The 444,868-nt window shown below is 61.0% G+C and carries 438 protein-coding genes, 3 tRNA genes, 3 pseudogenes and 1 riboswitch; of the genes and pseudogenes, 196 read left to right on the forward strand and 248 right to left on the reverse strand.

What is annotated here, in order from left to right; all coding sequences use genetic code 11:
* The 4 genes from AC2GXZ_RS06210 to AC2GXZ_RS06225 form a co-directional block, all read right to left on the reverse strand.
* A partial coding sequence (locus AC2GXZ_RS06210; RefSeq protein ID WP_483758287.1) for a porin occupies positions 1 to 453 on the reverse strand: 453 nt, incomplete at its 3' end.
* Positions 454 to 860: 407 nt separating this feature from the next.
* Positions 861 to 950 (reverse strand) — tRNA-Ser (locus AC2GXZ_RS06215).
* Positions 951 to 1,081: 131 nt separating this feature from the next.
* A complete protein-coding gene (locus AC2GXZ_RS06220) occupies positions 1,082 to 1,882 on the reverse strand; it encodes an aldolase/citrate lyase family protein (RefSeq protein WP_483758288.1) in 801 nt (266 codons plus the stop codon).
* Between the two features lie 57 nt (positions 1,883 to 1,939).
* Positions 1,940 to 3,157 (reverse strand): NAD(P)/FAD-dependent oxidoreductase, encoded by a 1,218-nt coding sequence (locus AC2GXZ_RS06225; RefSeq protein ID WP_483758289.1) that lies wholly within the window; start codon positions 3,155 to 3,157, stop codon positions 1,940 to 1,942.
* 226 nt (positions 3,158 to 3,383) lie between these two features.
* Here AC2GXZ_RS06225 and AC2GXZ_RS06230 point away from each other — a divergent pair, with 226 nt between their 5' ends.
* Positions 3,384 to 3,740, forward strand: coding sequence for a hypothetical protein (locus AC2GXZ_RS06230; protein WP_483758290.1), 357 nt, complete (start codon positions 3,384 to 3,386; stop codon positions 3,738 to 3,740).
* A gap of 29 nt (positions 3,741 to 3,769) precedes the next feature.
* Here AC2GXZ_RS06230 and AC2GXZ_RS06235 read toward each other — a convergent pair whose 3' ends face one another.
* Positions 3,770 to 4,051, reverse strand: a complete 282-nt coding sequence (locus AC2GXZ_RS06235; RefSeq protein ID WP_483758291.1) for a sunset domain-containing protein — start codon at positions 4,049 to 4,051, stop codon at positions 3,770 to 3,772.
* A gap of 213 nt (positions 4,052 to 4,264) precedes the next feature.
* Between AC2GXZ_RS06235 and AC2GXZ_RS06240 the strand changes: the two genes are divergently transcribed.
* On the forward strand, positions 4,265 to 5,389 hold the full coding sequence (locus AC2GXZ_RS06240) for a pyridoxal phosphate-dependent aminotransferase (protein ID WP_483758292.1): 1,125 nt from the start codon (positions 4,265 to 4,267) through the stop codon (positions 5,387 to 5,389).
* A 94-nt stretch (positions 5,390 to 5,483) separates the two neighbouring features.
* Here the strand turns inward: AC2GXZ_RS06240 and AC2GXZ_RS06245 are convergent, their stop codons facing one another.
* The gene (locus AC2GXZ_RS06245; RefSeq protein WP_483758293.1) at positions 5,484 to 6,362 is read right to left on the reverse strand and encodes an SDR family oxidoreductase; all 879 of its coding nucleotides are present in this window, start codon (positions 6,360 to 6,362) and stop codon (positions 5,484 to 5,486) included.
* Between the two features lie 260 nt (positions 6,363 to 6,622).
* Between AC2GXZ_RS06245 and AC2GXZ_RS06250 the strand changes: the two genes are divergently transcribed.
* Positions 6,623 to 7,057 (forward strand): winged helix-turn-helix transcriptional regulator, encoded by a 435-nt coding sequence (locus tag AC2GXZ_RS06250; RefSeq protein ID WP_483758294.1) that lies wholly within the window; start codon positions 6,623 to 6,625, stop codon positions 7,055 to 7,057.
* A 146-nt stretch (positions 7,058 to 7,203) separates the two neighbouring features.
* Here AC2GXZ_RS06250 and AC2GXZ_RS06255 read toward each other — a convergent pair whose 3' ends face one another.
* Positions 7,204 to 7,470, reverse strand: coding sequence for an SEL1-like repeat protein (locus AC2GXZ_RS06255; RefSeq protein WP_483758295.1), 267 nt, complete (start codon positions 7,468 to 7,470; stop codon positions 7,204 to 7,206).
* Between the two features lie 498 nt (positions 7,471 to 7,968).
* Between AC2GXZ_RS06255 and AC2GXZ_RS06260 the strand changes: the two genes are divergently transcribed.
* The 4 genes from AC2GXZ_RS06260 to AC2GXZ_RS06275 all read left to right on the forward strand — a co-directional run bounded on the left by AC2GXZ_RS06260 (position 7,969) and on the right by AC2GXZ_RS06275 (position 10,504).
* Positions 7,969 to 8,307: a DUF2147 domain-containing protein gene (locus tag AC2GXZ_RS06260; RefSeq protein WP_483758296.1), complete on the forward strand. Its 339-nt coding sequence runs from the start codon at positions 7,969 to 7,971 to the stop codon at positions 8,305 to 8,307.
* A 176-nt stretch (positions 8,308 to 8,483) separates the two neighbouring features.
* Positions 8,484 to 8,654, forward strand: a complete 171-nt coding sequence (locus tag AC2GXZ_RS06265; protein ID WP_483758297.1) for a hypothetical protein — start codon at positions 8,484 to 8,486, stop codon at positions 8,652 to 8,654.
* A gap of 98 nt (positions 8,655 to 8,752) precedes the next feature.
* Complete coding sequence (amn, locus tag AC2GXZ_RS06270; protein ID WP_483758298.1) at positions 8,753 to 10,255, forward strand: AMP nucleosidase; 1,503 nt, start codon at positions 8,753 to 8,755, stop codon at positions 10,253 to 10,255.
* Between the two features lie 21 nt (positions 10,256 to 10,276).
* The gene (locus AC2GXZ_RS06275; RefSeq protein ID WP_483758299.1) at positions 10,277 to 10,504 is read left to right on the forward strand and encodes a PIN domain-containing protein; all 228 of its coding nucleotides are present in this window, start codon (positions 10,277 to 10,279) and stop codon (positions 10,502 to 10,504) included.
* Here AC2GXZ_RS06275 and AC2GXZ_RS06280 read toward each other — a convergent pair.
* Positions 10,490 to 11,476, reverse strand: coding sequence for a lysylphosphatidylglycerol synthase domain-containing protein (locus AC2GXZ_RS06280; RefSeq protein WP_483758300.1), 987 nt, complete (start codon positions 11,474 to 11,476; stop codon positions 10,490 to 10,492). The genes AC2GXZ_RS06275 and AC2GXZ_RS06280 overlap by 15 nt on opposite strands.
* A gap of 99 nt (positions 11,477 to 11,575) precedes the next feature.
* Here AC2GXZ_RS06280 and AC2GXZ_RS06285 point away from each other — a divergent pair, with 99 nt between their 5' ends.
* Genes AC2GXZ_RS06285 through AC2GXZ_RS06295 form a run of 3 tightly spaced genes read left to right on the forward strand, consistent with a single transcriptional unit; the run spans position 11,576 to position 15,647 of the window.
* Entirely contained in the window at positions 11,576 to 12,595 is a 1,020-nt protein-coding gene (locus AC2GXZ_RS06285; protein WP_483758301.1) for a glycosyltransferase family 2 protein, read from the forward strand.
* Complete coding sequence (locus AC2GXZ_RS06290) at positions 12,579 to 14,084, forward strand: ArnT family glycosyltransferase (RefSeq protein WP_483758302.1); 1,506 nt, start codon at positions 12,579 to 12,581, stop codon at positions 14,082 to 14,084. The genes AC2GXZ_RS06285 and AC2GXZ_RS06290 overlap by 17 nt, the downstream gene beginning before the upstream one ends.
* Before the next feature lie 21 nt (positions 14,085 to 14,105).
* Positions 14,106 to 15,647 carry a glycosyltransferase family 39 protein gene (locus AC2GXZ_RS06295; protein ID WP_483758303.1) on the forward strand — a complete coding sequence of 514 codons (1,542 nt, stop codon included), beginning with the start codon at positions 14,106 to 14,108 and terminating at the stop codon, positions 15,645 to 15,647.
* A gap of 60 nt (positions 15,648 to 15,707) precedes the next feature.
* On the opposite strand, the gene AC2GXZ_RS06300 is transcribed toward AC2GXZ_RS06295, so the two are convergent.
* Complete coding sequence (locus AC2GXZ_RS06300; protein WP_483758304.1) at positions 15,708 to 17,090, reverse strand: aspartate aminotransferase family protein; 1,383 nt, start codon at positions 17,088 to 17,090, stop codon at positions 15,708 to 15,710.
* Between the two features lie 79 nt (positions 17,091 to 17,169).
* On the opposite strand from AC2GXZ_RS06300, the gene AC2GXZ_RS06305 reads away from it, so the two are divergent.
* The 3 genes from AC2GXZ_RS06305 to AC2GXZ_RS06315 all read left to right on the forward strand — a co-directional run bounded on the left by AC2GXZ_RS06305 (position 17,170) and on the right by AC2GXZ_RS06315 (position 21,867).
* Positions 17,170 to 18,501: a glutamine synthetase family protein gene (locus AC2GXZ_RS06305; RefSeq protein WP_483758305.1), complete on the forward strand. Its 1,332-nt coding sequence runs from the start codon at positions 17,170 to 17,172 to the stop codon at positions 18,499 to 18,501.
* 123 nt (positions 18,502 to 18,624) lie between these two features.
* Positions 18,625 to 19,368, forward strand: coding sequence for a GGDEF domain-containing protein (locus AC2GXZ_RS06310; protein ID WP_483758306.1), 744 nt, complete (start codon positions 18,625 to 18,627; stop codon positions 19,366 to 19,368).
* Positions 19,369 to 19,482: 114 nt separating this feature from the next.
* Positions 19,483 to 21,867, forward strand: a complete 2,385-nt coding sequence (locus AC2GXZ_RS06315; RefSeq protein ID WP_483758307.1) for a mechanosensitive ion channel family protein — start codon at positions 19,483 to 19,485, stop codon at positions 21,865 to 21,867.
* A gap of 10 nt (positions 21,868 to 21,877) precedes the next feature.
* Here the strand turns inward: AC2GXZ_RS06315 and AC2GXZ_RS06320 are convergent, their stop codons facing one another.
* Positions 21,878 to 22,816: a diacylglycerol/lipid kinase family protein gene (locus tag AC2GXZ_RS06320; RefSeq protein WP_483758308.1), complete on the reverse strand. Its 939-nt coding sequence runs from the start codon at positions 22,814 to 22,816 to the stop codon at positions 21,878 to 21,880.
* A gap of 258 nt (positions 22,817 to 23,074) precedes the next feature.
* On the opposite strand from AC2GXZ_RS06320, the gene AC2GXZ_RS06325 reads away from it, so the two are divergent.
* The 3 genes from AC2GXZ_RS06325 to AC2GXZ_RS06335 all read left to right on the forward strand — a co-directional run bounded on the left by AC2GXZ_RS06325 (position 23,075) and on the right by AC2GXZ_RS06335 (position 25,921).
* Complete coding sequence (locus AC2GXZ_RS06325; protein WP_483758309.1) at positions 23,075 to 24,298, forward strand: MFS transporter; 1,224 nt, start codon at positions 23,075 to 23,077, stop codon at positions 24,296 to 24,298.
* Between the two features lie 93 nt (positions 24,299 to 24,391).
* Positions 24,392 to 25,408 carry a zinc-binding alcohol dehydrogenase family protein gene (locus AC2GXZ_RS06330; RefSeq protein ID WP_483758310.1) on the forward strand — a complete coding sequence of 339 codons (1,017 nt, stop codon included), beginning with the start codon at positions 24,392 to 24,394 and terminating at the stop codon, positions 25,406 to 25,408.
* Between the two features lie 96 nt (positions 25,409 to 25,504).
* Positions 25,505 to 25,921 carry a DoxX family protein gene (locus AC2GXZ_RS06335; protein WP_483758311.1) on the forward strand — a complete coding sequence of 139 codons (417 nt, stop codon included), beginning with the start codon at positions 25,505 to 25,507 and terminating at the stop codon, positions 25,919 to 25,921.
* A gap of 64 nt (positions 25,922 to 25,985) precedes the next feature.
* Here the strand turns inward: AC2GXZ_RS06335 and AC2GXZ_RS06340 are convergent, their stop codons facing one another.
* The 3 genes from AC2GXZ_RS06340 to AC2GXZ_RS06350 form a co-directional block, all read right to left on the reverse strand.
* Positions 25,986 to 26,597 carry a L,D-transpeptidase gene (locus tag AC2GXZ_RS06340; protein WP_483758312.1) on the reverse strand — a complete coding sequence of 204 codons (612 nt, stop codon included), beginning with the start codon at positions 26,595 to 26,597 and terminating at the stop codon, positions 25,986 to 25,988.
* 112 nt (positions 26,598 to 26,709) lie between these two features.
* Complete coding sequence (locus AC2GXZ_RS06345; RefSeq protein ID WP_483758313.1) at positions 26,710 to 27,450, reverse strand: pentapeptide repeat-containing protein; 741 nt, start codon at positions 27,448 to 27,450, stop codon at positions 26,710 to 26,712.
* 188 nt (positions 27,451 to 27,638) lie between these two features.
* The gene (locus tag AC2GXZ_RS06350; RefSeq protein WP_483758314.1) at positions 27,639 to 29,303 is read right to left on the reverse strand and encodes an electron transfer flavoprotein-ubiquinone oxidoreductase; all 1,665 of its coding nucleotides are present in this window, start codon (positions 29,301 to 29,303) and stop codon (positions 27,639 to 27,641) included.
* A 407-nt stretch (positions 29,304 to 29,710) separates the two neighbouring features.
* Here AC2GXZ_RS06350 and AC2GXZ_RS06355 point away from each other — a divergent pair, with 407 nt between their 5' ends.
* The 8 genes from AC2GXZ_RS06355 (at position 29,711) to AC2GXZ_RS06390 (ending at position 39,485) form a co-directional block, all read left to right on the forward strand.
* Positions 29,711 to 30,499: an SDR family oxidoreductase gene (locus AC2GXZ_RS06355; protein ID WP_483758315.1), complete on the forward strand. Its 789-nt coding sequence runs from the start codon at positions 29,711 to 29,713 to the stop codon at positions 30,497 to 30,499.
* 330 nt (positions 30,500 to 30,829) lie between these two features.
* Entirely contained in the window at positions 30,830 to 32,074 is a 1,245-nt protein-coding gene (locus AC2GXZ_RS06360) for an efflux RND transporter periplasmic adaptor subunit (protein ID WP_483758316.1), read from the forward strand.
* Positions 32,071 to 35,199 (forward strand): efflux RND transporter permease subunit, encoded by a 3,129-nt coding sequence (locus AC2GXZ_RS06365; protein ID WP_483758317.1) that lies wholly within the window; start codon positions 32,071 to 32,073, stop codon positions 35,197 to 35,199. Before AC2GXZ_RS06360 ends, AC2GXZ_RS06365 begins: the two co-directional genes overlap by 4 nt.
* A gap of 191 nt (positions 35,200 to 35,390) precedes the next feature.
* Positions 35,391 to 36,269, forward strand: coding sequence for a hypothetical protein (locus AC2GXZ_RS06370; protein WP_483758318.1), 879 nt, complete (start codon positions 35,391 to 35,393; stop codon positions 36,267 to 36,269).
* 271 nt (positions 36,270 to 36,540) lie between these two features.
* Entirely contained in the window at positions 36,541 to 37,833 is a 1,293-nt protein-coding gene (locus AC2GXZ_RS06375) for an Hsp70 family protein (protein ID WP_483758319.1), read from the forward strand.
* Between the two features lie 213 nt (positions 37,834 to 38,046).
* Complete coding sequence (locus AC2GXZ_RS06380) at positions 38,047 to 38,967, forward strand: uracil-DNA glycosylase (protein WP_483758320.1); 921 nt, start codon at positions 38,047 to 38,049, stop codon at positions 38,965 to 38,967.
* A gap of 170 nt (positions 38,968 to 39,137) precedes the next feature.
* Positions 39,138 to 39,329 (forward strand): hypothetical protein, encoded by a 192-nt coding sequence (locus AC2GXZ_RS06385; RefSeq protein WP_483758321.1) that lies wholly within the window; start codon positions 39,138 to 39,140, stop codon positions 39,327 to 39,329.
* A gap of 15 nt (positions 39,330 to 39,344) precedes the next feature.
* On the forward strand, positions 39,345 to 39,485 hold the full coding sequence (locus AC2GXZ_RS06390; RefSeq protein ID WP_483758322.1) for a hypothetical protein: 141 nt from the start codon (positions 39,345 to 39,347) through the stop codon (positions 39,483 to 39,485).
* 91 nt (positions 39,486 to 39,576) lie between these two features.
* Here AC2GXZ_RS06390 and AC2GXZ_RS06395 read toward each other — a convergent pair whose 3' ends face one another.
* Positions 39,577 to 40,515, reverse strand: coding sequence for a DMT family transporter (locus AC2GXZ_RS06395; protein ID WP_483758323.1), 939 nt, complete (start codon positions 40,513 to 40,515; stop codon positions 39,577 to 39,579).
* Between the two features lie 551 nt (positions 40,516 to 41,066).
* Between AC2GXZ_RS06395 and pepN the strand changes: the two genes are divergently transcribed.
* A complete protein-coding gene (gene pepN, locus AC2GXZ_RS06400; protein ID WP_483758324.1) occupies positions 41,067 to 43,715 on the forward strand; it encodes an aminopeptidase N in 2,649 nt (882 codons plus the stop codon).
* A 19-nt stretch (positions 43,716 to 43,734) separates the two neighbouring features.
* On the opposite strand, the gene AC2GXZ_RS06405 is transcribed toward pepN, so the two are convergent.
* The gene (locus tag AC2GXZ_RS06405; RefSeq protein WP_483758325.1) at positions 43,735 to 44,298 is read right to left on the reverse strand and encodes a TetR/AcrR family transcriptional regulator; all 564 of its coding nucleotides are present in this window, start codon (positions 44,296 to 44,298) and stop codon (positions 43,735 to 43,737) included.
* Positions 44,299 to 44,507: 209 nt separating this feature from the next.
* Here AC2GXZ_RS06405 and AC2GXZ_RS06410 point away from each other — a divergent pair, with 209 nt between their 5' ends.
* The 3 genes from AC2GXZ_RS06410 to AC2GXZ_RS06420 all read left to right on the forward strand — a co-directional run bounded on the left by AC2GXZ_RS06410 (position 44,508) and on the right by AC2GXZ_RS06420 (position 48,644).
* Positions 44,508 to 45,710 carry an MFS transporter gene (locus AC2GXZ_RS06410; RefSeq protein ID WP_483758326.1) on the forward strand — a complete coding sequence of 401 codons (1,203 nt, stop codon included), beginning with the start codon at positions 44,508 to 44,510 and terminating at the stop codon, positions 45,708 to 45,710.
* Positions 45,711 to 46,026: 316 nt separating this feature from the next.
* Positions 46,027 to 48,384, forward strand: a complete 2,358-nt coding sequence (locus tag AC2GXZ_RS06415) for a PAS domain-containing sensor histidine kinase (protein ID WP_483759366.1) — start codon at positions 46,027 to 46,029, stop codon at positions 48,382 to 48,384.
* A 95-nt stretch (positions 48,385 to 48,479) separates the two neighbouring features.
* Positions 48,480 to 48,644: a hypothetical protein gene (locus tag AC2GXZ_RS06420; RefSeq protein WP_483758327.1), complete on the forward strand. Its 165-nt coding sequence runs from the start codon at positions 48,480 to 48,482 to the stop codon at positions 48,642 to 48,644.
* Here AC2GXZ_RS06420 and AC2GXZ_RS06425 read toward each other — a convergent pair.
* Positions 48,641 to 51,595 (reverse strand): bifunctional [glutamine synthetase] adenylyltransferase/[glutamine synthetase]-adenylyl-L-tyrosine phosphorylase, encoded by a 2,955-nt coding sequence (locus AC2GXZ_RS06425; protein ID WP_483758328.1) that lies wholly within the window; start codon positions 51,593 to 51,595, stop codon positions 48,641 to 48,643. The two genes, AC2GXZ_RS06420 and AC2GXZ_RS06425, sit on opposite strands and share 4 nt — an antisense overlap.
* A gap of 233 nt (positions 51,596 to 51,828) precedes the next feature.
* On the opposite strand from AC2GXZ_RS06425, the gene AC2GXZ_RS06430 reads away from it, so the two are divergent.
* On the forward strand, positions 51,829 to 53,223 hold the full coding sequence (locus AC2GXZ_RS06430; protein ID WP_483758329.1) for a GntT/GntP/DsdX family permease: 1,395 nt from the start codon (positions 51,829 to 51,831) through the stop codon (positions 53,221 to 53,223).
* Between the two features lie 185 nt (positions 53,224 to 53,408).
* Here the strand turns inward: AC2GXZ_RS06430 and AC2GXZ_RS06435 are convergent, their stop codons facing one another.
* From AC2GXZ_RS06435 to AC2GXZ_RS06530, 20 genes are all read right to left on the reverse strand, one after another.
* Positions 53,409 to 54,818: a sensor histidine kinase gene (locus tag AC2GXZ_RS06435; RefSeq protein WP_483759367.1), complete on the reverse strand. Its 1,410-nt coding sequence runs from the start codon at positions 54,816 to 54,818 to the stop codon at positions 53,409 to 53,411.
* A 21-nt stretch (positions 54,819 to 54,839) separates the two neighbouring features.
* Positions 54,840 to 55,610: a response regulator transcription factor gene (locus tag AC2GXZ_RS06440; protein ID WP_483758330.1), complete on the reverse strand. Its 771-nt coding sequence runs from the start codon at positions 55,608 to 55,610 to the stop codon at positions 54,840 to 54,842.
* 114 nt (positions 55,611 to 55,724) lie between these two features.
* Positions 55,725 to 57,317, reverse strand: a complete 1,593-nt coding sequence (locus tag AC2GXZ_RS06445) for a Do family serine endopeptidase (RefSeq protein WP_483758331.1) — start codon at positions 57,315 to 57,317, stop codon at positions 55,725 to 55,727.
* Positions 57,318 to 57,473: 156 nt separating this feature from the next.
* Positions 57,474 to 57,929, reverse strand: coding sequence for a cytochrome c-type biogenesis protein (locus AC2GXZ_RS06450; RefSeq protein WP_483758332.1), 456 nt, complete (start codon positions 57,927 to 57,929; stop codon positions 57,474 to 57,476).
* Complete coding sequence (locus AC2GXZ_RS06455) at positions 57,926 to 59,914, reverse strand: heme lyase CcmF/NrfE family subunit (RefSeq protein ID WP_483758333.1); 1,989 nt, start codon at positions 59,912 to 59,914, stop codon at positions 57,926 to 57,928. The genes AC2GXZ_RS06450 and AC2GXZ_RS06455 overlap by 4 nt, the downstream gene beginning before the upstream one ends.
* On the reverse strand, positions 59,911 to 60,459 hold the full coding sequence (gene ccmE, locus AC2GXZ_RS06460; protein ID WP_483758334.1) for a cytochrome c maturation protein CcmE: 549 nt from the start codon (positions 60,457 to 60,459) through the stop codon (positions 59,911 to 59,913). Before ccmE ends, AC2GXZ_RS06455 begins: the two co-directional genes overlap by 4 nt.
* Positions 60,456 to 61,673 carry a c-type cytochrome biogenesis protein CcmI gene (ccmI, locus tag AC2GXZ_RS06465; RefSeq protein WP_483758335.1) on the reverse strand — a complete coding sequence of 406 codons (1,218 nt, stop codon included), beginning with the start codon at positions 61,671 to 61,673 and terminating at the stop codon, positions 60,456 to 60,458. Before ccmI ends, ccmE begins: the two co-directional genes overlap by 4 nt.
* A 174-nt stretch (positions 61,674 to 61,847) precedes the next feature.
* Entirely contained in the window at positions 61,848 to 62,276 is a 429-nt protein-coding gene (locus AC2GXZ_RS06470) for a hypothetical protein (protein WP_483758336.1), read from the reverse strand.
* 255 nt (positions 62,277 to 62,531) lie between these two features.
* Positions 62,532 to 63,929 (reverse strand): ATP-binding protein, encoded by a 1,398-nt coding sequence (locus AC2GXZ_RS06475; RefSeq protein WP_483758337.1) that lies wholly within the window; start codon positions 63,927 to 63,929, stop codon positions 62,532 to 62,534.
* Positions 63,930 to 63,957: 28 nt separating this feature from the next.
* Positions 63,958 to 64,629: a response regulator transcription factor gene (locus AC2GXZ_RS06480; protein ID WP_483758338.1), complete on the reverse strand. Its 672-nt coding sequence runs from the start codon at positions 64,627 to 64,629 to the stop codon at positions 63,958 to 63,960.
* Between the two features lie 48 nt (positions 64,630 to 64,677).
* On the reverse strand, positions 64,678 to 64,941 hold the full coding sequence (locus AC2GXZ_RS06485) for a hypothetical protein (RefSeq protein WP_483758339.1): 264 nt from the start codon (positions 64,939 to 64,941) through the stop codon (positions 64,678 to 64,680).
* Positions 64,942 to 65,048: 107 nt separating this feature from the next.
* The gene (locus AC2GXZ_RS06490) at positions 65,049 to 65,279 is read right to left on the reverse strand and encodes a hypothetical protein (RefSeq protein ID WP_483758340.1); all 231 of its coding nucleotides are present in this window, start codon (positions 65,277 to 65,279) and stop codon (positions 65,049 to 65,051) included.
* 30 nt (positions 65,280 to 65,309) lie between these two features.
* Complete coding sequence (locus AC2GXZ_RS06495) at positions 65,310 to 69,107, reverse strand: baseplate multidomain protein megatron (RefSeq protein WP_483758341.1); 3,798 nt, start codon at positions 69,105 to 69,107, stop codon at positions 65,310 to 65,312.
* Positions 69,108 to 69,434: 327 nt separating this feature from the next.
* The gene (locus tag AC2GXZ_RS06500) at positions 69,435 to 69,878 is read right to left on the reverse strand and encodes an NlpC/P60 family protein (protein WP_483758342.1); all 444 of its coding nucleotides are present in this window, start codon (positions 69,876 to 69,878) and stop codon (positions 69,435 to 69,437) included.
* On the reverse strand, positions 69,875 to 70,750 hold the full coding sequence (locus AC2GXZ_RS06505) for a DUF2163 domain-containing protein (RefSeq protein ID WP_483758343.1): 876 nt from the start codon (positions 70,748 to 70,750) through the stop codon (positions 69,875 to 69,877). The genes AC2GXZ_RS06500 and AC2GXZ_RS06505 overlap by 4 nt, the downstream gene beginning before the upstream one ends.
* On the reverse strand, positions 70,747 to 71,385 hold the full coding sequence (locus tag AC2GXZ_RS06510) for a phage distal tail protein, Rcc01695 family (RefSeq protein ID WP_483758344.1): 639 nt from the start codon (positions 71,383 to 71,385) through the stop codon (positions 70,747 to 70,749). The genes AC2GXZ_RS06505 and AC2GXZ_RS06510 overlap by 4 nt, the downstream gene beginning before the upstream one ends.
* A 15-nt stretch (positions 71,386 to 71,400) precedes the next feature.
* Positions 71,401 to 71,937: a phage tail tape measure protein gene (locus tag AC2GXZ_RS06515; RefSeq protein WP_483758345.1), complete on the reverse strand. Its 537-nt coding sequence runs from the start codon at positions 71,935 to 71,937 to the stop codon at positions 71,401 to 71,403.
* Between the two features lie 160 nt (positions 71,938 to 72,097).
* Entirely contained in the window at positions 72,098 to 72,331 is a 234-nt protein-coding gene (locus AC2GXZ_RS06520; protein ID WP_483758346.1) for a rcc01693 family protein, read from the reverse strand.
* A gap of 59 nt (positions 72,332 to 72,390) precedes the next feature.
* Positions 72,391 to 72,753, reverse strand: coding sequence for a gene transfer agent family protein (locus AC2GXZ_RS06525; RefSeq protein WP_483758347.1), 363 nt, complete (start codon positions 72,751 to 72,753; stop codon positions 72,391 to 72,393).
* Positions 72,753 to 73,160, reverse strand: coding sequence for a phage major tail protein, TP901-1 family (locus tag AC2GXZ_RS06530; RefSeq protein ID WP_483758348.1), 408 nt, complete (start codon positions 73,158 to 73,160; stop codon positions 72,753 to 72,755). The genes AC2GXZ_RS06525 and AC2GXZ_RS06530 overlap by 1 nt, the downstream gene beginning before the upstream one ends.
* Before the next feature lie 112 nt (positions 73,161 to 73,272).
* Here AC2GXZ_RS06530 and AC2GXZ_RS06535 point away from each other — a divergent pair, with 112 nt between their 5' ends.
* Positions 73,273 to 74,484: an MFS transporter gene (locus AC2GXZ_RS06535; protein WP_483758349.1), complete on the forward strand. Its 1,212-nt coding sequence runs from the start codon at positions 73,273 to 73,275 to the stop codon at positions 74,482 to 74,484.
* Here AC2GXZ_RS06535 and AC2GXZ_RS06540 read toward each other — a convergent pair.
* The 11 genes from AC2GXZ_RS06540 to AC2GXZ_RS06590 all read right to left on the reverse strand — a co-directional run bounded on the left by AC2GXZ_RS06540 (position 74,474) and on the right by AC2GXZ_RS06590 (position 81,329).
* The gene (locus AC2GXZ_RS06540; protein ID WP_483758350.1) at positions 74,474 to 74,872 is read right to left on the reverse strand and encodes a DUF3168 domain-containing protein; all 399 of its coding nucleotides are present in this window, start codon (positions 74,870 to 74,872) and stop codon (positions 74,474 to 74,476) included. The genes AC2GXZ_RS06535 and AC2GXZ_RS06540 overlap by 11 nt on opposite strands.
* A complete protein-coding gene (locus AC2GXZ_RS06545) occupies positions 74,869 to 75,201 on the reverse strand; it encodes a phage head closure protein (protein WP_483758351.1) in 333 nt (110 codons plus the stop codon). Before AC2GXZ_RS06545 ends, AC2GXZ_RS06540 begins: the two co-directional genes overlap by 4 nt.
* Positions 75,201 to 75,770 carry a head-tail connector protein gene (locus AC2GXZ_RS06550; protein WP_483758352.1) on the reverse strand — a complete coding sequence of 190 codons (570 nt, stop codon included), beginning with the start codon at positions 75,768 to 75,770 and terminating at the stop codon, positions 75,201 to 75,203. Before AC2GXZ_RS06550 ends, AC2GXZ_RS06545 begins: the two co-directional genes overlap by 1 nt.
* A 241-nt stretch (positions 75,771 to 76,011) precedes the next feature.
* Positions 76,012 to 77,283: a phage major capsid protein gene (locus AC2GXZ_RS06555; RefSeq protein ID WP_483758353.1), complete on the reverse strand. Its 1,272-nt coding sequence runs from the start codon at positions 77,281 to 77,283 to the stop codon at positions 76,012 to 76,014.
* Positions 77,280 to 77,873 (reverse strand): HK97 family phage prohead protease, encoded by a 594-nt coding sequence (locus tag AC2GXZ_RS06560; RefSeq protein ID WP_483758354.1) that lies wholly within the window; start codon positions 77,871 to 77,873, stop codon positions 77,280 to 77,282. Before AC2GXZ_RS06560 ends, AC2GXZ_RS06555 begins: the two co-directional genes overlap by 4 nt.
* 97 nt (positions 77,874 to 77,970) lie before the next feature.
* Entirely contained in the window at positions 77,971 to 78,297 is a 327-nt protein-coding gene (locus tag AC2GXZ_RS06565) for a DUF6107 family protein (RefSeq protein WP_483758355.1), read from the reverse strand.
* 290 nt (positions 78,298 to 78,587) lie between these two features.
* Complete coding sequence (locus AC2GXZ_RS06570; protein WP_483758356.1) at positions 78,588 to 78,797, reverse strand: type II toxin-antitoxin system RelE/ParE family toxin; 210 nt, start codon at positions 78,795 to 78,797, stop codon at positions 78,588 to 78,590.
* Positions 78,797 to 78,991 (reverse strand): hypothetical protein, encoded by a 195-nt coding sequence (locus AC2GXZ_RS06575; RefSeq protein WP_483758357.1) that lies wholly within the window; start codon positions 78,989 to 78,991, stop codon positions 78,797 to 78,799. Before AC2GXZ_RS06575 ends, AC2GXZ_RS06570 begins: the two co-directional genes overlap by 1 nt.
* Before the next feature lie 56 nt (positions 78,992 to 79,047).
* Positions 79,048 to 80,235 (reverse strand): phage portal protein, encoded by a 1,188-nt coding sequence (locus tag AC2GXZ_RS06580; RefSeq protein ID WP_483758358.1) that lies wholly within the window; start codon positions 80,233 to 80,235, stop codon positions 79,048 to 79,050.
* 92 nt (positions 80,236 to 80,327) lie between these two features.
* Positions 80,328 to 80,636, reverse strand: a complete 309-nt coding sequence (locus tag AC2GXZ_RS06585) for a Dabb family protein (protein WP_483758359.1) — start codon at positions 80,634 to 80,636, stop codon at positions 80,328 to 80,330.
* Between the two features lie 60 nt (positions 80,637 to 80,696).
* Entirely contained in the window at positions 80,697 to 81,329 is a 633-nt protein-coding gene (locus AC2GXZ_RS06590; protein WP_483758360.1) for a hypothetical protein, read from the reverse strand.
* A gap of 172 nt (positions 81,330 to 81,501) precedes the next feature.
* Here AC2GXZ_RS06590 and AC2GXZ_RS06595 point away from each other — a divergent pair, with 172 nt between their 5' ends.
* The gene (locus tag AC2GXZ_RS06595; RefSeq protein WP_483758361.1) at positions 81,502 to 81,627 is read left to right on the forward strand and encodes a hypothetical protein; all 126 of its coding nucleotides are present in this window, start codon (positions 81,502 to 81,504) and stop codon (positions 81,625 to 81,627) included.
* Positions 81,628 to 81,656: 29 nt separating this feature from the next.
* Here AC2GXZ_RS06595 and AC2GXZ_RS06600 read toward each other — a convergent pair whose 3' ends face one another.
* Positions 81,657 to 83,210 (reverse strand): DNA-packaging protein, encoded by a 1,554-nt coding sequence (locus tag AC2GXZ_RS06600; RefSeq protein ID WP_483758362.1) that lies wholly within the window; start codon positions 83,208 to 83,210, stop codon positions 81,657 to 81,659.
* Positions 83,188 to 83,853, reverse strand: coding sequence for a hypothetical protein (locus tag AC2GXZ_RS06605; protein WP_483758363.1), 666 nt, complete (start codon positions 83,851 to 83,853; stop codon positions 83,188 to 83,190). The genes AC2GXZ_RS06600 and AC2GXZ_RS06605 overlap by 23 nt, the downstream gene beginning before the upstream one ends.
* Before the next feature lie 306 nt (positions 83,854 to 84,159).
* Here AC2GXZ_RS06605 and AC2GXZ_RS06610 point away from each other — a divergent pair, with 306 nt between their 5' ends.
* Both AC2GXZ_RS06610 and arsC read left to right on the forward strand, forming a co-directional pair.
* A complete protein-coding gene (locus AC2GXZ_RS06610; RefSeq protein ID WP_483758364.1) occupies positions 84,160 to 85,062 on the forward strand; it encodes a dihydrodipicolinate synthase family protein in 903 nt (300 codons plus the stop codon).
* Positions 85,063 to 85,067: 5 nt separating this feature from the next.
* Complete coding sequence (gene arsC / locus AC2GXZ_RS06615; RefSeq protein WP_483758365.1) at positions 85,068 to 85,490, forward strand: arsenate reductase (glutaredoxin); 423 nt, start codon at positions 85,068 to 85,070, stop codon at positions 85,488 to 85,490.
* Between the two features lie 3 nt (positions 85,491 to 85,493).
* On the opposite strand, the gene AC2GXZ_RS06620 is transcribed toward arsC, so the two are convergent.
* The gene (locus AC2GXZ_RS06620) at positions 85,494 to 86,969 is read right to left on the reverse strand and encodes a protein adenylyltransferase SelO (protein ID WP_483758366.1); all 1,476 of its coding nucleotides are present in this window, start codon (positions 86,967 to 86,969) and stop codon (positions 85,494 to 85,496) included.
* Between the two features lie 152 nt (positions 86,970 to 87,121).
* On the opposite strand from AC2GXZ_RS06620, the gene AC2GXZ_RS06625 reads away from it, so the two are divergent.
* Entirely contained in the window at positions 87,122 to 87,466 is a 345-nt protein-coding gene (locus AC2GXZ_RS06625; RefSeq protein WP_483758367.1) for a hypothetical protein, read from the forward strand.
* Positions 87,467 to 87,667: 201 nt separating this feature from the next.
* A complete protein-coding gene (locus tag AC2GXZ_RS06630) occupies positions 87,668 to 87,835 on the forward strand; it encodes a Thivi_2564 family membrane protein (protein ID WP_162706419.1) in 168 nt (55 codons plus the stop codon).
* Between the two features lie 140 nt (positions 87,836 to 87,975).
* Here AC2GXZ_RS06630 and AC2GXZ_RS06635 read toward each other — a convergent pair whose 3' ends face one another.
* The 3 genes from AC2GXZ_RS06635 to AC2GXZ_RS06645 all read right to left on the reverse strand — a co-directional run bounded on the left by AC2GXZ_RS06635 (position 87,976) and on the right by AC2GXZ_RS06645 (position 89,883).
* Complete coding sequence (locus AC2GXZ_RS06635; RefSeq protein ID WP_483758368.1) at positions 87,976 to 88,200, reverse strand: hypothetical protein; 225 nt, start codon at positions 88,198 to 88,200, stop codon at positions 87,976 to 87,978.
* A 95-nt stretch (positions 88,201 to 88,295) separates the two neighbouring features.
* A complete protein-coding gene (locus tag AC2GXZ_RS06640; RefSeq protein ID WP_483758369.1) occupies positions 88,296 to 89,516 on the reverse strand; it encodes a pilus assembly protein TadG-related protein in 1,221 nt (406 codons plus the stop codon).
* A 178-nt stretch (positions 89,517 to 89,694) separates the two neighbouring features.
* Positions 89,695 to 89,883, reverse strand: a complete 189-nt coding sequence (locus AC2GXZ_RS06645) for a hypothetical protein (RefSeq protein ID WP_483758370.1) — start codon at positions 89,881 to 89,883, stop codon at positions 89,695 to 89,697.
* A 570-nt stretch (positions 89,884 to 90,453) separates the two neighbouring features.
* Here AC2GXZ_RS06645 and AC2GXZ_RS06650 point away from each other — a divergent pair.
* Positions 90,454 to 91,722 carry a hypothetical protein gene (locus tag AC2GXZ_RS06650; RefSeq protein WP_483758371.1) on the forward strand — a complete coding sequence of 423 codons (1,269 nt, stop codon included), beginning with the start codon at positions 90,454 to 90,456 and terminating at the stop codon, positions 91,720 to 91,722.
* 156 nt (positions 91,723 to 91,878) lie between these two features.
* On the forward strand, positions 91,879 to 92,625 hold the full coding sequence (locus AC2GXZ_RS06655) for an FkbM family methyltransferase (RefSeq protein ID WP_483758372.1): 747 nt from the start codon (positions 91,879 to 91,881) through the stop codon (positions 92,623 to 92,625).
* A gap of 53 nt (positions 92,626 to 92,678) precedes the next feature.
* On the opposite strand, the gene AC2GXZ_RS06660 is transcribed toward AC2GXZ_RS06655, so the two are convergent.
* Entirely contained in the window at positions 92,679 to 94,010 is a 1,332-nt protein-coding gene (locus tag AC2GXZ_RS06660; RefSeq protein ID WP_483758373.1) for an aspartate aminotransferase family protein, read from the reverse strand.
* 112 nt (positions 94,011 to 94,122) lie between these two features.
* On the opposite strand from AC2GXZ_RS06660, the gene AC2GXZ_RS06665 reads away from it, so the two are divergent.
* Positions 94,123 to 94,992, forward strand: a complete 870-nt coding sequence (locus AC2GXZ_RS06665) for a LysR family transcriptional regulator (RefSeq protein ID WP_483759368.1) — start codon at positions 94,123 to 94,125, stop codon at positions 94,990 to 94,992.
* 6 nt (positions 94,993 to 94,998) lie between these two features.
* Here AC2GXZ_RS06665 and AC2GXZ_RS06670 read toward each other — a convergent pair whose 3' ends face one another.
* The 3 genes from AC2GXZ_RS06670 to AC2GXZ_RS06680 form a co-directional block, all read right to left on the reverse strand.
* On the reverse strand, positions 94,999 to 95,934 hold the full coding sequence (locus AC2GXZ_RS06670; RefSeq protein WP_483758374.1) for a GGDEF domain-containing protein: 936 nt from the start codon (positions 95,932 to 95,934) through the stop codon (positions 94,999 to 95,001).
* A gap of 122 nt (positions 95,935 to 96,056) precedes the next feature.
* On the reverse strand, positions 96,057 to 97,655 hold the full coding sequence (locus tag AC2GXZ_RS06675) for an EAL domain-containing protein (protein WP_483758375.1): 1,599 nt from the start codon (positions 97,653 to 97,655) through the stop codon (positions 96,057 to 96,059).
* 109 nt (positions 97,656 to 97,764) lie between these two features.
* Positions 97,765 to 98,667 carry a LysR family transcriptional regulator gene (locus AC2GXZ_RS06680; protein WP_483758376.1) on the reverse strand — a complete coding sequence of 301 codons (903 nt, stop codon included), beginning with the start codon at positions 98,665 to 98,667 and terminating at the stop codon, positions 97,765 to 97,767.
* A 133-nt stretch (positions 98,668 to 98,800) separates the two neighbouring features.
* Between AC2GXZ_RS06680 and AC2GXZ_RS06685 the strand changes: the two genes are divergently transcribed.
* The 3 genes from AC2GXZ_RS06685 to AC2GXZ_RS06695 all read left to right on the forward strand — a co-directional run bounded on the left by AC2GXZ_RS06685 (position 98,801) and on the right by AC2GXZ_RS06695 (position 101,197).
* Complete coding sequence (locus AC2GXZ_RS06685; RefSeq protein WP_483758377.1) at positions 98,801 to 99,598, forward strand: DJ-1/PfpI family protein; 798 nt, start codon at positions 98,801 to 98,803, stop codon at positions 99,596 to 99,598.
* 254 nt (positions 99,599 to 99,852) lie between these two features.
* Complete coding sequence (locus AC2GXZ_RS06690; protein WP_483758378.1) at positions 99,853 to 100,158, forward strand: putative quinol monooxygenase; 306 nt, start codon at positions 99,853 to 99,855, stop codon at positions 100,156 to 100,158.
* Between the two features lie 31 nt (positions 100,159 to 100,189).
* Positions 100,190 to 101,197 (forward strand): aldo/keto reductase, encoded by a 1,008-nt coding sequence (locus AC2GXZ_RS06695; RefSeq protein ID WP_483758379.1) that lies wholly within the window; start codon positions 100,190 to 100,192, stop codon positions 101,195 to 101,197.
* Between the two features lie 103 nt (positions 101,198 to 101,300).
* Here AC2GXZ_RS06695 and AC2GXZ_RS06700 read toward each other — a convergent pair whose 3' ends face one another.
* Positions 101,301 to 101,510, reverse strand: coding sequence for a hypothetical protein (locus AC2GXZ_RS06700; protein WP_483758380.1), 210 nt, complete (start codon positions 101,508 to 101,510; stop codon positions 101,301 to 101,303).
* A 171-nt stretch (positions 101,511 to 101,681) separates the two neighbouring features.
* Positions 101,682 to 102,797, reverse strand: coding sequence for an MFS transporter (locus AC2GXZ_RS06705; RefSeq protein ID WP_483758381.1), 1,116 nt, complete (start codon positions 102,795 to 102,797; stop codon positions 101,682 to 101,684).
* Between the two features lie 98 nt (positions 102,798 to 102,895).
* Between AC2GXZ_RS06705 and AC2GXZ_RS06710 the strand changes: the two genes are divergently transcribed.
* Positions 102,896 to 103,480, forward strand: a complete 585-nt coding sequence (locus tag AC2GXZ_RS06710) for a TetR/AcrR family transcriptional regulator (RefSeq protein WP_483758382.1) — start codon at positions 102,896 to 102,898, stop codon at positions 103,478 to 103,480.
* Between the two features lie 96 nt (positions 103,481 to 103,576).
* Here the strand turns inward: AC2GXZ_RS06710 and AC2GXZ_RS06715 are convergent, their stop codons facing one another.
* The 3 genes from AC2GXZ_RS06715 to AC2GXZ_RS06725 all read right to left on the reverse strand — a co-directional run bounded on the left by AC2GXZ_RS06715 (position 103,577) and on the right by AC2GXZ_RS06725 (position 105,306).
* On the reverse strand, positions 103,577 to 104,287 hold the full coding sequence (locus AC2GXZ_RS06715; protein ID WP_483758383.1) for a DNA helicase: 711 nt from the start codon (positions 104,285 to 104,287) through the stop codon (positions 103,577 to 103,579).
* Positions 104,288 to 104,480: 193 nt separating this feature from the next.
* The gene (locus AC2GXZ_RS06720) at positions 104,481 to 105,140 is read right to left on the reverse strand and encodes a GntR family transcriptional regulator (protein ID WP_483758384.1); all 660 of its coding nucleotides are present in this window, start codon (positions 105,138 to 105,140) and stop codon (positions 104,481 to 104,483) included.
* A gap of 1 nt (position 105,141) precedes the next feature.
* Positions 105,142 to 105,306 (reverse strand): hypothetical protein, encoded by a 165-nt coding sequence (locus tag AC2GXZ_RS06725; RefSeq protein ID WP_483758385.1) that lies wholly within the window; start codon positions 105,304 to 105,306, stop codon positions 105,142 to 105,144.
* A 175-nt stretch (positions 105,307 to 105,481) separates the two neighbouring features.
* On the opposite strand from AC2GXZ_RS06725, the gene AC2GXZ_RS06730 reads away from it, so the two are divergent.
* Genes AC2GXZ_RS06730 through AC2GXZ_RS06740 form a run of 3 tightly spaced genes read left to right on the forward strand, consistent with a single transcriptional unit; the run spans position 105,482 to position 108,424 of the window.
* On the forward strand, positions 105,482 to 106,111 hold the full coding sequence (locus tag AC2GXZ_RS06730; protein WP_483758386.1) for a TRAP transporter small permease: 630 nt from the start codon (positions 105,482 to 105,484) through the stop codon (positions 106,109 to 106,111).
* Positions 106,111 to 107,379 (forward strand): TRAP transporter large permease, encoded by a 1,269-nt coding sequence (locus AC2GXZ_RS06735; RefSeq protein WP_483758387.1) that lies wholly within the window; start codon positions 106,111 to 106,113, stop codon positions 107,377 to 107,379. The genes AC2GXZ_RS06730 and AC2GXZ_RS06735 overlap by 1 nt, the downstream gene beginning before the upstream one ends.
* A 37-nt stretch (positions 107,380 to 107,416) precedes the next feature.
* Positions 107,417 to 108,424, forward strand: a complete 1,008-nt coding sequence (locus tag AC2GXZ_RS06740) for a TRAP transporter substrate-binding protein (protein WP_483758388.1) — start codon at positions 107,417 to 107,419, stop codon at positions 108,422 to 108,424.
* Positions 108,425 to 108,572: 148 nt separating this feature from the next.
* Here AC2GXZ_RS06740 and AC2GXZ_RS06745 read toward each other — a convergent pair whose 3' ends face one another.
* Together AC2GXZ_RS06745 and AC2GXZ_RS06750 are read right to left on the reverse strand one after the other, a co-directional pair.
* Positions 108,573 to 108,845: a Txe/YoeB family addiction module toxin gene (locus tag AC2GXZ_RS06745; protein WP_483758389.1), complete on the reverse strand. Its 273-nt coding sequence runs from the start codon at positions 108,843 to 108,845 to the stop codon at positions 108,573 to 108,575.
* Positions 108,846 to 108,848: 3 nt separating this feature from the next.
* Positions 108,849 to 109,097, reverse strand: coding sequence for a type II toxin-antitoxin system Phd/YefM family antitoxin (locus AC2GXZ_RS06750; RefSeq protein ID WP_483758390.1), 249 nt, complete (start codon positions 109,095 to 109,097; stop codon positions 108,849 to 108,851).
* A 361-nt stretch (positions 109,098 to 109,458) separates the two neighbouring features.
* Here AC2GXZ_RS06750 and AC2GXZ_RS06755 point away from each other — a divergent pair, with 361 nt between their 5' ends.
* A complete protein-coding gene (locus AC2GXZ_RS06755; RefSeq protein WP_483758391.1) occupies positions 109,459 to 109,935 on the forward strand; it encodes a GNAT family N-acetyltransferase in 477 nt (158 codons plus the stop codon).
* Positions 109,936 to 109,969: 34 nt separating this feature from the next.
* On the opposite strand, the gene AC2GXZ_RS06760 is transcribed toward AC2GXZ_RS06755, so the two are convergent.
* Positions 109,970 to 110,845 (reverse strand): DMT family transporter, encoded by an 876-nt coding sequence (locus tag AC2GXZ_RS06760; RefSeq protein WP_483758392.1) that lies wholly within the window; start codon positions 110,843 to 110,845, stop codon positions 109,970 to 109,972.
* Positions 110,846 to 110,983: 138 nt separating this feature from the next.
* Here AC2GXZ_RS06760 and AC2GXZ_RS06765 point away from each other — a divergent pair, with 138 nt between their 5' ends.
* Positions 110,984 to 112,441: an aminotransferase-like domain-containing protein gene (locus tag AC2GXZ_RS06765; RefSeq protein ID WP_483758393.1), complete on the forward strand. Its 1,458-nt coding sequence runs from the start codon at positions 110,984 to 110,986 to the stop codon at positions 112,439 to 112,441.
* 3 nt (positions 112,442 to 112,444) lie between these two features.
* Here the strand turns inward: AC2GXZ_RS06765 and AC2GXZ_RS06770 are convergent, their stop codons facing one another.
* Positions 112,445 to 113,896 (reverse strand): MFS transporter, encoded by a 1,452-nt coding sequence (locus AC2GXZ_RS06770; RefSeq protein ID WP_483758394.1) that lies wholly within the window; start codon positions 113,894 to 113,896, stop codon positions 112,445 to 112,447.
* A 147-nt stretch (positions 113,897 to 114,043) separates the two neighbouring features.
* On the opposite strand from AC2GXZ_RS06770, the gene soxR reads away from it, so the two are divergent.
* Together soxR and AC2GXZ_RS06780 are read left to right on the forward strand one after the other, a co-directional pair.
* Positions 114,044 to 114,517, forward strand: a complete 474-nt coding sequence (gene soxR / locus AC2GXZ_RS06775; RefSeq protein WP_483758395.1) for a redox-sensitive transcriptional activator SoxR — start codon at positions 114,044 to 114,046, stop codon at positions 114,515 to 114,517.
* Positions 114,518 to 114,655: 138 nt separating this feature from the next.
* The gene (locus AC2GXZ_RS06780) at positions 114,656 to 115,285 is read left to right on the forward strand and encodes an outer membrane protein (RefSeq protein ID WP_483758396.1); all 630 of its coding nucleotides are present in this window, start codon (positions 114,656 to 114,658) and stop codon (positions 115,283 to 115,285) included.
* Positions 115,286 to 115,394: 109 nt separating this feature from the next.
* On the opposite strand, the gene AC2GXZ_RS06785 is transcribed toward AC2GXZ_RS06780, so the two are convergent.
* On the reverse strand, positions 115,395 to 115,739 hold the full coding sequence (locus AC2GXZ_RS06785) for a hypothetical protein (protein WP_483758397.1): 345 nt from the start codon (positions 115,737 to 115,739) through the stop codon (positions 115,395 to 115,397).
* Positions 115,740 to 115,881: 142 nt separating this feature from the next.
* The gene (locus AC2GXZ_RS06790; protein ID WP_483758398.1) at positions 115,882 to 116,259 is read right to left on the reverse strand and encodes a nuclear transport factor 2 family protein; all 378 of its coding nucleotides are present in this window, start codon (positions 116,257 to 116,259) and stop codon (positions 115,882 to 115,884) included.
* Positions 116,260 to 116,379: 120 nt separating this feature from the next.
* Between AC2GXZ_RS06790 and AC2GXZ_RS06795 the strand changes: the two genes are divergently transcribed.
* The gene (locus tag AC2GXZ_RS06795) at positions 116,380 to 116,829 is read left to right on the forward strand and encodes a MarR family winged helix-turn-helix transcriptional regulator (protein ID WP_483758399.1); all 450 of its coding nucleotides are present in this window, start codon (positions 116,380 to 116,382) and stop codon (positions 116,827 to 116,829) included.
* A 118-nt stretch (positions 116,830 to 116,947) separates the two neighbouring features.
* On the opposite strand, the gene AC2GXZ_RS06800 is transcribed toward AC2GXZ_RS06795, so the two are convergent.
* The 3 genes from AC2GXZ_RS06800 to AC2GXZ_RS06810 form a co-directional block, all read right to left on the reverse strand.
* Entirely contained in the window at positions 116,948 to 117,421 is a 474-nt protein-coding gene (locus AC2GXZ_RS06800; RefSeq protein WP_483758400.1) for a VOC family protein, read from the reverse strand.
* A gap of 125 nt (positions 117,422 to 117,546) precedes the next feature.
* Positions 117,547 to 117,972, reverse strand: a complete 426-nt coding sequence (locus tag AC2GXZ_RS06805; RefSeq protein WP_483758401.1) for a DoxX family protein — start codon at positions 117,970 to 117,972, stop codon at positions 117,547 to 117,549.
* Positions 117,959 to 118,987 carry an alpha/beta fold hydrolase gene (locus AC2GXZ_RS06810; protein WP_483758402.1) on the reverse strand — a complete coding sequence of 343 codons (1,029 nt, stop codon included), beginning with the start codon at positions 118,985 to 118,987 and terminating at the stop codon, positions 117,959 to 117,961. The genes AC2GXZ_RS06805 and AC2GXZ_RS06810 overlap by 14 nt, the downstream gene beginning before the upstream one ends.
* Positions 118,988 to 119,214: 227 nt before the next feature.
* Between AC2GXZ_RS06810 and AC2GXZ_RS06815 the strand changes: the two genes are divergently transcribed.
* On the forward strand, positions 119,215 to 119,511 hold the full coding sequence (locus AC2GXZ_RS06815) for a PRC-barrel domain-containing protein (RefSeq protein WP_483758403.1): 297 nt from the start codon (positions 119,215 to 119,217) through the stop codon (positions 119,509 to 119,511).
* An 85-nt stretch (positions 119,512 to 119,596) separates the two neighbouring features.
* Here AC2GXZ_RS06815 and AC2GXZ_RS06820 read toward each other — a convergent pair whose 3' ends face one another.
* The 9 genes from AC2GXZ_RS06820 to AC2GXZ_RS06860 form a co-directional block, all read right to left on the reverse strand.
* Positions 119,597 to 120,184 (reverse strand): hypothetical protein, encoded by a 588-nt coding sequence (locus AC2GXZ_RS06820; protein ID WP_483758404.1) that lies wholly within the window; start codon positions 120,182 to 120,184, stop codon positions 119,597 to 119,599.
* Positions 120,185 to 120,265: 81 nt separating this feature from the next.
* Positions 120,266 to 120,460 (reverse strand): heavy-metal-associated domain-containing protein, encoded by a 195-nt coding sequence (locus tag AC2GXZ_RS06825; protein WP_483758405.1) that lies wholly within the window; start codon positions 120,458 to 120,460, stop codon positions 120,266 to 120,268.
* 28 nt (positions 120,461 to 120,488) lie between these two features.
* A complete protein-coding gene (cueR, locus tag AC2GXZ_RS06830) occupies positions 120,489 to 120,926 on the reverse strand; it encodes a Cu(I)-responsive transcriptional regulator (protein ID WP_483758406.1) in 438 nt (145 codons plus the stop codon).
* Entirely contained in the window at positions 120,923 to 123,454 is a 2,532-nt protein-coding gene (locus AC2GXZ_RS06835; protein ID WP_483758407.1) for a heavy metal translocating P-type ATPase, read from the reverse strand. The genes cueR and AC2GXZ_RS06835 overlap by 4 nt, the downstream gene beginning before the upstream one ends.
* Positions 123,455 to 123,532: 78 nt before the next feature.
* Positions 123,533 to 123,637, reverse strand: coding sequence for a type II toxin-antitoxin system RelE family toxin (locus AC2GXZ_RS06840; RefSeq protein ID WP_483759369.1), 105 nt, complete (start codon positions 123,635 to 123,637; stop codon positions 123,533 to 123,535).
* Positions 123,634 to 123,801 (reverse strand): type II toxin-antitoxin system RelE family toxin, encoded by a 168-nt coding sequence (locus AC2GXZ_RS06845; RefSeq protein WP_483758408.1) that lies wholly within the window; start codon positions 123,799 to 123,801, stop codon positions 123,634 to 123,636. Before AC2GXZ_RS06845 ends, AC2GXZ_RS06840 begins: the two co-directional genes overlap by 4 nt.
* A complete protein-coding gene (relB, locus tag AC2GXZ_RS06850) occupies positions 123,785 to 124,027 on the reverse strand; it encodes a type II toxin-antitoxin system RelB family antitoxin (RefSeq protein ID WP_483758409.1) in 243 nt (80 codons plus the stop codon). The genes AC2GXZ_RS06845 and relB overlap by 17 nt, the downstream gene beginning before the upstream one ends.
* Positions 124,028 to 124,069: 42 nt before the next feature.
* Positions 124,070 to 125,179 carry a helix-turn-helix transcriptional regulator gene (locus AC2GXZ_RS06855; protein WP_483758410.1) on the reverse strand — a complete coding sequence of 370 codons (1,110 nt, stop codon included), beginning with the start codon at positions 125,177 to 125,179 and terminating at the stop codon, positions 124,070 to 124,072.
* A gap of 173 nt (positions 125,180 to 125,352) precedes the next feature.
* Positions 125,353 to 125,814, reverse strand: coding sequence for a YcgN family cysteine cluster protein (locus AC2GXZ_RS06860; RefSeq protein ID WP_483758411.1), 462 nt, complete (start codon positions 125,812 to 125,814; stop codon positions 125,353 to 125,355).
* A 193-nt stretch (positions 125,815 to 126,007) separates the two neighbouring features.
* Here AC2GXZ_RS06860 and AC2GXZ_RS06865 point away from each other — a divergent pair, with 193 nt between their 5' ends.
* Positions 126,008 to 128,284 (forward strand): transglycosylase domain-containing protein, encoded by a 2,277-nt coding sequence (locus AC2GXZ_RS06865; RefSeq protein WP_483758412.1) that lies wholly within the window; start codon positions 126,008 to 126,010, stop codon positions 128,282 to 128,284.
* Between the two features lie 11 nt (positions 128,285 to 128,295).
* Here AC2GXZ_RS06865 and AC2GXZ_RS06870 read toward each other — a convergent pair whose 3' ends face one another.
* The gene (locus AC2GXZ_RS06870) at positions 128,296 to 128,616 is read right to left on the reverse strand and encodes a HigA family addiction module antitoxin (protein ID WP_483758413.1); all 321 of its coding nucleotides are present in this window, start codon (positions 128,614 to 128,616) and stop codon (positions 128,296 to 128,298) included.
* Positions 128,617 to 128,693: 77 nt separating this feature from the next.
* Between AC2GXZ_RS06870 and AC2GXZ_RS06875 the strand changes: the two genes are divergently transcribed.
* The 3 genes from AC2GXZ_RS06875 (at position 128,694) to AC2GXZ_RS06885 (ending at position 130,260) form a co-directional block, all read left to right on the forward strand.
* Positions 128,694 to 128,987, forward strand: a complete 294-nt coding sequence (locus AC2GXZ_RS06875; protein ID WP_483758414.1) for a hypothetical protein — start codon at positions 128,694 to 128,696, stop codon at positions 128,985 to 128,987.
* Between the two features lie 81 nt (positions 128,988 to 129,068).
* Positions 129,069 to 129,656 carry a DUF1214 domain-containing protein gene (locus AC2GXZ_RS06880; protein WP_483758415.1) on the forward strand — a complete coding sequence of 196 codons (588 nt, stop codon included), beginning with the start codon at positions 129,069 to 129,071 and terminating at the stop codon, positions 129,654 to 129,656.
* Positions 129,649 to 130,260: a DUF1254 domain-containing protein gene (locus AC2GXZ_RS06885; protein WP_483758416.1), complete on the forward strand. Its 612-nt coding sequence runs from the start codon at positions 129,649 to 129,651 to the stop codon at positions 130,258 to 130,260. The genes AC2GXZ_RS06880 and AC2GXZ_RS06885 overlap by 8 nt, the downstream gene beginning before the upstream one ends.
* Positions 130,261 to 130,267: 7 nt before the next feature.
* On the opposite strand, the gene AC2GXZ_RS06890 is transcribed toward AC2GXZ_RS06885, so the two are convergent.
* Positions 130,268 to 130,468 carry a hypothetical protein gene (locus AC2GXZ_RS06890; RefSeq protein ID WP_483758417.1) on the reverse strand — a complete coding sequence of 67 codons (201 nt, stop codon included), beginning with the start codon at positions 130,466 to 130,468 and terminating at the stop codon, positions 130,268 to 130,270.
* Positions 130,469 to 131,017: 549 nt separating this feature from the next.
* On the opposite strand from AC2GXZ_RS06890, the gene panC reads away from it, so the two are divergent.
* The 3 genes from panC (at position 131,018) to AC2GXZ_RS06905 (ending at position 134,006) form a co-directional block, all read left to right on the forward strand.
* A complete protein-coding gene (gene panC, locus AC2GXZ_RS06895; RefSeq protein WP_483758418.1) occupies positions 131,018 to 131,866 on the forward strand; it encodes a pantoate--beta-alanine ligase in 849 nt (282 codons plus the stop codon).
* A gap of 184 nt (positions 131,867 to 132,050) precedes the next feature.
* Positions 132,051 to 132,611, forward strand: coding sequence for a cytochrome b (locus AC2GXZ_RS06900; protein WP_483758419.1), 561 nt, complete (start codon positions 132,051 to 132,053; stop codon positions 132,609 to 132,611).
* A gap of 321 nt (positions 132,612 to 132,932) precedes the next feature.
* Entirely contained in the window at positions 132,933 to 134,006 is a 1,074-nt protein-coding gene (locus AC2GXZ_RS06905) for a DUF2336 domain-containing protein (protein WP_483758420.1), read from the forward strand.
* A gap of 17 nt (positions 134,007 to 134,023) precedes the next feature.
* Here AC2GXZ_RS06905 and AC2GXZ_RS06910 read toward each other — a convergent pair whose 3' ends face one another.
* The 6 genes from AC2GXZ_RS06910 to AC2GXZ_RS06935 form a co-directional block, all read right to left on the reverse strand.
* Positions 134,024 to 134,371, reverse strand: coding sequence for a DUF1491 family protein (locus AC2GXZ_RS06910; RefSeq protein ID WP_483758421.1), 348 nt, complete (start codon positions 134,369 to 134,371; stop codon positions 134,024 to 134,026).
* 84 nt (positions 134,372 to 134,455) lie between these two features.
* A complete protein-coding gene (locus AC2GXZ_RS06915; RefSeq protein ID WP_483758422.1) occupies positions 134,456 to 134,875 on the reverse strand; it encodes a hypothetical protein in 420 nt (139 codons plus the stop codon).
* Positions 134,876 to 135,381: 506 nt separating this feature from the next.
* The gene (locus tag AC2GXZ_RS06920) at positions 135,382 to 135,846 is read right to left on the reverse strand and encodes a DMP19 family protein (RefSeq protein WP_483758423.1); all 465 of its coding nucleotides are present in this window, start codon (positions 135,844 to 135,846) and stop codon (positions 135,382 to 135,384) included.
* Positions 135,847 to 136,030: 184 nt separating this feature from the next.
* Complete coding sequence (locus AC2GXZ_RS06925) at positions 136,031 to 136,657, reverse strand: LysE family translocator (protein ID WP_483758424.1); 627 nt, start codon at positions 136,655 to 136,657, stop codon at positions 136,031 to 136,033.
* Between the two features lie 160 nt (positions 136,658 to 136,817).
* Entirely contained in the window at positions 136,818 to 138,038 is a 1,221-nt protein-coding gene (locus AC2GXZ_RS06930; protein WP_483758425.1) for a peptidoglycan-binding domain-containing protein, read from the reverse strand.
* Positions 138,039 to 138,102: 64 nt separating this feature from the next.
* Positions 138,103 to 139,686, reverse strand: coding sequence for a sensor histidine kinase (locus tag AC2GXZ_RS06935; RefSeq protein ID WP_483758426.1), 1,584 nt, complete (start codon positions 139,684 to 139,686; stop codon positions 138,103 to 138,105).
* 482 nt (positions 139,687 to 140,168) lie between these two features.
* Here AC2GXZ_RS06935 and AC2GXZ_RS06940 point away from each other — a divergent pair, with 482 nt between their 5' ends.
* Positions 140,169 to 140,615: a DUF5330 domain-containing protein gene (locus tag AC2GXZ_RS06940; protein ID WP_483758427.1), complete on the forward strand. Its 447-nt coding sequence runs from the start codon at positions 140,169 to 140,171 to the stop codon at positions 140,613 to 140,615.
* Positions 140,616 to 140,910: 295 nt separating this feature from the next.
* Positions 140,911 to 141,333, forward strand: coding sequence for a SufE family protein (locus tag AC2GXZ_RS06945; protein ID WP_483758428.1), 423 nt, complete (start codon positions 140,911 to 140,913; stop codon positions 141,331 to 141,333).
* A gap of 32 nt (positions 141,334 to 141,365) precedes the next feature.
* On the opposite strand, the gene AC2GXZ_RS06950 is transcribed toward AC2GXZ_RS06945, so the two are convergent.
* The 10 genes and pseudogenes from AC2GXZ_RS06950 to AC2GXZ_RS06995 all read right to left on the reverse strand — a co-directional run bounded on the left by AC2GXZ_RS06950 (position 141,366) and on the right by AC2GXZ_RS06995 (position 150,168).
* Positions 141,366 to 142,214, reverse strand: coding sequence for a DUF6456 domain-containing protein (locus AC2GXZ_RS06950; protein ID WP_483758429.1), 849 nt, complete (start codon positions 142,212 to 142,214; stop codon positions 141,366 to 141,368).
* Positions 142,207 to 142,587 (reverse strand): helix-turn-helix domain-containing protein, encoded by a 381-nt coding sequence (locus AC2GXZ_RS06955; protein WP_483759370.1) that lies wholly within the window; start codon positions 142,585 to 142,587, stop codon positions 142,207 to 142,209. The genes AC2GXZ_RS06950 and AC2GXZ_RS06955 overlap by 8 nt, the downstream gene beginning before the upstream one ends.
* 314 nt (positions 142,588 to 142,901) lie before the next feature.
* Complete coding sequence (locus tag AC2GXZ_RS06960; RefSeq protein WP_483758430.1) at positions 142,902 to 143,333, reverse strand: Ros/MucR family transcriptional regulator; 432 nt, start codon at positions 143,331 to 143,333, stop codon at positions 142,902 to 142,904.
* Between the two features lie 439 nt (positions 143,334 to 143,772).
* The gene (gene mnhG / locus AC2GXZ_RS06965; protein WP_483759371.1) at positions 143,773 to 144,114 is read right to left on the reverse strand and encodes a monovalent cation/H(+) antiporter subunit G; all 342 of its coding nucleotides are present in this window, start codon (positions 144,112 to 144,114) and stop codon (positions 143,773 to 143,775) included.
* Positions 144,115 to 144,359: 245 nt separating this feature from the next.
* Positions 144,360 to 144,695: pseudogene (locus AC2GXZ_RS06970) on the reverse strand (cation:proton antiporter); the annotation flags it as partial.
* Between the two features lie 11 nt (positions 144,696 to 144,706).
* Positions 144,707 to 145,180, reverse strand: coding sequence for a Na+/H+ antiporter subunit E (locus AC2GXZ_RS06975; RefSeq protein ID WP_483758431.1), 474 nt, complete (start codon positions 145,178 to 145,180; stop codon positions 144,707 to 144,709).
* Positions 145,177 to 146,754 carry a Na+/H+ antiporter subunit D gene (locus AC2GXZ_RS06980; RefSeq protein ID WP_483758432.1) on the reverse strand — a complete coding sequence of 526 codons (1,578 nt, stop codon included), beginning with the start codon at positions 146,752 to 146,754 and terminating at the stop codon, positions 145,177 to 145,179. Before AC2GXZ_RS06980 ends, AC2GXZ_RS06975 begins: the two co-directional genes overlap by 4 nt.
* 120 nt (positions 146,755 to 146,874) lie before the next feature.
* Positions 146,875 to 147,252, reverse strand: a complete 378-nt coding sequence (locus AC2GXZ_RS06985) for a Na+/H+ antiporter subunit C (protein ID WP_483758433.1) — start codon at positions 147,250 to 147,252, stop codon at positions 146,875 to 146,877.
* A 98-nt stretch (positions 147,253 to 147,350) separates the two neighbouring features.
* Positions 147,351 to 147,752: pseudogene (locus AC2GXZ_RS06990) on the reverse strand (Na(+)/H(+) antiporter subunit B); the annotation flags it as partial.
* A gap of 58 nt (positions 147,753 to 147,810) precedes the next feature.
* Positions 147,811 to 150,168, reverse strand: coding sequence for a putative monovalent cation/H+ antiporter subunit A (locus AC2GXZ_RS06995; protein ID WP_483758434.1), 2,358 nt, complete (start codon positions 150,166 to 150,168; stop codon positions 147,811 to 147,813).
* Positions 150,169 to 150,349: 181 nt separating this feature from the next.
* Here AC2GXZ_RS06995 and msrB point away from each other — a divergent pair, with 181 nt between their 5' ends.
* The gene (msrB, locus tag AC2GXZ_RS07000) at positions 150,350 to 150,760 is read left to right on the forward strand and encodes a peptide-methionine (R)-S-oxide reductase MsrB (protein ID WP_483758435.1); all 411 of its coding nucleotides are present in this window, start codon (positions 150,350 to 150,352) and stop codon (positions 150,758 to 150,760) included.
* Between the two features lie 75 nt (positions 150,761 to 150,835).
* Here msrB and AC2GXZ_RS07005 read toward each other — a convergent pair whose 3' ends face one another.
* The 5 genes from AC2GXZ_RS07005 to AC2GXZ_RS07025 form a co-directional block, all read right to left on the reverse strand.
* Positions 150,836 to 152,746, reverse strand: coding sequence for a methyl-accepting chemotaxis protein (locus tag AC2GXZ_RS07005; RefSeq protein ID WP_483758436.1), 1,911 nt, complete (start codon positions 152,744 to 152,746; stop codon positions 150,836 to 150,838).
* A 229-nt stretch (positions 152,747 to 152,975) separates the two neighbouring features.
* Entirely contained in the window at positions 152,976 to 153,875 is a 900-nt protein-coding gene (locus tag AC2GXZ_RS07010; RefSeq protein WP_483758437.1) for a bestrophin family protein, read from the reverse strand.
* A 182-nt stretch (positions 153,876 to 154,057) separates the two neighbouring features.
* Entirely contained in the window at positions 154,058 to 154,795 is a 738-nt protein-coding gene (locus AC2GXZ_RS07015; protein ID WP_483758438.1) for a carbonic anhydrase, read from the reverse strand.
* 238 nt (positions 154,796 to 155,033) lie between these two features.
* On the reverse strand, positions 155,034 to 155,906 hold the full coding sequence (locus AC2GXZ_RS07020) for an aldose 1-epimerase family protein (protein WP_483758439.1): 873 nt from the start codon (positions 155,904 to 155,906) through the stop codon (positions 155,034 to 155,036).
* A 94-nt stretch (positions 155,907 to 156,000) separates the two neighbouring features.
* Positions 156,001 to 156,831 (reverse strand): SDR family oxidoreductase, encoded by an 831-nt coding sequence (locus AC2GXZ_RS07025; protein ID WP_483758440.1) that lies wholly within the window; start codon positions 156,829 to 156,831, stop codon positions 156,001 to 156,003.
* Positions 156,832 to 156,942: 111 nt separating this feature from the next.
* On the opposite strand from AC2GXZ_RS07025, the gene AC2GXZ_RS07030 reads away from it, so the two are divergent.
* The gene (locus tag AC2GXZ_RS07030) at positions 156,943 to 157,866 is read left to right on the forward strand and encodes a LysR family transcriptional regulator (protein ID WP_483758441.1); all 924 of its coding nucleotides are present in this window, start codon (positions 156,943 to 156,945) and stop codon (positions 157,864 to 157,866) included.
* On the opposite strand, the gene AC2GXZ_RS07035 is transcribed toward AC2GXZ_RS07030, so the two are convergent.
* The 4 genes from AC2GXZ_RS07035 to AC2GXZ_RS07050 all read right to left on the reverse strand — a co-directional run bounded on the left by AC2GXZ_RS07035 (position 157,838) and on the right by AC2GXZ_RS07050 (position 160,033).
* Complete coding sequence (locus AC2GXZ_RS07035) at positions 157,838 to 158,110, reverse strand: ribbon-helix-helix domain-containing protein (protein ID WP_483758442.1); 273 nt, start codon at positions 158,108 to 158,110, stop codon at positions 157,838 to 157,840. The two genes, AC2GXZ_RS07030 and AC2GXZ_RS07035, sit on opposite strands and share 29 nt — an antisense overlap.
* Before the next feature lie 66 nt (positions 158,111 to 158,176).
* Positions 158,177 to 158,686 carry an N-acetyltransferase family protein gene (locus tag AC2GXZ_RS07040; protein ID WP_483758443.1) on the reverse strand — a complete coding sequence of 170 codons (510 nt, stop codon included), beginning with the start codon at positions 158,684 to 158,686 and terminating at the stop codon, positions 158,177 to 158,179.
* 94 nt (positions 158,687 to 158,780) lie between these two features.
* Positions 158,781 to 159,452, reverse strand: coding sequence for a PAQR family membrane homeostasis protein TrhA (gene trhA, locus AC2GXZ_RS07045; protein ID WP_483758444.1), 672 nt, complete (start codon positions 159,450 to 159,452; stop codon positions 158,781 to 158,783).
* A gap of 170 nt (positions 159,453 to 159,622) precedes the next feature.
* Positions 159,623 to 160,033, reverse strand: a complete 411-nt coding sequence (locus AC2GXZ_RS07050) for a universal stress protein (protein WP_483758445.1) — start codon at positions 160,031 to 160,033, stop codon at positions 159,623 to 159,625.
* A 197-nt stretch (positions 160,034 to 160,230) separates the two neighbouring features.
* Here AC2GXZ_RS07050 and AC2GXZ_RS07055 point away from each other — a divergent pair, with 197 nt between their 5' ends.
* The 3 genes from AC2GXZ_RS07055 (at position 160,231) to AC2GXZ_RS07065 (ending at position 163,706) form a co-directional block, all read left to right on the forward strand.
* Positions 160,231 to 161,097, forward strand: a complete 867-nt coding sequence (locus AC2GXZ_RS07055) for a VOC family protein (protein ID WP_483758446.1) — start codon at positions 160,231 to 160,233, stop codon at positions 161,095 to 161,097.
* A gap of 128 nt (positions 161,098 to 161,225) precedes the next feature.
* A complete protein-coding gene (locus AC2GXZ_RS07060) occupies positions 161,226 to 162,392 on the forward strand; it encodes an AI-2E family transporter (RefSeq protein WP_483758447.1) in 1,167 nt (388 codons plus the stop codon).
* A 48-nt stretch (positions 162,393 to 162,440) separates the two neighbouring features.
* Positions 162,441 to 163,706 carry an NAD(P)/FAD-dependent oxidoreductase gene (locus AC2GXZ_RS07065; protein ID WP_483758448.1) on the forward strand — a complete coding sequence of 422 codons (1,266 nt, stop codon included), beginning with the start codon at positions 162,441 to 162,443 and terminating at the stop codon, positions 163,704 to 163,706.
* On the opposite strand, the gene AC2GXZ_RS07070 is transcribed toward AC2GXZ_RS07065, so the two are convergent.
* Positions 163,697 to 164,083 (reverse strand): DUF930 domain-containing protein, encoded by a 387-nt coding sequence (locus AC2GXZ_RS07070; RefSeq protein WP_483758449.1) that lies wholly within the window; start codon positions 164,081 to 164,083, stop codon positions 163,697 to 163,699. The genes AC2GXZ_RS07065 and AC2GXZ_RS07070 overlap by 10 nt on opposite strands.
* 123 nt (positions 164,084 to 164,206) lie before the next feature.
* On the opposite strand from AC2GXZ_RS07070, the gene AC2GXZ_RS07075 reads away from it, so the two are divergent.
* The 6 genes from AC2GXZ_RS07075 to AC2GXZ_RS07100 all read left to right on the forward strand — a co-directional run bounded on the left by AC2GXZ_RS07075 (position 164,207) and on the right by AC2GXZ_RS07100 (position 169,239).
* Entirely contained in the window at positions 164,207 to 164,449 is a 243-nt protein-coding gene (locus tag AC2GXZ_RS07075; protein ID WP_483758450.1) for a hypothetical protein, read from the forward strand.
* Positions 164,446 to 164,574, forward strand: coding sequence for a hypothetical protein (locus tag AC2GXZ_RS07080; RefSeq protein WP_483758451.1), 129 nt, complete (start codon positions 164,446 to 164,448; stop codon positions 164,572 to 164,574). Before AC2GXZ_RS07075 ends, AC2GXZ_RS07080 begins: the two co-directional genes overlap by 4 nt.
* A 96-nt stretch (positions 164,575 to 164,670) precedes the next feature.
* Positions 164,671 to 166,779: a S9 family peptidase gene (locus tag AC2GXZ_RS07085; RefSeq protein WP_483758452.1), complete on the forward strand. Its 2,109-nt coding sequence runs from the start codon at positions 164,671 to 164,673 to the stop codon at positions 166,777 to 166,779.
* Between the two features lie 115 nt (positions 166,780 to 166,894).
* The gene (locus AC2GXZ_RS07090; protein ID WP_483758453.1) at positions 166,895 to 168,178 is read left to right on the forward strand and encodes a DUF2254 domain-containing protein; all 1,284 of its coding nucleotides are present in this window, start codon (positions 166,895 to 166,897) and stop codon (positions 168,176 to 168,178) included.
* Between the two features lie 185 nt (positions 168,179 to 168,363).
* Positions 168,364 to 168,627, forward strand: coding sequence for a hypothetical protein (locus AC2GXZ_RS07095; RefSeq protein ID WP_483758454.1), 264 nt, complete (start codon positions 168,364 to 168,366; stop codon positions 168,625 to 168,627).
* 195 nt (positions 168,628 to 168,822) lie between these two features.
* The gene (locus tag AC2GXZ_RS07100) at positions 168,823 to 169,239 is read left to right on the forward strand and encodes a MerR family transcriptional regulator (protein WP_483758455.1); all 417 of its coding nucleotides are present in this window, start codon (positions 168,823 to 168,825) and stop codon (positions 169,237 to 169,239) included.
* A gap of 48 nt (positions 169,240 to 169,287) precedes the next feature.
* Here AC2GXZ_RS07100 and AC2GXZ_RS07105 read toward each other — a convergent pair whose 3' ends face one another.
* Both AC2GXZ_RS07105 and AC2GXZ_RS07110 read right to left on the reverse strand, forming a co-directional pair.
* Complete coding sequence (locus AC2GXZ_RS07105) at positions 169,288 to 169,650, reverse strand: HVO_A0114 family putative DNA-binding protein (protein ID WP_483758456.1); 363 nt, start codon at positions 169,648 to 169,650, stop codon at positions 169,288 to 169,290.
* Complete coding sequence (locus AC2GXZ_RS07110; RefSeq protein WP_483758457.1) at positions 169,616 to 169,930, reverse strand: toxin-antitoxin system TumE family protein; 315 nt, start codon at positions 169,928 to 169,930, stop codon at positions 169,616 to 169,618. The genes AC2GXZ_RS07105 and AC2GXZ_RS07110 overlap by 35 nt, the downstream gene beginning before the upstream one ends.
* Before the next feature lie 59 nt (positions 169,931 to 169,989).
* Between AC2GXZ_RS07110 and AC2GXZ_RS07115 the strand changes: the two genes are divergently transcribed.
* Genes AC2GXZ_RS07115 through AC2GXZ_RS07125 form a run of 3 tightly spaced genes read left to right on the forward strand, consistent with a single transcriptional unit; the run spans position 169,990 to position 171,291 of the window.
* Positions 169,990 to 170,160, forward strand: a complete 171-nt coding sequence (locus tag AC2GXZ_RS07115) for a hypothetical protein (protein ID WP_483758458.1) — start codon at positions 169,990 to 169,992, stop codon at positions 170,158 to 170,160.
* Between the two features lie 30 nt (positions 170,161 to 170,190).
* Positions 170,191 to 170,691 (forward strand): N-acetyltransferase family protein, encoded by a 501-nt coding sequence (locus AC2GXZ_RS07120; protein WP_483758459.1) that lies wholly within the window; start codon positions 170,191 to 170,193, stop codon positions 170,689 to 170,691.
* A 30-nt stretch (positions 170,692 to 170,721) separates the two neighbouring features.
* Positions 170,722 to 171,291 carry a DJ-1/PfpI family protein gene (locus AC2GXZ_RS07125; RefSeq protein WP_483758460.1) on the forward strand — a complete coding sequence of 190 codons (570 nt, stop codon included), beginning with the start codon at positions 170,722 to 170,724 and terminating at the stop codon, positions 171,289 to 171,291.
* Between the two features lie 16 nt (positions 171,292 to 171,307).
* Here AC2GXZ_RS07125 and AC2GXZ_RS07130 read toward each other — a convergent pair whose 3' ends face one another.
* The 6 genes from AC2GXZ_RS07130 to AC2GXZ_RS07155 all read right to left on the reverse strand — a co-directional run bounded on the left by AC2GXZ_RS07130 (position 171,308) and on the right by AC2GXZ_RS07155 (position 176,552).
* Positions 171,308 to 172,219, reverse strand: a complete 912-nt coding sequence (locus AC2GXZ_RS07130; RefSeq protein WP_483758461.1) for a c-type cytochrome — start codon at positions 172,217 to 172,219, stop codon at positions 171,308 to 171,310.
* 82 nt (positions 172,220 to 172,301) lie between these two features.
* The gene (locus tag AC2GXZ_RS07135) at positions 172,302 to 172,739 is read right to left on the reverse strand and encodes a c-type cytochrome (protein WP_483758462.1); all 438 of its coding nucleotides are present in this window, start codon (positions 172,737 to 172,739) and stop codon (positions 172,302 to 172,304) included.
* Positions 172,740 to 173,036: 297 nt separating this feature from the next.
* Positions 173,037 to 173,702, reverse strand: a complete 666-nt coding sequence (locus tag AC2GXZ_RS07140) for a cytochrome b (protein WP_483758463.1) — start codon at positions 173,700 to 173,702, stop codon at positions 173,037 to 173,039.
* A gap of 422 nt (positions 173,703 to 174,124) precedes the next feature.
* Positions 174,125 to 174,715: a cytochrome b gene (locus AC2GXZ_RS07145; protein WP_483758464.1), complete on the reverse strand. Its 591-nt coding sequence runs from the start codon at positions 174,713 to 174,715 to the stop codon at positions 174,125 to 174,127.
* 255 nt (positions 174,716 to 174,970) lie between these two features.
* On the reverse strand, positions 174,971 to 175,816 hold the full coding sequence (locus tag AC2GXZ_RS07150; protein ID WP_483758465.1) for a metallophosphoesterase: 846 nt from the start codon (positions 175,814 to 175,816) through the stop codon (positions 174,971 to 174,973).
* 133 nt (positions 175,817 to 175,949) lie between these two features.
* Positions 175,950 to 176,552 carry a superoxide dismutase gene (locus AC2GXZ_RS07155; RefSeq protein ID WP_483758466.1) on the reverse strand — a complete coding sequence of 201 codons (603 nt, stop codon included), beginning with the start codon at positions 176,550 to 176,552 and terminating at the stop codon, positions 175,950 to 175,952.
* A gap of 274 nt (positions 176,553 to 176,826) precedes the next feature.
* Between AC2GXZ_RS07155 and AC2GXZ_RS07160 the strand changes: the two genes are divergently transcribed.
* The 4 genes from AC2GXZ_RS07160 to AC2GXZ_RS07175 all read left to right on the forward strand — a co-directional run bounded on the left by AC2GXZ_RS07160 (position 176,827) and on the right by AC2GXZ_RS07175 (position 180,634).
* Positions 176,827 to 177,150, forward strand: coding sequence for a hypothetical protein (locus AC2GXZ_RS07160; RefSeq protein ID WP_483758467.1), 324 nt, complete (start codon positions 176,827 to 176,829; stop codon positions 177,148 to 177,150).
* 115 nt (positions 177,151 to 177,265) lie between these two features.
* A complete protein-coding gene (locus AC2GXZ_RS07165) occupies positions 177,266 to 177,997 on the forward strand; it encodes a hypothetical protein (protein ID WP_483758468.1) in 732 nt (243 codons plus the stop codon).
* Positions 177,998 to 178,111: 114 nt separating this feature from the next.
* Positions 178,112 to 179,860, forward strand: coding sequence for a putative bifunctional diguanylate cyclase/phosphodiesterase (locus AC2GXZ_RS07170; protein WP_483758469.1), 1,749 nt, complete (start codon positions 178,112 to 178,114; stop codon positions 179,858 to 179,860).
* A gap of 156 nt (positions 179,861 to 180,016) precedes the next feature.
* A complete protein-coding gene (locus tag AC2GXZ_RS07175) occupies positions 180,017 to 180,634 on the forward strand; it encodes an alpha/beta hydrolase (RefSeq protein ID WP_483758470.1) in 618 nt (205 codons plus the stop codon).
* 16 nt (positions 180,635 to 180,650) lie between these two features.
* On the opposite strand, the gene AC2GXZ_RS07180 is transcribed toward AC2GXZ_RS07175, so the two are convergent.
* From AC2GXZ_RS07180 to AC2GXZ_RS07190, 3 genes are all read right to left on the reverse strand, one after another.
* The gene (locus tag AC2GXZ_RS07180; RefSeq protein ID WP_483758471.1) at positions 180,651 to 181,643 is read right to left on the reverse strand and encodes a phytanoyl-CoA dioxygenase family protein; all 993 of its coding nucleotides are present in this window, start codon (positions 181,641 to 181,643) and stop codon (positions 180,651 to 180,653) included.
* A gap of 404 nt (positions 181,644 to 182,047) precedes the next feature.
* Positions 182,048 to 182,935 (reverse strand): branched-chain amino acid aminotransferase, encoded by an 888-nt coding sequence (locus tag AC2GXZ_RS07185; protein ID WP_483758472.1) that lies wholly within the window; start codon positions 182,933 to 182,935, stop codon positions 182,048 to 182,050.
* A gap of 125 nt (positions 182,936 to 183,060) precedes the next feature.
* Entirely contained in the window at positions 183,061 to 183,249 is a 189-nt protein-coding gene (locus tag AC2GXZ_RS07190; RefSeq protein ID WP_483758473.1) for a hypothetical protein, read from the reverse strand.
* Between the two features lie 181 nt (positions 183,250 to 183,430).
* Here AC2GXZ_RS07190 and AC2GXZ_RS07195 point away from each other — a divergent pair, with 181 nt between their 5' ends.
* Complete coding sequence (locus AC2GXZ_RS07195) at positions 183,431 to 184,177, forward strand: gamma-glutamylcyclotransferase (protein ID WP_483758474.1); 747 nt, start codon at positions 183,431 to 183,433, stop codon at positions 184,175 to 184,177.
* Positions 184,178 to 184,240: 63 nt separating this feature from the next.
* Complete coding sequence (locus AC2GXZ_RS07200; RefSeq protein WP_483758475.1) at positions 184,241 to 185,743, forward strand: phospholipase D-like domain-containing protein; 1,503 nt, start codon at positions 184,241 to 184,243, stop codon at positions 185,741 to 185,743.
* Positions 185,744 to 185,761: 18 nt separating this feature from the next.
* Here AC2GXZ_RS07200 and AC2GXZ_RS07205 read toward each other — a convergent pair whose 3' ends face one another.
* Positions 185,762 to 186,655, reverse strand: coding sequence for a LysR family transcriptional regulator (locus tag AC2GXZ_RS07205; RefSeq protein WP_483759372.1), 894 nt, complete (start codon positions 186,653 to 186,655; stop codon positions 185,762 to 185,764).
* A gap of 362 nt (positions 186,656 to 187,017) precedes the next feature.
* Between AC2GXZ_RS07205 and AC2GXZ_RS07210 the strand changes: the two genes are divergently transcribed.
* The 7 genes from AC2GXZ_RS07210 (at position 187,018) to AC2GXZ_RS07240 (ending at position 193,182) form a co-directional block, all read left to right on the forward strand.
* Complete coding sequence (locus AC2GXZ_RS07210) at positions 187,018 to 188,205, forward strand: MFS transporter (RefSeq protein WP_483758476.1); 1,188 nt, start codon at positions 187,018 to 187,020, stop codon at positions 188,203 to 188,205.
* 23 nt (positions 188,206 to 188,228) lie between these two features.
* Positions 188,229 to 189,266 (forward strand): aldo/keto reductase, encoded by a 1,038-nt coding sequence (locus tag AC2GXZ_RS07215; RefSeq protein WP_483758477.1) that lies wholly within the window; start codon positions 188,229 to 188,231, stop codon positions 189,264 to 189,266.
* Between the two features lie 132 nt (positions 189,267 to 189,398).
* Positions 189,399 to 190,226 carry an aldo/keto reductase gene (locus tag AC2GXZ_RS07220; RefSeq protein ID WP_483758478.1) on the forward strand — a complete coding sequence of 276 codons (828 nt, stop codon included), beginning with the start codon at positions 189,399 to 189,401 and terminating at the stop codon, positions 190,224 to 190,226.
* A gap of 83 nt (positions 190,227 to 190,309) precedes the next feature.
* A complete protein-coding gene (locus tag AC2GXZ_RS07225; protein ID WP_483758480.1) occupies positions 190,310 to 190,588 on the forward strand; it encodes a BrnT family toxin in 279 nt (92 codons plus the stop codon).
* A complete protein-coding gene (locus tag AC2GXZ_RS07230) occupies positions 190,542 to 190,799 on the forward strand; it encodes a BrnA antitoxin family protein (RefSeq protein ID WP_483758481.1) in 258 nt (85 codons plus the stop codon). The genes AC2GXZ_RS07225 and AC2GXZ_RS07230 overlap by 47 nt, the downstream gene beginning before the upstream one ends.
* A 91-nt stretch (positions 190,800 to 190,890) precedes the next feature.
* Positions 190,891 to 191,697: a class D beta-lactamase gene (gene blaOXA / locus AC2GXZ_RS07235; protein ID WP_483758482.1), complete on the forward strand. Its 807-nt coding sequence runs from the start codon at positions 190,891 to 190,893 to the stop codon at positions 191,695 to 191,697.
* A gap of 177 nt (positions 191,698 to 191,874) precedes the next feature.
* Entirely contained in the window at positions 191,875 to 193,182 is a 1,308-nt protein-coding gene (locus tag AC2GXZ_RS07240; RefSeq protein WP_483758483.1) for an alpha/beta hydrolase family protein, read from the forward strand.
* Positions 193,183 to 193,368: 186 nt separating this feature from the next.
* On the opposite strand, the gene AC2GXZ_RS07245 is transcribed toward AC2GXZ_RS07240, so the two are convergent.
* Positions 193,369 to 194,352, reverse strand: coding sequence for a YiiG family protein (locus AC2GXZ_RS07245; RefSeq protein ID WP_483758484.1), 984 nt, complete (start codon positions 194,350 to 194,352; stop codon positions 193,369 to 193,371).
* Positions 194,353 to 194,756: 404 nt separating this feature from the next.
* Here AC2GXZ_RS07245 and AC2GXZ_RS07250 point away from each other — a divergent pair, with 404 nt between their 5' ends.
* Positions 194,757 to 196,682 carry a HAMP domain-containing methyl-accepting chemotaxis protein gene (locus AC2GXZ_RS07250; protein WP_483758485.1) on the forward strand — a complete coding sequence of 642 codons (1,926 nt, stop codon included), beginning with the start codon at positions 194,757 to 194,759 and terminating at the stop codon, positions 196,680 to 196,682.
* Between the two features lie 84 nt (positions 196,683 to 196,766).
* On the opposite strand, the gene corA is transcribed toward AC2GXZ_RS07250, so the two are convergent.
* Entirely contained in the window at positions 196,767 to 197,816 is a 1,050-nt protein-coding gene (gene corA / locus AC2GXZ_RS07255) for a magnesium/cobalt transporter CorA (protein ID WP_483758486.1), read from the reverse strand.
* A 461-nt stretch (positions 197,817 to 198,277) separates the two neighbouring features.
* Entirely contained in the window at positions 198,278 to 198,673 is a 396-nt protein-coding gene (locus tag AC2GXZ_RS07260) for a hypothetical protein (RefSeq protein WP_483758487.1), read from the reverse strand.
* 261 nt (positions 198,674 to 198,934) lie between these two features.
* On the opposite strand from AC2GXZ_RS07260, the gene AC2GXZ_RS07265 reads away from it, so the two are divergent.
* Entirely contained in the window at positions 198,935 to 200,512 is a 1,578-nt protein-coding gene (locus AC2GXZ_RS07265; RefSeq protein WP_483758488.1) for a helicase HerA-like C-terminal domain-containing protein, read from the forward strand.
* Between the two features lie 231 nt (positions 200,513 to 200,743).
* Here AC2GXZ_RS07265 and AC2GXZ_RS07270 read toward each other — a convergent pair whose 3' ends face one another.
* The 3 genes from AC2GXZ_RS07270 to AC2GXZ_RS07280 all read right to left on the reverse strand — a co-directional run bounded on the left by AC2GXZ_RS07270 (position 200,744) and on the right by AC2GXZ_RS07280 (position 203,580).
* Entirely contained in the window at positions 200,744 to 201,565 is an 822-nt protein-coding gene (locus AC2GXZ_RS07270; protein ID WP_483758489.1) for a VOC family protein, read from the reverse strand.
* A 150-nt stretch (positions 201,566 to 201,715) separates the two neighbouring features.
* The gene (locus tag AC2GXZ_RS07275) at positions 201,716 to 202,534 is read right to left on the reverse strand and encodes an alpha/beta fold hydrolase (RefSeq protein ID WP_483758490.1); all 819 of its coding nucleotides are present in this window, start codon (positions 202,532 to 202,534) and stop codon (positions 201,716 to 201,718) included.
* A gap of 203 nt (positions 202,535 to 202,737) precedes the next feature.
* Positions 202,738 to 203,580: an oxidoreductase gene (locus AC2GXZ_RS07280; protein WP_483758491.1), complete on the reverse strand. Its 843-nt coding sequence runs from the start codon at positions 203,578 to 203,580 to the stop codon at positions 202,738 to 202,740.
* A gap of 132 nt (positions 203,581 to 203,712) precedes the next feature.
* Between AC2GXZ_RS07280 and AC2GXZ_RS07285 the strand changes: the two genes are divergently transcribed.
* The 3 genes from AC2GXZ_RS07285 to AC2GXZ_RS07295 all read left to right on the forward strand — a co-directional run bounded on the left by AC2GXZ_RS07285 (position 203,713) and on the right by AC2GXZ_RS07295 (position 205,741).
* Positions 203,713 to 204,612, forward strand: coding sequence for a LysR family transcriptional regulator (locus AC2GXZ_RS07285; protein ID WP_483758492.1), 900 nt, complete (start codon positions 203,713 to 203,715; stop codon positions 204,610 to 204,612).
* Between the two features lie 431 nt (positions 204,613 to 205,043).
* Complete coding sequence (locus tag AC2GXZ_RS07290) at positions 205,044 to 205,244, forward strand: hypothetical protein (protein WP_483758493.1); 201 nt, start codon at positions 205,044 to 205,046, stop codon at positions 205,242 to 205,244.
* A 227-nt stretch (positions 205,245 to 205,471) separates the two neighbouring features.
* Positions 205,472 to 205,741 (forward strand): DUF982 domain-containing protein, encoded by a 270-nt coding sequence (locus AC2GXZ_RS07295; protein ID WP_483758494.1) that lies wholly within the window; start codon positions 205,472 to 205,474, stop codon positions 205,739 to 205,741.
* Positions 205,742 to 205,761: 20 nt separating this feature from the next.
* Here AC2GXZ_RS07295 and AC2GXZ_RS07300 read toward each other — a convergent pair whose 3' ends face one another.
* Positions 205,762 to 206,151 (reverse strand): MbcA/ParS/Xre antitoxin family protein, encoded by a 390-nt coding sequence (locus AC2GXZ_RS07300; protein ID WP_483758495.1) that lies wholly within the window; start codon positions 206,149 to 206,151, stop codon positions 205,762 to 205,764.
* 136 nt (positions 206,152 to 206,287) lie between these two features.
* Here AC2GXZ_RS07300 and AC2GXZ_RS07305 point away from each other — a divergent pair, with 136 nt between their 5' ends.
* Positions 206,288 to 206,920: a LysE family translocator gene (locus AC2GXZ_RS07305; RefSeq protein ID WP_483758496.1), complete on the forward strand. Its 633-nt coding sequence runs from the start codon at positions 206,288 to 206,290 to the stop codon at positions 206,918 to 206,920.
* Between the two features lie 104 nt (positions 206,921 to 207,024).
* Here AC2GXZ_RS07305 and AC2GXZ_RS07310 read toward each other — a convergent pair whose 3' ends face one another.
* Positions 207,025 to 207,447, reverse strand: coding sequence for an organic hydroperoxide resistance protein (locus AC2GXZ_RS07310; protein WP_483758497.1), 423 nt, complete (start codon positions 207,445 to 207,447; stop codon positions 207,025 to 207,027).
* A gap of 242 nt (positions 207,448 to 207,689) precedes the next feature.
* Between AC2GXZ_RS07310 and AC2GXZ_RS07315 the strand changes: the two genes are divergently transcribed.
* Together AC2GXZ_RS07315 and AC2GXZ_RS07320 are read left to right on the forward strand one after the other, a co-directional pair.
* The gene (locus AC2GXZ_RS07315) at positions 207,690 to 208,103 is read left to right on the forward strand and encodes a MarR family winged helix-turn-helix transcriptional regulator (protein ID WP_483759373.1); all 414 of its coding nucleotides are present in this window, start codon (positions 207,690 to 207,692) and stop codon (positions 208,101 to 208,103) included.
* A gap of 194 nt (positions 208,104 to 208,297) precedes the next feature.
* The gene (locus AC2GXZ_RS07320) at positions 208,298 to 209,032 is read left to right on the forward strand and encodes a transporter substrate-binding domain-containing protein (RefSeq protein ID WP_483759374.1); all 735 of its coding nucleotides are present in this window, start codon (positions 208,298 to 208,300) and stop codon (positions 209,030 to 209,032) included.
* 182 nt (positions 209,033 to 209,214) lie between these two features.
* On the opposite strand, the gene AC2GXZ_RS07325 is transcribed toward AC2GXZ_RS07320, so the two are convergent.
* Both AC2GXZ_RS07325 and AC2GXZ_RS07330 read right to left on the reverse strand, forming a co-directional pair.
* The gene (locus tag AC2GXZ_RS07325) at positions 209,215 to 209,934 is read right to left on the reverse strand and encodes a L,D-transpeptidase (RefSeq protein ID WP_483758498.1); all 720 of its coding nucleotides are present in this window, start codon (positions 209,932 to 209,934) and stop codon (positions 209,215 to 209,217) included.
* 208 nt (positions 209,935 to 210,142) lie between these two features.
* A complete protein-coding gene (locus tag AC2GXZ_RS07330) occupies positions 210,143 to 210,982 on the reverse strand; it encodes a L,D-transpeptidase (RefSeq protein ID WP_483758499.1) in 840 nt (279 codons plus the stop codon).
* Positions 210,983 to 211,241: 259 nt separating this feature from the next.
* Here AC2GXZ_RS07330 and AC2GXZ_RS07335 point away from each other — a divergent pair, with 259 nt between their 5' ends.
* The gene (locus AC2GXZ_RS07335; RefSeq protein ID WP_483758500.1) at positions 211,242 to 213,521 is read left to right on the forward strand and encodes a methyl-accepting chemotaxis protein; all 2,280 of its coding nucleotides are present in this window, start codon (positions 211,242 to 211,244) and stop codon (positions 213,519 to 213,521) included.
* A gap of 66 nt (positions 213,522 to 213,587) precedes the next feature.
* Here AC2GXZ_RS07335 and AC2GXZ_RS07340 read toward each other — a convergent pair whose 3' ends face one another.
* The 4 genes from AC2GXZ_RS07340 to AC2GXZ_RS07355 form a co-directional block, all read right to left on the reverse strand.
* Entirely contained in the window at positions 213,588 to 214,493 is a 906-nt protein-coding gene (locus AC2GXZ_RS07340) for an alpha/beta hydrolase family protein (protein ID WP_483758501.1), read from the reverse strand.
* 177 nt (positions 214,494 to 214,670) lie between these two features.
* Complete coding sequence (locus tag AC2GXZ_RS07345) at positions 214,671 to 216,317, reverse strand: cisplatin damage response ATP-dependent DNA ligase (RefSeq protein WP_483758502.1); 1,647 nt, start codon at positions 216,315 to 216,317, stop codon at positions 214,671 to 214,673.
* A 214-nt stretch (positions 216,318 to 216,531) separates the two neighbouring features.
* Positions 216,532 to 217,542 (reverse strand): ligase-associated DNA damage response exonuclease, encoded by a 1,011-nt coding sequence (locus AC2GXZ_RS07350; RefSeq protein ID WP_483758503.1) that lies wholly within the window; start codon positions 217,540 to 217,542, stop codon positions 216,532 to 216,534.
* Between the two features lie 39 nt (positions 217,543 to 217,581).
* Positions 217,582 to 219,117: an MDR family MFS transporter gene (locus AC2GXZ_RS07355; RefSeq protein ID WP_483758504.1), complete on the reverse strand. Its 1,536-nt coding sequence runs from the start codon at positions 219,115 to 219,117 to the stop codon at positions 217,582 to 217,584.
* A gap of 130 nt (positions 219,118 to 219,247) precedes the next feature.
* Here AC2GXZ_RS07355 and AC2GXZ_RS07360 point away from each other — a divergent pair, with 130 nt between their 5' ends.
* Positions 219,248 to 219,772: a MarR family winged helix-turn-helix transcriptional regulator gene (locus tag AC2GXZ_RS07360; RefSeq protein ID WP_483758505.1), complete on the forward strand. Its 525-nt coding sequence runs from the start codon at positions 219,248 to 219,250 to the stop codon at positions 219,770 to 219,772.
* A gap of 3 nt (positions 219,773 to 219,775) precedes the next feature.
* Here AC2GXZ_RS07360 and AC2GXZ_RS07365 read toward each other — a convergent pair whose 3' ends face one another.
* Positions 219,776 to 221,239, reverse strand: coding sequence for a diguanylate cyclase domain-containing protein (locus tag AC2GXZ_RS07365; protein WP_483758506.1), 1,464 nt, complete (start codon positions 221,237 to 221,239; stop codon positions 219,776 to 219,778).
* 255 nt (positions 221,240 to 221,494) lie between these two features.
* On the opposite strand from AC2GXZ_RS07365, the gene AC2GXZ_RS07370 reads away from it, so the two are divergent.
* On the forward strand, positions 221,495 to 222,868 hold the full coding sequence (locus tag AC2GXZ_RS07370) for a TIGR03808 family TAT-translocated repetitive protein (RefSeq protein WP_483758507.1): 1,374 nt from the start codon (positions 221,495 to 221,497) through the stop codon (positions 222,866 to 222,868).
* 165 nt (positions 222,869 to 223,033) lie between these two features.
* On the opposite strand, the pseudogene AC2GXZ_RS07375 reads toward AC2GXZ_RS07370, so the two are convergent.
* Positions 223,034 to 223,168 (reverse strand): annotated as a pseudogene (locus tag AC2GXZ_RS07375) (ribbon-helix-helix domain-containing protein); the annotation flags it as partial.
* 129 nt (positions 223,169 to 223,297) lie between these two features.
* On the opposite strand from AC2GXZ_RS07375, the gene AC2GXZ_RS07380 reads away from it, so the two are divergent.
* On the forward strand, positions 223,298 to 223,945 hold the full coding sequence (locus AC2GXZ_RS07380) for a glutathione S-transferase family protein (RefSeq protein ID WP_483758508.1): 648 nt from the start codon (positions 223,298 to 223,300) through the stop codon (positions 223,943 to 223,945).
* 24 nt (positions 223,946 to 223,969) lie between these two features.
* On the opposite strand, the gene AC2GXZ_RS07385 is transcribed toward AC2GXZ_RS07380, so the two are convergent.
* The gene (locus AC2GXZ_RS07385) at positions 223,970 to 224,596 is read right to left on the reverse strand and encodes a glutathione S-transferase family protein (RefSeq protein WP_483758509.1); all 627 of its coding nucleotides are present in this window, start codon (positions 224,594 to 224,596) and stop codon (positions 223,970 to 223,972) included.
* 23 nt (positions 224,597 to 224,619) lie between these two features.
* Positions 224,620 to 225,627 carry an asparaginase gene (locus AC2GXZ_RS07390; RefSeq protein ID WP_483758510.1) on the reverse strand — a complete coding sequence of 336 codons (1,008 nt, stop codon included), beginning with the start codon at positions 225,625 to 225,627 and terminating at the stop codon, positions 224,620 to 224,622.
* 90 nt (positions 225,628 to 225,717) lie between these two features.
* On the opposite strand from AC2GXZ_RS07390, the gene AC2GXZ_RS07395 reads away from it, so the two are divergent.
* On the forward strand, positions 225,718 to 226,455 hold the full coding sequence (locus tag AC2GXZ_RS07395) for a DUF3750 domain-containing protein (protein ID WP_483758511.1): 738 nt from the start codon (positions 225,718 to 225,720) through the stop codon (positions 226,453 to 226,455).
* 81 nt (positions 226,456 to 226,536) lie between these two features.
* Here the strand turns inward: AC2GXZ_RS07395 and AC2GXZ_RS07400 are convergent, their stop codons facing one another.
* The 4 genes from AC2GXZ_RS07400 to AC2GXZ_RS07415 all read right to left on the reverse strand — a co-directional run bounded on the left by AC2GXZ_RS07400 (position 226,537) and on the right by AC2GXZ_RS07415 (position 231,024).
* Entirely contained in the window at positions 226,537 to 226,683 is a 147-nt protein-coding gene (locus AC2GXZ_RS07400) for a DUF1127 domain-containing protein (protein WP_483758512.1), read from the reverse strand.
* A gap of 697 nt (positions 226,684 to 227,380) precedes the next feature.
* Positions 227,381 to 228,382, reverse strand: a complete 1,002-nt coding sequence (locus AC2GXZ_RS07405; protein WP_483758513.1) for an NAD(P)H-quinone oxidoreductase — start codon at positions 228,380 to 228,382, stop codon at positions 227,381 to 227,383.
* A gap of 79 nt (positions 228,383 to 228,461) precedes the next feature.
* Positions 228,462 to 230,291, reverse strand: a complete 1,830-nt coding sequence (locus AC2GXZ_RS07410) for a GGDEF domain-containing protein (protein WP_483758514.1) — start codon at positions 230,289 to 230,291, stop codon at positions 228,462 to 228,464.
* 181 nt (positions 230,292 to 230,472) lie between these two features.
* Positions 230,473 to 231,024 carry an HdeD family acid-resistance protein gene (locus AC2GXZ_RS07415; RefSeq protein WP_483758515.1) on the reverse strand — a complete coding sequence of 184 codons (552 nt, stop codon included), beginning with the start codon at positions 231,022 to 231,024 and terminating at the stop codon, positions 230,473 to 230,475.
* 220 nt (positions 231,025 to 231,244) lie between these two features.
* On the opposite strand from AC2GXZ_RS07415, the gene betC reads away from it, so the two are divergent.
* From betC to betA, 4 genes are read left to right on the forward strand one after another with little or no spacing between them, the layout of a single operon-like run.
* The gene (gene betC / locus AC2GXZ_RS07420; RefSeq protein ID WP_483758516.1) at positions 231,245 to 232,762 is read left to right on the forward strand and encodes a choline-sulfatase; all 1,518 of its coding nucleotides are present in this window, start codon (positions 231,245 to 231,247) and stop codon (positions 232,760 to 232,762) included.
* 24 nt (positions 232,763 to 232,786) lie between these two features.
* Entirely contained in the window at positions 232,787 to 234,250 is a 1,464-nt protein-coding gene (gene betB / locus AC2GXZ_RS07425) for a betaine-aldehyde dehydrogenase (protein WP_483758517.1), read from the forward strand.
* Entirely contained in the window at positions 234,250 to 234,738 is a 489-nt protein-coding gene (locus AC2GXZ_RS07430) for a barstar family protein (RefSeq protein WP_483758518.1), read from the forward strand. Before betB ends, AC2GXZ_RS07430 begins: the two co-directional genes overlap by 1 nt.
* Before the next feature lie 35 nt (positions 234,739 to 234,773).
* Positions 234,774 to 236,426: a choline dehydrogenase gene (gene betA, locus AC2GXZ_RS07435; RefSeq protein WP_483758519.1), complete on the forward strand. Its 1,653-nt coding sequence runs from the start codon at positions 234,774 to 234,776 to the stop codon at positions 236,424 to 236,426.
* On the opposite strand, the gene AC2GXZ_RS07440 is transcribed toward betA, so the two are convergent.
* The 10 genes from AC2GXZ_RS07440 to AC2GXZ_RS07485 all read right to left on the reverse strand — a co-directional run bounded on the left by AC2GXZ_RS07440 (position 236,427) and on the right by AC2GXZ_RS07485 (position 245,625).
* Positions 236,427 to 236,726, reverse strand: coding sequence for a type II toxin-antitoxin system RelE/ParE family toxin (locus AC2GXZ_RS07440; protein WP_483758520.1), 300 nt, complete (start codon positions 236,724 to 236,726; stop codon positions 236,427 to 236,429).
* The gene (locus tag AC2GXZ_RS07445) at positions 236,723 to 237,022 is read right to left on the reverse strand and encodes a YlcI/YnfO family protein (RefSeq protein WP_483758521.1); all 300 of its coding nucleotides are present in this window, start codon (positions 237,020 to 237,022) and stop codon (positions 236,723 to 236,725) included. Before AC2GXZ_RS07445 ends, AC2GXZ_RS07440 begins: the two co-directional genes overlap by 4 nt.
* A 105-nt stretch (positions 237,023 to 237,127) precedes the next feature.
* The gene (locus AC2GXZ_RS07450) at positions 237,128 to 238,495 is read right to left on the reverse strand and encodes a virulence factor family protein (protein WP_483758522.1); all 1,368 of its coding nucleotides are present in this window, start codon (positions 238,493 to 238,495) and stop codon (positions 237,128 to 237,130) included.
* The gene (locus AC2GXZ_RS07455) at positions 238,492 to 239,649 is read right to left on the reverse strand and encodes a phosphatidylglycerol lysyltransferase domain-containing protein (protein WP_483758523.1); all 1,158 of its coding nucleotides are present in this window, start codon (positions 239,647 to 239,649) and stop codon (positions 238,492 to 238,494) included. Before AC2GXZ_RS07455 ends, AC2GXZ_RS07450 begins: the two co-directional genes overlap by 4 nt.
* 174 nt (positions 239,650 to 239,823) lie before the next feature.
* A complete protein-coding gene (locus AC2GXZ_RS07460; protein WP_483758524.1) occupies positions 239,824 to 240,801 on the reverse strand; it encodes an alpha/beta hydrolase in 978 nt (325 codons plus the stop codon).
* Positions 240,802 to 240,878: 77 nt separating this feature from the next.
* A complete protein-coding gene (locus tag AC2GXZ_RS07465) occupies positions 240,879 to 241,916 on the reverse strand; it encodes a sulfate/molybdate ABC transporter ATP-binding protein (RefSeq protein ID WP_483758525.1) in 1,038 nt (345 codons plus the stop codon).
* Between the two features lie 14 nt (positions 241,917 to 241,930).
* A complete protein-coding gene (gene cysW, locus AC2GXZ_RS07470; protein WP_483758526.1) occupies positions 241,931 to 242,791 on the reverse strand; it encodes a sulfate ABC transporter permease subunit CysW in 861 nt (286 codons plus the stop codon).
* A gap of 188 nt (positions 242,792 to 242,979) precedes the next feature.
* Positions 242,980 to 243,837, reverse strand: coding sequence for a sulfate ABC transporter permease subunit CysT (gene cysT / locus AC2GXZ_RS07475; protein WP_483758527.1), 858 nt, complete (start codon positions 243,835 to 243,837; stop codon positions 242,980 to 242,982).
* A gap of 13 nt (positions 243,838 to 243,850) precedes the next feature.
* Positions 243,851 to 244,885, reverse strand: coding sequence for a sulfate ABC transporter substrate-binding protein (locus AC2GXZ_RS07480; RefSeq protein ID WP_483758528.1), 1,035 nt, complete (start codon positions 244,883 to 244,885; stop codon positions 243,851 to 243,853).
* 236 nt (positions 244,886 to 245,121) lie between these two features.
* Positions 245,122 to 245,625: a GNAT family N-acetyltransferase gene (locus AC2GXZ_RS07485; RefSeq protein ID WP_483758529.1), complete on the reverse strand. Its 504-nt coding sequence runs from the start codon at positions 245,623 to 245,625 to the stop codon at positions 245,122 to 245,124.
* Positions 245,626 to 245,779: 154 nt separating this feature from the next.
* Between AC2GXZ_RS07485 and AC2GXZ_RS07490 the strand changes: the two genes are divergently transcribed.
* Both AC2GXZ_RS07490 and AC2GXZ_RS07495 read left to right on the forward strand, forming a co-directional pair.
* On the forward strand, positions 245,780 to 246,133 hold the full coding sequence (locus AC2GXZ_RS07490) for a type II toxin-antitoxin system RelE/ParE family toxin (protein WP_483758530.1): 354 nt from the start codon (positions 245,780 to 245,782) through the stop codon (positions 246,131 to 246,133).
* Positions 246,130 to 246,450, forward strand: coding sequence for a helix-turn-helix domain-containing protein (locus AC2GXZ_RS07495; RefSeq protein ID WP_483758531.1), 321 nt, complete (start codon positions 246,130 to 246,132; stop codon positions 246,448 to 246,450). The genes AC2GXZ_RS07490 and AC2GXZ_RS07495 overlap by 4 nt, the downstream gene beginning before the upstream one ends.
* Positions 246,451 to 246,478: 28 nt before the next feature.
* On the opposite strand, the gene AC2GXZ_RS07500 is transcribed toward AC2GXZ_RS07495, so the two are convergent.
* Positions 246,479 to 246,937: an RrF2 family transcriptional regulator gene (locus AC2GXZ_RS07500; protein ID WP_483758532.1), complete on the reverse strand. Its 459-nt coding sequence runs from the start codon at positions 246,935 to 246,937 to the stop codon at positions 246,479 to 246,481.
* Between the two features lie 362 nt (positions 246,938 to 247,299).
* Between AC2GXZ_RS07500 and AC2GXZ_RS07505 the strand changes: the two genes are divergently transcribed.
* The 3 genes from AC2GXZ_RS07505 (at position 247,300) to cysN (ending at position 250,633) form a co-directional block, all read left to right on the forward strand.
* Complete coding sequence (locus tag AC2GXZ_RS07505; RefSeq protein ID WP_483758533.1) at positions 247,300 to 248,109, forward strand: phosphoadenylyl-sulfate reductase; 810 nt, start codon at positions 247,300 to 247,302, stop codon at positions 248,107 to 248,109.
* Positions 248,110 to 248,175: 66 nt separating this feature from the next.
* Positions 248,176 to 249,129, forward strand: coding sequence for a sulfate adenylyltransferase subunit CysD (cysD, locus tag AC2GXZ_RS07510; RefSeq protein ID WP_483758534.1), 954 nt, complete (start codon positions 248,176 to 248,178; stop codon positions 249,127 to 249,129).
* A 1-nt stretch (position 249,130) separates the two neighbouring features.
* Positions 249,131 to 250,633 (forward strand): sulfate adenylyltransferase subunit CysN, encoded by a 1,503-nt coding sequence (gene cysN / locus AC2GXZ_RS07515; RefSeq protein ID WP_483758535.1) that lies wholly within the window; start codon positions 249,131 to 249,133, stop codon positions 250,631 to 250,633.
* A 155-nt stretch (positions 250,634 to 250,788) separates the two neighbouring features.
* Here cysN and AC2GXZ_RS07520 read toward each other — a convergent pair whose 3' ends face one another.
* The 5 genes from AC2GXZ_RS07520 to AC2GXZ_RS07540 all read right to left on the reverse strand — a co-directional run bounded on the left by AC2GXZ_RS07520 (position 250,789) and on the right by AC2GXZ_RS07540 (position 254,249).
* Positions 250,789 to 251,664 (reverse strand): hypothetical protein, encoded by an 876-nt coding sequence (locus tag AC2GXZ_RS07520; protein ID WP_483758536.1) that lies wholly within the window; start codon positions 251,662 to 251,664, stop codon positions 250,789 to 250,791.
* 183 nt (positions 251,665 to 251,847) lie between these two features.
* Entirely contained in the window at positions 251,848 to 252,531 is a 684-nt protein-coding gene (locus AC2GXZ_RS07525) for a DUF4852 domain-containing protein (protein WP_483758537.1), read from the reverse strand.
* 62 nt (positions 252,532 to 252,593) lie between these two features.
* The gene (locus AC2GXZ_RS07530; RefSeq protein ID WP_483758538.1) at positions 252,594 to 253,109 is read right to left on the reverse strand and encodes a hypothetical protein; all 516 of its coding nucleotides are present in this window, start codon (positions 253,107 to 253,109) and stop codon (positions 252,594 to 252,596) included.
* 190 nt (positions 253,110 to 253,299) lie between these two features.
* Entirely contained in the window at positions 253,300 to 253,641 is a 342-nt protein-coding gene (locus tag AC2GXZ_RS07535) for a DUF4870 family protein (RefSeq protein ID WP_483758539.1), read from the reverse strand.
* Between the two features lie 531 nt (positions 253,642 to 254,172).
* Positions 254,173 to 254,249: transfer RNA gene (locus AC2GXZ_RS07540), tRNA-Pro, on the reverse strand.
* Positions 254,250 to 254,503: 254 nt separating this feature from the next.
* On the opposite strand from AC2GXZ_RS07540, the gene AC2GXZ_RS07545 reads away from it, so the two are divergent.
* From AC2GXZ_RS07545 to AC2GXZ_RS07570, 6 genes are all read left to right on the forward strand, one after another.
* A complete protein-coding gene (locus tag AC2GXZ_RS07545; protein ID WP_483758540.1) occupies positions 254,504 to 254,866 on the forward strand; it encodes a hypothetical protein in 363 nt (120 codons plus the stop codon).
* A 208-nt stretch (positions 254,867 to 255,074) separates the two neighbouring features.
* A complete protein-coding gene (locus AC2GXZ_RS07550) occupies positions 255,075 to 255,845 on the forward strand; it encodes an ABC transporter permease (protein WP_483758541.1) in 771 nt (256 codons plus the stop codon).
* The gene (locus AC2GXZ_RS07555; RefSeq protein ID WP_483758542.1) at positions 255,842 to 256,501 is read left to right on the forward strand and encodes an ABC transporter ATP-binding protein; all 660 of its coding nucleotides are present in this window, start codon (positions 255,842 to 255,844) and stop codon (positions 256,499 to 256,501) included. Before AC2GXZ_RS07550 ends, AC2GXZ_RS07555 begins: the two co-directional genes overlap by 4 nt.
* A gap of 2 nt (positions 256,502 to 256,503) precedes the next feature.
* Positions 256,504 to 257,853: a KpsE/RkpR family capsule polysaccharide export protein gene (locus tag AC2GXZ_RS07560; protein WP_483758543.1), complete on the forward strand. Its 1,350-nt coding sequence runs from the start codon at positions 256,504 to 256,506 to the stop codon at positions 257,851 to 257,853.
* Positions 257,854 to 257,926: 73 nt separating this feature from the next.
* Positions 257,927 to 258,700 (forward strand): ABC transporter permease, encoded by a 774-nt coding sequence (locus tag AC2GXZ_RS07565; RefSeq protein WP_483758544.1) that lies wholly within the window; start codon positions 257,927 to 257,929, stop codon positions 258,698 to 258,700.
* A 204-nt stretch (positions 258,701 to 258,904) separates the two neighbouring features.
* A complete protein-coding gene (locus tag AC2GXZ_RS07570; protein ID WP_483758545.1) occupies positions 258,905 to 259,819 on the forward strand; it encodes a DUF707 domain-containing protein in 915 nt (304 codons plus the stop codon).
* Positions 259,820 to 260,015: 196 nt separating this feature from the next.
* On the opposite strand, the gene AC2GXZ_RS07575 is transcribed toward AC2GXZ_RS07570, so the two are convergent.
* The 5 genes from AC2GXZ_RS07575 to AC2GXZ_RS07595 form a co-directional block, all read right to left on the reverse strand.
* Positions 260,016 to 261,107 carry a glycosyltransferase family 2 protein gene (locus AC2GXZ_RS07575; RefSeq protein ID WP_483758546.1) on the reverse strand — a complete coding sequence of 364 codons (1,092 nt, stop codon included), beginning with the start codon at positions 261,105 to 261,107 and terminating at the stop codon, positions 260,016 to 260,018.
* Positions 261,104 to 262,753: a Wzz/FepE/Etk N-terminal domain-containing protein gene (locus AC2GXZ_RS07580; RefSeq protein ID WP_483758547.1), complete on the reverse strand. Its 1,650-nt coding sequence runs from the start codon at positions 262,751 to 262,753 to the stop codon at positions 261,104 to 261,106. Before AC2GXZ_RS07580 ends, AC2GXZ_RS07575 begins: the two co-directional genes overlap by 4 nt.
* A complete protein-coding gene (locus AC2GXZ_RS07585) occupies positions 262,750 to 264,789 on the reverse strand; it encodes a glycosyltransferase (RefSeq protein WP_483758548.1) in 2,040 nt (679 codons plus the stop codon). Before AC2GXZ_RS07585 ends, AC2GXZ_RS07580 begins: the two co-directional genes overlap by 4 nt.
* A complete protein-coding gene (locus tag AC2GXZ_RS07590; RefSeq protein WP_483758549.1) occupies positions 264,786 to 265,004 on the reverse strand; it encodes a hypothetical protein in 219 nt (72 codons plus the stop codon). The genes AC2GXZ_RS07585 and AC2GXZ_RS07590 overlap by 4 nt, the downstream gene beginning before the upstream one ends.
* 257 nt (positions 265,005 to 265,261) lie before the next feature.
* Positions 265,262 to 265,960: a sugar transferase gene (locus tag AC2GXZ_RS07595; protein WP_483758550.1), complete on the reverse strand. Its 699-nt coding sequence runs from the start codon at positions 265,958 to 265,960 to the stop codon at positions 265,262 to 265,264.
* Between the two features lie 279 nt (positions 265,961 to 266,239).
* On the opposite strand from AC2GXZ_RS07595, the gene AC2GXZ_RS07600 reads away from it, so the two are divergent.
* The 4 genes from AC2GXZ_RS07600 to AC2GXZ_RS07615 all read left to right on the forward strand — a co-directional run bounded on the left by AC2GXZ_RS07600 (position 266,240) and on the right by AC2GXZ_RS07615 (position 270,508).
* Positions 266,240 to 267,364, forward strand: coding sequence for a glycosyltransferase (locus AC2GXZ_RS07600; protein WP_483758551.1), 1,125 nt, complete (start codon positions 266,240 to 266,242; stop codon positions 267,362 to 267,364).
* 139 nt (positions 267,365 to 267,503) lie between these two features.
* Entirely contained in the window at positions 267,504 to 268,745 is a 1,242-nt protein-coding gene (locus tag AC2GXZ_RS07605) for a polysaccharide biosynthesis/export family protein (RefSeq protein ID WP_483759375.1), read from the forward strand.
* Between the two features lie 123 nt (positions 268,746 to 268,868).
* Positions 268,869 to 269,171, forward strand: a complete 303-nt coding sequence (locus AC2GXZ_RS07610) for a hypothetical protein (RefSeq protein WP_483758552.1) — start codon at positions 268,869 to 268,871, stop codon at positions 269,169 to 269,171.
* 422 nt (positions 269,172 to 269,593) lie between these two features.
* Positions 269,594 to 270,508, forward strand: coding sequence for a glycoside hydrolase family 16 protein (locus AC2GXZ_RS07615; protein ID WP_483758553.1), 915 nt, complete (start codon positions 269,594 to 269,596; stop codon positions 270,506 to 270,508).
* Positions 270,509 to 270,650: 142 nt separating this feature from the next.
* On the opposite strand, the gene AC2GXZ_RS07620 is transcribed toward AC2GXZ_RS07615, so the two are convergent.
* From AC2GXZ_RS07620 to AC2GXZ_RS07655, 8 genes are all read right to left on the reverse strand, one after another.
* The gene (locus tag AC2GXZ_RS07620; protein ID WP_483758554.1) at positions 270,651 to 272,045 is read right to left on the reverse strand and encodes a hypothetical protein; all 1,395 of its coding nucleotides are present in this window, start codon (positions 272,043 to 272,045) and stop codon (positions 270,651 to 270,653) included.
* A gap of 43 nt (positions 272,046 to 272,088) precedes the next feature.
* Complete coding sequence (locus AC2GXZ_RS07625) at positions 272,089 to 273,420, reverse strand: protoporphyrinogen/coproporphyrinogen oxidase (protein ID WP_483758555.1); 1,332 nt, start codon at positions 273,418 to 273,420, stop codon at positions 272,089 to 272,091.
* Between the two features lie 31 nt (positions 273,421 to 273,451).
* A complete protein-coding gene (locus tag AC2GXZ_RS07630) occupies positions 273,452 to 274,498 on the reverse strand; it encodes an NAD-dependent epimerase/dehydratase family protein (RefSeq protein ID WP_483758556.1) in 1,047 nt (348 codons plus the stop codon).
* Between the two features lie 101 nt (positions 274,499 to 274,599).
* On the reverse strand, positions 274,600 to 275,877 hold the full coding sequence (locus tag AC2GXZ_RS07635) for a methyltransferase domain-containing protein (protein WP_483758557.1): 1,278 nt from the start codon (positions 275,875 to 275,877) through the stop codon (positions 274,600 to 274,602).
* Positions 275,874 to 277,217, reverse strand: a complete 1,344-nt coding sequence (locus AC2GXZ_RS07640; RefSeq protein ID WP_483759376.1) for a DUF4910 domain-containing protein — start codon at positions 277,215 to 277,217, stop codon at positions 275,874 to 275,876. Before AC2GXZ_RS07640 ends, AC2GXZ_RS07635 begins: the two co-directional genes overlap by 4 nt.
* Positions 277,217 to 277,777, reverse strand: coding sequence for a dTDP-4-dehydrorhamnose 3,5-epimerase (rfbC, locus tag AC2GXZ_RS07645; RefSeq protein ID WP_483758558.1), 561 nt, complete (start codon positions 277,775 to 277,777; stop codon positions 277,217 to 277,219). Before rfbC ends, AC2GXZ_RS07640 begins: the two co-directional genes overlap by 1 nt.
* Before the next feature lie 16 nt (positions 277,778 to 277,793).
* Positions 277,794 to 278,567 carry a glucose-1-phosphate cytidylyltransferase gene (gene rfbF / locus AC2GXZ_RS07650; protein ID WP_483758559.1) on the reverse strand — a complete coding sequence of 258 codons (774 nt, stop codon included), beginning with the start codon at positions 278,565 to 278,567 and terminating at the stop codon, positions 277,794 to 277,796.
* Between the two features lie 325 nt (positions 278,568 to 278,892).
* Positions 278,893 to 280,332, reverse strand: coding sequence for a lipopolysaccharide biosynthesis protein (locus tag AC2GXZ_RS07655; RefSeq protein ID WP_483758560.1), 1,440 nt, complete (start codon positions 280,330 to 280,332; stop codon positions 278,893 to 278,895).
* A gap of 444 nt (positions 280,333 to 280,776) precedes the next feature.
* On the opposite strand from AC2GXZ_RS07655, the gene AC2GXZ_RS07660 reads away from it, so the two are divergent.
* The 3 genes from AC2GXZ_RS07660 to AC2GXZ_RS07670 all read left to right on the forward strand — a co-directional run bounded on the left by AC2GXZ_RS07660 (position 280,777) and on the right by AC2GXZ_RS07670 (position 284,695).
* Positions 280,777 to 282,132 (forward strand): FAD-dependent oxidoreductase, encoded by a 1,356-nt coding sequence (locus AC2GXZ_RS07660; protein ID WP_483758561.1) that lies wholly within the window; start codon positions 280,777 to 280,779, stop codon positions 282,130 to 282,132.
* A 79-nt stretch (positions 282,133 to 282,211) separates the two neighbouring features.
* Entirely contained in the window at positions 282,212 to 283,300 is a 1,089-nt protein-coding gene (locus tag AC2GXZ_RS07665; protein WP_483758562.1) for a glycosyltransferase family 4 protein, read from the forward strand.
* A 402-nt stretch (positions 283,301 to 283,702) separates the two neighbouring features.
* A complete protein-coding gene (locus AC2GXZ_RS07670) occupies positions 283,703 to 284,695 on the forward strand; it encodes a GNAT family N-acetyltransferase (protein ID WP_483758563.1) in 993 nt (330 codons plus the stop codon).
* Positions 284,696 to 284,758: 63 nt separating this feature from the next.
* On the opposite strand, the gene AC2GXZ_RS07675 is transcribed toward AC2GXZ_RS07670, so the two are convergent.
* Positions 284,759 to 284,832 (reverse strand) — tRNA-Gln (locus AC2GXZ_RS07675).
* A 189-nt stretch (positions 284,833 to 285,021) separates the two neighbouring features.
* On the opposite strand from AC2GXZ_RS07675, the gene AC2GXZ_RS07680 reads away from it, so the two are divergent.
* Positions 285,022 to 285,936, forward strand: coding sequence for an MBL fold metallo-hydrolase (locus AC2GXZ_RS07680; RefSeq protein WP_483758564.1), 915 nt, complete (start codon positions 285,022 to 285,024; stop codon positions 285,934 to 285,936).
* 6 nt (positions 285,937 to 285,942) lie between these two features.
* Here AC2GXZ_RS07680 and AC2GXZ_RS07685 read toward each other — a convergent pair whose 3' ends face one another.
* Complete coding sequence (locus tag AC2GXZ_RS07685) at positions 285,943 to 286,836, reverse strand: DUF1499 domain-containing protein (protein WP_483758565.1); 894 nt, start codon at positions 286,834 to 286,836, stop codon at positions 285,943 to 285,945.
* A 211-nt stretch (positions 286,837 to 287,047) separates the two neighbouring features.
* Between AC2GXZ_RS07685 and AC2GXZ_RS07690 the strand changes: the two genes are divergently transcribed.
* A complete protein-coding gene (locus AC2GXZ_RS07690) occupies positions 287,048 to 287,317 on the forward strand; it encodes a hypothetical protein (RefSeq protein ID WP_483758566.1) in 270 nt (89 codons plus the stop codon).
* Positions 287,318 to 287,320: 3 nt separating this feature from the next.
* Here AC2GXZ_RS07690 and AC2GXZ_RS07695 read toward each other — a convergent pair whose 3' ends face one another.
* The 5 genes from AC2GXZ_RS07695 to AC2GXZ_RS07715 all read right to left on the reverse strand — a co-directional run bounded on the left by AC2GXZ_RS07695 (position 287,321) and on the right by AC2GXZ_RS07715 (position 295,761).
* The gene (locus tag AC2GXZ_RS07695; protein WP_483758567.1) at positions 287,321 to 287,680 is read right to left on the reverse strand and encodes a VOC family protein; all 360 of its coding nucleotides are present in this window, start codon (positions 287,678 to 287,680) and stop codon (positions 287,321 to 287,323) included.
* 83 nt (positions 287,681 to 287,763) lie between these two features.
* The gene (gene ppdK / locus AC2GXZ_RS07700) at positions 287,764 to 290,436 is read right to left on the reverse strand and encodes a pyruvate, phosphate dikinase (RefSeq protein ID WP_483758568.1); all 2,673 of its coding nucleotides are present in this window, start codon (positions 290,434 to 290,436) and stop codon (positions 287,764 to 287,766) included.
* A 463-nt stretch (positions 290,437 to 290,899) separates the two neighbouring features.
* Complete coding sequence (locus AC2GXZ_RS07705; RefSeq protein ID WP_483758569.1) at positions 290,900 to 294,361, reverse strand: chromosome segregation SMC family protein; 3,462 nt, start codon at positions 294,359 to 294,361, stop codon at positions 290,900 to 290,902.
* A 36-nt stretch (positions 294,362 to 294,397) separates the two neighbouring features.
* Complete coding sequence (locus AC2GXZ_RS07710) at positions 294,398 to 295,099, reverse strand: DsbA family protein (RefSeq protein WP_483758570.1); 702 nt, start codon at positions 295,097 to 295,099, stop codon at positions 294,398 to 294,400.
* 140 nt (positions 295,100 to 295,239) lie between these two features.
* On the reverse strand, positions 295,240 to 295,761 hold the full coding sequence (locus AC2GXZ_RS07715) for a DUF721 domain-containing protein (RefSeq protein WP_483758571.1): 522 nt from the start codon (positions 295,759 to 295,761) through the stop codon (positions 295,240 to 295,242).
* 93 nt (positions 295,762 to 295,854) lie between these two features.
* Here AC2GXZ_RS07715 and mutY point away from each other — a divergent pair, with 93 nt between their 5' ends.
* On the forward strand, positions 295,855 to 296,952 hold the full coding sequence (gene mutY, locus AC2GXZ_RS07720; protein WP_483758572.1) for an A/G-specific adenine glycosylase: 1,098 nt from the start codon (positions 295,855 to 295,857) through the stop codon (positions 296,950 to 296,952).
* 12 nt (positions 296,953 to 296,964) lie between these two features.
* The gene (locus AC2GXZ_RS07725; protein WP_483758573.1) at positions 296,965 to 297,579 is read left to right on the forward strand and encodes an HAD family hydrolase; all 615 of its coding nucleotides are present in this window, start codon (positions 296,965 to 296,967) and stop codon (positions 297,577 to 297,579) included.
* A 19-nt stretch (positions 297,580 to 297,598) separates the two neighbouring features.
* Here AC2GXZ_RS07725 and AC2GXZ_RS07730 read toward each other — a convergent pair whose 3' ends face one another.
* The gene (locus tag AC2GXZ_RS07730; RefSeq protein ID WP_483758574.1) at positions 297,599 to 298,357 is read right to left on the reverse strand and encodes a S24 family peptidase; all 759 of its coding nucleotides are present in this window, start codon (positions 298,355 to 298,357) and stop codon (positions 297,599 to 297,601) included.
* Positions 298,358 to 298,526: 169 nt separating this feature from the next.
* Here AC2GXZ_RS07730 and AC2GXZ_RS07735 point away from each other — a divergent pair, with 169 nt between their 5' ends.
* Positions 298,527 to 298,823, forward strand: a complete 297-nt coding sequence (locus tag AC2GXZ_RS07735) for a hypothetical protein (RefSeq protein WP_483758575.1) — start codon at positions 298,527 to 298,529, stop codon at positions 298,821 to 298,823.
* A 116-nt stretch (positions 298,824 to 298,939) separates the two neighbouring features.
* On the opposite strand, the gene AC2GXZ_RS07740 is transcribed toward AC2GXZ_RS07735, so the two are convergent.
* On the reverse strand, positions 298,940 to 300,070 hold the full coding sequence (locus AC2GXZ_RS07740; protein WP_483758576.1) for a DNA methyltransferase: 1,131 nt from the start codon (positions 300,068 to 300,070) through the stop codon (positions 298,940 to 298,942).
* A 237-nt stretch (positions 300,071 to 300,307) separates the two neighbouring features.
* Between AC2GXZ_RS07740 and AC2GXZ_RS07745 the strand changes: the two genes are divergently transcribed.
* The 3 genes from AC2GXZ_RS07745 to AC2GXZ_RS07755 all read left to right on the forward strand — a co-directional run bounded on the left by AC2GXZ_RS07745 (position 300,308) and on the right by AC2GXZ_RS07755 (position 303,190).
* The gene (locus AC2GXZ_RS07745; protein WP_483758577.1) at positions 300,308 to 300,703 is read left to right on the forward strand and encodes a BA14K family protein; all 396 of its coding nucleotides are present in this window, start codon (positions 300,308 to 300,310) and stop codon (positions 300,701 to 300,703) included.
* Between the two features lie 241 nt (positions 300,704 to 300,944).
* Positions 300,945 to 301,433 (forward strand): ankyrin repeat domain-containing protein, encoded by a 489-nt coding sequence (locus AC2GXZ_RS07750; RefSeq protein ID WP_483758578.1) that lies wholly within the window; start codon positions 300,945 to 300,947, stop codon positions 301,431 to 301,433.
* A gap of 116 nt (positions 301,434 to 301,549) precedes the next feature.
* Positions 301,550 to 303,190: a Na+/H+ antiporter gene (locus tag AC2GXZ_RS07755; RefSeq protein ID WP_483758579.1), complete on the forward strand. Its 1,641-nt coding sequence runs from the start codon at positions 301,550 to 301,552 to the stop codon at positions 303,188 to 303,190.
* A gap of 6 nt (positions 303,191 to 303,196) precedes the next feature.
* Here the strand turns inward: AC2GXZ_RS07755 and AC2GXZ_RS07760 are convergent, their stop codons facing one another.
* Together AC2GXZ_RS07760 and AC2GXZ_RS07765 are read right to left on the reverse strand one after the other, a co-directional pair.
* Complete coding sequence (locus tag AC2GXZ_RS07760; RefSeq protein WP_483758580.1) at positions 303,197 to 303,544, reverse strand: antibiotic biosynthesis monooxygenase family protein; 348 nt, start codon at positions 303,542 to 303,544, stop codon at positions 303,197 to 303,199.
* On the reverse strand, positions 303,541 to 303,882 hold the full coding sequence (locus AC2GXZ_RS07765; protein ID WP_483758581.1) for an NIPSNAP family protein: 342 nt from the start codon (positions 303,880 to 303,882) through the stop codon (positions 303,541 to 303,543). The genes AC2GXZ_RS07760 and AC2GXZ_RS07765 overlap by 4 nt, the downstream gene beginning before the upstream one ends.
* A 115-nt stretch (positions 303,883 to 303,997) precedes the next feature.
* On the opposite strand from AC2GXZ_RS07765, the gene AC2GXZ_RS07770 reads away from it, so the two are divergent.
* Positions 303,998 to 304,687 (forward strand): ArsR/SmtB family transcription factor, encoded by a 690-nt coding sequence (locus AC2GXZ_RS07770; RefSeq protein WP_483758582.1) that lies wholly within the window; start codon positions 303,998 to 304,000, stop codon positions 304,685 to 304,687.
* 108 nt (positions 304,688 to 304,795) lie between these two features.
* The gene (locus tag AC2GXZ_RS07775) at positions 304,796 to 305,485 is read left to right on the forward strand and encodes an HAD family hydrolase (RefSeq protein WP_483758583.1); all 690 of its coding nucleotides are present in this window, start codon (positions 304,796 to 304,798) and stop codon (positions 305,483 to 305,485) included.
* A gap of 10 nt (positions 305,486 to 305,495) precedes the next feature.
* Here AC2GXZ_RS07775 and AC2GXZ_RS07780 read toward each other — a convergent pair whose 3' ends face one another.
* Both AC2GXZ_RS07780 and AC2GXZ_RS07785 read right to left on the reverse strand, forming a co-directional pair.
* Entirely contained in the window at positions 305,496 to 308,285 is a 2,790-nt protein-coding gene (locus AC2GXZ_RS07780; protein WP_483758584.1) for an autotransporter outer membrane beta-barrel domain-containing protein, read from the reverse strand.
* A 150-nt stretch (positions 308,286 to 308,435) separates the two neighbouring features.
* Positions 308,436 to 308,915, reverse strand: a complete 480-nt coding sequence (locus AC2GXZ_RS07785; protein WP_483758585.1) for a PilZ domain-containing protein — start codon at positions 308,913 to 308,915, stop codon at positions 308,436 to 308,438.
* Between the two features lie 213 nt (positions 308,916 to 309,128).
* Here AC2GXZ_RS07785 and thrC point away from each other — a divergent pair, with 213 nt between their 5' ends.
* The 4 genes from thrC to AC2GXZ_RS07805 are packed head-to-tail and all read left to right on the forward strand — an operon-like array spanning position 309,129 to position 315,387.
* Positions 309,129 to 310,523, forward strand: a complete 1,395-nt coding sequence (thrC, locus tag AC2GXZ_RS07790; RefSeq protein WP_483758586.1) for a threonine synthase — start codon at positions 309,129 to 309,131, stop codon at positions 310,521 to 310,523.
* 23 nt (positions 310,524 to 310,546) lie between these two features.
* A complete protein-coding gene (locus AC2GXZ_RS07795) occupies positions 310,547 to 311,842 on the forward strand; it encodes a M16 family metallopeptidase (RefSeq protein ID WP_483758587.1) in 1,296 nt (431 codons plus the stop codon).
* 30 nt (positions 311,843 to 311,872) lie between these two features.
* Positions 311,873 to 312,484, forward strand: a complete 612-nt coding sequence (locus tag AC2GXZ_RS07800) for a GNAT family N-acetyltransferase (protein WP_483758588.1) — start codon at positions 311,873 to 311,875, stop codon at positions 312,482 to 312,484.
* On the forward strand, positions 312,481 to 315,387 hold the full coding sequence (locus AC2GXZ_RS07805; protein ID WP_483758589.1) for an EAL domain-containing protein: 2,907 nt from the start codon (positions 312,481 to 312,483) through the stop codon (positions 315,385 to 315,387). The genes AC2GXZ_RS07800 and AC2GXZ_RS07805 overlap by 4 nt, the downstream gene beginning before the upstream one ends.
* A gap of 198 nt (positions 315,388 to 315,585) precedes the next feature.
* Here the strand turns inward: AC2GXZ_RS07805 and AC2GXZ_RS07810 are convergent, their stop codons facing one another.
* The 3 genes from AC2GXZ_RS07810 to AC2GXZ_RS07820 all read right to left on the reverse strand — a co-directional run bounded on the left by AC2GXZ_RS07810 (position 315,586) and on the right by AC2GXZ_RS07820 (position 317,676).
* Positions 315,586 to 316,647, reverse strand: a complete 1,062-nt coding sequence (locus AC2GXZ_RS07810) for a zinc-binding metallopeptidase family protein (protein ID WP_483758590.1) — start codon at positions 316,645 to 316,647, stop codon at positions 315,586 to 315,588.
* A gap of 130 nt (positions 316,648 to 316,777) precedes the next feature.
* Complete coding sequence (locus AC2GXZ_RS07815) at positions 316,778 to 316,969, reverse strand: CsbD family protein (RefSeq protein ID WP_483758591.1); 192 nt, start codon at positions 316,967 to 316,969, stop codon at positions 316,778 to 316,780.
* A gap of 101 nt (positions 316,970 to 317,070) precedes the next feature.
* On the reverse strand, positions 317,071 to 317,676 hold the full coding sequence (locus AC2GXZ_RS07820; RefSeq protein ID WP_483758592.1) for a YqgE/AlgH family protein: 606 nt from the start codon (positions 317,674 to 317,676) through the stop codon (positions 317,071 to 317,073).
* Between the two features lie 160 nt (positions 317,677 to 317,836).
* Here AC2GXZ_RS07820 and AC2GXZ_RS07825 point away from each other — a divergent pair, with 160 nt between their 5' ends.
* Both AC2GXZ_RS07825 and AC2GXZ_RS07830 read left to right on the forward strand, forming a co-directional pair.
* Positions 317,837 to 318,679 (forward strand): protein-disulfide reductase DsbD domain-containing protein, encoded by an 843-nt coding sequence (locus AC2GXZ_RS07825; RefSeq protein ID WP_483758593.1) that lies wholly within the window; start codon positions 317,837 to 317,839, stop codon positions 318,677 to 318,679.
* 83 nt (positions 318,680 to 318,762) lie between these two features.
* On the forward strand, positions 318,763 to 319,248 hold the full coding sequence (locus AC2GXZ_RS07830; protein WP_483758594.1) for a redoxin family protein: 486 nt from the start codon (positions 318,763 to 318,765) through the stop codon (positions 319,246 to 319,248).
* Positions 319,249 to 319,297: 49 nt separating this feature from the next.
* Here AC2GXZ_RS07830 and AC2GXZ_RS07835 read toward each other — a convergent pair whose 3' ends face one another.
* Complete coding sequence (locus tag AC2GXZ_RS07835; RefSeq protein WP_483758595.1) at positions 319,298 to 319,606, reverse strand: Dabb family protein; 309 nt, start codon at positions 319,604 to 319,606, stop codon at positions 319,298 to 319,300.
* Between the two features lie 278 nt (positions 319,607 to 319,884).
* Here AC2GXZ_RS07835 and AC2GXZ_RS07840 point away from each other — a divergent pair, with 278 nt between their 5' ends.
* Positions 319,885 to 320,238, forward strand: a complete 354-nt coding sequence (locus AC2GXZ_RS07840; RefSeq protein ID WP_483758596.1) for a hypothetical protein — start codon at positions 319,885 to 319,887, stop codon at positions 320,236 to 320,238.
* Between the two features lie 117 nt (positions 320,239 to 320,355).
* Entirely contained in the window at positions 320,356 to 321,255 is a 900-nt protein-coding gene (locus AC2GXZ_RS07845; RefSeq protein WP_483758597.1) for a peptidoglycan-binding domain-containing protein, read from the forward strand.
* Positions 321,256 to 321,305: 50 nt separating this feature from the next.
* On the opposite strand, the gene rnhA is transcribed toward AC2GXZ_RS07845, so the two are convergent.
* The 10 genes from rnhA to coxB all read right to left on the reverse strand — a co-directional run bounded on the left by rnhA (position 321,306) and on the right by coxB (position 330,614).
* Entirely contained in the window at positions 321,306 to 321,773 is a 468-nt protein-coding gene (gene rnhA / locus AC2GXZ_RS07850; protein ID WP_483758598.1) for a ribonuclease HI, read from the reverse strand.
* Positions 321,770 to 322,747 carry a homoserine kinase gene (locus AC2GXZ_RS07855; RefSeq protein ID WP_483758599.1) on the reverse strand — a complete coding sequence of 326 codons (978 nt, stop codon included), beginning with the start codon at positions 322,745 to 322,747 and terminating at the stop codon, positions 321,770 to 321,772. The genes rnhA and AC2GXZ_RS07855 overlap by 4 nt, the downstream gene beginning before the upstream one ends.
* A 313-nt stretch (positions 322,748 to 323,060) precedes the next feature.
* On the reverse strand, positions 323,061 to 324,104 hold the full coding sequence (gene ispH / locus AC2GXZ_RS07860) for a 4-hydroxy-3-methylbut-2-enyl diphosphate reductase (protein WP_483758600.1): 1,044 nt from the start codon (positions 324,102 to 324,104) through the stop codon (positions 323,061 to 323,063).
* Positions 324,105 to 324,178: 74 nt separating this feature from the next.
* A complete protein-coding gene (locus tag AC2GXZ_RS07865) occupies positions 324,179 to 324,919 on the reverse strand; it encodes an SURF1 family protein (RefSeq protein ID WP_483758601.1) in 741 nt (246 codons plus the stop codon).
* Positions 324,920 to 325,189: 270 nt separating this feature from the next.
* Positions 325,190 to 326,068 carry a cytochrome c oxidase subunit 3 gene (locus tag AC2GXZ_RS07870; RefSeq protein ID WP_483758602.1) on the reverse strand — a complete coding sequence of 293 codons (879 nt, stop codon included), beginning with the start codon at positions 326,066 to 326,068 and terminating at the stop codon, positions 325,190 to 325,192.
* A 60-nt stretch (positions 326,069 to 326,128) separates the two neighbouring features.
* The gene (locus AC2GXZ_RS07875; protein WP_483758603.1) at positions 326,129 to 326,758 is read right to left on the reverse strand and encodes a cytochrome c oxidase assembly protein; all 630 of its coding nucleotides are present in this window, start codon (positions 326,756 to 326,758) and stop codon (positions 326,129 to 326,131) included.
* 40 nt (positions 326,759 to 326,798) lie between these two features.
* Positions 326,799 to 326,939 carry a hypothetical protein gene (locus AC2GXZ_RS07880; RefSeq protein WP_162939422.1) on the reverse strand — a complete coding sequence of 47 codons (141 nt, stop codon included), beginning with the start codon at positions 326,937 to 326,939 and terminating at the stop codon, positions 326,799 to 326,801.
* A complete protein-coding gene (cyoE, locus tag AC2GXZ_RS07885; protein ID WP_483758604.1) occupies positions 326,936 to 327,892 on the reverse strand; it encodes a heme o synthase in 957 nt (318 codons plus the stop codon). The genes AC2GXZ_RS07880 and cyoE overlap by 4 nt, the downstream gene beginning before the upstream one ends.
* Positions 327,893 to 327,950: 58 nt before the next feature.
* Positions 327,951 to 329,666, reverse strand: a complete 1,716-nt coding sequence (ctaD, locus tag AC2GXZ_RS07890; RefSeq protein ID WP_483758605.1) for a cytochrome c oxidase subunit I — start codon at positions 329,664 to 329,666, stop codon at positions 327,951 to 327,953.
* A 15-nt stretch (positions 329,667 to 329,681) separates the two neighbouring features.
* On the reverse strand, positions 329,682 to 330,614 hold the full coding sequence (coxB, locus tag AC2GXZ_RS07895; RefSeq protein ID WP_483758606.1) for a cytochrome c oxidase subunit II: 933 nt from the start codon (positions 330,612 to 330,614) through the stop codon (positions 329,682 to 329,684).
* A gap of 523 nt (positions 330,615 to 331,137) precedes the next feature.
* On the opposite strand from coxB, the gene AC2GXZ_RS07900 reads away from it, so the two are divergent.
* The 7 genes from AC2GXZ_RS07900 (at position 331,138) to AC2GXZ_RS07930 (ending at position 336,703) form a co-directional block, all read left to right on the forward strand.
* Positions 331,138 to 331,629, forward strand: coding sequence for an invasion associated locus B family protein (locus tag AC2GXZ_RS07900; protein WP_483759377.1), 492 nt, complete (start codon positions 331,138 to 331,140; stop codon positions 331,627 to 331,629).
* Positions 331,630 to 331,665: 36 nt separating this feature from the next.
* On the forward strand, positions 331,666 to 332,187 hold the full coding sequence (locus AC2GXZ_RS07905; RefSeq protein ID WP_483758607.1) for a YcxB family protein: 522 nt from the start codon (positions 331,666 to 331,668) through the stop codon (positions 332,185 to 332,187).
* Positions 332,188 to 332,359: 172 nt separating this feature from the next.
* Positions 332,360 to 333,775, forward strand: a complete 1,416-nt coding sequence (gene tldD, locus AC2GXZ_RS07910; RefSeq protein ID WP_483758608.1) for a metalloprotease TldD — start codon at positions 332,360 to 332,362, stop codon at positions 333,773 to 333,775.
* A 5-nt stretch (positions 333,776 to 333,780) separates the two neighbouring features.
* On the forward strand, positions 333,781 to 334,269 hold the full coding sequence (locus AC2GXZ_RS07915) for a GNAT family N-acetyltransferase (protein WP_483758609.1): 489 nt from the start codon (positions 333,781 to 333,783) through the stop codon (positions 334,267 to 334,269).
* Between the two features lie 11 nt (positions 334,270 to 334,280).
* Positions 334,281 to 334,709, forward strand: a complete 429-nt coding sequence (locus AC2GXZ_RS07920) for a bleomycin resistance protein (protein ID WP_483758610.1) — start codon at positions 334,281 to 334,283, stop codon at positions 334,707 to 334,709.
* 60 nt (positions 334,710 to 334,769) lie between these two features.
* A complete protein-coding gene (locus tag AC2GXZ_RS07925; RefSeq protein WP_483758611.1) occupies positions 334,770 to 335,561 on the forward strand; it encodes a sulfite exporter TauE/SafE family protein in 792 nt (263 codons plus the stop codon).
* Positions 335,562 to 335,650: 89 nt separating this feature from the next.
* On the forward strand, positions 335,651 to 336,703 hold the full coding sequence (locus tag AC2GXZ_RS07930) for a polysaccharide deacetylase family protein (protein WP_483758612.1): 1,053 nt from the start codon (positions 335,651 to 335,653) through the stop codon (positions 336,701 to 336,703).
* A 25-nt stretch (positions 336,704 to 336,728) separates the two neighbouring features.
* Here AC2GXZ_RS07930 and pdxH read toward each other — a convergent pair whose 3' ends face one another.
* A complete protein-coding gene (gene pdxH, locus AC2GXZ_RS07935; protein ID WP_483758613.1) occupies positions 336,729 to 337,349 on the reverse strand; it encodes a pyridoxamine 5'-phosphate oxidase in 621 nt (206 codons plus the stop codon).
* Positions 337,350 to 337,380: 31 nt separating this feature from the next.
* Between pdxH and AC2GXZ_RS07940 the strand changes: the two genes are divergently transcribed.
* From AC2GXZ_RS07940 to AC2GXZ_RS07955, 4 genes are all read left to right on the forward strand, one after another.
* A complete protein-coding gene (locus AC2GXZ_RS07940) occupies positions 337,381 to 337,872 on the forward strand; it encodes an RT0821/Lpp0805 family surface protein (protein ID WP_483758614.1) in 492 nt (163 codons plus the stop codon).
* 250 nt (positions 337,873 to 338,122) lie between these two features.
* Complete coding sequence (locus AC2GXZ_RS07945) at positions 338,123 to 339,280, forward strand: J domain-containing protein (RefSeq protein WP_483758615.1); 1,158 nt, start codon at positions 338,123 to 338,125, stop codon at positions 339,278 to 339,280.
* Between the two features lie 135 nt (positions 339,281 to 339,415).
* Positions 339,416 to 340,234: an enoyl-ACP reductase FabI gene (gene fabI, locus AC2GXZ_RS07950; protein ID WP_483758616.1), complete on the forward strand. Its 819-nt coding sequence runs from the start codon at positions 339,416 to 339,418 to the stop codon at positions 340,232 to 340,234.
* Positions 340,235 to 340,249: 15 nt separating this feature from the next.
* A complete protein-coding gene (locus AC2GXZ_RS07955) occupies positions 340,250 to 340,837 on the forward strand; it encodes a histidine phosphatase family protein (protein WP_483758617.1) in 588 nt (195 codons plus the stop codon).
* A gap of 16 nt (positions 340,838 to 340,853) precedes the next feature.
* Here AC2GXZ_RS07955 and AC2GXZ_RS07960 read toward each other — a convergent pair whose 3' ends face one another.
* A complete protein-coding gene (locus tag AC2GXZ_RS07960; RefSeq protein ID WP_483758618.1) occupies positions 340,854 to 341,114 on the reverse strand; it encodes a DUF1344 domain-containing protein in 261 nt (86 codons plus the stop codon).
* A 296-nt stretch (positions 341,115 to 341,410) separates the two neighbouring features.
* Between AC2GXZ_RS07960 and AC2GXZ_RS07965 the strand changes: the two genes are divergently transcribed.
* From AC2GXZ_RS07965 to AC2GXZ_RS07985, 5 genes are all read left to right on the forward strand, one after another.
* Positions 341,411 to 344,560: a bifunctional diguanylate cyclase/phosphodiesterase gene (locus AC2GXZ_RS07965; protein WP_483758619.1), complete on the forward strand. Its 3,150-nt coding sequence runs from the start codon at positions 341,411 to 341,413 to the stop codon at positions 344,558 to 344,560.
* Positions 344,561 to 344,782: 222 nt separating this feature from the next.
* Positions 344,783 to 345,880: a chorismate synthase gene (gene aroC, locus AC2GXZ_RS07970; RefSeq protein WP_483758620.1), complete on the forward strand. Its 1,098-nt coding sequence runs from the start codon at positions 344,783 to 344,785 to the stop codon at positions 345,878 to 345,880.
* Positions 345,881 to 345,891: 11 nt separating this feature from the next.
* Positions 345,892 to 346,992 carry a 3,4-dihydroxy-2-butanone-4-phosphate synthase gene (gene ribB, locus AC2GXZ_RS07975; RefSeq protein WP_483758621.1) on the forward strand — a complete coding sequence of 367 codons (1,101 nt, stop codon included), beginning with the start codon at positions 345,892 to 345,894 and terminating at the stop codon, positions 346,990 to 346,992.
* Positions 346,993 to 347,075: 83 nt separating this feature from the next.
* Complete coding sequence (locus AC2GXZ_RS07980; RefSeq protein WP_483758622.1) at positions 347,076 to 347,333, forward strand: BrnT family toxin; 258 nt, start codon at positions 347,076 to 347,078, stop codon at positions 347,331 to 347,333.
* Positions 347,324 to 347,641, forward strand: coding sequence for a BrnA antitoxin family protein (locus tag AC2GXZ_RS07985; RefSeq protein WP_483758623.1), 318 nt, complete (start codon positions 347,324 to 347,326; stop codon positions 347,639 to 347,641). Before AC2GXZ_RS07980 ends, AC2GXZ_RS07985 begins: the two co-directional genes overlap by 10 nt.
* A gap of 28 nt (positions 347,642 to 347,669) precedes the next feature.
* Here AC2GXZ_RS07985 and AC2GXZ_RS07990 read toward each other — a convergent pair whose 3' ends face one another.
* Positions 347,670 to 348,668, reverse strand: coding sequence for a Gfo/Idh/MocA family protein (locus AC2GXZ_RS07990; protein ID WP_483758624.1), 999 nt, complete (start codon positions 348,666 to 348,668; stop codon positions 347,670 to 347,672).
* A gap of 408 nt (positions 348,669 to 349,076) precedes the next feature.
* On the opposite strand from AC2GXZ_RS07990, the gene AC2GXZ_RS07995 reads away from it, so the two are divergent.
* From AC2GXZ_RS07995 to glgB, 3 genes are read left to right on the forward strand one after another with little or no spacing between them, the layout of a single operon-like run.
* Positions 349,077 to 352,268: a maltotransferase domain-containing protein gene (locus tag AC2GXZ_RS07995; protein ID WP_483759378.1), complete on the forward strand. Its 3,192-nt coding sequence runs from the start codon at positions 349,077 to 349,079 to the stop codon at positions 352,266 to 352,268.
* A 23-nt stretch (positions 352,269 to 352,291) separates the two neighbouring features.
* On the forward strand, positions 352,292 to 355,606 hold the full coding sequence (gene treS, locus AC2GXZ_RS08000) for a maltose alpha-D-glucosyltransferase (RefSeq protein ID WP_483759379.1): 3,315 nt from the start codon (positions 352,292 to 352,294) through the stop codon (positions 355,604 to 355,606).
* Positions 355,603 to 357,810, forward strand: a complete 2,208-nt coding sequence (gene glgB, locus AC2GXZ_RS08005; RefSeq protein WP_483758625.1) for a 1,4-alpha-glucan branching protein GlgB — start codon at positions 355,603 to 355,605, stop codon at positions 357,808 to 357,810. The genes treS and glgB overlap by 4 nt, the downstream gene beginning before the upstream one ends.
* Here glgB and AC2GXZ_RS08010 read toward each other — a convergent pair whose 3' ends face one another.
* Positions 357,811 to 359,004 carry a winged helix-turn-helix domain-containing protein gene (locus AC2GXZ_RS08010; protein ID WP_483758626.1) on the reverse strand — a complete coding sequence of 398 codons (1,194 nt, stop codon included), beginning with the start codon at positions 359,002 to 359,004 and terminating at the stop codon, positions 357,811 to 357,813.
* Positions 359,005 to 359,114: 110 nt separating this feature from the next.
* Here AC2GXZ_RS08010 and AC2GXZ_RS08015 point away from each other — a divergent pair, with 110 nt between their 5' ends.
* Genes AC2GXZ_RS08015 through AC2GXZ_RS08025 form a run of 3 tightly spaced genes read left to right on the forward strand, consistent with a single transcriptional unit; the run spans position 359,115 to position 361,012 of the window.
* Positions 359,115 to 359,813 (forward strand): energy-coupling factor ABC transporter ATP-binding protein, encoded by a 699-nt coding sequence (locus AC2GXZ_RS08015; protein WP_483758627.1) that lies wholly within the window; start codon positions 359,115 to 359,117, stop codon positions 359,811 to 359,813.
* A complete protein-coding gene (locus tag AC2GXZ_RS08020; RefSeq protein ID WP_483759380.1) occupies positions 359,813 to 360,418 on the forward strand; it encodes an energy-coupling factor transporter transmembrane component T family protein in 606 nt (201 codons plus the stop codon). The genes AC2GXZ_RS08015 and AC2GXZ_RS08020 overlap by 1 nt, the downstream gene beginning before the upstream one ends.
* 30 nt (positions 360,419 to 360,448) lie before the next feature.
* Positions 360,449 to 361,012 (forward strand): biotin transporter BioY, encoded by a 564-nt coding sequence (locus tag AC2GXZ_RS08025; RefSeq protein WP_483758628.1) that lies wholly within the window; start codon positions 360,449 to 360,451, stop codon positions 361,010 to 361,012.
* A 19-nt stretch (positions 361,013 to 361,031) separates the two neighbouring features.
* Here AC2GXZ_RS08025 and AC2GXZ_RS08030 read toward each other — a convergent pair whose 3' ends face one another.
* Entirely contained in the window at positions 361,032 to 361,430 is a 399-nt protein-coding gene (locus AC2GXZ_RS08030) for an acyl-CoA thioesterase (protein WP_483758629.1), read from the reverse strand.
* Positions 361,431 to 361,659: 229 nt separating this feature from the next.
* Between AC2GXZ_RS08030 and AC2GXZ_RS08035 the strand changes: the two genes are divergently transcribed.
* From AC2GXZ_RS08035 to dxs, 6 genes are all read left to right on the forward strand, one after another.
* Positions 361,660 to 362,592, forward strand: a complete 933-nt coding sequence (locus AC2GXZ_RS08035; protein ID WP_483758630.1) for a histone deacetylase family protein — start codon at positions 361,660 to 361,662, stop codon at positions 362,590 to 362,592.
* 5 nt (positions 362,593 to 362,597) lie between these two features.
* A complete protein-coding gene (locus AC2GXZ_RS08040) occupies positions 362,598 to 362,864 on the forward strand; it encodes an exodeoxyribonuclease VII small subunit (RefSeq protein ID WP_483758631.1) in 267 nt (88 codons plus the stop codon).
* A gap of 83 nt (positions 362,865 to 362,947) precedes the next feature.
* A complete protein-coding gene (locus AC2GXZ_RS08045) occupies positions 362,948 to 363,259 on the forward strand; it encodes a nucleotidyltransferase family protein (protein ID WP_483758632.1) in 312 nt (103 codons plus the stop codon).
* Positions 363,249 to 363,611 (forward strand): HepT-like ribonuclease domain-containing protein, encoded by a 363-nt coding sequence (locus AC2GXZ_RS08050; protein ID WP_483758633.1) that lies wholly within the window; start codon positions 363,249 to 363,251, stop codon positions 363,609 to 363,611. The genes AC2GXZ_RS08045 and AC2GXZ_RS08050 overlap by 11 nt, the downstream gene beginning before the upstream one ends.
* A 9-nt stretch (positions 363,612 to 363,620) precedes the next feature.
* Positions 363,621 to 364,556: a pirin family protein gene (locus AC2GXZ_RS08055; RefSeq protein ID WP_483758634.1), complete on the forward strand. Its 936-nt coding sequence runs from the start codon at positions 363,621 to 363,623 to the stop codon at positions 364,554 to 364,556.
* Between the two features lie 105 nt (positions 364,557 to 364,661).
* Entirely contained in the window at positions 364,662 to 366,581 is a 1,920-nt protein-coding gene (gene dxs, locus AC2GXZ_RS08060; protein WP_483758635.1) for a 1-deoxy-D-xylulose-5-phosphate synthase, read from the forward strand.
* Between the two features lie 7 nt (positions 366,582 to 366,588).
* Here dxs and AC2GXZ_RS08065 read toward each other — a convergent pair whose 3' ends face one another.
* On the reverse strand, positions 366,589 to 367,695 hold the full coding sequence (locus AC2GXZ_RS08065) for an OpgC family protein (RefSeq protein WP_483758636.1): 1,107 nt from the start codon (positions 367,693 to 367,695) through the stop codon (positions 366,589 to 366,591).
* Between the two features lie 205 nt (positions 367,696 to 367,900).
* Between AC2GXZ_RS08065 and AC2GXZ_RS08070 the strand changes: the two genes are divergently transcribed.
* The 3 genes from AC2GXZ_RS08070 (at position 367,901) to AC2GXZ_RS08080 (ending at position 371,690) form a co-directional block, all read left to right on the forward strand.
* Complete coding sequence (locus AC2GXZ_RS08070) at positions 367,901 to 368,656, forward strand: TlyA family RNA methyltransferase (RefSeq protein WP_483758637.1); 756 nt, start codon at positions 367,901 to 367,903, stop codon at positions 368,654 to 368,656.
* Positions 368,653 to 369,897 carry a class I SAM-dependent RNA methyltransferase gene (locus AC2GXZ_RS08075; protein ID WP_483758638.1) on the forward strand — a complete coding sequence of 415 codons (1,245 nt, stop codon included), beginning with the start codon at positions 368,653 to 368,655 and terminating at the stop codon, positions 369,895 to 369,897. Before AC2GXZ_RS08070 ends, AC2GXZ_RS08075 begins: the two co-directional genes overlap by 4 nt.
* A 188-nt stretch (positions 369,898 to 370,085) precedes the next feature.
* The gene (locus tag AC2GXZ_RS08080; protein ID WP_483758639.1) at positions 370,086 to 371,690 is read left to right on the forward strand and encodes a peroxidase family protein; all 1,605 of its coding nucleotides are present in this window, start codon (positions 370,086 to 370,088) and stop codon (positions 371,688 to 371,690) included.
* Between the two features lie 121 nt (positions 371,691 to 371,811).
* On the opposite strand, the gene AC2GXZ_RS08085 is transcribed toward AC2GXZ_RS08080, so the two are convergent.
* Positions 371,812 to 372,579 carry a crotonase/enoyl-CoA hydratase family protein gene (locus tag AC2GXZ_RS08085; protein ID WP_483758640.1) on the reverse strand — a complete coding sequence of 256 codons (768 nt, stop codon included), beginning with the start codon at positions 372,577 to 372,579 and terminating at the stop codon, positions 371,812 to 371,814.
* 10 nt (positions 372,580 to 372,589) lie between these two features.
* Entirely contained in the window at positions 372,590 to 374,374 is a 1,785-nt protein-coding gene (locus AC2GXZ_RS08090) for an acyl-CoA dehydrogenase family protein (protein ID WP_483758641.1), read from the reverse strand.
* Between the two features lie 319 nt (positions 374,375 to 374,693).
* On the opposite strand from AC2GXZ_RS08090, the gene AC2GXZ_RS08095 reads away from it, so the two are divergent.
* Complete coding sequence (locus AC2GXZ_RS08095) at positions 374,694 to 375,698, forward strand: transporter (RefSeq protein WP_483758642.1); 1,005 nt, start codon at positions 374,694 to 374,696, stop codon at positions 375,696 to 375,698.
* A 78-nt stretch (positions 375,699 to 375,776) separates the two neighbouring features.
* Here AC2GXZ_RS08095 and AC2GXZ_RS08100 read toward each other — a convergent pair whose 3' ends face one another.
* From AC2GXZ_RS08100 to AC2GXZ_RS08110, 3 genes are all read right to left on the reverse strand, one after another.
* Complete coding sequence (locus AC2GXZ_RS08100) at positions 375,777 to 376,289, reverse strand: BA14K family protein (protein WP_483758643.1); 513 nt, start codon at positions 376,287 to 376,289, stop codon at positions 375,777 to 375,779.
* A 178-nt stretch (positions 376,290 to 376,467) separates the two neighbouring features.
* The gene (locus tag AC2GXZ_RS08105; protein ID WP_483758644.1) at positions 376,468 to 376,920 is read right to left on the reverse strand and encodes a BA14K family protein; all 453 of its coding nucleotides are present in this window, start codon (positions 376,918 to 376,920) and stop codon (positions 376,468 to 376,470) included.
* A 93-nt stretch (positions 376,921 to 377,013) separates the two neighbouring features.
* Positions 377,014 to 378,258, reverse strand: a complete 1,245-nt coding sequence (locus AC2GXZ_RS08110) for an aromatic ring-hydroxylating oxygenase subunit alpha (RefSeq protein WP_483758645.1) — start codon at positions 378,256 to 378,258, stop codon at positions 377,014 to 377,016.
* A gap of 88 nt (positions 378,259 to 378,346) precedes the next feature.
* A riboswitch (cobalamin riboswitch) is annotated at positions 378,347 to 378,582 on the reverse strand.
* Between the two features lie 171 nt (positions 378,583 to 378,753).
* Between AC2GXZ_RS08110 and AC2GXZ_RS08115 the strand changes: the two genes are divergently transcribed.
* The 5 genes from AC2GXZ_RS08115 (at position 378,754) to AC2GXZ_RS08135 (ending at position 383,171) form a co-directional block, all read left to right on the forward strand.
* Positions 378,754 to 379,362 carry a DUF6656 family protein gene (locus AC2GXZ_RS08115; RefSeq protein ID WP_483758646.1) on the forward strand — a complete coding sequence of 203 codons (609 nt, stop codon included), beginning with the start codon at positions 378,754 to 378,756 and terminating at the stop codon, positions 379,360 to 379,362.
* Positions 379,363 to 379,393: 31 nt separating this feature from the next.
* A complete protein-coding gene (locus tag AC2GXZ_RS08120; protein WP_483758647.1) occupies positions 379,394 to 380,407 on the forward strand; it encodes an L-threonylcarbamoyladenylate synthase in 1,014 nt (337 codons plus the stop codon).
* Positions 380,400 to 381,884, forward strand: a complete 1,485-nt coding sequence (locus AC2GXZ_RS08125) for an FAD-binding oxidoreductase (RefSeq protein ID WP_483758648.1) — start codon at positions 380,400 to 380,402, stop codon at positions 381,882 to 381,884. The genes AC2GXZ_RS08120 and AC2GXZ_RS08125 overlap by 8 nt, the downstream gene beginning before the upstream one ends.
* 13 nt (positions 381,885 to 381,897) lie before the next feature.
* A complete protein-coding gene (locus AC2GXZ_RS08130) occupies positions 381,898 to 382,278 on the forward strand; it encodes a winged helix-turn-helix domain-containing protein (protein ID WP_483758649.1) in 381 nt (126 codons plus the stop codon).
* A 326-nt stretch (positions 382,279 to 382,604) separates the two neighbouring features.
* Entirely contained in the window at positions 382,605 to 383,171 is a 567-nt protein-coding gene (locus AC2GXZ_RS08135; protein WP_483758650.1) for a DUF6101 family protein, read from the forward strand.
* Between the two features lie 79 nt (positions 383,172 to 383,250).
* Here the strand turns inward: AC2GXZ_RS08135 and ubiA are convergent, their stop codons facing one another.
* The 3 genes from ubiA to AC2GXZ_RS08150 form a co-directional block, all read right to left on the reverse strand.
* Positions 383,251 to 384,201, reverse strand: a complete 951-nt coding sequence (ubiA, locus tag AC2GXZ_RS08140) for a 4-hydroxybenzoate octaprenyltransferase (protein WP_483759381.1) — start codon at positions 384,199 to 384,201, stop codon at positions 383,251 to 383,253.
* 287 nt (positions 384,202 to 384,488) lie between these two features.
* Entirely contained in the window at positions 384,489 to 385,745 is a 1,257-nt protein-coding gene (locus tag AC2GXZ_RS08145) for a cyclopropane fatty acid synthase (protein ID WP_483758651.1), read from the reverse strand.
* A 172-nt stretch (positions 385,746 to 385,917) separates the two neighbouring features.
* Complete coding sequence (locus AC2GXZ_RS08150; protein ID WP_483758652.1) at positions 385,918 to 388,218, reverse strand: Tex family protein; 2,301 nt, start codon at positions 388,216 to 388,218, stop codon at positions 385,918 to 385,920.
* Between the two features lie 238 nt (positions 388,219 to 388,456).
* On the opposite strand from AC2GXZ_RS08150, the gene AC2GXZ_RS08155 reads away from it, so the two are divergent.
* From AC2GXZ_RS08155 to AC2GXZ_RS08170, 4 genes are all read left to right on the forward strand, one after another.
* Positions 388,457 to 388,657: a hypothetical protein gene (locus AC2GXZ_RS08155; protein ID WP_483758653.1), complete on the forward strand. Its 201-nt coding sequence runs from the start codon at positions 388,457 to 388,459 to the stop codon at positions 388,655 to 388,657.
* Between the two features lie 190 nt (positions 388,658 to 388,847).
* Positions 388,848 to 390,119: a phosphoribosylamine--glycine ligase gene (gene purD / locus AC2GXZ_RS08160; RefSeq protein ID WP_483758654.1), complete on the forward strand. Its 1,272-nt coding sequence runs from the start codon at positions 388,848 to 388,850 to the stop codon at positions 390,117 to 390,119.
* 123 nt (positions 390,120 to 390,242) lie between these two features.
* Entirely contained in the window at positions 390,243 to 390,722 is a 480-nt protein-coding gene (locus AC2GXZ_RS08165; protein WP_483758655.1) for a plant virulence effector HPE1-like domain-containing protein, read from the forward strand.
* Positions 390,723 to 391,002: 280 nt separating this feature from the next.
* Positions 391,003 to 392,835 (forward strand): methyl-accepting chemotaxis protein, encoded by a 1,833-nt coding sequence (locus AC2GXZ_RS08170; RefSeq protein ID WP_483758656.1) that lies wholly within the window; start codon positions 391,003 to 391,005, stop codon positions 392,833 to 392,835.
* A gap of 128 nt (positions 392,836 to 392,963) precedes the next feature.
* On the opposite strand, the gene AC2GXZ_RS08175 is transcribed toward AC2GXZ_RS08170, so the two are convergent.
* From AC2GXZ_RS08175 to AC2GXZ_RS08215, 9 genes are all read right to left on the reverse strand, one after another.
* Complete coding sequence (locus AC2GXZ_RS08175) at positions 392,964 to 393,452, reverse strand: 2-thiouracil desulfurase family protein (RefSeq protein ID WP_483758657.1); 489 nt, start codon at positions 393,450 to 393,452, stop codon at positions 392,964 to 392,966.
* Positions 393,449 to 393,754 carry a type II toxin-antitoxin system RelE/ParE family toxin gene (locus AC2GXZ_RS08180; protein WP_483758658.1) on the reverse strand — a complete coding sequence of 102 codons (306 nt, stop codon included), beginning with the start codon at positions 393,752 to 393,754 and terminating at the stop codon, positions 393,449 to 393,451. The genes AC2GXZ_RS08175 and AC2GXZ_RS08180 overlap by 4 nt, the downstream gene beginning before the upstream one ends.
* A complete protein-coding gene (locus AC2GXZ_RS08185; protein WP_483758659.1) occupies positions 393,751 to 393,996 on the reverse strand; it encodes a type II toxin-antitoxin system ParD family antitoxin in 246 nt (81 codons plus the stop codon). Before AC2GXZ_RS08185 ends, AC2GXZ_RS08180 begins: the two co-directional genes overlap by 4 nt.
* A gap of 106 nt (positions 393,997 to 394,102) precedes the next feature.
* Entirely contained in the window at positions 394,103 to 396,472 is a 2,370-nt protein-coding gene (glyS, locus tag AC2GXZ_RS08190; RefSeq protein WP_483758660.1) for a glycine--tRNA ligase subunit beta, read from the reverse strand.
* Positions 396,473 to 396,564: 92 nt separating this feature from the next.
* Positions 396,565 to 396,861, reverse strand: a complete 297-nt coding sequence (locus AC2GXZ_RS08195) for a HigA family addiction module antitoxin (protein ID WP_483758661.1) — start codon at positions 396,859 to 396,861, stop codon at positions 396,565 to 396,567.
* A gap of 12 nt (positions 396,862 to 396,873) precedes the next feature.
* Positions 396,874 to 397,158 (reverse strand): type II toxin-antitoxin system RelE/ParE family toxin, encoded by a 285-nt coding sequence (locus tag AC2GXZ_RS08200; protein ID WP_483758662.1) that lies wholly within the window; start codon positions 397,156 to 397,158, stop codon positions 396,874 to 396,876.
* 49 nt (positions 397,159 to 397,207) lie between these two features.
* Positions 397,208 to 399,127: a DUF2207 domain-containing protein gene (locus tag AC2GXZ_RS08205; protein ID WP_483758663.1), complete on the reverse strand. Its 1,920-nt coding sequence runs from the start codon at positions 399,125 to 399,127 to the stop codon at positions 397,208 to 397,210.
* 14 nt (positions 399,128 to 399,141) lie between these two features.
* Positions 399,142 to 399,693, reverse strand: a complete 552-nt coding sequence (locus AC2GXZ_RS08210) for a LemA family protein (RefSeq protein ID WP_483758664.1) — start codon at positions 399,691 to 399,693, stop codon at positions 399,142 to 399,144.
* A 95-nt stretch (positions 399,694 to 399,788) separates the two neighbouring features.
* Positions 399,789 to 400,739: a glycine--tRNA ligase subunit alpha gene (locus tag AC2GXZ_RS08215; protein WP_483758665.1), complete on the reverse strand. Its 951-nt coding sequence runs from the start codon at positions 400,737 to 400,739 to the stop codon at positions 399,789 to 399,791.
* A gap of 148 nt (positions 400,740 to 400,887) precedes the next feature.
* Between AC2GXZ_RS08215 and AC2GXZ_RS08220 the strand changes: the two genes are divergently transcribed.
* Together AC2GXZ_RS08220 and AC2GXZ_RS08225 are read left to right on the forward strand one after the other, a co-directional pair.
* Positions 400,888 to 401,187: a hypothetical protein gene (locus AC2GXZ_RS08220; RefSeq protein WP_483758666.1), complete on the forward strand. Its 300-nt coding sequence runs from the start codon at positions 400,888 to 400,890 to the stop codon at positions 401,185 to 401,187.
* A gap of 88 nt (positions 401,188 to 401,275) precedes the next feature.
* Entirely contained in the window at positions 401,276 to 401,503 is a 228-nt protein-coding gene (locus AC2GXZ_RS08225) for a type II toxin-antitoxin system RelE/ParE family toxin (RefSeq protein WP_483759382.1), read from the forward strand.
* Between the two features lie 3 nt (positions 401,504 to 401,506).
* On the opposite strand, the gene AC2GXZ_RS08230 is transcribed toward AC2GXZ_RS08225, so the two are convergent.
* Together AC2GXZ_RS08230 and AC2GXZ_RS08235 are read right to left on the reverse strand one after the other, a co-directional pair.
* A complete protein-coding gene (locus AC2GXZ_RS08230) occupies positions 401,507 to 401,698 on the reverse strand; it encodes a hypothetical protein (protein ID WP_483758667.1) in 192 nt (63 codons plus the stop codon).
* A gap of 53 nt (positions 401,699 to 401,751) precedes the next feature.
* Positions 401,752 to 402,618 (reverse strand): S49 family peptidase, encoded by an 867-nt coding sequence (locus AC2GXZ_RS08235; RefSeq protein WP_483758668.1) that lies wholly within the window; start codon positions 402,616 to 402,618, stop codon positions 401,752 to 401,754.
* Between the two features lie 170 nt (positions 402,619 to 402,788).
* Between AC2GXZ_RS08235 and AC2GXZ_RS08240 the strand changes: the two genes are divergently transcribed.
* Positions 402,789 to 404,129 carry an Nramp family divalent metal transporter gene (locus AC2GXZ_RS08240; protein ID WP_483758669.1) on the forward strand — a complete coding sequence of 447 codons (1,341 nt, stop codon included), beginning with the start codon at positions 402,789 to 402,791 and terminating at the stop codon, positions 404,127 to 404,129.
* Here AC2GXZ_RS08240 and AC2GXZ_RS08245 read toward each other — a convergent pair.
* A complete protein-coding gene (locus AC2GXZ_RS08245; RefSeq protein ID WP_483758670.1) occupies positions 404,098 to 404,946 on the reverse strand; it encodes a tRNA1(Val) (adenine(37)-N6)-methyltransferase in 849 nt (282 codons plus the stop codon). The two genes, AC2GXZ_RS08240 and AC2GXZ_RS08245, sit on opposite strands and share 32 nt — an antisense overlap.
* Positions 404,943 to 405,164: a putative signal transducing protein gene (locus AC2GXZ_RS08250; RefSeq protein ID WP_483758671.1), complete on the reverse strand. Its 222-nt coding sequence runs from the start codon at positions 405,162 to 405,164 to the stop codon at positions 404,943 to 404,945. Before AC2GXZ_RS08250 ends, AC2GXZ_RS08245 begins: the two co-directional genes overlap by 4 nt.
* Before the next feature lie 96 nt (positions 405,165 to 405,260).
* On the opposite strand from AC2GXZ_RS08250, the gene AC2GXZ_RS08255 reads away from it, so the two are divergent.
* From AC2GXZ_RS08255 to moaB, 4 genes are all read left to right on the forward strand, one after another.
* Positions 405,261 to 406,277, forward strand: coding sequence for a polyprenyl synthetase family protein (locus AC2GXZ_RS08255; RefSeq protein ID WP_483758672.1), 1,017 nt, complete (start codon positions 405,261 to 405,263; stop codon positions 406,275 to 406,277).
* 157 nt (positions 406,278 to 406,434) lie between these two features.
* Positions 406,435 to 408,270: a tetratricopeptide repeat protein gene (locus AC2GXZ_RS08260; protein WP_483758673.1), complete on the forward strand. Its 1,836-nt coding sequence runs from the start codon at positions 406,435 to 406,437 to the stop codon at positions 408,268 to 408,270.
* On the forward strand, positions 408,270 to 409,208 hold the full coding sequence (locus AC2GXZ_RS08265; protein WP_483758674.1) for a 4-(cytidine 5'-diphospho)-2-C-methyl-D-erythritol kinase: 939 nt from the start codon (positions 408,270 to 408,272) through the stop codon (positions 409,206 to 409,208). Before AC2GXZ_RS08260 ends, AC2GXZ_RS08265 begins: the two co-directional genes overlap by 1 nt.
* A complete protein-coding gene (moaB, locus tag AC2GXZ_RS08270) occupies positions 409,205 to 409,753 on the forward strand; it encodes a molybdenum cofactor biosynthesis protein B (protein WP_483758675.1) in 549 nt (182 codons plus the stop codon). Before AC2GXZ_RS08265 ends, moaB begins: the two co-directional genes overlap by 4 nt.
* A gap of 96 nt (positions 409,754 to 409,849) precedes the next feature.
* Here the strand turns inward: moaB and AC2GXZ_RS08275 are convergent, their stop codons facing one another.
* Entirely contained in the window at positions 409,850 to 410,365 is a 516-nt protein-coding gene (locus tag AC2GXZ_RS08275; protein WP_483758676.1) for a glycosyltransferase family A protein, read from the reverse strand.
* A gap of 127 nt (positions 410,366 to 410,492) precedes the next feature.
* On the opposite strand from AC2GXZ_RS08275, the gene AC2GXZ_RS08280 reads away from it, so the two are divergent.
* From AC2GXZ_RS08280 to AC2GXZ_RS08290, 3 genes are all read left to right on the forward strand, one after another.
* Positions 410,493 to 411,650, forward strand: coding sequence for a PA0069 family radical SAM protein (locus tag AC2GXZ_RS08280; RefSeq protein ID WP_483758677.1), 1,158 nt, complete (start codon positions 410,493 to 410,495; stop codon positions 411,648 to 411,650).
* A 244-nt stretch (positions 411,651 to 411,894) separates the two neighbouring features.
* Complete coding sequence (locus AC2GXZ_RS08285) at positions 411,895 to 412,557, forward strand: ribonuclease HII (protein WP_483758678.1); 663 nt, start codon at positions 411,895 to 411,897, stop codon at positions 412,555 to 412,557.
* A 167-nt stretch (positions 412,558 to 412,724) separates the two neighbouring features.
* A complete protein-coding gene (locus tag AC2GXZ_RS08290) occupies positions 412,725 to 412,925 on the forward strand; it encodes a hypothetical protein (RefSeq protein WP_483758679.1) in 201 nt (66 codons plus the stop codon).
* A 139-nt stretch (positions 412,926 to 413,064) separates the two neighbouring features.
* Here the strand turns inward: AC2GXZ_RS08290 and AC2GXZ_RS08295 are convergent, their stop codons facing one another.
* From AC2GXZ_RS08295 to AC2GXZ_RS08335, 9 genes are all read right to left on the reverse strand, one after another.
* Positions 413,065 to 413,550: a F0F1 ATP synthase subunit B gene (locus tag AC2GXZ_RS08295; RefSeq protein WP_483758680.1), complete on the reverse strand. Its 486-nt coding sequence runs from the start codon at positions 413,548 to 413,550 to the stop codon at positions 413,065 to 413,067.
* Positions 413,551 to 413,553: 3 nt separating this feature from the next.
* Positions 413,554 to 414,165 (reverse strand): F0F1 ATP synthase subunit B, encoded by a 612-nt coding sequence (locus AC2GXZ_RS08300; RefSeq protein WP_483758681.1) that lies wholly within the window; start codon positions 414,163 to 414,165, stop codon positions 413,554 to 413,556.
* A gap of 93 nt (positions 414,166 to 414,258) precedes the next feature.
* Positions 414,259 to 414,486 carry a F0F1 ATP synthase subunit C gene (locus tag AC2GXZ_RS08305; RefSeq protein ID WP_112455014.1) on the reverse strand — a complete coding sequence of 76 codons (228 nt, stop codon included), beginning with the start codon at positions 414,484 to 414,486 and terminating at the stop codon, positions 414,259 to 414,261.
* 67 nt (positions 414,487 to 414,553) lie between these two features.
* The gene (locus AC2GXZ_RS08310; protein WP_483758682.1) at positions 414,554 to 415,306 is read right to left on the reverse strand and encodes a F0F1 ATP synthase subunit A; all 753 of its coding nucleotides are present in this window, start codon (positions 415,304 to 415,306) and stop codon (positions 414,554 to 414,556) included.
* Positions 415,307 to 415,366: 60 nt separating this feature from the next.
* Positions 415,367 to 415,714, reverse strand: coding sequence for an AtpZ/AtpI family protein (locus AC2GXZ_RS08315; RefSeq protein ID WP_483758683.1), 348 nt, complete (start codon positions 415,712 to 415,714; stop codon positions 415,367 to 415,369).
* 244 nt (positions 415,715 to 415,958) lie between these two features.
* Complete coding sequence (locus tag AC2GXZ_RS08320) at positions 415,959 to 417,116, reverse strand: cell wall hydrolase (RefSeq protein ID WP_483758684.1); 1,158 nt, start codon at positions 417,114 to 417,116, stop codon at positions 415,959 to 415,961.
* A gap of 188 nt (positions 417,117 to 417,304) precedes the next feature.
* Positions 417,305 to 419,206 carry a potassium transporter Kup gene (locus tag AC2GXZ_RS08325; RefSeq protein WP_483758685.1) on the reverse strand — a complete coding sequence of 634 codons (1,902 nt, stop codon included), beginning with the start codon at positions 419,204 to 419,206 and terminating at the stop codon, positions 417,305 to 417,307.
* 398 nt (positions 419,207 to 419,604) lie between these two features.
* Entirely contained in the window at positions 419,605 to 420,762 is a 1,158-nt protein-coding gene (locus AC2GXZ_RS08330) for an Mrp/NBP35 family ATP-binding protein (RefSeq protein ID WP_483758686.1), read from the reverse strand.
* A gap of 354 nt (positions 420,763 to 421,116) precedes the next feature.
* Positions 421,117 to 421,848 (reverse strand): LuxR family transcriptional regulator, encoded by a 732-nt coding sequence (locus AC2GXZ_RS08335; protein ID WP_483758687.1) that lies wholly within the window; start codon positions 421,846 to 421,848, stop codon positions 421,117 to 421,119.
* A 377-nt stretch (positions 421,849 to 422,225) separates the two neighbouring features.
* Here AC2GXZ_RS08335 and AC2GXZ_RS08340 point away from each other — a divergent pair, with 377 nt between their 5' ends.
* Positions 422,226 to 423,107 carry an SMP-30/gluconolactonase/LRE family protein gene (locus AC2GXZ_RS08340; protein ID WP_483758688.1) on the forward strand — a complete coding sequence of 294 codons (882 nt, stop codon included), beginning with the start codon at positions 422,226 to 422,228 and terminating at the stop codon, positions 423,105 to 423,107.
* Between the two features lie 181 nt (positions 423,108 to 423,288).
* Complete coding sequence (locus tag AC2GXZ_RS08345) at positions 423,289 to 423,933, forward strand: PRC-barrel domain-containing protein (RefSeq protein WP_483758689.1); 645 nt, start codon at positions 423,289 to 423,291, stop codon at positions 423,931 to 423,933.
* A 148-nt stretch (positions 423,934 to 424,081) separates the two neighbouring features.
* Here the strand turns inward: AC2GXZ_RS08345 and AC2GXZ_RS08350 are convergent, their stop codons facing one another.
* The 4 genes from AC2GXZ_RS08350 to AC2GXZ_RS08365 form a co-directional block, all read right to left on the reverse strand.
* The gene (locus AC2GXZ_RS08350) at positions 424,082 to 426,124 is read right to left on the reverse strand and encodes an oxidoreductase (RefSeq protein ID WP_483758690.1); all 2,043 of its coding nucleotides are present in this window, start codon (positions 426,122 to 426,124) and stop codon (positions 424,082 to 424,084) included.
* Positions 426,125 to 426,382: 258 nt separating this feature from the next.
* The gene (locus AC2GXZ_RS08355; RefSeq protein WP_483758691.1) at positions 426,383 to 426,781 is read right to left on the reverse strand and encodes a hypothetical protein; all 399 of its coding nucleotides are present in this window, start codon (positions 426,779 to 426,781) and stop codon (positions 426,383 to 426,385) included.
* Positions 426,782 to 427,570: 789 nt separating this feature from the next.
* A complete protein-coding gene (locus AC2GXZ_RS08360) occupies positions 427,571 to 428,926 on the reverse strand; it encodes a putative bifunctional diguanylate cyclase/phosphodiesterase (protein WP_483758692.1) in 1,356 nt (451 codons plus the stop codon).
* A 114-nt stretch (positions 428,927 to 429,040) separates the two neighbouring features.
* A complete protein-coding gene (locus tag AC2GXZ_RS08365) occupies positions 429,041 to 430,711 on the reverse strand; it encodes a response regulator (protein ID WP_483758693.1) in 1,671 nt (556 codons plus the stop codon).
* A 381-nt stretch (positions 430,712 to 431,092) separates the two neighbouring features.
* On the opposite strand from AC2GXZ_RS08365, the gene mutL reads away from it, so the two are divergent.
* Together mutL and AC2GXZ_RS08375 are read left to right on the forward strand one after the other, a co-directional pair.
* A complete protein-coding gene (gene mutL / locus AC2GXZ_RS08370; RefSeq protein ID WP_483758694.1) occupies positions 431,093 to 432,955 on the forward strand; it encodes a DNA mismatch repair endonuclease MutL in 1,863 nt (620 codons plus the stop codon).
* A gap of 132 nt (positions 432,956 to 433,087) precedes the next feature.
* Entirely contained in the window at positions 433,088 to 433,321 is a 234-nt protein-coding gene (locus AC2GXZ_RS08375; protein WP_483758695.1) for a DUF2093 domain-containing protein, read from the forward strand.
* 24 nt (positions 433,322 to 433,345) lie between these two features.
* On the opposite strand, the gene lpxK is transcribed toward AC2GXZ_RS08375, so the two are convergent.
* The 6 genes from lpxK to AC2GXZ_RS08405 all read right to left on the reverse strand — a co-directional run bounded on the left by lpxK (position 433,346) and on the right by AC2GXZ_RS08405 (position 439,119).
* Complete coding sequence (lpxK, locus tag AC2GXZ_RS08380; protein ID WP_483758696.1) at positions 433,346 to 434,389, reverse strand: tetraacyldisaccharide 4'-kinase; 1,044 nt, start codon at positions 434,387 to 434,389, stop codon at positions 433,346 to 433,348.
* A 4-nt stretch (positions 434,390 to 434,393) separates the two neighbouring features.
* Entirely contained in the window at positions 434,394 to 435,134 is a 741-nt protein-coding gene (locus AC2GXZ_RS08385) for an HAD family hydrolase (RefSeq protein ID WP_483759383.1), read from the reverse strand.
* Positions 435,134 to 436,462, reverse strand: coding sequence for a lipid IV(A) 3-deoxy-D-manno-octulosonic acid transferase (waaA, locus tag AC2GXZ_RS08390; RefSeq protein ID WP_483758697.1), 1,329 nt, complete (start codon positions 436,460 to 436,462; stop codon positions 435,134 to 435,136). Before waaA ends, AC2GXZ_RS08385 begins: the two co-directional genes overlap by 1 nt.
* Positions 436,463 to 436,618: 156 nt before the next feature.
* A complete protein-coding gene (locus AC2GXZ_RS08395) occupies positions 436,619 to 436,861 on the reverse strand; it encodes a DUF4170 domain-containing protein (protein WP_483758698.1) in 243 nt (80 codons plus the stop codon).
* Between the two features lie 60 nt (positions 436,862 to 436,921).
* Complete coding sequence (locus tag AC2GXZ_RS08400; protein WP_483758699.1) at positions 436,922 to 437,767, reverse strand: 3'(2'),5'-bisphosphate nucleotidase CysQ; 846 nt, start codon at positions 437,765 to 437,767, stop codon at positions 436,922 to 436,924.
* A 5-nt stretch (positions 437,768 to 437,772) separates the two neighbouring features.
* Positions 437,773 to 439,119 carry a TldD/PmbA family protein gene (locus AC2GXZ_RS08405; RefSeq protein ID WP_483758700.1) on the reverse strand — a complete coding sequence of 449 codons (1,347 nt, stop codon included), beginning with the start codon at positions 439,117 to 439,119 and terminating at the stop codon, positions 437,773 to 437,775.
* 107 nt (positions 439,120 to 439,226) lie between these two features.
* Between AC2GXZ_RS08405 and AC2GXZ_RS08410 the strand changes: the two genes are divergently transcribed.
* The gene (locus tag AC2GXZ_RS08410; RefSeq protein ID WP_483758701.1) at positions 439,227 to 441,038 is read left to right on the forward strand and encodes a monovalent cation:proton antiporter-2 (CPA2) family protein; all 1,812 of its coding nucleotides are present in this window, start codon (positions 439,227 to 439,229) and stop codon (positions 441,036 to 441,038) included.
* 12 nt (positions 441,039 to 441,050) lie between these two features.
* On the opposite strand, the gene AC2GXZ_RS08415 is transcribed toward AC2GXZ_RS08410, so the two are convergent.
* Genes AC2GXZ_RS08415 through AC2GXZ_RS08425 form a run of 3 tightly spaced genes read right to left on the reverse strand, consistent with a single transcriptional unit; the run spans position 441,051 to position 444,725 of the window.
* Entirely contained in the window at positions 441,051 to 441,932 is an 882-nt protein-coding gene (locus AC2GXZ_RS08415) for a patatin-like phospholipase family protein (protein ID WP_483758702.1), read from the reverse strand.
* 21 nt (positions 441,933 to 441,953) lie between these two features.
* Complete coding sequence (gene rsmD / locus AC2GXZ_RS08420) at positions 441,954 to 442,514, reverse strand: 16S rRNA (guanine(966)-N(2))-methyltransferase RsmD (RefSeq protein WP_483758703.1); 561 nt, start codon at positions 442,512 to 442,514, stop codon at positions 441,954 to 441,956.
* A gap of 3 nt (positions 442,515 to 442,517) precedes the next feature.
* On the reverse strand, positions 442,518 to 444,725 hold the full coding sequence (locus AC2GXZ_RS08425) for a pseudouridine synthase (RefSeq protein ID WP_483758704.1): 2,208 nt from the start codon (positions 444,723 to 444,725) through the stop codon (positions 442,518 to 442,520).
* Between the last annotated feature and the right edge of the window lie 143 nt (positions 444,726 to 444,868).

Genomic DNA, 444,868 nt, shown 5'->3' on the forward strand with positions numbered 1-444,868 from the left:
CAGCTGCTCATAAAGCGAGTCCTGCAGACCAACCGTGAAGCCGCCGAGTTCGATGGTAGCAACCATCAGGCGGGTACGGGTGTTGTTGCCGTCGAGCGTGGAAACGTCGTAGCGCGGGTTGTAGTCAAAACGAGCCGTCATGTTCGTCTTCAGGGCGCCGAATTCGGTGTCCGAAGCAGACGACATGTAGATTTCAGCGCGGGTGTTGGTGTAGGTGCCGCTGCTCTTAGTCGTGTAAGCGTCAGCATACTTCGCGTCGAAACGAACGCGACCGCCGACCTTCAGGCAGGTTTCGGTGCCCGGGATGTAGAAGTAGCCAGTGCCGAATGCGTCGCAAACGCGAACGTATTCCATCGGCTCAGGTTCAGCAGCGACGATTGCGTCGGCAGCCTGGGCGCCAGATACTGCTGCGAGTGCTGCAGCGGAGCCGAGGAGAAGGCTCTTGATGTTCATTTTTGACCTCCAGTCAAAGTTTCATTCAGGGTTGGGTCTGCTTTGCCAGAGGCTTTTGTTCCCTGCCCATCCCAACGATGTAGAAACCGACGAACCACCGCCGCGCTTCTGGATTTGAAAATACAAAAGGCTTTCGATCATGCAATCGTGAAGTGGACAGGAAGTTGATTAGCCAGCCCGCTTCCGCAAACCCTGTTGCCGAAACAGCACAAAACCGCATCCGGCCGTCATTAAAATTTTACATTTCGTTAAGAAAGGACTTTGAAAGCAGCCACTTATGACAGCGCGGAAGGACCACTCGCGCATAGATTTAGTGTTGCCGAGCCGACACAACGGGCGATGTGTGGCAGGCTTAGACAATTGCGATTTGGATGATTGGAAATTGGAATATGCCGGCAAAAGCATGATGGCGGAGAAGATGGGATTCGAACCCACGATACCCTTCCGGGTATACTCCCTTAGCAGGGGAGCGCCTTCGACCACTCGGCCACCTCTCCGGTGCCGTGGTGATTATTGTGAAAGAATTTCGAATGCAAGGTCTTTTAGAAAAAAGTGGTGTCGCGGCTGGGGATGAATGCGGGCAACCGCCGTCTCAGGCTGCAGCCCGCACCGGTTTGTCGTCGGTCACTCAGTAGCCGGAACCGGAAGCGCTGCCGCCGGATCCGCGACCATAACGGCCAGCCAGCGCCTTTAACGTCGCCGACAATTCGGTAACGTCGGCCCCAACGGCGACGAATGTCGCGCCGAGATCGAGATAACGGCGGTTTAAGGTCTCGCTGAACGTCAGAATGCCGGCCGGCTTGCCGGCGGCGATGATCCGCCCGATCGCCTGCTCGATTACTTCTTGAACTTCCGGAGCCTCCATTCGCCCAAGATAACCGAGATCGGCAGACAGGTCGGCCGGGCCGATGAAGACGCCATCAACACCATCGACGGCGGCAATCGCCTCCAGATTGTCGATCGCGGTCCTGGTTTCCGCCTGGACGAGAAGGCAGATCTCGTCATCGGCGGTCTGTGCATAATCCGCGATTGCGTTGAAACCGGAGGCGCGGGCGACGGCTGCCCCCAGGCCACGGCTGCCGCGCGGCGGATAACGCACCGCCTGCACCAGTGCTTTGGCCTGTTCGGGCGAATCGACCATCGGAACGAGTAGCGTGCGCGCACCGGCATCGAGAAGCTGCTTGATGAACCAGGTCTCGCCGAGCGGCGGACGCACGACCGGCTCGACCGGGAACGGTGCCAGCGCCCGCAACTGGGCAATGATACTGCGCAGATCGTTCGGCCCGTGTTCCGAATCGATGACCAGCCAGTCGAAGCCCGCAGTTGCGGCAATCTCGGCCGGCAGCGCCTCGCCGGTATTCAGCCAGAGGCCGATCTGCGGGCTTGCGGCCTTGATGGCTGCCTTGAACGCGTTTTTCGGTGCGGGCATGTCTCCTCCTATGCCATTCAGTCTGTTTTGAGGTCCGTTCGGTGGGCCAAAGGTTATTCAGGTGATGAGCTGCTTCAGGTCGGTGGCCGGGTCGGCCAGCAGCGTTTTTTGCGGGTTGATGCCGATCTCCAGCATTTTCTTGCCGGTGACATAGGCCTTGGCGTCGTTGATCGCGTCGACGGCGATAAGCTTGCCTTCGCGGAAATACCAGACAGACACCGCTCCCTCACGGGCACCGGGGCGCACCAGCGTCTCGTCGTAACCGAGATTAAAGCCGGCGATCTGCAGCTTGACGTCATACTGGTCGGACCAGAACCATGGTTTTGGTGCGTAGGGCTCGGTCGCACCGGCAAGCGTGGCTGCGACCGATTCGGCCTGGTCGACGGCGTTCTGCACCGATTCGAGCCGGATGCGGCCCGTCTGCCAGGGCAGCATGGCACAATCGCCCATGGCGAAGATCGACGGATCGGAGGTACGGGCAAATTCATCGACGAGGATGCCGTTGCCGACATCGAGGCCGCAATCCTGCGCCAGCCGATCATTGGGAGTAACGCCGATGCCGACGATGACGAAATCGAGGTCGATCACGGTTCCATCGGAAAGCTCGGCCGCACGGACCTTGCCATCCTCGCCGATCAGCCGGATGAGCCCGGTCTTCTCGCGAATAACCACCCCGCGTGCATCATGGATGCCACGCATGATGTCGGCCGTCTCCTTCGATGCCACGCGGGCGAGAATGCGGTCGGCCATTTCGATCAGCGTCACCTCCAGGCCGAGATGGCGGGCGACGGCGGCGGCCTCGAGCCCGATATAACCGCCACCGATGATCAGCAGACGGCGGCCAGCTTTCATCTCGTCGGCCAGCCTGTCGGCATCACGCTTGTCGCGCACGGTATAGACGCCGTCCAGATCGCCGCCGATGCTGGCCGGTAGCGTGCGCGGCGTGGAGCCGGTTGTGATTGCCAGCGTCTCGTATTCGAGAACCGAGCCATCCTGCATGCGCACGGTCTTGCTGCCGCGGTCGATTTCCTCGACATAGGTCGAAAGCCGGACCTCGACATCGTTTTCCTCAAACCAGGCATCTACCCGGAAGGTCAGGCGGTCGAAGCTCATTTCGCCGAGCAGATATTTCTTCGACAGCGGCGGCCGCTGATAGGGAAAGACGTCTTCGGCACCGATCATGGTGATCGGACGCATGTCCTTCAGCGCCCGTAACCTGGCGGCCAGCGCAAATCCCGCCTGCCCCGCTCCGACGATCACCAACCTGCCTGTCACTTGCTTGCTCCGTTCCGATCCGATCGCTTCCGGCATAGCACCGATGGCGACAGAGAAAGGGGTACCGTCGCGACGCAAAACCGTCAACAACGCGACATCGTGTCAATCCGGGCAAAGCGCTCCCCGTCGAACACCACAGATCGCGAAAAATTTACCAATCAACTTTAGAATGCATCAGAAATACAGGAATAAAATCATAGTCGCGGAGAGGAGCAAGGAGGACGATATGGCGCCACTGACGGATAGCAGCGAGAACCACGATCAGGCGGGCCTGCGCCGGGTATTTGAGAAATTCAACGTTGATCGGCCGGGCAAGATCGTGCTCGTCGAACACCATCTCAGCACCAAGACCAGCATACGCTGCCTGATCCGCACCATCTCGCTTCAGGGAGCGGAGATCGAGGTGAGCCCGAACCTGCCGGTACCGACGAATTTCTTCCTCGCTATCCTCGGCATTCGCGATGAAATCGGCTGCACCGTCATGTCGCGCGATGAGGAGAAGGTCGTCGTCGGCTTCAACATGCTGATCAACCCGGAATTTTTGCATCACGTGATCAGGCTTAATTTCGAGACCAGCCACTAGCCAGCGCGGCGTCCTTCCCTTCGTCGGATCTATTGTCGTGACCGGCGCCATCCGGCGGCGCGTGCATCCGCTTCGGAGCAGAACCATCGTTCTCCGTATTCACGCCTGATTATGGTGTCCTCATAATAAAGCTGGCCGGGAACATGATAGATCCGTTCACCGCTATTGATCGAAACGTTGCCCTTTATCCGACAGGACGGGCCGACGGCCGCGCCGACCAAACGAGCGGCCTTGGGCAACAGCGAATGTCCTCCCATAGCAAGAAAGCTTATGGCTGCAGCGGCAATGACGATGAGCGTAAACTTGGCCATCGAAGCAGGATGAGCACAAACGTTTGATGGTGCATTTCATTTATCACTAAAGTTGCATTCAATTGTCGCCACCATCAATGAGAGCGATGTTTCCGCCGAAATCCGGCGTTGCTGGAAAGTCATTGCAGCAGACGCCTGTTGAAGAAGCCTGCGGACTTGCACTGCCTGCAAACCTTTCTATTGTGTGCCGGCTTTCAACCGGACCTTTCTGACATGCCCGCATTTTCCCGCTTCACCCCGCTCGTCAATTCGCTGCCTGCCACCGTTCCTTTCGTCGGGCCGGAAGCGCTGGAGCGAAAGAGCGGCGCCGTCGTCAAAGCGCGCATCGGCGCCAACGAGAACGGCTTCGGCCCGGCTCCTTCGGTAATGGAGGCGATATCGGCGGCGGCGGCGGGCACCTGGAAATATGCCGACCCGGAAAATTTCGACATTAAGGCGGCGCTTGCCGCCCATCTGAAATGTCGCCCCGAAAATCTGGCGATCGGCGAAGGCGTCGACAGCCTGCTTGGTCAGATCGTCCGTCTCGTCATCGATCCCGCTTCGCCCACGCCGGTGCCGGTGGTGACGTCGTTCGGCGGTTATCCGACCTTTAACTTTCACGTCGCCGGTTGCGGCGGCAGGCTCGTGACCGTGCCTTATGTCAACGACCGGGAAGACATGGACGGCCTGCTCGATGCGGTGCGCCGGGAAAACGCGCCGCTTGTCTATTTTGCCAATCCGGACAATCCGATGGGCAGTTGGTGGGAAGCCGACAAAGTGATCGCCTTTGCCAAGGCGCTGCCGGAAACGACGCTGCTCGTTCTCGACGAAGCCTATTGCGAGACCGGCCCGGCCAGCGCTTTGCCGTCGATCGCGGCACTGATCGAGCTGCCGAACGTGGTGCGCACGCGCACTTTCTCGAAGGCGTACGGATTGGCCGGTGCACGCGTTGGTTATGCGATCACCACGGAAGGCACGGCAAAAGCCTTCGACAAGATCCGCAACCATTTCGGCATGAACCGGATCGCGGTGGCTGCAGCGATCGCCGCATTGAAAGACCAGGCCTATCTCAAGGACGTGGTCGGCAGGATCGAGGCATCACGCGAAAGGATCGCGGCAATTGCCGCGTCGAACGGGCTCAAGGCGTTGCCTTCGGCCACCAATTTCGTCGCCATCGATTGTGGCCGTGACGCTGCCTATGCGCGCGCCATCGTCGACGGACTGCTCGCCCACGGCATTTTCATCCGCATGCCGGGTGTGGCGCCGCTCAATCGCTGCATTCGCATCAGCACCGGGCCTGACGCAGACATGGCGCTGCTCGAACAGGCGCTTCCGCAGGTCTTGAAGTCGCTCGGATAACATTTTTGCCGGGTCCGGACCGGAGTAAAAAAACAAAAGGGCCGGGCGAACAAGCGCCCGACCCTTTCGTTTCCAGAGTTTAAATCCTTGCGGATCAGACAACACCGCCATTGGCATAAAGTGTCTGGCCGTTGACCCACCAGCCATCCGGGCTGCAGAGGAAGGCGACCATGCCCGCGATATCGGACGGTTCACCGATACGGCCATGCGGCGTGCGCTGCGCAAACCCCGCGACCTGCTCGTCGGTCTTGCCGTCGAGGAAGAGCGTTGTGGCAACGAGGCCGGGGGCGATGGCATTGACGGAGATCTTCCGGCCGGCCAGTTCCTTGGCAAGGATGTTGGCGTAGATCTCCATCGATCCCTTGCTGGCTGCGTAAGGGCCGTAGGTCGGCGAACGAAGCTGCACGATACTTGACGAAGTGGCGACGATCCGACCGCCATCGCGCAGGCGACGGGCTGCTTCGCGCAACGTATTGAAACTGCCCTTCACGTTGGTATCGACCATCACGTCGAAATCCTCGTCGGTCATGTCGCGGAACGGCGCGAGGTTCATCACACAGGCATTGGCGACCGCGACGTCGATCCCACCGAAATTACGCTCGGCCACATCGAAAAGCCGACGCACAGCCGCGGGATCACGGATATCGGCCTGTTCCCATACCGCCTGACCACCGGCATTCTCGATTTCGCGTACCACGCCAGCTGCCAGGTCCCGGTTGACCCGGCAATTGACGACGACCTTGAAGCCGTCGCCCGCCAGCCGCCTGGCCGTTGCAGCGCCGATGCCGCGCGACGAGCCGGTGACGATGGCCACCTTGTCGTCGGTCTGGAATTGCTGCGCCCGAGCGCTACCGGCCGCGGCCGCGGCAACAACGACGGCAGGGGCAATCGCAGCGGCAGAAAGGACTGTCCGGCGCGACAGTGTGGAATTTCTGGTGGAATTTTGGGCGGATTTCCAAGCGTTATCGTCCATATTCGCCTTCCCTAGCGTGTCGTGGCCCCGAGAATATCGAGGTCCTTGCCTGTTGCCGGCAGCCGGCATCGTTCCGGCACGGATCATTCCGCCGGTTCGACACGTCTGCGTTTTCGAATTACCGGGCTCGTGACATCACGGGCCGGCGTGATCTGCCGTCGTTTGCCTCTTGCCCACGTCGACAGTCACGCACTATTCTTGAGTAACTCTCTTTTCGAAAGTAGGCACTTCAAAGTGCCGTAGTCACCTGCGAGAAAGAAATGGGAAAACCGAACGAATCCGCGTTCACGGCCGAGGAACTTTTTCGTGCGCAGTCCTACAAGGCGCGCGATTATCCGAAAGATGTACCGCCGGGCGTCGAGAATGTGGTGCGCGAGATGATCGCCGGCTTTGCCGACAAATGGACGGTCGTTATCCTCGATACGTTATGGGATCAGGGAACGCTGCGCTTTTCCGAACTGGCCCGGACTGTCGAGGGGATAAGCCAGAAGATGCTGACACAGACGCTGCGCCGCATGGAACGCGACGGGCTGGTGGTCCGCACGCTCTATCCGTCAGTGCCGCCGAAGGTGGAATACCGGCTGTCGCCGCTCGGTCTGACGCTGGGGGCGGCCTTTTGCAATGTCTGGATATGGGCGGTGGACAATCATGACGCCGTGCAGGGCGCCCGTGAGGCGTTCGACGGCCAGGATTGACAGGAGATCCGGTGACGGAAAAAGCCGCGCCGGCATTGTCCCTGCCGGTCGCGGCTCAATTGTCGGGTGCCGGGCGCGATAAAATCGCTGATGCCGGGCTCCCTCCTCCATTTTTATTGTTTGTGTGATTTGCCGGATGGCTATGCTCAGTGCACCGTCATCCATTCGCGGGCAGCGCGCAGCGCTTCCGCAAGCTGCATCTTGCTCATCTGGCAGGCGAGATCGGCGCGCAGTTCTGCGGCACGGTCGGACCCCTTGATGGCGGCGATGTTCAGCCATTTGTGGGCGGACACGAGGTCGATTTCGACCCCGCGGCCCGTTGCATACATAAGTCCCATGTCGCAGAAGACTTCCGCGCGGGCCTCGCCACCCATGGTGGCCATTTCAGTCGAAGAAATTTCAAAGCGTGCCATCGGTTTTGATCCCTGTTTAAAGACCTGGTTTATTCTTCTGCCCTGTTCATCATTCCCGTCCGGATCACCGTCTCATGCGGCTTTGTCGATCCATCGGGGTGGCGGTTTTTCCCGCTCGTTTGATGAGACCAATATGCTCCAAAGGTTCGAAAAGACCGCTAAAAAGAATGCTTAACTTGCGGAAAACAAAGTTCAAATTCTTCGTAAATTTGTATTTTCGTTAAGCACCACAAGGCCTGCCTGTTAAGGGTTTCCGGCTTCTGTTCACGAAGTGTTAGGATTTCGATCGAAACCCTTTGTTCAGCACGTTTTCGCATCCGTCTGCGCAAAGACGGAAAAAACGGAGCAGGAAGATCTGTCGGAAAAGGTGGAAAACGGTGTGGTTGCCGAGGGGTCGGAACTTTACCTTTACGTACAGGTAATCTAATTTGCGGGCCGGTATCGATTGCGGGAGGGCAATCGTTGCCCATCGAAGCAATGATCCAAGGAGGAGATCCCATGCTGAAGACTTTCGCCCTGGCTGCGGCTTTTTCGATGCTTGCGATCGCCAGCCAGGCGGCCGAGCCGATCGAAGGCAACTGGAAGACCGAAAGCGGTGCCACCGCCGAGATCGGCAAATGCGGAACAGCCTATTGCGTGACGCTGAAGACGGGCAAACATGCCGGAAAGCAGATCGGCAAGCTTGCCGGTAGCGGCGACAGCTATTCCGGCGAAATCACCGATCCGGACAATGACAAGACCTATGCGGGCTCCGGCGCGGTAACCGGCAATGCGCTGAAGATGACGGGCTGCGTCTTGAAGGTGCTGTGCAAGTCGCAGACCTGGACGAGGCTTTGACGGGCGAGAGGACTAGCGGGAGCCGACTGCATCGGCCGGCTTTCCGTGCCGGGTATGCGGCCATGACGATCAGAGAGCGGCGTTAATCACCCTGAACGGCAGATGAAACAGGCTCTCAGCCTCCATACAGGTGGCGGCCACTATTCTGCCTCCATTCGAAACCGGGGGAAGAGATCATGCCGACCATCGCACGCCGCCTTACCATTATCACGCTGATGATGACGATTTTCGCGATCTCCTTTGCAGCGCTGGCATCACATACATCCAAACGCCCCCTTGGCATCAACATCAGCAGCGGTTCGCTTTGCTTCTACCAGTCGAACGGCGAGTGCGTAACGACGCTTTGAGACGGGTCAGCGCCCGGCGCCGAATTGAAAATGCAGCAGGCGAAGAGGCGGGCGTGGATCGCCGTTTGATTGTCATGGAGTTCTCTCTATAATGGCTCATGAACACACGTATCGCTCCCCTTTCGCCCATTTCTTTCATCAGCCCGAGCCCGGTAGAGCCTCAGGTTTTCGACAATGCCGAACAGGCAGTCGATGCGCTGACGGCACTTTATGAGCGGAATACGCAATTCCTGATCGACGGGTTCGGCAGTCTCGCCAGAGGAGGTCCGGTGGCCGGTCGCTACCGTGCCTGCTACCCGCAGGTATCGATCGAGACGACGTCCTTCGGCCATGCCGATTCGCGCCTCTCCTACGGGCATGTCGCAGCGCCCGGCGTCTATACGACGACGGTGACGCGGCCGATCCTGTTTCGCCACTATCTGATCGAACAGCTCGAGCTTTTGATGCGCAATCACGGCATACCGGTGACCGTGTCGGAATCGACGACACCGATCCCGCTGCATTTCGCCTTTGGCGAAGGCGCACATGTGGAAGCCTCGGCCTCCAGCGCGATGGCCGACATTCCCATGCGCGACCTGTTCGACACGCCCGATCTCAATAATACTGACGACCTGATCGCCAATGGCGAATATGAGGCGCGTCCGGGCGAGCCTGCACCGCTTGCGCCGTTTACCGCCCAGCGCATCGATTATTCACTGGCGCGCCTCAGCCACTACACGGCAACGGGGGCCGAGCATTTCCAGAACTTCGTGCTGTTCACCAATTACCAGTTCTATATCGACGAATTCGCCACCTGGGCCCGCAAGCTGATGGCCGAGGGTGGCGATGGCTACACGGCCTTTGTCGAGCCAGGCAACATCACGACGCTTGCCGGCCGGGACCGGCCGGAGACGGAAGCATCCGGCCGCCTGCCGCAAATGCCGGCCTATCACCTGAAAAAAGATGACCATTCGGGCATTACGCTGGTCAATATCGGCATCGGCCCGTCCAACGCCAAGACGATCACCGACCATATCGCCGTGCTTCGCCCGCATGCCTGGCTGATGGTCGGCCATTGTGCCGGGCTTCGCAACAGCCAGCGGCTCGGCGATTACGTGCTTGCCCATGCCTATGTTCGCGAGGACCACGTGCTGGACGACGACCTGCCCGTCTGGGTGCCTATCCCGGCGCTTGCGGAAGTGCAGCAGGCGCTGGAAAGCGCCGTCGAGGAAGTGACCGGCTACGAGGGTTTCGAACTGAAGCGGATCATGCGCACCGGCACGGTGGCGACGATCGACAATCGCAACTGGGAACTTCGCGACCAGGCGGGTCCGGTGAAGCGGCTGTCGCAGTCACGCGCCATCGCGCTCGACATGGAATCGGCAACGATCGCGGCCAATGGCTTCCGTTTCCGCGTGCCTTACGGAACGCTGCTGTGCGTCTCCGACCGACCGTTGCATGGCGAACTGAAACTGCCGGGCATGGCGACCGCATTTTACCGCACTCAGGTCAGCCAGCATCTGCAGATCGGCATCCGCGCCGTGCAGAAGCTCGCCGCCATGCCGACCGAGACGCTGCATTCGCGCAAACTGCGCAGTTTCTACGAGACGGCGTTCCAATAACATTGTCGGCCGACGGCGCGTTTGATCGAGCTGAATTTCGCCGCTTTCCCGATCGTTTCGATGCTGTCTCCAGCCTTGGCAATCAAGGCGACGTCGAATTACCGGAGATTGCGGGAACGCGGATTCACCACCGGCAAGACACCCGGTCTGATCATAGGTAGCTACTGCATCGAACACGGCCACAGCCTGCTGCAACGGGACAAGGACTATCTGCCGATGGCCGAGCATCTCGGCCTAAGGTTCGCCTGAAACCTGCCTCTTGCCTCGCGCCGCGAACAATGACAACGCCGTACCGATCATCGATGAGACGATGACGAGGAGGTGGGTGTTGACCGCGGCGCGGCCGAGTTCGGCCAGGCCATCGCCACTTGCCATCGCGCCGAAGGCGATGGCGCCGGCGCTAATTCCGGCCGGATAGGTACCGACACCACCCGGCGCATGGACCGGCAGGACGGAAGAAAGTTCGCCGCCGAGCGCTCCACCGAAACCCGATCCGAGCGAGAGCCCTCCGAGCAGGCAGAGGACCCAGGCGAGAACCGCGATCTTGGTGAACCAGTTGACAAGCGTTGCCCCCCAGGCGCGCGCAAAGGCTGCAGCATCGACAGGAAGCCCCGCCTCGACTTCGGCCAGCATTTTTTCCGCCTTGGCCGGCATGATTTTTCTCGCAAGCCGCAAGCCGAGACGACGCAGCGCAAAACCTGCTGCCGGCAGGATCAGGAAGACCAGCCAGAGGCCCCAGGCCAAGATTGCTGCCGGCTGACCATCGGCCTGCAGTACAAGGCCCATGCCGGCCGCGGCAAGCAAAGCGTGGAGATCGAACAGCCGCATGACGAAGAGTGCGGCCGTGCCTCTTGCCAACGACAGATCGAACTCACGCTTCATCAACAGTGGAAAACTCGCCTCACCGGAGCGGAAGGGCAGCATGATGTTGAGGAGGTTGTGAACCTGGACAAGGCGCAGAAGAGTGCCGAAGCGGCCGGCAGTCTCTGCCGGAAAATAGTCGTAGATGCGCCAGGTGCGCAGGACATAGGTGCCGAGCAGCGCCAGAAGAGCTGCAAGCGCCGAGCCGAGGCCGGCCTCCTCCCATAACGACAGAACGCTGCCCCAGCCCCAGACCCATTGGATGAAGGCGGCATAAAGGATGACGACGGCCAGCGTCAGCAGCGTCATGGCGTTGCGAATTACCCATGTTTTGCGGCTGGCAACAGGATAACTCTTCATATATCAGGAGCCCCAACAGGATATTTCGGGTCGATGCAAAAACGATGCACGCCACGGCGTGCACTTCTCAAGGACCCCGCTTCTTAGGAGAAACACAAGGTGCGTACAACAACTGAGTCGGTGACCCGCCTCGTCGAGACGCCCAATGCGGTCGAACTGTCGCTGGTGGTGCCGCTGTTCAACGAAGAGGAAAGCGTCGGGCCGCTGATCGAGCGGATCTGTACCTCGATGGTCGATTATCCGGCAAGCTGGGAGTTGATCCTCGTCGATGACGGCAGCACGGATGCGACGGTCGTCAATGCCCGGGCTGAGATCGGCCGACCGGGCCTTGATCTGAAGATCGTCGCATTGCAGCGCAATTTCGGCCAGACGGCGGCCATGCAGGCCGGCATCACCCAGGCCGAGGGCCGGCTGATCGCGACGCTCGACGGCGACCTGCAAAACGATCCTAAGGACATTCCGACCATGGTGGCGGAGCTTGAACGCCGCGAACTCGACCTTCTGGTCGGTTGGCGCAAGAACCGCCAGGACGGATTGCTCTTGCGCAAGGTTCCCTCCTTCATCGCCAACCGGCTGATCGGTCGCATTACCGGCGTGCGCCTGCATGACTACGGCTGTTCGCTGAAGATCTATCGGTCGGCGGTGATCAAGCAGGTGAAGCTGATGGGCGAGATGCACCGTTTCATCCCGGCCTGGGTTGCCGGCGTCGTGCCGAGCTCGCGGATCGGCGAAATGCCGGTGACACACCATGCACGCCAGCATGGCGTTTCCAAATACGGCATATCGCGCACGTTCCGGGTGATCCTCGACCTTCTGTCGGTGATGTTCTTCATGCGCTTCAAGGCGCGGCCGGGGCATTTCTTCGGCTCGCTCGGCCTTGGCCTCGGTGCGCTGTCGGCGCTGATTCTGTTCTATCTGTTCATCGACAAGTTCATCATGGGCAATGATATCGGCACGCGGCCGCTGTTCCTGATCGGCGTCATGCTGTTCTTGTCGGCCGTGCAGATGATCACCACCGGCATTCTGGCCGAAATGATCGCCCGCACCTATTACCGGGAGGATACGGCGCTCAGCTATATCGTCAGAGAAGTATACCAGGCCGATGCGCCGGCTGCGTGATGCGCTCACGCTGAAGCCGGAGCGGGTTCTCTGGCTGGTCGCGGCCTATTGTCTGGCCGCGATACTGCTGCGCGTGTTGCGCACAGAAGGTCTGCAGGCGGACGAATCGGAACAGGTGGTGCTGTCGCAGTTCCTGTTGCTCGGTTACGGACGTCAGCCGCCCTTCTACAATTGGCTGCAATACGGGGTCATGCATCTTTTCGGGCCGTCGATCTTTTCGCTGACGGTGCTGAAGAACGGCCTGCTGTTTCTCTGTTGCGTGTTTTTCGGGCTGGCGGCACGCCAGCTCAGCGAGCGCAAGGATGTTTCCGCCGCAGCGATCCTCGGCGTCCTGTCATTGCCCGCCGTTACGGTCCTGTCGCAGCGTGACCTCAGCCATGCGGTGGCGCTGCTCTTTTGCGTGTCGCTGTTTCTCTACGCGTTTTTCGGCGCGCTGACACGACCGGCACTCTGGCGTTATGCGCTGACCGGCGTGGCGATCGGCATCGGCACGATCTCCAAATACAATTTTGTCGTGGTGCCGATTGCGGCCCTGATCGCCATCCTGCCGGAAGCCGAATTGCGGCGCCGGCTTTTCGACCGACGGCTGATCGCCACCATCGTGATTGCCGCCCTGATCTGTCTGCCGCATGCGCTGTGGTTCCTCGGCAATATCCATGCGGCAACGGAGGGTACGATCGACGAGATGCGCGACGACGCGACCGGCCATTTCCTTGTCGACCGGCTGGACGGGTTCGTGACGCTGATCGGCGCGGCGATCAAGGGCGGCTTTCCCGTCATCCTTTTCATGCTGATCGCCTTCGGTCGCGAGGTTTTCGACTGTCGGAAGGTTTCGACCGTCTGGACGCGGGTGACGGGGCGTCTGTTCCTGCTCTGTCTTGCGGTCGTCGGATTGATCTCGTTCGGTATGGGTGCCACGACGATCAGCCAGAAATGGCTGTCACCCTTCCTGCTCGTGCTGCCGCTTTATCTCTGTCTGAAGATCGAGGCGAATGGCGGCTTCTACCGTCGCCCGCAGGGTGCCTCGATCCTTGCACTGCCGGTGTCGCTGCTCGCCTTCGGCTTTCTCATCTATCTGGCGGCGGGCAATATTCTGGCGCCGCTTTTTGGCCGCTATCAGAAGGACAGCCTGCCATCGGTGCCTTTCGTGCGCCAGGTGCTTGCAGAAGCCAAGCCTGACAGCCGTCCGGCTTATATTCTCGCCGACACCATGATCCTTGCCGGCAGCGCCAGACTGGCGGCGCCGGATATTTCGGTGGCGCAGCCTTCGGTGGCGGCATCCGCCGGTTTCATCAGCCCGCAAAGCCCGGGTCTGGTGATCTGGAACGGCGCCAACAACACCGCCCTGCCCGCGCCACTGGCAGCCTTGCTGCAAGACCGAGGTGTTGACACCTCGACCCTTATCCCCGAAGCGATGGATGTCCCCTACCCGTTTTCGGGCGGGCGCGACACCGAGCGGTTCCACTACGCCTGGATCGCACGTCCGTAGCTCAATTCGCCGGAGACCCTTTTGGCCAAGACACAATCCGCCGCGAAGACACTTACCCTGCCGACGATTGTCGAACGGCTCGGAAGTGGACAGACGCTCCTGCTGGTGCTTGCCGCCTATTTCATCGCCAATGTCGCCGTGCGCCTGATCCTGCCGCATGGGCTGGAGCTGGACGAGGCCGAACAGGTCTATCTGTCGCAATGGTTCCTGCCCGGATATGGCGCGCAGCCGCCCTTCTACAACTGGCTGCAGCATGGCGCGCTTTCGGTTTTCGGCATGTCGCTGGTGACGCTTTCGGGCCTCAAGGGCGTGATGCTGTTTTTCTCCTACCTGTTCTATTATCTGGCCGCACGGCAGGTGATGGTCGACAAGCGGCTGGCAGTGGTTGCAGCACTCGGCCTCTTGACCATTCCGCAGGTCGCGTTCGAGGCGCAGCGCGATCTCTCGCACACCGTTGCGGCGATCTTCGGGGCCTCACTGTTTCTCTACGCATTGGTGCGGGTCATCTCGGCGCCGTCGCTTTTCGCTTTCCTGCTGTTTGGCGTGGCAACCGGGATCGGCGGCATCACCAAGTATAATTTCGCCGTTCTTCCGGTCGCGGCAGGACTTGCCGTGTTGATGGACAACGACATGCGCCGGACGATGCTGTCGTGGCGGATCCTGCCGGCCGCTTTTCTGGCACTGGTGATCGTTGCCCCGCATGCGCTGTGGCTTGCCGACAATTTCGAGGATGCCAGCGAACGCACGCTGCAAAAGCTCGCGGGCGAGGATGCGAGCGTGATCGAGGCGATCGGCGATGGTCTCGGCTCGCTGTCGGTCGGCCTCCTCAGTTTCCTCGGCCTGACCGCGGTAATTTTCGCGCTTGTCTACCGCGAGCACATCAAGACCATCGTCAAGGCGCAGAGCCGATGGACGCAGCTGATCGGGCGGACGCTGGCGCTGTCGATCGTTCTGATCGTGCTGATGATCTTGTTTGCCGGGTTCGAAAATGTGCGCGACCGCTGGTTGACGCCTATCCTGCTGGGCGCACCGCTTTATCTGGCGTTGAAGATCGATGCCGCGAAAGTGCCTTTGGAGGCAGGCCTGAAGCGGCTGTGGATCGTCGCCATGATCATCATGATCATCGTCCCGTCCGCTCTGGTCCTGCGCGCCAACCTGGGGCGGCTCAAGGGCGATTATACCTATGTGAACATGCCGTTTCAGGCGCTGGCCCGCACGGTCGCGACCAAGGCATCCGGCGCCAACACGATCGTCATTGCCTCGGACGGCCAGCTTGCCGGCAACATGCTGTTCAACCTGCCGGGCCTGAAGGTCACCACCAATCCGCCACCGGCGACGATGCAAAGCCTGTCGCTTGCCGGTTTCGACCGGGCGGTGTTCATCTGGCGGCGCAAGGATGGCGGCATGCCCACCGATTTCAGCGATGCCTTCGGCGACTATCTGCAGGCAGAAGGCGTAGCTCCGATACATCGGGACACAGCCATCGTCGGCTATCCCTATCAATGGGGCCGACCGATGGACCAGTACCGCTTCGCCTATGCGGTGATCGATCTCACAAAATAGGCTTTTCGGCGCAATTTCGGCAAAACCGCTTCACGATCCTGCCGGAATTGCCTCTGAAGGCTATCCCTTCACCGTGTCGCGAAGGTGATCGAGCGCATGGCGCAGTTTTTCGATCACCTCGTCGACCTCGGCGCGGCTGATCGTCAGCGCCGGGGAGGCCAACATACGGTCGCCGGTGGCGCGCATGATCAGGCCGTTGGCGACGCAGTGATTGCGCACGCTGGTGCCGATGTCGTCGGGCTTCAGATAACGGCGGCGGGTGGATTTTTCGGGGCTGAGCTGCAGCCCACCCATCAGCCCGACGCTTTCCGCCTGGCCGACGACCTCGTGATCCTCGAGGCTTTTCCAGGCGGCGGCGAAATAGGGACCGATATCGTCGCGGACCCGCTCGACAAGGCCCTCCTCCTCGATGATTCGCAGGTTTTCGAGCGCTGCGGCCGCGGCCACCGGATGGCCGGAATAGGTGTAGCCATGGGCGAAATCACCGAACTCGTTGACCATCACCTCGGCCACGCGATCGGAAACCAGCACGCCGCCGATCGGGAGATAACCCGATGACAGGCCTTTGGCGATCGGCGCCAGATCCGGTTCGACGCCAAAATGCTGGTAACCGAACCAGGAGCCGAGACGGCCGAAACCGCAGATCACTTCGTCGGAGATGAGCAGGATGTTGCGGGCCTTGGCAATACGGGCGATTTCCGGCCAGTAGGTGTCGGGTGGGATGATGACGCCGCCCGCCCCCTGGATCGGTTCGGCGACGAAGGCCGCGACCCGATCCTCGCCGAGTTCGTCGATCTTGGCTTCCAGTTCGCGCGCCATTTTCAGGCCGAATTCGGCAGGCGTCAGATCACCGCCATCGGCATACCAGTAGGGCTGGCCGATATGGTGGACACCCTCGATCGGCAGATTGCCCTGTTCATGCATGTGCTTCATGCCGCCAAGCGAGGCACCGGCGACCGTCGAGCCGTGATAGGCGTTCTTGCGGGCTATGACCTGCGTTTTCCCGGGTTTTCCCAGCGCCTTCCAGTAAACACGGGCGATGCGGAACCAGGTGTCGGTCGCTTCCGAGCCGGAATTGGTGAAGAAGACGTGGTTCATCTTTCCGCCGGTCTTTCCGGCGATCTTCTGGGCAAGCAGTGTCGCCGGCGGCGTCGTCGTGCCGAAGAAGGTGTTGTAATAGGGCAGTTCCTGCATCTGCCGGTAGGCGGCCTCGGCGATCGACTTGCGGCCATAACCGACATTGACGCACCAGAGGCCGGCAAAGGCATCGAGATATTTCTTGCCCGTCGAATCGTAGATATGGACCCCTTCGGCGCGTTCGATGATGCGCGCGCCCTTGGCGTTCAGTTCCTTCATGTCGGAGAAGGGATGCAGATGATGGGCGGCATCGATGGCTGCAAGATTGGAAATGGGGAGATTGGAAATGGCCGGCTTATCGTTCATCTGATCCCTGCTCCTTAGATTGTGCCTGCAATTCTTATCGGTTACGAACGAGGTTCCGCAACCTAAGAGATGACGCTTCATGACCGATCGCATTGAGCCCCATATCGAAATCCTGCTCGTCGGCATGAACGGGGATCTGCGCGGCAAACGCATTCCAAAATCGAAAGAAAAGAAAGTGTGGGACGGCACCGTGCGGCTGCCCTCCTCCACCCAGTCGCTGGATATCTGGGGCGACGACAATGACGACATTACCGGGCTGTCGCTTTCCGTCGGCGATCCCGACGGGCAATGCATTCCCGATCCGCGCACATCCGCGCCGATGCCCTGGGGGCCGGAAAGTTCGATCCAGGTTCTGGCGACGATGCACGAGATGGACGGTACACCCAGCTTCATGGATCCGCGTGCCATCCTTGCAAACCTGCTCCAGCGCTTTGCTTCACTTGGTCTGACGCCGGTGGTGGCGACGGAACTGGAATTCTACGTGATGCAGGACGATTGGCGCGAGACCGGCCGCCCCCGCCCGCCGGCCAGGCTAATGTACCGGGACCAGCCGAACGGGTTCCAGCTTTACGACATGGGCGCCGTCGATGCGCTGGACGATTATCTGCAGACGGTGCGTTCATGGGCGAAGCTTCAGGACATTCCGGCCGATGCGACGACCGCCGAATTCGGCCCCGGCCAGTTTGAGATCAATCTTCTGCACCGGGCCGATGCGCTGGCGGCGGCCGACGACTGCATCTATCTGAAGCGGATCGCCGAACAGGCGGCGCGACGCCATGGACTGAAATCCACCTGCATGGCCAAGCCCTATGGCGATCAGGCGGGCTCGGGCCTGCATGTGCATGCCAGCATCATCGACCGGGACGGAAACAACATTCTCGATGCCAAGGGCGGCGATCCGGTGAAACTCAAATCGGTCACGGCCGGAATGCTGAAGACGATGCGCGATGCGCAGCTGATCTTTGCACCGTTTGCGAATTCCTATCGGCGTTTCCAGCCAGGATCGTTCGCGCCGGTCGATATCGACTGGGGGCTGGGCCATCGTGGCACGGCGGTGCGCATTCCCGATGCCTCGGGACCGGCGGCACGCGTCGAGCACCGGGTCGCGGGCGCCGACGCCAATCCCTATCTGCTGTTGACCGCAATCCTCGGCGGCATGCTGATGGGGCTCGAAGATACGCTCGATCCGGGCCCGGCAACAGAGCCGGGACAAGAGCCTCCAGCCGGTACGAAGCGGCTGACGCATGATTTCCTCACCGCCGTCGAGGACTTTTCCGCCTCGCCCTTCATCCGCGACGTCTTCGGCGCGCGTTACCAGAAGCTCTATGGTGACACCAAACGCAAGGAGGCCATCACCTATCTGCGTACGGTGAGCGATTTCGATTACCAGACCTATCTGCCGAGGATCTGATGCCGCAACACTTTGGAGACGCGCATCGCCAAGGGTTTTGCGACCTTTAGGCGATTTGTTCAGCCCATATTAAAATTCCATCCTCTAAGGAGTTTGGATATTTAATTTCTTTCGTGGCGGGCGATGCGCATTATTCTGGCGAAATCCCTAGTGATCGGAATCGCGGCAACGATCGCTTCGCTTGCTCTTTCTTTTGCGATCGTGCCGTTTCTTGGTGGCAAGGTTGCGGGGGCCGGGCTGATCATGACGATCGTCTGCCCGCTGGTGATTTCCATTCCAGCCTCCATTCTCCATCTCTGGCAGGCAGACCGGATCAGGCGTGCCAAGGCCGATACTGCCGATGCGCTGGCAAAACTGGCCGTCGCCTATGAAGACCTGCGGCAGCTTTCGCGCCTCGACGGTCTGACAGGGTTGTTGAACCGCGCTGCATTTCTCGACGAGCTGGAGACATTGAGCCGCATGGGCGTCAGCGGCGGGCTGATGTTTCTCGATCTCGACCATTTCAAATCGATCAACGACCGCCACGGACACGCGAGCGGAGACGACGTGTTGCGCCAGACCGGGCGGCTGATTGCGGCCAAAACGGGCGCATCCGACATTGCCGGGCGGTTGGGCGGCGAGGAATTCGCCCTGTTTCAGGTCGGGTTGACGCCAACGGAACTGGCGCGCCGTTGCGAGGATATCCGCTCCGGCATAGAGGCGATCGAACTCCGCTCCACGTCCGGGCTGCGCGTCCCGGTTTCCGCCAGTATCGGTGCGCTTTTATGCGATCCGGGCTTTGATCCGGACATGTGCCTCAAGGGTGCGGACGAACATCTCTACGAGGCGAAATCACGCGGTCGCAACCAGGCCGTCGCGTCGCTTTAGGCGGGCCTTTCGCGAACCAATCGACAGACGCCATCCTGCTGCTATAGATTGCGTTGACGGTTTGTCGCACCCGGCGCCGATCGGTTGGGAGAAGCTGCGTTTGGGACATTGGCCATGAAGATGATTTTTGCATATCTGCGCGCAATATTTGCCGCAATGCTCACCTGGGGCGCCGTGACGCTGGTCGCAACCCCCGTCGTGCTTGCGCAGGATGCGCCACTGACGATCATCGTGCGGCCGGGGCAAAATGCCGTAGATGTCCAGCAGGTCCTCGACTTTGCCGCCCGCAGCGGCAGGCCGGTCGCCATCCAGGTGGGAGACGCGGCAGCATCAGCGCCGATAGCGGCCGCTGTCGTGCCGGTCACCGGCGCGCCCGCCAGCACCGCGCCAGCCAACACGCCGACGGCAGCGATCCTTGCCGCCAGTTCGGCAAACCCGGCAGTTCCGGCCGCCGTGGCGGCGCCAACCGCTGCCTCTGCGAACCCGGCGCCTGCAACCTCATCACCTGTTCCTTCCGCCGCGCCGATGACGCCGACGCCGGAAATGATGGCGACGGATATGGGCCTGGCGAAATGGAGCCAGTTTTCCGCAGCCTTCCAGCGCGGCGTGACGACCGCCCTGTCCGGCATACGCGCCATGCCGGCTGCGATGGAGATGGGAGACGACAAGCTCACCGCTGAAGGCAGCGGCTATGGACCGGCCTTTGCCACCGCCGCAGCGGTGGTCACAATCGCGGCGATCGTGACCCTCGTCGTCAGGCGCATCGCCAGCGGCCTGTTTGCCAGAAATCATGCCGCGCCGTCGCGATTTTCCGGCGTCGTCCGGCTGAGCATACGACGCCTCATCGGCGATCTCATCTCGGTCGCGCTTTTTCTGGGAACGGCGCGCCTTGCAATCCATCTCGCCGGGCCGGAGGGCGAGATGATGGCACGGGTCGCCGACGGCGCGTTGACGGCGGTGGTGGTGGCGTGCCTCTACGTGTCGCTGGCGCGGCTGCTGTTCAAGGACAATCTGGACGGGCGAAGCCTGGTGCCGATCCGGCGGCCGGGCTGGCATTTCCACATCCTGATCAGCTATGGCGTGATCAGCGCGGCGCTTGCCGAAACGGCGCGGCTGGCCGACAGTCTCGGTGTCGACCGGCTGACCATAGACGGCTGGTTCCTCACGACCACGACGCTGCTCACCCTGCTCAAGCTCTACTGGTTCATCGGCGGCCGCAACGATATCCGCGCCGCCTTTATCGGCGGCAGCGCCGGCATCATCCGCCGAGTGGCCGGGAATCTCCTGCCGGAATTTTATGTGGTGACGGCGCTGGCGCTGTGGCTGATCTGCGTCCTGTTCGCCGGCACGCCGAACAGCGCACGCTGGGTGTTTGCCGCCGGCTCCACCCAGATGGCGCTACTGGCGCTGCCGATCCTGGCGCTTGGCGCGCATGCGCTGGTCGACGACATTGCCCGGCATCACCAGCGCCAGCATGGCGCCGGTCTGGCGACGGCGGTGCTCGCCAGTCTGCGGGTACTGTGCGCCGGTGCGGTCTGGGTCGGCGGGCTGCATCTCGTCGCCTCGATCTGGTCACCGTTCATGGGCGGCGATACGTCGGCCGCCGCCGACTGGGTCTTCTGGCTGGAAAGACTTTCCATCGCGGTCGTCGGCTGCTGGGCGGTGGCCGGTTTCATCTGGAACTATTCCGAAGCGCTGGCGCCCTCGCCGACCATCATGCTGCCCGGCCATGAGGACGAAAACGAGAAACGGCCGACGAGCCGGCTGTCGACGGCGCTGCCGGTGATCCGCAACCTGGCGCTTGGCGGGGTGCTGGCGGTGGGCTCGCTGGTGATATTAAGTTCGCTCGGCCTCAACGTGGCGCCGCTTCTTGCCGGTTTCGGGGTTCTCGGCCTGGCGCTTTCCTTCGGCTCGCAGGCGCTGGTGAAGGATATCGTCTCCGGCATCTTCTTCATCGCCGAGGATTCGTTCCGTATCGGCGAATATATCAGCACCGGCAGCCTGCAGGGCACGGTGGAACAGATCGCCATCCGTTCGGTGAGGCTCCGGCACCATAACGGGCCGGTGCATACCGTGCCTTTCGGCCAGATCAATTCGGTCAGCAATTTCAGCCGCGACTGGGGGACGATCAAGTTCCAGATGAAGTTTGAGCGCGACAGCGATCCGGAACTGATCCGCAAGACCGCCAAGAAAGTGGGGATCGCCATGCTCGACGATCCGGAATTCGGTGCCGACTTCCTCGTGCCGCTGAAGATGCAAGGCATTCAGGACATTACCGAGAACTCGATCATCGTACGCTTCAAGTTCACCTCGCTGCCCGGCAATCCGAGCATCATCAAGCGCGAGGCGATCAAACGGCTGATCGTCGCCTTCAAGGCCGCCGGGCTGGAATTTGCCTCCAATGCGGTGACGGTGCGCTCCAGGGGCGAAGGTGCTCATGACGATGCGGCGGCGGCATCGATCGTGCCGCTTGCGCCCGTTGCGTCGGCGAGTGCCTGACGGGAACTGGCTAAATGCCGCTACCGTGCTGTTCGGTGATCTCCGGCTGAGGCAGCCGGTCGACGAGGACCTTCAACTCGCCGGCATGGATCTTCAACAGAATGTCGCGGTCCATCGGTAGAAGCTCACCATCTATGACACAGCGGACATCCTTGCGATGGCGGGGAAAATGCAGCTCGAGCTCGGTCACGGTCATAGCGGTGACCGCCTCGTTGTCCTTCAGCCGGCCGCGCAGGATATCGAGCGTCAGTTTTGCGACGCCGGCCGGGGTCAACGGATCGGCGATGTAGAAGCCCAGATGTCCACGGGTGACATCATCGGCATACATCAGCGCATCGGTGCCGAACTCGTTGTTGGAGACGGATATCGCCGAGACCTTGCGAGACCCGGTCGTGCCTTCCGCATCGAACTCGACCTCGAATTCCGGCGGATTGAGCATCACGCCGATCGCAGCCCGGGTGCTGGCGCGGATTTTTCCGAGCCGCGAGGCGAAATGCATGGAATTGCGATACCGGACCATGCGGGCATGCAGGCCGGCGGAAAACTGGTGGACGAAGCTGCGACCGTTTGCGCTGGCGATATCGACGTCGCGCACCGAGGCGCCGGCGAGGAAATCAAGCGCCTCCCAGATGTCGAGCGGGATCTTCAGCGAGCGGGCGAAGAGGTTCATCGTGCCGGCCGGCACGATGCCGAGCGCGATGCCGCTCTTCCAGGCGATCGAGGAGGCGGCCGAGATGGTTCCGTCGCCGCCACCGGCGATCAGGCCATCGACGCCGGTGAGCGAGGCCGCCTTTTCCATCGTCTCGACCACCTTGTCGCCGGCCACGACATGGCATTCGATCTCATGCCCCGCTCCTTCGAACGCGCGCAGCGCATGGGCGCAATAGGCGTCCATGTCGGTGGTCCTGAAGGTTCCGCCATCGCGGTTGAATACGGCATAGAGGTTCATCGAAATCCTTCAAGCAAAGGCAAGCGGCGAAAAACGGCTGGCTGCTGAAATGGTTGCGCCAACCCCATCCGGCAATGGCCAAGACGGCGATTGGTGGAAATCCGTCAAGATTTGTCGATGAAAATTTGACGGAACCCATTCTTTTTCTACCGCAACGCACAATGACATGCTAAACTTCAATTCACGGCTCGCACCGGGCCTTCACGGACCATTCGGGGTCTCTCCCCTTCCCGCTCCATTTTCTGACGATCTGACATCATGACCGACAGCGCACATCCCATCGACGCCGCGCGCCCCGCGGCCGAACAGCATTCCCTTTCGCCAATGGCCATCCTGCTGATAGAACTGGCACTCGCAGTTGGCGGGTTCGGTATCGGCACCGGAGAATTCGTCATCATGGGCCTGCTGCCCGATGTGGCAAAGACCTATGATGTCAGCATTCCGATGGCAGGTTACGTGATCAGCGCCTACGCGCTCGGTGTCGTCGTCGGTGCGCCGATCATCGCCGTACTGTCGGCCAGGCTTTCGCGGCGCACGCTGCTTCTGGCGCTGATGGGCGTGTTTGCAGTCGGCAATATACTGTCGGCCATGGCGCCGGATTTCTGGAGCTTCACCATCCTGCGGTTTATTACCGGCCTGCCGCATGGCGCCTATTTCGGCGTCGCCTCGCTGGTCGCCGCCTCGATGGTGCCGCCGAACAAACGGGCGCGCGCCGTCGGCCGGGTGATGCTCGGCCTGACGATCGCGACGCTGGTCGGCACACCGCTTGCCACGTTCATGGGGCAGTTGCTCTCCTGGCGCTCGGCCTTCTATCTCGTCGGCTTCATTGGCCTGCTGACGGTGGCGCTCGTCTGGTATTTCAAGCCGAAGGACAAGGTGCAGGAAGGTGCGAGCATAAGCCGCGAGCTCAGCGCATTCTCCAAACCGCAGGTCTGGCTGACGCTTGCCGTCTCGGCAGTCGGTTTCGGCGGCATGTTTGCCGTGTTCAGCTATATCGCCTCGACGACGACCGAGACCGCCGGCCTGCCGGTCAGCCAGGTCGCCGTGGTCCTGGCGCTGTTCGGCATCGGCATGAATGTCGGCAATATCGTCGGCTCGCGTCTCGCCGACATATCGCTCAAGGGCACGATCGGCGGCTCTATGGCGTTTTACACGCTGGTCATGCTGGCGTTTGCCGCCTTCGCCCATATTCCTTTCATGCTCTACCTGACGGTGCTACTCGTCGGCTGCGGTTTTGCCGCGGGGCCGGCAATTCAGACCCGGCTGATGGATGTGGCAGCCGATGCGCAAACGCTTGCCGCCGCTTCCAACCATTCGGCTTTCAATATCGCCAATGCATCGGGCGCCTGGCTCGGCGGGCTGGTTATTTCCTGGGGCTGGGGATTTGCCGCGACCGGTTATGTCGGGGCGCTGCTCTCCTTCCTCGGGCTTTGCGTCTTCCTGATCTCGGTTCGAATAGAGCGCCGGCTCGGCCACGCCTGATTACGGCGCGACCGTACCGGCCGCGGCCCAATCCACCTTGCGCCATTGACGCCCTCGCGCCATCTATCTCTTCAAGATCAGTGGAGATGACCGATGCGCGCCGTGGGCTTTGACCAGAACCAGCCGATTACGTCCGAAACAGCGCTCGTCGATATCGAGCTGCCGATGCCTGAAGCAAAGGGCCGCGATCTTCTGGTGGAAATCCGCGCCATCTCGGTCAATCCCGTCGATACCAAGACCCGCAAAAATGCCGTTGTCGAAGCCGGACAATACAAGGTTCTCGGTTATGATGCGGCCGGCGTGGTTGTCGCGGTCGGCCCGGATGTCAAACTGTTCAAGCCGGGTGACGAGGTTTTTTATGCCGGCGCGATCAACCGGCAGGGCACGAATGCCGAATTCCATCTGGTCGACGAGCGGATCGTCGGAAAGAAGCCGCAGAGCCTGAGCTTCGAGGAAGCGGCCGCGCTGCCGCTGACTGCGATCACCGCCTATGAGACGTTGTTTCACCGGATGAAGGTGCAGGACAAAATTTCGGGCGCGTGGAATGCCGTGCTGGTGATCGGGGCTGCCGGCGGGGTCGGCTCGATCGCCATCCAGCTTTTGCGCGAACTGTCCGACGTCACGGTGATCGGCACCGGCTCACGACCGGAAACGCAGGACTGGATCCGAGACCTCGGCGCCCATCATGTGCTCGATCATTCCAAACCACTGGCAAAACAGATCGCCGAGATGGCGATCGGCGCACCCGGTTTCGTGTTTTCGATCACCGAGACCTCACAGCATATCGGCGACATTCTCGAACTGATCGCACCGCAGGGCCGGCTCGGTCTGATCGACGATCCGAAGGAGCCGGTCGATGTCAGGCAGTTCAAGCGCAAGGCGCTGTCGATCCATTGGGAGACGATGTTCGCCCGGCCGGTCTTCCAGACACCCGACATCATCGAGCAATACAAGCTGCTCAACCATGTCAGCGAACTGGTCGATCAGGGCAAGATCAGGACGACGCTTTCCGACATGCTCGGTCCGATCAATGCTGAAAACCTGAAAAAAGCGCATGCGCTGATCGAAGCGGGCAGCACGCGCGGGAAACTGGTGCTTTCGGGCTTCTGAGGCTGTCGCATACGGCGACGACGGCCGGCATCCGCATATACTTACCAAACCGCAAATTTCGCGCTATGATTGCACATCTTCATGGAGGGGGCTCTCATGGCGCAGTCACAGACGACATCATTCGGCAATCCGATCGAGATCCTGACCGGCTCCACCTGGTTCGGTTATCTCGCCCGTATCCTTTTGACCTTCTCATTCTGGGGAAGCGGGCTGTCGAAGCTCATCGACTTCCAGGGCGGCGTGGCGGAAATGGCCTATTTCGGGCTGGAGCCGGCGGTCGCCTTCAATATCGCAACGATCATCACCCAGCTCGGCGGCTCGATCCTCGTCATTCTCAATCGCTGGACATGGCTCGGCGCCGGGGCGCTTGGCGTGTTCACGGCACTGACAATCCCGATCGTGCATCATTTCTGGACGATGGAAGAACCGTTCAAGACGCTGGAATTCTATGTGGTGATGGAGCACATCACTGTTATCGGCGCGCTGATGGTGGTGGCCTGGAAGGCCAGATGACGAAAAGCCCGCCACGCGGATAGCGAGGCGGGCCTTGTCTGGAAGCTGACCGATTTCGTACGGCTCAAGCCTGGATGACGACGACCTTGGCGCCGACCTGGACGCGGCTATAGAGGTCGATGACGTCGTGGTTCATCATGCGGATGCAGCCGCTCGACATGGCATGGCCGATCGAGTCCGGCTGGTTGGTGCCGTGGATGCGGAAATGCGTGTCGACGCCGCCACGATAGAGATACATGGCGCGGGCACCGAGCGGGTTGTTGGGGCCGCCCGGCATGCCGCCGGCGAGCTTACGATACCGTTCCTCGCGGCGCTGCATGTTGAGGGTCGGCGTCCAGCTCGGCCATTCCGCCTTGCGGGCGACATAGGCAGAACCGGAAAAGGCCATGCCCTCGCGGCCGACACCGACGCCGTAACGGATCGCTTGGCCACCACCCAGGATGTAATAGGCGCGGCGGGCCGGCGTATCGACGACGACCGTGCCGGCCTCGTAATTGCCGCCATAGGCGACCTGCTGGCGGCGCAGCTCCGGCTTGATCTTGTCGATCGGCACGCGGCGGAGCGGAAACTCCTCTTCCGGCACAGCGGCGTAGTTCTGCTGATCGTTATAGGTCGAAGCGCAACCGGCCAGCAGGAGCGGCAGGCCAGCCAGAAGGCCGCGGCGGGAAATCGGCATGATCATGTCCTTGATGCGTCGAAAAGATGACGCAAGCTAAGGATGTTATGGTTAATGCATCGCTAATGGGATGTGTCGCCGGGGCCTCTCCCGGTAACAATTGTGTTTCGGACTATTCGTCCTCGCAGGGCCATTGCGTTGGTATCTGCATGCCGGAGGGCAGCTTGGTTGCCGTATCGCCGCAAGCAAGCGAGATCTGGTCCTGCGTCAGCCCCGTCGCATTCGACAGGTCGACACCTTCGATCCTGGTGAGGAAAAGGAAGGCATTGGTGAAATCGATGGACCCGCCCATTTCGGCATTGTGGAATGTCGCGCGCGAGAGGTTGGTCATGGCAAAGCGGGTATTTTCCAGCTTCGCCTTGTAGAAGATCGCACGGCCGAGTTCCGCCTTGGTGAAATCGACATAGTGCAAGTCAGCATCGGAGAAATTCGCGCGCTGCATTTCCGACGACACGAAGCTCGCGCCGGGAGCAGAAATACCGGAGAGATTGCTGCGATAACCTTCGGTCCGTTCGAAATTGGCGCCTTCCGCATTGGCGCCGGCAAGCGAGGCACGGACCAGCATGGTCTTGTTGAAATTGGCCTTCTTGAGATTGGTGCGGCTGAGGTCGGTCATCGACAAATCGGCACCGGAGAGATTACCTCCCTCGAAATTGCTGTTGTCCAGCATCAGCAGGCGTTTCTTGCAATTGCTCCAGTCGATGCCAGGCTGAGGATCGGCACGGCAATCGACGGCAGCCGCAGTGCCTGCCGAAAATATGCCGACGCAAGCCAGCAATGCGACAAGCCCCAGCGACCGCCGATATAAGGTCCGCGCCAATGCGCGACCGGAGAAAAGGTGCCTAGTGTTCATCGCGACCAGATCCATGGAGCAGCAAGTTCCCGTCGGCTGCCTCGGCTTCAGAACTATCTCTCTTTCTGTCAACACGAAAGAGAGGCGGGCTGCAACAGAATATGAGCATCGCTCCGGGAGTTTTCCATAGACCCGGACCAAGGACCGCAGGGAATACGGCCCGCAAAACGGCGCGGGCCGGACCGGCATCACATGTTCGGATAGACCGGGCCTTCGCCGCCCTGCGGTGGCACCCAGTTGATGTTCTGGTTGGGATCCTTGATGTCACAGGTCTTGCAGTGGACGCAGTTCTGGGCGTTGATGACATAAGTCTCCTCGCCATTCTGCTCGCGCCATTCGTAAACCCCGGCCGGACAGTAGCGGGTAGACGGACCTGCATAGACGTCATGCTCGGATCGCTTCTGCAGATCCATGTCCTTGACCTTGAGATGGACCGGCTGGTCTTCCTCGTGATTGGTGTTGGAGAGGAACACCGAGGACAGGCGATCGAAAGTCAGAACGCCGTCCGGCTTCGGATAGTCGATCTTCTTGTGCTTGGCGGCGGGCTCCAGCGACTGGGCGTCGGTCTTGCCGTGTTTCAGCGTGCCGAACAGCGAAAAGCCGAACAGCTGATTGGTCCACATGTCGAGGCCACCGAGCGGAATGCCGATGACGGTGCCGAACCTGGACCAAAGCGGCTTGACGTTGCGCACCTTCTTCAGGTCGCGGCCGATCGGGCCGTCGCGCCATGCGGTCTCGATCTCGACCGGCTCGTCATTGGCGCGGCCATCGGCGATGGCGGCGGCAAGCTTGTCGGCCGCGAGAATGCCGGAAAGGACGGCGTTATGCGAGCCCTTGATGCGCGGCACGTTGACGAAACCGGCCGAACAGCCGATCAGCGCGCCACCGGGGAAGGACAGTTTCGGCACCGACTGATAACCGCCTTCGGTGATTGCCCGTGCGCCATAGGAGATGCGCTTGGCACCTTCGAAAGTGGGGGCGATGGCCGGATGGGTCTTGAACCGCTGGAATTCCTCGAAGGGGAAAAGATAGGGGTTCTTGTAATTGAGATGCAGGACGAAACCGACGGCAACGAGATTGTCTTCCAGATGGTAAAGGAAGGAACCGCCGCCGGTCTTCATGTCGAGCGGCCAGCCGAAGGAATGCTGGACGAGCCCCTGCTTGTGGTTCTCGGGCTTGATCTCCCAGAGTTCCTTGATGCCGATGCCGAATTTCTGGACGTCGCGATCCCTCGACAGATCGAATCTGGCAATCAGCTGCTTGGCGAGCGAGCCACGCACGCCCTCGCCGATCAGCGTGTATTTGCCAAGAAGCGCCATGCCGCGGGTGTAGTTCGGGCCGGGCTCGCCATTCTTCTCGATGCCCATGTCGCCGGTTGCGACACCGATGACGCGGCCTGCGTCGTCATAGAGCACTTCGCTTGCGGCAAAGCCGGGATAGATCTCGACGCCGAGTTCTTCCGCCTTGCCGGCCAGCCATCGACAGACATTGCCGAGAGACACGATATACTTGCCGTGATTGCTCATCAGCGGCGGCATGGCGAAGTTCGGCAGGCGAATGGAACCGGCCGGCCCCAAGAACAGGAACTGGTCGTCGGTGACCTCGGTCTTGAACGGATGGCTTTCGTCTTCGCGCCAGTCGGGCAGGAGCTGATCGATGCCGACCGGATCGACTACCGCGCCGGACAGGATATGGGCGCCGACCTCGGCCCCTTTTTCGAGAACGACGACGGTCAGGTCGGGATTGATCTGCTTCAACCGGATCGCAGCCGACAGGCCGGCAGGTCCCGCGCCGACGATCACGACGTCGAATTCCATCGATTCCCGTTCGGGAAGTTCCATCTCTTCGCTCATTCTCAACTGCCTCCGCCTTGGCGGGATCCCCTTTTTGTCAATCTTCTACTTGGCAAATGCCAAGACGGTTGTCGAGCCGAGTTGCGACACCGGCTGACCTGACAAGAAAGTACCCGATTTAATCTGCAAAATAATTTACGTTTACGTCAACGTTAAATTGCCTTGCAGACCTCCTCATTTCTCGTTGTCATACAACCTGACGACCTGCAACCTGTTTGTATCGCCGGTCATCCGTAAAGTTAAAACGCCTGGTAAGCCAAGCTTGTTTAGGGCGTTGCGTCCTATCGCCGCTTCGCCTGCGGCAGGATCAACATTGGACGGTCACCGGTGGATGCGGACTTCCAATGTCGGCTTCAGCGGCTATAAACGCATCAACAGACAAGCCAGCCAATGAAGGACACACAGAAATGGATCTCGGAATTTCGGGCAAGAGGGCTCTGGTGCTCGCATCTTCGCGGGGCCTCGGCCTCGGCATCGCCACGGCACTCGCCAACGAAGGCGCCAACGTTCTTCTGGTCGGGCGTTCGGGTGACAAGCTCGCCGAAAACTGCAAGGCGATCAACGCGGCGGGAAAAGGCAAGGCTGACTGGGTCTGGGGCGACCTCGGCGAGGACAATTTTGTCGAGGCGATGGTCAACGCGGTGAAGGAAAAGCTCGGCGGCATCGACATCCTCGTCAACAATACCGGTGGGCCGACACCCGGCGGCACGCAGGATATGAGTATCGACAAGCTCGACACCTTCTTCCAGTCGATGGTGCTGCGGGTCATCGCGCTGACCAACGCCTTTCTGCCGCAGATGAAGGAACAGGGCTGGGGCCGGATCCTGACGGTCGCGTCTTCCGGCGTGCTTGAGCCGATCCCTAACCTTGCGCTTTCCAACACACTGCGCGGCGCGCTGGTCGGCTGGAACAAGACGCTTTCCAGCGAAGTCGCAGGCTTTGGCATTACCGCCAACATGCTTCTCCCAGGCCGGATCCTGACCGACCGTATCGTCGAGCTGGACGGCGCCAATGCCAAGCGTCTCGGCAAGAGCCTCGATGAGGTTCGTGACGCTTCGGTCAAGACCATCCCCGCCGGCCGCCTCGGCACGGTCGAGGAATTCGGCGCGGCAGGCGCCTTCCTGTGCTCGCAGCCGGCAAGCTACATTACCGGGACGATGCTGCGCGTCGACGGCGGCGCTGCCCGCTCGCTTTGAAATAGAGCCGCAAGGCTTTCGCCCCTCATCGCCGGCTTCGGATCAAGCAAGCCGGCGATCCTGACCCTTTCGACTCGTTTCCTGCCCATCGGGCTTTGCCCGCAACAGACACCAACGGCCCGGACATATCCCCAACGGCCCCGGTCGAGGCGATCCCGACCTGCTTTGCGATAACGGATCGCTCACCATTCGGTGAATTGGGGCCCCATGCCGCAGGTTAAGCCTCTCCATTACAGAGATTTAATGCCGTTCCTGGCGTGAATTCGCGTATTTTTGACGCTGCCATCGATGGCGCCCCGAAAATCACACCGACAGGACATGCGAGCCCCCATGAAGAAGACGTGGCCTCTTGCAATCTTCATTCTCGCGGCAGGCGCCGCCGCATGGGAATATCGCGACCACATTCCCTATCTGTCCGGGTTCGCCCCGTCCAAGGACGCCGCCCAGCAGGCGGCCGGCAATGGCGGCGGACAGGACGGCCAGTCGCATCGCCGCGGTAACGGCGGCCCGGCTGCGGTCAGGACAGTGGCGGCGACCAGCGCCGTGCTGCCGATGGATGCGACCGCCACGGGTGTCGCCGATGCCGACGAGAACACGACGATCGCAGCGCAGGAGGCCGGGATCATCGTGTCGATCGCCGCCCATGACGGCGACGTGGTGAAGACCGGCGACCTCATCGCCCGGCTCGACGACCGCACGGCCAAGGCCGACATGGAAAAGGACAAGGCGCTTTTGACCCGCGACATGGCGACGCTTGCTCAGGCCGAGACGGCGCTTGCCCGGGCCCAGACGCTGGTGGAACGCGCCGCCGGCACGCAGCAATCGGCAGACGAAGCTCGTGCTGCGCGCGATACGGCAGCGGCAACGATCGAAAGCGACAAGGCCGCCATCGCCGCCGACGAGATCGTCGTCGAACACACGGAGATCCGAGCACCGTTCGACGGACGGCTCGGCGATATCACGCCAAGCGTCGGCGCCTATCTGACCGCGGGCTCCGCCGTCGTGACGATCGCCAAATACGATCCGATCTATGTGAATTTCTACCTGCCGGAAGGTTATCTCGACGATCTGCGGCAAGGCTTTGCCGGCAAATCGGTCACTGTCGATGCGGCACCGCTTGGTGGCGGACAAAAACCGGTCACCGGTCAACTGAGCTTCTTCAATAACACGGTCGATTCCGCCTCAGGCACGGTTCTTGCCAAGGCACGCTTCGACAATGCCGACGGGCGCCTGTGGCCCGGCCAGTCGGTCAATGTCACGGTGCATTTCAAGAGCGACGAAAAGAACGTCGTCGTGCCGACGGTCGCCGTCAGCCCCGGCACGGACCAACCCTTCGTGTTCACCGTCGATGGCAACAAAAAGGTGCATATGACACCGGTTACCGTAGCCCGGTCGAATGGCGACATGACGGCGATTGCCAACGGGCTCGATGCCGGAACCCATGTGGTGGTCGAAGGACAGGCACAATTGCTCGACGGTTCGACCGTGCGGGAGGATTTCGACGCCGCCAAGGATGCCGCCGCGAAGAGTGCTGACGGTGTCGATGCAAATGCCACCACGGGAGCGCTCAAATGATCCCGGCCTTCTGTATCCGCCGCCCGGTCGCCACCACGCTGCTTGCGATCGGCGCGGTGCTGGCCGGCATGGCCGCCTATGGTCTGCTTCCCGTTGCGGCACTGCCGCAGGTGGACTTTCCGACGATCAATGTGTCGGCCTCGTTGACCGGCGCCTCGCCGCAGACGATGGCGACGTCCGTTTCGACGCCGCTGATCAAGAAATTCGAGACGATCCCCGGCATCAGCGAAATCAGCGCAACCAACTCGCTCGGCAACACCTCGATCGTGCTGCAGTTCGACCTCAACCGCGATATCGATGCCGCTGCTGCCGACGTGCAGGCGGCGATCTCGCAGGCGACGCGGCAACTGCCGGACAATATGACGACGCCGCCGAGCTACCGTAAAAGCAACCCTGCCGATGCGCCGGTTCTGCTGCTGGCGGTAAAAAGCGACACGCTCGAGCCGAGCAAGATCGACGATATCGCCGAAAACATCATCTCGCCGACGCTTTCAACGCTGCCGGGCGTGGCGGAAGTCACCGTGCATGGCGCCAAGACATTTGCCGTGCGCGTCGAGGTCGATCCGTCGAAGCTTCAGGCCCGCGGGCTCGGCGTCCATGACGTCACCACGGCAATCTCCAACGCCAACAGTCAGGCACCGGTCGGATCGATGCAGAACGGCCAGCAGAAGCTGACCATCAATGCCGATACGCAGCGCACCAATGCGGCGCAGTTCCGCTCGCTGGTGGTCGCCAATGCCAATGGTGCACCGATCCACCTGCAGGATATCGCCACCGTTCAGGACAGCGTCGACAATCTCGATACCGGCGCCTGGTTCGACGGCAAGCCGGCGATCATCCTCGCCATCCAGCGCCAACCGGATGCCAATACGGTGGAAGTGGTCGATGCGATCAAGGCGAAACTGCCCGGGCTCGCCGAAGAGCTTCCGGCATCGGTGTCGATGAGCGTGATGAACGACGCCTCGATCGCCATTCGCGATTCGATTGCCGACGTGAAATTCACCCTCGGCCTGACGATCGTGCTGGTCGTCGCCGTGATCTATCTCTTCCTCGGCCGCGTGTCGGCGACGATCGTGCCGACGCTTGCCGTGCCGCTGTCGCTGATCACCACGTTCGGTGCGATGTATGTATTGAGCTACAGTATCGACAACATATCGCTGCTCGGGCTGACGCTCGCGGTCGGGCTGGTCGTCGACGATGCCATCGTGATGCTGGAAAACATCATGCGGCATATCGAGGACGGCATGCCGGTACGCCAGGCTGCCCTGCAGGGTGCGGGTGAAGTCAGCTACACGATCATCTCGATGTCGGTATCGCTGATCGCCGTGTTCATCCCGATCCTGCTGATGGGCGGTGTCGTCGGCCGGTTGTTCAACGAATTCGGCATGGTGGTGGCGCTTGCGATCGTCGCATCGGCCGTTGTGTCGCTGACGGTGACGCCGATGCTCGGCTCGCGCATGTCCGACAAACATCACAAACCGAGCCTCGCCGTCCGGATTTTCGACAAGGGTTTTGACCGGACGTTGAAAGGCTATGACAAATCGGTCGGCTGGTGCCTTCGCCATCGGGCGATCATCATGCTGGTATTCATCGCCTCGGTCGGCGGCTCGGTCTATCTGTTCAAGACGCTGCCTTCGAGCTTCTTTCCCCAGGAAGACATCGGCCGGTTGTCGGTCTCGACACGGGCGCGTGAAGACATTTCCTATACGGCAATGCGTGACCTGCAGGAAAAGGTCATCGAAGCCATCAGCGCCAATCCGGCGGTCAAGCACGTCACCTCGATCGTCGGTGGCAATACGAGAAGTCCGCTCAACAACGGCACGGTCTTCGTCGAGCTGAAAGACCGGACTGAGCGCCCTCCCCTCGAACAGACCTTGAGCGAGTTGCGCCAGTCGACCGCCAAGGTCGCCGGCATCAAGACCTATATCACGCCACAGCAGAGCCTGCGGTTCGGCGGCAGAAGCACGGCCAGCCAGTATCAGCTGGTGGTGCAGGCACTGAATGCCAGCCAGACCAACGAATGGTCGGGCAAGCTGCAGGCGGCGATGCGCGAGGACCGCACGCATTTCACCGACGTCACATCGGATGCCCAGAACGCGGCGATCGAGGCCGATATCAAGGTGGATACGGAAAAGGCGGCAAAGTTCGGCATTACCGACGACACCCTGCGCGAGACGCTGGAAATGGCCTTCGGGGGTTACACTGCCGGGCAGATCCAGTCGACCGGCGACAGTTATGATGTGCTGGTCGAATTCGACCGCAAGACCGCCTGGAACGACACGATGCTGCAGGATGTCAGGGTGAAGTCATCAACCGGCAGCCTCGTGCCGCTGTCGAACTTCGCCACTGTGCAACGCCGCACGGCACCGGTGACGATCAACCAGACCGGCCAGCTGGTGTCGACGACGATCTCGTTCAACCTGCCGGCGGATACATCGCTCAGCGATGCGACGGCGGCGATCGACCAATTGAAGTCGGACCTGCACATGCCGGTCGACGTGTTTACCTCCTATGGCGGCACGGCACAGATCTTCCAGCAGAGCCAGGGCAATACGCCACTTTTGATCCTTGCCGCGGTGCTGACCATCTATGTCGTGCTCGGCGTGCTGTATGAAAGCTTCATCCATCCGCTGACCATCCTGTCCGGCCTGCCGGCTGCCGCCTTCGGTGCATTGCTGGCACTGAAGATCTTCGGTTTCGACCTGTCGATCATCGCCCTGATCGGCCTGTTGATGCTGATCGGCATCGTCAAGAAGAACGCCATCATGATGATCGACGTTGCGGTGGAGCTGATCCGCGAGAAAGGCGAAACGCCCTCCAAGGCCATTCACGAGGCCTGTGTGCGGCGTTTCCGACCAATCATGATGACGACCTTCTGCGCCCTGCTCGGCGCCCTGCCGATCGCGCTTGGAACCGGCGCCTCGTCGGAGCTCCGCCAGCCACTCGGTATCGCCGTCGTCGGCGGACTGATCGTCAGCCAGGCGCTGACACTGTTCATCACCCCGGTGATCTTTGTCGAAATGGACCGGTTCGGGCATTTCCTCGGCCGTATATTCGGCCGCAAGGACAGTGACCGACACGAGGCGAATGACGACGGACGACCGGCGGCAATCGCTGCCGAGTGACCCCGCACTGCGCATGCGGGACACCCTGCGCACGAAGCGCGAATGCACGCCGCAACGACAGGTTTTGCGGCGTGGCAAACAGCCGGAATTATTGCTTAAACATTGAATTTATTTGTCTTACCGGCTTTGACACCGTCGCAACAGATCCCTGATAGAGGCGCCGCTACATTAGTTTGTTAGTGAGGTAGCAAGTGCTTATCGACAATATTTTCGGGAGCGGCAATCAGTCGGGATCGACCAGCCAGCCGGCCTCGAGCGGCTCATCGGATACAACGACATCCGGCGACACGACGACTGACGAGACGACAACGACGGCTCCTTCCGGCGACGCCAGCGGAGAGGACGATACGGTCGATACGGATGACGGCACTTACGGCCCGACCCCGCCGGCCGCCGGCAATGACAGCGAGGAAACCGAAGCATCGGCAGGTGACGAGACCGTCGCGGACGGCAGTGCCGACGAAACGGTGACCGATCCGGCAACCGACGAGGCAGATGGCCAGCCGGTCGATAGCGGACAGGATACCGATCCGGCACCGGTCGCACAGGATGATGCCTCCGACGAGGCCGTCGGCGACGCCACGCCGGAAGAAACCGCGGCAACGCCGGTCGACGGTGAACAGGAGAGCGATGTTCCTGCGGCAGAGGACGAGACGGCAGTCGATGGCGATACCTCCACCGATGACACGCCCGCCTCGGTTCAGCCGAGCGATGGCGCCCATTCGGGCGGCGCGATTTCGGGCGATGCCATCCCGGCCGATGACGAGAGCGCGGCCGCGCAGGCCGGCACGACGAGGGCTGCCAGCAGCGCCAGCGACTCGGTGGCCAATTTCCTGGCACCGCTGCTTTCCAAGTTCGACGATATCCGCCAGCAGCAGACATCCGGTTCGGACGAGACGCAAAACGCCAGCCAGCGCCGTGCGGCCGCCAATATCCAGGACCAGCTGATCAAGCGGATGCTGGACGACATGGCGACAGGAAGCAGCAGCAGCAGCGATACCCAACTGTTCGACAGCAGCGATACGGAACATGCCATGTCGCTTCCCGCGCGCTGGTATGCGGAAGCCTGAGCAAGGTTCACCATCCGGCAGACGGGATACAGGATCAAACAGGGGGTGCCGACAAGCGCCCCCTGTTTCCGTTTCGGCCGTCGCCGCCTGCCGCTCTTCCTGCCCCGGGGTCTCCCGGTTCGAGATCTTCCTCCTTGTTCCTGCTTGCTTTCGGAAGGCTCCTGTGGCATCAGGCGCGCTCTCAAAAAATGCGGGCGACGGTTACGCCCCTTATCCATGCCCGGCAGGTTCCGGGCCTCAATGACTTCGACAAAACACAAGGAGCACGGCCATGGCACGGGCGCTCGGGCTTGACTTCGGCACGACCAATACCGTTATGGCGCTGGCAGACGGCGGCAACAGCACACATTCGATGCGGTTTTCCAGCCTCGCCGGCGAGACGGATTCGATGCGCACCGCGCTCTCCTTCATGAAGGATGCGCAGCTTGGGGCGCAGGCCCTGAAGGTCGAGGCAGGACAGGCGGCGATCCGCCAGTTCATCGACAATCCGGGTGACGCCCGCTTTCTGCAGTCGATCAAGACCTTTGCCGCGAGCGCACTGTTCCAGGGCACGCTGGTGTTTGCCCGCCGGCATACGTTCGAAGACCTGATGGAAGTGTTCCTGAAGCGGCTGAAGACCTATGCTGAGGGAAGCTGGCCCACCGAGGTCTCCCGCCTCGTCGCCGGCCGGCCGGTGCATTTTGCCGGCGCAAGCCCGGACGAGAAGCTGGCGACCGAGCGTTACAACGAGGCCCTGACGCGACTGGGCTTTCCGGAAATCCATTACGTCTATGAGCCGGTGGCGGCCGCCTATTATTTCGCCCAGACGCTGAAAAGCGATGCCAATGTTCTGGTCGCCGATTTTGGCGGCGGCACGACCGACTATTCGCTGATCCGCTTCGAACGCAGCGCCGGCAAACTGTCCGCCAAGCCGATCGGCCATTCCGGCGTCGGCATTGCCGGCGATCATTTCGATGCCAAGATGATCGAGCATCTGGTGGCACCGGAAATCGGCAAGGGCACGTTCTTCAAGAGTTTCGACAAGCTGCTGGAAGTCCCCTCCAGCTATTACGCCAACTTTTCGCGGTGGAACCAGCTGTCGATCTTCAAGACCACCCGCGAGTTCAACGACCTGAAATCGCTGGTCCGCTCGGCGGTAGACCCGGACAAGCTGGAACTGTTCATCGATCTCGTCGAACATGACGAAGGATACCCGCTCTATCAGGCGATCTCGGCCACCAAGATGGCGCTGTCTTCCGCCGACGAAGCCGAGTTCAATTTCTCGCCACTCGGCAAGGCCGGGCGCAAGGTGGTGAAACGCGGTGATTTCGAAACCTGGATCGCCGACGACCTCGGCCGTATCGAAGGTGCGCTGGACGACGTGCTGACCAAGACGAATACGGCCCCGGCCGATGTCGATAAGGTGTTCCTCACCGGTGGCACGTCCTTCGTGCCGGCCGTCAGGCGTATCTTTACCGAACGGTTCGATAGCTCGAAGATCGAAAGTGGCGGCGAGTTGCTGTCGATCGCCCACGGCCTGGCGCTGATCGGTGAAAGTGACAATGCCGCCGAATGGGCCGCCTGAGGGGGACATTGCCGCCTCGTCACATAAAAACCGGACTTGGCTGACGCCAGGATTGCGACTTTGTGTGCCCTGCGCAGAGGTGGAATTAATCGGCAGCGCTCTCGACAGATTCCTCTCCCCTTGCGGGAGAGGACGCCATTTCGCTTGAATGGCTGTCAACAAACAACCCCTCCCCCATTTCCAGCAGCTGCGCGCGTGCTATAGGGTAAACCCATGAACCCCAGCGCCTCGAACCTCGACCCGGCCGAACTGTCCGCGCTTCTGCATTTTTACGCGGATGCGGGCGTCGAATGGCTGCTTGACGAGGCGCCGATCGACCGGATCGCCCAGTTCGACGCCCAGAAGGCGGCAAGGGCACAGGCGAGAACTCCGGCAGGTGCAAGAGATCAAGGCAATGCAGAGCAAGACCGCGGAGACCAGGACAGGCGGGATGTCGGCGCTGCGTCTGCGAATGGCAGCGCGCCATCGTCGCGCAACCGTCCAAGCCCCCCGCCTGCAGCTGCAGCCGGCGCCTCCGTCGCCGTGCCGGATGGCGGCGCCGTGGCCGCCGCACGATCGGCAGCAGACGGTGCCCAGTCGCTTGCCGAGCTGAAGATCGCCATCGAAAGCTTTGGCGGCTGCAATCTGAAAAACAGCGCCCGTTCCACCGTGTTCGCCAGTGGCGATCCGGCGGCCGGCATCATGGTCGTCGGACCAATGCCGAATGCCGATGACGACCGCGACGGCGCACCATTTTCCGGCCGTACCGGCGATCTTCTGGAGCGGATGCTTGCCGCAATCGGGCTTACGCGCGAAGGCGTGCTGATGACCAATGTCATCCCCTGGCGCCCGCCGGGCAACCGCATGCCGTCGCAGGCCGAAATGGATATATGCCGCCCGTTCATCGAACGGCAGGTAGCACTGGCGAGACCGAAGGCCCTGCTTCTGCTCGGCAATTTCCCTGCCCGCTTTTTCCTCGGCGGCAACGGAACGATCCACAGCATGCGCGGCGAATGGCGAACCGCGTCGATCTGCAGCATGGAGATCCCGGCACTCGCGACCTTTCACCCGCAAGAACTTCTTGCCGCACCGGCCAACAAGTCGCTTGCCTGGCAGGACCTGTTGACCTTCAGGACGAGTATGTCGGGCAGATAGCTGCACATAATTCGTGCAACTCGACTGACAAACTGCATAAAATTACAATATTATGAAGCACGCTATGCGCGTAATGCATGGCAGGGCGGCGTTCTGCCACATTGTGGAATCGGCCGATGTCAAACAATATTAGAGATGTCTTGGGAGGGACCATTTTAAGGACCAAGGCAATGACTACGCGCTTCCGCCCGATTCATTCGGGTTTTGAAACACTCCGCGCCGCAGGCGTGGGCCCGCGCTCGACGCAGGGATACCACCGCTTCGGCCTGGCCACGAACGAACAGATGACATCGCGGGCGATGGCTCATCCTTCGGGCATTACGCGCCCGTCGGCTGTATTCGCCGAATTTCGCGAACGCTGAGAACGGAGGAATGCGATGAGATCCATCCTCGAACCTCTGCGCACATTCCGAGAAAATCTGCGCCAGATCAACACTGCGGTCAACGCCGCCCGCGAATTTTCCGACGCGGGCAAGGCGCGCAATGACTCAGCCAAATCGTCGGCAATTCCCCTGTAATTGCCAGCGTTTCCACCGGTAACATTCTTGTCTGGACATTCGAAGGCGCTGCAATGGCGCCTTTTCCATATGGTCGCGGGCGTCCCCGGATCTACGCGCCGGGCGGAGAGGCCTTTCTTGCCGCCTTGCGCTCCAGCCCGAGCTGATGCTCACGGTAGATGATGAAGATACCGGCCGAGACGGTGATTGCCGTTCCGATCAGCGTGCTGGCGGTCGGAATGTCACCGAACAGCGTATAGGCGATCGCAATTCCGAGAATGATGGAGCTGTATTCGAAGGGCGCGACGGTGGATACGTCCGCCTGCCGGTAGCTTTCGGTCAGCAGGATCTGCCCCAGACCGCCGAAAAATCCGGCCGCGATCAGGCAGGCGCGCTCATAACCGCTGAGCGGCACCCAGCCGAACGGAAGACTGACAATCGAAAACAGCGCGGCGGTCAGCGAGAAATAAAGGACGATCGTCGCCGTCTTTTCGGTACGCACGAGCTGGCGCACCTGGATCATCGCAAAGCCGCCCATGACGGCTGCGATCAAGACCGCCACCGCACCGACCGCCTGTTCCGAACCAAGCCCGTCGGAGCTGAACAGTGTCAGTTTGGGCCAGGATATGATGACCACTCCGACCATGCCGACCGCAACCGCACTCCAGCGATAAAGCCGCACCGTCTCTTTCAGGATGAGCGCGGCGAAGACGACGGCAATCAACGGCATCGAGTAACCGAGCGCGATTGCATCGGGCAGAGGCAGATGGATGAGGCCGTAGAAACCGAAGACCATGGCGAGGATGCCAAGCGTGCCACGCTTCAGGTGGCCGATCAGGCTGTTGGTGTGAAAAGCATGGAAGAGTTCGCGCCGGAATGCCAGGTATCCCATGATCGGAACAAGCGCGAATGCCGATCTGTAGAAGGTGATCTGTCCGGCGGGGATGTCTGTCCCGGCTGCCTTGATGCAGGTCTGCATCATGACGAAGACGACAACTGAAATCACTTTCAACGTAATCCCACGAAGGGGATTTATAGCATCGGAGACCATTGGGAACTCTTTGGAGACCGGCAGGAACCGGCCTGGACGACGACTTGCGGGGATTCGGCGGTCACAGTAACGCAAAAGTGCCTTTGCGTAAGTTAAAATTGACGGAGACGGAACGATCTCCGTTTCGAAAGCCGTAACCGTTCAAAAGCTGACCGTACGGCCTTGGAATTATGGACATTATATTTCAAAACCAATGGCTTGCGAAAAATCGACGGAGCAGCATTGTCGCCCGCAGGAGCGAGGGCGAGACGGCTTGTGGCAGCTTGCGCAGAATATCGGCGGCGATCATTCGGGTACGGGGTGAAACCTTCGCCAACCAGCAACAAGTGGCCCGTTTTTGCCGTTCAGCGATGGTTGACGCATCCAAATGACGGCGGCATTGTACGAAAATAAACCACTATACTGTCGTGCGACACTTTATTTTAGCCCGGGTTCAACAATCGTTTAGCATTGGCTGCAATTATGTATGCGGCGTTGGGGAACGTGCCAGTCTGATCGGGGATAGGCGTCCCATAGCCGCGTCCAGTCGTTAAGCCGTTTCAGGAAACATCATGCGCACAGATACAGGCCAGATCGTGCATCTGGCGGATTACCGCCCCACTGACTTTGTCTTGGAACGGGTGGACCTGACGTTTGAGCTCGATCCGACTAATACAAAGGTCGATGCACGGTTGATCTTCCATCGGCGCGAAGGCGTCGACGCATCGGCTCCGCTGGTGCTCGACGGCGACGAACTGGCGCTTTCCGGCCTGCTTTTCGACCAGAAAGAGATGCCTTCCAGCCAGTATGACACGACGCCGGACACCCTGACGGTTCGCGACCTGCCGGCAGACGCGCCGTTCGAACTGACGATCACGACCTTCATCAATCCTGAAGCCAATACCAAGCTGATGGGCCTTTACCGGACCAATGGCGTCTACTGCACCCAATGCGAGGCCGAGGGCTTTCGCCGGATCACCTATTTCCCCGACCGGCCGGACGTGCTGGCGCCCTACACGATCACCATCATCGGTGACAAGGCTGCCAATCCGGTCATGTTGTCGAACGGCAATTTCCTTGGCGGTGCCGGATATGACGAAGGCCGGGCGTTTGCCGCCTGGTTCGATCCGCATCCGAAGCCTGCCTATCTGTTTGCGCTGGTTGCCGGCGATCTCGGCCTTGTCGAGGACACGTTCGAAACGATGTCCGGTCGCGAAGTGGCGCTGAAGATCTATGTCGAGCATGGCAAGGAGGGCCGCGCGGCCTATGCCATGGATGCGCTGAAGCGGTCGATGAAATGGGACGAGGAGCGGTTCGGCCGCGAATACGATCTCAACATCTTCCAGATCGTCGCCGTCTCGGACTTCAACATGGGGGCTATGGAAAACAAGGGCCTCAACGTCTTCAACGACAAATACGTGCTGGCCGACCCTGAAACCGCGACCGACCAGGATTATGCCAATATCGAGCGCATCATCGCGCATGAATATTTCCACAACTGGACCGGCAACCGCATCACCTGCCGCGACTGGTTCCAGCTTTGCCTGAAAGAAGGCCTGACGGTCTATCGCGATCAGGAATTCTCGGCCGACATGCGCTCGCGCGCGGTCAAGCGCATCGCCGATGTGCGCCATCTGAAATCGGAGCAATTCCCGGAAGATGCAGGCCCGCTCGCACATTCGCCGCGGCCGGACACCTATCGCGAGATCAACAATTTCTACACGACGACGATCTACGAGAAGGGTGCCGAAATTACCGGCATGATCTCGACCGTGCTTGGACGCGACGCCTTCCGCCAGGGCATGGATCTCTATTTCGAGCGCCATGACGGCCAGGCCGTTACCGTCGAGGATTATGTTGCATGCTTCGAGGAGGCCAGCGGCCGGGATCTGAAGCAGTTGTTCCGCTGGTACGTACAGGCCGGCACTCCGCTGGTGACCGCATCCGGCGCCTATGACAGCACGGCCGGGACGTTTACCCTGTCGCTCGAGCAGATGACGCCGGCAACGCCCGGCCAGCCGAACAAGGAACCGGTGCACATTCCGCTTTCCTTCGCGCTGATCCTCGACAACGGTTCGATTGCCGAGCCGAAATCGGTCAGCGGCGGCGACGTGACGGGCGACGTCCTGCATCTCACGGAACGCAAGCAGAGCTTTACCTTCTCCGGCATCTCGTCGCGGCCGGTTCTGTCGCTCAACCGGTCATTCTCGGCGCCGATCAATCTGGCCTTCGACCAGTCTTCCGCCGATCTGGTTCATATCGCCCGCCACGACAGCGACCTGTTCTCGCGCTGGCAGGCGCTGACCGACCTTGCTATCCCGAACCTCACGCAGGCTGCCCGCGACATCCGTGACGGCCGTGCCGTAAGCTGCGATCCGGCCTTTGTCTCGGCACTGCTCGAATGCGCAGCCGACGCCACGCTGGAACCTGCCTTCCGGGCGCAGGCGCTCAACCTGCCGAGCGAGGCCGATATTGCCCGCGAACTCGGCAGCAACAACGATCCCGATGCAATCCATGAGGGCCGCAAGGCCATCCACCTGGCGATTGCAAAGGCTGGCGAAGAGATCTTCGTCCGTCTCTATGACGAGATGAAGATCGACGGTGCCTATTCGCCCGACGCGGAAAATGCCGGCAAGCGCTCGCTGAGAAACGCGGCACTTTCCTATCTCACCTTTGCGGAAGGCACGCCCTCGCGTGCGGCGGAAGCCTTTGGTGCTGCCGACAACATGACGGATCTTGCCCAGGCGCTGACGTTGCTCGCACACCGTTTCCCGGACGCTTCCGAGACCACGGCCGCCCTTGCAAGCTTCCTGACGCGCTTCGACGGTAATCCCCTCGTCATCGACAAGTGGTTCTCGATCCAGGCGACCATTCCCGGCGCCGACACGCTGGAACGCGTCCAGTCGCTGATGCAGAACCCGCGCTTCAATGCCGGCAATCCGAACCGGGTCCGTTCGCTCGTCGGCACTTTCGCCTTTGCCAACGCGACCGGCTTCAATCGCGTCGATGGCAAGGGTTACGATTTCCTGGCCGAACAGATCCTGTTGATCGACACGAAGAACCCGCAGCTTGCCGCACGCATCCTCACGTCGATGCGGTCATGGAGCGCGCTCGAGCCGGTCCGTGCCGACAAGGCACGCTCGGCGCTGACGACAATCGAAAAGGCGAACAGCCTCTCGACCGACGTGCGCGATATCGTCGAGCGAATGCTGAAGGCCTGAAGACATGCTGCCGGCTGCATCAGCGGCCGGCGCCCTCACCTAAAAATTCGGAAATCAGCGCCCGGCAATAATCGGGCGTGACCTCCCGGTCGCGAAACATGATGTGATAGACGACAGGTGCGACGACCTTGTCCATGGCGGCGGATACGTCAAACGCCGCCTCCCCTCGCTGCTCCGCACGATCGCGCAGGGTTTCGAGATGGTGGATGGTGTAATGGCAGCACCGCTCTGCCGCACCGCCGGACGAACTTCCGATAATATCCTGCAGCATCTCGCGGCCAACCCGGGATGACATTTCCTCGGCATATTCGACGATAAAGGTCTCGATATCCGAGCGCATGCCGCCCGTATCCACAGGATCGGAAATCGGCCGCATATGGGCGAGCGCCACGTCCGCCAGAAGATCGCCGATATCGCCCCAGCGGCGATAGATGGTCGAGGGTGTCACCCCCGCCTTCTCGGCGATCATCGGCACCGTGATGGTGCTGCGATCCACCTTTTTCAGCAGATCCCGCACGGTCTCGTGTACCGCCGTCTGAATGCGTGCACTGCGCCCGCCTTGGCGCAACATCTCGCGTGCCATCATTTACTCCCGCCGGTCCCCCGGCATCAGCTGTCATGTGAAGGCAATACACTCTCGCGAGAGCGCCTTCTCCACTTCGTCTTTTTCACACGTCGCCTCGAAATAGCGACAGCAAATCTTCTCGATCCACCTTAAAGCAAATATATTGCATTAATCCACAATCGCAATTATATGCCACTAAAGCTAATAATTAGCATTAAGGTGACATCATGCGCAATACCATTGCTTCTCCGACCGCGTCCGGCCTGTCCCAAATGACACTGTTCAGCTTTTTCGGCGCAGTGATGATCTCCGCCTGCAGCAGCGCGCCGACGCCGCTCTATCATCTCTACCAGGAGACGTTTCATCTGACGCCGGGGATGATAACCCTGATCTTCGGCTCCTATGCCTTTGCGCTTCTGGCGGCCCTCCTGACCTTCGGCGGGCTGTCCGACTTTCTCGGCCGGCGACCGCTCATCCTCCTGGCACTGCTCCTCAATGCCGCGGCCATGGTTCTCTTCCTCTCTGCCACGTCCGGCCCAAGCCTGATTGTCGCCCGCATCGTCCAGGGTTTTGCCACCGGCATCGCCCTGCCGACCTTCGGTGCCACGATCATCGACACGGATCGGGCCAAGGCGCCACTGTTGAACGGCATCACCGCTTTTCTCGGCCTGACGGTCGGCTCGCTGCTTGGCGGCGCGCTGGTCAGTTATGGCCCTTACCCGCTGCAACTCATCTATGCCGTGCTGCTGGGTTTGACGGGCCTTGCGACTGTCACGCTTTTCGTGATGCCGGAAACGATCTCGCGCAAGCCGGGGGCTCTTGGCGCACTTCGACCACATGTCAGCGTGCCGCGCCAAGCGCTTCCCACCCTCTTGCGCGTGACACCGGTCAATGTCGCAGGCTGGTCACTTGGCGGCTTCTACCTGTCACTGATGCCGAGCCTTGTGACGGTCGCGACCGGCATCATCTCACCGTTCGTCGGGGCCGCCGTGGTGGCTACCCTGATGCTGAGCGGCACGGCCTCGGTTCTCGCCTTCCGCACATTTGCGCCGCAGCGCGTCCTTTTCACCGGCACGACGGCGCTGATCGCCGGTGTCATCATCACGCTCTCGGGCATCCATCTTCAGGCGGTCGGCATGCTGTTTGCCGGGACCGCGCTTGCCGGCCTCGGTTTTGGTTCGATCTTCTCGAATATCATGCGCATTCTCCTGCCGCTCGCCGAGCCGCATGAACGGGCCGAATTGTTTGCCGCATTCCTGGTCGAGAGCTACCTGGCCTTTGCCGTACCGGCCATCATCGCCGGTTTTGCGGCACCGCTGATCGGCCTCACCACCACTGCCTATGTCTATGGCGCGGTCGTCGTGACACTCTCGGCAGTCTCCATGGCCATGGCGAGAGCAGGCCAGACACAAACATCGGCGATTTCGTGATCAAGTGGTTGATGCGTGTTGCACCGGTCGCGACCGGTGCAACACGCATCGGCACGAGGCAAACGGTATCGCCATATTTTTCGCCATAGATGCCGCATTTTGGCACGGATCGCTTGACGGCACAGCAAATGTCACATTCGGATTCAGCGCAGCCAGAAAACTGATTTGCAGCATCAAAACGGCCGAAATGCCGCGTATTTCATATGGTTAACAAAATATTACCAACCCTCTGGACACGAAGAATCACTCTATGATTCATTAGGGTAGATTCGGGCGGGCGGCGCATCGAATCATCACGAGGGACTAGATGAACACGATGTCGGACGTGCAGCGGGCAACCGCGGCCGGTGCTTGGCTGCGCCTTAAATTTCCGGGAATTTCGGAGCTTGGAACGGCGGTGGCCGGAGAGCCCCGGATTGCGGCCAAGCCGATCTCGCGCCAGGTGTCGCGCGCGGAGCTCGTTCTCAAGCGTTCGATCCCGCTGCTCATCGTCGCCTTTCTTATGGTCGTCGCTGCATCACGCATTTTCGGCATCATGGGCGAGCATGCCCGGATGGAGGATGCGGCCCGCCAGTCGACGGCGCTGATGGCTGCAACAGCCAAGGCCGTGTTTTCCGGCCAGGACGCCTTGTTTGCCGCCGGCAACCGCAATGCCGCCGAAGCGATCCTCTCCACCTATCTTCCGTCGGGTGTCGAAACGAACGGTGCATTCACCCTGCTGGTCAATGGCTCGGGCGTGGTGTTCGGCGGTTCCAGAGACGCTGCCCCCTATATCGGACGCCGCCTCGCCTCGCTTCTGCCCGAGACCGCGACAGTGCGCCGTTTCAGCGAAGCACGCGGTGTGATCGAGACCTATCTCGGCGAAGTCGCTCACTATGCCTCGATCCTGCCGATCGGCAATGACGGCGCGCTGATCGTCACCGCCCATTCGCTCGATACGGCCAACCGGTTCATGCGCAACGAAGTCTCGCTCAACGTGACGATCTTCACCGGCATCTCGGCCGTTCTCCTCGTCATCCTCTATGCCTATTACACCCAGGTGAAGCGGGCCCGCGACGCCGACGAGATTTTTCTCGAATCGAACCTCAGGATCGAGACCGCATTGTCGCGCGGACGCTGCGGCCTGTGGGATTTCGACGTTACCAACCGCCGGCTGTTCTGGTCCGGCTCGATGTATGAAATGCTTGGCCTCCCACCGGCCGGCAGCGTCATTTCCTTTGCCGATGCGGCGCGGATGATGCATCCCTCCGACGGCAACATCTATGCGCTGGCGCGTGCCATCAGCCGCGGCAATGCCAAGCAGGTCGACCAGGTGTTTCGCATGCGTCATGCGGCTGGCCATTATGTCTGGATGCGCGCCCGCGCCCAGGTCATCCGCAATGCCGCCGGGCGCATCCATGTCATCGGCATCGCCATGGACGTCACCGAACAGCATCGCCTGGCGCAGCGTTATGCCGAAGCCGACCAGCGACTGGCCGACGCCATAGAGTGCACGTCCGAAGCCTTCGTGCTGTGGGACAAGAACGACCGCCTCGTCATGTGCAACGCCCATTTCCAGCAGGCTTACGGACTGCCCGACAACGTGCTGGTGCCTGGCACCGAACGGGATATGGTCAATGCTGCCGCTGCCCGCCCGGTGATCGAGCGTCGGGTGGCCGATGCCGATGGGAGCGGATTTTCCCGCACGACGGAAGTTCAGCTTGCAGACGAGCGCTGGCTGCAGATCAACGAGCGCCGCACCCGCGACGGTGGCACCGTCTCCGTTGGTACCGACATCTCGCTGCTGAAACGCCACCAGGATCGGCTGCGCCACAGCGAGCGCCGGTTGATGGCAACGATCGGCGACCTGTCGGCGTCGCAGAAGACGCTGGAACAGCAGAAATCGGAGCTTTCCGTCGCCAACGCGAACTACCAGGCGGAAAAGAACCGCGCCGAGGCCGCCAACAAGGCGAAATCGGAATTCCTCGCCAACATGTCCCATGAGCTGCGCACACCGCTCAACGCCATTCTCGGTTTTTCCGAGATCCTGATGAACAACATGTTCGGTCCGCTCGGCTCAAGCAAATACGGCGAATATTCCAAGGACATCCACGATAGCGGCAAACACCTGCTCAACGTCATCAACGACATTCTCGACATGTCGAAGATCGAGGCAGGTCATATGTGCATCCATTCGGAACGCGTGGATCTCGCGCCGCTGATCGAGGAAAGCCTGCGTCTGACGGCCATTGCCGCGCAGGAGAAGAACATCACCATCCACCAGCACCTGCCGAAGGAACTCGACATGGTGGGTGACCGCCGGGCGCTCAAGCAGGTGATGCTCAATCTCCTCTCCAATGCAGTGAAGTTCACCGATGCCGGCGGCAAGATCGAGCTGCGGGTCCGCAGGCTCGAAAAGGGCTTGATGCTGACAATTGCCGACAGCGGCATCGGCATTCCGAAACACGCACTTTCAAAGATCGGCCAGCCCTTCGAACAGGTGCAGAGCCAATACGCCAAGAGCAAGGGCGGGTCAGGTCTCGGGCTTGCCATCTCGCGCTCGCTCGTAGCTCTCCACGGGGGCAAGATGCGCATACGCTCGAAGATGGGCAAGGGCACCGCCGTGTCGCTGCATATCCCCGACCGCCCCTTCGTCGAGCAGCGTCGGCCGGACGCTCAGAAAAAAGTGGCGTGAGGGGACGATCATGCCGCTGAATTGACGGGAGCTACGAATTCGGCTCCGCCCCGATCAAAGTGGAAAACGTCTCACTGCTTCAATTCAAGATATGATTGACTATCGCAATATCGCCTATGAACCCGATCCTGCGGCAGTTGGCGCGTATTGACGCCAAACTCGATGCCACGCCAGACCAGGGATGGATCGTCAATATGATCTGCGTCGTCCTCGGTGTCGTGCTGCTTCCATTGCTTCAACTGCAGGGGTTATGGCCCTAATCCACGGATAGGGGGATGACCGTCCCGAAGACCTCCCTTACACGCTCTGCCAAGCTCCTTACCTGGCCCTCCAGCGTTCCGAGGTCCGGGCAGTCGCCGGCGCGGCAGATGCGCTCGATGAGGCCGGGGGGCACGTCTGCGACATCGAACGGACCGTCGACACAAAGCCTGATGATCTGGGAGAGTTCGGTAAACAGCGCCAAAGCTTCGAGGCAAGTATCGAGTTCGGCGGCCTTCATCAGGCTCCTGCCGAGCGTCTTCAGCGTCTCTCCCGTCGAATAGCCGTAAGTATCCTGTGCCACGGCCGCGGCCGGGGCGACCAGTCGCAGATACTGGGCGATAAATTCGATGTCGATCAGCCCGCCGGGAACATGTTTCAGATCCCAGATATCGCGCGGCGGTTTTTCCTGTTCGATCAAGGCACGCATCTCGACGACGTCGGCAGCAATCGTTCGGGTATCGCCGATGGCGCCAAGCACGTCGGCGATCACCGCCCTTGCCTCCTGCTTCAGGCTTTCGTCACCACAGACCATCCTTGCCCGGGTCAGCGCCATATGTTCCCAGGTCCACGCCTCTTCCCGCTGATACTTGCTGAAGGCGCTGATGCGGGTGGCGACCGGTCCCTTGTTGCCGGAGGGCCGAAGACGCAGATCGACCTCGAAGATCACACCCTCGGCCATCGGGGCTGAAAGCGCCGCGATCAGCCGCTGCGTCAGGCGGGTGAAATAGCGTTGCGGATCGAGCGGCCTGCGGCCGAGACTTTCCGAAGCCTCGCCGTCATAGTCGTAAAGCAAGATGAGATCGACGTCGGAACCGGCCGTCAGTTCGAACGAGCCGAGCTTGCCCATGCCGATCACCGCAACCCGGCCACCCGGATATCGACCATGGGCGGCCTCTATCTCGCCGGTGACAGCGGTCAGCGCTGCATCGATCAACAGATCCGCGAGGTGGGTGAAGGCCAGGCCGGCAGCATCGCCGGAAATCGAGCCGGTGAGCAGCCGGACACCGATCAGGAACCGTTGTTCGGAGGCGAAGATGCGCAGCCGGTCAAGACGGTCCTCGTAATGCCGCGAAACGGACAGGAAAATGTCCAGCCGCCGGGAAAGATAGTCACGCGTCGGCAATTCGGCCATCAGACCGGGATCGAGCATGCCGTCGAAGACATGCGGCCTTGCGGCGATGATATCGGCAAGCCGCGGTGCCGAAGCCATTATGGTGACGATCAGCGACAGAAGCGGCGGATTGTTGCCGATCAGCGAGAAAAGCTGGATACCGGCCGGCAGCGCCTTCAAGAAGCTGTCGAAGCGCAGCAAAGCCTCGTCGGCGCGCCGGCTGGCTCCGAAAGCCTTGAGCAGAGCCGGCATCATTTCCGTCAGCCGTTCGCGCGCCTCGCCCGATTGCGTCGCCCGGTAGCGGCCCGACTGCCAGGTGCGGATCATCCGCGACATGTCGGCCGGGCGGGCAAAGCCGAGGGCGGCAAGCGTTGTCAATGTATCCGGGTCGTCCTTCTGGCCGGTGAAGACGAGATTACCCTCGCCGGCCGAAAGCTTCTCTTCCTGCTCGAAAAGCCTGGAATACCGGGTCTCGACAGTCTTCAGGACATTCTCCAGCCGTTTGGAAAAGGCGGCCGACTCCATGCCCAGCATGAAGGCGATGCGTTTCAATTCGGCATCCGTTTCGGGCAAACGGTGCGTCTGCTCGTCATGCACCATCTGGATGCGGTGCTCGATATCGCGCAGGAACCAATAGGCTTCGGTCAGTGCGGCCGCAATTTCCGGCTTGATCCATCTGGCTTCGGCCAGCGCCTGCAGTGCCGGTTCCGTCTGGCGGGTTCGCAGTGCCGGCATGCGCCCGCCGGCAATCAATTGCTGGGTTTGGGCAAAGAACTCGATCTCGCGAATGCCGCCACGGCCGAGCTTGACGTCATGACCCTTCACCGCGATCGCGCCATGCCCCTTGTGAACATGGATCTGCCGCTTGATCGAATGGATGTCGGCGATTGCCGCATAATCGAGATATTTGCGGAAGACGAAGGGGGTCAGCAGCTTGAGGAAACTGTCGCCGGCCGCGATATCGCCAGCCACGGGCCGCGCCTTGATGAAGGCGGCTCGCTCCCAGTTCTGCCCCCTGCCCTCGTAATAGATCAGCGCTGCATCGACGGACACGGCAAGCGGCGTCGAGCCGGGATCGGGGCGTAGCCGCAGATCGGTGCGAAAAACGTAACCGTCCGCGATGCGGTCCTGCAGGATACGGACGAGCCGACGCATCATCCGGCCATAGGTTTCCGATGCATCCAGCGGATCGGCAAGAATGCCGGCATCGGGATCGTAAAAAACGACGATGTCGATATCGGAGGAGTAATTCAACTCGCAGCCGCCGAGTTTGCCCATGCCGAGCAGGATCAGGCCGGAGCCGCGGCTCGGCGTCTCCGGGTCGACGAGCGCCAGCTTGCCGGCCTGATGGGCTGAAAGAAGTAGATGGTCGATCGCCGCGGCGACCGCGGCTTCGGCGAATTCGCTCAACCAGCGCGTCGTATCCCTGGCGGTGAAGACGCGGGCAAGATCAGCGAGCGCGACGAGAAACGCGAATGCCCGTTTGGCCTCCCTCAGCGCCGTCATCACCTCGGCTTCGGAAGAGATTTTGCCGCCCGCCGGCCGCCAGACGTTGCGGGCCTTTTCGACAAGTCCCGAAAGCCAGGGTTCGATCGGCTGGCTGATCGCATCGGCCAGCAGCCTCGGCGATACGCTGGCTGTATCCCGCAGATAGGGCGACAGGGAAAAGGCTGCGACGAGAAAGTCCTTGAGCGGACCACCCTGTTTGACGACTTCGGAAACCGCCGCTTCCGACTTGCCGATATCCTTCAGAACGGCGAGCGCGATCTTCGCTTCCGTCTGGTTCAGCGGCCGGATGACGTCGGCTGCCACGGCATCAAGCCGTCCTACGCTTTCCATCCTGTCTCCTCCACCATGCAGCTTTTAGTTTGCGTCGGCGCAGAAGACAAACCGCTATGGCGGAAAACCACAACCCAAGAATGATTGCGAATTGTCAAACGAGCGAATCTAATTAGGGCGCTATCTTTCTGGAGGCCTTCATTCTCCAGTTTCTCGCGGACCGCCTCCGGCAATCAGGGTGAATGGAGTCACCTCGGCTGCCGGCGTTTCCGCGTTCATTATCGGGAGAGATTATGAATTCCTCAGACATTGCGCTCCTCGCGACCGCGCTCGGCAGCGTGATTTTCCTCGTTGTGCTGATCGTTTCGCGTGCTCGCCTGCATCCGCTTCTGGCGCTGCTCATCACATCGATCGCGGTCGGCCTGGTTACCGGCATGCCGGGGGACAAGCTGATCAAGTCAATCGAAACGGGTGCCGGCCACACGCTCGGCGCGGTCGGCCTCGTGGTCGCGCTCGGCGCCATGCTGGGCCGGATCCTGGCCGCCGGCGGGGTGACCGAAAGCATTTCCAACCTGATCATCGCAAACACATCGACACGCCTCCTGCCCTGGGCGATGGCGGGAGCCGCTTTCGTCATCGGCATTCCAATGTTCTTCGAGGTCGGGCTCGTGGTGCTCCTGCCGCTGATCTTCAGCGTCGCCCGCAAGCTCGATGAGACGCAGAGCATCAAGGGTTCGGCCTATGTCTATGTCGGTGTGCCGGTCATTGCCGCGCTTGCCGCGATGCATGGCATGGTGCCGCCACATCCGGGACCGCTCACCGCGATTGCCTCGCTCAACGCCAATATCGGCGCGACAATGCTATACGGCTTCATCGCTGCCATCCCGGCGATCATCCTTGGCGGTCCGATCTACGGTGCGATCGTCACGCCACGCATGAAGGTCAGACCCGACCAGTCTCTCATCGATCAATTCTCGGCAGAGGCTGACGAGGACGCGGCAATGATGAAGACACCGCCCGGCCTTGGCCTCAGTCTGCTGACGGCGCTTCTGCCGGCGATACTGATGCTGCTGCACGCGATTGCCGAACTGGTTCTGCCGGAGGGCTCCACCATCCTGTCGATCACCGATTTCCTCGGAGATCCAGGTATCGCCATGCTGATCGGCGTGCTGTTTGCTGCCCTCATGCTGATCTGGAGCCGCGGTGGCGACAGCGAGATACTGCGTTCGTCGATGTCGGCCAGCGTCAAGCCGATCGCCAACGTCCTGCTGATCATCGCCGGCGGTGGTGCGTTCCAGCACGTTCTCGGCGATGCCAAGGTGGGCGATGCGATCATGCATCTGAGCCAACATTTCGCGCTGTCGCCGCTGGTCCTCGGCTGGATCATCTCGATGCTGCTATCAGTCTCGACCGGATCGGCCACTGTCGGCATCGTCGGTGCCTCTGGCCTGCTCGCACCGCTCGTCGCCCACGATCCCTCTCTCAACGCCTCGCTTCTGGCGCTGTCGGTTGGCTGTGGCTCTTTGTTCTTCAACTACGCCAACCATGCCGGCTTCTGGCTGGTGAAGGAAGCTTTCGGAATGACGATGGGCGAAGCGACGGGCACCATCTCGGTCATCCAGTCGATCGTCTCGATAGTCGGTCTGGTGATGGTACTGCTGATGAACCTTGCGCCGCCGCTGGCGTGAGCCAGAGCCATCCGACTTAGGGGCTTCTGCCCCTCATCCGCCTGCCGGCACCTTCTCCCCGCAAGCGGGGAGAAGGAGATATGCCGCAAACGCCTCCGCGCTTCTCAAGCATCGAGCTTGGCACGTCCCCTCGCCCCTTTACGGGGAGAGGGTTAGGGTGAGGGGCGAGCAGCAGAAAGAAAAGCTCAGCCCTTGACCGCCGGAAAAACCATCGTCACCGTCAGGCCCGGAGCCTCCGTCCTCGTCTCATCGGTGGCGGAAAGCTCAAGCCGGCCGCCATGCAGTTCCATGACGGCCTCCACAAGCGACAGGCCAAGCCCGGTGCCCGGTTTCGACCGGCTGGCATCCAGACGAACGAAACGCTTCGTCACATCGGTGCGTTTTTCGGCGGGAACGCCCGGTCCGTTGTCGCAAACCGAAAGCCTCACCTCGCCATCTGCGGCAAAGAGCTTCACCTGGATGAGCGGCGCATCGGTGCCTTCGCCCGCATATTTGATCGCGTTATCGAGCAGATTGAAGATCGCCTGGCCGATCAGTTCGCGATTGCCATTGATGGAAATCGCCGGCGCGATCTCGGTCACGAGCTGCAACCCCGCCTCCTCGGCCGCCGGTTCGTAGAGCTCGGCGCTATCGGCGGATGCTGCAGACAGATCGACATTCGACATTTCCGCCGCGATCGAACCTGCCTCGACGCGTGAGATCATCAGCAGTGCATTGAAGGTGCGGATCAACTGGTCGGATTCGCCGATAATGCCTTCAAGCGCAGCCCGGCGCACGTCCTCGCGGTCTTCGCCCAACGCTTCGGTCGCCTTGTTGCGCAGCCGGGTCAACGGCGTCTTCAGATCATGGGCGATATTGTCGGAAACCTGCCGCAACCCCTCGTTCAGCTTCTCGATGCGGCCTAGCATGGCGTTCAGCGACACCGACATGCGATCGAATTCGTCACCGGAGCGGCCGACGGGAAGGCGCTGAGACAGATCGCCGGCCATGATCTTCTGGCTGGCCGCCGACATGCGGTCGATGCGCTTCAGGGCATTGCGACCGATGCCGAACCAGATCACCAGGGCGCCGAGCCCCATGATCGTCAGCGCCACCATCAGCGACTGGCGGACGATGTAGCGGAAGCGGTTCGGATCGCCAAGATCGCGGCCGATCATCACCCTCAGGCCATTGTCGATGAGCCGGACATTGGCGATGGCGAAATGACGCCGGGAATTGCCCGCCTCCGCATAAGGTTCGTAGACGAAGGGCATGTCGGTCCAACCTTCGTTGGCCAACACGCCGGGCTGGACGGAGGAAACGTTGCCCGCGAGGATGTCGCCGCTCGGGCCGGCGATCACATACAGATTGGCGCCTGGCTGGCGGGCCCTGCGCTCCATGATGCGCAAGAGAAGATTGACGCCGCCGCGGTCATAGGCGCGCTGCAGGTCCTCGACCTCCTCCTGGATCGTCTGGCGCGTCTGTTGCACCAGCGTCTTTTCGGAAAGCGCCGTGACATAGAAAACGAGGAAAGCGGCGCACAGCGCAAACAGGAGGATATAGAGTGCCGACAGCCTGACCGCCGTCGAGCGGAACATCAGGCGGGACCGCTGGATAACGCGGGAAAACAAACGGAGTTACCCCTCGTCCTTGATCATGTAGCCGGCGCCGCGAATGGTTTTCAACAGCGGCTTGTCGAAATCCTTCTCGATCTTGGAGCGAAGGCGCGACACATGCACGTCGATGACATTGGTCTGCGGATCGAAGTGATAATCCCAGACGTTTTCGAGCAGCATCGTTCGGGTGACGACCTGTCCGGCATTCTTCATCAGATATTCGAGAAGCCGGAATTCGCGCGGCTGCAACAGGATATCCTTGCCGGCGCGCTTGACCTCGTGGGAAAGCCGGTCGAGTTCCAGATCACCGACACGATAAGCCATATCCTGCTCGGGCGTGCCCTTGCGCCGGCCAAGCACCTCGACACGGGCGAGAAGCTCGGAGAATGCATAGGGTTTGGGCAGGTAGTCATCACCGCCAGCGCGAAGGCCGGTCACGCGATCATCCACCTGACCGAGCGCCGACAAGATCAGCACCGGCGCATTGACGCCACGCTTGCGCAATTCGCTGATGACGGAAAGCCCGTCGCGTCGCGGCAGCATGCGGTCGATGACCATCACGTCATACGAGTTCTCCGAGCCCATGAAGAGCCCGCTTTCGCCGTCGCTTGCATGATCGACGATGATGCCAGCCTCGCGAAAGGCCTTCGTCATGTAGGCTGCAGCCTCGAGATCGTCTTCAATAACCAGAATCTTCATGTGCGGGACAATAACGTCGCCTGCGATTTTTGCACCAGAGGAATCGCCTGCATCGGGAGAATGTAAGGATGATGTCTGCATTGGGAACTCCATAGGGCATCTCGAGAACGAAACAGGGCGCCGACGTTGCCGGCGGCGCCCTCTTCGTCATGGATCCCGCGGCTGGCCTGGAGGTGCCACCGCCGCCGGATCAATCAGAGCCTTCGATCAGCCTTCGTTGATCGGCAGGGCGATGAAGCGGCTGGAACCGTCTGCCTCGACCTGGAACAGCGCGCGGGTGCGGCCGTCCTTCTTGGCATCTTCCAGAACCTTGCCGACATCACCGGCGGAGGCGACCTTCTTGTTGTTGACCGACAAGATCTTCTCGCCATTCTTCAGGCCGCGGGCAGCAGCTTCACTGTCCGGATCGACATCGGTGACGGCAAGACCGTTACCGTCTTCGGAAGGAGATACGGTGATGCCGAGATTGGCCAGGGCCTTTTCACTCGACGGGGCCGGCGCTTCCTGCGGCTGAGCATCGGCCTGGGCCGATTCATCGGTCGCCATATTGGTCAGGTTCACCGCAACAGTCTGTTGCTTGCCATCACGCCACAGATCGATATTCACCTTGCTGTTGGGGCCGAAGGCGGCGATGCGGCGCGCCAGATCGCGAGCGTCCTTGATCGGCTGGCCGTTGACGGAGCGAATGATATCGCCCTGCTTGATGCCGGCCTTCTGGCCCGGAGAGCCTTCCTGCGGAGCAACCACAAGCGCACCGGTGGCTTCCTTCAGGCCGAGCGAGTCGGCGATGTCCTGGGTTACCGGCTGGATCTGTACACCAAGCCAGCCGCGTTCGACCTTGCCGTCCTTCATCAGGTCGGCGATGACGTCCTTGGCGGTGGAGGCCGGAATGGCAAATGCGATGCCGACATTGCCGCCCGACGGCGAGAAGATCGCGGTGTTGATGCCGACGACCTGACCGCTGAGGTCAAAGGTCGGACCACCCGAGTTGCCGCGGTTCACGGCCGCGTCGACCTGGATATAGTCGTCATACGGACCGGAGCCGATGTCACGACCGCGGGCCGAGACGATACCTGCCGTCACCGTGCCGCCGAGACCGAAGGGATTGCCGACGGCGACGACCCAGTCACCGACGCGAACCTTGCTGTCGTCGGCAAACGAAACATAGGTGAACTTGCGGGCCGGAGCATCGACCTTGAGCAGTGCCAGATCGGTGCGGCTGTCCTTGCCGACAAGCTTGGCATCAAGCTCGGTACCGTCGTTGAGAACGACCGTATAGGCCTGGCCATCGGACACGACGTGGTTGTTGGTGACGATGTAACCGTCTTCGGAAATGAAGAAGCCGGAGCCCTGAGCAGTCGGGCGCAGATGATGCGGACGGTTCGGCTGGCTGCGATCGGCACGATCCTGATTGCGGCCGCCGGGGCCACCGTTTGGACCGCCATTCGGGCCGCCGGGGCCACCTGGCATCTGGCCGCCGAATTCACGGAAGAAACGCTTCAGCGGGTGATCGTCCGGCAACTCATCAAAGCCGCGGCCGCCGAAATTGAAGGAGAAGTTGCCGCTGTCGTCCGAAACCGGCTGTGCGTCGGACTGGACGCGGACGGAAACGACGGCAGGCGAAACAGCCGAGACGACATCCGCAAAGCTCGGGGCCTGCGGTGCACTGACGATAACCGGGGCCGCGAAGGTCGGCATGATCTGGCCGGAAATTCCGGTCGACAACATGACGGCGGCAAGGCCGGCAACGGTCGTGGACTTCAGCACTGTCTTGAGGGAGGGACGTCCAATGGCGATCATGGTCAAAGCTACCTTTTCTCTTCGTCACTCAATCGTGGCCGGTTCTTCCGGCGTCGTTCGATGACAAGGATATAGGAGCCGACACCTTAACTGCAGGTGGCTATCGCATGAAATGTTCGTAATATTCGAATTCACGCCCTGGTAATGAAGCGGTGCTCAACGCTGCAGCAGATCCTCGATCCGTGCCTTTTCCTCGGCCGTCAGCTCGTCGGCCACGCGTCGGCCCGGCCGGCTTCTGACGAATACGACGAGCGCAAATATGCCGATGACAAGCAGGCCGATCGGCATCGCCCATAAGATGACCGTCTTTGCACTCAGACGCGGATTGAGCAGCACGAACTCACCATAACGCGATACGACATAGTCGATCACCTGGCCGTCCGTATCGCCGTCGGTGATCCTCTGTCGCACCAGCAGACGCAGATCCTTGGCAAGCTCGGCATTGGAGTCGTCGATCGACTGGTTCTGGCAGACCATGCAGCGCAGTTGCGCGGAGATCTGCCGCGCCCTGTGTTCAAGCGCCGGATCCTTCAGAACCTCGTCGGGATTGACGGCAAAGGCTGGAAAGGCGCCCAGACACAAGACCAGCGCAAGAAGGAGACGGCGGATCATTCGGCCGGCTCCATGGCAACCTTGACTGCCTTTGCCTTGCGACGCGGGGCACCGACGCGCAATCTCCGGTCGGAGAGCGAGACGAAACCGCCGAACATCATCACCAGCGCACCGCCCCAGATGCAGGTGATCATCGGTTTCCACCAGATGCGCACGACGATACCGCCGCCATCGATCGGGTCGCCGAGCGAGACATAAAGCTGGCTCAGCCCGAATGTCAGGATGCCGGCCTCGGTCGTCGGCATGCGGCGTGCCGTGTAAAGCCGCTTCGACGACCAGACGTCAGCCACGACGGCACCACCGGAGCGGACGGTGAAATGACCGCGCTGTTCGGTATAGTTCGGGCCGACGGCATCGCGGAAACCGTCGAATGTCAGCGCGTAACCACCCGCATCGGTCGTCTGTCCCTGCTTCATGTCGAGGACATTTTCAGTGCTGAAGGCGGATGCGGCGATGATGCCGATCACCGTCACCCCGAGGCCGAAATGGGCAATCGCCGTGCCCCAGGCGGAACGCGGCAGACCCTTCAGGCGGGCAAACGACGTCATCACCGGCAGCTTGCCGAAATTGCCGCGATACCAGAGATCAGCGAGCGCGCCGAAGATCCCCCAGCAGCCGAGCGCCAGACCGAAGATCGCCATGACCGGGCCGCCGTGGTGGATATACCAGACAGCCAGTCCGGCCAGCAGTGCCAGTCCCGCAAAGATCCAGAGGCGCTGCAGGGCGCCATAAAGATCGCCACGTTTCCAGGCCAGCATCGGCCCCAGCGGTGCAGCAAGAAGCAACGGCAGCATCAGCAAGCCGAAGGTCATGTTGAAGAACGGCGCACCGACCGAAATCTTCTCACCGGTCAACGTTTCCAGCGCCAGCGGATAAAGCGTGCCGGTCAGCACCGTTGCGGCGCAGACCGTCAGGATCAGGTTGTTGAGGACGAGCGCACCCTCACGCGAGATCGGTGCAAACAGGCCACCGGCCTTCAGCGTCGGCGCGCGCCAGGCAAACAGCGTGAAGGCTCCGCCGATAAAGATCGCGAGAATGCAGAGGATGAAGATGCCGCGCGACGGATCGGTGGCGAAAGCGTGCACCGAGGTCAAAACGCCGGAGCGAACGAGGAAGGTGCCGAGCAGCGACAGCGAGAAGGTCATGATCGCCAGAAGCACCGTCCAGATCTTCAAGGCCTCGCGCTTTTCCATGACCAGCGCCGAATGAAGCAGCGCCGTGCCGGCAAGCCAGGGCATGAAGGATGCGTTTTCGACCGGATCCCAGAACCACCAGCCGCCCCAGCCGAGCTCGTAATAGGCCCAGTAGGAGCCCATGGCGATGCCGGCGGTCAGGAAGGTCCAGGCGGCAAGCGTCCAGGGCCGCACCCAGCGCGCCCATGCGGCATCGATGCGGCCTTCCATGAGAGCCGCGACGGCAAAGGAGAAACAGACCGAGAAACCGACATAACCGAGATAGAGAAGCGGCGGGTGGATGGCGAGGCCGAGATCCTGCAGGACCGGGTTGAGGTCCTGGCCTTCCGCCGGCGCCGGATCGAGCCGGAGGAACGGGTTGGAGGTCAACAGGATGAACAGCAGGAAGGCGACCGAGATCCAGGCCTGAACCGAGAGCACATTGGCCTTCAGCGTTTCGGGAATGTTGCGACCGAAGACGGCGACAAGCATGCTGAAAAGCGAGAGGATCAGCAGCCAGAGCATCATCGAGCCTTCGTGATTGCCCCAGACACCCGAATATTTGTAGATCAGCGGCATCAGCGAATGGGAATTCTCCCAGACGTTCTTCACCGAAAAGTCGGATGCGACATAGGCCCAGGTCAATGCCGCAAAGGACAAGACGACAAGGCCGAAGATCACAATCGAACCGGTGGTCGCAAGCGCCATCATATTGGCGTCGCGGCGCCTGACGCCGACAACCGGGACAATCGAGACGATGATCGCGGTCGCCAGTGCCAGCACCAGCGCGTAGTGGCCGATTTCAACGATCATGGTTTCGTGCTCCCCACGATCTGGCCATTTTCCGGCGTCTTTTCGGCGCCATCCATGCCCTTGGCCTTGCTCTTGTCCTCGCCCTTGGCAGGCGCCATGCCCTTGCCGGATCCGTCTTCCCAGACCCCGTCCTTCTTCAGGCGGTCGGCAACTTCTTTCGGCATGTAGTTCTCGTCATGTTTGGCCAGCACGCTGTCGGCAACAAAGCCATGGGTGGCGGCATCGAAGGCGCCTTCCGTCACGACGCCCTGCCCTTCGCGGAACAGGTCGGGCAGGATGCCGGTATAGGAGACCGGAACGGTCGCCTTGCCGTCGGTGACGGTGAAACTCACCGTCGCACCCTGGCCGCGCTTGACCGAGCCCTGCTCGACGAGACCGCCGAGGCGGATGCGCGTTCCGGGCTGCAGATTGGCGGCCGCGATATCTCCCGGCATGAAGAAATAGGCGACCGACTGCGAGAAGGCGAACATCACCAGGAAGACGGCAACGATGATGAAGCTCATGCCGCCGGCAATCACTGCCAACCGTTTCTGTTTGCGCGTCATTGCGTCACTCCCTGGGGCGTCGTTGCCTGTGGCGTCGGCTCCTGGGATGCCGTCCCGGTCGTCGTCAGCCCCGCTTCCTGGGCAAGCGCCACAAGTTGCCTGCCTTCGTTTCCATCCGCCGGAAAATGCCCCAGCCCGGTCTTCAGTGCTTCTTCGGCCTTCGGCCTGTCGCCCAGCACCATGTAGGAGCGAACCAGCCGCAACCAGCCCTCGATATTGTTCGGATCAGCCTGCAGCTTTTCGGCAAGGCTGTCGACCATGCCGCGGATCATAGCCTGACGATCTCCCTGCGACATGTTCTGCGCCGCCGCCACATCGCTGCTGGTCGGTCCACCAAGCGGAGCGGCCGGAGGAGCGGTTGCTGCGGGGGCACCGGCCGAGGCTGCAGCGGTACCGCCATTCTTTGCGATATGGTCGTTGATCAACGCCATCCATGGGGCATCGGGCGGCGATGCCTTGGCAATCGCCTCGAAGGTCGCGCGCGCTTCGTCGGCCTTGCCCGACTGTTCCTGCGCCAGACCGACATAAAAGCGCGCCCGCACATTGCCGGGTTCCAGCCGCACGGCCTCCTCGAAGGCGGAACGGGCGTCGTCGGTGACGATGCCGTCATTGGACGCGACCAGTGTCTCACCGAGGCCGGACAGGCGCGCCGCATTCGGACCGATCAGCCGGATCGCGTTGCGATAGGCAAGCTCGGCATCGCCAAGACGCATCGAGCGGAAATAGATGGGGGCAAGAATATCCCAGCCGGAACCGTCATTCGGATTCTGCGCCAGATGCCGCTCGGCCTTGGAAACCAGCAGCGCCATGTCGGTACCGGGGTTTTCCAGCCGCGCCTGAAGCGGCTGATCGGGCAAGCCTGGGCTGCCCAGCATGACGTAAAGACAGAGGCCGATCGCCGGCGGCAGGAGCGTCACGCTGACGATCGCGAATTTCCGCACGCCGCCCGCACCTGACTGTTTCGTGTCTGCAGACGTGCTCTTGCCAGCGGCCGCAAGCAGGCGCCTGCCGATTTCGGCACGCGCATATTCAGCTTCCTCGGCGCTGATCAGTCCACCCGCACGATCGCGGTCCAGCTCCTTCATCTGGTCGCGATAGACCGCAACCTCTCCGGCATTGCCTGGTTCCGCGGCCCCAGAATGCCGGTAAAGCGGATAGAGAAGCGCTGCCGCGACCAGGGCGGTCAGGAGCGCAAGAAGGATCCATAAAATCATGTTCGCCAATTACTGCAACGGCGGTGGCTTTCCAATGATCCACACGCGGTCGACGTGAATTTGAGAGCTTCGGCGCGGCTAAAAACCGCGTCGCCGGGCAAGGTCTTTAGAACTTTTCAAGACTATTGAAAATGGCGAAAACGAGCCATGACCTGCATCAAATTCACGAGTGCGTCACATCAGCGGCGTCCAGGTCCCGTCGGAATTGCGGCAGGCAGCGCCTCTCGCCATCAGATCCTTGCCCTTGAAGGTCACGGTATGGCGGTATTGCCGGCAATTCTGCGCACCCACCTGATAGGGTGCATTGGCGGTCACTTCGCCATTGGTATCGTCGCCCTTCCAGAGAACACTCTGCCCGCCGGCCGCCTCTTCCAGCGCCCGATATTCGGCTTCGAGCGCCCGAGAGCGATCGCTGGAGGAAAGCTCGGCACCGGTGCGGCTGACAATGCCACCCTGCAGTGCGGTGATGTAATTTGCCGACGCGGACGGTTTCGGCGACAGCAGCCCACGTGCCGCGGAATTGCCGGAACTCGTCGAGCAACCTGAGACTACGGCAAGGCCGCAGAAGATCATCATAACAGTCACGGGTTTGTTGGATCGCATCACTGCTGAAACGGTCTCCGGCTCGAATTCACATGGCATATCGTCTCGATCTTTGGTCATATCATGGTGGAGACGAGGATATTGCCCTCGACAGGTCTCAACCGCGACAATGTCCAGAAACCCGGTCAGCCACCTTTTCGGTCAATGATATAGCAGGCGATGCAGTCGTCCAGAAGTCAGGACAGCAAGTCTTTAGCAGTTGCTTATCCGCCACAGTGTCGCGGCCCCGGTTGGCGGCGACGCTCCCTGCCTCTGTTACTTGGCGACGCCGGGCAGCAGAAGACGGGCGCGCAGACCGCCCCGAGCGCCGCGATCGAGCTTTACCGACCCTTGATACTCGGCGGTAATCTCGCTGATGATCGATAGTCCGAGACCGGCGCCGGGCTTGCTCTCGTCCAGCCGTTTGCCGCGTTTCATGGCAATGACGATCTGGTCGGGATCGAGTCCCGGCCCGTCATCCTCAACGACAATCTCCACCCAAGGGCGGCGGGCGGCCTCACCTTCGGAACCTTCGGGTGCGCTGGCCGGAACGGCGGACAGCCACACGCCGAGCCTGGCAAATTTTGCGGCATTTTCCAGAAGGTTGCCGATCGTCTCTTCGAGGTCCTGCTGCTCCAGCCCGATCGCCAGTGTCAGCGGAACAACCGAGAGATGGAACTCGGTTTCCGGATTGAGCCGCCGCATTACCCGAACAAGCCGTTCCATCACCGGCTCCAGATCGCTGCGGGCCAGCAGCGATTCGCGCTGTGCGGCAATACGGGCGCGACTGAGATAGGATTGCACCTGCGTCTGCATCGCCTCTGCCTGCGAGCGCACCAGATCCGACTGCACCTTCTCGCCCATGCGGCTTTCGTTCAACAGCACGGCAATCGGCGTCTTCAGCGAATGGGCAAGATTGCCAACCTGCATGCGGGCGCGCTCGACGATGCGCCGGTTGCTCTCGATCAGCGCATTGATGTCGTTGGCCAGCGGCATGATCTCGCGAGGGAACTGGCCTTCGAGGCGCTCGACCTCGCCACGCCGCACCCGCTCCAGCGCGCGGCGAGCGCCTTTCAGCGGCAGCAGCCCATAGAGGATCGCCATGCCGTTGACGATCAGGCTGCCCAGACCGAATATCGCCAGCGTGATGTAGAGATTGCGGGAAAATCCCTGCACGTCGTCCTCGACGACGGCAAGGTTGCCTGAGACGCGGAAACGGGCGGCGCGCCCTTCCCCATCCAGCACCACTTCGGTTTCGGCCACCAGAACGTGGTTGCCGAAAGCGTCGCTGGTTCGGTAGAAACGCTCGTATCGATTGTTGAACGGCACGCTCAGGATGGTCGGCACCTTGATATTCGAAGTGCCGAGCGAGGACGAGGAGAGCGGCGTCGCGGCGAAGGTTCCGAGCGGCTCGATGATCCAGTACCAACCGGTTTCCGGCTGCGAAAAACGCAGGTCGCCAAGCTGCGGGTTACCCGACAGCTTGTTGTCATCGCCGATGGTGATCGAATTGATGACGTTATAGAGTTGTGCGCGCAAAAGGTCGGTAAAGGCCCGCTCGGACGACTGCCGGTAGAGCTGGGAGATCACGATGGCAATCACCACCAGCGCCACTGCCGACCATGCGGTTGCCAGCAACAGCACCCGAGCCGTCAGTGACCTGACCCCTCCCATCCCCAATCCCCGGGGGCGTTTTTGGATATTATCGGGCATCGGCCGGAGCTTGCATCCGGTAGCCCAGCCCGCGCACGGTCTCGATCAGGTCGACACCTATCTTCTTGCGCAGGCGGCCGACAAAAACTTCGATCGTGTTGGAATCGCGATCAAAATCCTGATCGTACATATGCTCCACCAGTTCCGTGCGCGAGACGACCTCGCCCATGTGGTGCATGAGGTAGGAGAGAAGACGGAATTCGTGCGAGGTCAGTTTCAAGGCGATGCCGTCGACGGTCGCTTTCGACGCCTTGGTATCGAGGCGCACCGGACCGCAGGCGATCTCCGAGGACGAGTGCCCCGCAGCGCGGCGGATCAGTGCGCGGACCCGCGCCAGAACCTCCTCGACATGAAAAGGTTTCGCGACATAGTCGTCGGCGCCGGCATCGATGCCGGCCACCTTGTCGCTCCAGCGATCACGGGCAGTCAGCATCAGGACAGGCATGCCCTTGCCGTTGGCCCGCCATTTCTCGACAACGGTGATGCCGTCCATTTCCGGCAGGCCGATATCGAGGATCACCGCGTCATAGGGTTCGGTATCACCGAGAAAATGGCCTTCCTCGCCGTCGAAAGCGGTATCGACGACATAGCCGGATTCCTTCAGCGCCTCTGAAAGCTGGCGATTGAGATTGACGTCGTCTTCGACCACGAGAATGCGCATGAACCGTCCCTGACCTACCCTGTGGCAGGCACCTTACCTGAATTTTTGTTACATCGGCACCCGGACGGTGACCTTGCGCGGACGCTCGCTGCCGTTACCCTGAACAAGCACGGTGACGACGCAGGTCTGGCCGTCCGACGACGGCTGGGCCGACAAAAGCTGTCCGCCCGTATCGCGGACCACGCGCGAGGCCGCCGTGCCGCAGTCGCCGGCAACCAGCACGAGATAGTCCCGTGCCGCCGCAGGCTCACCGGGCAGCGCTGCAAATGCAGCACCGGCGGCCAAAATCGCGATGATCGGCAGTCGCGCCATAGGTACCTGTTTCCACTCAAGCGACAAAAGGCCATGTCCAAAGCATGTTATGGATTATGTACTTGATGACGGCTGAATGGCAAATGAATGCTCTGTAATGCTGCCCTTCAGGATGGCCCGGAAGGGGCTTTTCCACCGATCTGACCGTTGGCGACGATGCGCCCATAAAGTGCCAGAAGACCGCCGACGACGCCCGCGAGCGTCACTGCGATATTGACCAATTCTCCCTGTTCATCAGCGCCGATGTCAAGCCCTGCAAGCTGCAGGGCCGAGGCGGCGACGGCGATCAGCGCGCCCCATACGGTCTTCGACTGGTACCAGGTCTTCAGTCCATCCATCTGTTCATCTCCTTCATGTCAAAGATGTTATCAAAGGTTGATCACAGCGCGTGCCGGAATGCCGAGCAGCACCGCGCGACCCATCTGCCTCACCCGGAAATCGACGATCTCCTGCAGCGCACCGAAATCCGCGATTTCGTCCGTTGCCGGATAAAGCAGGGACGGCGCGTCCAAATCGACGCTTTTCACCACCTCGGCACCGGCCATCAGGTCGATGCGATATCGCTCCTGCGGCTCATCGAGCGGTATTTCGATGGCCTCCCAGTCATCGGCATCGATCCTGCCGCGACGGACCCAGCTCATCACGATGTCGCCATCGGTATTGCGGCCGGCACGAAGATGGACCGGGGCAAGCGGTGTCTCGGCGCGCTCGCCGCCGGCAAAGCTGTAGGGGCCGGAGCGCCCGCCGCTGCTTGCGAGGCTTTCCGCCAGCCAGTTGAACACCCGGCCGCGCTCCTCGCGGCCAAGCCCGAGCGGCACGACGGCCTCGTCGAGCAGCACGCATTCGGCACCGGCCAAGGCGCCGACATCAGCGGCGTCCTCCGTTCCAGCCAGTCCGCGCAACAGGCCCGACAACCGCCATCGCCCGGCAGAAATCTCCTCGGCCGACGAAAAGCCGAGAACTTCCCAGACACCGTTTTGCGCCTTCACGGCCATGCGGTTTTCACCGGAAAGGACGGCAAGGGTCTCGGCCGAGGCGAGGCCACCGAAATAAAGATCCAGGTCCAGCAGGTTTGCCCGGTCGAAACGCCCGGACATGCCGGGCAGCAGCGGTGCCGCCAGGACGCCGACCCGTGCGGGACGATCGACCGTCACCCGTGTGCGGTACCCCTCACCCGTTGAGGAGGAAGACACGACCATTCGCCGCCACGGCCTGCAATAAGCCGCAATGCATGCAAAGCTCTCGGGCGCGGCATCCGTCAGTCGCGGCAGGTCGAGGAAATGCAGGATCGGCTGGAACGCATCGGAAACTCCACCCCCGCCGGCAGTGTCGCGTCGGGCTGTGGCAATGACAGCGCGTGACGGGGGGAGCGCCAGATGATGACGTGCCTCGATCCGCCGGACGGCCCCTTCCTCCATGCGTTCGACGACGAATATCCCGTCCGGGCCCGCTTCGAGGCGAAGCGCATCACCAAGCTCGACCGACTGATCCGCCGGCGACAGGGCTAAACTCAACATGCGGCGTCCCAGGCGTCCGGCCCGCAAGGCGGTCTCGACGGCACCGAGCGCAACCTCCTCGGCAAGCGTCGCCGGCAGATCGTAGCTCAGGACACGATGGCTGTCTGTCTGAAGCAATCTTGAGCGCACGCTCGCCTGTTCGTAGTCAAGCACCGGATTACAGAAGGTCAGCACCGCCTGCGCCGGAAAATCACTGTCATGCCCCCGGCTTTCGCTCCAGAGCGGTTCGTCGTCGAGATAGGCAACGAGTGCAATATCGCGCGACGCAAGGCTTGCGCCGTGCCGTGCGCGAAATACAAGCCTGCCATCATTTTCGACGGCATCGATCCCGAACGTCTCCATCAAAGGTTCCAGCAACGCCCTTGCGGATGTCAGATCCGCCTGTACGTAACCGGTCAAATCTCCCGTGACCGCCGAGACATCGAAATCCTCGAAGCTATGATCAGTCAGGATTGCCGCGATCGCATCGGCAAGCGTGGTCGCCCCGAGCCGGCCGTTCAGCCAGTGGCCGGTGCGCCAATTGTCTCCATCGCTCCAGACAGACAGATCGTCCGGGAAAGCCGGTGACGGCCGGGCATCCCAGGTCCAAATAAAAAGGCGACCGGGATCGACCATGCCTGCCGGGGCAGCACCCGATTGCCAGTGGTCGTGATGGGCCTGAAGGAACCGCCGCTGCTGGCTGTCGGACCTGCCGCCGGAGGAGAAATGGGGGAGATCGCTTTCGGCCGATTTCGGATCGACGAAGACATTCGGCTGGTTGGCGCCCTTGTCGACGGCCGGGCAACCGAGCTCGGTGAACCAGACCGGTTTCATGCCCGGCATCCAGTCGGTCGGCGCGTTCACTTCCGCTCCGTTCACGCGGTCGAAATGCCGGTTCGACCACCAGCCCTCTATATCCTTGTAGCGGAAAACCCAGGGCTTGCCGGCCAGCCCGTCGGAAATTGGCGAGCGCAAACGGTTCAGGCGGTCGGCATCGCTGGCATAATACCAGTCGAAACCTTCACCGGCAGTGATCTGCCCCGCGAACGCGACCACATCGTCACGCGAACCAAACCCGTCCGGATTTTCCAATGCCAGATCGCCATCGCGCCAGTCGGAAAGCGGCATGTAATTGTCGATGCCGACGGCATCGATATCCGGCGACGCCCAGAGCGGGTCGAGATGAAAGAACACATCGCCCGAGCCATCCTCAGGGTGGAAACCGAAATATTCGCTCCAGTCGGCACCGTAGGTGAGGCTGGTCGCAGCACCCAGGAGCGCCCGCACGTCGGCTGCAAGATCGACCAGTTCGTCGACGAAGGGGAAACGGTTGGCCTCGTCGCGCAGCTGCGTCAGGCCACGCAGTTCCGAGCCGAGAATGAAACCATCGACACCGCCCGCACCGGCTGCCAGACCGGCGTAATGCAGCAGCATGCGGCGATACCCCTCCGTCCCGCCACTGAAAGCCTCGACCTCGATGCGCGATGCCGCCGTCCGGTCGGGCGTTTCGGCATTTCCCGGCGCCGGGTGGCAGGTGATCCGCCCACGCCAGGGATAGGCCGCCTGCTCACTGCTGCCATACGGATCGGGCAGACCGTTGTCCGGCGGAATGTCCATCATGATGAAGGGGTAGAGATAGACGCCCAGTCCGCGTGCCTTGAGGTCGGTTATCGCGGCGATCACGCTCGTATCGCTCGGCGTGCCGCCATAGGCCGGTCCACCATCTCGCCGGCTGACGAGATGCGCCTCGCCGCGTGCAATGCCGGCCACCGACCAGGGATCGCTCTCGTCCTGCCGCGCCTCGACTTCGACACCCGGCACGATGCGGCAATGGCCGGCGCGCAGGTCAGTCCCGAACCAGGAGACGACCAACGCCACCCGCTGAAGATCCGGGCAAAGCGCCTGCAACTCGTCGAGCGAGGCCTGCCAGTCAGTCAGTGCCGTGGTCGTGTGCCGGTTGATGATGCGGCCGCTGCCTTCGCCGGTCTTTTCCGTCACCTGGCTTGTCTGGTAACCGTGCTCGGTTGCGCCGGGAATGATGGTCACGGCGCGGATCTGGCGTTCCAATGTGCCGACTGGCCGCAGCACTTCGAACTGCAGGACCGGAATGCGGTTGCCGAAAACATCGAGCGGCAGCCGTTCGAATACGACATAGGCAAGCCCGCGATAGGCGGGTGCAAGCGCCTCACCCTGTTTTGCCTCGATCAGCGGGTCCGGCAACTGTATCTCGTCGCCGCGATAGACGCGCATCTCGATACCGGTGAGGTCGATCTCGCGGCCATCGGCCCAGACACGCCGCACAGCGGCGATCGGCCCTTCGCACAACCCAATGGCGAAATTGGCATAATAGCGGAATGTCTCGACCCGCGGCCCGGTCGCCTTGCCGCCGGTGCGTTCGCTGGTGACTTCCTCCTCAAAACGGGTCGCCCAGATCAGCGTCCCGCCAATCCTCGCCGTGCCGTAAAGCCGGGTGACCGGCGTACCTTCATCGGCTCCCGGAATGCGCGCCGTCCCAAGCCTTGCACCCGATATCGTCTGGCTTCCGTTGAGCAGCGCCCGGTCGATGACATTGCCGGCAAGCGCACCCGCCGCCCGGCCGACGATCGCGCCGACAGGGCCAAAAACGCCGCCGAGCGCCGCACCCGCCGCCTGAAAAAGAAGAGTGGCCATAGGCTCTCCCGACGCAGCAGTCTTCACAACTGGATGCGCGCAAAAATTGTGATAGCGTGTGGATGTTTGAAGGCGAAAGCAGAATGCGCCGAGCCAGCCCGGCGCATCGGTGGAGATTGGCTACACCGACTGTGGCAGAAGCCCTGCTTTCAAACCTGGAGGTAATGTTATGAGGCTAAAGCCGATTGGCATTGCGCTTATCTTAAGGTTGACCCGGACGAGCTGGTCTATAACCGTCCGGGTCATATTCAAAAGATAAGTAAGCCGGTGGGCGGGGTAGCAGCCCCGCTCACCACTCCGGTAATATACGCGAGATTGCCGTCGTTTTCAATCAATCCGCGCAGGAGGGAAACGATGCACTGCCGCGATCTTCCTTCTCCATGACGGCACCAGCGCCGAGCGTGTCACCGCCACCTGTTCATAGGCGTGAATGAAATGCGACGGGATGACCAGAATGCCGGCATGTTTCGCCGCGCAATCGGGCCGCCAGCGAAACAGGAGCAGATCACCCGGTTCTGCTGCAGACGGGGGATATGGCGGGCCGAACAATCGGTTTGCCGCCATCATCAACCGGTCCTCGCCGCTGCGCTCGGCCCAGTCGGGCGCATAGGGCGGCACCGCTTCCGGCTCCTGCCCATAAAGTTCGCGCCAGACACCGCGGATCAGCCCGATACAATCACAGCCGACAGATTTTGCGGCGCCCTGATGCCGATAGGGCGTGCCGATCCAGCCTTGCGCCAGCGCGACGACCTTTTCTCCCGTCGCACTCATTCGAATATCGGACCGCCGTCATGGATCCGCTCCCCGTCGGCGTAGGAATAGGCGAAGTCGGCACCCGGCACATGGGGGAAACCGCGAAAGTTCAGCAGATTGGCAAAACGCTGCCGACAGGTCTGCAAGGTCTTGTCGCAACCGGCGATCACGACAAATGTTCGGCCAGCCTCGATCTCTTCCTCCAGCGGCAGCCAAAGCGACAGGAGCACGTCTCCATCCGCCTGTTTCTCGTGACCATCCACGTCAACGGCCAGACCGCCGGCAAACTCGATCCGCCCCTGGCGGAAAAAGCCGTCGGCAAAACCTTCCAGCCCGGACACAAGAAGCCGGCTGCGATCAATCATGTCGGTCACCGCGCCCGTCCCGCGCCACGCCGCAAGGTCGACCCGGCAACGGTGGTCGCCAAGGCTCGCGTCGCAGCGGCGGTTATAGAGCCTGCCCTGCGGCTGGCTCAGCCGGTGCGCCATGCTGCGCAGCTCGGCGCGAAACTGACCGCCTGCCCGAACCACCTCGCCGATCTCGCGCAGGCTGAGCCGCATATGCTCGTCCGGTGCGGCCCAGTTGACCAGGAACAGCTCGACACGCGCCCCGTCATAAAGGCCGGCGGCAAGGTCCGCCTCGTCAATGGCATCGCTGGAGAAACCGCCGGCCATCTCGTCAGCTTCTGCCCCCAGTCCGGCGGCCTGCTCCGTCTCGCTTGCAGCAAAGCCGCTCGCGGCGAAAAACGCCGTGCCATCTAATACCAGATCGCGATCGTGGTCGGTAAAGCCGAGCACAGTGCCGTCGCGGCGTCTGACGCGCCAGCAATGGCAGGTCGTCGTGGCCTCGCCATCAAGATGCGCTTTGAGCGCCGCCGGGACTGCCCTCATGTCAGTATCTCCGTCAGAGGAATGCTCGGGATGCGGCCGGCATCGAAATGGGCAAGATTAACGTCGATCCGGTCGGTATCGAAACGCACCGGCACATCGAATTCGAACCCGGCTTGCACCAGCGCTCCGACGGCGGGCAGATGGCCTGCGGCAAATGTCACGGTCCCGGTCGGCAGATCGACCGCAAAATTCGATTGCGGTTGCGATATGCCGTCGACCGAGACAAGTACCGTGCCCGCCACCGGCTTGGTGATCCGCCGCGTCCAACTGCCGCCGGCATCCTGATAGGTTTTGGTCAGCGCAAAGGACGCCGTTGTGCCGTCACCAGTCCCCAGACGTTGATCGCTCGCCGACAAAACCGCGCCCGGCGGACAGGAGATGCAGTCGACAGGATCGCGGAAGCGGAAGCCGTAAAGCTGGCCACGTCGCGCCTCGAAAAATTCGAGCACCGCATACAGATCGGCAAGCGACCGCACGCCCGATCCGGCATCGTAGCTGCGGCGACTGTCGCGCCAGCGCTGATTGCGCTGTTCGCGGCCGTTGGACAGGTTGACGATGTCGGTGCGCCTGACCGGCCCGCCGCTTGCGCCAAGTGCCACCCGCAGGGGGAACCGCACTTCATGAAATCCGCTCATCTGAACATGTCTCCGTCATAACCCGCGCCGGCCGCGCATCACGCTGCGGGCCAGCATGGCCGAGACCTGACCTTCGCTTTTCCTGAAACTGGCGGCATCGGTCGCCGTGACGTTGAAAACGACCTGGGGCATGGCTCCGCCGCCGGCCGAGGCAACCCCGAGCGCGCCGTCCGGGCCGCGTTTCAGCGGCAGGATCGCCTCCGCCCCCGCCTCGCCCATCAGGCCGGTTTCGCCGTCCATCGGGAAATAACTCGGGCTGCGCACCACGCCGCCATCGGCAAACGGCGTTACCGATCCGGTGAGCGAGCCGATCGCATTGCCGAGCAAGCCTTCGAGCGGCTTCAGCCCAGCCGAAAGGGTGATGTCGGCCAGCCGGTTGCCCAGCCCCTTCAACACATCGTCCAGCCCCTTGCCGCCCGCAGTCGCCGATTTCAGCGCGCTGGTCAGAGCCGCGCCGAAACGCTGAGAGCGGGATTCGAGGTCGGTCATGACGTCGGATAGGGCGTTGGCGCCCGCAAGTGTCTCGGATACCGTATCGTCGTCGTTTGCCATGATATTTTCTCCGTGGACGAAGCCCCTCATCCGCCTGCCGGCACCTTCTCCCCGCAAGCGGGGCGAAGGACACGCGCTGCAGCCTCTCCGTTCCCCCTCGCCCCGTTCACGGGGAGAGGGTCCGCCGAGCAAAGCGGAGGCGGGGGTGAGGGGCTGCCGCCTACCTTGTTGGTGCATGCCTATCCGGAAATTGCCGCATCAGAGCCTCGAGCCCGGCCCTGTCTGTCGCAGCGCCACGCGGTTTCAGCCCCTCGGCCATGGCGGAAAACTCGATCGGAGTCAGCGCCCAGAAATCTCTTGAGGAAAGCCGCAGCAGGCAGAAGCCGACATGCATCACGGTGTCCCAGGGAAAGGGCTGCGGCTTATCCGCCGGATCCGCCGTTGAGCGATCCACCGCCCCATCCCCTGCCCCGGCCATTGGCACATCATGCCCATTCCTGCCCGCTGCGGCCCTCAAGGGTTTGCCGAAACATGCCCTTCCGGCCCGGCAAAGGTTGCCGTCAGCAGATCGCCGACGATCGACGCATAAGCGAAAAGACCGCCCTCGACGCTCATCGCCGCCACCTCGTCATCGGATAAAAGATTGCCGCCGCCGCGCAGGCCCGCGCCGATGATGCGGATCATGTCTGCCGCCTTCAGTCGCCCGGCGGCAAAACGCGCCGCAAGACCGGACAGATCGTCGACGGCGAAGGCCGTTTCCAGTTCCGCCAAAGCCCCGAGTGTCAGGCACAGGATGCGGCGCTCGCCGTCCATCATCGCCTCCACCTCGCCGCGTCGACGGTTGGCACGAGCGCCATAACTCGCGGGCGCCGTCATCAGGGCGCTCCAAACGCGAGCGCACCGGCCGATTCGAGCGCCAGTTCGAAGCGAACCTCGCCATTATGCTCGCCGGAATATTCCAGCGCAGTCACCTGAAATGGCCCGGTGATCATCCCGAACCCCGGTATCACCACCTGCCAGGTGAGGATCGAGGATGAAAAAAAAGAACCACGAACTTTCTCGTCGCTTGCCTGGTCCTTGAATATCCCGGCACCGGTCAGCGATGCCCGCTGCATGCCGGCGCCACCCAGAAGCTCGCGCCAACGCCCGGCGCTTTCGGCATCCGTCACGTCCACCGTCTCGGCATTGAAGGCGAGACGTTTCGTCCGCAGGCCCGCCACACTTACGAATGAACCGCCATCATCGACCTTCAAAAGCAGGTCCTTGCCCTTCTGCGCTGCCATGCCGCAATTCCTTCCCGATTGGTTCCTATCTTCGGTCGTCCTGCCACTTCTCGATCCTTGCCGGACCTGCTACAGGCCATGCCTGCCTGCCCCCTGCATGATGTCCCTGCCCATGACCTATCCTTCAAGTTCGGTTCGAACCGTCAGCGTGCTTGCCCTGGGGCAGCTGATCGGGTGGGGCACGACATTCGAGGCGGTCGGCGCGATCGGCCGGAAGCTTGCGCCCGATCTCGGGCTTGCCAACGAAATCGTCTTTGCCGGCCTGTCGGTGATGATGGTGACGAGCGCGCTCGCAAGCCCGCTGACCGGCAGGATGCTCGACCGGCTCGGTGCATCGCGGGTTCTTTCCATCGGCACGCTGTTTTTTGCCGCCGGGCTCTGCGTGCTGGCCAGTGCGCAAGGGCCAATAAGCTACATTGCCGCCTGGATCGTTCTCGGCTTCGGCGGCGCCTTCGCGCTTAATGCGCCGGCTTTCACCGCCGTCGTCGAACGCGAGGGTTTCGAGGGCAAGCGCACGATTGCCGTGCTGATGCTGTTCACCGGTCTTTCTCCCACCATCGCATGGCCGCTGCTCAACGTGCTGCACGACATGATCGGCTGGCGCACGACCTTCCTGTGCGGCGCCTGCCTGCATGTCTTCGTCTGCCTGCCGCTTTATCTGTTCGGCCTGCCGAAACCCGTCGATGTCGCCAGTGGCCGCGCGTCCGCCGATCTCTCCCCGGTGCCGCTGACGCCGGCCGGCAAGAAGGCTGCGTTCGTTCTGGTGGCGCTGACGACGGCAATCGCCTCCTTCGTCACCTTCGGCCTGTCGCCGTCGCTACAGGAAGTGCTGCGCCAATCGGGTGCCACGCCCGAGCTTGCGCTGCAGCTTGCCGCCGCGCGTGGCGTGCTCGGCATTTCGGCGCGCGGTTTCGACATGTTGCTCGGCAAGCGCGGCAATCCCTTCCTCACCTCGGTCACCGGCGTCAGCCTGATGGTGGTAAGCTTTGCATGCCTTCTTTTCCTGCCGGCATCGAATTTCAGCCTCTATGCCTTCATCACGCTTTACGGTTTCGGTGCCGGCATTCTCGTCGTCGCCCGCGCGCTTCTGCCGCTCGCGCTGTTTTCGCCGCGCGAATACGGCCGTCAGGCATCACGTCTGATGATGCCGCAGAACATCGCCAATGCGGCAGCGCCGATCCTGTTCACAGCCCTTCTCGACCGGACGGGTGTCTCGACTGCGCTCGTCATTTCCATCACGCTTGCGCTCGTCGCGCTTTCGGCCGTCACCATGCTGATCTCGCTGGTTGCCAAGGCGCGACAGGCAGGAACGGTTACTCCGTGACCGCCCTGAAACGCATTTCGCACAGGTAATATCTGGTCTTCGGCTCGCGCCTGCTGCGGGTCGAAATCCGCAACAGGCTGACCAGTGCGGCTCCTTCCAGCTCCAGTGCCGCATCGTCGAGCAGGGCTGCCACTTTTTCGGCGATCTGCTGGGCGTTCCTTCGCCCCTCGCCTTCCGCCCAGATTTCCAGCGTCAGAAAGTGTTCCTCGCCGGGCTCGGTGGATGTCGACAGATCGCGCGTCTCCAGTTCTCCGAAAACGATCGCCGGCAGTTTCGGCCGTGGCAGAAGCCGGTCGTGAATTCGACCCTCTCCGAGAAGGGCCGTCAATCCCGCATCGCCTGTAAGCCTTGCATGGATTGCGGCAAGCAGCGCATTGGCAGCGGTCATCGCGCATCCTCCTCGCACAGGCAGGTGAGATAACGGCCGGTTTCGTCGGGGTCCTCGACCTGCCTGATGGCGAAGAGCCGCGCGCCCTTGCGCAGGCGCTGCCCGGCGAACACGTCGGTACGGAACCGCAGCCAGATTCGGTGGGTGATTGTGCCGATCTCGGCGCCGGCCCGCTCCGTCAGTGTGGAAGACACCGGCTCGACCCTCGCCCAGAATGCTGCGATCTCGGTCCAGGCCATGGTCGCCCCGCCCTGTCCGTCCGGGGCATCGACCGGGGCCTCCAGAGCCAGCCGCGCCGTCATCTGGCCGGGATCGAAAAACACCACCATCAGAGCCCCCGCATCCGGAAAGGTGAAATCAGCCGCTCGTAACCGTCGGGAATTCCGGCCGGCTGCTGGTCCGGCGAGATCGCTCCGCGAAAAGCGAACATGTGACCGATATGGATCAGCATCGCGCGCTTCAGCGTATCGGGGACATCCGTTCCGGCCTCGCCATGACCAGCGATAAAATCGATCTCGATGCCGTTGACGGTGCGCCCGGTCACCGGCGTATTTCGAAGCCACAGCCGTGCCGGGCGACCGGCGCCGTCCAGCAGATGGTCTTCAAGCGACACATCAACCGGCTCCCCATCGAGACCGTAAACGCGAACGGTTTGAATCACTTGCACCGGCGACTTCGCGATGCGGATCACGCCATCCCGCGGCCAGCGGTCGAGATGAAGCCGCCAGGTCTGGGCAATCAGGCAAAGGCCAGTCTCGCGCTCGAGGAATTGTCGGGCGGTCTTGATCAGCGACAGGAGAAGCGCATCCTCGTCGGCGCCATCCAGACGCAGATGCGCCTTCACCTCGACAAGCGTCAACGGCTCCGCGGATGGCGGAGCGATCAGTGCGTAGGTCATGGGAATGCCTTTTGAGGAATGGAAGGAAGGTGGAGGGTATGGAGAGATCCCCTCACCTGCAATTTCTGACACTTAGCTAAAGCTAAGATGTCGAAATTGCTTCCTCTCCCACGAGGGGGAGAGGTACGGTGCGGCGATCTCGGCGGCCCACCTCTCCCTTGGTGGGAGAGGTTACAAAATCACGATCTTAGCTTCAGCTAAGTCGTAGATTTTGTTGGTGAGGGGGGCCGTCCGCAGCTCCTCAGCTCGCTGCGAATTTCACCAGCTTGATCGCCTCGAAATTCTGCACGCCGCCGCCGACACGTTTCGTCGTGTAGAACAGCACATAGGGCTTGGCCGAATAGGGATCGCGCAGGATGCGGATGCCCGCCCGGTCGACGACGAGATAACCGGAGCGGAAATCACCGAAGGCGATGGAGAGCGAACCCGCCGCCACATCCGGCATTTCTTCCGCTTCGGCCACCGGGAAGCCCATCAGCGAGGCGGCCTGACCCGCTGCAGCCGGCGGGCGCCACAGGTAGTTGCCGTCCGCATCCTTGAACTTGCGGATATCGGCCTGCACCTTGCGGTTCAGCATGAAGGTGCCGTTCTGCCGGTGGCCCGCCTTCAGCGAATAGATCGCGTCGACCAGCGTGTCGGACGGGCCGGTGGTTTTCCAGGCGCCTGCGGCCCCGGTTGCGATATAGCCGAGATTGCCCCAGCTCCAGGAACCGTCGGCCACTGCCGTATAGCTGAGAAATCCCTTCGGCTTGTTGACGCCGTCGCCGCGGATGAAGGCATCGCCTTCCTGCTCGGCAAACACGATATCCACCTCGCCGGCGATCCAGGCCTCGATATCGACCGCCGCATCATCGAGCAGTGCCTGGCTTGCCGCCGGCATGGCGTAGAGTTCCATTGTCGGAAAGGAAAGTTCGGCAAGCTGCGGCGCATTGGTCTGTGGTCTCGCCGCCGTCTCGGCCACCCAGCCGGTGGCAAGGCCGGCGGTGGCGAAAGGCTTTTTCAGAACCGCGCTCGAGACGGTGCGCACGGTCGACAGCGCCCGCATCGGGGAGACGACCGAGACACGTCGTCCGATCTCGCTGTCCGTGTCGTCGGGGACCAGATAACCGCCATCGGCGCCGCTGCCGGCCGACATCGCCTTCGCCTCCAGTTCACGCAGCCCGGCCTCGTCGCCGCGGCGGACATAGGCATCGAAGGCTGCCTTGTGTTCCACCGCCTCCGGTGAAAGCTCGGCCGCGCCACGGGGAGATCCGAGCTGCGGCCGCGCCTTTTTCAGCACCAGCTGGTCGAGAACCTTCTTCTGGTCGTCCATCGCCCGGTTGATGCGATCGACCTTGTCGCGGGTGACGACGTCCGCGGTCAGCTTCTGCTCGATCTCTCCGAGCCTGCGGTCGTTGACATCCTTGAAGGCCTCGAAAGCCTCCATGAACTCGTCGAAAGCCGCCGTCACGGTCTCCGGTATGGCCTTCACTTCCGGTGCCGGCTTATGTCCCTGCATGATCCCGTCCGTCATATCGATTTTCCCTTGAAGCTTGAGGTGAACATCATTTTCGCCGCCCGCCGCATCTGGCGGACGAGTTCGGTTTCCCGGTCGCGGAAGAACCGCGCATGCTTGACGTCGGAGACCCGTGCCGATGGCAGCATCGGGAAAGTCACGACGGAAATTTCCCAGAGATCGGCTTCGAGAATGCGCCGCACCCCGGTCTTTGCATCGGTGCGCGCCCTGACCGTACGAAAGCCGATCGACAGGCCATCGAGCGCGCCGGATTTCATCAGCGAGAACACTTCGCGGGAGCGGCCGACGCCGGGTGCCAGAACACCCTCGACATAAAGTCCGCGGGCATCCTCGCGGATCGTCTTCCAGGCACCGATCGGCTCGTTCGGATCATGCTGGTAGAGCATCCGCACACCCGGCGCCCCGCGTGAGACGAGCGAATTCAGGAAGGCGCCGCGCTCGATGCGGTCCTTCCCGAGATCGACTTCGCCGAAGACGCTGGCATAACCGGAAAACGTGCCGTCGCCAGTTATGCCGGCCAGTTCGAGATTGGCGAATTTGCGCGCGGTCGGGCGCATGGCGGGGCGGTGCCCGCGGGAAGCGTGCATGTGGGTCTCCTCGAATGAATGACATGATGGCGACCCGGAAGGGGCACAGCGGCGCCGCAAGCTGCCGATCCCCCGCTTGACGGGAGAGACCGGAATGTCAGCGCCTGCCGCCATACCTTTCCGCCAGCCGCGACAGGGCCCCGAGCGCCCACCAGGCACAGAGGCTCGCGGCAGCCGATCCGGCGAGCATCGTTTCCGGTGCAGACATCGAGCCGCCAATGCCCAGCCGCTCGGACAGCCAGAGGCCTGTCGGACCACCGAAGATCAGGCCGCTGGTCAGTCCGGTCAAGAACCGGCTCGCCGCCTCGCGACGGCTTTTCGGCAGAAGATAGATCAGCGATATGCCGGCGCCGGCGGCGGCACCCGCCGTCTTTGCCGCCCAGACGCCAAGGATCGCGCCCGGATCCTGCCCGAGGTCAGCCATTGTTAATCTCTTGTCGGTTAGAGGGGGCGGCGCGACGGTGGCGCAGCCGCGGCAACAGCCTGTCCGGCGAGATGGAAAATCCATCGCCATCCGGCTTTCATCAACAACGAGAATCGCTTGGCCGGCATCTTTTACAGGTTGAGTCGAGTGGTTAAGAGGTTGAGTGAGAAGCAGGCCCATTGCCTACCCTGCCTCACCTGCCTATTCCGGCTCGTCCTCATCACCGAGATGCGGCGGCAATGCCGGCCGTGACGAATATGCGAGACTTCCAGACGGTTTCCCCTGATCCGCTAGTCAATCACATAATCGCCCGAAACGAAGCGTCGCCGGCCATCAAGCGCAGCATGAGGAATGCCGGCTTCGGGATAATCGGCGAGCAGGCGAAGTGCTGCCCGCACCTGCGATAGTACCGCGTCCGCCGCACGCGGGTTGAACTGCTCCAGATAGTGCTGCTCGCTCTTGAGAAAGAGACCGGCATTTTTCGAGAGCGTGATCCGCATCAGGCAGCGTCACTCTTCTTTCCGCCGAGCAGTTCGGCGAAAAATTCCTCCGCATCGACGGTTTCACCTCTGGCGATCTTTTCGATATCGGCGAGAATGTCTTCGGGAACGCGCAGTGTAATCGGATCGGACAGGGCCGGTTTTTCGGCACTGGTCTTGCCGGCGGGGTTGTCGATGTTTTTCCTGTCCGGCACGGCAGCCTCCGTTTGTAATACCGCGTATTAAAAATTGCGCCCAAAAAGGTTTTCCCTCAATAGCCCACCGCCTCGCGCTTCTCGTCATCGGTGAGGAAACCTGCGGCCCCGACCCTTGACCACAGCGCCTCACGTTCGCTCGAAAGTCCGGCGATCCGGTCGAGATCCGGCTCCAGCTTCAGCCCGTCATGGATGTCCGCCAGCCAGGCGGAAAAGCTTGCGGCGGTGCGGGCGATCAGCGGCAGAACAGTCAGCCGATAGAAGGCGCGGTTGGCCTCCTGGTAATTGGCATAGGTATTGTCGCCGGGGATGCCGACCAGCATGGGCGGCACGCCCAAGGCCAAAGCAATGTCGCGCGCCGCGCCATTTTTCGCCTCGATGAAATCCATGTCCTTGGGCGACAGACCCATCGCCTTCCAGTCAAGCCCGCCTTCAAGCAGCAGTGGCCGGCCGGCATTGACGGCACCGGAATACCCCTGTTCCAGCTCGTCCTTCAGCCGCTGATACCCTTCTGCGGAAAGATTGCCGCCATCCTTCGGCTGATAGACCAGCGCGCCGGAGGGGCGTGCGGAATTGTCGAGAAGCGCCTTGTTCCAGCCGGCGGCCGCATTGGAAAGGTCAAGGGCAGCGCCCGCCGCGACAAGAGGCGAAAAGCCGGAATGATCGTCGAGCGGATGAAACAGCTTCAAGTGCAAAAGCGCAAGGCGACCATCGTCGACCTCGGCCGGCAGCCGGCGCGTGCCGTTGCCGGCGCGGTAATCATATCCCGCCACCCAGCCGTCGCGCCCCTCGACGACGCTTACCCGATCGGGCCGCAGCAGATGCAGTTCGCGCAGGGTGCCGCCGATCATCAACGGCTCGACATAGGCATTGCCGGATAAAAGCAGGTGGCCATACAGCGTTTCGAAAAAATCCGGTCCGCCCTGACGTGTATTGGGGCGCGTCAGAAGCGCAAGTGCCGGGTGGTCGGCGATTTCGGCAGTGCCACGATAGGCGAGCCACGGCACAGCCGCGGCCGCCTCGGCGACCATCCTCATGGCCCGATGGGCGACCGGGTTCTTCATGAACCCGCTGCGCGCCAGCGCCGCATAAGAGCGGCCGGACCAATATGCCGACGCCTCGCCGGACAAGACGGCAAAGGCGGAAGCCGTGCCGGGCGCCATCTTCACCTCGCCCGATTGGGCAGCGGGCATGGCTTTGCGTTCCCCCGTGGAAAACCACGGCAGGCGAAAGGGAGACTTCATCTCGAAAAGTCCTTTTATCCAGAGCCATTCCGGCGAAACGGCAAGGCGTGTCGCCGCCGAACTGCGTAGAGACAGACGGGTGCGCGGCCGGCCTAGCGCAGCGGCGTCTTTGCCGCCTTGTCGCTGTCGTAATCGGCGGCGATGCGCACCTCGCGGATCGGCCGCACCGTTTCGGTCGACAGATTGTAGATCGGATGCGCCTTGTAGGCTGCGAGTGCCGCCTCGTCCTCGAATTCGCCGTAGACGACGAAATCGACATCGGTGCCCCATTGGTCGGTCTTCACATTGGTGCCGATTTCCAGAAGCGAGGCATGCGGGTTTGCGGTCAGCAGCGAAAGCCCGGCGCGCACCTCTTCAAGGTTCTCGGCCTTGGCCGTGAAAAACACGATATGGCGTATCATCTGAACTCCGCAGCAACCTCATTCGAACCAGACGCCTGCTAACACGCAGCCCGGCCCGCATCAATGTGCCTCCGGCATCGCCGCGCGGAATGCCCTGGCATATCCCGCCACCAGCGCCGCCCGATCCGTGCCGTTGATGATTTTCCTGGCACCTGGCCAATCGGTCCTGCCCGGCGAAAAATAGTCGCCGAGCCTGCAGCCGGTAAAGCTGCCGGCCCGCATGCCGCCGATCAGGATGTCCACCGCCACCTCCAGCTCCATGGCGCGGGCCGGATCAGCCACAAGATCGATGCCGGTCAGTGCCGCCATCGCCTGGTAATTGCGCCTGTGGGTCAGTTGCACGAAACCGCGGCCGAGCCAGGTCTTCCCCTCGTCGTCGAGCCGCCAATAGGGTGTCTTCACCGATGCAAGCCGTCCGGCCGCAAACGCCCTGTCCAGCCGCCGGACAGCTTCGCTGTCGTTCTTTGCCAGGGTCTCGCGCACCGGCTGCATGGTCGCTGCCGTCTCGTGAAAGGCGGTCGCCAGAATATAGGCCAGTGCATCATCGCCACCCGCCTCGTTTCGGGCCGCTTCAGGCAGCTTCTCCCAGCCGTCGAGAATTGCCTCCATGCCGCAGACCGCGGCACCGTTCAGACGCCCGCCAAACGGGCTTTTGCGCAGCGTCTGGAAAAAAGCACGCCGATCCGCCACCATGTTAAGCTTACCCCCTTACCACTTTTGCGAGTTTTAATCGGTTTAAGAAAACTAAATCGTTTTAACGGCTTAGGGGCCGATTTACTTTCGTTGCGGGCTATGGAACCAATGTCTGCATGCGACGTTATGTCGGCGCTTCCCATGATGGTGCAGCGCAGCAGGAAAGGAGATCATGATGATGCAACAGCAGGCTCAGCCAGCCCCTTCGAAACCGATCCCCCAGGACGTTCTGGACCGTTTGGAATCCGAATGGAAACAGATCCAGGAAACCCCGTCGCGCCAGCCCAGCCAGCGCTGAAAAACACTTCCGGGCCGCGATCAGGGTGATCACATTCCGCGTACTCGCGGCTCGCTTTGTCCCTCCAGAACCAGTGCCGTCAGCGCCCAGACCAGGGCATCGAGCCGGTCGGGAGATCGACCTGACGACAGCCCGTCCGGGCCGAAATCACACATCTGATCCTCAAGTTCGATAAACCGCCCGGCATGGGCGACGCGCCTTTGTTCGTAAAGCGCCGCTACAGGTTCGGCGCGGGTGAATTTTCCCCGCGTTGCGCGCACCATGGTGATCGGCAGGGCGACGTCGATGCTGCGCAACATCGCCGCGACCATCTCGCCGCCCTGATTGACCTCGGCCACCACCCTGTCTGCCTCGAAACGCCGATAGGCCTTGACCACGGCCTGCGCCCAGGCGGCCGGTGAGGCGCCTTCCACCGAACGATCGGCGAGCACCACCGCCCTTCCATCGGCATCGAGCCCGGCCACGACGATGCCGCAGCAGGAATTCGGCCCCATGCCGGAAGGCGGATCGACCGCCACGACGATACGCCTGAGCGGTGCCAGCTGGCGGATGACGCAGGCCTCGATCTCGTCGCGGCGCCACAGCGCGTCCTCACGATCCTCGATCAGTTCGCCATCCAGCTCCTGCCGCCCGAGCCTTGTGCCGCCATATCGCCGCTCCAGTGCCTCGATGAAACCCGGCGCCAGGTTTTTGCGGTTGTCGCCGGTCGAGATCCGTACCAGCCGTGTCGAAGGATCGGCGATCAGCCGTTTCAGGACCGGTACCGGCCTTGGCGTCGTCGTCACCAGCTGGCGCGGATCGTTTCCCAGCCTCAGGCCGAACTGCAGCATGTCGAATGTCTCGTCGGCATGTTTCCATTTGCCGATCTCGTCGCACCAGGCGAAATGAAACTGCGGCCCGCGCAAGGCTTCCGGGTCCTCGGAGGAGAAGATCTGCGCCACCGCGCCATTCGGCCAGATCAGCCTGCGGCGCGAGATCTCGAAATCCGGGCAGTTTCTGCGGGCAATCCGGCAGATGCCCGACACCCCGTCGATCATCACCTCACGGGCATCGCCCAAAGTCTCGGCCACCAGCGCGATCCGCAGATCCGAGCGGCCTGCGGCAGACGCGATGGCATGCACCCATTCCGCGCCTGCCCGCGTCTTGCCCGACCCACGCCCGCCGATGATCAGCCAGGTGCGCCAGTCGCCAGCGGGCGGCTTCTGTTCGTCGCGGCCGCCAAGATCCCAGTCGCGTCCGTGGCCGATCTGGAACGCATGGAAGGGGTCGGAAGGCTGCTGGCCGACTTGCTCCTGAGAAGGATGGTTTGCCGGCGGCGGCTCCGTCTCGGTCTCCCCGCTTGCGAGGGAGGTGTCTGGCGGGACAGAGGGGGGTGTTCCCCCCAGCCTGTCATCCATAACTTTGCAATCTGCGGTGCCGATCCCCCCCTCTATCATCTTCGATGACATTTCCCCCACAAGGGGGGAGACCGGGTCGCGTTCCACATCCAGCGTCACCGGACTGCCTTTGCCGATCGCGTTTGCAAGGTTGGCGATGCCTGAACCTGCCCTGACGGCGATCTCACGCGTCGCAGAGATCACCATCGTTTCCCGCTCCATCCGAATGGAGGCCTTCTGCGCCTGGGATTCGACCTTCTCCTGCGCCAGCCGACGCGTCCTTGCGCTTGGCGGTTTCACGCGCGAACCTCTCGAATATGGCTGCGGGTGGGCCGGTAAGCTTCCACTCGGCGTAAAGCCGGTACGCGGTTTCATTGGCGCGGTCCTCAATCATCTTGACGAAGCAGGCCTTGGCTTCTTCGTAACCGCCGGCATCGGCCGTCCGTTCGGCCTGGATTTCCCGGTCGCGGGCAAGCTGGCGCTGCAGGCTGTCGATCTTTTCAAGCGTGCGGACGATCAGGCTCATCGCGTCGGTTGCCGCCTTGACGTCGGCACGGGCCAGTTTCTGGGCCGCATCGTCACCGTCCGACAGGGCCTTGCCCGCGACTTCCCGCAGGTCGCGGAAGGTGGCGAATTGTGCCCGCATCTCGGTCGTCATTTCGTTCAGAAGCTGCCGCAGCTCGTCGCCCGGTGCGGCCATGCCATCAGCCGACTTCACCTCGAGCACCGCCCTCACCTCGTTCGCCAGCGCCGTGTCATCCATCCGGATATCTCGGCCGTAAAGCGGCCGTTCTTCCCAGAGGCCGAACAGGCCAGGATCGAAATCTTCGAATTCATCCGGATCGGACATGATGACGGCTCCTGATCGCGCAAACGAAAAAACGCCGGCGGCCTTGCGGCACGCAGCGCTGGTTTTCATTCGGCAGGTTCGGACAGGCAAAAGGGATTGGCTGGTCGTTGACGGGGCGCCATCGGCGCAGCTCTTCGACCATGCATGAAACCTAGCAAAGCACCGTCACGCCGTCAAGGATTATTTTCCTATCTCGATATTTTTCCTGCAAAGGCATGGCTGGCTCTGCCGACCGGGTGATCTGCACCCTTGCGGTTATGGCGCCTTCCCCCATAGTGGCGGCCCGATCATCCCCCGGAGTTCCTGATGCCTGTCACTGCTGCTGCCTTTACCGGTCTTTCCGCCTTCCCGATGACACCTGCAGACGAGGCTGGCCGCGTCGATACCGATGCGCTGCAGCGCCTTCTGACACGCATCGTCGAGGCCGGCACGGGTTCTATCGGGCTGCTCGGCAGCACCGGCACCTACATGTATCTGTCGCGGGAAGAGCGTCGCCGGGCAATCACCGCCGCGGTCGAATGTGTCGGCGGCAGGTTGCCGCTGATCGTCGGCGTCGGCACGCTGCGCACCGATGATGCCGCAGCACTTGCCCGCGATGCGCAATCCGTCGGCGCCGATGCGCTGCTGCTTGCGCCGGTCTCCTACACACCGCTCACCGAAGAAGAGGCTTTTCGCCATTTCGAGGCCGTGGCATCGGCGACCGACTTGCCGCTGTCGATCTACAACAACCCGTCAACGACGCATTTTTCCTTCAGCGAGGCGTTGATCCAGCGGCTTGCCGGCCTTGCCAATATCAGCGCGGTGAAGATGCCGCTGCCGAAGGACGGTGATTTCAGCGGCGAGATCGCCCGGCTGAGATCCGTCGCGCCGGCCAATTTCGCCATCGGCTATAGCGGCGACTGGGGTTGCGCCGAAGCCCTGCTTGCCGGCGCGGATTGCTGGTACAGCGTCGTGGCCGGCCTGCTGCCGAAACCGGCGCTTGCGCTCGCCCAAGCAGCGATTGCCGGCGACAAGGCGGAAGTCGCCCGCCTCGACGGTCTGTTTGCACCGCTCTGGACGCTGTTCAAGACGCATGGAAGCCTCAGGGTCGTTTATACCGCCGCCGAGATGCTCGGGCTTTCGACCGCCAAGCCGCCCCGCCCGATCCTGCCGCTCGGCCAGGAGGTCATTCCCGCTATCGAAGCCGCAATTGCCGGGCTGGAGGCGTAAGGAATTTGGACGTCACCATCTATCACAATCCGGCCTGCGGCACGTCGCGCAACACGCTGGCGCTGATCCGCAATGCCGGCATCGAGCCGACCGTCATCGAGTACCTGAAGACGCCGCCATCGCACGATGAGCTCGTGGCGATGGTCGCGGATGCCGGCCTCACCTTGCGTCAGGCGATCCGCGAAAAGGGCACGCCCTATGCGGAGCTCGGGCTTGCCGATCCGTCGCTGTCGGACGATGCGCTTGTCGAGGCGATGCTGAAAAACCCGATCCTGATCAATCGGCCGTTCGTCGTCAGCCCGCTCGGAACCCGACTGGCACGGCCCTCCGAACTCGTCCTCGATATCCTGCCGGACAGCCACAAGGGACCGTTTTCCAAGGAGGACGGCGAAGCGGTCATCGATGCGGACGGGCGCCGCCTGCGCTGACTTTCACGTGCCGCAGAATGTCCGGGTCACCCGTTCATCCTGGGTCGGCGGGGTCATGAAGTCGGCAAATTCCGGACGCTCCTCGTATGGATGTTCAAGCGCTTCGAGCAGGCGCTCGAAAAAGGAGAGATCGCCGTGATTGGCCGCCGAAATCGCTTCCTGGATGCGGTGGTTGCGCGGGATGATCGCCGGGTTGACGGCACGCATGGCAACCGCCCTGCCGGCATCGAATGCGGTTTCCGCGGCCAGCCGCGTTCGCCAGGACGCCAACCATTCCAAGGCCTTTTCAGGAGCGGCGAACTGCGCCAGGAACCCTTCGTCCCGGCCTTCCGCCGCTTCGGCCAATGCCCTGAAAACAAGGGTGAAATCGGCCTCGTCCTGCTGCATTGCCGAGAGAAGGTCCTGGACCAGCTGGGCATCGCCATCCGCCTCTGTCCGCAGCCCGATCTTGGCGCGGAACACGGCGATCCAGGCGCTCTGGAACCGTTCGCCGAATTGCTGCAGCACCGTATTGGCGATGTCGACCGCCTTGTCCTGATCCTCGTCGATGATCGGCACCAGGCATTCGGCAAGCCTTGCGATATTCCACTGGCCGATGCCCGGCTGGTTGCGATAGGCGTAACGGCCGCCCTGGTCGATCGAGGAAAACACCTTCATCTGGTGGTATTCGTCGAGAAAGGCGCAAGGGCCGAAATCGATCGTCTCGCCGGAAATCGTCATGTTGTCGGTGTTCATCACGCCATGGACGAAACCGACGCCGAGCCAGCGGGCAATCAGGTCCGCCTGGCGGAAGGCCACCGCCTGCAGCAGCGACGCGTAGGGATTTTCCGCACCCTTCAGCTCGGGATAGTGGCGGTCGATGACATAGTCGGCAAGCGTCCGCACTCCGTCGATATCGCCGCGGGCGGCAAAAAACTGGAACGTGCCGACGCGTACATGGCTTGCTGCGACGCGGACGAAAACCGCCCCCTGCTCCACCGTCTCGCGAAAAACCTGTTCGCCGGTGGCAACCGCTGCCAGCGCCCGTGTCGCCGGTATGCCGAGCGAAAACATCGCTTCCGACACGATATATTCCCTCAGCACCGGCCCGAGTGCCGCACGGCCATCCCCGCGCCTTGAAAACGGCGTGGGGCCTGCCCCCTTCAGCTGGATGTCGCGGCGCATGCCGCGGGCATCGACCATTTCGCCGAGCAGGATCGCCCTGCCATCGCCGAGCTGAGGCACAAAATTGCCGAACTGGTGGCCGGCATAGGCCATGGCAAGCGGCATGGCGCCCTGCGGCACGACATTGCCCGCAAGGGTGGCCGCCAGACGTCCGGCGTCAACAACGGCCGGATCGGAAAAATCCGCTTCGACGCCCAGATCCTTCGCCAAAGCCTCGTTAAATTTCAAAAGCTTCGGCCCGTCGACCGGCTCGGGATAAACGGAGGCAAAAAACCTGTCGGGCAGGCGTGCATAGGAATTGTCAAAGCGGAACAAGGGCTGCCTCCATCGGGGCGATAATCGTCATGCCCAATATGGGATATTGCGACCGGCGAACAAGCACCGACATCCTCCCCCATTCGGGGGAAGCCGCCTCGCCGGCGGCCTGCTAGCCATTCCAATGTTCACATCACAGCCAAGGGGGCACCATGTTGGTAAGACGTGCATTGATTTCCATTTCCCTTCTCTCCGCAGCAACCCTGTTTGTCGCGCCGATGGCGTCGGCCGCCGATTTTGCCTGGGACGGCACATGGAGCGGCAAGGCCGCCAACGGCCGCAGCACGGTGATCAAGATCGCCAAGGGCAAGGTCCTGTCTTGGTCGTCGAACGGCCAGTCGCAGTCGATCGGCAGTTCCTCGGTCTCCAAGTCGTCGGTATCGATCACCCATGCCGAAGGCGCCAAGGTGACGCTGACGCCGAAGGGCAGCGACACCGTCAACTACAGCTGGCGCGGCACCAACGGATCGTCCTCGGCGACACTGAAAAAGAGCTGAGTACGCAGGTACTTGCATCGAAAGGCTCGCTCAATGCGGGCCTTTTTTTGCGATATTTGCCGCCTTGGCCGGCCGGCGGCTTGTCCAGACGCTACAAACCAGCCGCTATCTTATTGGCACCCCTTTCCTTTTCAGCATCGGCTCATAATTACAGTTTTGTGATCGGCGCAGGACGCGCCGCCAAATACGGAGAATGGGGCTATGGGTTTGTCACTTCTGATCAGCATCCTGATCACCTTCCTGGTGATCGTGCTGGTTCTCTATCTGATCAACATGCTGCCGCTCGATGCAAAGATGCGCCAGATCGCCCGCGTGATCGTCATCATCATCGGCATCATCTCGCTGCTGAAATACCTGGCGGTATTCTGACGCCCGATCCGATCCTTCACCCCGGTGGATCATGCCAGGCTTTCGGCCTGCATGACCCTCCGGGGCGGGGCGGCTTTCACCCTGGGAGACATGAATTTTTCAACCCGTACTGCGCTCTCGACACCGGGTGTCGTCAGAGATCAGGAATTGAGGGTTTTCAGGTGGCTGACGACTTCCGCCTGAGATCGGTCGTCGAGAACCTCGACCTGTTCGCGCCAGAACTGGGCCGCCACATAAGGCTCCTCGTCCCACAGGCGCGTCTCGATTATGTCGTCATCGATCTTGGCAAGCCGCGTTCCGCCCAGCCGGCGATATTCCTGTGCCAGTTCAAGCGCGTGGGTTTTGTGCTCAGATTGGGTCTGCATGGCGGTTCCTTTCCTTCATTCAAAAACACAACATTGCATAACCATTCCGGTTCCCGTGCGAGGTGCGATCGGCCGGATATCGTGTCGAGACGAGGTCAGTTTATCAGCCGGTTGACCGGCTTGATGGCGTTATCGGCAATCGCCTTGAACGAGGCGACAAGCGTATCCATGGTTTCCGGCTGGTAATAATTGGCGTCGCTGGTGGCGCAATATTTGAGCAGAGCCTTGCCGCGGTCGGGTGCCATGAAGGCGATCGTGTAGACCTTGACACCGGCTGCCTTGGCCGCGTCGCATCCATTGCGCACGTTCTGGTCGAGCTTCTGGCTCCAGATCGTGCTGTTGCCGGTCATTTCGCCGTCGGTCATCAGAACCATGATCCGGTCGGAGGTCTTGTTGTTCTTCTTGGCCTGTTCGACGCTCTCGGTATCGGTGCCGTACTGGTTCTTCTGGATATTGGTGGTCGCCGTGGTCACGGCTGCCGTCGCATCGGTGCCGCCGGTCGGGCTCAGCGTCATGGCGCCGACATATTGCCGCGACCCCACCGTGCCCCAGGCCACCGAAGACTGGCCCTTGATGCCGTTCGTATAGGAGATCGTTCCGGTGCGGATAAAACGGGTCGCCGGATCGGACTTGTCGAGTGCATCGAAAAGCGTGGTCGCCGCCTGTTTCAACGCCTCGATCTTGGTCACGTAGGTGGTCTGGTACGACAGGCAGATGTTGAGCAGCATCAGGACACATTTGGTGCCCTTCACCGTCGTCGTGTTGTCGGCCATCGAGCCGGACTCGTCGAGCAGGATGTCCATGGATATGCCGTTGCTGGCCGGCGCCGAGCCGCTTCCCGTGCCGCTACCGGCACCCGAGACCGTATTGCTTGCAGCGGAAACCGCCATGGTCTGCCCGGCAAACATGCCGGTCAGCGGGGTGAGCGTGATATTGGCGAGCGAATTGACGGCCACGACGTAGCTCTTGGCGCCCGTCGATGCATCGGTCTTGGTGGTGATGTCGACGGTGGTGGCGTTCTTGATCGCCGCGATGTCGGTGCTACCCATGTAATTGGCAAGCTGGCCCGCCAGGAAATTCTTTCCAAGCGTCTGGCCGGCCGTCGTATCGGAGCCATTGGCCATCGCCCCGGACACGGCAAGCGCTGCCGCGTCCGTCGCCTCCTGCAATTGCCGCTTGGACAACATCAGGTTGGTGGTGTCGATCGCCAGCCCCGCACCGCCAAGCAGAACCGGCAGGATAAGGGCGGTCATCAATCCGAAATTGCCGGCGCGGTCGAAAACGATGCCGCGATATGATGTGTCGAGGTTTCGCATGGCACGGAAACGGGGGACATCCGTTTTCGTGCCATCCTATATTCATTTATGCTTAATTAGCGCTTTCAACAGATCTGAACCTGTGCAGGAACTGGAAATACCGCCGTCAAGCCACGGAAATAGATCATAACCGGATGCGGCGGAGATCGTGCCGGCGGTTTTCCGCGCGACGAGACCCTCAGGTCACATAGGGTGCGAGTTCCAGCAACTGTTTTTCCTCTCTCACACCGATGCGGTAGAGGTAGACGAGATTGGCCGCAAGCACCTTCGGATCGGCGCCCGCCGATGGAGCCTTTGTCCTAAGCTGCCAATAGACCCTGCGGATCATGAGTATATCCCCGGCTGCAATAATCTGATCGGTCGCCATGCCGCCCTTCCCCAAAAGCATGCCGCCAGTCTCGGCGGTCCTCCCGCAGGGCGTTTGACGTTAATTCCGGCGTCCGATGATCCAATCGGGAACAGCGTGAGCGTCGGCAATTAACGACACATTAACAAATCAATCCGGGGATTTGAAACAAAAGTCAACGAAGACCCAGCCTTCATCAACGTTATAGGTTGAAATATGCTCGAGCTATACTCTTGCCGGCGCCTCAGACACTCTACACCAGATGATAAATCGACAAGTCCTCACCTTCTGCTCTTAGGAAGAGCACCGAGCCTTCGGCCTTTTACCAAGTCTTCTCATTTGTCTCGCCATTTGGGAAAGAAGCGATAGACTGTTTTGGGGTAAGCTCCCGCAATTGATGGCTCACCGCCAAAATGCAGGCACTATTCCGGCCAGAGATCGGCATTGCCCTTGGCTCTTGCCGGAATGACCGCATTGCACTTGCCGGCCGCCTTGTATAACGGCTATCCTGACCTGCAGGAGCGGCCCGGCCTTAACACAACGAGCAGTTCATCGGCCACATGTCCGCTGGACTGAAACAACGGACCTGAAATGGGATATAGCCGCACCGCCGTGGAACCTCTGGAAGAAGCGGAATTTGCGCTTCACAGGGTGCTTACCCATGTGCTTTTGGGCGCGGATCTGCTGTTTGCCTCCCGTCTCTACCGCGTCATCGGCGTCGCCTCTTTGCAGTCGATGCTGCTCGGCGCCTGCGCCGCAACGATCGCCTTCTACTGCCTCTACATCACCGCCCGCGGTCGCATCATCCTGCCGCTGCTTGCCGCCGCCTATGTGGCGCTGGTGATGAACCAGCTGACCGTGTTTGCCGAAAAACTGTGGCTGCCAGTCAATCCGAACACGTTTTTCCAGTTCATCTGGATCCTCTGTTTCATACCCTTTGCCGGTATATGCCTGTCCGGCGGGCGCAGCTACCTGCTCAAATGCCTCGTCGGGTATGGAACCGCCTATTGCGCCTTCTTTGCCGCAGCCTCGGTCTTGCAGATGGCCGGCGCCTTGCCCGGCCAGGTGCTTGCGGCGATCGTGTCGTCGGATGCGGAGCGCGGCGCGCGTATCTTCCTCTATAGCGGCCTTGCCTGCTTCACCTATTTCTACTGGCTGGTGAAGATCTGTACGGCGCTAACCTATCGAAACGCCTTCTTCTTCGGCCTTGCCGCCTCGGCTTCGGTCCTGTCGCTGTCGCGCGTCTATCTGCTTAGCATTTTCTGCCTGACACTGGCATTCCTGCTGAAACCGAAACCCTCAACGATCAGCATCATCTCCCGATCGATCCTGTTTTTTGGCACGCTTTTCGTCATGTCGGGCATGGTGGTGCAATCCTTCAATCCGTACGAGCTTTTTTCCGGCGATACGTCAGGCGCATACAGGGCGATGGAATATGTGATCGTGCGGGAGCATATCATGGCCGATTTCCTCTGGGGTTTCGGCATCTCGCCCGATATCGACCTGACCAAACCCTTCCTCGGCAAATTCCAGATCTTTGCCGGCGATCTTGGTCCTCTCGGCGTCTGGTTCGATTTCGGGCTGACCGGGTTCCTGCTGTTTTTCATCATCCTCTGGCTGTGCTCGAAACCGCAGAGATCGCTGTCGCCCGGTTATGGCTGGCCGCTTTTCCTCACCGGCTGCATGATGGCCACCAATGGCTGGATGGCGCCGCTGGCGATTGCCCCAGGCGGTGCAACGATGACCGCGCTGATCCTCGCCATCGGGCTGACGGCAACCCGGGTACTGCCGGATGGCGGCAAGGCGCGCCGTCTCTGGGGCGTCGGACGTCTGACCGGCTTTGGCGCACGGCAGCGTTGAAATCCCTGATCAACCATCAGGGGAAATTTAAGCGTTCGCCTTAACCCTATGGATAGGCCCGCTTGCGACACTGCGCGGGCCAATCATCTCGGCAGCCTTTACTGTGCCGGTACGGGCGGTGTCTTCAGTCTCAATGCGGCCAGGGGGACGCAAGCGATGCTCAAAGAATTGCGCGTGCAGATATCGAGACGGCTTACATCCCATACCAAGGCGCGGATCCGCACTCGGCTTTATGCGAACGGTCTGCTGACGCCCAAGCCGGTGGAAAGGCTGGTGATGCAGGCGGTGAAGGCCGACGGCGCCGATTATTTCCTGCAGATCGGCGCGCATGACGGCCAATATGCCGATCCGCTCAATCTGGCGGTCAACACGACAAAACTCCGCGGCGTGCTGGTCGAGCCGCACCCGATCTATTTCAACAAGCTGCAAGGCACCTATCGGGCTGTCGACGGCCTGACATTCGTCAATGCCGGCGTCTCGCAAGGTGACGGGCATCTGACGCTTTATACGTTCGATGCCGACGATCCGATCGTTCCCGCCTGGCTGCACGGCTCTTCCAGCTTCAGCCGCGAGGAGGTTGCCAGCCGCGCCCGGCGGGTCCCGGGTGCCGAGGCACATATCCGCGAAATCACCGTGCCGCTGGTCTCGGTCGACAGGCTGATCGAAACCTGTGCCAGACCGCCCGGCATCGTCGTGCTCGATGCCGAAGGTTTCGACGCGATGATCCTGCGGCAGTTCGATTTCAAGGCGCTTGCGCCGACCCTGGTGATCTACGAGTCCGAAGCGATGACGCCGGAAGATGCACAGGACATCGAGACGATGTTTACGGCCGCTTCCTACCGCATCCTGCGGCTCGGGCAGGATACGGTCGCCATTCACAGCCGCTCGAAGCTTGCGGCCTGAGGGCTCGCCCCCGCCGCTCCTTTCGCATTCCTCCGGGTCTTGTCCAAAAAGGCCTATCCTCTTTGGGCCGCCTCGATCGCGTCGGACATGATCTCGACGCCGCGGTCGATCTCGGCGTCGGAGACGGTGAGCGCCGGAGCGATGCGGAAAACGCCGCCCATGCCGGGCAGTTTGACGATGTTCATCGAAAGGCCGCGGAGCATCGCCTCTTCCATGATCCGGGCGCCGAGTTCGAAGCCCGGTGCCTTGGTGTGGCGGTCGGTGACGACTTCCAGCCCGAGAAGCAGGCCGCGGCCGCGTACGTCGCCAACACATTCAAAACGCTGCTGCAGGGACAAAAGCCCGTCCTTGAGGCGCTTGCCGCGGATCACCGCCTGTTCGACAAGCCCGTCGCGGGCGATGACATCGAGAACGCTGACACCGACGGCGGCCGGCAGCGGGTCGGAGACATGGGTCGTGTAGAACAGAAACCCCTTCTGATGGGCCTTTTCCTCGATCTCCGCGCTCACCATCACGGCGGCCAGCGGCAGGCCGGCGCCGAGCGTCTTCGACAGCGTCATGATATCGGGCGTGACGCCGTCGCGCTGGAAGGCGAACATGTTGCCGGTGCGGCCGACGCCGGTCTGGGCCTCGTCGAGGATGAGCAGCATGCCGCGCTCCTCGCATTTCGTCTTGAGTGCCGCGAGATAACCGAGCGGCAGTTCGAGAATACCGCCAGACGACAGGATCGGCTCGGCAATGAAGGCGGCGAGATTGCCGGTCGACTGGTTGTCGATCAGCTGGAACGCGTCATCCAGTTCCGCCTGCCAGTCGTTGGATCCGTCCGGATGCTTGAAGCGCGGACGATAGGCATTCGGCGCCGGGATGACAAAGGAACCGGCCGAGGCCGGGCCATATCCCTTGCGGCCGGCGCTGTAGGTGGCGGATGCGGCAGCACCCGTCATGCCGTGCCAGCTCTGGGCAAAGGCAACGATCTCATGGCCGCCGGTGACGAGCTTCGCCATGCGGATCGCCGCCTCGTTGCTTTCGGCACCGGTGGTCAGGAGCTGTACCCGATCGAGGCCGGGAGCGAGTGCGGCAAGCCTTGTGGCAAGGTCCACGACCGGGCGGGACAACATGCCGGAAAACAGGTGGGCGACCGAAGCCATCTGGCGATTGACGGTCGAGACGATATCCGGATGGGTATGGCCAAGCACGGCGCTCATCTGGCCGGAGGTGAAGTCGAGAATGGCGCGGCCATCGGCATCGTAGACGTAAGAGCCTTCGGCGCGCTCGACGATGATTTCCTCGAAAGCCGGCCCGTAACGGGTCAGGTGCTTGTTCGCATCGGCCCAGAAGGCGGGATCTTCGTTTTGCGAAACGGTCTTGCTTGCGGCATTGTCCATGGCAGCTTTCCCCTTGAATGGTCCTTTATCGAGAAAGTAACAAGCGGCTGGCACCCCGGTCCAATTGATAGTATTTCAATCCGATATCGATTTTTCTGATATCGTTGGCGCCATGCTCGATCTCGACCTCTTGAAGAATTTCGTCACGGTCGCCCGCACCGGATCGATCAGTGCGGCGGCGATGCAGGTGGGGCGCACCCAGTCGGCACTCAGCATGCAGATGCAGCGGCTTGCCGATCAGGTCGGCCAGGCGCTCTTGCAGCGGACCGGCGCGGGCGTGCGGCTGACGGCCGCCGGCGAGCGGCTGCGCGTGCATGCCGAAGCGCTGATCGGCCGGCATGACGAAATTCTCGCCGATATGAGCGGTGCGACGCTGAAGGGTTCGGTCAGCCTCGGTTGCCCGGAAGATTATTCAATCGCCTTCCTGCCGGAATTGCTGAAAGGATTTTGCGCCATCCATCCGGAGGTGGAGTTGCGGATGGTCTGCGCCCCGACGATCGGGCTGAGACCCCTCCTCCACCGGCGGCAGATCGACATGGCGCTGGTCTCGCTTGCCGATGCCGAACAAGTCGATGTCATCCGCCGCGAGCGTTTCGTCTGGGTAGCAGACCGGCCTCAACCGAACGTGCTCGACAGCGAGATCCTGCCCTTGGCGCTGTCGGCGCCTGCGACGCTCGACCACCGGGCTGCCTGCGATGCGATGGAGGCGGTCAATCGCCGCTACCGGGTGGCATTTGCCAGTGACAGCCTTGCCGGGCTGGTGGCGATCGCAAGGTCGGGGCACGCGATCAGCGTGTTGACCGAAACCGCCGTGCCGGCCGACCTGCATATCGTCGCGCAAGGCCTGCCGCCCCTGCCGACGATCGGCATCGCACTGGAATTTTCGCACAATCGCCCGTCCTCCGCCGCCGCCATGCTGGGCGAACATATCCGCGCGGTCCTGCCTTCGCTTGGCGAGATGCCGTCGACAGAACGGCTTTGAGCGGGATCAGCCGAGCCGGGCCTCAGGATCGATGCTGATCTGGTCGCGACCGCGCATTTTGGCGGCGTAAAGCGCAAGGTCGGCGCGGCGGTAGATATCGTCTGCCTTTTCGCCGCCATCGGCGCAGGCAATACCGGCGGAAAATGTGTAGCGGAAGCTCAGCTGGTCGGGCACCGGCCGCGACAGCCGGACCGCATCAAGCATGCGGCCGACGATAATTTCGGCTTGCTGCGGCAGGGTGCCGGGCAGGATGAGGACAAATTCCTCGCCGCCGACGCGGCCGAGCACATCAGTCTTGCGCACATGCCGCTGCAGCGTGGCGGTGAAATCCCTGAGCACCGCATCCCCCACCGAATGACCGAAGCGGTCGTTGATATATTTGAAATTGTCGATGTCGAGCACGGCAACCGAACCAAGATGGCCGGACGGGTCGGCCCGCATCGCGAGCAGATCGTTGAGCTTGGCCATGACGAAACGGCGGCTCGGCACGCCGGTCAGCTCGTCGGTCTGGGCCGCCTTGATCGCCTCGTCGCGGTCCTGCCTGAGGGTTCGTTCGTCGGAGCGGATCGAGGTGATGTCGCTTGCAACGCAGAGCATCCAGCCATCGGCCTGCATGGTCTCCGTCATCCACAGCCAGCGGCCGTCGTGAAGGTCGGTCTCGAAGGCGCGAAAACCGGCCTTGCCGCGCCGTGACACGGTGGAGGCAAGCCAGGCTTCGAAATCGGCGGCCTTGATGACCGTGCCGCGCCCGGCGTGGAAATTGCGGCGCATCAGGTCCGGCCAGAGCGGATATTCGTCTTCGTCGATGAACCAAGCCGCGCGAAACGCCTGATTGGCGTAACGCAGCCTGTCGTCAGGGTCATAGACCGCCACGAGCACGCCCGCCATTTCCATCAGCCGTGCCGCCTGCAGCATGCTTTGTCTGTCGTCCAAGGCCTTCATGTCCTTAGAAATTCCTGTTGCGCCCTATCTAACCACGACGTGTGAAGGATAGGTTAGAAGAATTGCATCAACCCTATGAAACGTGAGGTCTTTCAGGCGTCCAGGCCGGGTGTCCGGCGCTTTCAGGCCGCCGGCTGGAGAACTTCCGGGGCGGCGCCGAACTGTTGCTTCGACCGGCGCTGAAAGGCGATGAAATCATCCGCTTCCAGCGCCTTGGAAAACAGCCAGCCCTGGCCGAGGTCGACGCCCTTGTCGCGCAGATAGGCCGCCTGCTCCTCCGTCTCGATGCCTTCGGCGACGGTGAACAGGCCGAGCCCCCTGGCCATGCCGATGATATGGGCGGTCACCGAGCTGGTGGCGGTGGCCCTGCCGATCGTATCGATGAAGGATTTGTCGATCTTCAGCGCATCCGTCGGCAGGCCCTCCAGATATTGCAGGCTGGAATAACCGGTGCCGAAATCGTCGATGGCGACGGAGTGTCCGACAGCGCGCGCCCGCGCCAGGGTCTGTCGTGCGGCGTCGATATCGATGAAGCCGCGTTCGGTCGCCTCCAGGCAGATCTGGTTGTTGCGGATGCCGGTGCCTTGAAGCTTCGTGGCGATCATGTCGAGGAAACGACCGGTGCGGATATCGTCGGCACTCAAGTTGACGGCCACATGCAATCCGCGATCCTGAACCAGCAGAGGTCCAAGATCACGAACCACCGCCTCGCAGACCTGATCGGTGATCGGCCGGATCAGTCCGGTTTCCTCGGCGAGCGGAATGAAGAGGTCGGGCCGCACCAGCGAACCATCCGGTCGTTTCCAGCGGACCAGCGCCTCGGCGCCGACGCAGATATTCGTCTTCAATTCGACGATCGGCTGGTAGTGCACGACAAATTCGCGGTTCTGCACGGCAAATTCCAGCTCGGCCCTGGGCGACAGGCGACGCCTCGACATCAGGATCACCAGACCGACGATGAAGACGGCAATGAACAGGCCGGCGGGCAGAAGAAGCACCATTTCACTCCGCAGCCGGCCATAGATCATGCTGACGGGTTCGGTCACCACGGCAACGACACCCTTGCCGGCAACGGATGCATACATGCGGTCGCCATCGACGCCGCGCGGCTCCTTGCCGATATGACGCTGGGCAAACAGCACATCGGCATTGTTTCGGCTGTCGATCAGCTGGCCGCCGACGCCGAGCAGCGCGAGCGAAAGATCTGGTGCAAGGCCGATATCAGTGTAACGCGAGGGCGCCACCAGAACGCTGTGGCTACCGAGATAAAGCGCGGTCATCTTCTTGCCGAGGCTGACGGTCGGCTGCATGCGCAGCGTCATGCCCATGCCTGACGGCGTGGTGTAATCGATGCGAGACTTGGCAATCTCGCCCATGGTTGCGCCCCAGGAGGTGCATTTGAGCGTGTCGTTTTCGAAATAGCCGATTTCGCTGACGGCATCGGTATTGACGGTAAAGATCCGCATCAGCGAGACATGAGCCGACGAGCAGCGGGAGACCTTCGAGGCCTCGATATCGGTCAACACCTGCCGCGCTTCGGAAAAGGTACGCTCCGCCCTTGTAACGGCCATACGGCCTGCCTGATCGAGCGCATCGAGCTGCTTGCCGATGGCAATCTGCCAGGAGGCATAGGCCATGACGGCCAACGGCGCTATCGCCCCCAGGACAGCCAGCAAAGCCCCCAGGGCGATTACTCGTAACCGTCGCGCCCGCATCATCATTCAATCCCCATTCAATGAAGTGACGATACCCCGATTTCGTTAATTCCTGGCGCAGACGTAATGCTAATTTTCGCAATGGTGATGAACCGGCGGCAGTCGCGACCGATGTTCAGCGGGTGATCTCCTTTGCAACCTCGGCAATCAGCGAACGCAGCCAGCGATGCGCCGGATCGTTGCGGTAGCGGACATGCCAGGCCATCTGCACCGGAAACGTGCCCAGATCGACCGGCGGGGCCAGGACCTTCAGGCGTCGGTCCTTGGCGATGCGCCGGCAGATCAGCGTCGGCAAGGTGGTGCAGTAGTCCGTCACCGCGATCAGTTCGGGAATGGCGAGGAAATGGGTGACCGAGACGGCGACGTCGCGCTTCAGTCCCTGGCGTTCCAGCGGCTGGAACAGGCCGGCGCGCAGGCGACCGGGCGGCAGCATGTTGATATGTTTCAGCCGCTCGAACTCTTCGCGCGAAATGCTGTCGCCGATATCCGGATGGTCGGTGCGCAGCACGCAGGCCAGGCCGTCATCCATCAGATGCTGGACCACGACATTGTCCGGCGGGTCGACGAGACGGCCGAGCGCCAGCGCCGTCGTGCCGGAAATCACGCCGGTCTCGACCAGATCGCTGCCGAACGGCGTCAGTTTCAACCGGATGCCGGGCGCCACCTCACCGAGCCTTGCGACCACCGCCGGCACGAGAACGAATTCGACATAATCGTTGGGGGCGATGGTGAACAACCGCTCGGCGCTTGCCGGATCGAATTCCTGCTGGCCGAGGATCACCTCGTCGAGCCTTGCCAGCGCCTCGGCAATCACCGGCGCCATTTCCTCGGCAAGCTGGGTCGGCCGCATGCCGTACCGTTCGCGGATGAACAGCGGATCATGCATGGTCTCGCGCAGCCGGTTGAGGGTGTTGGACAGGGCCGGCTGGGTGATGCCGAGGCGGGTCGCTGCGCGGGTAACATTGCGCTCTTCCATCAGGGCGACAAAGACCGGCAGGAGGTTCAGGTCGTAACGCATTCGAAGAGCGAGCCTATTCAGTTATGCTTCTGGATGCATATCTAGAATAATACAAATAAATTTCCGAAATGTATCGAGGAGGCGCATCGTCTGCCTGTCCAAGAGGGACAACACAGCTCGAAGGAGAGAGACGATGAGCAAGGGCAAGGTACTGATCATCGGGTCCAACGCGACCCGGATCGAAACCAGGGATGGCCGTACCGGTGCAACCGGTCAATATCTCAACGAAACAGTGGTGCCGATGCTGGCACTGATCGATGCCGGCTACGAAGTCGTGCTGGCAACGCCGACCGGCGCAAAGCCGCATATCGACGAAGCCTCCGACAGCGCCGACCATTTCGGCGGCGACGTCAAAGCCTATGAACAGGCGAAGGCCTTCTGGGCCGAGGACCCTTCGATGAATACCGGCCTGACGCTGCGCGGGGCGATCGAACAGGGACTGGACACATTTGACGCGATCTTCGTGCCCGGCGGCCAGGGTCCGGTGGTCGACCTGATGATCGATCCCGACATGGGCGAGATCGCGCGGCATTTCCACGAAAAGGCTAAACCGTCCGCCTATCTGTGCCATGGACCGATGGCAACCGTCGCAGCCATGCCGCATGCCCGCGAATTCCGCTCGGCGCTGATTGCCGGCGATATCGAAAAGGCACGCGAATGGGCCAAGGGCTGGCAATATGCCGGTTATGACATGACCGTGTTTTCCGACACCGAAGAAAAGGTCGTCGAGGAGTATATTCTGCATGCCAAGCTCTATTTCAACATGATCGAGGCACTGACGGCAGCCGGCGGAAAGGTGCACAAGACGGCTGTCGATTTCGACCCTTACGTGATCATTGACCGCGAGCTGATCACCGGCCAGAACCCGAAGTCGGATCACCCGATCGCGGCAGCCCTGATCGCAGCACTCGACCGCAGGGCGGCGGCGTGAAAACTTGTGCTTTCGTGGAAACAATACCCCGCCGGCCGGCCTTCTCGGCATACCCCCTCTGGCCTGCCGGCTGCCGGGGCGGAGCCACGCGTCTCCGCCCGCTCTTCAAGCCCCCACAAGGGGGAGAAGACTTGCGGCAACCTCCGGCCTCGATTGAGCGTAAACGGCGAGGCCAGGTTGAGCCCTCCCCCTTGTGGGGAGGGTTGGGAGGGGGCTTTTATGCAAGTGATGAAGATTGAACGGAGAAATACGGCATGACGCAAGACACCCAAACCGCCAAGATCGTCGCGATCCTCGTTGCGAAGGCAGGCAAGACCGAAGCGCTGCAGGCGCTGCTTGCCGGCATGGCGCCGTCGTGCCGGGCGGAACCGGGCAATCTGCGCTGGGATGTCTGGCGCGATCCGGCGGCGCCCGAGCGTTTCGTGCTCGATGAGCTTTATGTCGACAGCGCAGCGGTTGCCACCCATCGCGAGACGCCCCATTTCAAGGATTACGCGGCGAAGATCGGCGACCTTGCCGAACGCACCGCCTTCGTCCTCGAACCGGCCGATCTCGGCTGATATTTCAACGATTTACAATGAGGAACCGACAATGACGCTGAAGGATATCCTGCCAAGCCGGCTCGGTTTTGGCGCCGCCCCGCTCGGCAACATGTTCCGTGACATTCCCGAAGAGGAAGCGCTCGCCACGGTGAAGGCCGCCTGGGATGACGGCATCCGCTATTATGACAATGCGCCGTTTTACGGCGCGGGGCTTGCCGAAATCCGCATGGGCGAGGCGCTTTCCGGCCGCCCCCGCGACCAATATGTGATCTCGACCAAGGTCGGCCGGGTGATCCTCGACGAGATCGAGGATCTCAGCGCCCGCGAACAGGGCGAAAAGGCCGGTGTGTTTGCCCATGGACGGCCGAACAAGGTCGTCAACGACTATGGTTACGACGCGACGCTGCAATCGATCGAGGACAGTCTGAAACGGCTGAAGACTGACCATATCGAGATCGCCTTCGTGCATGACCTTGCCCAGGATTTCTGGGGCGACCGGTGGCTGGAGAAATTCGAAGAAGCCCGCAATGGCGCCTTCAAGGCGCTCGACCGGCTGCGCGACGAAGGGGTGATCAAGGCCTGGGGGCTGGGCGTCAACAAGGTCGAGCCGATCGAACTGGTGCTCGAACTCGACGAACCGCGGCCGGACGCCTTTCTTCTGGCCGGCCGTTATACGCTGCTCGATCACGACAAGGCGCTGCAAAGGGTGATGCCGATCGTCGCCGAACGAGGTCTTGGTGTCGTTGTCGGCGGGCCCTACAGTTCAGGCGCGCTGGTCGGCGGGCCGAATTTCGAATATGCGCCGGTGACGCCGTGGATGAAGGAGAAGATCGCAAAGATCAAGGCGATCGCCGACCGCCACGGGGTCAGCATGAAGGCTGCCGGCCTGCAATTCTCGCTTGCCAATCCGGCCGTCGCCGCCGTCATTCCGGGCGCCAGTCAGCCGTCGCGCATTGCGGAAGACAGTGCAGCGCTGAAGGAGACGGTGCCTGCCGATTTCTGGCGGGAGCTGCGCGAGGCCGGGCTGGTCAACCCGGCTGCGCCGCTGCCGGTCTAGGCTCAAGCCAACCGATAGATTTGTCCCACGGTCTGCGGAGGACATTATAAATCCAAGGCCCCGGCTGCCACCAGCCGGGGCTTTTTGCGATCCGCTTGCCCGATCAGTCGACCTGCCGGTTTTCCTTGGCGAGCATGATCAGCACGGCACCGAAATAGCCGATCTGCATGAGAAGCAGGGAGGCCGCGCCGAAGCCCAGGCTCCACCACAGTCCATAATCCGAATAAAGACTTGCACCGGCAATCAGGGCCGACATCAGCAGCATTCGCGAGAAGCCGCAGGGTACGTGGAGGTAACGGGGCAGTTTTTCCATGATACGCACCTAGTTAATCAACGATTAATTTAGCACCCTTCCCAGCCCCCTGCATACCTCATTTGAGTGATACGTCGCCGTTCCCGACGTAAAACTGTAGAATAGGATAATTTCGCAACTCTTGCGGCAAAAATATAAGCAAGACTCATGCGTAAAATATACTTGCCGCCGTCATTTTGGTCTCAACAACCGGACAACCACAATTGCAATCAGCGGCATAACGAAAGCAACGCCGAATGTTGCGGTGCGGGATACCGGCACGAGTTCGATGAAAGCTGCCAGAAACTGCCCCAGGAATATCGCCGAGGAAAGATAACCAAGCAGCCGGCCGCGTTCGGCAGCCGGGCTGCGTTCGATGGTCATATGGTTGACCAGCGGGATGGAGAGGCCGAAACCGATACCGAGGACTATCGCCCCGAGCAGCATCAGCGGCACGGAAGTGGTGACCAGGAAAGTCAGATGGGCGGCGGCGTAACAGCAGAAGGCCACGTTCAGGGTTGCCGCCGATCCGTATCTTCTGGTCAGGCGCGGCATGACGAAGGCCGCGGCAACCGCCACCAGCGAGACGAATGACAGGAAATAACCGGTTTCGGCTTCGTCGAACCCCATGCCGGCGAGTTTGCCCGGCAGCAGGATGATGCCGGCGAAAAAGGCGATCATCGAGAAGATCGCTGCGGCATAGACGTCACGCAGCCCGCCAATGGGCGAGCCTTGTTGTGCCTCCACCACCTCTTCCCGCCTGTCGGCAGGCAGGCCGATCAGCGTCAACGGGATCAGCAGCCATGCGATCAGATAGAGAAGGAACGGCCTTTCCCAGCCGGTCGAGGCCAGCAAACCGCCGATCGCCAGGAAAACGACACCGCCAAGTTCGATCGCCATGCCCTGCCGGGCAATCATCGCAAGTCGCTGTTGGCCACCAAACAGCTGGGATATCAGCGTCGTGCCGGCCGCCATCACCATCGCGGTCGCGCCGCCCAGCAGAAAGCGGTTGGCGAATACCGCCGCATAACCGCTCAACAGGGCGCCGCTGAAACCGAAGGCGCCATAAAAAACGAGGCCAACGATCAGCGCGTTGCGGGCGCCGACACGGGCAATCAGCCGACCGACGAGCGGGCCGAAAACGACGACGCCAAGGGATGGAATGGTGACGAGCCAGCTTGCCGCGTCGGCAACGCCCAATCCGGCGGCGACGGCCGGAAGGCCCGGAACGATGACACAACCGACCATGATCGTCAGGCAGGCGGAGAACATCAGCGCGGCGACACCCAGAGGGCCGATCTTGCTCATTCAAAACCCTTTCACAATATTCCATAAAGAGGTGGAGATTTAAATGAAGACTGCAGTCTCATATATTACGAGACTGCAGTATTGCAATAGGAAGAGCCATGAGCGATCAGGATCATGCGGCCGGTCGACCGAGAAATTCGCAGACCGGTCCGGCGCTGCTTGCGGCTGCACGCCGGCTGGTGCTGGAACAGGGTTATGACGCGGTCAGTATCGGGATGATCGCGGCAGAGGCCGGTGTCGGGCGGCAGACACTTTACCGGCGCTGGCCAAGCAAGGCGGAGCTGATACTCGACGCCTTTTTCGACAGCGTGTCGCGCTTCGATGCGCTGGCCGACCTGCCCGTCGACGAGGCGATGGCAAGCTTCCTCAGGAACCTCTTCAAGAACCTTGCGGTCGACGGCCCGGCGATCCGGCACCTGATCGCCTCGGCACAATCCGACGCGCAGTTTCTTGCAGTTTTCAAACAGAACTTCACCAGGCCAAGGGCGGAAATCGCCAAAACCATCCTGACCCGGGGGATCGAGAACAGGGAGATCGCCGATACGGCCGATATCGATACCGCGATTGAAGCGCTGCATGGCGCCTTCTGGTATCGCCTGCTGCAGGACGAACCGCTGGACGATGGTTTTGCCGGACGTCTTGCGCAGTTTGTGATGGCAGGCTGCAGGGTCGGAACAGCGTGAAGGCCGAGGACCGAAGACGGGCAACCACATCGATCGCCCGCCCCCGCTTCGATCCCTTGCGGGAGGCGACTGCCGCTCGCAGGGCAGTCGCGCCGATCAGGCTACATCCTGGAACTGGGCCTCGCCGTTGTGCAGGAAGCACGCCTTGGTGAAAAGTCCCGGATCGACAAGATTTGGGAGACGGATATCCCTTATGTCGGGAAGGGCCTTAGTCTCCGGATCAAACGACCGGTCGATCTGCGAGATGAAGCCGAGCATGATACCGCGCTGGCGGGCGAAATTACCAAGCGCGACAACCTGTTCGGAAAGCACCGGCTTGCTTCTCTGCTGGTCGAGGATCTGCAGGTAATCGACGACGGCGACCGTTCCCCGCCCGCAACCCGACAGGTAGTCGATGATATAATCGGCGCTGATCTCGTCGGAGGTGACGATTTCCAACCCGTCACCGGCTCCGTCCTCGACCTCCAGGGACCGGATATGCCTGCGCGCCTGCTGCTCGGTGAATTCCAGCGTGAAGAAGACTGCCTTGCGACCATTTTTGACGGCTTCCAGCAGAAGCTGTAGTCCAAGCATTGTCTTGCCCTGTCCGGGGCGGCCGGCGACCAGCAAAAGGTCGCCCTCCGCCAGCCGCGAGAGGACCTGCGCAGACAAGCTGCCGGCAGAAATCCTGGCGGACAGCATGCTCCAGCGCGCGAACCCTTCCTCGCGGGCAATCCTGTCCAGGGCCTCGTTCAGCGGGATATCGCTTTTCCTGGCCATCAGTTTGGCGCGGCGTTTCAGTTGAAATACGGGTGCAGAGAGTTTCATCGAAGACCTCTATTGCGAGCTCGTCTGCAACCCCTCCTCATGCGACGCTCGAACAGATGGTTCGATGATCATTCTCGTGCCCTGCATGTCTCATACTTCCCCGAATGGAGGGAGGGAGGCGTGGGCGACGCCTTGAACGACAAGGTAACGGGAGGATCGATTCGTCGCAATGCCTGCCTTTCGCTGCGCCCGCCTATCCCCTGCCCTCGACGACCTTGATCAGGTCCTCGCGGACGGAGCCGATATGGGTGGCGAGGAGTTCGGCGGCCTTTTCGAAACTTCTGGCGCGGACAAGGCCGATCAGTTCGGCATGTTCGAACATCGCTTTCTGCATTGCCGCCTCGCTGGAGAGCTGGAGCCGGGTGTAACGGTCACTGGTCTGCAGCAGCGAAGAAACGATCTGGCGGCTCCTCGGCATCTCGGCTCGGTGATACATGGCCATATGCAAATCGGCATTCAGCCGGCCATAATCGTCGCGCTGGCCGGCGGCAATCGCCCTGACATACTCGGCCTGACGGTCATCGAGTTCGGCCAGATCCTTGTCGTCAAGGATCGGTGCGGATGCCAGAAGCAGGCGCGGCTCCAGCATGATCCTCAAATCGAAGACGTCGTCGATCTCGGCACGCGACAGTTCCGAGACGATCGCGCCCTTTTGCGGCAGTATCCTGACCAGCCCCTCGGCTTCGAGCTGGAACAGCACTTCGCGCACCGGGATGCGGCTGACACCATAGGCTTCCGCCAGGGCATCCTGCCTGAGCTGGGTACCGGCCGCATAATGGCCATTCAGGATGGCCTGCCGGATCTCGCTGATCAACGCGCCTGAAAGCGTCTTGTGTTTTATTTTCAATGCCATGTCAGATCGTCCAGTGAATGGGGCGTACGACGAGGCCGGGTGCTGCATTGAAATCGCTAGCCCGGCCCGAGGCTGCCGGGTCGCCGATAAAAGCCAATTCGCAGGTTCGGCGCAAGAGCCGATCTTCACCGCAACGGCACTCCAAAGACTTGATAATCTTCGACATTATCGGACTCCTCCGGCCCCTCACAACCACAACCACGCATTTCCGATCAGTCCGACCGACCATCGCTTTCCTCCTGCCGGTTTCACCCACCTGGACGCGAAAACCGATGAAATGCCAGTTGACTCTCGAAATGTATAAAATCTACATTATACCCAATAAAGAGGGAACTAAAATTATGACCATTGCCGCATCGCGGCCCGGGGCGCCACCCGTTGCGCCCATCGGGCCCGCACGAGCCATCATTGCTGCCTCCGAAGGCGTCCTTGCCGTCGAAAAACTGCTGGTGGCGGGTTTCATGGTGCTGGTGCTCGGCCTCATCCTGCTCAATGTCGTCACCCGTTATGCCGGCATGCCGCTTTACTGGGTCGATGAGGCGGCAGTCTATGCGATGGTCTGGCTGACTTTTATCGGTGGCTCCGCCCTGACGCGGCTGAGGCTCGATTTCGCCGTGACGCTCCTGAGCGACAGGCTGCAGGCGAAAAATGCCGCGCGACTGCAGTCTTTCGCCACATTGCTGGCCTTCCTGTTTTCGCTCGGACTGGCGATCATGTGCTGGAACTGGATGGATCCGATCGGGATTGCGGCTGCCGGTTTCGACGCGCGCGACTATGCCGGCGAGAGCTTCAACTTCCTCTATACCGAACAGACGCAGACGCTGAACTGGCCGGTCTGGGCGATCAGCCTCGTCGTGCCGCTGTTTGCGTTGACGATGATGATCCACACGGCCGCCAACCTCGTCGAGGAACTCGGTTTTGCGCCAAAGCGGATGCGTCACGCATTCGCCAATGCGGAAGGGGTCAGCTGATGGTCACCACCGCAGCCTTCATGTTCTTCATGCTGGTCGGCGTGCCGATCGGCCTTTGCCTGTGCATGGCCGCCGCCGTCTATATCTGGGCGACCGGCAATACGCTGCTGTTTGCCAGTTTTCCGGTGCAGCTGTTCGGCGGCGTCGACAATTACGGGCTGATCTCCATCCCGCTTTTCGTGCTGATCGGCGAGGTGATGAATGGCGGCGGCATTACCCGCCGGATCATCGACATGACGATGGCCTTTGTCGGCGCGATGAAGGGCGGGCTTGCCTATGTGAACCTGCTCGCCAACATGTTCGTGTCATCGATCCTCGGTTCGGCCACTGCACAGGTCGCCATCATGGCGCAGATGATGGTGCCGGAGATGGAAAAGAAGGGCTATGACAAGACATTTGCGGCAGGGCTTACCGCCTATGCCGGCATGCTCGGGCCGATCATTCCGCCATCGATCATGTTCGTCGTCTATTCGGTTCTGGCGCAGGTGCCGGTGAGCGACATGCTGACCGCCGGCATGCTGCCGGGCATTCTTCTCACCGCGATCTTCTGCGTCGTCATCGCCGGCATGGGCTGGTTCTGCTACGATTATCCGCGCGGCGACGTGATGACCCTCAAGCAGCGCGGCCGCATCGTGCTCGGCGCATTGCCGACGCTGTCCATCCCGATCATCATCGTCGGCTCGATCATGGCCGGCATTGCCAATGCCACGGAGGCCGCGGCCGTCGGTGTCGTTGCCGCGGTTCTCGTCGGTCGCTACTGGATCGGTGATCTCAAATTTGCCGACCTGCCGCTGATGTTCCTCAAGGCGGGCATCTATTCCGCCGTGGTGCTGCTGCTGGTGGCGGCTGCCGCCGTGTTTTCCTGGGTTCTGGTCTACGGCATGGTGCCGCAGAAAGTGGCCGGCTGGGTGCAGACGATTGCATCCGATCCGATCACCTTCATGCTGCTCGTCAACATCATCCTGCTGGTCATCGGCACGGTGATCGACGGCGCACCGGGGCTGATCATGACGGTGCCGATCCTGCTGCCGATCGCAACCGACGTCTACGGTATCGACCCGATCCATTTCGGCGTCGTCGTCACCGTCAACCTCGTGCTCGGCTTCCTGTCGCCGCCGGTGGGCCTGTGCTTCTTCGTCGCCTCGGCGGTGACGGGGGCGAAACCGGGCAAGATGTTCATCGTCACCCTGCCCTTCTTCTTCGCGTCCTGCGTGCTGCTGGTGCTTCTGTCGATTTTCCCGATCCTGTCGACCTTCTTCGTCAAATAACTGCCATCACAACAATAAAACTCCAGAGGATTAGACCATGACCATTTCCCGCAGATCATTCCTCCGCCACACGACGCTTGCCGCAGCCGGAGCTGCTGCCGCCGGCACGCTTTCAATGCCGACCGTGCTGCGTGCGCAAGAGGCCAAAACCTTCCGCCTCGGCATCACCACGCCGCCTGGCCATCCGTGGAACAATGCCGCGCTGAAAGTCGGAGAAATGCTGAAGGCCGAGACCAAGGGCCGGCTTGATCTTGCCGTCTTCCCGGCCAACCAGCTCGGCACCGAAGCGGTGATGCTGCAGCAGATGCAGACGGGTTCGCTCGACTTCGGCTGGATCATGACCGCCGAACTCGGTTCGCGCATCCCCTCGATCGCGGCGATCAACGCGCCTTACGTGGTCGATTCGACCGCAAAGGTCGCCAAGCTGGTGCGCGATCCGCTGGCGATGAAGATGCTCGACGTGCTGCCGAAGGAAACCGGAACGCTGGGTCTTGCCTGGGGCATTACCACGATGCGCGTCGTCTTCACCGCCAAGGAGATCGGCGGGCTGGACGACCTCAACGGCATGAAGCTCAGGATCAACACGACACCGGCCTATCGCGACTTCTACCAGCTGCTCGGTGCGGCGCCTACGCCGATCCCGACGCCTGCCGTGTTCGATGCGATGTCGAACGGCCAGGTGGACGGGCTCGAGGCCGATCTCGACTTCTCGTGGAACCAGCGTTTCGACAAGGTGTCGAAAACGATGCTGAAGATGAACGCGATCTTCATGCCCTGCGTGGCGCTCGCGTCGGGCCGGGTGTGGAAGGATGTACCTGCCGCCGACCGCGAGCTGATCACCAGGCTCACCAAGGAAGCGCTCGACGCGCAGATCGACGCCACCGTCGCCAACGAGGCAAAACTGCTCGACGAATTCGGCAAGGTCATCGCGGTCAAGGACGTGCAGGTGGCCGACGCCGGCAAGGTGATTGCCGAATACGACAAGATCTGGCTGCCCAAGGCCCCGATCCTCGCCGACCTGCGCAAACTGGGTGCGACGCTTTAAGCGGCAACCGTTTCGCGGGATTGAAGAACCAAAAGCGGCGCGCTTCCGGCCGGGGCGCGCCGTTTATCATTTGCTATGAGAGAACTGCGTGCAAACGGCAGAAACGATCAGGTGACGAATGCTGGCATCGAACCTTTTCACCCAAGCTCTATTTTTCGTAGTGAAAGCGGCACTGGATAATTTCCAGCTGCTGGCTGCCGGGCTTCCCAGATACGCGATAGACGAGACGGTGCTCGCCGAGAATCCGCCTCGACCAAAAACCGGTAAGATCGCCCTTCAACGGCTCGGGTTTGCCCAGCCCCTTAAAAGGCGACCTCCTGGTATCCCTGATAAGGTTATTGATCTTCTCGACCATGGCCGGATCGGAATTCTGCCAATGTTCGTACTCCTCCCAGGAGTAAGCGGTCCAGAGGAGGTTCATTGATCAGGTAGGGTCGTTTTCGATCAGCTCTCCTCTACGGAGTTGAGCGATACTTTCACGCAAGCGATCGGAGTTTGCCGGCGTGGAAAGGAGATGCAGGGTTTCCTGCATGCTCTCATATTCCCCCTCGGCAATAAGAACCAATGCCTCCGAGCCCTGGCGGGTGACAAGCAAGGGCGCGCGCGATTCAATGACATTGTCGAAATGGGTGGCGATATTCTGCCTGAATTCCGTCAAACGCACATGGGCCAAGTGTTTCTCCCCGCGGCACAATATGTACGCGTATATGTACAGATTTTCGCATTGACGTCAATCCAAGGAAGGCCGGATCCGAGATCAACGGCGAAACGGCGACCTGCCCTTCATCATTGGGATGGACTGATACCCTCCGTTCTGTCACAAGGCGGCCGGGCGCGACTGCCGTTATCTTTAGAACGGGGTCGGGTGGCCGATTGACGTCACGTCGCTGCCGCGAGATCACGCTGGCCGCCCGCTTTTCCCGCGCTTTCGCTTTACGCCGGATTTTCGGCGACTGTGCTCATCGGTCTGCCGGCCTATGGACCATGACGGCAATTGCGCGCAGCATCATCCTTTCGACAGGATGGAGATGCCCATGTCCAACGAGGTAATCATCCGGGAATTAGTCGGTCTCGACCAGATGCTGACGATCTACCCGCTGCACAGCCAAGTCAACCGGATCAGCGAAGATGAATTCCGACGACGCATGTCGGCCATGCTCAGCCAGAACAACTATCGCTGCATCGCGGCCTATACCGGCGAGCGGATGGTCGGCGCTTCCGGCTTCTGGACCGGAACGCAGCTGTGGTGCGGAAAATATGTCGAGGCCGATAATCTGGTCGTCGACAGCAGCCTGCGCAGCATGGGTATCGGTGCGAAAATCATGGCCTGGATCGAGGCCGAAGGCGAGCGGACAGAATGTGCGGTGATCCGCGCCGCGATGGTGCTGGGCAAGGACAGGACGCACCGGTTCTATATCGATAACGGTTACTTCGACGACGGCCTGCTGCTGGTCAAGGCGCTCAGCCGCGGGGCGGCGGAATTTCCCGAATACGTTCCGCAACCCGGCTGACGGCTGTGTCGCGGAGCCGGTCCGCCGGCCTCCGTTACCGCGCGAACCTCTTTGCCGCGGCAACGCAAAGGATGACGCCGAGGGTGACGACGAACATGGCGGGTGTCACCTTTTCGCCAAGCAGCAGGGCTGCCAGCGCCAGACCGAAAAAGGGCTGCACCAGCTGCAGCTGGCCGACGGTCGCCGTGCCGCCCTGGGCGAGACCGCGATACCAGAAGATGAAGCCGATCAGCATCGAAAACAGCGAGACATAGGCAAGCCCGGCAAAGGCCGGCGCACCGATATCGGCAAAACTGTCCGGCATCAGCGCAAGGGCTGCCACCAGCATGACCGGCAGGGAAATTACCAGCGCCCAGCAGATGACCTGCCAGCCGCCGAGCCGTTTCGACAGGGCCGCACCCTCCGCATAACCGAGGCCGCAGACGACGATCGCGGCCAGCATCAGCCAGTCGCCGAAGGAGAGGCCGAGCGAGGCCGCACTGCCCCCCTGGACAAGCGCAAACCCCGTGACCAGCAGGCTGCCGAGGATGGCAAACAGCCAGAAGGCCGGTTTCGGCCGCTCGCCGCCGCGGATGACGGCGAAGATTGCGGTTGCCAGCGGCAGGAGCCCGATGAACACGACGGAATGGGCAGACGAGATGTGCTGCAGCGCCAGCGCGGTCAGAAGCGGGAAACCGACGACGCAACCAAGCGCTATGATGAGAAGCGAAACGATCTCGTTTTTCTGCGGCCGTTTCTGGCGGAAGGCGAGAAGCAGGCAGAGTGACAGAAGCCCGGCAATGGTGCCGCGGGCGACGGTGAGGAACAGCGGATCGAAGCCGATGACGGCCAATCTTGTCGCCGGCAGCGAGCCCGAAAAGATCAGCACGCCAATAAATCCGTTGATCCAGCCTGACAGTCCGCGATCCATATTGCGCTCCATGCATTGCGATGCCGACTTTTCCGGCACAGTCTTATCCTCCCGTGCGGCTCGCCAAACCAGCGACAATCTGATACGGTTTCGACAAACTGTTATGGCGCAGAGACCGATACAGATGGGATATTGCGAATGGATCTGACAGGTTCAGATACGGGCCTGCCGGTAGACGTGGCCGGGCCGGCGACGAAGGCGGAGATGGTGATGGCGACGATCCGCCAGCGGATCGCCGGCCGGGCCCTGACGCCGGGCGCAAAACTGCCTTCGGTGCGCTCCCTTGCAGCGACACTTGGCGTTTCGACCTCGACGGTGGTCGATGCCTATGAACGGCTGGTGGCGGAGGGCGCGATCACCGCGCGGCCGGGCTCCGGCTTTTACGTCGCCAACCAGGCGGCGCCGTTTTCGCCGGCCGAGGCCGGGCCGAAGCTCGACCGGGCCGTCGATCCGTTCTGGATCTCGCGGCAATCGCTGGAAAGCAGCGAGGACAGCCTGAAACCCGGCTGCGGCTGGCTTCCCCCCTCCTGGCTGCCGGAAGAGGCGATGCGCAAGTCGCTCAGGACGCTGTCGCGTGCCGATGTGTCGGCGCTTGCGGATTACGGCACGCCACTCGGGTTGTTGCCGCTGCGCCGGCTGATTGCGCGGCGGATGGGCGAACACGGGATCGAGGCCTCGCCGGACCAGATCATGCTGACCGGCTCCGGCACCCAGGCGATCGATCTGATCTGCCGCCTGCTGATCGAGCCGGGCGACACGGTTCTGGTCGACGATCCCTGCTATTTCAATTTTCATGCGCTGCTGCGCGCCCACCGGGCAAATATCGTCGGTGTGCCCTATACGGCGAACGGGCCGGATGTTGCGGCTTTTTCGGCGATCGTCTGCGAGCATCGGCCGCGGCTCTACATCACCAATTCGGCGATCCACAATCCGACCGGTGCCGTGCTTTCCCCCGTCACCGCGCACCGGGTGCTGAAGCTTGCCGAGGAATACGACCTGACGATCGTCGAGGACGATATCTTTGCCGATTTCGAGACGCCCTCAAGTTCAGGGACGGGTTCGGGTGCCGCGCCACGGCTTGCCGCCTTCGACGGGCTGGAGCGGGTGATCCATATCGGCAGCTTTTCGAAAACGCTGTCGGCTGCGGCGCGTTGCGGTTTCATCGCCGCAAGGCCGGACTGGATCGAAGGACTGACGGACCTGAAGATCGCCACATCCTTTGCCAGCGCGCGGCTGACCGAGGAGCTTGTCTATTCGGCACTGTCGGATGGCGGTTACCGCCGGCATCTGGATGGGTTGAGGGCAAGGCTTGCCAAGGCCATGGTGGAGGTGACGGACAGGCTCGGCCAGCTCGGCATCGAGCCGGTGCTTGGCCCCCAGGCCGGCATAGGCTGCGGCATGTTCCTGTGGTGCCGGCTGCCGGGGGACGCGGATGCGGCGCAACTGGCAAGGACATGCCTGGAAAAGCGGATCGTGCTTGCTCCCGGCAATGCCTTCAGCCTGTCGCAATCGGCCGCCAGCCATATGCGCTTCAACGTTTCGCAGACGCTGGATCCGCGGATATTTTCGGCGCTGGGCGAGGCATTGAAGCGCTGACTGTCAGTTCGGTTTCAGCCGCATGCCGAAACCGAGGGCGAAGCTGACAAGCGAGGCGGCGGCCGCCGTGCCATAGAGCCAGGTGGCAGTATCGCCGGCCGAGCCGTTGCCGAGGTTTGCCGTCAGCCCGCTTGCGGCGGCGATCGTGCCCGACAATGCGGCACCGACCGCATAACCGGCGGTCGACATGGTGGGAAGCAGCGCACTGGCCCGATCGCGATCGTCACCAGCCGCCGCTTCCATGGCCGCCTGGTTGACGTTTGCCCAGGAGAGGCCAAAACCGATACCGATCAGCATCTGGCCGATGATGACGAGCGGCAGGCACTCTATCCCGATCGCGATGGCAAGTGCGACGAAACCCGCACAATGGAAAAGCGGCCCGACACGCATCGTGGCATGACGCCAGAATTGCGTGCGGGCGCGGCTGGCGACCATGGCGACGGCACTCCAGGTCAAAGCCATGATAACGACGATATAACCGACGATTGCCGGGGCGAGATGAAAGACCTCGCGGACAAGAAACGCCAGATAGGTGCTGCCGGCCGAATGACCGGCCGACATCAGGAACAGGATCAGAAAACCGCGGCCGAGAACCGAACCGGCACGCATTGTGCCCGCGGGAAACAGCGCCGGGCCGAAACGGCCGTCGAGTCCGATCGCAAGCGCCAGCACCAGCAATCCCGCCGCCAGCCAGCCGCCCTGCCAGAGCCAGTCGCTGCCGGTGGAGGACAGAGCCAGCACGATGGCGGAGGTGACCCAGAGCCCGATCGTGACCGGCGGAAAGCTTGCAGCCTTGCTCCCGGCTGTTCCAGGGGCTGCATCCATGCCGCTCTTCGGCGCGGTGAGCGCGGTAAACAGCGCCAGCGTGACGAGCAGCGGCACGACCGCAAGGAAGGATGCCCGCCAGGAAATGCCCTGCGCCATCACACCGCCGATCAGCGGGCCGAGCAGTGCCGTAACGGCCCAGACCGTCGCCTCGACGGCAAACACCCGGGCGATCAGCGCCGATGGAAAATTGGCCGGGATAAGGCTGTAGCAGATCGCCACGATGAGGCCGTCTGCCAGTCCCTGCAGCAACCGCCCGGCAATGATGAAACCGAAAGCCGGGGCAAACATGGCCAGAAGCCCGCCCAGTGCAAAAACCAGGCATGCGAGGCAGAGGCTTTTGCGCACCCCGATCCTGTCGCGGACGGAGGCCGCGGCCGTGCCACCGGCGATCGAACCGATGAAATAGAGGCTGTAGACCCAGCTGAACCAGTCGCGCCCGCCAAGTTCGGCTGCCGCCAGCGGCATGGCGGCAACGATGGCGAACTGGTTGAACGCGTGCAGGCCGATGCCGCTCGAGATCAGCGCCAGCAGGCGACCGCTTTCTCCCTGCAGAAGGGGCGGCATGGTTTTTTCGCCGGCAACGGCATGTCCCGCCTGCTCATCCGGCATGTCTGTCGCGTCACTCATGTCCATTGATGCTTTCATCGATTGCGCTGCCCACCCTTGCTTCCCGGCCGCTGGTCTTTTCATTCCGGACCAGTTTTCGCATCAGGGTGGTTTTCATCTCCGGTTCGGCACCCTAAAATCTCAACCATGGTTGAGGTCAATGGCGAAATGACGAAAATTTTCAAGGTGAAACCGGCACGGGACCTGGCTGTAGGACAGGTGGCGGAGCGATCGGGCGTGGCAGTCTCGACGCTGCATTTCTACGAACAGGAAGGACTGATCAGAAGCTGGCGCAATGGCGGCAATCATCGTCGTTACGACCGCGACGTGCTGAGGCGGATTGCGGTGATCAAGGTGGCGCAGCGCGCAGGTGTGCCATTGAAAGAAATTGCCGCGGCGCTCTCGACCCTGCCGGAGGGACGTGTGCCGACCGCCCGCGACTGGTCAAAGCTGTCGGCCCGCTGGAAAGCGGAACTGGATAACCGGATCGAGATGCTGACACACCTGCGCGACCAGCTGAGCGGCTGTATCGGCTGTGGTTGCCTTTCGCTGAAAGTCTGCCCGCTGCGCAATCCCGACGACCGGATGGCCGCCGAGGGCGCCGGCCCGCATATGATCGCCGGTGCGGCGGACGACGGCTGACGTGCTCTCCCGCTCGTGCCGGAACAGCGGGATTGACGGGATGCGGGGCGGGATTTTTCGATATGCCGCATTTCAGCTCTGGCCTTTTTAGCAACTGCTCCTAAATGACCGATCATCACGTATTGCGGAGGTCAGCCCATGAAGGGTCTTCTCATTCTTGCCACGACGGCCGTTTTTGCGGCGTCGAGTGCAGCTTATGCCGCCGATGCCGTGGAGCAGATCCCGACCGCGCCGGTTGCCGCGGAAACCATGCCGACATTCACCTGGAGCGGTCCCTATATCGGTGCGCATACAGGATATGGCTGGGGTGACGGTCGTCTTGAGGGGCTCGGTTCGGAGAATTTCGACGGCTGGCGGCTCGGCGCCTTTGCCGGTTACAACTGGCAATTCTCCAGCGGTTTCGTCGCCGGTATCGAAGGCGATGTGAATTACGACTGGGGCGATGCCGGTTATGGTGGCGGCATCTCGGTGGATAACGGCTTTTCCGGTTCTGTACGCGGCCGCGTCGGTTATGCCCTCGACCGGACGCTGATCTATGCAGCCGGCGGCTGGACGGCGACCAATGTCGACCTCAACGCGCCGGGTGCGGATGACGACGACACGCTGAACGGCTGGACGATCGGCGCCGGCGTCGACCATGCCTTCACCGACAATATCTTCGGTCGCCTGGAATACCGCTACAATGATTATGGCAGCGGCCACCTGAGCGGCGCCGACTTCGATCTCAACCAGCATATCATCCAGGTCGGCATCGGCGTGAAATTTTAAGGATGTGCCTGTTCCGGCACGAGGAAAGGCCGTCCGCGCGACGTTCGCGGGCGGCTTTTTGTTGTTTGTAGCTAAGAAACGAGCTGACAAGCCAGCTGTAGCTTTGGCGCTAGTTCTTGCGCCAGACGATCGAATTCGGTTTGCCGTTCTTCATCGTGACGACGACAGGGTTCATCGCGCCGTTGCCGCGGCTGGTGCGATATTGCCCGCCGGTGCAGGTTATGCTGCTGCCCGACAGGGAGCAGCCGGTATGGGAACCCTTGGTCGGTATTTCGCCGCGGAAAATATAGGAACTGGATACCGTCTTACCGTTCGAGGACAGGCAGATCTTCGACGACTGGCCGAAATCTCCCACGCAAGTCTGTTCGAATTTCGGAATGCCTTCCGCAAGGACAGGCGTCGAGGTGACAATCACGACGCCAAATGCAGCAAGACCCTTGATTATGCTCTTCATAAATGATTCCCCCATTCAGTGACGACCGACCATGCCACAGGCAAAACAATGGTCGTCCCTCATATGGGTTAGGCCGGCATAAGCAGGCGGATTTTCCCGACCCCGCCGCACGGCAAAGCTGCGTTTTTTCTCCGCAATTGCTTCAGGCCTCATCCCGCACATCGAAACGCAGGATCCGGCCGTTTTTCAGGCGAAAAACATGCAGCACGGTCTTGTCCTTCAGGCCGTGATCCTGCGGCTCCAGCGGATGGCCGTCGAGATCGTAGACTTTCTGGATCACCTCCACCTCGATCGTGTCATCTGCAACGCTTCTGACCGCCACCGGCTCGACAAACGGGCTGACGATCGACCATTGGCGGGTCCAGTAGTCGCGCACCGCCTGATGGCCATGGACATGGCCACCTTCCATGGCATTGGCCCAGGCGACATCCTGCGTCATCACTGCAAGCACCGCGTCGATATCGCGGGCGTTGAAGCGGTCGTAGATAAGCGTGACAAGCTCGGTGTGGTTTTCCGACATGGCGTTTTCTCGATCTTTCTGAACGGACCTCGCCGGCATCCGCCTCCATTGAACGGCACCGCGCGACGATATATATGTACGTATGTAAACTGCGGTCAATGGATGAAATGGAGGTCAGGAATGGCTGACAACGTGCTTGCGACACCCGGACACCTGATCAGCCTTGCGGCCCGCGGGTTTGCGCGACTGAGCGAGGCACGGCTCAAACCGCTCGGTTTCGGCGTCGGACAATTGCCGGTTCTGATAGCGCTGAAGAACGGCAAGGCCGGCACGCAACGCGACCTCGCCCGTTTTGCCAGGGTGGAACAACCGCCAATGGCGCAGATGCTGGCACGGATGGACCGTGACGGCCTGATTACCCGCACACCCGACCCTGCCGATGGCCGAAGCAGCGTCATCACGCTGACGGAACTGGCGCAGGCGCGCATGTCCGAGGCGATCGATACGCTGTTTGAGGGCAATCGCGAGGCACTGGACGGTTTCAGCGAGGCGGAAGAAGCGCAACTGGTGACGCTGCTGACCCGGCTGATTGCCAATCTCGACAGGATGACGGGGGTTCCGCCGCGTTAGGCTCGCGCGCTTTCCCAAAGCACGTCGCGATCCTTCAGATTCGCTTACCGTGCTTTCGCTTCCTGTTTTTCCGCATGTCTTTGTCCCGAAACCGGAGACCACTTTCGGGAGACACGCTCTACCCCTTGCGGGCAGCGTCGATCCTGGCAACGTCGATCTTTTTCATCGTCATCATGGCATCGAAGGCCCGTTTGGCCTCGCCGCCACCGGCGGCCAGCGCCTCCATCAGCGTGCGCGGGGTGATCTGCCAGGAAATGCCCCAGCGGTCCTTGCACCAGCCGCACTCGCTTTGCTCGCCGCCATTCTCGACGATGGCGTTCCAGTAACGGTCGGTCTCCTCCTGATCCTCGGTGGAGATCTGGAAGGAAAATGCCTCGCTGTGCCTCATCTGGGGGCCGCCGTTGAGGCCGATACAGGCAACGCCTGCGACGATGAATTCGACGACGATCACGTCTCCCTGCTTGCCGGCAGGATAATCCCCCGGCGCGTGGGTGACGGCGCCGACCACGCTATCGGGAAAGGTTTCCGCATAAAACCGGGCCGCGGCCTCGGCATCCCTGTCGTACCACAGGCAGACGGTATTTTTCTTCACGACACGCTCCTCCCTTGGGTTTGCCATGTTGCCCGCCCGGACCTCCTCGTCCGAGACGTATCTCCTCAGATAAGGGACGGTCGGCCATTCTCCAGTCCATGGCCGTTATTCTTCGCAGCCGGTGATCAGCGTCTTGCCGTCTCTTCCCTGCGGTGGAAAGGCCATGTGAGGCCGGCTCCGGCAAAGGGCGCAAGCCAGATGATGACGGGTTGCAGCGTCAGGCGAGTGAAGTGATAGAGCCATAACCAGGGCGACACGGCAGTGCCGTCGAGATTGTCCAGCGCATGCTTGATATTGGCGGGAAAAACGCAGATCGCGTAGAGCGCCAGGGCTATCCCTGCATATCGCCTGACGGCCGGGACGAACAGACCGATCGCACCGGCGATTTCGCAAAGTCCGGTCAGAAAAATGACCCCGGCAGCATTCGGCACCCAGGCGGGCGTGATGCCGAGAAAAGGGCCGGGAATGGCGATATGCAGGATGCCTGCGAGGCCATAAAAGGCCGAAAGCCCGATCCGGCAGCGTCGCCGCCAGGCATCAATCCGTTGCATCGCCAGTCTTTCCGCCGTTCTGACGATCGCCGGCGATCCGTCCTTCGACCGCTCTTCTTGCGGCCGTCAGGCTGACCTTGTGGCCGGCGACCTTTTCGATGGCGGCGATCGCCAGGTCACTGGCGACATAATCGGATTTGTGGCCAAGGTTCTGGACCACGACGAGCGTCGCGCCCTTGATATCGCGGGCGAGATGTCGCGCGTGGATCTGCGGCGAAACGATGCCGTCGGTATCACCGGTGACGATGACGGTCGGCGCGGTGATGTTGCGGTAACCGGACGATGCTTTTCGCGCCCAATCGCTGAGGGCTGCGATTTCGCGGGCATTGTGGCGGAAAGCCGCCGGCCGCAGGGCCTGCATCGCCCGGGTCTTTTCGATATAATCGGGCGGGGGCTGGTTGGGGGCGAATACGCTTCTGGTGGCGCTGCGGATGGCGAGAAGCCCGAGCGGCGGGACGACCAGTGCACTGAACAAGGGGCCGGTCACCGGCGCGCTTGCCACGTCATAATACCAGGCGACACCGCTATCCCAGGGATAGACGGCCGGCGACAGGAATACCAGGCCGGAGACCATCTGCGGATGGCGCATCGCAAAAGCTGCGGTGATCGCGCCACCGAAGGAATGGCCAACGATGATCGCCTTCGGGATGCCGCGCCTTATCATCAGCCGGGCGATGGCATCGGCCTGGGCGTCCGGCAGGATCTCGGCCTTTCCGCCGGCATCGGAAGCACCGTGGCCCGGCCGGTCGACGAACAGCATTTTCGCCCTGCCCTGCAGCTTGGCGCGAAAGGAAAAGACCGGATCGTAGAGGCTGGTGCTGGCGCCATGGATGAATACGATCGGCGGCAGGTCGGGATGTTTTCCAGGTTCGACGAGAAGGCTGTTCAGCCGGAAGCCCCCGACATCGATACGGACGGCACCATCATCATCCGCGCGCACGGCAGGCGCAGCAATGACAATCGCGACGATGATATAGGCGATTACCAGAAGGGTCGGCAGAAGAAATCTGGGCATGGTTCCTCGGAAGAATTCGGCCACATGGCCCAAGCGCTCCCGACTGGATACGTATGCTTTGGCAAAATGGTTTCATCGGGACGGGAATGAAGCGCCAAAGGCGGTTCTGTTCCAGAAAAACAGGCCGGAGAAGCGAAATTCTTCCACCTGCGGCGGCGGAACAAACCAGCGCTTCTCAGGTTAGATCAGTGCAAGGATTACAAGCAACGATCACGGAGGATCATCCAATGGACCATACCAATCACGTGCGTCTCGCCACAGCCGAACTCACCCCAAGCGTCCTTGAAGGCGCAACGATTTACGGCGCCGACGACCACAAGGTCGGCAAGGTCGATCATGTGCACGGTACCGGCAGCGGAAGCCAGGCGATCATCGATGTCGGCGGGTTCCTCGGGATCGGGGCAAAACCAGTCGCCGTGCCACTGACCGATCTGCAGTTCATGCGCGATGAGGACGGCGACATCCACGCGACCACCAGCTGGACGAAGGATCAGCTGAAGCAGATGCCGGAGCATCGCCACTAGGAACGATGCCCGCAGACCTGAAAGCCCGGCCTTGGTGCCGGGCTTTTTTTGACAAGCAAGCCGCACAACGGAAAGCATTCCGTCGTTACAGGATGTCGTAAAGCCGGATGATCCAGCTGACCTGATAGACGATCGCGACGACCACCAAAACCAGTTGGGCTCGCCTGGAAGTGATAAACATCGCGGTGATCGACAGAAGGATGAAAGCGGCCTGGCGGATCGGATATTCGATGCCGAGCGATCGCATGTAATCTTCTCCTTTGATCAGCGTATCGCCGATATCGAGCAGAAAGGCGAAAGCCAGAAGGCAGAAGAACCAGCGCCTGCGCCGGTCGAAATAGTCTGCAAAACCATCATAGTCCGTCATCTGGTCGGGAAAAAGCAGCGCCGTCAGTGCCGCGAAGATCATCGTGTAGAAGATAAGGAATCCGTAAAGCGGAAACGTCCAGACAGGCACGGAAACCAGATGGAATTCGTACCACCAGAAATGAACGATGGTTATCAGCAGGAAAACGACCCAGCCAAGATGGACGGGATAGACCTTGATGGTTCCTGGATGCTGGACGAAGCGCGTCAGGCCATTGACCAGACGTGCCAGGCTGAGGGCGAGCACCATGCCGATGATCGTGCGCACATGCCCAAAGTATTCCGCGTGGGTCGGCAGCGCTTCCATGGGGCTGGCCTCCTCCTTGACCGAGCTCTCATGATCATCGGTTTATTTCTTCCCGGCAAGCGCCGTTTCGAGGGCAAACGCTCAGGCTGCTTCCGGCGTATAGCCCGCCTCGCGGATCGCCTCTTCGGCCCTCGCCTTGTCGCCTTCGACGGCGACCCTGTGGGCGGCAAGATCGATCGTCACGGCAGCGCCCGGAAGCATGTCTTCCAGTGCGGCGCGAACGGTCTTTTCGCAATGGCCGCAGGTCATGTCGGAAACGGTGAAGATGGCAGTCATCTGAAGAACTCCTTGGGTATTCTTGTTGTTATGCGTGATGGGTGGCGCTCGGCGCGGCGCTATCGGCCGATGCGGAACTATCGCCCGCCAGATCATCGAGGATGGGGCAGTCGGGACGATCATCACCGCCGCAGCAATGGGCAAGATGCCTGAGCGTCTGCACCATGCCCTGCATTTCGGCGATGCGGCGTTCGAGATCGTCGATATGGGTCGTGGCGATTTCCTTGACCGAGGCACTTTCCCGGCTCTTGTCCTGCCAGAGTTTCAACAGCGCCTGCGTCTCCTCCAGCGAGAAACCGAGCGAGCGGGCCCGCTTGATGAACCGCAGGATGTGCACTTCATCCACGCCATAAAGCCGGTAATTGTTTTGCGTGCGACCCTTGGGGGCGATCAGGCCGATCTCCTCGTAATAACGGATCATCTTGGCCGAGACGCCGGACGCGCCGGATGCTTCACCGATATTCATGCGGCATTCTCCTGCTTGCCAGCCGGCTTGAAGGTTTTCAACCGCAGCGCATTGCCGAGCACGAAGACGCTCGACATGGCCATGGCGGCCGCGCCGATCATCGGCGACAGGGTGATGCCGAAAGCCGGATAAAGCAGACCTGCGGCAAGCGGGATCAGCGCGACATTGTAACCGAAGGCCCAGAACAGGTTCTGTCGGATATTCCTCATGGTTGCACGGCTGACGGCGATCGCCGAGACGGCGCCCGACAGTTCGCCGCCGACCAGCACGACATCGGCGCTTTCGATCGCCACATCGGTGCCGGTACCGACCGCAATGCCGATATCGGCCTGCGCCAGCGCCGGCGCATCGTTGATACCGTCACCGACAAAGGCGAGCTTGCGGCCATCTGCGCGCAGGTCATGGATCGCCTCGACCTTGCCTTCGGGCAGGACCTCGGCGACCACCCTGTCGATGCCGACCTGGCGGGCGATCGCCTGCGCCGTGCGGCGGTTGTCGCCGGTGACCATGACGACCTCGACGCCGAGCCCTTTCAGCGCCCGGATCGCGCCGATGCTCGAGGTCTTGAGCGGGTCGGCAACGGCGATGACGGCTGCCAGTCTGCCATCGACAGCGGCATAAAGCGGGGTCTTGCCCTCGTCGCCGAGGCGGCTGGCGGCTTCGGCGAAGATGTCGACCGGAGCGCCGAGCTTTTCCATGTAACGGTCGGCACCAATGGCGAGATCGCGACCGCCAACCCTGGCGCGGATGCCGTATCCGGTGACGGATTGAAACGCGTCGACCGATGCGACCGCAAGCCCCTTGTCTTTTGCCGCCTTGACGATGGCATCGGCGATCGGGTGTTCGGAACGGGCCTCGACGGCTGCGACGAGCGACAAGATTTCGGCCGCATCGAGGCCCTCGGCGGTGATGAAGTCGGTCAGCTCCGGCCGGCCCCTGGTGACAGTGCCGGTCTTGTCGACAACGACGACCGACACGTCGGCCAGTCCCTGCAGCGCATCGCCCTTGCGAAACAGAACGCCGAGTTCTGCCGCGCGACCACCGCCGACGACGATCGAGACGGGAACGGCAAGCCCCATGGCGCAGGGGCAGGCGATGATCAGTACGGCAACAGCCGAGATCAGTGCATGGGTGATCTTCGGATCCGGGCCAAGCATATACCAGATTGCGAAGGTCAGCACCGCAAGCGCGATCACTGCCGGAACGAACCAGGCCGTGACGCGGTCGACCACGGTCTGGATCGGCAGTTTTGCCCCTTGCGCCTGTTCGACCATGCGGATGATGCCGGCAAGCATCGTGTCGCGACCGACCTTCTCGGCCCTGAAACGCAACGTGCCGGTGGTGTTGACGGTGCCGCCGATAACAATTGCGCCGGCGGATTTGGCAACCGGCAGCGGTTCGCCGGAAATCATCGATTCGTCGATATTGGACTGTCCGTCGACCACCGTGCCGTCGACGGGCAGACGCTCACCCGGACGGATGACGACGATATCGCCGGCAACGACTTCGGTTGCCGGGATATCTATCTCGCGGCCATCGCGCTCGATACGGGCGGTCTTTGCCTGCAGGCGGCCAAGTTTTTCGATCGCGGCACCGGTGCGGCCGGTGGCGCGCGCCTCCATCAGCCGACCGAACAGGATCAGCGTGACGATGACGGTGGCGGCTTCATAATAGACGTAACGTGCTGCTTCCGGCAGCAGGCCGGGCGCAAACGTGGTGACCAGCGAATATCCATAGGCCGCCAGCACGCCGACGGCGACCAGCGAGTTCATTTCCGGATAGCCACGCAAAAGCGCCGGCAGGCCGATCTTTAGGAAACGCCAGCCGGGCCAGAAGATCACCGCCGTCGAGAGAACGAAATAGAGATAATAGAGGTTCTGGCCGTCGATGACGCCCATCAGCCAGTGATGGAATGGCGCGTAGATATGGCCGGTCATTTCCAGCACGAACAGCGGCAGGGTGAGGATGAAGGCGATGGCGAGATCGCGCTTGAGTGCGGGTTGCTCGCCCTGGTGGATGTGGGCGTGGTCGTGGCCGTGGGGGGAAACCTTTTCCTGGGGAGAAGCCCCCTCCCCAGCCTCCCCACCAAGGGGAGGGCTTAACCCGGCCGAAACGCCTCGCCCCAGGTGAGGCAGACGGTCGCCGCTGGGCTTCTCCCCCCTTATGGGAGAGATGGCCGGCAGGCCAGAGAGGGTATTCCCACGGGTATCGCTTTCTGGCGCAAGCCCCACCATCGTCATCCCCGCCTCGCGCAAGGCATGATCCATCGCGCCTTCCGGCACCTCGTAACCGAGCTTGCGGATGGCCTTTTCCAAGGCCTGCGGATCAAACCCCTCACAGGTTTCGACGGTCAATTTTTTCGTGGCGAAATTGACGGCGCTCGAGGTGATACCGGCAAGTTTTGCCGCACCGGTCTCGACACGGCGCACGCAGGAGGCGCAATGCATTCCCTCGACGGGGATGGTGAGTGGCTCGAAACGGGCCTTTGCCTGACGATCCTGGGGCTGGTCGGTTATATGCTGGTTCATGGGAATGCGATCCTTTCGCATTCCCATGTAAGGCTTCCCATCATGGGAAGGTCAAGGGGACAATATGTATCAGCGGTGTCAGCGGTAAACGCATCGGCGATGGCCGACACGAATGACGAGGATGCGCAGGACGTCATCCTGAATATCGGCAATGATGCGAAAGTCCCGATCTGATATTTTCAGAACTCCTCCAGTTCCGCTCCTCTCAACGCCTCTCCGACGGAACGCGGATCATCGAGCCTGGCCAACCGTTCGTGGAGAAAACGCAATATCCGCCGGGCATTGTCATGGCCCAGCTTGGCAAGTTCTCGCTCGGCGTCCCGCTGCAGTTCAATCGTCCAGGCCATATTGTTTCATGACCTCGGAAAGAGGAATGCTGTCGCTTTCGCCACGCTTCAGGCTATCGAGCCGTTGCGTGGCCAGATAGACATCCTCAAGGTCGTCGAGATGCGCGAGAATGGCCTCACGCGCATAGAAGCTCTTGGTACGCCCCCTCAGCCGCGCAAGATCATCGAGGCGCACTTCGATATCGGGGGCAATCTCAAGGCAAGCATGGCCATCTCCGATGTGCAATACGCGTATCGCACATTGGGCTGACACAATCCATTTCCGCTTCTACCGTCCGCGCTGGCCCATGCCCGGCGCATTGAGGCCGGAGAGGAGCAGGACGAGTTCGGCCTGACGCGTCGTGCCGGTCTTCTGCATGATCCGCTTCAGATGCGAACGCGCCGTTTCCAGCGAGATGCCGAGCGAGGCGGCGACCATTTCCGGCGTATGAGCCATGGCGATGCCGCGGGCGACGCGGGCTTCGGCCGGTGTCAGGTCGAAGAGGCCGCAGAGAACCCGCATGTCGGCCGGCCCCACCTGCCCGACCTGGGTCACGGCCAGCACCGCCATCGAGCGCGAGAAAATGTCGCGTGCGGCGCGGCGCACGGGCAGAAGATGCAGGATCAGCGGCGGCGTGCCGTCACGCAGCGAAACCATCGGCACGGACTGGACGGTCGGCACTGCCTGGGCCTTGTAACGCTCGATCGCTTCGTCGAGGAGCGCGCGTGGGCCGGCCCCTTCGAGCACGATCCTGTCGCCGGCACCGGTGCGGATACGCGGCGCGAGCGCTTCCAGTTCGGGATTGGCGGCGATCATCTGCCCCGCATCTCCGATCACGGCGGCAGGCAGTCCGAGCATGGACAGTGTCTCGGTCATCGAACGGGCTTCGTTGAAGGCCAATCGCGATGCCATATAGGCGGCGCGGGCAAGATCGGGCTTCAGAGCGTTCAGCCGGGCAATCTGCTCGTGGGTGAAGTTGTCGAGCCCGCTTGTGCGCATCAGGGTAATGACAATGACGTGGCCGGTCGGCTCCTGAAACGCCCAGCCGGCCTCCCAGTCGATGCCATTCGGCTTCAGGAACTCGCGGTTGATGACATCCGCGTCCATCTCCTGCGGCGTCAGAAGATCGGAGGTGCGTACGAAGGAGAAAGGCGAGTTCTGCATGGCGCGGGCGGGCCGCATGTTCTGCAGCCTCAGATCGCTTTCAACGAACCTGGCAAAAAGATCGGCGATATTGGGCGTGGTGACGTAGCGGTGTTTGCCACCGGCATCGACGGTGAAGATCGACGCGGTCGAGGACCCGGCTTCAAATGCCAGTTGCTCGCAGGTCTCGGTCCACAATTCGGGAACGAGGGCCGCTTCATAGAGACGATCCGCCAGGGTGGTTTGAGCATTCATCGAGTCATTCACGATTTTTGACCATCAGGACGAAATGTATCGTCCATTCAGTCAATAATACATGCGTTAAATGACATAGAAAAACGCAATAACGATAGCAGCTTAACTTTTGTACGCTACCGTACGTTGATAAGTGGAATATTGACGGCCTTCGGCTTTATACTTTTGCGGCTTCAGGCCTTTTCACCAACACGCAACGGCCAGTCGACGACATAGTCCTCGAAGTCATCCACATCGACATCGTTTTCACTGACGGTGCGGCCGCGGGCGGAAATGCCGGCCTGGTGCACCGTGTCGGGGTCGCCGGAGACGAGCGGATGCCACCAGTAGAGATCCTCGCCATCGCGCACGAGGCGATAACCGCAGGTCGGCGGCAGCCAGTGGATGTCGCGCACTTCCTTCGGCGTCAACTGGATGCAATCTGGCACGGTCTTCTGGCGGTTGGGATAATCGGAGCAGCGACAGCTTTGCCCGTCGAGCAGCCGGCAGGCGACCGAGGTGAAGACGACATCGCCGCTATCCCAGTCCTCCAGCTTGTTGAGGCAACAGAGGCCGCAACCGTCGCAGAGACTTTCCCATTCGCCCTGACTCAGTTCGTCGAGCGTCTTCAGTTTCCAGAAAGGCAGATCGTTCATCATCACTTTTGCGGCAGGACGATACAAATCGTGCGGGCCGCCCTTTGCGTGTTGCGATTTTACAATCGCGCGTCAACCATTTGTCAGCTAATGCTGAATAACCGTGGCCAACTTATGCTCTTGATCGTTGTCAGGCGCTACGTCAAGCCAAACGCAATACCTCTGGAGGTGTTTTGCGGACGGGGGAAAGAAGTTGCAGGACGAGCCCAAGGACGGCCCGAAGAACGGGCCACAGCCATCTCCGGAGCGACCGCGCCACAAGCGCCACACCCTGCTGCGTATCGACAGCTGGATCGATTCGACCGTCTGGAACCTCGGTTTCAAGCTCACCGAAATCTGGGAAGAGATCACCATCTTCTTCCGCCGCTTCCGGGTACGGGGCTGGAAGAAACTCGTCTTCGAAGTCGCCGGCGAGGCGATGACGCTTGGCACGGCCGGCTCGGTCGTGCTTCTGGCGCTGGCGCTTCCGGCCTTCGAGGAAACCAAGGAAGACTGGCGCAACCGCGGCGATTTCGCCGTCACCTTCCTCGACCGCTACGGCAATGTGGTTGGCCATCGCGGCATCATCCATGAAGATTCCGTGCCGATCGACGAGCTTCCGGATCACCTGATCAAGGCGGTTCTGGCAACCGAGGATCGGCGTTTCTTCGATCATTACGGTATCGATTTCATCGGCCTTGGCCGGGCGCTCAGCGAAAACGCCAAGGCCGGCGGCGTCGTGCAGGGCGGCTCGACGCTGACCCAGCAGCTCGCCAAAAACCTGTTCCTCACCAACGAACGGTCGATCGAGCGCAAGATCAAGGAAGCCTTCCTGTCAGTGTGGCTGGAAGCCAATCTGTCGAAAAAGGAAATCCTGTCACTCTATCTCGACCGCGCCTATATGGGCGGCGGCACGTTCGGTGCGGCGGCGGCGGCACAGTTCTATTTCGGCAAGAACATCACCGATGTCAGCCTTGCCGAAAGCGCCATGCTCGCCGGGCTGTTCAAGGCACCGGCGAAATATGCGCCGCATGTCAACCTGCCGGCGGCGCGTGCGCGCGCCAATGACGTGCTCTCCAACCTGGTGCAGAGCGGGCTGATGTCTGAGGGCCAGGTGATCGGCGCGCGCCGCAACCCGGCAACCGCCATCGACCGCGCCGACGTCAAAGCACCCGACTATTTCCTCGACTGGGCCTTCGACGAAGTGCAGCGGCTGGCCAAGGCCGACAAGATCAGGGAACACTCGCTGGTGGTGCGCACCACCATCGATACCGGCCTGCAGCAGGCGGCCGATGCGGCGATGGAATCGAGCCTGCGCGAGTTCGGCGAGGGCTACAAGGTCAAACAGGGCGCAATGGTGATGATCGAGAACGGCGGTGCCGTTCGCGCCATGGTCGGCGGCCGCGATTACGGCGAAAGCCAGTTCAACCGCGCCACCAAGGCTCTGCGCCAGCCGGGCTCATCGTTCAAGCTCTATACCTATTCGGCGGCGATGGAGCATGGGATGACGCCGGAAACGACGATTTCCGATGCGCCGATCACCTGGCGCGGCTGGTCGCCGCAAAATTACGGGCGTTCCTACAAGGGCAAGGTGACGCTGCTGACCGCGATGGCGCAGTCGCTCAACACGGTTCCGGTGCGATTGGCCAAGGAGGTGCTCGGCACCCAGGTGATCGTCGATACCGCCAAGGCATTCGGCATCGAGACACCGCTTCGGACCGACAAGACCATCCCGCTCGGCACGTCGGAAGTCACCGTGCTCGACCAGGCGACCGGTTATGCGGTAATGCCTGCCGGCGGCATGCAGTCACGCCGCCACGGGATCGATCAGGTTCTCGGTTACGGCGGCGAGGTGCTTTATGACTTCAACCGCGACGAACAACCGGCCAAACGGGTCCTGTCGGAAAAAGCGCTGTCGTCGATGAACCGCATCCTCACCCAGATCCCGGTGATCGGCACGGCAAAACGCGCGGCGCTGGACGGCGGCATCGTCACCGGCGGCAAGACCGGCACGTCGCAGAGCTATCGCGACGCGTGGTTCATCGGGTTTACCGGCAATTACACGACGGCCGTCTGGTTCGGTAACGACGATTATTCACCGATGAACAACATGACCGGCGGCGCGCTGCCGGCGATGACGTTCAAAAAACTGATGGACTATGCCCATCAGGGCGTCGAACTTCGCCCCATTCCCGGCATCGACAACCCGCTGCCGACCGGCACCCATAAAAAGGGCGATACAATCGCCGAGAAAAAGGAGACCGATCCGGCGCTGCTGGCCCTGACCCGGCCGCGCTCGCTCTCGTCGGAAACCACCCGCGTGCTGAAACAGATCGCCCAGATGCTGAAGACAGCCCCGCCATTGGTGGCCGGCACCGAAAAAGTGGCCGAAGTCGTTTCGCCCGCAGCCGCGCTGCGCGCCGAAACCAGCAGCGATTTGCGCAAGGGCACGGCGGTGATCAGCCCGATCCGGACAAATTCGATACCGTGAGGGGCTCGCGATCACGCGGCCCGTGGTGCGATGCGGTCGAGTTCATCGACTAGCTGGCGGCGGCGCTGCATCAAGTCGTAATCGGCCTGAAGGCCGAGGAAAAAGCCTTCCGACAGGCCGAAATAACGAGCGAGCCTCAGGTCGGTGTCGGCGGTGACCGCGCGTTTGCCAAGCACGATCTCGTTGATGCGGCGGGGCTGAACGCCGAGCGCGCGGGCGAGCCCGTTCTGGCTGAGTTCCAGAGGTTTGAGAAAATCTTCCAGCAGGATGTCGCCCGGATGCGGGTTGGGCAACCAGTCTGCTTCAGAGGTGGTAATCGACGATTTCGACATTCGATACGTTCCCACCACTGGATCGCGCCCATAATTAATGACACATTGTCATATTCTACACGCTGGAGGTTAGGAACATGCCGGATAATCTGTCAACACTCATAGCCAACGCACAAACTGCAACTGGTGGCGTATTTATATTATCAGGTATTATATTAATTGGATTTGTGGTCTTTGCGCTCAAGATCGACAAAAATAGTCCCTACGCGCCGCACGCACTTCCTTTGCTGGGAGTTATGATAATTGTGCCAGCCACTATGTTTTTAGGCGTCACCAAGATCATTAATTCTGACGCGGTGTCAGCTGTTATAGGCGCTGTGGTCGCTTACATCTTTACATCAAAATCCCACAATCCTCCAGCTTCCGACTGATCCAGGCGCATGTCGTGAGGTTCCGTCCGGCGAGAATCAATGCTAACCCTCTGGTAAAGCTTTCGAGGACGACAATCGCCCGTGTTCCGTGTTCCCTTTCTCGTCGCCATAGCGCTTGCCATCGCCTTTTCGGGCGGGATCTGGTCGACCCGGCTGGCGCTCGACGCCACGATCGGGTTTGGTGCGATCAAGCTCGGCGCCTGGCAAGCCTTTCCGGAGGCGCAGACGGCGGGCGCGGATCCTTATGCGAAATCGCATCGGGCGAATGCCGGGAAGCTGCTTTATGCAACAGCCGAGGGCCTGAGCTTTACCGCCTCGAGCGACGACAGCGGCGCGCGGCTTGACGGCAATTGCAGCTATCAACTGAGCGGCGAGACGCCGACGGCGCGTTACTGGACGCTGTTTGCCGCAGGGCCGGACGGGCGGCCGCCATCTGCCGATGCGGAGCGTCCGAGCACGCTGAATTCCCGCATGGTGCTGCGCAAGGCCGACGGGTCTGCCGACATCACGATCGCTTCGACCGCAAGGACCGGCAACTGGCTGGCGATCCCGCCGCAAGGCGTGTTCCGGCTGACGCTGACGCTGCTCGATACGCCGGCTGCCGGCAGTTCCGGGTTGATCGACCTGTCGATGCCGGCGATCCGCAGGATAGGGTGTGGTCATGCCTGACAGTGCCGCGCCCGGCTCCGTGCCGCGAAATTTCCTGTGGCTGAAGATCCTGTTTGCGATCCTGACCGGGCTTGTGGGGGCAGCCCTGCTGCATCTCGTGATCATCTTCTCGCTGCCGCAATTTTCCCAGCGCGACGCCTATACGCGGATCATTGCCGAGGGCGAGAGCCACCGCTTCTACCGGCTCGGCGAGATGCCGGATCGCGCCGGACTGTCGAAGGAAGACCCGATGATGGAGATGGCGGTCTGCTCGTTCGATATCGGCGAGGCGCCGGTGAGACTGACGGCTGCGAATGGCGGCGTGCCGTTCTGGTCGCTCGGCGTGTATGACGCGTCTTCGGATGAAACATTCTCGATCAACGACCGGACCTCGGCCGACCATGTGCTCGACGTGGTGATCGGCACGCCGGCGCAACTTGCCATCCTTCGCAAAAGCCTGCCGCGCGATTTTTCGCAGACGGTGCTCGTCGAGACGCAGCAGACGGAAGGTTATGCGGTGCTCAGAAGCCTTGTGACGCATAAAAGCGTCGCGCCGGCCGTGGCGCAATTTCTTGAACAGGCAGGCTGCGCACCCTTCAAGTGGCGCACGCGAGGCCAGTTCTAGCTCACATCTATATCAGTTCGACGCGGCCCGAGTGGTTTTCCGCCTTGCGATCCGCGCGGTCGTCGAAACGTTCGTAGCGAATGCCGGTAAACATCACGATCTCGCCCGCAAGCGCAAGGCCCGACGTTGTCACCTGTGTTTGGCCGACAGACGACAGCTTTCGCCCGTTGCGGTCACGCCATGCATTCATCAGCACTATCTCTGCCATGCTCGTCTCCAATCAAGGGATCGAGAGGGATGAAGACGGTTCGATTTCATCCTGCCCTCAAGGGGCCAACGCACCCATGGAGACCTGTACCGGCTCCACGGACATCCGCGCCTTTCTCGTCAAAACGCCTCCGCCAGGCGCTGCGACATTTCATCTACCGGTTCCGCCTGAGCCGGCAGGTGGCAGCGCTGTTTCCAGTCTACCGCCGTTTTCCGGCTTGGTGACCGGTCATGAGCAAAATTCAGCCATAACACGGTAAACAGAAGGTTAACGCTAAAGTAGCGCCCGCTGCGAACGGCTCCCCGTCATCAGATCCATAACGCGGTGTTGCAGATTTGGTTCACTGCACGCCGGCCGATCGCGAAAATTCCGCTCATCGGCAATCCCCACCCTTGTCGCTTTCCCCTGCCCCCTCACCCGGCCCCGCCGGAGCATCATCCCGACAACGGCAGACGAGCGTTGCACGAAAGCCGGTACCGGTCCGCCGGCCGATCCTGTAAACGGCGATCATTCAAACGGACTGATCAAGACATACAGGCGAATGAAGACATGCAGATAATCTCCAAGGTCGACGAACTGCGCAGCGCGATCGGGCAATTGCGCCGGCCTGACGAAAACCTCGGTTTCGTGCCGACCATGGGTTATCTGCATCAGGGGCATCTCGGCCTGATTTCCCGTTCGCGGGCAGAAAACGCCGTCACCGTGGTGTCGATCTTCGTCAATCCGCTGCAGTTTTCGGCAAGCGAGGATCTCGACAAATATCCCCGCAATCTGGAGCGCGATGCGGCGCTTTTGAGAGAGGCCGGCGTCGACATTCTGTTTGCTCCCGGTGTTGCCGACATGTATCCGCGGCCGATGCGCGCCGTGGTGGACGTGCCGGCAATCGGCCGCCAGCTGGAAGGCGAGGTACGGCCCGGACATTTCGCCGGGGTGGCGACCGTCGTGTGCAAGCTGTTCAACATCGTGCAGCCGGACCAGGCCTATTTCGGCGAGAAGGATTACCAGCAGGTGATCGTCATCCGCCAGATGGTCGAGGATCTCGCCGTGCCGGTTCGCGTCTTGCCGGTTCCGACCGTTCGCGATCTGGACGGGTTGGCGCTTTCGTCGCGCAATGTCTATCTCGACGAAAGAGAGCGGCAGGCGGCACGCGTGGTGCCGCGGGCGCTCGACGAGGCGGAACGCCTGGTCGCCGACGGCATGACCGATCCGGACGAGGTGGAAGCGCGGGTGCGGGCCTTCCTTTCCGAGGAGCCGCTGGCCGATGCCGAGATCGTCGCCCTGCGCGACGCCGAGACTTTGGAACGGGTGACACGCATCACGGCACCGGTGGTGCTGGCGCTGTTCGTCCGCTTCGGCTCGACGCGGCTGCTCGACAACAGGGTTATCGGACGGAATTGAACGGGCCAGAGCCGGTTGCCGTCAAGGACGCCGCTGCCGGCCGTCTGCGCTGCCGCAATGCGTGACCGGCGCGCCACACCTGTTCGAGACCCGCCAACATTGCCTGGAATTAATGCAGGACCGCATGCCGCCCGTGCGATGTTTGCCGCTATCGATCTGCCTGCCCGGACATCAAGAGAATTCGATGGCACCTATATACGAGACCCGCATGTCGCTGCAGCCGAACCGGCGTTACTCGGCCACTCAGCGCCTTTTGCACTGGACGATGGCGATCGTCATTTTCGCGGCGCTGGCGCTCGGGCTCTATTGTTCGTTTCTCGGGCGGGGTTCGCCCGATCGCCAGCTGCTGATGGATATTCACAAGTCGCTGGGCATGACCGCGCTGATGCTGATCGTGCTGCGCATACCGCTGCGGGCATCCAGCAGAGAGCCGGCATGGCAGGTCACGCCGGCACGACACGAACGGATCGCATCGCATGCCGCGCATGGCGTTCTTTATCTCCTGATGCTGCTGATGCCTTTGTCAGGTTATATCACCTCGTCATCCGAGGGGCGCACCGTTCCGTGGTTCGGCCTGTTTACCTGGCCCAACCTGTTGGCCGAGAACAGGCCTTTCGGACGGTTTGTCGGCTCCCTTCATCATTATGGAGCCTATGTCTTCTTCGCGGTGCTCGGCCTGCATCTTGCAGCCGTCGCCTGGCACAGGTTGGTCAGGCGCGACGAGGTGCTGTCGCGAATGTTGTGACCGGGTTGCCGGTCAGTCCTATCGCGTCAAAAACGGCCGGTCGGCGGGAGTTTTTCCACAGCTGACCTGTGCCAAAACAAGGCGCCTTCACCAAGCATTAACCCTGTCGGCCTAGCATGATTTTCACCTAGGCTGGCAAGGCATCCGGGCGTTTTGCGCCCGCTTTCCGACCCGGTCACCGGGAGTTCCCCAGGCAAGTAGGATGAGATCGACTGCCGGGCCTGTCTGATTTGAAGGACTGTCTGGCGGCCGTGTATTTCTGGTGACTGGCCGACACGCTGTCGGCACCTTTGTTTTGTATTGCGTCATAAGAGTTTGCCCGTGACCAGTGAGTTTCGAGATCTTGAACGACCGCATGCGATGCGCAGGAAGGACGTCGTGCTGATGGCCACGGTGACGAGCTTCGAAGAGCTCAATCATCCCAACCGTTCGGAACTGCGACAGTTCGCCGAGCTTTTCGTGCCGCTGTTTTCCGCCTCTTCCGACGAAGCCCGCCGGCAGGCGGTGGCGGCGCTGTCGCAATCGAAAACCGTGCCGTCGGCCGTCGCGTTTTTCATCGCCAGCCAGCCGATCGCCATTGCCGCACCTTTCCTGATGACCTCGACCTGCCTGACCGACGATGCGCTGGTTGCCATCGCCCGTTGCCAGGGCATCGAACATGCGCGCGCCATCGTCAGGCGCCCGACCCTTTCCCCCGCCATCATCGACGCGCTTGTCGGCATCCGCCCGGAGGCGGCCCGCCAATCCAGAGATATCGTTCCGGAGACAGACAACGTGCCGGTATCAAGCCAAGAGCAGACCATCGAGGCGCTGGCGCCCGATCCGGAAAAGCTGGCCCGCGAAGAGGATTTACGCCGGCGGATCAAACTTCTGGCCGGCCATGTGGAGCGCGCCAGCGACGACCGGCTCGGCCTCCGATCGCTGACGCCGGTGCAGGAAGCGCTGCTCGTGCGCTTTGCGCGCAACCGGGAAGCCGAGCTGCTGGTCAGCGCGCTCTCGGACATATTGACGGCCAGCCGCTGGCTTGCCGAACGTGTGCTGCTCGATCTGTCCGGCCGGCAGCTTGCCACCGTCCTGAAGGGCCTCGGCCTCAACTATTCCGACGCCACCTATATCCTTACCCGCCTCTACGGCCATCTGGTGGAAGCCGTCGATGGCGTCAGCCAGGCGGAAAGCCTGTGGCAGTCGCTCGACGAGGACGAATGCGGACGACGCATCGAAGCCTGGCGCCGGGCCGACCGGCAGACGCATCCTCAGGCTTCCCCCCTCGCCGCCGTGGCTACCGCGCACGAAGCGGCAGAAGGTTCGCAGGCGGATAACATCGAGATCATCGACCGGCCGATGCGGACGTCTGCGACAGTCAGGCGGCATGTGGCCGGTTTCAGGATCCGCTGATTCTCAGGCGTCAGGCGTCAGGCGTCGGGCGCGACCAAATCCAGGAGATCACCGATCTCGTCGATCTCCAGTTCGACGAGCCACAGATCGGTGTCGAACCGCAATTCCTTCTCCAGCGCCTGGCCGACCAGATCCGCCTCGACACGGGTGAGCCGCGTCTCGAACTTGCGCTGGCCGTCATCCTCATCGTCAAAGAAGTTCTGCGGCGCCGGCGCATAAAGACTTTCCAGACCATCGCGGAACCGCTGGCGGATAAAGATCGCACCCGCCTGCTCCGCCCCCTTGTGCTCGACGGCCGCAAACCCGCCAAGGCCAAAAACGCGGCGGACAAGGGCAGAGACAAAGATTTCGGACCGAAGGCGCATGGGACGTGTGTAAGGCGGTTTGTGGCGGGGTGCAAATGGCCGAGGACGGAAGTCGCCTGCGATCAGCCCTAAGCGGACGTGAAGTTAAAGGATCGTTTTGATACTTATCGACCAGTCGGAAGCGATGAATTCGAGCGTTTCATCGCGAAAGTAAAATAGAAAATGTCGGGCATTTACAGTGTCGGCTGAGATGACCTCCCAGTCGATGTCGCCACCCAGAATGTCTTCTCCCACTACCTCGTAGAATTCGCCCCACTTGGGAGCTTGCTTAGCGTAACGACCCTCCCCAGCAAACCACGCATGGTCGTTGGTCGCATCCCAGTTCCAGCGACTGCAATTGCTGAAGCGGAGCGTTGCCTCCTCCCTAACGTCTTCCTTCCGCTGCGACGGATTTAGTAAGAAGCTCAAGTTTGCTGCGCCGCCTTCGAAAACTACTGCGACCAACGGTGCATTAGGCTCTGCGCTCCAGTCGTCATTGAGTTGAACGAACTTCAGTTCTTGCATGCCGTATATCCTGCCTCAACGAGAGCGGCTTTTAGGGTATCAGATCATTGGTCTGCAATACTGATTGATTTGACCGCTTCTGACGCAAAGATGAAGGCGGCCTTTGGCCCTGAGCCGTTATTCTACAGGCCAGTATTTGGGGTGTTGCTGGAAAAACAGTTGCGGCTTCGGCGTTCCGTCGCGTTCCCTCCAGCCCCACTCGATTTCCTTTGCCACGAAACCAATCGAGATATTCTCCTGTGGATCGCCACCATGATCGGCTTCAATCTGTCCGATACATCCCCAGCAATCCCCCCCAGTGTCGGCGGAAAGCGGGTCTCCCTCGATGTCTAGGATACGACCACAAAGTCCGCAGCGTCGTGCCATAATGCCTGAGTTCCGTCCTGGCTATCTCATCGCGAACATAGCCGGAAGATACATCGTAGCCAATGACCGCTCATGGCGCGGAGCGGAAGGCAGCCTCCGGCCCAAAGGCGACATCGAACTACGACAAGCACTCGATGCCACTACTTCAGCAGATGGTGTTTCTCCGCATACTGTTCACGGGCCAAAATGTAGTCGCTGCTCCAGACATCTATGGCTCCGCAGGCTTGGTCGAGGATGACCTGCAACTGTGGATCGCTATTGATCCGATCAATCCGATCAATCTGACTGACAGGAAAAGGTGCTCCGAATGCATCAATAATTCTGCCCATGCTGTTCGCGTAGCTGGGTAAGAGCATGTCCTGCAGCGCATCACGTACAGTCGGAGCTAGAGCTCCCAACGAGTTGTCAAAGAATTGCTGAACGCCGCCATTCCCGACCTCTCCGTCAAATATTGTTGTTGCATAGAGATATACGCTTGGCTGGCCAAGCACTGTGACCGTCTGTGGAACAAGCTGGTCTTCGATAGAGATGCCTTGTTCAGCCTGATCTATCGCCTGCCGCAGAAACCAGTCATCGAGTGAATTGAGATCCTTGTAAGTCGTCATCATCTCGTTCCGTTCAATGTCAAAGGCCTTTCAGCTCAAACTCCTCAGTGCACGGGCGGCGAACCGCGAAGACGTCATTATTTCAGGCCGACGCTAGACTGTAGATCGATTGACGGCAATTGGCGCTTCCACGCCATCACGGCCCGTCTTTTATCGCGGTCTTGCCCTCATAGAAGTACGCTGATCACAATCTCTCGGAAATGAGGCGCAAACCGAAGGCTGCAAGCAGGGTGCCAATGCTGCGCTCGATCCAGCGTCCAAAACGCTCGTAAGCCCGGCGGGCCATTCGGCCGGATAATAGTACCGTCACGAGGCCGTACCAGAAGATTTCGAGCGCGAATCCACCGAACAGGATTGTCAGTTTGGCCCACATTGCCGTCTCCGGTGGAACGGCTACAGCATACAGGCCGATAAAGAAAGCAATGCCTTTGGGATTGGACAGGTTCACCAACACTCCCATCCGAAGACCGCGCAACAAGCTGCCGGAAACGCCATTTTTCTCCACAGCGGTTACTTGTGACCCACCGGACAGCCACGCCATCACGCCCAGATAGACAAGATAGCAACCGCCAGCGATCTGGATCAAACCGGCAAGCCAGCTAACGCGAGTGAGCACCAACGCCAGCCCCGTCATTGATAGTATGGCATAAAATGAGGCTGCTAAGGCGAGGCCAAAGGTTGCACCTACAGCGGAAGATCGCGCCCCTAACACTGCCAGCCTACTGATGAGTGCGAAGTTAGGCCCGGGACTGATAACGACTGCTGCATAAAGGCCTAGTGTCGTAAGAATGACTGTCAGTTCGGTGCTCATCTGAGCTAGTGCTCCGTTGGCGAAACGCAATTACCTCACATTCAAATAATCGCGGCACAAAACTCGCGTTTGAAAGGTATGTCAATGACCGCTGTTGGCGCGAAACCGCCCGGCTCCTGTCGCCAGTCCCGCAACAGATCTCGGCGGCAATGCCCGGTCTCTAAAGCGCGCCGATCGCCTTCAGCTTGTTGAGCACGAGCTGGTCGGGTTCGCCGGTTTCGGGCAGGCGGTAGTGTTTCTGGAAACGGCGGACGGCGGCCTTGGTCTGGGTGCCGGCAACGCCGTCGACCTCGACATCGGTATAGGCGATGTTCGACAACCCCTTCTGGATCTGCAGCACCATGGTGCTCGGCAGAGCGGTGTCATTGCGTCTGGTCGAAACCGGCAGCGCTGCGACGCGGGTCGGGCCGGGAATGGCGGCGGGCGGCATCATGGCCGGCTGGCGCTCGGCGGAGCGGATCGCGGCGGTGACCGGATCCTCGTTGCGGGCAGCGGCCTTTACCTGCTGAACGGCGGGCTGGACGGTTGCCGGCGAGGTGGGGCGCGTCGACGCGGCCGCGGGACGGACGTCGTTTCGCTGTGCATCCAAACGGGGGGCATCCACACGGGAGGCATCCACACGGGGCGCCTGGCGCGGCACCGGCATGGGAAGCGGGCTGGCATTCGCCTGGGCCTGGGCCTGGGCCTGGGACTGGTTGGGCATCGGCTTCGACTGCAGCACGGCCAGAAGTTCGGGGGTCGGCACACCGCGCTGCGGCAGGCCGGAGGCTTCCTCGAAAAACAGGATGGCGGCTTCGGTGCGCGGTCCCATCAGGCCGTCAGCAGCACCATCATAAAGGCCGCGGCCGGTCAGCGCACGCTGGATGCCGGCCACCAGCGTGGCATCGGTTGCGGTCGCCAACGGACTTCCCGCCGGTTGGGCTGCCGATTGGCCGGCAATGATCGAGCGGATGTCGTCGGCCGGCACGGCTGCCGGCGCTGCGACGACCGGCTGGGTCGCCGGTGCAGATGACGGTTTGCCGGGAAATGGCTGGTTGAGGTCCTGCGGTGTGCGACCCTGCTGGTTCTGGGCCTGCTGGGTCTGGCCCTGTTGATTCTGGGCTTGCTGGCTGGCGGTCGGAGCGCGTTCGATCCTGAAGGTGGTGACGTCTGCCGGATCGGCCTGCCTGAACGGGCGATAACCGGCGATGGCATTGGGATCGCGTGCATCGCGGGTGGCAAGGAACGGCGCCAGATGGCCGCCCGGCGGCTGATACCAGAGCGCATTTGCGGCAACGAAGGAGAAGGCGACGATGAAGACACTGCCGTAGAATGCCGGCTTGGGATTGCGGATGACGGCACGGCCAAGACCCGACGCGGCACCGCCTGCGCCCGAGACCATGGCTCCGCCCGCGCCCGCAAGAATGCGGGACGGAAGGCTTTTTTCCTTCGCTGTCCGTCGCCCCTTAGGCGATTTTCGCTTCCGCGTGGTCATTCGTCGATCCCAGCTTCATTCCAGCCCGCTCCATCGCGGGTTCATCCATCATGGCCTTTTCATCGATAGTCTTCAACTGCACGGTGTTCAGGCGTGGCGGGAACTCCACCATTTCCACCGTTCCGTCCCTGGCTTCCACCGCATCCGGCCCGGCAAGCGGAAGGGTTACGGTGACGATGGTGCCCTCGCCCGGACGGCTGGTCATGGAAAACGTGCCGCGGTGCAGCGAGACCAGACCCTTGACGAGGGCGAGACCGAGGCCCGTGCCTTCGTAATTGCGTGCGTAACCGTTTTCCACCTGGGTGAAGGGCTGGCCGAGGAGGCCGAGCTTTTCCGGTGCGATGCCGATACCGGTATCGCTGACGGAAATCACCAGATCGCTGCCGCTGAGCGATGCATCCATCGACACGACGCCGCCGCGTTCGGTGAATTTGATGGCATTGCCGGCAAGATTGATGAGGATCTGCTGCACGGCGCGACGATCGGCCGTGACATCCGGCAGACCGCGGGCAATGCGGGTGGTCAGCATCACGCCCTTGTCGCGGGCCTGCAGGTCCAGCATCGCGCGGCAGGTCTCGACGGCTTCGGCAGCAACAAAGGGCTCGACCAGAAGTTCGTACCGGCCCGCCTCGATCTTCGACATGTCGAGCATGGTGGTGACGACCGAAAGCAGGTGGCCGCCCGACTGGCGGATGAGGCCGACATATTCGCGCTGGCGATCATTGGCCAGCTTGCCGAAATATTCACCGGCGAGAACATCGGAAAAGCCGAGAATGGCGTTGAGCGGGGTGCGCAGTTCATGGCTGACGGCGGCGAGAAAACGCTGCTTGGTCTCATGCGCCGAGCGGGCTTCTTCCTGGCGGCTTTCAGCCTCGCGACGCAGCGCATCGTATTCGGAAATATCCTGGGCCTGGGCAAAGACCTGCACGAGACCGCCTTCGGCATTGCGGATGGCGGTCAGATCGAACCGCACGGGCACGAACTGGCGGCCGTCATCCGCAGACGGCGCCTTGCGCACCCGGACATCGGTCTGGGCACTGGACGCGCCCTGGCGCAGCATGTCGAAAGCCTGAAGGAGCGCGATACGGTCCGAAACATGGACGCGTTCGGCAAGAGCGTAGCCCTCGCATTCCTTCAAAGCGGCGGGGAAATTCTGACGGTCGCGACCGCCGACCTTTACCACCTGTCCCTGCGCGTCGAGCGAGATCGTCAGGCCGGGGCAGGCATCGAAGGCGAGGTCATCGGCTGCAGCGGCTAGGGGCTGGGTCTGGCGCGACCGCGAAAAGGCAAAGGCCGACAGGCCGAGAAAGGTGGAAAGAACGAGAGCGGCACCAACGGGAAATGCCAGGACAGGACGCAGCACGGCACTCAGCGCCAGCGGCACGACGGGCAATGCGACGGCGGCTGCGATCGACAGGCGGCGCAGACGGGTGATGTCTGCGGCATGCGCATCATTGCTACCGGCGGTTTCACCACCGACACGGGCGAGCCAGCGTTCGGCAGTCTCATCGACGACCCGAACGGCCTTTCCGGCTATGTTACCCAATACGCGCACGCAATACCCTGACACGGTCTCTTTTACGCGGCCACATTAGGCGTCCGCGACTTAAGGAAAGGATAAGAATGGGTGATTCGCGCCCCCGCCAGAAGGCCGCAGATCCGAGTTTGGCACACATTCGGGGGCACTTCTGAGCTTGTGGTTAACGGGGCGTAAGCGACGGAATTGGTTTGATTTTTTCTTACGTGTTAACACTTGTGGCAAAGCCTGGCGGTGAAAACGCCTTGCCTTTGGGGCGATCGCCCCATTTATGCTTAACGGCGGTCGCTAAACTTGGAGAAAACGGCCGGGATCGGGCATGGAAAGGCGCTCGGAAAATCGGTTTCATTCAAATTTTAGTCAAATTCGAACGGCGTCGTCAAAGGCGTATTCGCTTCCTGCCATTAGGGTTGTGTTCAAGAACGGCACAGACCGGTCGGGCAGCGGGACACATCCCGTTGTGGATAAAGCAGGTGGGCAAGGTCTAAGGTTACGAGACGATGTGGTTTCTGATCAAAGGAAGTATCTTCTTCGCGGCTGTGCTGGTGGTGCTTTCGTACTTCAGCAACAGGCCCGTCGGCGAAACCGAGGCTGCAGGCGCCGTACAGATGGGCGACGCGATCTCGGCGGCTACCGGTGCCTATAGCTATATTGCCGGCCTTTGCGCCGAAAAGCCGGATGTCTGCGCCAAGGGCGCCGAGACGCTTTCGGTTCTGGGCGTGCGGGCTGCCGAAGGCGCCCATGTCGCCTTCGAACTGCTCGACAGCCATTTCGGCGACAACAAGGAAAAAACGGCTGCCGGTCCGGCAAAGGACGTGGCGCTGAAGACAGATCCTGATCCGACGCCGTTTCCGCCCGCAAGCCAGCCGGTAACGCAGTCGATCACGCCGTCCGATCCGATCTTGACCGGCACCGTGCCCTTGCCGCTCAAACGTCCCCACCCTTAAGGCACCCCGACCATTGCCCTTGAACGGGCCCATGAGAGATTTCCAGATTACCGCAAATCCGGCCCCCAAGCGCTTCATCGCCTGCCGGAATTGACCGACCTTGCGCCGGGCTCCCAAAGCCACGGTTACCCGGCGCCTGACTGCCCGCCCTCAAATCAGCATTTGCTGACGCCGCAAGGATTAACCTCCTTGCGGCGATTTTTCTTTGGCGTGGCGGTGCACGGCGGCAATTTTCCCTGTCAAGCCGGAGCGAAATACCTATATGGATCGGGAAACCGACAAGACCGGACAAACCATGGCACAGCTTGAACAGATCATCGACGACTTCGCTTTCCTGGACGACTGGGAAGACCGCTACCGCTACGTGATCGAACTCGGCAAGGCGCTTCCCGACCTGTCCGACGACAAGAAAAACGCCGACAACAAGGTGCAGGGCTGTGCCAGCCAGGTCTGGCTGGTAAGCCATGTAGAAGATGGCAGCGCCGATCCGGTCATGACATTCGAGGGCGATTCGGACGCCCATATCGTGCGTGGACTGGTCGCCATCGTGCTCGCCAGCTATTCCGGCAAACATGCATCCGAGATCGTCGCCACGGACGCGATCGATATTTTCAACAGGATCGGCCTTGTCGAGCATCTTTCCTCGCAGCGGGCAAACGGCCTGCGCTCGATGGTGAAGCGCATCCGTGAGGAAGCACGGATAAAGGCTGCGGCCTGAGCCGGCAGGCCTCGTCTCCGTTTTAAGGTGTCTCAGCTTCGGCTGGTCGGGCGGAAATCCTCCGTGCCCCAGTGATGGTTCTGGCGGCGCGGTTTTGCGGCGGGCGGGGCATAGTGACGGGAGAGCGCCAGAAGCGCGGTACGCAGCATCAGCTTGGCCGAGCGTGCCGGCCATTGCCGTTCGCGCTCGACCAGTTCCAGCCCCTTGCCGAAACAGCAGATATCGGCGGCAACACCCGACAATTCCGGCCCCATCGCCTCCATCGCGCGGCCGAAACGCCGGCGCGCCTCGATAGCGCTTGCGGCAATCTCCGCCATGCCTCCCGCCTCGCCTTTAGAGCGCGCTGAAAGCCTGGGCTCCCAGGAAGAGGTGATACGCGGCTGCAATTGCCCGCGGGTGAAATCGGCAAGCAACCGTTCACCAGCCTCCAGAGCCTCGCCCGGGAAAAAGGGGATCCCCGTCTTGTCCTTCAGCCGCGACAGGCCGGAAAGCGGCGATTCGTCGAGATTGCGGCTTACCCGATGGCGCCTGCCCTCGAGTTCGATGGTTGCCGAGACGAGATCGCGGTGCTGGGCGGCGTAGGCTGCAGCCTTTGCATCGCCATCATCGCCTGCCTGCGCGCCCGCCTTGTCCATGCCTTGGGCGAGGAGCGCGCGCTTGACGAAACCGCGGGCTTCCGGCGTCGCTGCGACCACGTTTGCCGAGTTGCTGACAAGACCAAGCGACAGCGCCTGCCGCAATACCGCTTCGGGATAAACGCAGCGGCCAAGCCGGACCGTGCCGTCGGCCATCGCTTCGGGGCTGGCGCCACCGACCAACACCTGCCGGACCAGCCGCAACAGGTGTTTCGACACGTTTGGGGACGAGGCCGGCTCAGTCATGGCGTGCAACGTCCGGAGCAACGAGTTCTGACGACTGGAAGACGGCGGTCGCCATGCGTTCTATCGCCGAGACGAATTCGTCGAAAGCGGCATCGTCGCGGCGGTCCTCGACGACATGGCAGGCGTGGCCGACGGTGGTGCGATCGCGCCCGAAGGCGGCGCCGATATCGCTGAACGACATCTGAAGCGCCACATGGCAGACATACATGGCGATCTGGCGCACATGGCAGGCGGGTCGACGCCGTTCGCGGCGAACGACAACCCGGTCGCTGAGAAGGCTTACCATTTCGGCGGTGATCTGGCTGACGATACGGCAGACGGTGCGGGACGGCAGGGTTGCGGAAAACGCGGGACGCGAGAAGCCGGCAAGCATGGCCTGATGACCGAGTGGCGCACTTCCCCTGTTGATCGGATTCTCGAAAGGCATGACAACTCCTTTTCAAATAGGAATTAATTCATACACCTTCGAGGATGACTGGGAATGCGACCTGGCCTCGCATTTTCAATTTTTGTTGAAAACGCTTTTGTTTTTTTGTTTCGCGTCAACGTGAATGGGATTTTTTTCCTCTAAGCGTCCCCACAATGCAGCCCGTCCATACGAAAAAGCCGGGCACGGGCCCGGCTTATCAGGGCATGATGAATGCCCGGCAGTGTCCGGCGGGAGCGAATGTCCCGCCGATGACAAGATCAGTTGCGGCCGCGCTTGCGGCGCTGGCCCAGACCCATTTCCTTGGCCAGGCGCGAACGGGCTTCGGCATAGGCCGGTGCCACCATCGGATAGTCGGCCGGGAGACCCCACTTCTCGCGGTATTCGTCCGGCGTCATGTTGTAATGGGTCATCAGATGACGCTTCAGCGACTTGAACTTCTGGCCATCTTCGAGGCAGATCAGGTAATCTTCCTCGATCGACTTCTTGATCGGAACCGGCGGCTTCGGCTTTTCGACTGCTGCGACGACCGGCGTCGGCGAGGATGTGCCGCTCAATGCGGTATGCACGTCAGAGATCAGGTTGGAGAGATCGCTGACGGGAACTACGTGGTTACTCACATAGGCAGCCACGATGTCCGCGGTGAGTTCCACCAACAGCTCGGGTCCTTTGCCCAGTGCCATATCTGTCATTTCCTGTCTCCTGTCCATTTGCAGTACGGCGCCTGCCGCGACCTCCGCGGCGGCTTCCGTAGTGAGCTGTGGCGACACCAACCATCACCTCTCGCAGTGTCCGAAGACAGAGGCCTACCCCTAAGCCACCCGCGCGAGAAACGGAACCGTCACCAGATGTTGCATCAGGCTTCCGCATGCCTTCATATTCATCAAGTTCATCCGGCACGCCCCTTCACAAGGCTGAGCTAAATGAGATGAATATGCGGGAAAAACTTAGTCTACAACAACATCACTGCTCTACTTCTATTCAAGTATCACTACATTCTCGAAAGTCCAATTGCGAAATCTAGTAATGAGCGAAGATTTCTGGACGTTGATCGACTGTTTCTGACATTTATTGCTGGCAGGGATGCATTTTTACAATCATTACGCGCCCACAAATACCGTAGGAAAACGGTTATTCATCATTGACGCCCTTCATTTCGTTGCAAACCGAGCGATTCGTCATCGGATAACCGGCTTTCAACGCAGCGACAGCAAGGAGGTGCGCTGATACCGGTGCAGTCAATACGAAGAAGAAAAAGCCCGCAGTTGCACGCGCAAATACAGCAGGATCGCCGGAATGCAGACCGAGCGCCAGAAGCAGCAGGCCCGATCCGACCGTGCCCGCCTTGGAAGCGGCATGCATCCTCGAATAGACGTCGGGAAACCGGTTGAGGCCAATTGCCGCAATCAGCGCGAAGGCACTGCCCGAAAGCACGACGAAGCTCGTCAACACTGCAACCAACAGTTCCATCAGGCGCCCTTTTCCGGCTTGCCGGGCTTGAGCCTCGGCTTGTGTGCAGTCTTGCCGGCCGCGGGGGCGGACTTCTTCTGAGAAGACTTGTCTGGTGAAGGTTTGGCAGGCACCGGTTCCACCGCGGCGATCTTTCCTGCCGCCTCTATCACTGCGGATTTCGACTTGGGCACCGACTTGGGCACCGACTTGGGCACCGGCTTGGGCGCGATCTTTGGCTTGGACTTCGGTTGAGGCTTGCGGCCGGTTTTAGCTGCTGCGGCACTGGGTCTGGCGGAGATCGGAAGTTCTTCCAATGCACCTTCCGCACCGGTCTCCGGCCTGGTGCTGGACAGAATGAAGCGGGCGAAGGCGACTGTCGCGAGAAAACCAACGAGGCCGAGCGCGATGGCGATGTCGACATAAAGCGTGAACCCGGTGCGGATGGCGATCAGGGCGATGAAGCCGATGACGATGCCGACCAGCATGTCGAGCGCGACCACCCGGTCTGGCAGTGTCGGCCCCTTGACCACCCGCCAGGTGGTGAGCAGGAAGGCTGCCACCAGAAGGACGAGGCCGATCCAGATCGAGACATTGAGGATCATATCGGCGGCGCTCATCGAAATGCCTCCATGATCTTCTTTTCGAAACCGTTGGCGATATCGCGCTTCGTGCCCTCGATATCGGAGCAATCTATGGCATGGACATAGAGGATCTTCCTGTCCTCGCTGACATCAACAGACAGCGTGCCGGGCGTGAGCGTGATGAGATTGGCAAGGAGAGTGATCTCGAAATCACGATCGACGGTGAGCGGAAAGGCGAATATGCCGGGTTTCAGGTCCAATTTCGGGCTGGCGACCATCACCGCCACCTTCCAGGCCGACAAAGCGAGTTCCTTGAAGAACAGGAGAAGCAGCGACAGGATGCGGCCGAGGCGACGCAGATAACCCTTTGCACCGATTTCATCGCGGACGATCCACAGCGCTGCGCTCGCAAGGACGAAGCCGAAGACGAGATTGTGGATCGAGGCGCTGCCGGTGATCGCGGCCCAGATGATGGCGAGCATCAGCGAGAGAACGTAGATGATCATCGCGCATCTCCCTGCGGAAAGACCGAGCGGATATAGGCGGCGGGATCGGCAAGGCTGTCGGCAGCGGCCTGGGTGATCCTCAGCAGCGGTTCCGGATAAAGGCCGAAACCGAGCACCAGCAGGACCAGCAGGCCGATCGGGGCAGCCGTCACCCAGTTGCGCACGGGTTCTGCAGTCTGTTCTTCCGCCCGCCGGCTTTGCTCGGGCAAAGGCCGCCAATAGGCCAGCAGGAACACACGGGCGAGCGCGATGGTGACGAGCAAGGCCGATACGAGGATGGCGGCCGCCAGCCACCAGGCACCAATATCAAGCGACGCCTTGAGCAATGCCACTTTCGGCCAGAGGCCGGACATCGGCGGCAGGCCGGCAGCCGCGAGGATGAGAGCGAAGGAGGCGGCGGCGAACCAGGGCGAGCGCAGCCATAGGCCGCCGAGCGCCGACAATTGCCAGGAGCCGGCAAGCCGGGCCGCTTCGCCGGCCATCAGATAAAGTGCCGTCATCGCCACCATCGAATGAAGCGCGTAAAAGATCGCGCCGCTGACGGCCGCCGGCGAGCCGATCGCAACGCCGGCCAGCATGTTGCCGATGCCGACGATGACGACATAACCGATCAGCCGCCGCAGATCGTTCTGCGCAAGCGCGCCCAAGGCTCCCAGTACCATCGTCAGCACCGCCGAAATGGCGATGACGAGGCTCAACGCCTCGCGTTCGACGGGCAGAAGCATGATCGTCACCTTGATCAGGGCATAGATGCCGACCTTGGTAAGCAGGCCGCCGAACAGCGCGGACACGGTGATGCGCGGCGTGTGATAAGAGGCCGGCAGCCAGAAATTGACCGGGAAGGCCGCCGCCTTCATGCCAAAGGCCAGCACGAACAGCGCCGTCAGCGTGATCAGCGGTGCGCCTTCGCGAATTCCCGCCTCCCGGGCGGCGATATCGGCCATGTTGAGCGTGCCGAAGATCGCATAGAGGTAACCGACCGAGATCAGGAACAGCGTCGTCGCGACGAGGTTGAGGATGGCGTATTTCAATGCGCCCTCGATCTGGCGCGGTTGCGAGCCCAGGATCAACAGGCCGAAGGACGAGATCAGCAGGACCTCGAACCAGACATAGAGATTGAAGATGTCGCCGGTGAGGAAAGCACCCGACACGCCGGCCATCAGCAGCATCAGGAAAGAGAAGAAACCGTGGCGCAAGCCGCTCGCATCGATATCCTGCAGCGCGAAGACCGATGCCGCCAGCGCCACCAGCGCCGACGTCAGCGCCATGATCGCGCCGAACAGGTCGGCGGTGAAGGATATGCCGAAGGGCGGCAGCCAGCGCCCCATCGTCATGGTGATCGGCCCGCGTTGCCATACCTGCCAGACGAGAGCCGCATCGAGGACGACGAGCAGCACGAGGGCTGCAATGGCAAGACCGGCGTGAAGGCGAACCGACTTGCGGATCATCATCAGCAGCGCACCGACGGCAATCATCGTCACCGGCGGCAGGATGACCAGCCAGTCGGCAAGAGCCGGCGGGGCAAGCACCATAGCGGCGGCGAGATCGACGGGGACGGAGGACGGCGCAGCCATCAGCGGGAGCCTCCGCTCGACAACCCGTGCCCATCATCCACGCCACGCTTTCGGCCGCTCACCTTGTCGGGGCAACAACCGGCAGGCCAGTGGGGGACAATCAGAATGGCGTTCATTGTTTCAGTATCCCATCGGCGGCAGCGGTTCGTCGCGCGGCTCGGAAAGTCGCATTTCATCGGTCGAATCGGTGCCGAGTTCCTCGAACGCCCGGTAGGTCAGCACGAGAAGAAAGGCGAAGAAGGAAAACGAGATGACGATTGCCGTCAGAATCAGCGCCTGGGGCAGCGGGTTTGCGGCAGTGGCGGCAAGCGTTGCGGACCCTTCGGGGATGATCGGCGGCACTTCCCGCGTCAGGCGCCCGCTGGTGAAAAGCAGAAGATTGACCGCATTGCCGAGAAGCACGATGCCGAGCAGGATGCGGATCGTGAACTTCGACAGCATGAGATAGATGGCGGCGGCAAAAAACAGGCCGATCAGGCCGACAAACAGGGTTTCCATCAGCGCTTTTTCCCCCTGCCCCTGTTTTCTCTCAGCTTGTTTTCCCCGGACCTGTTTTGCTTGAGGTTGTTTTCCTTGGTTTCGTCTTGCGGTTCCAGTTCGAGCGACAGCGCGATCGAGGTGATCGAACCGACCACGACCAGATAGACGCCGATATCGAAGGACATGACAGTCGAGAGCGGCACTTCGATCCCGAAAATATGCGGATAGATCCACAAGCCGCTCATGAAGGGCACACCGGATGCCAGCGACAGGAGACCGGAGATCGTCGACAGAAAAAGCCCGGCGCCGGCAATCGCCATCGGATGGAAGCGGATCGCCCGCTGGACGGCGCCCGGGCCATGGGCGATGCCGAAGATTGCCAGAGCCGAGGCCGCGATCAGCCCGCCGATAAAACCGCCACCCGGCTGGTTATGGCCGCGCAACAGCACGAAAACCGAAAACAGCAACATCAGGGCGGTAAGCACCGGAGCGACGGTGCGCAGGATGAGGGTGTTCATGGGGCAAGACCTCTTCGGTCAGATGCCCGGCAGGGCAGAGAGGGGTAAGCCTGGATGTTCATCGCTTTTCCTCTTTCCCCACCCGAAGCTTGATCAGCGCCAGCACTGCCAGGCCGGTGATCATCACCACCGCGATCTCGCCCAGCGTATCGGTGCCGCGGAAGTCGACGATGATGACGTTGACGACATTGGCACCGTGGGCGATCACCTTCGAATAGCTGTTGAAGAATTCGCTCAGGGCGAAATCGAAGGGGCGGCCGACCGCCTTCAGCAGCAGCATTGCAAAACCGAGGCCGCAGGCGATGGCAATCACCGAATCGAGCACGACCTGAGCGACCGGGCGGCGATCGGAGACCGTAAGCCTTAGCCGTGTCATCACCAGCGTCAGGATGACGACCGACAGCGTCTCGACCATGAACTGGGTGAAGGACAGATCGGGCGCACCGAACAGCAGGAAGATCACCGCGATGGCAAATCCCTGGATGCCGAGGGCAACGATTGCCGTCAACCGATCGCCGGCGCACAGGACGGCGACGACACCGAGCGCTGCCAGAACAAAGAAGGCACCTTCCTGAACCAGCAGCTGGTCGGGCCAGGAGGGCATGTCGGGCAGTTCGCCGAACACGACCGGCGGCACAAGCAGCGCCAGCGCCACCATGGCAAATGTGGCGGTGATGTAGATCTCCAGCCGGCCGGGCTGGGTGATCCGCGTCACCGACACGGAAACGCGGATGAGGCCGGACAGAAGCCGGTCGAACCAGCGATCCGGGCCGGGGCCGAGATTTTCCAGCACCTCGGCCATGATCTGCCGGGCGCGGTCGAGTTTCAGGTAGACCAGCACACCGAGTGCCACGGTCAGAACCGACAGGAGAAGCGGCAGGCTGAAATGCGGTACGGTGCTGATCGTCACCACGATCGGCTCGTCGGTGACGGCGCTTGCCATCGGCGAGGAGACATAGGCATGCAGGATGACGGAAAACAGGCCGAAGAAAAGGCCGAGCGCCGACAGCACGACCGGACCGAGCCAGAGCGACAATGGCGGCTCGTGGGGCGGCTCGTGGGGCGCTTCATGCGGTTTTAGCGGCGTGTCCTTTTTCTCGCCGATGAAGGGTTTCACCCCGACGCCGAAACCGAGCGCCAGCATCAGCGCATTGCCGACAATCGCCACCAGCGTGAAAAACACGGCACGCGGATTGCCGGCGAAAAGGGCGGCATAGATTTCCTCCTTGGCGAGGAAACCGGCAAACAGCGGCAGCCCGCCCATCGAGCAGGCGGCGAGAAGTCCGGCTGCGAAAGTGATCGGCATCGCCTTTCCAAGGCCACCGAGCTGCGGCAGTTCGCGCGTGCCGGTCTCATGGTCGATGGCGCCGGCCACCATGAAGAGCGCGCCCTTGAACAGCGAATGGGCGACGAGATAAAGCACCGCCGCCTCGATCGCATGGGGGACGCCGAAACCGGTCAGCATGACGAGCAACCCGAGCGAGGCCATCGTCGTATAGGCGAGCATGCGCTTCAGATCCGTCTGGCGGATGCCGATCAGCGTGCCTGTTATGAGCGTGATGCCACCGAAGAAGGGCAGCAGGATTTCCCAGGCTGGCGTGCCGCCCAGCACCGGATTGAGCCGCATCAGCAGGTAGACGCCGGCTTTCACCATGGTGGCGGAATGCAGATAGGCGGAGACCGGCGTCGGTGCTTCCATGGCGTTCGGCAGCCAGGCATGGAAGGGAAACTGCGCCGACTTGGTGAAGGCACCGCCGAGCACGAGGATCAGTGCAGGCAGGTAGAAGGGGCTGATGCGGACGGCATCGTCGAGATGGACGAGCAGCGACATCTGGGTGACGCCGGTAATGTTCCACAGAAAGACCAGCCCCGCGAGCAGCGACAGCCCCCCCGCCCCGGTAATGACGAGTGCCTGAAGTGCGGCGCGGCGTGCGGCCTCGCGCTGATGATCGAAGCCGATCAGCAGGAAGGAGGTGATCGAGGTCAGCTCCCAGTAGACGAACAGCATCAGGAAACTGTCGGAAACGACCAGTCCGAGCATCGCGCCCATGAACAGAAGGATGAAGGAGAGGAAGCGGCCAAGATGGGGGTGGCCCTTCATGTAGCCGCCGGAATAGATCACCACCAGCGTGCCGATGCCGGTGATCAGCAGGGCAAAGGTGAGCGACAGACCGTCGATGAACCAGGAAAAGGAAAGGTTGAAGCTCGGCGCCCATGCATAACCGCCGGTCACCACTTCGCCGGAGGATATTTCACGCAAGAAACTGCAGAAATGCAGGAAGCTCAGGGCCGGTGCGACGGCGACGATCCAGGCGGCCCTGTCACCAAAACGGGCGGCAAGTGTCGGCGCCAGCAAAGCGGCAATCAAGGGAAGGAAGAGCGCAATAAACGTCCATGCCGGCGCGCTGGCGGCCATGTTTTCTCCCCTCGTCTTTTCCAACCAACGATGTCGCCGATGGTTGCTCCCCGGTTTTTCTAGGGGAAAGAGCAGCAGGGCTCAAGCATAACCGGATATCGATCACGCAAGGCAGGCCTTTTTTCACAGCGTTCGACCGACTATCTATGGTTCAAGCGAAAAGAACACCGAAGGAGCCCCCATGTCGTCCCAGACAATACCGAAAGTCTCCAAAAGCGATGCCGAGTGGCGCGAGGAGCTGACGCCGGAACAATATCGCATCCTGCGCCAGGCGGGTACCGAACGCGCCTTTACCGGGCCGTACTGGAACGCCAAGGAAAAGGGCATCTATAGCTGCGCCGGCTGTGGCGAAGAGCTGTTTGTCTCCGACACCAAGTTCGATTCCGGCTGCGGCTGGCCGAGCTATTTCGCACCGGTCAAGCCGGATGCGGTGATCGAGTTGCGCGACGCATCGCACGGCATGGTCCGCACCGAGATCCGCTGCGCCACATGCGACGGCCATCTCGGCCATGTCTTCCCCGACGGCCCGCCACCGACCGGCCTGCGTTATTGCATCAATGGCCATTCGATGAATTTCACGCCGATTGAATAGGATCGGCAGCCATTGCCGAAACGAAAAAAGGACCGCCCCCGGGCGGTCCTTTGTCGTTAAGGCAGGCGGATTGGATTAGAATTCCGCCCATTCCTGCCTCGCCGCAGCACTGCCGCCCAAGGCGGAGGCAAGCCTGGCGCGCATGCCGCGTGCCGGTGACGCCACGGCGACGGAGGCCTGTGTGGCCGCACGGATTTCGCCCTTCCTGTCGGCCAGCTTGAACTGGGCGAGAAGGTCCATCAGGTCGTTCGCCTGCTTGGCGAGGCTGTGGCTTGCGGCATTGGTCTGTTCGACCATGGCGGCATTTCGCTGGGTGCCCTGGTCCATCTGGTTGACGGCGGCGTTGATCTCGGAGAGGCCCGTCGATTGTTCGCGGGCGGAGACGACGATCTGGCCGACATTGCTGTTGATCTTCTGAACGTCGCCGGCGATCGCCTCGAGGGCACGGCCGGTCTGGCCGACGAGATCGACCCCGTCGCGAACCTTGTCGCCGGAGGCATTGATCAGCGCCTTGATCTCGCGGGCGGCATTGGCCGAGCGCTGCGCCAGTTCGCGCACTTCCTGGGCAACGACGGCAAATCCCTTGCCTGCCTCACCCGCACGGGCAGCCTCGACGCCGGCATTCAGCGCCAGAAGGTTGGTCTGGAAAGCGATGTCGTCGATGACGCCGATGATATTGCCGATCTCGCCGGACGAAACCTCGATCGCCTCCATGGCGGCAACCGCCTGTTCGACGATGTGTCCGGAGCGCTCGGCGCTGACATGGGTGTCCGCGACCAGCTTGCCGGCCTCGCTTGCACGAACGGCGGAATCCTTGACGGCCGTGGTGACCTCTTCGAGCGCTGCGGCCGTCTCCTCGACGGAGGAGGCCTGCTGCTCGGTGCGCTTGGAGAGATCGTCGGCCGCCTGACGGATTTCATTGGCGCCGGCATCGATCAGGCGGGCATTCTCGCCGACGGCATGCAGGGCAGCGTTGAGCTTGCCCAGCGATTCGTTGAAGTTCACCCGCAGTTGGTCGAGCCTGCCGGCAAAGGGTTGCTGCAGGTCGAAGGCGATGTCGCCATCGGACAGTTTCTGCAAACCGAGCGCCAGGCTATCAACGGCGAAGGCGACATCGGCCGCTTCCCTGGCCTTCTGCTCTTCGCGCGCCAGGCGCTCGCTTTCGCTGAGCGAACGGTTGGCCTCGGTCTCGCGCTCCAGGCGTTCACGTTCCAGCGCGTTGTCGCGGAACACGGCAACGGCCGCCGCCATGTCGCCGATCTCGTCACGGCGCCCGGCAAAGGGGATTTCGATCCTGCTATTGCCCGAGGCAAGCAGGTTCATGGCACCGGTGATGCGGGAAATCGGCCGCGTCACGCGCATGATGCTCATCAGGGCCGCACCGCCGGCAATCGCCACCGAGACGAGGATGCCGATGACGGTGGCGATGACGGCCGAATTTGCCGCGTCAGCCGCCCGCTGTCTATCCTCGACGCCGCGGGCAACGTTGTCGCCCACCAGCGCGTCCAGGCCGAGGCCCGCCTGCGTGCCCTTGCTGGTCATCTCGTTGGTCAGCGTCTTGGCTTCGGCAATGTTACCGCTCTCGACGGCCTTGATGAAGCTTGCACCCAGCGTGTCGAACTCGGTGACGAAGGCGCGCAATTCGGCGAATTTCGCCTTTGCGGCCGGAATGGTCATGCTCGCCCCGTATTTGTCGAGGGACTGGTCGCGGGTTATCTGCTTCTTCGCTATCTGGTCCAGCTGGCTCTGGCGCTGTTCCGCCGTGTCGGCCGTCATCATGATCAGGTAGTATCGGCGGATATCGCCCATCAGTCCGTCGATCGACGAAATGGTCAGGGACCGGTCCATACGACGATTGATATTGTCAGCCTGGGTCTCCATCTCGGCGACGTAGCGGATGCCCAATACACCCTGGACGACGATCAATAGAAGGGTCAGTCCGAACAGGCTTGGAAGTAAAGTTCTGATCTTTGCTGATTTCAACATGGCAATTCCCACAAGAACTGGAAGTTTAACGTGGGCCGATTGCTATGGTGCGGCAATTAATTAAATACTTAAATTTTATTAAATTATTTTTTAGTCTTACGCGTACTGCCCAGACATTTCCGGCTATTGCGTCTTGCTTTCCTGCCGCGGAACCGGAGTTCTGCGGCAGAAAGACAGAATGGATTGCCTGGCCAAGTGAGCCGGCGGAGAATGCGGCTCACCGACGCTTTCACCAGAGCACGTTTGCGACCGGCTGGAGCGGCTTGGCCGGTTTGGTCGTGCCGATCAGCTGTTCCAGATCGATCTGGATGGTGCGGCAGATCGAGGTGACCGGCACATCATGGGCGCGGTTTTCGAACGGGTCCTGCAGGTCGGCGCCGATCCTGTCCATGGCCAGCATCATGAAGCCGACGACCGAGGAGGCGAGCGGCGTGTAGATGGTCAGCGTATCAACAAGGCCGATCGGCAGCAGAACGCAGAAGAAATGCACGAAGAGGGTTGGGAAATAACCGTATTCGCGCGGCAGAGGCGTGTTCTTGATACGCTCCATTCCGCCCTGGGCATTGCTCATGTCGACCAGCAGGGTTTCGATCTGGACGCGCCTGAACGTGTCGATCCATCCCTGCTTTGCCGCTTCAGACAGAAGCTCAGCGGTCCGGTTGAGGATCGCGTTGGGTATGTTGGACACCCCTTCCAGATCTCTCATCTCATCGTCGGGCAGAAAATTGGCGATATCCTCGAAGGGCTTCTGGCGACGCAGATGGCAGCGCAGGGCGTTGACATAGGCAATCTGGCGGACGACGAGATCGTGCCTCAGCTTGTCGCTTTCTGGTGTGCTGTCGATCAGATGGTAGACTTCCCGGCCGTAGGAGCGGGACGAGTTGACCATTGCGCCCCACAAAGTGCGGGCTTCCCACCATCTGGCATAGGCGCTGTTGTTTCTGAAACCGAGGAACAGCGCGAGTGCCGAGCCCAGAAGGCTCATCGGCAGGACCGGAAGATCAAGCCCCGGATGCGGCAGGTAGACATAGGCAATGGTGACGGCAATGTCCCAGATGAAAAGCAGGGCAAGCGGCCAGCCGATGTAACCGAGCATGCGGGGAAGACGGGCGGACTGCGGGAGAACCATTTTTTTAATCTCAACCTTGTTGCTGCGGATCTTGAGCCAAGGCGTGTCCGGCGCCTGGCGACGATCCGCCACCAGCGGTCGTCATCCGGGGCGGCCATGGCCTCGACATCACGGTTGGAAGGGCCTCACGGGGCTCAGGCCCCGTGCGGATGGTTCAGCGTCAATACTGCAGCCGGGCAGCGTCAGGAACGGGCCGCGGTTGCGGCTCTCTTTGCCCCGTCCGCCATCTGCCCCCGCGGCGCAAACGGCACGATATGCGGCACTTCGCGGCCGGTGACGGCGACGGGGAGCGGCTGTCCGTCCTCGATTTCGGTGAAGCGGAAGGCGGCACCGTCATAGATCAGCACATTGCCGGTCTCGATATCGAAGAACCAGCCATGCAGCGTCACCTCACCCTTGGCGAGCTTGGCGGCGACGGAAGGATGGGTACGCAGGTGATCAAGCTGGACGACGACGTTTTCCATCGCGACGGCGCGGATCTTTTCCTTCTCGTCCAGCGTCTCAGGATAGGCCTCGCAGACGATCGAATGGGCGGCATGGCTGTGTTTCAGCCAGGCGGCGACATTCGGCATCGCACCCAGCAGTTCGGGATGGCACAGTCCCTTCATCGCGCCGCAATCGGAATGGCCGCAGACGATGATGTCTCTCACGCCGAGCGCCACGACGGCATATTCGATCGCCGAGGAGACGCCGCCATTCATGGTCTGGAACGGCGGCACGATATTGCCGGCATTGCGGCAGACGAACAGTTCGCCCGGCCCGGACTGGGTGATGGTTTCCGGCATGACCCGGCTGTCAGCGCAGGAGATCATCAGCGCCTGAGGGCTTTGTCCCTCTCTAGCGAGCTTTTTATAAAGTGCCGAATTGTCGGGAAAAACTGCACCGCGAAAACTGGAGATGCCTTTCAAAAGGTCGCCCATGGTCTGTTCCTCGTGCTAGCCGGACGTCGGATCTCATGAGGATGTCCTCGATCCGGCGGGGGTTAGGGGAGCGATCATTTCGCAACTGCGAGAAGAACACGGCAACTGAGGCGAATTATGTCGCAACGCAGCATGAAATGGGGCAAATCATAACGTTTTCGCGAGTTTAGCTGAGACAGTATCCGACTAAACCGGTTCAAAATGTCTCAGCCGAGGAGCACCGACGGCACTTGCGGGATCAGCCGAAGACCAATTCGACCGAAAACGCAAACTGCGCCTTTTCCCCGGCCGGCAATATCGTCGTGTAGGGACGTTTTGCGATCTCGGCAGAACCGCCCGCTTCTGCCGCCGTGCCATGCCAGGGTTCGATGCAGATGAAAGGAGCGCCGACTTTTTGCCAGAGCGCCACATTGGGCAGATTGTCGAAGGAAAATTTCAGGCTTGGAGCGCCCTGCGCCGCATAGGTGAGCGCGGTTCCCGCGCCTTCGGCGAAAATCATCGCATCGGCGGCGAACAGGTCGTGGGACAGCGTCAGCTTTCCCTTGTCGAAGGGCGAAGGCAGTTTGCCTTCGGTGACGAGGCCGTCCTCCAGCCTCGTCAGCAGGGGTTCGGCACCGTTTTCAAGGGTGATCGTATGCGGCACGTCACCGGCGCCCGGCAACGGCCAGAGAAAGGCCGGATGGAAACCAAGGCCGAAGGGCATGGGCCTGGTGTCGCGGTTCTCAACCTCGGCCGTCACCGTCAGGCGGTGACCATCGAGAGAATGGGTGAGCGACAGCAGGAATTCGAACGGGTACACCTTCCGGGTTGCCTCGGACGAGGATAACTCGAACGTGCAGGCGGTGGTGCTGGCGTCGGCGAGCGTGAACTCGCTGCGGCGGGCAAATCCGTGCTGGCCCATCTCGAAAGTGGCGCCATCGACCGCGATACGGTTGTCCGGCGCCTTGCCGACGATCGGGAAAAGGACCGGCGAGCGGCCGGCCCAAAACGCGGCATCGCCGTTCCAGAGGAAATCACGGCCATCGGTCGTCTGCAACAACTGCATTTCGGAACCGAGCGAGGATACTTCAACAACAAGCTCGTCACTGGTGATGCGGACGATATCGGGCATATGGGTTTTCCTCTCAACGGCCTTCACAGAATCGAAGAGCCATCTTTGCCCGACATGCGTTGAGGTTCAATGACGCTTCGATCGCGCGGTGTGATCAATCGTCGAAGTCCATGGCAATCGTCGTCTCCTTATGGGCTTCGAGTTCCGCCAGCCGTGCTTCCAGCGCAATCTTTATCGACGGATAGGTCGAGCCGCCCAGCGCCAGTCTCAATGGCGGCGTTTCGAGGCAGGCACAGGCAATCATCGCTTCCGCCATTTTGTCCGGATCGCCGTTGATATCGAAGCCGCCATTGGCGATGGCGCGGCGGACCTGACCTGCCGGCGTATCCTCATAAACGTCCATCGGCTCTGCGGAGACCAGTCCCTTGCCGAAGTCGGTGCGTGTCGGGCCCGGTTCGACAAGGGTGAAACGGATGCCGAAGGGTGCAACTTCCTTGGCGACCGCCTCGACAAAACCTTCGATGCCCCATTTGGTCGCATGATAAAGCGAGAAGTTGGGATAGGTGATCTGGCCGCCTTCGGAAGAGACCTGCTGGATCAGGCCGCCCCCTTGAGCGCGCAGATGCGGCAGGGCGGCGCGGATAAGCTCGATCGAGCCGATCAGGTTGGTGTCGATCTGGTGACGGATCTGGGCGGAGGTAACTTCTTCTGCCGCGCCGAACAGGCCGTAGCCGGCATTGCTGACGACGGTATCGATCCGTCCCAGTGCGCCAAAGGCACGGGTGACGGTGGCGTGGACCGCATCGACATCCGTCAGGTCCAAATTGGCGATCCACAATCGATCGCCATAGGTGGCGCGCAGGTCGTCAAGCACATCCGGACGTCTGAGCGTTGCCGCAACGCGATCGCCGCGTGCCAGAAGCTTTTCGGTGAGCAGCCGGCCGAAGCCGGAGGATGTGCCGGTAATGAACCAGGTATTCGACATGATTTTCTCCTTTGTCGTTCACCGCCAGACCGTGGTGATGAAACAGGAGATAAGGCGACACTACTCATGCTATAAGCCGTTCAATCCTGCATAGCCCGGTGAATTTTTGCCATGAATGAGAAGCCGACCCTCAACGACCTTACCGCCTATACGGCGATCATTGCGCATCGCAGTTTTCGAAAGGCCGCCGACGAACTCGGCCTGTCGCCTTCGACGCTCAGCCACATGATGCGGGGCCTTGAGACGCGAATGGGCGTGCGGCTCCTCAACCGGACGACACGCAGCGTCTCGCCGACCGAGGCGGGAGAGCGGCTGGCGGCAACGCTTGGGCCCGCACTTCGGCAACTCGATGCGGCGCTGGAGGCGGTCGACGACTTTCGCGGCGGCCCGAGCGGAACGCTGAGGATCAACAGCAGCAATATCGTCATCCGCGGGTTGCTGGACCACGCCGTCCCGACCTTTCTCTCCCGGTATCCGGACATGCAGCTCGATCTGGTCAGCGACGGACGGCTGATCGACATCGTGGCGGAAGGGTTCGATGCGGGGATAAGGCTGAGGGAGACCGTGCCGCAGGACATGATCGCCATCCCCTTTGGCGGGCCGGCACGGTTTATCGCCGTTGCCTCGCCAGGCTATATCGGCAGCCGCGGGGAACCCTCGTCACCTGAGGATCTGCTGCAGCACGATTGCATCCGGCTGCGCATGCCGAGCGGAAAACTCTATCGCTGGGAATTCGAGCGGCATGGGGAAGAACTGACAATCGATGTTCCGGGCGCGCTCACCCTGGACGACACGGAGTTGATGGCACAGGCCGCCGCCTCCGGTCTCGGCATCGCCTATGTTCCGCAACATGTGGCGGCGGATCGTCTGGCTCAGGGAAAGCTGGTGACGCTGCTTTCCGACTGGTGCCCGTTGATCGACGGACTGTGCCTCTATTATCCCGGACACCGGCACGTGCCGGCCGGACTGAGGGCGTTTATCGCGGTGCTGAAGGAACGCGACGGGACTATCGATCCCTCCCGCGGCAGAGACTAAACCTGCCATGCCGGATCGCCGGGAAACAGTATCGCATGGTGATTCTGGGCGGTGTTGAGGATGTGGAGGACATACACCGTGTCTTCGATGACATGGGAGAAGATCGCGCTGACATTTTTCGGCGACGCTCGAGCAATTGCCAGGCCTTCTTCAGCACTGCATCGCGGCTTTCGTAACGGCCGGATGTTACCAGCCCGTCGACGAAATCCTCAAGATGTCTGCCAAGATCCGTCCCCTCAGCCATCGCGTCTTTCCAGACGGAGAAAGATACCGATGGCGGCGGTCATGATCAGCTGCGGCTGTGCCGCATTCAGGCTTTCGAGATCTTCAGTTCCATGCAGGTGAGGTCCAGCCAGCGGCCGAACTTGGTGCCGACCTCGGAAAACTTGCCGGCGATGCGGAAACCGAGTGACTGATGGAGGGCAATCGAGGCGGCGTTCTCCGCCTCGATTGCGGCGATCATCACATGCACGCCGTTCGAGGCAGCCTGCGCGATCAGCTCTTCCATCAGCTTGCGGCCAAGGCCGTGGCCGCGAAAATCTCGGTGAACATAAACGGAATGTTCGACGGTGAAACGGTAACCGTCGAAGGCGCGCCAGTCGCCATAGGAGGCGTAACCGGCCACATGGCCGTCGAGCTGCGCCACCAGAACCGGATAACCTTTCGCCTTGCGAGCCTCGAACCAGGCACGGCGGTTCTCGATATCGACAAGCGTGTCGTTCCAGATCGCCGTCGTATTGACCACGGCATCGTTATAGATCTCCATGATGTCATGGAGATCGGCCTGGGCCGCATCGCGGATAGTGGGGGTGGCGGTCATCGTGTCGTCCATTATAGTGTTCACGCATCCACTTTAGCAGACGATCCGAACCTGTCGAGAAAAATGCGCCGATCGGCAACAAAGGGTGAGGAGGTCAGATACCGTTGCCGGTGAGACTGAAGCAGGTCATCACGGCGCTGTAATGGACCGCTGCGGCTGCGACCACAAAAGCGTGCCAGATGGCATTCTGGAAACGCAGCTTCTCCCAGACGTGGAAGATCACCCCGAGCGAATAGATCAGCCCGCCAATGACGATCAGCCAGACGGTGACGGGCGGAAGATATTGCGACACCTCTTCCATGACGACGACACCGCTCCAGCCCATGGCGAGATAAAGAAGGATGGCGAGCCTGTCGTAGCGGCCGGGAAAGAAACATTTCAGCGAAACGCCGACGATTGCGGTCGTCCAGATGGCGGCGAGCATGAAGGCGATCCACGGATCGCCGGCGGCGCCACGCTGCAGGAAAGGCGTATAGGTGGCGGCGATCAGAATGAAGATCGCCGAATGATCGAGACGGCGCAGGATCCATTTGGTGCGCGAATGCGGCCAGATATTATAGGTGAACGAGGCCGACAGGCAGAGGACGAGGCCAAGACCGTAGATCCAGGCGGCAACAAGCTCGCCATGGCTCGACCAGATGGTGGCATAAAAGATCAATGCCGTGGCACCGATCAGCGCAAAGACGATCCCGACCCCGTGGACGATGCCGTCCGCGATGATCTCATGAAGATCGTAGTGACGCCCGAAATTGAAAAACTCGCTCATGAAACCAGATCGTCTCCGTCCGCCGGCAGAATGCTCGTGACCGGGCCGGAAGGCAAGTCGTGCACATGCCGGCCGACCTCACATTGCGTTCAGACGGGAAAAATTCGGTGTTCCTGCCGGCAATGCCCAAACCGACGGGCGGACGACCGATCACCAGCCGTCGAGATCGATTAGCGATCGATCAGGACGGAGCATTTCGCGTGGCGGACGATGCGGTCGGCGGTTGCGCCGATGATATAGTTGGTCAGGTCCGGCACATGCGAGGCGATGACGATGAGATCGGCTTTCGCCGCCTCGGCTGCGGCCAGGATTTCCTTTGCCGGCGCGCCCTGGCGGATTTCGATATCGGCCGTCACCCCGGTCTTTTCACGCAGCGCCGCCAGCTGTTCCTCGGCCTTCCTGCGGGCGTCGACCAGCATGTCGACCGACAGGTCCGACACCACATAGGCCGGCAGTTCCTCGACGATATTGATCATCAGCACACGGCCGCCGCCGGTGCAGAGCTGCCCGGCCTGCCTGAGTATCCGCTCTGCCTTTTCCATCTGCGCAGTATCGATCGCGACAAGGATCGTCTTGTACATCGAGTATCTCCTAACCCCGGTATTTTCACGCAGCTTACACCCGCCGCCTTGATTCGCATCAAGCTTGATCGTCAACTATTTTAGAACGAAGCTTCTCCCATTTTTCGACTTTCGTGAACGATGGCGATAGGCGATAACTTCACCAACACGGCTTGGCCGCCTCTGGGCCGTATTGCGGGCCGTCATGGAGATCATTGATGACGAACTCTTCCGAAGCTGCATTCGCGCTGACGCGTCCGGCCCATGTGGGCCGTGCCCATCTGGTCGTGACCGACCTCGATACCGTCTCCGCTTTCTACCGCGATATCATCGGCCTGTCGGTCATCGAAAAGGGCGAAAGCGGCGTGCTGATGGGTGCCCACGGGTTGCCGCTTCTGCAACTGACGACGGGCAGCGGCGTTGCTCGCGCCCCGAGACAGGCCGCTGGCCTGTTCCATACCGCCTTCCTGATGCCGAACCGCAGCGAGCTTGCCCACTGGCTGGCGAGTGCCGCCAACAAGGGTGTTCAGCTCGACGGCGCCTCAGACCATCTGGTCTCCGAAGCGCTTTATCTTTCCGATCCGGAAGGCAACGGCATAGAAATCTACCGCGACCGCCGGCCGGACGAATGGACCTATTTCCCCGACGGTACCGTGCAGATGGCAACCGACAGGCTGAACCTGCAGGAACTCTACAATTCGGCCCCGCAGGGCGCTTGGCACGGCATGGCGCCGGGCGCTTCGGTCGGCCATATCCATCTGCAGGTCGGCAACATACCGCAGGCGGACGAATTTTACCGCGACGTTTTGGGCCTGAAGATCATGGCGCGGTATCCGGGCGCCAGTTTCTTTGCCACCGGCGGCTACCACCACCATATCGCGGCAAATATCTGGAACAGCCGCGGCGCCTCCGCCCGCCAGGACAACATGACCGGGCTTTCCGATTATACCGTGCGCTTCAACGACAAGGATGCGTTGACGACGGCACTTGCGGCACTGGAAAGCCAGGAAATCGCCACGACCAAAACGGCCGAGGGTTACACGCTCAAGGACCCGTGGGGCATCGGCCTGACGCTTCCCGCCTGACACCCGTTCCTTTGCCCGCCGGCCTGATGGGCGCCGGGCTTGCCCAAAAGCTAATAAACACTCGGCGTTCCGGAACCGGAGCGCCGTTTTTGCGTTCTCGGGCAGGCATGGGGCGATAAGGGGACAACATGACGACGATCAGCGCGCGCAGCGGAGCCAAAACAAAGAGACGTGCGGCGGATTTCGCCTTTCATCGGCGTGAGGCGTTTGCCGCCGGCGATGACGGGCTGGAAGATCCAGAAGCACCGCTGGTGCTGGGCCGGGAGGCGCTTGAGGTCGCCATGGCCTGGGCGGTGATCGGCATTTTCACCATCATCTTCTTTGCACTTGTCCACTATATGGCGCTGATCCTGATCCCGGTGACGCTTGCCGTTGTCGTCGGACTGATCCTCGGTCTGGTGGCCGACAGGCTCGGCCGGGCCGGCGTGCCGCGGTTCGGCATTGCCGTCATTCTCTCCTCGCTCGTCTTTCTCGTCGTGTTTCTGATCGCCAATGCGCTTGCCGAACCGGTTGCGACACTGATGCAGGAGGGGCCGAATTTCGTCGAGCGCTCCTATGACCGCCTCGTGCCCTTCCTGGAAAGCCAGCGGTGGCTCAACATCTCGCCGGCAAGTTTCGAGACCGGGCCGATGTCGATGGACAAGCTGCTCGAAAACTCGACGAATATTCTCGGCGTGGTGACCTCCAACCTGACGCCGGCGATCGTGCAGGGACTGATCTTCTTTGCAGCGTTGCTGCTGTTCCTTTACGGCCGACTGAGGCTGCGGCGCACGATCATCCTCGCCTTTCCGCGTCGTCGGCAAAGGCTTATCGCCATCCGCGTGCTGAATTCCATCGACCACGTGCTCGGCTATTATTTCGCCACGGCCAGCGTGGTCTATTTCTGCCTCGGCATCGTGATGACGCTGATTGCCTATCTTTGCGGGCTGAGCATGCCGGTGCTGTGGGGCATGTTCGCTTTCCTGTCGAGCTTCATCCCGTTTCTCGGGATCACGCTGATGACAATCTCGGTGGCGATTGCCGGCATCCTGACCCATGACGCGATCATCCTGGCGCTTTTGCCGGCTTTTCTGTTCTTTACGGTGCATCTGACCATGGAGAACCTGATCTTTCCGGCAATCATGGGCCGGCAATGGGAGATCAACCCGTTTGTCGTCTTCCTCGCCATCCTGTTCTGGACCTGGATGTGGGGAGCCGTCGGAGCCATGCTCGCCCTTCCCCTGTCGCTGATCCTGATGACGGTGCTGAGCGAGCTGTTTCCAGAACGCAAGACGGTACCGAACCTGCCGGGCTGAGTCGGGCGTCCGTCACCGTCTGACATCTTCCCACCGCGAGAACCGGCCTTGAGTTCATCCGATCTGAATTTCCATGACACCGACCATGACGACCTGACCACCGGCCACTCCCCCTGGGGGACGGCCGGTGGAGCATCGGCAAGGCTACCGGGGCGCGCGCAACTGTCCGAGAGCATCAAGACCGATGTGGCCATCGTCGGCGCTGGCATTACCGGATCTCTCGCAGCCGAACACCTGAGCGCCCGCGGCCTTGACGTGGTGGTGATCGATCGCGAGCGACCGGGCTTCGGCAGCACCCGCGCAAGTACCGCCATGCTGCAATGGGAAACCGACAGCTCGCTTGCAGAGCTGACCAGTCTCTACGGTTTCGAGACTGCGGCCGGTGTCTATCGCCGCAGTCATGCAGCCGTTGCGGGGCTGGCGGAGCTTGTCACACACCATCGTCTCGCATGCGCATTCTCGCCACGTCCGACGCTTTATCTGGCAGCGGCCGATATCGGCGAAACGGCGCTGCGGGAAGAGCTTGCCCTTCGCCATCGCGCCGGCCTGCCGGGTTCACTTTTATCCCACACGGAGCTTCGCCGGGACTTCGGTTTCGACCGTCAGGCGGCAATCCTGTCGCCGGGTTCGGCGGAAGCCGATCCGCTGCTGCTCAGCTGGTCGCTGCTGGCGCTCGCGGCGGGTCGCGGTGCGCGTGTCATCGCGGCGGATGCGCTGCATTTTCACGATGAAAGCAGACGCGTCGTGATCGAGACATCGGGGCAATATGTCGTCGACGCCCGCCATGTGGTTCTGGCCACCGGTTATGTGATGCCGCATTTCGTCATGCCGGCGTGCCATAGGACTTCATCCAGCTTCGCGCTTTCCACCACACCACAGCAGCCGGACCGTCTGTGGCCGCAACGGGCACTCGTCTGGGAGGCGGCGGAGCCTTATCTTTATATGCGGATGACGATGGACAATCGCATCATCATCGGCGGCGAAGACGAAGAAATCGCCGATCCGGACAAGCGCGATGCGATGCTGCCAGGGAAAATCCTTAAACTACAGGAGAAGCTGGCGAAGCTCTGGCCCGACGCGAATCTTTCCGTTGCCGACGCATGGTGTGGGGCCTTCGGCGAGACCTCTGACGGTCTGCCGCTGATCGGCCCGGTACCGGGAGCCTCCGGTATCTTTGCCGCCTATGGTTATGGCGGCAACGGCATCACCTTTTCCTATCTCGCGTCCCGAATGATCGGGGCAATGATATCAGGCGACAAACAGGCATGGTTCGACGATTTCGCCCTCGACCGGCCGGAACCGGCTCAGTCGTAAAGGTAATATCTGTTCCAGAGGTCGCGTTCGACCATCGAGCCGATCTTGTAGTCAAACGTGACGATGCTCAGTCCCTTTTCGCCGGTCATGCAGCGGTATTTGAGGCGGTACCACTCACCCTTGCTGCGGAAGACGGCACCGGGGGCTTTGATCGAGTCGCCCTTTTCCGCGGTGTCGCCGAACGTATAGGCAATCACCTTGTCGGGACGGTAGTCGCCGGTCTTGCGGATCTGGTCCATCGCCTCCATGTCGCAACGCTGTTCGCGCCGCTCCTCGGGGGCAAGTGCGTTCAGTTGCCTCTCGACGCGGGCGTCAAGGGCATGGGCCGCAGACGCGGAAAACAGGGCGAAAGCCATCACCGACAGCCACTTCTTCATGTCGTTCCTACTCATATGGACGTTGATGGCGCAGAAACTAGGAGAGGTGCATACGATTGACCACCAACCTATGAGAGAAATACCATGATGTGAACAGACGAGGTGGTGAGCGGGAAACGAATGGTGGAACAGGCGCTTTCAGATGCCAAGAAAGAACAGATCAAGCTGCGCGCGACATTTCTCAACAATATCGGGATCGGGGTGATGCTGGTTGGCGTCTTCACGCCGATCATCCGCGTCGTTTATGGTGACGTAAGTCCGCAGATCAGTCCGTTCTGGCTTGCCGCAGCCCCCACAGGTTGTTTTCTATGGGGCATTGCATTACATTTGGCGGGAGGTTGGATCCTCAGAGGACTCAGCAAATGACGACCGAGCAGATCATCGCACTTGTAATGCCCGTTGTCGGCGTAGGCATGGCTATAGGCGTGGTTTACTGGCAGAGCTGGCGGGACGGCGTGCTACCGAACCAGAAGCCGCGCGACGAGAAATAACCGCTCCTCTCCAAATTCCAAGGCCATCATCGGCTTGCCTCCGCCTGCCCGGCAACCTATCTCTGGCACTCCTTCCTTTCATACCGGAGTGCTTCCTTGGCCCCCTCCCTCAAAACGCCTTTCGCCAATCTGCCCGCAGCGCCCGTCGCTCCGAAGAAGCCGGTCTCCGACACCCGCCACGGCATTACCCGCTCGGATGACTATGCCTGGCTGCGCGCCGATAACTGGCAGGCGATGTTCAAGGATCCGTCGATCCTGGACGCGGAGATCCGTACCCATCTGGAGGCCGAAAACAGCTATGTGGAGGCGGCACTCGGCGACACGGCCGAGTTGCAGAAGGTTCTGTTTGCGGAGATGCGCGGCCGCATCAAGGAAGATGACAGCTCCGTTCCGGCAAAAGACGGCCCGTTCGCCTATGGTTCGCTATTCGTCACCGGCGGTGAACAGCCGCATTATTTCCGCACGCCGCGCGACGGCGGCGGCAAGCAGACGCTGCTGAACGGCGACAAGGAAGCCGAAGGCAAGGACTATTTCCGCCTCGCCGGCATCGATCATTCGACCGACCACAGCCACGGTATCTGGGGTTATGACGACAAGGGGTCGGAATATTTCACGCTGCGTATCCGCAATCTGTCGACCGGCGAAGACCTCTCCGACGTGATCGAGAATACCGCCGGCGACGGCGTGTGGGCGCCGGACGGCAAGAGCTTTTTCTACACGCTGCAGGACGAGAACCACCGGCCCTCGAAAGTTTTCCACCATATCGTCGGTGAACCGCAATCCTCCGACCGGCTGGTCTTCGAAGAACAGGATGCCGGTTTCTTCATGGGCGTCGGCGGTTCGCTGCTCGACGACTTCATCTATATCGACATCCACGATCACGAGACGTCGGAATACCGTCTGCTGTCGACCAAAGACCTTCTCGCCGAACCGAAGCTGGTGGCAGAGCGCGAGGAAGGCATCGAATACTCGATGACCGAGGGCGGCGATGTCTTCTACATCCTCACCAATGACGGCGACGCCAAGGATTTCAAGATCGTCGAGGCGCCGGTTGCCGCACCGGGCAAGGAAAACTGGAAGGAGATCGTGCCGCATGAACCGGGCCGGCTGATCATCTCCCACATGGCCTATGCACGCCACCTGATCTGGCTGCAGCGCAAGGACGGGTTGCCGCAGATCGTCATCCGCGACCGCCAGTCAGGCGAGGAACACGCGATCGCCTTCGACGAGGAGGCCTATTCGCTCGGCCTGTCCGGGTCCGCCGAATACGATACCGACATGATCCGGTTTTCCTATTCGTCGATGACGACGCCGTCGCAGCTTTTCGACTATGACATGGTGACGCGCGAGCGGGTGCTGTTGAAGACCCAGGAAGTGCCGTCGGGGCACAATCCAGACGACTACGTCACCCGCCGGGTGATGGCGCCGGCGCATGACGGCGAACAGGTTCCGGTCACGCTGCTCTACCGCCGCGACACGCCGCTCGACGGCTCGTCGCCCTGCCTGCTTTATGGCTACGGCGCCTACGGCATCACCATTCCGGCGTCGTTCTCGACCAATGCGCTGTCGCTTGCCGATCGCGGCATCGTCTATGCGATCGCCCATATCCGCGGCGGCAAGGACAAGGGGTTTGCCTGGTACGAAAACGGCAAGATGGAGAACAAGCAGAACACGTTCAAGGACTTCATCGCTGCAGCCGATCATTTGGTTTCGACCGGCTTCACGTCATACGACCGGATCATCGCCGAGGGTGGTTCCGCCGGCGGCATGCTGATGGGGGCGGTCGCCAATATGGCGCCGGAAAAGTTTGCCGGCATCATCGCCGCAGTCCCCTTCGTCGACGTGCTGAACACGATGCTCGACGATACGCTGCCGCTGACGCCGCCGGAATGGCCCGAATGGGGCAACCCGATCGAATCCGAAGAAGAATATCGCTGGATTGCCGCCTACAGCCCCTATGACAACGTCACCGGCCGCGCCTATCCGCCGATCCTTGCGATCTCCGGCCTGACCGACCCGCGCGTCACCTATTGGGAACCGACCAAGTGGGTGGCGAAGTTACGCGACATGACGACCGGCACGGCACCGATCCTGCTCAAGACCAATATGGCTGCCGGCCATGGCGGCAAGTCCGGACGTTTCCAGCGGCTTGAAGAGATTGCGTTCGAATACGCTTTCGCAATCAAGGTTGCCGGCAAGATGTGATTGAGTATGGTGCGGGGTTGTATACCCGGCCCCGCACGTCCATTCCCGATCTCTTGCCATGCCGACAGAGTGGCCTAACTATCCGCCATCTCTTGCATATCAGGATCCTCTCTTCGTGATTTCCACTTATCTCTGGAAGGCCAGCCAGCTGTCGCGCCGGCTCTGGGTCCGGGCGTCGTTATATGGCGTCGTCGGTATATCGACGGCACTTGCGGCGATCGTCGTCGGGCCTTACCTGCCGCCCGGCCTGACGCGCAGCGTCGGCGCCAATGCGGTCGATGCCATTCTGCAGATCATCGCGTCGAGCATGCTGGCCGTCACTACGTTTTCGCTGAGCACGCTGGTCAGCGCCACGGCGACGGCGGCCGGAAGTGCCACGCCGCGTGCCGCACGGCTATTGCTCGAGGATCCGACGGCGCAACGGGCACTTTCCACCTTTCTCGGTGCCTTCCTGTTTTCGCTGGTCAGCCTGATCGCGCTCAATACCGATCTTTATGGCGAGGGTGGGCGGTTCGTGCTGTTCATCGCGACGCTGATCGTCGTGGCGCTGATCGTCATCACGCTGCTGCGCTGGATGGATCACCTTGCCGGGCTCGGCAATATGGGAGAGACGATCAGCCGGGTTGAACGGGCGGCGCAGGAGGCGATGGACGAATACAGGCAGGCACCGCTTCTCGGCGGAGCCCCGCTCGACCGAGTGCCCGACGGAGCGATCGCCATTTATCACGACCGGATCGGTTATCTGCAACATCTCGATCTTTCGACGCTTTCTGCCGTGGCCGAAGAGGCTGAGGGCGAGATCTTCGTGCCGCAGATGGCGGGCAGCCATTGTTATCCGGCAACGCCGATCGCCTTCATGGTGACGGCGGACAAGGCAAGGGACAAGGACGCGACCGACGCGCTTGCGGCGAAGATCCGCAGCGCATTCACGGTCGGCGACCGGCGCGCCTTCGACCAGGATCCGCGCTTCGGGCTGATTGCCCTGTCGGAGATCTCCTCGCGCGCCCTGTCATCAGCCATCAATGATCCCGGTACGGCGATCGACGTGCTGGCGGCGCTGGTGCGGGTGATGTGCAGCCGATCGGAACTATCAAACCCCGCAGAGATGAAAGAGCCGGATCATCCTCGCGTCCATGTTGCCGGGCTGAGCGAGGACGATCTGGTGGATGCGGCCTTCATGGCGACCGCACGCGATGGTGCGGGCGTGGTCGAAATTGCCATTCGCCTGCAGAAGTCGCTTACAGCCATTGCAGATGCTGGCGACCCGGCGCTCCGCGCTGCCGCTGGTCGGTTGTCCGCGATGGCGGCCCAGAGAGCCTTAGAAACACTAACCTTCGAGCCGGACCGGGAGAGGTTGAAGGCCGAGATCGTATCGCTTCAACAGCGCTTCGGCGCCTGAACGGCAACCGGATGGAACGCGGGCGACATACCTAAGCTTGCAGTTCCGCATATATTTTCGCCAAAACGAATAAGCACCACCTCGCCTGTCAAGCCCTTACGGAGCCAGCGCGCCAAGTGACGCAAGCCTCGCGCAAGGTTCGCACGTTAACTATTGGTTAACCAATATTGACGTGGGCGAGTGCCATGAAGATCGATAGTGGCCTTAGTGGCTATCAATATCCGAGCCGGACTGCGGACGTGGAGCGCAAGCAGGAGGAAGCGCCCCAGGTCAGCACGGCCTCAACACCGCGATCGCAAGGCGGCCTCACCGGCAGCAGCACAAACTTGTCGAGTGCCCTGGCAAGCGCGCTGTGGGGCATGAAGGCCGGCGACGCGGCGCCTGATGCACCCCAGGCAGCATCTGCTTCACAGCAATGGGTCCAGACCCTTTACGCCGAATTCGCCTGACCCTGAAATTCGGCGCGGCGGCCCTTCGATCCCGCAGGCTGCAAGCTCCTCTGATTTAACGATCTTTTCGGGCAGGCCACTGTGATCTGCCGAAACGGCGATGGACAACGCGCGCAAACTGGCGCCGACATCCACTTGCACTCAATCGCCAAAAGCCTATCTAAAGCTCCAGAGACTATAGGTTTGGAGCGTTTCATGCTGTCGATCGGTGATCTTTCGAAACGGACCGGGGTGAAGGTGCCGACTATCCGTTATTACGAGCAGATGGGGCTGATTGCAGCCGCCGAGCGCTCGGAAGGAAACCAGCGCCGATACGAAAAACAGGATCTGGAGCGGCTGACCTTCATCCGCCACGGGCGCGAAATGGGCCTCGACATCTCGGCGATCCGCGAACTGATCGCACTTGGCGAACATCCCAAACAGCCTTGCGGCAATGCCGACCGGATCGCAGCCGACCATCTTGCAAGCGTGCGCGACAAGATCGCCAAGCTGAGGAAACTCGAGCATGAACTGGAACGGATCGTCTCCCGCTGCGACGGCGGCCACGCGATCGAGGATTGCTACGTGATCCGCTCGCTTTCCAATCACGGGCTCTGCGACGGAGAACATTGAGGAGGCTATTCCACGACTACGCATGGCCGTGCGCTTCCAGCATATGAGTTAGGCTGCGGCCTCGATATCGAATTCAAAATGAATGCGATCATAAGGAAAGACGACGCCGCTAGGTTGCGATCTATCGACCACGCCAGCTGCAAGCAAACTCTCGACATCGCCATGCACAGCCTTGAAATCGCGTCCGACGCGCCGGGCAACTTCGCGGATACTCAGCACGCCCTGCCCGGTCATCGCCTGCACGATTTGAAGCCTCTTGGGTGCGAGAACCCGATGCAGTACCTCCCAGGAAGGAAACGCCAACACGCTTTCCGCGGCAATCCGCCCGCCCTCCGTACCGGCCTTGGTTTCGGCAAGGACGCGCGCAAGCGACTGTTCAAGCGTTTCTATCTTGACCCTGAGCGTTGCCATCCAGCCATCCTTTCACGTCTGCGCCAAAATCTGCGAGCAACTGTTCGAGATCTTTGAAAACATATTGCAATTCCTCCGAATCCAGATGCCGATGGTCGCCTTTCCCGGCTTCGTTATCATACCTCAGCACACATTCTCCGAACGCGACCAACGCGAGGCTATATTTGAAATTATGGCTGCTCCCTCTTACCGGAAAGGGCACCTGCCATATGACGATTTCCGCGAACACCTCATCAAGGAGCACATTTCTCAGCCTGCTGACCAGTAACGCTTTCGCCATGACATCGCCCCATGTCCTGATGGAGATTACTACATCACCGCCAAATGAAAAGGCCCGCCATGATCGCGCTTGACAACCATTCGGGACAGGCGCATGAGACTGGCCATGATCAATACGCGCATCACCACCGCCGCAACGTATTTTTGGGCCTACCTGTAAAGGGCGGCTCGACAGATCATCATGTCAACAAGCCGCCGTCAGGCGGCTTTGTTGTTTCAAACGGCACCTGACGGCATGAAGAGACCAGAAGGATGCCGGAAATGACACAGACCCTTACCGATGACAGCGAGATTTCGCTTCCCCGCCCAGCCGTGGTGAATATCCGCCACGCCAAGCGCCACGACCTGCCCGAACTCAACGCGATGATTTCGGCTCTCGCGGCACATCACCACGATGCCTCTGCGATGACGCCCGACATTCTCGAACGGGACCTGTTCGGCGACATGCCGTGGATCACCGCCATCGTCGCGGACACCGGCCAGGAACTGATCGGATACGCCATTCTCGTGCCGCTCTACCGCGCCCAGGAAGGCAGCCGCGGCATGGATCTGCACCATCTCTTCGTGCGTGACGGACAGCGCGGCCACGGCATCGGCCAGCATCTTGTCGCGCGCGCCCGCGACGTCGCCAAAAATGCCGGCTGCGGCTATCTTTCGGTCAGCGCCGCCACCGGCAATTCGGCGGCTCATCGCTTCTACGAACACATGGATTTCAAGCCGCGGCCGGTGACCGGCATGCGCTATACCCAGGCGCTCGCCTGACGGTCTTTCCCGTATGGAGGAGAACCCGAGATGACATCGATCGTGGTGGCGCTGACGCCGGAATTCGCAGACTGGGAATGCGCGCTGCTGATGGCGGTGGCACGCAGCTATCTCGGCGTCACCGTGAAGACGGCAACCGGCGACGGCCGTCCGGTGAGCTCGATGGGCGGGCTCACTGTCGCCCCGGATCTGTCCTATGCGCAGATCGACCCGGCGGCGTTCGATGCGGTCGTCGTGCCGGGTGGGCTTGCCTGGGAAAAGCAGCTCGTTCCCGACACGCTGCACGATCTCGTTCGGACTTTTCGTGCGGAAAAGAAGATGGCGGCCGGCATTTGTGCGGCGGCGAGCATGCTTGCCGGTGCGGGTTTGCTGAACGACACGAAACACACCGGAAACCGGCTCGGCTCGCACCAGCAATACCCGGCCTATTCGGGCGCCGCATATTTTGTCGACGGCCCCATGGCCGTGCATGCCGATGGCGTCGTCACCGCCGCGGGCACCTCGCCCTACACGTTCACGGTGGAAATCCTCAAGGGGCTCGGCCTTTGGGACGCGACGGCGCAGGACGAACTTGCACCGTTTTCGTCCGAGCATCGATAGCCCCCGGAAAAACGGGTCAGCGCGCCGGCACCGCCTTCAGGTAGGCGGCGATCGCTTCCAGGTCGCTTTTGGGCAGATGCGCGATGTTCTTCTGCACCTCGACCATCGATCCGCCAGCGCTGTCATAATCCGGCGTGAAGCCGGTTTCCAGATAGTTGGCAATATCGCCCTCGCTCCATGAGGCAATCTCGCCACCGGGCGTGATGTCGGGGATCGTCCCCTTGCCTTCCGGATTGGGGCCGCCTGCCAGCCATTTGCCCGCTTCGAAACCGCCAAGCGCATTGCGTGGCGTGTGGCACTCGCCGCAATGGCCAGGACCTTCGACGAGATATTGGCCGCGCCTGAGCTTCTCGTCCATCGACGCGAGTTCGACGCGGGGTGCGTCGTTGAAATAGAGAAGCTTCCAGCCGCCGACCGCCATCCGGATGTTGAACGGAAAACGCAGTTCGTGCGGCAGGGCGACGTTCGAACTTGCCGGCAACGTCTTCAGGTAGGCGAACAGGTCGTTGATGTCCGCCTTCGACATCCTGGAATAGGAGCCATAGGGAAAGGATGGATAGAGGTGCTCGCCGCCCGGGGCAACGCCGCGGGTCATGGCATTGCCGAAATCCGCCAGCGTCCAGCGTCCGATGCCGGCCTGCGGATCGGGCGAAATATTGGGGATGTGGAATGTGCCGAACGGGCTTGGCAGTGCCCGACCGCCCGACATCACTTTCAGCGCATCGCCGTCGGCTCCGGATGCGGCATGGCAGCCGGCGCAACCACCGGCCCAGAAAACCAGCTCGCCATTGGCAAGATCCGGCGTGCCGGCATTTGCCCAGTCACTGTCCGGCGCCGGCTGTGGCCGGGTCAATGACCATGCGGCGGCGATGGCGACGGCGACCACCGCAATGCCGCAGGCTGCAATCTTGGACCGGCTCGAAGCCATGGCATATCTCCGGATATGGATGCGGCAGGGCGAATGCCCGGATGGGAGCCGCGGCATGGCCGCGGCCCGCGGGCGAGCCGGTTCAGCGTTTCAGGCGATAGGTCTGGTGGCAGGCGCCGCAATTTGCGCCGAGCGTCTGGACCGCCTTCTGCACGCCGGCCTGATCGGCCGGCATCGACGCCAGGATGGCCGTGGCATCGCCCTCGAGCTTTGCCGCCTTGGCGCGGAAATCGGCATTATTGTCCCAGATGGCGGGAGCGGCGGCCGAATTGATTTCGGAGCCTTCCGGAAACTGGCCGGGAAAGGCCTTCATGTCGGCGCTGATCGCGGTCAGCGCCGTCTTGACGATCTCCGCGTCGTACGGCTTTTCGCCTTTGGCAATGCCGGCAAGCGACGCCATGGAGCCCCCCACCTGCTTCATCATCTGTTCGCGCTTGGCGATCGGATTGTCCTGGGCAACCGCTATGGCTGCCCAGCCAAGACAGAGCGCGACGGCGGAAACAACGATCCTGGATTTCATGCAAACTCTCCTCGCTAGCTGGCCTTATAAATTCGAGCCATGCCGGAAGATATTGACCCGCCTATTCAATCCGCAAGAAATCACGTTTGTGTCAGGTGGGCGAAACGCACCGACTTCCGGTGGATAGCTTGTCCACGACGGCGGGCGAAAACCGTCCTTGCGGATTAAAGACATCCAAGACGGCCGGCCTAACCAGCGCCCGGATTGGCCATGACACGACTGGCCGCCTCGATATCCGGACAGGTGGAGTGGTCATGCCGCCGTGCCTGCCCGGAACCGCATCAACCTCCAGCCCCTTCAATCCTTCTTCGGCAGCATTGCCGACATGGTCTCGTCCCTGTCGATGAAATGATGTTTCAGGGCGAAAGCCGCGTGACCGGCCACAACGATGAGCAGCGCCCAGGACAGGTATAGATGGGCGCTCACCAGATAGGGCGACAGTTCGGGGTTCCTGCCACCGAGCTGCGGGATCATGAACAGTCCGGCCACCGGGATCTTGTAGCCCGCAGCGGAACTGTTCCACCAGCCCGATACGGGCACGGCAACCATCAGGAAATACAGCAGCGCATGGCCGAGATGGGTGGCGATCTTCATGATCGCCGGTATTTCGGTCAGTTCCGGGGGGCGGTGACAGGCACGCCACAGGATACGCGCAACGATCAGGAACAGCGTGAGGGTGGCAAGCGATTTATGGATCGAGATCATCTCGTGCTTGAACAGCGTCTCGGCCTCGCTGACATCCTCCTGCAGAATTTTCTCGCCATAATAGCCTATGCCCCAGGCAACCAGAATGATGGCAGCCATCAGCCAATGAAACCATTTGGCGACGGCGCCAAAGCTTCTCGAAGTCGTATCGTGTCTCGTTGCATTTATCGCCGTGCCGGCCATGGCTGCGCCCCTGTTCTGGTAAATTGCCTGTCGCGGGAACATCGACACACTGACGGGGTCGACCTGGCAGACCATGGGGATAAGGCAACCGGCATTCGATCGACCGGTTTCCCGACAAGCCCCCGGATCAATGTTTCCGCGCCGCCAGAAGACACCGGCGATTGCCGCAGCCAAGGGGCCAGAAGGTCGCAAAGATCGACAGCTGGCCAAGCTTTTGACCACCGGATGTCGGCAGCGCCTTGAGAGCGCTCTCCAAGAGATTGATATGATATTCGTTTTCGCCAAAGATGAATAAACGGCGGCCTTTGGCGGCTCTGCCTGAGGGCTGCCGCAGCGTCGCTTTGCCTCATCCTAGGTTGCGGGCGTGCGGGGTGAAACAAACGCCAAAACGACCGGCCGCGGTCGACCCTTCAGGGATCGCTGGCCGCTGCCGGTCGGAATGTCCGGACGAATGGGGCACGCCCATCCATTCGGTGCCGCATTTTGGCAAGATCCGTTCAGTCCTTCTTCGGCAGCATTGCCGACATGGTCTCGTCCTTGTCGATAAGGTGATGCTTCAGCGCGAAGGCAAAGTGGCCGGCAACAACAAGGCCCAACGCCCAGGACAGGTAGAAATGCAGTGATACGAGATAGGGTGTCAGTTCCGGGTTCTTGCCGCCGAGGCCGGGAATGGTGAACAGGCCGGCGACCGGGATCGCGTAACCTGCCGATGAACTGTTCCACCAACCGGAGATTGGAACGGCGACCATCAGGAAATACAGGAGGAAATGCCCGAAATGGGTCGCCGTCTTCATGATGGCGGGCATGTCGGCCAGTTCCGGCGGGCGGTTATAGGCGCGCCAGATGATGCGGCCAACGATCAGGAACAATGTCGTCGTGGCAATCGACTTGTGCAGTGTGATTGCCCAGATCTTCTGGGCCGTCTCGCCGTCGCTGACGCCGTAATGCAGCATGGCGACGCCATAATAACCGACACCCCATGCCGCGACGATGATGGCAGCCATCAGCCAATGAAAAAACTTCGACGTCGCGGTGAAATTGCGCGACGACGGCCGCCTCAGGTGTCCGGTTTCTGTCGTGCTTGCCATCTTCGCGCCCCTTGTCCGCTGAACCAATATGTTTGGAACTGACGGAACAGTTTGAGGCGCTCGATGCCAATGACGCAGAAGGTCGCGGAATTTCCGGTAAAGTTGCATAACGTCATTCCCATTCGCAAACATGCGAACATCGAACGCCACGCAAATCCCTGTTTAAAAGATGTTTTCCCGACTATCGAAGATAACCGCCGTGACGCGGCCTAACTCCTGCAGCGTCGCTTTGCCTCACCCAAAGTTGCAGCCAGATTATTCAAGCGGCAGGCTGCGGCTTTCCTCGCGACCATAACCGATCACCTCGATGCGGTCGGAATGGATCTCGACAACGGCGAAGGTGTTTTCGGTCTCGGTATCGACCATGCCCTTGAAGTTGACATACCAGGTCGAGCCGGTGCGACCGAGATTGCCGACATGGTTATGGCCGTTCAGATAGGCGATGACATTGCCGGAACGTTCGAAGAGATCGGTGATCCGTTCGCAATCCCAGAGATTGTGCTGGTTTTCAGGATAGAGCGGATAATGCCCTAAAACGACGACCTTTTCGCCCTGATTTCTCGCGTCCAGCAGCGTCTGCTCCAGCCATGAGAATTGCCCATCGCCGATACCGCCGTTCCAGGGCATGGCGTTGATGGCGCCGGCTGCCTCCAACGCAGCGAGGCGATAGCGCGCCTCGGTGTTTTTCGGATCGCCATCCGGCGAGGAAAACAGGCTCATCTCATTCCCGTCGATAACGACGAAACGGATGCCGCCGCGGGAAAAATGATGCCATGGCGCCGGCATGCCGAGGCGCGCATGAACTTCGCCAAGCTGCTCCGGCGCGACCGAAAAATCGTGGTTGCCGGGAAGCAGGATGTTTTCGTGGCGCAGCAGCCCGTAACCGGAAAGGATACGGTCGTAATTGTCCCAGTCGCGATCGATCAGGTCGCCCAAGGTGACGACGAAGGAAAGTTCCTCGCCGTTCAGCGTCTCGACCGCCTCGGCAAGCTTTTCCGGGCTGTTGCGATAGAAGCGGTCATATTCCAGCTTCGGATCGGCATCGGCATATTGGGGATCGGCAATGACGCCGAAGCGGAGGAGCGGTTTTTCAGGAGACATGGCGCGGAGTTAGTCCCGGGAGATGACAGTGGTGTGACGAACTGGGTCACGACGTCTCGACGCATGGCCAAACAAAAACACCCGGCGCGATCGGCACCGGGTGTCTTTCAAATCTGCAGAATGCGCAGGACGCTTACTTGGAAGCGGCTTCGTACATTTCCAGCACGTAATCCCAGTTGATCAGGCTGTCGACGAAGGCTTCGAGATACTTCGGACGGGCATTGCGGTAATCGATGTAATAGGAGTGTTCCCACACGTCGACGCCGAGGATCGGCGATGCGCCATGAACCAGCGGGTTCTCGCCGTTCGCGGTCTTGGAGATGACGAGCTTGCCATCCTTGACCGACAACCAGGCCCAGCCGGAGCCGAACTGGGTCGTGCCGGCGGCAATGAAATCAGCCTTGAACTTGTCGAAACCGCCGAGATCGGAGGCGATTGCGGCTTCCAGCTTGCCCGGCAGCTTGGTGCCGCCGCCATCCTTCTTCATCCACTTCCAGAAATGGATGTGGTTGTAGTGCTGGGCAGCGTTGTTGAAGAGGCCGGCATTGGTGCCGAAGGACTTCTTGACGACTTCCTCGACCGACAGGTCCGCCATGCCGGCTTCGGCGGCGAGCTTGTTGCCGTTATCGACATAGGCCTTGTGGTGCTTGTCGTGGTGGAACTCGAGCGTTTCCTTCGACATGAAGGGAACGAGAGCTTCGTAATCATAGGGAAGTTCGGGAAGTTCGAAGGCCATTGGTCTACTCCTTTTGGGCAAAAAACCTTGGGTAATCGTTGAGCGGGAACATAGGAGGGGACCTCGGAAGAGGCAACGGCTCCAAGGCCAAATTTATGGCAAAAATCAAAGATGTTTCGCATCACCTTTGCTTCTCAACGCCGCATCGCGAAACATCGTTCCGCCGCCTGCCGCCGATCGCCGAAAAACCGCGGAATCCTGCAAAAATCCGGTGACGCCACAGGATCGACTCACAAACCCGGCAGGAGGGAGGCGACACAGGAGGACCGATTCGATGAAAACCAGATTTATGCTTGCCGCAACGCTCGTCACGCTCTCGCTCACCGGTGGCATGGCCCACGCATCCTCCGACGATGCCTGGGCAAAATTCCAGACCGATGTCTCCAAGGCCTGCGTCACGGCCGCCAAGGGACTGATCGAAAAGGGCAAGGCGGTCGTCGACCCTTACGGCAGCGAACATTACGGGCTGGCCGTCGTCACCGGCAAGGCCGTCGGCGCCAAGGCGAAGATCAGCACGATCTGCGTTTATGACAAGCAGAAGAAGACGGCCGAAATCGGCGGCGAGATCGCTGCGGCCAAGCTAGCGGTCAAGCCTTAAGGTCACCGACAAAAAATCCGATAATCAATCAGTTTCGCGCAGGCTTGGCCCTCTAGGCTTCAACCATAGTGTCTGTTTGCGTTTACGATTATCGATTTCGACCGACGAGAGCATTGTGACCAGCAACGACTTTTCAGCAGTACCGGCGTTTTTATTGCAGAGAGCCGATACCGATTGCAGCCATGCCGCGGTAGCGGACGAGCAGGATATCTCCGCCCCGACACAGGGCGGAGATATCACGCAACTCCAGGAAGAGATCGCTTCCCCGGACGATATCCTGTTCGATCAGATCGACCTGCTTGCGGCTGTGCCGGCCGTCGGGACCACGGCAGGTCCGGTAGCGGATGAGCCGCTTGCCGCTGCATCCGTCGAACCGCCCTGCCCCTTGCCTGTCCGACCGATCGCCGCGATCGAATTATCCGGCGGATCGGCGCAGAACGACTATTCACCAGGCGATCTCGAGCTGTTCCGGGCGCTTACCGGTTATAGGCTCGATATGCGAAGCGCCGCCTGGCGCGCGGTCGACGACGCAGGAGGGAGAGCTTCGATCACCGACCGGTTGTTCACCACGCTTGCCGAAGAGGCTTTCCGGTTTGCCGACCGCCGGCGACGCGCCGACGCTTCGGCGCATGACGATGCTTTTTCTTCCGACCTGACGATCGACGATCTGGTGCAGACGCTTGACCCGATCCGGCGCGCCGCAGCATCGATCGGCGCCAAGGGCCTCATCGCATTCGAGCGGCTGAAGCAGGCAATCCTGCGCCGCAAGGACGAAGCAAGCGACGAGATGCTGTCCGGCCTGATCGCCCATGCGTCGAGACCGAGCGGCAGTCCCGTCGCGGCCTGACCATCGTCGCGATGAAAACGATGGTGCCGTCGCAGTCCCGAAACTTGATATATATGCATTAGCTAATATTTAAGTCGCAAAGCCTAACAATTTCCGCGATCACGGGAGCACGGCATGGCGACGGCAAACAGACGCGGGTTTTCGGGCGGCAAGACGACCTTGAAAGCGGTGATGGCGGCGATGGACAGCCTGCCGGTAGCTGTGGGGATCTTCGAGCTCGACGGAAGGCCGATCTATGCCAACCGCTGCTTTCACGAGCTGCATGACCTTGGCAAGCGATGGCGCAGCGAGGCAGAGACCTTTGCCGAGGTCGTTGCCGATGGCAGGATGGCAGACTGGAAAGAGGACCCGATCGCCTATTTCGAGCGCCTGAAGCGCAAGCTTTTGACGGAAGGATGCTCGGAAGCGCAAGTCGAGATCGGCGACAAGATCATCGACGTGCAGGACGTTCTGCTCGACGGCAGATATCTGCTGAGCACCCAGCAGGACATTACCGCGAGGGTGCGCGCCGAACAGCGGGTTTCCTATCTCGCCCATCACGATCCGCTGACGGATCTGCCCAACCGGATGCGTTTTGCGGCAGAGCTTGCCAAGCTGATCGCCGAAAGCCAGGTTCTGCGCCGGCAATTCGGGGTGATGAGCCTCGATGTCGACCGGTTCAAGGATATCAACGACCTGTTTGGCCATGCGGCCGGCGATATCGTGCTGGCCGAACTGGCGCGACGGCTGAAGAGCGTGCTCGATACAAGCGACGTTGCGGCCCGGCTTGGCGGCGACGAATTCACGGTGATCAGCGTCGGCGACGATCAGCCGGAAACCGTGACGCGGCTTGCCGAACGGCTGACACGCGCCATGGACGAGGAGATAGAGGTGGAGGGTCGCTCGCTGCGCGTGAGCCTCAGCATCGGCATCGCGATGTTTCCGCAGGATGGAGCCGACGCCGCATCGTTGCTAGCCAATTCCGATGCCGCACTCTACCGCGCCAAGGCCGAGGGCCGCGGGCGGTTCTGCGCCTTCAATGCCGGCATGGACCGGCGCATGCATGACCGACGGGTGCTGCAGCAGGACCTGCGTTATGCGATCCAGCGCGGCGAACTGGCGCTGCATTACCAGCCGCAATCGTCGGTGACGGGAGAGATATTCGGTTTCGAGGCACTGTTGCGCTGGCATCATCCGACGCGCGGGCTGATCACGCCCGATCATTTCGTGCCGCTGGCGGAAGAGAGCGGCCAGATCGTCGAGATCGGCCGCTGGGTGCTGCACGAGGCGGGCTGCGAGGCCGCCAGCTGGCCGAACCGGCTGAATATCGCGATCAACATATCGCCGGTGCAGTTCCGCCAGGACAATCTGGTCAGCGACGTGCATACGATGCTGCTGCAGACCGGGCTTTCACCCGACCGGCTGGAGCTGGAAGTGACGGAAGGCGTGCTGGTGCAGGATTTTGCCCGCGCCCTGAAGATCCTGCGCGGGATGAAGGCGCTCGGCATCCGGATCGCCATGGACGATTTCGGCACCGGTTATTCATCGCTTTCCTACCTGCAGGCCTTTCCCTTCGATACGATCAAGATCGACAAGTCCTTCACCTCCAAACTGGTCACAGATTCAAGCGCCGACGAAATCGTCCGGGCGGTGATCGGGCTTGGCCGCGGGCTCAACATCCCGATCGTCGCAGAAGGCGTCGAGACCGAGGAGCAGCGGGCATTTCTGGAAGAAGCCCAATGCCAGAACCTGCAGGGGCATCTGATCGGCAGGGCCGGACCGATCGCCCAATATTCGGAGCTGACGGGTGCCGAAGGGGTGGACACGCCCGGAACCGACCAGGATTTCAGCCGTCCGCCCAGGCGCAGGTCACGACGCGGCTGATTTCTCCAAGCCGGCGGAATTTTTCCATAGCCATTATACGTCCTCGGTGAACGGAGCGGTCACAGGCTGCGGCCTATGCCCTGCCCGTTTCCTGCCGTAGAGGAAGGATACAAGTAGACTACGGATCAACCCCTCGCTTGCTCATCAAGGAATACCATGACGGTCGCTGCGAAATCCCTCCTTGTCATCCTGCTCCACGGCGTCGGTTCCAACGGCGCGGATCTCGCACCACTCGGCGACAGCTGGAAGCCACGCCTGCCGGGCGCCGTGTTCGTATCGCCGAATGCGCCGGAACGCTCCAGCTTTGGCCCCGGCTATCAGTGGTTCAGCGTCGCCGGCGTCACCGAGGAAAACCGCCCTGCCCGGATCACCGCTTCACGGCCAGCCTTTGACGCTGTGATCTCCGACATCGTCGAGAAAAACGGTTATTCGGGTCATCTCGACCGGGTCGTGTTCGTCGGGTTCTCGCAAGGCACGATCATGTCTCTCGATGCGATCGCCAGCGGTCGCTGGCCGGTTGCCGCCGTGATCGGCTTTTCGGGACGCCTTGCAAGTGAGGCACCGCTCAAACCCGCCACCGGCACCAAGGTGCTTCTGGTGCACGGCACGTCCGATCCGGTGATCCCCTCGTGGGAAACCGAGAAGGCGGAAGCTGCGCTGAGCGCAGCAGGCCTTTCCGTCGAAACCGTGATAGAGACGGGCCTCGGCCACACGATCTCCATCGGCGGTGCCGATAGGGCGGCGGATTTTCTGGAAACGCTGGCGGGCAAATAATGCCGCCCAAGTGAACTTAGCGCCTGATGACCGGCTCGCCGTGGAAACGGCGGCGGGACGGTTTGGAGACGCCGAAGCCGACCTCCATCATCAGCCGCGGCTTTATCGTCGGTACCGTGCCCATGTGGAAACCGAACGGATCCTCGACAAAGCCGGAGCCGGCGGGGCCGGTCAGCGTCACCGCTTTTTCAGGCCCGTAATAATCCAGCACCTCATCTGCAGGATGCCCGACGAGAAGGGTGTACTGGTGTTTGGCCATGCGCCGGTTATGGCTGCCCTTGACGAAGATATGCGGACCGGTGCCCTCGTCGACATCGACAAGGTTGAAGAAAAACTTCAGCATCCGCCAGTCGTCGAGGTCGAAATGGAACTTGTCGAGCGAAGCCAGACGCCGGTCGGCCTCGGAGGCTGCCTTGGTGGGAAAGCTCCACCAGACGCGGGTGGTGATGAGCTGCGCCCTCGTGCCGAGATAATGCTTTGCCACATCGATCAGCAGCGGATCGTTCTGAATGCTGAGAACACCCGGACTATCCAGCGAACGCTCGAAGAAATGGCCGCTCAGAAGCGAACGGCCGAACGTCGCCTCGGCCTCATCATGTTGCGGGGCGAGGAATTCCAGCGACCGGTTGAAATTTCCGAAACACGGCGTGGTCGCGGCAAAATGGCTGATTTCGCGATGAATTTCGGCCGGCAGCTGGAGGCCGGTGAAGATCCCGTCGTGGCGAAGGCTGTCTGCCACCGCCGATGCGTCCAGCGGACCGAACAATGATGGCTGCGGGGCTGCGGTCGGCTTGTATTTCGATGCCATCGCCCAATGGGCGCGGCGGCCGGGCATGGTACGGGCAAGCATGAACATCGGCAGCCAGGCCGGGTTTTCCTTGACGTCGGCGATATAGGTGGGGATGCGCACCGCCATGCGGCGCAACCTGCTGCCCCCACGGGCGACGGCCTCAAGATCGTTGCTTGCAGATGGGTTCGCCGAGGATGGCGATGACGCGTTCACTGGCATTTCCGCTCCTTTCCGGTTTCCGGTCCGATCTGGTCCGGTTCGCCGTTCCGATTTGGGAGAGATACTGCTGCAGATATTACTTGACTGTCTCACGCATGATTTTGCTGCATTGCGGCAAAAGTAAGATGTGTCGCGAGCTAAACTTTTGCAAGCGAAATAAAACTGCAGCTTTCCGGTGTGAAAATCGCAGATATATTTGTAATACTGTGTCCGTTTTCGACCTGGAGATGCAGATCCGGTCAGAACGGCGGCTGCGGAAACGCGGCTCGGGCCAGTCCGGTGGCGCGTCCCTGCATCACCACCGGCCCGAACCGGACGCTATGCGAGGACAGAATCAGGCAGCCGATTGAGACGGTGACTGCGCCGTGCGTCATCGGTGACGGGCGGCGCAGTAAAGATTCCGATCAGGCGTCGCCGCGGCCGCCGGAACGTGCCCAATCCAGATAGAGATCCAGTGCCTTGCGGGCGACGGGGCCTTCCTGAAGCGAGCGTTCCTCGAATTTCGTCACCGGCGCAATCTTGGAATAGTTGCCGGAGGTGAAGATCTCGTCGGCATTGGCGAAGTCCTCTACCGTCAGCGTCACTTCGCGTACGTCGAAACCGGCTTCACGCAGCAGGCCGATGATGCGGGCACGGGTGATGCCGGCAAGGAAAGTGCCGTTGGCGATCGGCGTCATGACGACGCCGTCCTTGACCATGAAGATGTTGGAGGACGCCGTTTCGGCGACGTTGCCGTTCATGTCACGGGCAAGCGCATTGTCGAAGCCGCGCGAATGGGCCTCGATGATCATGCGGCCGCTATTGGGATAAAGGCTGCCGGCCTTGGCCATGGTCATGGCAACTTCCGGGCTGGGGCGGCGGAAGGGCGACACGGTGAGCGACGAAGGCTTGGCGGTACCCATCGGCGCCTCGAACAGGCAGAGCGCGAAACGGGTCGATTCGGCATCCGGTGCAACGACGCTGTAGGGCGCGCCATGTTCGGCCCAGTACATCGGCTTGATGTAGATGGCCGTGTTGCCGTCAAACTTCTTGATGCCTTCCCAGGCAAGCGCCTCGATTTCTTCCGGCGTCATCGTCGGCTTCATGCCCATGTTGATGGCCGACTGGTTGACGCGCTGGCAATGCAGGTCGAGATCCGGCGCGATGCCATCGAACCAGCGGGCACCGTCGAACACACTCGAGGCCAGCCACATGGCGTGCGACGTGGGGCCGATGAGCTTCGGGTTGCCTTCCACCCACTCCCCGTCCACGAAGGTCCAGGTGATTGAACGGGGGGATGTATCGACGGACATGATTGGTCTCCTTCAACGCGTCTATAAAAGTGGCGCGAATGAAGTGCCGGGAGGCCGCAAGGTCAAGCGATAATATGAGATGAATCATCACAATAATTGATGACTAAGCTCGAAAACGAGTGCCTTCAGGGCGTGCCCGCCGGCTGGTTCGGCGTCGGTGGCTGGCCGGTCAGCGGGTTCTGCCCCGTTCCGTCACCGAGCTGGCCTCCCTGCAACTGCCCGCCTGCGGGAAAGCGGCGCGCATCGTTCATCCAGATGATGCTGAGGACGCAGGCGACCAACAGGCCAAGCACAAGGATAAACAGCCAGCGCAACGGGGGCTCCTCTCGTTTTCTGTTCACGGATTGATGTCGGATCGAAATCATCCGTGATATTTCAGCAAAACAATCGGGCGTCTATGCGGCAAGGCTACATTGCGTTGACAGGGCGGCGCCGGCGGAGCAATCTCCATGCCATCCCAGAGTCATTAAAAATCCTTGGAAACCTGCCGGAGCCATGCCGAAATCCTCACCAATGTCGCTGACCCAGCAGATGGTCGATCTCTGTTTTCGCGATGAGATCGATCCGGGGCCGTCGGCCAACTGGGAACCGCTGACCGATCAGGATTTCACAGCGCTGGCCGACCGGCTGACGGAGGAGATCGGCGACGAACCCTTGTGGATCTTCGCCTATGGATCGCTGATCTGGAAGCCGGGTTTCGCATCGGTCGCGTGCCAGCGCGCCACGGCCTATGGCTGGCACCGGTCCTTTTCGCTGCATATAGAACGCGGCCGCGGTTCGCCGCAGCAGCCGGGCCTGATGATGATGCTGTCGCGTGGCGGACGCTGCGACGGGGTGATCTACCGGGTGGCCGACCACGACAAGCGCGAGCAGATCGAAAGCGCTTTGCGTCGCGAGGTAAGCCACAAGGACAGCCTCACCACTTTCCGCTTCCTGCCGGTTCGCACCGAGGATGGCGATACCGTGCCGGCACTGACTTTCTGGGTGGGTGGTGACAGCCCGCGGATCATCCGCCCGCTCCTGCCGCTCGAGAAGGTGGCGCCGGTTCTGGCCCGCGCCTGCGGTCATCGCGGCTCCTGCGCCGAATATCTCTATAATACCGTCGTGCATCTGGCCGAATTCGGCATCCGCGACCGCAACCTCTGGCGTCTGCAGGAAATGGTGGCGAACGAGATCGAAACCCTGCATGGCGATGCAGCGCCATCGATCACCACGGACACGGATATCGCGACACGCCGATAGAAGACCGGCAAACACGCCCTATATCCGTCGTCGATGATCAACGGACGGCGGGCAAGACAAACGATGCAGAGCATATTGAAGGAAGGCGAGACCTGCTGGCGGGTCGCCAAGGCAGACAGGCTTTCGATCATCATCGACGCTGCCGATTTCTTCCGCTTCGCCAAAAGCGCCATGAGCAAGGCGAAACGCTCGATCTACCTGATCGGCTGGGATTTCGACACGCGCATCGATCTGGTTCCCGGCAATGGCGACGACCGGGCCAGAAACAGGCAGGGTGACGAAAAGGGCGAATTGCCGGACCAGCTCGGCAAATTCCTCAACGCCCTTTCGCAGCGCAATGACGATCTCGATATCCGCATTCTCAAATGGGATATCGGCCTGATCAATTCGATCACCCGCGGCGAGACGCCTTTCTACATTCTCAAATGGATTTTTGACAAACGCATCCACCTGAAGCTGGACAGCGCGCATCCGTCGATTTCCTCACATCACATGAAATTGCTGGTGATCGATGACGAGGTGGCCTTTTGCGGCGGCATCGACATGACGGTCGGGCGCTGGGACACACGCGACCACGCGGAGAATGAGCCCTTGCGCAAATCGCCGATGGGTTTTGCGCAAGGCCCCTGGCACGATGCGACGACCTGCCTTTCGGGCGAGGCCGCGAAGGCGCTTGGCGAGGTGGCGCGGCGACGGTGGAAACGGGCGACCGACGAGGAGCTTGCCGCGTCCGACGACATCAACGACGGCAACGATCCGTGGCCGGAGGGGCTGGAGGTCGGCTTTACCGACATATCCGTCGGGATCGCGCGCACGGCGCCCGAATATGACGAGCGCAAGCAGATCGTCGAGATCGAGACGGCGAAGCTGGCGATCATCGCGGCGGTGAAAAACACGCTTTACGTCGAAAGCCAGTATTTCGCCTCCCGCCGGATCGCCGAAGCGATGGCGGCACGGCTGAAGGAGCCGGATGGACCGGAGATCGTGCTGATCAATCCGGAAGGCTGCGAGGGGTATCTCGAAGCAAAAGCGATGGATTCAGCGCGCATCCGGATGATGAAACTGGTGCGTGATGCCGATATCCACGACCGCTTCCGGCTCTATTACCCTGTCAACGCCGCTCGCACGCCGATCTATGTGCATGCGAAGATGATGTATGCCGACGACCGGCTGGTGAAGATCGGCTCGGCCAACCTGAACAACCGCTCGATGGGCTACGACACCGAATGCGACCTGATCCTCGAGGCCGGAGACGACCAGCCGGCATTGCGCGGCAAGATCATCGCCACACGCGACGATCTTCTGGCCGAACATCTGGGGCGCAAGCCGGATGAGGTGTCGGCAGCGATTGCCGCGCATGGCGGTTCGATCATCGCCGCGATCGAGGCGCTGAACCGCGAGAGCGGTCGCGGGCTGGTGCCGGTACCGATGCGGGAGTTGACGGCCGACGAGGAGATATTCGCCGAAAGCGATATTGCCGACCCGGAACGGCCGACCGGCGTGCGTTATCGCGCCTCGCATTTCCTCAAGCGGCGGTTCGGCCACAAGCTGGGCATGGCGCCTTAACGAGGCGACGGTTGCGAGCTAAAGCCGCTCCGCCAGAAAATCGATGAAGGTGCGGATGCGGACGGCCAGATGTTCGTGGCCGGCATAGACGGCGTGGATTTCCTCGATGTCTTCCGGGTTGAACTCTTCCAGGATCGGCACGAGACGGCCGGCCTGGATATCCGGCTCGACATGGAAGCGGCCGACACGACCGATGCCCAGCCCATCGAGGCAGAACTGGCGGATGATCGAACCGGAACTGCCCTTCAGATTGCCCGAGACCGGGCGGATATCCATCTTGCCGGTTGCCGGATCGCGAAACGGCCACCCCTGCATGACGCGACGGAAATTGAAATTGATGCAGTTGTGGCGATCGAGATCGGCGGGTGTCTCCGGCAGGCCGCGGCTTGCGACATAATCCGGCGAGGCGATCACCACCTGCCGGCTCTGGCCGAGTTTTCTCGCCATCAGCGACGAGTCCCGCAACGGTCCGTGGCGAATGGCGATGTCGACGCGCTCGCGGATCAGGTCAACCGTATCGTCGGTGAGGGTAATGTCGAGCTGCACGTCGGGAAACAGCGAAAGGAACTCGCCGGTCAGCGGCAGGATGTAGCTCTCGCCGAAACCGACAGAGGCGTTGACCGACAGAGGTCCGCGCGGCAAGGCCCGGCCACCGCCGGAGACGATCTCCTCGGTATCGGCGATCTCGGCGAGAATGCGGCTCGCACGGGCGAAATAGGTCTCGCCTTCCGGCGTCAGTTGCAGCAGGCGCGTCGACCGCACGACAAGCCGGGTGCCCAGCCGATCCTCCAGCCGGGTGACCAGCTTGCTGACGGCCGATGGCGACAGTTTCAGCCGGCGTCCGGCTGCCGAGAAGCTCTTGAGCTCGGCGGCAAGGACGAAGACCTGCATTTCTCCGGCACGATTGTCCAAAGTCATCCTCTTTTGGTGTCTTGGGCCTGCCAGACCCCGAGATCAGGGTATCTGCTTCAAAATCCCCTCCCAACCCTCCCGACAAGGGAGAGGGCTTAACCCGGCCGGTCCGCCTCGCCCCAAGTGAGGCAGACGGTCGCCGCGGGGCTTCTCCTCCTTGGGGGGGAAATGGCTGGTAGGCCAGAGGGGGCTTCGTTGCAAAACAGACGGTATGGTTGCGGCTTGCTCACCTGTGATTTTGTTTCACAAATGATTATCCGCTTATGCCGCTACCCATGCAAGTGGAGGGCGACGATATTGCGGTGCATCGAATGACAGCCTGCGGCCCTCCCCCGCCGGCCTCGCAAAAGGATACCCCTCCAATGCCTCTCGCTCTTTATGCGTTGACGGCCGGCGCCTTCGGCATCGGCGTCACGGAATTCGTCATCATGGGTCTGCTGATCGATGTCGGCAAGGATCTCGGCGTGTCGATCTCGGCTGCCGGTCTGCTGATTTCCGGATATGCGCTCGGCGTCGTTATCGGTGCTCCGATCCTCGGCGCCATTTCCGGTAAATGGTCGAAGAAAACCCTGCTGATGGCGCTGATGGTGGTGTTCACCGTCGGCAATCTTGCCTGCGCGCTGGCACCCGACTACTGGACGCTGATGGCGGCGCGGGTGCTGACCGCCTTTGCGCATGCCTCCTTCTTCGGCGTCGGCTCGGTGGTTGCCACCAGCCTGGTTGCGCCGAACAAAAAGGCCTCCGCCATCGCCATCATGTTCACCGGCCTCACCGTCGCCAACATTCTCGGCGTGCCGTTCGGCACCTGGCTGGGACAGGCCTATGGCTGGCGCTCGACCTTCCTTGCCGTGACCCTGATCGGCATTGTCGCCTTTGCCGTGATCGCGTTGCTGGTGCCGAAGGACGAAGCGTCTGACGCCCATGAAGAAACGTCGCAAGGCATCGCTGCCGTGCTTGGTCGACGCGCCGTGCTGCTCGGGCTTCTGACCACCGTGCTGTCCTGGGTCGGCGTGTTCGCCGGCTTTACCTATATCGCACCGATCCTCACCCAGATCACCGGTTTTTCGGAAGCTGCCGTTTCGCCGATCCTGCTCGTTTTCGGCGGTGGCCTCGTCGTCGGCAATCTTTTCGGCGGCTGGCTGGCGGACCGGCATCTGGTACCGACCGTCGTCGGCAGCCTGATCGCGCTTTCCGTCGTGCTTCTGGCGATGACGGCTGCCATCCACCAGCCGGTTCTGGCGGTGATCGCCATCGGCCTGTTCGGCGCTGCAGCCTTTGCCACCGTCGCACCCTTGCAGATGTGGGTGCTTGCAAAGGCGGAAGGTGCCGGTCAGGGGTTGGCCTCGTCCTTCAACATCGCCGCCTTCAACCTCGGCAATGCGATCGGCGCCTGGCTTGGTGGCGCGGTGATCGATCACGGCCCCGGTCTTGGTGCGGTCACCTTCGTTGCAGGCCTGGTTCCGATCGCAGCGCTTGCCGTCGCCATCATCGCCATCCGCCTGGACCGGCAGACTATCGGCAAGGCCGCACGGCTATCGCCGGCTGAATAAAAGAGCAAAAAAGGACAAGCGTCATGGACTATCGTTCACTTGGAAAATCCGGCCTGAAAGTGCCGGTCATCTCCTTCGGCGCCGGCACGTTCGGCGGTTCCGGCCCGCTGTTTTCCCATTGGGGCACGACGGATGTGGCGGAAGCCCGCCGGCTCGTCGATATCTGCCTCGAGGCCGGCGTCACGCTGTTCGACACGGCCGATGTCTATTCGAACGGTGCCTCCGAAGAGGTGCTGGGCGAGGCAATCAAGGGTCGGCGCGAGGAGGTGCTGATCTCGACCAAGGCCAGCCTGCCTTCCGGAGACGGGCCGAATGACTGGGGTTCGTCGCGCTCGCGGCTGATCGGCGCGGTGGAAAAGAGCCTGAAGCGGCTCGGTACCGACCATATCGACATTTTTCAGCTGCATGCCTTCGATGCCTCTACCCCGGTCGAAGAAGTGGTCTCGACGCTCGATCGGCTCGTCCAGGACGGCAAGCTGCGTTATATCGGTGTCTCCAACTTTTCCGGCTGGCAGATCATGAAGTCGCTCTCGGCAGCGGAAAAAAACGGCTGGACGCGTTATGTGGCAAACCAGGTCTATTATTCGCTGGTCGGCCGCGATTACGAATGGGACCTGATGCCGCTCGGCGAGGACCAGGGGCTTGGTGCGATGGTGTGGAGCCCGCTCGGCTGGGGTAGGCTTACCGGCAAGATCAGCCGTTCCAAGCCGATCCCGGCGGGAAGCCGCCTGCACGCGACGGCCGGTTTCGGCCCGCCGGTCGAGGACGAGCTTCTCTACCGGGTGGTCGACGCACTGGAAGAGGTTGCCGCGGAAACGGAGAAGACCGTGCCGCAGGTGGCGATCAACTGGCTGATCTCGCGACCGACCGTGTCGTCGGTCATCATCGGCGCGCGCAACGAAGAACAGTTGAGGCAAAATCTCGGCGCGGTCGGCTGGTCGCTGACGGCGGAACAGATCGAAAAGCTCGATACGGCGAGTGCCGTCAGCGCGCCCTATCCGCATTTCCCCTATTACCGGCAGGAAGGTTTTGCCCGGCTCAACCCGCCGCTTGTCCGGTAATCGATCACGGTATCCCTCCGCACCCAAGATCTTGCGGTTGAACCAGCCGTCATGGGACCCATGTAAGATGGGTCCCATTGCTTTTCAGCCCGGCAGATCCGCCGGGTATTTTTCCCTTAAAAGGAGCATTTCATGTTCGACGTCAGCGCCAATGGCGCCAATATCCCTGCCCTCGGTTTCGGTACCTTCCGCATGCCGGATGCCGATGTGCATCGCATCCTGCCGGAAGCCCTGAAACTCGGTTTCCGCCATGTGGATACCGCCCAGATCTACAAGAACGAGGCCGCGGTCGGCGACGTGCTTTCAAAATCCGGCATTGCCCGCGCCGATATCTTTCTGACCACCAAGGTCTGGGTCGACCGGGTCGGCCACAAGGATTTCATCGCTTCGGTGGATGAAAGCCTGACGAAGCTGAAGACCGATCATGTCGATCTTCTTCTGCTCCACTGGCCGCAGAGCGAGATGCCGCTTGCCGACCGGATCGGCGCACTGAACGAACTCCGCGCCGCCGGCAAGGTGAAGAATATCGGCGTGTCCAATTTCTCCACCGCGCTGATGGCCGAGGCCGTCAAGCTTTCCGATGCGCCGATCGTCAACAACCAGATCGAATACCATCCCTATATCGACCAGACCAAGGTTTTGGGCGAAGCCGCCAAGACCGGCATGTCGGTGACCGCCTATTACCTGATGGCAGACGGCGCCGTGCCGAAGGACGAGGTGTTGCAGGATATCGGTGCCAGCCACGGCAAGACGGCTGCCCAGGTGGTGCTGCGCTGGGCCGTGCAGCAGAAGGATGTGATCGCGCTGTCGAAGACGGCAACCGAAAGCCGCCTGCCGGAAAATTTCGACATTTTCGACTTTGCGCTGTCGGAAAAGGAGATGGCGGAAGTCCACAAGCTCGCCCGTCCGAACGGCCGCATCGTCAACCCCGGCCATCTGGCGCCGGACTGGGACAAGTAGGCCGCAACCACAATTCAGCATTGAAACGGAACGGCTCCAGAGAGAATATCTCTGGAGTTTTTTTATTTTTTGTAGTAACAAAAATGGCGATCATTTTTGACCGGTTCAAGCGAGACGCGACACTGGAGGCACGCGGACTGGATTTCGCGCGTTGCAGCGAGGTTTTCGACGGTCCTTATTTGATGATCGAGGATGATCGCCACGACTACGGAGAGGCACGTTATATTACTGTCGGCCTGCTCGACGATCGGATGATCGTGTTCGTCTGGACCCGACGGGGTGAAGATCAGCGGGTTATCAGCATGAGGAAAGCCAATGACCGGGAACAGGCGTTATACGGACCCAGACTCTACATTCATTGACGAGGATGACGCTCCGGATCTTTCGAAATCTCCCTGGTTGGAAAAATTTGCCGAAGCGCCACTGCAGCGCGGACGACCCAAGAGCCAGAATCCGAAGATATCAACGACCATCCGGCTCGATGCCGATGTGCTGGAGCGTTTTCGCGCCGGTGGTGCCGGCTGGCAGTCACGGATCAACGACGCGCTCAGGGACTGGCTTTCCAAAAACTGAAAATCCTCCACGGCCCCTCTTCCATCTGCCATGAGACCGCCCCAAAGGCTGGCGACAAGATCGCCCGATCCAGATGGAGAGAGGAAGAACGATGACCCTGCGCGTCCTGACATTCGTGTTGCTTGCCAGTGCTGCCGGAGCCGGCACAGCCGAGGCAAAAACCATCTGCACGCTGGTGGCCGATGCTTCGAGCGGCAAGGTGCTGGTCGAGGATGGCGATTGCGAGACCCGCGTGACACCGGCCTCCACCTTCAAGATGGCGCTGGCGGTGATCGGGTATGACAGCGGTTTCCTCAAGGACGCACACACACCGACCATCCCGTTCAAGCAGGGTTATGTCGACTGGGGCGGCGAGGCGTGGAAACAGCCGACCGATCCGACCCGCTGGCTCAAATATTCGGTCGTCTGGTATTCGCAGCAGATCACCCATGCGCTGGGCGAAAAGAGGCTGCACGACTATCTGGCGAAGATGGATTACGGCAATGCCGATTTTTCCGGCGACCAAGGCAAGGATAACGGTCTCGACCGTGCCTGGATCGCCTCCTCCCTGAAGATTTCACCGCAGGAACAGGTGGCGTTTCTGCGCAGCCTGGTGAACCGCAGGCTGCCTGTCGCGCCCGAAGCAATGGACAGGGCGATGGCGGTGGTCGAGACGACCGGTATCGGGGGCGGCTGGACGGTGCATGGCAAGACCGGCATGGCCTATCCGCGCAAGCCCGATTACACGTTCGACGAGGAACATCCCTGGGGCTGGTTTGCCGGCTGGGCGGAAAAGGACGGCCGGGCGGTGGTCTTTGCCCGGCTGGTGCAGGACGAAACGAAAATGCCGGGCACGGCCGGCAACCGAACCCGTGAGGCGATGTTCAAGGAACTGCCCGGCATGCTGGAGGGGATCTGAGCCGGTGTGAACCCGGCGATGACGGGTGGAAAACCACCCGCAAGCCGAATGTGCTGTGCATGATCTCACCCATCGAACGCGGTTCAAGGACAGCCTTCACCCGTGACGATCTATTGCCTATTGCCCTGGCAGGCTGCCGACATAGTTTCAGCGGGGGTTGGGGAAGGAGGAGTTTTCATGTTTTTCAGACTGTTATTGATTTCGGCGGCGGTTGTTGCGGCGACCACTCTTCCGGCTGCGGCGCAACGGCGTGGTGGCGAGCCGGCCCCGCAGGAATGCCCAAAGGCATTGCCCGCGGGAACCGAATGTTTCGCCGGACAGGATATGCGCGGCGCCTATTACTGGATCGCGAAACCGAAAAACTGGAACGGCACGCTTGTCGTGCATGCCCATGGCGGACCGCGCACGGCCAAACCGAAACCGGATGATCCGGTCGAGGATCTGGAGCGCTTTGCCGTGACCGTTGAGGAAGGGTATGCCTGGGCCGGCTCCAATTATCGCCGGCAGGGTTACGGCGTGAGGATGGCGGCAGCCGATACCGACAATATAAGGCGCATTGCGATCCGGCTTCTCGGCGAACCGAAACATGTTCTGCTGCATGGCCAGTCCTGGGGCGGCAATGTTGCGGCGAAAACCGCCGAACTTTACGCGCTCGACTGGCGCGGCCACAAGAATTACGACGGCGTGGTGCTGACCAGCGGCGTGCTTGGCGGGGGAACCAAATCCTACGGTTTCCGCGCCGACCTTCGGGCCGTCTACCAGTATTATTGCCACAACCATCCACGCGCCGACGAGGTGCAATATCCGCTCTGGCAGGGATTGCCGAAGGGCGAGAAGATGCCGCGCGAGGCGCTGGAGAAACGCGTCGAGGACTGCACCGGGCTGTCATTGGCGAAGGACAAGCGCACACCGGAACAGGCGAAAAACCTCGCCAATATTCTTGGCGTCACCCATGTGCCGGAAAAGACGCTGGTTGCGCATCTCGCCTGGGCGACGGGACTGTTCCAGGACATCGTCTGGCGCCGGCTGGATGGCCGGAACCCGTTCGACAATGCGCAGACGGTCTACAAGGGTTCGGATGACGATGCGGCGCTCAACAAGGGCATCGAACGTTTTACCGCCGATCCCGAAGCGAAGCGGCTGATGGCCTATGATGCGGACCTGACCGGCCAGATCGCGGTGCCGACGATCACGCTGCATGCGAAAAACGACCCGACCGCATTCGTAGGGCTGGAGGCGATCTACCGAGAGACGGTGGAAAAGGCCGGCAATGGTGATCTGCTGGTGCAGAATTTCTCCGACGAAGCGGAGCATTCCAAGCTCTCTACACCACAATATGCAGCGCTGTTTTCGGCCATGCTGGATTGGGTCGAGAAGGGCGAAAAGCCGACCAAGCAATCGGTCGCGGCGCTGTGCGAGGAGAAGAGCAAGACCTATGACGAGGCTTGCAGGCTGTTGCCGGATTTCGAACCGGCAGTGGAGTGATGCCGGACGGCTCGGACAACCAAAGAAAGTCCCTCTCTGCCCTGCCGGGCCTCTCCCCACAAGCGGGAGAAGACTGGCGGCCACCGGGCGCACTTTCGATTTAAGCTCGGCGAAGCGGCTGGGTTAAGCCCTCCCCCTTGTGGGGAGGGTTGGGAGGGGTCTTGAAGGCCCGGCTCCCGGCCTGGCTCAATCCTTGGCGAAGGTCGTCGCGGTCTGGGACGTGGTGACCATGGTGTTGTAGTCGGAGACGATCCATTCGATATCGTCGGCACCGGTCCTGCGGGCATCGCCCTTGACCGTCTGCAGCTTCTCGTCGAGATCGCGCAGCTTCGACAGGAGCGAGGCCGGGCGCGATTCGAAGACGTGGAAACTGTCCGGATGATCGAGCGAATAATCGTCGAATGCACGCACGGCGCCGGCGTAATCGTCGAGCGCCGTCTCGTAGGCCACCATGTCGGTCACCGGTTTTTCATTGTCCGGCAGAAGGTTCATCATCGTCTCGGCATGGATCATGACATTGCGGACATGCCAGCGCGACTTCCTGCCCTCCGACTGTTCGAGGGCCGATAACGAAGCAAGGTCGAGCGTCACCTTTTCCTTGCGAAGGGCCAGATCGGCAACCTTGCGGCGTTCCGTATAGGTCGGCGCAAGTGCTGCGATCTGCCTGTGGAAGGCCTTGGCGCCTTCCATCTTGTCGGACTTGTAGTCCAGTCGCTCGTAATATTTGTTGGCTTTGTCGATGACCGGCGCCAATTGCTGGTAGACCTCGACATAAGCGGCCATGGCCTTGTCGAGTTGCGGCAATTTCGGCTCGCTGCTTGCCGCCGCCTCGACGGCGGCGATCTCGTCGCGCACGTCATAAAGCGCATAAAGCCCATAGATCGCCTTTTCCTTGCCGGTCGGACCGTTTTTCATGTCCACCCAGCTGTCATACCGCTCCAGCGATTCCGAAGCACGCAACGAACGATTAAGGAACTCGACATAGGCGTTCATCTTGCCGATCGCCTTTTCCGAAAGGTCGATACCGGCGCCCGACGCTGCAGCATTCACCGCGCCGGGCTCAGGCTGAGCGAAAGCCGGCGTACCGGTGAGGACCGGAGCGATGGTCGGAACCTGAGCCAAAAGCGAAACCGCGGCGACGGCCAAAGCCCTCGACGTGAAAAAACGCATTCTGATTACCCCCGCAATAGTCGATGCATGCAACACCGTCGAATTTGGGACTTCGACAGCGAAGGTCAACTGCGAAAACTTGCCTCCGGCACCGCGTTTGTGCCGCGGCGGACGAATACCGTGCCGAAAACGGATGAAATCAATCTTCACTTGCAAAAAACTTCAACTTCAACTTTGCTTCCTTGCAAATATTCAGCAACGAAACAAATTTATCGCTTCCGGCACCTTTGGATTAAGTTGCAATTAAGCAAGATTCCCTAGCGTAACAGCAAGCCCATGATAGGCCTGCAAAAGCCCGCTTGCCACCTGCGCCTGCCGTGCGACGCGCCTTCAGTTGTGCCCCCTCCAGATAAATCCTCCCGAAGCGACCTGCGGCCACGCGGTCCGTTCTCATGGTGTATGCAATGAGCTTTCTTTCAAACGCGAAAATACGAACCAAGATACTGTCGCTGATCGTGCCAGTCTGTTTGATCGGTGTTGCCGGCATCGGTGCCGCGGCCTACAGTTTCAAGCAGGCCGACAGCGAATACACCGCCTTCATCGCCGAGGACAATGTCGCTGCGACCCAGGTGTCGCGCGCCTCGACATCGATGAACTCGGTCGCCTACAGCGCCTATCAGCTGACGGTCTATCCGAAGGATGCGCCGTTCCGCGCCGTGGCCGCGAAGAATTACGAAAGCGGCAAGAAGGTCATCGGCACCCTGCTCGGCTCGGCCAAGCTGCTTATTCCCGAACAGGCCGGTGATCTGTCGGTTTTCGAGGCGCGGGCGCTGGCGATCACCGCCACGACCGACAAGGCGGTTGCGCTGACCGAACAGGGCAGGATGCAGGATGCCCAGGCCGTGCTTGCCCAGGTGGACCCGGACATCGCCAAGATCCGCGACGACTTCAAGGACTGGAACGTCGCCAACGCCAAGACGGTGCTCGACAACAGCGCAGCAATCTCCTCGCAGATCAATTCGACGCTCATCACCCTGATCGCCACGATCGGCGTGCTGTTTGCCGGCGCCATCGCCATGTCGCTGTTCGTCGCCTCGCGCGGGATCTCCGGTCCGATCGACACGCTGCGCCAGCGCATGGCATCGCTTGCCGGTGGCCAGACGCGCGAGGACGTTCCAGGCATCGGCCGCAAGGACGAAGTCGGCCAGATGGCGGAAGCGGTCGCGGTGTTCCGCACCAATGCCATCGAGCGGATCGCGCTTGAGGAAGAAACACTTGCCAACCGCAGCCTTTCCGAAAAGGAGCGCGCCGAGCGCGAAGCGCAGAAGACCAGGGAAGCCAACGACGTGAAGTTTGCCGTCGACAGCCTGGCAACCGGCCTTTCGCACCTCGCCGACGGCGATCTGGCACATCGGATCAACCAGCCGTTCACCGAAACGCTCGACGGCGTGCGCCACAACTTCAATGCTTCCGCCGAGAAGCTGCAGACGGCCATGCGTGGCGTTGCACAGAATGCCCGCGGCATCGATGCCGGCGCCAATGAAATCAAGTCGGCAGCCGACGACCTGGCCAAGCGTACCGAACAGCAGGCGGCAGCCCTTGAAGAGACCGCCGCAGCGCTCGAACAGATTACCACGACGGTAAAGGACGCCGCCAAGCGCGCCGGAGAAGCCGGTACGCTCGTTGCCCGCACCCGCCAGGGTGCCGAAAAGTCGGGCGAGATCGTTCAGACTGCGGTCAGGGCCATGGAAGATATCGAGAAGTCTTCCGGCGAGATCGGCAACATTATCGGCGTGATTGACGAGATCGCCTTCCAGACCAACCTTCTGGCGCTGAATGCCGGCGTCGAGGCCGCCCGCGCAGGCGAAGCCGGCAAGGGATTTGCGGTCGTTGCCCAGGAAGTGCGCGAACTGGCGCAGCGTTCGGCAAACGCCGCCAAGGAGATCAAGGCGCTGATCACCACGTCCAACGAACAGGTCAGGAGCGGTGTGGAACTTGTCGGCGAAACCGGCAAGGCGCTGAAGACGATCGTCGAGGAAGTGCAGGAGATCAACCGCAACGTCGCGGCGATCGTCGAATCCTCGCAGGAACAGTCGTCCGGCCTCCAGCAGATCAACACCGCCGTCAACCAGATGGACCAGGACACCCAGAAGAACGCCGCAATGGTGGAGGAATCCACCGCTGCCAGCCATAGCCTTGCCCGTGAAGTCTCCTCGCTGAATGCGCTGCTGTCGCAGTTCAAGCTCAATGACGGCCATGCACCGGCGGTCGTTCGTCCGGCAGCGATGACCGATGCACCGGCAGCCTCGCCTGCCCGTTCGCTCGCCCGCAAGGTGGCAGGCGCATTTTCCGGCAATGCCGCGGTGGCGCAGAACTGGGAAGAGTTCTGAGCTGCAACAGGCTCATGCCGAAATCAACAACGGGCGGAGCAGCGATGCTCCGCCCGTTTTGCGTTTCCGGACCTGCCCAGCGTGTTAGAGCCAGCCCTTGCGCTTGAAATAGAGGTAAGGGACGGCCATCGAAAAGATCATCAGGACGATCGCCGAGTGATAACCGTAATGCCATTGCAGTTCCGGCTGGTAGGCGAAGTTCATGCCGTAGACCGAGGCCACCAGCGTCGGCGGCAGGAACATCACCGAAGCGACCGAGAAGATCTTGATGATCTGGTTCTGCTCGAGATTGATCAGTCCCAGCGTCGCATCGAGCAGGAAATTGATCTTGTTGGACATGAAGGCCGAATGATCGCCGAGCGAAGTGGCATCCCGCTGCAGCAGTTTCAGCCGCTGGCGGATTTCCTTCGACAGTTTGCGGTCGACGCCATCGAGTGCCGCATAATAGGCGACGACGCGTGAGACGCTGACGAGGCTTTCGCGGGTGATGGTGATGAACTCGCCCTTCTGGCCGATGGCACGGATCAGTTCCTGCAGGTCACGCTGCTTCTTGTCAGCCTTGGACGCCCTGGCCTGAAAAACGTCGCGGGAGATCTGGTCGATATCGGCGCCGAGGCGTTCGAGCGTATCGGCCATGCGGTCGATGATCGCCTCGATCAGCCCCGTCATGATCAACTCGCCGGTTGCCGCATGCAGGCCGAGGCCGTTGGCCTTGCGGGCACGCGCCATGAAGGCGTCGAAGGGACGCGGCTCGGCATGGCGAACCGTGACGAGAATCGAACCCTTGATGATGAAGGTGACGGGCACCTTGATCGGCTGGCCGGAATCGGGCCGGGTCAGCACGGTCATGGTCATGAACTCCGCCCCGTCCTCCTGGTAGAGCCGGGCGGACAGCTCGATGTCCTCCATCTCGTCCATGGTCGGAACGGCGATGCCGAGGCACTGGCCGACCTCACGCTCTTCCTCCGCGGTCGGGCTGATCAGATCGTACCAGACGACGGAGGACAGGCGGTCCGCAGGCAGGCCGGCGGCAGACTGGGTGTCAGCATGCGCAGTGGTGGTTTCGCCTTCGGACTGTTCGTCGACGGCTGCAGGGATAAGGCGATCAAGGTCATAGGCGTGGATGCGCAGCATGACGGCTCCTGTTTGGACCATCTGGTCCCCGGAGCGCATCACCGAAAAGAACGGATCAGAGCCCCGAAGCGGCAGGTCTATCTGTTGACGTCGAACTTCGACTGTCGGGGTTCATCTCGGTTGTCCTTTGAAAGAGCGGCGCCCGGACGGGCCGTCGCTTCGAGCGGTCACATGGGCCTGTTGAAAGGGAAAGTCAATGGCCCCGAAGGCACGGAAACGGTGCCTTAACGATACCACATGCGTCTCTCATCATCTGATTGCATATTAGATATTTCTAACGTACAATTGAGTCGTCGCCTCCCCCATACCCAAGGGCGACAAAGAGGTCTCATCCTCGCCCCAGGGGCAAACCCCAGCCCCAATCGATGTGGCAATCCCCCCCGATCGCCATTCGACAAAAAGCCGCCGGTTGCAGGAACCGGCGGCCTTTTTGTTGATACGGATTTGGCCGCGCGGACAGCTCAGACGAACTGCGAAAGGCCCGGTACCGAGGCAATCACGGTGTCGACCACCTCATCGCCGGCATGTTCACGGGCGACCGCCATCGTTTCCTTGGCAAGTGCGGTGATCTCGCCCATGCCGAGGCCCTGGCTCATCAGCTGCTGGCCGAGCGCCATGACGCCGCCGCCACCGCCGAGGCTGGCCATCAGGCCGCCCAGAAGACCGCCGCCGCCGGTGCCTGCACCATTGAACTTCGCGACAAGATCCGAACCGCCGGGGATTGCCTCGATCATGCGCGCCACGGCGCCATCATCCGCCTCGCGCTGCAGGAAACCGAGCATCATGCCGATCGCCTTTTCGGCGACATCCGGCGCGATACCAACTGCATCGGCGACGCGGGAAACCAGTTCGTTCATCAGGAGTGCCTCCTCAAAATCTGACGTTGACGTCAAAGTCATACACTTTTGGACGGACAAAGCCAGCGCCTGAGCGTGGCAGAAACCGGCCGCGGATGAGAGGTTATCCGCGACAATCGCACGGGAGCGCAACCCTGCCCGGTGCAATGTCCTCGCTTTTCCTGAACGGTTGGATGACAGAGCCGCCGAAACCGTTGCCGCATGCCCAAGCGCGTCTTATAAGCACTTGAGAACAAACGCCGCGAGGGAGTTCATAACAGCATGACGGACGAGACAGGTAAGCTCTTTATCGGCGGCAGCCGCAAGCCGGACGACACGCTGAACAAGGCCGAATATCTGGACCTGAAATTCGGCAACCGCCACGGCCTCGTGACCGGCGCGACCGGTACCGGCAAAACGGTGACGCTGCAGGTTCTGGCCGAGGGCTTTTCCCGCGCCGGGGTTCCGGTGTTTGCGGCCGACATCAAGGGCGATCTTTCGGGCGTCGCGGCCAAGGGCGAAGCGAAGGATTTCCTTGCCAAGCGCGCCAGCGACATCGGCATGCAGGATTACGAATTCGACCAGTTCCCGGTGATCTTCTGGGATATCTACGGCGAAAAGGGGCATCGGGTCCGCACCACGATTGCCGAAATGGGGCCGTTGCTGCTCGCCCGGCTGATGAATGCGTCGGAACCGCAGGAAGGCGTTCTCAACATCGCCTTCAAGCTGGCCGACAAGGCCGGGCTGCCGCTGCTCGACCTCAAGGACCTCACCTCGCTGCTCAACTACATGGCGGAAAATGCCAGCGAGCTTTCCAAGGAATTCGGGCTGATCTCGAAAGCCTCGGTCGGTTCCATCCAGCGGGCGCTGCTGGTGCTCGAACAACAGGGTGCCGAACATTTCTTCGGCGAGCCGGCGCTGAAGATCAGCGACATCATGCGCACCAACCCGAATAACGGTTACGGGCAGATCTCCATTCTGGCCGCCGACAAGCTGATGATGAACCCGCGGCTTTATGCGACCTTCCTGTTGTGGCTGCTTTCGGAACTGTTCGAGGAACTGCCGGAAGTCGGCGACCCGGAAAAGCCGAAACTGGTGTTCTTCTTCGACGAGGCGCATCTGTTGTTCGACGAGGCGCCGAAGATCCTGCTCGACCGTGTCGAACAGGTCGTCCGCCTGATCCGCTCCAAGGGTGTCGGCGTCTATTTCGTCACCCAGAACCCGCTCGACGTGCCGGAAACGGTGCTCGCCCAGCTCGGCAACCGGGTGCAGCATGCGCTGCGCGCCTATACGCCGCGCGAGCAGAAGGCGGTGAAGACGGCAGCTGATACGTTCCGCCCCAACCCGGACTTCGACTGCGCCACGGCGATCACCCAGCTTGGGACCGGTGAGGCACTTGTGTCGACGCTGGAAGCCAAGGGGGCGCCATCGATGGTGGAACGCACGCTGGTCCGCCCGCCATCGGGCCGTATCGGGCCGCTGACCGATGCCGAACGGCAGGTGGTGATGGATCGCAGCCCGGTTCTTGGGGTTTACGACGAGGATCTGGACCGGGAAAGCGCTTTCGAGATGCTGGCTGCAAAGGCCAAACAGGCCGTGGATGCGGCTGCGTCAAAGAAAGCTCAGGACGAACTCGATCCGGCTCCGCCGGCAGGGTCCGGGGAAACGAGCGGATGGACGCTGCCGGGCTTCGGCGGCGGTGACGACGACCAGGATCAGCGCGGCCGCAAGACCGTCGGCCGTTCCGGTTACCAGCGCGAGACGATCGTCGAAGCGGCGATGAAGAGCGTCACCCGCACTGTCGCCACCCAGCTCGGCCGAGCAATCGTGCGCGGGATTTTGGGAAGCCTGAAGCGCTAAGGCGGTTCTGGGGGATTTGAAGAAAGCCCCCTCCCAACCCTCCCCGCAAAGGGAGAGGGATTAACTCAGCCACACCGCCGAGACCCAATCATGGCAGGCGAGTGAAACAAGTCTTCGCGCCCCTCGTGGGAGAGATGGCCGGCAGGCCAGAGGGGTGTTTCGGTATTTGAATGTCTTTCCGCCTGCAGGACGAAGATGCCGGCAGGCGGATGCGCAAAAGGCTCTCGACATCTACCGTTTCGGTGCCACCAGGCAGAAAAACGCGCCTTGCGGGTCGGTGGCCTGAACAATCCAGCTGCCGCCGGGGACTTCCTGCGGGCCGAAGACGATTTTGCCGCCATTCGTATCGATACGGTCGATGGCGGCATCGATGGCCTCGACGTTGAAATAATAGCTCCAGCAGGGCATCGGTACGTTTGGCGGCCTCGTCATCATGCCGCCGACCGGCTCCCCACCGGTGTTTTCCCGGTAGCGGAAGATGCGGTATGGACCCATCTCGCCCATGTCGAAATCATGGTCCTTGGTCCAGCCGAAAACGGTCGCATAAAAACCGAAGGCTTCCTCGCAATCGCCGGCGTAAAGCTCGCGCCAGCCGACATTTCCCGCCTCGTTGGGCCCGAGTTCGCGGGGCGGGTTTTCCGGCGGGATCGGCGTCATGATGCAAAGGACCGCGCCATGCGGATCGGCAACCACGGCGAAGCGGCCTATGCCGGGAATATCATCCGGCGCGCGTTGTATTTTGCCGCCAAGATCAACATATTGCTTTGCCGTCTCATCGACATCGTCGACCGCGACATAACCGGTCCAGTTCGGCGGCAGCCTGCCTTCGAGCTCCGGTGGGAAGGTCATCATGCCGCCGATGCCGGGGCAATTTTCGCCCTCGCCCATTTCGAAAAGGAAATAGGACATGCCGGCCATCGGCATCTCGTTCACCTTCCAGCCGATGACGGCGGAATAGAATTTGCCGGCGGCGCTGGTGTCCGAAGTGATCAGCTCGCACCAGATGAATTTGCCATGGGTGTCTGACCGGGTAATCGAAGCGGTCTGCTGCATGATTTTCCTCCCTTGGGTCGCACCGGGTTTCAGCCCGGCGATTGTCCGGCCTCCTCCTGCCGCACAGATCGCGTTGATTTCAGACCAACTCTCAGGCGCTGTCAAATCATGGGTCGGTGGGTCCCGAAGCAAATGGCGGCTCCGCGCCGATCAGGCCTTATGGTCGGCAAGAAAATCGCGGAGAATGGCATTGAACTCCTGTGGTTTTTCCCGGTGAACGCCATGGCCGGCGCCGGCAATCCTGATCGGCGCGCCCTTCCACAGGTTGGCGAAGGAGAGGCCGTCGATATAATCGAGGTTGATCAGAGGATCAGCGGCACCGTTGACGATGCAGAGCGGAACGGCAGAGGTTTCCACCAACCGGCGCTGATTGGCGCCCTGCCCCGCCACCACGGCCTCGATCATATATTCGCGGGCGAGGCCGTGCGTGCGGCGCACGGCGGAAAGGAAGAAGGGATCATTGCCGGCATCGTCACCAAGGGCGACGGCAACAACCATCGCCACCTGCGCGTCCGAGAGTTCCGCATTGCCGGTATAAGCCATTTTCGGGCTCGGCAGAAAACCTGCCTGAAGCCCATCCATGTCGTTGCTGATCGGCGGCGTGCCGAAGACGAGGGCCGCACGCACCGGGCCACCAAGCGCGACCATTTCAAGGGCGACATGGCCGCCGAGGGAATGCCCGATCGCGATAAATTCACGGACACCCAGGTCAGCGAGCAATTCCAGAAGAGCCGCCGCATAACCGGGAATGCTGTAGGTCCGCCGTGGATCCAGAGCATCGGACGAAGCACCATGTCCGGGCAGATCGACGGCGATGACGCGGCAGGCAGTCTCCAGTGCCGTTATCTGCGGCGCAAACGATTCCTTCGATACGGAATTGGCGTGGATGAACACGATTGGAACGCCTTGCCTGCCGGTGTCATGAAACGCGATACGGCCGTGGCTGGTCTCGGCAAACTGCTCGTTCATCCTGCAACTCTCTGAATTTGAAACATGACTGGTGGTGAAAGGTCGAACTCAGCATGTGGCGGCCTTAGGGTCAACCGCGCCTTTGGCCCGTCAAAGGGACAAAATGTCCGAGAGCGGCGATCGCGGCCCGATCGGCTAGGCGGGACCGGAAACGCCAAAACGCCCGGCGGTCACCGGGCGTTTTGTTTCGGGGCGGGATCCGCTCAGGCGGCTTCGGTCCTGTCGAAATCCGTCGAGATGGAAATCGCCCTCAACCGTTCCAGCAGAGCCGTATCCGAGGCGATCTTGGCTTCGATGGCGGCGACCGTGTCGCTGCCGAGCGGCAGGCGGACCGGCGGGTTCTGCATGTCGACGAAATCGATCAGCACTTCGGCGAGTTTCACCGGATTGCCCGGCTGGTTGCGGCTGATGTGTTTGGCCGCCTCGCGCACCTTGCCGGCCGTTTCGGCATAGTCGGCAATTTCCGTCGGGCTGATGCTCAATGAATTGCCTTCGAGAAAGTCGGTGCGGAAATAACCGGGCTCGATTGCCGTGGCATAGATGCCGAGCGGGGCAAGTTCGTCGGCCAGCGCTTCGGTCAGGCCTTCGACGGCGAATTTTGCCGAGCAATAGACGCCGAAGCCGGCTGCACTGCGATATCCGCCGATCGACGAGAAGTTGAGGATATGGCCCGACCGCTGGCGGCGCATATGCGGCAGCACGGCGCGGGTGACGGAGAGAAGCCCGAAGACATTGGTGCGATAGATCGCCTCGACCTCCTCACCGGTCGCTTCCTCGATGGCGCCGAGCAGGCCGAAACCGGCATTGTTGACGAGAATGTCGATCCGGCCGAAGCGGGCGACCGCTGCCCTGGCGGCTTCGTGGGCCTGGGCCTCGTCATTGACGTCCAGCGCGACGGCTAAAAGATTGGGATGATCGCCGAAACGCTCGACGACCGTCTTCGGGTTGCGGGCCGTGGCAATGACATTATCGCCCTTGGCCAGCGCCTTTTCGACGACGAGAGCACCGAGACCGCGGGATGCACCAGTGATGAACCATGTACGCATTTTGAAATCTCCTGATTGGTTAGCGATTGTCTGCGCCGTGCCGGTTATCGGCGGCTGAAGAGATTTCTACGCCCGGATCGTTCCTGAGATAATCGACTCGATTCTTCATGGCTTAGTGAATATAATTCAGCAATGCGAACCATTGCGCCATCCGACCTGTCTCCTTTCCTGGCGCTTGCGCGGCATGGGAGTTTTCGACGTGCCGCCGACGAACTGGGCTGCACACCATCGGCGCTCAGCCACGCGATGAAGGCCCTCGAGGAGCGACTGGATCTCAGGTTGTTCAACCGCACGACGCGCAGCGTGGCGCTGACGGAAGCGGGCGAGACACTGCTTGCCCGTGTGGCGCCGGCATTCCGTGACATCGAGGATGCGCTGGACGATCTCAACAATTTCCGCGGCACGCCGGTCGGGCGGCTGAAGATCAACACGTCGCGACCCTCGGCGCGGATGGTGCTATTGCCGCTTGTCGCCCGGTTTCTCCATACACATCCGCGGATCGCGATCGATATCGTCATCGACAATGATCTCGTCGACATGGTGTCGGAAGGTTTCGACGCCGGAGTGCGTTTTGGCGAAACGGTGGCGCAGGACATGATTGCCGTGCCGATCGGTCCGAGGCAGCGCACGGCGATCGTGGCGACGCCCGGCTTCTTTGCAGCACATCCGAAGCCTGTCACGCCGGATCAGTTGAAGTCGCTTGCCTGTATCGGCTTCCGCTTCGGTTCGGGCCGGCTTTATTCCTGGGAATTCGAGCGTGGCGGGGTTGAACTTTCGGTTGAGGTGGATGGCGCACTGGTGCTCGACGATCAGGACATGATGGTGGATGCGGCACTGACCGGTGTCGGCATTGCCTTCACCTTCGAGGACCAGGTAACGGATCTCGTGGCATCGGGCAGGCTGGTGCGGGTGCTGGAAGACTGGTGCCCCTATTATTCGGGTTTCTATCTCTATTATCCAAGCCGGCGACAGATGCCGGCGGCGCTTCGCGCCTTCGTCGATTTCGTCCGGGCTGAGGGAAGCGGGCGCTGACCGATTTCGCGGGAAAAGAGTAATTTTCTTAAAAACAGTGCTTCATACTTGTTTTGGACACAATCATGGATTACATGTCTCTCATCGGCATTGCTGATGAGCGCTGAAATTTTCGCCGCTCGCATGTGCCGTCGCTGCTTTTTACCTTTGACCATGGATGTACCGGCACTGGTGGACAAAGCGGCGATGAGAGAGGTCGGAGCAATATTGCGCCGGCCTTTTTTCGTTTAAGGGCCCCTCGCCGTCCCACCCAAAAAACACAGGACACGCATAGTAACCACCAAGGTGAACGGTGCCGTCATCGGGAGGATTGATGGCGGTTGCCCGGTTCTGCCTTGCAGACGTTTTTCCAGCCCGTGAATTCCAGGTTTTCTTTTAATTTTGGAACGATCCCGTCGTTTAGACGATTGGCATAAAACAGGAGATTGTTGATGATGAAAAAGAAGATGGTGGAGGCCACGGTCAAATTCGAAGGCGACCGCATCCCGATCGGTTTGATGAATGTCGGCCAGGCACTCGAGTTGGCGCGCGAAACGGGAATGCGCTTCAGCCATCCCGATGGCATTGCCGGAGAGACGAACGATCTTTTGACCCGCCAAGAATTGGCAACTCTGGTCGGCTGCGGCGCTTAACGCGTGTCGTGACCTGCAAAAGCAGCCTACCGTATTCTCAGTGCCTTTTGCCCTCACATGTGATTGTCGCAAACCCATTGCATAATCGGCGCGACGAGACCGGCAAAACGCCCAACAAAGCCGGTTTTGATCGAGACTGAACGGATAAAATCTGACGTGCGATCGGTTTCGTGGTATCGTGGCTGATTGCGGAGACATTCTCTCGGCTGAACCGATAGGAGCATGCGGTGAATTCCATCATACCCATCGGCTTTACCCTGGAATGGAGCTATCCGGTCATCGTCAGGGACCGGGAAATCCGCGACCGGCCGATTGCAGGCCCAAGGGCTGCGTTGAAATATCTCCACGAGGATCTGGCCATCCGTTCCGGCCGAACCTATTGGCGGGCGATCGACGCCTGCAACGATGCGCTGCGTTACCGCGGAGATATCGATGACGCCCGCAATTCGTTCATTGCCGCCTATGCGGAATGCATGACCAAGCTCAGCATCCATTAATCCATGCAAAACCACCCGGCTCAGGCGATTGCAGCGTCTGCGTCGGTGCGATTGTCGAGATAGGTAAGAACATCGCCGAGACCGGCGGCTGTCTGGATCTTTTCAGCCGGAACGCCGCCCAGAGCCTCGTTATGGCGCGCCAGCCAGGCTCTGGCGATTTCGCAATCGCCCTTGGTGATCGCATTCAGATTGCGAAACAGGCGGAGCAGCAACAAGGACCGCTCAAGCGGTTCCGAGCCCTTTTCCAGAAGGTGGTCGAGACATTGCATGCGACAGATCTTGTCTTCCGGCAGGCCGACAATACCGGCAAGTGCCGAAGGATAAAGACCCAGCCGCTCGGCGGCGGTGACGGTCGCCTTGGTCACCACCTGCATTTCGGAAATGACGAGACATGGTGCCGGCCTGTCCATCGACGAAAATCCCCTTTGGCCCTTTCGGCCCGCCCGTGGTCCCGCCACTCATGACGAAGCGCGCCGTGGCATGGCCGCAGAAAAACGGCTATCGTTGCGATAATCAAGTCCATCGCCCGCCTTGCAGGGGTCAAACATGCCTTCTTTCGAACTGCTGATCGCATTTTTCGTCACCACCGCGGTGTTTGCCTACATTCCCGGCCCGGCCATGCTTTATGCCGCGGCACAGACACTGGCGCGCGGGCGGCGTGGCGGACTGATGGCGACGCTCGGCATCCATCTCGGCTGTTATGTGCATGTGGTGGCCGCGGCAGCCGGGCTTTCGGTCCTGTTTCATGCCGTGCCGGCGCTTTATCTGGCGGTGAAGCTGATCGGTGCCGGGTATCTGGTCTGGCTTGGCATTTCGCTGTTTCGGGCACGGGCTGCCGGCGATGCCGCCCTGCCCGCCTTAACGCCGAAATCCGCCCGCCGGGCGTTTCTGCAAAGCATCACCGTCGAAGTGCTCAATCCGAAGACGGCGATCTTCTTCATGGCCTTCCTGCCGCAATTCGTCGATCCGTCGGCGACCTTTCCGGTATGGCTGCAGCTGCTGATCCTCGGTACGATCGTCAACCTGACCTTTTCGTCGGCCGATATCGTCTGCGTGTTGCTGGCGGGCGCGATCGTCGGTCGATTGCAACGTTCCGGCAAGGCACAGCGGATGATGCAACGGGCCGGAGGCACGGTGCTGATCGGCCTTGGCACCCATCTCGCGCTTCAACGAAGCTGATATCGCCTCAAGCTGAAAACGGCCGGGAGCCCGAAGGCTTCCAGCCGTTTTGAAAGATTGACCGAAAGCCGCCGGCGGCGGCCTTCGACATTCCATTTTGCCGATCAGGCAACCGTGACCGGAACTTCGGTCGCAGTGCGCATGGCGTGGCTGTAAGGGCATACGATATGCGCCTTGGCAACGAGGTCTTCGGCCTGGGCGCGGTCCATGCCGGGAATGTCGACGAGCAGCGAGACCTCGATGCCGAAGCCGGTGCCATCGTCACGCGGGCCGATGCCGACGGTTGCCGTCACCTTGGCATCTTCCGGGATCTTGACCTTTTCCTTAGCCGCAACGGCCTTCAACGCGCCGAGGAAGCAGGCCGAATAACCGACGGAGAAAAGCTGTTCCGGGTTGGTGCCGGTTGCGCCGTCGCCGCCAAGTTCCTTCGGCACCGTGAGCGTGACGTCGAGGACGCCGTTTTCAGAAGCGCCATGGCCGGCGCGGCCGCCGGTGGCGGAACCCTTGGTCGTATAAAGAATGGACATATTCGTACTCCCTTCGGTTAAATTGTTCGCAATTTGATTGCGTGCAATACATCTATGCGCATTGCATTTCGACGTCAAGCCTGCGACAATGCATTATCGAAGAGATAGAGCACGGTTTCGTGATGACACGGGCAGAGTTGAAGAAAAAACCGGCATTGCCGGGCGGCGCGCAGGACAATGCGCCGGCGGACCGAAGCGCTGCATCGTCGGGCAGCATCACCGACAAGGCGGGCCTTGATGCGATGTTGTGCTTTGCGATCTATGGCGCCTCGCATGCGTTCAATCGTGCCTACAAACCGTTGCTCGATCCGCTCGGCCTCACCTATCCGCAATATCTCGTCATGATGGCGCTATGGTCGGAAGACGGGCAGAAGGTGAAGGCCCTGGGCGACCGGCTGGGGCTTGATTCCGGCACACTGTCGCCGCTCCTCAAGCGGCTCGAACAATCCGGCCTGGTTTCGCGCAAGCGCGATGCGCAGGACGAACGACAGGTGATCATCACGCTGACGCCGCAAGGGCTGGCGCTGCAGGACCAATCATCGGGTGTCATGAGCGAGATCGGCCGCGCCACCGGCTGCAGCCTTGACGAGGCCATGGCTCTGCGCGAGGCGCTGATGGGACTGACAGAGAGACTGGCGAAGGCGCAGGACAGCTAACGTCAACAGCGTCGCCAGCCCGCGGCACCTGTGCCGACAGGACCCTTTTTCGATTTGCGGATCTCACACGCAAAACAGCTACGCACTTTCGCCCGAACTGCTTTAAGCTCACCTGCGGGAGAGCAAAGAGCAAAAGGGAACAGTGGATGACCATAAAAGCGCGCATGGCACTTGCGGCAATCGGGCTTGTGGCAATGGTTGCCGCCGGACCGGCCCTGGCCGACGGCACCAGCCTTGCCTCGATCAAGCAGGCAGGCGTCCTGAAGATCGGCACGACGGGCGATTACAAGCCGTTCAGCTACAAGGGTGGCGATGGCGAGCTTGTCGGCGCCGATATCGCCATGGCGAAGGAGCTAGCGGAAACTCTCGGCGTCAAGCCGGAATTCGTCATGACCACGTGGAAAACGATGCTGGACGACTTCAAGGCCGACAAGTTCGATATCGTCGTCGGCGGCATCACCGTCAATCCGGCACGTGCCGAAGTCGGCAATTTCTCGGTGCCGAATGTCAGCGACGGCAAGCGGCCGATCGCCCGCTGCACCGACAAGGACAAATTCACCAGCATCGAGGCGATCGACCAGCCTTCAACGCGCGTCATCGTCAATCCGGGCGGCACCAACGACAAGTTCGCCCACGAAAAGCTGGCGCATGCGACGATCGAAGTGTTTCCCGACAACAAGACGATCTTCGACCAGATCGCCGCCGACAAGGCCGACGTGATGGTGACCGATGGTGTGGAAGCCGATCTGCAGTCGAAACTGCATCCAGGCGTGCTGTGCCCCGTCGCGGTGAAAGAGCCCTTCACCCATTTCGAGAATGCCTATCTGATGCAGAAGGATGACGGGCTGAAACAGGCCGTCGACGCCTTCGTGAGCAAGGCGCTTGCCGATGGCGACTGGAAGAGCAAGCTCGACGCCGCGATGAAGTGAGGGTTGGAGGGCGTATTTGAAAAGTCCCCCTCTCGCCTGCCGGCGATCTCCCCCACAAGGGGGGATAAGACTCGCGGCACCCACGAGCCCTAAATCGGATTTCGGTGGTGCGGCTGGGTTAAGCCCTCCCCCTTGTGGGGAGGGTTGGGAGGGGTCTTTTCAACCAGATAATGCCTAGCCGTTTACTGCCACACCACGATGCGGGCCTTTTGCGGCACGCGCTCATAGAGGTCGATAATGTCCTGGTTCATCAGGCGCACGCAACCGGATGAAACGGCCTTGCCGATGGAATTCCATTCGGGCGAGCCGTGCAGGCGATAGAGCGTGTCCTGACCATCCTTGAAGATATAGAGCGCGCGGGCGCCGAGCGGGTTCATCAGGCCCGGCGGCATGCCGCCGTTCTTCGACGAATATTTGACGAGTTCCGGCTGGCGGGCGACCATTTCGTCCGGCGGCGTCCATTTCGGCCACTTCTGCCGCCACTGGATGACGCCCTCGCCTGACCAGGCGAAACCTTCACGGCCGATGCCGACGCCGTAGCGCATGGCGGAACCGCCCTCCTCGACCAGATAGAGGAAGCGCGACGGCGTATCGACGACGATCGTGCCGGGACGCTCGCCGGTCGGATCGATGACACGCTGGCGATAGTAACGCGGGTTGATGCGCTGATAGGGGATTGCCGGAATGACGAAACCGCCATCGGCGATCGAGCCGTACATCTGGGCGGCATCGGCATCGCCGCCCGGCGCCATTTCCGGCGGCTGGGTGCTGATGCCGTCACGATAGGTGATGACCTGTCCGCCAAAGGGCGTGGTGGAGGCACAGCCGGCAAGCGTCGAGGCGGTGCCCGCGCCGAGAAGAGTGAGAAAGCTCCGGCGGGAAAAAGAGGTGTCGAATGTCATGTCGGGGAGAACCATCCAGAAGAACGCGATTGCGCAAAGCTTAATCGAACGATCTTCCAGGCGAAAGGTTCCCGAGGATCAAACCGTGCCTCTAAGAGATAGGGCTGCGGCAAATCGGCAACGATCACTTCAGCGACACGGTGCATCACCGAAACGAGAGAAGCCGCCCGGCAGGCGGCTCCGATGCATCTTTCCTAAAAGATTGCCGTCACATGACGACGATCGGCGTGCCGCTCGGCACGCGATCGAAAAGATCGATGACGTCCTGGTTGAGCATGCGTACGCAGCCGGACGATGTCGCCTTGCCGACCGATTGCCAGTCGGGCGTGCCGTGGACACGGTAGAGTGTGTCCTTGCCATCCTTGAAGATGTAGAGCGCGCGGGCGCCCAGCGGATTGTTGAGGCCGGGTGTTGCACCGCCTTCGGACGCCGCAAACTGGCGCAAAGCGGGGTCACGGGCGATCATCTCTCCCGGCGGGGTCCAGCGCGGCCATTTCGCCTTGCGCTGGATAACGCCGCGGCCGGACCAGGAAAAGCCCGCCTTGCCGAGACCGACGCCATAACGCATTGCCTTGCCATTGGCGCCGACGAGATAAAGGTAGTGGGCGCGGGTGTCGACGACGATCGTGCCCGGCGCCTCGCTGGTGCGATAATCGACCTCGCTCCTCAGATAACGCTGGTCTATCCGCGAATAGGGAATGGCCGGCAGCGTGTGGCCGTCGTCATTCATCACGTCATACATTACCCGGTGGACCGGGTTCGATACCGGCAGACCGTAGGTGGCATGATCGTAGGTCTGGTGGAAATCGGACGGATAAAGCTGCCGCTTGTGCGGGATCGCGCCCGGCATCGGCGGCGGCTGGTTGGTCGGCGGATCCTGATAGGGCGGAATGTAGAAGACCGGCGCCGTTTCCTGCACGAAGACATTCGGATTGACGCGGCTGGTATCCGGGATGAACGGCACCTGGCACCCCGCAAGCGAGGTCGTGGCAATAAGAGTGGCCGCAAGACCGGTGGCGCGGCGAAACGATAAAACTTTGTTCGGCATGGAGACCCGCTTGAGCAGATGACGTCTCGGGCACTCTTTCAGATGGCGCTGGCGCGAGGCTGGTGACGTGCCGGCAAAACGGCCTCAAGCAATGGCCGAAAGCTACGCGGCGTGGAAACGTCGCAAAAAATACGCAGGTGAATAAACCCAGTAGATTTTGGGGGATTGATTGATGGCATTTATCTAAAATTGAATATTTTCATAGAAAGCTGTCGCGAGTTCTCTCTTTCTGCCTCGCGTTCCAGGACATTCGACAGACATGACCAGCATAAATATCAAAAGCCCGCTCTGGATGAAGATCACGGGTTACGGTTTCGCCGCCGTTCTCTTTACCAGCGCCGCGATCGGCGGCCTGGCCTGGTACCGGCAGGCAGACATGAACGACAAGGCGCTTTACAGCAAGGCTGCAAGCGATCTGCAGGTAATCCAGACGGACATGGCAGCGATCCAGCGCTCGGCCTCGGCGCTCGCACTGGTTCTTGCCGGCGAGCCGGACCTGCCGAACTATATCCGCAACAATGACCGCCAGGGCCTGCTCGACAAGTTCTCCAGGAACATGACGTCGATGGCCCAGGCCGGCGGCCTCCAGATCATCACCATTTCGAACGCCAAGGGCGATGTCGTCGCCCGCATCCATTCGCCGGAAAAATTCGGCGACAACGTGATGAGCCGCCGCAAGACGGTGCAAGCTGCCGTCACGACCGGCAAGCTTGCCGCCGGCATCGAGCCGGGCAAGGCCGGAATCGGCATCTATGCCGTCGCCCCGGTCATCGTTGACGGCACCGTAATCGGTGTTGTCGATATCGGCACCGAACTATCGAACGCCTATTTTGCGCCGCTCGCCGAAGGCCTCGGCGCCGAGATCGCCGTCGACGTGCTTTCCGACGGCAAGCTCACCAACCAGTCTTCGACCGAAGGGGGGAATTCCTTCCTGCCGGCAGAGGCGATCCAGGCTGCGTTCGACGGCAAGCCGGTCTTCGACCAGGCGACCCTCGAGGGACGCGACATGCTGATCAAGGCCGTGCCGTTCAACTCGTTTTCGGGTGACAAGCTCGGCGTGTTCGAAATCGGCACCGACGCCACCGAGATCATGGCTGCAGCCCGTAGCGCGCTGTGGACGATGATCGGCGTCTCGCTGCTCACCGCAATCCTGGCGCTTGCCGGCTTCTTCCTGTTTGCCAAGTCGCTCGGCAATGCCATCGGCCGCCTGACCAGCACGATGGGACGACTTGCCTCGGGCGATCTGTCGGCCGAGATCGAAGGCGAAAACCGTCCGGACGAAATCGGCGCGATGGCCAAGGCCGTGCAGGTATTCAAGGACAATGCCGTCAAGACGCAGGCACTGGAGCGCGACGCCGAAGAACAGCGCAACCTCACCGACGAACAGCGCCGTCGCAATGCCGAAGAGGCCCGCATCCGCGCCGAAGCCATGGCGGAAGCCACCAATGGCCTTGCCACCGGCCTCAAGCATCTGTCGGCCGGCGACCTGACCTTCCAGCTCGAGCGCTCGTTCGCCGAGGATTTCGAAAGCCTGCGCGCCGACTTCAACGCTGCCGTCAGCCAGTTGCGCGGCACGCTGGGTTCGGTTGCCCAGGCGACCAGTTCGATCGATTCCGGCTCGCGCGAAGTCAGCCAGAGCGCCGACGATCTTTCCAAGCGGACCGAACAGCAGGCCGCGTCCCTGGAAGAAACCGCCGCAGCGCTCGACCAGATCACCACCAATGTCGCCAATTCCTCCAAGCGCGCCGAAGAGGCCCGTTCCGTCGCGATCCAGGCCAATGAAAGCGCCCGCCATTCGGGTTCCGTCGTTGCCAATGCCGTCGAGGCCATGGGCCGTATCGAGGAATCGTCCGGCCAGATCTCCAACATTATCGGCGTGATCGACGACATCGCCTTCCAGACCAACCTGCTGGCGCTCAATGCCGGCGTCGAGGCTGCCCGTGCGGGTGAAGCCGGCAAGGGCTTTGCCGTCGTTGCCCAGGAAGTCCGCGAACTGGCACAGCGTTCGGCCAATGCCGCCAAGGAGATCAAGGACCTGATCAGCAAGTCCTCGGTCGAAGTCGGCACCGGCGTCAAGCTGGTCAGCGAAACCGGCAAGGCGCTGAAGACGATCGAAGATTATATCGTCACGATCAACCAGCACATGGATTCGATCGCCACCTCGTCGCGGGAACAGTCGGTCGGTCTTGCGGAAGTCAACACCGCCGTCAACCAGATGGACCAGGTGACGCAGCAGAATGCTGCCATGGTGGAAGAGGCGAATGCCGCCGGTGCGACACTTGCCAACGAGGCCGGACGCCTGCGCGAGCTGATCTCGGAATTCCAGCTCGGTGGCGGCACGTCCCGCCCGGCAATGCAGACGGCCGCGCTTCGCCAGACGGCTTCGGCGATGGCAGCCCCGGTGAAATCCGCCTCGTCCCGCTCGGCACCGGTTGCCTCGCCTGCCCGCGGCATGGTCGGCAAGCTCGCCCAGGCCTTCGGCGGCGGGCGCAGCAGCAGTTCGGCAGCACCATCCACCGACAATTGGGAAGAATTCTGATCGTCATCGATCAATATCAGAACACTGGAAAGGCGGGGTTTGAACCCCGCCTTTTTCGTTTCCGACTCAGGCGAACTGGTTGAAGAAACGGATGCTCTCGACAACTGCGCCGGGGACCACGCCATTATGACTTCCGGGCATCAGTTTCTTGTCGATCGACACGCCGGCAGACCGTGCCCGATCGACGAGGAGCTGGTGATCCTGGTCGAAGGGGCGCTCTTCGGTACCGCGCAGCAGAAGCGTGGGGCATTTGAGGCTCGGGCCGAAACAGACAGACGAGCGCATGATGAATTCCCGCGGGTCTTCCGGATCGAAACGGATCTCGTCGGAATAGCGGCCGAAATAACGCCAGGCGCTGACGCCTGCGGAAATCGGCACGGCGGCACGGAATTTCCGCGTCATCGCCGAAAGCAGCGCCAGCGTGCCGCCATTCGAATGGCCGGCGAGAAAGAAGCGGTTGCGATCTATTCCCGGCAGCTTTTCCAGATAGCCGGCAGCTGCAAGCGCGTCCGACGTCTCATCGTAAAAGCCGGAATAATTGCCGGCCTGGCCGTTTTCTCCGCGAAAGGACGGCAGGAGGACAACGAAACCCGCCTCCCAATAGGCCTTCATCAGCGCCCAGTGTCCATCGCCGGTGGCATTGCCGCCGTGAAGGAAAAGCACGGCCGGCTTGAGCTTCTGCGATGGTTCGTAATGGGAAAGCCAGGCGATCAGTTCGATCGATCCGTCCGGCCCGCCCGGATAGGTGACGCGTTTTGCCCCCGGAGGCGTGCCGAGCGGCGGCGAGACTTCCGGTGCCGGACCATGTTTCAACAGGCCGGTGGAAAAGCTTTTGCGGGCAGCGGCATAATCCCTGGTTTCGAGCGGCGGTATATCGGGTGTGGTGAAGGTGGAAACGGAGGCGGCGACGGCATTTCTCGAAAGGGCACCGGCGGCGAGGCCGGCAAGGATCATGCGGCGGGTCACTGTCATTGGCAAAACATCCGGATACAGAATGAAGACACGGCACTCTTAGCAGACGATAAGATGCGCGATGTCACATGTTCGTCAATGGGGACGCGGCCAAAGACGTTTCGCAAGAGGCGATCACGGCTGCCACGCACCGACCATGGGCGGAGAAGGCTTGCGGGTGGCGCGATGCCGGAGGCGTCAGGATTTTCCTTCCCTCGTCTCGATCATCGCCGTCAATGTTTCCAGCCGGTCGGCATCACGGGGCAGCTTGTCCTGGCGAAGGCGGGCGATCCTCGGGAAGCGCATGGCCACACCCGACTTGTGGCGCGTCGAACGGTTGATGCCCTCAAAGGCGACTTCCAGCACGAAACCGAAATCCGGCTCGGCGCGCACCGCCCGCACCGGGCCGAAACGGTCGATCGTGTTGTCCCGGACGAACTTGTCGAGCACTTCGAGTTCCGCATCGGTGAAGCCGAAATAGGCCTTGCCGACCGGCACCAGCTGATCCCCCTCCTCGGACTTCGTCCACACGCCGAAGGTAAAGTCGGAATAATAGCTCGAGCGCTTGCCGTGGCCGCGCTGGGCATACAGCATGACCGCATCGACATTATAGGGATCGCGTTTCCATTTGAACCACGGCCCCTTCAGCCTTCCTGCCTGATAGACGCTGTCCTTGCGCTTGATCATTACCCCCTCGATGACCGGATCGGGCGGGGCGATGCGCAGGCGGTCAAGCTCGCTCCAGTCGGTGAAGGGGACGAGATCGGAGAGATCGAAACGATCATGAGGCGCCTTGTCGATCACCTGCGAGAGGCGGTCACGGCGAGTGAGAAAAGCCTCGCTGCGGATATCCGTCTCGCCCTCAAACAGAAGATCATAGGCGCGGACGAAGGCGGGGTATTCGTCCATCATCTTGCCTGTCACCGTCTTGCGGTTGAGGCGCTGCTGCAGGTCGGAAAAGCTGCGCGTCGGGGCATTGCTGCGTTTCGTGCCACCGACCAGAAGCTCACCATCGATGACGCCGTCGAAATTGATCGCATCGACGACATCGGGGAAAGCACCGGTAATGTCGTCGCCGGAACGCGAATAGAGTTTCTTCGTGCCGCCGTAGCTCGACATCTGGATGCGGATGCCATCCCATTTCCATTCGGCGGCATAATCGTCTGGATCAAGCTTTTCGAGATCGCCGTCTTCTACCGGATTGGCAAGCATGACCGAATGGAAGATCGCCGGCGTGGCGAGAACCGGCTTTTCCGCCCTGCCCTCCAGCCAGGCGAACAAAGGCTCATAAGGCGGCGTGAGGCCGTGCCAGAGGGTTTCTATTTCGCTGATGTCCCTGGCGTTTTCTCCAGGACCGCTCATATCGGCAAGCGCCTGTTTTGCAAGGCGGGCCGAGACGCCGATGCGCAGCCCGCCGGTGGCAAGTTTGAGGAAGGCGAAACGGCTGGAGGGATCGAGATGATCGAGGAGATCACGCACGGCGCCGCGCACCTCGGTGCGGCCCAGCGCATTCATCCGGTTGACGACCTCGGACAGGCGCGGCTGCGGATGATCAACGGCATGGTCCTTGGCACCACCATCCCAGACGAGCGAGATGGTTTCGGCGAGATCACCGACATAATCGTAGGAATAACGGAACAGCACTTCGTCCATCCGCTCCATGACGAGCTCGCGCAGCATGGCGGGCTTGACGCTTTTGAGGTCCAGCGTGCCGGCCAGTGCGGCAAGCCCATAACCGCGGTCGGGATCGGGCGTGGTGCGGAAATAATCGGCGAGCAGGGTCAGCTTGCCGTTGCGCGACGGGGTGAGGACAAGGCGGTCGAGCAGGGTTGCGAAGGCTTTCATCGCGTTACCTCCACGGCAAATTCCCCCTCTGGCCTGCCGGCTTGCCGGGGTCGAGCCGCGGATCTCGACCCGCTCTTCGAGCCCCCTACAAGGGGGGAGACAATATGCCGCGTCCGCCTGCCGTCATTGGGCGCCAGCGGTGCAACCAGGTTAAGCCTTCCTCCTTGTGGGGAGGGTTGGGAAGGGTCTTCCCTCCGTGGATGACAAGCCATCGTCAATCCCCCTCGTCCTCGTAGCCCACCAGATGCAGCGGTCTTGCCGGTATGCCCTTCAGTTCGCACCAGCGGACCAGCGCCTCCTCGCGCCCATGGGTGACCCAGACCTGCTGCGGGGCGATCTCCTCGATGGTGGCCAGCAGTTCCGGCCAGTCGCAGTGGTCGGAGACAACGAGCGGCAGTTCGACACCGCCCTGCTTGGCGCGCTGGCGGACCATCATCCAGCCGGAGGCAAAGGCGATCAGCGGCTCGTTGAAGCGCCTCGCCCAGCGATCCTGAAAGGCAGATGGCGGGCCGACGACGACGGCACCGGCAAATTCCGCCGGCCTGCTTTTTTCGATCGTCGCAGGCCTTATGTCGCCCAGTTCGATACCCTGGGACCGGTAATAGTCGCAGAGCCTTGCCAGCGCACCGTGGATGTAGATCGGCTCGGAATAACCACCATCGCGGATCAGTCGGATGACGCGTTGCGCCTTGCCGAGCGCATAGGCACCGACGAGATGACTGCGTTCGGGAAACTGTTTCAGCGAGGTGAACAGCTTTTCGATCTCGGTCCTCGGATCGGGATGATGGAAAACCGGCAGGCCGAACGTCGCCTCGGTGATGAAGACGTCACAGGCGATCGGCTCGAAGGGGGCGCAGGTGGGATCGATGCCGCGCTTGTAATCGCCGGAGACGACGATCCGCATGCCATCCTTCTCGATCAGGATCTGGGCGGAACCGAGGACATGGCCGGCAGGCCTGAACATCACCCTGACGCCATCGATGGTGATTTCCTCACCCCAGCCGGCTGCCTGTTCGGAACCGGTAAAATCCTCGCCATAACGTATCGCCATGATGTCGAGGGTCTGGCGGGTGGCAAGCACACTGTCATGGCCCGACCGGGCGTGATCGGAATGGCCGTGGGTGATCAATGCGCGCCCGACCGGGCGCACGGGATCGACGTAAAAGTTTCCGATGGGGCAGAACAGCCCGGCGGGGGTCGGATGAAGCAGGGCCTCGGGTTTCATGCCCTTGAAGATAGGAGCAGGATCCGGAGTTTCGAGGCCTCAGGCGGCGGCTTTTTCCTTGCCCGGCGTCGGCGCCAGTTGCGCCATCGGCAGGCGGATCGGCTTGAGGCAGAGACCGGCGACCAGGCCGATGATAGTAATCGCAGCCGCCGTCAGGAAGAGCGGCGAGAACGCATCGTGATAAACGGTGGCCACCATCTGGCGTGATGTTTCGGGAAGACCGGCCAGGATCTTCGGCGTTAGAGCCTCGATATCGGCAAGGCCGGGGATCGGGACCGCGGACGCCTTCAGCCCGACGCCGATGATCGCACCATAGAGTGAAATCGCAATCGAGGCGCCGCCCATGCGCATCAGCGTCACGGCACCCGTCGCCGCGCCGATATCGCCGCGAGGGACGGAATTCTGCACACCGATGATCGGTGCCTGCTGGCCGAAACCGACCGACAGACCCTGACCGAACATGATCGCTGCGACAACGAAAAGCGAAACATCGTGGCCGATCAGCGAGAAACACGACAGCATGACACAGCTCATGGCAAGGCCGATGATGGTGAAGGGCTTGTAGCGGCCGGTGATCGAAATGAGGCGTCCGGCCGAAATCGATCCGGCGACGATGCCGCCCGTCAGGGCGATGAAGAACAGACCGGCGAGCGACGGCGAAAGCCCGGTCGTCGTCTGCAGGAAGAGTGCGTAATAGTTGACCAGGCCGATGCCGACCGCGCCGGAGCAGAGCGAAACGATGAGATAGAGCGGAAAGGTACTGTCGCGGAAGAGTTTCAGCGGCACGATCGGTTCCGGCACCCGGCTTTCGACAAAGACCCAGACCGCGGCACCGACGATTCCGCCGGCGAGAAGAGCGAGCGAAGCGGGTGCAATCAGCGAACCGAAGATCTGGCGGCTGTCGGCGAAGGCGACGAGGCAGGTGATGGTTGCGGCAAGCACGACGGCGCCGAGGTAATCGATCCTCGGCTGACGTGTCGGGCGACGGTAGGGCAACATGGCAATCAGGCCGGCAATGACGATGATGCCGAGCGGCAGATTGATGAGAAAGATTGAGCGCCAGCCGAACAGGTCGCTCATCGTGCCGCCGAGAACCGGGCCAAGGCTGCCGGATGCCATGATCATCAGGCTCGAATAGCTTTGGTATTTGGCCCGCTCGCGCGGCTCGAACAGATCGGCGTTGATCGAGAAGATCGACACCATGATACCGCCGCCGCCGAGACCCTGGAAAACCCGGGCTGCAATCAGGCTGTCCATCGACCAGGCAAAACCGCAGGCAAGCGAACCCGCCGTGAAGATGACGATCGCCGCCAGCATGACGTATTTGCGGCCGAACAGATCACCGAGCTTGCCATAGATCGGCATGACCGCACTGGTTGCCAGGAGAAAGGCAGAACTGACCCAGCCGAAACGTTCCATCTGGCCGAATTCGCCGACGATGGTGGGCAAGGCGGTGGCGACAATCTGGTTGTCGAGCGTTGCCATGAACAGCGCCGCCATCAGCAGGCAGAAAACGATGAGACGCTGCCGGTGGTCGGCAACGAGCGGTACGACAGGAATCGTGGAAGGGGTCATGATCTATCCAATGTGAGGCACGATTTATGTGCCTTTAGCATATAAATGTCAACAGCACTTCAATGCTCATTGCAGATATCTGTTGCCCGCATCGCCAGCTCTGCTATTCTTCGCAGCCATGACAAAGACGATGACCGAGACCCTTTCCGCCAAGGCAGACGCCGATATCACCCATATCAGCGAGGTGATGGGGCGCATGCGCCTGATGATCGGCCGACGTGTGATCAGCCGTACGCTGATCGACAATGTCGCCCCCACACTGGAGATTTCGCATCTGGATGCGCTCAAGGCGATGCGGCGGATCGACGGCGAAGTGACGGTCGGGGCAATCGCCGACGTGATGCGGCTCGACCCGTCGCGCGGCAGCCGGCTGGTGGCGGAACTGGTGGCGCAGGGGTTACTGCGCCGCGACGCATCGCAGGCCGACGGACGCCGTTCGATCGTCGTGCGCACGGAGCTCGGCGATCGGCTGATGGCGGATCTCGACGCATCCAAACGCGCGCTTCTCGGATCCATGCTCGACGGCTGGACGGAGGAGGAACTGAGCGTCTTTGCCGTGCTGTTCGACAAATTCGTCAGCAAGTTCGAAGAGACCTATCCGAACGAAAAGGCACAGGGCCCGGCTGCGACCCGCAGCCTTGCCAACGTGTCCTAAGGCTCAGGCCGAGACCGTCAGGCGGTCGCGGCCCAGCTCCTTGGATTCGTACATGGCGTGGTCGGCACTGGCGAGAAGATCCTCGGCAAGCTCGCCGTCCTCGGGATAGAAGGCAACGCCCATGCTGCAGGTCGCAACCACGCTTACCCCTTCGACGCGAACCGGCTCTGCAACACGGGTGCGCAGCTTGTCCAGGCGGCGAAGGACGCCCGAACGGTCGCCGTCGGGATTTGAGAAAACGATGGCGAACTCGTCACCGCCCAGCCTGACGATCAGATCGCTTGCACGGATGCAGCGCGCCATGCGGCCTGACAGGGTCTTGAGAACCTCATCGCCGGCGGCATGCCCGAGCGTATCGTTGATCGTCTTGAAATTGTCGAGATCGACATAGGCGACGGTGACCTTGCGGTTTTCGCGCCGCGCCTCATGCAGGGTACGACTGAACTGGCTCCAGAACAGCGTGCGGTTGGGCAGGCCGGTCAACGGGTCGTGATGGGCCAGATGGCGGATACGACGCTCGCTTTCGGCCCGCTCTATGGCGATGCCGGCAATGTCGGTTGCCATGTTCATCAATTCCAGTTCCCGCACCGTCACCTTGCGCACCGACGGGGAATAAAGCGCAAAAGTGCCGAGCACCCGCGCGTCGGCGCCGACGATCGGCGTCGACCAGCAGGATCGGAAGCCGAACAATGTGCCCAGTTCGCGGAAATCCGCCCAGAGCGGATCGGTATGAACATCCTCGACGATCACCGTCTGATGGCTCCAGGCGGCGGTGCCGCAGGAACCGCGGCAATGGCCGATCTCGACACCATCGATGAGGGAAAGATAGGCAGGAGGCAGGCTTGGTGCGCTGCCTCCGACCAGATGAGCGCCATCTTCGTCCAGCAGCATCACGGCACCCTTCAGATCGTGAAGCTGTGTTTCCACCAGGCGAACCAGAGCGTCGAGCACAGCATCGAGCGGCTGGCCGCGAGCGATCATTTCCAGCAGGCGGGCATGGCCGTGGCGCAGGTCCTCCTGACGCTTGCGCTCGGTGATGTCACGCGACACGTCGACCAGGCCAACGATCTGGCCGGCAGCGTTGCGCAAGGCAGTCTTGGACACGGAAAGCCAGAGAATCCTGCCGTCCCTCAGAACGACCTGTTCCTCCTTCTTTTCGATCGCGACGCCACTCTCCATCACGTCCTGCTCCAGCCGATAGAGATGTTCGGCAATTGCATTCGGGAGAAGATCGAAGTCGCTGCGCCCGGACAGGACCGAGCAGTCGTCGATGCCGACAACACGACAGGCCGCCTGGTTGTTGAAGACGTAGCGGCTCTGGCGGTCCTTGATCGAGATGAAATCGGAAAGCTGATCGAGAAGCTTCAGTCCGGTAATATCCCGGAGCGCTTCAACCAGATCCGGAGCAACGCTGATCTCCATCGAGACCCGCCGCAATCGATCGGTCAAGTCTTCAAGTGTCTGCATCGGCGTCCCCAGCGCCGTGCCATATAATGCAGGACCTATCATCGTCCGCCTCCGAGCCCCCGAAACGTCCAGGAATTGCATTCCCCACAGCCACTCACCTTATGAGGCAATCCCTTCATCTTGCTTAAGGCGGCGCCAATACAGTTCATGAACAGATGATGGCAAAGTTTTTACCCGCGCGCGCAAGAATTGTGACGCAGCGCAACCAAAGATACTGCCATAGAAAACCTTTTATTGACGGGTGGAGAAAACTGGATGATTTCGAGACGTCAGCTGTTTGCCGGACTGGCCGGAGGCACCGCGATCACGCTCTTTCCGCAGTTGGCCGCCGGACAAACACGGGCGATTTCGGGTGCCGGCCTGCGCGGCTCCATCGATGCCGGGGCGCATGGTGTAAAGCCCGGTGGCGGGGCGTCGGCACAGCGTAATCTCGCGCGCCTGCTTGCCGATGCCGCGAGGCAGAACCTGCCCGTCTTCCTGCCGCCCGGCGATTATCCGGTCTCCGGCCTCGCGGTGCCGGAGGGGACAAGGATCATCGGGATTGCCGGGGCATCCCGGCTGATCCAGGCGGGCTCCGGGCCGCTGTTATCGGCCGAGAATGTGCAGCATGTGATGCTTTCAGGCCTGGTGCTCGACGGTGCAAACCGCAGCCTTGCCGGCGACGGGACGGGGCTTATCCAGTTTCGCAACGTCGCCGACCTGCGGATCGACAATTGCGAGGTTGTCAATTCCGGACGCACGGGCCTTTCTCTTGAAGGCTGCGGCGGGCGGATCGAGCAGACCCTGATATCGAGGGCCGCCGAATACGGGCTCTATGCCGTGCAGAGCCGGGATCTTTCGGTGACCGACAACCGCATTTCGGACTGCGGCAATGGCGGCATTCTCATCCATCGCTGGGAAAAGAGTACGGACGGCACGATCGTCTCGGGCAACCGGATTTCGGGGACCGGCGCCACCAATGGCGGCACCGGGCAATATGGCAATGCGATCAATCTCTACCGTGCCGACAACGTGATCGTTTCCGGCAATCACATCTCGGGTTCGGCGTTTTCCGCCATTCGTGCCAACAGCGCCTCCAATGCGCTGATCGCGAACAATCATTGCACCGCATCCGGCGAGACGGCCATCTATGCGGAATTTTCCTTCGAAGGCGCAATGATTTCCGGCAATATGGTCGATGGCGCGGCGAACGGTATTTCGGTGGTCAATTTCAACGAGGGCGGCCGGCTGGCGACGGTCTCCGGCAATGTCGTGCGCAACCTGCGCCTCACCGGCCCCTATACGATAGAGGATCCGATCTTCGGCGTCGGCATCAGCGTTGAGGCGGATACGGCGGTCACCGGCAACGTGATCGAGAATGCGCCGTTCTGCGGGCTTGCGCTCGGCTTCGGTCCATATCTGCGCAACGTCACTGTCACCGGCAACATCGTGCGCCAGGCGGCGGTGGGTTGCGCCGTGACCATTGCAGAGGGTGCGGGTGGCGCGATCATCGCCAACAACATCTTCCAGTCGCTCCAGCGCGGCGCAATCATCGGCTATCGCTGGCGGGATGCGGCAACGGGAGACCTGGCGAAAGGCGGAGCCGAGACATTCCCTCACCTGACGATCGCGGGCAATCGCGTGAGCTAGGTGTCGAGATCAGGCGGGCGCTGCCGCTCCACTGCGGGGGGCTAGATATAGGAGGGCATCCTCAAGGCCGCGGATTGCCCTGGGAGCGAAAACGACCCGACAAGTCATCGTCCATCTTTATCTTTGAGCAGCATGGCCATTCTGGCATCAAGGCGCCTATCGACGTCTTCCAATCAGGGTGCGCAAGCCGTTACGGATGACTTCGCTTTCGGAAGCGTATTGACCGGACGCGACCTTGGACTTGACCATCTCCGCCATTTCGATCGGCAGCGTGATGCTGAGCGACTGGGTGGTGCGCATGGTTTATCGCCGCTGATCATTCGACACGATTAAATCCTATCGAAAACTTTGATGGGCATCCAACGCGCATTGATCTTCCGTTCGTCACGGAAGCACTCTAGCTTCGCGGCGAAATCAATGGAGACTGCCATGCTGAAAATTTACGGGGTTTATCGTTCGCGCGCGACACGGCCGCTCTGGCTGGCCGAGGAAATCGGGCTGCCGTTCGAGCATATCCCGATCATCCAGGCCTATCGGTTGCCGGACACTTCGGCACCCGGTTGCCCGGTCAACACGCGGTCAGGCGAATTCCTGGCGGTCAATCCGATGGGCTCGATCCCGTCGATCGACGATGACGGATTCGTGCTGCATGAATCGCTGGCCATCTCGCTCTATCTCGCCCGCAAATATGGCGGCGAGTTCGGCCCGAAGGATATCGAGGAAGAAGCGCTGATGATCCAGTGGTCGCTGTTTGCCGCGACCAGCATCGAGACGCCTGCGTTGAAAATTCAGTCGACCAAGGCCGATACGCCCGAAGGGATAGCGGCCGTCGACGATGCCGCCGATGCTCTCGTGCGGCCATTCGACGTGCTGGAGAAACATCTGTCGACAACCCATTACCTGGTCGGCGACCGCTTCACCGCCGCAGACGTCAATGCCATCGAGATCCTGCGTTATGCACGCGGCTATCACCCGCTTTTCGACAGCCGTCCGTCGCTGAAGGCCTGGTATGAGGCCTGCACCCACCGCCCGGCCTATCAGTCGATGTGGGCGAAACGCAACGCCGAGCCGGCGTAAGCGCTAGCGATCACGTGGCGGCCGTCAGGCCGCCTGCTTTTCTTCGGCCAGCGCCTGCTGCACGGCAGGACGCCCCAGCATCATCCGGTAATGGGCGTGGACGCGCGGAAACTCCGCGACGTCCACGCTGTCGCTTTCCAGCCAGCCGGCCATGACGAAGAGATAGGCATCGGCCACCGAATAGGTATCGCCGAGCACGTAGGGACCTTCGAGAAGCCCGTTTTCAATCAGCGAAAAGCACTCGCGCATGGTCTGCGGTACCTTGCGGATCATGTCCGCATGCGAGGCTTCATCATCCGCCCAGCGGGCACCGCGGCGGCCATGCGCATGGTTGATATGGACGGTCGAGGCCAGATAGGCGTTGAAGGCCTGCATTTTGGCGAACAGGTAGGCGTCGGCAAACGGCGCGAGGTTCTTCTCCGGCACAAGACTGGCGATATAGGCCAGCAGCGCCACGGTTTCCGTCAGCACGCCCTTTTCCGTTACCAGTGCCGGTACGCGGCCCTTGGGATTGATCCTGAGATAGGTTTCCGATCGCTGCCCGCCATCGGCAAAGCTGATGCTGGAGACACTATAGGCCAGACCGGTCTCGGCCAGCGCGATATGGCTCGCACGCGAGCAGGTGCCGGGCGTGATGTAGAGTGTCAGCATCGTTCGAAACCCTCGCTGCAGGATCAGGCAAACATGGCGTCGGTGACGCGAACGTCGCCGACATGAATGCCGTTCCAGTTCTTCATCTGGCGGTTGGCCATGGCCATCAGCTTCGTTTCGACCTCGCCGCCCTTTTCAAAATAACGGGCGATCAGGGCAAAAATCATCGCTTCGGCGGCGCGGGTGGTGCCGTCCTCGCATTTGACCGCCATGGCGATGCCCTGATCGGGAAGTGCCGCGACAAACACGCCTTCGGCGCCGGTCTTGGCAAAGATCTTGCCCGGCGCCAGTTCCATCAGCTTCGTGCAGGCGCGGCCGGTGCCGGCGACATAGAAGGGTTCGGCCATGCAGGCGTCGATCAGCCGGCGCGACGCTTTGGCACGCGCGGCAGAAAGCCCCTCGCCCGTCAGCATCTTGGCAAACCCATGCGCCAGGCCCTTGAGCGGCACGGCATAAGTCGGGATCGAGCAGCCGTCGGTGCCGCAATTATCCTCGCCGAGCACGGCGCCGGTGAGACTGCCCATCACGTCGCGGATCTCGCGCTGCAGCGGATGGTCGTAGGCAACATAACCTTCGACCGGCGCGCCGGAATGGGCGCAGGTACAGACGAAGCCCGAATGTTTGCCCGAGCAGTTGTTGTGGAGCGCCGTCGGCTTTTCGATCGTGCGGGCCTGATGGATGAGCGCCGACTGTTCCGACGACCAATGGGCGCCGCATTCCAACGCAGAGACATCCTTGCCTGCTTTTGCCAGCATGGATCGCGCCATCTCGACATGGCGGTCCTCGCCGGAATGGGAGGCACAGGAAAAGGCCAGTTCGGCATTGCCGAAACCATAGGCATCAGCCGCACCGCTTTCGACCAGCGGCAGCGCCTGCATCGCCTTGCAGGAGGAGCGCGGGAAAACGCCAGTGTCAGAATCACCGAAGGAAAACAGTGTCTTGCCGGAGCCATCGACCACTATGCCCAATCCCCTGTGGCGGCTTTCGACAAGGTTGCCGCGGGTGACTTCAACGGTAACGGGATTTTGCATGGTCAGTCCTGGCTTTGCTGGCTTCTATTGCGATCTGAACGGGTGGCGGTCTCATAACCGTTTCGCGGAAGACTTGCACGGGAAATGCTGATGAAATCGGTAAAACGGCTGCTGATCGTGATTTTCGTCGTCTACCTCCTGCCGACCTTCGCGTCGGCCGGGCTCTGGGCGATGAAGGATCATCCATCCGGCTGGAGCGCGGCACGCTGGACCTCGGCCGACATCCTGCCGAAACCCGGAGAGAGTGAAGAGGCCGCTGTCTACATATTCTCGGCGATGACCGGTGGCCTCAAGGGTGCGGTCGCCAGCCATGCCTGGATCGTCACCAAGGAGAAGGGTGCCTCAGGCTATACGCGTTACGACAAGGTGGGCTGGGGGTCGCCGATCCGCCGCAACCATCGGGAGCCGGATGCCTACTGGTATTCCAACGCACCGCAACTGGTCGCTTCGATAACCGGCGCGAAGGCGGAGGTGCTGATCCCGAAGGTGGAGGCCGCGATCGCCACCTACCCCTATGCGCAACCCGGCGACTACACGATCTGGCCGGGGCCGAATTCCAATACGTTCGTCGCCCATGTATTACGGACCGTGCCTGAGATCGGCGCCGTTCTGCCGCCGCATGCCGTCGGACGCGACTACCTGCCGAACGGTGAATTCGTCCATCTCGACGAGGACTGGCGCGACCTGCATGTGACGATCAGGGGTCTTGCCGGATTTTCGCTCGGCAGCCGCAGCGGGTTCGAAGTGCATTTTCTCGGGCTGGTGGCAGGGTTTGATCTGACAGATCCCGGCATCAAGGTACCGGCATTGGGGCGGATCGGCCTCTGATCCGCCAGGCGTGAAGCCAACAAATGCAAAACGCCCGCGGGATGGCGGGCGTTTTCATCAGAGACTATGCCTGTTTTTCGATCAGAAGCCGTTGGCCGTGCGGGCGAAGCGACGGATATCATACGGGTTGATCCCGAGATCTTCCAGTTCGCGCGAGGTCATGCGCTCCAGCTCGGCAACCGTCCGACGATAGTTGCGCCAATTCTTGAGAGTGCGTGTAACGTTCATGATGGTCCCCCTTTCCTGGGCTTTCGAAGCGGCGGCCGGTGGTGGCGCCTTCCTGCTTCGATGGCTCCGTTATACGCCCAGGGACCGCCTATCGGTAGCATTCGATCGGCAGCACACCCATGCGCAATGAGCAGGGTCTTTTCTGATCTCGATCAAAGCAGCAGCATGAAAAACGGGCATGACTGGAGATGTTACGCCGAAAAAACATGCAGCACGGCGACAGGGGATTGCTGCAGGCGTATGGCAGACGCGCGCGTGACGATCGGCCGGATGCGCGCTTGAGGCGCCTCAATCGCAGCGTCATCGCAAGTCACGAGCGCGGGGTGATTACCAGAGATGGCGCGAGCATCTCCGGAAAAGGAAAAGGGCCGCCAAGGCGACCCTTCCATGAAATCTGGTCCGGTTGAACGAACCCGGCCTGTCTCACGACAGTCCGAAGGAAGATGAGGTTCAGGCCGAGGGCTGCCCCGTCAAGACCGCCACCTTTCCATTGCCCGTTACGCAGACCGAAATCTCATTAGACATTGGATCACCTACCTTTCATTACGTTGACGATGAATAAAAGGTAGGAGCCAAACGCATATCTTGCAAGGCAAGTTATGTAACGATGCGCGAAGATATGTGCGTTGCAAAACCGACGGGCCGGACTTAGCATTCGCGAGCCTGAGGAAGATCACGATTCTTCATTGCTGCGTTTTTATCCCATTTTCAGCACGATCTTGCCGATATGGCTGCTGGTTTCCATCAACGTGTGGGCATCGACAACTTGATCGAAATCCATCACGGAATGGATGACCGGACCGAGCTTTCCCGCTTCCAGCAACGGCCAGACCTCAGCCAGAAGATCGTCGCGGACGGCGCGTTTCTCGTCTGCCGTGCGCGGTCGCATGGTCGAACCGGTGACCGTCAGCCGCTTGACCATGATCGGCGCGAGATTGACCTTTTCGGCGATGTTGCCGCCGAGAAAGGCGATGATCGACAGGCAGCCGTCCTTGGCGAGGACCGACAGGTTCTTTTCGAAATAGGCCGCGCCGATCATGTCGAGGACGACATCGACGCCCTGCCCGCCCGTTTCCGCCCGGATGACCTCGGCAAAATCTTCGGTTTTGTAGTTGATCGCGCGCTTGGCACCGAGTTTTTCGCAGGCATCGCATTTTTCCTTCGAGCCGGCGGTCGCATAGACGGTGGCACCGAAGGCGCGTGCCAGCTGAATGGCGGTCGTGCCGATACCGCTCGATCCGCCATGGATGAGCACGCTTTCGCCATCGGTCAGCGCCGCCATCTGGAAAAGGTTTGCCCAGACGGTGAAGAAGGTTTCGGGGAGTGCCGCGGCCTTTACCGCGTCATAACCTTTCGGCCAAAACAACGTCTGACCGGCCGGCAGGACACAATATTGCGCATAGGCACCGCCATTTGCGAGGCCGCAGACCTTGTCGCCGAGCGCAAATCCGGTGACGCCCTCGCCGAGAGCGACGACTTCGCCGGCGATTTCCAGCCCGAGAACCGGGCTCGCACCCTTTGGCGGCGGATAGATGCCCTGGCGCTGCGCCACATCCGGGCGGTTGACGCCTGCAGCTTCCACCTTGACCAGGATTTCACCGGCCTGCACGGCCGGTAAGGGGCCGCTTGAAAAGGTCATCACTTCGGGAGCGCCGAAGCTGGGCAGGTCGACGAAACGCATCTCGGTGGGAAGCGGCATGGAGAACTCCTGTCAGAATGAGAACACTGACTTAGGACAGTACCCCGACGTTAGAAAGGCATGGCGCGACGCAAACCGATCACTTTGCCTGACCGAAGAGCGAGAAGACGAGCCCGCCATTATCCGGTCCGAACTGGTCCTTGCCGCTTTCCTTGGCGGCAGCCTTGACCGCCGCGATCTCGACGCTGATGCGGCCGATATCGTCGAGCAGCAGGCCTTTGGGGATTTCCAGAACGCCGATCGAACAGCGAAGCAGCGGGAAGTCGCGTTCACGGCCGGAACGGTCATGGCCGCGTATCTTGCCGGCAGCACGCTCTTCTTCCGAATAAAGTTCGACGACATCGCCATGGAAATCGGACAGCAGGCGCTCGAGAATTTCCTCTAGCTCGTCGCGAGCCCAGTCGCGCACGCCGATGAAAAAATCGTCGCCGCCTATATGGCCGAGAAAATCTCCCTCGGAGAAGAAATAACGCTTCATCAGGGCGGCAAACAGCGAGATCGCGTGGTCGCCCTTCTGAAAACCGTAGTGATCATTGAACGGCTTGAAATTGTCGAAATCGCAATAGCAGAAAAAGCGGGTTTCCTCGTCGTCGCGACCGGCTTCCTGCATGAAATCGCGCACGGCACGGTTGCCCGGCAGGCTGGTCAGCGGGTTCTGGTCCTGGGCGATCTTCAGCTGCTTTTCGTTGACCACCTTGATCAGCGAGGCGGCCGAGACGACGCCGGCATAACGCAGGTTTTCGGTCAGGATGACACAGGCGCTGTTTTCCATGTTGGCGAACAGGCTCATCAGCTCCTCAGCCTCGGCATCAAGACCGATGATCGGGGCCCGTTCGACAAAATGGGCAATCGTCCGCTCGTAGACCTTGTTCTTCAAAAGGTCGCGGCCGAAGGGCTGATAGATGAATTCCTTCAGGTGATATTCGTTGATGACGCCGCGCGGTTCGCCATTGGCATTGAGCACCGGGAAAAATGCCTGGCGCGGATTGCGGCGGAAAAGTTCGAACACCGTATCGATGCTCTCGTTTTCATAGACCGAGGGCAGCTTTTCGATCTGCTTGCGGATCAGGATCTCGTCGAGCGACTGGCTGGAGCGACGAGCCCGGCCGATCTCCGCGAGATAGGGAAAGGACGGCTGCAGCTCGGTCAGGAATGTCGTCGGCCTGGCGATGAAAAAGCCCTGGACGAGGTCGACGCCATATTCCCGGCAGGCAAGAAATTCGGCTTCCGTCTCGATCCCTTCCGCGATCACCCGGATACCGAGAACATGGGCGATGTTGACGATGTTCTTGACCAGATGGCGCTTGCGCGGATTACGATCGATATCGGAGACGAAGTGGCGGTCGATCTTCAGGTAATCGACCGGGAAGTCGCACAGCAGCTTCATTTCGCCGTGGCCGACGCCGAAGTCGTCGATCGCGAGCTTGAAACCGGCCTTGCGCATTTCCGCCACCAGATCGGCGAATTCCGGCACGCTGGTATTGTCGAAACGCTCGGAGAATTCGAAACAGACGGAGGACGGCGCGATATGGGCGGCGCGCAGGTGGTGAAGCACTTTTTCGAGAAACTCGTGTCCCTGGCGGATCAGCCGGACGTCGAGATTGAGAAACAACGTGGCCGAGGAATAATCCGGCAGGGTGGCGAATTTTGCGAGCGCCCGACCGGACATCATCTGTTCCAGCGCCAGAAGCTGCCCCGCCTTCTGCGCTTCGTCGAGAAGTTCGGGCGGCGACGAAAAGCCGATCCGCTCATGGCCGCGCAGCAGCGATTCGTACCCAAAGACCGTGCCTGTCGCGACTTCGACAATCGGCTGGAAGGCATTTTCGAGAACCAGCTTTCCAAGCGTCACGAGCTGATCGCCTGCATAACGCCGGACGACACTCGGCTCGAGAACGGCCGCAGAAGACATACGCATTACTCCACTGCACATAACCGCTGGGACCAAATCCTCGCGCGGGGCTTTCAAATGACGTTGCGCAAGTTGTCTCGCGACCCGTCAACAATCCGTTTCCCCTCTATGAAAATTGCATGAAGCTTTTGTGACAGCCGTCCCGTATTTACTTAAAAATCAATGCATTAACTGGCGTCTATCAGGCAGCACGGGCAGCCAGTGCAAGCGCCACAATCGCCCAGCCCTGGATGATCAGATCGACCGCCAGAAAGGCGCCAAGCACCAGCAGACTGTTGACCGGCCAGCCGAGAGCAATGACAAGGCCGGCCAGTGCCGTAATGGCGCCGGCGGCGATCACCCAGGTCGAGCCGCGCAGCGGGCGAAGCCGGAAACCGACCCGCATGCGGAATATGCCGGCGACCATCAGCGCGATCGCCATGATAAGCGTCAGGACCACGGCCGTCAGTGCCGGGTTCCAGAAAGCGAGCAGGCCGGCAATCGTGTAAAGCGCGCCGCTCAAACCCCAATAGAGACCGTGTTCCCAACCCTTGAGCTGGAAAGCATGAAGGAGATGAGCAATGCCGCCGATCAGCATCAGCATGCCGACATAAAAAACCGAGGCGATGGTCGCGGCGAACAGATTGGCGAAGGCGACGAAACCGAAGATGATCAGCAGGATGCCGAGCGCCAGGAACCATCCCCATCTTTCATGCAGTTTCGAGACGGGCGGCGTATCCAGACCGAGAACCATGACTACATCCTTTGTTTCGAGACAGCCCAAGCCAAGACGGACCGAATGCCGCGGCCTGGATGTTTTCAGGATTGCTCCTCAGGATCTGGCGCAGTGTGCCTCAGCTTCAATGGCGCGCTTTTGAGACAGCACGGTTCGCAATCGCCGCTTGATTGAAAGCGCGATCAAAAATAACTCGTTAGGGTGCCAGTTTCCGCATTTCAGAAAGCCCGCCGCGATCATGTCCCGCCCGAACATCCTCATCATCATGGTCGACCAGTTGAACGGGACGCTGTTTCCCGACGGCCCGGCGGACTGGCTGCATGCGCCGCATCTTAAGGCGCTCGCCGCCCGTTCGGCGCGGTTTGCCAACAATTACACATCCTCGCCGCTCTGTGCACCGGCCCGCGCCTCGTTCATGGCCGGGCAATTGCCGAGCCGGACGCGGGTCTATGACAATGCCGCCGAATATGTCTCGTCGATCCCGACCTATGCGCATCACTTGCGCCGTGCCGGCTATTACACGGCGCTTTCGGGAAAGATGCATTTCGTCGGGCCGGACCAGATGCACGGGTTCGAGGAGCGGCTGACGACCGATATCTATCCGGCCGATTTCGGCTGGACGCCGGATTACCGCAAGCCGGGCGAGCGGATCGACTGGTGGTATCACAATATGGGTTCGGTGACCGGCGCCGGTGTGGCCGAGATTTCCAACCAGATGGAATATGACGACGAAGTGGCATTTCTGGCCAACCAGAAGCTTTACCATCTGTCGCGCGAAAACGACGATGCGGATCGCCGGCCCTGGGCGCTGACCGTGTCGTTTACCCATCCGCACGACCCTTACGTGGCGCGAAAGAAGTTCTGGGATCTCTACAACGATTGCGAGCACCTGATGCCGGACGTCGGCATGCTTGAGCACCAGGACCCGCATTCCGACCGCATCCTGAAATCCTGCGACTATGCCAGCTTCGGGATTACCGAAGACAATGTGCGCCGCTCGCGCCAGGCCTATTTCGCCAACATCTCCTATGTGGACGAAAAGGTCGGCGAACTGATCGACACTTTGACCCGCACGCGGATGCTGGACGATACGGTCATCCTGTTCTGTTCCGACCATGGCGACATGCTGGGCGAGCGCGGATTGTGGTTCAAGATGAACTTTTTCGAGGGATCTGCGCGGGTGCCTTTGATGGTGGCCGGCCCCGGAATCACCCCTGCCCTACACTCCGCACCGGTTTCCAATCTCGACGTGACGCCGACGCTGTGCGATCTCGCCGGTATCTCGATGGCCGAGATTGCGCCGTGGACGGATGGCGAGAGCCTGAAACCGGTGATCGACGGCGGCACCCGCACCGCGCCGGTGCTGATGGAATATGCCGCCGAAGCATCCTATGCGCCGCTGGTCGGCATTCGCGAGGGCCGTTGGAAATACATTCACTGCGAGCTCGACCCGGAACAGCTTTATGACCTTGAGGCCGACCCGAAGGAGCTGACAAACCTTGCCGGCGATCCGGCCTATGCCGATGTAATGAATGGCTTTCGGGCCAAACGTCTGGCCAAATGGGACATGGCGGAATTTGATTCCGCTGTGCGCGAAAGCCAGGCCCGCCGCTGGGTGGTCTATGAGGCGCTGAGGAACGGCGCCTATTATCCCTGGGACCATCAGCCCTTGCAGAAAGCCTCAGAGCGCTACATGCGCAACCACATGAACCTCGACAATCTGGAAGAGTCCAAGCGCTATCCACGTGGGGAATAAGGCACATTGGGCGGAGACAAGAGAATGAAAGCACAGCCGAAAGCCAGCCACTTCATCGATGGCGAATATGTGGAAGATGAAGCAGGCAGCGTCATCGAAAGCCTTTACCCCGCCACCGGCGAGGTGATCGCAAGGCTGCATGCGGCAACGCCCGCGATCGTCGAACGCGCGATTGCGGCCGCCAAACGTGCCCAGCCGGAATGGGCGGCGATGGGCCCGACGGCGCGCGGCCGCATTCTCAAGCGTGCAGCCGAGATCATGCGGACAAGGAACCGCGAGCTTTCCGAACTCGAGACACTCGATACCGGCAAGCCGATCCAGGAGACGATCGTTGCCGATGCGACCTCGGGGGCCGACAGTTTCGAGTTTTTCGGCGGCGTGATCGCGGCCGGCATGAACGGCCAGTATATCCCGCTTGGCGGCGACTTTGCCTATACGAAGCGGGTGCCATTGGGCGTCTGCGTCGGCATTGGTGCCTGGAACTATCCGCAGCAGATCGCCTGCTGGAAGGGTGCGCCGGCGCTCGCTGCCGGCAATGCCATGGTGTTCAAGCCATCGGAAAACACGCCGCTCGGGGCGCTAAAAATCGCCGAAATCCTGATCGAGGCCGGGTTGCCAAAGGGGCTCTACAATGTCATCCAGGGTGACCGGACGACCGGGCCGCTGCTCGTCAACCATCCGGATGTCGCCAAGGTGTCGCTGACTGGCTCGGTGCCCACCGGCCGCAAGGTGGCGGCGGCCGCAGCCGGTAGCCTTAAGCACGTGACGATGGAGCTTGGCGGCAAGTCGCCGCTGATCGTGTTCGACGATGCGGATATCGACAGTGCCATCGGCGGAGCGATGCTCGGCAACTTTTATTCGACCGGACAGGTCTGCTCCAACGGCACTCGCGTGTTCGTCCAGAAGGCGATCAAGGACGAGTTCCTGTCACGGCTGAAGGCGCGGACGGAAAAGATCGTCATCGGCGAACCTATGAACGAGGCGACCCAGATGGGACCGCTGATCTCGTTCGACCAGCGCCATAAGGTGATGACCTATATCGACAAGGGCAAATCTGAAGGTGCGACGCTTGTGACCGGCGGCGGCATTCCCAACGATGTCACCGGCGAAGGCTATTACATCCAGCCGACCGTGTTTGCCGACGTGACCGACGAGATGACGATCGCGCGCGAAGAAATCTTCGGGCCGGTCATGTGCGTGCTCGATTTCGACGACGAGGCGGAAGTCATAGCCCGAGCAAATGCGACGGAGTTCGGCCTTTCGGCCGGCGTGTTCACAGCCGATCTTTCGCGCGGGCATCGGGTGGTGGATCAGCTGGAGGCGGGCACTTTGTGGATCAACACCTACAATCTCTGCCCGGTGGAAATTCCCTTCGGCGGCTCGAAACAGTCGGGCTTCGGACGGGAAAACTCGCTGGCCGCGCTGGAGCATTATTCCGAGCTGAAGACGGTCTATGTGGGAATGGGCAAAGTTGAGGCGCCGTATTGATGGCCAAAGCGGCTACCGATTTTGCATCTTTCCTGACTTCGGTGAATCCGCCTTACGTTCATCGCATCTCGGCGGAAAAGACCGAGTTAGAACAAGCTGTTCGCGATGCCGAAATCAGCCATCTATTTGAAGTCGAATTGGGCCATTGCAGCAGCCTCTCCGACACCTTTCGGTCATTTATGACAGGATTGTCCCTGCCATACCGAAATCTCAATACGGATGCATTTATCGACGTCATGAGAGATCTGCACCCGATAAATCCCAAGGGTGCATTTGTCGTTATACTCTCTCAGGCAGATCTCTTCCTTCGCCGTAATACATCAGGCTTTGACGAGCTAACCAGCCTTTTAAATTCTACAGGATCGGAATGGGCAAAAGCCATCGCGGATGGGTCGCAATTTGACAGGCCATCGGTAGCTTTTCATGTTCTTGTGCCCGTCTCCAGCAGCATCAGGCTGCCCCTTCCCACAGCCGATTATCCACTCTGATACCGCCGGCCAAAATCCCAAAACTGGACTTGACCATGCAAAACGCAGATTTCGTCATCATCGGTTCCGGTTCGGCAGGGTCCGCCATGGCTTACCGCCTGTCGGAGGACGGCAAACACTCGGTGATCGTCATCGAGGCGGGTGGATCGGATTTCGGTCCGTTCATCCAGATGCCGGCGGCACTTGCCTGGCCGATGAGCATGAAGCGTTACAATTGGGGTTATCTATCCGAACCCGAGCCGAAGCTGAACAACCGCCGCATCACCGCACCGCGCGGCAAGGTTCTGGGCGGTTCGTCGTCGATCAACGGGCTCGTCTATGTGCGCGGCCATGCGGAGGACTATAACCGCTGGGAAGAGCTTGGCGCTCAAGGCTGGGCCTATGCGGACGTGCTGCCCTATTTCAAGCGGATGGAACATTCTCACGGCGGCGAAGAGGGCTGGCGCGGCACCGACGGGCCGATGCATGTGCAGCGCGGGCCGGTGACCAATCCGCTATTCCACGCCTTCATCCAGGCCGGCAGCCAAGCCGGCTTCGAGACGACCCAGGATTATAACGGCTCGAAACAGGAAGGTTTCGGGCTGATGGAGCAGACGATCTATGAGGGTCGCCGCTGGTCCGCCGCAAACGCCTATCTGCGGCCGGCCATGAAGCGGAAAAATGTCGAGATCGTTTATGGCCTCGCCCAGAAGGTAGTCATCGAGAACGGCCGGGCGGTCGGCGTCGAGATTCTCCGACGCGGCGTGCCGGAAGTGGTGAAGGCGAACCGCGAGGTGATCATCGCCGCCTCCTCGTTCAACTCGCCGAAACTGTTGATGCTGTCGGGAATCGGTCCGGCGGAGCATTTGAAATCGCTCGGCATCGCAGTGAAAGCGGACCGGCCGGGCGTCGGAGCGAACCTGCAGGATCATATGGAATTTTATTTCCAGCAGGTCTCGACCAAGCCGGTGTCGCTCTATTCCTGGCTGCCGTGGTTCTGGCAGGGCGTCGCAGGGGCGCAATGGCTGATGACCAAGGGCGGCCTTGGCGCGTCCAACCAGTTCGAGGCCTGTGCTTTCCTGCGCTCGGAGCCCGGGCTGAAGCAACCGGATATTCAGTATCACTTCCTGCCGGTGGCAATTTCCTATGACGGCAAGGCGGCGGCGAAAAGCCATGGTTTCCAGGCGCATGTCGGTTACAACCTGTCGAAATCACGTGGCAATGTGACCCTTCGCTCGGCCGATCCGAAGGAGGATCCCCTCATCCGCTTCAACTACATGAGCCACGAGGAAGACTGGATCAAGTTCCGCCACTGCGTGCGCCTGACCCGCGAGATCTTTAGCCAAAAGGCGTTCGACGATTATCGCGGGCCGGAAATCCAGCCGGGCGAAAAGGTGCAATCGGATGACGAGATCGATGCCTTCCTGCGCGAGCATCTGGAAAGCGCCTATCATCCCTGCGGCACCTGCCGGATGGGAGCCAAGGACGACCGACAAGCGGTGGTCGATCCGGAATGCCGGGTGATCGGCGTCGAGGGGCTTCGCGTGGCGGATTCATCGATCTTCCCGCATATAACCTATGGCAATCTCAACGGACCTTCGATCATGACGGGGGAGAAGGCGGCCGATCATATTCTCGGTAAAACGCCCCTGCCGCGCTCCAATCAGGAGCCCTGGGTCAACCCGCGGGCGGCGGTGAGCGACCGGTAGTCAGTGGTAGTCTTCCTCACGCTGGTGGCGGATGGCAGCAATGGTAACTTTATCGCTTCCATCGATGCGAAAAAGGACGACGTAACCAAACGAGCCAAATGGGACGAGCAATTCTCGGAGCAGCGGGCTATCCCCCCAAGCTTTCCGACAGGAAAATGGAAACTTCTCAAGCACCGTCATTGATGCCGTAATGGCTTCGAGCGCTCGTGCGGCTGCGTCTTCGTCCCGATCAAGCATATAGGCATAAAGGCGATGCAAATCCTGACGCGCCCTCTCCGTAAACTTGACCCGATAGGTCATGAGTTGCGCTTTTCCGCCCGTTTGGCCTCAAGCATCTCTCGCAGTTCCCCAAGAACTTCGTCCGACGTGTAATAGACGCCGGTGCGCTCTGCCTCTTCCAACCCGGCAAGTCCGCGCGCAACAAATTCGGCCTGAGACTTGCGGATATGGACCTGCCTGCGCAGGGAGGCTTCAACCAATGAGGATAACGTCTCGCCATCCTTCAGCACACTCTCTGCCGCGGCTCGCAGCTCCGGCTCGACGCGAAGGGATGGGATGGTCGCGGTTTTTGTCGCAGCTTTTGTTGATTTTCCCATCGGGCATCACCTTATGCGTTGCAATTGCGATGCATGATGCGCCCCGGTGAGATGCTTGGCAAGGGAAGGATGTACGAGGCAAGGTGCGCGCAGACATCCGCCCCCTCACATCATTGGTGCCAATCGGTCGAGGCGGTCGACGATCAGTTTCGTCAGGGCCTTGTAGTCGCCGTCGAAATGGTGGCCGCCGGGGCGGGCCTGGATATCGGCGCCGGCGATGGCCTCAACGGCCGGGCAGGCGCTGTCTTCTTCCTCCACGCCGTGGATGCACTGGATCTTGGAAGGCTCGATCTGCGACAGGTCATCGACCGGATCGCCATGCCTGCCCATGCCGGCATAACCCAGCCAGCCAGTGACGGCGATTTCGAAATCGGCCTGGCGTGACAGCGCCAGAAGCGAGACCAGCCGCACGATATTCCGGTCGCTTTCGGGAAGGCGGCGATAGGTTGCGGGCAGGATGTTGGCGCCGAAGGAATACCCGATCAGCACGACATTGCTGACGTTCCAGCGTCCGGTATAGGTGTCGATGATGCGGGAAAGATCCGTCGCGGTTTGCTGCGGATTTTTTTCGTTCCAGAAATAACGCAGGGCATCGATACCAACGACCGGTATGCCCTCCTGCTGCAGATAACCGGCAAGCTGCCGGTCTATGTCACGCCAGCCACCATCGCCGGAATAGATCACCGCCATCGTGTCGCGGGTGGCGGTTGCTTCCAGCGGGACAAGCGGAAGATCGAGCGGAGACGAATTCACCGCAGCGGCCGTCAGAACGCTGCGTGTCGCCGCCAGAAATGCGTCTTCCGGCGGCTCGGCCTCGGCCGTCACCTCTATGCCGGGATGAGAACGCCTCAGATCCTCGACATGGCTTCGGCCGGCCGGATCTCCGGTGGGCGTGAACACCACGTCGACGGCGTTGGGCAGCGCACCCTCCGTCAATCCATAGGTCATGCCATCCGCGGCCGCCTGTTTGGGAGCGGGGGTGCAGAGGATTTTCGACAGCGGTATCGATGCGTCCGGATCGACGGCAAGCGTCGCGCCGATCGTCGAAAACGGGGTCTGGGCGGCAATCGCCAGCGCCAGCGACCCGCCGCCGCCGATACCGGCGACAAGCGGCGGCCGATAGACCGTCATATCCCGGTCGCGATGGATCTGGCGGCTCAGCTCCTCGATATCGGAGACCAGATAAAGGCAATCGCGGCCTTCCTTGCCGAGGGCCGCATAATATTGCGGAAGATCGACACCGACGACGACCGCCCCCTCGCCGGTCAGGGTCTTCGACATGCGCTCTTCGCGGGCGCCCCAGCCCTTGTCGTCGGAGAGGAGGACGACGATGCCCTTTTCCTCGCCTTCGGGATCACTGATCCGCGATGTCGGGAGGCTGACGATCTCGTTTTCCACCAGATGATTGCGATAAAATTCGGTCGCAGCCACAGCCAGGGTAATGACGGCAAGGGCAACCGGCAGAGCTTTCATCTGCGCAGGATCCCGCGCAAGCCGCCGCCGATCAGCATGGTGACGTCGAGGATCGAGGCAATCGGCAGGCCGCGGTCGGCAACAACCAGATAACGCGGTTGCCAGACCGGATCGAACTTGGACTTGAAGGCCTGTACGCCGCGGAAATTATAAAAGCGCTCGCCGAATTCGAAAATCTCGCGGCCGAGACGGTTCCAGAGCGGTGCATAATGGTGATCGGCAAGACCTGCCAGCGGCGCCATGCCGAGATTGAGCGTGACGAAACCACGCGCCTTCATGTGTTCCATGATGCGGACGAAGAGAAGATCCATCATGCCGCGATGGGTATCCGGCACGTGGCGCATCAGATCGATGAAGGCATCGCCATGCCCGCCTGCCTCGAGAATGTTGGCGAAAGCGACGATGCGCCCTTCGAAGCGGATCACCGCCACCGGTCCGGCCGTCACATAGGCCGGATCGAAGGTGCCGAGCGAAAATCCCTTTTCGGAAGCGTTGTGCGATGCAAGCCAGCTGCGCGAAACGGCGAGAAGTTCATCGATGACACCGGGCACCTCACCGGCCGGCAGCATGGAAAATTCCAGCCCGTCCCGCTCGGCGCGATTGATCGAGCGACGCAGTTTCAGCCATGCACCGCCCTTCAGGTCGAAGCGAACCAGATCGACCACCGCCTGTTCGCCGAGCTTGTAGGGGCGCAGGCCGCTGTCGAAGGCATGCGGCAGGAATGCCTTGGAAACCTGATAGAAGACCGGCCGGCAGCCATGCTCGCGTGCCGTCGCCATGAATTTGTCGAGTAGTCCCGGCCAAAGCGCCTGTGGACCAACCGGGTCAAACAGGGCGACCAGCGAATGGCCGTGCTTGGCATACATGACGAAGGCCTGGCCGCAATCGGAAAACAGGATGCGCTTGTCGCCGAGCCGGACAAGTCCCGCGCTGGCATTTGACTGGGTGGCAAGGATCGCCAGTGCCTTTTCCATATCCTCCGCAGACGGCCCGCTGCGGCCGTTCCTGCGATCCGCCATGCACGCGGAAGGCATGGTTTCGGTGCGACGGAGAAACCGGTCGAGCAACGAACGGCGAGCCGCGGCAGGCTTGCCGGTGGCGGTCAGCGGCAGGAGTTGCTCCTGATGGCAGATTTCATCGACATGGGCCGACATGTAAAGCCTATCGAGACGTTAAACCGTGTTTGCATTAGCTTACTTTTATTTATCAAACCTTACGTCTCAAAGATGTAGCCACTGCGACACATGGACCGATCACGAGCCGTATTCACCGACCAATGCGTGTATCGCGATACCTCGATGCCCAGCGCGCGGGGTCCGGGAAATGCGTTAATCCTTGGCGACCTTTTCCGTCCTGTCCCACTGGCCGTCGATGAAGCGCAGCGCATCGATGATCGTCAGCTTCCAGACCGACCAGACGTGATCGCCATCGGTGATCCTCAATTCGGACGGGCGGCCGCCTGCCTGCAGCGTCTCGTGCAGCGCCACCGCACCGCGCCAGAGGAAAAAGCCGTCGTCATCGCCGCAGGTGATGAAGGTTGCCGGCAGGTCCGTCTGTTCGGCGATGTGCTGGGACACAAGGGTAAAGATGTTCTTCTCGTTGAATAACCGCGCATCGAAAGGCGTACCGAAGGCGCCGGAGAAATGATCGCCGGTCGAAGGCAAGACAACGCCGCTGGTAACCGTTGCCCGGTCGATCCGGTGAAAGAAGGCGCTGTCCTCGATAAGTTTCAGATCCGCCGGGGTCTTGTCGAGATCGGAGGCCGGCACGTTCTGCCAGATGGCGCCGGAGAGGCTCGCCACCGCGCCATAGAGATCCTCATGCGCATAGGCGAGATGCAGCGCGCCGAAACCGCCCATGGAGAGGCCGGCGATCGCCCTGCCCTCGCGATCCTTTCTGACCGTCATGGTATTTTCGATCTCGTGGCGCAGATCCGCGGTGATCGCCATCTCGTAGTCGCCCGGTCCGTCGACCGCCGAGGAATCGACATACCAGCTGTTTTCGACGCCGGGCATGACGACCACGAGCGGCCGGATCGTGTCTTCGGCAATCAGCCTGTCGAGCGTCGCTTTTATATCGCCGAGGTCGCGCCAGCTGTTCTGGTTACCGTCATGACCGTGCAGAAGATAGAGAACCGGCCAGCCACCTTGCGGCGCCTCGCCATCCGGCTTGTAGACATTGACCGGAAATTCGGCATCGAGAGCGGCGCTGTGGAAACTGGCATCCGAAATTTCGCCCGCATGGGCGGTCGCCGCAAAACCCACGGCCGCGATGGCGGACAGGACAGAGTTTTTCAAAGACAGCATCCAGCCCCTCCTTGATTGTCGGACAGGGCTGGAACGTCAGCAGGGTCTGCGGGTTCCGGCACGATGCCGGGCGACCTTTACTTGGTAAAGATTTTCCAGCGGGTGGGCCGGAAGCGGGCTTCTGAGCCGAGTTCGATCGGCGCATGAAGCGGTACCTCGACCTCGACATGGAACGGCGCATGGCCATTATTGGCGATGTCGATTTCGGCGATGCGGGTGCCGGCCAGACGGCGAGAGGCGGTGACCTTGCCGAACAAGGCATGCGGCTCGTCGGTCAGAACAATGTCTTCGGGGCGGAAAAACAGGTCGCCGGCACTATCCGATGCCTGCGAGATGCCGATCGGCTCCCCCTGGAAAAGGACGGTGCCGTCCTTCACCTCGACCGGCAGATGCGAGGATTCACCGATGAAGGAAAAAACGAAAGGTGATTGCGGCCGATCATAAACGTCATCGGCCGAGCCGACCTGTTCGATCTTGCCCTGGCTCATGACGACAACGCGGTCGGCAAGTTCCAACGCCTCTTCCTGATCATGGGTGACGAAGATCGTCGTGTGGCCGGTGCGATCATGAAACTCGCGCAGCCAGCGGCGCAGTTCCTTCCTCACCTTCGCATCGAGCGCGCCGAATGGCTCGTCGAGCAAAAGGATACGCGGTTCGATCGCCATGGCGCGGGCGAGTGCCACGCGCTGGCGCTGGCCGCCGGAAAGCTGGTTGGGATAGCGGTTTTCCAGCCCCGACAGTTGCACCATGTCGAGCAGGTCGGAAACGCGCTTTTTGATCTCGCTTTTCGGCGGGCGGCTGGCGGCGGGGCGCACCTTGAGGCCGAAGCCGATATTCTGCGCCACCGTCATATGGCGGAACAGGGCATAATGCTGGAACACGAAGCCGACATTGCGCTCCTGCACCGAGTGATGCGAGGCGTCCTCCTGGCCGAAGAAGATCCGGCCATCGGTCGGGAAATCGAGGCCGGCGATCAGGCGCAGGAGCGTCGTCTTACCGGAACCGGAGGGGCCGAGCAGCGCGATCAGCTCGCCCGAGGCGATATCGAGCGACACGTCGTTCAACGCGGCAAAACGGTCGAATTCCTTGCGGATATTGTTGATGCGAACTTCCATACGGGTTCAAGCCTTTAGTGTCTGCCGCCGGCTGCGCCGGCACCGAACCGAAGTTCGAGAAAGGTTTTCAATGCGAGGGTGACAAGCGCAAGCAACGCCAGAAGCGAGGCCACCGCGAAGGCCGCAACCATGTTATACTCATTATAGAGTATCTCGACATGCAGCGGCATGGTGTTGGTGAGGCCCCGGATGCGGCCCGAGACGACCGACACGGCACCGAATTCGCCCATGGCGCGGGCGTTGCAGAGCAGCACGCCGTAAAGCAGGCCCCATTTGATATTGGGCAGCGTCACATACCAGAATGTCTGCAGGCCGGAAGCGCCGAGCGACAAAGCTGCCTCCTCGTCGCCGGTGCCCTGATCCTGCATCAGCGGGATCAGCTCGCGGGCAACGAAGGGGAAGGTGACAAAAACGGTGGCGAGCACAATGCCGGGCACGGCGAAGAGGATCTCGATGCCGTAGCCTTTCAGCCATGGGCCGAGCACGCTCTGGGTACCGAACAGCAGCACATAGACCAGACCCGAGATGACCGGCGAGATGGAAAACGGCAGGTCGATCAGCGTGATCAGAAAGGCCTTGCCCTTGAACTCGAACTTGGCGATCGCCCAGGAGGCCGCCAGACCGAAGATCAGGTTGAGCGGCACGGCGATGGCAGCCACCGTCAGCGTCAGCTGGATGGCGGCCCAGGCGTCGGGTTCGACCAGCGCTTCCGCATAGGCATCCCAGCCCTTGCGAAACGCCTCGTAGAAGACAGAGACGAGCGGCAGGAACAGGAAAAAGGCCAGGAAAACGAGCGTCAGGCCGACGAGGAGAAGCTTGGTGGTGAAGCTTTCGTCGGCCGGGCTGCGGAAGGAGATGCGGCGGTTATCGGACATGGGTCTGCCTCCTTGCCGTTGCCAGAAGCTGCCCCTCATCCGCCTGCCGGCACCTTCTCCCCGTTCTGACGGGGAGAAGGGACAAGCCGCAGCCTCTCGGATCCCCCTCGCCCCGCCTGCGGGGAGAGGGTGCGCCGAGCGAAGCGAAGGCGGGGTGAGGGGCCGAGCTGGCTCGAAGTTCGTTGAGATCACGCATTGCCATACCTCTTGCGGCTCCAGGCCTGGATGAGGTTGATCACCAGCAGCATGGCAAAGGAGATGAGCAGCATGATCGTCGCAATCGCTGTGGCACCGGCATAGTTGAACTCTTCCAGGCGGATGACGATCAGCAGCGGGGCTATTTCCGACACATAGGGGATATTGCCGGCGATGAAGATGACCGAGCCGTATTCGCCAACGCCGCGGGCAAAGGCGAGTGCGAAACCGGTGAGGATGGCCGGCGTGAGGCCCGGCAGCAATACGCTGAAAATCGTCTGGAAACGGTTGGCGCCGAGCGTTGCGGCCGCCTCCTCCACCTCGCGGTCGATCTCTTCCATGATCGGCTGCACGGTGCGCACGACAAAAGGCAGGCCGATGAAGATCAGCGCGATGACGATGCCAAGCGGCGTGAAGGCGACGCGAAACGGCATGAGCAGCGAACCGACCCAGCCGTTCGGCGCGTAAAGCGAGGCAAAGGCGATGCCGGCAACCGCCGTCGGCAGCGCAAACGGCAGATCGACCATGGCATCGATCAGCCGGCGACCTGGGAAACGATACCGGGTCAGCACCCAGGCGAGCAGCGTGCCGAAGACGACATTGATCAGTGCCGCAAGGAAGGCGGAGCCGAAGGAAATGTAGAGCGCCCGCAGCGTCCGCTCATCCGACAGGATGGCGAAAAAACCGGACCAGCCGAGTTCGGCGGTGCGCCAGAGCAGGCCGGCAATCGGAATGAGGATGATCAGCGACAGGTAGGCGAGCGAAAAGCCGAGCGTCAACCCGAAACCCGGGATGATGCTCGGCTGCTTTACCCGCCACCGCGCCTTGGTGGCGGCAGTGACTGTGGTCATTTAAGGTTCCGACTTACTTACCAGGCTTGTAGATCTGGTCGAAAATGCCGCCGTCGCCAAAGTGTTCCGGCTGCGCCTTCTTCCAGCCGCCGAAGATCGGATCGTCGATGGTGACGAGCTTGATCGGCGGCAGGGCTTTCAACAGTTCCGGCTTTACCACATCCGGCTTTGACGGGCGATAGAAGTGCTTGGCCGCAATGTTCTGGCCCTCGTCGGAATAGAGATATTGCAGATAGGCTTCGGCCACCTTGCGAGTGCCCTTGGCATCGACCGTGGCGTCAACGACGGCAACCGGCGGTTCGGCGAGAATGGAGATCGGCGGCACGACGATATCGAAGGCGTCCTTGCCGAATTCCTCACCGGCCAGATAGGCCTCGTTTTCCCAGGCGAGCAGAACATCGCCAATCTGGCGCTGGGCAAAGGTCACGGTCGCGCCGCGCGCACCGGTATCGAGAACCGGGGCACGCTTGTAAAGCTCGCCGACATAGGCCTTGATCTTGTCCTGGTCACCCTTGAACTCCTCGTTGGCCCAGGCCCAGGCAGCCAGATAGTTCCAGCGGGCGCCGCCAGAGGTCTTCGGGTTCGGCGTGACGATCTGCACGTCGCCCTTCACCAGATCGCCCCAGTTCTTGATGCCCTTCGGATTGCCCTTGCGGACGAGGAAAACGATGGTCGACGTGTAGGGCGAAGCGTGGTTGGGAAGGCGGGTGCGCCAGTCCTCCTTGATCTTGCCGGTCTTCTGGATGGCGTTGATATCGCTTTCGAGCGCCAGCGTCACGACATCGGCATCGAGACCGTCGATGACCGAACGGGCCTGGGCGCCGGAGCCGCCATGCGACTGGCGGATCGCCACGTCTTCGCCGGTCTCGGCCTTCCAGTGCTTGGCGAAGGCGGCGTTGAAATCCTTGTAGAGTTCGCGGGTCGGGTCATAGGACACGTTCAGAAGCTGTGTCGCGGCAAAGGCCGGCGCGATGCTGCCCGCCGCAAGCGTGACGCCGATTGCAAGCGCTGCCAGCCGTTTGCCAATCCCGTCAGTGAAATTCAACATAGGGTCTCTCCTGTGATTACCTTCGGCCTAAAATCCCTCGGCCCGTGATCTGGGGTAAACTCTATCGGTCAGGTCGTCTTAGTCAATTCACGGCGAAAAGAAGGCAAAACTGTTTCCCTTGGCGGGGTTCAGGCGACAAAGAAAGGACCGCCGCATAGCGCCATGACAGAATGCCAGCGTCGGGAAAACCCCGATCGGCAAAAACGCAATCCGGCTCCGGCTACCGTTTTTAGGCATCAGCGAGGCCGGCTCATGAAGATTTCCGTCGGGCGCAAGATATCAGGAACCGGGCGGAAAGAGGCACAGGGCTCAAAACCGAAGGCCCGGTAGACGGCCATGGCATCGGACATATAGAGCGAGGTCTGGATCACGATCCTTGGCTTGCCTTTCGCACCGATCCTGGCCAGAGCCTCCCGCATCAGTGCGCCGCCTATGCCTTTCCTGCGAAAAGCCGGGTCGACATAAAATTTGTGGATCTCGTCGGCTGTCTCGTCGAAGGGCGCAAACGCGATGCAGCCGGCAGGCGCCTCGTCCCATCTCGCCACGAGCATGGCCGCATCGGGGCCGGAAAAACGATCGCAGAGACTTTCGGCGGTCTGGCTGTGAAACAGGTCGACCACGATGTCTGCGGCAATGCCGTTCGCTTCATGGGTCACCGCATCCCAATCGCCGAGCGCGCGGCAGAGCATAGCCGCCGCCTCGAAATCATCAGGAGATCTTGCAATGGAAACGGAAAGCATTTCGCACTCCTCGATTGCAACCATACATAGCACAGCTACAATCGAGCGCCACTCGGTCTTCCAGCTCGTCTGAACGATGTGACTGGCCGGCACAGTCCCGCAACTGCAGTCGCGATATTGAAGAAATATCTTTAAAGATATAAATAGGGTGCCGATGTCCTATCTCGTCAAGTTCCATCCTGATTTCGTGCCGGAATGGAAACGACTGTCGATGGCTCTCAAAGAACTGGTGGGCGAAGTGCTGGACCATCTCGAAGACGAAGGTCCATTTCTGGGGCGCCCGGAGGTCGACACGTTGAACGGTTCGAAACATTCGAACATGAAGGAAATCAGGGTTCGATCGGGCAAAGAGGTCTGGCGTTTTGCTTTTGCATTCGACACCGAGCAAGCGGCCATCATTCTTTGTGGAGGCGGCAAGCAAGGAATGAGTGAAACCCTGTTCTACAAGCAGTTGATCAGCAAGGCGGACGATCGGTTTGCGTCATGGCTGCGGGAGAAGAAGAAATGAGCACCGAATGGAAAGACCTGCGTGCGGAACTGCCGGTCGATGTTCAACGCCGGCTTGATACCAAACGCAACGAACGGCGGCTGGGAACGGCGTTGGCTGAAATCCGCAAAGCGATAGGGGTTACTCAGCGCGAGGTGGCGATCGGCGCGGCAATGACGCAAAACACCGTCTCCAAGATCGAGCATTCCGATGACGTTATGATTTCGTCGATTGTTCGCTACATGCATTCCATCGGCGGCGGGGTCGAGATCGTGCTCAAGACGCCAGACGGAAAGACCAAACGCGTAGACTTCGATCCGCATATCGACGCGCAGTGACGCTCTTTGGCCGAACGGGTGACCGACTTTACGCCGTCAGCAGTTCGCGCACTTCTGCCGGCTTATGCTCGCCTGCACCTTCGATCGCGTCGGCGATCGTGGTGTTGAACAGGACGTCGCGGGTGGCATCGGCGACGCGGGCAAAGACGTGGCGGATCTCGCAGAGGTGCTCGCCATCGCAATCGTCGCATTTGCGGTAGGCGGTCTGGGAGAGACAGGGAAGCGGGGCGATGGGACCATCGACCAGCCGAAGAACCTCACCGAAGGAAATGCTGTCTGCCGGTTTCAGCAGAAGATATCCGCCCTGCTTGCCGCGCCGGCTCATGACGATGCCGGAGCGCTTGAGGTCAAGCAGGATCTGTTCCAGAAATTTCTTCGGGATAGACTGCTGGACCGCGATCTCCGAAATCAGCATCGGTTCGTCCGGGTCGGCCTGCGCCAGCGCGGCCAAGGCCCGCAACGCATATTTCGCTTTCTGGGATATCATCACGCAACCATCAACGACAACGCCGCCGCGAGGCCGATTTCGTCCTCACGCCGCCGCTCAAGAATTCGTAGTCCAAGCTTCTGCGAATAGCCTGAAAGCGACATCCGCAGTCGCCGGCATGCAAGCGGATCTACCGCATTGCACACTCATCTCTGGAGTACCGCAAATGCCGAGAAAATACAAACCTATGCGGGCATATGGACGGCTAAAAACAGTCACATTTGGTTAAGGCGGCAGGTTTTCTGTGTGAGCGGCGCTTTCTAGAGATATTTGCTCTGAGCCTGCGGTGGAAGAAACGGCTTTTCCTGTCTTCACAGGAGTGAACTGGCGATAATCCAGCACTTGCTGATGAAAGAAGAACAATGACACCGCATGATGTGATTGCGCGTACCGCATATGACGAAAGCGACAAGGTCCGTTCCGTCGCCCTGGCTGTCGAACTCAATGACCGGCTCGCCGGCCTCGATCTTGCCGAGCGCCTTTCTGCCGCCGCGGAACTGGGGCATGCCGTCTTCACTACGTCGCTCGGCATCGAGGACCAGGTGATCACGGCGGCAATCGGCACGCACCGCCTGCCGATCGAAGTCTCGACACTGGAGACCGGGCGCCTGTTCAAGGAAACCGTCGATCTGATCTCCGAGACAGAAGACCGATATGACATGGCGATCCGCCGGTTTTATCCGAAACAGGACGATATCGATGCCTATGCGGCACAGTTCGGCCTGAACGGTTTCTACGACAGTGTCGACGCCCGTCATGCCTGCTGTCATGTCAGGAAGCTCGTGCCGCTCGCCGAGGCGCTGTCCGGCGCGCAGGTCTGGGTGACCGGCCTTCGCCGCGGGCAGTCGGGCAACCGCGCGACGACACCTTTTGCCGAATATGACACTGAGCGCGATCTCATCAAGGTCAATCCGCTGGCCGACTGGGATATCGAGACGATCAACGCCCATGTGGCCGCCGAACATATCCCCATCAATCCGCTGCATGCCCGCGGTTATCCCTCGATCGGCTGCGAACCCTGTACCCGCGCCATCAAACCCGGCGAGCCCGAACGCGCCGGCCGATGGTGGTGGGAAAATGACGAGAAACGCGAATGCGGGCTGCATGTCCCGGAAACCGCGTCTCAGCCGGTAGGCCAGGCCAATCAGGCGGCGAGTTCCATCGCCCGCTGAGCCCCCCGTCCATCGGCCCAATTCCCGCTTTTTGTGTGTAACATTCAAGACTTACCGGAGACCGAAATGTCCCTGTCCGTACAGGAAACGGAAATCAAGAACCCGCCCGTTTCCCGCCCACCGCTCGATCCGCATCTCAAGGCTCTCGAAAACGAAGCGATCCATATCTTCCGCGAAGTCGCGGCCGAATTCGATAACCCGGTCATGCTCTATTCGATCGGCAAGGATTCCTCGGTGCTTTTGCATCTGGCGCGCAAGGCCTTCCATCCGGGCCGCGTCCCCTTCCCGCTTCTGCATGTCGATACGACCTGGAAGTTCAAGGAAATGATCGAGTTCCGCGACCAGATCGCTGAAAAATACGATCTCGACCTCGTCGTGCATACCAACAAGCGCGGCGCCAAGGAAAACATCACGCCGTTCACCCACGGCTCGGCCTTCTATACCGACGTGATGAAGACCGAAGCGCTGAAGCAGGCGCTGGATGCCGGCGGTTACGATGCGGCCTTCGGCGGTGCGCGGCGCGACGAAGAGGCGTCCCGCGCCAAGGAGCGCATCTACTCCTTCCGCACGCCGGATCACAAATGGGATCCGCGCAACCAGCGGCCGGAACTGTGGAACATCTATAACGGCATGATCAAGAAGGGCGAGAGCGTGCGCGCTTTCCCGCTGTCCAACTGGACCGAGGTCGATATCTGGCGCTACATCCAGGCGGAAGACATTCCGCTGGTGCCGCTCTATTACGCCGCGACACGCCCCTATGTGGAGCGCGACGGGATGATGATCCTGGCCGAAGATCCGCGACTTCAACTGCTGCCCGGCGAGGAGATCCAGCATGGCTCGATCCGCTTCCGTACGCTCGGCTGCTTCCCGCTGACCGGGGCGATCCGCTCGACGGCGTCGAACCTCGAGGAAGTGATCGCCGAACTCGAAATCGCAACCGTTTCCGAACGCCAGGGCCGCGCCATCGATCGCGACCAGTCCGGCTCGATGGAAAAGAAGAAGCGCGAAGGATATTTCTGAGATGAGCGCCACAGCTACAGCCAATGCCGCTTCGGCAACCATCCTGCCCTTCGCCGAGTCCGCCGCACGCGTCTCCCGCGACACACGGCCGCTGCGTCTGATCACCTGCGGCTCCGTCGATGACGGCAAGTCGACGCTGATCGGCCGGCTTCTGTGGGACACAAAGGCGGTGAAGGAAGATCAGGCCGCGACGCTTGCGCGGGACAGCGGCCAACAGAACGATCTCGGCCTGCCCGATTTCGCCCTGCTGCTCGACGGGCTGCAGGCGGAGCGCGAACAGGGCATCACGATCGACGTTGCCTATCGCTATTTCTCGACCGACCGGCGCTCGTTCATCGTCGCCGATACGCCCGGCCATGAGCAATATACCCGCAACATGGTGACCGGTGCCTCGACCGCCGATCTCGCCATCCTGCTTGCCGATGCCCGCGCCGGCCTTTTGGAACAGACCCGCCGTCACGCGACGATCGCGGCGCTGATGGGCATCAAGCAGTTCGTGCTGGCGGTCAACAAGATCGACCTGATCGGCTACGACAAGGCGGTGTTCGAAAAGATCTCCAACGAGTTCCGCGAGTTCGCGCTGGCGCTCGGCGTGCGCCAGATCACGGCTATCCCGATGTCGGCGCTGAAGGGCGAAAACGTCGTTCTGTCCGGCGAAACGGCCATGCCCTGGTATGAAGGCCCGACGCTGATCGAGGCGCTGGAACTTGCCACCAGCCGTTCCACCCAGGCCGGCGGCTTCCGCCTGCCGGTGCAGCGTGTCGTGCGTCCGGGCGAAAGCTTTCGCGGGTATCAGGGCACGGTCTCGGGCGGCTCCATCAAGCCGGGCGACTCGGTTGCCATCCTGCCATCGGGCACGGTTGCCAATGTTAAGCAGATCGTCACCTTCGATCTGGTGCGCAACGCGGCTGTCGCCGGTGATGCGATCACGCTGGTCCTCGACCGGCAGGTGGATGTCGCACGCGGTGACATGATCGTTTCGATCGACGGCCAGCCGATGACGGGCACGTCCTTCGAGGCGCATCTGGTGGCGCTGCAGCCGGGCGGCATCGAACCGGGCAAACGCTACTGGCTCAAAAGCGGCACGCGCCGCCAGCGCGTCAGCGTCGAGCCATTGTCGCAGCTCGAATTGCAGACCGGTCAGTGGAAGCCGCATGCCTCGGCGCTGTCGATGAACGCGATCGGCAAGGTGCATCTGTCCTTCGAGGAACAGGCGATCTTCGACGCCTATGAGCAGAACCGCTCGACCGGGGCCTTCATCCTGATCGATCCGGATACGCTGAACACGGTTGCCGGCGGCATGATCACTGCCAAGCGCGGCGGTGTGGACGGTATTCATCGCAAAGATAGCGAACAGCGTGTGGTGCTGTCGCTGCCGGCCGATCTTGCCGAACAACTGATGGCGAGCGAGCTTTTTGCCAATCGTCGCGACGAGACGGAGATCCGGCGTGTGACAGCAGCAGAGGCCGCCGAGTTCTTTTCCAACGCCGGCAGCGATATCTAGAGCAATCTTTCGAAGGCAGCACAGGCTGCCTTCGAAGCCCCTTTATTCTAGAGCATGTCTCCCGAAAGTGGTCCCCGCTTTCGGGAGACATGCGAAAAAACAAGACGCTAAAGCACGGCAAGCGAATCTGAAAGATCGCTGCGTGCTTTAAGAGGTCACTCGCCCCCGTATTCGAAGACGAGCTTGGCATTAGGCACTTCGTCGCTATAGGCGACAACCTCGCAACCATGCCGCACCGGCGCCTTGCCGGTCAGGATCACCCGGGGGCCAATATTGTTGTCGAGGCGGCCACTGACCAGATAAGGCGCCGGCGCACAATTTTTCCTGAACGCGTAGGCGACGCCCGAAATCCATTCGTTCGGCACTGACCAGCCACGAAACAGAACCGTATTGGGCGCGATCGTGCCCGCAAGCGAAGGTTTGGGCTCGGAATAGACGATAATGTGATGCTGCTGATGGTTGAAGACGGTTGAGCCATTATGCCCCATATGCTCGCCATAGAGCGATTCGTCCGGGCCAAGCTCGAAGGTGGCTCCCACAGGCTGGACATTATAGGGAAAGCCCATCGGGCAGAGCGTCAGCCATTGCGAGCCGAGATCTCTGCCGCCTTCCGCATTCGACATGCCGACCTGCTTGCCGGTTTGCGCATCCTTGACGCTGACATAACCGGCAAAAAACTGATGGCTCTTGTCGGCGCCGTTGAACAGGTAATGTTTGTCATCTGCCCAGAGGTCGCCGGTCTGGCAGTTGGCGGTCGCCTGGTAGATGTGGTCAGCCTGGTCTTCGATGATCAACCTGGCACAGTCCTTCATGTTCTCGCCCGTGCCGGCACGCCAGTTTTCACACCAGCTGAGGGCCGTTTCTGGCGTCACGCGCGCCTTGGCGGTGGATTTCGTGCCGCCGTAATCGGTAAATTCGAAAATTATGGCGTCCGGCGACTTGGAGCCGCTGGGAAAGACGTCACCGATCGGAGCCGGAGGCATGGCCGGTAAGGTAGCAGCCAGAAATACGAGTGAAAGAAGAGTGGGCATTTCCGTTTCCTATCGTGTCTTGCCGATGCAGCCGGTTCCTGGCACGCGCCGCGGCAAGGAATGCGCCTTGCCCGGTTACCAGATGGTGGATGCGTTTGTCGGAGATACAGCGGCGGATGATCGGACAGGGATCACCCGCCGCCGCTTCGGCTTGCTTACGGGGTACAGGCCGAGAGGAGCAACTTACTGCGTCGCCGCGTCGGCGGCGCCACCTGCAAGCGTGGTGATCAGGTTGCGGCCCTCGCGGTCGTAAAGCTTGATGTCCTGAATATCGGCGACAAGTTCACCACGCGAGCGCACCTGGCTCATGCGGATGGTCATCTTGGCAAAAACTTCGCGATCGACCGAGCCGTAGGAGGTTTTGCGGGCGTTGAGGAATGCCTTGGCCTTGGCCTTTTCCATCGGGATGCCATCGATCGATGCGGCGTTGCTGAAGAAGACCTTCAGCTCGCGCGGCAGCGAATTGCAGCAATTGTTGACCCGGAAATAAAGGCCGTCGGCCAGCGGGCGGAACTCGAACTTTTCGGCTGCGAAATTATAGTCGCCGAATTCAAAGCGGGTCTGGATGGTGAAAGCCTCGTTGGCGTTGGCGGCCGCGATGACGTCCTTCATGATCTTGAGGGTTTCGGCACGCTTGTCCTCCAGTTCGAACTCGTCGTTCTTGAAACGCGACCAGACTTCCGGGCGGTAGGTCTCCATGTAGCCGTCGACGATATCGTCCGGCATCAATGTCGTGTCGAGCTTCAGATAGACCGGCAGCACGGTGTTGTAATTGAAGTCGGCAGCGGCGGCAGTGAACGCCGATGCGCCGAGAAGGACGGCAGCGGCAAAGCCGGTGACACGCGATTTCCAGTTGAATAGGATCATGGTCTTTTCCTTGATTGTTGGTTTTGCGTTGGCGCGACGAGGCAGAATGATGCCGGCCGGGATCAGGCCGGCGTCTTCAGGGCCTTGCGTGCCTGCAGGACAGAGAGAACGGTGGTTGCCAGCAGGGCGAAGGCGCCGATCGATGGTGTGAAGGAGCCAAAATCACTGACGCGGGGGGCGCGCAAACCGGCCGTGTTGCGACCCATCAGCGACGACATGGCACGATCCTGCTGCGCCATCGCGCTATAGGCGCTGAACAGCGACCAGAGGCCCCAGATGAGGAAAAGGACGCAGATTGCGGCGGCCGCCAGATCGATGATGCGGGAATAGGGCTGGAGTTGCGGGATGAACGGCGCTGCCAGCGCCGCGCCGAGCGCCAGCGGGACGATATAGGCAATGCCGCCGACCAGCAGCGGCAGGCCGACGCCCTGGCTGAACATGCCGCCCATTGCCGTGATTGTGACGGCCGGGAAGAGGACGCTGGCGATCGCCAGCACAAACAGCGCCACACGCATTTTCTCGTTGGCGATGGATGGCTGGGCGGTAGATTGCGGGGCAGAAAAGATCTCGTTGCTCATGATCAAAACCTGTTTTGTCTATGGGGGCCAGAGCAAGCAAAAGGCCAGCCGACAGCCGCCGCCGGCGCGATAGGGCGCATGCCCTGACCGCGGCGGCCTGGCTTTCGGCAAACATCAACCCTGGGCGGCGAATGCCTGTCCCAGAAGGATTTGCTTGTGGCTGTTGGGAAGCGGTTTCCGGATCGGCCGATCAGATCAGCCAGGTCGAGGGATTGGCGATCGGTTCACCGCGATTGAGATAGACGAGGCTCTTGATGCAGCGAACCAGGTACCAGATCGAGGTTGCGATATAGGCGAAGAAACCGATCACCAGGAAGGTGAGGATCAGGCTCACGACCATGAACAGCAGGCCCTTCCAGAAGGTGCCGATCAGGTAATTGTAATGGGACGCAACCAGCGGCGTCGCTTTGCCGCGGTCCATATAGCTGAGGATAAGACCTGCGGGTGCGAATACGAAGGTCAGGACGGCGGCGACATAACCGAGCGTGCGGTTGTCGGGAGCGGTTACGGCGGGAGATTGGATATCGGTCATGATGCGGGTGCCTCTGAAAGAAAAACATTGTCGACTGGTCGAAGTGGTACGCCGATCATTGGCGGGTTTTTCTTCATGGCATCAGCCGACCCCCACATGTGCCGTGGCCCCTTTGAAAAGGCACCGGCAGCGAGGCCGGACCCATCGGCGTCTCGCAGGCACAGGTTTTCCATGTGACGTTTTAATCGATCGAGAAATGTCGGCCGTATTTTTACCCTCAAATGGCAAAACGGCGGGCGAACTTGCTGCCTATGACAAACGAAACGTAAATGAAAACATGAACATGCAGATTTGATGAGAGATGTTTTTCACGGCAGGTTGCGATCCATCGCAGCATGATTGCATAGGCGCGGAAAAGCGGAAGGAACGGCCGATCCGGCACGGCAGTCGAGGGCGAAAACGGCAGCGATCTGCGACATGGTGGCCGATCGAAACCGGCTGATTGTCGAATGGTGCCGGCGGTCAGGATATTGCCAGGGCGCCTTTATCGGCAAAAACGAAAAAAGCCCGCAATCGCGGGCTTTTTTTCGCTGGTCGGAGTGAGAGGATTCGAACCTCCGACCCCCACGTCCCGAACGTGGTGCGCTACCAGACTGCGCTACACTCCGTGACCAGTGGCGCCTCTATAGAACAGCAATTTTCCTTCGACAAGCGCCGTTAATGAAAAAATTGCGACAGCCAGGAATTTGGCCAGCGAGACAGAGGCAGATGCGTCCCTATCCGTTGCAAAAAAGCGGCGCTCGCAGAATTTGATGCCGGATCGCCGCGTTGACCTCGCGACGCAGAACAAAAATCTGCTAGCTGGAAGATGAAAGCCCGTCTTCCCAGCGGCACAGCCACCATATAAGGATTTTCAAGGATCATGAGCCGTCGTCTCATCGCATCGACTACCCTCCTCGCCCTGACCGCAACGCTCGCAAGCTGCACGACCGTCAGCCTCGCCGACAATCCGATCAACAAGCGCTGGGTCGGCGTTTCCGCCGGGCAATTCTTCGCCAAGTACAATCCGCCGCTCGAAGACACGGCTTCGGGTTCCAGCACCGTCTATAGCTGGCGCGGCGGCTACAAGCGCATCAAGCTGCAGAACGGCGCGAGCGCCAGCGTCAGCTGCTCGGCAAAGATCACCGTTTCCGACAGTTATGTGATCCGCGACATCACCATCACCGCCGATCGCCCCGGTGCCGCCGGACCGAGCTATTGCGAAGAACTGCTGGCCGGCGCCTAAGCCGCGCCGAGGCCGCCACACCGCCCTGCGGGGCCGTGACCGAAGGATGGCGGGCTCCTGCCCGCCCTCTGCCTAAACGGCATGTTTAACGAAAGATCCTGATAGCTTACTGGCGCAGCTGTCATTTCCAGTGGCGCCATTCGCGGAATTGTCGTATTTTAGCGTCAATTTTACGCTCCTTACGCAATCAGGGTCTTGAAGACGCGCCTTGTCCAACCTTATCAATCACGCCCGTGTCGTCAGCGCCCTTGTGATGCGCGAAATGTCGACGCGCTTCGGAGCCAAACCGGGCGGTTATCTGTGGGCAATCCTCGATCCCGTCAGCCACATTGCCTTCCTCTCCGTGATCTTCATGGCGATCGCCCACATGCCGCCGCTTGGAACGAGCTTTCCGCTGTTCTTCGCGACCGGCTACATCGGTTTCCAGTTTTATCAGGCGATGGCCGGTTATCTGAACAGCGCGGTGAGCGGCAACAAGGCCCTGCTCAGCTATCCGAGCGTCGCGCCAATCGATACGATGGCGGCACGCTATATCCTGCAGTTTGCGACGACGGCGGTGATCGGCATACTGGTCCTCGGCTACATCGTGATGACCGTACGCCAACCGGTATCGATCGACATGCCGGCGCTTCTGGAAGCCATGGTCGCTGCCAGCCTGATCGCACTCGGCGGCGGCTTTGCCAATACGGTGCTGTTTACCATGTACCCGGTCTACGAGAAGGTGTTCGGCATCGTGACACGCCCTCTTTTCCTCCTTTCCGGGGTTTTTTTCCTGCCCGATTCGCTGCCACCGATGGCCAAGGATGTGATACTTTTTAACCCTTTGGCACATATCGTCATGCAATTCAGGACCGGGTTCTATCCGCAATACAGAGCCGCGGATTATGACCGTTTCTATGTCTGGAGCATTGCAGCAGTGTTCATGTTCATGGGACTGCTGCTGTTCACGATGTCGAAAGCGAGGCTGAGAGACCGATGATCATACTGGAACGCGCCTTTAAAGAGGTGCGCATGAAGGGCGTCAGAAAGGTGATCATCGACGACGTGTCGGTGACCTTTCCACGCGGCAAGAGCATCGGCCTGCTTGGACGCAACGGTGCGGGTAAATCCACCCTGCTACAGATCATCGCGGGCACCCTCGAGCTCGACCGCGGCCGGATCATCCGTCAAGGCAAAATCTCCTGGCCGCTCGGCTTCCAGGGCAGTTTCCAGGGCAATCTTTCCGGCGAGCAGAATGTCCGTTTCGTCGCCCGCATTTATGGCGTGGATACGGATGAACTCGTTGCCTATGTTGCGGAATTTGCCGAGCTCGGGCAGTTTTACCGCGCGCCGGTGCGCACCTATTCCTCAGGCATGAAAGCAAGACTGGCGTTCGGCGTGAGCATGGGTATCAATTTCGACTATTATCTGGTCGACGAAATCACCGCCGTCGGCGATACCAACTTCAAGAGGAAATCGCAGCAGACCTTCAAGGAAAAGCTGAGCAATTCCGATGTGATCATGGTATCGCACAGCACCGGCACGTTGCGCGACTACTGCCAGACGGGCATCGTGCTGGAAAATGGACAGATGACCTATTACGATGACATCAACGAGGCCATCGCCGTGCATGAAAGCAATATGAAGAGGCACTGAACTTGAACCAGACGGCTCCCAACACCGTATCAGGCAACCATATTGCTGAGGCCCCGACCGCTGCGGGCGGGCAGCCGAAAAGCCGTAACCTGCGGCTTCTGGAATCACTGCTGGAGCAGCGCGCCCCGGCACAGCCGGTGCCTCCCGTTCTTCCAGCCCAGCCGGGCACCCCCGAGATCACCATTGAAGCTCCGACACCGGAGCCTGCCAAGCGCGGCTGGCTGGAGATACTGAAGTTACGTCATCTTGCAATCGTCGGCGGCTTTGTCGCCATGGTGGCGGTGCCGGCGGTCGTCAGCACCACTTACATGGCCTTCATCGCCGCGGACCAGTATCACAGCTTTTCATCCTTCTCCGTTCGCAGCATTGATGCCGCTCCATCCAGCGACCTGCTTGGCATGTTCACCCAGAGCTCCAGCGGCAGCACGATTTCCGATTCTTATGTGCTGGTCGATTTTGTCCTGAGCGAACGTATGGTGCAGATGGTCGACGAAGCCTTCGGCCTGGACACCGTTTTTGCTCGAAGAGGAGCCGACTTCTTCTACGGCATTGCCCCGGGCATGCCGATCGAAGACAAGCTTGCCTATTGGCGCGGCATGGTGACGGTGAACTTCGACTCCTCCTCAGGGATTATGGACCTGCAGGTGAAGGCGTTCAGCCCTGAAGTGTCGCAGAAGGTCAGTGCCTTCGTCATCGCGCAGAGCGAAAAGCTGATCAACGATCTGTCACTGACCGCTCGAGACGAGGTTCTGAAAACGGCCCAATCCGAGGTTCAGACAGCCGAGGACCGCCTTACGCAGACGCGCGCAGGGCTTAGGAGCTATCGCGATGCATCGCAGGAAGCCGATCCGGTCGAGGGTGCAAAGCTTGCGGCACAATTGGTGGGATCGCTGGAAGAGCAACTCGTCAAGCTGAAGACCGACCTTTCAACCGCTTTGACCCAGATGGGCGAAAACACGCCGCGGGTGCGGGTATTACGCTCGCAGATCTCCAGCCTCGAAACCCAGATCACCAAGGAACGCCAGCGTTTCGGCAGCGGTACCACCGCCAAGGGCGGGCGCGCGGCGGGACAGGCGACCGATGTCGCCGGGCGTATTGCGCTCTACGAATCGATCCAGACGCAGAACGAATTTGCCGAACGGGCCTATACGTCGGCGCTTGCCTCTCTGGAAAAGGCCCGGGTGGAGGCCGGGGCCAAGCAGCGGTATCTGGCCGTGTTCATCAAACCGACACTGTCACAGATGGCGCAATATCCGCACCGCCTGCTCAACCCGATCCTTGTGACGCTTGCCGGCCTGCTGCTGTGGGGCGTTGCCGTGATGATCTTCTACAACATTCGCGATCGACATTAGTGGTTCTTCAGCCGGGCCGGACAGTTTTCGGCCCGCAGCCCACCCCTTGTTCGTTTCGCGGTAAGGCACGCCGTTGAACTACTTCAGCACCCATATACGCATCGTCACGGCATTCGTGATCCGCGAAATTGCCACCCGCTACGGGCGCAGCCCGGGCGGCTATATATGGGCGCTGCTCGAGCCTGTAGCCTTCATCGCTTTGATGTCCTTCCTGATGGGATCGCTCGGCAGGCTGCCGGCTCAAGGTGACAGCTTCACGCTGTTTTATGCGACCGGCTACCTGGCCTTCAACATGTACAAGGGGATGGAGGGTTATCTTGTGTCGGCAATCGCCGGCAATCGGGGCCTGATGAGCTACCCGAAAGTGTCGCCCTTCGATGCGATCGTCGCGCGACTTGTATTGCAAGGGATGACGTCCTGCGTGGTGACGTTCGTGATCATTTACGGGGCGATGTGGACGACCAGCCAGCCGATCGAGATCCACTGGCTGCAGATCGTCGAGGCGATAACCTTCGCCTGGATCATGGCGCTCGGCGTAGCGCTGGGCAATACCGTGCTGTTCTTCAAGTTTCCGCTCTATCAGAAAATCTTCGACATCGTCATGCGGCCGTTGTTTCTCCTGTCCGGCGTCTTCTATGTGCCTTCGCATATGCCGCATCCCTTTTCGGATATCCTGCTGGCCAACCCGGTCACCCAGGTGGTCGTGCTTTTTCGCGAGGGGTTTTACGTTCAGCATGGCGATACCGGGCTCGACATGCCCTTCCTGATGACTGTTTCAGGTGCGTTGCTTTTTGTCGGAATGGCGCTTTTCACATTCATCCCTGTCGCACGAGCGCGGGAATCGTAAACCCGACGGTCTTCGTTCCAGCGGACAAGTGATACTTCGACGCGGCGCGCGAATGCTGGATATTTTCTTCACTCACCCGCACATACAGGATTAATTACACAAGAACATTGTTGCCCGGCTTCAAAATGAAGTGTACGTTCCAATCTATATACGGAATTACTTCGGTGGAATGATATTCACCTTTTGAGCGACAATGGAGCTGCCATGCATGATGCAATACAGCCTGCACGCCGCAATCTGGTTTTCGCTCGTGTGGGCAGGGGATCCATCCATAACAAATGGGCCGGCCCGGCCCCGCAAGACCGCAGCTGGGATATTCAACTCAGCACCTATCTCGACGATGTGAGCAGTTTCACCGAAGGTGACTTCCCTGTTTATGTCGACAAGGGAACCAAGTGGGACAGCATTGTCCGTTACTTCGAGAATAATCCTGATCTTCTCGACAAATACGAACACATTTTCTTTCCCGACGACGATCTGGACATGGCGCCGGACGGTGTCGAGAGGATTTTCGCTGTCTGCGGGAAATATGACCTCTACATATCTCAACCGGCGCTGACGCCAAAAAGCTATTACTGGCACCCGATCCTGCTGCGCTGCGCGCCATTCGAGATACGCTATATAAATTACATCGAGCCGATGGGGCCGTGTATCAAAAGCTCCTATCTTCGCGACATCATGCCGGTCATCAAGAAGAACTTCACCGGCTGGGGCATCGACAATATCTGGACGCAGTTGATGGATGATCCGGTGGGCAAGGCTGCGATCATCGACTGCGTTGCGGTCACCCATACACGGCCGTTCGAAACCGGGGCGATCTACGACGCATTCAAGGAGATGAAGATCGATCCGCATCAGGAGCGCCGGAACATCCTGAAAGACTTTCAGACCGGTATTGTCGGCATGGTCGTTTATGGTGGCGTCCTGAGAACCGGATGGCGGGTCAATGGGATCCTCGCGCGCATCGTCAGCGGGCTCTACATGCTCTCGGCCATACCGTGGGTGCGCAACAAGCAGGGTTCGGTCCGGGTCGCGATCGGATCCTTCGTCCGTGCCTTCACCTTGGCCAAATACCGACCGCAGCATATTACCGTTCCTGGCTCGGAAGAGCCCGCCTGACGACTTTGGTCACTATTTTGATCGGTTTATCGGCCGCATCACGGCGCCACGGCGCGAAAACAATGAGCGGTTGCCTGTCGGTGTCCCTCTGACGTTTTCGTGTTGCTGACGCGAGATCAACAGGTGGCAAACAGGAATGGACTGGCGCCGGGTTTCGCGAGATGCGATGCAGCGATCTCCGACGTGGCGCGCTCCGTCAATCGCCCAGGAATGCCGCTTTCATCAGCCCGGAAAAAGATCGCTGACGCGCCTGGAGACGGTAATTGACGGCGCGTCTGGCGCGCTCGTTCGGCAGCAGGAAGGCGAGCATGAGGAAGACTGTCATCGACAGCTTGAATTTTGCGCTCTGGGGATCGCTCCATAACAATGACAGGAGAGCAAACTGTCGGCGCAACCCGAAAGGCCGGTTTTCCGCAATCGCCAGGTAGAAACTGCGTTCCTGAAAAAAATAGGCCCGATCGGTCGTGACCAATCCGATCCCGAGGCCTTTTTCGGACAGAAGCGCACGCAGATGTTCGAGCCTGTCGGAGAACCGCTCCACTTCCTGCCTGAGCGGGCGCGGGTTCAGCTGGTCGCTGAAGCCGGAATCATTGCGGTCATGCACGCGGTAACGCCCCAGCGGCTCAGACAGGCTGACGATATCCCCCCAGAAGGGAGCAGCAAACAGGATGACACCATCGACGGCACGCTCGTAGTCGGCATCTTCGATAAGTTGGCAGACATCCCGCCGGAAGACATTCCCGGATGTCGGCGGGCTCATATAGGCACCGGTCTTCAGCACGTTTTCAGTCAGCTGCCTGCCGCGAAAATCCGACAAAGGCGGAACCGGCCCGCTGATGACGGTGCCCCCCGCATCGATCCTGATCAGCGGGAATTGCAGCTTGGCGACATTCGGGTCGAGCCGCTGCAGGATTTTCTCCAGCGATCCCGGCATGAGTTCGTCATCGGCGTCAAGAAACAGCACGAAGGGCGCAGTCGTCTGCCCCAGCCCATGCAGGCAGGCGAGTCGCTGGCCGCCGTTGTGGATGCGACAGGCCTTCGCACCGGTCGCCGTGATTGTCTCCCATGAGCGATCTGTCGAACCGTCGTCGATGACGACCAGCTCACAATCGGCCCTGCCCTGCGCCAGGACACTGGCGATCGCGCAGCCGACATAATCCTCGTAGTTCCAGCATGTCACGATGACGGCAAGTCTTGGAGGCTCCTGCCCCGTCCGTATCGAAGACCTGTCGTCGATGTCGTCGAACGGCGCCGGCTCATCCTGGTATGCGGCGCCGTCCTTGGTCATGATTTGTGCCTGTTGATGACGTAACCGATGAGATTGACGCCAGCCCTTCGGAATTGATGCTCGGCTTCTTTCACCGCTTCGCGGGTGGTGCGTCCCCAGCGGGCAACCACCAGCACGGCATCGGCATGAGACGCCAGGGCCAGGGCATCGAGCGAGGTGTCGAGCGCCGGCAGTTCGATGATCACATCGCCTTTGAGGCGTGCTGCCTCGATGATCTCGCGAATACGGGGATTGCGAAAATTGGCATAGGCGTTGATCAGCGGTTCACGCGACAGGATCGGCAAGACCGGCACGCCCGCACGATAATCGAAGTCCAGCTCGTTCAGCTCCCTATCGGAATGGGCAAGGTCCAGCATCGATGCCGGGGCGCTCGATGCGCCTTGCGCCTGAGGCTCGCACCAGAACACGCTTGTCGGCCGGCCGGAGCGGGACAACATATCGGCAAGACTGAGCGAAAGAGCGGAGGCGCCGGTATCACGAGAACATCCGGCGAGCGCGATGACCACATGCTTTTCGCCTTTTCTGGGCACGCAGGCGATATCGATCAGGGTCCTGAGGTCACGCAGTGCGACCGCCTGTCGCTGAACGTTGCGGCTGCGCACGCCGAGCCTCGCCATTGCCAGGCCGGCAGCGGTTTCGGGAAGGGTCGCGAGACAAGGCAGGGGCGTTTCGAGTTGGAGATCCTTGGCGGCGCGGACCCTCCTGTCGAAAGCGACGCTCATGGCGAGTGCTGTCATTCCGCAAAACAGGCCGAGCACGCCGCCAAAGGCGACGATCAACGATGTGCGGGGGCTCGAAGGGCTGAGCGGGTGGAGCGCTGCACCGGTGATCTTGGCATCGGCGTCCGGCGTCGGTACTTTCGGCAGCGTACCCGCCGCCATCGCTTCCGTTGCCGCAGTCACCTGCTTGGCGAGGGCATCCAGCCGGCCCTGCAGTGTTTCCGTTCCTGCCTGGGCAAGCTGCTCCTTGGCGATCACGGACTGCAGGATGTAGCCGGAAATGATGGCGTTGGCGATACGCGCCGGTTGGGATGGATCGGTCGACCAGTAACCAACCTCGACGACATAGGACTGACCGACGCGACGCGCAGAGACCCGGTCGACGAAATTTGCAAAAGCGATACGCTTGAGGTTTTCCTCAGGGCTCGGGGCGCTGGCCGGCGGCGCTTCCTCATCGATGGCATCTGACGGCTCGATGAAGACGGAGCGAACGAAATCGACAAGGTTGGCGATCGCCGTATGCACGACGCCGCCTTCCTGCGGCCCGAGTTCCGGGCTTTCATAAAGGCGCAGGCTTTCAAACACGGCTGAAAGAAGCCGTTCCGACAAGAGGATCTGCAATTCGCTTTCGGCGCTGTTCAGGTCCAGTCCCTGCTGCAGCACGGTGCTGGCATTGGCAAACTGGCGCGGCTCGAGCAGCATGGTCGCATTGGCGTTATAGGTGCGCGGCAGCGAATGGGCGTAGAGTATGGCGAGAATGATGCCGGTGGCGATACAGGCGATCAGCCTGATCTTGTATCGCCAGGCGATAGCAATCACATGCTTCAACAGAACGACCGGACCATCGGCGCGATTGTCCTTCGGCATGTTGTCCAGCGGCCAGATGCGTGACGCCCGCTCGACGGGACCTGGTCTATCGAACGTCATCGAGCAACGCCTCCCCCAAGCCGTTCCAGCTTGCCCGGCAGCACTGTCAGCAATGCCACATTTTCAGGATTGATCCGGCCGCGCAGGACATCGAAAACCGCCGCCAAATTGCCCTTCACCCTGCCCCGCCGATCGATGAACGGTTCGGGACGCAGAGATTTTGCAAGGTTCATGGATATGTTGCGCCAGATCTGGCCGATCGCCTGTTTGGTCGTCATCGTTCCCTTCCGACGTAAGTAGAGTGGATTGATTACCTGCGAATATCCAAGCCGGTGGCCGCTCGTCCGGCCGACCTTGACGCCCATATGTACGCCGTAGGCTTCTGCGGATTTCACCAGATCCCCGCCCTTTTTGGCCAGGCATGCACCAAAATCCCGGTCTTCCAGCCAACCGTAAAGTACGAGACGTTCGTCAAAGCGGGTATCGCCGATCGCCGACACCCGGAATGCCATGTTACAGCCATAGGGGCTGAACGGCCGTTCCCAGTGCGGTTCGGCAGAGCCCGGCGCGTCCCCGACCAGCCGGACGGCCTCGGCAAACGGTATTCCGGGCCCCTTGATGCCATCGGCCACGACACGGCCGGTAAAACCTGCAATCCGGCTTTCATCGGTGAAGGCCTGCAAGGCAACGGCCAGCCAGTTCGGATCGGCAACGAAATCGTCGTCCAGAAAGACGACGACGTCAATTCCCGCCGGCAAATGATCCAAAGCATTGTTGCGCTGAACCGACGAGCCCATCTTGCCGGTGAGGATGGTGACACGATCATCATCGACCAGATCGCCTGCGTCACCGCGCTCGACGCAGGAGACGATCACCGCGTCAGGAGCGCGCGTCTGCGTCGCCATCAGATGCCGCAGGGTCTCGGATACGACGGCGGGCCGGCCGCGGGTGGCAACCGCCACCGCGATTTTCGATACCGAAGGGCTTGCCGGCGTCGACGATCGAAGGCGGCGTTTCGGTTCGTCCAGCAATTGCCGGTATCCATCGGCGGTCTGCGCCCAGGAGAACTTGCGCACCTGCAGGAGGCCCCGCCCACGCAGATCCTGCGCCAAAACATCGGATCCCTTCAGGGCTTCCACATGCCGGACCCATTGCGCCGGGTCAAAGGGCGAGGCAAGCAATGCCGCGTCACCACAGACCTCCGCCATGCTGGAATGACAGGATGACAGGACCGGGCAACCGAGCGCCATCGCCTCGACGATCGGCAGGCCGAACCCCTCGTTCAGCGACGGGAAGGCGAGGCACAGCGCATGTTTGAGGAAATAGGCCAGATCGTCGTCGGAGACGCGGCCTGCCATGATGATGTTAGCCTGACTTTCGGTGACGCTTTCGCTGAAGATGCCAAAGCCGCCGCCGGCAATGACGATATCGATGCCAAGCGCATCCAGATCACCGGCGATCGCCGACAGCAGCGCGAGGTTCTTGTGGCGGGCGCGCGACCCGAGCGCAAAGACATAACGGCGAGACCGCGACAGGATCTTGTCGACGATCGGTGGCGCAACGCTCGCCGCCCCGGCATTCCAGGCGAAGGCATGTTCATGGCCGTTCGGCAGGACGGCGATGTCTCTCGCCTCGATGGGCAGATAACGGGCCAGTTGGCGCGCCGAAGCATGGGATACGGTCGCAATTCTCGCCGCGCGCCTGGCCAGCGCCGGGTGAAGAGCGGAATAGACGGTGCGAAACGCCTTGCTGTAGCTGTCGGGCGCGGCAAAGACATTGCCATCATGGATACAGACGATCTGATCGGCCTTCATCGCCGGCGCCGTGTTGCAAAGATTGAGCAATGGACCCCGCCAACGGCGTGGCAAGGCCAGCTGCTCCCATGCATGCCCCTTGAAAGGGCCGGCAATCTCTATCCGCTCAAGAGAACTCAAGCCCGGATCGGCCGCACCGCGGGGCACGAGAAGCGGCATCGACGCACCGGCTTCCGCCGTCTCGTCCATCGCCTTCAGCACGTTCAAGGCATAACGCTGGACGCCGGTCGGAGTTTGGGTCAGGAAGCGACCATTGACGGCAAAATCGGATTTCAGGGTCATCGGCAAATTCCACGGCCGGTGCCGGCACGGTTGTTGCCGTAGCTGTAGCGGACCAGCGCCACCTGCGGGGCAAACGCGCGCCACAGCATTCCCCGATCATCAGACAGGATATCCCGGATGTATTCGCGGATCACGGAAGAATAGAAAGAGTAGTTACCCGCAATACATCCATCTCGACGACAACTCTTTACCAGATCGAGCATACCAGAGATCATGCCTTACTCCGTCGACGTCTGTGAACCTGCGTAACGGGGCCGGCATAAGCCACCCTGTGAAAACTGCGCCGGGTATCCAAGCGGATGCCGGTGCTCATGCATGACAGTTCGAACATTTCCGGCTCAAGCCAGATTGCACTGGACGCTCCGGCTCCCTGTTCCTCCACAATCCCGGCAAGCGCGCTTCATATTTCGCCGGAGCTCAATCTATCGCAAGTATAAACAGTAATTCACGGTATCAAAAGCAGAAACTGGACTTAATAACTTCCGCGTGCGTTCAAGACTGCGGGAATAGTCTTTACCATGATGACGACGTCGCCGATCAGGCTGCGGCTGGCGACGTATTGGGCATCGAGCTGAACCCGCCTGTTGAAGTCGGTATCGCTGCGGCCGCTCACCTGCCAGAGGCCCGTCAGACCGGGGCGAACACGGATATAGTCGACATAGTTCGGGCCGTAGAATTCCAGCTCGCTCTGCACGATCGGACGCGGCCCGACTATACTCATGTGACCGAAAAGAACGTTGATCAGCTGGGGTAGTTCATCGATGCTGCTCTTGCGCAGGAAAATCCCGAAAGGCGTGACGCGCGGGTCGTTTTTGAGCTTGCGGGTCGCAAGCCACTCGGCCCGCTCTGCCGGATTTGCTGCCAAGTATTTCTCAAGCAACGCCTCGTTATTATTGACCATCGTCCTGAATTTCAGGCATGGAAACATCGCCCCGCCTCTTCCGACACGCCTGTGGGCGATGAAGAACGGCCTTCCCTGGACGATCAGAAGCATCAGCGCCGTCGTCAGGATCAACGGCGCAAGCACGAATAACGCGATAAGAGAAATAACGATGTCCACTGCTCGCTTTACAAATAACGACAGTCTCGGGGACGTTCTCAATTTTGCAGTTTCAGGCACGAATAACCGCTGAACGACTGCATCGCCAGCGTTTACATTAACGTCACCCATCGACGCACTCCATGTCAGCAAATGTGATCTAAGATCAGCGGATCATACTGCACTTCTTGCACTGTTAATCATTGCTAACAAATGCTTAAAAGTTTGACAATATATTTATTGCTTGTAGTCTACTGAAAATGATGGTGACATACTGGAAGTCTTTATAGCGGCCTTCCGGGCCGTTCCCGCTTAGTTCTTCTTTGGAACAAATCAATAGCCTGAATATATCCTACAGATTAGCAGACGTTAACACGGTTCGTGAATATAACGGTTCTCACGGGGTAACTCATGCGCGTTGCAATTATACACTATTGGCTCGTAGGAATGCGAGGCGGTGAAAAAGTTCTCGAAGCAATCTGCAAGATTTATCCACAGGCCGACATCTACACGCATGTGTATGACAAGGATTCAATATCGGCTGCTATTAATTCGCACACGATCTATCCAACCTTCATCAATTCTTTGCCTTATGCAAAGCGGATGTATAAGAAATACCTGCCCTTGATGCCGATGGCGCTGGAGCAGCTCGATCTCAACCAGTACGATCTGGTGATCAGCAGCGAATCCGGGCCGGCAAAGGGCGTCATTCCGAACTCGCCGGCGGTCCATATATGTTATTGCCATTCGCCGATGCGGTATGTCTGGAACATGTACCATGAATACTATCGCAAGTCGGGAATACTGACGCGGCTGATGATGCCGCCGCTGGCCCACCGGCTGCGGGCCTGGGACATCGGCACGGCAAGCCGTGTCGACCATTTTGCCGCCAATTCGGTGACCGTCGCCAACCGTATCCGCAGCTACTACCGCCGCGATGCCGACGTGATCCACCCGCCGGTCGATACCCAGGCATTCAGGCCGGTGCCGATCAGCGAAGTCGGAGACCATTACCTGATGGTCGGTGAACTGGTCGGTTACAAACGACCGGATCTTGCCGTCGAGGCCTTCAACCTGATGAAGAAAAAGCTGGTTGTCATCGGCGGCGGCGAAATGCTGGACTATTTGCGCAAGATCGCCGGACCGACCGTGACGATCATGGGACCGCAGTCCTTCGACGTGCTGAAATACCACTATGCCCGGTGCAGGGCGCTGATCTTTCCGGGCGAGGAGGATTTCGGCATCGTTCCGCTGGAAGCGATGGCGAGCGGACGCCCGGTGATCGCATTCGGACGCGGCGGCGCGACCGAAACCGTGATCGACGGCAAGACGGGCGTGTTCTTCAAGGACCAGTCGATCGAGGGGCTGATCGATGCCTGCGACCGTCTGGACCGCATGGACCTCGATCCGTCGGACGCGGTGATGCGTGCCGCCGATTTCGCCACGCCGGTCTTCATCCGCAAGTTCAGCACATTCGCCTACAAGGCGCTGGGAACCGAACCGCCTCCAGCGGTACGCCCGGCACAGATCGCATGACACGGGCCGTGCGAAACAGACACGGGAAGCGAAGGAGCAGCGCGACGTGACGCATGGTAATTCTTCTTCTGAAACAGCCGCTTGCAGCCGCCGTCATAAGATAGCATCACTCTTCGCCACGAGATCCTCGTTGTTTGCGATGATTTCGCTTGTTCTTGCGTCGACTTTTTCGCCTGCCCTGGCATCGACCTACCTGCTCGGTCCGCTTGACGTCCTCAAGATCCGCGTCTTCGAATGGCGTCCGAGCGCCGGCGTGGCCTTCGAGTGGGTGCCGCTGACGGGAGAATTCACCGTGTCGGCCTCCGGCACGCTGTCGCTGCCGATCGTCGGCACGATCCCGGTCGCCGGCAAAACCCCTGAGGAAGTGGGCGACATCATCGGAGAACAGTTGCAGCAACAGATCGGCCTGCAGAAACGGCCGAATGCTTCGATCGAAATTTCAAGCTACCGGCCGTTCTTCGTCACCGGCGCGGTGGCCAGTCCCGGTAAGTTCAACTATCTGCCCGGCCTCACCGTGACACAGGCTCTCAGCATGGCCGGCGGCAGCGGCAGCATCGATCCGAAGATCATGGAGATCCAGCGCGAGACCCTGGTCAACCAGGGATCGATGCGGGAACTCGATGCCGAGCGGACCGGCCTTGTCGCCAGGCAGGCCCGCGTCGATGCAATGCTGGCAAACAGCAGCAAGATCAGTTTTCCGCGTGAACTGACGGAGCGGAGCACGCAGGCAGGCGTTGCGCAGCTGATGCGCAACGAGCAGGCCCTGCTCGACAGCCGCCTGCGGTCGATGCAGTCGGATCTGTCGGCTTTGGAACAGTCGAAGGTTCTCGCCAAGAACCAGCTCGAGGCGCTGAAGCAGAAGGAAATATCGCTGAGCAAGCAGATCGACATGGCCAGCAAGGACCTGAATTCGGTCAACAAGCTTGTGTCGCAGGGCCTGACCGTATCGGCCCGTCAGCTTGGCGCCAACCAGAATGTCGCAGATCTCGAAAGCCGCAATCTCGACGTGTCGCTCGCCATCCTGACCACGCAGCAGGACCTGACCAAGCTCGATCAGGATGCGCAGGCGGTGGCTGAAAAATACAAGGCCTCGGCCCTGACGGAAGCCGCGGACCTCAGGGACCGGATTGCCGCCAATGACGAAAAGACCAAGACCGGCAAGGCGCTGATGCTCAATATCGAAATGCGCGTGCCGGCGGCACTTTCGGCGATGACGGCAGAGGGCCGGCCGCGGACGATCACCAAGATCAGCCGGACGGTCAACGGAAGCGCCGACACGTTTGTCGTCAAGGACGAGGATGCCGTGCTGCCGGGCGACGTCATCCGCGTGGAGCCGCAGCTGGACGTCTCCCCGACTGTGCCGATTTCGACGACGCAATAAGGCGCATAAATCAACCTTAACGGGGGCAATATCGTGAATTCCGACCTCCGGCCCTTGATCGGGGCGGTATACGCGTGCGATACTTAATATTAGGAATACCTAATAGAAGTTGAGTGCAACGTAGTGATCTGGGCTCTGATGCTGTCCGCCGCAATTGGCGCCTTGTGCGGAATCTGGCTTCATGTCGTCGTCTTTGCGATGCTTGCGGTACTGATCGCAGCGGTCTTCCTTTTCTCCGCCGCCATGTCGGGCATGGCAATCCTGTCTGCATTGTCGTGGTCGCTGATGCTGAGCACGGCACTTGCTCTCGGCTATATGGCGAGCCATCTGCTGCGCTATTTCGTTCACCTCCGCGCGAAAGCTGCCGGACGCGAAAGACCGGAACTGGAAGCAGCGCAGGAATATGTGCGCGACCGCCGCCCTTAAGACGTTTCCTGCCGGTTTTGCCAGAACTTCCGTTGCTCGGATTTCGTGACATTCACCGCCGATATTCCGGTCGTTTCAGCACGGCATCGGTCATGTGCGGCGGACGCTGCGAAACGGGCCGATGCTTTTGGACAGGCGCGCGGCATCAGCGAGGCTGACTGAGGGCCGCCTTGCCTCCCTGCCGTCACGATAAAATCATCCCGTCAATATTTATTTCGATGGACGCCATGTCCATCCACGTTTTATTCTATCAATACATAAGAAAGATATGATGAATCTTCATATTTCAGAATAGATATGAAGCAAAACAATACAGCCGTTCAGAACATCCTATGCCTGCAAGAATTCGCATGGATGCGTTTGTCGGTAGACATTGCTGCCTTGCAGACAAACGCGCACCCTCCTCCGATGAAGGAAAAGATATGTCGACGTTGCACCGCAGGACTTTTGTAAAGGCTTCTCTTCTGGCCGGCGCCGGCTCGATGTTCGGCGCCAGAGCTCACGCAGCCGACGACCCCACGTCCGGGCTCAAACTCACGTTCGACGAACAGTTCCGGACGATCGACTGGACGATATGGGAAGCAGGCCGCAAGGCAACGACATTCGATCCGGGTTTCTACGGACGATCCGCCTTTGCCCGCAGCACCGGCGAGGAAGGTTTCAATCCCTATGCGATCGTCGACGACGTGGCCGCAACAAACGGCAAGGCTCTGCAGATCTCGGCCAAATATATCGGCCGCGAAATGTCGGTGCCCTATTATTTCGGCAACAAAATCTCGGATTCTCAGTGGGTATCGGGCAACCTGCAGACCGCGCGCCTCGACGGAACAATCCTGAAAGGCTGGAGAACGGGTTATTTCGAAGCGCGGATGATTTTTCCGAAACATCCGCTCTCCTGGCCAGCCTTCTGGTTCATGAATGGCCGCAGCATCCTTTTCCCGAAAACCAGCATCGAGATCGATGTTGTCGAGCAAAAGGGTTTCGAGCCTTCGACCTACGGTGCCTACCTGCATGAATGGGGACAACCCGGCGAACATCACGAAGTGGTCGGCGTCAACACGCCGGTCGACATGACGACACAATATCTCCGTTACGGCATGCTGGTGACGGAAACCGAATGCAGGCCGTATTTCGAGCGCAAGCCGGTCAACGATCCGGCGACAGGCAGGCCGGCTATCTGGCCGATCACGCGGGCAGCGGAACTGACGGCAAACAACGACGTATTCTGGCCGCTGCTGACCCTGGCTCTGCGTGCGGATGTCCCCTATCCCGATCCGATGCCTGCCGAACATCTGGAGACGTCGATGCGCGTGGATTATTTCAGGGTCTATTCCTGAACGATTACCAGCCCAGTTTTCTCACAACCTTCGGCCAGGAGCCGTGGAGCGGCCATGCCGATCCACGGCTCGCATGCTAAGCCTCTGTTCTTTTTAGGCCATCATTGCCGCAGGATTGCTAAACCTATTGGCGCGACATGCGTCAGACCCGCACCACGACAGGTGAGACAGAGGTCTCCGGTTCCTCCGACGGCACGGCCGTGGCAAGCCCTGCCATGATGAAGAACAACAGCCCGGTATCGACGGTGGCGACGGCGACGACCGCGCCGACCAGCAGGCAGAGGCAGCCATTGCGGGCGGCAAGCCGCACGTCGCCGTCATATGTCCGTGCCTCGCCGCGCGGCGTCAGGAAGGCCGAAAAGAAGAAGAGCGAGAAAAACAGCGTTCCGGGAATGCCGACATTGGAGAGGAGCGCGAAGATGAAACTCGATGTGCGCGCCGTTCCAAGCCCGACGCCGAGCCCGTAGGAATCGAGAAAATTGCTCCAGCCATAGGCATTCCACATGCCCCGCTCGACACCCGATGCCGAACTCGCCTTGCTGAACAGGAGAAGGTCGAAATAGGCATAGAGCTGGCGATAAAGCTCGTCATACATGACGATCATCATCGCCAGCAGAACAAGGACGATCGGCGCGAAGATGACCACCGTGGCGCTGATCCGCGTGCCGGACTGTCCGCCACAGCGCAGCAGGCAGGTGAAATAAAGGATGACGAGGCAGACCGGCAGGCCGAACAGGCCCGATGACGAGGTCGACCGGATGACCATGATCGAGGACAGGAGAAACAGAAAACCGTTTACCCTGCTGTGGCGCCCGCAGATGCGCATCGTCCCGGTGAACCCGACCGCACCGAGACTGATACAGGCAAAGGTGGAGGCTTCCGGCCACGAGCCGACGACACGCTTGACCCCGGCCACCATGTCCTCGTCGTGAAAGGCATAAGGCGCATTGCGGATATAACCGAGGAGATCCTGCACCCCGGTGCCGAAGCTGACGAGATCGACGATGCCGAAAAACAGGTTGGCCGCCGCAAAGGCCATGACGCCGAATGTCACCGCCCGAAAACCGGACATGGTCGAGCCGAGCGCCACGACCATGACGAAAGTGACGATATCGGCGGTGTAATAAACTGCCTGGGTAAAATTGCTCGATACCGGGCCAAGCGGCACGGCCCCGCCGGTATCGGGATATTCCGAGGACCCCAGCGGGATGATGTTCATCGTCTGCGCCCACAGTCGGGGGGCGAAATAGCCGGTGATGACACCATAGGTGAGAAGGCAGATGAGCCAGAAGGCCGGGTTGGGAAAGGCCAGCGCATCGATCGCGACCTTCATCTTGTCGCGGTAGGACAAGGTCGCAAGAGCCAGAAAGCCGACAAAGAGATGACCGGGCTGGATGCCGGCCGAGCCGATCAGCATCGCCGCCGCCCCGCCGAACACCGTCATCGCTCCGAAGGCAATCGCCGTCGCACGATAACCCGACATCAGGCAGATGATGCCGACGATAAGTGTGAAAATGCCGACCGGCGGGATGCTCATCGCTGAGCCCCCGCCGCCGGCAGAGTGCGGACGCTGGGCGCCGTCACCCCTGTTCCTCGACCATGCTGGCAAGGCCAAGCGCCGAACGGGCTGCCCGTTCGCCACTCAGGAAGGCGGCATCCGTCCAGATATACCCCCATTGGCCGAACCTGCCGCAATATTCGATGCCGATCTCGTCGAGATAACCGTGCACGATATCGACCGCGGCCTTGCGGTCCAGATCGAAAATGACATTGCCGAAGGGCAGCATGATCGCGCTCTGGTGGATGATCTCGTCGCGCGACAGGACGATGCCGCACTTGATCAACGCATCGATTGCCGGTTCGATCCAGGCATCCGGGCTGCCGGTCAGCGGACGGTATTTCTCGCTGAAATAGATCTCGGCCTGCAGCGCGCCGCAGCCATCCGGCACGCTCTTTTTAGACAGGTTGCCACGATAGCTGACGCGCGCAAAGGGGATGTCCTCGTCGTAGAAATAGGACCATTGCGGCTTGGTGTCGATCGGCCGGTTAAGGCCGATATTGACGACCACGACCTGGGTGCAGGCAAGCCTTGCGGCCGCTTCACGGACCTCGTCAGGCGCGCCCTTGATCAGCGGAATGACGATCGGAAGCGGCAGAGACGAAATCAACTTGTTGAAGTCATGGGTCGTGCCGTCCTTGAAGGTCAGCCGCTTCTCCTTCACGTCGATCGCCGCGATCTCGTGATCGCACAGCACCTCGGCCTTGTCGTAAAAGCCGCTGATGAAGGATTCGAAGCCGCCCAGCGTCGGATAACGGAACTCGTTGACGTAAAAGACATCGAGCGGCTCATGTTCTATAGCCCCGCGCAGGACCTCTTCGAGATTGGGCCGGTAGAGGCGCGGGCCGAGCCAGTCGGTCGACATATTCTCCGCGCCGGTCGTGTGATACTTGCGCGTATAGACCGCCGGGAAAGTGTCGGCGAAGGTCTTGCCGAAGGCAGCCATCAGCCAGTCTTCGTAATTGTCGATCTTCGGGTTCTCGACCTGCCGCGCCTCGATGAAGTCCTTGATGCAATTGACCACCAGATCCGCCGGCAGGCCATGCAGGTTGACCTGGGCCGGATGCTTGATCCAGTGTCCCTGCCAGTAGTTGTTGCAATAGACATTGCCGACCTCGAACTGCTGGCCGGTGGATTCCGCGAACAGGTCCTTCACCCGCGGGTTCCTGGTGAAGGATATGTGCACGCCTTCGTCGAAGACGAAACCGTCGCCGGAGCCGAAACTCGAGGTCAGGCCACCCGGCCTCGACCGCTTGTCATAAATCCTTGCCCGTATGCCATTGGCAAAAAGAACGTTGGCGGCGCCGAACCCGGCCATGCCGCCGCCCAAGATCGCGTATCCCTGATGCTCCATCATGCTTCCCTTGCCATCATTGACTGGCCGTTCAATTCACCCAGCGGACGTCGTCGGAAAGACGGCCCGCATCCATGAGACGTTCGAGGGTGGCCAATCGCTTGGCCGCCGCCGGAACCACTTCGCGCCCGGCGTCCCTGGCCGTCGTCAGGCCGTTCACCAGGCGGGTGATCGATTCAGACAGCGAGATCGCCGGCTGATGATCGGGCGCCGCCTTGGCAAAGCGGGTGAAATCAACCTGGTAGGAACGCAGGTCCGGCAGCGCATCCTTGTTGATCGACACGCGGGTGCCGGGGATTGCCTCGGCCACGGCCTCGGCGAGCTGCGAGACCTGGTAGTTGTTTTCGTTGCGGCCGGCATTGATGGCGACGAAACGGCCGCCATTATCGACGTCGCGCTTGATCGCCCATTCCATCGCACGCGCCATATCCTTGACGTCGATCAGCGGCCGCCAGGGCGTGCCATCACTCAACACCTTGATCTCGCCGGTGGACAGTGCGGTGGCGACGAAATCGTTGAGCACCAGATCGAGCCTCAGCCTCGGCGACTGGCCGCAGGCGGTGGCGAACCGGAGGCAGGTGATTGCCATATCCGGCGCTTCAAGCTGTTCCAGTGCCTGTTCGGTAGCGATCTTCGACCGGGCATAGGCGGTCAACGGCGTCAGCGTGTCGGTTTCCTTGCGCGGACCACCCTCGGCGTAACCGTAAACACTGCAACTGGAGGCAAAAACGAAGCTCTTTACGCCCGCTTCCGCCGCCGCGCCGGCGATATCGATGCTGGCCCGGTAGTTGATACCTTCGGTCTGCTTCTCGAAACGGGCGCCGATCGGATCGTTGGACAGGGCTGCGAGATGCACGACGGCATCGACGCCTTCCAGCAGTTCCACCGGAAAATCCCTGACGTCACCGAAAATCTGCCGGTCGAGGACGCGCTCCGGGAACTCGTCCGGCACGGTCAGGCATTGGGCGAAATAGCCGGTATCGAAGCCGATCAGCTCGGCATCGGGCCAGACCGCGCGAAAATGTGCAGCCACGACCGGGCCGATGTAACCCATGTTTCCCGTGATCAAGATACGCATGCGAGACCCCTGTTACTAAACGATGGTGGTGATGGCGCCGGCCGCCGGATCGGCGGCATCGGCATGGTGAACAGGATCGACCGGCCCCGAGAGGCCGGGCGTCAGGCGACCTCGATTTCCTGCGGATACGGGATCGCCTTGAGGAAGGTGCCGCCGTTCTTGTGGTAATCCGCCTGCTGGACGACGATCTCGTCGGCGAAATTCCAGGGCAGGATCAAAAGGTAATCGGTCGGCGCCGTCTGCAGCTCTTCGACCGGCTTGATCGGCAGGCGGACGCCGGGCATGAACTTGCCGACCTTGTGGGTGTTGCGATCGACCACATAGGCGATCGTGCCGGTGGGCAGATCGGCGTAATTCAGAAGCGTCGCGCCCTTGGCCGCGGCGCCGTAAGCGGCAACCGTCTTGCCTTCGTCGCGGAACTCGCCGAGCATCTTGCGCAGACCATCGCGAATGCCCGACACGCGAAGACCGAAATCACGGTAGCAATCGAAACCGGTAAGGCCCATCGCGTCTTCCTCGGCCTGCATCTTCTGCAGCCGTTCGGACTTGCCTTCGGTCTTCGACACCCGCAGACGCAACGAGCCGCCATGGATATCGAGCTTCTTGGCATCATTGAGATAAAGACCGTGGCGGCCCATCAGCGGTTCGAGCGCTGCCAGCGAATAATAGAAGAAATGCTCGTGATAGATGGTGTCGAAAGCGCAAGCTTCGATCAGGTCCTTGACGTAAGGGAACTCGAATTCGGCGATGCCGTCATCGGCGAGCAGGATGGCAAATCCCTCGACGAAGGTGTTGATGTCGTTGACATGGGCGAGCACGTTATTGGCCAGCATGACGGAGGCGCGCTTGCCCTCGGCCACCAGCTTCGTCGCCACGTCGCGGCCGAAGAAATCGATGACGGTCGGCACGCCGATCGCGATTGCCGCCTTGGCGGGACCCGAGGCCGGGTCGATGCCGAGGACCGGAATGCCGTTCTCGACAAAGTTCTTCAGCAGATAACCGTCATTGCTGGCGATCTCGACGATGAGATTGTCGGATCCGAGGCCACGTTCGGCGATCAGATCGAGCGCGTGTTCACGGCTATGGACAAGCAGGGCCGGAATGAAGGACGAAAAATAAGGATAGTCCTGGCCGAAGAGAATTTCCGGCGGCACATCCTCGCTGACCTGGGCCAGGCCGCAATCCTGGCAGAGGATGACTTCGAGCGGGAAAAGCTGTTCGGGCAGGCCGAGCTGTTCCGGCTCCAGCAGCGCGTTGGCAAGCGGCTGGTTGCCGAGATCGAGGATGGTATCGAGATGACTGCCACCGCAGGACCGGCACGCGACGATGCGGCCGGACTTCGGCAAAGAGGCTTCCACTTGAATGCTTGCAATGGTCATGGCTTAACCTCCGTGATTAATTCGGCGTCCAAACAAAGATCTGCTGCGGCACGTATGCGCGAAAACGGCGCCTTGGCACGTTCCGCGATATCGAGAAGAGAGCGCTTGCCGTCGCATTGGTTGAGAACCCAGAGCAGGTCCATCTGCGAGGCGCCTCCGGCCTCTTTCTGGCCGGCGATGGCGCGGTAAAGCCCGCGACGGCCGAGCTGGGGTTCCCCCCTGCCGTCGACGCGCCGATAGGTGCGGTTCTGCTGCAAAAGGTCGATCAGGTCGGTGAGCAGGCCGAGAGACTGGGCAAGTGCCGTGCCGGTGACGAAATCGCAATTGTCGAGCGAGGTATGGTATTCGGGGAATGTGCCATGGACGGCGCGCATCAGGCAGCCGACCGGCAACGCGATGCCCGGTGAACCATATTGGCGCTCGTCGTAACCATAGGGCGAGAATTCCAGGGTCTCGAAAGCGTGGCCGCTGTGGCGCAGCACATGCTCGGCCGCCAGATCGACCACCGCACCATCAACGGTCTTCTTGTAGTGGAATGGTCCCTCGTCGCCGATACAGGTCAGAACCAGACCGTGGACGATCTTTTGCAGGCCTGCCTCGTTCTGCGCCAGCCAGGTGATCGCGCCGATCGTTGCCGGCAGGAACAGAAAGCGGATACCGAACCGTCTCGACGGCTGCGCCAGATAATGTTGCGCCAATGCGGCGGCCACCACGATGCCGGAGAGATTGTCGTTGGCAAGGCTCGGATGGCAGATATGGACGGAGATCAGGATCTCTTCGTCCGTTTCGCCGGGAACGAAAAGCTCGCCATAGGTGAGCGCGCCATCGGTCAGCGTGCTGTCGATCTCGACCCGGTAGCTGTCGTCCTGCATCGTCTGCCACAGCGCATGTGGCAGGCAGAAGCCCCAGTTCTGCGCATAATAGGACGTGCGGTAAGGGATCGCCGCCGGCTGGTCGGGAAGCGTGTGGATATGGCCGGCCAGTTCCCCGCGGGAAAAGACGCCACTGACGGGCACGCTGTAGCCGACGACATGCAGGTTGTTCTCGGCGAAATCGACCAGCACGCGACCGTCAAGCGTCTTGATCGTGGCACCACGGATATTCCATTCGCGCGGCACCTCCCAGTCGAAGACCGGTGTGCCGGTAGCGACCTCCTGGATGTCCAGCGGCAGATGCGCCTTCAGCCCCTGCAAGGTTGCGCGAACACCGTCGCCCGTCAGACTGCGCGGCAGAGGAAACAAGTTTCTCAGCAGCGCCATCATATCGAGCGGCGGCACGCGACCTCCCCCGTCAGGGCCTCCCCCACCATTGCCCGCAATCTTGAATACACCATCCAGCATCATGCCGCACTCCGCCGGAGCCAGGGCAATCTGCCCGCAAGATCAGGCCAGGCCAGATCCTTCTCCGAAATTTCCGTGACGGGCTGCGGCCACCTGATCGAGATCAAAGGATCATCGTAACGCGCTCCATCATAGAGCTCAGGGTGATAGGCCGCGCCCATCAGATATTCGACAACCGCATCCTCGCTCACCGCCTGGAAGCCGTGGGCGAAGCCGGCAGGGATGTAGAGCATCCTGCCGTTATCGGCGCCGAGCTCGACATGGAAGCTCTCCCCGAGTGTCTCCGACCCCTCGCGAAGATCGACGATCACGTCGTGGATGCGCCCATGGCTGCAACGCACCACCTTGGCATCCGCATGCGGGGCCCGCTGGAAATGCATCCCGCGCACAGCGCCACGCGTTTTCGTCAGCGAGGTATTGCCCTGGACCGGCGAGAACGCGATGCCGGCCTCTTCAAACAGTTGCGTGCACCAGACACGGGCAAAGCTGCCGCGATTGTCGGCATGGACCCTGAGATCGACGACCTGTGCATCCGAACCGCCGAGAGAGGTGAAATTCATGACGCCTCCCCCGAAGCTACCAGACTTTCCATTGTGCCGAGCGGGACGCCCACATCTCGTTCAGCACGGTCTTGTCGCGCAAGGTATCCATCGGATGCCAGAAGCCGCGATGGCGGTAGGCCATCAGCTCGCCCTGCTTGGCGAGCTCATCCATGGGACCCCGCTCCCACATCACCTCATCGCCCTCAATCAGGCTCAGAACCGACGGGTCGAGAACGAAGAAACCACCGCTGATCCAGGTTCCACCGTTTTCCGGCTTCTCGTTGAACGCCTGCACCCGTGGATCCTGATCTTCCAGGAACATCGCGCCAAAGCGGCCGACGGGCTGAACTGCCGTCACGGTGGCGCTCTTGCCGTGATCCTTGTGGAACTTCAACAGCTCCGTCAGGTCGATATCCCCAACCCCATCCCCATAGGTCATGAAAAACGGCTCGTTGCCCAGCAAATGCCGGATGCGGGCAAGCCTGCCGCCGGTCATCGTCTCAGCCCCGGTATCTGCCAGCGTGACACGCCAGTCTTCGCCGGGCGGGTCAAGATAAGTCACATCCGATGTCGCGAGATCGAAAGTTACGCTCGAACCACGCATGCGGAAGTCCTCAAAGAACTTCTTGATCAAATGACCCTTGTAGCCACAGCATATAATGAAGTCTTTCACGCCATGTGCAGCGTATATCTTCATGATATGCCAGAGAATTGGCTCTCCGCCAATTTCAACCAAAGGCTTTGGAACAGTCGACGTCTCTTCAGACAGTCTTGTTCCAAGACCGCCCGCCAAAATAACTGCCTTCATAGTAAAACACGCCACCCGCTCTGCAGGATCCACCAGGATGGACGCCGCATTGAAACACACAACTTACTCTAATGCTGGCAAATTCACGTGATATAAGTAGACAAACATACTTCATATGGATGGGCAAGAGATTTTTATTACTTGTTAAGAATTTAAAATACACATGCCAAGAATAAAATCGCATGACCAAGAATTGAGCACGGGATGCGGGCAAATTTCGTCGCAACGCGCAGTCCCGCAGCAAACGGTGGCCGACGACATTCTCCGGCACGCGCCGTGACGTCCCCTCGCCCGTATCTGCCAATGCAACGAATACGCGACCGGTTCAGCGCGCGTCGAACAGTTCGAACCGGCCTCCGCCGAGTTTCAGCCTGAGGCCAAGCGCCACGAGTGCTGCCGCGTAGCTTGCCGCGCCAAAGCCCGCGACCAGCGCCATCTGGGCGACTTCGGGCAACGCGCCGACCGGCGACTGCAGCCGCAGCCAATAGACGGCGACGGCCATGACGGCGCCCGCCACTGCGACTTTCCAGAGGTTGCCGAGCTGCTTGCGCAGGCCGACACCCAACAGGCCACGCACCTGGGTGACATAGATGACCCCCATCACCGCCGACATGGCCAGCCGCGCGTAAACGACACCCTCGATCGACAGGAAATAAAACCCGGCGGAGATCATCGTCGTGCGCAGCACAAGATCGATCAGGTTGAGCCGGAACAGGATGTCGGGCCGATCGAGCGCGAGGCTGAGTGAATTCAGCGTCTGGTAATAGGGCATGGTCAGCATCGAGATCGACAGCAGGGCAAGATAGGGTGCAGCCTCGATCCATTTCGGGCCGAGCAGCAGGCTGGTCAGCAGATCGGCCGTCAGCGCCACGCCGAGCGAAGCGGGAACCGAAATCAGCATGGCGATGCGGATCGCCTTCAGGAAAGCGAGGCGGACGCGTCCGTGGTCCGACCCCATCCTCGAAAAGGCGGACATCAACGGCTGCAGAGCCGGACCGATAAAGCTCTGCACCGGGATCACCGCGACGTCGCTTGCCACCGTATAGCGGCCAAGCATCGCCTTCGGCACATAGGCGCCGATCATCAGGCGATCATATTGCCAGTTGACCGCCGAGACGATCTGCGATGCGGTGAACCAGCCCATGAACCCGGCAAAATCATTGATCCGCGCAAAGGAAAAAACCGGCCGATACCGCGCAAACACGTGGGACATGATGGTCGTAACACTGGCGGCCACGACATAGTTGGCCACCAGCGCCCAATACCCACCCTCGGTAAAAACGATGACGATGGCGGCGACGAGGCCGCAGATCTTGCTGGTGGTCTCGGCGATGAAGGTCGGACGAAAATCGATATTGCGGGCGAAGTGAACCATGGCCGGGCTGTAGAGCCCCTTGACGACGGTGCCGATGGCCAGAACACAGACCACCGGGATCAATTCAGGGTCACCATTGATCCAGGAATAGGGCCAGGCGCAGCCGATGGTCAGTATGGCAACGAAGATGCTTCTGAGCACGGCAAGGGTGAAGCCGGTATCAAGGTGCTTTCTGTCTATCTCGGAAAGCCTGACCAGTGCCTGGGTGACCGGCACTTCCAGCACCGTATCGATGATCAGGACCAGCGCCATGGCAAGCGCCGTCACGCCGAAATCGGCCGGCACGAGAAGGCGTGCCAGAATGAGCAGGTTGAGAAAGTCTATGAGGCGACCGATGAGCTTGGAGAAGATCAGCCACGACGCGCCTCTCAATGTAGCGAATGCAAGCATAGACGGCCAAACTCCAAACAACAGGGACCGCTGACACACCTCAATCCCGGAAAACGCAGGATAGAGGCCTCCTCATGCCGCAGCATTAACCAGATAGATCGCTCCGAACGCCTGCCGTCAACAATACAAGGCCGGCCAGACGCGGAAAATCCTAAGAACGCAGATATGAAACAATTGAATAGACCTGCCGGATTTCGGCCTGTCATTCTATCTCCCGGCCATAGTTGACCATCAATAATCCAATTGCGCAAATCACATGTAAATACAAAATATATTTGACGTTTAAATCCATGTTTTTATTATATTTTCTCATATTTTTAAAGTTATACATGATAATACTGTTGACTTTATGCGTTAACGACAGGAGATTATTCTAAATATTACGACCACGTGATATTCCGGAACAGTATTGTTGGCCTTTCAGCTACCCGTGGAGGAGAATCGATGAGTGATTCCTGGGAGTTGCAACAGGAAACGATAGCCGAGAGCGAAGCCTTCGATGCGATCATCCTGGGTGCCGGCGTCAGCGGTCTGGTGGCAGCGTCGGTGCTGATCGAGCAGAATACTGCGCGGATCATGGTGATCGACAGCTATGAGCAGGTCGGCGGAAACCACATAGACTGGTCCCGCGGCGGCTTCACATTCGACGTCGGCAGCCTGATCTTCCAGGACGATTCTCCGCTGGTGAAGCATTTTCCGCAATTGCTGGATCAGTATATCCACATCCACCCGTCCTGGGGCCGGCTGAACCCGCAGCAGAAGATCACCACCTATCCGATCTCGGTCCGGGACGACATCGTCAATGCCGGACCGGTCGCCATCTTCAGGATCGCGCTTTCCGTGTTGTTCGAGCGCATCCGGGCCAAAAAGATGCGCAATGCCCGCGACTTCGCCGCCTACTGGATCGGCGGCTACCTGCTCAAGCGGTCAGGGCTGGAAAACTACATGGCACGCTTCTATGGGGTGGCACCCGACCATATCGATCTGGAACTGGCGCAAAAACGGATGCTCTGGATCAAGGAGCATTCGTCGCTGATGAACCTGATGCGCAAGCTTTGGCAAAAGCAAAAGCCGGCGCTGCAGGTGCAGAACAAGCAACTGGCCCGGCCGAAAGCCGGTTATGCGGCACTCTACGAGCCGATCCGGCTGGCGCTCAGCCGAAGTGGCGTAGTGTTCAAGCTCGGCACCGATATCGTCAAGCTCGAAAAGACCGGCGGCGACCGGTTCGTGGTGACGTCGTCACGTGGTGAAAGGATCACCGCCGCCCGGATGATCTCGACGATCCCGATCAACATCGTTTCCGATCTCTGCGGCCTGGACCAGAAACAGCCCCTGCAGACGATCACGCTGATCAGCCTCTATTTCAGCTTTTCGGGCGAGCGCGGCTTTGCTCAGTCGATCCTCTACAACTTCTCCTATGACGCCGCCTGGAAGCGGTTGACGGTCTATTCGGACTTCTATGGCAAAACGGACGGGCGCGAATATTTCGCCGTCGAAGTCGTGGCCAACGACACCATTACCAGCATCGACCTTGCCGAAGCGGAATTTCGCGGCCATGTGGCCAAGAACGGGATATTCGACGGTGATCTGAGGCTGGAAGGCGGGCACATGCTTGACAATGCCTATCCGATCTATGCCCATGGAGCGGCGGCCAATGCACGCAAGCAGATCGACAGGCTGCAGCAATTCGGCATCGAATCCTTCGGCCGTCACGGTGCATTCAACTACCAGCCGACGGCTCGGGTTTCGACCCTGGAAGCCGAGGAAGCATTGGGTTACCGGCATCCGGCGCCTGCCTGAAAGCCGGGCGCAGCAGCTAACCGCTGCAGCCAGAACGTCTGAGTAAAGCTTGTTTCGTGTCAGGTCGGGTCAATCGAACATGCGTATCCTGCATCTCCTCAATCACACCAACCGGCTGAACGGCCACGTCCATGCGGCGGTCGATCTGGCATGCGAACAGAAGCGGCAAGGCCATGACGTGTGCATTGCCAGCGGCGGCGGCGATTTCGACCGGCTGCTTTCCGCCAACAAGGTGGACACCCGGCAGCTCGACCACGAGCGCAAGCCGCTCACCATCCTGCGATCGTTATGGGCACTGAGACGCCATGCGAAAGAGTGGAAACCCGACGTCATTCACGCCCATATGATGACCAGCGCCGTGCTTGCCTACCCGATCTGCAAGCTTCTGGGCGTGCCGCTGATCACCACCGTCCACAATGAGTTCGAGAAAAGCGCCATTCTGATGGGGCTCGGCACACGCGTGATCGCGGTCAGCGATTCCGTCTGCCGCTCGATGCGCGGTCGCGGGGTTTCGGCGGACAAGCTGCGCGTAGTGCTGAACGGGACGATCGGCGCGGCGCGTTTCGTTGCCCGCAGCATGGTTCCGGCCGATCTTGCGCGACCCAATATCGTTTTTGTCGGCGGTCTGCATCCGCGCAAAGGGCTGCCGGATCTGCTGAATGCCTTCAAGACCATCCACACCCGTCATCCGGCCGCACGGCTATACGTGATCGGCGGCGGCCCGATGGAAAACGATTACCGGAGGCTTGCCGCCGAGACCGGTTGCGGCGAGGCGATCACCTTTGTCGGCGCGATCGACGATCCCTATCCGTATATGCTGGCGGGCGACATATTCGTTTTGCCCTCGCTTGCCGATCCGGCACCGCTGGTGATTTCGGAGGCACGCGAGGCGCGGTGCGCAATCGTCGGAACCAATGTCGACGGCATTCCCCAGTTGCTGGAATTCGGCGAGGCCGGGCTTCTGGTTCCGCCCGGAGAACCGGACGTCCTGGCCGCAGCACTCGAAGAACTTGTCGGCGATCCGGACAATCTCAATGCCTGGAAGGAGCGGAGCCAGTTTCGACTGGACAACCTCACCATCGAGCGGGTAGCGCGGGAAACGTCGAATGTCTATCGCTCCGCCATGGCACGGCCCGAACTGGCGCTGGCGACAAGCCAGACAGGCTGAGATCTCCTCGTCTCAAACAGCCGTAAAACACGATGCCGGTGCAGTTCGACGCCGGGATCGGAAGATCGCGCCTTCAAAAGTCCCGCAAAAACGCCTGGAATCGCGGTGCAATTTTCAACTTTTGGCTGTTTTTGATGATTTTTAAGCCGTCACAATAAAATCATATGCACGCAAAGGTAGCGTTTTAAATCATTGAATTTGCAATCTTAATCCTGCTCAAATCAAAACGGCGCGGCATCAAATAACGTCGACCACCGTACAGTCATTCACGAAATATTGTTGAGGTTATTCACTTTTCAAATTTTTCATCTAAGTTACTTTGTAAATAAACAGTAAAAAACTTGATTGCATGTTCGCATAACGACACAGAGTCGGAATCTATAGTATTGAGGCCTAGATTCTATGATCACGCGTACCCAGAGTATTGATCAGCAGACCCGTATCAAGGCTGCTGCAGAAAGTGCTTTCGACAATCTGAGACCGACAATATTCCACGAAGACTGGTGGCTCGAAGCCGCCACCGGCGGACGCGTCGATTTTGTCGAAGTTACCGATGGCGGGCGAACGGTTGGTCGCATGCCATACATGGTCAGTTCCCGTTACGGGCTTTCAAGCAGCAACATGCCGACCCTGACGCATTTTCTCGGCCCCGGCATCAATGACGGCGGCGGCAGCGAGGCCAACCGATACGTCAAGCGGAACTCGATCACGCAAGAACTGATCCGCAAGCTTCCGCCACTTTCGTCGTTCCGCCAGAAGATGCATCGCGGTATCTGCGATGCATTGCCCTTCCAGGCGCAGGGTTACAATGTCGAGGTGCAGTTCACGTTCGAAATCCAGCCCTATCCGGAACTGATGATCTGGAAGGCGATGCGCGACAAGACACGCAATGTCATCCGTCGAGCGGCTGAAAATTTCGAGGTTTATGAAAGCGCGGATCCGGACGCCTATTTCCACCTTGCAAAAGCCCATCTGGAAAAGAAGAACATGCAGGCGAATGTCGATTTCGGCATCTGCAGGGATATTGCCATCAAGGCGATGGAACGGGGGCGCGGACATGTGTGGGTCGCACGCGAATATGCCACGGGGGACGCGAAGGCCGCGATCTTCTGCGTCTGGGACAGCAACACCTATTATTATCTGATGTCGACTCGGGCGCCGGATGCCGGCAACGGCGTGGTGCCGCTGCTGATCTGGAATGCCATCCAGTCGGCCGTTTCGATGGGTTACGTGTTCGACTTCGACGGCATCAGCAATGCCGGCTCGGTCCTGCTTTTCTCCGGCTTCGGCGGAAAGACCGCACCGCGCTACATCGTCAGCAAATCGAGCATGCCCTATCGCGTGCTGAGGCAGATCCGCCGGATGGACCCGAACGCCTATAACGCGTTCGGCTGACAGCTGAAGGATGCCCGACAAGAGCGTAACGTTCCCGATCAGCGGGATTTTGGTGAAAAATTGTGGCTGGGGCGCCAGGGATCGAACCTGGGATGCCGGTACCAAAAACCAGTGCCTTACCGCTTGGCTACGCCCCAACACTTGACTGACAGCTGTCAACAGCTGCAGATCAGGTGTCTCCTCTAGCAAAGCTTTTCCTTGCCCTCAACGGCAATCTTTCATCATCCGCCTATTTTCCTGATGCACGCATTTGCGCATGCAGCACCGATCAAGCGGTGCTAAGGCAGGCATGCGGGGGACACGAGCGGGACAGACGGAAGACCGGAATGGCAAACGACATCGATTTCGACACCGAATTCCTGCCGGCCCACGGCATCGCGGTGCCGGTGGCAGACGGCGTCGAGCGGCTGACCGTCAACAACCCCTCGCCGTTTACCTTCCACGGCACGAATACCTATATCGTCGGAAAATCCTCGGTCGCGGTCATCGATCCCGGCCCGGAGGACGAGGCCCATTTCGAAGCGCTGATGACGGCGCTTGACGGCCGGCCGGTCAGCCATATCCTCGTCAGCCATACACATCGGGATCATTCCCCGCTCGCCAGGCGGCTGAAAGCTGCAACCGGCGCGCTGACGGTGGCGGAAGGCCCGCATCGGGCCGCACGGCCGCTGCATGAGGGCGAGACGAACCCGTTTGCAGAAAGTGCCGACAGCGATTTCAGCCCGGATATCGCAATTGCCGACGGAGAGGCGATCGGTGGCGACGGCTGGTCCCTTTCGGCAATCCACACGCCGGGCCACACCGCCAACCACTCGGCCTTTGCGCTCGACGGCACCGGCATCGTGTTTTCCGCCGATCACGTGATGGCATGGGCAACCACGATCGTGGCACCACCGGACGGGTCGATGGCCGATTTCATGGCCTCGATCGAAAAGCTGCTTGCCCGTGACGACCGTATCTATTTTCCCGGTCATGGCGGTCCTGTCCGGCAACCTGCGTCCTTTCTGAGGGGCCTGCGCACCCATCGGCGGATGCGCGAACGGGCGGTGATGGAGCGCATTCTCGCAGGCGACCAGCTGATCCCCGACATGGTGAAGACGATCTATGCCAAGACGGATCCGCGGCTGCACGGTGCCGCAGCGCTGTCAGTTCTTGCCCATATCGAGGACCTCATCGAAAAGGGCCGCGTGACGACCGACGGACCACCGGTGTTATCCGGCATCTATCAGCCAGCGCCTTGAGAGGGATCAGCCGCCGGCCAGACCCAGCAGTTCCTGGTCGAGGCGGTCGAGAAAATCCTCGGCGATCTGCGCCGCAAAACCCAGATCATGCGGGCCATACCGCGAGACGACACGAATATCGACCGAGGTTGTTTCCGCTTCCTCGCGCAGCCTGATCACCACGTCGAAGCGCAGGCCGGCGACCAGTGTCCGGGTCTGGCCCTGCATCACGACTTCGGTCGGGTTGCCGATTGCGGGATCGAGCGAGGGTTCCGGCCGCGCCATCGGCACCGGCGCGACGTCTGGCACCGGCGCCTGATCGTCCTTGGGGGCACCCCGCTCACTCAGGTCAGGCTCGACGAGCGAAAGTCCCTCGGTTTTGACAATCGCGATGCGGGCCGAGAGCGAGGCCTTGCGGACACCGTCATAAACACGGTCGAGCGCGCCTTCGTAACGCCTGCCGACCAAAGCGGGATAAGCGGCAAGCTGGGCGCGTCGTTCACTGGCCGCTGGCGAGGCAGGGCGCGCCAGCCATTGCTGATCCGCATGTGGCTCGGTGATGAAGGCGGGCGGATCGGCAAGATCGGAGGACAGGTCATAGATCGCCGGCAGCGTGTAATATTGAGTGGCGCCATAAACGACGACACCGAGCGGCAAAACTGCGTAGATCAGGCCCTTGGTCGCAGCAATTCCGCCATCGGCACCGACCTGCCAAAGACGGGCGAGACCGAAGAGCGAGAGCGGCAGGGACACAGCGGCAATGGCGGCCGCAAGCAGCAGCAGCGCCAGGAATGTCGGCTCGCTCAACGGACCAAAACGATGGGCCAAAGTGACGATCGCAAAAAGGAGAAGCGCGGAGAGCGCAAGACGTCGTCCGAGATAGGCGGAATGGGATACGGGCCGGACGAAACGGACGGTCATGACGGCGGCGCAAGCTCCACACGATGAGTATCCTGACTGTTTAGGACACACGGCGGAAGAATGGAATCCCCGAGCCGGAGGGATGCACCCGATGGCGATGACAACCTGTCATTTTTCGTCGGTTTTTTTCGCGGCAGCCGCGCATTTTGCCGCCAGATGCCCTAGATAAAAGTTGCGGCTTTTGTCGGCATATCGTTTCTGGAGCATGACCATGCGTCTTCACCGCCTTCTGCTTTCCTCCGTCCTCCTCGCATTCCTGGCCTCGTGCCAGACGATCACACCGGAGGAACGGCGAGCGGCGGACGAGCGCACCTGCGCCAGCTACGGTTTTCGCGCCAAGACCGATGCCATGGCACGCTGCCTGCTCGACCTGGAACTCGACCGTCGCGCCCAGAGCCGTTCGCTGATGGACCGCAATGATACGATGTTCTGGGGACCGTCGGTCATCGTCGCACGGCCGGTCTATGTGCACCGGCCGTAAGTCTCACCGACGGTACTGCAGCTCGATCCTGATCCCTTCGGGCCCGTAGACGAAGATCTGTCCTATGCCGGCACCGGGAATGCTGTCTTCCTCGAAGCGGAAACCGGCGATCCTGACGCGTTCGATCGCCTCGCCTCTGTCGTAAAAGGCAAAGGCTGCGTGGTTCAGCATTCCGGGCGGAAAGTCTTCCTCGCGTTCGACGGCATTGATATGAATGGCTGGATGGCCGTCGAGATAGAGCCAGTGGCCTGGAACCTCGAAAGGTGGACGAAACCCCTCCTCCGCGCCGAGCACGGTTTTCAGAAAACCGATCATGGCTGCCGCATCACGGCTATGGATGTTCACATGGTCCAGGCATGGCATCGGCCCCTCCCAAGGTTTGCTGCCGGTACCCCAGACTACCATAGTCTTGTGGCCTTGAGCCACGGGCCTTCAGCCGGTGTGTCTCAGCCGTTGCGCTTGGCGATCGCCGCCTGGGCCGCGGCCAGCCGCGCCACCGGCACGCGGAAAGGCGAGCAGGAGACATAGTCGAGATCGGCATCCTCACAGAAATGGATGGAGGTGGGATCACCGCCATGTTCGCCGCAAATGCCGAGCTTGAGATCGGGCTTGGTCTTGCGCCCGCGCTCGGCGGCAATCTGGATCAATTCGCCGACGCCATCGAAATCGAGAGAAACGAAAGGATCATGTTCGATGATGCCTTTGCGCTGATAGGTCGGGATGAAGGTTGCGGCATCGTCGCGCGACATACCGAACGTGGTCTGGGTCAGGTCGTTGGTGCCGAACGAGAAAAACTCGGCCGTCTCGGCGATCACATGGGCGCGGATGGCGGCACGCGGCAGCTCGATCATCGTGCCGACCAGATAGCCGATCTGCATGCCGGTTTCGCTCGCCACCTCGGCAGCGACGGCGTCGATCACGCCCCGGACATAGTCAAGCTCGGCCCTGAGGCTGACCAGGGGCACGAGGATTTCCAGTTCTACGGGCTCACCGGTTACCTTGGCTGCCTCGGTCGCGGCCTCGAAGATGGCGCGGGCCTGCATCTCGGCGATCTCGGGATAGGAGATCGCCAGCCGGCAGCCGCGATGGCCAAGCATCGGGTTGAACTCGTGGATGACGTCGATGCGGCGGGCAAGAAAGGCGGCCGGCATGCCCATGGCGCGCGCCACATCTTCGGTCTCTGCTTCCGTCTTCGGCAGGAATTCGTGCAGCGGCGGATCAAGAAGCCGGATGGTCACCGGCAGGCCGTGCATGATGGTGAAAAGCTCGGTGAAGTCCGAACGCTGCAAAGGCAGCAATTTTGCCAATGCCTTTCGACGCGCCGGCTCGTCCTCGGCCAGGATCATCTCGCGCATCGCATGAATGCGCTCACCCTCGAAGAACATGTGTTCGGTGCGGCAAAGGCCGATACCTTCTGCGCCGAAGGATCGCGCAGAGCGCGCATCCTGCGGCGTGTCGGCATTGGTCCTGACCTGCATGCGGCGGGCCTTGTCGGCCCAGGCCATCAGCTTGCCGAAATCACCGGACAGTTCCGGCTGCAGCATGGCCACCCGGCCCTTGAGGATCTGGCCGGAGGAGCCGTCGATGGTGATGATGTCGCCCTTCTTGAGGGTGATGCCGCCGACACCGGTCAGAAGCTCATTGCGCAGATCGACACGCATGGAGCCCGCACCGACGACGCAGGGGATGCCCATGCCACGGGCGACGACGGCGGCGTGGCTGGTCATGCCGCCACGCGTCGTCAGGATCGCCTCGGCCGCATGCATGCCGTGAATGTCTTCAGGGCTGGTTTCGATGCGCACGAGAATGGCGCGCCGACCCTCGGCCTCGGCTTCGACGGCCTGTTCGGCGGTGAAGACGATCTCGCCGGTCGCAGCACCGGGAGACGCCGGCAGGCCGGAGCCGATGACATGGCGCTCCACTTTCGGATCGATGGTCGGATGCAGCAGCTGGTCGAGCGACGGCGGGTCAATCCGACAGACCGCCTGTTCCTCGTTGATCAGCCCCTCGTCGACCATTTCGACGGCGACGCGCATCGCCGCCCGCGTCGTGCGCTTGCCGGTCCTTGTCTGCAACATCCACAGCTTGCCGCGTTCGACGGTGAACTCGACATCCTGCAGATCCTGGTAATGCCGCTCGAGCTGCGCGCAGATGGCGCGGAATTCGGCGAATGTCTCCGGCATCAGCTTTTCCATCGACGGCTTGTCGGAGCCGGATGCCAGCCTGCTTTCCTCGGTGATCGACTGCGGCGTGCGGATGCCGGCCACCACATCCTCGCCTTGAGCGTTGACCAGATATTCGCCGTACAGAGCCCTTTCGCCGGTCGACGGATTGCGGGTGAAGGCGACACCGGTGGCCGAAGTCGAACCGAGATTGCCGAACACCATGGCCTGGACGTTGACCGCCGTTCCCCAGGTGTCGGGAATGCGGTGGAGGCTGCGATAGGTCACGGCACGGGTATTGTGCCAGCTGGAAAAGACCGCAGCGATCGCCTTCCAGAGCTGAACATGCGGGTCCTGCGGAAAGCTCTCGTCCAGCTCCTCCTCGATGACGCGCTTGTAGAGGGTCACGACATGCTGCCATTCGACGGCGGAAAGATCGGTATCGTTCTGATGGCCGAGGCGGCCTTTCTCGTCTTCCAGCAGCTCTTCGAAGACTTCGTTGTCGAGGCCCATCACCACATCGGCATACATCTGGATGAAGCGCCGGTAGCTGTCCCAGGCGAAGCGGGCGTCGCCCGCATCGTGGCCAAGCGCCTGTACGGTTTCGTCATTGAGGCCGAGATTGAGAACGGTATCGAGCATGCCCGGCATCGACGCCCGCGATCCCGAGCGCACCGACAGCAGCAGCGGTCTTTCAGTTCCACCGAAAAGACGGCCGGTTTCCCGCTCGACGGATTGCAGCCCGGCCAGAACGTCGGCCATCAGATCATCGCCGAGCTTGCGGCCGTCGGAAAAGAATTCGTGACAACAGTCACAGGTGATGGTCAGCCCGGGAGGCACAGGCAGGCCAAGGCTTGCCATCTCCGCGAGATGGGCGCCCTTGCCGCCGAGCAGGGCGATATCGGCAGCGCCGCCTTCAGCCCTTCCGCCGCCGAACAAGTATACCCGTTTGACCATGTCTTCCTCCCCCGGCCAATCCTCTCTGAATCCAGAGCTTTTGCAAGAGCTTGGGAAACTAACACGGCAGCAATATGTTGCGGCGCGGCAATCCGCAACCGACAATTTGGCGCATGGAAGGAAGGCTTTTTCTGAGATGGGAAGAGATTAAAGACTTTGCGGGGCCGGATCACACGGCCCCGCAAAGTCTTCCGCGTAGGACAGGAAACCCACGCGGGGGGTAGATATTCGATGGAACGGCCTATGCACCGTGAAAGTGCCCCCCAGCCCCCGACGAATTCGTCTGTTCATGTAGCCGTATACCACACGCCGCGCATCACCTATATGGGTGAAACAACGTAGATATGACGGCTATCAAGAGCGATACGAAAAGATTTTCGCGACACCTGAAGCGCCATTCTCCACAGCCCTTTCGATGCGAGAGAGGGACAGTCTCCGATCGGCGCTGCGGCATCGATCCCGATCAGCTGGCTTCGCGAATGAGTTCGGCCGTCTGCAGGTCCACGGAGACCAGCTGGGAGACGCCCTGTTCCGCCATCGTCACGCCGAACAGTCGGTTCATCCGGGCCATTGTGATGGGGTTGTGGGTGATGATGACGAAACGCGTCTCGGTCGAGGCGGCCATCTCATCCATCAGGTTGCAGTATCGCTCGACATTATGGTCGTCGAGCGGCGCATCCACCTCGTCGAGCACGCAGATCGGCGCCGGGTTGGTGAGGAAGACGGCGAAGATCAGCGCCATGGCGGTGAGCGCCTGCTCACCACCCGAAAGCAACGTCATCGTCTGCGGCTTCTTGCCCGGCGGACGAGCGAGGATTTCGAGCCCGGCCTCCAGCGGATCCTCCGATTCGATCAGCTGCAATTCCGCCGTGCCACCACCGAAGAGATGGGTGAAAAGCCGCTGGAACTGGGTGTTGACCACATCGAAGGCGGCGATCAGGCGTTCGCGCCCTTCCTTGTTGAGGCTCTGGATGGCGCCACGCAGCTTGCGGATCGCATCGACCACGTCGTCGCGCTCGCGGGTCAGCGCATTGAGCTTGTCGGAAAGCTCCTTCTGTTCCTCGTCGGCGCGAAGATTGACGGCGCCGAGGCGCTCGCGTTCCATCTTCAGGCGATCGACCTCCCGCTCGATGGCGCGGATATCAGGAACCGGCTGGCCTGGCTGAAGACCGGTGAGACGCAGAACTTCCGCGGGCGTGACATTGAGCGCTTCACGAATGCGCTGTTCGCTCTCGTGGCGTTTTTCGGCCGCGGAAACGAGGCGCTCCTCGGCGCGACCGCGCTTTTCGCGCACATCGGCAAGTTCTGACAGGGCAGTTGCTGCCCGCTGGTCGGCTTCGCGCTGGCGGGTTTCGGCGATTGCCAGCTGATCGGCGGCACCACGCCGGGCCTCTTCGGCCTTCTGCAGTTCCGACAGAAGGCTGCGGCGACGGTCATCGACCTCCTCGGGTGCGGCTTCCAGCTCGACGATCTCGTCGCGCGCCTCTTCCTCGCGTTCGCGCAGGCTTTCGATATGGCTGGCAGCGCTATCGGCACGCGCCTTCCAGGACGACCGCTCCTGGGCAATTGCAGCAATACGGCGCTTGCGGGCTTCCAGTTCGCGGCTCAGGCCCTCGTAGCTCGCACGCGCTTCGGCAAGCCGTCCGCGGTCGGTCGCGACAGTCGCCTGCTGATCGCGCAGACGATTGTCGAGATCGGAAATGTCGGGGCTGCCTTCGAGCTCGATGCGGGCATTTTCGCCCTGTACCTCGATATCTTCGATCTGCGCATCCACCTGGTTCAGCGCTTCGGCAACGACATCGCGGCGCCGCATCAGGTCGCCGGAAGCGCGTTCGGCGGCGGCCAGCGCTTCGCGGGCGTCGGACATATGACGGGTGGCGAACCTTACCCGGTCACGCGCATCGGCAAGCACCCGCTCGCTGGCGGCGATTTCGGCGAGCGCATCAGCCAGCAGGCTTTCGCATTCGGACAGAACATCGCGGGCCTCATCGATCTCGGCTTCGAGCTCTGAGAGACGGTTCTTCTGGGAGAGCCTGAGGGCTGCAGCGCCCGGCGCTTCGGACCCGGTCACATGGCCGTCCCAGCGATAAACGGCCCCTTCCTTCGTCACCAGCCGCTGGCCGGATTTGAGAGAGGCGGACAGCGAGCGCGCCTGTTCCACCGTGGCGATGCCGATCTGTGCGAGGCGGCGGGAAAGTTCCGGCGGGGCGGTGACGCGGGCGGACAGGGGCTCGACGCCATCGGGCAGGCGCGGATCGCCGGAGACGTCGCCATTGAGCGCCCAATAGCTGGGTGCCGAAGCATCGACCGGGCTTTCCAGATCGTCTCCGAGAGCGGCACCGAGGGCTGCCTCATAACCGCGCTCGACATGCACCATTTCGGCAACCGGCACGTACTCGCCCGAAGTCGCGCCGGCGGCAAGCATTTTCGAGATCGTCCGGGCTTCTGTCTGAAGACCGTTCAGCGTGGTTCTTGCGTCTTCCAGCGGACGGCGGGCCGTCAGTTCACCGGCACGGGTCGCAGCCAGGGCTGCTTCCGCCTCTTCCGCTGCAGCCGTCGCATCGTCCAGCGCAATCTCGGCCGCATCGACCAGTTCCGCTTTTTCGGCCGGATCATCCAGGGTTGCGAGGCGTCCGGTGACGGTATCGAGTTCGGCTGCTGCATCCTGACGCTGACGGTCGAGGCGCTGGCGGCGCTCGGCAAGATCGCGGATCAGGCGTTCCAGCTGGTTGCGGCCGGCTGCTGCCTCGGCGCGCTCACCGGTCAATGCTGCAAGCAATTGCTCGCTTTCGGCAAGTGTGGCACCGGCGGTGTCGAAAGCCTCGCGCAGATCAGCACTTTCTGCACCGCTATCGGCCAGCATGTCGTTGAGCTCGAGCTCTTCCTCGTCCAGCTTGGTGAGGAAGGCGGTGTTGTCGGCGGCGAGCTGTTCTTCGCGGCGAATGTCCTCGCCCAGCTGAACAAGGCGACGGGTCAGCTCGTCGCGGCGCTTCAACAGCCGTCCGGCCTCTTCCTCGAGCTGGCTGCGGGCGATCTGCAGGCGCTGGAGTGCCGCACCGGCCTTCGCTTCATCCTCGCGCAGTTCCGGCAATTTCAGGCTCGTGACCGCCTGATCCTTGGCGGCCTCCATCTGTGCCTGGGCTCGTTCGGCGACGGTGACGGTGACCTGATTGAGGGCGGTCTGGGCTTCGAGTTCCGCCTGCTCGGCCTCGACCCAGCGGATATGCAGGAGCATTGCCTCGCGGGCGCGGATATCGGCGGACAGCGCCTTGAAGCGGTTGGCCTGACGGGCCTGGCGTTTCAAACTTTCGATCTGGCTTTCGAGCTGGACGACAACGTCTTCCAGCCGTTCCAGATTGGTTTCGGCGGCACGCAGGCGAAGCTCGGCCTCGTGGCGGCGCGAATGCAGGCCGGAAATGCCTGCCGCCTCTTCGAGCAGTTGCCGACGCGCCTGCGGTTTCGCATTGATCAGCTCGCCGATCCGGCCCTGCCCAACCATCGAGGGCGAGCGGGCGCCGGTGGAGGCATCGGCAAACAGAAGCTGCACATCCTTGGCGCGGCTTTCCTTGCCGTTGATGCGATAGACCGAACCGTTCTCGCGCTCGATGCGGCGAGTGACCTGGATCTCATCGGCATCGTTGAAGGCAGCGGGTGCCGTGCGGTCGAAATTGTCGAGATAAAGCCCGACCTCGGCGGTGTTTCGCGCCGGGCGATTGCCGGACCCTGAGAATATCACGTCGTCCATGCCGGACGCGCGCATGTTCTTGTAGGAGTTTTCGCCCATCACCCAGCGAAGCGCTTCGACAAGATTGGATTTGCCGCAGCCATTGGGCCCAACCACACCGGTCAGGCCACGCTCGATGAAAAATTCCGTCGGTTCGACGAAGGATTTGAAACCGACGAGGCGCAGCTTGTTGAATTTCATGCTGCGCCCCTCACGCTCTCAAAGGAGAGCGCGTTGTCAGATGCTGTCGATAAGAGCCGACATGGATTCAACCGACATGTCTCCAGAATACTTCTTCCCGTTGATCAGGAAGGTCGGCGTGGAATTGACGGTAAACTCGTCCGCCGCCCGTTTTACCACATTGTTGATTTCATCGAGAAGCTTCTGGTTCGTCAAGCAGGCCTCGAAAGTCTGCTGTGTGTAACCGGCAATCTTGACGCTCTGCATCAGGGCGTTTCGGACATCCTTGTCGGCCGGGGCTGCCCATGCGCGCTGCTGCTTGAACAGCATCGAGACCATGGCGAAATACTGTTCCGGGGTGGCAAGTTCCTCCGGCTTCTGCGGGTTGCTGCGGGCCAGCATGAAGGCGGCCGTGGCAACCGGATCGAACGGGAATTCGCGGATGATGAACTCGACCTTGCCGCTATCAACATATTTGGTCTTGATCGCATCGAAGGTGACGTTGTGGAAGTTGGCGCAATGCGGGCAGGTCATCGACATGTATTCGATGATCTTGACCGGTGCATCGGCCTTGCCGAGCGACATTTCAGGCAGCGGGCCCGGCTTCAGTGCGGCGGCCATATCGACATCGCCCTGGGATTCCGGCTTCTCCTGGGCGAAGGCATCGGTAACGCCGAGCGGCAGCGCAAGAGCGAGAGCAGTGACGGCCACGCCGCCAAGAAGCGCGCGTCGGGTCGTGGTAATGTCGTTCAAAAGCATGGAACACCCGTGTTCAAGGAATCTTTAGGTCGGAAACTCCGTATCCCGGCGCCCCACCCTGAGCAAGTTGCCGTTAGGTAACTTACTTCAAACAATTGTGACAAAAGCAGGAAAATCAGCCGACTGACGCGCAATTGATCCTAGCGTGTGCGCTTTTGCTGCAGCACCGCGGTTCCCAGCCGCTCGACCGCCTTGCGCAGCGCCTCGCTCTCGATACCCTCCATCATGTCGTTGAGGCGGCGGGCGGGCTCGCCCTTCAAGGGCCTCGGTGTCCTGGAATGCTTGAGTTGCGGCGAGACGGGCTTCTGGACGATGCGGATCTGGCGGATGGCGGGAAACCCGAAAAAGGCGTTGATCCGGCCGATAAGCTCCCCCTGGGCGTGGGTGAGGAAAAGCGCGCGGGCGCCCTCGCAGGCGATGGTCAACGTGCCCGGCGTATAACCGTCCTCGCGGTAACCGTCATTGCGCGCCCAGACGATCTTCTCCGGCCGGGTGCAATCGGCAAATTCCTCGCCGGCGATCTCGTCCCAGGATCCGAGCAGCGCCGTCGAAATGCCGGCGCGTCTGGCCAGCACCGGATCGATGAGGCCGTTGGCGATCTCTGCGATCTGGTTTGCGCCCTTTCGCTGGAAGGGCTTGGTCTTCTTGACGGGGTAATTCATCGCTGGATAACCGGTCTTGCAGGCTTGGGCCGTCCTTGATGCCGGCGCATTCATCTTCCAAGTATAGGGCAACTTCCCCCATGACGGCAAACGATGCTCGATACGTTATCCCCGACACCGAAACGAACCCACGCGACAAGGCTTCTCGCCTGGTATGATCGCCATCACCGCGAATTGCCGTGGCGGGTCAGCCCGTCTGCGGCGATGGCCGGGAGACGCGCCGATCCCTATCATGTGTGGCTGTCGGAAGTGATGCTGCAGCAGACGACCGTACAGGCGGTCAAACCGTATTTCATCAAGTTCCTCGGCCGCTGGCCGAAGGTGACGGATCTCGCGGCCGCCCCTTCCGAGGACGTGATGGCGGCATGGGCGGGGCTCGGTTATTATGCCCGCGCCCGCAACCTGAAGAAATGCGCCGAGGCGGTGGCCGCCGATCATGACGGGATTTTTCCGGACACGGAGGATGGCCTCAGGGGATTGCCGGGTATCGGCGACTACACGTCGGCTGCGGTCGCGGCGATTGCCTTCAACCGGCAATCGGCAGTGATGGACGGCAATGTCGAGCGGGTGATCTCGCGGCTTTATGCGATTGATGCCCCCCTGCCCGGCTCCAAGCCTCAGATGAAGGCGAAGGTGCGGGAGCTGACGCCTGCCGACCGACCGGGCGATTTCGCACAGGCGATGATGGATCTCGGCGCCACGATCTGCACGCCGAAACGGCCGGCCTGTGCGCTCTGTCCGTTTCGCGAAGACTGTCTGGCCGTTGCGGAACATGATCCGGAGCGCTTTCCGGTCAAAGCTGCCAAGAAGGAGAAACCGGTTCGTGTCGGTGCAGCATTCGTGGCGGTTACCGAGGACGGCGACATTCTGCTGAGGCGCCGTATCGAAACGGGCCTGCTTGGCGGAATGACGGAAGTGCCGACCACCGCCTGGACGGCACGGATCGACGGCGGCACCGGGCCGGACCAGGCGCCTTTCGATGCCGACTGGGCCCCTTGCGGGACGATCACCCATGTCTTCACCCATTTCGAGCTGAAGCTTTCGGTCTATCGCAGCCTTGTCGCTTCCGCCACGGCGCCTTCCGGCTGGTGGGTGCCGGTCGAGCAACTTGATAACGAAGCCTTGCCGACCGTCATGAAAAAGGTAATCACTCAGGCTATACCGACCGCCTTTGCGAAACACTCAAACTGACCGGGAAACATCATGGCAGGCCAGATCGACCATATCGTCTTCGATATCGGCAAGGTTCTCATCCATTACGATCCGAACCTTCCCTTCAGCCGCATCATCCCCGATGCCGAAGAGCGCAAATGGTTCTTCCAGAACATCTGCACCCATGACTGGAACGTGGAACAGGATCGCGGCCGGACTTGGGAAGAAGCCGAGGCACTGCTGATTGCCGAACACCCTGACCGCGAAGATCACATCCGCGCTTTTCGCAAGCATTGGCACGAAATGGTGCCGCATGCCTATGACGGTTCGGTGGCGCTGATGCTCGAACTGATCGACAAGGGGCATGATGTCACGATGCTGACCAATTTCGCGGCCGACACGTTTGTCGAGGCACGGAAGATATTCCCGTTTCTCAATGCCACGCGGGGCGTGACTGTGTCGGGTGAGATCGGGCTGATCAAGCCGGACGTGGCGATCTACGAGCGACATGCGAAGGATTTCGACCTCACACCGGAAACATCGATCTTCATCGACGATACGATGGTCAATGTCGAAGGTGCACGGGCCGCCGGCTGGCAGGCGGTTCACTTCACCGACGCGGAAACGCTGCGCAGGGACCTGATTGCCCACGGGGTGGCGATCTAATTTCGCCAGAACCGCCGTGTCAGCAGGCGACGGCGGCGCTGCGCACACGGCCGACGACTTCTAAACCGGCGAGGCTCTTCTCGTCGATTTCCTGGGCCGGATAGGCACTCGAATTATCGGCAAGCAGTTGCAGCCCGCCGCCGATCAGGCGTTGCACGCGGCGAATGATCAGCCTGCCATCGGTCCTGATCGCGTAAATCCCGCCATCGGCAAGATCGCGATCGCCGCTGTCGAGGAAAACCGGCGCGTGATCGGCAATGGTCGGCATCATGCTGTCGCCTTCCGCCAGCACGGTCGAAAGCGACGCCGGATCAAGCCCGAGCCTTGCCCAATATTGCTCGATCGCGCCCGCGGCCACGGATGACGGGCTGATCTCGTCATAACCATGCAGATAGGGCTGGGGCGGATTGTCCATCATGCCCGGCGGCATCGCGCCGGCCGCAAAAGCCGGAGACAGATCGATCCGGATGCTGTCGACCTCGAAAAACCATTCCCCCCCCAGATAACGCGCCGCAATTCCAGCCTTGTCCGCCATCTGATGCAAGGTTGCGAAAGTCGGGTCCTTCTTGCCGTGACGATAGTTGTCGAGCGTGTTGTCTGCCAGTTCGGCAGCTTCTGCAGCCATCGTCCTGCCGCCAAGCATTTCGCACAGGACAAGCACCTTAAAACACACCGTTTGCCGCAGGGGATCGAGGTTAAGTCTCGCCCAGCTACGCGAAAACTTGGCGAGCTTGGTTTCGATCCTACCTGCGACATCGTCCGAGAGTAGAATTTTCATCTAATTGTAACCCTGGGTGGAAATTGGTTTACAGGTGAAAATCATTTTACTAATCTCAACAGGATTTCACCATCGCTGGAACGGCTTCTTATTCAGATTATCCGGACGGATCGCAACCGCAAGTGGTCTTTCCTGATATAGCAACATCATATGCGCCAAGCAGGCTTCCATGCATCATCCTGACAGAATCTCAGAGACAGTCGAGATATCAACCGACAAATTCGAAGAGAGCTTTGCCTTCGATATGGAGGACGGGCTGCGGAAGAACGTGACGGTCTTGCGCTCAGGCCGAGAGTTTTCCGTGGTGACGGATTATCTCGACGGGGCAGTGATCGACACGACGGTGGAAACCTTCGAGGCGGATGGGTCTGTGCGGATCAGCGTGACGGAGACGGGCATCTATCTGGCGAGTGTCCGCAGCCTGCTTGCCGACCGTGCGCGGCTGCGGCGGACACGCTTTTTCTGAACCGGCGACAAAAAAATGGCGCCCGGGCACAGCCGCCCGGGCGCCGATTATCCTCTTCCGGGACTAGAGGTACAAAAACCGGAAGAGGAAACCTGTCATCTGGCTCGACTGGTGGCTCAGTCGAGTTTGCCCAGATTGCTGCGAATGACGACGCGCAGTTCATCAATGGGACGCAGTGCCTGGCCGTCGTCGAAGTGCCAGAAGGTCCATCCGTTGCAGGCATCGAAGCCCTGTACTTTGGCGCCGAGGCGATGGATCGAACCCGCATCGCCACCGGAAGAAAGCGTACCGTCGGCGCGGATGATCGCGCTGTAGCGACGTCTTGCGTCGGTCAGAACCTGGCCGGGCTTGAGAAGGCCTGCCTCGATCAACACGTTGAATGCGACACGCGGTTCGGCACGCTTGCCGGTCATGACAGTCAATTCGGCCTTGCCGAGCGGCTCGACCGCCTCGATGCGGGCCGAGGCCGCATCGATATAATCCTGCTCGCGCTCGATACCGACGAAGTTGCGGCCGAGGCGTTTGGCAACCGCACCTGTCGTGCCGGAGCCGAAGAACGGGTCGAGAATGACGTCGCCCGGCCGGGTCGAGGCCATGATGACACGGGCAAGCAAGGCTTCCGGCTTCTGGGTCGGGTGGACCTTCTTGCCGTCATCGCCTTTCAGCCGCTCGCCGCCCGAGCAGATCGGGAACAGCCAGTCGGAGCGCATCTGCACGTCGTCGTTGGACGCCTTCAGCGCGTCGTAATTGAAGGTGTAACCCTTGGCCTTGGCGTCACGGCTGGCCCAGATCATCGTCTCATGGGCATTCTGGAAGCGGCGGCCCTTGAAGTTCGGCATCGGATTGACCTTGCGCCAGACGATGTCGTTCAGGAGCCAGAAATTCAGGTCCTGCATGATCGCGCCGACGCGGAAAATGTTGTGGTAGGAGCCGATCACCCAGATCGTGCCGTTGGGCTTGAGAACGCGACGGCAGGCGAGCAGCCAGGCACGGGTGAAGGCATCGTACATTTCGAAGGAGGCGAACTGGTCCCAGGCATCGTCGACGGCGTCGACGACCGAATGATCGGGACGGTGCAGGGTGCCGCCGAGCTGGAGGTTGTATGGCGGGTCAGCAAAGATCGCGTCGACCGAATGGTCCGGCAGCGCCTCGAGAGCGGCAACGCAATCACCCTTGATGATGGAGTTAACCCATGCGTCCGGACGAACCTGTTTTTTCAGGTCGGCCAGCGGAAAAACTGCAGCCATTTCACACTCGCTACGCTATACATAAAACGAATTTACTGACTGTTATGGTTACCTATTCTGGTTACCAAAAGCTGAACCATCGCCACATTTCGGGAAAAGTTTTCGAAATCGCCCGGCAGGTGGACGCTGCGAACAAGGGTATGGTCGGAAAAGCAGATCAACAAACAGAGAAGTTGCCCTACGCTCTACCAGAGGAGGAGCGCCGCTCTATATCGTCCTTCCAACCGAGGAAGACGAATGTTTAGAAAAATTGCAATTCTTGTCGTAACAGCCGTTACCGCTTTCACGGGTGTCGCACCCGCCCAGGCTTTCCCCACAGCGCCAGTGACGAATATCGAGAGCCGATCCGACATTCAGCAGGTCCGCGACGATCGCCGCCATGTCCGTCGCCACGATCGCCATCACGTCCGCCGGTACGATCGTCATCGTGATCGCCACCACCGCTACAGCCGTCACAGACATCACCGGAACAATACCGGCGCGATCATCGGCGGTCTGGCTGCCGGCGCGATCATCGGCGGTGCCATCGCATCCCAGAACCGTTCGGGCAGCTGTGCTTCGCGCTATCGCTCCTACCGGGCTTCCGACAATACCTATCAGCCGAGTTCCGGGCCCCGTCGCGTCTGCCGCTAAGGCAATCGGCCCCGCCTGAAAAGGGCGGGGCATGATCCCGCCGGCACGTCGAAGGCCACCATCTTCCATAGGTCACCAGGGGATGGACCGAGTGGCACCCGCAGCCCGGCTATTTGCGCTGGCAGGCATAGGCCGGTGAAAAATGTTCGAGATGTCCAGAGCATGGGACCGGGTCCCAGCGATGTCCTGCGCGGCGAGACTGATGCTGGCACTCTTGCTGACAAGCAATGGAGCCCTGGCAATGACCGACGCCGACATCGGAAAATTCCATGATGCCGTTCAAACCGGCTACGCCGCCATGGTGGCGGCGATGCTGAAGACCGAACCGAAGCTTGCCACGTCCATCGGCGAATTCGTTTTCCAGCCGATGAACCTGCAAGACAGTTACTTCGAACCGAAAATCTTCCAACTGCTTCTGGCAAACGGCGCCGATGTCAACGCCGCCAATGATGAAGGCATCACGCTTCTGCACATCATCTCGGAACCCGAACCTGTCACCGCGATCGTGGCGGCCGGCGGTAATCTCGAGGCGCGGGACAAGGATGGCCGCACGCCGCTGCTCGTCAACATGACGGAGCCCGACCGGGAAGACGTCATCGAAGCGCTGGTCGAGGCCGGCGCCAATGTCAACGCCAAGGACAATCGTGGGGAGACAGCCCTGTCCCTGGCGCGACAGCGCGATGACGGCGCGTTGAAGGAACTGCTGATCGAGGCCGGCGCTCGACAATGACACGGATGTGATTCCGCAGGCGTGGTGTCAGGCGTTTACAGGCCTTTCGTCCTTGCATCCCCTCCCCGCCTTTCCTATTCAAAGCGCTATTGCGAATAAAATAGGTATTTGAAGACTTGGATAGCATCACCATAGCCCTCGTCCTGCTTGTCGCGGTCATTCTCAGCGGCACGATCTCGCGCATGCTGCCGCTGCCCATCCCCCTGCCGCTGATCCAGATCGGGCTTGGGGCGGCGATTGCCGGGGTGACGGGCAGCGGAGTGGTGCTGGAGCCGGATATCTTCTTCCTGCTTTTCCTGCCGCCGCTTCTGTTTCTCGATGGCTGGCGTATCCCGAAGGAAGGCCTGTTCCGCGACAAGGGCGTGATCCTCGAACTGGCGCTGGGACTTGTCGTGTTCACCGTGATCGGCGTCGGTCTTCTGATCCACTGGATGATCCCGGCCATGCCGCTGGCCGTCGCCTTCGCGCTTGCGGCGATCGTTTCGCCGACCGATCCGGTCGCCGTCTCAGCGATCGCCCAGCGCGTCACCATTCCGCCGCGACTGATGCACATTCTCGAAGGGGAATCGCTGCTCAATGACGCATCCGGCCTGGTCTGCATGCGGTTTGCTGTCGCTGCGGCCGTGACCGGCGTCTTTTCGGTCACCGATGCGGTCGGTACCTTCCTGTGGGTGGCGATCGGCGGTATCGCCATCGGCTTCATCGTCACCTGGCTGGTGGTGAAGGTGAAGGATACGGTCTCGCGAAAACTCGGGGAAGAGCCGGGTGCGCAGATCCTGATCAGCCTGCTGATCCCATTCGGCGCCTATCTGATCGCCGAACACCTGCATTGCTCGGGCATTCTCGCTGCCGTCGCGGCCGGCATCACCATGAGTTACGCGGAATTGAGGGGCCAGGCACTCGCCATCACCCGTGTCCGCAGAAATGCCGTGTGGGATACGGTGCAGTTCGCGCTGAACGGCACGATGTTCGTGCTGCTCGGCGAACAGCTGCCGGGCATCGTTTCGGGTGCCGCACGCGTGGTGACGGAAACCGGCCATATCGATCCGATCTGGATGATCGGCTACGTCATCGCCATCAATCTGGCGCTTGCCATCCTGCGTTTCGCCTGGGTCTGGGTGTCGCTGCATTTCACCATGTTCCGGGCCGCCCGGCGTGGTGAGGCGCTCCGCAAGCCGCACTGGAAGCTGCTGGTCGCCACCTCGCTTGCCGGCGTGCGTGGGGCAATCACCCTTGCCGGTGTGCTGACGCTGCCCTTCTTCCTCGATGACGGTATCACCCCCTTCCCGGCCCGTGATCTGGCGATCTTTCTTGCCGCCGGCGTGATCATCGTTTCGCTGGTTGCCGCCAGTATCGGCCTGCCCTTCCTGTTGAAGGATATCGAACTGCCGCCCGAGGCCGATCATCACAAGGAAGAGGATCTGGCACGGATCGCATCGTCCGAAGCGGCGATCCGGATGATCGAGAAGCTGCAGCACGCGATGAGCGAGGGGCGCACGGATGCCGATCTCTACGGCCATGTCGGCACAAGGCTGATGGAGCTTTACCGCGAGCGTATCGATGGACGATCCAAGATCGGCGACGAAGCGGAAGAGGTGCGGCGCATGGAAGAGGCCGACAGGCGGCTGAGGCTTGCAGCACTCCGGGCCGAGCGCGACGAGATCTTTCGCCTGAGCCGCGCCCGGAAAGTGTCCGAAGAGATTGCCCGCAAGCTCATTCGCGAGATCGACCTCGCCGAGGCGCGCTACAGCGCCTGAGGCCTCTTAAGCCGCATGCACGTCGCGGCTGTCCTGCGGCGCTTGCGCGCGCTCGAACATGCCGTAGTCGCGCAGGATATGGCCGATGCGCAGCCGGTAATCGGCAAAGACGCCGTTGCGGCCAGCCTGCTGGGCGGCGCGATGTGCCTCGACATTGCGCCACGCCTTCACCGCCTCCTCGTCGCGCCAGAAGGACAGCGACAGGATCTTGCCGCGAAGGGTCAGGCTCTCGAAACGCTCGATCGAGATGAAGCCGTCGATCCGTTCCAGTTCGGATCGCAGGTCGCCGGCGAGATCGAGATAACGGTGGCGTTCGCCCATGAAGGGCACGACTTCGAAGATGACGGCGATCATGGCTTTAGCAAATCCCTCATTGGCGCTCCATGCGGCAGCGACATGTTCTTCAGGAAGATGCGATCTTCCTTGAGGATGAAGCGCTCGCGTTTGGCGAACTGGTAATTCTCCCGGCCGAGCGGATCGGCGGCAAGCCTTGCGCGATAGGCTTCGTAGGCGGCAAGGTTTTCGATGTTGTAGACGCCGTAGGCGGTGGTGGCCGAGCCTTCATGCGGGCCGAAATAACCGATCAGGTCGGCGCCGTTGCGCGGGATAGACTGGCCCCAGGCACGCGCATAGTCGGCAAACTTGTCCTGCTTGAACGGGTCGATCTCGTAGCGGATGAAACAGGTGATCATGGCATTTTCCTTGACTGAATGTCCTCGTGACCCACCGTTTCTGCCATGTTGTCGCGCAGGGATGCTTCGGCTACGATCGAAGTATGAAGGCTAAAGATATGGGATGATGCGCGGCATGAAGGAAGGACCGGACATAGCCCGTATCGGCACACTGATCGGCGATCCCGCCCGCGCCAACATGCTGACGGCACTGATCGGCGGCAAGGCGCTGACGGCGACCGAGCTGTCGCAGGCGGCCGGCGTGACGCTGCAGACCGCGAGTGCGCATCTTGCCAAGCTCGAAGATGGCGGGCTGATCGTTCAGCGCAAGCAGGGACGACACCGCTATTTCACGCTCGCCGATGCGGCGACGGGTGCACTGCTCGAAACGATCATGGGGTTTGCCGCAAGCCGCGGGCATCTGCGCTACCGGCCGGGACCGAAGGATCCGGCACTCAGGAAGGCGCGGGTCTGTTACGATCATTTGGCCGGCGATTACGGTGTGCGGATGCTCGACAGTTTCGTCTGCCGCGGCGAGATCGAGACGGATGGCGAGAACCTGTCGGTCACGGCAAAGGGCCGAGAGCAGCTTGCGGCCTTCGGCATCGATCTTTCCCGGCTTGCGGCCAACCGCCGTCCGCTGTGCAAATCCTGCCTCGACTGGAGTGAAAGGCGATCGCATCTGGCCGGCACGCTCGGCAAGGCGCTGCTGTCGCATATGTTCGACCAGGGCTGGGCACGGCGCAGCGACGAAAGCCGGGCGGTGATCTTCACATCCGAAGGCGAGCGACGGTTCCTGCTGCAGTTTCCGCTCGATATGCAGTAGCCGACAGCTTCCCGCTTCGCTCTACCCTGCCATGCGGCCCAGCCGGTTGAGCTTGCGCGGCGCTTCCGCTAGAACCCCGCCTGACTTGTCCCAAAAGGTATTTCAGACATGAGCGGTTTCGACCTCATCATCTTCGATTGCGACGGCGTGCTCGTCGATTCCGAAATCATCGCAGCCCAGGTCGAATCACGGCTTCTGACGGAAGCCGGTTATCCGATCAGCGTCGAGGAAATGGGCGAACGGTTTGCCGGCCTGACCTGGAAGGACATTCTTTTGGCGGTCGAGAAGGAAGCCGATATTCCGCTGTCCGCCTCGCTGCTCGACAAGTCGGAAAAGCTGCTCGACGCCCGGCTGCAGCGCGACGTGAAGATCATCGACGGCGTTCGCTTCGCGCTTGCCCGCCTGACGACGCAGCGCTGCATCTGCTCCAATTCGTCCAGCGCGCGGCTCGACATGATGCTGACCAAGGTCGGCCTGAAGCCCTATTTCGCACCACATATCTATTCGGCCAAGGATCTTGGACCCGATCGGGTAAAGCCGAAGCCGGACATTTTTCTGCATGGCGCGGAACAGTTCGGCGTCGACCCGTCGCGCTGCCTCGTCATCGAGGATTCGACCCATGGCATCCATGGTGCAAGGGCGGCCGGCATGCGTGTCATCGGCTTCACCGGCGCGTCGCATAGCTATCCGAGCCATGCCGACCGGCTGACCGATGCGGGTGCTGCGACGGTGATCTCGCGCATGCAGGATCTGCCGGCCACGGTTGCAGCGCTCGGCGAATGGGCCGAAGCGATCTGACCGTCAAAATCTAGAAATCGACGACGAGGCTTGCCTTCGCAGCGTGGCTTGCGAAGGATTTGGCGAATTCGCCGGAATAGGTCAGCTTCACCCGCGCGGTCCTTGAGACCTGCGCCGAAAGCGAGGCTTCGACAACGGCCGTGTCACGCGGCAGCGAGACGCCCTCGATGATGAACGGGCTGCCGGTCGAAAACGCAAACCGCGTCGACGGCGTCAGGTCACCGATCGCATGGCGCCAGCCGAGCATGCCGGAAAAACTTGCCGGCAGATCGGCATTGCCGATATCTGCTGCCCATCTGAGGCCGAGCGTCGTCAGCGTCACATCATCCGTGCCGCCACCTGCCGACAAGGCTGCTGCCCCGCCCTTTTCACCAAAACCATCAGTATCAAGATTGATATAGGCGAGATTGGCAAAGGGTTCGAGCGTTACCGGGCCGAGCTTTTCGCGCCAGCCGAGATCGGCAAAGACCTGGCGGGTGACGCTCGAATAATCGGCCTGCAGCTCATCCTCGAACGTACCGAAGGCAAGATTACGGGTCGTCGAAATCTCGTTCCTCGAATAGATCGCCCCGCCGGTGAAATTGAGCCCGCCCCATGCCGCTGCGGCATAGAGGCCGGCATGGTAGCTGTCCCAGTCGGCATCGAGGCCGGCCGAGGCATTGGTATAACCGACAAGTCCGCCGACTTTCCAGTGATCCGAGATATCGCCATCGAAACCGGCAAACAGGCCCGCCGCATGGCTGTCGATCCCGGCGGCATTGCCATCGCCGTCGATGCGGCCCGAGGCGGCGATGCCGGTCATCCAGACGCTTGCGCCGCCGTCCGTCTGTTGCGCGGGAATATCGCCATTGATCCGGTCGAGAATTGCTTCGCGGGCCAGATCCGCCTGCTGCATCAGCTGGCTTTTCAGCGAGGCATGCAGTTCACCGCTCAATTGCGAAAACGCGTCGCGGGCGCCATTGGCGCTGAGCGGCAGAACACCCAGGAAGACGGAATTTTCAGTGCCGAGCGACTGGACGGCGTTGGCCGTGGCGCGGGTATTGGCGGTCTGTGCGACATCGGCGAAATCGACGTCGTTGCGATAGAGGTCGAGGGTGATCGACGTCGGATCGTAGGTGAGGATCGGCGAGAGGAAGGCGAGATCCGAGGTCACGTCGTCGAAGATGCCGTTGACGCTGTCGCCGGTCAGGATCGTGTAGCTGGTGTCGAGCGCATAGGTTCCGGCGCCGGCCAGAACCTCGACCGTACCGCCGTTGATCGTCACCGTGCCGGAAGCATCCAGACGGTCGGACGTGCCGGCCGCATCGGTTTCCACCTGATAGGTCGATCCCTTTTCGAAGGTGACATCGCCATTGACGGCGACCGTCGCGATGCCCGGTCCCGGCGCAAATGTGCCGCCATCGCCGACGGTCAACCCGCCGATCGTGCCGGAGCCTGCAAGCACGCCGTCCGTGCCGATATCGATTGCGCCACCGACCGTGCCGTCATTGACCAGCGTGCCGCCGATGACCGTCGCATCGCCGGTGATCGTGCCATCCTCGTTGTTGGTGAAAGTGCCGCCGGTATTGGTCAGCGAGGCAATCGTGCCGGCATTGGAAACCGTGCCGGCATTAACGACATCGCCGGCCGTCGCACCGGAATTGTTGACGAAGGCGGCGGCCGCCGCGACATCCACGTCGGTGACGGTGAAATTGTTGACCACCGTGCCGCCGGTGACGACCGTATCGCCGGTTACCGTGCCGCCGTCATTGTTGGTGAAGGTGCCGCCGGTATTGGTCAGCGAGGCAACCGTGCCGGCATTCGAAGTATTGCCGGCATTGGTGACATCGCCGGCGGTCGCACCCGTATTGTTGACGAAGATCGCCGCCGCCATGACGTCGACATAGGTGACGACGAAATTGTTGGTCACTGTGCCGCCGGCAATCACCGTATCACCGGTCACTGTGCCGCCGTCATTGTTGGTGAAGGTGCCGCCGGCATTGGTCAGCGAGGCAACCGTGCCGGCATTCGACGTATTGCCGGCATTGGTGACATCGCCGGCGGTCGCACCCGTATTGTTGACGAAGATCGCCGCCGCCATCACATCGACATTGGTGACGACAAAGTTGTTGGTGACCGTGCCGCCGGTGACGACCGTGTCACCGGTGATCGTGCCGCCGCTATTGTTGGTGAACGAACCGCCGGTATTTTCCAGCGAAGCGATCGAGCCGGCATTGGACGCGGTACCGGCATTCTTTACATCGCCGGCACTGGCGCCGGAATTGTTGACGAATTCGGCGGCCGCCTCGACATCCACATCGCTGACGACGAAATTGTTGGTCAGCTTGCCATCGTCGAGCGTGGTCTTGCCCGTGATCGTGCCATCGTTGACGGTCTCGCCACCGGTCATGTGCAGGGTGCCGGCAAGCGTGCCGGAATTGGCGAGATTGCCGCCGGACATCTCGACATCGGAGGTCAACTGGCCACCGGTGGAGATCTCGATCCGGCCGGGATCGGCAAGGGTCGTGCCGCCCGAGGCCGAAAGATCGGCATCGACATGCAGCGTGCCGCCGGTGACGTCGACCGAATCGACCGTGGCATTGGTGGAAACAGTCGGAACGCCGGAGCCGATCGCTGCGGCATCGCCTGCGCCGGGTGCAGATGGGGTCCAGTTGGCGCCGTTGGCGAAATCATTGTCGGAAGCACCGGTCCAGGCGGATTGTGCCGAGACGGCAGCAGGCAGCAGACACGCAAGCGACACGATCGCCGTGCAGAGCTTGAGGCGCCGTCTTGCGCCTGCCGAAATCGCTGGACCAGCCATTCCCACCTCACCCAGACCTCGATTAAAGGCGAAGCGCCCTTAACGATCTGCTAATATGAGTTAAGGAATTATGGTTAACGGATGTTTAACAGCAGGCGCTCCGATGCCGGAGCGGCCTGCATTTTCAGACGATAAGATGGCGCCCGTCGCTTAGACGCGCTTGCCCTTGCGAACAGGCTTGGCCGGGGCGTTATCGAAGCCGAGGCGGACGCGGGTGAAGCGCGAGGCGCCGCCCTGGGCGTTGGGGATCTGCACGTCGGCCTTGGAGAAGATGAACTGCGAGCCGCCGGCCGGCATGTTGACCGGGAAAGCCACCTTCTGCGAATAGATGACGTTGTCGCCATCGACGACATCGACCGTGACCGGCAGCGTCAGCGAACCCGGCGTGCCGGCCGGACCCTGGACGATACGGCCCTGGGCGACGACATTGATGGTCATCGTCGTCTCGTTTGCCGTGCATTGACGCGTCACGTCGTTGAAGGATGCCTGATAGAGAAGCTTGCTCGGATCATCCTGGCCGCCCTTGGCATAAACGCGGTAGACGGCGTTCTGCTCAAGCATGACGACCTGGGGGCAATAGGCCTGAACCACGGCCGGGGCAGCGGCGGCAGCCGATGCGTTGGCACTCATATCAAGCCCCTGCGAAGCAGAATTGCAGCCTGCCAAAAGAGCTGCGAGTGAGACCGCCATAAAACCGCGAGAGAACTTGCCAACCACGTTACTCAACCCTTTGCAGCTTCGTTATCGAAGGCGGTACCGACCCGTCGTATTCCGGTCTTTCACCGCCGATTTCGATAGTCTATATCAGCGGTCGGAACAAAAATCGATCAGGGATTCAACGTCGTGGAATACATTTCTACCCGGGGCACTGCGCCCGCTCTCGGCTTTCGTGATGCACTCATGGCGGGGCTCGCAAAAGACGGCGGGCTCTATGTCCCGCGCAAATGGCCGTCCCTTTCGAAGAAAGAGATCCGTGGCCTGCGCGGCAAGAGCTACCAGGATATCGCCTTCGAAATCCTGTCGCGCTTCGTCGACGGAGAGATTTCCGACGACAAATTGAAGGCGATGATCGACGAGGCTTATGCCACTTTCCGCCATCCGGCCGTGGTGCCTTTGGTGCAGGTCGGGCCGAACGACTTCATCCTCGAACTCTTCCATGGCACGACGCTCGCCTTCAAGGACGTGGCAATGCAGCTGCTTGCGCGCCTGATGGACCACGTCCTGACTGAACGCGGCGAGCGGGCGACGATCGTCGGCGCCACGTCGGGCGATACGGGCGGGGCAGCGATCGACGCCTTTGCCGGCCGCGAGCGCACCGACATCTTCATCTTCTTCCCGCATGGCAAGGTTTCTCCGGTGCAGCAGCGGCAGATGACCTCGTCGACCGCATCCAACGTGCATGCGATTGCGGTCGAGGGCAATTTCGACGATTGCCAGAACCTCGTCAAAGAGATGTTCAACGACGCAGCCTTCCGTGAGCGGGTCAAGCTTTCGGGTGTCAACTCGATCAACTGGGCCCGCATCATGGCCCAGGTCGTTTATTACTTCACCTCGGCCATTTCGCTCGGGAGCCCGGACCGGAAGATCTCGTTCACCGTGCCGACCGGCAATTTCGGCGATATCTTCGCCGGCTACGTCGCCAAGAAGATGGGCCTGCCGATCGACCGGCTGGTGATCGCCACCAATGACAATGACATCCTTGCCCGGACGCTGAAGACCGGCCGCTACGAGATGAAGGGCGTCAAGGCGACGACCTCGCCATCGATGGACATCCAGATCTCGTCGAATTTCGAACGCCTGCTGTTCGAGGCCTATGACCGCGATGCAGCCGCCGTGCGTCGCTCGATGGACGGGCTGAAACAGTCCGGCGCCTTCGAGATCGAGGCAAAGCCGCTGAAGGCGATCAAGCGCGAGTTCCGCGCCGGCCGCGCGACCGAAAAGCAGGTTGCCGCGACGATCCGCGAGATCCTGTCCTCGACCGGCTACCTGCTTGACCCGCATACGGCGACCGGCGTTTTCGTCGCCGCAAAGAATGCCAAGGCAGGAAGTCCGATGGTGACGCTTTCGACCGCGCATCCGGCCAAATTCCCGGCTGCGGTAAAATCCGCTTGCGGAATTGATCCGGCACTTCCATCATGGTTGTCTGATCTTATGCAAAGGGAGGAGCGCTTCGACATTCTTGAACCGGAGCTTAAGGCCGTCGAAACCTTCATCGGCAGCCGTACCCGGGCCAAGTAACGATGGCGCCAGAGAGTTCCAAAATGAATGTAGAGATTACCCGGCTCCCCTCCGGGCTGACTGTCGTCACCGAAAGCATGCCGCATCTGGAAAGCGTGGCTCTCGGCGTGTGGATCAAGTCCGGTTCGCGTAACGAGACCGAGGCCGAGCACGGCATTGCCCATCTGCTCGAGCACATGGCCTTCAAGGGGACGGCGCGCCGCAGCGCCCGCGACATCGCCGAGGAGATCGAGGATGTCGGGGGCGAGCTCAATGCCGCGACCTCGACCGAAACGACATCCTATTATGCCCGCGTGCTGAAGGATCACGTGCCGCTTGCTGTCGATATCCTGGCCGACATCCTGACGGAATCGGCATTCGACGAGGAAGAGCTGCGACGCGAGAAAAACGTCATCCTGCAAGAGATCGGGGCCGCCAACGATACACCGGACGATGTCGTCTTCGACCGGTTCTCGGAAATCGCCTATCGCGACCAGACAATCGGCCGGGCCATCCTCGGTACCCCGGAACGGGTGAAAAGCTTTACGCCGTCGCAGATCCGCGGTTATCTCTCGCGCAATTACACGACCGACCGGATGTTCGTCGTGGCTGCCGGTGCCGTCGATCATGATGCTTTCGTCAAGCAGGTCGAGGAACGCTTTGCCGGCCTGCCGACCACGCCGAGCGCACCGCCGGTTTTCGACGCCGCCCGCTATATCGGCGGTGACGTGCGCGAGGAACGCGACCTGATGGACACCCAGGTCCTGCTCGGTTTCGAGGGCAAGGCCTACCATATGCGCGACTTCTACTGTTCGCAGATCCTCGCCAACATTCTCGGCGGGGGCATGTCGTCACGTCTCTTTCAGGAAGTGCGCGAGCATCGCGGGCTGTGTTATTCGGTCTATGCCTTCCATTGGGGCTTTTCCGACACCGGCATTTTCGGCATTCATGCGGCAACCGGCAGCGACGACCTGCCGAAGCTGATCCCGGTGATCATCGACGAATTGCACAAGTCGGCCGACACCATCCATCAGGTGGAAATCGACCGCGCCCGGGCGCAGATCCGCGCGCAATTGCTGATGGGCCAGGAAAGCCCGGCGGCACGCGCCGGCCAGATCGCCCGCCAGATGATGCTTTATGGTCGTTCCATCCCCAATGAGGAGATGATGGAGAGGCTTGCCGGCATCACAACCGAGCGGCTGACCGATCTTGCCGGGCGGCTGTTCTTCGATACCGTGCCGACGCTTTCGGCTGTCGGGCCGATCGAGAAGCTGGCGCCGATGTCGGAGATTGCGGCCGCATTGTCGTCCCCCGTCATCAAGACAAAAGCGGCCGGCTGATCCGGCACTCAGCGCGGGAGCGGCAGCAGAATGGCAAGGTCGGTGTTTCGGTTCTTGTCCCGACATCCGGACACGCCGGAACTATCCGGCCCGGAGCATCTGCTCAGGCTGCCGCATAATTCCGACTATAAACAGTGGTATAGGCTGCGGTCCGAGAGCCGCAGCTTCCTGCAGCCGTGGGAGCCGACCTGGCGCGCCGATGAACTGACGGAGGCCTCCTACCGCGCCCGGGTGATGCGCAGCGCGCAGGAATGCTCGGCAGGTCTTGCCATTCCCATGCTGCTTTTCCGGGCCGACGACATGGTGCTGCTCGGCGGCCTGACAATCGGCTATATTCGCCGTGGAGCGGCGCAAAGCTGCATGATCGGATACTGGATGGGCGAAAAACATGCGGGCCGAGGCCATATGTTGGCCGCATTGAGAGTGGCAATCCCCTATATCTATGGCGGACTTCAGTTGCACCGGATCGAGGCAGCCTGTATTCCGGACAATGGGAAGAGCATCCGGCTTCTTGAAAAGGCCGGCTTCGAACGGGAAGGTCTTTTGCGGAAATATCTCAAAATCAACGGCGAGTGGCGCGACCACATGATGTTTTCCCGGTTGCCGGAAGACGGCGAATTCGGGAAAATGATGAAGCCATGACCGAAGATTTGCGTATTGCGTACCGGGCTTTCGGCCTGAAGTTCCTGCTTATCGCCCTGTTTGCCTTGCTGACGGTCGGGATGGCCGGTGCTCGTGCCGCCGAACCAGTGAAGATTTCCCGCGACGACACGGCCCTCGACCTGACGGCGACGACCGACATCTATACCAACCAGGGCGAGGCCTTCCAGGTTTCCACCGCAGCCGGTGCCGATGGTATCCGCCGGCGTATCGAGGTCAGATCCAGTTCACCCAGCCACCAGGGTGACTGGGCCGTGTTTGCGCTCTCCAACGTTTCCGAGGAACAGCTGGAGCGGGTCATCGTCGCGCCGCATTTCCGGCTGGTCGGCTCGAAAGTGTTCTGGCCCGATCTCGGCTCGCAGCGCATCATCGCGATCACGCCATCGGAAGGTTTTGCGCTCGACCGGGTATCGAGCCCCGATGCCGACGTGTTCCGCATCACGCTCAATCCGGGTGCGACGATCACCTTCGTCGCCGAGCTCGCCACCCCTTCCCTGCCACAGATCTATCTCTGGCAACCGGATGCCTACAAGGACACGGTCAACGCCTTCACCCTTTACCGCGGCATCGTGCTCGGCATTGCCGGGCTGCTGGCGGTGTTTCTGACCATCCTGTTCGTCGTCAAGGGCACCTCGATGCTGCCGGCGGCGGCGGCACTCGCATGGGCGGTGCTTGCCTATATCTGCGTCGACTTCGGTTTTCTCGACAAGCTGATCACGATTACCTCCAGCGACCAGCGCATATGGCGGGCGGGCGCGGAGGTGGCGCTCGCCTCTTCGCTTGTCATCTTCCTGTTCACCTATCTCAATCTCAACCGCTGGCACGTGCATCTCGGTTACGCGACGCTTGCCTGGGTGGTCGGTCTCGTGCTGCTCGGCGGCGTGGCGATCTACGACCCGTCGGTTGCGTCGGGTATCGCCCGGCTGTCGTTTGCGCTGACCGGCACTGTCGGCATTCTGCTGATCATCTATCTGGGCTTCAACCGCTACGACCGGGCGATATTGCTGGTGCCGACCTGGACGCTGATCCTCGTCTGGCTGTTCGGCGGCTGGCTGACGGTGACGGGACAGCTCGACAATGACATTATCCAGCCGGCGCTTGGCGGCGGTCTGGTTCTCATCGTTCTGCTGATCGGCTTCACCGTGATGCAGCACGCCTTTGCCGGAGGGGCCTACCAGCAGGGGCTGTTTTCCGATCTCGAACGTCAGTCGCTGGCACTGACCGGCTCGGGCGACACCGTCTGGGACTGGGATGTCGCGCGCGACCGGGTGATCACCACGCCGGATATTTCCGGCCGGCTCGGGCTTGAGACAGGTGCCATGCACGGGCCGGTGCGCAACTGGGTTCCACGGCTGCATCCCGACGACCGCGACCGGTTCCGCGCCACGCTCGACGTGCTGCTCGAACATCGCCGCGGGCGGTTGCATCACGAATTCCGTATCCGCGCCGAAGATGGCCATTTCCACTGGCTGCAGATCCGCGCCCGGCCGGTGCTCGGCTCCAATGGCGAGATCATCCGCTGCGTCGGCACGATCATCGACGTGACCGAGCAGAAGAACTCGGTCGAGAGACTGCTGCAGGATGCACTGCACGACAACCTGACCGGCCTGCCGAACCGGCAGATCTTCCTCGACCGGCTGCAGAGCGTGCTGACGCTTGCCGCAAGCGGCGACAGCGTGCGGCCGACGGTGATGGCGATCGACATCGACCGCTACAAGCAGGTCAACGACAGTCTCGGCATTGCCGCCGGCGACAACATGCTGATCGCGCTGACGCGACGCCTGCGACGGCTGTTGAAGCCGCAGGATACGCTGGCACGGCTTGCCGGCGACCAGTTCGGCCTGATCCTCGTTTCCGAGCGCGACCCGGCCAAGATCGCCGATTTCGCCGATGCGGTTTCGCAGGCGATCATGGTGCCGATCAACTATGCCGCGCGGGAGATCGTGCTGACGGCCTCGATCGGGCTTGCCTCGTTTGTCGACCAGCAGGAAAGCGCTGCCGGCCTGCTTGCCGATGCGGAACTTGCGATGTACCGGGCCAAACGCGGCGGCGGGAACAAGGTCGAGCCGTTCCGGCCGATCTTCCGCACGTCCGGCACCGACCGGCTGCAGATCGAGACCGACCTTCGCCGAGCGATCGAACGCAAGGAGCTGTCGCTCGCCTACCAGCCGATCATCCGGCTGAAGGATGGCGAAATTGCCGGCTTCGAGGCACTGATGCGCTGGGACCACCCCAAGCGCGGCGCCATTCCGCCGGCGGAATTCATTCCGATCGCGGAAATGTCGGATCTCATCGGCCCGCTCGGCGTGTTCGCCATGGAGCGGGCGGCGGCCGACCTCGTGTCGTGGCAGGAACAGACCGGCGAAGTGCCGATCTTCGTGTCGGTCAACCTGTCGAGCGCGCAGCTGCTCAATGCCGATCTTTATAACGATGTGCGGGCGCTTCTTTCCAAGACGCAGGTCAATCCGGCCCAGCTGAAGCTGGAACTGACCGAGTCGCTGATGATGGAAAACCCGGAACAGGCAAGGCTGATCCTCGCCAAGCTGAAAGAGACGGGCCTGAGCCTGGCGCTCGACGATTTCGGCACCGGCTATTCGTCGCTCTCCTATCTCACCCAGTTCCCGTTCGACATGATCAAGCTCGACAAGACGCTTGTCGGCGACATGAGCGAAAGGGGTTCCATCCTGCTGCGCTCCGTCGTCGCCATGGCCCGCGGGCTGGAAATGACGGTCGTGGCGGAAGGTATCCAGACCGACGAGGACGCAATGGAACTCGCCAAGATGGGCTGCCATTTCGGCCAGAGCTACCTGTTCGGCCCACCGGCGACCAGCGAAGCGATGCTACGGCTGCTGAAGGAGCGGTTTCCGCTGACGAAAAGGGCGTAAGGTTGATGGCGCGGCTTTGAATTCAGAACACGCCGCCCTCAATACGTCGCAAGAAAAACCCCTCCCAACCCTCCCCACAAGGGGAAGGGCTTAACCTAGCCGCGCCGCAGTGCCCTGATGGAGCCAGACGTGTGCCCCAAGTCTTCTCCCCCCTTGTGGGGGAGATGGCCGGCAGGCCAGAGAGGGTCTTTTTCCGCCTTACCGCCGCAATACCAGATCATGCACGAATTGCAGTTTTGCCGTTACCGACGGCGTGAGGATAAACGGGTAGAGATCCGGCACGCCCATCGAGCGGTGGATGCTGTTGATCGCCAGGCTGAACGGGATCCAGGCCGAAACCAGCTGTTCGGCGCTACGGGCCCTGTAGGGATTGAAGTCGATCTCGGCGGCCAGTTCCTCGTGGCTGCGTGGATCGATCGACATGCCATAGGCACGCGCCGTTTCCAGCGTGTCGACGATATGGATATAGTGGGCGAAGCTCTCGGCGAAATCCTCCCAGGGGTGCGAACTGGCATAGGTGGAGATGAAGAACTCCTGCCAGTTCGGCGGTGGACCTTGCTCGTAATTGCGCTTGAGCGCCTCTCCATAATCCACAGTCTCGTCGCCGAAGACGGCGCGGAACTGGTCCAGCCGGCCGCCGTCGCGCACCATCTTGTCCCAGATGTAATGGCCGGTCTCGTGGCGGAAGTGACCGAGCATGGTGCGGTAGGGCTCGTTCATCGATACCCGGATCTGCTCGCGGGTCGCGTCGTTTGCCTCTGCCGCACGAATGGCGATCAGACCGTTTTCATGGCCGGTCATGGCCGGCTTCAGGCTTCCGTCCGGCTGAACTTCATCGACGAGGAAATCGAAAACCAGTCCGCCGACCGGATCCTCGTCGCGGTTGATACGTGGAAGATCCCATTTCAGCATCGAATAGAAAAGGTGCCGCTGGGCCTGGCTGATGCTCCGCCACTCGCTTAACCCCTCTTCCGTGGAGGCGTCGGGAACCAGCCGGTTATGCCGGCATGCGGGGCAGAAGTCGTTGGGGTCTTCGGCAAGGACAGTCCAGTTGCAGATGTCCATGGCTGCATTGGCACAAGGGCGAACCTTGTGGTCGGGCTCGGCGAAAAGCGACCAGGTGTCGTCAGTTTCGCTGGGCTGCAGGGCATGCATGGCAAGTGCCTCCGGCACGAAGGCGAGCCGGTAGCCGCAATTGACACAATTCCTGTTGTCGAAGTGAACAGTCTGGCCGCAGTGGTCGCAGTCATAAAGGCGCATGGTTCGATCCGGTGTTGGAAGCCTGGAGGGAATACATAGAGAAAACCTGCTTCGGCATGACCGAAACAGGTTTCTGACTGACTGGAGATTCCCGGTTCGGCCTTTCGGGTCGAACCGTTATTCGGGCGCCTTAGAGGCGGTCCACGAATTCCTTGCCGGCTTCCTTGATCTTGCCCTTGGCCTGCTGGGCATGACCCTTGGCTTCCTGGGCATTGCCCTTGGCCTTGAGTTTAGAGTTGTCGGTCAGGTCGCCTGCGGCCTGCTTGACCTTGCCTGCAATTTCGTTGCCCTTACCGGCCATCTTATCGCTGGTGCTACCCATCCTGCTGTCTCCTTTATCTGGCGGCGCGTTGTCTGCGCCTTGCAGAAGTAGAACGGAGCGGGAGAGAGATCGTTCCAAAACAAATGCCGCATCGGCTGACTTTATGCGTGCCCTGCCTCGGTGGACAACATTTCCGGGGTCACGCCCATTGTGGCAAGCGCCCGCTCGTATTTCGTATCGACCAGCGGATCAAAAATGAGATCGTCCTGCGCCGGGCAGTTCAGCCAGCCGTTATTGCCGATTTCCGCTTCCAGCTGGCCTGCCCCCCAGCCGGCATAACCGAGCAGCATGGTGGCGCGGGCCGGGCCGTTGCCCTTGGCGATTGCCCGCAGGATGTCGAGCGTGGCGGTGAGCGAAATCTCATCGCTGACGGGAATGGAGGATTCGCATGAGAAATCGTCCGAGTGGAGCACGAAACCGCGGCCCGTTTCCACCGGCCCCCCATAAAGGACCGGAAAATGACGGGCCTTTTCGGGAAGGAAACGCCGTTCGGCCTCATCGACCAGCTTAAGATGCTCCACAACGTCTGGAAACGACAGGTCCTGTAGCCGGTTGATGATAAAGCCCATGGCACCGGCGGAAGAATGGGCGCAGATATAGACCACGGTACGGGCAAAGTTTCCGTCCTGGACACCTGGCATGGCGATGAGGAACTGGCCGTCCAGAAAGCCGCGTTCGCGCTTGTCTCTCAGTGCCGAAAATCCCATCGTGCCTCCTGTGCGCCATAGAGCCCGGCCCGGACAAGGAACCGCATCGGACGATTGAGAGATCAAGATGGAGCAGTCGCCCTGATCATTCAACCGAAAATGATCGCTTTTCGGCAGACGTGGCTGGCATGACCTTCGAGCCTGGGTTAAATCCCGATCCATGACATCGACCGTTTATGCCCTTCGCCACCTGACATCCGCAACGCTGCTGACCCTTGCATTTCTGCTGCTACCGTTTTGCGCACATGCCGAGACGACGGAATGGGCGAGCAACGAAGGCGGCCGTATGAGGATCGTGGCGCTTGCTCCCGATGCAGGCGGCAGTGTGCGCGGCGCATTGCAGATCGAACCGAAGGCCGGCTGGATCACCTATTGGAAGGAACCCGGCGATGCCGGCATTCCACCGCATGTGGCATTTGCCGACAATACCGGAGTGGAACTGAAGCGGCTGTCCTACCCGGCACCGCGACGCTTCGACAACGGGCCGATCCGCGACATCGGCTATGACGGACCGGTGAGTTTCCCGTTCGAACTCAAGGTCGAAGACCCGAGCAAGCCTGCGGCGTTGACGGCGTCGGCCTTCATCGGGCTTTGCCGCAACATATGCATTCCCTTCCAGGCGGACTTCTCGCTTTCGCTCAAGGCGGATGAGGGGACATCCTTTGCGGAGGCAATGATCATCAACAATGCGGAGGCAAAACTGCCGGAAGCGCCCTCGGATGATTTTGCCATCACGCATTATTCGGTTTCCGCCGATGGCGACCATTTGCGGCTGCGGCTGCGGCTTCCCAGGGATGCTGCGAAAAAACCTCAGGTGATCGTTACCGGGCCAGAAGGCCATGTGCTGTTCGGCGATGGCCAGGGCGAACGGGACAATGATAGCTATTCGATCGACATGCCGGTCGGAAAGCTGCCGAAGGGTTATGACATGAAGGGCAAGCGCTGGGGCATACTGGTGCTTGCCGGCCACCGCGCAATGGAGACATCGCTCGCCTTTGAGTGAGCTTGCCTTGTCATTTGTCATCCCTATAGTTCCGGCAGCGGCCTAGCCAAGGGTGGTCAGGGCCGAAATGGCAGGAGATCGGCATGACGATTGCAGTGGGCGACAAGCTTCCCGAAGCAAAATTCAAGGAAAAGACGGCGGACGGCCCGGTGGAGGTGACCACCGAAGACCTGTTTGCCGGCAAGAAGGTCGTGCTGTTTGCCGTGCCGGGCGCGTTTACGCCCACCTGCACGCTCAATCACCTGCCGGGTTATATCGAAAACCGGGACGCGCTGATCGCCAAGGGCATCGATGACATCGCCGTGGTCGCGGTCAATGACTGGCATGTGATGGGCGCCTGGGCGCAGCAATCGGGCGCGATGGGCAAGATCCATTTCCTCGCCGACTGGGATGCCGCCTTCACCAAGGCAATGGGCCTCGATATGGATCTTTCCGCCGGCGGGCTCGGGGTCCGCTCCAAGCGGTATTCCATGCTGGTCGACAACGGCGTGGTGAAGTCGCTCAATATCGAGGAAAGCCCCGGACAGGCAACGGTTTCCGGCGCCGAGGCGATGCTGGAACAGCTTTGAAAATATCTGCCCTCATTGCCGTGCCAGTCACGGCAATGAGGGCAATCCGTCATGCCGCCAGATCGTAGACGATCAGGCCGGACAATCCGCCTTCCGCCGCCGCAATGATGCGTTCGGCAACCGCGATATGGCCGGGTGCCGCAATATAGGCGTCGCGCGCCTCCGGGCTCTCGAAGGTAACGGTGAAGCCATCGAGAAAACCGCCATTGAGCCCTTCGGCGGACACATTGGGACCCGCCTTCAAGTCAATAATACCTGGCACGACCGTCTTCAGGCCGTTGATGGCGTCGTAGAGTTCCTGCTTTTCCGCCGCCTGCAGCGCAGACTTGAAGCGAACGAATACACAATGAAGGATCATTGATAACGGTCCTCGTTTTCCAATTTTGGGCAGAATAGTCGGTAGGGCCGAAAGCGCAACCGTGGCAAGCTCTGCGGCGCAATTAAGGCACCCACGCTGCGGCGGGAAGCGGCGGGCCAATTTCCATTTTCAGCAATTACAAATATCTTCAAAGGCTTGCGCAGGCAGGGGATTTTCCCCCGGCAAATTTTAACTCGCGTTCACCACTCCAATTAAGGCGCAATTAGGGCGAAATGCGGCATAGATGTGCCAATGCAATTTCGAGAAAGTGCTTTCCCTTGCGTCGCATCTATCTATCCCTCGCCATTCTTGCAGCGTCCTGTGCCATGTCCCATGCGGCCGATCTTTCGGGTGATTATGGCGGCAATTGCGATGGAGCGGTGCAATGCGCCGTCGAGGTTTCAGCAACGACCGTGTCGGTCATCGTTGCCGACCGAATGGACTATGCCAAGAAGAAATGCGTCATCAGCGGCACGCTTCAGAATGTTGCCAAAGGACTTGCCGGTGAGATCCGGCCCGGCATGAAGGTCTTCGTCAATGCCACCGCTGACGGCGGCATCTATCTGAATGGAATTCCGGCCAAGACCTGTGGCCGTGATCTCAACGGTTACTACACACCCGTCGGCGACTGAGACAGCCAAGCTCACCTGTCGCCCCGCCACTTCATCCAACACTTCATCCAGCGCCCGTGCAAGCCAGTGATTTCGATCCCGGCGGGTTTTGCGGGCATCCAGCAAAAGGCCAGTTTCATGAAAAGCTTGCAGTATACGAAACTTCTGATCGCCAGTGCGCTGAGCGTATCGATGACCGTCAGCCAGGTGGTTGCCCAGGAGGCTGCGCCCGCCCCGGTGACGCCGACGACCGAGGCTCCTGCCGCACCCGTGGCAGACACAACCGCACCGACACAGGCCGCGCCCGCCGTCGCAGCAACCCCTGCTGGCGCCGCGGATCCGTGGCAGCAGGAATTCGCAGTCTGGCAGGCCGCTTCGGCCGGCAATACGGTCGAGGAATATCAGGGGTATCTGACCGCTTATCCGACCGGCAAATTCGCAGCGATCGCCCAGGCCCGCGCCGTCAAGCTGGCCACGGCGGAAGAGAAGGCGGAGCAGGAAGCGGATGCTGCCGAAAACGCCAACACCAATGTCTCACAGCAGCCCGCCAATAACAGCTTCACGGTGGGCACGCCGATGGAGGAATCGGTGCTTCTTTCGGACAACGCCACCAAGCGCGAAGTGCAGGGCCGCCTGACATCGCTCGGCTTCAGCACCGGCGGCACGGACGGGGTCATGGGGCCGCGCAGCCGCACCGCGATTTCGCAGTGGCAGACGGTCGTTTCGGCGCCTGTCAGCGGTTATCTTTCCTATGACCAGCTTGCCAAGCTGCGCGCCGATACGGCAAGCGTCTACCCGACCTGGCTTGCGTCCCGGCCGAAGGCATTGCCGCCGATCCGCCGCAGCAATAGCGACCAGCTCGTCGGCCGCGTCAACGACGATTCCGCCGATGCGGCCATCGCGCTCGGTGTTCTCGGCCTTGCAGCCGGCGTCATTGGCGGGGCGGCGATTGCCGGCGGACGCCATCATCGTGGCGGCCCGCGTTACTACGGCCATCGCGGTGGCCCGCGCTTCGGCCACGGCCCGCGCCGTCACTAAAGACTTGGCCATAAATGGATCAGGCGCGATCGCCGAAACGGCGGTCGCGTCTACTTTATCAGGAGCGAGCGGCCCAGACTGGGCTTCTTGAACGGCGCCATGCCGAGACGGGCGAGTTCATCGGCCCGCTCGTTTTCCGGATGGCCGGCATGGCCCTTGACCCAGTGCCACTTGACCTTGTGGCGCTGGTTTGCGGCATCAAGCTGCTGCCAGAGTTCGCCGTTCTTGACCGGCTTCTTGTCAGCCGTCTTCCAGCCGTTCTTTTTCCAGCCGAAGATCCATTTCGAAATACCGTCCATGACGTATTTGCTGTCGGTATGGAGATCGACTTCGCAGGCGCTTTTGAGCGCGTTCAATGCGCTGATCGCCGCCATCAGTTCCATGCGGTTATTGGTGGTCTCGGCTTCCCCGCCGTTCAATTCCTTGGTGGTTTCGCCGTAACGCAGGATGGCGCCCCATCCGCCGGGACCGGGATTGCCCGAGCAGGCGCCATCTGTGAAAATCTCGACCTGTTTCATGACCCCACCTCGATTGCCGGTGCATATTCGGCGACGGAGGAAATCTGGCGATGGAACCGCAATTTGCGCAAATATTCGAGCGGATCCTTCTTCACCACCAGCGCGCCTTCCGGCGTGGTCAGCCAGTCATAGAGGCGGGTGAGGAAAAAGCGCAGCGCCGAACCGCGCGACAGGACCGGCAACGCATCACGCTCCTCTGCCGATAGCGGACGGACGGAGCAATAACCTTCGAGCAAGGCCGATCCCTTGGTGACGTTATAAGAGCCGTCCTTTTCGAAGCACCAGGCATTGAGGCAGATCGAGACGTCGTAGGCGAGAAAGTCGTTGCAGGCGAAATAGAAGTCGATCAGGCCGGAGAGCTGATCGCCAAGGAAAAACACGTTGTCCTGGAACAGGTCGGCGTGAATGACGCCGGATGGCAGGGTCTTGGGCCAATGAGCTTCCAGATAGGCAAGCTCGTTGGTGATCTCATCCTCGAGCCCGGTCTCGACCTCGTCGGCGCGTTCGGCCGACTTCTCCCACAGGATCTTCCAGCCTTCGAGCGACAATGCGTTCGGCCGCGGGATATCGAAACCTTCGCCGGCAAGGTGCATTTCGGCAAGCGCGCGGCCCACTTCACGGCAATGCTTTGCCTCGGGCTTTCTCAACCACATGCCTTCGAGGAAGGAAATCAGCGCGGCGGGACGTTCCGACAGTTCGCCCAGCAATTCGCCGTCACGGCGCGGAAGCGGCAGCGGGCAGGACAGGCCGCGCTCGGACAGATGCTGCATCAGACCCAGGAAAAACGGCAGGTCGGATTTTTCCACCCGCTTTTCGTAAAGCGTCAGGATCAGCGGATCCTTTGTCGTATGGAGCAGGAAATTGGTGTTTTCGACACCTTCGGCAATCCCCTTGTAGGAGGTCAGCTCGCCGACGTCATACTGCGCCAGAAAATGCTTGAGGTCGGTTTCGGTGATGTCGGTGTAAACGGCCAAGGCGGTCTCTCAGTCGGTCGTGGAGCAGAATCATCTGCCGGAAGTGTAACCCCATCTGCCTTGCCGGGCATCGTGTGGGAAGGGGAAATGTGTTCGAGTTGCGGCTTCCCATGCCTGCGCGCCAGATCGGCCCTCACCCTAACCCATTCCTGGGTAGAGCCACGGGTCTCTACCCGCCCTTCGGGCCCCCGTAAACGGTGCGAGGGGATTTGCCTCATGGGAGCTCCATGACTGGGCGACCGGGCGCGGCATACTCCTTTCTCCCCGCCTGCGGGAAGAAAGTGGCGGCAACCGAATGAGGGGCGAGCCGAAATTATTCGGCCGGCTGGTCGGCACCTGCAGCAAGCGGCCGCTCGCCATTTACCCAGGCCATATCCTCGACCGTCAGCGGCACGGAACGAAGCTCGCGGTTGACGAGGAAGTTTTCGGTTTCCTCGGCGGTGATCGCCAGTTCGATCTCGGCTGAAAATCGCTGCTTGAAGGCCTCGATGATCTCGTCGACGATGACTTCCGGGGCAGAAGCGCCGGCGGACAGGCCGAGCGTGCGGATCGAGCCGATCTCATCCCAGTTCAGTTCGGAGGCGCGCTGGACGAGCAGCGAGCGCTTGGCCCCTGCCCGCAGCGCCACTTCGACGAGACGTTTGGAATTGGAAGAATTCGGCGCGCCGACAACGATGAAGAGATCGCAGCCGGGGGCGGCTTCCTTCACCGCTTCCTGGCGGTTGGTGGTGGCATAGCAGATGCTGTCGGCGGCAGGCGCCGTCAGGTTGGGGAACCGCTCCTGCAGCTTGGCGATGACGCCGGCCGTATCATCGACCGACAGCGTCGTCTGGGTGACGTAGCCGAGATTGTCCGGGTCTTCCGGCATATAGGCTTCGGCATCGGCAATCGTATCGACGAGCGAAACGGAGCCTTCCGGCAGCTGCCCCATCGTGCCGATCACTTCCGGGTGGCCGGCATGGCCGATCAGGACCACATGGCGGCCGAGGCGCTGATGGCGCATGGCCTGCTTGTGGACCTTGGAGACCAGCGGGCATGTGGCGTCGAGATAAAAGAGATTGCGCGCCTGGGCGTCTTCCGGCACCGATTTCGGCACGCCATGGGCGGAGAAGACGACCGGCTGCTGACGGTGTTCTTCCGGGATCTCGTGCAGTTCCTCGACGAAGACGGCGCCCTTGGCTTCCAGGCCTTCCACGACATAGCGGTTATGGACGATCTCGTGGCGGACATAAACCGGCGCGCCATAGGATTTCAGCGCCAGAACGACGATCTGTATCGCCCGGTCGACGCCGGCGCAAAAACCGCGCGGGCCGCAAAGCCTGATCGTGAGAGCCGGTTTGGTGACCTGGATGTTCATTCCGTGTCCGCTGCTGGTGAATGTCTGAGCCCTCATATAGGCGAGGCAGCCGGAGGCGCCAACAGAAAATGTCGTTATCGCTTCTCGCCCGCAGATGGCAGGGCGGGCCTGCGGCTGCGCCACCACATGCCAGAGACGACCGCCAGAAGCGCCGCGGCCAGTCCATACCAAGTCATGGCATATTGCAGATGGTTGTTCGGCAGGTCGAATTGGGTGACACCACCTTTCGGCCAGCCGCCGGGATTTTTGACCGAGGCATCCGCATCGACGAAAAAGGGTATCACTTTTGACGCATCGAGCCCGGTGCTTTCCACCATGGCGTCGAGATCCTTCCAGTAGAAGATGTTCTTGGAAAGATCGTTGTCCGGGACGAGCGACGAGGGTTTGCCTGCAAGTTTTACCCGCGAATAACCGGTGATTGCCTGTTCGCCCCCCACCTCGCCTGCCGGCCGGGTTGCCGGCTCCTTCATTTCGTAAGGCGCGAAGCCGCGATTGACGAGAATGATGCGGCCATCGGAGAGCGTCAGCGGCGTATAGACGTAAAAGCCGGTCTGGCCTTCGAATGTAGCAAAGAAATGCCGTTCCCTGGCGTGGTCGAAGATGCCTGACAGGAAAACGCGGCGATATTCGATATCTTCGCCCGCCAATGCCTGCCGCTCGATGTCCACCAGTGCGACGGGTTCCGCTGCGCGGCGCTCGGAGATATCCGCAAGCAGGCCTTCCTTCCAGTGCAACCGCTCCACTTGCCATGTGCCGAGCGTGAGCAGAATGGCGAGAGAAAGGAGGATGAGAGCGGTGGTGAGGATAGTTTTCAATGACTTTTTCTTAGCGGTAACGGTCGAGGCGGCCTTGGGCTCATCTATCTACGATCAATTCTATATCCCAGCCACCTCGACGGTTATCGCAGCCCCTCCCCCACAGCGCAGCTCGCTGCGCTGCAGCTCTCCCCGGAAATGGAGAGAGGGAACGTGCCACGCTCCACATCGATGAAGACCTGAGAACGGCGCGGCATCTCCCTTCGCCCCGCTTGCGGGGAGAAGGTGCCGGCAGGCGGATGAGGGGACACGCCGCCCACCCGCCTTCCATCACATATGCGCCAGAGGTGCGCCCCAGCCGCCCCAGATGTAGATCGAGAAGAACAGGAAGAGCCAGACGACGTCGACGAAATGCCAGTACCAGGCGGCGGCCTCGAAGCCGAAATGGCGTTCGGGGGTGAAACCGCCATTGATGGCGCGGATCAGGCAGACGATCAGGAAAATGGTGCCGATCAGCACGTGGAAACCGTGGAAACCGGTCGCCATGAAGAAGGTGGCGCCGTAGATCGAGTTGGAAAACTCGAAGGGGGCATGGGCATATTCATAGGCCTGGACGGCGGAAAACAGGATGCCGAGCGCCACTGTCAGCGACAGGCCGGTGATCAGGCCCTTGCGATCATTGTGCAAAAGCGCGTGATGCGCCCAGGTCACGCAGGTGCCGGACAGAAGCAGGATGATCGTGTTGTAGAGCGGCAGGTGCCAGGGGTCGAGAACCTCGATGCCCTTGGGTGGCCATTGCCCGCCCATTGCGGCGACCCGGGCGGCCTGGATGGCTTCGGCGGGATAAAGGCTGGCATCAAAAAAGGCCCAGAACCAGGCAACGAAGAACATCACCTCGGAGGCGATGAACATGATCATGCCGTAGCGCAGATGCAGCGAGACGACGCGGGTGTGGTGGCCTGCCTCGCCTTCCCTGATCGTATCCGACCACCAGCCGATCATCACATAAAGAATGATCGCAAGGCCGATGAAGAAGACCCAGGGTGTGGCCCAGTTGAGGCCGAACATGTGGAATTCGCCGCCCTTGAGGTAGCGCATGTAACCGACGCCGCCGAAGGTGATAACGAAGGCGCCGATCGCCGCCATGATCGGCCAGGGGCTCGGATCGATGATGTGGTAGTCGTGATTTTTCTGATGCGCGTCTGCCATGTCAAAATCCCCGGTGAATGCCTCTCCGCCGCCCCGGGGACAAGCCCCGAAACGCTCCTCTCAAAGCTTGCCTTCGCTGCTCTCTCCATCCTTGCGCACCGCTGCGACCGGTCTCGCCGGTTCGCTCGGGTAGAAGGAATAGGAGAGCGTGATCGTTTTGATGTTCTTCGTTTCCTCCGCCTTGACGATCTCGGGATCGACAAAGAAAACGACGGGCATGGAAACGGATTGCCCCGGTTGCAAGGTCTGCTCGGTGAAACAGAAACATTGCACCTTGTTGAAATAGACGCCCGCTTCCATCGGTGTGACGTTGAATACCGCCTGACCGGTGGTTGGGACCGGCGAACGGTTGGTGGCGGTAAACTCGACCTGCACCGTCTCGCCGATCTTCGGCGCCACGGCTTTCGCCGGGCGGAAATCCCAATTGAGACCGCTCGATATGTTGGCGTCGAAAGTGACCTGGATGCTGCGGTTCAGCACTTTCGTCGAATATTGTTCGACGCGCTGGGTCGTGCCGTTATAGCCGGTGACCTGACAGAAGAGACGGTAAAGCGGCACGGACGCATAGGCCGCGCCGACCATGCCGGCGACGAAAACGGCGCAACCGGCAAAGATCGAGGCATTGCTGACGCGTTTTGCCTGATGCGGCGCGCCCTGCCCCATTCTGCCGTTCTGAACCTCGCCTCCCATGTCGCTCCTCCCCAGCTCCATCCGGCCTAATCCTGTTCGCCTAGTTCCAGAACCCGCCGACCTTGACCAGCGTGATCACGTAGAAAAGGACGCATAACCCTGCCAGAACAAGGCCGAGCGCCACGTTGCGGTTCCGCCGCGACTTCTTCTGCGCCTCGCTGAGCTTGATCGTGTCGATCACAGAAGCCCTCCGATGAAGGCAACGAGATCGGCCGCAACATGGTCGACAAGCAGGGCTGAGAAGACTGCGAAGAGATAGAAGATCGAATAGAAGAACAACTTCTTGGCAGGCAGCATCTTCTCGTCATCCTCGGCCATGCGCAGCACGAGAACGGAATAATAAAGGAAGATGGCGCTCAGAACGCCGGTAAAGATGCCGTAGCCAATGCTGGCAAGACCGGTGAAGGTCGGCGCGGCGACGACGGCCGCCATCAGAACCGAATAGGCGACCATCTGGCGCTTGGTGGAGCGCTGGCCGACAACATTAGGCATCATCGGAATGCCGACCGAACCGTAATCGCGCATCTTGAACAGGGCCAGAGCCCAGAAATGCGGCGGCGTCCACATGAAGGTGATCATGAACAGGATGGTGCTATCGAGCGACACATCGCCAGTCACGCAGGCCCAGCCGAGCATGGGTGGGAAGGCACCGGCGGCACCGCCGATAACGATGTTCTGCGGCGTCGAGCGCTTCAGCCACATCGTGTAGACGACCGCATAAAAGAAGATGGTGAAGGCGAGCAGGCCGGCAGCAAACCAGTTGACCGCAAGGCCGAGAATGACGACCGAAAAGGCCGAAAGCGTCAGGCCGAAGGCGAGCGCCTCGCGCGGCTCGACGCGACCGGCGGGGATCGGCCGCTTGGCGGTGCGGGTCATCACCGCATCGATATCGGCGTCGTACCACATGTTGAGGGCGCCGGAGGCACCGGCGCCGACGGCAATACAGAGAATCGAGATGACCGCCAGAACCGGGTTGATATGGCCAGGTGCCAGAACCAGGCCGGCAAGAGCGGTGAAGACCACCAGCGACATGACCCGCGGCTTCAGAAGCGCGAAATAATCGCGCGCATCCGCTTCGGAGAGGAGCTTTCCTTCCTCGTTGCCAAGCACATGGGTGGGGTCGATGACGGTCATTTCAACTCAAATCCTGACGACAAGCCGGGCGCCTCCCAGACACCCGGTTCCAAAGTTATTATTTGATGCGGGGAAGCTGTTCCCACTGGTGATAGGGCGGAGGCGATGACAGCTGCCATTCCAGCGTGGTCGCACCCTCGCCCCAGGGGTTATCACCGGCAACCCGCTTCTTGGCGAAGGCCTCCCATACGCCGAAGAGGAAGATGAGTACACCCACAAATGAAATGTAGGAGCCGATGGAGGAGACGTAATTCCAGCCGGCGAATGCATCGGGATAGTCGATGTAACGGCGCGGCATGCCGGCCAGGCCTAAGAAATGCTGCGGGAAAAACACCAAGTTGACGCCGACGAACATGACCCAGAAATGCAGCTTGCCGATCGCTTCATTATACATGTAGCCGAACATTTTCGGGAACCAGTAATACCAGGCGGCAAAGATGGCGAAGACCGCGCCGAGCGACAGAACGTAGTGGAAGTGAGCCACCACGTAATAGGTGTCGTGCAACGAACGGTCGAGACCGGCATTGGCCAACTGCACGCCGGTGACACCACCGACGGTGAACAGGAAGATGAAGCCGATCGCCCAGATCATCGGGGTCGCGAAGGTGATCGAACCGCCCCACATGGTGGCGATCCAGGAGAAGATCTTGATGCCGGTCGGCACCGCGATCACCATCGTGGCAAAGACGAAATAACGCTGAGCATCGAGCGACAGGCCGACCGTATACATGTGGTGCGCCCAGACGACGAAACCGACGGCGCCGATCGCGACCATTGCATAGGCCATGCCGAGATAACCGAAGATCGGCTTTTTCGAAAAGGTCGAGACGATGTGGCTGACGATGCCGAAGCCGGGCAGGATCAGGATATAAACTTCCGGATGACCGAAGAACCAGAACAGGTGCTGGTAAAGGATCGGGTCGCCGCCGCCTTCGGGCGAAAAGAAGGTGGTGCCGAAATTGCGGTCGGTCAGCGCCATGGTGATGGCACCCGCGAGAACCGGCAGCGACAGGAGCAGAAGGAAGGCGGTGACCAGAACCGACCAGGCAAACAGCGGCATCTTGTGCAGCGTCATGCCCGGTGCGCGCATGTTCAAGATGGTGGTGATGAAGTTGATCGCGCCGAGGATCGACGAGGCACCGGCGACATGCAGCGAGAAGATCGCCAGATCGACGGCCGGACCGGGCTGGCCGGAGGTCGAGAGCGGCGGATACATGGTCCAGCCGCCGCCCGCGCCATAGGCACCCGCCGGGCCTTCGACGAACATCGACAGAACCAGAAGCAGGAAGGCCGGGACGATCAACCAGAAGGAAATGTTGTTCAACCGCGGGAAGGCCATGTCCGGCGCGCCGATCATGATCGGCACCATCCAGTTGGCAAAACCGCCGATCATCGCCGGCATGACCATGAAGAAGATCATGATCAGCGCATGGGCGGTGGTGAAGACATTGAACATGTGCTTGCCGCCATCGATCGCGGCATCGCCCTCGAAACCGTAAACCATCGCCGCCAGACCATGGAAGATCTGGATGCCGGGTTCCTGCAGTTCCATGCGCATGGCGACCGACAGAAGGCCGCCGATCACGCCCGCGATGATCGCGAAGATCAGGTAGAGCGTGCCAATGTCTTTATGATTGGTGGAAAACAGCCAGCGCGCGGCAAAACCCGGCTTGTGGTGCTGATCACCATGGGCATGCGCATCGCCAGCACCATGGGGGCCGGCGCCATGGGTATCGCGAGGGTGGGAATGATCTTCGTGGGTCATGTCAGCCATTGGTCTCGCCTCCCCTTACTTGACGTCGTTTGCCGCGACATCGACGATGTCGGCGGCAGTCTTGTTATCGGCGGATGCGAGAAGCGCCTTGTAGGCTCCCGGCAGATCGCTGGCGGCGGCAGCAAGCCAGGTATCGTATTTGGCCTGCGGGACGACCCGGATGGCGATCGGCATGAAGGCGTGGTCCTTGCCACAGAGCTCGGAACACTGTCCGTAATAAAGGCCCTCGCGCTCGGCGCGGAACCAGGTTTCGTTTAGCCGGCCCGGAACGGCATCGATCTTGACGCCGAAGGCGGGCATGGCGAAGGCGTGGATAACATCGGTCGGCGCTGCGGTGACGAGCAGGCGCACGGTCTTGCCGATCGGGATGATCATTTCGTTATCGACCGCCAGAAGGCGCGGATAAACGGCCCGGTCTTCCTTGCCGGCGGCGGCGCGGTCCTGATCCTTGAGAAGAAAGCTGTCGAAGGCGACGGGCGACGTATTGTCCGCCGGGCCCGAGCCCTCGTATTCGTAGTTCCACTGCCACTGGGTGGCGGTCGCCTTCACCGTCATGTCGGTATCGGGAATTTCCAGCTGGGCGTTCAGAAGATTGAAGGACGGGATTGCCAGCAGGAACAGCACCAGAACCGGTGCGACCGTCCAGACGATCTCGATCACCGTGTTGTGGCTGGTGCGCGATGGCTTCGGGTTCTTGTCGGCGCGGAATTTCACCGCGACGATCACCAGCAGCGCCAGAACGAATAAAGTCACCGGGACGATGAACCAGAGCGTGTAATGCTCGAACCAGCGAATCTGATGCATCATTTCGGTCGCCGGAGCCTGAAGATCCAGTTGCCAGGCGTGCGGCTGGTCCGCATGCGCCACCGAAACGCCCAGCAGCCCCGCAAGCGGGGCCGTGAGCCGACAGATGATAGCCATCATCACTGCATAAGCCCTGTTAATCACCAACTTTTCTCCCCATGCGTGTGATCCAGATCAAATCTTACGCACTCTCCAAGCTGTAACTTGGGTTCAACCACAGTTTGCTTATATCCGCAACGTCTTGCGACAAATGCCCCTGCGGCATTTTGCGCATTCATTCTGCGCGCCGACTTGCGGTTGTGCTTTCTCCTCGCCGGACATCCCCTCCCTCCAGAGAGTCGCCCTCGATTTCGAGGATAAGCCTTTTCCCTCTGTGAATTCCACCAGATTTTGAACGAGAACCCCGTCTTGTGACTTGAACAGGGTCCTACTTTCGCCGTACTCCGCTGAAAAGCCGGCAGGACTTTCAAAGTCGCTGCCCGAGCGGCAAGAATAGCTGCATTGATTCGTACCAGAGGTTTCCATGGGTCGTCCCTCCCTCATCGGCGCAAGCCTGATCGCCCTGCTCACGCTGAGCGCAGTCTCACCGGTCATGGCGCAGCCCGTGCCGCAAGCGGCTCCGAAGGCGCCGGCAACGGGTGCCGCGCCGAAAGGGCCGGCACCACAGATGCTTGCTCCGACGCCGGCACCCGGCCCGACATCCGGCCCGTCCCCCTCGGCGCAGCAGCCCGGCAACGTCAAGGAAAGCCACGGCGCCTGGTCGGTGATCTGCGACCGGCCCGCCGGCGCCAATGCCGAACAATGCGCCCTGATGCAGAACGTCATTGCCGAGGACCGGCCGGAAGTCGGCCTCTCCGTCGTTGTCCTGAAGACCGCCGACCGCAAGGCGCGCATCCTGCGCATCCTGGCGCCACTCGGCGTGCTGTTGAAGGACGGCATGGAGCTCTATGTCGACAATAACAATATCGGCCGCGCCTATTTCACCCGCTGCTTTTCCGAGGGCTGCTATGTGGAAGTGGATATCGACGAGGAGCTGATGCGCATCCTGCGTGCCGGCAAGAACGCCGTGTTTGCGCTGCGCGAATCCTCCGACCAGGACCGGGTCGGCATCCCGGTCGAACTCGCCGGCTTCGGCGAAGGTTACGACGCACTTCCCTGACACAGAACAACTGCCTGACAAGGACAAGAAAAAACGATGGACCTCAAGGGCAGCCATAGTTTCACTATTCGCTATGACGACAACATAATGCTGGATGCTATCCGCACCTTCGTCTGGCGCCGCGTCCTGGTCGAGCAGAAGACGATTTTTATCGCGTCGGCGCTGCTTGTTGTCTCTTCGGTCTATTTTCTGTTCTGGAGCGAAACGGGCTGGATGGCAGGTGTTACCCTGATGCTCGGACTGTTGCCGCTAATCTTTGGCGCCGTCGTCTGGCGCAGCCACAAGGTCAAGACGTTCTCCAGCTACAAGCGCATGGGCAACCCCACGGCGAAGGTTACCGTCGATGCCAAGGGGATCGACATCGCCTCCGAGCTTGGCCGCGAGATGATTGCCTGGCACGACGTGACCGAGGTCTGGGAGCGGCCGCGCGCCTTCATGATCTTCAACGGCGCCGGCGAATTCAACACGCTGCCGCGCGAAACCATGCCTGAGAAGGTTCAGGCCTATCTGCGCGCAAGGCCGATCCAGGAGCATAGGGACGAGCCGATCCAGGGATAGGCTTGCGTCGGCTTCACTGCGGACCTACATCGGTTTTCAAGATATTTCGGCTTGGGTGCACGTAATTGCCCCTCATCCGCCTGCCGGCATCCTGTGCCCGTCCTGACGGGGCAGAGTTAGGGTGAGGGGCAATTGCTTGTGCTGGAGCAACCGTTGCCCAAGGAGCATTTCCATGAACACCGATCTCTTGAGCCTGTTCGACAGCGACGAGGCGAAGCTGCGTGCGATCGTGGCAGAGGCGCTTTCCGGCGCCGATGACGGCGAGCTTTTCGTCGAACATGCGCAGGCGGAATCGCTGACCTTCGACAATGGGCGGCTGAAGGGCGGATCGTTCAATACCGACCAAGGTTTTGGCCTGCGCTCGGTCGCCGGCGAGGCTGTCGGTTACGCCCATGCGGGTGACCTGAGTGCGGCCGCGCTCGAGCGTGCGTCGGATGCCGTGCGCGCGGTGACGGCCGGTTATTCCGGCTCCTATGCCGCCGCCCCTCAGCGCACCAACAAGAAATATTACGGCGACGAAAACCCGATCGGCCAGCCGAGCTTCGAGGCCAAGGCCAAGCTGCTTGCCGAGGTCGACGCCTATCTGCGCGACAAGGACCCGAAGGTGCGGCAGGTGACGGTCTCGATCGCGGCCAGCTGGCAGGTGGTCGACATATTGCGTGCCGACGGCCACCGGGTGCAGGACATCCGCCCGATGACGCGGCTCAACATTTCCGTCATCGTCGGCGACGGTGACCGGCAGGAGAGCGGCACATTCGGCACCGGCGGCCGCATCGGTTTCGGCGATTTCATTGCCGACGGCAACTGGCAGGTCGGCGCCGACGAGGCGCTGCGCCAGGCGCTGGTCAATCTGGAAGCAATAGAGGCGCCGGCCGGCACGATGGATGTGGTTCTGTCCTCCGGCTGGCCCGGCGTGATGCTGCACGAAGCTGTCGGCCACGGGCTGGAAGGCGATTTCAACCGCAAGAAGACCTCGGCCTTTGCCGGACTGCTCGGCGAAATGGTCGCCGCTCCCGGCGTCACCGTCGTCGACGACGGCACGATCGACAACCGCCGCGGCTCGATCACCATCGACGACGAAGGCACGCCTTCGGCCTATAACGTCCTGATCGAAGATGGCAAACTTGTCGGTTACATGCAGGACCGGCAGAATGCCCGACTGATGGGGATGAAACCGACCGGCAACGGGCGTCGCCAGGGCTACAGTTCCGTGCCGATGCCGCGGATGACCAATACCTACATGCTCGGCGGCGACAAGAGCCCGGAAGAAATCATCGCCTCGGTGAAGAAGGGTGTCTATGCCGTTTCCTTCGGCGGCGGACAGGTGGATATCACCTCGGGGAAGTTCGTGTTCGGCTGCACCGAGGCCTATCTGATCGAAAACGGCAAGGTCGGGCCGGCGATCAAGGGCGCCATGCTGATCGGCAACGGGCCGGATGCGATGAAGCGTGTCTCGATGGTCGGCAACGACATGAAGCTCGATACCGGCATCGGCAATTGCGGCAAGGCCGGCCAGTGGGTGCCGGTCGGCGTCGGCCAGCCGCATTTGCGCATGGATCAGGTCACCGTCGGCGGCACGAAGGCTTGAGATTGATGAGCGAGATCGCCATCCGTTCTTTCGAGCCCGGCGACGAAGACGGCGTCATCGGCGTCATCCTGCCGATCCAGCAGGAAGAGTTCGGCGTGGCGATCACCGCGGCAGATCAGCCGGATCTCGCTGATATTGCCAGTTTCTATCAACTGGCCAAGGGCGGGTTCTGGGTGGCCGAAAAGGATGGCCGGATCGTCGGCACGATCTCGCTCAAGGATATCGGCAACGAAGAGGCGGCGCTGCGCAAGATGTTCGTCGCGGCTGAGGTGCGCGGCAAGGAATTCGGCGTGGCGGCACGCTTGCTCGACAGGCTGATGGCGCATGCGTCCGACGTCGGGCTGAAGACGATCCTGCTTGGCACGACCGACAGGTTTCTCGCCGCCCACCGGTTCTACGAAAAGAACGGTTTTGAAGAGATCACGCCGGATGCGCTTCCGGCAGGCTTTCCGCGGATGGCTGTGGACAGCAAATTCTATCGACGTTCGGTCTGAGGGTCTCGCCGATGGGAAATGCTCTCGTCCCGGAGTTCGCCGTTTCGGATTGGCTGGAAAGCCGGTATTTCTACTGCGACATCATCGGTTTTTCCGTGCGTTATGAGAGGCCGGAGGAAGGCTTCTGTTATCTGGAACTGGGTGACGCGCAGCTGATGATCGATCAGATCGGACTGGGGCGCGATTTCGAGCGCCCCGGGGCACCTTTTGAAAGACCTTTCGGACGCGGCCTCAATGTACAAATCCGGGTTCCCGAGATTCAACCCATCGTTCAGCGGCTGGCCGAAGCGGGCGTGGATCTCTATCTGCCACCGGAAGAGAAGTGGTACCGGCGCGACGATGGCGAGGTCGGCAACCGCCAATTCGTCGTCGCCGATCCGGACGGGTATCTGCTCCGGCTATTTGAAGATCTCGGCGAGCGATCCCGCACCGATCCTTGACAGATCAGATGAAACCGCCGCAGGTGGACGGTCTATCCGCATCCCTTAGACCGTAGCATCATGACCTCCCCCGATCCGATATCCGCTTTTCTCGCCATGTGGCTTCCCGGTCATTCGGTCGCCGAGCTCGCATTCGTGTTTTTCGCAGCAGTCATCGCCGGCCTGGCGCGCGGCTTTTCCGGGTTCGGCGGGGCGCTGATCTTCGTGCCGCTTGCGAGTGCCGTCACCAGCCCGGCGATCGCTTCGGCGCTGCTGCTTGTTATCGACGGCGTGATGACGCTCGGCATGGTGCCGGAAGGCTGGCGCAAGGCGAACCGCCGCGAGGTATTCACCATGCTTGCCGGTGCGGTGTTCGGCGTGCCGGCCGGAACCGCTGTCCTGTCGCTTCTGCCATCGGTCACGCTGCGCTGGATCATTTCGCTCGTCGTGCTCGGCCTGCTTTTATTCCTGATGTCCGGCTGGCGTTATCACGGAAGGCCGAAGACGTGGCTGACAGTCGGGGTCGGTGCGCTTGCCGGCCTGTTCGGCGGGGCGGCACAGATGTCGGGACCGCCGATCGTCGCCTACTGGCTGGGCGGCGCGATAGAGCGCAGTACTGTGCGCGCCAATCTGGTTCTCTATTTCGCGCTGGGCACGGTTCTGTCGGCAACCTCCTATATCATCACCGGCATCCTGACGCTCGAGGTTCTGCTGATCGCGATCGTCGCCGGACCGGGTTACGGGATCGGCCTTTCGTTCGGCTCGCGGATGTTCGGGCTTGCCAGCGAAACGACATTCCGGCGGATATGCTTCACGCTGATCGGAGCCGCCGCCATCATCGGCATGCCGCTTCTGGATGGGCTTCGCCCGTGATCGTCGTTTGACCGGCACCCTGTTCAACAAGGCTTAACCGGGCTTACGGTACCTTTCCCTATCCACAGGCAGGGGGCGGCCACCGATCAATGAAGGAACGAGCGAAAGCGATCTGGCGTCGCAACGTCAAACGCTGGCTGATCGGCGCCGGGCTCGAGGCCTCCGCGCTGGCAACCGGGGCCGGCCTGTTCAAGGCCGCGCGCGGTTTGGGCGCGATCTTCACCCTGCATCACGTGCGGCCGGAATCCGCGTCGCTCATCGGCCCGAACCGGCATCTCGAAATCACACCGGAATTCCTCGACACGGCCATTCGCCAGCTGAAAACACTCGGCTATGATTTTGTCGCCCTTTCCGACGTGCCCGAGCGGCTGGCGAAACCTTCGGAAAAGCCGTTTGCAGCATTCACGCTCGACGACGGCTACAGGAACAATGCAGACCATGCCCTGCCGGTCTTTGCCCGTCACGGCGTGCCGTTTACCGTATTCATCGCGCAGGGACTTGCGGAACATACACAACCGCTCTGGTGGGAAACTATTGGCCGATTGCTCAGGCAGGAAAACCGGATCAGCTTCGATTTCGGCCGGGGGATGGAGACGGTGGAGCTCACCACGTCGGTGCAGCAGCTCGACACGTCGTTCCGCTTCGCCAGCTATGTCTGGAGCCGGACGGAGGCGGAGGCGGTCGGTGATATCTGCCGTCTGGCAGAACGGTACGGCATCGATCCCCTGTCGGTCACCCGCGATCTGGTGATGGGGCCGGAGGAGCTCAAGAGCTTCGCAGGCCATCCGCTGGTTTCGCTCGGTGCGCATACGGTGACACATCGCAAGCTTGGCCGGCTTACGGCCGAAGAGGCCGAAGGCGAGATGCGGCACTCGGCGGACTGGCTGGAGGCCCTCACCGGCAAACGCCCCCGCGCCATCGCTTATCCCTATGGCAGCCGCGATGCCGTCGGCCCCCGCGAGTTCGCGGCGGCCCGCGATCTCGGTTTTGTGATCGGAGTGACGACACAACCGGGAATGCTGAACGGCCGCGACCTTCTGCGGCCAACCGGCCTGCCGCGCGTCTCGCTTAACGGCTATTACCAGAAGCCGCGCTACGTGACGGCACTGGCCTCCGGCATTCCCTTCATCACCAAGCGATAACGTATCGCCCAGACGTCAGGGACGATCACGGATACATCCGCACCTTCGTCCAGGAACCCGTCGGGTCCTCGCGGCGGAATTCGACGCGGTCGTGCAGGCGGAACGGGCGGTCGTGCCAGAACTCGATCGATGTCGGGCGGATACGGAAACCGGACCAGGGGGGCGGACGCGGTATCTCGCCGATGGCATAACGGGCGGTGTATTCGGCGACGGATTTTTCCAGTGCGAAGCGGCCTTCGAGCGGGCGCGACTGCTTCGACGCCCAGGCTCCGATACGGCTGCCACGTGGACGCGAGGTGTAATAGGCATCGGCTTCCGCATCGGCGACGACCTCGACCGGACCGCGCAGACGCACCTGACGACGCAACGATTTCCAGTGAAACACCATGGCCGCCTTTTTCTGGCCGAGGATTTCCTGTCCCTTCTGGCTCTCGAAGTTCGTGTAGAAGACGAAGCCCTGTTCATCGAAGCCCTTCAGCAGAACCATCCGCACATTCGGAAGACCATGCTCATCGACCGTTGCAACCGCAACCGCATTCGGATCGTTAGGCTCTGAAGCCTCCGCATCCTTCAACCATTTGGCGAAAAGGGCGAAGGGTTCGGATTCTTCGGTGAAGTCACCTGTTGTTAACTCACTTGAAGACATATTGACTTAAATGCTCCCAATCTGATCGAACATGCCCGAGACCATTCAGCGGACAGGATACAAGGCGACAGTGATAGCAAAGTGGACCGATATGACAAAGGGCTGGTGTCGCAGGAGCGGCGCTGCAATTTGCCTCGCCACGGCGGCATTGTCTCTTGGTGGATGCACCAGCAGTCTCGACATGTTCAGCAGCTCGGAAAAGGTCGACCGGTCGATTTCCACCGGAACGGTTCCGGTCAAGGCCCAGTCCGAAACCAGCGTTTCCGACGAAGCGACCGTGCGCAATGCTGTCAGTTCGGCCGATCTTGCCAAGATGGGCGACACGCCCCTCCCCTGGGCCAATACCGCGACCGGCAGTGCCGGTGTCGTCTCCACCATCCGCGAAGACAATGCCCAGGGTCATACCTGCCGCGCCTTCAAGACCACCCGCCATTCCTATGAGGGGATCGCCGTTTTTGCCGGCCAGACCTGCATGACGGGCAGCGGCGACTGGATGCTGACGGCCTTCGACAGGCAGGGCTGAGCCCTTTCGTCGCCCTTCCCCCAGCCTGTGTCATAAGATCACACTTCGTTTACCGTTCCTTCACCATGCCATCGGCAGCCTGCGTCGTTGTAACCACTGATTCAGGACTGCGCCCCTACTCTCCCAATCCAAGAAATTCGGAGCAACGAGCGGCGCATGATCGCGCTGCATTGCCTGTGATTGTGTCGAGTATCGGGGGGGTCGCGATTTTGCCGAACCCACCAGTAAAAGCGTAACCGGTGGTCTCACAATGCGCGATCCCTATTCCATCCTCGGCGTCAAGCGGACGGCCGACGCAGACGAAATAAAGGCGGCCTGGCGAACCAAGGCCAAAACCATTCATCCGGACCAGAACCGCGATGATCCGAACGCGACCGACCGGTTCGCCGAGGTCGGCCAGGCCTATGAGCTTTTGAAGGATCCCGAGCGCCGCAGGCGCTATGACAGGGCAGCCGACATGCATCAGACGATCATGCAGCAGCGCCAGGATGCAGAGCGCGCCGCAGCAGCCCGTGCCAAGGCTGAAAAGGTGATGGAAGAACTGGCCAAGGCCCAGGCTGCCCGTGCCCAACAGCAGCCTCAGGCTCAGGCAAAGGCGCAAGCTCAATCCCAGGCCGGTAAACCGGACGCGGCAAAAGCGGGCACCGCGAGTGCCGGCAAGAAGCCTGGAGAAAGCCCGGAGGCAACCATCGAGCGGATCTTCGGCGGCGGACCCGAAAGCCGTGAACGTGCCAAGGAACACGCAAGTGACCAGACAGATCCGACGAGCGAGCAAAAACCAGCGGAAGCGGGCCTGAAGGACGAGGTGTCGGCGGAACCGAGACCGCCGCTGCCGATGATGGCCGTCGACCTGATCAGCAATCTGGTCAAGCGCTGGCGCGGAACGGCACCGATGCCGGAAAAGGCGCCCGACCTTTCGGTCGATGCCAAAATCACCGTCGCGGAACTGCTGGCACTCAAGCCGGTGACGATCAAGCTTGCCGACGAGCGCGAGGTTCGCGTGCCGATCGAGCGGGGGGTTTCCGACGGGCATCAGATCCGTCTTGCCGGACAGGGGCTCAAGCTGGCCAACATGAAGCAGGGCGACCTGCTGGTGACGCTCAAGGCGGCGCGCGACGAGCGCTTCACCGTCCAGGGCTTCAACCTTCACACCGTGTTGCCGATCTCGCTGCAGGACGCCGTGCTTGGCGGTGAAGCGCGGGTGGAGACGCCGGAGGGATCGCGGACGATCGAAATTCCGAGCTGGTCGGGATCCGACCGGACGATCAGGATCGAGGGCCTCGGCCTTCGCGATGACGCGGGAAGCCGCGGCGATCTCGTGGTCGAACTCAGGATCGTGCTTGTCGAGACACCGGACGCCAAGGTCACCGACCTGATGCGATTGATGCGAGACGGGCTCTATTTGTGACAAAGCGGTGACGTCATCCCCAGTTGCGCACCCTTTGTTACGTCGTCTTAACAGTTGATGATCTGACGCATGCTTGAACCATGGTGCGGCCTATGTCATAGGCAGCACTCATTTTTTCGTGTCAGGGATTACACAATGGTTCAGGCATCCGGCCTTATGGCAGGCAAGCGCGGGCTCATCATGGGCGTTGCGAACAACCGCTCCATCGCATGGGGCATTGCCAAGGCCATCGTCGACAATGGCGGCGAAGTGGCCTTCACCTACCAGGGCGATGCCCTGAAGAAGCGGGTCGAACCGCTGGCTGCCGAACTCGGCGCCTTCATGGCAGGTCACTGTGATGTCAGTGACGAGTCGACGATCGACGAGGTTTTCGCCAATATCGAGCGCCATTGGGGCAAGATCGACTTCATCGTTCATGCCATCGGCTTTTCCGACAAGGACGAACTGACCGGCCGTTACGTCGACACGTCGGCGGACAATTTCGCCAAGACGATGCAGATCTCGGTCTTCTCGTTCACGTCGGTCGCCCGTCGTGCCGAAAAGCTGATGACCGATGGCGGCTCGATGCTGACCCTCACCTATTACGGTGCGGAAAAGGTCATGCCGAACTACAACGTCATGGGCGTTGCAAAGGCGGCACTCGAAGCCAGCGTAAAATACCTCGCCGTCGATCTTGGCCCGAAGAACATTCGTGTCAACGCGATTTCGGCCGGCCCGATCAAGACGCTCGCCGCGTCGGGCATCGGCGACTTCCGCTATATCCTCAAGTGGAACGAATATAACGCACCGTTGCGTCGTACCGTCACCATCGAGGAAGTGGGTGATGTCGGCCTCTACATGCTCTCCGACCTGTCCCGCTCGGTGACCGGCGAAGTGCATCACGCCGACAGCGGTTACCACACGATCGGCATGAAGGCGGTCGACGCGCCGGATATTTCCGTCATCAAGGACTAAAGCGAGGCATCTGCCGTGATCGTTTATGTGATCCGTCACGGCCAGACGGACTGGAATGCCGAAGGCCGGTTGCAGGGACAGCGGGATATCCCGATCAATGCAATCGGACGCGCCCAGGCGACACAGAACGGCGAGGCGCTCAGCGCTCTCGTCGGATCCGCCGAGGATTTTGACTTCGTCGCAAGCCCGCTCGGGCGCACCCGCGAGACGATGGAACGGATCCGTGCGGCCATGGGGCTCGACCCCATGGGCTACCGAACCGACGAACGGCTGAAGGAACTCTCGTTCGGCGACTGGGAAGGCTATACGACGGCCGAAATCAAGAAGACCGAACCGGAGCGCCTTCGCGAGCGTTCAAAAAACAAGTGGGGCTTCATCCCGCCAGGCGCCGATGCGGAGAGCTACGAAATTCTCTCCTGGCGCGTCGGCGCATGGCTTTCTTCCTTGAAAGAACCGACGATTGCCGTGGCGCATGGCGGCGTATTGCGCTCGCTTTTCCGCATTGTCGGCAATGTCGAAGAAGAAGATGCTTCCACCATGCCGATCCATCAGGACCGCATCGTCAGGATAGATGTCGAAAAACAGGATATCGGCTGGATCTGACAGCCGCCTCAACGGCCTACTGAACGATCTCGAGATCGTCGACGGTCCGACTTCCATCCACCATCGTGTAGAAAACCAGAACCTTCACGCCCGCCTTCAGCCCTTCGAAGTTGAATTCCTCCGGAAGCTTGTAGGTCTTGCCGTCGTCCAGCGTCAGGCTGAGCGCGGTCATGTCGATAGCCTTGATCGTCGCTTCCACATCTGCACTCTGCGCCCAGCTGTTGAGCGGCGAGAAGATGCTGGCGGTGGCGAGCAGGGTGGCGATGAGCATGCGCATTGTGAAGGCCTTTGACGAGGTCCGCTGTGTTTCGTTCCGATGCAAAGATCACCTCCGAATGTGGCGAAATTCGCCCTCGATCATGGCATTTCATGCTCAAAACGAGGCATTTATATTAACAAAATTACACCGGATACATCCTGCCTCTGCTCCATCTCGGACGGAGACATGCTTTACACAGTATTAAACGGCATTTCCGGAAGCCTCTTTGTTGATAATTTCCGGAAATGATAAATTAACTCGGCATATCTATAATATAAGTTCATTCAGAGACGTTAACGACGGGCATCAGTACAGTGAAATTCAGGCCGCCGCATCATTTAAGCTGGCAGAGTATCATCACCTCGAATCCAATCTCGCTGCTGATCGCCCTTTCCATCTCTCTTTGCATCGTCGCAATCGCCTTCAATATCGATCGCCGCAATATCGATGCCGGTCGCGCGGCCTTGAGGGAAGAGGTGGAAAAGACGGCCGCCTCCATGTCGCACAGACTGGCCGGGCATCTCGAAAGCGACATCAAGGATGCCGAGATCCTGGCGCACCAGCTTTTCCATGAACCCGACATCACGCCCGAGCGTCATCGCCAGCTCATCGACCTGACGTTCAGGGGTCACCAGCATTTTGCGGCCGTGGTCATCGCGCCGGGCCTTGCCATCTCCCAGATACATACCCCCGCCGGATTGGTTGAACCGGGCCAGCCGAGCCCGTTCAGCTCCGAACAGGTCGGTACCGATCTCGATACCGCCCGAGCGGCAAACGGGCCTTTCGTTCTCACCGGCTCGCAGGAGAACTACATCACCCTCGTCGTTCCGATCACTTCGGAGGACAATGCATCTCGTCCCGCACGCGACGCACTCGCCATCGTCATCGACAAAACCGCGCTGCTCCAGGCCTCCGGCATGCTGCTTCAGGGTGATCAGCCCAAACCAGGCATGATCGACCTCACCTCGACAAATTTCGCGCTTCGGGATGCGTCGAGACCGGAATATCTTGCTTTTCTCGGCGATGACGATGTCGAGAGCCAGCAACCTCTGACAAAGACGATCGAGATTGCCGGGTCGCGCTGGGAACTGGCCATGGCGCCGAAGAGCGGCTGGGATATCGTGCCCGCCAGCCAGCATAATTTCCGGCTGCTGCTGGCCTTCGGGGCGCTTGCGGTGATCCTGCCGATCATCATCGCCATGGGCCTTCTATCCGAGCGCAACCGCAACATTGCCGAACTGAAGGCACGCGAAGCCAATCTTCTCGACCTTTCGCAGCGTTTCAACCTTGCGATGGAAGCCTCCAATATCGGCATTTGGGAGGTGAATGGCGACGGGGTCCAGCTTTTCCTGGACCGGCGTGCGAGAGCGCTTCACGGGGCGCATTCGCGTCTCGAACTGCAGCGGCTGAACGATCTGCTGAAACTGGTCGTGACAGAAGACAGGGCCAAAGCTGAGGCACATTTCCTCAAATGGGCAGAGCTCTACGAACCCTGCAGCGAAACATACCGCATTATCCTGCCGAGCGGCGCGATCTGCCATCTGAGATCAGCCGGCGCCCGCTACGAGAATATCGACGGCAGCCAGCGCATGACCGGCATCGTCTGGGACGTGACCGCTGACATGCTGATGGCGCAGACCTTGCGCAACGCAAAGGCCAATGCCGACGTCAAGAATGCCGAGCTGGAACTCGCTCTCGACGAGCTGTCCAACCGTGAGCGACAATTGGAGGAACTTTCCAGCAAGCTCGACCTCGCGCTCGCTTCCTATGGCTGCGGCATATGGGAATATACCCCGGCGCTCGGCACCGAGACCTGGGATACACGCATGTGCCAGCTTTACGGCATTCCCTTCACCAACGGGATGATGACCCAGGAACGCTGGCTGAACCTGATTGCGCCGGAAGACCGGCCGATCGCGATCAATGCCTCGGCAACCTATCTGCGCGGCAATACAAAAGAAGCGCTGGTTGTGCGCGTTCCGCAGGCGGACGGCACGATCCGCTATGTCCGTTCCGTCGGACAGCTGCATGTCGGCAAGGACGGCTCGAAAAAACTCATCGGGCTTGCCTTCGACGTGACCAAGGACACGATCCTCACCGTCGAATTGCAGAAGGCCAAGACCGAAGCGGATGCCAAGAACAGCGAACTGGAAATCGCCAAGAGCCGGATCGAGCACAACGCCCTGCACGACCCGCTGACTTTGCTCGCCAACCGCCGCAAGCTCGATCTGGAACTCGATGCATTGAGCCGGACGGGCGGGCGACAGAAATTCGCCCTGCTGCATCTCGATCTCGACCGGTTCAAGCAGATCAACGACACGCTTGGACATGCCGCCGGTGACGCGATGCTGGTCCATGCCTCGCGCATCCTTGCGCAGAATGTCGATGAAGACGATCTCGTGGCGCGGATCGGCGGAGACGAATTCGTCATTCTGGTGCGCGGCCGCTCCAATCAGGACGAGCTGGCGAGGCTTGCCGAGGGGATCATTTCCGATTTCCGCCAGCCGGTCGACTTCGAGGGGTTTTCCTGCCGTTGCGGCGTATCGATCGGGATTGCGGAGGCAAACGGCTTCCATGTCGACGCCCGGCGCATTCTCGTCAATGCCGACCTTGCCCTTTATCGGGCCAAGGGCCTGGGTCGCAATCGCAGCGAATTCTTCACCCAGAACCTGCATGCGGAAATCATCGACCACAAGCGGACGGCCGACGAACTTCTGTCCGCCATCGAGAACCACGAGTTCACCGCCTGGTACCAGCCACAGGTCTGCGCTGCGACCAACCGGCTGATCGGTGTGGAGGCGCTGATCCGCTGGAACCATCCGCGACGCGGCCTGCTGATGCCTGACCAGTTCCTGAAGATCGCCGACGATCTCAACGTGACGGCACTGCTAGACCAGATCGTGCTGGAGACGGCACTGAAGGACAAGATGCGGTGGACGGCGCAAGGCACCGCCATTCCACGCGTCTCGGTCAATGTCTCGGCGCGTCGCCTGCACGACCATCATCTGGTCGAAATGCTCAGCGGATTGCTGATCGTTCCCGGTGAGATCGCCTTCGAGCTGGTGGAATCCATTTTCCTCGATGATAGCGACAGTATCGTCATCGCCAATCTCGAGAAGATCAAGGAACTCGGGATCGACGTCGAAATCGACGATTTCGGCACCGGGCACACGTCGATCGTCAGCCTTTTGAAACTGAAGCCGAAGCGGCTGAAGATCGACAAGCAACTCGTGCTGCCGATCCTCGATGCACCGCAGGAACGGGCGCTGGTGCGGTCGATCATCGACATCGCCCGCTCGCTTGGCGTGGAAACGGTGGCCGAAGGCGTCGAGACTTTCGATCATGCGCGCATGCTGGGCGAACTGGGATGCGACGTCTTGCAAGGTTACGCCTTCGCGCGGCCCCTGCCCTTCGACGAACTGACGGAGGCGGCGCGCAAGGGCTGGAAGCAGCCGGCCGCATGATTGCCTTCAGGTGACCGGACTGTTCACCGGCACCGTACCATGCCGGCGCAAGAAAGGCTTGTCCGGGCGTGGCCTTTTGCCTATGAAAGCCTCGGTAAAACGGCTCTTCCAACGCTCGGCGCCGCACGGTCTGCCTGCGATGCGAAGGGACGCTGCAAACCTTGAAATCCGTGTTTCGCCATCTTTCAAAGATTGCGAGGCACCAGCAGCCAGGCAGCATTGATGTCCCATAACACGTTCGGTCACCTTTTCCGCGTTACGACCTGGGGGGAAAGCCATGGGCCTGCACTCGGCTGCGTCGTCGACGGCTGCCCTCCGGGACTTCGCTTCACGCTCGCCGGCATCCAGGCCTGGATGGACAAGCGCAAGCCGGGCCAGTCGCGTTTCGTCACCCAAAGGCGCGAGGACGATATCGTCAAGGTTTTGTCCGGCGTGATGTTCGACGAGGACGGCGAGACGATGATCTCGACCGGCACGCCGATTTCCATGCTGATCGAAAATACCGACCAGAGATCGAAGGATTATGGCGAGATCGCCCAGCGTTACCGCCCCGGCCATGCCGACTATACCTATGACGTCAAATACGGCATTCGCGACTATCGCGGCGGCGGACGTTCGTCGGCCCGTGAAACCGCCGCCCGCGTCGCCGCCGGCGGCATTGCACGCCTGGTCGTGCCCGGTGCGCGTGTCCGTGGCGCGCTCGTCCAGATCGGCAAGCACAAGATCAACCGCGCCAACTGGGACTGGGCGCAGGTGGACCAAAACCCGTTCTTCTGCCCTGACCCGGCTATGGTGCCGGTCTGGGAAGACTATCTCGACGGTATCCGCAAGGCAGGCTCCTCGATCGGCGCCGTGGTCGAAGTGGTTGCCGAAGGTGTGCCGGCAGGTCTCGGCGCGCCGATCTACGGCAAGCTCGACCAGGATATCGCCTCGCTGCTGATGTCGATCAACGCGGTCAAGGGTGTGGAGATCGGCGAAGGTTTTGCCTCGGCCGAACTGACCGGCGAGGACAATGCCGACGAGATGCGAATGGGCAATGACGGCAAGCCGATCTTCCTGTCGAACCATGCCGGCGGCATCCTCGGCGGAATTTCGACCGGCGAAGCCATCGTTGCGCGTTTCGCCATCAAACCGACCTCCTCGATCCTGACCGAGCGCCAGTCGATCGATGCCGACGGTCGAAATGTGGATGTGCGCACCAAGGGCCGCCACGACCCTTGCGTCGGCATTCGCGCCGTGCCGATCGGCGAGGCCATGGTCGCCTGCGCCATCGCAGATCATTATCTCCGTGACAGGGCCCAGACAGGCCGAACCCGCTAGGACATATCCCAATGGCATACGATCAGAAACGCGTCGTCGACGCCCTCCGCGCCTTCGAAGCCGGCGAAATCGTCGTGGTCACCGATGACGACGACCGTGAGAATGAGGGCGACCTGATCGTCGCCGCCGTTCACTGCACACCCGACAAGATGGCCTTCATCGTGCGTCACACATCGGGCATCGTCTGCGCCCCGATGCCGCGCGAAGAGGCCAAGCGGCTGAACCTCAACGCCATGGTGGCCGAAAACGACAGCGCCCACACGACCGCGTTTACCGTCACCGTCGATTTCAAACACGGCACGACGACCGGGATTTCGGCCGACGACCGGACGCTGACGGTGCGCAATTTGGCCAACCCGAATGTCGGCCCTGCCGACTTCGTTCGTCCCGGCCATATCTTCCCGCTGATTTCCCGCGAGGGTGGCGTTTTGATGCGCTCCGGTCATACGGAAGCCGCCGTCGATCTTTGCAAGCTTGCCGGCCTACCGCCGATCGGCGTGATCAGCGAACTCGTCAATGACGACGGCACTGTCATGCGCGGCCAGCAGGTTGCCGAATTCGCCGTCAAGAACACGTTGAAGCAGGTCTCCGTCGCAGACCTGATCGCCTACCGGCAGCGCAAGGAAACCCTGATCGAGCAGATGTCGTCCTTCGACGTCATCACCCCGATCGGCAAGGCCAAGGCAAATGCCTATTCGCTGCCCTGGGATTCCATGCAGCATGTCGCCGTGATCTTTGGCGATATCCGCGATGGCGTCGACATTCCGGTCCGCCTGCATCTGGAAAACGTCGCGCAGGACGTGTTCGGTGCCGAACGTTCGGTCGAGCGCTACATGAAGATGATCGAGAAAGAGAGCCGCGGCGTCATCATCTATCTGCGCGAGGGCTCTGTCGGCGTCGGCCAGACGGATACCGGCCGCAAGATGCGCCATGACCAGGAAGCCCATGCGGAAGCGCAGGCACGCGAAAGCGAATGGCTTGAAATCGGCCTTGGCGCGCAGATCCTGAAAGATCTCGGCGTCACATCGATCAAGCTTCTGACGCGCAGCGAACGCCATTATGTCGGCCTCGAAGGCTTCGGCATACAGATCGCCGAAACAGTGATCTGCTGACCCCCACAATCACGGGATTGTAACATCGTTCGTTTCATCGGATCGTCGCTCGTTGTCGGGCGACGATTTTTCGTGTACGAATAATGGTCAGATTTGTCTGGGACGAGCGTAAGCGGCTTGCGAATATAGAAAAACATGGTCTCGACTTCGAGGACGTGGCTTTTTTCCAATGGGAAACCGCTGTCCTGGAGAAGGGGCATTCCGGCCGCACCAAGGCGATCGGCTATTTCGAGGATGGCACAGCTGTCGTGATTTTCGCGAAGCTTGGCGCCGAAGCTGTTTCCTTGGTCAGCTTTCGACCCGCAAATGCAAAAGAAAAGAGGCTGCTGTTATGGCGATGAAGCATCCTGTTTTGAAAGAATTTGTGCCTGGACGAGGCTATACGAAAGAAGACTGGGATGCGGTGGATAGCCCTCCGCTGACCGACGAGGAGTTGGCCAATATGCGGCCGGCGCGTGACATGCTGCCGCCGGAATTCTTCGACGCGATCGAAGAGATGCGCAAGGGTCGTGGCCGACCGAAGGTCGAGGCGCCGAAGGTGGCGGTGACGCTGAGGCTCGATCCCGACGTGCTCGACCGGTTCAAGTCATCCGGCAAGGACTGGCGCAGCCGGATGGCCGAAGAATTGCGCAAGGCGGCCGGACTTTAATTTTTGCCGGTGATCGGCCGGATACGGTTCACCGGCTCGCAGCGAGGATAGCCTCGATAAAACGATGGGCGTTGAGCGCATCCTCGCCGCTGACGCGCAAAGTCTCTTCGCCTCTCACCGCACCGAGGAAATTTTCGATCAGGGCGCGGTGCATGCCGTGGCCGAAAGCCATCGGATCGGCACCGGCGCCGATCGTCTTTTCTCCCCCGAAGCTCGCAACCGTGCCATCCATAAAGGCAGCCTCCAGCGTATCGCCGGACAGCACCGCCGTGCCCTGCGTGCCGATCAGCTCGATACGGTCCGGCAGTCCGGGATAAGCGCAGGTCGTCGCGTTCAGGGTTCCGATCGCACCGCTTTCGAAGGAAAAGGCGGCCGTCACCAGATCTTCCGTCTCCATGGTGTGGATCGGCGACGTTCGAACAAAGGAAAACACCTCCTTCGGCGCACCTGCGTAACTCAGCAGCAGGTCGATCGTGTGGATGCCCTGCGTCAGAAGCACGCCGCCACCGTCCCTTGCCCGGGTTCCCCTGCCCTCGACGTCATAATAACTCTGGGGTCGCCAGTTGCGGATGGCGGCGGAGGCTTCCACCATTTGGCCAAGCCGGCCGGTGCGGACAATTAGGTCAAGTGCCAGCGCTGCCGGCCGGAACCGGTTCTGCAGCACGACGCCGAGCAAAACCCCGGCATGCCTGGCAAGGTCGACGATCGCCTCCGACCGGTCCCAGCTGGTCTCCAGTGGCTTTTCAAGAAGGATGTGCTTGCCCTTCGCCACCGAATGACGGACGAGTTGCAGGTGGCTGGCAGGTGGCGTGATGATCAGCACTGCGTCGATCGCCGGGTCATCGAAAATCGCTTCCATGCTGTCGGCGACCGGGATTGGATATTGAGCGGCAAACGCGTCTCGGCGGGCAGCCGTCGGACTGTAAGCCGCCACGCATTCGACCTGATCGGAGAGATCGAGCAGTGCCCGGGCATGATGCCCCGCCGCCATGCCGAGACCGATCATTGCTACCCGCAACTTGCCCATACCGTGCTCCTCCCGAGATCCAGCAGCTGAGATTTAAACGGATCGCAGGCAGTTTGCGAAGCCGTAACATCGTCATCGCCGAGGCTGTGGGCGTGGCGAATGGACGCTTGCGATGATGCCGGCGTCTGAAACACGCCCGACACGTGCCCATCAAGCAACTCCTGATTGTTCTTTACCTTCAATATCTTCGCCGCCGAAAGCCGTGGCAGGGCGGGCGAGACGGCCGTTATTGCAACAATTTTATCGGAACCGGCGTGACCGCCCGGCAGTTAGACCCGCGACTTCGTGGCTCCAATCGACGGCCCCAACCCCTGAAGGCAGGCAAGACCGATGAACACGCGCCCGCAATTTTCTTCCCGCATTTCGCTGACCGATATTCCACCGCAGATCTATTATGTGCATCCGCTGATGCTGCACGGGATCGAAGCGTGGAAAGAAGTTTTCGCCCATGCACGGGATCTCGGCTTCGATACGGTCCTGTCCGGCCCGCTTTTCGAGCGCGGTGAACTGGGCCATGGCGGCAAGGCGGGCATCTTCACGACACGGAATTTCGACCACATCGACCCGGAGCTTGGGCTCGGTGACGATCCCAAGCAAGCAATTGCCTCGCTGGTATCGGCCGCACGCGAACATGATCTGAAATTCATGCTGGACCTGGTGATCGATCAGGTCGCGCTCGATCGTGAGCACGCACCACCGGTCGCGGCCGACCCGCGGCTGAAGCCGCAGCAGGCTGGGGCTCGCTACGTCGATTTCATGCGCGAGGCGCGGCATATCGAAAGCTGGCGTGACCGGCTGGCCATGCTTGTCGGCTCAGGCATCGCCGGTTTCCGCTGCATCGGCATTGGCCGGGTGGCGCCTGAAGCATGGTTCGACCTGATTGCCGTCGCACGTCGCGCGGCGCCGGAAACCGTCTTCGTCGCATGGACACCAGGGGCAGCCTTTGCCGATCGCAAGGCGATGGCCGACACCGGTATCGACGGCAGTTTTTCATCGCTTGCCTGGTGGGACATGGAGGAACGCTGGATCCTCGACGAATACCAGATCCAGCGCGATCTCGGTTACCAGATCGCCTTTCCCGAAGCACCGTTTGCCAAACGGCTGGCGCATGGCACGGATGGCTGCGAAGTGCTGAAACGCAAGGCTGTCAGGGCGCTGAAACTCGCATCGACCTTTACCAGCGGGCTGATGGTGCCGATGGGTTTCGAATTTGGAGCCTCGATACCACTCGATCCGCTGCATGGCGATGGAGCCGGGCTGCGCGGGCTGAAGGATCAGGGCTCCTACGATCTTTCCGCCGATATCCGCGCCACCAATGGCGGTACCAACAAGACGGCTGCCGGTTTTGCCCGCCGGCCACTGAAGCTGGTTTCGGCAAGCCAGGGTCAGGTGGTCGGCCTGTTCCAGACCGATCAGGAGGATAGTCGCGTATCGGAAAAGATGCGCGTCGTGCTTCTCAACCGCGATCTGCGCAAGGTGGCCAGCGCACCTTTCAACGTGCTGAGGGAAGCGGCCTCACCGTTTCTGCCTCTGGTGGCACCCGATGACGAAAATGACGTCTTCGACGCGAAGCTGACCCTGAAGCCGGGCGAAATCCGGATCTTCGAAGGGTATTCGTCGGAGCCGATCATTGACGCCGTGCCCGTGCCGAGTGCGGCGGATGCGGCCGCCACGCCACGGCTTGCGATCGAGAAGATCACGCCCATGGTCGATGAGGGGCGTTTCGTGGTGAAGCGGGTTGTCGGCGAAACAGTCAAGGTCGAAGCCGACATATTCGGCGACGGACATGATCCGCTTGCCGCAGCCCTGCTGTTCCGTGCCGCCGATGACGAGGACTGGCAGGAAGTGCCGATGCAGCTTGTTCTCAACGATCGCTGGCAGGCGGAGTTTCCGCTGAAGCGGATGGGGCGGCACGAGTTTATCGTCGAGGGCTGGAAAAATCCGTTCCAGATCTTTCGTTACGAGTTCGGCAAGAAATACGAAGCGGGTCTCGACCTGAGGCTGGAAATCCAGGAGGGCATCAATCTGGTGCTCGATGCGCTGGATCACAGTTCAGGCCAGCTGAAACAGCAGCTGCAGGCTCTATTCGACCGGCTGACGGCCGAAAACGACGCGCAACGCACAAAAGTGCTGCTGCTGCCGGAGACGGCGGAGCTGATGGCGAAAGCCGATCGCCGTCCGCACCGCGCCCGCTCAAGCGTCATTCCTGTCGATGCCGAGCGGACGGCTGCGGCTTTTGCAAGCTGGTACCAGATCTTTCCGCGTTCGCAGAGCGGCGATCCGGATCGCCACGGCACGTTCGACGACGTGATCGGGCGGTTGCCGGCGATCAAGGAAATGGGCTTCGACGTGCTGTATTTTCCGCCGATCCACCCGATCGGCAGCACCAATCGCAAGGGCAAAAACAACACGCTGACACCTGGCCCGAACGATCCGGGCAGTCCCTATGCGATCGGCTCCAAGGCCGGCGGGCATGACGAGATCCATCCCGAACTCGGCACATTTGCAGATTTCCGCCGGCTGGTGGATGCCGCAGAAGAGCAAGGGCTCGAGATCGCGCTCGATCTTGCCATCCAGGCGTCACCCGACCATCCGTGGCTTAAATCGCATCCCGGCTGGTTCGACTGGCGGCCGGACGGCACGATCCGCTATGCGGAAAACCCGCCGAAGAAATACGAGGACATCGTCAATGTCGATTTCTACGCCCGCGAGGCGGTGCCGTCACTCTGGACCGAGTTACGCGACGTGGTGCAGAAATGGGTCGATAACGGGGTCAAGCTTTTCCGTGTCGACAATCCGCACACCAAGCCGTTTCCGTTCTGGGAATGGCTGATCGCCGATATCCGCTCAAGGCATCCCGATGTTGTCTTCCTGTCGGAGGCCTTTACCAAGCCGAAGGTGATGTACCGGCTCGCCAAGGTCGGGTTCTCGCAGTCCTATACCTATTTCACCTGGCGCAATGCCAAGTGGGAACTCGAAGAGTATATGCGCGAGATCACGACGGAAGAACCAAAGGAGTTCTTCCGGCCGCATTTCTTCGTCAACACCCACGATATCAACCCGGATTTTCTGCAGAACGCGCCGCGTCCGGCCTATTTGATCCGGGCGGCACTTGCTGCGACGCTGTCCGGCCTCTGGGGCGTCTATAACGGGTTCGAGCTTTGCGAAGGTCGGCCGGATGCGAAGCGCAAGGAATATGCGGATTCGGAGAAATACGAGATCCGCGCCTGGGACCATGACCGGCCGGGCAATATCAAGGGCGAGATCGCGCTTCTCAACCGCATCCGCCGGGAGAACCCGGCGCTGCACAGCCATCTCGGCCTGCAGCTTTTGACCGCATGGAACGATAACATCATGTTTTTCGAGAAGGCGAGTGCGGGTCGCGAGAACGTGCTGCTGATCGCGGTCAACCTCGATCCGCACAACGCGCATGAGGCGGATGTCGAAATTCCGCTCTGGTCGTGGAACCTTCCGGATCACGGCGCGCTTCAACTTGAAGACCTGATCGCCGGCAACCGGTTCACCTGGACAGGAAAGATCCAGCGCCTGCGGCTCGATCCGCTGGCAGGACTGCCGTTCGCCATATGGCGCGTCAGATAAGGGAGGAATGCGCCGTGGATTTCATGACCAACAGCCTGACCGATGCGATCGTCCAGAACCAGAGCCAGGACAGTGATCCGCTCTGGTACAAGGATGCCATCATCTACCAATTGCACGTGAAGTCCTTTCACGATTCGAACGGCGATGGCATCGGCGATTTCAAAGGCCTGCACGAGAAGCTGGACCATATCGCCTCGCTTGGCGCCAATACGATCTGGCTATTGCCGTTTTTCCCCTCGCCGCGACGTGACGATGGTTACGACATTGCCGACTACGGCAATGTCAGTTCCGACTACGGCACGATGGAGGATTTTCGCGCCTTCGTGGACGCGGCGCATGAACGCGGAATCCGGGTGATCATTGAACTGGTGATCAATCACACATCCGACCAGCATCCCTGGTTCCAGCGGGCGCGGCAGGCACCGGCCGGATCTGCGGAGCGGGATTTTTACGTCTGGTCCGATACCGACCAGAAATTCCCCGAAACGCGGATCATCTTCCTCGATACGGAAAAGTCGAACTGGACCTGGGATCCGGTTGCCGGCGCCTATTACTGGCACCGTTTTTATTCCCACCAGCCGGACCTCAACTTCGACAATCCGCAGGTGCTGGAAGAGCTTTTGCAGGTGATGCGTTTCTGGGCCGATACCGGCATTGACGGGTTCCGGCTCGACGCGATCCCCTATCTGATCGAACGGGAGGGGACCAATAACGAGAACCTGCCCGAAACCCACGATATCCTGAAGAAGATCCGCGCGGCGCTGGATGAAAGCCATCCGGGCAAGATGCTGCTTGCCGAAGCCAATCAGTGGCCGGAGGATACAAGCGAATATTTCGGCAATGGCGACGAATGCAACATGGCGTTTCATTTTCCGCTGATGCCGCGCATGTATATGGCGATCGCCAAGGAAGACCGCTTCCCGATCACCGACATCATGCGGCAGACGCCGGAAATTCCGGAAAACTGCCAATGGGCGATCTTCCTTCGCAACCACGACGAGCTGACGCTGGAAATGGTGACCGACGAGGAACGCGACTATCTGTGGAATACCTATGCCGCAGATCGCAGGGCGCGGATCAATCTCGGTATCCGCCGGCGGCTGGCGCCGCTAATGGAGCGGGACCGGCGCCGGATCGAGCTGATGAATGCGCTGCTTCTGTCCATGCCCGGCACGCCCGTCATCTATTATGGCGACGAGATCGGTATGGGCGACAACATCTATCTCGGCGACCGCGACGGGGTTCGCACCCCGATGCAATGGTCGCCGGACCGCAATGCGGGCTTTTCCAAGGCCGATCCGGCGCGGCTGGTGCTGCCGCCGGTGATGGACCCGCTCTACGGTTACGAGGCCGTCAATGTCGAGGCGCAAGGCGCCGACGCCCATTCGCTGTTGAACTGGACCCGGCGAATGCTCGCCCTGCGCAACCGCCATCCCGCCTTCGGCCGTGGGTCGCTGCGGTTCCTTGCGCCGGGAAACCGCAAGATCATGGCGTATCTGCGCGAATATGACGGCGAGACGATCCTCTGCGTCGCCAATCTCTCGCGCCTGCCACAGGCGGTAGAGCTCGATCTTTCGCAGTTCGAGGGCTCGGTTCCGATCGAGCTTACCGGCATGTCGCCCTTTCCGCCGATCGGCCAGCTGACCTATCTGCTGACGCTGCCGCCCTATGGTTTCTTCTGGTTCCAGCTGTCGCAGGAATCTGACGGGCCGAGCTGGCGCAAGGCGCCGCCGGAACAGCTGCAGGACATGGTGACCATGGTCGTGCGCCGCGACCTGCAGGAACTGATCGACCAGCCGAAACTGGCAGACACGATGGCCAAAGAGGTGCTGCCGAACTACCTCACCATGCGTCGCTGGTTCGGTTCGAAAGGGCAGATGCTCAATCATGCCGCGCTGATTTCGGCGACGCCGCTGCCTTTTGCCAACAATATCCTGCTCGGCGAGCTGGAGGCGGATGTCGGCGGGCGGATGGACAGCTATCTGCTGCCGCTTGCCGTCTCCTGGGACGACAGTTTCCCGACTGCCCTGGCGCAGCAGCTTGCCATGGCGCGGGTAAGACAGGGACGCCGCGTCGGTTTCCTGACGGATGGTTTTGCGCATGAGAGTTTTGCGCGGGCTATCCTGCGTGGCCTTTCCGAGCGCGCCTCGATCTCGGGCCGCGCGGGAGCACTGGATTTTATCGGAACCGACCATCTCGACCAGCTGGAAATAACCGACGACCTACCAGTGCACTGGCTATCGGCCGAACAGTCGAACAGTTCGCTGATCGTCGGTGATCTGGCGATGGTGAAACTGATCCGGCACATCTTCCCCGGCACCCACCCGGAAGTGGAGATGACCCGGCATCTGACCAAGGTCGGCTACAGGAACACGGCGCAGCTGCTCGGCGAAGTGGCGCGTACCGGGCCAGACGGCACCCGCCATACGCTGATCATCGTGCAGAAGGCGATCCGCAATCAGGGTGATGCCTGGACCTGGATGCTCGGCCATTTGCGCCGCTCGATCGACGAGATCGTCGTGACGGGGCTTGATGGCGATGCGGCAGACGATCATTTCAAACCGCTTGTCGATTTTTGCGCCACGATCGGTACGCGGCTCGGCGAGCTGCACGTGGCGCTTGCCGAGCATTCCGAGGACGAGGCGTTCACTCCGGAATGGGGAACCAAGGACGATGTGGCTGCGGCACGACGTGCGGTGGCCGAGCAGATCGGCCAGAGCCTTACCATTCTTGAGGGCACTGTCGGTGGGCTGGAGGGCGAACTTGCCGAGATCGCAAAATCGCTGATCGCCCGGCGCGACGAGCTGACCGCGCTTGCCGGACGGCTGACCGAGGCAACCGGCGGCACGCTGAAGACCCGCCATCACGGCGATTTCCATCTCGGCCAGATTCTCGTGGCCGAAAGCGATGCCTACATCATCGATTTCGAGGGCGAGCCGACGCGGACGCTCGCCGAACGTCGCGCAAAGACCAACCCGTTGCGCGACGTTGCCGGCCTGCTGCGCTCGCTCAGCTATCTCGCGGCCGCCGCCGACATGGACCGCGAAGTGGTGAGCGAGGTGGATGATATCCGCCATCGCCAGCTGATCACCCGGTTCATCGAACTGGCCGAACCGGCCTTTCTGCGATCCTATTTCACCGCAGTGGAGAAATCCGACGCGCTGATGCAGTCGAACAAGAACCGCGACAGGGTGCTGGATCTCTTCCTGCTCGAAAAGGCGGCCTATGAAGTGGCCTACGAGGTTCGCAGCCGGCCGCATTGGCTTCCCTTACCGCTCGCCGGATTTTCGGCGATCGCTTCCCGCCTTCTGGCCAGTTTTTCGGAGAATGACCGATGATCCACGCGCGCGCAGACCTGATGACCGGCATGGTGCAGGAGGGGCTGCAGGCCCTTGTCGACGGGCGCCATGGCGATCCGTTCTCCATTCTCGGGCGGCACCAATATGGCGAATTGACCGTCATCCGGGCGCTTTTGCCCGGCGCGCTTGCCGTCAGCGTGATCGAGAGCGGAACGGGCCGGGTCATGGCAGAGCTGGAGCCGATCCATGACGGCGGCATCTTTGCCGGGCTGGTCGGCAGCCCGGCCGCCTATCGGCTGCGCATCGCATGGCCGGACGACGTCCAGGAGACCGAGGATCCCTATTCCTTCCCGCCGCTTCTCGGCGATCTCGACCTGCATCTGATCAGCCAGGGCACCCATTACGAACTCGGCCGGGCGCTCGGTGCCATCCCGATGGAAGTCGACGGCGTCGATGGCGTGCGGTTCGCGGTCTGGGCGCCGAATGCCAAGCGGGTGTCGGTGGTTGGCGATTTCAATGTCTGGGACGGACGGCGCAACCCTATGCGTCTTCGTCCTCAGGCCGGAATATGGGAACTGTTCATTCCCCGCCTCACCCATGGGGAACGCTACAAGTTCGAACTGCTCGACGCTCACGGCAATCTTCTGCCACAGCGCGCCGACCCGATTGCGCGATCCTCCGAGGCCGCCCCTTCCACCGCCTCGATCGTGGCCTCGTCAAAACCGTTTCGCTGGAGCGATGCCGACTGGCTGGCGGCACAGGCGAAGGACCGTGCCCGCGAGGGCGCGATGTCGGTCTACGAGGTGCATCTCGGTTCATGGGTGCGGATATCGGAGGAAGGCAATCGTTCGCTCGACTGGGTGGAACTCAGCCAGCGGCTTGTTCCCTACGTCCAGTCGCTCGGTTTCACCCATATCGAGATGCTGCCGATCATGGAACATCCGTTCGGTGGCTCCTGGGGTTACCAGCCGCTCGGCCTGTTCGCCCCGACCGGTCGCCACGGCACGCCGGAGGATTTCGCCTATTTCGTCGACCGCTGCCATCAGGCCGGCATCGGCGTCATTCTCGACTGGGTGCCGGCACATTTCCCGACCGACGTGTGGGGTCTGGCCCGTTTCGACGGTACGGCACTTTACGAACATGCCGATCCGCGCGAGGGGTTCCACAAGGACTGGAACACGCTGATCTACAATCTCGGCCGCAACGAGGTGAAGGGGTTCCTGATCGCCTCTGCGCTCGAATGGCTCGAACATTTCCATGTCGATGCGTTGCGCGTCGATGCGGTCGCCTCGATGCTTTACCGCGACTACAGCCGCAACGAAGGCGAGTGGATCCCGAACCAGTATGGCGGGCGGGAGAACCTCGAATCCGTCGAATTCTTCAAGCACCTGAACAGCATCATCCACGATCGATGCCCGCATGCATTTACCGTTGCGGAGGAATCCACGGCCTGGCCGGGCGTGACCAACAGTGTCGAGAACGGCGGGCTCGGCTTCGACTTCAAGTGGAACATGGGGTGGATGCACGACACGCTGCATTATGTCTCGGACGATCCCGTCTACCGCAAGTATGAACATGGCGGCATGACCTTCGGGATGATCTATGCCTATTCGGAGCGTTTCATGCTGCCGATTTCCCATGATGAAGTGGTGCATGGCAAAGGGTCTCTACTCGGCAAGATGCCGGGCGACCCATGGCAGAAGCTTGCCAATCTCAGGGCCTATTACGGCTTCATGTGGGGGCATCCGGGCAAGAAGCTGTTGTTCATGGGCTGCGAGATCGGCCAGGAAAGCGAGTGGAACCATGACGGGTCGGTCACCTGGGATCTGCTCGACCGGCCGGACCATGCGGGCATCCAGCTGCTGATCCGCGACCTCAACCGGCTTTATGCGGCAGAACCGGCGCTGCAGTTCAGCGATCTTCACCCGCAAGGTTTCCAGTGGGCCGTAGCCGACGATGCGGAAAATTCCGTTTACGGCATGCTGCGCTCCTCACAGGATCGATCCACGCATATGCTTGTCATGTCCAACATGACGCCGGTGCCGCGGCATGGTTACCGGGTGGGTGTGCCGGAGGAAGGCCGCTGGGATGTGGTGCTGAACACCGATGCGGCAATTTATGGAGGTTCGAATTTCGGTCAGGTGGACAGTTTTGCGGAACGGGTGGCGGCGCATGGCAAGCCGTTTTCGCTGGCGCTCGACCTGCCGCCGCTTTCGACGGTGTTTCTCAGGGGGAGGCGGTAATCAGCCGCCTTTCCACCCCTGCTGATAGATGACCTTCTCGACACCTGCAAACCGACCGACGCGCTGGAGTTCGGCATCGAGCTTTTCCAGCCGCCCGGTCGAAGCGCGGATGCCTTTTTCCAGCCAGAGCCGCTTGACGTCGAGGATCCCCGCCTTGCGATCGGCCTTCATGTCGATCCGGCCGATCATCCGGTCGCCTTCCAGCAGCGGAAAGACATAATAACCGTATTGCCGCTTCGGCTCCGGCACGAAAACCTCGATCCGGTACAAGAAGTCGAACAGGCGCTCGGCGCGGTCGCGGTTGCGCAGAAGCGGATCGAACGGGCTTAAAACCCGGATGCGCGCCGGCGGTGCGGGGATGTCGCCGAGGCTTTGTGGAAAACCATCAAGGGCAAAGGAGGCGCGCGGTTTGCTGCCGTCGGCGGTGCCGATCACCACCTCGACCAGTTCGTCGCGATGCGCCAAAATCCAGTCGCGTGCCTCGTTCGGCGTGACGATATCCCAGAAGGCGGCAATCTCGCCGGACGTGGCGAAACCCAGCCGCTTCAATGCGCTGCGGCAAGCCCAGTCGACGAATTCATCGTGTTCGACCTCCGGCTCGTGGTGATGGGCGGCAATCACACGCTCGGTGAGATCATAGATCTTCTGGAAATTCATCCGGCCGGCGATCGAAAGCTTGCCGATATGCCAGTAATATTCGAGCGCGGTCTTGTTCGGGTGCCAGTTCCACCAGCCGCCCGACTTGTGATCCTCGACCTTCATGTCACGCGACATGATCGCCCCGTTTTCGGCGATATGGCGGAACGTGTCGTCAAAAGCGGAATCGAAACCTTCCCCATGCCATTTGCGCCAGCGCTCGGCCAGAACAGGCTCGCGGCGGCGGAAACGATGTTTCCAATAGCGGAAGAGACGCGCGGGAATGATCGAGGCGTCATGCGTCCAATGCTCGAAAAGCTCGCCATCCTTTTCCAGAAGTGCGGTCAGGTGCTCCCGCCGATAAGTCTGGTTGCGGGAAAACAGGATCATGTGATGGGCGCGCTCGACGGTCGCGATACTGTCCACCTGGACGAAGCCCAGATCGTCGATCAATTGCAGCAGGCCGGCCTTCGGCAGAGCGCGGCCGGGCGAAGCGGAAAGCTGCTGCCGCTCCAGGAAGATCTGCCGTGCCTGTTCGTTCGGGATCAGAATCGCCATGGATCCAAACGTATGGCGTTGCGGCCCTCTTTTCAATGTTCTTTTTTTGTTCCGAATTCCCCCGTCTGTAATTCCGGTCTATAGACGCCAGGAGATATCGGGGAGCGAATTTGGACATTCGTTATAAAGACGTCGAGGTTCGCTTCGAAGGCCGCACAGTCATTCACCCGCTGACGGTGACGCTGACCGAGCGGCGCATCGGCATTATCGGGCTGAACGGTTCGGGCAAGACGACCTTTGCGCGGATGATCAACGGGCTTGTCAAACCGTCGTCAGGCCAGGTGACGGTCAACGGTTTCGATACGGTAACGCAAGAGGACGAGGCGCGCAGCCAGAGCGGCTTCATCTTCCAGAACCCGCAGAACCAGATCATTTTGCCGATCCTTTCCGAAGATATCGCGCTGGGGCTGAAATCCCGCAAGCTGTCGAAGCCTGATGTGGCGGCGGCGGTGGATGGCGTGCTTGCCCGTTTCGGCATTAGCCATCTCGGTGCGCGGCGCGCGCACGAGCTTTCCGGCGGCGAGCTTCAGCTGGCCGCGCTTGCCTCGGTGCTCGTCACCCAGCCGGGCATTCTGGTGATGGACGAGCCGACCAATCAGCTCGACCTCAAGAACCGAAACCTGGTGGACCATACGATCCGGACACTGCCCGAGGACGTCATCGTCATCACCCATGATCTGGGCCTGTTGTCGGGTTTCGATCGGGTGCTGATGTTCGATGCGGGGCGTATCGTGGCAGATGGGATGCCGGACGAGGTGATCGGCCGATACAGAAATATGCATGGGGCGGGTTACGAGGTGCAGGCATGATGCGCTCGCTGCATATCGACGGCGACAGCATCCTTCACCGCTTGCCGGCGGCCCTGAAACTTGCCGCACTGACGCTGATCAGCCTTGGCCTGTTCACGATCCAGATGCCGGTCCTGCTGGCAGTTGCCGCGATAACCGCTCTTGCGGGGCATATGCTGTTGCGAATCAGTGCCGGCGAAATCTGGCATCGCATGCGTTCCTATGCGCTGATCATCGGCGTCGTTGCGCTGTTTACCGCCGTTTTCAACAGCCCTGTCGAGGGGCTTGTCGCGCTGTTGCGGCTGTCTGCATTGGCACTGTTTGCCAGCCTCGTCACGGCGACGACCACGACCGGTGATTTCATCGAGGTGATCACCCGCGCCGCCTCGCCGCTGGAGCGGATCGGCCTTGTGAGGGCGCAGGATGTGGGACTTTCGATCGGTCTCGTCATCCGCTTCGTGCCGGAAATCATCGGGCGATACGAATTCATTCGCGATGCCCACCACGCGCGCGGGTTGAAACCGCGCCCGGTCTCCGTCATCGTACCCCTGATCATCACCACCCTTCGCAGCGCCGACGAGATTGCCTCGGCCATTGACGCACGCGGCATCCGCCGTCAAAAGTGACACAGATTCAGCCTTAAGGAAGCATAAGCAATGGCCACTCGCGACCTCGTGCTAGCAGCGCTCTTCGCCGCAATCATCGTGGCTCTCGGTCTTGTCCCACCGATCATGCTGGGTTTCATTCCGGTCCCGATCACGGCGCAGTCGCTCGGCGTCATGCTGGCCGGCGTCGTGCTCGGCGCCAAGCGCGGCGGGGTTTCCGTGCTGCTGGTACTGGTGCTGGCAGCCATCGGGCTTCCGGTCCTTTCCGGCGGACGCGGTGGCCTTGCCGTATTCATGGCGCCGACAACCGGCTACCTGATCGGCTGGCTGCTGGCAGCGATCGCAACCGGCTATCTGTCGCAGATGCTCGTCGGCCGCGACCAGCCGGGCTTCGTCCAGACGGTCAACTTCTTCGTTGCGGCTCTCTTCGGCGGCGTCATCGTGCTTTATGCCTGCGGCGTCAGCTACCTGGCCCTGATTACCGGTACCGGCTTCACGAAGGCCTTCCTCGGATCGCTCGCCTTCATTCCCGGCGACGTGCTGAAGGCGCTGATCGCAGCCCTTGCCGGCCGTGCCGTGATGGTCGGTTATCCGCTGCTGCCGCAACGGGCCTGACACGAAAACTTCGGGCTTCTCAATCGAGAAACGAATAGAGCCAGTCGCGCAGTTCTTCGGGCAGCGCGACGGATGCGCCCGTTTCCCTGTCGGTTGCCACCCAGACGATCTCGACCTCCGCGACCGGATCTTCACTGCGGGTCATGCGGACGAGGAAACCTGCGGACTTGCCACCGATCTTGCTGACGCCGACATGGGTGTGGACGATATCGCCAATCTGCAGCGGCAGATGGAATGTACCGGCAACCTTGCCGATGACGAATGTCGGATCATCACCCTTGGCCTTGCGGCGGCGCCAGAAAGCGGCAACGGCCTCCTCGGCCCGATCGATATAGATCGAGCGGAACATCTGGCCATTCATGTCCACGTCGCGGAATGCCACGCGAAAATCCGACGCCTTGACCGTTTCCCTGACCACGCTGTTCTCCGATCCGCGGACTGCCAATGCGGTTATTGTTTCCGACCAAACGGGCGCGAGGGCAAGGGTTACAGTGCCGCGTGGTCTATAAAACGTAAGAGTTCGCGAGATTGACGCGCTCCCGCATCGCGCTTTGCAGACATCGATTTCAATCACGGCCAATGCGCATCGCTTGAAAAACGGCTTGAGATGCGCCATGTCGTGAGCATTCAAACGACGGGCCGACACAATGACCACCCGCCTTTACGAGCACCAGATCTTCCTCGAACATCCAGCACCCGAAGGCCATCCGGAGCGACCGGACAGGCTGCGTTCGCTGGCAATCGCTTTGCAGCATCCCAATTTTGCCGATCTGGCGCGTAAGGAAGCGCCGCAGGCCAATGAGGATTCCGTGCTGCTCGCCCATCCGGAGGAGCATCTCCGCAAGGTGATGCGCGAGATCCCCGAGGAAGAGACGATCCGGCAGATAGAGGCCGATACCTATGTGGGGCCGAAAAGCCTGCAAGCGGCGCTGACCGGGATCGGCGGGGCAATGGCCGCGGTCGACGACGTGATGACCGGCAAGGTGGACAATGCTTTCGTCGCGGCGCGCCCGCCGGGCCACCATGCGGAAAAATCCAAGGCGATGGGCTTCTGCCTGTTCAACAATGCGGCGATCGCAGCGCGCTATGCACAGCAAACCTATGGCGTCGAGCGGGTGGCGATCGTCGACTGGGACGTGCATCACGGCAACGGCACCCAGGACATTTTCTGGGACGATCCGTCGGTGCTGTTCTGCTCCACCCACCAAATGCCGCTTTATCCCGGCACCGGCGCCAAGAACGAGACCGGTGCGAAGAACACGATCGTCAACGCGCCGCTTTCGCCCAATGACGGCAGCGAGCATTTTCGCGATGCGTTCAAGGATCGGGTGCTGCCGAAGCTTCATGACTTCCAGCCGGATTTCATCATCATCTCGGCCGGTTTCGATGCCCATCACCGCGATCCGCTGGCGCAGATCAATCTGGTCGGCGACGATTTCGACTGGGCAACCGGGCGGCTGATGGAAATTGCTGGGAAATACGCCAATAACCGGGTCGTCAGCCTGCTCGAGGGTGGTTATGATCTGGAAGGACTGGCGGAATCCGCCGGCATGCATATCGTAAGACTGATGAGAGGATGAAGGACATGACCGAAACCACACGCGCGCCGGATGGCCAGATCGATGTGAACGGCTATTCCTTCGAAAAGGCAGTAGCGGAACTGGAAAGCATCGTCGCACGTCTGGAGCGCGGCGATGTGGCGCTCGACGAATCCATCGCCATCTACGAGCGCGGCGAAGCTTTGAAGAAACATTGCGAGAAACTGCTCAACGCCGCTGAAAACCGGATCGAGAAGATCCGCCTCGACCGCGCCGGCAAAGTGCAGGGCGTGGAGCCGCTCGACGGCGAGTGATGCAAATCCATCGTCAATAAAATCTCAGGTTGCAAGCCCGGGTTTCACTCGACTGTCACATTGTTCCTTCCTATATTGTCCGTATGGACAAGGATCAGGTCATCGCCAAGCTGAGAGAGCACGAGACGGAGCTGCGCGCCGCTGGCGCGGAGCGTATGTCGATCTTCGGCTCTGTGGCGCGTGGCGAGGCGACCGAAGAGTCGGATCTCGATGTGCTGGTGAAATTTTCCGATCCGATCATCCAGTCGGGCTGGGACTATGTCACGGCGGTCGAAGATTTACGTGGACTGATCAGCGATATCACAGGTGCCGGCAGCGTCGACATCGTTCCGGAGCCCATGCGCAAGAAACGCTTTCGCCGAAGCGTAGAGCGGGATCGCACCATTGCCTACTGAACGCCCTCTGACCCGGCTTAGAGACATTGTCGATAATGGCCAAGCCATTCTCGAATATACGCTTGGGATGAATTTCGAAGCTTACCTGGCCAGCAACATCACGAGAGATGCTTGTGAGCGGTGCCTTGCTCGGATTTCGGAAGCCAGCGTGAAGCTTGGCCCGACCGCACAGGAGTTGTTCCCGGCCCATAACTGGCCTGCCATGCGCGGTCTTGGGAATATGTTGAGGCACGATTACGAGGATATTCTGGATGAGACGATCTGGAAAACAATCACCGATCGCCTCCCTTCCGTGATCGTTGAACTTGAAACATTTCTCGCCAAATACCCAGAAGATCAGGAAACACTCTAGCGAGGCCACATGTCCTTTTTCCCTGGAACAGACCCCGCCCCCGGTGATGCGTTTGCCTGTGATGCGATCGAGAACCTGATCATTCCGCGCTCCTCCGATATCGGCGGGTTTTCCGTGCGGCGAGCACTGCCCAGCCGGCAGAGACGGTTGGTCGGGCCGTTCATCTTCTTCGACCGGATGGGGCCGGCGATCCTGAAACCTGATGAGGCGCTGGATGTGAAACCGCATCCTCATATCGGGCTTTCGACCGTGACCTATCTGTTCGACGGAGAGATCAAGCATCGCGACAGCCTGGGCACCGAACTCGTGATCAAGCCCGGTGATATCAACCTGATGACCGCGGGACGCGGCATTACACATTCGGAAAGGACACCGGAGAATTTGCGCGGGCACCCGCTTTCGATGTCCGGGCTGCAGACCTGGCTGGCGCTTCCCGACGACAAGGAAGAGATCGATCCCGCCTTTGCCCATACCGGCAGGGAGGCGATGCCGTCGATCGAATGGGACGGCGCTCATGGTCGGGTGGTGATCGGCGCATTCGAGGGGCTTGCCTCGCCGGTCCCGACCTTCAGCGATACGCTTTACGTCGATCTTAGGCTTGAGCCGGGCAAGCGTTTTCCCTTCGCCGCAGGCCACGAGGAACGCGCTCTCTACATTCTTGCCGGTGAACTGGAGATTGCTGGCGACCGGTTCGCGCCCGACCAGCTGCTGGTATTTCGAGCCGGAGACGAGATCACCTTGCGGGCCGGGTCGCTCGGCTGTCATGTCATGCTGTTCGGCGGGGCGGCGCTCAATTCGAAGCGCTATATCTGGTGGAACTTCGTTTCCTCGTCGAAGGAACGTATCGAAAAAGCCAAGGAAGAGTGGAGAACCGGGCGTTTCGACATCGTTCCGGGCGACGAAGAAGAGTTCGTACCGCTGCCCTCCCCCTTGCCCACCAGCTAAAATCGATTAGAACCGAGTATTCGTGAAACTTGAAAAATTCCGTTTTCTGCTCATCTTTCGAGACGACGCGCTTACCAAGAAAACAAGAAGAGAAAGCCTGCTTCCGTGACTTCCCTGCCCGCGACGCCGCTGCTCGACACCGTCAAGCTTCCTGCCGATCTTCGCAAAGTCGACGACCGCGACCTGCCTAAGCTGGCGCGTGAAGTCCGCGACGAGATGATCGATGCTGTGTCGAAGACAGGCGGGCATCTGGGTGCCGGCCTCGGCGTGGTTGAGCTGACGATTGCCATCCACAAGGTTTTCAATACGCCAGAAGACCGGCTGATCTTCGATGTCGGTCACCAGTGTTATCCGCACAAGATCCTGACGGGCCGCCGCGACCGCATCCGCACGCTGCGCCAGGAAGACGGGCTATCGGGCTTCACCCGCCGAGCGGAAAGCGAATACGACCCCTTTGGAGCTGCGCATTCCTCGACGTCGATCTCGGCCGGCCTCGGCATGGCCGTCGGCGCGGAACTTGCCGGCAAGAAGCGCAATGTCATCTCGGTGATCGGCGACGGCTCGATGTCGGCCGGCATGGCGTTCGAGGCGCTCAACAATGCCGGATCGCTGGATGCAAGACTGATCGTCATCCTCAACGACAACGACATGTCGATCGCTCCGCCGACCGGCGCAATGAGCGCCTATCTGGCGCGTCTGGCTTCGGGTCGCGCCTATATGGGCGTGCGCGAGATGGGCAAGAAGCTGACCGGTTATCTCGGCCGCTCTATCGACCGGGCGATCACCCGCGCGGTCGAACATGCCCGCGGTTACGTCACCGGCGGGACGATGTTCGAGGAACTCGGCTTCTATCATATCGGCCCGATCGACGGTCATTCCTTCGAGCATCTTCTGCCGGTCCTGCGTAATGTGCGCGACAATGCCCATGGTCCGGTGCTGATCCATGTGGTGACGCAGAAGGGCAAAGGTTATCCGCCGGCGGAAGCTGCGGCCGATAAATATCACGGCGTCAACAAGTTCGACGTCATCACCGGTGCGCAGGCGAAGGCCAAGCCGAACGCGCCGTCCTATACAAGCGTGTTCGGTGACGCGCTGGTACAGGAAGCCGGTTTCGACGACAAGATCGTCGGCATCACCGCTGCGATGCCTGACGGCACCGGGCTCGGCAAGCTGCAGGCCGTCTATCCGTCGCGCACGTTCGATGTCGGCATTGCCGAGCAGCATGCGGTAACATTTGCGGCCGGCCTTGCGACAGAGGGCTTCAAGCCGTTCTGCGCGCTTTATTCGACCTTCCTGCAGCGGGGCTACGACCAGGTCGTGCATGACGTGGCGATCCAGGGCCTGCCGGTGCGCTTCCCCATCGACCGCGCCGGTTTCGTCGGCGCCGACGGGCCGACCCATGCCGGATCATTCGACACGACATTCCTCGCCACCCTTCCCGGGATGGTGGTGATGGCTGCCGCCGACGAGGCGGAACTGAAACACATGGTGCGCACGGCCGTCGCCTATGACGACGGCCCGATCTCGTTCCGCTATCCGCGCGGCGAAGGTGTGGGCGTGGAACTGCCCGAACGCGGCGAAATCCTGCAGATCGGCAAGGGCCGCATCGTCAGGGAAGGCTCCAAGGTGGCCATTCTTTCCTTCGGTACGCGGCTGAAGGACTGTTTGCTCGCCGCCGAGGACCTCGAAGCCGCCGGCCTTTCGACCACGGTTGCGGATGCGCGCTTCGCCAAGCCGCTCGATCACGATATGATCCGCCAGCTTGCCCGCCACCACGAGGTGCTGATCACCATCGAGGAAGGCGCAGTGGGCGGGTTCGGCAGCCATGTCCTGCAATTCCTCGCTACCGAGGGCCTGCTCGACCACGGGCTGAAGGTGCGCTCCATGGTTTTGCCCGATATCTGGATGGAACAGGCCAGCCCTGAGGTGATGTATGCCAAGGCCGGCCTCGACCGTGCCGGCATCGTCAAGACGGTGTTCGGAGCGCTCGGCAAGACACAGGTCGGCGTCGGCGCAGCCGGATAATCATCAATCAGGCGGGGTTGGCGCCGCCCATATCGAGAGACGGCGCCGTTGACCGCATGCGGCGACGCTCAAGCGCCCAACCAAGAACCAGCTCGATTGCGCAGCCCGCAATCAGAATCGCCAGCTGAACCATCAACGACGCGTGCGGATTGAGGTCCATATAGGCGCTTGCCGCTGCCGAGAGAAAAATGCCGACAGAGAAGACCGGCAGGCTGTGGTGTCCCAGCATGCAGACAGGTCGCAGCCATGGATGGCTTGCCGCTCTCTTCACCGCCTCGATGTTCCAGGCCAGGTAGAGAATAGCCAAGGCATCTGCGATGCGCAGCGGGCCGCTGTTGGTTTTCGACACCAGTTCCTTGTAGAAACCCGGATAGGGCAAGGCGACCCAGTTCCAGAGAACCGCGAGATTGACCGGAATCGCGATGATCGCGAAGGCGGCAGCGAGGGCGAAAATGCCCCGGTGATAGGGCATCGGATCGCGCCCGCTTTTGATACGGATGCCAAGCAGAATGCCGATGGTGAAGATCAGCTGCCAGGACAGCGGGTCGAAAAACCAATGGCCGGTTTCCATCGCCAGGTTGGGCAGATTGAGATGACCTAAGCCTGCGACAAGCCACAGCGCCATCGACATTCCCGCAAGCAGCAGGGGGAACCTGTCATGGAGCACGAACACGAACGGCGCCCAGAGCATCAGGACGATATACATGGGCAGGATGTCGAGATTGCCGGGCATGTAGGCAAGCAGCATCGCCTGCATGCCACGGAGCGCCGGGTCGGCGAGAAAGCCCGCCATGTCGGCGGCCACCTCGGTCGGCGGCAGGATGACCGCGAGCCAGGCACCGAAAGCGCCCATGACGAGAAAAATCAACAGATGAGCGAGATAGATGCGCCAGGCACGACGCCAGGGGCGCATCGGCGCCAGGGCAGCGCCGGGCCGGTAATAGGCGAGTGCCGACGACATGCCCGCCAGGAGGACGAAAAGCTCCGATGCATCGGCAAAACCGCGCGCATGCTGGAATGTGTCGGAAAAGCTGAATTCGGCATGGCCGACGAAGATCAGCAGCAGCGTGATGCCGCGCAGAAGATCAATCCTGACTTCGCGTTGAATACCCATGCCGGTCCCCACGACCTGTCCATCGAGAACGTCGAATGGAATGTCCTAAAGAAAAACCGCTAATGTACGATTTACGCTGGCGCTCTTATTTCGAGATCCGCCCATTGTGCCCGATTATGGGATTTTTCCCAGACTGGTGCCACGGGCGCGACCGGCGGATGCCATTGCTCTTGCCTTGAGCCGAGGAAACCGCCAAGAGAGCCGCATGACCCAACATTCTTCATCCGTCCGCCTCGACCAATTGCTGGTCACGCTCAATCTTTTCGACAGCCGCTCGCGGGCGCGCGATGCGATTGCACGCGGAACGGTGAAAGTCGACGGCCGGGTGATTACCAAACCGGCGCAGACCGTATCGTCCGAAGCCGAGATCGTCGTCGACGATCCGGCCAGCGCCTATGTCTCGCGCGCCGCTTTGAAGCTGATTGCCGCACTCGACCATTACGGGTTCGATCCGGCCGGCCTGACCTGCCTCGATGTCGGGGCATCCACCGGCGGTTTCACCCAGGTCCTGCTGGAACGCGGGGCCGCACATGTGATCGCCGTCGATGTCGGCCATGACCAGATGCATGAGCGGCTGCGCGACGACGAGCGCGTCACCAATATCGAGGGCCTCAATGCCCGCGAGATGACCGCCGACGACATTGACGACGAACCGGTCGATTTCATCGTTTCCGACGTCTCGTTCATCTCGCTGAAGCTTGCCCTGCCGCCGGCATTGGAACTGGCGGAACCGGGCGCGGCCTGCGTGCTTCTGGTCAAGCCCCAGTTCGAGGCCGGCCGGGAGAATGTCGGCAAGGCCGGGCTGTTGAAGCTGCCCGAAACGGCGCCCGATGTGGCGGCCGAACTGGAGCGCTGGCTGGTCGAAGAGATGGGCTGGAAAAGCCTCGGCCTGATTGCCTCACCGATCACCGGGGGAGACGGCAACGTCGAATTCCTGCTTGGCGGAAGGAAACCATCATGAGCACGGTCACCATCACGATCGATCGGCTGGGAGCGCAGGGCCATGGCATTGCCGATGGCGAGGACGGTCCGGTCTATGTGCCCTATGCGCTGCCCGGCGAAACGCTGGCGATCGCCCGCAATGGTGACCACGGCACCGTCATGTCGACATCCAATCCATCCCCGGACCGGATCGAACCTCTCTGTCGGCATTTCAATCCGGACGGCGACGCCTGCGGCGGCTGTTCGCTGCAGCATCTGGCGGAACCCGCCTATCACACGTTCAAGCGCGGACTGGTGATCGATGCCCTGAAAGCCCGCGGGCTGACGCCGGAGGTCGGCGAACTGATTGCCTGCCATCCGGGCGAACGTCGCCGCATCGTGTTTTCGGTCCGCAAGACCGAGAAGGAACTGTTGCTCGGTTTCAACCGCGCCGAGACCAATCACATCATCTCGATCGAGGAATGTCCGATCACCTCGCCCGAGATCGTGGCGAGGCTTCCCGCAATCCGCAAAGTGGCGGCGGCGCTGGCGAGTGGCTCGGAGACATTTCGCCTGACGGTTCTCGAAACGCTGTCGGGCCTCGACATTGCCGCCGACGGATTGAAGAAGCTCGAGGACAAGCAGCGCCGCGCCGTCACCGAGGCGGTCCTGTCGCTGAAGGGGATCGCCCGCGTTTCGGTTAATGGCGAGATCGCCATCGAGCCGGTGAAACCGGTTATCGATTTCGGTGGCGTGCGGGTTTCGCCGCCGCCGGGCGGTTTTACCCAGGCAACCAAGCCCGCAGAAGACGCGATGTCGGAACTGGTGCTTGCGCATCTGGGAAAGGCCAAACGGGTGATCGATCTGTTTGCCGGTTCGGGGACATTTTCGCTGAGGATCGCCCGCAAGGCCAAGGTGCATGCGGTCGAGGGCGAGGACAAGGCGATCAGGGCGCTCGACATGGCCGCCCGCAACACGCAAGGGCTGAAGCCCGTCACCGCCGAGAAGCGTGATCTGTTCCGTCGGCCGATGACGGTGCAGGAACTCAAAGTGTATGACGCCGTGGTCTTCGATCCGCCGCGTGCCGGTGCCGAAGTTCAGGTGAAAGAGATCGCCCGTTCCGGGATCAAGACGGTCGTTGCCGTCAGCTGCAACCCGGCAACGCTTGCTCGCGACCTTCGTATCCTCGTCGATGCCGGCTACAACATCCGCTCGGTGACGCCGATCGACCAGTTCCTGTGGTCGACGCATGTGGAGGCGATAGCGCTGCTGTCGCGCTAATTCGGAGCATATTTCGCCCCGGCTCGATACAACCGCAATCGTCAGTGCCGAACGGATACATCTTCCGGTATCGATATGGTCACAATCCGCATCCCGCGCAATTTACATACATTAGAACGAGCGTAAATATCCCCGCCTCGCAGCCTGTGGAAGCAAACGACTTGCTTCGGCGCGTGGGAGGGGAAATCATGACTGAGGTAGCGATGCATGGACATGGCGTGCGCGGCATGAAGCCGGAGACGCTGCATTCCTTCGACGGCATAGGGGATCCCGGCAAGTTCGGGGTGATGTTTCCAAATCTTCTGCCACTTTCGGCGAGCGACGACGCGCTGGCGGAACTGGCCGACGCGATGCTGGACAGTCTTGACGCAAAAGGCAATCCGGTACCCGCCGGCGACAACCTGAACATCCCGGCCGGCTACACCTATCTCGGCCAGTTCGTCGACCACGACATCACGCTCGACACGACGCCGCTCGACCAGCAGAAGGCCGATCCGAAAGCGACGGTCAACTTCCGCACACCGTCGCTCGATCTCGATTCCGTCTATGGCGACGGACCGGGCATTCATCCCTATCTCTACCAGCGCGATCCGGCCAAGCCGAAGATCATCGGCAAGATGCTGATCGGACATGCCGGCCAGTCGGGCGATCAGAAAGGGCGCGCCATTCCGACCCTGCCCAACGACCTGCCGCGCAACCAGGTGGGCCATGCGCTGATCTTCGACGAGCGCAACGACGAAAACCTGCTGGTGGCGCAGACGCATCTGCTGATGCTGAAATTCCACAACAAGGTGTTCGACAAGGTGACGGCAGAAAACCCCGGCCTCAGCGGCGACGCCGCGTTCAAGGAAGCCCGCCGCATCGTTACCTGGCATTATCAATGGATCGTGTTGTTCGACTTCGTCGAGCGGCTGACCGAACCGGGGCTGATCCAGAAGATCAAGCATGAAGGTCGGCGCTTTTACCGGTTCAAGCAAAGGCCCTACATGCCGGCCGAATTTGCCGCTGCCTGTTATCGGCTCGGCCACTCGATGGTGAGGCAGACCTACAGCCATAATCAGGTGTTCAACCCGACCACCGATTCCATCGCCAATGCCACGCTCGGCCTGTTATTCTTCTTCACCGGCAAGTCCGGGTCGATCACCGGGGAACTTGCACCGGTCCCGCCTGCCCCGCCACCTGCGGCACAGGCCTCGCTTCCGGCCAACTGGGTGATCGACTGGCGGCGCTTCTTCGATCTCGGCACGGCAGCGGGCGGCAATTTCGCCCTCAATCACAGCCGGCTGCTCGATCCGATGATCACCCCGGCACTGCACACGCTGCCCGGCCTGGTGCCCGAAGCGCCGCGGCAGCAGGTTCGCGAATTCAACCTCGCCTTCCGCAACCTGAAACGCGGCGTGCAGATCGGCCTGCCGTCCGGTCAGGCCGTCTGTCGGGCGATGGGCCTCACTCCACTCAAACCTTCGCAGGTGGCAACCGGGCCTGATGGCAAGGCCGCCAAGAAACACGGCCTGCACGAGGAAACACCGCTCTGGTATTACGTGCTGAAGGAAGCCGAGCATTATCACAAGGGCGAGAGGCTGGGACCGATGGCCTCGACCATCGTTGCCGAGACGTTCCTCGGCATGGTGCATGGCGACCACGAATCCTTCCTCTGGCAGCAATCCGACTGGAAGCCGGAACTGCCCGGTGCCAAGGCGGGGCATTTCACCATGGCTGATCTGATCCGGTTCGTCGGCGATATCGATCCGATCGGCGCGGTCCTCGACAAGGTGCTGGAACCGCAGTCTTAAGGGACCGAATTCAATACGCAGTCTGCCCGCCCGAGCAGACGAGCCTGCCGGTGTCGACCATCGTGTCCGCATCGGCAGGCTTACGTGCGTTTGCGACCGGCCTCGGTCTTGCCCGGCTGTTTCAGCGCTGCATGAAGGCTTCGAACGCGGCGCGGGCCTCGGCGCTTTTCAGTTGTGCCGAAAAGTGGAGAAGTTCCTCGTCCATGCGGGCAAGCACCTCGTCGCGGGGGCCGCGGACAAGATCACGGGCGATCTTCAGCGCCTGCGGTGGTTTCTTCGCCAGGTCGGCGGCGAGCGCCAGCGCTTCCATTTCCACCTCGTTGGGACCAACGACCTTCCAGACCAGTCCGGCATTGAGCGCCGCATCGGCGGAATACCCCTCGCCGGCCACAAGAAGCGCAAAGGCCCGCTGGTGGCCCATGATCCTCGGGGCAAGCAGGCTCGATGCCGCTTCCGGCACCAGTGCCAGATCGACAAACGGCGTCCGGAACAGGCTACGACCCGAGGCGACGGTCAGATCGCAATGAAGATTGAGTGTCGTGCCGATACCGATCGCCAACCCGTCGACACCGGAGACGAGCGGTTTTTCGGCAAGCGCGAGTGCCCTGATGAACACGGCTGCGGCCAGCGGATCGCTCGATCCAGAGCCCGCCGCCTTTTGGGCATGGGAGAGGAAATCGCCCATGTCGTTGCCGGCGGAAAAACAGCCTTCGGTGCCGAGAAAAACGACCGCCTTTACCTCGGCGTCGGCGTTCGCCTCCTCGAGCGCTGCCGTCATGCGCTGGTACATGGCGGCGGTGATGGCGTTCTTCTTTTCCGGCCGGTTGAAGCGGATGACCAGAACGCCCGGATAGGCATCGGTGCGGCTGACGATGATGTGCTCGGTCACGATGATATCCTCAATCCAGAGCGGCGCGGGCGGCGGCAAAGCTTGCCGAGCCTGAGACGACGCGGTCCTTGAGCGCAGAGGTTTCGGCAAGCAGGTTTTCCGCCATGAAACGGCAGAGGCTGATACGCCCGTTACCCTCCTGACCATTATCGGCCGCCACCAGCCCGCCCCTGGCCATATAGATGCCGGTCAGAACCAGGCCGAAAAGCCGCTGATAGGGTGTGGCTCCCGCCAGTGCCTCAGTCACACGCTTGTCCGCCTGGGCCTGCAGCAGCCAGTTGGTGGCTGCCTCAAGCGCTGCGATTGCGGCCCGCAGCCGGCCGCCGGTCTCACCGAAGGCTGGATCGTTGCGGGCCAGCACCTCGTCGGCCACCTGCCTCAATTCGGCAAGCAGGCCACGCACCTGCGCGCCGCCGGAAAGCGGCAGCTTGCGGGTGACAAGGTCGATCGCCTGAATGCCGTTGGTGCCTTCATAGATCGGTGCGATGCGCGCGTCGCGCAGGTAACGGGCAGCACCTGTTTCCTCGATGAAACCCATGCCGCCATGAACCTGGATGCCGAGCGAGGCGACTTCGACGCCGATATCGGTCGCGAAGGATTTGGCGATCGGGGTCAGAAGTGCTGCGCGCTCCGCCCAGTGCCGGGCGGCATCGCCTTCATGGTGATGCGACATGTCGGTCGCATGGGCGCAGGCATAACATATGGCACGCGCGCCTTTGGTCAGCACCTTCATGGTGAGCAGCATCTGGGCGACATCCGGATGCCTGATGATCGGGCTCATGCCGTCTTTGGTCCAGCCGGGAGCCTTGCCCTGGGTGCGCTCCCTGGCAAAGGCAACCGCCTTCTGGGTAGCAGCCTCGGCTATTGCAACGCCCTGAATGCCGACAGCAAGCCGGGCATTGTTCATCATCGTGAACATGCAGGCGAGGCCCTTGTTTTCCTCGCCGACCAGATAACCGACCGCACCCCATTCCTCCCCAAACCGGCCGTCGCCGAAAATCATGGTACAGGTGGGTGAGCCGTGAATGCCGAGCTTGTGCTCGATCGAATGGCAGAGAACATCATTGCGCTCACCGAGCGAACCGTCCTCGTCGACCAGGAATTTCGGCACCAGGAACAGCGAGATGCCGCGTGTGCCGGCAGGTGCATCGGGAAGTCTTGCAAGCACCAGATGAATGATGTTGTCGGCGACATCGTGTTCGCCCCAGGTGATGAAGATCTTCTGGCCAAAGATACGGTAACTGCCGTCGTCGCGGCGTTCGGCGCGGGTCTTCAGGACGCCGAGGTCCGAGCCCGCATGGGGTTCGGTCAGGTTCATCGTGCCGGTCCATTCGCCGGAGACCAGCTTTTCGAGGTAGATCTCCTTCAGCGCATCGGAGCCGTGGGCAGTGAGTGCCTCGACGGCGCCCATGGTGAGCGTCGGAGCCAATGCAAAGGCCATCGAGGCCGAATTCCACATTTCCAGCGCCGCGACGTTGAGCATATGCGGCAGGTTCTGGCCACCATAGGCTTCCGGCGCCGTCAGGCCGTTCCAGCCGCCCTCGCGCCAGCGACGGTAGAGCGCCGGCCAGCCTTTCGGGGTGGTCACCTCGCCGTCTTCGATCCGGGCGCCCTCGCGATCGCCCTTTTCCCCCAGCGGTGCGATCTCCGCCGATGCGAACCGGCCGGCCTCTTCAAGAATGGCCGCCACCAGGTCGCCGCTGAGATCGCCGAAACGTCCCTCCTCCAATGCGGGGCCGAGTCCGGCCACGTGGTTCAATGTGAAGGCGATCTCCTCCACCGGGGCGCTGTACATATGATCCTCCTCATCAGCCGTGCAGCCTAGCCTTTCCGGGCAAGCAATGACTTTTACGTAAACGTAATAGAGATTGTCAATCGGAAGGTTGTTCCATCATGAAACAGTCGCCCATGAGGGGAAAGCGAAATGATGAGGGCGCGGCCTTTCCGGCAGGCCAAATCGAGGCGGGATATTCCAGATCCGCGTCTCTCGTCTTAGCTTGGTGCTCTTGCGCGTGTCCTTATCCCGAAACCGGTGATTACTTTCGGGAGATATGCGCTAAAGATTCCTTCGCGAGTTTGGCGTAGAAGGTCTGCAGGATACCGGAGTTGACCTGATGGATACCCCTGCCCTGTTGATGCCCGCCATCCCCGGCCTCGTCTGGGCCTATCGTTTCGATGCGTCGACGCGCTCCTGCGCCAAGCTGCCGCTCGACACGACGGTGGGTGAGCTCAGCGTCACGGACGGTTTTCTGTGGCTGCATCTCAATCTCGCCGACAGCCGGGTTCCGGCCTTCCTCGAAACCCTGCCGGGCCTGACATCGGCCGCAGTTGCGGCGCTCACGACACGCGATACCCATGCCGCCGTCATCCTCGACGAAAAGCTCGTCTACGGGACGATGATCGACTTCCAGAAGGAATTCGACAACGAGACGCGCGATATCGGCTGGCTGCATTTCTTCGTGTCGCAGGACATCATCATCACCACGAGGCTGCAGCCACTGCGTTCGGTCGACAGGCTGAGGGCGGCGATGGAGAAAAACGCCGCCCGCTACAAACGGCCGATCGACGTGTTCGAAACGCTGGTGGCGGAATTCCAGCGGACGCTGATCGCGCTCGTCATGGAACTGACCGAAGAGCTGAACCTGATCGAGGATTTCGTCTATGACAACGCGCCGCGCGACGAACGCCGGCGCCTGGCGCCCGTCCGGCGCACGGTGGTGCGGCTGCACCGGCATTTACGCACCGTGCTGACACTGATGCGGCGGGCAGCGGCCTCCGACGAGGATGACATGCCGGATGGGTTCGATGATGCCGCCGGTCGGCTGGTCGGCCGGCTGGAGGCGGTGGATCACGACGTCTATGCGCTGCAGGAAAGGGCGCGGCTGCTGCATGAGGAAATCGATTCCAAGCTGTCTTCGGAAACCAACCGGCATCTCTACATCCTGTCGCTGATGACGGCATTCCTCCTGCCGCCGTCGCTTGTCACCGGCTTTTTCGGGATGAACACGGAAGGGCTGCCGTTTGCGCATCTGGAGCACGGCACAGCGTTTGCGATCGCCATCATGGCGCTGTCGGTCGCCGCCGCATGGTGGCTCTTGAGACGCACCGGAATTTTCTGATCCGCCCATGGCCCCCGCCAAACGGAAAAGGCCCGCCCGGTTGTGCCGGGCGAGCCTTTCTCGAAGATCATTTCCGCATCAGTAAAAGGGCGAATAGCACTGCTGGCGCGGGCCGTTATAGGGCTGGAACGTGTTCGAATAGCTGTCATAGGACCGGTAGCGACCCGAGCACCATTCATAATGGCGCGGGTTGAGGCCGCTGCTGCGATAGACCGGAGCCTGCTCGACATAACGGGGGGCCGGCTCGACATAACGCGGCTCGGCGTAGCGCGGGGCTGCAAGCGCGCCGCCGATGATGGCACCGGCGCCGAAGGCCGCCAGCGGATACCAGTAGCCGTCGCTGTGGCGGCGATAACCGTCACGGTAACCGCCATATCCGCGATAACCGCCATACCAGCCGCCACGGCGCGGGCCGCCGTAATAACCACGCGGCGGGCCGCCATAGTGGCGGTAATACTGGACGTTGGTGACATCCGATGCCACCGGAGCAGATGGTGCGGCCGGCAGCGGAAGTGCCTGTGCCGCGCCGATCGAACCGGCAAGAACCACTGCCGACACTGCGGCTACTGCAATTTTCCTGAACAGAGTCATTTAGGCTCTCCATTCCTTCGTTGGCGGGCGAGATACGTGAAACGCATTCGACCCTGAGGTAGTCATCTATTCCGAGGCAAACCTAGGATTTTGAAGCTGAACCGGTCATTAACGTGGAGATGCGAAAGCCCGGCAGAAAGATCTGCCGGGCCGTCATGTCATCAAACTGGCGTTACCATCACGGCGAAACGCAGGTGCGGCGAACGCCCGGGCTCGACACATAGGTATTGTCGGAGGCGCGGTAGGTGCGATAGCGATTGGCGCACCACTGGTAATGGCTGCCACCCGATGCGCGCGGCTGGTTGGCGATCGCACCGCCAATGATTGCGCCGGCACCGAAGGCCGCAAGCGGGAACCAGTAACCGTTGTGCTGACGATAACCGCGACGGTAATCGCGATAACCGCGATGGCCGTTGTAATAACCTTCGCGATAGACACGGCGGTCGTGGCGATAGTGTCGACGCTCATCACGCGGACGGTACTGGACTTCCGTTGCCGGATTGGCGGAACTGGTCTTAACCGCCATCGGTGCCGATGGCGCCAGCGGCATGGCGGACACAGGAACAAAACTTGTAGCGAGGACAGCAGCTGCTGTCAGCGCTGTAGCGAGGCGCATGCGGAATGCGATCATTTGGGTGTTTCCTCATTAGATATGTCTTCCGACATATAACGGGAAACACCCTGACTTGTTCCATGCCCGGAGCGGCCATGGAGGCATTGTCGGTCAGGCGACGGCGTAGAGTTTGCTCTCGTCGCCCTGCAGCCGGTCGATCATGAAGTTCGAATACCATTCGACGAACTGCATGACGCCGCCCTCATGCGCTTCCGAATAGGGACCCGGCTCGTAGGCCGGCGAGCGGATACCGAAAGCGTTTTCCTCAACGATCTGGCGGTCCTGGTCGTTGGTCATGTTCCAGACATGGGTGAGTTCCTCGACGTTGTAGTCAACGCCCTCTACCGCATCCTTGTGGACCAGCCAGGTGGTGGTGACGGCCGTTTCCTCCGGTCCGATCGGAATGACGCGGAAGGAAATCGCGTGGTCGACGAGCATGTGGTTCCAGGTGGTCGGATAATGGAACATCAGCATGGTGCCGATATGGGAGATCTTGACGTCGTCCGAGAGCGAACGCAGGACCGCCGGGCGGCCGTTCATCGTGTAGCTTTCGGCATCTTCGATCAGCGGCATACGGGCAACGCGGAACTGGCCGTCCGACGACATGTTGAACGTGCTCGGAAGGCCGGCGGCCTCGCAGCGGCTCCAGTGTTCGGAGATGAACGGGTCATCGCCGGCACCCTGCACGCCGGTAGCGGTCGGAGCTTCCGGATAGGTGCGGCACAGTTCCGGATGGTTGCCGGCGCAGTGGTAGCACTCGCGGTTGTTCTCCCAGACGAGCTTCCAGTTGCCCTTCTCGATAATGGTATTCTTGGCGGCAACCTTGGTCTCGGACAGGCGATGCGGCGCCATATAGGGCTCGACGGTGGCGCGGACCGGCGCAAAATCCGGTGCGTCCTGGGCAAGGCAGACGAAGATGTAACCGGCGACGACCTGGCAATGGACGGGCTTGAGACCAAACTGCTTCTTGTCGAAATTCTCGCCCATGTGACGAGCCGACATCAGCGAACCGTCATGCTGGTAGGTCCACTGGTGATAGGGACAGACGAGACGCGTCGCCGAGCCGGTGTCCTTGGTGCAGACGCGGTGGCCGCGATGGCGACAGGTATTGTGATAGGCGCGGATATCGCCTTCGCGGGTACGGATGACGAGAACCGGATAATCGCCGATCTGCAGAGTGACATACATGCCCGACTTCTCGATCTCGCAATCGTGGCCGACGAACAGCCAGTCGCGATACCAGATCATCTCGAGATCGACCTTGTAATAATCCGGGTCGATATAGAAAGGCTGTTCAAGGCTGAAACCTTCGCGGCGGTTCTTCAGCTGCCGCAGAACCTGATTGTGAACGTCCATTTGCTTCCTCGTTATCAAGCAAGCGATCGGGCATGGACAAGTCGGCGGCACGATGCAGCCAATTCCCGTCCCGTCGCCCTCCGCGACCGGTCTTCATCAAGCTCAGGCTGGTTTCCGGGCTGAGGAGTTGTCCCCCGAGTTTCCCTCGAGGAACTGCATGGCACCTTCCCGGGCGGCCGTTCGGCTCTGTCCCAGTGGCGTTAAGCCATGCCTTGAACTCCACCACCGTTGCGGGGGCAGCGCCGGATAGATCTCGTCGACCCGCCGGCTTCCCAATTTTCCGCCTCCCCTAGCGAGGCAGCACCTTGAGCTTTGTCATATTTAAGCGTGAGGCCGGCCTGTCGCATAGACGACATTGCGACATCGGAGACTGCATTGGCGACGACGCCCGAGATCGCTGCGGCGGTTGGGCGGTATCGCCAGCTTGCGACAAGCAAGACACTGTTAAGGTCTTGCTAATAGTATTCCGCAAAATCAATCGGAAGAACCACGAATATGCCAGGACCGCTCCGGTATTACGAGGTCAACAGACAGAGGCCGCTCATCTCGGCGCCGAGCGGGGGCAATGCCCATTCCGAATTCCTCCGCACGGGCAGAATTCCGCGCTCCCGCCCGATGTGGGTTCCGAGCGAACGCCGCTATCTGAGCTACGAGGAAGTCGCCGAAAAGACCGGCAAGAAGCTCGAAGCCGCAGGCGAGACGACACACAAGCGTCTCAACAGCTTTCACCAGTCGATCCACCTGCCGAAGATCATCTTCCATCGCACGCTCGAGGGAAGCCCGCATCTCGGTTATTGCCATGTCACCGCAGCGCGCACCTTCTTTTCGCGTGACGCGATGGTCACATGGTCATTCTACATCGCCAATTTTTCCTCGGAGATCGGTGGGGAAGAAGTGTTTTTCGCCCGTATCAACCCGCGCAACTCGCGCATGTATTTCGCCGTCGCCGTTGAGGGCGAAGCGGGAGAGCAGGCAAGGATCGACCGCAGCTGGCGCAAGAACGGACTGCTGTTCCAGACCAATGATCCGCAGGAAGCGATGCGCAATGTGCTGATGCTCGGCGCGCCGGATGCCGCCATCCGCGAAATCATCAAAAGGCTTTGAAGCGAGCCCGCTCCGCTGTATTGACGGCGTCATGAAAGCCGAAATCATAGATACGGCCAAGGAGCCTAGGCGCGCGATCCGCGAGGGAAGCCGCGTGCTCGGCGAAGGTCTTCCCATCGCCATTCCGACCGAAACGGTCTACGGGCTCGCCGCCGACGCGACGCGGGCGGATGCCATATCGCGGATCTACGAGACCAAGGGGCGGCCACGCTTCAATCCGCTGATCAGCCATGTCTGCGATATCGAAATGGCCGAGCGTTATGCCGTGTTCGATCCGTTGTCGCGTAAGCTGGCGGAAACCTTCTGGCCCGGCCCGTTGACCATCGTCCTGCCCGTCAAGCCCGGCAGCGGCATTCATCCGCTGGCGACGGCCGGACTGGAGACGGTGGGCCTGCGTTGCCCGACCGGGTTTGCCAACGAGCTGATCCGCGCCTTCGACCGGCCGCTTGCAGCACCGAGCGCCAATACATCCGGCAAGGTCAGCCCGACAAGCGCCCATCACGTATTGGACGACCTCGGGGGCAAGATCGCACTCATCCTCGATGGCGGGCCGGCACCGGTCGGAGTGGAATCGACGATCATCCGCGTCGATCCGGAAACGGGCACGATCCTGCTGTTGAGGCCCGGCGGACTGGCTGCAGCCGAGATCGCCGAGGCTGCGGGACGCGATGTAACAAGGCGTGCCGGTCCCGCCGCGATCATCGAGGCGCCGGGCATGCTTGCGTCCCATTACGCGCCGGGTGCGGCAGTGCGTCTCGGCGCAACCTCCGTCGATCCGGGCGAGGCACTGATCCGTTTTTCCGGCGTGACGGTGGACGGCATGGACAAGACAGCGATCGATCTCGATCTCTCGCCCTCGGGGGACCTTGCGCAGGCGGCCGCAAACCTGTTCGAATACCTCAAACGCGCCGATGCCAGCGGTGCGGCCAGCATCGCTGTCACGGCGATCCCCGATGAGGGGCTGGGCGAGGCGATCAATGACAGGCTCGCGCGTGCTGCAGCACCACGCGACGTGCCGGAAAATGGGGAGCGAGACCATGGATAATGCGACGATCGCCGAGAATTCCGTCAGCGGGTCAGGGATGACACCCGCCCTCATCGAGCGCTTCGCAGCGATCGTCGGCGAAGCCAACGTACTGACGGATCCGGCCGACCTCGCGCCGCATCTCGTCGAGGACCGCGGTCTCTACAAGGGATCGTCGCCGATCCTGTTGAAGCCCGGCTCAACGCAGGAAGTGTCGGCAATCCTCAAGCTTGCCAGCCAGACCGGCACGGCGATCGTGCCACAGACCGGCAATACCGGCCTGGTCGGCGGCCAGACGCCGCGTGCCGGTGGACAGGACGTCATCGTTTCGCTTGCGCGGATGAACCGCATCATTGATGTCGATCCGGTCGCCAATGTGCTGGTGGCCGAAGGCGGGGCGATCCTCGCCGAGGTGCAGAAGGCGGCCGAGGGGGTGAACCGGCTGTTTCCGCTGTCGCTCGGGTCGGAAGGCTCGTGCCGGATCGGCGGCAACCTCTCGACCAATGCCGGCGGTACGGCGGTGCTCGCCTATGGAAACATGCGCCAGCTTTGCCTCGGGCTTGAGGTGGTGCTGCCGACCGGCGAAATCTGGGATGGCTTGCGGCGGCTGAAGAAGGACAATACCGGCTACGACCTGCGCGACCTGTTCATCGGCGCAGAGGGCTCGCTCGGGATCATTACCGGTGCGGTGCTGAAACTGTTTCCACGCCCGGTCGGCCATCAGGTGGCGCTGGCCGGCGTCGGCTCGCCGGAAGACGCGCTGAAACTGTTCGACAGGGCCTCCACCCTTTGCGGCGCGGCACTGACCGGTTTCGAACTGATGCCGCGGATCGGCATCGAATTCACCTCCCGCCATATCGACGGCGTGCGCGATCCGCTGTCGGAGCCGCATCCCTGGTATGTGCTGATCGACATCTCGACTTCGGATTCGGCGCAGACCGCCGAGGTGATGGTGCATGCGCTGCTGGAACAGGGGTTCGAGGCAGGTCTCGTGCAGGATGCGGTCATCGCCTCTTCCGTCGCCCAGCAGACGGCGCTGTGGACGATGCGCGAAAGCATGTCGGGCGCACAGAAGCCCGAGGGCGGCTCGATCAAACACGACGTCTCTGTGCCGGTTTCGAAGATCCCGCAATTCATGGCGGATGCGGAAAAGGCGGTTCTCGCCGCCATGCCGGGTGCGCGCGTCTGCGCCTTCGGTCACATGGGCGACGGCAATATCCATTATAACATCTCCCAACCGATCACGGCCGATATGGCCGGTGACAAGCAGGCCTTCCTCGATCGCTGGCGGGAGATCAACGCGATCGTCCACGCGATCGTGCTCGATGTCGGCGGATCGATTTCGGCAGAACACGGCATCGGCCAGCTGAAGCGGGACGAGCTTGCCCATATCCGCTCGCCGATCGAGATGGACCTGATGATGCGCATCAAGCAGGCCTTCGACCCGGCCGGCATCATGAACCCCGGCAAGGTCGTCACCATTCCCGCCAAGGCCTGAGGGAAAAAGCAGGATGAGCCGCATTCAACGCACGACATTCCGCATCGATTTCGATATCGGCGTCCGGCTCGGGCCGGGAAAGGCGCAGTTGCTGGAAAGGATCGCCGAACACGGCTCGATCCGTGCAGCAGGGGCCTCTTTCGGCATGTCCTATCGCCGGGCCTGGCTGCTGGCCGACGAGATCAACCGGATGTTCCTCGAACCCTCGATCGCGACCCGACACGGCGGAAAAAGCGGCGGCGGTGCAGGGTTGACGGAATTCGGCACCGAGCTTCTTTCGCGGTATCGCCGGATGGAGGCCGCCATGCTCAAGGCGGCGCATGACGATCTAGACTGGCTTTCCGGCCATATCGACCCGACTTTCGTGTCGCTCGACAAGAAGGATGACGGTTGACGCGCAAAGCGTTTTTCAACCGGCAATCGACCTCGGCTGATGAGGTGAAAAGCGTTTATCCACAGGCTCTCCGCGCCCTTCACGACCTGCCTGCCGCAAACTGTTTCGCATCGGTACGTGAAACCGTGTTCACCCTTCGGAAACCGCAATGGTTGTGACATTCGGTAACCATCCACCGAGGCAAACTTTCCTTAACCGCGATTTTTAAGCAGTTCTGCCAAAGCTGCCGCCTATGTTGCACCCATCAGAGGACAAAAGTCCCGCAGAGACACCGAATACGGGAAACCGGACGAGGCTCTCAGGTAAAACAAGGGTAGCATTAAGAGATGAGCAAAACCGTTCTGAAGCCCGAATGGGCAGGGTCGACACTGAGGCTCGATCCGTCTCGCTTTCCGCAGCAGGTCACCTACACGCTGCGCGAGACATCAGGAGATGTAACGATCACCATCGACGAGCGCGGCGCCGTGCTGCGCAAGATCCTTCCGGAAAGCGGCCTGCCGCTCTCCTTCGCCCTGCCGGCACGCGCCTTCAAGGGTGTGGCCGCCCGCGCCATCGACCATGGCGACGGCGAAGTGACCGTGACGCTGGAACTTCACCACGACGATCCGGACCTGTGCATTCCGCTGCTGGTCGCCCATGACCTTTGCGACATCGCTGCCGACTGGCGCAGCTGGTCGGATGCATTCCGCATCCCGATGCTGATGGTCGAAGCCGATGGCGTTGCCCGGCCGCTCGAAAACCATATCGGCGAAGTGCGCGACCATGGTGTCAAGCAGCGCCGCCGTCATTCCTATTTCGCCTCCAGGCGACCCCGTTTCCTCGTTCGTCGCACGACCGGCAGCCTCGGCGTGGTGATGAAGATCGAAGGTCGGGAAATCATCGCGCGCCGGTAGGGTCCCCTAAACCTGCAAGGTGCTGCACAAAGCCCGGCTTTTCCAAGCCGGGCTTTTTCAGTTTCAGGTCTTGTCCGCTCTAGAGAATAAGCGAAAGGACGAGGCCGACAAAGATGATCGCGCCGACGCGGTTGTTGGAGAGGAACAGGTCCCGGCATTGGGCGGTATTGCGAATGTCGAGAACCAGGATCTGCCAGCCCAGCATGACGGCCATGGTGATCAGCCCGAGATAGGCGAAGACACCGGCACCGGCTGCAATAAACGCCAGGAGCAGAAAGAGGACAGTGGCGCCGTAAAGGCCGGCAATGCAGGGCTTGGCGTTTTCCCCAAACAGCCTTGCTGTCGAGCGGACGCCGATCAGTTCATCATCCTCGATATCCTGATAGGCGTAGATCGTGTCATAGCCGATCGTCCAGGCAACGGCGCCGATATAGAGAAAGATCGCCGCCCAGGAAAGCGTCCCGAAAATCGCCGCCCAGCCCATCAGAGCGCCCCAGGAAAACGCAAGTCCGAGAAAGAATTGCGGCCAGTCTGTAAAACGCTTGGCAAAAGGATAGATGGCGACGACCGCAAGCGAGGCGATGCCGAGGACAATCGAAAAGACATTGAACTGAATGAGGACAAGCAATCCGACCAGCGCCTGCAGCGCAATGAAGACCTTCGCCTCGAAACGGGACACGCGGCCGGAGGGCAACGGCCGCGAGCGGGTGCGGGCGACCTCCATGTCGATATCGTGGTCGACGAGATCGTTATAGGCACAGCCGGCGCCGCGCATGGCGACCGAACCGACGAACATCAGGAAGAGGTAGAAAATCACCGTGCCGAAGGAAAGATCGAGATCGGCGGGTGCGGCATCGGCGGCCAGTGCCAGCGACCAGAAACACGGCCACATCAAAAGCTGCCAGCCGATCGGCCGGTCCCAGCGGGCGAGCTGTGCATAGGGCCACAACCAGCGCGGCAGGACGCGATAGACAAAATTATCGGAAGGCGCATCGGCCACGCGGCCGCCGGGATCGGAAATATGGGTCATCATGGGCGAGGTTCTAACGCCCGGAAAAGCGGGCGGTCAAGGATTGGATATGGGATGTCGCGTGGGTGGCCGATCCCCTCACTTGCAATTTCTGAAACTTAGCCTGCGGCTAAGATTTCGAAATTGCTTTCTCTCCCACAAGGGGAGAGGTGCCGGCGACTGCGGCACCCTCGGCGCCCAGCCTCTCCCCTTGTGGGAGAGGTTACAAAATCAGGATCTTAGCCAAAGGCTAAGTCCTAGATTTTGTTGGTGAGGGGATCGCGGCGTTTGCAGCCCCCTCACCCCATTTACACCGCGATCTTGGCGAGCGGCAGGCGGCTCTGTTCGAAGGCGTGCAGCTCGGCTTCCTTCTCGTAGATATAGTCCCGATTGTCCGGTACGGCCTGACGCTTCTTGACGATCTGGATCTGGAAGATGTGGAAGGCTTCGTGGGTGAAGGCCATTTCGGAGGCGGCGAGGTAGAATTCCCACATCCGCACGAAACGCTCATCATAAAGCGCTGCCGCCTTGTCCCTGTTGGCCATGAAGCGCTCGCGCCAGTGACGCAGGGTATAGGCATAATGCATCGGCAGGATTTCGACATCGGAGACCAGCAGGCCCGCCTTCTCGATCGCCGGCAGCACTTCCGCGAGCGACGGGATGTAGCCGCCGGGGAAGATGTATTTTTCGATCCACGGGTTGTTGTAGATCGCCGGATAAGGCTGACCGATCGAATGCAGCACCATGACGCCGTCGTCGGAGAGAACGTCGTTCACCTTGTTGAAGAACTTCCTGTAGTTCAGCCGGCCGACATGTTCGAACATGCCGACGGAGACGATACGGTCGTAGCTCTTGGTCGGCGGAAGATAATAATAATCCTGCAGTTCGAAACGGACGCTGTTGGCGAGACCGCGTTTGGCTGCCCGCTCGCGGGAGATCTTCAGCTGCTCGGTCGACAGGGTGATGCCGGTGACGTCGACACCACAGCTTTCCGACAGATACATCGCCATGCCGCCCCAGCCGGAGCCGATCTCCAGCGCCTTCTGGCCGGGCTCTGCGCGAAGCTTTGCCACGATATGGCGCTTCTTGGCGACCTGCGCCTCGTCCAACGAAATGCCGGGGGGATTGAAATAGGCACAGGAATATTGCCAGTCCTCGTCGAGGAAAAGCGAGAACAGTTTTTCGTCGAGATCGTAATGGTGCGAGACATTCTTGCGATTGTGGTTGATCGGCACGCGGTTGCGGAACTGCGCCTCGATCATCCGGCCGACCCCGCGAACGATCATGCCGAAGGTCAGGCCTTCGGACAGGGTGTTGTCCTTGATGAGGGCGAGAAACTCATAGATATCGCCCTCCTCCACGAGCATGCGACCATCCATGTAGAGTTCGCCGAGTTGCAACTGCGGATCACGCAGAAGCGCCTTCTCGGCCGCTTCATCGGTAAAGCGGACCGTCACCGATCGCCCTCCCCCGCCGCCATAATGCTGCTCGCCGCCCGTTCCGCGGACAGTCAGAGTACCTATCTTGATGATTTTGCTAAGAAGATCGTGAAGAGACGAGGCCACGGACCTACCTCCTTAATAGTAAGGCTACCTTATCAATTCCCCAAATCTAGCGTCTATTCGTCGGACTGCAAGCATATTCCAGCCATGAAAATGACATGAATCGGCACGCCGTCAAACGGGTTGTTTGACGGCGCACATCTAAAGGTAGCAGTAAGCGGAGGGCTTGTAGGTTTCAGCGCTTTTTTAAAGCTTCTGCGAGCGCAGCACCGAAGGCGCCTTGCTGCGAGGGCTTTTCGGTCTTCATGAATTTTTGATTGGCAGGGCGCTCATTTTTGCCCGGGCCCCGCGGTGCAGGGGCGGAATCGGCTCCATCCTTGCGCATTGTCAAGGCGATTCGCTTGCGCTTGACGTCGACCTCGACGACGCGGACCTTCACGACGTCACCGGCCTTGACCACTTCATGCGGGTCCTTGACGAACTTGTCGGCAAGCTGGGAGACATGGACGAGACCGTCCTGATGCACGCCGATATCGACAAAGGCACCGAAGGCGGCGACATTGGTCACCGTGCCTTCGAGCATCATGCCGGGCTTCAGGTCAGTGATCTCGTCAATGCCTTCTGCGAATGTGGCGGTCTTGAAGCTCGGGCGCGGGTCGCGGCCGGGCTTTTCCAGTTCGGCGATGATGTCCCTGACGGTCGGCAGACCGAACTGTTCGTCGATGAACTGGCGCGGATCGACCGATTTGAGCGCGGCGCTGTCACCCATCAGGGCGCGCAAGTCACGACCGCAAGCGGCAACGATCTTCTTTGCCACGCCATAGGCTTCCGGGTGGACGGAGGAGGCATCGAGCGGTTCCTTGCCATTTGGAATGCGCAGGAAGCCGGCAGCCTGTTCGAAGGTGCGGTTGCCGAGGCGGGCGACCTTCAAGAGGTCCTTGCGGCTGGCAAAGGCGCCATTGGCATCGCGATGGGCGACGATCGCCTCGGCGATCGAGCGCGAGAGGCCTGATACGCGGGAGAGAAGCGGGGCTGACGCCATGTTGAGATCGACGCCGACGGCATTCACCGCGTCCTCGACCACGGCATCCAGCGAGCGGGCAAGCTTGCCCTGATCGACATCGTGCTGGTATTGGCCAACACCGATCGCCTTGGGTTCAATCTTGACCAGTTCGGCGAGCGGATCCTGCAGGCGGCGGGCGATCGAGACGGCGCCTCGAAGCGAAACGTCGAGGCCGGGGAATTCGAGGGCAGCGGTTTCGGAGGCGGAATAGACCGATGCACCGGCTTCCGAGACGATGACCTTGGTCGGCTTGGCGCCCGGCAAATTGGTCAGCATGTCGGCCACCAGCTTTTCCGTCTCACGGCTGCCGGTGCCGTTGCCGATCGAGATCAATTCGACATTGTGCTTGCGGATCAGTGCCGCGAGTTCGGACTGGCTGCCGCGCACGTCATTGCGCGGCGGGAACGGGTAGACGGTGGTGGTTTCCAGCAGCTTGCCGGTCGCATCGACGATCGCCACCTTGACGCCGGTGCGGATGCCCGGATCGAGACCCATCGTGGCGCGGGAACCCGCAGGCGCGGCCAGAAGCAGGTCCTTCAGGTTGCGGGCGAAAACATGGATAGCGTCCTCTTCGGAACGTTCGCGCATTTCCCGCATCAGGTCGAGCGACAGCGATACCGACAGCTTGACCCGCCAGGTCCAGCCGGCAGCCTCCATCAGCCACAGATCACCCTTGCCCAGACCGCGGATATTGAAGGCAGCGGCGATGATGCGCTGCGCCGGCTTGACCGGGGATGTGTCGTCGGCGTCCACCTCGATCGTCAGCGTCAGCATTTCCTCGTTCCAGCCGCGCAGCATGGCAAGCGCGCGATGGCCGGGAACGGTCGCCCAGCGTTCGGAATGGTCGAAATAGTCGGCAAACTTGGCACCCGCCTCCTGCTTGCCGTCGACCACCCTGGCACGCAACACGGCACCGTCGCGCATATGCTGGCGCAGGCGTCCGAGGAGATCGGCATTTTCCGAGATGGTTTCGGCAACGATGTCGCGGGCGCCATCGAGTGCCGTCTTCACGTCAACCACCTCGCCGGCGATATAGACTTCGGCGAGTTTGGCCGGATCGGCGGCACGATCGGCCCAGATCGCTTCGGCGAGTGGCCCGAGTCCACGTTCGCGGGCGATCTCTGCGCGGGTGCGGCGCTTCGGCTTATAGGGAAGGTAGAGATCTTCCAGTTCGGCCTTGGTGGCGGCGCGGCCAAGTTTTCCCGCCAGTTCGTCGGTCATCTTGCCCTGGCTATTGATGCTATCGACGATCGATGTGCGGCGGGCTTCCAGCTCTCGCAGGTAGACGAGCCGTTCGGCAAGGTTGCGCAATTGCGTGTCGTCGAGGCCGCCGGTGACTTCCTTGCGGTAACGGGCGATGAAGGGCACGGTCGCGCCTTCATCCAGGAGGCCGATTGCAGCCTTTGCCTGATCCGGCCGTGCATTGATCTCGGCGGCAATCGCAATTGCAAGCTTCTGGGTATCGGCGGCCATGATGTCCTCGTCACAATCCGGGGGTCAAAATCGGGAGGCGCGACCATAGTCGAAGTTTGCGGCAAGACAACATCGACGCCGGGTCACTCACAGAATGATACACAGGCTGTGCCAGAACCGGACGCCATTCAGAAAACAATAACCGTCGTTCAGTGGATAAATACGTGACATCTTCTCGCATTCCTCCCCCTGTCTATAGTCACTGCTGCCGTATGAAGCGGCGTGCATGGAGGTATGAATGCCTAGAAGAATTGCCAGGCAGTTGGCTTGCGACGAGGCGGTCGGCTCCGAAGAACTCGAAGCCGCCATCATCTATCTGAATGAAAAGATCAAGGATGCAGCCTATAGAGAAGAACCTATCCCCTTTCTTGCCTTTCGAAACAGAGTGATTTTCCAGGCGACGCTGGCATTGCGCCGGCAGGAACACTCTTCGCTTTAGCGGTTTTCGACTGCCGTGGTCGCGCCGACCCGATTTCCCCAAGGGGCCGGCCGCCAACTCATGGCTTTCAACGAGAACGCTCAACCAACAGCTTTCAATCGCAGCTTTGCGGCCCATCTTGCCAGCCGCCCTTGACCTTTGCGGAAACGGGCCTTAACCGCCCCCTGTAAAACAACCATGAGGGCGGTTTATGAAGGTTCTTCTGATCGGCTCCGGCGGCCGCGAACATGCACTGGCCTGGAAGCTTGCACAGTCTCCCAAACTGACGGCCCTTTATGCCGCTCCCGGCAATCCCGGCATCGCGGAAAACGCCGAGATCGTGTCGCTCGATATCGACGATCATCATGCCGTTTCAGAATTCTGCCTGACTAACGGCATCGACCTTGTCGTGGTCGGTCCGGAAGGGCCGCTTGTCGCCGGCATTGCCGACGTGCTGCGCGCCAAGAACATCACCGTATTCGGACCGTCGGCAGCAGCAGCCCAGCTCGAAGGCTCCAAGGGTTTCACCAAGGATATCTGCGCCCGCTACAATATTCCGACCGGCGCCTATCGCCGCTTTACCGATGGCGCCGAGGCAAAGGCCTATGTCGCCGAACAGGGCGCGCCGATCGTCGTCAAGGCCGACGGGCTTGCCGCCGGCAAGGGCGTGACGGTTGCGATGACGGTCGAAGAGGCGTTTGCCGCGATCGATGACTGCTTCGATGGTGCTTTTGGTGCCGCCGGCGCAGAAGTCGTGGTCGAGGCCTATCTCGATGGCGAGGAGGCAAGTTTCTTCTGCCTGTCCGACGGCAAGACAGCGCTGGCGCTGGCCACCGCCCAGGACCACAAGCAGGTCGGCGATGGCGATACCGGACCGAATACCGGCGGCATGGGCGCTTACTCACCCGCCCCCGTGATGACGCCCGACATGGTCGAACGGACGATGAAGGAAATCATCGAACCGACGATCCGTGGCATGGAAGAAAGCGGCTATCCCTTCACCGGCGTCTTCTTCGCCGGGCTGATGATCACTCAGAAGGGGCCCGAACTGATCGAATACAACGTCCGCTTCGGCGATCCGGAATGCCAGGTGCTGATGATGCGACTGAAGAGCGATCTGCTGGAGATCCTCTATGCCGCCGCCACCGGCACGCTCGATCAGGTGAAGGCCGAATGGCGCGACGAGGTGGCGCTCACCGTCGTCATGGCCTCGAAGGGTTATCCGGGCGCCTATGACAAGAGCACCCCGATCGCTGCCCTGCCTGAGACCGCAGAAGGCGAAAAGATCTTCCATGCCGGGACGGCGATGAAGGACGGCCAGCTTGTGGCAACCGGCGGCCGGGTGCTGAACGTGACGGCCATCGGCCCCAACGTGCGTGAAGCGCAGGCAGGCGCCTATTCTCTGGTCGAGGGAATATCCTGGGACAACGGCTTCTGCCGCCGCGATATCGGCTGGCGGGCGGCAGCACGAGAGGCGTCCTGATCAAGGATCGCAACCTCTACCGAGCGCGAGAGATAGATAGAGTTTAAACGGTTGTTTACCGGTTCTCCTGACGGGATCGCAACCACTCGCAGCTATAGATGATGCAAAGAGAGGATTTGCATCATGCGTCATCTGGCCCTCACAGCTTTCGTACTCGTCGCCGGCACAGCACAGGCACAGTCGATCCAGCCGTTCTCTGCCGAGCGGCATGGCGCAACCTCGAGCATCGTCTTCAAGACCTGCGAGAACTGCCCGCCGCTCCTTGCCCAGGACGATACCGGCTACAAGGTTCCCGAGCTGCGCGGCAGCATGCAATCCGTCGCGGTGATGAATATCGACGGCCAGAAAAAGATCGTACGTACCGAGCAATGGCTGGGCGGTTCGCCGGTCGTCTATATCAGCAAGGTTCCGGACTGGATGACGGTCGACCAGATGCAGGCGGTGATCGATACCGGCAAGGGCAAGCATGTCCAGACCGAGGTGCAGGTTGCCGTCGCCAACCAGAACCGGGATCCGATCGATTTCGATGCCCAGACTGGCGCGGTGGAAAACGGCACCGATGACGCGAGCAATTTCGGAGATACCCCCCTAAGGTTGAAATAATATTTCGACCGATCCTCCGCTTTTCTCCGCGAATCCTAATATTTCCAATACTAAAAACTGACGTTACTGATACCCGGCGCGACATGTTCGCCGGGTATAGATGATAATATCTTGGTTATTTGATCCCCGCAGCGGAAATTTAAATTTTTATTTAAATATACCGGGCAAGTGTGTCTGCGTGCGATGCAGCACAAACACGGCGCAGGATGCGCTTCTTCCCAACATTTAAGATCTATTCGGCAGCCTTGAGCAAGGATGCCCGCTCGCGCTTGAGGACATCATGAAAAACCTGAGGATTTCTCATCAGCTGGTGCTGCTCGTGCTGACCCTGATGGTCGCTTTCGCAGTCGGCACCTATTTCGAACTGCGTGCCTCCACCAACGCAATCTATGCCGAACGCTTCGGCATGCTGCGCACGCAGGTGGAATCGGGCATCGGCATCATGAAAAAATTCCAGAGCCGTGAAGCCGCCGGCGAGTTTACCCGCGAGGAAGCTCAGAAGCGCGCCTTCGAAGCCATCGCGGCGATGAGCTTCCAGCCTGACGGCTATCTCTACGCCTATGACTATGACGTGACGATGCGGCTGCATCCCGATCCGAAGCGTGTCGGCCAGAATTTCAAGGGCAAGCCGGACAGCCAGGGTTTCATGTACCGCGACGAACTGGTGAAGATCGCGCGTGCCGGCGGCGGCACCGCCGACTTCCTCGGTCCCAAGCCGGGCGAGCAGGGCGACGGCTTTCTGAAGAGCTCCTATGCACTGGCCTTCGAACCCTGGCAGCTGGTTCTGGTGACCGGCGTTTATGTCGACGATCTGCAAGCGCAGATCCGCGCCGATATCCTCAAGGCCGTCGGCATCGGCGCCGGCATCCTCGTCATTGCGGCCATTCTCGCCTTCGCGGTGATCCGCAGCATTTCCAAGCCGTTGTCGGATATCCGGCAGGCCCTGAATGCGGTGGCAGACGAAAATGTCACTCTCAAGATCCCGCATACGGACATGAAGAACGAAGTCGGCCTGATGGCCCGCGCTACCGAAGCCTTGCAACAGAAGGTGCGTGAGCGCCACGCGATGGAAGAGCGCCAGCAGCGCAGCCAGCAGGAACTGGACAGCGAACGTCAGCAGAACCTGACCATGCAACGCGACGAGGCCGAGCTGCAGGCCCGCGTCGTGTCGACAATCGACACCGCACTGGCAGAACTTGCCAAGGGTGACCTCACCATCCGTTGCGGCGATCTCGGCAGCCGTTATGCCGGCCTGCGCGACAATTTCAACGACGCGCTCGGCCACCTGGAAGCAGCAATGGCCAAGGTCAACACCAAAGGCACCGATATCGGCGGCTCGAAAGACGAGATCCGCCGCGCCTCCAACGAGCTGTCGCAACGCACAGAGCGCCAGGCGGCCAATCTGGAAGAAACCTCGGCGGCGCTCGACGAGCTGACGGTCGCGGTCAAACAGACTGCGGATGGCGCAAGGGAAGCCGCGAGCCGGGTCGTGACGGTCAGCACAGAAGCCAATCGCAGCGATGCGGTGGTTGCCGAAGCCATCGATGCGATGAGCGGCATCGAGCATTCGTCCGGCGAGATCACCAAGATCATCGGCGTGATCGACGAAATCGCCTTCCAGACCAACCTTCTGGCGCTGAATGCCGGCGTTGAGGCCGCACGTGCCGGCGAAAGCGGCAAGGGCTTTGCCGTCGTCGCGCAGGAAGTGCGTGAACTGGCGCAGCGCTCCGCAAGTGCCGCCAAGGAGATCAAGGACCAGATCTCCCGCTCCTCGACCCAGGTGGAAAACGGCGTGCGCCTTGTCGGCGAGGCCGGCGAAGCGCTGAAGCGCATCTCGACACAGGTGAAGGCGGCGAGCGACATCGTCAGCAAGATCGCCGATTCCGCCGCAGAACAGGACACGACATTGCGGTCGATCTCGTCGTCTCTCAACCATCTCGACCAGGCGACCCAGCAGAATGCTGCCATGGCAGAGGAAACCACCGCTTCGGCCGAGACGCTGGCAGCAGATACCGAGGAATTGCTCGACCTGATCCGCGGCTTCCGGGTGAGCAAAACCGCAGCTACCGGCCATCTGCGCGACATGGGCAACCGGATGCGCATGGCCAGCTGAAGATGCCATATCGCTTCATTCCCCGGGGGGCACCAGGGGGATGGGAGAAGCCGTCGGGTGACAGCCCGGCGGCTTCTTTTTTCGGAAATTGGCGCCACGCATCCGATACACGGCAGCGCCGACCGGATCTAATCCAGCAACCTGTCGAGTTCGTCGATGCGGCGATCGGAAAAAACACGGATGCCCGCGTCTTCCAGAAGGGCCGCCGTCACTCCGTAGCCGGCATGCTTGCGGCCGGCAAAGGCGCCGTCATAGATAAAGCCCGAACCGCATGACGGGCTGCCGTCGATCAGCAGGGCATGGGTGCAGCCATGGGATCTGGCAAATTCCAGGGCATGATGGGCCCCGGCAATGAAATCCGCCGTCACATCGCCGCCGGTCATTTCCATCACCCGGGCCCGGCCGGCAAGAACATCGGCACCGGTCATGCCGTTCTCGATCTCGGCAGGCGGACGCGGCACGCTCATGCCGCCGGCCAGCTCGGGGCAGATGGTGACAAGCCGCCCCTCTTCCCGCCAGCGGGTGATTGCCGGGTGGGAAAGCGCCTTGCCCTTGCCGTCATAACGGACCGCATGGCCGAGAAGGCAGGCGCTGATGAGGATTTTGGAGCGGTTCATTTCTGGTCGTCGAGATGGCGGCGGATATCGGTCTTCTCGTGGAGAATGCGGACGATTTCGATCTGTCCGTCATCTGCTGTTACATAAAAGATCAGATGATGGCCACACCGGATACGGCGATAGCCTGCCAATACCGAATCCACCCGTTGCCCGATGTCATGGTTGCTGCCCGCCAACACGAAAGTCTCGAACAGGCTGGAAATATAAGTATCGGCCTGCTCTGTGGACCAATTGTTAGCCGTATATGCCCAGATATCGTCAAGATCCAACTCTGCAGCCGGGCTTAGACGATAGACCCTCATCGCCCGTGTTTCTCGCGCATACGCGCCAGAAACTCATCAGGGTCGACATAGCGGGCCGGGCCGCTGTTCTCCCCTTCGATCAGCAATTCCCGCAGTCTCTCGATCTTCATCTGCTCTTCCTCGAGCATGCGAAGACCCGCCTCGACCACTTCATCGACGGTTTCGAAGCGGCCGCTTTCCAGCTCGCGCGAGACGAAGCTTGCGGCTTGTTCGCTGACGGTGATCTGCACGGGCTTGTTCATCTGCCGCTCCTGGGACATCTCTGAAACACAGTTTAACACGGAGCATAAGTCAGAAAAAAGCCCCGCATAGGCAGGGCTTTCGAAGTTTGAAACTCACCGGTTGCGATCAGCCGGAGATCTTGGAGAAATCAGCAACCGTGCCAGTCGCCTCGCGGATGGCCTTGAGCAAGGCCAGGCGATTGGCGCGGATGGCGGCGTCTTCGTCATTGACGAGAACGTCCTCGAAGAACGTGTCGACCGGCGCGCGCAGCTTCGACAGCGCTTCCATGGCGGAGTGGAAGTCTTCTTTCCCTGTTGCTGCCGCAGCTTCCGCCGAGGCAGATTTGATGGCAGCCCAGAGCGCCTTTTCGGCATCGAGCTTCAGCAAGTCTTGCGAAACGCCATCGGCAACGACGGTACCCTTCTTCTCTTCGGCGGCCAGCAGCTGGGTGGCGCGTTTGGTGCCGGCGAGCAGGTTCAGGCCGTCATCGGACGAGATGAACGAGGTCAGTGCTTCGGCACGACGGGCGACGAGAAGGAGGTCGTCGGTTTCCGGCGTCAGGACCGCGTCGATGATGTCGTGACGGGCACCCATATCGCGCAGATAGACTTTCAGACGGTCGTGGAAGAAGGAAAGGAGCTCGGTGGGGCGCTCTGTAACCATCCGAACAAATGCCTCTGTGTCTGCAACTGCATCATCGGTATGAGCAAGCCAGTCCTTATGAACGCGTTCAACTTCGCGAGCTATCTCTTGCTCTGTTAGATCGCGCTGTTTTGTAAGAGCTACATCGAAAAAGGTCTGCAACGGAAAACGTTCCATCCGAGCTTTCTGCTCGACCTCCATAATCATCAACACCATTGGAATGCTCACTACTTCCTTTAGCGACAACCGGACATTCCGCTCCAGCAGAATGCGCACGACACCCAAAGCTGCACGGCGGAGCGCATAGGGGTCCTTGGAACCGGTAGGCTTTTCGTCAATCGCCCAGAAGCCGATCAGCGTGTCGAGCTTGTCGGCAAGTGCCACGGTGATTGCCACCTTGTCCTTCGGAACGCGGTCGGACGGGCCCTGTGGCTTGTAGTGGTCCTCGAGGGCGATCGCGACGGATTTGTTTTCGCCCTGCAGGCCGGCATAACGGCGGCCCATCAGACCCTGCAGTTCGGGGAATTCGCCAACGGCCTCTGTGCGCAGGTCGGCCTTTGCGAGCACGGCGGCACGATCGACGAGATCCTTATCGGCGCCGACGATTGGAGCCAGTTCCTCGGCCAATTCGCGAATGCGGGAAACGCGTTCGCCCTGGCTGCCAAGCTTGGCGTGGAAGGTGACGTTCAGCGCGTCGAGCTTGGCCATACGCTGGTCGAGCGGCTTTCTAAGATCGAGATCGAATTTTGCGGCCGATTCAACCAGCGTGCCAAGATCGGGAATGTCGTGCTGGTCACGGGTCCAGAAGTGCTTGGCGTCCGACAGGCGGGCGCGGACGACCTTGCCATTGCCGTGGATGATTTCCTTGCCACCGTCCTTGGCATCGATATTCGAGATCAGCACGAAATGGTTCGAAAGGCCTTCTTCCGCGCCTTGCGGGCGGGTGACGAAGCATTTCTGGTTGGTCTTGATCGTCAGGCGGATGATTTCGGCGGGGATTTCGAGATAGTCCCTCTCGAACGTGCCCATCAGCACATGCGGCCATTCGACCAGGCCAGAGACTTCTTCCAGCAGGCCTTCATCCTCGACCAGTTCCAGGCCGCTGGCGAATGCCAGATCACGGGCATCGTGCAGGATCATGTCCTTGCGGCGGTCGGCGTCGAGCATGACCTTCGCCTTTTCGAGGCTTGCGACATAATCGTCGAAGCGGCGAACCTTGATCGCCTCCGGCGCATGGAAGCGGTGGCCGTAAGTAATGTTTGAGGCCACGATACCGTCAATCTCGAAGGGGATGACCTTCGTCTCTTCGTGTTCGGTGCCGAACATGCAGACGATCGACTGCAGCGGGCGCACCCAGCGCAGGCTTTCCGGACCCTTGCCCTCGATGCCGCCATAGCTCATGCCCTTCGGCATGGAGGCTGCACCCCAGCGCATCGATTTCGGCCAGGGGAATGCGCGGATGATGCCGGGCATGACACTTTCGATGATCTCCTCGGCGGCGCGGCCAGCCTTGGAAACGATCGCGACGTAGAAATCGCCTTTCTTAGGGTCGCTTGCGACCTGAGCTTCGGAAATATCCGAGAGACCTGCCTTGCGCAGAAAGCCCGCGATCGCCTGTTCCGGTGCCTTGGTGGAAGGGCCCTTGATCTCTTCGCGCAAATCGGCGGAACGGGCGGTGAGGCCACGGATATCGAGCGTCAGCCGGCGCGGCGTCCAGTATTCGCGCGCACCCTCATAGGTCAGGCCTGCATCCACCAGCGCGTCGGTTAAGAGCTTTTTCAGGTCACCCGCCGCCTTGCGCTGCATGCGGGCGGGAATTTCCTCTGAGCGAAGTTCTAGAAGCAGGTCGGGCATGGGGTTCAAGTCTTTGCGCTGAAAATAATGTCGTGGCGGGCTTAGCAAGCCCATCCGCAAAAGTCACCAGTTCTCGTCGGGAAAGTGGAGGCCTATGCCGCCGTCATGACCGGTATGGCTGCGATCTCGGCCGCCTTTGCCTCGGCAGCGATTTTCAGCTCATAACTTATCTGAAGGTTCATCCAGAATTCAGGGGTCGTGTTAAAAAATCGAGCAAGCCTTAAGGCCGTATCAGACGTCATGGCAGTCTGTTCTGAAACCAGCCGCTCTATACGGGTTCTTGGCACATTCAGCTTTTTTGCCAATCCACCGGCGCTCAGCTTCAATGGAACAAGATATTCCTCTCGCAGAATTTCGCCCGGATGAACGGGAGGCAGGATAATCACCATCAAAAAAATCCCTCAGTGATAATCGACAATCTCGACACTTTCCGCCCCGGCGTCATTCCAAACGAAGCAAATCCGCCATTGATCGCTGATCCTGATCGAATACTGCCCCTGACGATCAGCCTTTAGCGCTTCCAAGTGATTTCCCGGCGGAGAACGCAAATCGATCAGCTCTCTTGCGTTCTCGATCATGGTCAGCTTGCGGACGGCTCTTCTAGCGATGTCAGCGGGAAAGCCTTTAGGAACCCTGCCATGGGCGACTTCCCTGGTTCTCGTGTCGGCATAAGATCGTATGACCATGATCTAGCTCTTATGTATCACGCGGCGATACATTCCGCAACACTCTCCCTCACCACCCGCCTCCACCACCACCGCCTCCGCCGCCCCCGGAGAAGCCGCCGCCGGTCGAAAAGCCGGAGGAGGATGACGAGGATTTCGGGGTCGGAATGGTGGATTGGATCGTCTGCGACATGGAGGAGGAAAAGCCGCCGATGCGATCACCGAAACTGCCGATGCCATCGCCGTAATACCAGGTCGATGCATAAGCAGCGGCGCCGGTGGCAACCGCTGCCGCAAGCCAGGTCTCGAAGGCCTCGCTCCAAGGTTTTTCGACGCCGAGGGCCACGGCATAGGGCAGAAGCTTCTCGAAATGCTGCGGCGACATGGCGGGTGCACCGGCCATGTTCATCCGGTCCTGTTCAGCGACCGTCAGATAGAGGCGCAGGCCTTCGATCTCGTCCATCAGCTTGCGGCCGAGCGGGGTCGGGGCGCCCATCAGGAAAAAGAACACGACATTGATGAGGACGAGCCCGCCAATGCCGGCAAAGACCGGCCATTGGCCATCCATGACACTTTCCACCGCGCCGACGACGAAGGTGCCGCCGATGGAAAAGGCAACAAGGCCGAAGACTGCAAGCGAGATGATCGCGCCGATGCGGGCGGCGACGGTTCTTTTCCTCAGGAGCGATTTTCCCACCTTGACGGCGAAGAAGGACCAGAAGGCGCCGAACAGGACGGAGGGCAGCAACAGCCCGAGATCGTCCGGGTCGATATCGCCGAAGATCAGCAGTGCGCCGGCGCCGAGCACACTGAGCAACAGGCCGAGCACGATGTAGACGGTATTGTGCCGGTAATATTTGCCGCGATGTTCCTTTTCGATCGCCTGCCGGAAGGCCTTGCCGATCTCCTGCACCCGCTCACCATTGGATTTCTCGATGGCGAAACTCTCGCCGGCGGCGCCAAGCTGGAAGAGCAGGGTCTTTTGTCCGGGTGGCAGATCCTTTAGCGGCTTGCTGCTGGAGATCCTGACGACGACCCGCGATTTCAGGTCCTCCAGCGTCAGGTAGCCCTTGACCGCAAGATCGAGAAGGCTGGCGGAAAAGGCCGTCCAGCCGCCGCCGGAAAAGCCCTTATTGTCGATGTAATTGACCAGTGCCGGCGAGATGCCGGCCGGCGTATCCCAGCGCGGCACGATGGTGCCGCCTTGAGGATCGCGCCCGACCTTGCGCCAAACCATGACGTAATAAAATACGACGACGGCCAGACCGCCGAGTGCGAGAAACAGGTTGCGATTGTCGCGCCACCACCAGACGCTTTGCTGGTCGGCAGACGGTTCGGCGACGATGCCCTTCGGGAAACCGACAACGATGGTGAGGCCTTCCTCGCTGCCCAATGCCCGGGTTGTGGCAAAGACGGCCTGATTGCCCGAAGCGCTGGCGCGGGCGTCACGCGCCGTCGAGCCATAGGCACCGGTGAAGGCGGCCGTATCGGTCACCCGCCCACCCGGCAATGTCACCCGCGCCGAGGCCTGGGCGATGCGGAACTGCCACCCATTGCCGGTGGCGTTCCAATAGAGCTCGTCATGATCCTCGAAAAAGCGGATTTGTCGGCTGCTCTTGTAGGTGATGACGTAAGAGTGCTGGCCGGGGGAAAGCAGGGTATTTTCATCACCGGCATAGATGCGGATGCCGCGAGAAATGGTTTCGGTGTGAAAGGCTTCCGGCCGGCCGTCGCGGGTGACGGAGAGAAGTTCGAAACCCACCCGGATCTTGCGGCCCTTCGCATCCTCCATGGTCATCGGGAAATCGCGAAAGATGCCGCGGCGGATGCGGTTTCCTTCGGCGTTGACGACAATCGTCTCGGCCACCGTCAGTTCGCCATCGGAAGCGATCCGGATATCGGCATTGTAGCTGCGGATATATTCCTCAGCCGCAGCCGGCAGAGATGCCACCAGAAACAGGGCGAAGGTGACGAAAAGGCGCCGGAGCATCAGCTACCTCCGCGTCAGAATTTTACCGTGGGCACGGCGCGATCCGCCGGGTTGTCGATCTCGAAATACTCGCGTTTGGAAAAACCGAAGGGGCCGGCGACGAGATTGGCGGGAAAGCTCTCGACCTTGATGTTCAGGTCGCGGGCCGAACCGTTGTAATAACGCCGCGCCATCTGGATCTCGCTTTCGATCGTTTCCAGCGAGGCCTGCAGTTCGGAGAAATTCTGATTGGCCTTGAGGTCCGGATAGGCTTCGGCGAGCGCGAAGAGTTTTCCCAGCGCCTGCGAGAGCAAGCCTTCCGCCTGGGCGCGGCCGGCGACATCGCCTGCCGGTACCGCTTGCGCCTGGTTTCGGAGTTTCACCACCTCTTCGAACGTGCCCTTTTCATGGGCGGCGTAGCCCTTGACGGTCTCGATCAGGTTGGGGATCAGGTCGGCGCGGCGCTTCAGCTGCACGTCGATGCCCGACCAGGCCTCCTCCGCCATCTGCCGGGCGCGCACGAGGCCGTTATAGATGAAGATCACATAGATGGCGGCAATGGCGATGATGCCGAGCGCGATATACATGGCTGGTCCCCCCAAGACGATGATGTCGCAGGGAGACTATGTCGGCAAAGGCGGGTTGTCACCGACAAACGATGGCAATCCCGGCACGGTCAGGCTCAGGCGGCAGCCTTGCCGATATTGGCCCCACCCGCATCGGTGAGCAGAAACGCTTCGCCGCAGGCCTTAGCGAGCGTACGCACGCGCAGGATATAGCTCTGGCGCTCGGTGACCGAAATCACGCCGCGGGCATCCAAGAGGTTGAAGACGTGGGATGCCTTGATGCACTGGTCATAGGCCGGGAAAACGCATTTGTGCAGCGCATTCGCGTCGCCCGGCGCGCCGGCAGCGAGCAGCGCCTGGCATTCCTTCTCGGCATCGATGAAATGGCGATGCAGCATTTCGGTATTGGCGAATTCGAAATTGTGCCGCGAATATTCCTGCTCTGCCTGCAGGAAGACGTCGCCATAGGAGATCTTCTCTTCGCCTTCGCGGCCGTTGAAGTTCAGGTCGTAGACATTGTCGACGCCCTGGACATACATGGCCAGTCGCTCAAGACCATAGGTCAGTTCGCCGGCGACGGGGGCGCATTCGATGCCGCAGACCTGCTGGAAGTAGGTGAACTGCGAGACTTCCATGCCGTCGCACCAGCATTCCCAGCCGAGACCCCAGGCGCCGAGCGTCGGGCTTTCCCAGTCGTCCTCGACGAAGCGCACGTCATGCAGAAGCGGATCGAGGCCGATCGCCTTCAGCGAGCCGAGATAAAGCTCCTGCAGGTTGGACGGGTTCGGCTTCAGGATGACCTGATACTGGTAATAGTGCTGCAACCGGTTGGGGTTTTCGCCGTAGCGACCGTCGGACGGACGGCGTGAGGGCTGGACGTAAGCAGCCTTCCACGGCTTGGGGCCGAGCGCGCGCAGCGTCGTCGCCGGGTGGAAGGTGCCGGCACCGACTTCCATGTCATAGGGCTGCAGCACGGCGCAGCCCTTGTCCGCCCAGTAGTTGTGCAGTGCAAGGATCAGCCCCTGGAAGGAGCGGGTCGGAGACATGTGGTCGGGCAGGTCGGTCATGGCGATCATCGAAATCGTTTATTGAGGATGCGGACGAGTGCCACGCCAAGGGGGAACGGGTCAAGGATTTATCGATCAGCCAGCTTTTGCCGCGCTACTCAGCGTTTGCGATCCGTGTTAGGTTATTGCCGTTTCCGGAGCATCCGCCATGAACATCAAGAACACCGTCACGCTATCCGACCGATATCTGCGCTATGCCGAGCAACTGGTGGAAGATGGCCAGTTTCCTTCGGTGGAAAAGGTTGTGGAAGCGGGGCTCGACGAACTGATGCGCGCCGAAGAATTGACGCCGGAGCAGAGCGATGCGTTGATGGCAATGGCCGATGTCATCCGTGCGCGGATGGATACACCACGAGATCAATTTATTCCGTTCGAGAAGGAAAACCTGTTTGACAAGGTTCGCGCCCGGCTTGACGAAAAATACGCAGCCGAACGCAAAGCCAAATAATGCCCGCCTATCGGCTTGAATACCATCCGGGAGCCGTCGAAGACCTTTTGAGAATTCCGGCCTGGTCGCGGATTACGCAGGCAGGATCATAGCGGATCGGAAAATCGCGGAGATAGAAATGGCGGTGCACCGCCTCGCCGAACTACCAAAAATTGGCTCTCTCCGCGATGAAATAAGGCCGGGTTTGCGTGTCATACCCGTCACCGAAAAAGCCAGCCTCTGCTTTATTGTCGAGGACCCAAGCCGTACTGTCCTGGTCCTGTGCATCGGCTATGCCGGGTCTGACTGGATGTCCAAAATAAGAGATCGTAGCTGAGCGCTATTCCTCATCCTTCTTCACCCGGTATTCCCCCGTCACCGGATCCTTTTCCAGCGTGGCGACGGCGCCGGTCTGGCGCTCCTTTTCCTCACGGCGGCTTTTCGCCGTCAGCCTGTCGGCGTCCTTGATGAAGCGTCTGTAGATCATCCACCCGCCGCAAGCCACGACGACCAGAAATATAAGCTGGGCCATTTCCCCTCGAAGTCCTCAGATTGTACGCCCTGCAAAGGCTGGCGCTTCAGGCATTAAAGCCCGTATCGGCTCCACATTGCCCTTTCTTCGATGCCGGCGGCAAGTCCTGCACCGGCATCCGCGGCGATTTCACCGAAAGACGGGGCGCCCGAGATGACGCCGGGAAGCCGCTTGCCGAACAGAGAGCGGGCACTGCCAATCAGCTCGAGCCGGACATCCTTGCCGAAACGGCGCTTCAGCACCTCGCGCATGTCGCCCAGCCCGTCGATCAGGCCGAGCTCCAGGCCCTTGCCGCCTGTCCAGAACAGGCCGGAGAAAACCTCACCATCATCCGACAGACGTTCGCCGCGGCGCATCTTCACCATGTCGATAAAGACCTTGTGGATCTCCAGCTGCAGCGTCTTCAGGTATTCGATGTCGCTTTCCTTTTCCGGCTTGAACGGATCGAGGATCGCCTTGTTTTCGCCGGCCGTGTAGACGCGGCGTTCGACACCGATCTTGCGCAGCAGTTCGGGGAACCCGAAACCGCCGGAGACAACACCGATCGATCCGACGATCGAGGTCGGGTCGGCAAAGATCTCGTCACCGGCCAGCGCGATCATGTAACCGCCGGAGGCCGCGACATCCTCGACGAAGATCAGCACCTTCTTCTGCTTTTCTTCCGCCAGGGCGCGGATGCGCTGGAAGATCAGCCGCGACTGAACGGGAGAGCCGCCGGGAGAATTGAGCGAGATGGCGACGACCGGCGCGTCCTTCACCGAAAAGGCCTTTTCCAGCATCTGCGCAGTATTGGCCAGGTTGAGCGTCGGCTTGAACTGGCTGCCGCCCGTCATGATCGCGCCGTGCAGCCTGACGACAGGTATCGCCAGTCCCTTCTTGCGAAAACGCTTCGGGAGCAGACGATTGAGCAAGCCAGCCATTTACGATCCTTCCAGACTATCGGTTCAGCACTGCATGTAGGCATTGCAACGACAAGTGCAATCATCCTGTTCCACACGAGATATCGCGGCGGGATATCCATCTTGTTGCGAATGACTTGCAATTTCATTCTAATCGAGCATGATGCACGCATCGCTCATCCGAGGACTGCATGGATCTCTCCCGTATCAAGACCGAGAACGGCTGGCGGCACGAAGCCCGCGAGGCCTCGTTGTCGGACGTCTATCAATCGGTCAATGTTACCAGCCACGGCTCGAAGCTTCGGCGCATCATGGCATTTGCCGGTCCCGGATATCTGGTGGCGGTCGGCTATATGGACCCCGGCAACTGGGCGACCTCGCTCGCCGGCGGGTCGAAATTCGGTTACGCGCTGCTTTCGGTGGCGCTTCTTTCCAATCTGATGGCGATCGTTCTGCAATCGCTTTGCGCCCGGCTGGCAATCGCATCGGGCCGGGATCTGGCGCAGGCCTGCCGCGACGCATTTCCGCGATGGGTCTCGGTCATTCTCTGGGCACTGGCGGAAATCGCCATCATCGCCACCGATATCGCCGAGGTGATCGGCACCGCCATCGGCCTCAACCTGATCTTCGGCATATCACTGGAAGTCGGCGTGCTGGTCACCTCGCTCGACGTGTTTCTGATCCTTTACCTGCAGCGACTGGGTTTCCGCTGGGTCGAGGCCTTCATCATCACGCTGCTCGGCGTCATCGCCGTGTGTTTCGGGGTGCAGATCTTCTTTGCCGATCCGGTCTGGTCGGAGGTCGCCTTCGGTTTCGTGCCGACCACCGAGATCGTCCGTAATCCGGAAATGCTCTACCTGGCGCTCGGCATTCTGGGCGCAACCGTGATGCCGCATAACCTCTACCTTCATTCCGGCATCGTGCAGACGCGCGCATTCGGCGAAACCGTGCCGGAGAAACGCGAGGCGCTGCGGTTCGCCACCATTGATTCGACCGTGGCGCTGACCTTCGCGCTGATGATCAATGCCGCCATTCTCATCCTCGCGGCGGCGGCGTTCAATGCCACCGGGCATACGGATGTGGCCGAGCTGGGCGAGGCCAGCGCGCTTCTGTCACCGATGCTGGGACTGGCCTTGGCACCTGTCTTTTTCGGCGTAGCCCTGCTCTGCTGCGGTCTCAATTCGACGGTGACGGCCACGCTTGCCGGGCAGATCGTCATGGAAGGGTTTCTGCATATCAAGCTGAAGCCATGGATCCGGCGGGTGGTGACCCGCGCCATCGCCATCGTGCCGGCCGCCATCGTCACCATCTGGTACGGCGATGCCGGCACGTCCGAGTTGCTGATCCTCACCCAGGTCGTGCTCAGCCTGCAGCTTTCCTTCGCCGTCTTTCCGCTCGTCATGTTTACCACCAGCAAGGCGAAGATGGGCGCGCTGGTGGCGCCCCGCTGGCTCGCGGCGCTCGCCTACCTGATCGCGCTGTCGATTGCGGTGCTCAACGTCAAACTGCTGTTCGACGTGGTTGCCGGCTGATACCACGCCGGGCATAAGCCGCGCGGCCGTTGTTGAGATCGTCCACCTGCGGGCTGAACGTGTGGCCGTCTTGCCCGTGGACGACGAGCGGCGGGCGAAAAACAAGCCTCGCCTTCGATCCCTTGACGGCCGACACCAGGATGCGGATTGCATCTTCCTGCGGACGCGGATGGACCGGGGTGATCTCGATACCACCGAAACGGTTGCCACAGGCTGAGAGAATATCGGCGATCGACACCGGCCTTGCGATCAGCGACAGCTGGCCGCCGGGCTTCATGATCGCACCGGCCGTCCTCAGCCAGGCTTCGAACAGACCATCGGTCAAGGCATGCGCCTCCGCCTTCAGGTTGTCCGGCGTCTTCCTGTCCCCGGCATGATTGAAGGGCGGGTTCATGATGACGTGATCGTGAACCTCGTCCCCGAGGCCCGCTGAAAGCCGAGCTTTTCCCGTTAGCGACACGTCGGCTTCCAGTACCGTCACGCGGTCCTTCAGGAAGGCATTTTCGGGCAGGTGGATGCTTCGTCTGGCATAGTCCGCCATGACCGGAAATTTCTCCACCAGAAGGACATGCGCCTGCTCCAGCCGGGCGGCGACCGCGAGACCGGCAGCCCCTGCCCCGGATCCAAGATCAGCGACGCTCAGCGGCTGATCCAGTGGCCGGTCGGTTGCCACCAGCGAGGCAAGCAGCATGGCATCGACACCCGAGCGATGCCCTTCGTTCCTAGGCTGTGCGACATTGAAACGCCCCCGGTGAAAGGCGTCGATGGTAAAGTCAGGCGCACCCGGATCCGTTGCCGTCAAACCGACTTCGCTCATGGCCTGAGTTCAGCCTCCAGACCGGCATCGCGAAAGATGTCGCGGGCCTCGCCGGCCCGTGCCTCTTCCACCAGCAGGCGTCGCTGCAGAAGGCCGAGCGAACCTTCCATGATGCTCATCGCCTGATCGGCGACGAGGCAATGGATGCCGGCATCCTTCATCAGGCTCTCCGCCAGCGACAACGTGACGACGTCATTGGTGCGGATAAGCTCGATCATCGGGCGCCCTTTCGTGAAAAGCTCTTTATGTTTTGCACTTGCCGCCCTATGACCAGTTTCTAGTCTCGTCTCATACATTTCCAGGGAGGCCTGAACTTGGGCGTCGTCATACCGCTTGAAGAAGGCAAAAACAAATCTGCATCCGTTACGCCGCTGGTCGATCTGACCCGTGGCGACATGGACCGTGTCAACCAGCTGATCCTGTCGAAGGCGGGATCGGATGTCCAGATGATCCCGGAAGTGGCCAACCACCTGATATCCTCAGGCGGCAAGCGGCTGCGCCCGATGCTGACGCTCGCATCCGCTGCGATGTTCGGTTACCAGGGCGAAGGCCATGTGAAGCTCGCAACGAGCGTCGAGTTCATGCACACGGCAACGCTTCTGCATGACGACGTGGTCGACGAAAGCGACCTGCGCCGCGGCAAGTCGACGGCCCGGATGATCTGGGGCAACCAGGCAAGCGTGCTCGTCGGCGACTTCCTGCTGGGCCAGGCCTTCAAGATGATGGTCGATGTCGGCTCGCTCGAAGCACTCGACGTGCTGGCAACCGCCGCCGCCGTCATTGCCGAAGGCGAAGTGCTGCAGCTTTCCGTCGCCAAGAACATGGAGACCACCGAGGACGACTATCTTTCGGTCATCCGCGCCAAGACGGCAGCGCTGTTTGCGGCGGCCGCCGAAGTCGGTCCGATCATCGCCAATGCCGACAAGTCGAGCCGGGCGGCGCTGCGTTCCTTCGGCATGAACCTCGGTTATGCCTTCCAGATGGTCGATGATGCGCTGGATTACGGCGGCAAGGCTGCCGATCTCGGCAAGAATGTCGGCGACGATTTCCGCGAGGGCAAGATCACTCTTCCGGTCATCCTCGCTTTCCGACGCGGCACGCAGGAGGAACAGGCCTTCTGGCGCACCGCGATCGAAAACGGCGAGAGCAGCGACGAGAACCTTGAAAAGGCGCTCGGGCTGATCACCAAATACGATGCGCTGAAGGACACGATCTCGCGCGCCCTGCATTACGGCAAGATCGCCCGGGATGCGCTGGCGCCGCTGCCGGCCGGGCCGATCAAGGAAGCGCTGATGGAAGTCATCGACTTCTCCATCCAGCGGGTCAACTGAGCGCGCGTTGACGCAAGCGTGACCGGCTTCTCTGCTTGGGGATGCCGGAGATTTTCTTGCGGACATGCTTCAAAAAAGCCATTCTGTTGTGAATCACTCAGGCGTAATCCTGCGGCGATATTTCGCTGCCACGTCCGATCTCATGAAAGGCCCGTCCATGCGGCAGACAACCCGTCATCTCCTGCTTTCCAGCGTCGCGCTCGCGGCATGTCTGGTATTCGGTACCGTTGCGGGTGCGGCCACTCCGGAAGCCAAGCCTGCCGAAGCAAAGACCGTGACCTTCGTGCCCGGCGACATAAAGTCGTTTTCCGGCGCCTTCCTGGCTGGCCGTACCGCCGATGTCGATCATGATTACCCGACGGCGATCTCGCTCTATCGCAAGGCGCTGAATTTCGATCCGGCCAATCTGGAAATCCGCGAAAGACTGATGATATCGCTGCTCTTGAGCGGCGATTTCGACGGTGGCCTCAAGGAGGCCGATGCGCTGAAGGAAGATGCAGCCGTCGAGCGGGTCACCAAGATCGTACGTGGACTGGACGCCGTGCGCGGCGGAAAATACGACGCTGCCAAGAAGATCCTCGCCTATGACGGGCCAAACGATCTCGACAAGCTGACGCATCTTCTCCTGTCTGCCTGGGCAGATGTCGGTGCCGGCAAGGGGAAAAAGGCGATCTCGTCGATCAACAGCCTCAAGGGTCCGGCCTGGTTCAAGGTATTTACCGACTACCATCTCGGCGCGATGGCGCTGGTGACCGGTGACGTGCCGACTGCGCGTCAATATCTCAACAAGGCGGTGACCAACAATGATGCGGTCGCCACCGCGCCGGACACGTTCATGCGTGCCGTGATGGCGCTGGCACGGCTGGAGGCATCGGCCGGCAACAAGCAGAAGGCGCTCGACGCGATTTCCGTCGGCGACGGGCTGATCACCAATTACGCGCCGCTCAAGGCGCTGCGTGAAAGCATCGAGAAGGGCGAGAAGCTGGCGCAGCAGATCACCAACGCATCGGAAGGTGCCGCCGGCGTGCTGTTTTCCATCGGCGGTGCGCTGAACCGCCAGGGCGCCGAGGACATGGTGGCGCTCTACCTGCAGATTTCCCATGCGTTTGACGAAAAGAGCGCCGATACGCTGATCCTGCTCGGCGGCATTGCCGAGAAGCTGGAACAGCCGGAACGCGCCATCGGCTTCTACCAGCAGGTTCCCGAAAATTCGCCGATGCGGCGGATTTCCGAGCTGCAACTCGGCATCACGCTGTCGGATACCGGCAAGCTCGATGAAGCCAAGAGCCACCTGAAGGAACTGATCACGTCCGATCCTTCCGACATCCGCAGTTATATCGCTTATGGCAGTGTGCTGTCGGAGGCGAAGGACTACAAGGAGATGGCCGCCAATTACGACAAGGCCGTCGAGGTGATCGGGCCTGTGCCCCGGACCGGCAACTGGTCGGTGTTCTTCCAGCGCGGCATCGCGTATGAGCGGCTGAAGGACTGGGCCAAGGCCGAGCCGAACTTCCGCAAGGCGCTGGAACTCAATCCGGAACAACCGCAGGTCCTGAACTATCTCGGTTATTCGCTTGTCGACATGAACATCAATCTCGACGAGGGCCTGAAGATGATCCAGCGCGCCGTCGATGCGCGTCCTGATGATGGCTATATCGTCGATTCGCTCGGCTGGGCCTATTTCCGCATGAACCGTTTCGACGATGCGGTGACCGAGCTTGAAAAGGCAGTCCAGTTGCGGGCCGGCGACGCAACCATCAACGACCACCTCGGCGACGCCTACTGGCGCGTCGGGCGCAAGCTCGAGGCCGTCTACCAGTGGAACAGGACATTCGTTTCCGAAGGCGAGGACGTCAACCGCGAGCATGTGAAGGAAAAGATCGCCAACGGCCTGCCGCCGCTCGATCCGAATGCCACCAACACCGTGCGCAACCAGACGGAAACGCCGGCCACGCCTGCGCCTGAACCGGCCACGCCCGACAAGAAGTCCTGATGTTCGATACGTCGCTCGATCAACCGAGGCCCGCCGGTGACGCGGGCTTTGGTCAATGTGCGCATGTCGAATTTGCGCCGGCGAAAATCAATCTGGCGCTGCATGTGGTCGGCCAGCGCACCGACGGGTATCACCTGCTCGACATGATCGTGACCTTCATGGCCGCGGATACATCGGTCGGTGACCGGCTGTATTTCAGGCCATCGGCGAGCGACGAATTCTCGATTTCCGGCCGCTTCGGCATGGATCTGCCCGCCGATGAGCCGGGTGCGCAGAAAAATCTGGTGCTCAAGGCTCGCGACCTGCTGCGGGCAGCGCTTGAGATCAAAGGAACGGTGGCGCCGCCCGTTGCCATCCATCTGGAAAAAAACCTGCCGATCGCATCCGGTATCGGCGGCGGTTCGGCCGATGCGGCTGCAGCGCTGCGCGGTCTCCTGCGCCTGTGGAATGCCGGAATGGACGACGGCGAAGTCTTTTCGCTTGCCCTGTCGCTCGGTGCCGACGTGCCGATGTGCCTGAAAAACGAACCGGCGATGGCGCGCGGGATCGGCGAGGATCTCGTTAGCCTGCCCATGCCGTCCTTCGCGATCGTCATCGGCAACCCACTTGTCGGTGTCTCGACGCCTGAGATCTTCCGACGGCTTTCGACCAAGACAAATCCCGCCATTCCTGCCCTTTCCGGCGACTGGAAGACCGATCTTGCCGCCTTGCGCAACGATCTCGAACCGCCGGCCGCGACCCTTGTCGGCGAGATCGGCGCGGTTTCGGCCATGATTGCCGCCGAAGGGGCGTGGCTTACCCGCATGTCGGGATCCGGCGCGACCTGTTTCGGCCTGTTCACCAATTTCGATGAGGCCCGGCGCGCTGCGGAAAAACTTCAGGCTTTGCGACCGGACTGGTATTTTGCCGCAGCAGAAACAACAGGAACAAGGTCATGATCGGTATAGATGACACTCGCGGTTTCGTGCCGCTCGGCATTGCCGTGCTGACCGTTTCGGATACGCGCACGCTTGCCGACGACAAGTCCGGCCAGACCCTGGTCGATCGTATCGAGGCGGCCGGGCACACGATCGAAGGCCGTGCCATCGTCACCGACGACCGCGAGAAGATCGCCGCCCAGGTGACCGCCTGGACGCTGGAGCCGGATATCGACGTGGTCATCACCACCGGTGGCACCGGGTTTACCGGCCGGGATGTCACGCCCGAGGCGCTGGAGCCGCTCTTCGAAAAGCGGATGGACGGATTTTCGGAGGTCTTTCACCGGATTTCCTACGACAAGATCGGCACGTCGACGATCCAGTCGCGCGCCACCGGTGGCCTGCTCAATGCCACGTTCATCTTCGTGCTGCCCGGTTCGCCCGGCGCCTGCAAGGATGCCTGGGACGGGATCCTGAAGGCACAGCTCGACTATCGTCACATGCCGTGCAATTTCGTGGAAATCATGCCGCGGCTCGATGAGCATCTAAAGCGGACGAAAAAATAGAGCATGTCCGGCGGACGCAGAATCGCCTCCATGCTCTCTCCCTGTTTTTTGCCTTGCGCACGCAAAATCACTTCACGCGTTTGCCGGGGAATTGTTCTAGCGCGCCCGAACGACCCAGGCCGGGATCAGCTGGCTCGCCAGTTTTGTCGCCTTGTGGCCTTTTGCCAGCATCTCCAGCGTCATGCCCGACTTGGCGGCGGCAAGGGCGCTCTTTTTCGGCACAAGCAGGCCATATTCCAGCGGCGGTACCGAACGGCCGATCCGCTTGAAAAACGGGCGCCGATAGTTGCGCGACGGTGAAAACCGCGCCGCATGCCGGTGAAGTGCCAGATATTCCATCACTTCTTCGATCCAGCCGCTTTGCGGGCGGGCGCCGGCCTCGATGAACAGCAGCCACTCGCCGCGGGCGCTGCGCAGCACATCGTCGATCTCCCAATGACTGTGAAAACGGCAGCCGGCCGCATCGGCGACCCGCGACGAGCCATCGCGCGACGCGTGATCAAGAACGATCACGTCGCTTACCAGCCCCTCGACCGCGGCTGTGACGAGGATCGAAAGCGTCTGCGCCAGCTCGGCTTCCTGGTCCCGGCATTCCATCAAAACAGTCAGCATTTCTGACCCTTAGCGCATCGGTTTGTGGATTGCCAGCGAGGAACAAAGTTTGTTCTTGCAATGTTCTCGTTTCGGCGGTAGGAATTTAGTCATCGAGAACGGGAAACGATCCCGTCAGGAGCCTTCAATGACAGAGCTGTCTGATCTGCGGCAGGGTGCGTTTGCGCCCGCCCATACGGCTGACATTGCCGATGCACTGGTTCAATCCTCCGGCCTGCGGATCGAGATCGACCGGCGGCGTGGGCGCGGCGCCGGCATCAATCCGAGCGGCCGCTTCGAAGCCGAACGACGCGAGGCCTTCGACGACGGCTGGCAGACGCTCGAGGAGCTCGAACCGTTCCGCACCGAGGTGCAGGTCGAGAAACCAAAAACGGCGATCACCCGCAACGATAGTCCCGATATCGGTTTCGACCGGTCGATCAATCCCTATCGCGGGTGCGAGCATGGCTGCATCTATTGTTTTGCCCGACCGAGCCACAGTTTCATGGGCCTTTCGCCGGGTCTCGATTTCGAATCCAAACTGTTTGCCAAACCCGACGTGCCGCGGCTCCTGGAACGTGAACTGAGCCGGCCGGACTACAAGGTCAGGGCAATGGCGATCGGCACGAATACCGATCCCTACCAGCCGATCGAGCGGGAATGGCGGATCATGCGGCAGATCCTCGAAGTGCTGCAGAAGGCCAACCATCCCGTCGCGATCGTGACGAAATCGGCACTGATCATGCGCGACATCGACATTCTTGCCGACATGGCGTCGAAGGGGCTGGCCAAGGTCGGGATTTCGGTCACCACGCTCGACCGCAAGCTGGCACGGACGATGGAGCCGCGCTGTTCGACACCAGCCAAGCGGCTCGAAGCGATCAAGGCGCTGACGGATGCAGGCATACCCACCGCGATCATGGCCTCGCCGATCATTCCGGCGCTGAACGACCACGAAATCGAGCGCATTCTCGATGCCGGTCATGCAGCGGGCGCGACGGAGGCAAGTTACGTTCTGCTTCGCCTGCCGCTGGAAGTCAGCCCGCTTTTCCGCGACTGGCTGCTGCGCAACTACCCGGATCGCTACCGGCATGTGATGTCGCTGATCCGCTCGATGCGCGGCGGCAAGGATTATGACGCCGAGTTCGGCAAACGGATGAAAGGCGCCGGTCCCTATGCGTGGCAGATCGGCCGGCGTTTCGAGATGGCGACGAAGAGGCTCGGGCTCGCCCGTCGCGGCCTACATCTGCGTGACGACCTGTTCATCCGTCCGGATGGCGGCGGCATCCAGCTGTCACTGCTTTAGAGAGGAGCAGGCCCATCCCGAACGGAGGAAACCGGCAGGAGTGAAACGTCCAAGAAAGCCCCGACGACATTCTTCATGCTGCGATCAGTCCTTCATACGCATTTGACTTTGTTCCCGGCCTTGGCCTCCCCCGCCACAAGGCCCGGAACATTGCCCCGAAGCCACCGCGTTCCCCGGTGGACAGCGAAGCCGCACTCGCGTTCGGGGCTTGCAGGAGATCGGGACGGCGTGCGAGCTTGCCGCCATGTTGGTTCGCACGCCGCCCGATTCTCCGATGCCTTTCGATAAGAACCCTATCTCTTGTGATTTCAGCCTGGAGCTCGCCGCCCGCAGCGCCGGACACTGGCCGGTTGCGGGCACGGACGAGGCCGGGCGCGGCCCGCTGGCGGGTCCGGTCGTGGCCGCAGCGGTGATCCTCGATCCCGACAATATCCCGGCCGGCCTGAATGATTCCAAGAAACTCAGCCTCAAGCAGCGCGAAAAACTTTTCGAAGCGATCATGGCGACCGCACATGTCTCCATCGCCTCCTCCGGGCCGCGGCTGATCGACGACATCAACATCCTGCGTGCCAGCCTCGACGCGATGCGCCGTGCGGTCACGGGATTGTCGGTCGCGCCGGCGCATGTGCTCGTCGATGGCCGTGACGTGCCCAAAGGCCTTCTTTGCTCCGGCACAGCCGTGATCAAGGGCGACAGTCGTTCCGTCTCGATCGCCGCCGCCTCGATCATCGCCAAGGTGACCCGGGACCGGATGATGGAACGAGCAGGGCTTGTCTATCCAGCCTATGGCTTTGCCAAACACGCAGGCTACGGCACCAAGCAGCATCGCGACGCGATCCTATCGGACGGCCCGTGCCTGCTCCACCGGATGAGCTTTAGGCCGTTGAAAAAGGATGACGTGGCCTAGGCTGACATTCGCAGGATGACTGCCGAGGCCGCCAGCTGCTATTCTTGTCTGGCGCCATAACTGCAGCCGGCCCATATTCGCCATCAGCGATCATTGCGGCGCCTCGAGCGTAAAGCTATGGGTGTCCGCTTTACGACCAGCCACGGAGAAATGAGATTATCAAGATAATGGTTTTGCTGCACAGCGCCGTCGGGCTGGACTGGCAGTCTCCGCCGAAAGGCACGAGCCTGAAGACCCTGGGCGAAGCCGAGGAACAAGGTTTCATCCTGATCCGCGGCGAGTTTCAGAAACGGCAATTCCGCCTGACAGCCAAAGGTTTCGAACATGTCGAGCACGACAAGCGACGGCTGGAAGCGCGCAGGCTGTAGAGCAATGTCGCCTTTCTTCGAGCCGCGACATTGCTCTGCCTCCATGATTTGACACGGTCGAGCCCTATCCCCCATCGGCAGGCAACAAAAAAGCCGGGCGTTTCCACCCGGCTTTTCGAATTTTTGTTCCGATCAAAGATCAGTTGAGGCGCGACTGGACCTTGGCGACGGCGTCCTTGAAGAGCGCGGTCTGGGTGGTCTTGTCGGTCTTGGCAGCAATCACCTTCTCGGCGGCAGCCACGGCAAGATCGATCGCGGCAGTACGGACGGCGGTGACCGCGTCGGCTTCTGCCTGCTTGATCTTCTGTTCCGACAATGCGTTGCGGCGAGCAACGAATTCCTCGGTCTTCTGGCGGGCTTCCTCGGTCAGGAGAGCGGCCTCGCGTTCGGCGGCAGCCACCAGGGCTGCAGCTTCGGCTTCGGCTTCCTTGCGCTTCTTCTGGTATTCTGCGAGCAGTGCCTGGGCTTCCTCACGCAGGCGCTTGGCCTGGTCGAGTTCGTCACGGATGTTGTCGGCGCGCTTGTCGAGCTGCTTTGCCACCATGCCCGGCACCTTCAGATAGGCGATCAGCATGATGAAGAGGACGAGGCCGACAAGGGCGAAAAACGAATTGTCCAAGGCCATGGATCAGGCTCCCTGCTTGGCGGCCGCAACGGCGGTCTTGATGTCGTCGCCGGTGGCCTTTGCGCCAATCAGCTGGTCGACGATCGCGGTTGCGGTATCTTCGGCAATCGTGCCGACCTCGGCGAATGCCTTGGTCTTGATCTCGCCGATGCGGATTTCCGCAGCACCGACTTTCGCAGCCAGTTCCGCCTCGATCGCGGTGCGATCGGCGGCAGCCTTGGCCTTGGCGTCGTTGCGCGCGGTCTCGGCAATGCCATGCGCCTTGGCGCGGGCTTGAGCGAGTTCCTTTTCATAGGTCTCGACGGCAGCGTCGGCTTCAGCCTTGAGGCGGCCGGCTTCTTCGAGATCACCGGCGATACGGCCCTTGCGATCTTCGATGATGCCACCGACGCGCGGCATGATGACCTTCTGAATCACAAGATAGAAAAGGCCAAAAGTGATGACGAGCCAAAGAAGCTGCGACGCAAAATGGGTCGAGTCGAAAGGCGGGAAGCCAGCGGAAGCGTGCTCGCCACCGTGGGCAACGCCGGTTTCGGTATGAACCTCGCCTGCGCTTGCCGCGGGCGTTTCAGATGCGGCCGGCGCGGTCTGCGCGTATGCCGAGGTCACGAACATCATCACCTCCAGGTGAATTCCATATAAAGTGGATCACGGCTCGCCGTTGCCGGCCGGCCGTGATCCTATCCTATGCCGCTAGACTATCAGGTCTTAGACAGCGAACAGGAGAAGGAGAGCTACGAGCAGCGAGAAGATGCCCAGAGCTTCCGTAACGGCGAAGCCGAAAATCAGGCGGCCGAACTGGCCATCAGCAGCCGACGGGTTGCGCAGAGCGCCCGACAGGTAGTTGCCGAAAATCGTGCCGAGGCCGATGCCTGCGCCACCCATGCCGAGGCAAGCGATACCTGCACCGATGTACTTTGCTGCTTCCGCGTCCATATTGAACTCCTTTGAACGGTTTGTTGCGGCTGTGGACTGGTGCTGGAAGCACCAACGACTTTATTTCTCAGTGACCGTCCGGATGCAGGGCATCGTTCAGATACATGCATGTCAGGACTGCGAAGACGTAGGCCTGAAGGAATGCAACGAGAAATTCCAGACCTGTCAGAGCGACGGTCATGAGAAGGGGAAGGATCGCGGTTCCAATGCCGAGCGCGCCGAGCGCGCCAAGCGAGGCAACGAAGCCTGCGAAGACCTTGAGAGTGATGTGGCCGGCCAGCATGTTGGCGAACAGACGAACCGAGAGGCTGATCGGACGGGCGATGAACGAGATGACCTCGATCATAACAACCAGCGGCATCAGCACGCCGGGAACGCCGGACGGTACGAAGAGCTTCAGGAAACGCAGGCCGTGCTTATAGAAACCGTAAACGACGACCAAGCCGACAACGAGCATCGACAACGCGAAGGTGACGATGATCTGGCTGGTGACGGTGAAGAAATAAGGGAACATGCCCAAAAGGTTAGCCGTCAGGATGAACATGAACAGCGACAGAACCAGCGGGAAAAACTTCATCCCGTGGCTGCCCGCCCCTTCGCGCAACATATTTGCGACGAATTCATAGGACATTTCGGCAACCGACTGCGCGCGGCCCGGGATCAGCGAACGCTGCGACGTAGAGAAATAAAGAAAGCCAGCGGCGAGAACCACCGTCGCGACCATAAACAGCGAAGCATTGGTGAAGGAGAAGTCGACTCCACCGATCTCGATCGGAACGATCGTGTTTATGTGGAACTGATGGATCGGATCGTTTGCCACCGTCTACCTCTTTCGATGACCGCACTTGCGGCCTGTTTGCCAAGACGACCTTAAGCCGCCTCACTTCTTATCTTTGCCGCCCCGGCTATCGAGGTGCGGTGGTTGAGCCACCATGCCTACGCCGCGCAGCACACTTAGCACACCGGCACAAAAACCTAAGAGGACAAATAGAATCATCCCCCAGGGCTTTGTACCGATAGCCCAATCGATCAGATAGCCCAGGATGCCGCCAACAGCGATTGCAGAAATGAATTCGGAGGAAATTTTCAACCCGAGAGCCATGCCCTTGCGGCTTGCTTCCGATTGCCCGTCCCGTTTCGCCTCTGCCGCGTCGTCTGCCTTTCTATCAGCCAAGGCTGCAGAAAGGCGCTTCCGGCGCTCATCCAGACCATCTTCACGGTCATCCATCGTACGCGTCCTCCTCCGGCCCGTTTTCGTCCGGCACAGCCGAACTTCAGGGAAGCGAGGGATTTCGCGCCTTCCGGCCCGTTTTCAAGTCGCGCGCAACATAGTTTTCACCGCTCGGCTAGTCAAGGCGGTGAGCAAGCTTGCCCCAAGGGTTTTAAAGCTAATGAATTCATCGCCTTATCGCGCAGGAGGGGCGATCATGGGTAAAACTGACGCGGGAAACCACGGGGTTATTGCGCTTGTATCAGCTCCAACCACCACCATAGGTTCTATAGAAGACGTGCAGACCGATGCGGCCGACCTTTTTCATCGTCTTTGCCCAGTTCGGCCGGACATAAACAGCGTGGTAATGTGTCGCAGACCCGACCTCCGGCATCCAGATCCGGCCGGCCGTCACCGCCATCGCCACATCGCGGGCAGTTTTCCAGTGATCTTCGGAGCGGATCCGGTCCTTGATATTGTCGCAGGCGAAGGAAAACTGGCAGCGATTGCGCCAATCCTCGTTTTGATAAACCACATCGCAGATCGTATCGGGATAGGCGGGATTGCGTACCCGGTTGAGGATGACCTGGGCGACGGCCGCCTGGCCGCGTACCGATTCGCCGCGCGCCTCGAAATAGACACCGGATGCGAGGCACTGCTGCTGCTTGGCCGAAAATGAATCCGCCGGCAGCGGGTTTGCCGCCCAGGCGTGGTCTTCCGGTCCGATCGGCGGGATAAAACGGCCGGTTTCGGGTTTCTTCAGAATGGCATCGAAGGGCGACTGGCGGGAGAAGTCCGGCTTGGCCGGAGCATAGGCCGTTGCCAAAACGTCGGCGTGATTATTGGTGACGAGGCTGGCAATCATCGGCGGCAGGCTCTGTTCCTTCACCTCATCCTTGCGGAAATAGAATTCGGCGACTTCCACCGGCTGCTGCTCGGCCTGCCGGCTCGGCGATCTGACGAAGGCGGTCATGTCGTCGTCTTCACTCACCGGCGCCGTCAACGAACTGGAGCGGTCAAGGATAGAGCCGGCGGAAAACGCCTTTGGCGGCAGCATCGGCATGACGGCGACGATCCGGCCCTTCTTGGCGGCGCGGTTGACGCGATCCTCATCCGGCGTTCCGTCCTGCGACTTGTCCTCGTCGGAAAGCGCCACCCTGCTGCCGTCGGGCAATGCGATACCCGCATCGCCACCCAAAACGCCGGCACCTCCGGGAAACGCGAGAGAGGCGGTGTGCAGCGAACCGGCCGGCGATTTGGTGATGACCATGCGCCAGCTTTCCGACGTGCCGTTTAAGCCGGCGAAAAGATCGGTGAGATCGCCCTGCGAGGGCACGGATGGAAAGACGAGCCAGGCTGCAAGGCCCATCACAACCGGGGCGGCCAGCCTGTCCCAACGCGGCAGGGACCTCTTACGCACAACGCTCTTCGGACGCAAAACGGCAACTCCACAAGTCGAACAATGACCGAAGAGTGAATTATTAACCTTGATGAGCGGTTAACGCCGTAAGGAAGAAGCCTTGTGCGACAGGCTAGATCAGCACACGCGCACTTAACAAATGCGTGAATGTTGCGCCAAGGACACGCGCCGGAGGAGCGGCACGTTTGTCAGATGATGACGTGCGAACCAAGCTCCACCACCCGGTTGGCCGGCAGATGGAAATAGTCCGACGGGTCGGTCGCCGCATTGGCCATGGCGATATAGAGCCTGTCCTGCCACATCGGCATGCCCGATTCGGCATCGGGCACGAGCTTGCGGCGGCCAAGATAAAACGAGGTCGACATGATATCGAACTTGAAGCCGGTCTTGCGCAGATAGGCGAGCGCCTGCGAGACATTGTGCGACTGAATGAAACCGAAGCGCAGCTCGATGACGGTGAAGCGTTCGGAAATCTTCTCCACGCGGAAACGCTCTTCCATCGAGACACGCGGCTTGTTGACGGTGCGGATCGTCAGGACGACGTTCTTTTCGTGGAGGACGTGATTGTGCTTGATGTTGTGCAGAAGGGCCGCCGGCGCCGTGTCCGGATCGCTGGTCAGGAATATGGCGATGCCGGGCACCGAAACCGGCGCGTGATCCGACTTCTTTTCCACCATCGGCACGAAAGCGTCGAGCGGCACGTCGATGCGGCGGGTCTTTTCGAACAGGATCGCGGTGCCGCGCTTCCAGGTCCACATGATGATGGTGAAGGCTGCCGCCATCATCGCCGGAACCCAGCCGCCGTCGTGGATCTTCAGGAGATTTGCGCCAAGGAACACCACTTCAAGCGCAAGCAGTGGCGCAAGCGTTGCGATCGCCACGGTCTGCGGCCAGTTCCACCGCAACCGAACGAACTCGAAGGCCATTAGCGTGGTCACCACCATCGCGCCGGTGACCGAAATGCCATAGGCGGTGGCCAGCGCTTCCGAGCTTTCAAAACCGAGGACAAGCGCGATGACGCCGACGAGAAGCAGCGTGTTGACGCCGGGCAAGAATATCTGCCCGGTATTGGTCTCGGAGGTGAACAGGATCTGCATGCGCGGCAGGTAACCGAGATGGATCGCCTGACGAACCAGCGAAAACGCGCCGGTGATGACCGCCTGACTGGCGATGATCGTCGCCGCCGTCGCCAGGATGACGACCGGCAGCAGCGCCCATTGCGGGAACATCAGGAAGAAGGGATTGACCATGGCCTCGGGGTTCTGCAGCACGAATGCGCCCTGCCCCAGGTAATTCAGCGTCAATGCCGGAAAGACCAGCATGAACCATGCCCACTGGATCGGCCGGCGGCCGAAATGGCCGAGATCGGCATAAAGTGCCTCGGCGCCCGTCACCGTCAGGAAGACCGCGCCGAGAACGACGACGCCGGCATACCCTTCGCGCAGCATGAACTCGATGGCGTACCAGGGATTGAAGGCCTTGAGGATGGTCAGGTCGTCGGCAATATGGGCAATGCCGGCTATGGCCATGACGACGAACCAGACTGCGGTGATCGGCCCGAAGAAACGCGAGACCATCGCCGTGCCCTTCGACTGAATGGCAAAGAGCGCGATCAGGATGACGATCGAGATCGGCAGAACGGCGCTATCGAGCCTGGGCGTGACCAGTTTCAGTCCCTCGACCGCCGACATGACGGACAGCGCCGGCGTGATCATCGCATCGCCGAGGAACAGTGCCGCACCGACGAGGCCAAGGACCATCAGGAAGGCGCGCTGGCCATTGGCGGCTTTGGTCAACAGCGCCAGCAGGGAGAGCGTGCCGCCTTCTCCGTCATTGTCGGCCCGCAACAGAAGGAGGACGTATTTCAGCGTGACGATCACCGTCAGCGTCCAGATCATCAACGAAATGATGCCGATGATCTCGCCCTGCGTCACACCATCACCCGCAACCGGCTTCAACGCTTCGCGGAAGGCATAAAGCGGGCTGGTGCCGATATCGCCATAAACGACGCCGACGGAACCCAGGGCGAGCGCGAACAGGCCATGGGTGCGCGTCTTTTCAGCGGCATGATGTTCAGCGGGGTGACCCATATGGTGCCTGACCTCAAGTCAGCCTTTCCAGAAGACGACGGGGAACGAACGGATAGCGGCATGCGCAGTGGAGCGGGTGGACTTCCAAACTACCTTTTTATGCGGCAGACCTTGATCACTCTCAATCTGCGACCAGCGTTTCCCGCCCGAAAATGCATTCGGCCCTGTTGCGGCACCGATTTAAAGCCTGCACACAGGCACAGGGCCCGGGAGCGAGGGCCTATTAAAGACAGCAACTGCTAAAATCAAGAGGCGGGGTGCCCCGGCGATTTGCAAGACTTCGCCCGGAAAAGCCTTTTGAGCAAGGGCGATGCGGCGATCCGCCACAAGCCGAGACACCGACGGCGCACTTCGCCCGTCACGGTTGGCGTCAACACGTGACACGCGCCAGGAGGCCGTTATTCGAAGACGATCGCCGGCGCCTTGCGGCGGGTGCCCTGCGACAGCTGCGCCCAGACACTGGCGGCGATGTCGCGGTAAATCCTCGATATTTCACTGTCCGGATCGGCGTGGACGATCGGCGTTCCGAGATCGGATCGTTCGCGGATATCGATGGTGAGCGGCACTTCGCCGAGGAAGGGAACGGCGATCCGGTCGGCTTCGGCGCGTGCGCCACCATGGCCGAATATATCGTAACGCGTGCCGGTATCGGGCGCCAGGAAATAGCTCATGTTCTCGACGATGCCGAGGATCGGGATCTCAACCTTGCGGAACATCGTCACCGCCTTGCGGGCATCGATCAAAGCCAGATCCTGCGGTGTCGAAACAATCACGGCACCGGCCAGCGGCACCTGCTGGGCAATGGTCAACTGGGCATCGCCGGTGCCGGGCGGCATGTCGATGACGAGCACGTCGAGATCACCCCAGGCGACTTCGCGCAGCATCTGCAGAAGCGCCGACTGGACCATCGGCCCGCGCCAGATCATCGCCGTCTCCTCGTCGACGAGAAAGCCCATCGACATGGCTTTCAGCCCGTAATTTTCCATCGGCTTGATCAGCCGGCCGTCGATCTGTTCGGGGCGGCCGGAAATCTTCAAGAGCCGCGGCACCGAGGGGCCGTAGATATCGGCATCGAGAATACCGACGCGCAAACCGTTTGCCTGAAGGCCGAGGGCAAAATTGACGGCGGTCGTGGATTTGCCGACGCCGCCCTTGCCGGATGCGACGGCAATGATGGCACCGACGCCGGGAACGCCGGCCTTGGGGCCGCGCGGCTGAGTGGCCGACGGAGCATGCCCGTGGCCATGGCCCTGCGACTGGCCCGGCGATGGTGCAGCCGGTGCCGGTTGCGGAGCGGCGGATGCCTTGCGATCCGCGGTCAGGGTGACGACCGCGCCCTTGACGCCTTCGACGGCCGTCACCGCCTTTTCGGCTGCAAGCCGTAAGGGTTCCAGTTCCTTTGCCCTGTCGGCGGGCACGGTGATCGAGAAATAAACCTTGCCGTCCGAAATGAAGACGTCCGAGACCATGTTGCGGGACACGAGGTCGCCCTCAAGGTCGGGACCGCGAACCTTGCCGAGCGCAGCAAGCACCTGGTCCTTCGTTACATCCGGCATGTCGAGCTCCTCGCATCACAGGCAGCACCGACGCCTACCGCGCCGGAGCACTATCATCGCCGTTATATAGGAGTTGAGGTAACCGGGGAGCAAGACGAATAAAGCCGCTGTCCGGGTGGCAGCCACGAGGCGCTCGATCCGGACAGCGGCTTTTTTCTTGGTCGCGTCTCTTGGTACGCTTTTCTTCAGTCCCCTCTGGACCTGCCAAAGAAGAATGCAGGAAACGTGCCATTCACGAAAAAGCAGAGATCCGGCATTTTCAAGGTTAATTTCCGCAGGCCAAGACGAATTAGACGCCATTTCGCACTGCAGCAAACACTAGACCGCACATCAATTGTGCAGATTAGCGATACCCTATTTAATAAGCCCGATCCGCAATGCCTTGGCCACTGCCTGGGTGCGATTGACCGTGTCGAGCTTCTTTGCCGCACGGTTGAGGTAATGATTGACGGTATGTTCCGAGAGGCCGAGAATTTCGGCGATCTCGGCGCTGGTCTTGCCAGCGGCCGTCCAGTTGAGGCAGTCGATCTCGCGCTCCGTCAGAAGCTCGGGGGCGCGGACATCGAGATTGCGGATTTCAGCGAGCCGGTCGAAGATGTGGATGGCCGCATAGCTCAGTTCCATCATCTGCTGGCGGTTGAGTTCCGGCCCCATGCCACCGATCACCACGGCACCGCGGGCGCCGCCCGCATCATGAACGGGAAAACATCCGCCGCGAACGATACCGTACCGGCCGAAGATCTCGCCCATGTCCGGGCCGTCAGCCTCGGCCGACATCTGGCTCAGGTCATAGGAGAAGGGCGTCGTCGAGACGCGCAACCGGCGCAGGACATGGCTCGACTGGATCAACCCCTGGCGATCGAAAAGAGAAACCAGTTCTGCCGGCCAGTTGTTGATAATGGCGCTGCCGGCCAGACCGCGAGCGGTCGTCGGCGGCAGGTTGAGAACCATGAAATTGCGGTATCCGTAGGATTCGACCAGTCTTTTCATGAACAGGAAGACGTCGAACTGCGTCTTGAGCCCGGCTATTTCGTCGACCTCTACGTCGAGATTCATCAGTTCGGTGGCAGTTTCCAACTTGGACATTTCTGACTTCTCTATTCCACCGACTGCGCCGGATTGATGGCGCAAGCCCACGAATCATTCAGGGGATTTTCGGAGATCGCTCTACGGGAGGAAAGGCGAAAGTTGCAATTTCCCTGCATTTCTTCCCGCGTCGCGTGTCTTGCGACCATGAGCTTCCACTGCAGAATTAAAGGAGATGTTAATTTTTTCCAAAACAAACAGTTTTATCGGCAACAAACATGACATCTGATCGGCGCCGGGCCAAGCGTGACGGCCGAAGTTTCTGCCTTGAACCGTCCGTCACGGTCGTGAAGCGGTGGACAGCGGGAAGCGGATATGGCGAATTGGGGCCACTATTCGGACTTGCCGGTCCGCGGTGCATATCAGGGAGAAGAAAGATGGCATCCATTCATCCGTTCACGGGCAGCGTGCTGTCGCCGACATTGTGCGAGCTTGGGGAAGGCGCAAGTTTCGAGCCCGAGACCAATACGCTGTGGTGGTGCAACATCCTTGGAAAGTCCCTGCAGGCACTTGATCTCACAAGCGGCAAACAGACCATCATCCCGCTGCCGGTGATGGCCAGCGTTGTCGCCCGCATCGATGACGACCGGCAGCTGATTGCCAGCGACAAGGGTCTATTCATCCGCAACAGGGCGACTGGCGAACTGACCCCGCACGGCCAGATCGAGCCGGGCAAGGATACGAACCGCTCCAATGACGGTCGCATGCATGCCTCGGGCAATCTGTGGATCGGCACGATGGGGCTGACGGCGGCCGACGGTGCCGGCGGGATTTATCATGTCTCCAGAGGCGTGGTGACGAGACTGTTCGAGGGGCTCAGCATTCCGAACTCGATCTGCTTCTCGCCGGATGCAGCCACCGCCTATTTCGTCGATACGCGCGCCAACCGGCTGATGCAGGTATCGGTCGACCCAGCAACCGGCCTGCCGACCGCCAAGCCTTCGCTGTTCGTCGATGGCAGCGCCGATGCCGGCGGCATCGACGGATCGATCTGTGATGCCAATGGCCATATCTGGAGCGCGCGCTGGGGCGAAGCGGCGCTGGACCACTATAATGCCGATGGAACGTTCATCCAGCGCTACCAGTTGCCGGCGCAGCGGACGACCTGCCCGGCTTTTATCGACGGCGGGCGGATCGCCGTCACCTCGTCGTGGGAAGGACTGGACGAGACAGGTCGTGCGGCCGATCCGATGGCCGGCGCAACCTTTGTCCTCGATGTCGGCGCAACCGCCAAATACGACCCGGCCTACCGTCTTTGAACGGGAGATGAGTATCGCAATGGCCGATTATATCGGCATGGCTCTCGCCTAAAAAAGCAGCAAATGGGGAACCAATCTGCCCCGGCTTTGTTTGTCCTAGCGAACCGGTGCTGTGCTGACCGTCAGGTTTTGGCCGGCATCGGGTCGATGGAACGATAACCAACCAAAGAGGCAGATCACCATGACCAAGACCCGTGGGACCAACACCGTTGGCAACAAAACCCTTGGAGCAATCGTCGCCGCTGCTCTGCTGACCTCCACCGCCATTGCGCCTGCGTTTGCCCAGTCCAACTCGACGCCCGCCTCGCCGTCGGCGCCGACGATGCAGGCCGAGCCGAAGGGCATGGCACCGGCGCCATCAGCCAATTCCGACATGCCTGCAACGGGCGATGCGGCCTATATGACCCAGCAGTCGCAGACCCAGATCAGCGCCAATGATTATATCGGCAAGTCGATCTACAATACCGGCGACGAGAGCATCGGTGACGTGAACGACCTGATCCTTGAGGACAATGGCGGCATTGTTGCAGCCGTGGTCGGTGTTGGCGGTTTCCTCGGCATCGGCGAGAAAAACGTCGCGCTGCCAATCGACAAGGTCACCATGGCGCGCGATGCCAAAAGCAACGAGGTTCGCCTGACGACGACCGAAACGGCGGAAGCGCTGAAGGCCGCGCCGGAATTCAAGACGCTGGATGAAGCAGCAACAGGCACGGATGCGACGACCACATCGTCGACCACGCCCGCACCTGCGACGACATCGCCATCCGCGACAACACCTTCGACCGGCGGTGACACGAGCTCGTCGACGGCCGCGCCCAAGCAGTAAGCCTTGGGCAAAAGCCTGGAACGGGCGAACCATCGCCAATTGCAAGAACAATGATGATCAGTGGCGGCACCGCGGTGCCGCCACTTTTTGTCTGAGGCTTCCTCATCACGGCCGAGACAATGCGCCTCACCCGCCCACTACGCGTCCCTTACAACAGCGAACAGATGCGCAGCGCGTCGTAGATGGCGGCGTGGATGTTGCGGCTCGCGACCGCGTCGCCGATGCGGACGAGATCAAAACCTGCACCCGCCTGCTTTTGCGGCAGCGGTGCCTTTCGGGCGATCAGGGCTGTGTAGTCGACGGCGCCGAGATTGCGCGACAGAGGCTTCAGGGCAAAAAACAGATCGGCATTGGCCGCCGTGCCATGTTCGACCACGACCTGGCCCACCTGACGCTCGACGGTTGCCGGCGAATAGTCGGAGCCGAGCACGGCCGTCAGGCCATTGCCGTTGCGGCGCACCGCCTTCAGCCGGGTGTTGATCGTCACCGTGACGCCCTTTTCGGCAAAGGTCTTCGCATAAGGCACATGGTTCATGCCGCCCATTTCGGGGGCGAAGAAACGTTCGGGGGAGATCAGCTCGAGTTCGGCTCCGGTCGAGGCGATCACTTCGGCGGCGCTCATTCCGGGATGGCCGCCATTGTCGTCGAAAAGCAGCACCGAGCCTTGCGGTTTTGCAGTGCCGGCGAGAATATCCCAGCTGGAGGTGACGAGATCGTCGCCCTCGTCCAGTTCCGGAACTTGCGCGAAGCCGCCGGTGGCGACGACGACGAGATCGGGCTCGATGGCCAGCACATCGCTCTCTTCGGCATAGACATCGTAGCGGATCTCGACGCCGAGGCGCTCAAGTTCGGCAAGTCGCCAGTCGACGATGCCGATCATCTCCTTGCGGCGCGGATTGCGGATGAGGAGATTGACCTGTCCGCCGGCCTCGCCGGTCGCTTCCAGCACGATGACGGAATGGCCGCGCTCGGCCAGAACCCGCGCCGCCTCCAGCCCCGCCGGCCCGGCGCCGACCACAATGGCGCGGCGCGGCTTTGCCGCCGGTTCGATCTCGTGGGAAATCAGTGCCTCGCGGCCGGTCGCCGCATTGTGAATACAGAGCGCCTCGCCGCCCTCGTAAATCCTATCGAGACAGTAGGTCGCGCCGACACAGGGGCGGATGCGCGCCTCGGTGCCCGCCATGATCTTTTTCACGATATGGGGATCGGCGATATGGGCGCGGGTCATGCCGACCATATCGAGCTTGCCTTCGGCAATCGCATGGCGGGCGGTGGCGACATCGGCGATGCGGGCGGCATGAAAGACCGGAAATTTCGTCGCCGCCCTCACCTCTCCGGCGAAATCCAGATGCGGCGAGGCGCGCATGCCCTGGATCGGGATGACGTCGTTCAGCGAAGCGTCGTGATCGATATGGCCACGGATGACGTTCAAAAAATCGACATTGCCCGACGCCACCAGACGCCTGGCGATCTCGATCCCCTCCTCGCGCGACAGGCCCTTGTCCCAGTCCTCGTCCGCCACCATCCGGATGCCGACGATGAACTTTTCGCCGACCGCCTTGCGTATCGCTGTCAGAACCCTGTCGGAAAAACGCAGCCGGTTGTCGAGCGAGCCGCCGAATTCGTCGTCGCGGCGGTTGGTGGCGGGAGACCAGAACTGGTCCATCAGGTGGCCATAGGCCTCGATCTCGATGCCGTCGAGGCCGGCTGCCTGCATACGGGCGGCGGCATCGGCATAGTCGGACACGATCCGCTCGATATCCCAGTCCTCCATCTCCTTCGGAAAGGCGCGGTGAGCGGGCTCTCGGATCGGAGACGGGGCCAGAACCGGCAGCCAGTTGCCCTTGTTCCAATTGGTGCGCCGGCCGAGATGGGTGAGCTGGATCATCACCGCCGTGCCATGCTCATGACAGTCGTCGGCAAGCTTTTTCAGCCAGGGCACGATCTCGTCCTTGTAGGCCAGGAGATTGCCGAAGGCGGGCGGGCTGTCGACCGAGACGCTGGCGGAACCGGCCGTCATTGTCATGGCGATGCCGCCCCTGGCCTTTTCCAGATGGTAGAGCCGGTAACGATCCTTCGGCATGCCGTCTTCGGAATAGGCCGGCTCATGGGCCGTCGACATGATGCGGTTTTTCAGCGTCAGGTGCTTGAGCTGAAACGGCTGCAGCAGGGGATCGTTTGAGGTCGACATCGCTTGCCCTTCGGTGAGGTCAAAACGTGATCATCGCCGACGAGGGTGCGTGGCGCGACGATCAGAAGCGCCGCTTGATGTCTGTAAAGCGGCAGATGCGGACATTGGAAAAGAGAACGCTGTGCCGAAGGAGACATCCATCCCCGGGGTCGGCCACAGTCCCCGCCATGCCGTCAATTTCAAAGAGGCTGAGCGACCGAGGCGGGCGAGTTTCGTCGTGGATTTCCACCTGGCTGAAACCCGCTGGCCGCAACGCCTTCAGATCAACCCATCAAACGCATCAGCCTCATTTTGGGTGGCGAATGCGAATGTGACCAGTTCACTCTCATCATCTTGACGGATACCGACCGCGGTCACAATCAACCGGGCGATCTCGTCCTGCGCTTCGTTTCCTGACCGAGACGATCTGACTGCCTTTTCAATGGCCGGCGCAAAGACTTCACTGATCAAACCGAGGCGCATGTTGTGTTTCATGATGATATCCCGGTCCTCGATAATGGCTGCCTGCTCAGCCTTCGGGATTTCGGCATTGTCCATGGCGGTGATCGTGGCATTGGTCGCAAGCTTGATCGGACCTTCCTCCAGCCATCGCTCGACCATCTGGTGGAACTGTCGCATACGCGCGGCCGGGATTGTTTTCTTCACGGTGATCGGCATCGGTATTCCTGTCTCAGCTTCCATTCAAACCGACACGCCATCCCCGAACTGAAGAACGGCTGTCGCAATGTTCAAAAAAATTACGGCGGGAGCGTGTGTATGGTCCAATGCGGCGCACTTCAATGTCTTTATGTAGAAGAAGGCGCATCTCCTGGGCATCGAGCGCTGCTACAATCAGGCGAGCAGGCGCTGGACAATAAGCGCAGCGGCAAGGCGTGTTTCCAGGACCTGAAAAGGCGCCGCCGTGCCGTGTTTGCCGCGCAGTGGCGATGGCTTAGCCTTGCTAAAACCTTATCCTTATGACGCCTTCCGTAAAACACCAGACAAAGACGGAGCAGAAGAAGAGAAGCTTCCACATGTCCACGGAATAGTCTGTCGGGAAAATGCCAGTCACCGGGAAATTGGCGCCCGATGAAAAAAATATCGGAGCGATAAGAATGCTCCACCGAGCAGCGCGATGATAGGCCTTCGGACCAATCCTCTCGACGAAGGGCCTGATCTTGTAAGGAAGCAGAGTCAGGTGGAGGTATCCGACTGTCAACGCGCTCATCGTTCCGAATACGCCAATTCCGATGGAATAGTCAGCGAAGCAGGATACAATCAAACCAACTTCCAACGCAGCGATCAGGAAAAGGTACTTGTTGGGCAATCCGGGTATCATGTTTTGGCTTAAGACCCACGTTGAGCAACAGTTAAATAGCGTTCTTTTCTCCGTCGCCGTCAACTGCGGCAACACGCCCACGTTGTCGTGGGCGAAGCGCTGCTATAGCTCAACCGCAAGCGTGCCCGTCAAATCCGCTCGATCGCCATGAAGTCGTGGTAATGGTCCTGGAGGTAACGCAGGGTCGCGGCGCCATCGACGGGCTTGCCGTAATAATAGCCCTGCCCCATGCCGCAGCCGAGGGCTCGCAGCATTTCGGCATCCTCGACCTCCTCTATGCCTTCGGCGACGACATCGAGGTCGAGACCCTGGCACATGGCGATGATGGCGCGCACGATGTGTTCGGAGGCGCGGTCGGTGGTGATGCGGGCGATGAAGGCGCGGTCGATCTTGACCTTGTCGAACGTGAAATCGCGAAGGCGCCCGAGGCTCGACTGGCCGGTGCCGAAATCATCCAGTGAAATACGCACGCCCTTTTCGCGCAATTCGGCGATGATCCGCTGGGCGGTATCGGCAGACGTCATCACCGCGGTCTCGGTGATTTCCAGCTCGACACGTTGCGGATCAAGACCGACGCGCGACAGGGTCGAAAGGATGTTGCCGGATGTGCCCGGATCCATCAACTGCGCCGACGACAGATTGAAGGAGAGGAAAAGCTCGCGCGGCCAGGAGAGCGCCGCTTCCGCCGCCTTGCGCAACAGCGTATCCGACAACGCGTCGATAAAACCGCGTTCCTCGGCGAGCGGCACGAAGACAGCCGGTGAGACGAAGCCGAGATCGGCATCGCGCCAGCGCGCGAGCGCCTCGAAACCGACGACCATGCCGTCGCGGATCCTGACGATCGGCTGGAAATGGACATCGACGGCATCGGAAATGATGGCATTGCGCAGCGCCTGTTCGATCTGTGTCGCACGCCGCATTTCCTGCGCGATTTCGGTCGAATAGACGGTGATCTGGGCGCGGCCGCGGCGCTTGGAGCGATAAAGCGCGGTCTCGGCGCTTTTCAGCAGATCCTCGAATTCTTCGCCGGCAAACGGATAGATGGCAAAACCGAAGGAAGCGGACAGACGGACATTGCGGTCACCGAGATCATAGGGTGCCGACAACACGTCCTTCATCATCTGGCCGATGCGCTCGGCGCCGATACGCTCAAAGACGAGCGGCAGGACGAAGGCGAATTCGTCCCCCTCATGGCGGGTGACGGTCGCACCGTCGGGCATGCAGGCTTTCAGGCGATGAGCGACCTGGCAGAGGATTTCGTCGCCCGCTTCCGAACCGAACAGGTCGTTGATCGGCTTGAAGCCGTCGAGATTGGCGATGCAGATGGTAAAGGGTGCCGGATCGTCCGCCCGCTCAGCAGCAAGCAGGCGCACCTTGTCGCGCAACCGGTAGCGGTTGCCCAATCCAGTCAGCGGATCGCTGTAGGCCATGGCCTGCAACTCGTTCTGGCTGACTTGCGGCAATGGATTGCCCGCTGGCTTCATAAAATTCCTGCCCCTCGAAACCAGCGAAGGATGCGGGACAAAGATTAAAAAATTCTGCTGATGTATCAGTTTATGGCACAACTCATATACGAGTGTACGCTAGCGGACAAAATGTCAGGCTTCCTGCTCAAGCTCGATCTCGGTCGGATAGAGGAAACGCCTTATTGCCGCATCAAGTGTTTCAGGGCTGATCGGCTTCAGGATCACGTCGTTCATGCCTGCCTCGAAGCAGGCTTCCCTGTCGCGATCGAAGGCCTGCGGCAGTACGCCGATGATCGGCACGGCCAATGATCCTTCCTCGAGCGCGCGGATTGCGGCCGAGGCTTCAAAGCCCGTCAGTTTCGGCAGGGTCACATCCATCAGCACGAGACGAGGCTGATGGTCGCGCCACAGCCGCACCGCTTCTTCGCCATCGACAGCCAATGCATAGCTGTAGCCCAGACCCTCGATGATCTGGGAGAAGACGATCTGGTTGACCTCGTTGTCCTCGGCGACAAGGATATCGATGCCGCCCTTTTCCGGCACCGGTGCATCGCCATAAGCGTCGACTGCGGGCAGATCCAGTTCGACCGTGTCCCGCCCCAGTTCCCTGGCGACCAGTCCGGGAAGTTTCATGCCGATAAACTGCTGTTCGAGGCGCAGCCCCTGTACGCCGTAGGCTTCGGCGATCTCGAGGCATTCGGCCGGCATACGGGCATCAACAACGACCAGATCGATGCGGACATCCGCTTCGGCCGCCAATTGCAGGAAAAGCGTCAGTTCGTCGGCATCGACGGCCGTGGAAACGTCGGCTCCCTGCCGCGACAGGATATCGATCGCCTCGGCCGCAGCGTCGGCGAAACGCGTGACGACGAGGATGTTTGCACCGGGCAGCATCTCGGCCGTGTCATCCTGCGGCAGCGCCAGAACCGGGTCGCGGGTCATGTCGATCGGGACGAAATCGGATGACCAGGGCTGCACGTCGGAAGGCGCCGTACCACTGGCATCGGCCGCGACGGCGGAGACATCCTGCTTGACGGTGACGATATAATAGCGGCCGGGCTTGCCGATGCGGTATTTGTGGACGATGGCAAGGACGGTCGATCCATCCGGCCGGGTGATGCGCTCGGGAAGCTGGATCGGATCGCCGGTCTCCATCACATGCTGGTTGATCGGACCGAGACGGTTTTCCAAGGCGGACGGATTGATGTCGGCGCCCTTGTGGCCAAGGATGGCTTCCGCCGGCAGGTCGAGGAAGTCGCAATTGGCCTTGTTGACCGCGACGAAGGTGGAGTTGCGGTCCTTGACGCTGATCGGGAAAGGCAGGTTGTCCAGCACCTCTTCGGTCACCTGGACACGCTCTGTGTCGAGACGCCACTGCTCCTCGCGCTTTTTCTGCTCGGACACATCCTTGATGATGCAGATGCCATATCCTGATGCGAGCCTGCGCTTGACGATGCTCAGCCAGCGGTCAGGACCCGGCCGCTCAAGCGTTTCGGAACGCTCCTTCCACAGTCCGGCGATCTGTTCGGCGATCCAGTCCTCGCGACCGAGTGCGCGGCGATAATTATGGGTATCGGAGACCAGGCGGATGCCAGCATCGTACATCGCCGCCAACAGATCGCGGATACGCGTTCCGGGCAGCAGTACACGGGGCTGAACCCGCACGAAGCCGATCAGTTGCTGACTGGCAAAAACGAGAAGATCGTTCTTGTCATAGAGAAGCACGGCCGCGGACAGGCCTTCGGCAAGCGCTTCCATGATGGCAGTCTGAATGTTCGGATCCGCCGAGTCCAAATCATTCATGGGATGAAACTCCGTATGCTCACAGGACGGCGGAACGCCATACCCGGTCAGCCGATCCTACGTATGATCGGCAAAATTTCCTTCATATCCGGTCAGATCAGGTGGGAACATGCTGGCTCCAAGTCTTCAACGATCGACCGAAGGGAAATGTGACAGTGCCCAGCCGGCTGCCACTTCGGTCGTTCGCGGAGAGTGAGGACACTCTCCCGGCTTCATCCAAATCAACAAGGCGAACATAGAGCGCTACCATTAAGTTCGGATTAATGGCGTTTCGCATTGAAACATCCTGGGCGTGTCCAAATATCGATGCCCGAAAGACCGCGTGGGGGATAATCGCCACCCGGCTCTTTCCTATGACGCTCGAATCCCCGAAAATAGGGAATGTCTGTAAAACTCCTTCCCGAAACCCTGATCAACCAGATCGCCGCCGGCGAGGTCATCGAACGACCGGCCAGCGCGACCAAGGAACTGATCGAGAATGCGATCGATGCCGGTGCAACGCGCATCGAGATCGCCACTGCCGGTGGTGGCAAAAGCCTTGTGCGGATCACCGATAACGGCTCGGGCATGGATGCGGCGGATCTGGAACTGGCGGTGCGCCGCCATTGCACCTCGAAGATATCGACGACGCTCGACGACATCCACACGCTCGGATTTCGCGGCGAGGCGCTGCCATCGATCGGCTCGGTGGCGCGGCTTACCATCACCAGCCGGCGTCATGGTGACCAATCCGGTTCGCAGGTTTCCGTGCAGGGCGGCAAGGCATCTCCGGTCAAGCCGGCGCCTGCCAATCCCGGCACCGTCGTCGAGGTGCGCGATCTGTTCTTCGCCACGCCGGCGCGTCTCAAATTCATGAAAACCGAACGTGCGGAAGCGGCGGCGATTACCGAAATCGTCAAGCGCATGGCGATCGCGTTTCCGCATATCCGCTTCACACTGTCCGGTCCCGACCGTTCGACACTCGAATTTCCGGCGACCGGCGACGACCATCTCGCCCGCATGGCGCAGGTGCTGGGCCCCGATTTCAAGGACAATGCGATCGAGATCGATGCGGGCCGCGAGGACGTGTCGCTTTCCGGCTTTGTCGGCGTACCGACATTTCACCGCGGCAATTCGGCCCATCAGTTCGCGTTCGTCAATGGCCGCCCGGTGCAGGACAAGCTGATCCTGTCGGCGATCCGCGGCGCCTATGCCGAACAGATGCCGTCCGGCCGTTATCCCGTGGCGGTGCTTTCGATCGAGCTGGACCCCGCTTTCGTCGACGTCAATGTGCATCCGGCCAAGTCCGATGTCCGCTTCCGCGATCCGCAGCTGGTGCGCGGGCTGATCGTCGGCGCGATCCGCCAGGCGTTGCATCGCGAAGGCGACCGCGCCTCGACGACGGGTGCAGCGGCCATGCTGCGGGCATTCCAGACAGCCCCTTCACAGCCGGGCTTTTCGGAACAGCCGACATCCGCCCGTCCCCAGCCGACCTGGCCGCATTCGGCGACACCGCAGACCGCATGGTCGGCTTCATCGTCGGTTTCCCGACCGCTCGATCCCGGCCCATCGGCGCCCTACCCCGGCCGACCGATGCAATCCGGGTTCGACGCCTTTGCAGCGCCGACGGCACGCGCCGACACCATCGCCGAACCCGCCTATGTTCCCGAGACGACCGCGGCCGGTTACCGGCTCGGCGCCGCCCGTGCCCAGGTGCATGAAAACTACATCGTGGCGCAGACCGAAAAAGGTCTCGTCATCGTCGACCAGCATGCTGCGCATGAGCGTCTCGTTTACGAGAACCTGCGCCGCGCGCTGGAGAACGACCGGCTTGCCTCGCAGGTGCTGCTGATCCCGGAAATCATCGATCTGCCGGAAGAAGATTGCGACCGGCTGATGGCGCATGCCAGCGACCTCGACCGGCTGGGGCTTGCGATCGAACGGTTCGGTCCGGGTGCCGTTGCCGTGCGCGAGACGCCGGCCATGCTGGGCGAAGTCGATGCGGCAGCGCTTGTGCGCGACCTTGCTGACGAGATCGCCGAATGGAACACTGCAAGCGGACTGCGCAACAAGCTCGAATATATTGCCGCGACGATGGCCTGCCACGGGTCGGTGCGCTCCGGGCGGAGGCTGAAACCCGACGAGATGAATGCCCTGCTCCGGCAGATGGAAGCGACGCCAGGCTCGGGAACCTGCAACCATGGGAGGCCCACCTATATCGAACTCAAGCTTTCCGATATAGAACGACTGTTCGGTCGCAGTTGAAAACGGCCGCATGTATCAAACGGCGCGGCATTGTTGATGTGTTGCGAACAACACGGGGCGCTGTGGAAGCGCTCTGGTAATCGCTTTTGGTTCGGGGTAGAGGGGACGATGTTTTTTCGCAGGAGACGAGTGATGAACCGGTTCGAGGGAAGCGGCTTTCGCGAAGCAAAAATCCGCTATCTCGATGGTGACTATCAGGTGCTGAGCGCCGGCTCCTATGTCGTGTGTGCGGCAACCGGCGTGCATATCCCGGTCGACGAGCTGCGCTACTGGAGCGTTGCGCGTCAGGAAGCCTATGTCGACTGCGCCACCTCGCTCGACGCCGAAAAACGCGCCGGCACATTGCCGAACCAGCAGCACGGATAATCTTGCTCGGCCCGTTTGTTTCAGTCAGCCCTTCGAGGCCCCCTCGCGCAGCCTTCTGTCGCGAAAATTGGCGAAAGCCGTGTCGATGATGGCCATCGGGGCGCGCGGATCATCGAATACCATGTCGATCTCGACGATTTTCGACCGTTCCTGCAATATGCGGGCAAGGCCTGTATGACCGGCGAGCCGGGCGGCATCCTTGGCGGTCGTCGCCAGCACCAGCCCTTCGTTTTCCGCCTCGTCGAGCAGGGAGCGGATCTCGTCCTCGGTGAAATAATGATGATCTGGAAATGAGCGGGTCTTGGCGATCAGCCCGCCGACCGACCGCAGCGTACGGTAAAATTTCTCGGGGTCGGCAATGCCGGCATAAGCAAGCACGTTTGTGCCGGAAAGGCTAGCATCCGGCCGCGGCTCGATGCCGGCGACATGGATGGGCTTGCCGGCCTTGGCCGCTTTTCTGACCAGCGCGTCGGCCGCCTCGCCATTGCCGACCTTCAGGATGGCGGAGAGCTGGCGCATCTGCTCGGCGAGCGGCGCACGCACCGGGCCGCCCGGAACAAGGTGACCATTGCCGATGCCTCTGGTCGAATCGATCACCACAAGGGCGAAATCGAGGGTCAGCCGGGCGCTCTGGAAACCGTCGTCCATGATGATCAGATCGGCGCCTTCTGCGGCGAGTTTCCTCGCGCCATCGACGCGCTTTCGCGAAATCACCGTCATCGCCTCTGCCGCCAGCAACAGCGCCTCGTCACCGACGGCATCGGCCCTGTGACGGTCGCGATCAACCAGCGTCGTTGTGTCCAGCGATCCGCCATAACCGCGGCTCAGGAAACCCGGCCGGTGGCCCATCGCCTTTGCCGCCCTTGCCAAAGCGATCGAGGTCGGGGTCTTGCCGGCGCCGCCGACGGTGAAATTGCCGACGCAGATCACCGGCAGGTCGGCGGAAGCACGTTTGGCATTGCGCATACGGCGCCCGGCGATCGTGCCATAAAGCGCTGAAAACGGCATGAGGGCGCGGGCGCGCCAATCGGGCTTTTCCCACCAAAATGGCGGCGCTTCGGAGACCATGCCGCTATTGACCTAGCTGCCCGGAGGGCGATGCCGCCGGGGCAAAAAGAAGGCCTTCGATCTGAGTAATATCATCAAGGCAATGATCGGCCAGGGCCGACAACGTCTCGCGGGTTCCCGTACCTGTAAGAACGGCAAGGTTGAGCCCGGCACCGGCGGCGCGGCCCATATGCATGTCGTGATTGTTGTCGCCGACCATGGCGACCTGAGACGGTTCGAGACCCACCGCCTTGCAGAAGGCGAGCATCATGCCCGGTTGCGGCTTGGCGCCGAAACCGCTGTCGTAACCGGCGATGAAATCGATGTCACCTTCTATGCCGAAATGCGCCGCCGTGCGGCGGATTGCCGTCTCGTTGTCGCTGGAAGCGATGCCGAGTTTCAGCCCCCTCGCCTTAAGGCTGGCAAAAACCTGCGCAAGATCGGCCACCGGGACTGAAAATTCGGCGGCGCGGATGAACAGCGCATCGAGCTCGCGGGTCAGATCGTCGACATCGAAAGGAGAGCCTGCGACGACGAAACCGGCGGCGATCTCGGCGGAGTTTCCGGCAGCCAGCAGGCTGTCGGCTTTTGTCTTGCCGGTATCGGGATCCATGCCGCCGGCCAGGAGCAGGACGGGTTCAAGATCGGGATTGCCGACAGAAGCGATGCGGGCCGCTTGGCGGTTTACCGGCCCCCAGCTTTCGTCATAACGGATCAGCGTGCCGTCCTTGTCGAACAGGATGCCCGCGATCGCGGGTGGCGACATCACCGGCCGATGCCTGCGGCGGCGACCTTCGGCTGCAGCCGGGCGCTGACGGTCAGGGGATTGATATAGGGTTCGAGCGCCTTGACGGTCTTTCCGAGCGCGCCGCGCAGATCCTCCATCGCCTCCTGGCCGGCATCGACCATCTTGCGGCGGGCCGGATCGGTGATCAGCAGATAATGAACGGCCTTTGCCAGCATCTCGACATCCTTCACCACACGGGCTCCGCCCTTGCGGACGAGATGCTGATAGGCGTCGCGGAAATTCTGTATGTTCGGCCCGGTCAGCACGGCGCAGCCGATCATTGCCGGCTCAAGCGGGTTCTGCCCGCCCTCGTTGGTCAGCGAACGGCCGACAAAGGCGATTTCGGTCAGGCGCAGGTAAAGCCCCATCTCGCCGATACTGTCGCCGAGGAAGATGTCCGTCTCCGGGGTCAGCACGTCATCGCGCGATCGGCGGGCGACCGTCAGGCCCTCGCTCTTGAGCATGGCCTCGATGGCGTCGGCGCGATCCGGATGGCGTGGCACGATGATCGTCAACTGGCCGTTCTTCGGCTTGAGTGCCCGGTGAACGGTGGCCGCAGCCTTTTCCTCGCCATCGAACGTCGAGATCGCGGCCCAGGTCTTGCGGGCGCCGATCTCGGCCCTGTATTTGGCAAGCAGCATCTCGTCGCAGGGTGGCGGATCGGTATCGCTTTTCAGGTTGCCGGATACGATGACCGGCCATGCGCCGAGATCACGGAAGCGCTCGGCATCAAGATCGGACTGGGCAACGACCAGCGCCATCTTTTCGAACAGGGCTTCGGCAACTGTCGCGTGAGAACGCCAGCGATCGAAGGAACGATCGGAAATGCGGGCATTGACCCTGATCTGAGGAACCCGCCGACGGGTGAGTTCGGCAACAGTCGTCGGCCAGATTTCCGATTCCGCCGTGATGCAGGCGTCCGGCTTCCAATAGGCGAGGAACCGCTTGATCGGAAACTTCACGTCGATCGGTACATATTGGTGGATGACCTCGTCGCCGAGCCTTGCTTCCACAAGGGCGGCCGAGGTGACGGTGCCGGTGGTCAGCACGATGTGGATTTCGCGGCGGCGAAGCTCGCGGATCAGCGGCAGGATGGACAGTGTTTCGCCGACGCTTGCCGAATGCACCCAGACAAGCGGCCCGCGCGGACGCGGATGGCTGGCATAACCCAGCCGTTCCAGCCGACGGGACCGATCTTCCTTGCCCTTCAGCGCACGCATGCTGAGATAGGGGCCTGCCAGCGGATAAAGCATTATACCGGCAACGCGATAGCCGACCAGAGCCATGCGGGCCAAACCGCTGCTCATAGCTTCCGCTCCCGATGCATGCCAAACGCCATCAAAACCTCACTCCTGAAGTGATCTTGTATTCCGGCTTACGTGTTTCACAAATGCGTCAAAAAAGCGAGCTTCGGATCGAGGCCCTCTCAACCTGAAGCTTTATCATATTTTTTGAGGCTTGTGTCAGGCCTGCTTGACTTCCGGATCCAGAAGCCGGTGCATGTGAACGATGAAATACCGCATCTCGGCATTGTCGACCGTTGCCTGGGCTTTCGAGCGCCACGCGACCAGCGCTGTGGCGTAATCCGGGTAGATGCCGACGATGTCGAGCGCCGACAAATCCTTGAACTGGACACCGGCAAGGCTCGACAGCTCACCGCCGAAAACCAGGTGCAGAAGTTGCTTCTTTTCGCTCGCATCAGTCATTTGCAAATCCGTCCTTCACGCTATGCAGATTTCTTCCTCTGCGGCATTCCGTCACAAAGGTCAACCCGCTGGATTGGCCGCTGGATCGGCCGCAGAACCGGCCACCAGATGCGGCAGCAGAACCTCGCGCGCATGGCGCGTGCCGGCAACCAGAACACCATGGCTGACAGTCTCGCGATTATAGATCAGCGGCCGGCCGTGGAGATCCGTCAGGGCGCCGCCGGCGCATTCCAGAATGAGGTCGGCGGCGGCCAGATCCCAGTCGTGGCTGTCGCGCTTGACGATCGTGCCGTCGATGCGACCGTCGGCAACCATGGCCAGCCGATAGGCAAGCGATGGGACATGGCTCACTCTGCGGATCGACAGTTCCGGCAGCAACTGCCTGACGATCTTTTCGTCCGCAGCCAGCACCAGTTCGCCACGCGCATCGCCTTCAGCCGGCACTGAGATCGGCATGCCATTCCTCAGCGCCGGACCACCGGCGACCGCGACATATTCCTGCTCCAGCGCTGGCGCCACCAGCACGCCCGCCACCGGCCGGCCGCGATGGACGACGGCGACCGATACGCACCAGATCGGCTCGCCGCCAATGAAGGCCCGCGTGCCGTCGATCGGATCGACGACGAACAGGGTGTCGTTCAAAAGCCTTGCCGCGTCGTCGTCGGTTTCTTCCGACAGCCAGCCGTAATTGGGCCGAGCCTTCAATAGCACCGACTGGAGGCGATCATTGGCAGCAAAATCGGCGGCGCTGACCGGCGAGCGGCCCTCGTTCTTCCACCAGACTTCCGGTGACTGGCGAAAGAAGCCATGGGCGATTTCACCGGCCTGCCGCGCCGCATCGACGATCAGGTCCAGATCCGCGCTCCAGGGATTTTCGATGCCTGGGGGATTTTCTAAGCTAGCCATGGCGATCACCGCCCTGCCAGCGTCATGCCCTCGATCGCGATGGTCGGCGAGGCAACGCCATATTTGCGGTCGATATCGTTTGCCGGGGTGATGCGCATGAACATGTCCTTGAGGTTGGACGCGATCGTCACTTCCGAGACAGCATAGGCAAGCTTGCCGTTCTCGATCCAGAAACCGCTTGCACCACGCGAATATTCGCCGGTGATCATGTTGACACCCTGGCCGATCAGTTCGGTCACATAAAGGCCGGTACCAACCGAGGCGATCAGGTCTTCAGGTGAAATGTCGCCGGGTTCGAGCGCGAGATTGGTGGAGGCCGGGCCGACCGAGTTGCCGCCGCGCACGCCGCGGCCGTTGGTGGGAAGGCCCAGTTCACGGCCGGTCGAGGTCGACAGGAACCAGTGTTTCAGCACGCCGTCCTCGATCATCGTCATGCGCTCACCCATCACGCCCTCGCCATCGAAAGGACGCGAGGCAGAGCCGCGCACGATCAGCGGATCGTCGGTAATGTCGAGGCCCGCCTTCAGCACCTGTTGCCCCATGCGGTCGCGCAGGAAGCTGGTCTTTCGCGCAACCGACGCACCATTTATGGCGCCAGCGATGGTGCCGACGAAGCCCCGCGCCATGCGCGGATCGAAGACGACGGTGACGTTGCTTGCCGTCTCGACCTGGCGCGGATTGATGCGGGCGACGGTGCGCTCGCCGGCGCGGCGGCCGATCAGTTCTGCGGCGTCGAGATCGGCTGCATAAAGGCGGCTGTCGAAATCGTAGTCGCGCTCCATCTTCGTGCCCTCGCCGGCAATGGCGCTGACCGAGCGGCCGAAGCGGGAGCCCATATAGGAGCCGGTGAACCCATGCGAGGTGACGAGAACCATGCCGCCCATGCCGGCGGAAGCGCCCGCGCCCAAGGAATTGCTGATGCCGCTGACGGCCAGTGCCGCCTCTTCCGCCGCCAGTGCCGCCTCGCGCAACTCATCGGTCGAGACCTCCGTCGGATCGAAGAGGTCGAGATCGGGATAGGTCTTTGCCAGCCGGTCGGTATCGGCAAGGCAGACATAGGGGTCTTCCGGCGAGACCTTCGCCATGGCGACGGCGCGTTCGGCAAGCGTCTTCATGTCGAAGCCGGGATTGGCGGACACGCTTGCAACCTTCTGGCCGACGAAAACGCGGAGCGCGAAGTCGTCGCTCTCGGACGATTCTGTTCCCTCGACCTTGCCGAGCCGCACCGAGACGGAGCGCGATCGGGAGCGAACCACCACGGCATCCGCCGCATCCGCACCCGCAGCCTTGGCAAGGTCGATCAGTTCGGACGCCCGGGACAAAAGCTGGGCGGAATCAATTTCAGAGCTCATAATTGCAAGCCTTTCGTTCCCGTCCCATTTATTGTGAGCGCTTCGACGCATCAAGTGCGCCACACCTTTTCTTGACTGCCATATCCTTCCTACCTGAAAGTTCTTTCATGACCGCACCCGGCTCGCTGTTCACCGAAATGCTGCTTTTGCTCGCCGGAGCGGTCATCGCCGCGCCGATCTTCAAGCGGCTCGGCCTTGGCACGGTGCTCGGATATCTTGCCGTCGGAGTGATCATCGGGCCGCTTTTGCAACAGATCACCGATACGGAAGAAGTGCTGCATGTGGCCGAATACGGCGTCGTTTTCCTGCTGTTCGTCATCGGCCTGGAACTGAAGCCGTCGCGTCTGTGGCAGATGCGCGGCGACGTGTTCGGGCTCGGGCCGGTGCAGGTGCTCGTCACCGGCTTGGCGCTTGCTGCCCTCGCCTTCGAAACCGGGCTTTCGACATGGCAGGGCAGCCTGATCATCGGTTTCGGGTTGGCGCTGTCGTCCACTGCGTTTGCGCTGCAATTGCTCAACGATGCCGGCGACATCAACAGCCGGTACGGGCAGCGGTCGTTTTCGGTGCTGCTGTTCCAGGATCTGGCGATCGTGCCGCTTCTGGCGCTGATCACCATTCTGGCGCCGGGCACCGAAGAACAGGCGGCAACGCCACTGATGGATTTCGCCACGGCGGTGGCCGCGATCGCGGCGATGGTCGTTGCCGGCAAATATCTGCTCAACCCGATGTTCCAGGTGATCGCCCGCACCGGTGCGCGCGAGGTGATGATCGCAGCCGCCCTGCTGGTCGTGCTCGGCTCGGCGGCAGCGATGCAGGCGGTCGGCCTGTCGATGGCGATGGGCGCCTTTCTGGCGGGCATCATGCTGGCTGAATCCTCCTACCGACATGAGCTTGAGGCCGATATCGAGCCGTTCCGCGGCCTGCTTCTGGCGCTGTTCTTCGTCGCCGTCGGCCTGTCGCTCGAGATCGAGGTGATCCTCGACCACATCCTGTTCATCCTGCCGGCGGTGATCGTCTTCATGGCCGTCAAGGCACTGGTGATCTACGGCCTGTGCCGCCTGTGGGGTTCGCCGCACAATGATGCGATCCAGATCGCCTTCCTTCTGCCGCAGGGCGGCGAGTTCGCCTTCGTATTGTTCACCACCGCGACGGCTGCCGGGCTATTATCCAGCTCGACGGCCTCGCTGCTGATCGCCATCGTGACGATTTCGATGGCGTTGACGCCGCTCGGTGCGACGCTTGCCAAGCGGCTTCTCAAGGGAGAGGCCCGCGAAGAGCTGGAAGAGGATTTCGAAGGTGCGGGCGCCGACGTGCTGATGATCGGATTTTCCCGCTTCGGCCAGATCGCCGCGCAGATCCTGCTTGCCGGCGGCCGCTCCGTCACCGTCATCGACGATTCGGCCGACCGTATCCGCCAGGCGGCGAATTTCGGCTTCCGCATCTATTTCGGCGACGGCACCCGCCGCGACGTGCTGGTCTCGTCCGGCATAGAACGCGCCAAGATCGTCATCGTCTGCACCCAGAAACGGGAAACCACGAACAGGATCGTCGACCTGGTTCTTTCCGAATTCCCCAATATCCGCCTGTTTGCCCGCTCCTACGACCGCATCCATTCGCTGTGGCTGCGGGAAAAAGGCGTTGAATACGAATTGCGCGAAACGCTGGAATCCGGCCTCCTGTTCGGCAGCCGTACGCTTGAGGCGCTGGGCATGAGCGAGGCGGACGCCGAAAAGATCCGCGATGACATCCGCCGCCGCGACGAGGAACGGCTGCAGATCCAGGCGGTCGACGGGATCAGCGCCGGCCGCGACAAGCTGTTTAACAGCCCGGTCAAGCCGGAGCCGCTGATCAAGCCGAAGCGCGTCAATGTCGAGGAAGAAAAGAAGGCAGAAGAAGGCGTGGCCGTCGGCCAGTGGTAGAGCCGGCGGGGATCACTCCCCGCCGACCGCCACTTCCAGCGCGTCGACCGCGCGTTTTAGCTCGTCCTTGACATGTTCGGACTCGTCGAGGATCTCGCCTGCCTTGAGGAAATCGAGTACCCGGAAGCGGTTGACCTGCGGGCGCAGGAAAATATGCGGCGGGTTGAGCTTCAACTTCAGTGCGATCGATGCCTGCATGGTCAACTGGCTTGCGCCGAACAGCGCATCGATACGGGTCGGCGGATGGGTGCCATCACCCTCCGGCGCGCCGACAACATCGACGCCGATCACCACATCGGCAAGATCCAGCAGCTGTTCATAGGGCACCGGATTAAAGACACCGCCGTCGATCATTACCCGGCCGTTGACCCAGACCGGCATGAACAGGCCCGGAATGGCTGCCGACGCGGCAATCGCGTTGCGCAGGTCGCCCTCCTCCAGCACGACTTCCGCCTGGCCGTAATAATCGGTGGCGGAGATCTTCAGCGGGATCTGCAGGTCGGAAAAATCCTGAGGGATATCGGGCGGCAGGAAGGCTTCGAGGATAGGATCAAGGTTGAAATGGCCGAAGCGGAAACCGCCGAGCTTGTCGCGCATGCTTGACGGACCAAGGCTCCAGAGACGGTTGAACAGCGAATTGCGGTTTCCAACAGTGCGCAGCGCGTAGTCGCGAATATCGACGCCACGCATGCCCGACGCCATGCCTGCGCCCATGATCGCACCGATCGACGAGCCCGAAATCGCCACCGGCCGGATGCCAAGTTCATCGAGCGCCTCGATGACGCTGATATGGGAGATGCCGCGGGCACCGCCGCCGCCGAAGGCGACCGCATAACGCAATTGCCCTCCGGGTTTATCGTCATCCAGATCCGGCAGTGAAATGCGGGTGTTCATGACGAGATTTCCTGCTGCGGATCAGCCCGGTTGATAGCGGTAAAATTCGACGCGCGTGTCGCCGAACATGCGGCTTTCCATCGGCTTGAACACCGGATCAACGACGACCGCAGCATCGGCCCGCTCCTCGATGATGGCGAGCGCACCGGGCTTCAGCCAGCCGCCGGCATGAGCCACGGCCAGCGCCTTTTCCGCCAGACCCTTGCCATAGGGCGGGTCGGCGAAAACGAAATCGAACGGCTCGATATTGCCGACGGAACCAAGATCCGTCGCATCACGCCGCAGGATACGAGCCCGGCCATGAAGGCCGAGACTATCGATATTCTCCCAGAGCAGGCCCCTGCCCTCGATGCTGTTTTCGACGAACAGCGCCTGCTTGCAACCACGCGACAAGGCCTCAAGCCCAACCGCGCCGGTGCCGGCAAAAAGATCGATCACCCGCGTTCCGTCCAGCGCCTCCGGATAGACATGGCCGATGATGTTGAACAGGCTTTCACGCGTCCGGTCGATGGTCGGCCGGATATCGTTCGACTTCGGCGTGGCCAGGGCGCGGCCGCGAAATTCTCCCCCAACGATGCGCATGCGTCAGCCCCTGGGGGTCCGTGGCTTGCCACCGGACGGGCGGCCACCAGCCGGACCGCCGCGCGGCTTGCCGCCCGCGCCGCCGGAAGGTTTTCCGCCGAAGGATTTGCCACCGGCCGGCTTGCCGCGTCCGCCCGAAGGCTTGCCGCCAAAGCCGGGCTTGGCGCCTGCAGGCTTGCCACCGAAAGGCCTGTCGCCTCTCGCCGGACGGTCACCGAAGCCGCGTTCGCCGGAAGGGCGCTCGCCGCGCGGTCCATCACCGCGGGGACGTTCGGAGCGTCCCTCGCCGCCTGAAAAGGACCGTGCCGGACGATCACCATCCTGGCGTGGCTTGCGATCGCCGAAAGGACGGTCGCCACGAGGGCTATCTCCACGGGGGCGATCCGAGAAGGGGCGCTCGCCACGAGGACGTTCGGAACGTCCCTCGCCACCGGAGAAGGACCGGGCCGGACGATCACCATCCTGGCGCGGCTTGCGGTCGCCGAAAGGACGGTCGCCACGCGGCTTTTCAGCACGCGGTCCATCGCCACGGGGCCTATCGCGACGGGGGCCATCACCGCGGGGACGGTCACGGAAACCACCTTCACCCCGGCCCTCACTGCGACCTTCCCCACGGGGACGGTCGGAGCGTGCATCTCCGGAAAAGGACTTGCGGGCCGGACGATCGCCGCCGTCGCGCGGCTTGCGGTCGCCGAAAGACTTCTCACCCCGCGGCTTGTCGCCGAAACCGCGTTCGTCGCGATCACGGAAACCACCGCGTGTCGGCGTGTCCGGTCCATCGGCGCGGATCCAGTCGCCATCCTCGTCGGCGGCGCGGTTGATCACGACGCGACGGTCATTTTCCGGCGAGGGCTTCTTGAACAGTTCCTCGGCCTTGGCACGGGCAGAGGAACTGCGTTCCTTGCCGTCGGCGGTTGGCCGGGCGCCGGGCGCCATCCAGACATTGGCCGTGCGGCTGGTGCCCATTGGCGGCCGCTTCTTCGGCTTGTCGTCGTCGAAATCACGACCGGCCGGCTTTGCGCCAAACGCGCCGCGCGGTTTGTCAAAGCTCTTGCGATCGTCGCGCCTGCCATCGGTGCGCTGGCCATCAGGCCGTTTGGTGTCGAGCCGGCCAAGCGCCCGCTCGCGGCGATCCTCACGGTCGCCACCCCGCTCGCCCGTCCAGCCGCCACGCTCGGGCTTGCCCGGACGTTCCGCCTTTTCGGCACGCTGCGGCGTCTCTTCGGCGACTTCGCGTTCGTTGAACAGCGGTGCGTCAAAATTGGCCTTCGATTCATCGATCAGACGCGGCCCGAGCTGGTCGCGCAGCGTGCGGCCACGCACTTCGAGCACTTCGCCTTCCGGCAGGTCGCCCAACTGGAACGGGCCGTAGGAAATGCGGATCAGGCGATTGACCTCGAGGCCGAGCGCGCCGAGCACGTTCTTGATCTCGCGGTTCTTGCCTTCGCGCAGACCCATGGTCAGCCAGACGTTGCGGCCCTGGCTGCGGTCGAGCGTCGCTTCGATCGAACCATAGAGAACGCCGTCGACGGCAATGCCGTCCTTCAGCTTGTCGAGCGCTTCCTGATCAACCTCGCCATGGGCGCGGACGCGGTAGCGGCGCAGCCAACCGGTGGTCGGCAATTCGAGCGTGCGCGACAGGCCGCCGTCATTGGTCAGCAGCAGCAGGCCTTCGGTATTGATGTCGAGACGGCCGATCGAAAGAACCCGCGGCAGGCCTTCCGGCAGATTGTCGAATACGGTCGGGCGACCTTCCGGATCGGAATTGGTCGTCACCAGGCCACCGGGCTTGTGATAAAGCCACAAACGGGTGCGTTCGATGCCGCGGATCGGCACGCCATCGACTTCGAGCTTGTCTTCCAGCGTGACGTTGATGACCGGCGTGTCGAGCGGCTTGCCGTTCAGCGTGACGCGGCCGTCGAGGATCATCCGCTCGACATCGCGGCGCGAGGCCACGCCGACGCGGGCGAGAAGCTTGGAGACGCGCTCGGGCTTGCCTTCGGCAACCGTCGGGTTTGCTTCGGTCGCAAACTCTTCCCGCTTGGCGGATCTGACCTGCCTCTTCGGAGCGCTGTCATCCTTGGCGCGCGTCTTGGCGGCGGCAGACGGTTTTGCACCCGATTTGGAAGCAGGTTTGCCTTCCGCTCTGGGCTTGGTTTCGCGAACGAAGGGCTTTGCTCCGCCGCGCTTCGGCTTGTCTTTTGAATTCATTTGTTGTTTGCCTGAAGCATGATGTCTACGGAAGATCCGGACATCCTTGTTCGTGTTGGTTTGACGTTATCACGCGCAAAGCGCGCTTCGTGTTGCATGCTTCCTACCAGTTCGTGCGATCCGGGTTAAGAGGAAATCGCCCA

The sequence above is a fragment of the Aliirhizobium sp. YIM B11859 genome (assembly GCF_057163345.1).

Excerpts from the sequence above, each read along its gene's own strand:
- AC2GXZ_RS06745 (WP_483758389.1), bottom strand. The coding sequence starts at position 108,845 with ATGAACCTCCTCTGGACCGCTTACTCCTGGGAGGAGTACGAACATTGG.
- AC2GXZ_RS08115 (WP_483758646.1), top strand. The coding sequence starts at position 378,754 with ATGCCAGGACCGCTCCGGTATTACGAGGTCAACAGACAGAGGCCGCTC.
- AC2GXZ_RS06585 (WP_483758359.1), bottom strand. The coding sequence starts at position 80,636 with ATGATACGCCATATCGTGTTTTTCACGGCCAAGGCCGAGAACCTTGAA.
- AC2GXZ_RS06590 (WP_483758360.1), bottom strand. The coding sequence starts at position 81,329 with ATGGTGGCGGATCGGCGTGCTTTTTTCCAGACGCTGCGCAAAAGCCCG.
- AC2GXZ_RS07595 (WP_483758550.1), bottom strand. The coding sequence starts at position 265,960 with ATGGGTGACGTTAATGTAAACGCTGGCGATGCAGTCGTTCAGCGGTTA.
- AC2GXZ_RS06805 (WP_483758401.1), bottom strand. The coding sequence starts at position 117,972 with ATGCAACGGATTGATGCCTGGCGGCGACGCTGCCGGATCGGGCTTTCG.
- AC2GXZ_RS07735 (WP_483758575.1), top strand. The coding sequence starts at position 298,527 with ATGCATCATCCTGACAGAATCTCAGAGACAGTCGAGATATCAACCGAC.
- AC2GXZ_RS08065 (WP_483758636.1), bottom strand. The coding sequence starts at position 367,695 with ATGGGTATTCAACGCGAAGTCAGGATTGATCTTCTGCGCGGCATCACG.
- AC2GXZ_RS06690 (WP_483758378.1), top strand. The coding sequence starts at position 99,853 with ATGACGCAAGACACCCAAACCGCCAAGATCGTCGCGATCCTCGTTGCG.
- AC2GXZ_RS07280 (WP_483758491.1), bottom strand. The coding sequence starts at position 203,580 with ATGCGTACATGGTTCATCACTGGTGCATCCCGCGGTCTCGGTGCTCTC.
- AC2GXZ_RS08205 (WP_483758663.1), bottom strand. The coding sequence starts at position 399,127 with ATGCTCCGGCGCCTTTTCGTCACCTTCGCCCTGTTTCTGGTGGCATCT.
- AC2GXZ_RS06260 (WP_483758296.1), top strand. The coding sequence starts at position 7,969 with ATGCTGAAGACTTTCGCCCTGGCTGCGGCTTTTTCGATGCTTGCGATC.
- rsmD (WP_483758703.1), bottom strand. The coding sequence starts at position 442,514 with ATGCGCATCGTTGGGGGAGAATTTCGCGGCCGCGCCCTGGCCACGCCG.
- AC2GXZ_RS08045 (WP_483758632.1), top strand. The coding sequence starts at position 362,948 with ATGGACAAGGATCAGGTCATCGCCAAGCTGAGAGAGCACGAGACGGAG.
- AC2GXZ_RS07030 (WP_483758441.1), top strand. The coding sequence starts at position 156,943 with ATGAATGAGAAGCCGACCCTCAACGACCTTACCGCCTATACGGCGATC.
- AC2GXZ_RS07670 (WP_483758563.1), top strand. The coding sequence starts at position 283,703 with ATGATCACGCGTACCCAGAGTATTGATCAGCAGACCCGTATCAAGGCT.
- AC2GXZ_RS07500 (WP_483758532.1), bottom strand. The coding sequence starts at position 246,937 with ATGATATCCCAGAAAGCGAAATATGCGTTGCGGGCCTTGGCCGCGCTG.
- ccmE (WP_483758334.1), bottom strand. The coding sequence starts at position 60,459 with ATGACGCGCAAACAGAAACGGTTGGCAGTGATTGCCGGCGGCATGAGC.
- AC2GXZ_RS07830 (WP_483758594.1), top strand. The coding sequence starts at position 318,763 with ATGACGATTGCAGTGGGCGACAAGCTTCCCGAAGCAAAATTCAAGGAA.
- AC2GXZ_RS06715 (WP_483758383.1), bottom strand. The coding sequence starts at position 104,287 with ATGAAACTCTCTGCACCCGTATTTCAACTGAAACGCCGCGCCAAACTG.
- AC2GXZ_RS07800 (WP_483758588.1), top strand. The coding sequence starts at position 311,873 with ATGGCAAGGTCGGTGTTTCGGTTCTTGTCCCGACATCCGGACACGCCG.
- AC2GXZ_RS07630 (WP_483758556.1), bottom strand. The coding sequence starts at position 274,498 with ATGCGTATCTTGATCACGGGAAACATGGGTTACATCGGCCCGGTCGTG.
- AC2GXZ_RS06950 (WP_483758429.1), bottom strand. The coding sequence starts at position 142,214 with ATGACTGAGCCGGCCTCGTCCCCAAACGTGTCGAAACACCTGTTGCGG.
- soxR (WP_483758395.1), top strand. The coding sequence starts at position 114,044 with ATGACGAAAATTTTCAAGGTGAAACCGGCACGGGACCTGGCTGTAGGA.
- AC2GXZ_RS06655 (WP_483758372.1), top strand. The coding sequence starts at position 91,879 with ATGCTCAAAGAATTGCGCGTGCAGATATCGAGACGGCTTACATCCCAT.
- AC2GXZ_RS08295 (WP_483758680.1), bottom strand. The coding sequence starts at position 413,550 with ATGGCCTTGGACAATTCGTTTTTCGCCCTTGTCGGCCTCGTCCTCTTC.
- msrB (WP_483758435.1), top strand. The coding sequence starts at position 150,350 with ATGTCGTCCCAGACAATACCGAAAGTCTCCAAAAGCGATGCCGAGTGG.
- AC2GXZ_RS07805 (WP_483758589.1), top strand. The coding sequence starts at position 312,481 with ATGACCGAAGATTTGCGTATTGCGTACCGGGCTTTCGGCCTGAAGTTC.
- AC2GXZ_RS06330 (WP_483758310.1), top strand. The coding sequence starts at position 24,392 with ATGCGCGCCGTGGGCTTTGACCAGAACCAGCCGATTACGTCCGAAACA.
- AC2GXZ_RS07580 (WP_483758547.1), bottom strand. The coding sequence starts at position 262,753 with ATGACGTTCGATAGACCAGGTCCCGTCGAGCGGGCGTCACGCATCTGG.
- AC2GXZ_RS07490 (WP_483758530.1), top strand. The coding sequence starts at position 245,780 with ATGTCCTATCTCGTCAAGTTCCATCCTGATTTCGTGCCGGAATGGAAA.
- AC2GXZ_RS08075 (WP_483758638.1), top strand. The coding sequence starts at position 368,653 with ATGAGCACGGTCACCATCACGATCGATCGGCTGGGAGCGCAGGGCCAT.
- AC2GXZ_RS08020 (WP_483759380.1), top strand. The coding sequence starts at position 359,813 with ATGCGCTCGCTGCATATCGACGGCGACAGCATCCTTCACCGCTTGCCG.
- AC2GXZ_RS07130 (WP_483758461.1), bottom strand. The coding sequence starts at position 172,219 with ATGGCTTCGAGCCGGTCCAAGATTGCAGCCTGCGGCATTGCGGTGGTC.
- AC2GXZ_RS06875 (WP_483758414.1), top strand. The coding sequence starts at position 128,694 with ATGCCGGATAATCTGTCAACACTCATAGCCAACGCACAAACTGCAACT.
- AC2GXZ_RS06365 (WP_483758317.1), top strand. The coding sequence starts at position 32,071 with ATGATCCCGGCCTTCTGTATCCGCCGCCCGGTCGCCACCACGCTGCTT.
- AC2GXZ_RS07820 (WP_483758592.1), bottom strand. The coding sequence starts at position 317,676 with ATGGGATTTTCGGCACTGAGAGACAAGCGCGAACGCGGCTTTCTGGAC.
- AC2GXZ_RS07225 (WP_483758480.1), top strand. The coding sequence starts at position 190,310 with ATGGCGATCATTTTTGACCGGTTCAAGCGAGACGCGACACTGGAGGCA.
- cysD (WP_483758534.1), top strand. The coding sequence starts at position 248,176 with ATGTCCCTGTCCGTACAGGAAACGGAAATCAAGAACCCGCCCGTTTCC.
- AC2GXZ_RS07245 (WP_483758484.1), bottom strand. The coding sequence starts at position 194,352 with ATGCGTTTTTTCACGTCGAGGGCTTTGGCCGTCGCCGCGGTTTCGCTT.
- AC2GXZ_RS07390 (WP_483758510.1), bottom strand. The coding sequence starts at position 225,627 with ATGCAAAATCCCGTTACCGTTGAAGTCACCCGCGGCAACCTTGTCGAA.
- AC2GXZ_RS06645 (WP_483758370.1), bottom strand. The coding sequence starts at position 89,883 with ATGGCGACCGATCAGATTATTGCAGCCGGGGATATACTCATGATCCGC.
- AC2GXZ_RS07525 (WP_483758537.1), bottom strand. The coding sequence starts at position 252,531 with ATGATCCTATTCAACTGGAAATCGCGTGTCACCGGCTTTGCCGCTGCC.
- AC2GXZ_RS07155 (WP_483758466.1), bottom strand. The coding sequence starts at position 176,552 with ATGGCCTTCGAACTTCCCGAACTTCCCTATGATTACGAAGCTCTCGTT.
- AC2GXZ_RS07870 (WP_483758602.1), bottom strand. The coding sequence starts at position 326,068 with ATGGCAGACGCGCATCAGAAAAATCACGACTACCACATCATCGATCCG.
- AC2GXZ_RS07380 (WP_483758508.1), top strand. The coding sequence starts at position 223,298 with ATGCTGAAAATTTACGGGGTTTATCGTTCGCGCGCGACACGGCCGCTC.
- AC2GXZ_RS06635 (WP_483758368.1), bottom strand. The coding sequence starts at position 88,200 with ATGCAGACCCAATCTGAGCACAAAACCCACGCGCTTGAACTGGCACAG.
- AC2GXZ_RS07585 (WP_483758548.1), bottom strand. The coding sequence starts at position 264,789 with ATGACCCTGAAATCCGATTTTGCCGTCAATGGTCGCTTCCTGACCCAA.
- AC2GXZ_RS07535 (WP_483758539.1), bottom strand. The coding sequence starts at position 253,641 with ATGACCGATATCCAATCTCCCGCCGTAACCGCTCCCGACAACCGCACG.
- AC2GXZ_RS08105 (WP_483758644.1), bottom strand. The coding sequence starts at position 376,920 with ATGATCGCATTCCGCATGCGCCTCGCTACAGCGCTGACAGCAGCTGCT.
- AC2GXZ_RS06770 (WP_483758394.1), bottom strand. The coding sequence starts at position 113,896 with ATGAGTGACGCGACAGACATGCCGGATGAGCAGGCGGGACATGCCGTT.
- AC2GXZ_RS08110 (WP_483758645.1), bottom strand. The coding sequence starts at position 378,258 with ATGGACGTTCACAATCAGGTTCTGCGGCAGCTGAAGAACCGCCGCGAA.
- AC2GXZ_RS06650 (WP_483758371.1), top strand. The coding sequence starts at position 90,454 with ATGGGATATAGCCGCACCGCCGTGGAACCTCTGGAAGAAGCGGAATTT.
- AC2GXZ_RS06735 (WP_483758387.1), top strand. The coding sequence starts at position 106,111 with ATGGTCACCACCGCAGCCTTCATGTTCTTCATGCTGGTCGGCGTGCCG.
- AC2GXZ_RS07275 (WP_483758490.1), bottom strand. The coding sequence starts at position 202,534 with ATGAACGAGCAGTTTGCCGAGACCAGCCACGGCCGTATCGCGTTTCAT.
- AC2GXZ_RS08125 (WP_483758648.1), top strand. The coding sequence starts at position 380,400 with ATGGATAATGCGACGATCGCCGAGAATTCCGTCAGCGGGTCAGGGATG.
- AC2GXZ_RS07980 (WP_483758622.1), top strand. The coding sequence starts at position 347,076 with ATGGTCAGATTTGTCTGGGACGAGCGTAAGCGGCTTGCGAATATAGAA.
- AC2GXZ_RS07440 (WP_483758520.1), bottom strand. The coding sequence starts at position 236,726 with ATGACCTATCGGGTCAAGTTTACGGAGAGGGCGCGTCAGGATTTGCAT.
- AC2GXZ_RS07480 (WP_483758528.1), bottom strand. The coding sequence starts at position 244,885 with ATGTTGAATTTCACTGACGGGATTGGCAAACGGCTGGCAGCGCTTGCA.
- ubiA (WP_483759381.1), bottom strand. The coding sequence starts at position 384,201 with ATGACCCATATTTCCGATCCCGGCGGCCGCGTGGCCGATGCGCCTTCC.
- AC2GXZ_RS07320 (WP_483759374.1), top strand. The coding sequence starts at position 208,298 with ATGGTTGCCGCCGGACCGGCCCTGGCCGACGGCACCAGCCTTGCCTCG.
- AC2GXZ_RS08135 (WP_483758650.1), top strand. The coding sequence starts at position 382,605 with ATGAGCAAAACCGTTCTGAAGCCCGAATGGGCAGGGTCGACACTGAGG.
- AC2GXZ_RS06485 (WP_483758339.1), bottom strand. The coding sequence starts at position 64,941 with ATGGCGCGACTGCCGATCATCGCGATTTTGGCCGCCGGTGCTGCATTT.
- AC2GXZ_RS06335 (WP_483758311.1), top strand. The coding sequence starts at position 25,505 with ATGGCGCAGTCACAGACGACATCATTCGGCAATCCGATCGAGATCCTG.
- AC2GXZ_RS07175 (WP_483758470.1), top strand. The coding sequence starts at position 180,017 with ATGACGGTCGCTGCGAAATCCCTCCTTGTCATCCTGCTCCACGGCGTC.
- blaOXA (WP_483758482.1), top strand. The coding sequence starts at position 190,891 with ATGACCCTGCGCGTCCTGACATTCGTGTTGCTTGCCAGTGCTGCCGGA.
- AC2GXZ_RS06360 (WP_483758316.1), top strand. The coding sequence starts at position 30,830 with ATGAAGAAGACGTGGCCTCTTGCAATCTTCATTCTCGCGGCAGGCGCC.
- AC2GXZ_RS08355 (WP_483758691.1), bottom strand. The coding sequence starts at position 426,781 with ATGCCGATCACCGTGAAGAAAACAATCCCGGCCGCGCGTATGCGACAG.
- rnhA (WP_483758598.1), bottom strand. The coding sequence starts at position 321,773 with ATGAAACAGGTCGAGATTTTCACAGATGGCGCCTGCTCGGGCAATCCC.
- AC2GXZ_RS06705 (WP_483758381.1), bottom strand. The coding sequence starts at position 102,797 with ATGAGCAAGATCGGCCCTCTGGGTGTCGCCGCGCTGATGTTCTCCGCC.
- AC2GXZ_RS07995 (WP_483759378.1), top strand. The coding sequence starts at position 349,077 with ATGCTGCACGGGATCGAAGCGTGGAAAGAAGTTTTCGCCCATGCACGG.
- AC2GXZ_RS08120 (WP_483758647.1), top strand. The coding sequence starts at position 379,394 with ATGAAAGCCGAAATCATAGATACGGCCAAGGAGCCTAGGCGCGCGATC.
- AC2GXZ_RS08040 (WP_483758631.1), top strand. The coding sequence starts at position 362,598 with ATGACCGAAACCACACGCGCGCCGGATGGCCAGATCGATGTGAACGGC.
- aroC (WP_483758620.1), top strand. The coding sequence starts at position 344,783 with ATGTCCCATAACACGTTCGGTCACCTTTTCCGCGTTACGACCTGGGGG.
- pdxH (WP_483758613.1), bottom strand. The coding sequence starts at position 337,349 with ATGTCTTCAAGTGAGTTAACAACAGGTGACTTCACCGAAGAATCCGAA.
- AC2GXZ_RS08090 (WP_483758641.1), bottom strand. The coding sequence starts at position 374,374 with ATGTACAGCGCCCCGGTGGAGGAGATCGCCTTCACATTGAACCACGTG.
- trhA (WP_483758444.1), bottom strand. The coding sequence starts at position 159,452 with ATGAGCGAGTTTTTCAATTTCGGGCGTCACTACGATCTTCATGAGATC.
- AC2GXZ_RS07940 (WP_483758614.1), top strand. The coding sequence starts at position 337,381 with ATGCCCGAGACCATTCAGCGGACAGGATACAAGGCGACAGTGATAGCA.
- AC2GXZ_RS07145 (WP_483758464.1), bottom strand. The coding sequence starts at position 174,715 with ATGGCAAGCACGACAGAAACCGGACACCTGAGGCGGCCGTCGTCGCGC.
- AC2GXZ_RS07815 (WP_483758591.1), bottom strand. The coding sequence starts at position 316,969 with ATGGGTAGCACCAGCGATAAGATGGCCGGTAAGGGCAACGAAATTGCA.
- AC2GXZ_RS06455 (WP_483758333.1), bottom strand. The coding sequence starts at position 59,914 with ATGATCGTTGAAATCGGCCACTACGCGCTGGTGCTGGCACTGGCGACC.
- AC2GXZ_RS06790 (WP_483758398.1), bottom strand. The coding sequence starts at position 116,259 with ATGTCGGAAAACCACACCGAGCTTGTCACGCTTATCTACGACCGCTTC.
- AC2GXZ_RS06235 (WP_483758291.1), bottom strand. The coding sequence starts at position 4,051 with ATGGCCAAGTTTACGCTCATCGTCATTGCCGCTGCAGCCATAAGCTTT.
- AC2GXZ_RS06660 (WP_483758373.1), bottom strand. The coding sequence starts at position 94,010 with ATGGACAATGCCGCAAGCAAGACCGTTTCGCAAAACGAAGATCCCGCC.
- panC (WP_483758418.1), top strand. The coding sequence starts at position 131,018 with ATGCAGATAATCTCCAAGGTCGACGAACTGCGCAGCGCGATCGGGCAA.
- AC2GXZ_RS06915 (WP_483758422.1), bottom strand. The coding sequence starts at position 134,875 with ATGCAAGAACTGAAGTTCGTTCAACTCAATGACGACTGGAGCGCAGAG.
- AC2GXZ_RS07520 (WP_483758536.1), bottom strand. The coding sequence starts at position 251,664 with ATGCCCACTCTTCTTTCACTCGTATTTCTGGCTGCTACCTTACCGGCC.
- AC2GXZ_RS07710 (WP_483758570.1), bottom strand. The coding sequence starts at position 295,099 with ATGCTTTTGAACGACATTACCACGACCCGACGCGCGCTTCTTGGCGGC.
- AC2GXZ_RS08080 (WP_483758639.1), top strand. The coding sequence starts at position 370,086 with ATGACTGAGGTAGCGATGCATGGACATGGCGTGCGCGGCATGAAGCCG.
- AC2GXZ_RS06255 (WP_483758295.1), bottom strand. The coding sequence starts at position 7,470 with ATGGCACGCTTTGAAATTTCTTCGACTGAAATGGCCACCATGGGTGGC.
- AC2GXZ_RS08070 (WP_483758637.1), top strand. The coding sequence starts at position 367,901 with ATGACCCAACATTCTTCATCCGTCCGCCTCGACCAATTGCTGGTCACG.
- AC2GXZ_RS07485 (WP_483758529.1), bottom strand. The coding sequence starts at position 245,625 with ATGCTTTCCGTTTCCATTGCAAGATCTCCTGATGATTTCGAGGCGGCG.
- AC2GXZ_RS07215 (WP_483758477.1), top strand. The coding sequence starts at position 188,229 with ATGGACTATCGTTCACTTGGAAAATCCGGCCTGAAAGTGCCGGTCATC.
- AC2GXZ_RS07135 (WP_483758462.1), bottom strand. The coding sequence starts at position 172,739 with ATGAAATCCAGGATCGTTGTTTCCGCCGTCGCGCTCTGTCTTGGCTGG.
- AC2GXZ_RS08195 (WP_483758661.1), bottom strand. The coding sequence starts at position 396,861 with ATGGTGATTATCCTGCCTCCCGTTCATCCGGGCGAAATTCTGCGAGAG.
- AC2GXZ_RS06390 (WP_483758322.1), top strand. The coding sequence starts at position 39,345 with ATGAGATCCATCCTCGAACCTCTGCGCACATTCCGAGAAAATCTGCGC.
- AC2GXZ_RS07785 (WP_483758585.1), bottom strand. The coding sequence starts at position 308,915 with ATGAGTGCCAACGCATCGGCTGCCGCCGCTGCCCCGGCCGTGGTTCAG.
- AC2GXZ_RS06695 (WP_483758379.1), top strand. The coding sequence starts at position 100,190 with ATGACGCTGAAGGATATCCTGCCAAGCCGGCTCGGTTTTGGCGCCGCC.
- AC2GXZ_RS07495 (WP_483758531.1), top strand. The coding sequence starts at position 246,130 with ATGAGCACCGAATGGAAAGACCTGCGTGCGGAACTGCCGGTCGATGTT.
- AC2GXZ_RS08395 (WP_483758698.1), bottom strand. The coding sequence starts at position 436,861 with ATGACTGATGCGAGCGAAAAGAAGCAACTTCTGCACCTGGTTTTCGGC.
- AC2GXZ_RS07770 (WP_483758582.1), top strand. The coding sequence starts at position 303,998 with ATGAAGGAAGGACCGGACATAGCCCGTATCGGCACACTGATCGGCGAT.
- AC2GXZ_RS06625 (WP_483758367.1), top strand. The coding sequence starts at position 87,122 with ATGTTGGTAAGACGTGCATTGATTTCCATTTCCCTTCTCTCCGCAGCA.
- AC2GXZ_RS07545 (WP_483758540.1), top strand. The coding sequence starts at position 254,504 with ATGAGCCGTCGTCTCATCGCATCGACTACCCTCCTCGCCCTGACCGCA.
- AC2GXZ_RS08130 (WP_483758649.1), top strand. The coding sequence starts at position 381,898 with ATGAGCCGCATTCAACGCACGACATTCCGCATCGATTTCGATATCGGC.
- AC2GXZ_RS07845 (WP_483758597.1), top strand. The coding sequence starts at position 320,356 with ATGAAAAGCTTGCAGTATACGAAACTTCTGATCGCCAGTGCGCTGAGC.
- AC2GXZ_RS08400 (WP_483758699.1), bottom strand. The coding sequence starts at position 437,767 with ATGGCTAGCTTAGAAAATCCCCCAGGCATCGAAAATCCCTGGAGCGCG.
- AC2GXZ_RS07875 (WP_483758603.1), bottom strand. The coding sequence starts at position 326,758 with ATGGGAGGCGAGGTTCAGAACGGCAGAATGGGGCAGGGCGCGCCGCAT.
- AC2GXZ_RS07020 (WP_483758439.1), bottom strand. The coding sequence starts at position 155,906 with ATGCCCGATATCGTCCGCATCACCAGTGACGAGCTTGTTGTTGAAGTA.
- AC2GXZ_RS07600 (WP_483758551.1), top strand. The coding sequence starts at position 266,240 with ATGCGCGTTGCAATTATACACTATTGGCTCGTAGGAATGCGAGGCGGT.
- moaB (WP_483758675.1), top strand. The coding sequence starts at position 409,205 with ATGATCGGTATAGATGACACTCGCGGTTTCGTGCCGCTCGGCATTGCC.
- AC2GXZ_RS07260 (WP_483758487.1), bottom strand. The coding sequence starts at position 198,673 with ATGAACGAACTGGTTTCCCGCGTCGCCGATGCAGTTGGTATCGCGCCG.
- AC2GXZ_RS08180 (WP_483758658.1), bottom strand. The coding sequence starts at position 393,754 with ATGAGGGTCTATCGTCTAAGCCCGGCTGCAGAGTTGGATCTTGACGAT.
- AC2GXZ_RS06345 (WP_483758313.1), bottom strand. The coding sequence starts at position 27,450 with ATGAACACTAGGCACCTTTTCTCCGGTCGCGCATTGGCGCGGACCTTA.
- AC2GXZ_RS08325 (WP_483758685.1), bottom strand. The coding sequence starts at position 419,206 with ATGGGTCACCCCGCTGAACATCATGCCGCTGAAAAGACGCGCACCCAT.
- AC2GXZ_RS07905 (WP_483758607.1), top strand. The coding sequence starts at position 331,666 with ATGGACCTCAAGGGCAGCCATAGTTTCACTATTCGCTATGACGACAAC.
- AC2GXZ_RS06315 (WP_483758307.1), top strand. The coding sequence starts at position 19,483 with ATGAAGATGATTTTTGCATATCTGCGCGCAATATTTGCCGCAATGCTC.
- AC2GXZ_RS06940 (WP_483758427.1), top strand. The coding sequence starts at position 140,169 with ATGTGGTTTCTGATCAAAGGAAGTATCTTCTTCGCGGCTGTGCTGGTG.
- AC2GXZ_RS08315 (WP_483758683.1), bottom strand. The coding sequence starts at position 415,714 with ATGGATGACCGTGAAGATGGTCTGGATGAGCGCCGGAAGCGCCTTTCT.
- AC2GXZ_RS07900 (WP_483759377.1), top strand. The coding sequence starts at position 331,138 with ATGCTTGCTCCGACGCCGGCACCCGGCCCGACATCCGGCCCGTCCCCC.
- pepN (WP_483758324.1), top strand. The coding sequence starts at position 41,067 with ATGCGCACAGATACAGGCCAGATCGTGCATCTGGCGGATTACCGCCCC.
- AC2GXZ_RS07640 (WP_483759376.1), bottom strand. The coding sequence starts at position 277,217 with ATGCTGGATGGTGTATTCAAGATTGCGGGCAATGGTGGGGGAGGCCCT.
- AC2GXZ_RS06300 (WP_483758304.1), bottom strand. The coding sequence starts at position 17,090 with ATGAACGATAAGCCGGCCATTTCCAATCTCCCCATTTCCAATCTTGCA.
- AC2GXZ_RS08265 (WP_483758674.1), top strand. The coding sequence starts at position 408,270 with ATGTTCGATACGTCGCTCGATCAACCGAGGCCCGCCGGTGACGCGGGC.
- AC2GXZ_RS07285 (WP_483758492.1), top strand. The coding sequence starts at position 203,713 with ATGCGAACCATTGCGCCATCCGACCTGTCTCCTTTCCTGGCGCTTGCG.
- AC2GXZ_RS08415 (WP_483758702.1), bottom strand. The coding sequence starts at position 441,932 with ATGAACACCCGCATTTCACTGCCGGATCTGGATGACGATAAACCCGGA.
- AC2GXZ_RS08220 (WP_483758666.1), top strand. The coding sequence starts at position 400,888 with ATGAACATCAAGAACACCGTCACGCTATCCGACCGATATCTGCGCTAT.
- AC2GXZ_RS06350 (WP_483758314.1), bottom strand. The coding sequence starts at position 29,303 with ATGAGCGAAGAGATGGAACTTCCCGAACGGGAATCGATGGAATTCGAC.
- betA (WP_483758519.1), top strand. The coding sequence starts at position 234,774 with ATGCAAAACGCAGATTTCGTCATCATCGGTTCCGGTTCGGCAGGGTCC.
- AC2GXZ_RS06230 (WP_483758290.1), top strand. The coding sequence starts at position 3,384 with ATGGCGCCACTGACGGATAGCAGCGAGAACCACGATCAGGCGGGCCTG.
- AC2GXZ_RS08275 (WP_483758676.1), bottom strand. The coding sequence starts at position 410,365 with ATGCTGACTGTTTTGATGGAATGCCGGGACCAGGAAGCCGAGCTGGCG.
- AC2GXZ_RS06515 (WP_483758345.1), bottom strand. The coding sequence starts at position 71,937 with ATGGCAAACGACGACGATACGGTATCCGAGACACTTGCGGGCGCCAAC.
- AC2GXZ_RS07505 (WP_483758533.1), top strand. The coding sequence starts at position 247,300 with ATGACACCGCATGATGTGATTGCGCGTACCGCATATGACGAAAGCGAC.
- AC2GXZ_RS08245 (WP_483758670.1), bottom strand. The coding sequence starts at position 404,946 with ATGAGCGAAGTCGGTTTGACGGCAACGGATCCGGGTGCGCCTGACTTT.
- glyS (WP_483758660.1), bottom strand. The coding sequence starts at position 396,472 with ATGCCCGACCTGCTTCTAGAACTTCGCTCAGAGGAAATTCCCGCCCGC.
- AC2GXZ_RS06550 (WP_483758352.1), bottom strand. The coding sequence starts at position 75,770 with ATGACCTACGCACTGATCGCTCCGCCATCCGCGGAGCCGTTGACGCTT.
- AC2GXZ_RS07350 (WP_483758503.1), bottom strand. The coding sequence starts at position 217,542 with ATGAAACCCGAGGCCCTGCTTCATCCGACCCCCGCCGGGCTGTTCTGC.
- AC2GXZ_RS07835 (WP_483758595.1), bottom strand. The coding sequence starts at position 319,606 with ATGATCCTTCATTGTGTATTCGTTCGCTTCAAGTCTGCGCTGCAGGCG.
- AC2GXZ_RS07160 (WP_483758467.1), top strand. The coding sequence starts at position 176,827 with ATGAAAACCAGATTTATGCTTGCCGCAACGCTCGTCACGCTCTCGCTC.
- AC2GXZ_RS06375 (WP_483758319.1), top strand. The coding sequence starts at position 36,541 with ATGGCACGGGCGCTCGGGCTTGACTTCGGCACGACCAATACCGTTATG.
- AC2GXZ_RS08010 (WP_483758626.1), bottom strand. The coding sequence starts at position 359,004 with ATGGCGATTCTGATCCCGAACGAACAGGCACGGCAGATCTTCCTGGAG.
- AC2GXZ_RS07125 (WP_483758460.1), top strand. The coding sequence starts at position 170,722 with ATGACATCGATCGTGGTGGCGCTGACGCCGGAATTCGCAGACTGGGAA.
- AC2GXZ_RS07445 (WP_483758521.1), bottom strand. The coding sequence starts at position 237,022 with ATGGGAAAATCAACAAAAGCTGCGACAAAAACCGCGACCATCCCATCC.
- AC2GXZ_RS07665 (WP_483758562.1), top strand. The coding sequence starts at position 282,212 with ATGCGTATCCTGCATCTCCTCAATCACACCAACCGGCTGAACGGCCAC.
- AC2GXZ_RS06450 (WP_483758332.1), bottom strand. The coding sequence starts at position 57,929 with ATGATCCGCCGTCTCCTTCTTGCGCTGGTCTTGTGTCTGGGCGCCTTT.
- AC2GXZ_RS08155 (WP_483758653.1), top strand. The coding sequence starts at position 388,457 with ATGCCTAGAAGAATTGCCAGGCAGTTGGCTTGCGACGAGGCGGTCGGC.
- AC2GXZ_RS08095 (WP_483758642.1), top strand. The coding sequence starts at position 374,694 with ATGGATACCCCTGCCCTGTTGATGCCCGCCATCCCCGGCCTCGTCTGG.
- AC2GXZ_RS06870 (WP_483758413.1), bottom strand. The coding sequence starts at position 128,616 with ATGTCGAAATCGTCGATTACCACCTCTGAAGCAGACTGGTTGCCCAAC.
- AC2GXZ_RS07945 (WP_483758615.1), top strand. The coding sequence starts at position 338,123 with ATGCGCGATCCCTATTCCATCCTCGGCGTCAAGCGGACGGCCGACGCA.
- cysT (WP_483758527.1), bottom strand. The coding sequence starts at position 243,837 with ATGACCACAGTCACTGCCGCCACCAAGGCGCGGTGGCGGGTAAAGCAG.
- AC2GXZ_RS06945 (WP_483758428.1), top strand. The coding sequence starts at position 140,911 with ATGGCACAGCTTGAACAGATCATCGACGACTTCGCTTTCCTGGACGAC.
- AC2GXZ_RS06855 (WP_483758410.1), bottom strand. The coding sequence starts at position 125,179 with ATGAATGCTCAAACCACCCTGGCGGATCGTCTCTATGAAGCGGCCCTC.
- AC2GXZ_RS07590 (WP_483758549.1), bottom strand. The coding sequence starts at position 265,004 with ATGATCTCTGGTATGCTCGATCTGGTAAAGAGTTGTCGTCGAGATGGA.
- AC2GXZ_RS06490 (WP_483758340.1), bottom strand. The coding sequence starts at position 65,279 with ATGGATGGACTGAAGACCTGGTACCAGTCGAAGACCGTATGGGGCGCG.
- AC2GXZ_RS07290 (WP_483758493.1), top strand. The coding sequence starts at position 205,044 with ATGATGAAAAAGAAGATGGTGGAGGCCACGGTCAAATTCGAAGGCGAC.
- AC2GXZ_RS06250 (WP_483758294.1), top strand. The coding sequence starts at position 6,623 with ATGGGAAAACCGAACGAATCCGCGTTCACGGCCGAGGAACTTTTTCGT.
- AC2GXZ_RS06535 (WP_483758349.1), top strand. The coding sequence starts at position 73,273 with ATGACCTATCCTTCAAGTTCGGTTCGAACCGTCAGCGTGCTTGCCCTG.
- AC2GXZ_RS07355 (WP_483758504.1), bottom strand. The coding sequence starts at position 219,117 with ATGACCCCTTCCACGATTCCTGTCGTACCGCTCGTTGCCGACCACCGG.
- mutY (WP_483758572.1), top strand. The coding sequence starts at position 295,855 with ATGCTCGATACGTTATCCCCGACACCGAAACGAACCCACGCGACAAGG.
- waaA (WP_483758697.1), bottom strand. The coding sequence starts at position 436,462 with ATGAGCAGCGGTTTGGCCCGCATGGCTCTGGTCGGCTATCGCGTTGCC.
- AC2GXZ_RS07185 (WP_483758472.1), bottom strand. The coding sequence starts at position 182,935 with ATGTCCGTCGATACATCCCCCCGTTCAATCACCTGGACCTTCGTGGAC.
- AC2GXZ_RS07310 (WP_483758497.1), bottom strand. The coding sequence starts at position 207,447 with ATGTCCATTCTTTATACGACCAAGGGTTCCGCCACCGGCGGCCGCGCC.
- AC2GXZ_RS06825 (WP_483758405.1), bottom strand. The coding sequence starts at position 120,460 with ATGACTGCCATCTTCACCGTTTCCGACATGACCTGCGGCCATTGCGAA.
- AC2GXZ_RS06340 (WP_483758312.1), bottom strand. The coding sequence starts at position 26,597 with ATGCCGATTTCCCGCCGCGGCCTTCTGGCTGGCCTGCCGCTCCTGCTG.
- AC2GXZ_RS06860 (WP_483758411.1), bottom strand. The coding sequence starts at position 125,814 with ATGAACGATCTGCCTTTCTGGAAACTGAAGACGCTCGACGAACTGAGT.
- AC2GXZ_RS07765 (WP_483758581.1), bottom strand. The coding sequence starts at position 303,882 with ATGATCACCTGTTTCATCCGCTACGAGATCGACCCGTTCAAGCAGGAC.
- AC2GXZ_RS07745 (WP_483758577.1), top strand. The coding sequence starts at position 300,308 with ATGTTTAGAAAAATTGCAATTCTTGTCGTAACAGCCGTTACCGCTTTC.
- ctaD (WP_483758605.1), bottom strand. The coding sequence starts at position 329,666 with ATGGCTGACATGACCCACGAAGATCATTCCCACCCTCGCGATACCCAT.
- AC2GXZ_RS07795 (WP_483758587.1), top strand. The coding sequence starts at position 310,547 with ATGAATGTAGAGATTACCCGGCTCCCCTCCGGGCTGACTGTCGTCACC.
- AC2GXZ_RS08055 (WP_483758634.1), top strand. The coding sequence starts at position 363,621 with ATGTCCTTTTTCCCTGGAACAGACCCCGCCCCCGGTGATGCGTTTGCC.
- AC2GXZ_RS06280 (WP_483758300.1), bottom strand. The coding sequence starts at position 11,476 with ATGAAGAGTTATCCTGTTGCCAGCCGCAAAACATGGGTAATTCGCAAC.
- betB (WP_483758517.1), top strand. The coding sequence starts at position 232,787 with ATGAAAGCACAGCCGAAAGCCAGCCACTTCATCGATGGCGAATATGTG.
- AC2GXZ_RS08285 (WP_483758678.1), top strand. The coding sequence starts at position 411,895 with ATGTTGGTTCGCACGCCGCCCGATTCTCCGATGCCTTTCGATAAGAAC.
- AC2GXZ_RS06565 (WP_483758355.1), bottom strand. The coding sequence starts at position 78,297 with ATGGCTGACCTCGGGCAGGATCCGGGCGCGATCCTTGGCGTCTGGGCG.
- AC2GXZ_RS07985 (WP_483758623.1), top strand. The coding sequence starts at position 347,324 with ATGGCGATGAAGCATCCTGTTTTGAAAGAATTTGTGCCTGGACGAGGC.
- AC2GXZ_RS08330 (WP_483758686.1), bottom strand. The coding sequence starts at position 420,762 with ATGCCGGATGTAACGAAGGACCAGGTGCTTGCTGCGCTCGGCAAGGTT.
- AC2GXZ_RS06220 (WP_483758288.1), bottom strand. The coding sequence starts at position 1,882 with ATGCCCGCACCGAAAAACGCGTTCAAGGCAGCCATCAAGGCCGCAAGC.
- AC2GXZ_RS06995 (WP_483758434.1), bottom strand. The coding sequence starts at position 150,168 with ATGGCCGCCAGCGCGCCGGCATGGACGTTTATTGCGCTCTTCCTTCCC.
- AC2GXZ_RS06425 (WP_483758328.1), bottom strand. The coding sequence starts at position 51,595 with ATGGAAAGCGTAGGACGGCTTGATGCCGTGGCAGCCGACGTCATCCGG.
- AC2GXZ_RS07405 (WP_483758513.1), bottom strand. The coding sequence starts at position 228,382 with ATGCCGCTTCCCACCGAGATGCGTTTCGTCGACCTGCCCAGCTTCGGC.
- cyoE (WP_483758604.1), bottom strand. The coding sequence starts at position 327,892 with ATGACCGTCATCGACCCCACCCATGTGCTTGGCAACGAGGAAGGAAAG.
- AC2GXZ_RS08230 (WP_483758667.1), bottom strand. The coding sequence starts at position 401,698 with ATGGCCCAGCTTATATTTCTGGTCGTCGTGGCTTGCGGCGGGTGGATG.
- AC2GXZ_RS06430 (WP_483758329.1), top strand. The coding sequence starts at position 51,829 with ATGAATTCCTCAGACATTGCGCTCCTCGCGACCGCGCTCGGCAGCGTG.
- AC2GXZ_RS08280 (WP_483758677.1), top strand. The coding sequence starts at position 410,493 with ATGACAGAGCTGTCTGATCTGCGGCAGGGTGCGTTTGCGCCCGCCCAT.
- AC2GXZ_RS06910 (WP_483758421.1), bottom strand. The coding sequence starts at position 134,371 with ATGCGCCTTCGGTCCGAAATCTTTGTCTCTGCCCTTGTCCGCCGCGTT.
- AC2GXZ_RS07680 (WP_483758564.1), top strand. The coding sequence starts at position 285,022 with ATGGCAAACGACATCGATTTCGACACCGAATTCCTGCCGGCCCACGGC.
- AC2GXZ_RS08340 (WP_483758688.1), top strand. The coding sequence starts at position 422,226 with ATGGCATCCATTCATCCGTTCACGGGCAGCGTGCTGTCGCCGACATTG.
- AC2GXZ_RS07015 (WP_483758438.1), bottom strand. The coding sequence starts at position 154,795 with ATGGGCGACCTTTTGAAAGGCATCTCCAGTTTTCGCGGTGCAGTTTTT.
- AC2GXZ_RS06600 (WP_483758362.1), bottom strand. The coding sequence starts at position 83,210 with ATGGTGATCTCTGCGACGCGTGAGATCGCCGTCAGGGCAGGTTCAGGC.
- AC2GXZ_RS06540 (WP_483758350.1), bottom strand. The coding sequence starts at position 74,872 with ATGACCGCTGCCAATGCGCTGCTTGCCGCAATCCATGCAAGGCTTACA.
- AC2GXZ_RS07340 (WP_483758501.1), bottom strand. The coding sequence starts at position 214,493 with ATGACAGTGACCCGCCGCATGATCCTTGCCGGCCTCGCCGCCGGTGCC.
- AC2GXZ_RS08405 (WP_483758700.1), bottom strand. The coding sequence starts at position 439,119 with ATGAGCTCTGAAATTGATTCCGCCCAGCTTTTGTCCCGGGCGTCCGAA.
- AC2GXZ_RS08165 (WP_483758655.1), top strand. The coding sequence starts at position 390,243 with ATGCGTCATCTGGCCCTCACAGCTTTCGTACTCGTCGCCGGCACAGCA.
- AC2GXZ_RS08185 (WP_483758659.1), bottom strand. The coding sequence starts at position 393,996 with ATGAACAAGCCCGTGCAGATCACCGTCAGCGAACAAGCCGCAAGCTTC.
- AC2GXZ_RS07035 (WP_483758442.1), bottom strand. The coding sequence starts at position 158,110 with ATGGCTGAGGGGACGGATCTTGGCAGACATCTTGAGGATTTCGTCGAC.
- AC2GXZ_RS07430 (WP_483758518.1), top strand. The coding sequence starts at position 234,250 with ATGGCCAAAGCGGCTACCGATTTTGCATCTTTCCTGACTTCGGTGAAT.
- AC2GXZ_RS07395 (WP_483758511.1), top strand. The coding sequence starts at position 225,718 with ATGAAATCGGTAAAACGGCTGCTGATCGTGATTTTCGTCGTCTACCTC.
- fabI (WP_483758616.1), top strand. The coding sequence starts at position 339,416 with ATGGTTCAGGCATCCGGCCTTATGGCAGGCAAGCGCGGGCTCATCATG.
- AC2GXZ_RS07200 (WP_483758475.1), top strand. The coding sequence starts at position 184,241 with ATGCAGAGCATATTGAAGGAAGGCGAGACCTGCTGGCGGGTCGCCAAG.
- AC2GXZ_RS06545 (WP_483758351.1), bottom strand. The coding sequence starts at position 75,201 with ATGGTGGTGTTTTTCGATCCCGGCCAGATGACGGCGCGGCTGGCTCTG.
- AC2GXZ_RS07140 (WP_483758463.1), bottom strand. The coding sequence starts at position 173,702 with ATGGTCTGCCAGGTCGACCCCGTCAGTGTGTCGATGTTCCCGCGACAG.
- AC2GXZ_RS07010 (WP_483758437.1), bottom strand. The coding sequence starts at position 153,875 with ATGGTTCTCCCGCAGTCCGCCCGTCTTCCCCGCATGCTCGGTTACATC.
- AC2GXZ_RS07715 (WP_483758571.1), bottom strand. The coding sequence starts at position 295,761 with ATGAATTACCCCGTCAAGAAGACCAAGCCCTTCCAGCGAAAGGGCGCA.
- AC2GXZ_RS06820 (WP_483758404.1), bottom strand. The coding sequence starts at position 120,184 with ATGGAAGCGCTGCCGACCCACGCGGAATACTTTGGGCATGTGCGCACG.
- AC2GXZ_RS06445 (WP_483758331.1), bottom strand. The coding sequence starts at position 57,317 with ATGATCGCCATTGGACGTCCCTCCCTCAAGACAGTGCTGAAGTCCACG.
- AC2GXZ_RS06530 (WP_483758348.1), bottom strand. The coding sequence starts at position 73,160 with ATGGCAGCGCAGAAGGGCAAGGACCTGCTTTTGAAGGTCGATGATGGC.
- AC2GXZ_RS06240 (WP_483758292.1), top strand. The coding sequence starts at position 4,265 with ATGCCCGCATTTTCCCGCTTCACCCCGCTCGTCAATTCGCTGCCTGCC.
- AC2GXZ_RS07465 (WP_483758525.1), bottom strand. The coding sequence starts at position 241,916 with ATGGAAGTTCGCATCAACAATATCCGCAAGGAATTCGACCGTTTTGCC.
- AC2GXZ_RS06500 (WP_483758342.1), bottom strand. The coding sequence starts at position 69,878 with ATGAGTGCGACGGGAGAAAAGGTCGTCGCGCTGGCGCAAGGCTGGATC.
- AC2GXZ_RS07575 (WP_483758546.1), bottom strand. The coding sequence starts at position 261,107 with ATGACCAAGGACGGCGCCGCATACCAGGATGAGCCGGCGCCGTTCGAC.
- AC2GXZ_RS07400 (WP_483758512.1), bottom strand. The coding sequence starts at position 226,683 with ATGAACGTTACACGCACTCTCAAGAATTGGCGCAACTATCGTCGGACG.
- AC2GXZ_RS06815 (WP_483758403.1), top strand. The coding sequence starts at position 119,215 with ATGGACCATACCAATCACGTGCGTCTCGCCACAGCCGAACTCACCCCA.
- AC2GXZ_RS06845 (WP_483758408.1), bottom strand. The coding sequence starts at position 123,801 with ATGGCCTGGACGATTGAACTGCAGCGGGACGCCGAGCGAGAACTTGCC.
- AC2GXZ_RS07115 (WP_483758458.1), top strand. The coding sequence starts at position 169,990 with ATGATCGCGCTTGACAACCATTCGGGACAGGCGCATGAGACTGGCCAT.
- AC2GXZ_RS06680 (WP_483758376.1), bottom strand. The coding sequence starts at position 98,667 with ATGCGTTACGACCTGAACCTCCTGCCGGTCTTTGTCGCCCTGATGGAA.
- AC2GXZ_RS08210 (WP_483758664.1), bottom strand. The coding sequence starts at position 399,693 with ATGTATATCGCGCTCGGCATCATCGCCATTGCCGCCATCTATGTGATC.
- AC2GXZ_RS06980 (WP_483758432.1), bottom strand. The coding sequence starts at position 146,754 with ATGGCTGCGCCGTCCTCCGTCCCCGTCGATCTCGCCGCCGCTATGGTG.
- AC2GXZ_RS07265 (WP_483758488.1), top strand. The coding sequence starts at position 198,935 with ATGACGGACGAGACAGGTAAGCTCTTTATCGGCGGCAGCCGCAAGCCG.
- AC2GXZ_RS07760 (WP_483758580.1), bottom strand. The coding sequence starts at position 303,544 with ATGATCGCCGTCATCTTCGAAGTCGTGCCCTTCATGGGCGAACGCCAC.
- AC2GXZ_RS06890 (WP_483758417.1), bottom strand. The coding sequence starts at position 130,468 with ATGGCAGAGATAGTGCTGATGAATGCATGGCGTGACCGCAACGGGCGA.
- AC2GXZ_RS06665 (WP_483759368.1), top strand. The coding sequence starts at position 94,123 with ATGCTCGATCTCGACCTCTTGAAGAATTTCGTCACGGTCGCCCGCACC.
- AC2GXZ_RS07625 (WP_483758555.1), bottom strand. The coding sequence starts at position 273,420 with ATGGAGCATCAGGGATACGCGATCTTGGGCGGCGGCATGGCCGGGTTC.
- ribB (WP_483758621.1), top strand. The coding sequence starts at position 345,892 with ATGGCATACGATCAGAAACGCGTCGTCGACGCCCTCCGCGCCTTCGAA.
- glgB (WP_483758625.1), top strand. The coding sequence starts at position 355,603 with ATGATCCACGCGCGCGCAGACCTGATGACCGGCATGGTGCAGGAGGGG.
- AC2GXZ_RS06310 (WP_483758306.1), top strand. The coding sequence starts at position 18,625 with ATGCGCATTATTCTGGCGAAATCCCTAGTGATCGGAATCGCGGCAACG.
- AC2GXZ_RS07105 (WP_483758456.1), bottom strand. The coding sequence starts at position 169,650 with ATGGCAACGCTCAGGGTCAAGATAGAAACGCTTGAACAGTCGCTTGCG.
- AC2GXZ_RS07195 (WP_483758474.1), top strand. The coding sequence starts at position 183,431 with ATGCCGAAATCCTCACCAATGTCGCTGACCCAGCAGATGGTCGATCTC.
- AC2GXZ_RS08350 (WP_483758690.1), bottom strand. The coding sequence starts at position 426,124 with ATGTCGACCTCAAACGATCCCCTGCTGCAGCCGTTTCAGCTCAAGCAC.
- rfbC (WP_483758558.1), bottom strand. The coding sequence starts at position 277,777 with ATGAATTTCACCTCTCTCGGCGGTTCGGATGCACAGGTCGTCGATCTC.
- AC2GXZ_RS06470 (WP_483758336.1), bottom strand. The coding sequence starts at position 62,276 with ATGCGATCCAACAAACCCGTGACTGTTATGATGATCTTCTGCGGCCTT.
- AC2GXZ_RS06595 (WP_483758361.1), top strand. The coding sequence starts at position 81,502 with ATGATGATGCAACAGCAGGCTCAGCCAGCCCCTTCGAAACCGATCCCC.
- AC2GXZ_RS06725 (WP_483758385.1), bottom strand. The coding sequence starts at position 105,306 with ATGTCGAAGATTATCAAGTCTTTGGAGTGCCGTTGCGGTGAAGATCGG.
- AC2GXZ_RS07570 (WP_483758545.1), top strand. The coding sequence starts at position 258,905 with ATGCATGATGCAATACAGCCTGCACGCCGCAATCTGGTTTTCGCTCGT.
- AC2GXZ_RS07250 (WP_483758485.1), top strand. The coding sequence starts at position 194,757 with ATGAGCTTTCTTTCAAACGCGAAAATACGAACCAAGATACTGTCGCTG.
- AC2GXZ_RS06930 (WP_483758425.1), bottom strand. The coding sequence starts at position 138,038 with ATGGTCTCGGGCGCAGGCGGTGCCGCGTCGGGTCTTGGCCGTGCCGTC.
- AC2GXZ_RS06510 (WP_483758344.1), bottom strand. The coding sequence starts at position 71,385 with ATGAGCGGATTTCATGAAGTGCGGTTCCCCCTGCGGGTGGCACTTGGC.
- lpxK (WP_483758696.1), bottom strand. The coding sequence starts at position 434,389 with ATGGTCTCCGAAGCGCCGCCATTTTGGTGGGAAAAGCCCGATTGGCGC.
- AC2GXZ_RS07460 (WP_483758524.1), bottom strand. The coding sequence starts at position 240,801 with ATGCTGTCTTTGAAAAACTCTGTCCTGTCCGCCATCGCGGCCGTGGGT.
- AC2GXZ_RS08175 (WP_483758657.1), bottom strand. The coding sequence starts at position 393,452 with ATGAACCGCTCCAAAATCCTCATCAGCGCCTGCCTTCTCGGCCATGCG.
- AC2GXZ_RS06900 (WP_483758419.1), top strand. The coding sequence starts at position 132,051 with ATGGCACCTATATACGAGACCCGCATGTCGCTGCAGCCGAACCGGCGT.
- AC2GXZ_RS06495 (WP_483758341.1), bottom strand. The coding sequence starts at position 69,107 with ATGGCCACTCTTCTTTTTCAGGCGGCGGGTGCGGCGCTCGGCGGCGTT.
- AC2GXZ_RS07925 (WP_483758611.1), top strand. The coding sequence starts at position 334,770 with ATGACCTCCCCCGATCCGATATCCGCTTTTCTCGCCATGTGGCTTCCC.
- AC2GXZ_RS07775 (WP_483758583.1), top strand. The coding sequence starts at position 304,796 with ATGAGCGGTTTCGACCTCATCATCTTCGATTGCGACGGCGTGCTCGTC.
- AC2GXZ_RS07360 (WP_483758505.1), top strand. The coding sequence starts at position 219,248 with ATGACCGAGACCCTTTCCGCCAAGGCAGACGCCGATATCACCCATATC.
- AC2GXZ_RS08170 (WP_483758656.1), top strand. The coding sequence starts at position 391,003 with ATGAAAAACCTGAGGATTTCTCATCAGCTGGTGCTGCTCGTGCTGACC.
- AC2GXZ_RS06760 (WP_483758392.1), bottom strand. The coding sequence starts at position 110,845 with ATGGATCGCGGACTGTCAGGCTGGATCAACGGATTTATTGGCGTGCTG.
- AC2GXZ_RS07370 (WP_483758507.1), top strand. The coding sequence starts at position 221,495 with ATGATTTCGAGACGTCAGCTGTTTGCCGGACTGGCCGGAGGCACCGCG.
- AC2GXZ_RS07025 (WP_483758440.1), bottom strand. The coding sequence starts at position 156,831 with ATGTCGAATACCTGGTTCATTACCGGCACATCCTCCGGCTTCGGCCGG.
- AC2GXZ_RS08215 (WP_483758665.1), bottom strand. The coding sequence starts at position 400,739 with ATGACCGACCTGCCCGACCACATGTCTCCGACCCGCTCCTTCCAGGGG.
- AC2GXZ_RS06670 (WP_483758374.1), bottom strand. The coding sequence starts at position 95,934 with ATGAAGGCCTTGGACGACAGACAAAGCATGCTGCAGGCGGCACGGCTG.
- AC2GXZ_RS07690 (WP_483758566.1), top strand. The coding sequence starts at position 287,048 with ATGCGTCTTCACCGCCTTCTGCTTTCCTCCGTCCTCCTCGCATTCCTG.
- AC2GXZ_RS07270 (WP_483758489.1), bottom strand. The coding sequence starts at position 201,565 with ATGCAGCAGACCGCTTCGATTACCCGGTCAGACACCCATGGCAAATTC.
- AC2GXZ_RS07660 (WP_483758561.1), top strand. The coding sequence starts at position 280,777 with ATGAGTGATTCCTGGGAGTTGCAACAGGAAACGATAGCCGAGAGCGAA.
- AC2GXZ_RS07060 (WP_483758447.1), top strand. The coding sequence starts at position 161,226 with ATGACGACGATCAGCGCGCGCAGCGGAGCCAAAACAAAGAGACGTGCG.
- AC2GXZ_RS06740 (WP_483758388.1), top strand. The coding sequence starts at position 107,417 with ATGACCATTTCCCGCAGATCATTCCTCCGCCACACGACGCTTGCCGCA.
- AC2GXZ_RS07325 (WP_483758498.1), bottom strand. The coding sequence starts at position 209,934 with ATGACATTCGACACCTCTTTTTCCCGCCGGAGCTTTCTCACTCTTCTC.
- AC2GXZ_RS07220 (WP_483758478.1), top strand. The coding sequence starts at position 189,399 with ATGTTCGACGTCAGCGCCAATGGCGCCAATATCCCTGCCCTCGGTTTC.
- AC2GXZ_RS06785 (WP_483758397.1), bottom strand. The coding sequence starts at position 115,739 with ATGAAGAGCATAATCAAGGGTCTTGCTGCATTTGGCGTCGTGATTGTC.
- AC2GXZ_RS06960 (WP_483758430.1), bottom strand. The coding sequence starts at position 143,333 with ATGACAGATATGGCACTGGGCAAAGGACCCGAGCTGTTGGTGGAACTC.
- AC2GXZ_RS06700 (WP_483758380.1), bottom strand. The coding sequence starts at position 101,510 with ATGGAAAAACTGCCCCGTTACCTCCACGTACCCTGCGGCTTCTCGCGA.
- AC2GXZ_RS07620 (WP_483758554.1), bottom strand. The coding sequence starts at position 272,045 with ATGAGCATCCCGCCGGTCGGCATTTTCACACTTATCGTCGGCATCATC.
- AC2GXZ_RS08305 (WP_112455014.1), bottom strand. The coding sequence starts at position 414,486 with ATGGACGCGGAAGCAGCAAAGTACATCGGTGCAGGTATCGCTTGCCTC.
- AC2GXZ_RS07740 (WP_483758576.1), bottom strand. The coding sequence starts at position 300,070 with ATGGCTGCAGTTTTTCCGCTGGCCGACCTGAAAAAACAGGTTCGTCCG.
- AC2GXZ_RS08335 (WP_483758687.1), bottom strand. The coding sequence starts at position 421,848 with ATGTCCAAGTTGGAAACTGCCACCGAACTGATGAATCTCGACGTAGAG.
- AC2GXZ_RS06395 (WP_483758323.1), bottom strand. The coding sequence starts at position 40,515 with ATGGTCTCCGATGCTATAAATCCCCTTCGTGGGATTACGTTGAAAGTG.
- AC2GXZ_RS08200 (WP_483758662.1), bottom strand. The coding sequence starts at position 397,158 with ATGGTCATACGATCTTATGCCGACACGAGAACCAGGGAAGTCGCCCAT.
- AC2GXZ_RS07750 (WP_483758578.1), top strand. The coding sequence starts at position 300,945 with ATGACCGACGCCGACATCGGAAAATTCCATGATGCCGTTCAAACCGGC.
- AC2GXZ_RS07070 (WP_483758449.1), bottom strand. The coding sequence starts at position 164,083 with ATGAAGAAGTGGCTGTCGGTGATGGCTTTCGCCCTGTTTTCCGCGTCT.
- ispH (WP_483758600.1), bottom strand. The coding sequence starts at position 324,104 with ATGAACATCCAGGTCACCAAACCGGCTCTCACGATCAGGCTTTGCGGC.
- AC2GXZ_RS06630 (WP_162706419.1), top strand. The coding sequence starts at position 87,668 with ATGGGTTTGTCACTTCTGATCAGCATCCTGATCACCTTCCTGGTGATC.
- AC2GXZ_RS06325 (WP_483758309.1), top strand. The coding sequence starts at position 23,075 with ATGACCGACAGCGCACATCCCATCGACGCCGCGCGCCCCGCGGCCGAA.
- cueR (WP_483758406.1), bottom strand. The coding sequence starts at position 120,926 with ATGAATATCGGTGAAGCATCCGGCGCGTCCGGCGTCTCGGCCAAGATG.
- AC2GXZ_RS08425 (WP_483758704.1), bottom strand. The coding sequence starts at position 444,725 with ATGAATTCAAAAGACAAGCCGAAGCGCGGCGGAGCAAAGCCCTTCGTT.
- AC2GXZ_RS06685 (WP_483758377.1), top strand. The coding sequence starts at position 98,801 with ATGAGCAAGGGCAAGGTACTGATCATCGGGTCCAACGCGACCCGGATC.
- AC2GXZ_RS08150 (WP_483758652.1), bottom strand. The coding sequence starts at position 388,218 with ATGGCCGCCGATACCCAGAAGCTTGCAATTGCGATTGCCGCCGAGATC.
- AC2GXZ_RS07920 (WP_483758610.1), top strand. The coding sequence starts at position 334,281 with ATGGGAAATGCTCTCGTCCCGGAGTTCGCCGTTTCGGATTGGCTGGAA.
- AC2GXZ_RS06555 (WP_483758353.1), bottom strand. The coding sequence starts at position 77,283 with ATGACGGACGGGATCATGCAGGGACATAAGCCGGCACCGGAAGTGAAG.
- AC2GXZ_RS06795 (WP_483758399.1), top strand. The coding sequence starts at position 116,380 with ATGGCTGACAACGTGCTTGCGACACCCGGACACCTGATCAGCCTTGCG.
- AC2GXZ_RS06305 (WP_483758305.1), top strand. The coding sequence starts at position 17,170 with ATGACCGATCGCATTGAGCCCCATATCGAAATCCTGCTCGTCGGCATG.
- AC2GXZ_RS08375 (WP_483758695.1), top strand. The coding sequence starts at position 433,088 with ATGAACCGGTTCGAGGGAAGCGGCTTTCGCGAAGCAAAAATCCGCTAT.
- ccmI (WP_483758335.1), bottom strand. The coding sequence starts at position 61,673 with ATGATTTTATGGATCCTTCTTGCGCTCCTGACCGCCCTGGTCGCGGCA.
- AC2GXZ_RS06925 (WP_483758424.1), bottom strand. The coding sequence starts at position 136,657 with ATGAGCACCGAACTGACAGTCATTCTTACGACACTAGGCCTTTATGCA.
- AC2GXZ_RS06985 (WP_483758433.1), bottom strand. The coding sequence starts at position 147,252 with ATGGAAACCCTGTTTGTCGGCCTGATCGGCCTGTTTTTTGCCGCCGCC.
- AC2GXZ_RS07455 (WP_483758523.1), bottom strand. The coding sequence starts at position 239,649 with ATGTCGGCCCATGTCGATGAAATCTGCCATCAGGAGCAACTCCTGCCG.
- AC2GXZ_RS06975 (WP_483758431.1), bottom strand. The coding sequence starts at position 145,180 with ATGATCATCTACGTTCTCTCGCTGATGCTCGCCATCATCTGGGCCGCG.
- AC2GXZ_RS06835 (WP_483758407.1), bottom strand. The coding sequence starts at position 123,454 with ATGAACCAGCATATAACCGACCAGCCCCAGGATCGTCAGGCAAAGGCC.
- AC2GXZ_RS07300 (WP_483758495.1), bottom strand. The coding sequence starts at position 206,151 with ATGGACAGGCCGGCACCATGTCTCGTCATTTCCGAAATGCAGGTGGTG.
- AC2GXZ_RS07040 (WP_483758443.1), bottom strand. The coding sequence starts at position 158,686 with ATGACCGCCACCCCCACTATCCGCGATGCGGCCCAGGCCGATCTCCAT.
- AC2GXZ_RS07120 (WP_483758459.1), top strand. The coding sequence starts at position 170,191 with ATGACACAGACCCTTACCGATGACAGCGAGATTTCGCTTCCCCGCCCA.
- tldD (WP_483758608.1), top strand. The coding sequence starts at position 332,360 with ATGAACACCGATCTCTTGAGCCTGTTCGACAGCGACGAGGCGAAGCTG.
- AC2GXZ_RS07050 (WP_483758445.1), bottom strand. The coding sequence starts at position 160,033 with ATGTACAAGACGATCCTTGTCGCGATCGATACTGCGCAGATGGAAAAG.
- AC2GXZ_RS06730 (WP_483758386.1), top strand. The coding sequence starts at position 105,482 with ATGACCATTGCCGCATCGCGGCCCGGGGCGCCACCCGTTGCGCCCATC.
- AC2GXZ_RS08360 (WP_483758692.1), bottom strand. The coding sequence starts at position 428,926 with ATGAAGCCAGCGGGCAATCCATTGCCGCAAGTCAGCCAGAACGAGTTG.
- AC2GXZ_RS07915 (WP_483758609.1), top strand. The coding sequence starts at position 333,781 with ATGAGCGAGATCGCCATCCGTTCTTTCGAGCCCGGCGACGAAGACGGC.
- AC2GXZ_RS06505 (WP_483758343.1), bottom strand. The coding sequence starts at position 70,750 with ATGAGGGCAGTCCCGGCGGCGCTCAAAGCGCATCTTGATGGCGAGGCC.
- AC2GXZ_RS07170 (WP_483758469.1), top strand. The coding sequence starts at position 178,112 with ATGGCGACGGCAAACAGACGCGGGTTTTCGGGCGGCAAGACGACCTTG.
- AC2GXZ_RS06710 (WP_483758382.1), top strand. The coding sequence starts at position 102,896 with ATGAGCGATCAGGATCATGCGGCCGGTCGACCGAGAAATTCGCAGACC.
- AC2GXZ_RS07810 (WP_483758590.1), bottom strand. The coding sequence starts at position 316,647 with ATGCGCCTTTATGACTGCGACCACTGCGGCCAGACTGTTCACTTCGAC.
- AC2GXZ_RS06580 (WP_483758358.1), bottom strand. The coding sequence starts at position 80,235 with ATGAAGTCTCCCTTTCGCCTGCCGTGGTTTTCCACGGGGGAACGCAAA.
- AC2GXZ_RS06245 (WP_483758293.1), bottom strand. The coding sequence starts at position 6,362 with ATGGACGATAACGCTTGGAAATCCGCCCAAAATTCCACCAGAAATTCC.
- AC2GXZ_RS06385 (WP_483758321.1), top strand. The coding sequence starts at position 39,138 with ATGACTACGCGCTTCCGCCCGATTCATTCGGGTTTTGAAACACTCCGC.
- AC2GXZ_RS07615 (WP_483758553.1), top strand. The coding sequence starts at position 269,594 with ATGTCGACGTTGCACCGCAGGACTTTTGTAAAGGCTTCTCTTCTGGCC.
- AC2GXZ_RS08025 (WP_483758628.1), top strand. The coding sequence starts at position 360,449 with ATGGCCACTCGCGACCTCGTGCTAGCAGCGCTCTTCGCCGCAATCATC.
- AC2GXZ_RS06765 (WP_483758393.1), top strand. The coding sequence starts at position 110,984 with ATGGATCTGACAGGTTCAGATACGGGCCTGCCGGTAGACGTGGCCGGG.
- AC2GXZ_RS07685 (WP_483758565.1), bottom strand. The coding sequence starts at position 286,836 with ATGACCGTCCGTTTCGTCCGGCCCGTATCCCATTCCGCCTATCTCGGA.
- AC2GXZ_RS07530 (WP_483758538.1), bottom strand. The coding sequence starts at position 253,109 with ATGAGCAACGAGATCTTTTCTGCCCCGCAATCTACCGCCCAGCCATCC.
- AC2GXZ_RS07555 (WP_483758542.1), top strand. The coding sequence starts at position 255,842 with ATGATCATACTGGAACGCGCCTTTAAAGAGGTGCGCATGAAGGGCGTC.
- AC2GXZ_RS07655 (WP_483758560.1), bottom strand. The coding sequence starts at position 280,332 with ATGCTTGCATTCGCTACATTGAGAGGCGCGTCGTGGCTGATCTTCTCC.
- AC2GXZ_RS06610 (WP_483758364.1), top strand. The coding sequence starts at position 84,160 with ATGCCTGTCACTGCTGCTGCCTTTACCGGTCTTTCCGCCTTCCCGATG.
- AC2GXZ_RS06920 (WP_483758423.1), bottom strand. The coding sequence starts at position 135,846 with ATGACGACTTACAAGGATCTCAATTCACTCGATGACTGGTTTCTGCGG.
- AC2GXZ_RS07780 (WP_483758584.1), bottom strand. The coding sequence starts at position 308,285 with ATGGCTGGTCCAGCGATTTCGGCAGGCGCAAGACGGCGCCTCAAGCTC.
- AC2GXZ_RS06480 (WP_483758338.1), bottom strand. The coding sequence starts at position 64,629 with ATGCGCATTCTCGTGGTCGAAGACGACGTCAATCTCAATCGCCAGCTT.
- AC2GXZ_RS08290 (WP_483758679.1), top strand. The coding sequence starts at position 412,725 with ATGGTTTTGCTGCACAGCGCCGTCGGGCTGGACTGGCAGTCTCCGCCG.
- AC2GXZ_RS07210 (WP_483758476.1), top strand. The coding sequence starts at position 187,018 with ATGCCTCTCGCTCTTTATGCGTTGACGGCCGGCGCCTTCGGCATCGGC.
- AC2GXZ_RS07080 (WP_483758451.1), top strand. The coding sequence starts at position 164,446 with ATGACGACCGAGCAGATCATCGCACTTGTAATGCCCGTTGTCGGCGTA.
- AC2GXZ_RS07330 (WP_483758499.1), bottom strand. The coding sequence starts at position 210,982 with ATGCCGAACAAAGTTTTATCGTTTCGCCGCGCCACCGGTCTTGCGGCC.
- AC2GXZ_RS07180 (WP_483758471.1), bottom strand. The coding sequence starts at position 181,643 with ATGCCAGTGAACGCGTCATCGCCATCCTCGGCGAACCCATCTGCAAGC.
- AC2GXZ_RS06755 (WP_483758391.1), top strand. The coding sequence starts at position 109,459 with ATGTCCAACGAGGTAATCATCCGGGAATTAGTCGGTCTCGACCAGATG.
- AC2GXZ_RS07055 (WP_483758446.1), top strand. The coding sequence starts at position 160,231 with ATGACGAACTCTTCCGAAGCTGCATTCGCGCTGACGCGTCCGGCCCAT.
- AC2GXZ_RS06640 (WP_483758369.1), bottom strand. The coding sequence starts at position 89,516 with ATGCGAAACCTCGACACATCATATCGCGGCATCGTTTTCGACCGCGCC.
- treS (WP_483759379.1), top strand. The coding sequence starts at position 352,292 with ATGACCAACAGCCTGACCGATGCGATCGTCCAGAACCAGAGCCAGGAC.
- AC2GXZ_RS06355 (WP_483758315.1), top strand. The coding sequence starts at position 29,711 with ATGGATCTCGGAATTTCGGGCAAGAGGGCTCTGGTGCTCGCATCTTCG.
- AC2GXZ_RS07385 (WP_483758509.1), bottom strand. The coding sequence starts at position 224,596 with ATGCTGACACTCTACATCACGCCCGGCACCTGCTCGCGTGCGAGCCAT.
- AC2GXZ_RS07695 (WP_483758567.1), bottom strand. The coding sequence starts at position 287,680 with ATGCCATGCCTGGACCATGTGAACATCCATAGCCGTGATGCGGCAGCC.
- AC2GXZ_RS06415 (WP_483759366.1), top strand. The coding sequence starts at position 46,027 with ATGTCGGACGTGCAGCGGGCAACCGCGGCCGGTGCTTGGCTGCGCCTT.
- AC2GXZ_RS07960 (WP_483758618.1), bottom strand. The coding sequence starts at position 341,114 with ATGCGCATGCTCATCGCCACCCTGCTCGCCACCGCCAGCATCTTCTCG.
- AC2GXZ_RS07990 (WP_483758624.1), bottom strand. The coding sequence starts at position 348,668 with ATGGGCAAGTTGCGGGTAGCAATGATCGGTCTCGGCATGGCGGCGGGG.
- AC2GXZ_RS06885 (WP_483758416.1), top strand. The coding sequence starts at position 129,649 with ATGCCTGACAGTGCCGCGCCCGGCTCCGTGCCGCGAAATTTCCTGTGG.
- cysW (WP_483758526.1), bottom strand. The coding sequence starts at position 242,791 with ATGTCCGATAACCGCCGCATCTCCTTCCGCAGCCCGGCCGACGAAAGC.
- AC2GXZ_RS07230 (WP_483758481.1), top strand. The coding sequence starts at position 190,542 with ATGACCGGGAACAGGCGTTATACGGACCCAGACTCTACATTCATTGAC.
- AC2GXZ_RS08300 (WP_483758681.1), bottom strand. The coding sequence starts at position 414,165 with ATGTTCGTGACCTCGGCATACGCGCAGACCGCGCCGGCCGCATCTGAA.
- AC2GXZ_RS08385 (WP_483759383.1), bottom strand. The coding sequence starts at position 435,134 with ATGTCGCCACCCGCGATCGCGGGCATCCTGTTCGACAAGGACGGCACG.
- AC2GXZ_RS07100 (WP_483758455.1), top strand. The coding sequence starts at position 168,823 with ATGCTGTCGATCGGTGATCTTTCGAAACGGACCGGGGTGAAGGTGCCG.
- AC2GXZ_RS07930 (WP_483758612.1), top strand. The coding sequence starts at position 335,651 with ATGAAGGAACGAGCGAAAGCGATCTGGCGTCGCAACGTCAAACGCTGG.
- AC2GXZ_RS06475 (WP_483758337.1), bottom strand. The coding sequence starts at position 63,929 with ATGGGAGGGGTCAGGTCACTGACGGCTCGGGTGCTGTTGCTGGCAACC.
- AC2GXZ_RS06720 (WP_483758384.1), bottom strand. The coding sequence starts at position 105,140 with ATGGCATTGAAAATAAAACACAAGACGCTTTCAGGCGCGTTGATCAGC.
- AC2GXZ_RS07315 (WP_483759373.1), top strand. The coding sequence starts at position 207,690 with ATGTTGTGCTTTGCGATCTATGGCGCCTCGCATGCGTTCAATCGTGCC.
- AC2GXZ_RS06380 (WP_483758320.1), top strand. The coding sequence starts at position 38,047 with ATGAACCCCAGCGCCTCGAACCTCGACCCGGCCGAACTGTCCGCGCTT.
- AC2GXZ_RS07415 (WP_483758515.1), bottom strand. The coding sequence starts at position 231,024 with ATGGTTCTCGGTCTGGATACGCCGCCCGTCTCGAAACTGCATGAAAGA.
- AC2GXZ_RS08345 (WP_483758689.1), top strand. The coding sequence starts at position 423,289 with ATGACCAAGACCCGTGGGACCAACACCGTTGGCAACAAAACCCTTGGA.
- AC2GXZ_RS08260 (WP_483758673.1), top strand. The coding sequence starts at position 406,435 with ATGCGGCAGACAACCCGTCATCTCCTGCTTTCCAGCGTCGCGCTCGCG.
- ppdK (WP_483758568.1), bottom strand. The coding sequence starts at position 290,436 with ATGGTCAAACGGGTATACTTGTTCGGCGGCGGAAGGGCTGAAGGCGGC.
- AC2GXZ_RS06605 (WP_483758363.1), bottom strand. The coding sequence starts at position 83,853 with ATGTCCGATCCGGATGAATTCGAAGATTTCGATCCTGGCCTGTTCGGC.
- cysN (WP_483758535.1), top strand. The coding sequence starts at position 249,131 with ATGAGCGCCACAGCTACAGCCAATGCCGCTTCGGCAACCATCCTGCCC.
- AC2GXZ_RS07705 (WP_483758569.1), bottom strand. The coding sequence starts at position 294,361 with ATGAAATTCAACAAGCTGCGCCTCGTCGGTTTCAAATCCTTCGTCGAA.
- AC2GXZ_RS06780 (WP_483758396.1), top strand. The coding sequence starts at position 114,656 with ATGAAGGGTCTTCTCATTCTTGCCACGACGGCCGTTTTTGCGGCGTCG.
- AC2GXZ_RS06290 (WP_483758302.1), top strand. The coding sequence starts at position 12,579 with ATGCGCCGGCTGCGTGATGCGCTCACGCTGAAGCCGGAGCGGGTTCTC.
- AC2GXZ_RS07605 (WP_483759375.1), top strand. The coding sequence starts at position 267,504 with ATGATTTCGCTTGTTCTTGCGTCGACTTTTTCGCCTGCCCTGGCATCG.
- mutL (WP_483758694.1), top strand. The coding sequence starts at position 431,093 with ATGTCTGTAAAACTCCTTCCCGAAACCCTGATCAACCAGATCGCCGCC.
- AC2GXZ_RS08365 (WP_483758693.1), bottom strand. The coding sequence starts at position 430,711 with ATGAATGATTTGGACTCGGCGGATCCGAACATTCAGACTGCCATCATG.
- AC2GXZ_RS07725 (WP_483758573.1), top strand. The coding sequence starts at position 296,965 with ATGGCAGGCCAGATCGACCATATCGTCTTCGATATCGGCAAGGTTCTC.
- AC2GXZ_RS07450 (WP_483758522.1), bottom strand. The coding sequence starts at position 238,495 with ATGAAAGCTCTGCCGGTTGCCCTTGCCGTCATTACCCTGGCTGTGGCT.
- AC2GXZ_RS06560 (WP_483758354.1), bottom strand. The coding sequence starts at position 77,873 with ATGCACGCTTCCCGCGGGCACCGCCCCGCCATGCGCCCGACCGCGCGC.
- AC2GXZ_RS06525 (WP_483758347.1), bottom strand. The coding sequence starts at position 72,753 with ATGACGGCGCCCGCGAGTTATGGCGCTCGTGCCAACCGTCGACGCGGC.
- AC2GXZ_RS07345 (WP_483758502.1), bottom strand. The coding sequence starts at position 216,317 with ATGAAAGCCTTCGCAACCCTGCTCGACCGCCTTGTCCTCACCCCGTCG.
- rfbF (WP_483758559.1), bottom strand. The coding sequence starts at position 278,567 with ATGAAGGCAGTTATTTTGGCGGGCGGTCTTGGAACAAGACTGTCTGAA.
- AC2GXZ_RS07305 (WP_483758496.1), top strand. The coding sequence starts at position 206,288 with ATGCCTTCTTTCGAACTGCTGATCGCATTTTTCGTCACCACCGCGGTG.
- AC2GXZ_RS07005 (WP_483758436.1), bottom strand. The coding sequence starts at position 152,746 with ATGTTGAAATCAGCAAAGATCAGAACTTTACTTCCAAGCCTGTTCGGA.
- AC2GXZ_RS06405 (WP_483758325.1), bottom strand. The coding sequence starts at position 44,298 with ATGGCACGCGAGATGTTGCGCCAAGGCGGGCGCAGTGCACGCATTCAG.
- AC2GXZ_RS08235 (WP_483758668.1), bottom strand. The coding sequence starts at position 402,618 with ATGGCTGGCTTGCTCAATCGTCTGCTCCCGAAGCGTTTTCGCAAGAAG.
- AC2GXZ_RS06675 (WP_483758375.1), bottom strand. The coding sequence starts at position 97,655 with ATGATGATGCGGGCGCGACGGTTACGAGTAATCGCCCTGGGGGCTTTG.
- AC2GXZ_RS06320 (WP_483758308.1), bottom strand. The coding sequence starts at position 22,816 with ATGAACCTCTATGCCGTATTCAACCGCGATGGCGGAACCTTCAGGACC.
- AC2GXZ_RS06410 (WP_483758326.1), top strand. The coding sequence starts at position 44,508 with ATGCGCAATACCATTGCTTCTCCGACCGCGTCCGGCCTGTCCCAAATG.
- AC2GXZ_RS06440 (WP_483758330.1), bottom strand. The coding sequence starts at position 55,610 with ATGGAGTTCCCAATGCAGACATCATCCTTACATTCTCCCGATGCAGGC.
- AC2GXZ_RS07110 (WP_483758457.1), bottom strand. The coding sequence starts at position 169,930 with ATGGCGAAAGCGTTACTGGTCAGCAGGCTGAGAAATGTGCTCCTTGAT.
- AC2GXZ_RS08240 (WP_483758669.1), top strand. The coding sequence starts at position 402,789 with ATGGATCTCTCCCGTATCAAGACCGAGAACGGCTGGCGGCACGAAGCC.
- AC2GXZ_RS06810 (WP_483758402.1), bottom strand. The coding sequence starts at position 118,987 with ATGCCCAGATTTCTTCTGCCGACCCTTCTGGTAATCGCCTATATCATC.
- AC2GXZ_RS08410 (WP_483758701.1), top strand. The coding sequence starts at position 439,227 with ATGACCGCACCCGGCTCGCTGTTCACCGAAATGCTGCTTTTGCTCGCC.
- purD (WP_483758654.1), top strand. The coding sequence starts at position 388,848 with ATGAAGGTTCTTCTGATCGGCTCCGGCGGCCGCGAACATGCACTGGCC.
- betC (WP_483758516.1), top strand. The coding sequence starts at position 231,245 with ATGTCCCGCCCGAACATCCTCATCATCATGGTCGACCAGTTGAACGGG.
- AC2GXZ_RS07635 (WP_483758557.1), bottom strand. The coding sequence starts at position 275,877 with ATGACCATTGCAAGCATTCAAGTGGAAGCCTCTTTGCCGAAGTCCGGC.
- AC2GXZ_RS07365 (WP_483758506.1), bottom strand. The coding sequence starts at position 221,239 with ATGCAGACACTTGAAGACTTGACCGATCGATTGCGGCGGGTCTCGATG.
- AC2GXZ_RS07150 (WP_483758465.1), bottom strand. The coding sequence starts at position 175,816 with ATGTCTCCTGAAAAACCGCTCCTCCGCTTCGGCGTCATTGCCGATCCC.
- AC2GXZ_RS08100 (WP_483758643.1), bottom strand. The coding sequence starts at position 376,289 with ATGACTCTGTTCAGGAAAATTGCAGTAGCCGCAGTGTCGGCAGTGGTT.
- AC2GXZ_RS07095 (WP_483758454.1), top strand. The coding sequence starts at position 168,364 with ATGAAGATCGATAGTGGCCTTAGTGGCTATCAATATCCGAGCCGGACT.
- AC2GXZ_RS07240 (WP_483758483.1), top strand. The coding sequence starts at position 191,875 with ATGTTTTTCAGACTGTTATTGATTTCGGCGGCGGTTGTTGCGGCGACC.
- AC2GXZ_RS07335 (WP_483758500.1), top strand. The coding sequence starts at position 211,242 with ATGACCAGCATAAATATCAAAAGCCCGCTCTGGATGAAGATCACGGGT.
- AC2GXZ_RS06955 (WP_483759370.1), bottom strand. The coding sequence starts at position 142,587 with ATGCTTGCCGGCTTCTCGCGTCCCGCGTTTTCCGCAACCCTGCCGTCC.
- AC2GXZ_RS07730 (WP_483758574.1), bottom strand. The coding sequence starts at position 298,357 with ATGAAAATTCTACTCTCGGACGATGTCGCAGGTAGGATCGAAACCAAG.
- amn (WP_483758298.1), top strand. The coding sequence starts at position 8,753 with ATGAACACACGTATCGCTCCCCTTTCGCCCATTTCTTTCATCAGCCCG.
- AC2GXZ_RS07825 (WP_483758593.1), top strand. The coding sequence starts at position 317,837 with ATGACATCGACCGTTTATGCCCTTCGCCACCTGACATCCGCAACGCTG.
- AC2GXZ_RS06570 (WP_483758356.1), bottom strand. The coding sequence starts at position 78,797 with ATGCGGATCACGCTCTCGAAAAATGCCGGTCTCTTTCTCAAGAGCGAG.
- AC2GXZ_RS08035 (WP_483758630.1), top strand. The coding sequence starts at position 361,660 with ATGACCACCCGCCTTTACGAGCACCAGATCTTCCTCGAACATCCAGCA.
- corA (WP_483758486.1), bottom strand. The coding sequence starts at position 197,816 with ATGCTGCGCATCCACGCCTATGACCTTGATCGCCTTATCCCTGCAGCC.
- AC2GXZ_RS06265 (WP_483758297.1), top strand. The coding sequence starts at position 8,484 with ATGCCGACCATCGCACGCCGCCTTACCATTATCACGCTGATGATGACG.
- AC2GXZ_RS08250 (WP_483758671.1), bottom strand. The coding sequence starts at position 405,164 with ATGATCGAGCTTATCCGCACCAATGACGTCGTCACGTTGTCGCTGGCG.
- AC2GXZ_RS07410 (WP_483758514.1), bottom strand. The coding sequence starts at position 230,291 with ATGTCTTCTGCGGCCGTTCTCGAGCCGAGTGTCGTCCGGCGTTATGCA.